Below are 461,373 nucleotides of genomic sequence, written 5' to 3'. Positions count from 1 at the left end.
TCCACTTGTCGCGCAGGACGTAGGTGTGGTCGAGGAACACCAGGAACGCCCAGCCCGGGTCGGCCGCGTACGCCTTCTGGAACTCGTCGTAGGCCTTCTTGCGCGCGGCCGGGTCGAGGCTGCGGCGCGCGGTGTCGAGCGCGGTGTCCACAGTGGAGTTCTTGTACAGCGTCATGTTGACGTACCCGTCCTGGCCCGCGTAACGCGAGTGCAGCAACGTGTACGCGGCCGTGTCCGGGTCGTACGGGTCGCCGCCGCCCCACACCGCCGCCGCTTCCTTGCGGCGCTGCAGCATGATCTCGAACGTCGTCGCCTCGACAGGCGCGTCGATGCCGAGCTTCGCGATGTCGGACGCGGTGGCGAGGGCCAGTTCCTTGCGCAGCACGTCCGGCGCGGGGTAGAGCACCGGCAGCCTCGCGGGCTGACCGTCCTTGGCTCGCTTGCCGTCGGCGCCCTTGCGCCAGCCGGCCTCGTCGAGCAGCTTCCCGGCCTCGGTGACGTCGTAGCGGAACGAGGAACCCTCGTCGTACCAGTCCTTCAGGTACGGCGAGATCGGCGTGGACGCGGGCTTGCCGGAGCCGGCCAGCACGGCGTCGATCATGGCCTGGCGGTTGATGCCGAGGTTGATCGCGCGCCGGACCTGCGGAGACGACGTGAACGGCAGCTCGGACGGGATGCCGAGACCGCGGTAGTCGGCCGACGGGTTCTGCACGATCTTGTAGCCGGACTTGTCGCGGTAGGTCTGGGCTAGCTTGGGCGGCAGCACCGTGCCGTCGAACTCACCGGCGGCCATGCGGGTCGCGCGGGCGTTGTCGTCAGGTACGAAGACCACGGTCACGGACTTGATCGCGGGCGCGCCGCCCCAGTACTTCTCGTTGGCCTTCAACACCATCCGGTCGCCCTTGCGCCACGACTCGACCGTGTACGGGCCGGTGCCGACCGGGGCGGTGTTGAACGCCGCGCTGTTGAGGTCCTGGCCGGTCAGCTTCGCGGCGGGCACGATGCCGAGCGCGAGTTGCTGGGCGAACGGCGCGTAGGCGTAGGAGAGCGTGAACTCGACCGTGGCCGGGTCCTTCGCCACGACGTCGGTCAGCGCGTCGAACCGGGAGGCGATCGTGGAGTTCACCTTCTTGTCCAGCACGGACTTGTAGGTGAAGACGACGTCGTCAGCGGTCAGCGGTGATCCGTCGGAGAACGTGATGTCCTTGCGCAGCTTGGCGGTCCACGTCAGGCCGTCCGCCGTGGCGGTCGGCAGTTCCGCGGCCAGCGCCGGCTTCAGGGCCAGCGAGGCGTCCCGCGCCACGAGCCCGTCGAAGATCTTCGCCGCACCGTCGGGCGCATACCCGAGCACGGGGTTGAGGTTCTCCGGCTCGCTGCCCGCGCCGATGACGATGGACGTCGCCGATGCCGTCGTCGAGCCGTCGGGTGAGGAGCACGAGGCCGCCAATGCCGCTGCCACCAGCGCGAAAACAGTCCGGCGCATCCATTTCCTCCCCAGAGGTCCGTGTTGCCGCGTGCAGCTAACAGCAAGGAACTTGCAATAGGCAATACCTTGCATGACTGCACACAGTTCACAGACGTGCCAGCATCAGCGGCATGACCAACGGAGTGCACACCCACGAGCACAGCCACGGTGACACGACTCATACGCATCCCCATGGGGATCACGCGCACGACCACGTCGAGCACGAGCACACCCACACGCACGACGGTGAGACGCACTCACACACGCACGTGCATGACGCAGGTCACGTGGAAGAGCACTCGCACGCGCACTGAGGCAGACCCAGGCCCTAATGCGATTCGCGGGTGACCTCGCTGCCGCTGGAGCCGACCAGGAAGTCCAGGTCGGCTCCGGTGTCGGCTCCCAGGACGTGGTCGACGTAGAGCCGTTCCCAGCCGCGCTTCGGCGCCGCGAACGCCTCCGTCATCGCGGCATTCGGCGTACGGGACAGGAAGTCCGGTGCCTCCACGTCGATGCGGCGGTTCTCGACGTCCAGCACGATGACGTCTCCGGTGCGCACCAGCCCGAGCGGCCCGCCCGCCGCCGCCTCCGGTGCCACGTGCAGGACGACCGTGCCGTACGCGGTGCCGCTCATGCGCCCGTCGCAGATCCGGACCATGTCACGCACGCCCTGTTCCAGCAGTTTCTTCGGCAACGGCATGTTCGAGACCTCCGGCATGCCGGGATAACCGCGCGGGCCGCAGCCCCGCAGCACCAGCACGGAGTCCGCGTCCACGTCGAGGGCGGGATCGTCGACGCGGGCGTGGAAGTCCTCGATGCTGTCGAACACCACGGCCCTCCCGCGGTGCCGCAGGAGGTTCGGTGACGCGGCTGCCGGTTTGATCAGAGCTCCTGATGGCGCCAAGTTGCCGCGCAGCACCGCGATCCCACCTTCCGAGATGATCGGCTCCGCCCGGCCGCGGATCACCTCGGGGTCCCAGATCGGCGCGTCGCCGAGGTGGTCGACGAGTGGCCGGCCGGTGACCGTGAGCCCGGCGGGGTCGAGCAGGTCGCGCACTTCCCGCAGCACGGCCAGAAGCCCGCCGGCGCGGTGGAAGTCCTCCATCAGGAACCGGCCCGCGGGCTGCAGGTCCACCAGCAGCGGCACGCCGGAACCGATGCGGTCGAAGTCGTCCAGCGTCAGGTCGACGCCGAGCCGCCCGGCGATCGCGAGCAGGTGCACCACGGCGTTGGTCGAACCGCCGATCGCGGCCAGCGCCACGATCGCGTTGTGGAACGACGCCTTCGACAGGAAGGTGCTCGGCCTGCGGTCCTTCTCGACCAGCTCGACGACCAGCCGGCCGGTGCCGTGCGAGGCTTCGAGGAGCCTGCTGTCGGGTGCCGGGGTGCCCGCCACGCCGGGGACGACGGTGCCGAGCGCCTCGGCGACCAGTGCCATCGTCGACGCGGTGCCCATGGTGTTGCAGTGGCCGCGACTGCGGATCATCGCCGACTCGGAGCGCAGGAACGCCTCCTGTGACAACGTGCCCGCGCGCACCTCCTCCGACAGCCGCCACACGTCCGTGCCGCAGCCCAGGGGAACACCGCGGAACGTGCCGGTCAGCATCGGCCCGCCCGGCACCACGACCGCCGGGATGTCGACGGACGCGGCGGCCATCAGCAGCGCCGGGATCGTCTTGTCGCACCCGCCCAGCAGCACCACGCCGTCTACGGGGTTGGCGCGCAGCATCTCCTCGGCCGCCATCGCGGCCATGTTGCGCCAGAGCATCGCGGTGGGGCGGACGTTGGTCTCGCCCAGCGACACCACGGGCAGGTTGAGCGGAATGCCGCCGGCCTCGTACACGCCGTTCGACACGGACTTCGCGACCTCGTCGAGGTGCGCGTTGCACGGGGTGAGGTCGGAGGCGCTGTTGGCGATGGCGATCTGCGGTCGGGAGAAGGCGTCGTCCGGCGTGCCGCGCCGCATCCAGGCGCGGTGGATGTAGGCGTTGCGGTCCTGACCCGCGTACCAGTGCTCGCTGCGAAGTCCCACCACGCGCCTCCCCGGTCGTCACCCCCGACTTAACTACATCGGGAGGTCCGGCGGGAGTTGCAGAGCGATGGTGATCAGCGAGTGGACCCGGTTCGCGATCACCGAGAGCAGACCGTGCATCTCTGGGGACGCGGCGTCGGCGGCCTCCTGGAGCGTGCGCAGGTCCGTGTCGATCTGGCCCAGCACGGCCGCGGTGTCGGCGGGGCCGGCCGTGAACGCGCGGGCGATGTCCTCCAGGGGAAGACCGTGGACCTCCAGGCGTTGTACGAGGTGGATGCGTTCCACGTCGTCGCCGCGGTAGAGGCGGTAGTTGCTCGCGGTGCGCTGGGCGGGGCTGATCAGGCCCAGCGTCGTGTAGTAGTCGACGGTGCGGATGCTCACCCCGGCGCGGGCGGCGAGCTCGCCGATCTTCAGCAGCACCTCGGACACAGCGACCACCTCCCGTCACCGCAAACCATACAGTGCTACGTGCTACTGTTGGCACATGCCTGATGAAGCCGACATAGACGGCTGTAGTACTGGGCCGGGTGCGTCTTGTTGATCGCGTCCGGCTTGCTCGCCATCGTGGCCCTCACCGTGGCCACGGGGTATTTCGTCGCACAAGAGTTCGCGTACATGGCGGTCGACCGCGGTCGCCTGCAGCAGCTGGCCGAAGGCGGGTCCAAAGCCGCCGAGCGTGCCTACCGCGTGACGCAGAAGCTCTCCTTCATGCTGTCCGGTGCCCAGTTCGGCATCACGGTGACGGCGCTGCTCGTGGGATACGTGGCCGAGCCGCTGCTCGGCACCGGCCTGGGCGTGCCCGGCTCCATGGTGATCGCGCTGACCTTCGCCACCGTCGTGCAGATGGTGCTCGGTGAGCTGCTGCCGAAGAACCTCGCGATCGCGCGGCCCGAACAGCTCGCGCTCGCCCTGAGCTCCTCGACGCTCGTCTACCTGAAGATCGCCGGTCCGGTGATCCGGTTGTTCGACGCCGCCGCGAACCGGTTGCTGCGCGCGATCGGCATCGAGCCCGTCGAGGAACTTCCCCAGGGCGCGACACCGGAGGACTTCCGGCAGATCGTGGAGGACGCGGGGGAGCAGGGTCACCTGGACCCCGAGCTGACGCGCCTGCTGGAGCACGGCATCGGCTTCCGCGAACTCGTCGCCGAACAGGCGATGACGCCCCGCGTGAACGTCCACACCGTACGGTTCGACGAACCGGCCGCGCGCGTGGTCTCGTTGCTGGACACCGGGAACTCGCGTTTCCCGGTGGTCGGCGAGGACCTGGACGACCTGCGTGGTGTCGTCGGCCTGGCCGAGGTGCTGACGCTGGCGCCGGAGGACCGTGCGGCGGTGGCCATCGAGAAGATCGCCTCGCCCGCTCTGGTGGTCCCGGCGACGCTGCCGCTGCCCGCCGTGCTGGAGAGGTTGCGGACCGAACGCCGTCAGCTCGCCTGCGTCGTCGACGAGTTCGGCGGGTTCGCCGGCGTGGTCTCGCTGGAAGACCTGGCCGAGGAGCTCGTCGGCGACATCCACGACGAGGACGACCTGGTCGAGGAGACCATCGCGCCCCTCGGGGAGCACCGCTGGCAGGTGCCCGGCCGGATGCGGCTCGACGAGGTCGAGGACGTGACCGGCGTCGAGCTGCCGGAGGACGACGCCTACGACACCGTGTCGGGTCTGGTGCTGCACCAGCTCGGCCGCGTGCCGGAGGTCGGCGACGAGATCGTGCTCGACGGCGTGACGCTGCTGGTGACAGCGGTGGCGCGGAACGTGCCGGAGTCCGTCGAGATCAACGTGCTGGAGGCGGCGCGATGAGCATTGCCATTTCCGTCGTCCTGCTGGCGTTGAACGCCTTCTTCGTGGCCGCCGAGTTCGCGTTGATCGCGGCGAAGCGGCACCGGCTGGAGCAGGCCGCCGAGACCTCCCGCGCGGCGCGTGCCGCCGTGGCGGGCGTCCGTGAGCTGTCGCTGATGCTCGCGGGTGCCCAGCTCGGCATCACGCTGTGCACCCTGGGCCTGGGCGCGCTGGCCAAGCCGGCCGTCGCGGACCTGCTCGAACCGGCGCTGCGCCTGACCGGCCTGCCGGAGGCGTTCGCCTACGGCATCGCGTTCACGATCAGCCTGGTGCTGGTGGTGTTCCTGCACATGGTCGTCGGCGAGATGGCCCCGAAGTCGTGGGCCATCGCGCACCCCGAGCGGTCCGCGCTGATCCTGGCGCTGCCGTTCCGCGCGTTCGCCCGCTCGGTCCGCTGGCTCCTCAGCGGGCTCAACGCGATCTCGAACGCCCTGCTGCGCCTGATGAAGGTCGAGCCGCAGGACGAACTGGCGCAGGCGCACCGGCCGGACGACCTGCGGATGCTGCTGCGCCAGTCCGCCGAGCACGGCCTCATCCCCGAGGCGCAGCAACGGTTGCTGACGAGGATGCTGCAGGTCCAGCGCACCACCGTGAGCGAGGTCATGATCCCGATCGCGGAAGCGTCGTCGGTCACCGAGCACACGACCGCGCGGGCGATCGAGCGGCGCAGCCTCCAGTGTGGACGGTCGCGCTTCCCGGTCACCGACCTGCGCGGCGACCACGTCGGACTCGTTCACATCCGCGAGGCCATGCGTGCCACGGCCCGCGGTGAGGACCCGACCGCCCGCGAGCTGATGGGGCCCGTGCTGACGCTGCCGGCGTCGATGCCGGTGGCCCAGGCCGTGACCGAGATGCGCGGCGCACGGGCTCAGCTCGCGCTGGTGCAGGACGGCGCGACCGTGGGGATCGCGGCACTGGAAGACCTCCTCGAAGAGCTGATCGGCGACTTCGAGGATGAAACCGACACCCGTCCGGTCAGCGCCCGCTGACCGGAGTTTCCCAGGGAGGAAACACACCATGTTCAAGCGGATGCTCAGCGCCTTCGGCGTCGGTGGCCCGTCGGTCGACACCGTGCTGGACTCGCCGCACGCCTCGCCCGGCCAGGTCGTCACCGGGCAGGTGCGCATCCAGGGTGGCAGCGCGGACGCCGAGATCGGCCAGGTCGTGCTGTCGCTCGTCACCCGCGTCGAGGTCGAGCACGGGGACCACGAGTACGGCGGCGTGTCGGAGTTCCTGCGGGTCGTCGTGCAGCAGGGCGTGCGGGTCGGGGCCGGTCAGCTGGTCGCGATCCCGTTCCAGCTGCCGATCCCTTGGGAGACCCCGATCACCGCGGTCGGCGGCGGCCAGCTGCCCGGCATGACCGTGGGCGTGCGGACCGAGCTCGTGATCGCGGGCGCGCCGGACAAGGGCGACCTCGACCCCGTGCTCGTGCACCCGCTGCCGTCGCAGGACGCGGTGCTGAACGCGTTCGGGCAGCTCGGTTTCTCGTTCCGCAGCGCGGACGTCGAGGCCGGTCGCCTGCACGGCGTGCCGCAGGAGCTCGGTTTCTACCAGGAGATCGAGTTCTTCCCGCCGGCCCAGTTCGCCGGTGCCGTGCAGCAGGTCGAGCTGACCTTCGTGGCGACGCCGCACGAACTGTTCGTGGTCCTGGAGGCCGACAAGCGCGGCGGGATGTTCTCGTCGGGCGGTGACGCGTTCGGTCACTTCCGGCTGTCGCACCAGGAGGCGCAGTCAGCCGACTGGGCGTCGTCCATCAACGGATGGCTGGCTCAGGTGGCGCAGCGCGGCGGTGGCATGTTCGGTCAGCAGCAGCACGGTCACTACGACCAGCACGGTCACCACGGCGGTCACCACGGCCGGGGCGGCATGGGCATGGGCACGGTCGTCGCGGCCGGTGCCGCCGGTGTCGTCGGCGGCATGGTCGTCGGCGAGATGATGGACGACGCGTTCGAGGACTTCGGCGACTTCGGCGGCGAGTGACCGCGAGCCACCACCTGAGAGGAATCGCCGATGGAGTGGATGACGAGCCCGGAGCTCTGGGTCGCGTTCGCGACGCTGCTGCTGCTCGAAATCGTTCTGGGCATCGACAACGTCGTCTTCATCTCGATCCTGGCCGGGCGCCTGCCGGAGGAACAGCGGCGCCGGGCCCAGGTCGTGGGCCTCTCGCTGGCCCTGATCACCCGCCTGCTGCTGCTCGCCTCGCTGGCGTGGGTGATCGGGCTGACAGCGCCGTTGTTCACGGTGTTCGGTCAGGAGATATCCGGGCGTGACCTGATCCTGTTGCTGGGCGGGCTCTTCCTGCTCGGCAAGGCGACGTTCGAGATCCACGAGCAGCTCGAGGGCGCCGACCACGCCAAGGAGCGCAAGGCGGTCTCGTTCGCCTCCGTGATCGCCCAGATCCTGGTGCTGGACATCGTCTTCTCGCTCGACTCGGTGATCACCGCGGTCGGCATGGTCGACGAGTTGAGCATCATGATCGCGGCCGTCGTCGTGGCGATGATCGTGATGCTGGTCTCGGCCAAGGCGATCTCGGAGTTCGTGAACCGCCACCCGACGGTGAAGATGCTCGCGCTGTCGTTCCTGCTGCTGATCGGCGGCAGCCTGATCGCCGAGGGCTTCGACCAGCACATCCCCAAGGGGTACGTGTACGGGCCGATCGCTTTCTCGGTGTTCGTGGAGTTCCTCAACCTGCGGATGCGGGCGCGGAAGTCCAAGCCGGTGGAGTTGCACGGCACGTACGTGAAGAACGACTGAGGTTTGCCACCTGTCCACCGGGGTAACCGCGCTCTGCGTCAAGCAGTCGGCGTTGGTACCCCGGTTGGACGGAGGGCGACGTGATCGAGCTTGACTACGCGTTGAGAGTCACGCGGGAACTCGGCCTGAGCGGCGAGTCCTCCTGCATCGACCGCCAGAAGCCGTTGCGCGTGTACATCGCCGTGGACGGCAGGCTCCCGGAACATCCCGATCTCGACGTGGCTCTGTTGTGGACCAAACGCGACGGCTGGTCGATCGCCGTCGAGGACGGTGCCGAGCTGACCGTCGTGGCGTACCTGGGCGGGGCCGTGGAGCCACCGCCCCGCGCGGTCGCCCGCTGGGTCCGGCGTCAGCTCGCCGGCAGCAGCTCGTCCGAGATCGTGAGCCCGGCGTCGCACGCCGGACAGGTCGCCTGACCGAAGAAGAACCGGAACACCCTCGCTGTGTCGTCCCGACCGTGCGCGGAGGCGGTCTCGTACGCCTTGCGGCCGACGCCGTCCAGCTCGGCTGGGCGCAGAGGTCGTGTCGCGTTGCCGGTGCGGCTGACGCCTTTGCCGGTGAGGATCGACATCGGCGTGCCGCACTCGGGGCACTCGACCTCGTACTCCTCGTCGGCCACGCCCGAGGCCAGGACGTGCGTCCGGTCCAGCAGGCCTTCGAGCACCAGCACGGCTTCCAGCAGGAACTCGTAGTCCTCGCGCGTCTCCGGCAGCAGCTCGTTCGCCGTGGCCAGCAGCGTCGCGATGTCCCGCGCGTGCTCGGCGCGGACCTCGTCACCACCGTTGGCGACGACGGCCGCGGCCAGCACGACCGCTTCCGGCTCACGCAGTTCGGCGAGGCGGGGGAGCACCGCCCGGCCGTCGGCAGGCCCGTGGTCCCAATGGGAGCAGTACGCCTCCCAGAGAGCAGGAAGGTCCGTCATGCCCGTGATCAGACCACGGGCATGACGGACCTGGGAGCGGAATCAGACCGAGACCGTCTCCTTCTCGTCCTTCTTGTTCTCCAGCTCGTCGAGCGCGGTGCCCTCGACGTCGAGCTCCGGCAGCCAGCGCAGGAACTTCGGCAGCCACCAGGCGCGCTCACCGAGCAGGGCGAGCGCCGCGGGCACGAGCACCATGCGGACCACGAACGCGTCCACGAAGATGCCGACCGCGAGGGCGAAGGCGATCGACTTCACGGTCGCCTCGCCCGCCGGGACGAAGCCCGCGAACACCGAGAACATGATCAGCGCGGCGGCCACGACGACCGGGGCCGCCTGGCGGAAGCCCGTGGTGATGGCCTCGATCGGCTTGGCGCCGCGGTGGTGCGCCTCGTGCATGCGGGACACCAGGAAGATCTGGTAGTCCATGGCGAGGCCGAACAGGATGCCGATCACCAGGATCGGCGTGAGGCTGATCAGCGGGCCGGTGCTCTCCAGGTTGACCGCGCCCGACAGCCAGCCCCACTGGAACACCGCGACGGTGGCGCCGAGCGACGCGCCGATGGTCAGCAGGAAGCCGAGCACACCGACCAGCGGCACGAGCAGCGAGCGGAACACCAGGACCAGCAGTACGAGCGCGAGGCCGACGACGACCGCGAGGTAGATCGGCAGGGCCTTGTCCAGGGACGTGGCCACGTCGACGCTCACCGCGGTGGCACCGGTGACGTACGCCCTGCCACCCTCCACACCGGACAGTTCGGCGCGCAGGTCGGCGACGAGCTTCTCGGTCTCCACGGTGTCCGGGCCGGACTTCGGGATGACGGTGACCAGCGCGGACTTGCCGTCCTGGCTGGGCTGGGCCGGCGTCACCAGGGCGACGTCGGACAGCTTCGTGATCGGCTCGGACGCGTCCTTGGCGATCGCGGCGGCGCCGTCGCCCTCGAACAGGACGATGATCGGGCCGTTGAAGCCCTCGCCGAAGCCCTTGGCGAGGATCTGGTCGGCGCGCTCCTGCGTCGAGTTGGCCGGCGGCTTCTGGATGAGCGTGGTGTCCATGGACGCCACCGGGATCGCGACGATGCCGAGCGCGACGACCGAGAACAGCAGCGCGACGACGCGGTTGCGGGTGATCGCACCGATCCAGCCGCTGATGACGCCGCGGTCCTTGGGCTCGGAGGCCTTCGCGGCGCGTTCCTTGCGGGTCAGCACGCGGCGGCCGAGCATGCTCAGCACCGCGGGCACCAGCGTGATGGCGATCAGGACCGCGACGACGATCGTGGCGGCGGCCGAGACACCCATCTGCGTGAGGAACGGGATGCCCGCGATCGCGAGGCCCACCAGCGCGATCACCACGGTCAGACCGGCGGTGACGACCGCGGAACCCGCGGTGCCGACGGCGGTCGCGACGGCGTGGCCGACGTCCGAACCTCGGCGCAGTTCCTGGCGGTAGCGGTTGATGATGAACAACGCGTAGTCGATGCCCACCGCCAGACCCAGCATCGAGGCGAGGATCGGCGTGGTCGACTGCAGGTCCATGAAGCCGGTGGCGATCGTGATGCCGAGCGCGCCGATGCCGACACCGATGGCGGCGGTGAGCAGGTTCATGCCCGCCGTCACGAGCGAGCCGTAGGTCAGCGCGAGCACGACCAGCGCCAGCACGACACCGATGGCCTCGGTGGCGCCGCCGATGTGCGGGACCTCCTGCATCGCGGTACCGCTGACCTCGACGGTCAGTCCGGCCGCGCGGGCCTTGTCGACGGCCTTGGTCAGCTCGGCGCGCTGCTCGGCGGTGACCTCACCGGGCTTCACGTCGTAGGTGACCGTGCTGTAGCCGACGTTGACGTCGCGGTTGACGCTCGGCGCCGCCGGGTCGAGCGGGTTCGTCGCCGACCGCACGCCCTTCAGCGCGGACTCGTCGGCCACGAGCTCGGTGATCGTCTTGATGTGCTGCGGCAGCTTCTGGCCGTCCGGAGCCTGCAGGACGACCTTGGCGGTCGCGGTCTCACCGGAGCCGAACGTCTTCTGGATGCGCTCGAGCGCGGTCGTCGACTCCTGCCCGGGGATGGACATCGAGTTCGACGTCTCACCGCCGAGCGTGAACGCGCCGGCACCGGCGCCGATCAGCACGAGGAGCCAGATCAGGACGACGGGAAGACGGCGCCGGTAGGTGCCCATTCCCAGTCTGTAGAGCAGTTTCGCCATGATGGTCAGGCCTCCTGGTGCCCGAGTGCGTCGTAGCAGGTAGCGAGGATCAAGGGGCGCCACGTCGTCTTGTCACCCTGCTGGTTGGCCAGAAGGGTGAGCACGGCCATGGCGCTCAGCGCGCCGACGATCCGGATCGCGCGGGACATTTCGAGGACTGGGTCGATGACGAACATCTCGTTGAGGAGCAGCTCGTCCTGCGCCTGCTGCGGGTCCTCACCCGGCGCCGTCATCGTCCGGAAGAGCAGGGCGACCATGCCCGGCCGGTCGAGCGCGTGGTCGGTCAGCAGTTCCAGCGCCCGGCGGTCGCGCGCCGGTCCGGCCGGCATGTCTTTCACCAGGTCGAGAACGTGCCGGGTGATGACATGGCTCTGTTCCCACGCCGCTTCGAAGAGAGCGTCCTTGCTCGGGAAGTGGTGCAGCAGACCGGCCTTGGACAGGCCGACAGCGTCCGCGAGCGACTTCAACGAGGTCTGCTCGAAGCCGTGCCGCGCGAAGAGCGCGGCGGCGGAGTCGAGGATCTTCTCGTCGACCCCGGTCCTGGGCTGTCGTGGCATGCAGCCGACTTTACGGCGTTCACCGACCGATTCGGTAGGTTTACCGACCGAAATGGTCGGTGGCGTTCGTCACCACAATGGGGGAGTGATCGAGTTTCGAGCTGCTGTTGAGGTGACCGGTAGTGACGTCGTGGAGTTGTCCGGGCGGATGAGCCGGGAGAAATTCGACGCGGCGCTCGCGGCCATCGACGAGTACAACCGCGACGAGGACGCTCCCGAGCCGTACGCCGGGATGCTGGAGCAGGAGTGCCTCATCATGGCCGGCGGGGTGCTCGTGCGGGACGCTGCTGCAGGCGTCGAGGTCCCGCCCGGCTGCTGCTTCGGGCTGGAGTGCTGGCGCGACTGGACGACGCTGCTCGACGGCCACGTGCTGTGGCTCGGGCACTCGCCGACCCCCGGGCTGGAGATCGTGGACGGCGTGGTGAGGGTGTGGCGGGACGAGGAACGCCGTGACGAACCCGCGTGCGAGTTCCCACTGGGGGAGCTGCCGGTGCTCCTGGAAGGGGTGCGGCAGGACCTCGTCGGGTTCCTCGGCCTGGTCCGGGACTGGGCTCCGCACGAACTGGGCGAGGCACTGGCGGCGCGGTTCGACGAGGAGTTCCACGTCAGCGCGCCCCTCTGAATCCCCCTGCTGTGAGAATGGCGTGATGTTCGTCTTCGACGCGGAACTCTGGATCTGGGACGCCCGCCGCACCGAGACCTGGACCTTCGTGACGCTGCCCGAGGACGTCTCGGACCAGATCCGCGACGTCGCCACGCCCGGTCGCGGCTTCGGCGCGGTCAAGGTTCGCGCGGGAGTCGGGGCCAGCACGTGGTCGACGTCGGTGTTCCCGGACAAGCAGTCCGGTTGTTACGTGCTGCCCGTCAAAGCCGCCGTGCGCAAGAAGAACGACGTCGGGCCGGGCGATGTCATCGAGGTGACGGTCGAGCTGATTTAAAGAGACCAGTCGATGTCGGCGTAGATCGCGGCGTGGTCGCTGGCCGCGTGCACCTCGTTCGTCATCGTTTCGTAGACGTCCCAACGGTTCTTCGTCCGCGGGCCGCGCCACACGCCCTTGCGGAAGACGCCGCCGCCCGTCGCCTTCGCGAACAGTTCGGGGGTGAGCAGGACGTAGTCGATCTTGCCCTTCTCGTTGACACCGCGATAGGTGCCGAGCCGGTGGTCCCAGTCGAAGTTCTCGTGCTCGCTGATGTCCCGCAGGCCGGTGCGCTGGAAGAGCGGGCGGAGGCACTCGCTGTCCGCGGTGTCGTTGAGGTCGCCGACGACGGCGATGTGCTCGTGGCCCTCGTCGCGCAGCCGGTTCACGATGCGGGCGATGCGGACCGCCTGGCGGAACCGGCGGCGGGCGCCGATCGGGTCGCCGGGGGAGCCGTACCCCTTGGACTTCAGGTGGTTCACGAGCACGACCACCTCGGGGCCGGCGGGGGTGCGGACGTGGTACTCGGCGCAGTCGCGGGAGAACACGACACCCGAGCTGTCCTTCGCGTACACGTGCGTGCGGATCGTGATGACCTGGTGGTCGTCCCGCGTCAGCAGTCCGACGTTGATGCCGCGTTCGTCGTTGCCGTCGATGAGGTGGACCTCCTCGTACGGGGTCCAGCCGACGTGCTTGAGCATCGAGGCGGAGAACATGTGCAGCAGTTCGCGCGACTCGGCCTCGACCACGCCGAGGACGTGGGCGCCGACGTCGCGCATCACCTGTGCGGTGTGGCGGGTGGCGAGCTCGCTGATGGGTTCGGTGGTGAGCTCCACCCAGCCGACCCAGGACTCGCGACCGCTTGCCACGACCGAGGTTTCGCCGGTGCGGTGGCGCGCGAGGAACCGGCCGCGGATGCGCCGCAGGATCGCGTACTTGCTCCGGTCGCTCCTGAGCAACTCCAGCGTCGTCAGGTGTTCCTTGAGCTCTTCCTTGACTTCCGGCGTGTACGTCTCGGCGGCGATGAGTTCGTTGAAACGGGCGTGGGCGGCCAGGATCGGGGCCGCGTGCTTGGTGGCGTTGCGGCCCATGACCTTGGGGCGCTCGAACATGTTCTCCACGTTGAACGACCCGATTCGGGTGGTGCTCACGACTTCAGGGTCGCATGTGGAGGAACGTGTTCGCCCTGGTCCGCTCGGGTGATCTTTCGCTGCGCCGATGGTGGAGGGCCCCAGTGGCTGGGCTGCCGGAACGGTGGTTCGGGGCCCTCCGGGTCATCGGCCGCTACCCGTTCACGGGCAGCTGGCGCGGTTCAGGATCGACACCTTGTTCGGGTTGCCGTAGCCGATCTCCTTGTTGTTCTGCTTCCGCGCGGGAGCCACGAAGCACTTGTTGAAGCGCTCGCCGCTCTCGCGCACGAACTCCAGCTCGATCGCGCGAGCCTGGTTGCAGTGGTTGTTGTAGTAGACCGTCGTGGTGACGCTGCCGTCGCCCCAGGAGATGTTGATCTTCTGACCGCTCGGCGACGAGCACGCCGCCGACTTGCGGTGCACCGCCTGCACGGACACGTCGCCGGAGGTCTCCGCACTGGCCGTCACCGGAGCGATCCCGGTGAGCGCGAGCCCCAGACCCGCGGCGGCCAGAACGAGATTACGAGACTTCACGAAATACCCCTCGATCTTTCTATTTCGGGAGATGTCCCAGCGAGCCGTGCGGCCCGCTGGGAACGACGTTGCCCCTTTGATCAAGGACGAACCTAGGATGAACCTTGAATCCACTGGCTGAGGGGTGATCTTGGAGTTCGGGCTGCTCGGCGCCGTCGAGGTGCGCGACCGGGGCGAGGTGGTCGAGATCGGCCACGCCCGCCAGCGATCTGTGCTGGTGGCGCTGCTGCTGGAGGAGGGAGGGCCCGTTCCGGTCGACCGGTTGCTCGACCGCGTCTGGGGTGAGAGAGCGCCTTTGCGGGCGCGCGAGACGCTCTACGGCTACGTGTCCAAACTCCGCAAGCTGCTCGAGCTGGACATCGAGCGCTCACCCGCCGGATATCGCCTCACGGTAGATCCATCACAGGTGGATCTGTTCCGTTTCCGGGCATTGGTGCGTGATCGCGAATTCGATTCCGCGCTCGGCCTGTGGCGCGGGCAGGCGCTGGACGGACTCGAGTCGCCTTGGTTCGACGCCCAGCGCGAAAGCCTGCACGCCGAACGCGCCGCCGCCGAACTCGACCGCAACGACGTGGCGCTCGCGGACGGCCGGCACGCCGCGCTGCTGCCCACGTTGAGGCAGCGCGCCGACGAACTTCCGCACGAAGAACGCCTTGCCGCGCAACTGATGCTGGCCCTGCACCGCTCGGGCAACGACGCGGAGGCGTTGCGGCACTACGAGATCGTGCGCCGCCGCCTCGCCGACGAGCTCGGTGCGGACCCGAGCAGGCCGCTGCAGGACGTGTACCAGCGCATCCTCGCCGGCAGCGTGGAGGAACGCGCCACGGGCCCTCGCCAACTGCCCGCGCCACACCCGTGGTTCACCGGCCGCACCGGCGAACTGGCCGCGCTGGACGAGTCCGGCACCGTCGTGATCACCGCGATCGGCGGGACGGGCGGCATCGGCAAGACCGCCCTGGCGCTGCACTGGGCGCACCGGCACGTCGCCGAGTTTCCCGGCGGCCAGCTCTACGTGAACCTGCGCGGGTTCGACCCCTCCGCCGAGCCGACGCCACCCGAGACCGTGCTGCGCGAGTTCCTGGAGGCGCTGGGGGAGGAGACGATCCCGGCGGGCCTCGACGCACGGGCCGCGCGCTACCGCGACGTGGTCGCGGGGCGGCGCCTGCTGGTCGTGCTCGACAACGCCCGCTCCACCGAGCAGGTCGTGCCGCTGCTGCCGGGTCCCGACGCGACGGTGCTGGTCACGAGCCGCCTCAAGCTCGCGGGACTGGTGGCCGCGCACGGCGCGCGGTCCGTGTCACTGGACGTGCTGCACCCCGCCGACGCGCGCGATTTCCTGGTGGCGAGGCTGGGGCCGGAGCGCGTGGCGGCCGAACCCGGGGTGGTCGCGGACCTGGTGACCTGGTGCGGCGGGCTGCCGCTGGCGTTGTCGATCGTCGCCGCCCGTGCCGCGATGGAACCGGACTTCCCACTGGCCGCGTTCGCCGGGGAGTTGCGCGACCAACCCCTCGACGCACTGGACGCGGGGGAGATCGGCACGAACCTGCGGGCGGTGTTCTCCTGGTCCGTCGCGGCGCTCTCGGACGAGGCGGCCCGCGCGTTCGGCCTGCTCGGCACCATCAGCACGGCGGACGTGAGCCTCGCCGCGGCGGCGGCCCTGCTCGACCGGCCCGCGCCGCGCACCCGGATGGTGTTGCGGGAACTGGAGAACGCGCACCTGGTCCAGCAGCACGTGCCCGGCCGGTACCGGACGCACGACCTGGTCGGCCTCTACGCGGCGGACCTGCCCGCCGACCCGGGTTCCCGGCTGGCCGACTTCTACGCCGCCACGGCCCGCGCCGCCGCGCTCGCGCTGGAACCGCACAAGGTGTTGCCGGACCACGAAAGCCGCCACGCGCTCGCGTTCGAGACCAACGCGGCGGCCATGGCCTGGTTCGACGCCGAGCACGCCTGCCTGATGGTCGAACAGCGGCAAACCTTGGAGCGCAACGGTTACGGCGTCGCGTGGCTGATCGGCCGCGCGCTGAACAACTACCACCTCCGGCGCGGACGCACGTCCGACGACGTCGACGTCTGGCAGATCGCGCTGCGGGCCGCGGAGGCACTCGGCGACCCGCTCATGCAGTCGACCGCGCACCGGTGCCTCGGCGCCAACTACATCGAGCTGGGCCAGTCACCGTTGGGGCACAAGCACTTCGAGCTCAGCCTGGAGTTGTGCGAGGGCGCCGGCGACCACGAGTCGCACGGCGGCGCACACCGGGCGATCGCGTGGGCGGCGGAGTTCGAGGGCGACCTGGAGAAGGCGCTGGAGCACTCGCTCGCCGGCCTGGAGAAGTTCCGCGCCGCCGGAACGGAGATCCGCGAGGCCGAGTCGCTCAACGAGGTCGGCTGGCGGTACGCGTGCCTGGGCCGCTACGCCGAGGCTCGGACGTACTGCGAGGAAGCCATGGTGCTCAACAGAAGACTCGGCCACGCCGAGGGATGCGCGGCCACGCTCGACAGCCTCGCGCACATCGCCCAGCACGACGGCCGGCACGCCGACGCCGTCGCGCACTACGGCGAAGCGCTGACGCTGTACCGGGAACTGGACAACTCCGCGGAGGAGGCCGTCGTGATGGAGCACCTCGGTGACGTGCACGCGGCCGCGGGTGAGGACGAGCTCGCGCGGGAGCGGTGGGGCCGGGCTCTGGAGCTGTACCGGGAGCAGGGCCGCGACACGCAGGTCACGACCCTGCTGGCCCGGATCTAAACCCGGCTCAGCTGCCGTCCGCTCTCGATCAGCTCGTCGGTGAACGAGTCGAGCGCCTGCGCGAAGTCGCGCTGGTCCGGCTCGTGCCAGTCCCGCAGCTGGTCGAGCAGCCAGCGCCGCCACGCCCGCACGAGCTGGGTGAACACCTCCGCGCCCTCGTCGGTGAACCGGTAGCCGTCGTCGCCGGACGCGAGGTGCCCGGACCGCACCAGGGCCTGCGCGGTCGGTTCGAAGATGCCGCCGGGCACCTTCGTCATCTCGGCGATCTCGGCGAGCGTGGCCACCCCGTCGTCCGTCGACGCCCGGTACACGCGGCCGAGCAGCCAGGCCTGTTCGAGCGGCAGGTCGACGCCGGATCGGCGCAGCACGGCCAGGCCCGGGTCCTCGTCGGACTTCGCGACGACCGTCGAGACCAGCTTGCGCAGTTCGTCGTAGGAGTTCGACGGCGGTGCGGCGAAGCTCTCGCCCACACCGCTGTTACCGGTCGCGGCCGCACGGGACGTGTCGCGCAGCTGCACCTGCGGCAGGAAGAACGCGACGGCCAGCGCCACGAGCCCGATCGGCGCGGCGATCAGGAACATCGTCTGCACGGTCTCGGCGTATCCGGCCACGATCGGCGCCCTCAGCGCGTCCGGCAGCGCGTGGACGGCGGCGGGGCTCGCGATGGCGCGCGGATCGACACCGGGCGGGACCACCAGGTGCTTCGGCAGCTGGTTCGCGTAGATCGTGCCGAACATCGCGACGCCGAACGAGCTGCCCATGGTGCGCAGGAAGCTGATGCCGGACGTGGCGACGCCGAGGTCGGTGTAGTTCGTGGTGCTCTGCACGACGATCACCGGCACCTGCATCACCAGGCCGATGCCCGCGCCCAGCACCACCATGAACGCGCCCATCTCCCAGTAGCTGGTCGAGGCGTCCAGCAGGGACAGCAGGAACAGGCCGACGGTGAGCCCGACCGAGCCGACGATCGGGAAGATCCGGTACTTGCCGGTGCGGCTGATCGTGTTGCCGGTGAACAGCGCCGTGGCCATGAGTCCGGCGATCAGCGGCAGCATCCACAGCCCGGACGCCGTGGCCGACTCGCCGCGCACGTACTGCAGGTAGATCGGCAGGTACGTGATGCCGCCGAGCATCGCGAACCCGACGACGAAGCTCAGGATGCCCGACACGGTGAACACCCGGCTGCGGAACAACCTCATCGGCAGCATCGGCTCGGCCGCGCGCTGTTCCACCAGCACGAACGCGACCAGCAGCACGATCGAGCCGGCGGCCATCCACAGGATCGTCGGCGACGTCCACGCGTACTCGGTGCCGCCCCAGCTCGTGACGAGCGTCAGCCCGGTCGCGGCCAGGGCGATCAGCGCGATGCCCGCGTAGTCGATCTTCGGCTTGCCCTCGGTCCTGATCGCCGGCAGCGCGGCGACCGCCACGAGCACCACGGCGATGCCGAGCGGGATGTTCACGTAGAACGCCCACCGCCAGCTCAGGTGGTCGACGAACAGCCCGCCGAGCAACGGCCCGGCCACCGTCGCGATGCCGAACACCGCGCCCGCGAAGCCCTGGAACTTCCCGCGCTGCTTCAGCGGCACGACGTCCGCGATGATCGCCGTCGAGGTGACCATCAGTCCGCCCGCGCCCAGTCCCTGCACGGCGCGGAACGCGATGAGCGTGCCCATCGACTCCGACCAGCCCGCGAAGAACGACCCGACCAGGAACAGCGCGACGCTGACGAGGAACGTCTTCTTGCGGCCGTAGAGGTCGCCGAACTTGCCGATCAGCACCGTCATGATCGTCTCGGCGAGCAGGTACGACGTCACCACCCACGACAGGTGCGCGCCGCCACCCAGGTCGGCCACCATCGTGGGCAGCGCGGTGGACACGATGGTCTGGTCGAGGGCGGCCAGCAGCATGGCGAGGAGGACGGCCGCGACGACCAGGTTCCTCCTGCGGGTGTCGATCATCTCGGGCACCGGGGGATGGTCGCGCAGGTCGGGCGATCTCGCAGGGCGGAGGAGCACGCCCTAGGCTCGGGAGAGAACGCCAGGAGGAGGCCGTCTTGATCTTCATCACCGCCAAGTTCCGCGTCCTGCCCGAGCACGCCGAGGCGTGGCCCGAGATCAGCAGGAGCTTCACCGAGGCCACCCGCGCCGAACCCGGCTGCCTGTGGTTCGACTGGTCGCGCAGCCTCGACGACGCCACCGAGTACGTGCTCGTCGAGGCGTTCCGCGACGGCGACGCGGGCGGCGCGCACGTGCAGTCCGATCACTTCAAGAACGCCCAGAAGGAACTGCCGCCGTACCTCGCGGAGACTCCGCGCATCGTCAGCCAGTCGGTGGACCAGGACGACTGGTCGCGGCTCGGTGAGATGGAGGTTGCGCCACGCGGGTGAGCATTGCCCGGGTTGTTTGGCGCAGCACGGTTCCTCCGTTGAGGATGGCCGGATGGACGCCTTCGTGGAGTTGTCCGCCGAGCTGACCGGGTTCTCGGCGGAGGAGCTGAGGTCGACCGGACTGGTCGAGCAGTACCGCGCACTGGCCGACGGCGCGCCGGAGCACGAGATCATCCAGCTCTGGTACACCGGGGTCTGGCGCGGGGTGATCCCGGGCGAGCGCGCCTACGCCGAGGGCCTGGCGTGGAAGGCGGTCGGTGTCGCGGCGCCGGGCACGCGCGGCCCCGGGTTCGGCAGCTGGGAGCAGAGACCCCGAAGAAGCGCCCGGTGAGGGCCGTGGTCGTCGGCGCGGGGTTCGCCGGCTCGCTCGTCGCGAAAGTGCTGGGGGACAACGGTTTCCAGGTGCTCGTGCTGGAGGCCGGCGCGGAGGTGAACCAGGACGCGGTCGGCAGGTTCCGCACGGCGCTGGTCAAGTCGCCGCTCAAGCCCTACCGCAGGACCGCCGCCGCGCCGTCGAGCGACTACCTGATCAACACCGGTCCGTTCGCCTACTCCAGCCCGTACCTGCGCATGAACGGCGGCACCGGCACCGCCTGGACCGGCATCACGCCCCGCATGCGGCCCGACGACTTCCACGCCACCGATTTCGGGCGCGGCCGAGACTGGCCCCTGAGCTACGCCGAGCTGGAACCGCACTACCGCGCGGCGGAGTGGGAGATCGGGATCGCGGCCGACGCCGACGAGCAACGGCAGCACCTGCCCGTCGCGGACGGCTACCGCTATCCCATGCACGCCCTGCCCCGCACGTACCTCGACCACGCCATCGCGTCCGTTGTGGACGGTGCTCGCGTCGACGGCCGGGAGCTGCTCGTCGTCGGCACACCGCAGGCGCGCAACGGGATTCCCGTGGAGGGGTACCTGCCGGACGGGCACCGGTGCGCCGGCTTCGCCAGTTGCGTGCCGATCTGCCCGGAGAACGCCAAGTACACGCCGCACCGGACGCAGAAGCAGTGGTCCGCCACCGTCGAACTGCGCACGCGCTGCGTGGTGAACCGGGTGCACGCCGACGAGTTCGGACGGATCACCAAGGTCAGCTACCAGCGTTACGAGGACGACACGTCCGGCAGGCACACGCGGCACACGGTGGAGGCCGACGTGGTCGTCCTGGCCGCGCACGCCATCGAGAACGCCAAGCTGCTGCTCCTGTCCGGGCTCGCGAACAGCAGCGACCAGGTCGGCCGCAACCTGATGGACCACCCCGCGCTGCTGACGTGGGCGCTGATGCCGCAGGCGATCGGGCCGTTCCGCGGGCCGGGTTCGACGACGGGCATCGAGGCCTTCCGCAGTGGTCCGGACCGCGCCGTGCGGGCGCCGTTCCGCATCGAGATCGGCAACTGGGGCTGGGGCTGGTCGGCCGGCAGCCCCGACTCCGACACCGCCGAGTTCGTGGCGGCGGGACTCCGGGGCCCGGCGTTGCGAGAGGCGGTGGCGGACCGCGTCAGCCGGCAGTTCACGCTCCAGTTCGAGATCGAGCAGGAGGCGGACCCGGCGAACCGCGTGACACTGGGAACGGACCTGGACCCGCTGGGCAACCCGCGCCCGTCGATCCACTACGGACTCTCGGACTACGTGAAAGACGGGCTGCTGGCCGCGAAACGGGTGTCGGACCGGATCTTCGAACTGCTCGGCGCCGACGACTACACGTCCTACAAACCCGACGAGGAACGGTACTTCGAGCACGACGGCGAACCGCTGCGGTACTGGGGCGCCGGGCACGGCGGCGGCACGCACGTCATGGGCACCTCGCCCCACGACTCGGTGGTGGACCAGTGGCAACGCTGCTGGGACCACCCGAACCTGTACGCGGTGGGGTGCGGCAGCATGCCGTCGCTCGGCACGTCCAACCCGTCGCTGACGATGGCGGCACTGGCCCTGCGCACCGCGGAGCACCTCACGCGTCGAGCTCAGCCCGTCGCCGCACCTCCCGCACCACGGGCGAGCGGGTGAAGGCCGACGACACGGCGCCCAGCCAGGCGGTCTCGGCCTCCACACTGGGCGCCTCACCCCCGTGCCCGGACGGCTGCTGGGGCCAGCTCCGTCCGGCGTCGCGCATCACCATCGCGGCGGCGAGTTCGGCGGCGGCGCGCGTCGGACCGTCGACCGGGGCGCGCAGCCAGTCCTGGACCTGCGGCGGGACGTGCGCGCGCAACGCCAGCAGCCCGTCGCGGATCTCGATGAGCCGCCGGTACAGCGTGAACTCCAGGTCGTGCCGCGCGGGCAGGGCGATCTGCGGCTGCGCGGCCACCAGCACCCGCCACAACGGTGTCACCGCACGGATTCCGCGCCACGTCCGCAGCAAACGTGACGCCCCGTCCCACGCGGTGAGCAGCGCGCCGGCCACCCACAGCGCCATCGCCACGAGCCCGATGTTCCGCGACACCGGCAGGAACTCGGCCACACCGAACCCGGTCACCGCGAACGTCAGCGACGGAAGCCCGGAGAACAGCCCCCACCCGATCGTCGCCACCGCGGCCGCGACGATCACGCACAGCCCGGCCCGGAACGTGCCCCGCGGGCGGGTGGCGGCGTTGCGGGAGAGGGCGAGGACGAACACGACGAGACAGCCGATCGGATACCCGGTGAGCGCCACCTGGTAGAGCAGGACGCTCGGCCGCCACTGGAACGCGAACATGTCGTCGACGCCGTACGCGGGCCCGAAGTCCAGGCAGGCCAACGCCATCACGGCCCAGCACAGCGCGAGCGGCCACCACGGTGTGCGCGGTTCGGGGGGTGTCTGCGGTTCGGGGGACGTGCGCGGTTCGGGGGAGCGGGTGCTGCGCGCGAGCTTCATCAGCGCGTGCACGGCGAGCATCTGCAGCATGTTCGTGACGAGCCGGCACGCCAGCTCGTACTCCGTCCCGATGAGCGCGACCGTCGGCTCGGCCGAGATCGTGAGGCTCGAGGCCATGCTCAGGAAGAACGTCACGAGGTGGCGCGGCCGGCGCCGGGTGGTGGTGAGCTGGGCCAGCCCGATCACCGCGAGCAGCGCCGCGGTGACGTAGCTGATCACGACCCGAACGCCGATCGCACCGGGTCCGCACCGCGTTCGAGCCGCCGCACGATCAGCGACGCCACCAGTTCGGCCTCCTGCTCGTGCTCCCACAGGTAGGTCGTGCGCCCGAGCACCCGCCGCACCAGTTCGACCGGCAGGTTCGGCGTCAGCATCGCCGCGACCTGGTCCGAGAGCCGCTGCCCCTCCGCGTGCCCGCACAGCAGATGTCCCAGCTCGTGCAACAGGATGTGCCGCTGGTGCAGCGGCGAGGTGTCCCGCGCGTAGAACACGTAGTCCGCCCGGTCCGTCGCCGCCAGCACCCCGCACGGCGCGCCGGGCCTGCTCTGCAACGGGACCAGTTCGATCGGCCGCCCCCGCCGTTCGGCAACGCTCCCGAACAACGCGTGCACGTCGAACGGATCAGGCAGGTCCACAGAGGACGCGATCCGCTCGCATCGCCGCCACAGCGCGTTCTTCCTGCCCAGCAACGCTCATTCCTCCTTGCGTTGGGCCTCTCTGCGCCCGATGGCCTCCACGATGTCGGCGACCGTGCCGAGTCCCTCCTCCGACAACGTCACCGCCCGCAACGCCAGGTCCCGCACCGCGCTGTTGCGCAGCGCCCCCAGCAGTTCGAGCTCCCCGGCGATGATCCTGCCCTGTTCATCGTCGAAGAAGTAGGCCGCGGGCACCTGGAAAAAGCCGGCCAGCGCCTCCAGATGACGCTTCGTGGGGTTGTCCCGCCGCCCGGTCCGCAGCTGCCACAGGTACGCCGCCGAGAACGTCTCCCCGGTGCTCTCGCGACACGCCCGCGCCACCTCCTCGTGGCTGTGCTGCTCCCCGTTCGGCCGGCGCACCACCTGGAACAGGCGGTCGATGCGGTCGGCGAGCGTGGTCGCCCGTTCCTCGGTCATCATCGCCTTCCGCTTGCTCAGATGAACGTCGTCGAGCTTTTCATTCATCTTGGATTGACACGGATCGTCCGTGCAACTTACCGTCGATCACGTTAGCTGAGATGAATGAGCGGGGGAGCTCAAGATGGCTGATGTGGCAGATGTCGCAGCTGAGGTGAACGAGGCGCAGGCGTTCACGGGGTGGTCGTACGAGCACACGCCCGAGGAGGCGGTGCGCGAAGCCCTGGACATGGCACGGCGGCGGGCGTTGATCGCGGGGTTCGGCAGCGAGGAGTGCGTGCTGCTGTACGTGAACGCGACCCGGCTGGGGCCGGGGTGCTACGCGGGGGACGCCGGACTGCGCTGCGTCCGCTGAACGATCAGGATCGCGGCGGTGACCGCGAGGACGACGACGCCGTTGCCGAACGCCCAGAGCACGGCGTGCTCGTGGACGGTGTCAGGGGAGACGGCCGGGTCGCGGAACACCGGGTTGACCTGCGTGATCAGCAGAACCTTCATCGCTACCGAGACCGCGAGACAGCTCAGCGCCGGCCACGGGGCACGCGCGACGACCGCCAGCACCACGCCGAGCGGTCCCCACGGCAGGTAGTAGTAGATCGGGCTGCCCGCCGCGAACACGCCCACGAGCGAGCCCGGCCGCGGGTCCGCCAGCAGCTGCGGATTCCACACGACCTGCTCGTAGAGGTTGCCGAACAGCCACATGCTGAGCAGGGGCACGACGAGCCGCGAAGATCTCACCTCGCCATCATGGCGAAGATGTCGAAAGCTCTGGGACGCCGATCGACGCAGGGGTGGCGGCGATCAACGCCGTCGGCCGACACCGAGGAGAGAACATGCGGTTCATGCTCATGCACCGAGTCCAGGAGGACGACCCGGCCTCGTGGGAACCGAACCCCGAGCTCATCGAGCGGATGAACGCGTTCGTCGAGAAGCTGGTGGCGGGCGGTGTGATGCTCGGCGCCGAGGGAGTGCAGCCGCAGGGCGCGGTGGTGCGCAGGCGCGGGACGGCGGTCCGGTCGACCGACGGGCCGTTCGCCGAGGCCAAGGAGGTCGTCGGCGGGTTCCTGCTGGTCAACGCCAAGGACCTCGCCGAAGCCACGGCCCTCGCCGAGGAGTACATCACCTGCTTCGCGGGCGTCGAGGAGATGTCGGTCGAGGTGCGGCAGGTCGTCGAGGCCGAGGACATCGAGCCCTACCTGGCCAAGTAGGCCAGTTCGACGACGAACCACTCGCCGTCGAGCCGGCACGGACCCCCTGGGTGGAGCCGCACGTCCTCGCCGTCCAGCGCGACGAGCACGTGCGGCCCCTCCAGGTCCGGCGCCGCGTCGGCGACCGTGCGGACGGTGACGTCGCCGGGGTGGACGTCGAGGGGTTCGGGCACGTTCTCGCCGAGGTCCTTCAACTCCACCAGCCGGTTGCGGTAGAAGGTCGTGCCGATGTTCGTGAGCCGGTGCACGGGTGACACGGGCCGGTAGACGGAACCGCCGCGGTGCTCGGAGATGAACCTCGGCTCGCTGCCGTCGAGCCAGTCCATCCGGCCTTCCGAGCCGTCGATGCTCAGCACGACGTACGGGTTGTGGTGCAGGTGCCACGGGTGGGTCTCGCCCGGTTCGAGGGTCACCTCCCACACGCGGACCACCGGATCGTCGTGCAGCACCCGCCGGCCGACGTCGACGAGCACGATCTCCTCACCGGACGGCGACAACACGACGTCACCCCGCAAGGTGCACCTCCTGCAGATAGCGGTCCTGGACGGACTTCCAGGCCATGGCGGTCCACGGTTCGATGTGGGCGATGTGCGCGTCGGGCCGTACGAGAACCACGGTGTCACCGAGGCGTTCGCGCACTGTGTCGCCGGGATCGAAGTAGGCGTGCGAGTCCAGCACGTCCCACCGGCTCACGACCACCTGCCGCAGACCGGGCGGTCCGTCGGCGGGGACGAACGGACGGCGGCGCGCGTCGGTGAGGTGCAGTGCCAGGAACGAGTCGCGGCACAGTTCGTGCAGGTGAACGGGCCCGCGTCGACTGAACACCCGCAGGTCCGGGATGCGGTCGCCGACGCTCAGAGGGCCGGTGCGCGTCATCGACCAGTCCGCGCCCAGCCGCACGCCGAGCAACGTCCGCGTCATCGCGTCACGCCACCCGGCGACGGAGTCCGATCGCCGGGACATGACGGCGCGGGCCGCCTCCGCCATCGCGCCGGAACCGTGCACGGCCAACGGTTTCTGCTCGGCCTCGTAACCGTCCAGGAGCTTCTCGCCTGCCCAGCCGCGGCGCACCCACGCGAGGCGCCACGGCAGGTTGGACGCGTCGAGCACGCCGGTGTTGAGGCCCAGCGCCCACATCGGCGTGATCAGGTGCGCCGCGTCGCCCATCAGGAACACCCGGCGGTCGCGCCACTCCGTCGCCACGCGGTGGTGCACGGTGTAGACGTTGCTGCCCAGCACTTCCAGGGAGTCCACGTCGCCGATGAAGTGCCGTGCCTTGTCGCGCAGTTCGTCCGGTGCGGGTGCGTCCCGGCCCGGTGCGAGCGGGAACACGAAGCGCCAGCAGTGCGGTTGCCGGACGAGGACCATCCATTCCTCGCGGTCGCCGAAGTAGGCCAGGTACGGGTAGTCGCGGGGATTGCGGACATCCAGGTCGCACACCAGGTCGACCAGCATGTACCGCTGCTCCAGCGTGTGCCCGGTGACCTCGACGCCGAGCCGGTCCCGCACGGTCGACCGGCCGCCGTCGCACCCCAGCACCTGTGACGCCTCGAACTCCACGATTCCATCCGGTGTGGACAGTCGGAGCGTGACACCGTCCTCGTGCTGCGTGAAGTCCTCCAGCCGGTGCCGCATCCGCACCGTCCCAGGCGCACGTTCCTCCAGCACGCGCGCGAGCACCGGCTCCAGATCGTGCTGCGGAACGTTGACGACGAACGGGAACCGCGTCTCGCCGGCCAGCGCGGAGGTCAGCACGCTCCCGGTCGACGTCCCGGTCGCCCGGTCCACCTCGCCGATCTCGTCCAGGCGGAGCGACACCTCCAGCACCGGCCCCAGCGCGTCGTACCGGTCGAGGACCTCCAGTGTGCGCGTCAGGATCGTGCCCGCCCTGGTCTCGCCCGACAGGTCGCCGCCCGCCTCGAAGACGACGACCGGGACATCGTGCGCCACCAGGCCCAGCGCGGTGATCAACCCGATCGGGCCCGCGCCGATCACGGCCACCGGACTATCGGACGTGTTCATCGACCCTCCCCGCCCCCTATGTTCGACCACGAGGGTGCTCTCGGGGGAGGGAACATGAGGAAAGCGTTTTCAGTCGTGCTCGCCGTCGTGCTGACCGTGTCGGCCTGTGCCGAGTCGCCGCGGTCCGCGGAACTGACCAAGGTCGACTACCTGACGTCGTTCGGCACGTTCGGCCGCGACGCCTACGCGTACGTGGCCCAGGAGAAGGGGTTCTTCGAGCAGGCCGGCCTCGACGTGACGATCACGCCCGGCACCGGCAGCGTCGACGTCCTGAAGCTGGTCGCGGCGGGTCGGGCCGACTTCGGCGTCGCGGACTTCACCGCCACCGCGATCACGATGGCCAAGGAGAAGCTGCCGGTCACGGTGGTGGCGGCGATCCAGCAACGGTCGCTGGCCGCGATCGTCGCGCTGGAGGGCGGCGGGATCGGCACGCCGGCGGACCTGGTGGGCAAGAAGATCGGTGATCAGCCCGGATCGACGAACCAGGTGATGTTCCCGGTCTACGCCAGGGCCGCGGGCATCGATCCGGCGAAGGTCCAGTTCGTGCCGTCCGCGCCCCCCGCGTTGCCGCAGCTCCTGGCGGCCGGGCAGGTCGACGGGATCGGTCAGTTCGTCGTCGGCAAGCCGTTGATCGAGGCCGCGGCGAAGGGCAGGAAGGCCGTCGTGCTGCCGTACGGCGACCTGGTGCCGGACCTCTACGGCAACGCGCTCGTGGCGTCCAAGGAGGTCGTCGAGACCAAGTCGGCGAAGAGCTTCATGGACGCGTTGCTCAAGGGCCTGGAGTACTCGATCGAGCACCCCGACGAGGTCGGGCCGATCCTGAAGAAGTACCAGCCGACGCAGGACGCCGCGGTGGCCAGTGCCGAGGTCGGCCTGATGGCGCCGTACGTGAAGCCGTCGGACTACAGCGGCCGGGTCGGCGGGATCACCGAGGCGCGGGTCTCGAAGATCGTCGGCACGCTCGTCGAGGCCGGTGCGGTTCCGGCGGGATCGCTGAGCCCCGGCGACTTCGTCTCCTTCGGGATCTCGCCCCGGTGATCGGTCCCCACATGATCGGACTCAGCGGGGTTTCGCACTCGTTCGACGGTGTGCACGCGCTCGACGGCATCGACCTGGAGGTCGGCGAGCACGAGTTCGTCGCGGTGATCGGGCGGTCGGGCTGCGGCAAGTCGACGTTGCTGCGGCTCGTCGCCGGACTGCTCACGCCGTCGCACGGCCGGATCCTGGTGGCCGGGTCGCCGGTCACCAGGCCGCGCCGGGACGTCTCGGTCATGTTCCAGCGCCCCGCGTTGCTGCCGTGGCGGACGGTGCTGGCCAACGTCCTGCTGCCGATCGAGATCTTCGGCTTGGGCGACCACCGGGAGCGCGCGCACGAACTGCTTGACCTGGCCGGGCTCGGCGGGTTCGAGCAACGGCTGCCGCACGAGCTGTCCGGCGGCATGCAGCAGCGGGTGTCGCTGTGCCGGTCGTTGATCCAGAGCCCTCGGGTGATGCTGATGGACGAACCGTTCTCCGCGCTAGACGCGATCACCCGCGCCGAGCTCTCTCTGGAGCTGCAACGGGTTCAGCTCGCGCAGCCGCGCGCCGTGGTGTTCGTGACGCACTCCATCGACGAGGCCGTGTTGCTCGCCGACCGGATCGTCGTGCTCAGCCCGCGGCCGGGCCGGATCCACCGGGTCGTCGACGTCGGCCTGGCGCGGCCGCGTGCGCTGGGGCAGGTCGAACTGGACGAGGTGAGCCGCGAGTTGCGCGGGCTGCTGGTGACCGCGTGAGGGTCGTGCTGCCCGTGCTGGGGCTGCTGGGGATCATCGGCCTGTGGTGGCTCGCGACGATCGTGTTCGCGATCGAACCGCTGCTGGTCCCGTCACCCGCCGACGTCGTCGCGTCGTTCCTGGAGTTGCCCGGGTACCTGCTCGAACAGGCGCTGATCACGTTGTGGGAGGCCGTGTCCGGGTTCGCACTGTCCATTGTGATCGGTGTTCCGCTCGCGTTGCTGATCGTCGGGTCGAGCGTGCTGGAGCGGATGTTCTACCCGCTGCTGGTCGCGCTCAACGCCGTGCCGAAGGTCGCGATCGCGCCGATCGTGGTGGTGTGGTTCGGGTTCGGCGTCTCGTCGAAGGTGCTCATGGTGGTGCTGGTGTGCATCTTCCCGATCGTCATCTCGACCGCGTCGGGCATGAGGTCGACGCCGAGCGAACTCGTCGAGCTGTTCCGGTCGCTGGACGCCACCCGCACGCACGAGTTCTTCAAGCTGCGGCTGCGGCACGCGTTGCCGCAGGTCTTCGTCGGGCTGAAGGTGTCGATCACGCTGGCCGTCATCGGTGCGGTGATCGGCGAGTTCGTGGGCGCCGACGCCGGACTGGGTTACGTGATCACCGTGTCCGGCGGCAGCGCCGACACCTCGCTGGCGTTCGCGGCGATGGCGTTGCTCGCGATCATCAGCGTCGGGCTCTTCTACCTGCTGACCTGGGCTGAGCGGAAGCTCGTGCCCTGGTCGGAGGAGAACCGGGTCAGGTAGCGAGGCGGTCGAGCAGTTCGCCGAGCAGCGCCCGTTCGCCCGGCGTGAGGTCGCCGGGGTCTTCGGAGACCAGGGCGCGCAGCGTGATCGCGGCCCGCGTGCGAGTGGTCGAAGCGTCGGTGGACGTGGCGAGCACGCCTGCCAGCGCGGCCTCGCGCACGCGGTCCGACAGCCCGAAGTCCGGCTCTGGCTGGGAGATCAGGGTCAGCGTGATGCCGACGTTCGCGGCGAGCACCTGTTCGGCGGCGTCGTCCGCGGGCACCTTCAGCAGCCCCCGCGCGGCGGCCTCGGTGAAGCGATCTTTGAGCGCCGCGTGCGCGGGAGCCGTGACGGCGCAGGGCTTTCCGGGTTCGGCGCGGCCGTAGAGCAGCCCGTAGAACGACGGGTGCTCCAGCCCGAACCGCACGTGCTTGTCCCAGCCCTCGCGCAGGTCGCCGAGCGGGTCACCGGAGCTCTCGACCGCCGTGTACTGGGTGAAGCCGTGGTTCAGCACGGCGTCGATCAGGCCCTGCTTGCTGCCGAAGTGGTGGTACAGCGTCGGTGCCTGCACGCCGGCGCGCTCGCACACCGCCCTCGTGGACACCGTGCCGCCGCCGTCCAGCAACTCCGCCGCCGCGAGCAGGAGCCGATCCCGTGCGTTCTGCATGTCGCTATAGTAGCTTATGTAGCGCTACACGGAGCTCTATAGCGAAAGGAGAAGTCTGATGAGGACCTGGTTCATCACGGGAGGGACGCCCGGAGGGTTCGGGATGGCCTACGCCGAGGCGGCGCTGGAGCAGGGCGATCGGGTGGTGCTGACCGCACGCCGACCCGCTGAGCTGGAGGAATGGGCTTCACGTCACGGCGATCGTGTGCTGGTTCTCCAGCTCGACGTCACCGACTCCGAGCAGGTGCGCGCGGCGGTGCGGGCCGCGGAGGACCGGTTCGGCGGGATCGACGTGCTCGTCAACAACGCCGGCCGTGGCTGGTACGGGTCGGTGGAGGGCTCGCGAGACGAGACGTCTCGTCTCACTTTCGAGCTGAACCTCTTCGCCGTCGTCGAGGTGGTGCGCGCGGTGCTGCCGGGCATGCGGGCGCGCGGCGACGGCTGGATCGTGACCATGTCGTCGCTGGCCGGGCTCGTCGGCGTGCAGGGGTTCGGCTACTACTCGGCGGCGAAGTTCGCGCTCGAGGGCCTGTCGGAGGCGCTGCGCCAGGAGGTCGAGCCGTTCGGCGTGCGGGTGCTCGTCGTGGAGCCGGGAGCGTTCCGCACCAACGCCTACGCGGGGTTCCAGGGCGAACCGGTGCGCGAGACCGTGGACGCCTACGAAGGTCTGATCTCGGGAGTCCGCGCGGCGTTCGCCGGTCAGGACGGCAAGCAGCCCGGTGATCCCGTGCGCGGGGTGCGGTCCGTGATCAGCGCGATGAACGCTCCCGTTCCGCCGCACCGGATCGTGCTCGGCGGCGCCGCGTACGACGCCGCCATCACCCTGCACGAGAAGGCGCTCGTGGAGCTGCGCGAGAACGAGAAGCTCTCGCGTGGCGCGGACTTCTAGTTCGTCCCGCCCGCGGCGAGCCGCATCAGGTCGGAGTCGAGGTCGATCGTCAGCTCCGTGCCGCCCGCGCTGCCGTACTCGTGCTGGTAGCTGCCCCACGACTCGTCGCGCACGGTCTTCTCGAAGCCCGACGTCATGAGCGCCACCAGTTCGAGAGCGGCGCGGTCGATGCGCTTGTTGAGGCCGTTGTCCTGCCAGTCCTCGGTAGACGCGAATAGCGACGTCGGCACCACGACCGTGCGCAGGTAGGCGAAGAGCCCGCGCATCTGGTCGTCGACCACGAGCGCGTGCCGGGCGGTACCGGCGGTCGCGGCGAGCACGACCGGCTTCGCGATCAGCAGGTCGTTGTCGAGGATCTGGAAGAACGACGTGAGCAGGCCGCTCGCGCCCGCCTTGTAGACGGGGGTGCTCGCGACGATGCCGTCCGCGTGCTGCAGTGTCGCGATCGCGGTCTGCAGCTTCGGCCCGATGTGATTGGACACCAACGCGTTCGCGATCTCGGTGGCGAGCTCGCGCAGTTCGATCACCGTCGTGCCCACGGTCTGCGCCCGCTTGCCGGCGAGGGTGGTGACCCGTCCAGCGACGCGGTCGGCGAGCAGGCGGGTGGACGACGGGTCGCTCGTGCCGGCGGACACCACCACCAGCTGGAAGTTCTGGCCCATTACTCCTCGCTCTGGCTGAGCTTGCCGGTGATCGCGGCGAGCTGGTCGAGTTCTTCGGGCGTCAGCACGCTCAGGGCGCGCGTGACGCTGCGTGCGTGCGGGCTGCCGATCTGCCGCTGGGTCGCCCGGCCCGCGGGGGTGAGCGTCAGGCGCACACCCCTGCGGTCGCCGGGGTCGGGGCAGCGGTCGACGTAACCCCGGTCGGCCAGGCGGTCGACCATGCGGGACAGGGCCGGCTGGCTCAGCAGCACGTGGCGGTTCAGCTCACTCATCCTGAGTGGACTGTCGCACTTGGACAGCTGGTACAGCACGTCGTACTCCCGCATGGTCAGGTCGCCCCAGATGTCCTCCGCGTTGAACTGCTTCATCAACACGGAGTACGCCTTCATCAGGGACTCCCAGGCCTCGTTGGCTCGGGTCACTTCGCGTCCTGGTACGGCGAGCCACCCGTGACGTTGTCACCCCGGTTGGCGTTCGGCTTGGGCTGGCGGGCCGGTCCGTCGCCGTACTTGTCGCTGACGCGTCCCGCGTGCGTCGGCGGCTTGGCGGTCTCGGGGTCCTGGCGCGCCTCGATCTCCTTGCGCAGCACCGGGACCACCTCCTCGCCGAGCAGGTCGAGCTGGTTGAGCACGGTCTTGAGCGGCAGGCCGGCGTGGTCCATCAGGAACATCTGGCGCTGGTAGTCGCCGAAGTGCTCGCGGAAGGTCAGCGTCTTGTCGATGATCTCCTGCGGGCTGCCGACCGACAGCGGCGTCTGCTCCATGAAGTCCTGCATCCGCGGCCCGTGGCCGTAGACGGGAGCCTCGTTGAAGTAGGGGCGGAACTCCTTGATCGCGTCCTGCGACCGCTTCGCGATGTACGCCTGGCCGCCGAGGCCGACGATGGCCTGCTTCTCGGTGCCGTGGCCGTGGTGCGCGTACCGCTGGCGGTAGAACTGGATCAGCCGGATGTAGTGCTCCTTCGGCCAGAAGATGTTGTTGGCGAAGAAACCGTCGCCGTAGAACGCGGCCTGCTCGGCGATCTCCGGCGTGCGGATCGAGCCGTGCCACACGAACGGCGGCAGGTCGTCCAGTGGACGCGGAGTGCTGGTGAAGCCCTGCAGCGGCGTGCGGAACTTGCCCTCCCAGTCGACGACGTCCTCGCGCCACAACCGGTGCAGCAGGTTGTAGTTCTCGAGCGCCAGCGGCAGGCTCTGCCGGATGTCGGCGCCGAACCACGGGTAGACCGGCGCGGTGTTGCCGCGGCCCAGCATCAGGTCCATGCGGCCCTTCGCCAGGTGCTGCAGCATCGCGTACTCCTCGGCGATGCGCACCGGGTCGTTCGTGGTGATCAGCGTCGTGGCGGTGCTGACGATGAGCTTCTTCGTCTTCGCCGCGATGTGGCTGAGCAGGGTGGTCGGCGCGGAGGAGAAGAACGGCGGGTTGTGGTGCTCGCCGATCGCGAACACGTCGAGCCCGACCTCCTCGGCCTTCTCGGCGATCTGGACGATCGCGTCGATGCGCTCGGCCTCGGTCGGGGTCTCGCCGCTCACCGGGTCCCTGGTGATGTCGCTGACCGAGAAGATTCCGAACTGCACGGCACCCGCCTCCTTCAAACTTAGTGACTTATGCGTTTGCATCTACTCTAACGCCTGGGCGCCCGATCCATTCCCGATACCCTGATCACATGTCGCTGGGCGTGGGGGACGCCGGCTTCGGCTACGGCGGGGTCCCCCTTTTCGCAGGTCTGTCGTTCGAGGTCGGTGCCGGTGAGGCCGTCGCGATCGTCGGCGCGAACGGTTCGGGCAAGTCGACGCTGCTGCGCTGCCTGGTCGGCGCCGAGGTGCTCGATTCCGGCCACGTGCTGTTCGGGGGCGCTTCGCTGGACGAGTCGTCCGACGCGTTCCGTGCCGCCGTCGCGTCGCTGCTGGACGACGCCGACTACTTCCCGGACGTGTCCGTGGTGGAGCACCTGCGTCTGCTGGCCTGGCTGCACTCGTCGTCCGCCGACGTGCCGGAGGTGCTGGCGGAGGTGGGTCTGACCGCAGTCGCCGACCAGCTGCCGCCCACGCTGTCCTCGGGCCAGCGGCACCGCCTCGGACTGGCGTCCTGCTTCGTGCGCCCTCGCGAGGTCCTGGTGCTCGACGAACCGGAACAACGCCTCGACGCGGCCGGCCGGGCCTGGCTGCGCACCCGCCTGCGGGCGGAGAAGGAGGCGGGCGTGGCCGTGGTGTTCGCGTCGCACGACCACGAACTGGTGGAGGCGGTGGCGTGCCGGACCGTCACGCTGTGACCGCGTTCGCCATCGGCCGGCGCCTGCGCACCCCGATGCCGTGGCGCTTCGTGGCCGCCCGCCTGTACTCGCGGGCGGTGATCTTCGCGATCGTTCTGGCGGTCGCCTACGGCTGGGCGTACGCGGGGCTGACCCGGCCCCCGCAGGGCAACGCCTGGACCGCGCTCTGGTTGTCGGTGGTGGGCGCTACCGTGCTGATGAAGGTGTCGCTGGCGTTCGGGCCGGTCTTCGTGGGCGGGGACCGGATGTTCTGGGTGCTGAGCTCGCCGGTCGCGCGGGGGCCGTTGCTGCGGCCGCGGTTCTTCGGGCTGCTCGCGGCAGGGGCGGTGGTGGGGGCTGCCTGGCCTGCCGTCGTGTTCGGGTTGGTGGGGGCGGTCGTCGCTCCGCTGGTCGCCGTGGTGGTCGGGGCCGGGGTCGGGGTGGCGGTGGTGGCCTGCGCGGTGGTGGTGCAGCGGGCTGGGGTGCGGCGGGCCCGGATGCGGCTGCAGGGGTGGTTGAGCGGGCAGGTGGGGCTGGCTGTGGTGGCGCTGCTGGTGCCTCCCGGCTGGGTCGGGTTGGCTGGGCTGTCTGGCGGGGTGGCCGGAGTGCGGGGGCCGGCCGGAATGTCGGCGGGGGAGCAGGGGCGGGCCGGCGTGCCGGGGCTGGTGGCGGAGCAGGGCTCGGCTTGTGTGCCGGCGGGGGAGCAGGGCTCGGCTGGCGTGCCGGGGCTGGTGGGCGAGCAGGGCTTGGCTGGTACGCCGGTCGCGGAGGGCGTGCTGCCGGTGGGGGAGCAGGGCTGGGCTGGTGTGCCGGTCGCGGAGGGCGTGCTGCCGGTGGGCGGGCCGGCGGGAGACCTGAGCTCCTTCGGGCCCGGGGGAGCGCTCGGCGTGGCGCTGGCGGCCTGGGCGGTGGCGATCGGCCTGGCCGCGGTGGCGGCCACCTCGGTGCGGCACCTGCAACGCTCCGACCTCGCGTCCGGCGGGGCCCTCGCCGGTGTGGCGCAGGTGTCGGTGAACTGGTTCGACCTCGCCCTTCTCGGCGCGATCCTCGCCGAACGGCGTGCGCGCCTCCTCGGCCGTGTGAAGTCGTCCCGGCCGGGTGGGACCGGGCAGGGGAAGGCGTCTCGTGTCCTGGCCCTCGCCTGGACCGACGCCCTCCGCCTGCGCCGCACCCCCAACGCCGCCCTGGCCTGGGCCGCCCTGCTCGCCGTCCCGGCCCTCGTGGCCTTGGGCGGCGAGACGAGCAGCGTTCCCGCCGTGCACCTCGTCGCCGCGTTCCTGGCGACCGACCGGCTCGCCGCGGGGCTCAAGTTCGTGTGCCGGTCACCGGCGATGCGCCGGGCACTGGGCATGCGGGACCGTCAGCTGAAACTGGCGTACCTCGCGTTCCCCGCGGCGGGCGCCCTGTTGTGGTGTGCGGTCACCACGGCTTTCACGCCGCACGTGTCCGTGCTCAACGGGGCGATCTCGGCGGTGGGCGCGGTGGCGGTCGTGTACCGGATCGCCACGCGCCCGCCGATCGACTACGGGGCCGCGGTCATCGACTTCGGGCTGTACGGGCCCACGCCGCTCGGGCTCATGGTGCAGTTCAGTCGCGGGCCCGCGTTGCTGGCGGTGTTGGGGCTCGTGCAGCTGGCGCTGTAGAACGCTAGGCGAGCAGTCCTGCCACGCGTTCGGCGGTGGCCACGCTGGACTGCGGGTTCTGGCCCGTCACGAGCCCGCCGTCCACGACCACCGTGCTCGACCACGGCTCGCCGACGGACACGCGTGCGCCCAGCTCGGTCAGCCGGTCGGCGACGAGGTACGGGACGTTCAGGCCGCCCTGGCGCTCCTCCTCGTTGCTGAACACCGTCATCTCCTTGCCGGCGAACACGAACGTGCCGTCCGCGCGGACCGCGCTGAGCAGCCCCGCCGGTCCGTGGCACAGGGCCGCGACGACCTTGCCGCCGTCGTGGAACTCCGCCAGCAGCGCGCCGAGCGACGCATCGGAGGCCAGGTCCGCCATCGGGCCGTGCCCGCCCGGCAGGTAGATCGCGTCGAAGGCGGCAGCGTCCACATCGGACAGAACGGCCGGTGCGCGCAGGTCCTCCAGTGACGCGACGGCCTCGTCGAACCTGCCGTCGAGGCTCACCTTGTCCACGGTCGGCACGACGCCGCCGGGAGTCGCCAGGGTGACCTCGACGCCGGCCTCCCGCAGCACGCGGACGGACTCCACGACCTCCTCGGCCCAGTACCCCGTGGGGTGGCTCGTGCCGTCCGCCAGCGTGAGGGAATCGGCGGCGGACACGACCATCAGTAGCTTCTTCATGTGCCCAGGACATCACAGATCCGCAGAACGCGACGGATGAGCTATAAGTTGTCTTATGGTTTCGAGGTTGACGGACCTGGATCTGCTGGTGACGTTCCTGGAGATCTACCGGGGTGGCTCGCTGACCAGCGCGGCCACCCGGCGGGGGCTCACCCAGCCGGCCGTCAGCGGCCAGCTCGCCAAGCTGGAGAAGGAAGTGGGCGCGCCGTTGTTCGTGCGGGGCAGCCGCGGGGTCACCCCCACACCCCGTGCCGATGACCTGGCCCGCCGCGTCGGCCGGCACCTCGACCAGCTCCGCACCGCGCTCGACCCCGAGGGCACCCTCGAGGGCACGGTCCGGATCGGGGGAGCGGCGGAGTTCATGACCGTCAGGGGCCTGCCCGCGCTGGTCCCGCTGACCCGCCGGGGCCTCCGGTTCGAGGTCACGTTCGGACTGGCCGACGACCTCCTGAACGCCCTCGGGAGCGGGAGGCTCGACGTGGTCCTGTCCTCGGTCAGGCCGGGTGCCGGGTTCACCGCCACGCCGGTCACCGACGAGGAGTTCGTGCTGGTCGGGCCGCCGCTGCTGGCCAGGACCGTGGATCCGCAGGTGCTCGCGGAGGACCCGGCGCGCGCCCTCGAACACCTGCCGCTCGTCGCCTACGACGGCGACCTGCCGATCCTGCGCCGCTACTGGCGCAGCGAGTTCGGCAAGCGCCCCGGGAACACCGTCGCCGTGACCGTGCCGGACCTGCGCGCCGTGCTGGCCGCCGTGATCGCCGGAGCGGGGGTGTCCGCCCTGCCGCGCTACCTCGCCGAACCCGCGCTGGCGGCGGGATCCGTCGAGCAGCTGCACCACCCGGAGGTACCCCCGCTGAACACCCTCTACGTCGTCACCCGCGGCACGATCGCGAAAACCACCGAGGCCGTCGCGGAGCACCTGACCTCACGCGACTGGGGCGTCCTGTGATCAGACGCTGCGCAGCACCGACACGACGATGCCGAGGATGACGGCCTTGTCGCCGTCGATCACGGGGTAGTCGGCGTTGCGCGGCTCCAGGTACACGTGGCCGCCCTTGCGCTGGTACACCTTGACCGTCGCCTCCTCCTCGATCATCGCGGCGACGATCTGCCCGTTGTAGGCCTCGTGCGTCTGCCGCACCACGACCGTGTCGCCGTCGCAGATCGCGGCGTCGACCATCGAGTCACCGCGCACGCGCAACGCGAACACGTTGCTGCCGCGCCCGACCAGGCCGCGCGGCAGGTGCAGCACCTCGTCCACGTGCTCGACGGCGGAGATCGGCGCACCGGCGGCGATGTCGCCGACGACGGGTACTGAGACGGAGCCGTCCGAGCCGCGGCCCGCCGCGATCGGCGCCCCGCTCAGGAACACCCGCACGTCCATCGGCCGCGTCACCGAGCCGCCGCGCTTGAGGAAACCCTTGTCCTCCAACGCCGACAGGTGCTTCGACACGCTCGACGACGACTTCAGGCCGACCGCTTCGCCGATCTCACGGGTGCTGGGGGAGTAGCCGTGCTCGACGACCCAGTCACGAATGGCGACCAGGATCATCTGCTGGCGTTCCGGCAGCACCGTCGTGTCGAGCTCGAGATCGTCGTAGGCGGTCATCCGGCGATAGTAGTAATCCAGTTGCCAGACACGATCGGGTGGTCGTTCGATCATGCGATGACCTCTGTCTGGGTAGGAGAACTCGTCCGGCTGCGCGGCGTCGAACCGGAGGACTGGGAGAGCTTCCAGCGGTTCGACGCGAACACCGGAGACATGCGCAGGGCAGACCGCGTCCACCCGCCGCGATCAGCAGCCAGGCAGCGGGAGTGGACGCAGAAGACCGCGCTCGAGGCACCCGAGAACGACACGATGATGCTCGGGATCGAGTCGCTGGCCGACGCCGCGCTCGTCGGGATGATGGCGACCGACGCGGTCGACTACCGCGCGGGCCGGTTCATGTACGGGATCTCGATCGGCACCGAGCACAAAGGACGCGGTTACGCGACGGAAGCCGTGCGGCTGCTGCTGAACTTCATGTTCGGTGAGCGCCGGTTCCACAAGTGCGAGGCGAGCGTCTGGGGGTTCAACGACGCCTCGATCGCCCTGCACCGCAAGCTCGGCTTCACCGAGGAGGGCCGGCTGCGCGAACACGAGTTCTTCGCCGGCCGCCACCACGACGTGCTGCTGTTCGGCATGACCGCGCCGGAGTTCGCCGCCCGGCACCCGTACCCGCGCGAGATCTGACCGGCTGCCCCACGATGTGGCGGTGAGCACACGGCGGGAACGCTCCTGGGGGCTGCGACCAGGTAGGTCCGTGCGAACCCAAGAGGCGCCCGTGGCGCTGACACCGGAGGAGGCGCCGGCCGTGCTGGACGAGGCCGCGCTGCTCGACCTCTACGAATCGACGGCCGAGCGGTTGCACCGCTACGTGGCCAGGCGGGTCGGCTCCGACACCGCGCAGGACGTGGTGTCGGAGGCGTTCCTGGTGCTCTGGGACCAGCGCGCCGGGCAGGCCTACGAGGCCGACGCCGTCCGTGCCTGGCTCTACGGGGTGGCGACGAACCTGCTGCGCGGTCACGTCCGCGCCGAGGAACGCAAGCTGCGGGCGTGGAGCAAGGAGTACGCGGCCCGCACCGACGAGGCCGACATCGGTGATCGGGTCAGCGCCGCGGCGGACGCTGACACGCTCGCCGGTCCGCTCACCGCGTGGCTCGCCGAACTGCGCGTCGAGGAACGCGAAGTGCTGCTGCTCAACGCGTGGGCGGACTTCTCGCCCGCCGAGATCGCCGTGGCGCTCGACGTTCCGGTGGCCACCGTGCGCACCCGGCTGCACCGGGGCCGCGCACGCCTGCGCACCCGCATCGCGGCGACCGACTTCGACTTCAAGGAGGACAGCCATGTCTGAGCCCACCAAGCCCGAGACCCTCGACCGGGTGCTCGACGCCGCGCTGTCCCGCGCCGGTGACGAGCCCGTCCGGTTCGACGTCGCCGCCGGCCGGAACGCGTTGGCCGCGGCTCTGAAGTCACGTGTGGAGGAACCGGTGGCCGTCGAGCACCGGCCGCGCCGCCGCACCCGCTGGCTCGCCGCCGCGGCCGCCGTGGCCGTGCTGACCGGAGGTGGCCTGGCCGCGTCGACCGTCGACCTCACCGGCGTCGGCAGCAACTCCGCGACCGCCGCCGAGGAGTTGACCAAGGCCGCCGACCTCGCCTCCCGCGTGGTCGACCGGCCGCTCGCGCCCGGCCAGTTCCGCTACGTGCGCAGCCGGTACGAGGGCATCAGCCCGGAAAGCTCCGGGGTGGCGGTGTACAGCGACATCCTCCAGGAGAAGTGGATTCCCGCCGACCGCCGCGACGAGTGGTTGTTCCGCAACCGGAACACGTCGACGAAGTGGCTGGAGGGACACGAGGGCCAGGGGCAGCCGAGGTCGGGTTCGGCGTTCAAGGACGGGGCCGAGTTCCGCGGCAAGTGCGGCAACTTCTCCTACATGGCCGAGGGGTCACCGGACCGCTGCACGACCGGGACGTTCCACGCTCCGACACCGGAGTTCGTCGCGGGGCTGCCGAAGGACCCGGCGCAGATGCTGGCGAGGCTGAAGGAGGCCGGTCAGGCCGGTGACGCGGGCGCGCTGGTGCAGGCGGGCGAGGCGCTCAACTCGGGTGAGTACCCGGCCGAGGTGCGCGCGACGATCTTCCGCGCGCTGGCACTGCTGCCGGGGCTGGTCGTGACCGACAAGAAGGCCAACCTCGACGGCAAGGAAGGCGTCGCGCTCGGCATGAAGCACTTCGAGAGCTTCACCGAGATCATCATCGATCCGGCCGACGGTGACTACATCGGCCGCCGCGACACCGTCGCCGAGGACCAGTCCGCGGAGATGGGCGGTCTGAAGAAGGGCACGGTCCGCAGCTCGTCCGCGGTGAGCACGAAGATCGTGGACTCGCTGGGCGCCGAGTAACTCCTCCCGCCGATTCGGGGCGCGGGAGCAACATGCAACCCTGGGGTTGCGCATCCTCGGGGGGATGTGCAACTCTGGGGTTGCACTTATTGGCGGACCTGGGAGTTGTCGTGAGCGTGGACCGGATCGAACGCGAGACCCTGATCGAAGCACCGCTTCAGCGGGTCTGGCAGCTGGTGACCGAGCCGGGGTTCTGGGTGGCCTCCCGGCCGTCCGGCACCGCGGTCGAGGGGGAGACGACCCTCTGCAGGCACGAGCAGTACGGCGAGTTCCCGGTGCGGGTCGAGACCGTGACGCCGCAGACCTACGTGTCCTACCGCTGGGCCAGCGCGTTCGGCGGGCAGGAGCTGACCACGGACAACACGACGCTGGTCGAGTTCACGCTCACGCCCGAGGGCGCGGCGACCAGGCTGAAGGTCGTGGAGAGCGGGTTCTCGCTGCTCGCGGGCTCGGAGGAACTGCGGGAGAAGGCTCTGCGGGACAACACGGGTGGCTGGCCCGAGGTGCTCGAGGCGTTCACTAAGAAGGCCGAGAGCTAAGTTGGCCACGTGCCCAAATCAGCCGACCGCGGTCGCCGCACCCGAGAACAACTGATCGACGCGGCCGCCGCGCTCGTGGGCGAGGTCGGCTGGGGTGCGGTGACCACGCGGCTGGTGGCGGAACGGGCGGGCGTCAACGCCGCGCTCGTGCACTACCACTTCTCGTCGGTGTCCGAACTGCTGTCGACGGCCGCGCTGCAGTTCGCCACCCGCGCGCTCACCGAGTCGGCGGACGTGTTGCGGTCGGTCCCGCCGGCCGAGGGGGTCGAGCGGATCTTCGAGGACCTGTCCCGGTTCACCGGCACGGATCCCGAGTCGTTGCTGCTGGCGGAGGCGTTCCTGGCCGCGCACCGGCTGCCCGAACTGCGGGCCGGGCTGTCGGCGCTGGTCGCGGACTTCCGCTCACGGGTCGCCGCCTGGCTGGGCGAGGCCGGGGTCGAGGACGCCGACGGGGTCGCGTTGTTGCTGGGCGCGGCCATCGACGGGTTGGTGCTGCACCGCGCGCTGGACTCGTCAGTCGACTTCCGCGCGGTCACGCGGTCGTTCCGGCGCCTCGTCGCGGGCTGACCAGCGCGGCTCGCCCCCGGCCTCGGCGAACGCGGTCAGCGCCTCGACCAGGCCGTGCCGCAGGTGCTCCGGCATGCGGGCGACGATCGTGCTGATCTCGACCCGCCTGCGGGCCATCACCTCGCCGACGACCCGGCTGCCCTCCTCGCTCGCCACGACCACGACCTCGCGTTTCGTGGCGGGATTCGGCGCGCGGTCGACCATGCCGGACGTGATCAGGCGGTCGATCATGCGCTTGGCCGTGGAGGGGTTGACCTCCAGCAGGTCGGCGAGCGCGGTGAGGCTCATCGGGCCGCGGCTGTCGAGCAGGACGACCATGCGGAGCTGCGGCAGCGTGAGCGTCTCCTCGACGGCCGCGAGCGACCGCGCCGAGACGGCTACCAGCAGGCGGGACGCGGTGAGGACCGCGTCGGTCAGTTCATCGACATCGCTCACTCCCACAGTTCTACAGGGCCCGCCGAAGGTAACGAAACGATAAACATTGCAGTGTGCAACGGTGGCGCGCCGCCGCCCGTCCGTACCTCTCGGCATGCGGATACTCCTCGTCGCTTTGCTGGTGTCGTTGCTCGGCGCGCCGCCCGCGTTCGCGCAGCAGGATCTGGGACCCGACTACGTGCAGACCCAGTTCGGGCCGATGGGTCCGGCCGGGCGGGACCTGCTGCAGAAGGTGGCCCTCGCGGGGTTGTGGGAGGGACCCGCCGGGCGGATGGGGCTCGAGAAGTCGTCCAGCCCGCTGGTGAAGGAGGCCGGTCGGCACCTGATCGACGGGCATGCCGACCTGGACCGGCGCACGGTCGAGCTCGCCCGCACGTTCGGCGTGCAGCTGCCGACGCAGCCCAGTGAGGCGCAGCAGGGGTGGCTGAACGAGATGCAGGCCGCGCCCGCGCGCAGCCCCGAGTTCGACCGCGTTTTCGCGAATCGGCTTCGCGCGGCGCACGGCGGTGTCTACAAGTTTCTCGCCGCGGTGCGCACGGGCACGCGCAACACGGCGATCCGTGACTACGCCAAGGTCTGCATGGACACCGTGCTCGACCACATGACGGTGCTCGAGGCCACCGGGATGGTCGACTTCGCCGACACCGAGGCGATCCCGCTCGCGCTCGTCGCCCAGCCGTCGTCGATCGCGCCCACCACTCCGGCGGCCGCTCCCCGGCCGAACCAGCAGTACTCCCAGCAGCAACCGCAGGACGACGGCCTCCCCGACGGCGCGGTCGGGCTGGGGGTGCTGGCGCTGATCGTGGCCGGCCTCTGGTTCTGGACGAGCGGGCGGAGCAGCCGTCGGATGCACCCCTAGGACCTGTGCCGGAGTGCTAAGTTGGGCATATGCCTAAGTCGAATGCCCAACAGCGAGCACTGGTCGTCGGAGCGGGGATCGCCGGGCTCGCGTCCGCGTGGTGGCTGGAACGCGCCGGGTGGGACGTCCTGGTGGTGGAGAAGGCGCCGTCGTTCCGCGCGGGCGGCTACATGATCGATTTCTTCGGCCCGGGTCACGAGGTGGCGCGGCGGATGGGACTGCTGCCGGCGCTGGAGGGGAAGCGCGCGCCGATCTCGTCGGTGACCAGCGTCGACTCCTCGGGACGCAGACGCGGTGAGATCTCCACCGCCGCCTACGAAGCCGTCGCGGACGGGGTGATCAGCCTGCTGCGTGGCGACCTGGCCTCGGTGATCCGCGACGACCTGCGAGCTCCGATCCGTTACGGCTCAACGGTTTCTTCGGTCGAGGACGGGCGGGTCGTGTTCTCCGGCGGGACCGCGGACGAGTTCGACCTGGTCGTCGGTGCCGACGGGGTGCACTCGCGCGTGCGGGAGCTCGTGTTCGGACCCTCGTCGTCGTACGTGCGGTACCTGGGTCACCACACGGCGGCGTTCTCGTTCCGTGATCCCGAGTTGAGCGAACGGATCGGCTACCGCTACCAGATGCTGACCGTGCCGCACCGGATGATCGGCTGTTATGCCGTGCGGGACGGGACGATGGCCGCGTTGATGCTCTACCGCTCCGACTCCCCGGAGCTGCCGGCTGATCCCGCCTCGGCTCTGCGCGAGCGGTTCGGTGACCTCGGGTGGGTCGCGCCCTCGTTGCTCTCCGTCGTGCCGCAGGACGTGTACTACGACGAAGTGTCGCAAGTGGACATGCCGGTGTGGCATCGCGGCAAGGTCGTGCTCGTCGGTGACGCGTGCGGGGCCGTGTCTTTGTTCGCCGGCCACGGGGCTTCGCTCGCGATGACCGGGGCGTGCGTGCTGGCGGAGGAGCTGTCCGCCGGGTTCGAGGGTGCTTTCACCCGGTACGAGTCGCGGATGAAGCCCGCCGTGGCGCACACCCAGGAGTTCGGACGGCGGTTCATCGGCTGGATGGCGCCCTCGTCCGCGTGGCGGATCTCGGTGCGCGACATGGCTTTCCGGCTCTCCGGGCTGCCCGTCGTGCGGAACCTGATCCGCGGCTCCGTCATGCCGGACGTGGACGGCGTGCTGAGCTACCGGGCGTCGTAGGTCTCACGGTTGATCAGCACCTCGGCGATGTGCTCCTCGGCCCACCGGCACAACGCGAGCAACGGCTCGTGCAACGTGAGCCCGAGCTCCGTCAGCTCGTACTCGACCCGAGGCGGCACCTCGGCGTACACGTGCCGCGTGATGAGCCCGTCGCGTTCGAGGTCCCGGAGCGTCTCGGTCAGCACCTTGCCGCTGATCCCGTCGAGCTGCGTCTTGAGGTCGCCGAACCGCGCGCGCCCGTTGCCCAGCACCGAGACCGCCATCGCCGTCCACTTGTTGGCGATGCGCGCCAGGCTCGTGCGCGACGGGCAGGTGGCCGCGAGGACGCTCCAGTCCGGCAGTGTCTGTGACATGGCGCACATCCGTCCATTAGTTACGTTGAGGTAATTGGTTACTTTTGGTGAGCATAGGACACCCGCAAGGAAAAGGAGAACCCTCATGAACAGCCCGCTCGCCGTGGTGACCACCTACTTCGAGGCCTTGGAGTCCGGTGACTTCGCCACCGTCGCCGCCCAGTTCGCCGACGACGTCGTGTGGCACCAGCCCGGGGACAACCGGTTCTCCGGTGTGCACCGCGGCAGTGACGCCGTGGGGGCGATGATCGGCGGCATGATGTCCGTGTCCGAGGGCACCTTCTCGTTGAAGCGCAACGCTTCCCTGATGGTGAACGGGGACGTCGTGGCCGCTTCGGTTCGCTGGACGGCGAAGCGGTCCGGAGCCGAGATGGACGGGACCGGCGTCGACCTCATGCGCGTCGCCGACGGCAAGGTCGCCGAGGTGTGGCTCTTCACGGCCGACCCGGCCGAGGAGGACACCTTCTGGGGTCGCGGTTAACGAAACGGCATGTCTGCCACCCGTTCGGGGCGGGTAAGGACAGACTGTGGGCGTGGAACGGGATCGCAGGTGGACGGACAAGGGTGAGGCCATCGGGCACGGCGTGAGCTGGCTCGCGCGCTGGAGTCTGCGCGCGGCGCTGGCCGCGCTCGGCTTCTGGATGGTGTTCTGGCTGGTCGGCAAGCTCTGGGTGATCGTGATGCCCGTGCTGCTGGGTCTGCTGATCACCACGGTGCTGTGGCCGCCGGCGCGCTGGATGATGTCGAAGGGCCTCAACTCGGCGCTGTCGGCGACGATCGTGCTGCTCGTCGGGCTCGGCGTGCTGGGCGGTGTGATCGCGGCGATCTCGTCGTCGATCGCGTCCGGCGTGCCGGAGATCGCCCAGAGCGCGCAGAAGGCCGTCACGCAGCTGCAGGACTGGGCTTCCGGGCCGCCGTTCAACCTGCGCGGCAGCGATCTCGACAAGCTGATCGCCCAGGGCGTCGACCAGGTCAAGTCGAGCATCGGGTCGATCGCGAACGGCCTGCTGACCGGGGCCGGCGCGGTGACGTCCGGTGTCGTGACCGGTCTGGTGGCACTGCTGCTGGCGTTCTTCTTCGTGAAGGACGGCATGCGGTTCACGCCCTGGGTGCGCGGTGTGATCGGCGAGCGCGCCGGCGGCCACGTGACGACGGTGCTGGAGCGGGTCTGGGTCACGCTCGGCAGCTTCATCCGCAGCCAGGCCGTCGTGTCGCTGATCGACGCCGTCTTCATCGGGGCGGGTCTGCTCATCCTCGGCGTGCCGCTCGCGATCCCGCTGGCCGCGCTGACGTTCCTCGGCGGCTTCATCCCGATCATCGGCGCGTTCATCGCCGGTGCGCTGGCCGTGCTCGTCGCCCTGGTGAGCAACGGCCTGACCACGGCCATCATCATGCTGATCATCGTGATCGTGGTGCAGCAGGTCGAGGGCAACGTGCTGCAGCCCATCCTGCAGTCACGCGGCCTGCGTCTGCACGCGGCGGTCGTGCTGCTCGTCGTCACGGCGGGCACCAGTCTCTACGGCATCGCGGGCGCGTTCTTCTCCGTGCCGGTCGCCGCCACCGTGGCCGTCGTCATGCGCTACCTGGGCGAGGTCATCGAGGCGAAGTCCGTAATGGTTACGTCACAACCTGACGGGGATGATCCGGGGGAGACCGAACGTTCTCCTGAGTGAACACCGAGAAGAGGAGTGACACTGTGACGGAGAAGGCTGTTCTCGCCGGCGGCTGTTTCTGGGGCATGCAGGACCTGTTCCGCCGCCACCCCGGCGTCGTCTCCACGCGCGTCGGGTACACCGGCGACCCGAGCACGCCGAACGCCACGTACCGCCGCCACGGCAACCACGCCGAGGCCATCGAGATCGTGTTCGACCCCGAGCAGCTCAGCTACCGACAGGTCCTGGAGTTCTTCTTCCAGATCCACGACCCGTCGACCCGCAACCGCCAGGGCAACGACATCGGCGCGGGCTACCGCTCGGCGATCTTCTACACCGACGACGCCCAGAAGAAGGTCGCGGAGGAGGTCATCGCCGCGGTCGACGCCTCCGGCAAGTGGCCGGGCAAGGTCGTCACCGAGGTCACCCAGGAGTCGGACTTCTGGCTGGCCGAGCCCGAGCACCAGGACTACCTGGAGCGCTACCCGAACGGCTACACGTGCCACTACGTGCGGCCGGAGTGGCAGCTCGGCGAGCGTTGATCGAGATCGTGGCGCTGCACGTCTCACCCGTGCACGCCTTCGAGGGCCGTCCGACGGACGGCCCTCGTCCCGATCCCGGACCCGTCTCGCACGACCGCGTTGTCGTCCGCGCGGGCCTGGGCATCGTCGGTGACCGCTACTTCAACCACCCGGCGCACCGCAACGCGGCGGTCACCTTCATCGCCGCCGAGTCACTGGCCGCGTGGCCGGTGAACCCGCTGGCCGCCCGCCGCAACGTCGTCGTGCGGGGGTTCGACGTGGACTCGCTGCCGCGCGGCGCGGTGTTCAGCCTGGACAGCGGTGACGGCCCGGTGCGGTTCGAGGTCCATCGTCCGGCCAGCCCGTGTGCGTGGATGGACCAGGTCATCGCTCCGGGTGCCTTCAAGGCGTTGCGGGGCAAGGGCGGGATCCGCTGCGTTCCGCTGGACGACGGGGTGCTGCGCACCGGCGAATCCGCCATGGCCATAGTGGGCGCATGAAGTGGTTGCGCCGCAAGCCAACGATCATCACGGCGGTGGGCCTCACCGTGGTGCTGGTCGTCGCGATCTCCCTGTGGAACGTCAGCAGCGCCCGCACGTTCCAGTTCTTCGGTGACCTGGTCGACCGCGTCGAGACCGACGACAGGGTCGTGGCCCTGACCTTCGACGACGGCCCCGATCCGGCCGGCGCCCAGCAGGTCCTGGACCTCCTGGCGGCCGAGCAGGTCCCGGCGACGTTCTTCCTCATGGGCCGCGACCTCGAGAAGCACCCGGACCTCGGCAGGCGGATCGCCCAGGCCGGGCACGAGATCGGCAACCACACCTACCACCACCGGCGCATGGTCGGCGTCCTGCCGAGCACGGTGGCGAAGGAGATCGAGGACACCGACGCCCAGATCCGCAAGACCGGCTACAGCGGTGACATCCACTTCCGCCCGCCCAACGGCAAGAAGCTCTTCGTCCTGCCGCACTACCTGGAAGAACACGACCGGACCACGGTCATGTGGGACGTGGAGCCGGACTCCGCGAACAACCCCACCGCGCAGGAGATCACCCAGCGGACGCTGCGGGAGACCAGGCCGGGCTCGATCATCCTGCTGCACCCCATGTACGGGAGCCGGGAGCAGACCCGGCAGGCGCTCAAGCCCGTCATCACCGGGCTGAAGGAACGCGGCTACCGGTTCCTCACCGTGTCCGCGCTCCTGAACAGCCGTTAGATCAGGTCGACGAGCTCCACCCGCCGCAGGAACTCGCTGCGAACCCGGTCCGCCACCGCGTTCACGACCTCCGCACCGTCCTGCGACGGATCGACGTGCACGCGGAACGGTGGCTTCTCCGAGCCCACCACGTCCACGATCGCGTCGGCCACCGCGCCCACGTCCGCCCACGACGGCTCCAGCTCTGCGAGACGGCTGCCGACCTGGTCCATCAGGCCGGGGTAGAACTCCTCGTACTCGGCCGCCCGCGTGGTGTCGGCGGGGGTGCCGCTGTGCGCGAAGTGGTTGGTGCCGTGGGTGAAGGCGCCCGGCACGACGATCGTGGTCTCGATGCCGAACCGCAGCAGCTCGGCGCGGTACGAGACGGCGACCGCGTCCATGGCCGCCTTGGCCGCGAAGTACGGGGCCAGGTACGGGGGAGTGCCGCCGCGCGTCGAGCTCGAGCCGACCCACACGACGTGGCCGGAACGCCGGCCGCGCAGGTGCGGGAGGGCCGCTCGGTTCACGCGTTGGGTGCCCAGGACGTTGACGTCGTAGAGGGCCGCGTACTGCTCCGGCGTGAAGGCTTCGGCCGGGCCGGTGACCATGTGGCCCGCGTTGTGCACGACCACGTCGAGGTGGCCCTGCTCACCGATGATGGTGCCGATCGCGGCGTCCGCGGACTCCTGCGACTGCACGTCCAGTTCGACGGCGTGCACATCGATGTTCGCAGCTCCGAAAGCCTTCAACTCGGAGACCGCGGCGGCGTTGCGGCCCGCGGTCTCCCGCATGCCCGCGTAGACCGTGTGACCGGCGAGCGCGAGCCTGCGCACCGCCAGCGCGCCGAAGCCGCTGGACGCTCCCGTGACGACGATGACCTTGCCCATCAGATGATGCCTCCGTTCGCGCGAATGGTCTGGCCGTTGATCCAGCGCGCGGGACCGGCCAGGAACGAGATGACTTCGGCGATGTCGCCGGTGGAGCCGAGGCGCTCCAGCGGCGGCTGCTTCGCGAGGGTGTCGATGGTCGCCTGGTCCTTGCCGTCGAGGAACAGGTCGGTGGCCGTGGGGCCGGGGGCGACGGTGTTCACGGTGATGTCGCGGCCGCGCAGTTCGCGGGCGAGGATCAGGGTCAGCGCCTCGACGCCGCCCTTCGACATCGCGTAGGCGCCGTACTGCGGAAAGCGCAGGCCCACCACGGACGACGAGACGTTGATGACGGCGCCGCCGTCGCGCAACCGGCGTGCGGCCTGCTGGGACACGATGAACGTGCCGCGGGCGTTGGTGCGCATGATCTTGTCGAACGTGTCGAGGTCCATGTCCGCGACGGTGCCGAGCGGCATGACGCCGGCGGAGTTCACGACGACGTCGACGCCGCCGAAGGTCTCCTGAGCCAGTTCGAACGCGGCGGTGACGGCGTCCTCGTCGCCCACGTCCGCCTGGGCGGCGACGGCCTGGCCGCCGTTCGCCCTGATCTTCTCCACGGTCTCGTCGGCGGCGGTCTTGTTGCCGGCGTACACGATGACCACGGCCAGTCCGTCGGCGGCGAGGCGTTCGGCGGCTGCCCGCCCGATGCCCCTCGATCCGCCGGTGACGAGCGCAACGCGAGTCATGTCAATGCTCCTACCTGGTGTTTCCGCTGTTACCTCAATCAACGTAGCACTGATATCGAATCACCGCTACCGCTGCCGTGTTATCGTCGTTGCATGGACACGAGGGAGCGTCTGGTGAAGGCCGCGGCCGACCTGCTCGTAGAGGGCGGCAGGGAAGCGGTCTCCACGCGCGCGGTCGCTTCGGCGGCAGGGGTGCAGGCGCCGACGCTGTACCGGCTGTTCGGCGACAAGGACGGGCTGCTCGACGCCGTGGCGGCGTTCGGCTTCTCCGACTACCTCGCGACCAAGCACGCGATGGGTGCCACCGACGACCCCGTGGACGACCTGCGCAGGGGCTGGGAGTTGCACATCGGCTTCGGTCTGGCGCGTCCCGCGTTCTACCTGCTGATGTACGGCGAGCCGCGCAAGCGTGAGGCGAGGCTGCAGGCGGACGCGATGCTCCGCGAGATCATCAGCCGCATCGCGGGGGCGGGCCGCCTGACGGTTCCGGTGGAACAGGCGGCGCAGTTCGTGCACGCGACGGGGCTGGGCGTGGTGCTGGCGTTGATCGCGACGCCGGAGGAGGACCGCGACCTGGAGCTCATCACGTTCGCGCGCGAGCAGGTCATCAGGGCGATCACGACGGACGTCGCGCCGGACGAGCCGACCGACATCCCGAGCCGGGCGATCGCGTTGCGCGTCGCACTGGAAGAGGACCCGCCCCTGATGCTGTCTCCAGCGGAACGGGTCCTCTTGGCCGAGTGGTTGAACAGGGTGGCGAAGTGACCTACGCGTTCGGGTCGAACGCGATCCCGGCGGGCTTGGCCTGACCGAGGTTGTGGTTGAACGAGCCGTCCTTGATCGCCAGGGACGCGCTGCCGAAGTTCGCGTTCACGAGCTTGTCGCGCACCCCGGCCGGGAAGCGGTCCCAGCTGACCAGGTCGGGGTACTGGTAGACCCCGTAGTGGTTCTCCGCCTGCTCACCCGCGCCCGCGAGGCGGAAGCAGTGCGTGCTGGCGCCGTCCTTGTGGTAGATGATCTTGGGGTGGGTGCCTTCCCACTGCACGTTCGCCCGCGGGTGCGTCTTGTACTTGCCGTGCTCCGACGTCGAGACGTACTGGGCCACGTCGTTCTGCACCCAGACCACCACGTGCTCGATGTCGTGGCGGTGACCGCAGCAGTCCCAGATCGGAACGGCCTGGTCCTTCTCGAAGTACAGGTCGTACAGGTAGGCGCACCAGCCGTTGTTGCACTTGGAACGGCTGTAGGAGTTGGTGTTGTCCAGGTCGGACTGGTCGTGGCAGTTGCCGTTCAGCGCGCCCGAGTTCTTCAGGCCGGGCGCGATGTCACCGTTCGGCGAGATCGCCGGGGTGGGGTAACAGCCGTCGCCGTCGTAGTCGAACGCGGGCTGCCACTTGCCGTCGGCCGCCTCGTAGTTCGCGGGGATGGCCCTCGGCGGGTCGGCGAGCGCGATGCCGGGGAACAGTGCCGTGATCAGCAGGGCGCCGGCGAGCGCGGTCAGGAGCTTCTTCCTCAACTTCAGGCCTCCGGGGGATGCAGGGAGCGGAGAGGCTTGCGAGGCAGAAGGTGGTACATGAACCACGTTCACGTCTAGGTACTTCGCCAAATCTTTGCCATACCGGGAAATTCACAACCTCGGGACGGAATCGATCCCGTCCCGAGGTCGCTCCGTCATCAGCCCAGCTCTGACCGCATGCGACGGGTCGCGGCGACCAGGTTTCGCAACGCGGGCTCCACCTCGGCGTAACCGCGCGTCTTCAAACCGCAGTCGGGGTTGATCCACAAACGTTCACCCGGCACCGCGCGCACCGCCTCGGTGATTAGCGAGACGATCTCGTCCTCGCCCGGCACCAGCGGTGAGTGGATGTCGTACACGCCGGGACCGATGCCACGCGGGAAGTCCAGGCCCTCCAGGATCTCCATCTTGGACCGCGCGGCCTCGATCGTCGTGACGTCGGCGTCGAGGTCCGAGATCGCGCCGATCACCTCGCCGAACTCCGAGTAGCACAGGTGGGTGTGCACCTGGGTGCCCGTCGTGGCGCCCGAGGTCGCGAGCCGGAACGCGCCGACCGACCACTCCAGGTACGCCGGCTGGTCCTTCCGGCGCAACGGAAGCAGCTCGCGCAACGCCGGTTCGTCGACCTGGACCACCCGGATCCCGGCCTCCTCCAGGTCGCGGATCTCGTCCCGCAGCGCCAGCGCCACCTGGGCCGCCGTGTCGGCCAGTGGCTGGTCGTCGCGCACGAACGACCACGCGAGGATCGTCACCGGCCCGGTCAGCATGCCCTTGACCGGCTTGGCCGTCAGCGATTGCGCGTAGGTGCTCCACGGCACCGTGATCGGCTTCGGGCGTGAGACGTCGCCGTGGATGATCGGCGGTCGCACGCACCGCGACCCGTACGACTGCACCCACGCGAACTCCGTGCTGGCGAAGCCTTCCAGGTGCTCGGCGAAGTACTGGACCATGTCGTTGCGCTCGGGCTCGCCGTGCACCAGCACGTCCAGGCCGATGTCCTCCTGCAGGTCGATCACGCGGCCGATCTCGTCGCGCATCCGCTGCCCGTACTCGTCCTCGGTGATCTCGCCGTTCCGGACCGCCGCGCGCGCCCTGCGGAGGTCGCCGGTCTGCGGGAACGAGCCGATCGTCGTGGTCGCGAGCGGGGGCAGCCCGAGCCGGGCCTGTTGAGCGGCGGCACGTTCCTCGTAGGGCGCGCGGACGCGGTGCTCCGGCCGCAACGACTCGACGCGTGCCCGGACGTGGTCGTCACGGCGCGGGCTGGGCAGCCGACGCTGCGCCTCGTCGGCCCACGCGCCGTCCGCCCCACCGCGCAAAGCCTTGCCCAGCAGCACGATCTCGCGGACCTTCTGCCGCGCGAACGCCAGCCGCGCCCGCACGTCCGGTTCGAGGGTCTCGGCGTCCAGGTCGTACGGCACGTGCAGCAGCGTCGAGGACGACGAGACGACGACCTCGCGTGCGAAACCCAGCAGGGTCGCGGCCTTCGCCAGCGCGGCGTGCAGGTCGGTGCGCCACACGTTGCGGCCGTCGACCAGCCCGGCGACGAGGATCTTGTCGCGCAACGCGGGGATCGCGACCGACGTGTCCGGCGCGGCGACGAGGTCGACGCCGATCGCCTCGACCCGCGACTGGGCCAGGACCGGCAATGCCTCGCCCAGGTCGCCGTAGTAGCCGGTGACGAGCAGCTTCGGCCGTCCCGGCAAGCCACCGAGAGTGCGGTAGGCGCTCCTCAGGGCGTCGAGCTCAGCGGGGGTGCGGTCGGCGGCGAACGCCGGTTCGTCGAGCTGCACCCACTCGACGCCCTCGACCCTGAGCCGGCCGAGCAGTTCGACGTAGGCCTCCACCAGGCGGTCGAGCAGTGTCACCGGGTCGAAGCCCGGGACCGTGCTCTTGGCCAGCAACAGGAACGTCACCGGGCCGAGCAGCACGGGCCGGGTCGTGACGCCGAGGTCGCGGGCTTCGCGGTACTCGGCGATCGGCTGGTCACCGGCCAGCGAGAACTCGGTGTCCGGGCCCAGTTCCGGCACCAGGTAGTGGTAGTTCGTGTCGAACCACTTCGTCAGCTCCAGGGCCGCGGCGCCGTCCCGGCCGCGGGCCGCCGCGAAGTAGGTGTCCAGTTCGGACAGACCCAGGTCGCGGAACCGTTGCGGGATCACGCCGAACAGCTGGGCGGTGTCGAGCACCTGGTCGTAGAACGAGAACGTGCCGGACGGGATCGAGTCCAGTTCGGACAGTTCGGCCCAGGTCCGGGCGCGGAGTTCCCGCGCGGTCCGCCGCAGGGCGGCTTCGTCGATCTTCCCGGCCCAGTACTGCTCGACCGCGCGCTTCAACTCGCGCTTCGGTCCGATCCGGGGGTAGCCGAGAACGGTGCTGCCGATGGTCACAGGCTCTCTCCTCGCGAGCGTGCGGAAGCACCGGAGACCCACGAGGACAGCTCGAGACAGCACGAGGCCGGCCCGTCAGCCCGCCCGAGAGGCTCCGGAGCAGCGCGCACCGGTTGGCGCGCGCACCTGCGGCAGGTCTTCGGACTCGTGGGCGCCGTGCTGGAACCTCTGGGGGCTCACTCCTACCGGCCGTCGCTTCCCAGGTCTCGCGACCCAGTGCTGTTGACGGCTTTCGTTCCCACTCACCGCTGCGGGGCAGTCCCGGACTCGCACCGGGTTCCCTTTTGCTCCACCCGGGACGAACCCGGGTGAACCGCTGGCGTGATCGAGACTAGCGGGCCGCGCCGAGTATGCCCAGCGCCATGTCGGCGTACTGGATGGTGAGATCGCTCAACCCGACCGGCCCGGCGGGGGAGTACCAGCGCGAGACGCCGCTGCACATCTCCAGCAACGCCAGCCGTGCCACGCCCGGATCGGCCACCGACAGCTCGCGCGCCTTCACGCCGGCCTCGATCGCCTGCTGCCAGAAGCTCTCGTAGCGGTCGCGCAACGCCACGATCTCCTCGCGCCGTGCGCCGGTCAGCGCGCGCATCTCGCCGTCGACGACTGCGGTCTCGCGCGGCTTCTCGGCGTGGGCGCGGACGTGCATCTTGACCAGCGAGACGAGACGTCTCGTCTCGGTTCCGGCCTGGCCGGTGACGTGCTGGCCGGTGACGTGCTGGCCGGTGATCTGCTCGGCGGCGGTGATCAGCTCGGTGAGGCTCGTGCGCATGATCTCGGCCAGCAGGTCTTCCTTGGTGCCCATGTAGTGGTAGAGCGTCGCCGACGAGAGGCCGGCGGCCTGCGCGAGGTCGCGGATGCCGGTGCCGTGGAAGCCGCGCTCGGCGAACAACCGCACCGCGGCCTCGCGGACTCGTTCCTCCGTCGTCATCTGCTGCCTCCCTTGACCGGCTCGACGCGATCACTCTAGCGTCAAGCCCGATCGATCGATCGATCGAAGGGGAGACATGACCGTCGACTACTCCTGCGCCGAGGGCGTCGCGCAGGTGCACCTGAACCGTCCGGAACGGCTCAACGCCGTGGTTCCGGCACTGGTCGAGGACCTGCTGGCGGCGTTCGCACGAGCCCGTGAGGACCAGGCGCGGGTGGTCGTGCTGGCCGGACGCGGCCGGGCGTTCTGCGCCGGGCACGACCTCAAGGAACCGGTTCCGGCCGAGACCGAGGAGCAGACGCGGGCGCGCCTGGAACGCATCCAGGACGTCACCCGCGCGATCCGCGACTTCCCCGGCGTCGTGATCGCGGCGGTTCACGGCTACGCGCTGGGCGCGGGTGCCGAGTTCGCGCTGGGATGCGACCTGGTGGTGACCGGAGTCGGGGCGGAGTTCGGGTTTCCCGAGGTCAGCGTCGGCCTCAGCGTCACAGGAGGCGTCTCCGCCCTGCTGCCGCGGCTGGTCGGTCCGCACAAGGCGAAGGAATGGCTGCTGCTGGGCGAGCGGATCACCGGCGCCCGCCTGATGGAACTCGGAGTGGTCTACCGCGAGGTGTACGACCACGAGAAGCACGCGATGAAGCTCGCGAAGCGCATCGCCACCCAGCCTCCGGTCGCCGCGTTGCTGGCGAAACGCGCCATCGACCTGGGCTGTGGCTCGACGCTCGACCAGGCGCTGGCCACCGAGGTCGACCACGCCGTGATCACCAGCACCTCTGGCGAGGGGGACGGGGCGCGGGCGGAGTTCGGCCGTGGCTGACCTGATCGGCGCGCTGCGGACGGCCGTCATGCGGTGGCCGGACAGGACGGCGTGGACGTTCGATCCGGGCGGCTCGTTCACGTTCGCGCAGATCGGCGCGCTGTCCGACGGGTACGCGCAGGCGTTGCGCGACAAGGGGATCCGTGCGGGGGACCGGGTCGCGATCATGCTCCGGAACGTGCCGGAGTTCCCGCTGGTCTGGTTCGCGCTGATCAAGCTCGGCGCCACGGCCGTGCCGGTCAACGTGCGGTACCGCTCGGTCGACGCCGGCCACGTGCTGCGGACGGCCGAGGTGGTGGCCGTCATCAGCACCGAGGAGTTCCGGCCGCTGCTCGCCGGAGAGGTGGTGCACCTCGTCGAGGAGTTGAAGCCCGCCGGAGGGTTCGCGCAGGGCGAGGTGTCCGCGCCGGTCAGTCTGCAGTTCACCTCCGGCACCACCGGGAAACCGAAGGCCTGCGTGCTGTCGCACTCCTACTGGCTGACGCTCGGCGGCAGCCTCGTCGAGCACTTCCCGCACCTGTCCTCCGACGACGTGATGCTGACGGCGCAACCGTTCTACTACATCGATCCACAGTGGAACGTCGTCGCCGCGTTGCTGGCCGGCGCGCATCTCGTGGTGCTGGACGGCTTTCACCCGTCGACGTTCTGGGAGAAGGTCCGCGAGCACGGCGTCACCTACTTCTACTGCCTCGGTGCGATGCCCACGCTGCTGCTGCGCATGCCGCCCGATCCGCTGGACCGCGCGCACCGCGTCCGGGTCGTGCAGGCCTCGGCGATCCCGCCCGCCCTGCACGCCGAACTGGAAGAGCGGTGGGGCGTCGGCTGGTTCGAGGCGTTCGGCATGACCGAGACCGGCGCCGACCTGCGGATCACGGACGGCGACCACGACCGGTTCGTCGGCACGGGCTGTCTCGGGCTGCCCGCGCCGCACCGCGAGGCCAAGGTCGTCGACGGCGAACTCTGGTTGCGCGGCCCCGGGATGATGGACGGCTACCTCGGCCTGCCGTCGCCGTTCACCGACGGCTGGTTCCGCACCGGCGACCTGGCGCGGATCGAGGACGGCCGCGTCTACCACCTCGGCCGCAGCAAGGACATGATCCGGCGCAGTGGCGAGAACGTCGCCGCGCACGAGGTCGAAGAGGTGCTGATGTCGCACCCGTCCGTGCGGCTCGCAGCCGTGATCGGTGTTCCGGACGACATTCGCGGTGAAGAAGTGAAAGCGTTCGTGGTCGGGGAAGTAACCGATCTGGAGCTTGTCGCACATTGCTCCGAACGCCTGGCGTCGTTCAAGGTTCCGCGTTTCTGGGAGTTCCGCGAGGATCTACCGCGCACCCCTTCCGAACGCGTTGCCAAGGAGTTGCTGCGGTGAGCTTTCACTGGGAGAGCCCGGTCTTCTTCGACGAGTTGGATCTCAACGGCACCCTGCACAACTCGCGGTTCGCCCTGCACGTCGAACGCGCCCAGTCCGCGCTGTTCGAGTCGATGGGCTTCGGCTGGTCGACCTACGCCGACCGCGATCCCGACCTGAACTACGTGGTGAGAGAACTGCACGTCGAGTTCACCGCGGCCTTCACCTCGCCCGGCGTGCTGCCGGTCGAGATCACCGCCGACCGCATCGGCACGACCAGCGCCCGCTACGGCTTCCGGTGCGGCCACTACGCCACCGGCTACCGGGTGATCGTCAAGGTCGGCCCGGACGGCCGTCCCGCGCCGTGGAGCGACTGGTACCGCATGGCCTTCGAGGGACTCTCATGATCAAGGCGGACCTGCTGCTCACGAACGCCGAGTTCGTGACGCTGGACGGACCGGCGTCCGCGCTGGCCGTGCTCGGCGACCGGATCGTGGCACTGGAGGAGGTCCCGGCCCGCGAGGTCGTCGACCTCCAGGGCGCGACCGTCACACCGGGTTTCCACGACGCCCACAACCACATGGCCTGGTTCGGCCTCACGCTGTCCGAAGTGGACTGCCGCGTGACGAGCCTGGACGCCCTGTACGCGGCCGTCGAGGCCGCACCGGACGGCGAGTGGGTCGTCGGCTTCGGCTACGACCAGAACAAGTGCGGCGGCCACCCCACCCGGGACGGACTCGACCGCGTCGCGCGCGGCCGCAAGGTGTGGATCAAGCACACGTCCGGCCACATGTGCGTGGTGAACACGCCGGTGCTGGAGGCGCTGGGGATCTCGGAGCGCCCGGTCGAGGTCTCCGGCGGTCTCGTGGTCACCGACGGCGGGCGCCCGACCGGCCTGCTGCAGGAACAGGCCCAGCAACTGGTGAACCCGCTCGTCCTGCCCTACCCGGTCGACACCCTGGTCGACGCGATCGACCGGGCCGGCCGCGTGTACCTGAGCGAGGGCATCACGAGCTGCGTCGAGGCGGGCATCGGCGGCGGCTGGATCGGCAAGTCCCCGGTCGAGCTGGAGGCCTACCACCGCGCCCGCGAACGGGGAAGGCTGCACGTCCGCGTCGAGCTCATGGTCGCGGCCGACGCCCTGCACCCCGTCACGGAACTGGGGCTGGGCCTGGATCTCGGCGTCCGCACCGGGTTCGGCGACGACTGGCTGAGAATCGGCCCGGCCAAGATCTTCTCCGACGGTTCGCTGATCGGCCACACCGCCGCGCTGTGCCACGACTTCGCCGACACCCCGGGAAACCAGGGCTACCTGCAGGACACCGCGGACGCGCTGTGGGAACGGATCATCGCCGCCCACCGGGGAGGCTGGCGCGTCGCCACGCACGCAATCGGCGACGCGGCCATCGACCTGGTGCTCGACGCCTACGACGAGGCACAGCGCCTCGACCCGCGCCCCGACGTCCGCCACCGGATCGAACACTTCGGTGTCGCCCGCCCGGACCAGGTCGCGCGCGCCGTGGCACTGGGCGTGATCGCCGTGCCCCAGGGCCGTTTCGTCAACGAGATCGGCGACGGCATGCTCCGCGCGCTCGGCCCGGACCGTGCCGCGTGGGCGTATCGCCAACGGTCGTTGCTCGACGCGGGCATGATCGTCCCCGGCAGTTCGGACCGCCCGGTCGTGCGCGGAGCCCCGTTGCTCGGCATGCAGGACATGGTCGACCAGCTCACGTCGTCCGGCACGCCGTTCAGCCCCGGCGAGGCGGTGACGGGCCTGGAAGCGTTGCGCGCCTTCACCTGCGGCTCCGCGTACGCCTCGAAACAAGAACACCTCAAGGGCACGCTGACCGTCGGGAAACTCGCGGACCTCGTCGTGCTCTCGGACAACCCGGCGACAGCCGGTCGCATCAAGGACATCGAGGTGCTGCGCACCATGGTCGGGGGAGAGTTCCGGTGAAGCTCGTCGCTGCGTCAACCCTCACGCCGGACGAACTCGCCGACGTGCAGCAGATCTACTTCGACGGCTTCGAGCCGCACCTGCGGGCCTCGTTCGACGACCTGCTGGCCGACACCGCCCTGGTGCTGGTGGACGACAAGCCGCTGGGGTTCGCCGTCCTGCGCACGCTGGGCGGCACCGGCTGGGTCTACCTGCGCTACTTCACGGTGGGGGAGAAGGGCCGCGGCCTCGGCGAACACCTCTGGACGCACCTGCGCGCCGCCATGACGAGCGCAGGCCACACCCGGATCGTCTACGACGTCGAAGACCCGGCGCAGCACGGCATCGGTCCCGCCGAGGAACGGATCCGCCACCGCCGCATCGCCTTCTACCGCCGCCTCGGCGCCGTGCTGCTGCCCGTGAACGGCTACCTGCCGCCCCAGGGCAGCGCCGGTTACCCGATGCTGCTGATGGCCGCGGACTACGTCGACCAGTCCCCGGCCGCCGCCGACGACCTCGAACGGATCGTGGTCGCCGTCTACGAGCACCGGTACGGCATCGCGCCGTCCGATCCGGTCGTGGCCAGGACGTTGCGGCTCAGCGGCGTCTCGAGCTGACGACTCACCCTCGGACAGGAACCCCGCACGGACGATGTGGGCACCACACTGGTACTCGACATCACCCGGTCACTCGAACGGCGTCTTACTGTCGATCTGACAAAAAGCTACCGTTCCGGGCATGCCTCATTCGTCCTGGTCGCCGCCGACCCTCATGGTCACGGTCGACCTCGTGATCCTCACCCTGCGAGCAGGGGTGCTGAACGTCCTGTTGGTGGAGCGTGGAGTCGAGCCATACCAAGGGGAAATGGCCCTACCCGGTGGGTTCCTCGAGAGCGAGGCTGAGGATCTGCTCGCCGCGGCGCACAGGGAGCTCGCGGAAGAGGCAGGACTCAACGGGGCGTTGCTGCACCTGGAACAGCTCGGTGCGTACGGGCGGCCCGGCCGCGACCCGCGAGGGCGCGTCTGCTCCGTCGCCTACCTGGCGATCGCGCCCGGTCTGCCCGAGCCCGCGGCCGGGACGGACGCGGCGGGTGCCAGATGGCAACCGGTCGATGCGTTGCTCTCCAGGGAAGTTGGGCTCGCCTTCGATCACCTGTTGATCCTGGAGGACGGCATTGAACGCGCGCGGGCGAAGTTGGAGCACACGGCGCTTGCGACGGCGTTCTGCGGCGAGACCTTCACGATCTCGGAACTGCAGCAGGTGTACGAGGCCGTGTGGGGCACGGAGGTCGACCCGAGGAACTTCTACCGGAAGGTGCAGGGGGTCGACGGGTTCATCGTGCCCGACGGGCACAAGGCGACGCGGGGACGACCGGCGCGCCTGTTCAGGGCGGGCGCGCGGACCTTGCTGCACCCGCCGATCGTCAGGCCGGGCTGAGGGGAAGTCATGACGGAGAACCTGGTGGTGATGCTCACCGCCTTCAACCTCGAATACCAGGCGGTGCGGCGGAAGCTGACGGACGTCGAAGTGCAACTGCACGAACGCGGTACGCGCTTCGAGGTCGGCACTCTGGAAGGTACGAACTGCCAGGTCGCGCTCGCGTTGACAGGTAAGGGGAACAATCCCGCGGCGACGCTCGTGGAGCGGGCTGTTCAGCAGTTCTCCCCGGTGGCGGTGATGTTCGTCGGCGTGGCCGGTGCACTCTGGGGAACGCCTCTCGGTGACGTTGTCGTCGCCACTCACGTCTATGCGTATCACGGCGGAACCAGCGAAGACGACGGGCTCAAGGCACGGCCGCGCGTTTGGGAGATCTCGCACGAGATCGCGCAGTTGGCTGCCCACCTCGCTCGCGCGGACGAGTGGAGCCGGGAGCCGAAGGTGCACTTCGGTGCTGTGGCGGCCGGCGAAGTGGTTCAGAACTCCCGCCTCTCCCAGGAAGCGCGGTGGATCAGGGAGCACTACAACGATGCGATCGCCATCGAGATGGAAGCGGCGGGTGTGGCACAGGCAGGACACCTGAGCGGCTCGCCGGTCGCCATCATCCGCGGCATCAGTGATCATGCGGACGGCACCAAGGCCACCGACGAGGACCGGATCTGGCAACCCGTGGCTGCGGTGAACGCCGCCACGTTCGCCACGCGGCTGGCCGAGCACCTGATCACCCAACAGAAGGAGCGTGTTGTGACTGAACGGGCTGCAGGGTTTCAGGTCTCGAACGTGGCGCACGGCCCGGTCGGCATCCAAGGCTCGACCGTCAGGGGAGGCACGGTGACGATGAACATCGGCCCGACGCCTTCCGCGACGGTGGCTGATGTGGTCGCCGAGTTGCGCGCGTTCCGCCAGATGCTTGTGCGGGAACGTGCTTCCGGTGGCTTGGACCAGCCGACCTATGAGGCGGCCAGGACGGAGCTCGATCTCGCGGACAAGTCCGTCGGCTCACCGGAGTTCGTCCTTCCCCTCAAGCGGCTGCGCGGCCTGATCGCCGACCTACCGGAACTCGCCGCGAAGATCGCGGCCGTGATCGCGGCGGCGTTGGGGTCGTGATGGGCGAGAAAGGGGAACCAGGGGCGGCGAAAGTCGAGAACTTCGCGCACTCGGCGGGAATCCAGGGCTCCGTTGTGCACAACTCCACCGTGTACATGGTGCACCCGGACGCGGCGCCGGCGCAGAAGTACGCGGTCGGCGTCCGGTACCTGGATGACGGGGTACCGGCTGACGCTCGCCGTCTGATCAGCGACGCGATCGCCCACGGGCATGACAACGGAGAGGTGCGGTTTCACTGGTTGCTGGCGATGCTGAGCAAACGGTCGTTGCGCGACCTCGCGGCTCCTGAACATCACCAACTGGAGGTGGCTTCCGGCAAGCTCGACAGGTACCCGGATGACCAGTGGAAGCAGGCGCTCGCCACGGTGTTCTCCTTGCTGGAGCAGTTGCGTGAAGGCGACTGCTCGGTCGCGCTCAAGCAGTTGCGAGAGCTGCCGTTCAAACAGCGTGACAAGATCCTGCGGCACCTCGACCTGGTGCTGACGGGCGCGTCCAAGGAGTCGCTCTGGGCGGAGACCAGGGAGATGGCCGAGCGACTGAGGCTCTCCGACGACCGGGAGAATCGGGTGTGGGCCCACTTCGAGCCCGACCCGGCCGGCGCTCGCGCCCGGCCGCCTGTGAGCGACAGGACGACCTGGGGAGACCGAGTGCGTTCGACGGCTTGGTCGACACTGGCAGCCTTGGCGTTCGGATACGTGGCATGGATCGCCGTGCGGCAGACCACGCCCCTGGTGATCGCGTGCCTCATCGTGGGTGTCTCGGTGTACGTCGGTGTGAGCAACTGGACCGAGTGGCGTTACCGGTCCGAGCGGTTCGCCGCCAAGGAGCGGGAACTCAACCGCCGCATGAATGCCGAGTCGAAGGGCGATTCGGGCTTCGCGAAGCGGACCAGCCGCGACTTCGAGCACTACTTCGCCACCTACCTGCCTTCCGGCGTGGAGCGCAATCGCTGGTGTGCCATCACGTCGGGCGTTCGCAGGGCGTTGCGAGACGAGGTCGTGGAGATCTATCGCGGGAGCAAGGTCAAGTCCGAGAAGGTGAAGTGGCTCGTCCGTCACCTCGCCTCGGACGTCCGGACACGATGGACGCGGGGAACCCTGTTCGAGCACCGAATGCTCTACCGGGTCAGCCGCAGGACGAAAGTCTGGTGCGTCGCCGCGTTCACGATCGGTGGTACCGCGCTGATCTGGCTCGGAGCGACCGCGGTGAAATCGGACCCGTGGGTCTCCACACTTGCCGTCCTGGTCCTGATCCTGGCAGGACGAGCCGCCGTGCTGGGCTGGTACTGGATCATCAGTGAGACGCGCCGGGCTCCTGATGACCACGACGAGTACGAGCGCAATCTGACTGAGCGGCAGGGGGCGTTCGAGCGCTGGAAGAACAAGATCGACGCGGCTCGTCCGTCAGAGGGCGAGATGGAGAACTGGCTCACCTACGACAGGATCATGTTGCTGGACAGAGCTCTGCTGCACTACGGGCTGGCTTGGCGCGACATCATCACGCATGCGTTTCTCATGTCGCCGGCGAAGAGTTACAAGCGCGCACGTGTCAAGCATGGGCCTTGGCGCTACTCGAAATACGACGTTCGGCTGTTCCTGATCACCCACGACGGGGTGCGCGAGGTGACCACCGAGCTCGACTTCGAACACGCCGAGTTGGGTGACCAGGAGCGAACCAGCTTCCGTTTCGACGCGGTGTCCTCTGTGCACGTGCTCCAGTCCAAGTCCTCCGACTGCACGCTGGGGCTGACGCTGTTCAACGGCCCCAGGCGCGACATCCGTGTGGTCGACGCCGACTTGAGCGAGATCGAAGCCGGTGAAGGCGTAGACGTCGCTGGGAGTGAGGAGAAGCCGTCGGAGACGAGCCTCGACTCAGTGGGCTTCGAGCACACCCTCCACATCCTTGAAGGCATCGCGGCCGAAGGGAAGAACTGGATCAAGACCATGGCCCGGCCCGCCTGAGTGGCGTCTCACATGCGGGCTGAACCGGCCTTCCAGTACCCGCTGAACATGATCGCCTTGCGGTCCACCCCGCGGTCCTTGACCAGGTGCCGCCGCACCCCGGTCGCGAGCGCCGACTCCCCGCACGCCCACGCGTACTCCACAGTGGACAGGGCCTTGTCCTGGATCGCCTTCAGCACGGCCGATCCGGGCTCGGCCTCGCCGCGGAACACCCACTCCGCCTCGAGGTCGACCCGATACGACTCGTCCGGCACCTCGACGAACACGTGCACTGGCCGCGTCTCGGCCTCGAGGATCGCCGCGAGCGCCGGCAACGCCGTCTCGTCCGCCACGAGCAGCACCGCACCCTCGGCGGGTGGGCGGTAGGCCGAACCACCCGCGCGGAACCCGGCCTTGTCGCCCGCGATCGCCCGCCGTGCCCACCGGGTGCCGGGGCCCGCGTCGCCGTGCACCACGAAGTCGACGTCGATCTCCGCGACCTCGGGGCGGTGGGCGCGGACCGTGTACCAGCGCAGGTCCGGCCGGGTCTCCTCCGGCATCGCGCTCAACGACGACCGGACGTTGATGCGGTCGTCCGCCGGCATGACGAGCTCACGGCCCGTCGCCATCAGCAGGCCGAAGTACTCGTCCGGCCCCGTCACCGCGAACGACGCGAACTCCGGGGCGTGGAAGGTGATCCGGCGCATGTGGTCGCCGAGTTCGGTCACCGCCGTGACGGCCATGACGAACTGGTCGAATACCTCGCGGCGGTTCGCCGGGGCCATCATCATCTCGGCGGCCTTGGTGGCGGCCTTGAGGGTGAACCGGTCGAAGGCGGAGTAGCGCGACATGCCCGCAACGTAACACCTTTGGTTAGGCTTGCCTAAGCCCTCGGGCGAAATCGAGATCGAGGGCGCACACTGCGGACATGTTCCCCAGGACCGCGCAACAACAATGGTGGTTCGAAGAGCCCGCGAGCAGGAATCGCAGCCAGGCCATCGGCCTGCGGCTCGCCATCGCCTATCACCAGCGCGACACCGAGCGCGTGGAAACGATCCTGCCCGCCGACAGGGACGAGACCTGGCTGGTGATGGGCGCGCTCGAGAACGGCCTGCTCGCGCTCAACCAGATCTACCCGCCCGGCCCGCCGGACGAGGTGTGGGAGCGGGTCACGCCGATCATCGACGCCGCCGCGCCCAAGGGGGTGGCGCCGCGTACGCGCGCGCTGCTCGCCGCGATGTCGCACGCCATGTACAACGCCACGCTGGGCGAGGTGTACGAACGCAAGGAGAAGGACCCCTTCACGGGTGCGCACCTGTACGCGGCCATCACGGCGATGCGTGCGTCCGAGCGGGAGGACGGGGTTCAGCTGATGCAGGACCGGGTGGACGAGCTCGATCAGTCGGTGTGAGTCGCCCTACCTGCGAGAACGCTCGTGAGGCGTAGCTAACAGGCACCCCGACGTGCATCGTCATACATCGTCGTGCATAATTCTCAACGTGTCCAAGGTGCTCACTTCACTTCCGGCCGGCGAACGCGTCGGCATCGCCTTCTCAGGTGGTCTCGACACCTCCGTCGCGGTCGCGTGGATGCGTGAGAAGGGCGCTGTGCCCTGCACGTACACCGCGGACATCGGCCAGTACGACGAGCCCGAGATCGACACGGTCCCGAGCCGCGCCGGTACGTACGGTGCCGAGATCGCGCGCCTCGTCGACTGCCGGTCCGCGCTCGTCGAGGAAGGTCTCGCGGCGCTGGCCTGCGGCGCGTTCCACATCCGCTCCGGTGGCCGCGCGTACTTCAACACGACGCCGCTCGGGCGGGCCGTCACGGGCACCATGCTCGTGCGCGCCATGCTCGACGACGACGTGCAGATCTGGGGCGACGGCTCCACCTACAAGGGCAACGACATCGAGCGGTTCTACCGCTACGGGCTGCTCGCGAACCCGTCGCTGCGGATCTACAAGCCGTGGCTCGACTCCGCGTTCGTGACGGAGCTCGGTGGCCGCAAGGAGATGTCCGAGTGGCTGCTCGAGCGTGACCTGCCCTACCGGTCGAGCGTCGAGAAGGCCTACTCGACCGACGCGAACATCTGGGGGGCCACGCACGAGGCCAAGTCGCTCGAGCTGCTCAACGAGGGCATCGAGATCGTCGAGCCGATCATGGGCGTCAAGTTCTGGGACCCGTCGGTCGAGATCGCGACCGAGGACGTCACCATCGGCTTCGACCAGGGCCGCCCGGTCACGATCAACGGCAAGGAGTTCCACGACGCCGTCGACCTCGTGCTGGAGGTGAACGCCATCGGCGGCCGCCACGGGCTCGGCATGTCGGACCAGATCGAGAACCGCATCATCGAGGCCAAGAGCCGCGGCATCTACGAGGCGCCCGGCATGGCGTTGCTCTACATCGCCTACGACCGCCTCGTGAACGCTATCCACAACGAGGACACCGTCGCGGCGTACCACAACGAGGGCCGCAAGCTCGGCCGGTTGCTGTACGAGGGCCGCTGGCTCGACCCGCAGTCGCTGATGCTGCGCGAGTCGCTGCAGCGCTGGGTCGGCGCCGCCATCACCGGCGAGGTCACGCTGCGGCTGCGCCGGGGCGACGACTACTCGATCCTCGACACGTCCGGCCCGGCGTTCAGCTACCACCCGGACAAGCTGTCGATGGAGCGCACCGAGGACTCGGCGTTCGGTCCCGTCGACCGCATCGGCCAGCTGACCATGCGCAACCTCGACATCGCGGACTCGCGCGCCAAGCTGGAGCTCTTCGCGGGCCTCGGCATGGTCGGCACCCGCCAGTCGGCGCTCATCTCCGCCCAGCCCGAGCCGACGCAGCTGATCGGCGAGGTGCCGGACGGCGGCGCGGAGGCCATCGCCTCGCGCGGTGAGGTCTCGGCGGCCGACGAACTGCTCGACGCGGCGGCCATGGAGTTCGGCACGGACTGATTTCCCCAGAACGAACGGGGCGGGCGATCACGATCGCCCGCCCCGTTCGCGTCTGGTCAGGTCTGTGGTGTCAGGTCTGTAATGTCAGGTCTGGGGCCACATCGAGTAGATGACGTTCTCCGCGTCGGCGCACACGACCTGGGGCATGATCCCCTCGGCGACCTGGTTGCACGACATGGGCCCGATCTCGACCGGCGGCAGTCCCGTCTTCGGGTCCGAGCGCTGCGCGTAGTAGTCGAACAGCACCGCCCCGGCCTGGTCGCAGTTCAGCCTTCCCGCCGGGGTCTCCACCACGACGGCCAGCATCGGTTTGCCGAGCGCGCCGACGAAGGGCCGGTCGCAGAACTGCGAGGGCAGGCCCTCGTACTGGTCCGGAGCCACCCCGTTCAGGGCGGTGGCCGCAGCCTCGGTGGTGGTGGGCGCGGTGGTGGTCGCCGGCGTCGCGGTCGTCTCCTGTGGACCGGTCGCCGAACCGGAACCGGTGACCTCCGGGGTGCAGCCCGCCACGAGCACGGCGACGAGCACAGGTGTGATCCAGAACCTCATGCCCCCGAGGTCGGCCGTACTCCCGTCATCGTTACCCCGCTAGGGTTGCGGCTTGTGTCGATCGAGGCCAGGCCCGCGGTCCTGTTGAACCCGTTGGAAGGCGACCCCACGGACGCCGACAGCCACATCGGCGGCCCGATGCTGTGGCCCATCGACGAACCGTGGCCGCGGTGCGACGCCGCGGACCACACCCCCGAGCCGTTCGTCGGTGCCGTGCAGCTCTACCGGCGCGACTTCCCGGAGCTGCCGTTCCCCGACGGCACCGACCTGCTCCAGGTCTTCCTCTGCACGCTGCACCACGACCTCCCGCACGCCTACGGGCCGGACGTGCGGCTGGTGTGGCGCGACTCCACGACGGTGTTCGAGCTGATCGAGGAGGAGCCGGAACCGTCGGCACAGGAGGAGATCTACGTCCCGACCGTGAACGCGCTCGAACCCATCCGGTACGCCGAGCACCAGTCGAAGGTCTCCGGCGGCACGAAGATCGGCGGCTGGACGCCGTGGTGGCAGAGCGGCCCGATCGAGTTCGAGTGCCCGCGGTGCGGTGCGGAGCAACGGCAGACGCTGTCGCTCGCGACCCACGAACCGTCCGGTGACGACGTGGAGTGGGAGTTCGGGCGCGAGGGCAACCTGAACGTCTTCACGTGCACCGAGGACGTGCGGCACCCGATCAGGACGTACGTCGACTGAGCGCCGCCACCCCGGCCAGCAGCACGAGCAGGATCCCGGCGAACCACGTCATCACCGCGGCGGGAGCGAGGAAGCGCGTCGCCAGCCCGATCGACAGCGACGGCACGCTCAGTCCCAGGTAGGCGATGAGGAACAGGCCCGCCAGCGCCTCACCGCGCTGCTCCGGCGCGGCCATCGCCGACACCGCTCCGATCGACGCCTTGAACTGCACGCCCGCCCCGACACCGGCGATCGCGCCACCGGCCAGGAACAACGGGAAGCTCGTCGCGTACATCCCGGCGACGACCAGCAGCACGCCGATCGCCTGTCCTCCCAGGCCGAGCCGGCGCCGGGCCGTGAGCGAGAGCCCGCCCGTCACCGTCTGCGCCAGTGCCGCGCCGCCGAACACGATGAACACCACGAGCCCGGCCAGCAGGCGCGACGGGTGGTGCAGTTCGCCCGCCACGAAGCCCGGCGAGACGGACGTGAACACGCCGAACACCGCGAAGGCCGCGAACGCTCCCAGTGCCGCAGGGAGGTGGCCGACGCTGATCCGTTGTGGACGGTACGAGAACCGCGAGCGGGCAACGGTCTCCGGCGTGAGGGCGACCCCGGCGGCGCTCACCACGAGCAGCACGGCCAGCACGACGTACGGGGTGCTCAGCGGTGAGGTCACGTACTGCGCGAGCGCGCCCGCGACCAGCGCGCCGACGCCGAGGCCGCCGATGTTCGCGGCGGTCGACACGATCTCGAACCGGCGTGGGGACGCGCCGGGGCGGTGCCGCGCGTGCAGGTCGTGGAGGTAGGCGGTGGCGGTAGCGGCGATCATGCCGACGGCCAGGCCGTTGACCACGCGCGCGGCGATGAGCACGGGCAGCGAGGTTCCGGTCAGGAACAGCAGGGCGGAGACGATCTCGAGGCCCAGCGCGGGGATCAGGACGGTCTTGCGGCCGGCCCGGTCCGACACGTGGCCCGCCAGGACGAGGCTGATCACCACGCCGGCCGCGAACGCGGCGAACACGACGGTGATCGCGAACGTCGAGAAGCCCTCGCGGGCGACGTAGAGCGGGAACAGCGGGGCGGGGACGGTCGAGTACGCCATCGCGACGAGGTACGCGAAGGCGACGGCCCAGAACCCGCGCCCGTGGTGCTTGCTCGCGACTGGCGCGGTGACCGGTGAATCGAAGACCAGAGACATGCCTCCACCCTGCGGGCCAGTAAGCATCACGTCCAATGAAAGTTCAAGCTCGGGATCATCGAAATTTGAGATACTCGCTGGTGTGGACCTACGCCAGCTCGAGTACTTCGTCGCGGTCGCCGAGGAGAGCAGCTTCACCCGTGCCGCCGCCCGTGTGCACGTCGTGCAGTCCGCCGTTTCGGCCGCGATCAAGACCCTCGAACGGGAGCTGGGCACCGCCCTGCTCGACCGCAACTCCCAACGAGTCCTGCTGACGGATGCGGGGGAGGCGCTCCTGCCGAAGGCGCGGGCCGTGCTCGACGCCGCGGCCGAGGCCAGGGACGCCGTCGCCCAGGTCGAGGGTGGGCTGAAGGGGACCGTCCGGCTCGGCACCCTGACGGCGATGACCCTGATCGACCTGCCCGCGCTGCTCGGCGAGTTCCACCGCCGTCACCCCGGCGTGCTCGTGCGCACGAACGCGTCGACCTCGGGCTCGGTCGGGCTTGTCGAGCAGCTGCTGGACCGCAGACTCGACCTGTCGTTCGTGTCGCTGCCCGGCGAGGTGCCCGACGGGATCGTGCTCGACGAGCTGACCCATTCGGTCATGCACCTCGTGGTGCCGCTCGGCCACCCGCTGGCCGCGAGGGCCGAGGTGTCCATCGGGGACCTCGCCGGGCTCGACTTCATCGACTCACCGCAGGGGTACGGCAACCGGGTCGTGGCTGACCGGGCGTTCGCCTCCTGCGCCGTGCCCCGCCGCGTGACGCTGGAGATGGCCGACATCTACACCGGCGTCGACTACGTCCGGCACGGCCTCGGCGTCGCGTTGCTGCCCAGCTACGTCATCGGCACCACGCCGGACGTCCGGGCGCTGACCGTGACCGGCGCGGACCTCCGCTGGCCGCTGGGGCTCGCGTGGCCGGCCGGTCGGCGGCCGAGCGCCGCGACCAGGGCGTTGATCGCGGTGGTGCACGAGGTCTTCACGCGCTGAGCGTCACCGCGCGCAGGTGAAGCTCAGCGCGCTGTCCGGGTCGCCCGCCCGGTACCGGGGCCAGCCCGGGTACTCGCACAGCGGACGGGTGCGGTCGTGGGTCACGTCGGCGACGACGGGGTTGTGCGGCGACCGTCCGCTCCGGACCCAGCGTTCCAGCGCGGTCAGCGAGTCCCATCCGGCGGCGAACGACGGCGTGCCGAAGTTCGCGTGGTTGGCGCCGGGCACCAGGTAGTACCGCAGGAAGCTCTCGGTCGTCCTGGCGCCGAGGAGATCGCGCACGCGTTCGTAGTAGTCGTTGGTCGAGCGGTGCGAGACCAGTTCGTCGGCGGCGCCGTGGAGCAGGAGCAGCTTTCCGCCGGAGCGTGCGAACGGGCCGAGGTCGACGTTGTTGCGGTCCTGGATCGTGGACAGGTGGCTGATCCGGTCGAGCCACTTCCCGGGCCGCCGCGGATCGAGGTCGAGGGAGTTGAAACCGGGGTCGCGGGTCAGGAAGTACCGGACCCACTGGTCCCAGTACTGCATGCCGTACCCGCTCGTCACCGGCATCGGGTGGGCCGGCGCGGTGGTGCCGAACCCGAGGAACGGCGTCCGCATGTCCGCGCCGGACAGGAACGGGAAGCCGGGGTACTCGGTCTCGCCGCTGGCGACCCGGTACGGCCACCGGAACGGCGTCGACATCGCCGTCACCGCCCCGATCTGGGCGTCGGACAGGCAGGTGGGACCCGTGTCCGCGCCGTCGGGGCAGCGCAGGACACGGGGGTCGAAGTGGCAGCCGCGCAGGTTCGAGACGACGCCGTCCCGCACGCCGTCCAGGCCGTCGCAGGCGCTGATCACGGTGTCGTACAGGAGTTTCTGCTTCTCCGGGCCGGGGAACGCGCCGGGCCGGGACAGGACCTGCGTCAGGTGGCCCAGGTACAGGCCCTCGGCGAGGTTGTTCCACGCGGGAAAGCCCGAGATCACGCCGTCGAACGCCCGCGGCCACCGTTGCGCGACGATGAGGGCCTCACGCCCACCCGTCGAACCGCCCGCGAAGAACGTCTCGGCGGGACCGAGCCCGTAGGCGCGCCGGATCAGGAACAGGCTCGCGTCGTGCGTCTTCTTCAGCGCGTCACCGGCGGCGAAGTTCCGCAGCGCCTCGTCGTTGACGCCGAACGAGCCGTCGAGCGACGGAACGGTCCCGGCTCCCTGCTGGTGACCGGAGTCGCTGGCGAACACCGCGTACCGCCGCGCCAACGGTGCCAAAGCGTCCGCGGCGGCGAACGGCACGTTCCCGCTCAGCGCGGGGATCGTGCCGTTGTACCCGCCGCCGCCGAACATCAACGCCTTGCGGTTCCACCCGTGCGGCAGGGAGATCCGCATCTTGATGGCGGGCGCCGACCGGTCGGCCGGGTAGAGGTCGGCGTCGACCTGGCAGTGCTCGATCGTCTGTCCACTCACGACACTGGTGGTCGAGACGGCGGACTGGACCCGGCCGCCGGTGGTGGGCAGGCTGATCACCGAGGCCGGGATCGTCAGCTGGTTCAGCGAGGCGCACGACGGCGCGGTCCTGGGCGGAGTGGTCGCGAGGGCGGGATCGACGCCGAGGAGCAGCACCGAGGTCGCGAGCACGGCGAGTGTCTTCACGGCGGTCTCCTTCTCAGCGGTAGAGGTGGGTGCCGGGCACGGCCCGCGGGTCCGCGCGGACCTCGGCCGGGTTCGTCTCGGGCAGGAACCACGCGCTGACGAAGGTGATCAGCCCCATGGCCGTGATGTAGGCGGCGACCGGCCAGGTGCTGCCGGTCTCGGCGATGAGCGCCGTCATGAGGAACGGCGTGCCACCGCTGATGATGATCGCGGAGAGCTGGTAGGACAGCGACGCGCCCGAGTAGCGGACGTTGGGCGCGAACAGTTCGCCGAGGAAGCTCGCGATCGGCCCGTAGGTGAGGCTCTGGAAGATGAACCCCACGACCACGGCGACGAAGATCAGCGGCAGCGACGCCGTGTTGACGAGCCCGAAGTACGGGAAGCCCCACAGCGCGACGCCCAGGCCACCGATGAGGATCAACGGCCGGCGCCCGATCCGGTCGGAGACGTGCCCGGCCCACGGCAGCACCGCGAGCATCGCCACGGAACTGAGCAGCACGACGGTGAGCAGCCCGCTGCGGTCGAGCTTCAGCGACGTGGTGCCGTAGTTCAGCAACCCGGCGATGCTGACGTAGAAGAGGCTGTTGGTGGCCGAGAGGATGCCGCAGGCCAGCAGGATCGTTCCCCACCGGGTGCGGATGACGTTCGCGAGCGGGGCCCTGACCACGGCGCGCTCGGGCCGCGCGACCTCCTTCTGCAGGTCGCGGAACTCCGGCGTGTCCTCCACTTTGGACTGGATGTACAGCACGACCGCGAACATGACGACGCTGACGAGGAACGGGATCCGCCAGCCCCAGCTCAGGAACGCGTCGTTCGGCATCAGGCCGCTGGCCGCGACGAAGATCAGGTTGGAGACGATCACCGCGACGGGCACGCTGGTCTGCCCGAACGTGCCGGCGAACCCACGCCGTTTCGGACTCGCGGACTCCGTCAGCAGCAACATGATCCCGCCCCACTGGCCACCGGCGGCGAGCCCCTGCAGGAACCGCAGCGTCACCAGCAGGATCGGTGCGAGTGCTCCCACGGTCGACGCGCCGGGCAGGCAGCCGATCAGGAACGTCGCGGCGCCCATCAGCGCGAGACACGTGATGACGACCGGCTTGCGCCCGTACTTGTCCCCGAAGTGCCCGGCGAGCACGCCGCCGATCGGGCGCGCCACGAAGCCCGCCCAGAACGTGCTGAACGCGAGCAGTGTGCCGGTCAGCGCCGAGGACTCCGGGAAGAACACCTTGGGGAACACGAGCGCGGCCGCGGTGCCGTAGAGGAAGAAGTCGTACCACTCGATCGAGCTGCCGATCAGCCCCACGGTCAGCAGTTTGCGGAAACCGCGGCGGCGGGTCGCCTCCGACGGCGGTTGCGCGGACTGTTCTTCTGGCTGGGTCAGAGGGGTGGCCATTCATGCCGCCTTCGTCGATGAACCGGCAGGTGATGGCGGCCAATGCTAGGGCGGTGACACCGTCCGGTTGAGGTCCGGATCACACACCTCTTGTCTGGATTCGGTGGCACTTTCCACCACCGGTCGCTGGGTCACAATGACGTGGTGAGCATCGACCCGAGTGAGTCGCACGAGCTGGTGCGCCGCCAGCGCGAACTGGCGTCGTTGTACGCCACGGCCAAGTCGCTCACCGCCCTCGGCGAGCTCGACGACGTGCTGCAGTCGATCGTCCGGCACGCCCACGACCTGATGGGCACGGACTTCACGTACCTCTCGCTGGTCGCGGACGGCAGGCTGTCGGCGAAGGCGGCGGAGGGGACGATCTCGGCGGCGTTCCTCAGCGCGACCATCCCGGCCGGGGTCGGGCTCGGCGGCAAGGTGCTCGCGACTCGGCGGCCGCAGTGGGTGCGCAACTACGCCGCCTCGACCCACATCGACCACGACGCGGGCTTCGACCGGCTCGTCGGCACGGAGGACCTGGTGGCTCTCCTCGGTGTGCCGCTGGTGATCCGGGACGAGGTGGTGGGCGCGCTGTTCGCCGCGTACCGCTCGGAGCGGTCGTTCCACGCGGGCGAGATCGCGTTGCTCAGCGCGTTCGCCGACCACGCCGCCGTGGCGCTGGACAACGCCCGCCTCTACGAGAAGAGCCGGACCGCGTTGCAGGAGCTGCGGGTCGCGTACCGGAAGATCGAGGAGCACGTGGCCGTCGTCGAACGGGCGCAGGCGACCCACGAGGCGCTGACCGGGGTGGTGCTGGAGGGCGGCACACCGGACGACGTCGCCGAGTTGCTCGCCGACCAGCTGGGCGGGACCGTCGCGCTGCTCGACGCCGCCGGTCATCGTTCCGGCCGCGTCACGACGTCGGTGCTGGACGGGGTCGCCCGCAGCGTGGCCCCGATCCGGGCGGGCGACAGCCACCTCGGCGCGCTGGAGTGGAGCAGGGACGCGGCCACCGGCGCCTCGGACGCCATGGACCTGCGCACGCTCGAACGAGCGACGCACATCCTGGGGTTGCTGATCCTCAAGGAGCGGGCGGTCGCCGAGGCCAGTGAACGGCTGAGCGGTGAGCTGCTGACCGAGTTGATGGTCGGCGGTCCGGGGATCGGCCCGGCCCAGCGCACCCGCACCCGAGCGCGCGGCATCGACGCCGACCGGCTGAACCTCGTGCTGGTCGCGGACTCGGCCACGGTGTCGCCGACCGATCTCGCGCGCCACCTGCACGAGATCGCCAGGGACCGCGCCGGGCTCGCGGGCGAACACCTGGGCAAGGCGACGATGATCGTGCACAGCACCGACGACGACCGGACCGCCGACGAGGTCCACCGGCGGCTCCGGCGCGCGCTGGGCGGTGCCGTCGCCGTCGTGGGGGAGCGGGCGATCGGCCACGACTGGGCGCGCGCCTACTCACTGGCGAGCCGCTGCGGCGCGGTCATGCGGGCTCTCGGGCACACCGACCGCGGCGTGACGACGGGCCGGTACGCGTTGTACGCCATGGTCTTCGACCCCGACCGGGTGCGCGAGCTCGACCGGTTCCTCGACACCTCCGTGGGTCCGCTGGCCGACCACGACGAACGGCGCGGCACCGATCTCGTCGGCACCCTCACCGCGTACTACGACCACCGCGCGAACGTCGCGGCGACCGCACGGGCGTTGCACGTGCACGTCAACACGTTGCTCAAGCGGCTGGACCGGGTCAGCGACGTCCTCGGTGCCGACTGGCGCACCGAGAACGACCTGGAGCTGCAACTCGGGCTCCAGCTGTTCCGGTTGCGCAACTCAGGCTGAGTCGCGCAGGGCGCTCTTCGACAGCTTGCCCGTGCCCGTCTTCGGCAGGGCGGTCCGGAAGACGACCTCGTCGGGCAGCCACCACTTGGCGACCGACGGCGTGATGTGGCGCAGCAGTTCGTCGCCGGTGGTGGCGCTGCCGTCGCGCAGGACGACGTAGGCGACCGGCCGTTCGCCCCATCGGTCGTCCGGGCGGGCGACCACGGCCACCTCGACCACGTCCGGGTGCGAGGTGAGCGCGCTCTCCAGTTCGACCGACGAGATCCACTCGCCGCCGGACTTGATCAGGTCCTTCATCCGGTCGACGAGCCGGACGTACCCGTCGGCGTCGATCGTGGCGAGGTCGCCGGTGCGCAGCCAGCCGTCGCCGGTGAAGTTCTCCGCCGACTCGACCTCGAAGTACCCGCCCGCCACCCACGGGCCCGCGACCTGGAGCTCGCCGATGGCCTTGCCGTCGCGGGGCAGCACCTGGCCCGTCTCGACGTCGGCGATCCGCAGGTTCACGAGCGGCAGGGGCTGGCCCTGGGACGCCCGCACCGCGACCTGGTCCGCCTCGGTCGCGCCCCTGTGCCGGGTGCGGGTGCCGCCGATCGTCCCGACCGGACTGATCTCCGTCATGCCCCAGGAGTGGGTGATGGGGACGCCGAGCGCGGCCCGGTAGGTCTCCGACAGCGCCGGGGCGATCACCGAACCACCGCCGAGGAGGAACCGCGTGGCGCCCAGTTCGTGGTAGGCCAGCTGGGGAACCAGGCTCGTCCACACCGTCGGTACGGCACCGGCGACGGTGACGCGTTCGGTCTCCATCAGCTTGAGCAGGTGCGTCGGCTCGGAGGACGGGCCGGGCAGGACCAGCGAGGCGCCGGTCATCATCGCGCCGTAGGGCAGTCCCCAGGCATTGGCGTGGAACATCGGCACGATCGGCATCACGACGTCGCTCTCGCTGAGACCGATGAAACCGGCGGCCAGCGTGCCCAGGCAGTGCAGGATCGTCGACCGGTGGCTGTAGAGCACGCCTTTCGGAGGGCCGGTCGTCCCGGAGGTGTAGCAGAGCCCGGAGGCCAGGTTCTCGTCCGCGAGCGTGAAGGTGTCCTCGAACGAGCCCGCGAACGGGTCCGCGGTCGTGACCAGGTCGTCGTAGTGCAGGACGCGCGGATCGGCCGGGACCTCCTCGCCGCTGTCGTCGGGCAGCACGACCCAGTACCGCACCTTCGGCATCCGCTCGGCGCTCGGCCAGATCCGCGGCAGCAGGGCGCGGTCGACGAACACGACGTCGTCCTCGGCGTGGTTGACGATGTACTCGAGGTGGTCCGCCGCGAGCCGGATGTTGATCGAGTGCAGCACCCGTTTCGTGACCGGCACCGCGAGGTAGAGCTCCAGGTGCCGGCGTGTGTTGCTCGCGAACGTGGCGACCCTCGCGCCCTGCGGGACGCCGAGTGAGTCGAGTGCCGTGGCGAGGCGCCGGGTCTGCTCGGCCACCTCGGCGTACGTCACCCGCTCGGCGCCGGCCGTCACGACCTGCTTGTGCGCGTGGAGTCGCTCGGCCCGCTCGAGGATGTGCGCGATGGTGAGCGGTCGAGGCTGCATCAGCCCGTCCATGGCACGTCACACTAAGTGAGCCTCCGGGCGGGCGAGAGGGGAGAAACTTCCACTCCTGCAACGGGTTCGGCGGTGAGTCCTCACACCCGATAGGCGTCGCAGGCCAGCGTGATCAGGTCGGTGAGGTGCTGCGGCGGCTGGTCCTTCCACCACACGAGCCACACCGCGATCGGCGGTGCGTCGACCACGGCCCGATAAGCGACGCCAGGGCGTGGGTTCAGGCTCGCGGTCGCCTCCGACGTCATGCCGACGGCCTGCCCGGCCGCGATCAGCGTCAGCCACTCGTCGACGCTGTGGGTGTTGCGCACGACGGCGGGAGCCTTGCCGGGTTGCCACAGGTCCAGAGTGGTCGTGCCGGTCCGGTCGTCCACGGCGAGCGAGTACCGGGCGAGGTCCGCGAGCTTGAGCGAACGCTTGCGCGCCAACGGGTTGTCCGTCGCGACCACCCCGTAGCGCCGTTCGGTGCCGAGCAACGCCGTCTCGAACCGCGGATCGTCGACGGCTCTGCGCACGACCGCGACGTCGCCGGTGCCCTCGGCGAGCCCGGCGGTGAGCGAGTTCGACTGGACGAACACCAGCGGCAGCCCGGGATGCTGTGCGGCCCAGGACTTCTGCACGCGCCGGGTGTGCTTGCCGAGCGCCGCCCAGGCGTAGCCGATGCGCAGTTCGGTCAGCGACTGCGAGGCGATCCGGTGCAGGTGGGCGACCTCGTCGAGCACCCGTCGCGCGCCTTCGAGCACCTGGGTGCCGACGGCGGTGAGCGCGACGTGCCGGGTCGAGCGTTGCAGCAACCGCACGCCCAGCGCTGCTTCCAGCGCCGCGACCGAACGGGACACCGAGGCCTGGGTGAGACCGAGGGCGGTGGCGGCGTCCGTGAACGTCCCGGCGTCCACCACGGCCACGAAGGCCTTCAGCTGCCGCAGATCCATGTGTGGAGCGTACCTATTCATACGTCAGACGCATCAGTCGCGCGGCTCACGCATTTCCCCTCGGACGCGTGGAACCGCAGGCTGGGGGACATGAAGAACCTCGGCGGATTCGCCACGATCACCGCCAGCGCCGCGATCAGTCAGCTCGGTGCCGCGATGGGCGCGCACGCGTTCGCGTCGATCGGCCCGGCCGGTGTGGTGGCCGTGCGGCAGTTCGTGGCGGCGGCGGTGCTGCTGCCCGTCGCCCGGCCGAACCCGCGGACGTTCACCTGGGCGCAGTGGTGGCCGACGATCGCGCTCGGCCTGGTGTTCGCCACGATGAACCTGAGCCTCTACACCGCCGTCGACCGGATCGGGCTGGGTCTCGCCGTCACGCTGGAGGTGCTCGGGCCACTCGCGGTCGCGCTGGGCGGCTCGCGCACGCGGCTCGACTTCCTGTTCGTGCTGATCGCCGCCGCCGGCGTCTACGTGCTGGTGCTCCCAGGGCCGTCGAGCGACTGGCTCGGCATCGGCGCCGGACTGCTCGCGGCGGCCAGTTGGGCCGCGTACATCCTGCTCAACCGCCTGGTCGGGCAACGGTTGCCCGGCCTGCAGGCACCGGCCGCCGCGACGAGCGTGTCCGCGCTGCTCTACGTGCCGGTCGCGGTGTTCCTGGTCGTGCAGGGGCAGTTCAACGGCATGGCGATCCTGTACGCCGTCGCGGCGGGCGTGTTCTGCAGCGTCGTGCCGTACGCGGCCGACGTGATCGCGTTGCGCAAGGTCCCGGCGCGGCTCTTCGGGCTGGTGTGCAGCGTGCACCCGGTGCTCGCCGCGCTCGCGGGCCTGGTGCTGCTGGGGGAGGAGCTCGCACTCCACCATTGGGCTGGAATCTTGCTCGTGGTCACCGCCAACGCACTGGCCGTGACTTGCTCGAAGTGGTCTGGATCACCTACCGTCGACCCTGAAATGTGAATCCCATTCACTTAGCGGGGTGTCCATGCGGGCGAAAGTCTTGACGGTGGTCGCCGCACTCGTCGGTGCGGCACTGGTCAGCGGTCCGTTCGCGTGGGCGGAACCCGAGCCGTACCTGGTCGGCCGGGGCATCTCCGACGTCACCGGCCCGGCCGCCGAGAACGGCATGATGGGCTACTCGAAGTTCGACCAGAAGACGACGGGCATCCACCAGCGGCTGCGGTCGCGGGCCTACGTCGTGGTCGACCGGTCCACGAACAAGCGCGTCGCGTACGTGAACGCCGACCTCGCGATGATCTTCCGCGCGGTCCAGGAGGGCGTGCTCACCAAGCTGCAGGCCAAGTACGGCAGCACCTACACGCGCGAGAACCTGCTGCTCTCCGCCACGCACACGCACAGCGGTCCCGGCGGCCAGTCGCACAACCTGGCCTACAACCTGTCGATCCTCGGCATGCAGCCGCAGGCGCTCGCGGCCGTGGTCGACGGCATCACCGAGTCGGTCGTCAAGGCGCACGACGACGTGAAGCCCGGTTCGATCAGCCTCGGCGTCGGCGAGCTCACGAACGCGTCGGTCAACCGGTCGCGCGTCGCGTTCGACCGCAATCCCGACAAGGGCGCGTTCCCCGCAGGCATCGACCCGCAGATGACCGTGCTGAAGTTCAGCCAGGGCGGCCAGCGGGTCGGCGCCATCAGCTGGTTCGCCACGCACAACACGTCGATCACCAACGCCAACACGCTGATCAGCCCCGACAACAAGGGGTACGCGGCGTACCAGTGGGAGCACGACGACGAGGGCGTGCGGTACCTGGACAACACCGCGGGCTTCGTGGCGGCGTTCCCGAACACCAACGCGGGCGACATGTCGCCGAACCTCAACCTCAAGCCCGGCTCCGGCCCCACCGAGAACGAGTTCGAGAACGCCCGCATCATCGGCGAGCGCCAGAACCGCAAGGCGCAGGAGGTCTACAACGGCCCGCAGTCGGCGATGTCCGGCGGCGTCGACTCGCGCATGCGGTTCGTGGACATGTCGGCCGTGCGGGTCGAGGGCCGCTTCACCGACACCGGTCAGCCCGGCACCACCTGCTCCGGTGTCGTCGGCGCGTCGACCATCGCGGGCAGCATCGAGGACGGTCCGGCCATCCCCGGCTTCTCCGAGGGCATGCAGTCGCCGTGGAAGAAGCTCTTCGACCCGTTGCAGATGGAGGTTCCGCAGTGGCTGCGGGACTGCCAGTTCCCCAAGGCCTCCCTGGTGCCGACGGGTCTGATCGGCGCGACCCCGAACGTCGTGCCGCTGCAGATCGTCCGCATCGGCCAGTTGCACCTCGTCGCGGTGCCCGGTGAGGTCACGATCACCGCGGGCCTGCGCATCCGCAAGGCCGTCGCCGCCGAGGCCGGTGTGCCGCTGCGGAACGTGCTGATCCAGGGCTACGCCAACGACTACAGCCAGTACGTCACCACGCCGGAGGAGTACGACTCGCAGCAGTACGAGGGCGGCTCCACCCTGTTCGGCCGCAACACGACCCCGGCCTACCAGCAGGAGTTCGCGAAGCTGGCCGCGTCGATGAAGGCCGGCAGCGCGCTGCCCGCCGGCCCGAACCCCGGCAAGCCCCCGTTCACCGAGATCAACCTGCAGACCGGTGTCGTGCTCGACGACAAGCCCGCGGACAAGAAGTACGGCGACGTGCTGATCGCGCCCAAGGCCACCTACGGGCGCGGCGAGACGGTGACGTCCGTGTTCGTCACCGGCCACCCGAAGAACAACCTGCACCGCAACCACACCTTCCTGGAGGTGCAGCGGCAGGTGAACGGCGCCTGGGTGCGCGTGGCCGACGACGGTGACTGGTCGACGCGCTACAAGTGGGAACGGGTCGGCATCGCCTTCTCCAACGCCACGATCACCTGGCAGATCCCGGCGGACACCCCCGCCGGCACCTACCGGATCGTGCACCACGGCGACGAGAAGAGCGGCTGGACCGGCAAGATCACCGGCTTCACCGGAGCGACCGGCGGTTTCACGGTGGCGTGACGTTCTTCTGGCGACGGCCCTCGTCTTCGGACGGGGGCCGTCGTTATTCCCGGCGCCGATGAGGCCGTGATTACGTTGTGCACGATTTAATCGCGCACTAGCTTTATGGCATCACCCCGGAACGCCAGGAGGAAGCCATGAAGCGCCCCGTACTCGAACCCGCCGCCGCCGAGTTCGCCGCCGCGACCGCCCAGCCGCCGTTCCTGTTCGACCTCGCCCCCGAGGAGGGCCGCAAGGCCGTCGACGAGGTGCAGTCGGGTGACGTGGCCAAGCCCGAGGTCGACGAGGAGTGGGTCTCGTTGGACGGGTTCAAGGTCCGCGTGGTGAAGCCCGCCGGTGCTGCCGAGCAGCTTCCCGTGATCCTCTACATCCACGGCGCCGGTTGGGTGTTCGGCAACGCCCACACCCACGACCGCCTGGTCCGCGAACTCGCCGTCGGTGCTCAGGCGGCCGTCGTCTTCCCCGACTACTCGCTCTCGCCCGAGGCCCGCTACCCGGTCGCGATCGACCAGAACTACGCCACCGCGCAGTGGATCCAGGCCTCCGGCGCCTCCCACGGCCTCGACGTCACCCGCGTCGCGGTCGCCGGTGACTCGGTCGGCGGCAACATGGCGGCCGCGCTGACGTTGCAGGCCAAGGAACGCGGCGACGTCGACCTCAAGGCCCAGGTCCTCTTCTACCCGGTCACCGACGCGTCCTTCGACACCGACTCGTACCTGCAGTTCGCCGAGGGCTACTTCCTGCGCCGCGACGGCATGCAGTGGTTCTGGGACCAGTACACGACGAACCCGGTCGAGCGCGCCGAGATCACCGCCTCACCCTTGCGCGCCACCTTGGAACAGCTCCAAGGTCTGCCGCAGGCACTCGTGATCACCGCCGAGGCCGATGTCCTGCGTGACGAGGGCGAGGCCTACGCCGACAAGCTCCGCCAGGCCGGTGTGCCCGTCACGGCCGTGCGGTACGCGGGTGCGATCCACGACTTCGTGATGCTGAACGCGTTGCGGGGCACGCATGCCGCTGAGGCCGCGATCAACCAGGCCGTGGCGTTCCTCCGCGAGGCCCTGAAGAAGTAAGCAGGCGTTGACCGGCCCCGTTCCTCGGTGGAGCGGGGCCGAACTAGGCCAGGACGAGGTACGCCACCAGTGCCACCACGGCGATGAGCAGCGCGAGCACGGCCACCACGAGCAGAACCCGTGACCACCGCGTTCCGCCCTGCTCCTCCCGGTGGGGCGCACTGCTCGTGGGAGCGGGGAACCGGCCCGTCGACTCGGGGTTGTGGTTGATCATGCCTCGGCTGACCACCGGCCACGGCGTCTCGCCGGGACCGGCGGTCTCGTCAGGTTTCTCGGCCATCACGGCCACCCCTTCAGCTGAGCGAGCTGCACGCACCACGCCGCCACCTCGACGAGCAGGAGCACGAGGCCCGCCACGAAGCACCACTGCAGCTTGCGGAGCTTCTTCTCGTTGGCGTCCAGCCACTGTTCGAAGTCGGTCGCCAGGTGCCGGCGCATCGAGTCCAGGTCGTGGCCCAGGTCGACGGCGTCCAGCAGCCGTGACGCGCTGGACAGGAAGGTCCACCGCCAGACCGGCGCGCAGACCACCAGGGCCAGCCCGAGGACACCCGTCATCGCCACGATCGCGACCACCGTCGCCGCACCCCAGCGGGGGCTCTGCAGCACGGTGCCGACGAACGACGAACTGACGAGTGCCGCGCCCGCGGTCAGCAGCGTGACCCGCGAGCGGAGGTTGTCGAGCGCACCGTGCTGGTAGCTCAGAGCCCGCAACGACTCCGAGAACACCAGCTCGAGCCGTCTGTCCGGCTCTCCGCTCTCCACGTGCCCATCATCCGCCGATCGGCGCAGGCCAGCGTGGCCCGAACGGGTGGAGTCAGCCGCGCTGGGTCTTCGTGACGTGGAACGGCGTGCCCTGCTGGCACGTCGTCATCGCACCGGGATCGGGCCGCCCGGTCACCTCCACCACGGCACCGGCCACCGCGATCGCGGGGTCGGCGCCGAGCAGCAGGTACTGCGCGACCTCGTTGCTCAGCAGCGTGCACCCCGACTCGGCCCCGGCCGACACCGTGCCCCGCACGACCGTCGTCCCCGGCTCCAGCGCCCGCGACGGCGTCGGCAGCGTGGGAACAGGCGGCGTGGGCAGTGGTGTCGACGACGGTGGCAGCGGAGCGGGGATGCTCGGCGTGGACGTGTCGGTGGTGGGTGTGCTCGACGCCGGAACCTGGGCTGGTGGCACCTGGCCGCACGAAGCGAGCACCAGGCACAACAGCACGGCCGCTAAACCGCGCATCTCACGTCACCTCCGATGGACCACGGCGACCGGGCACGGCGCGTGGTGGAGCACAGCGTGGCTCACTGAACCCAGGATCGCACGTGTCACGGCGCCACGGCCGTGACTTCCGACCGCGATCAGGGCCGCGCCGTCGGCCGCCTGGAGCAACGCGCGGGCGGGAGCGTCGAACGCGACCTCCTGCGCCACGTGCACCTCGGGATGGCGGGCCTGGAACGGTGCGAGCTGCTCTTCGAGCAGTTTCGAGAGGTCCGCGCGGACGTGGTCGAAGTCCTGCTCGGGCAGTTCGGCCCAGCCGACGTCGTTCCACGCGTGGATGGCCAGCAGGTCACGGCCGTGGCGGGCGGCGTACTCGAACGCGAACGCGATCGCGTCCGTGGAGGTCTCGGAGCCGTCGATGCCGACGACCACGCGGCCGTCGACCGGGCCCGACCGCGTCACGATCACCGGGCGTCCGCCGCTCGACACGAGCTCGACGGCCGTGGAGCCCAGGAACATCTCCGCGATGCCGGTGCGGCCGGACGAGCCGAGCACGAGCAGGTCTCCGGGTTCGGCGGCGAGGACGTCGACCGGGCGGCCGATCCGGACGTGCGTGGCCAGTTCGAGGTCCGGCCAGCCCTGCCTGATCTCGGCGGCCAGTTCGGCGAGGTGGTCCTCGGCGGCCCTGGACATCGTCTCCTCGGTGACGAACTCCGGCACCGGGATGGACATCGGCGTGAACACCGGTTCGGGCAGGGGAGCGCGCACGGCGTGCACGACCCGCAAGGTCGCGCCACAACGGGAAGCTTCCTCGGCACCGAACAGCACCGCGCGCCTGGCCAGGTCGGAACCGTCGAACCCGACAACGACCGTAGACATGAAAACCACCTCCGACCGAGTGGTACCCGATCGGAGGTGGCTTCAAATGTGATCTAGTTGATGACGAACTGCGAACCCGGCTCGATCGTGATGTCGCCATCGCGCGAGTTGGTGATCGTGACGTTCGTCAGCCGCGCCGAACCGCGGGCCTGGGCCATCGCGAGGATGCCCGAGCCGTTGTTCGACTTGTCGATCCGGACGTTGGTGATCTGCACGTCCGGCATGCCGCTGCCGCCGCCCTTGAACTGGATCCCGTCGTAGGTGGAGTCGAGGATCTCGGTGTCGCGGATGACGACGCCGGGGATCGGCAGGTTCTGCGAGAACAGCGTGATGGCGCCGAACTCCTGCGCCTCACCCCAGAACGCGCCGCCCGTGCGGTGCAGGGCGTTGTTGGCGAGCGTCGTGGTGCCGCCGAACGGCAGCGGGTCGTGGTCGGTCGCCAGCATGATGCCCGGGTAGTTGGCCGTGTCGGAGATGATGTTGTTCTCCGCGCGGTTGTTCGACCCGCCGTAGATCGCGATTCCGTTGGCACGCCAGGGGAGTGCGATCGTGTTGTTGAGGAACGCGTTGCCGCTGCCGACGTCCACGTTCTGGTCCTTCACGTACTTCGACGCCCACACCGCCAGCGCGTCGTCGCCCGTGGTGCGGAACGACGAGTTGAACACCGTGGAGTTGCGCGTGCCGTTGGCGAAGTTGATGCCGTCGGCGTACGTGTTGCGGATGCGCATGCCGGTGAACTGCAGGCCGTCACCGGGGTTCCAGCGGTCCGGCAGGTTGGTGTAGTCGCGGCCGACCCAGGCACCGACGTTGGCGTGCTCGATCCACACGTTGGTGATCTTGGTGTTCTTGCCGAACCGGCCGGTCAGGCCGACACCGCCCTCCGCGTTGCCGTCACCGCCGCGGATCCGGCCGGATCCGAAGATCGCGAAGTCGGACAGCTGCGTGTTGTCGTCGATGTCGAACCCGAAGTTGCCCTCGTGCGGGTGGTTGATCGTGCCGGCGTCCTGCGGCTGCGTGAGCGAGAACAGCTGCGAGTGCCACATGCCCGCGCCGCGGACCGTGACGTTGCGGATGCCGACCTGGTTGTACTGACCGGAGTTGAACAGCGTCAGGATCTTCTTCTCCTGGCGGAACCTGCCCTCCGGGATCCAGACGCAGGGGATCTCCCCGTTCTGGTCGGCCGTCACGGCACGCTGCAAGGCGTCCGCGTCGTCCGTCTGGTCGTTCGGCGTGGCACCGTACTGCGTGATCGAGACGCAGTCCGCGGGCTTCGCGGCGGCCGGGGCGACCTGCTCCAGGTCGACCAGGTCGATGACGTAGAACTGGGCGTTGTCACCGGAGTCGCGCTGCAGCTTGAACTTCGTGCCGGCGGGGTAGCTGTTCGCCAGCAGCTGCGAGGTCTCGTCGAACAGCCTGCGGGCGTCGCCGCCGGGACGGTTCGTGAGGCCCTCGGGGTCGTCGGTCGTGCCGTAGAGCCAGCTGTGGCGCGACGACAGGGTCAGCTTCTGCACGAACTGGTCGTTGGCGTAGAGGCTGATCGTCGCGTCCTGGCCACCTCCCGCGGCGGCGTCCGGGACCGAGTTGCGCACGACGATCGAGTTGGTGCTCACCGTCGAGGTGATCTCCACGAACTGGCCCTGCGAGTCGAGGCGCACCGACTTGCGGCCCGAGGACTCGGACCCGAAGTTGGTGTGCCCGAACGTGCGCTCGGCGTCGGCCTGCAGCAGCGTGCCCTGGTAGCGGCCCGCTTCCGCCTCGTAGGAGGTGAACGGCGTCGAAGCGCCGCGTCCGACCACAATGGACTGGGTGGCGGTGTTGTTGGTCTCGTTGGTCTCCGCCACGACGTTGGTCGCGTCCGCCGTCGCGGTGGCCGTGGCGCCGCCGTTCGTGGCGGTCCAGGTGCCGACGTTGACCGTCACGGTCTGACCGGCGTTGATCGCGGAAGTGTTGGCGTTCAACGTGCTGCCGCCGACGGACACGCGGGTCACCGAGGCGCCCGCCGCCGACGTGCCGCGGTTGTTGACCGACACGGCGAACGTCACCTGCTGGCCCGCCGCCGGGGACGACGGGTTCGGCGTGACGCCGGTGATCTGCAGGTCCGGTCCCGGTGCCTGGCCGACGACCAGGGCGGAGCCGGAGGTGAAGGTGTTGTTGCCCTCGTTGGTCTCCGCGACCTGGTTGGCCGGGTCCACCGTGGCCGCGGCCGCGTAGGACCCGGCGCCACGACGGCCCGCGTCGACGGTGACGGTGGCCGTGGCTCCAGGAGTGAGCGCACCGACGGCGGCGCTGCCCGCGACGGTGCCGCCGAGCGTGGCGTTCAGCGTCGTCGCGCCGGACGCGACGGTGCCGCCGTTGCGCACGGTGGCGGTGAGCCTGATCGTGTCGGCCTCACTGGGGCTGGCCGGCGTCCACGTCAGGTTCGTGACCGTCAGATCAGGTGCGGGAGCCGAAGCGCCGAACACCTGGAACTCGGCGACCTGGCCGCCGGGCGCGCCGGTGTTCGAGTAGAAGTGCAGCCGCACGTCCGACGCGCGGCCGGAGACCGGGATCGTGACGCTGTTGCCGGTGGCCGGGTCGAACCGGTAGTCGGCGCGTGCCTTCAGGGTGCCGAACGCGGAAGCGCTCGCCTCTCGTCCGAGCACCTCGAAGTTCTGGGTGCGGGCACCCCACGCGTTGTCGGGGTTCAGCTTGACGACGACCGAGGTGACGTCCGCGTTCGAGCCCAGCTTCGCGGTCAGGTGACCGGGAAGGCCGTTGGACTCCCAGTACGTGCCGGTGTTGCCGTCAACGGCGTTGGCGGGCACGAAGTTGTGCACGTGCCCGGACTCCTCGACCGGCTTGCCCGCCGCCAGGTTGTCGCCAGGGGGCGGCGGGTCGACCGGACCGGACTCGCCGTGCACCTCGAGCTCGCTGAGCTGGGCCGCGGACCAGCCGGTGTTCGCGGTGACCGTGACGCGCACGTACCTCGTGCTGGTCGCCGCGAAGTCCAGCGTCACCGTGTTGTTCGAACCGGGGGAGAAGACCCTGGCACCGGAGCCGACGATGTCGCTGAACTGCGACCCGTTCGCACTCCCTTGCACGGCAAGCGTTTGCGTGCGCTGCTCCCAGTTCGAGGGCAGGCGCAGCACGACCTTGCTGACGCTCTTCGCGGCGCCGAGGTCGGCCTGGAGCCACTGGGGGAACGCGCCGTTCGTGCTCTCCCAGTAGCTGCCCTGGTTGCCGTCACCGGCGTTGCCGGCGCCGTACGGGCCGTTGGAGCTGGACGCGGTCAGGTTCGCGGACAGCCGGACGACCGCTGCTCCTGCCGTGGGTGTCAGTCCGAACAGTGCGAGGGCGCTGACGAGCGCAGCACTCATCGCACGCTTCAATAGCGTGTTCTTCATTGAATTGTCCTTCGCGGCAGGGAATCAGTTGACGTTGATCGTGAAGGTGGACGTCGTGTTCTTGATGTCCTGGAAGTTGTTGCTGAACCGCAGGCCGTTGATCGTCACGGAACCCACGGGCGGACCCTGGTTCGGTTCGGGCATCTCGTTGGCCCACAACCCGAAACCGGACTTGGCGTCGAACGCGTCGCCGCTCTTGCGCGCGCCCGAGATGCTCACGTTGGACAGCACCGTGTCCTGGAAGCTGTTCTCGGCCGCACCGTTGTACTTGGTCTGGAACATGATTCCGCTGTACGTCGGATCGATGATCTCGACGTCGTTCACCCGGATCCCCGTGTACTTCTTGGACGCGGAGAACATCCAGATCGCGCCGAACGTCTGCGCGCCCCAGAAGTGGCCGCCGGAGCGCACCAGGGTGAGGCCGCTGAACGTCGTCGGTTCGGGCCCGAAGTCCTCCATCGGGTAACCGAAGTCGAGCGAGCTGATCGTGACGGCGGAGTAGGTGAGCGTGTCGGCGATGTAGATGTTGCGGAACGTGTTGAGCTTGCCGCCGTAGACCGCGAGACCCGCAGCACGCCACGGAGTCAGCACGCTCAGGTTCTCGAAGACGTTGTTCTGCTGGCCGCTGCCGCCGTTGTCGGTGGCGGCGAACAACGCGAACGCGTCGTCCCCGGTCGTGCGGGCCTCGATGTTCGAGATCCGGTTGCCCGACGAGCCGTTCGTCATGTTGAGGCCGTCCGCGTACAGGTTGCGGATGCGGTTGTCCCTGATGACGTTGTTGTCGACGTTGTTGCCCCAGAACAGGCACATCATGTGCTCGACCCAGATGTTCTCGATGGTCATGTTCTGGACGCCGGCGAAGTCGAACACCTTGCCCGGCCCGTCGTTGCGCTGCGTGTAGTTGCCGAACACGGCGAACCCGCTGAACGTCGATCCGCTCGCGGACGACTGCGCGCTGAAGCCGATGTCGGTGTTCTCCTGCGTGAGCGGGGCCTGGAACCGGGTGAACCAGGGGCCGGCGCCGACCACCCGGATCGCCTTGCCGTAGACGTTGAACTTCTGCGCCGTCTCATAGGTGCCCGCGGGCAGGTAGACGCCGGTCAGGTTCCCGGTGGTGTCCATCCGGACGCGGTCGAGCGCGTTCTGCACGTCCTGGTGGGTGAACCCGGCGGGCACGGCATAACGTGCCGCGTCAGGGTTTCCGGCCGCCGTCACCTGTTCGAAGTTCACGAAGTCGATCGCGTAGTTCGTGGTGTTGGCCGCGTCCTTCTGCAGCTTGATCTTCGTGCCCGCCGGGAACGTCGAGTTGAGCATCACGTTCGCCTCGTCGTAGATGTGGCGCGGCCCGCCCGCTCCCGGCGAGTTGCCCGGGGACGCTTCGTTGCCGTACTGCCACATGTACTTCGACGTCAGGTCGATGGCCTTGTGGAACGTGCCGTTGACGTAGACGTTGAGGTTGCTGGTGATGCCGCCGCCACCGGAGCTGTCCGGGATGGAGAACCGGGTGACGAGCGTGTTGGTCGGCCCCGAGGTGGTGAACTCGACCGACTGGCCGGTGCCGTTCAGCGTGACGGCACGACGGCCGGACGCCTCACCGGCGAGGTCGCCGATCGTCCTGTTCGGGCTGAGGACCTGGGCGCCGCCGCCGGCGGTCGCGTCCTCGGCCTCGACGTGCTGCCACGGGACGCTGGCGCCGCGGCCGATGAACAGCGACTGCTCGCTGGTGTTGTTGCCCTGCTTGGCAGGGATCTCGTTGCCATCGTTGGCGATGGTCGTGCGGACGGTGTAGCGGCCGTCGGCGGCGGGCCACGTGCCGAGGTTGACCGCGGCGGTCGTGGCGCCGGCGTTGATCGTGCCGTTGTGGCTGCCGGTCAGCGTGCGGACGGTCTGGCCACTGCTGTTCAGGATCGTGACCGTGATGCCGTGGGCGCCCGCTGCTGAAGCGATGCTGCCCTGGTTCTTGATCGCGACGCTGAACGTCGTGGTCTGGCCGTTGGCCGGGTTGCTGGGCGACCAGGAGCCGGCGGCGACCAGATCGGAGCTCGCGACCGGGGAGACGACGAGCGGGGACGGGTGCAGGCGGGCGTTGTTGGTCTCGTCCTGCTCCGCGACCTTCTTGGTCTCGTCGACCTTCGCGGTGTAGGAGTAGGAACCCTCCGGACGCGCGGAGACCGTCGTGCTCACGTTCGCCTGCGCACCGGCCGCGAGGGCACCGACGTTCGCGGTGCCTACGGCCGTGGTGCCGAGGAAGAACGTCAGGTCAGTCGCGATGCTCGCCGCCGTGCCCGCGTTGCGGACGGTGGCGTTCAACGTGATCTGGTCGGTCTCGACGGGGCTCGCCGGCGTGAACGACGTCGCGGTGACGGTGAGGTCGGGGTTCGGGGCAGGGGTGCCGAACACCTGGATCTCCGCGACCTGCGTGCCGGGCGCGCCGGTGTTGGACGTGCCGCGCACCTGGAGGTCGGCGACGCGTCCGGAGGCGTTGATGGTGACGCTGTTGCCGGTCGCCGGGTCGAAGCGGTAGTCGCGTCCGGCGACGAGGCTCGTGAAGGCGGTGGCGTTCTGCTCGCGGCCCAGCACCTCGATGTTCTGGGTGCGGGCGCCCCAGGCGTTGTCGGGGTTGAGCTTGAGCGCGACCGAGCTGACGTCGGCGTTGGATCCCAGTTGGACGGTCAGCGTGCCGGGTTGGCCGTTGGATTCCCAGTAGGTCTGCACGTTGCCGTCGTTGGCGTTGGCGGCGACGAAGTTGTGCACGTTGTTGTTCGCCGTGACGGGCTTGCCCTGCGCCAGGTTCGTGCCGGTCGCGCCTTCGCGGGTGACGGTGTTGCTGGCGGGGGACTGGTTTCCGGCCGCGTCCTTGGCGATCACGTGGTAGCTGACGCGGGTGCCGTCGGGCTGGCTGTCGGTGTGAGTCGTGCCGGTCACCGTGGTGCGCAGGCTGCCGTTGGCGTAGACGTCGTAGCCGGTGACACCGGTGTTGTCGGTGCTCGCGTTCCAGGTCAGCCGGATCTGCCCGGACTGGGGCTGGGTGAACGCGAGGCCCGTCGGAGCGCTGGGGGCCTGGTTGTCACCTCCGGTGGGGCCCTGCACCTCGAACTCGCTGATCTGGCCCGCCGGCCAGCCGGTGTTCGCGGTGATCCGCAGCCGCACGTACCGCGTGGTGGCGGCGGTGAAGTCGATGGTGACGGTGCTGTTGGACGCGGGGTTGAACTCGTAACCCCTGCTGGCCACCAGATCCGTGAAGTTGCTGCCGTCGGTGCTGCCCTGGACCGAGAGGGTCTGGGTACGGGCGCCCCAGCCACCGGTGGGGAGCTTCAGCACGACGCGGTCGGCCTTGACCGCCGAGCCCAGGTCGGCCTGGATCCACTGCGGGAACGCGTTGTTCGCGCTCTCCCAGTACGTGCCTTGGTTGCCGTCGCCCGCGTTGCCGGGACCGTAGTTCTGGCTGACGCTGCTGGCGCTGTAGGTGGCCTGCAACTGGGCGCTGACAGCAGCTTCGCGGACCTCGAGCTTCGCCGTCGTCTTGGTGGCGCGGACGTGCCGGACCAGCGTCGGGTCGACCTGGAACGTCACCTTGCCGTTGCTGAAGTCGTGTGGCCGGTCCGCGACCAGCGTCGACCAGCCTCTGCCGTCGAGGCTGGTCTGGACGGCGAACGTCTCGGTGCTGTTCTTCGAGGCCGTGAGCGTGACCTGATCGATGCGGGTCTGCTTCGCCAGGTCGAGGCTGACGGGCGCGGCGTGGGCGACAGGGGCGATGGTCAGGGTCGCCGCTGCGGTGATCAAGGCGGTTAGCGGGGCTAGCAGGGAGCGAGCGCGTGTCGTCGGTGACATGGCGTGCTTGGCCCTTCTCGGTGGGGACGCGAGGGGGTGTGGCGCGCCTCACCGTAGAAGTGACTAGCAGATTACCGCAATATCTCGACGTGATTGCGCAAATTTGCGACATAGCGCTCTGAACAGGAAAGACCAGTGTTCGTCAGCGTGTCCGAACAGTCTCGCAGGGTGCGCAAGGGCGATCACCAGCGGCTGGACGGACGGCTTTGTCACAGGTTCGGGCCCGAACCGGCCGGGAAAATTGATTTGGTGCCCACCCTCGCGCTTGCGTCGGCTTGCTCGGAGCTTGCCGCGTTTGCGTAAGGTTTGCGCAATTCTCACAGCTTCGCGAACAACCTTCTGGCACGGTTCAGCAGATCCAGCCTGTGCTCACGCTGCCGCAGCGAGTGCCCCTCGCCGGGATACACGACCAGTTCGGAGTGCTGCACCGCCCGGTGCAGGAGCTCGGCTTGCTCCACCGGCACGTTGGTGTCGTCCGCGCCGTGCACGATCAACATCGGCGTGGTGATCCGGTCCGCGTACGTGAGCGGGCTGTGCTCCGCGCTGTCGCCCAGCGCCGCCTCGAACGCACCCCACTCGCCGGTGGCGATCAGGCGTGGCCAGTCCGAGATGCCGCCGCCGACCAGGGCCGCCTTGAACCGGTTCGTCCGCGTCGTCGCCCACGCCGCCATGAACCCGCCGTGGCTCCAGCCGGAGATGCCGAGCCGTTCGGGGTCGGCGACCCCCTCGGCGATGAGCAGGTCGATGCCGGCCTCGACGTCGTGCCACTCCTCCTGCCCGACCCTGCCGGACACGGCGTGGGCGAACTCGTGGCCGCGGCCCTGCCCGCCCCTGGGGTTGGGGAGGAAGGTCGCGATGCCCTGGTGCGCGAACCACTGGGCCGACGGCACCCAGTGCAGCTGCAGGTCGTCGGTCCAGCGGTCGTACGGCCCGCCGTGCACCAGCGTGACGAGACGAGACGGTCCGTCTCGTTCGGACCAGCCGACGGGCAGGACGAGCAGACCGTCGAGCTCGAGGCCGTCGCGGGCCCGGTAGCGGAGGCGTTTCTGCACACCCCAGGCGATGCCGTCGAGGTCGCGGTAGCGGGGCGGGAGGTGCGAGCCGGTGACGTGGCCCAGGAGGCCGCCGCCGAGCCGGTGGAACTCGGTGTCGAGCCCGGTCGCGACCACCACGACCGGAGCCTGGCCGTCGTCCTGCACGAGATCGATCGGGCAGGCGCTCATGCCCTCGGTGAGGTTGCGGTGCCGCTGGTCGAAGACGGCGTTGCCGCCCTGCAGGTGCGGCGGAGTCAGCGCCAGGTAGCACACCTCGTCGCCCCACCACACTGGCGAACCGGCGTCCGCGGCCGTGGCTCCGAGGTCGACGACGGTCCCGTCGGTCTCCACGACGTGCAGCGCGGGCTCGAGCAGACCGGGGTCGATCTTCGGCGACGACCAGGTGATCACCGCGAGCCGGCCGTCCGGATGCCGCGCGACCTCGGCGACGTGACGGCCGGGGATGCTCACCCCGGTGGGAGCGGGCTTGACCGGCGGCGGTGAGTGGGCGGCGGTGATCTCGTCGGTCAGTTCGCGCACCCGGTCTCCTTCGGCTGAACTCCGCTGGGGTCACCAGGTTCGCGCGATCACCGGGCGCGCCGCAACGCCGCGCGCTCCTCCGCCTCGTGGGCTCGGGAGCGCGCGGCCGCCTTTCTCAGCGGAGCAGGTACGCGTTGACGATCGTCTGCTCCACGGTCTGGCCGCTGCCGGACGCCTTGGCGCGCAGGGAGACCGACTTGGCGTCCTTCGGGTGGGCCAGCAGCACGCGGTTCGCGGTGATCTGCGTGCGCTTCCACGTGGTGCCGCCGTCGTAGGAGACCTCGACGGACGTCACGCGGACCGAACCCGTCTGCGACTGCGTGGAGATCGGCACCGAGAGCATCTGGCCGGCGCGGGCGTGGCCGTTGTCGTCCAGCTGCGGGGTGAAGCGGACGACGGACAGCGGCAGCGCGGTCCGCTCGGCCGTCGTGTCGCTGCGGAACGTCCACACGCCGGACACCTTGGGGCTCAAGGTGGTGTCGCGCGTCGCCGAGGTCTCCAGACGGTAGTTCGCGGCACCTGGTGCGACGTCGAGCATCGCCCAGCCCGGCTCGTCCGTCTCGACGGCCTTCACGCCGTCGCGGTAGAGCGCGGTGCGAGCCTCGGTCACGGGGCCGTAGCCCTCGTTGCCCGCGCTGTCGCCGAACAGCGGCACGGTGACGCGGACGAAGTCGCCGGTGCGGAACGAGTGCGGCACGTCGCGCGCCTCGGGCAGTGCCGGGCCGAACACCGCGCGGTTGAACGGTTCCACGTAGGTGCAGCCCGGCTTGTAGTGGCGCAGCGGGGTGACGAGCGCGCCGATGTTGCCCGTCTCGTCGAACAGGTTGAACCTGCGCGACCAGTCACCGCCCTCGCCGCCGTAGTACTCCGTGCGCGGGCCCGTGGCGAAGTTGTCGAGCGACCCGTAACCCCAGTCGGCGCGGCCCGCGGGGGACGACGTGTGACCGATCGAGGCGGACTGGCCCGCCTTCAGCGCGGGCATGTCGACCTTGACCGTGGCGAGGTCCTTCCTCGCGACGGTCTTCGTCAGGCCCGAGGGCGCGGATCCCTTGCGGTACCAGGCGAGTCCGTAGAAGTCCGGGCCCGCGTTCCAGAACGTCGCGATCTTGCCGGTCACCTCGTTCGAGTCGGGGCCGATGCTCGCCACGCCGAGGTGGTCGACGACACCGCCGACCGAGAAGTTGCCGATGGTGTAACGGGTGTCGCCGACGACGCGTTCGAAACCGGTCTGCAGCAACGAGAGCTGTGCGGCGACCGGCAGCGTCACCTGCACCGGCTTGGCCTGGCGGGCGTCGAGGTCGATCGTCACCGGTCCGGAGACCGTCAGGTTCGGGTAGTTGACGACGTCGTGGGTGTAGCCGCCGGACGACGACATCACGCTGCCCGACAGGATGTACCGGCCCTTGGCTAGACGTGCCACACCGGTCGTGGTGTCCGGCCAGGCGCGGGCGCCGGTGTCGACGTTGATCAGGTACGCGAACGTCGACGCCGTGGTGACGCCGGACCGCTCGATCCCGGTGATCTTGACGTCGTAGCTCTCGACCTCCAGGTCGGCGACGACGGCCGTGCGCACACCGCTCGCGACGATCGAGCCGCCGAACACACCACCCGCGGGCTGCTTCGCCACGTCCGCGGTGACCGTGGCCTTGGCGGTGCCGCCCGCGGGAACCGCGAGCTTCGCCGGGGACACGCTGAACAGGCTGCCGTCGGTCTCGGCCGACAGGTCGAGCGTGACGGGCTCGGAGCCCGCGTTGGAGTAGGTGATCTCCCGCGTCAGCGCGGGTTCACCGGTGTGCGGCCACTGGTGCGCGCCGAAGGTGATGCTCGTCGGGCTCGACGTCACGTTCTGCTTGATGAGCTTGGCGACGTCCACGCGTCCGGTGCCCTGCTCGAACGGCGTGAGCTTCGCGGTCGGCGTGGTGGTGCCGGTGAGCCGTGCTTTGAGGGCGGCGCCGGTCAGTTCCGGGTGCTGCTGGCGCAGCAGAGCCGCCGCGCCCGCGACGTGCGGGGTCGCCATCGAGGTGCCGTCGAGCGACGTGTAGCCCTCGGCCACCGGAGCGCCGATCCTGCCGTCGGAGTGCAGCGCGGCGACGATGCCGACACCGGGCGCGGTGAGGTCGGGCTTGAGACTGCCGGACGACGTCGGGCCGCGGCTCGAGAACTCGGCGATCTGGTCCCGGTCGTCCACCGCGCCCACGGTCAGGGCCGCGTCGGCGGTGCCGGGCGACCCGATCGTGCGGGCGCCGGGGCCGGAGTTGCCGGCGGCGATCACGAACAGCGCGCCCTTGTCCGCGGTGAGGCGGTTGACCGTCTCCTCGAGGGGGTCCACCTCGGGGGTGTCGTAGCCCCCCAGGCTCAGGTTGACGATCTGGGCTCCCTGCTCGACGGCCCACTCCATCCCGGCGATGATCGCGCTGTCCTGCCCGGAACCGTTGTCGCCCAGCACCTTCACGTCGAGGATGCTCGCGTCCGGCGCGACGCCGCGGTACTTGCCGCCGCTCTTCGCGCCGGTGCCCGCGACGATCGACGCGACGTGCGTGCCGTGGCCGTAGTGGTCGCCGTTGTCGGGGGAGTTCGAGAAGTTGCGCTCGCCGATCTCGCGGTCGGTGAGGTCCGGGTGGGTGTTGTCGACGCCGGTGTCGAGCACGGCGACCGTGACGCCCTTGCCGGTGAGACCCGCGGCGTAGGCGGCGGGGGCGTTGATCTGGGCGACGCTGCGGTCGAGGTTCGCCTTGCGCCTGGCGTCGAGCCAGATCTTCTTCGCGCCAGTGGTGGACAGCGTGCCGGCGAGCGGGGTCTTGGCCGCGTCGAACGCCACGCCGTTGATGCTGCGCAGCTGGAGGCCGGACTGCGCGCTCAGGGTGCCCTGGGGGTAGGTCGCGATGACCGGGAGGGCGCCGTCGTACGTCGCGAGCTCGGTGACGTCGAAGAGGCGCTCGTCGAGGCGGCCGTCCGCGATCATCGGGATGGCGTCGTGCGGCACCACGTACTCATGGCCCTGCACGGTGTAGGTGGAGAACAGGACGCGCTCACGTCCGGGTGCCGGTTTGATCGCTCTTTGTCCTGTCAGGACCTGATCACCGGTGATCAGCGTGACGGTGGGGGCCGTTCTCTGCGGGGGAGAGGCATGAGCCTGGCCCGCCGAGAGCAGGGCACCGGCCAGGACGACGACTCCGAGTAGGCGCACCCGGTCCTCCGTAGGTCGTGTGGGAGCGTTCTCACGGACCGTAGTGAGGCGCTCACCCCGTCACAAGGTCTACACCAATTTCCGGTACCATTTAGTCTTCCTGCTGTGACGGGCCTGCGTGAACGCAAGAAGGCGGCGACCAGGGAAGCACTGGGTGACGCCGCTTCGAGTCTGTGCGTGGAGCACGGCCTCGACCGGGTGACGGTGGATCAGATCGCGCGCGCGGCCGGGGTGTCGCTGCGGACGTTCTTCAACTACTTCTCCTCCAAGGAGGAAGCGGTCGTCGCCGGGGACACGGCGACGGCGCTCGCGTTCGTGGAGGAGTTCGCCGCACGGCCCGCGGGCGAACCGGTGCTGGTCGCCCTGCGCGAGGCCCTGCAGTCGATCTACCCGCGCTACGTCGACCTCGACCGGCTCCGGCACCTGCGCGAGCTCCGGCGGGACCCGGCGATGCTGCCGCACGTGTTCGCCGCCTACTCCGCCCGCGAGCAGGCGCTGGCGGCGGCGATCGCGGTGCGCTGCGGAGTGGACCCCCTGGTGGACCCCTATCCGGCGGTGACGGCGTCGACGATCCTCGCGTCGATGCGCGCCGTCGTGCAGTGGTGGCTCGACACACCCCAGGCCACCGAGAGGTTCGACGTCACCGAGCTGGTCGGCCGGATGATCGACCAGCTCGGAGACGGCTTCACCAGGTGACGGGCAGCTCGTGCACGCCGTAGATCGACATGTCGGTCCGCAGCGGCACCTCGGCGGCCGGCACGGCGAGCTTCAGCGTCGGCAGCCGGCGCAGCAGCTCGGTGAAACCGACCGCCATCTCCACGCGCGCCAGCTGCTGGCCGAGGCACTGGTGGATGCCGTGCCCGAACGCCACGTGGTGCCCGCGCGGCCGGTCGACCAGCAACGCCTGCGGGTCGTCGTACTGCCTGTCGTCGCGGTTGACCGCGGGCACCGACACCACCACGGTCTCGCCGGCGCGCACGGTGACGCCGCCGATCTCGACGTCCTCCTTGGCGTGGCGTGAGACGCCCATGCTGATGATCGACAGGTAACGCAGCAGCTCCTCGACCGCGTTCTCGATCAGCTCGGGGTTGTCGTGGAGCTTCTGGAACTGGTCCGGGTGCTCCAGCAACGCGAACGTGCCGAGCGCGAGCATGTTCGCCGTCGTCTCGTGACCCGCGATGAGCAGCAGGTTCGCGATGCCGGTGAGCTCGTTGTCGTCGAGGTCGGTGTCGCTGATCAGTCCGGACAGCAGGTCGTCGCCGGGGCTCCGCCGCTTGGCTTCGACCAGTCCCCGCATGAACAGGCGCAGCTCGACGGTGTTCTTGATCTGCTCGTCGATCGTCGTGTTGAGGCTGAGCAGCTTGGACGTGCGGCGCTGGAACTCGTCGCGGTCGCCGTAGTCGACCCCCAGCAGTTCGCAGATCACGAGCGACGGCACCGGCAGCGCGAAGTCGTGCACGAGGTCGGCCGGCGGCCCCTTCTCGATCATCGCGTCGAGCTGGGTGGTGACGATCTCGTGGATGCGCGGCGTCAGGTCCCGCATCCGGCGCACGGTGAACTGCCCGGTGAGCAGCCGCCGGAAGCGGGTGTGCTCGGGCGCGTCCATGAAGATGAACGACCCGGCCTGGCGCTCCGGCGGGAACAGCTCCGCGTGCAACTCGGGCGAGATCAGCGCCCTGGCCCGCGGGCTGTTGATCCGGTCCGAGCTCATCTGCGGCGCGGCGAGCACCGCACGCGCCTCGTCGTGCCCGGTGACGAGCCAGACGGTGTCGCCGTTGTGCTCGATCCGGTGGATCCGCCCGCGCCCGCTCAACTCGGTCAGCCCGGTGGCCGGGTCGAACGGGCACTTCCCGCGTTCGCTGAGTTCAGCGGGCAACTGCGGGCGGATGAGCTCCTGCGCGCTGCGCTGCCGCTCGGCCGTGGTCATGGCCCTCCCCTGTCTGACCCGCTGTGATCGGGTCGTGGCTCGGCGTCATACCCACGCTACCGAAACTTGCGCGTTGTGCAAGATTTTTAACCGGTCTTTGGGTTCTGTGTCGAAGTCCGGCTCGATGAGGGTCGCCTCGGGCCCGGCTGTCTCGGATCGGACTTCGGCACACCTAGACCGCGAACACCTGCGAGTCGTCCGCGAAGGCCTTGAACTCGAGCGCGTTGCCCGCCGGGTCCAGCAGGAACATCGTCCACTGCTCGCCGGCCTCGCCCTTGAACCGCACGTACGGCTCGATGACGAACTTCGTGCCGGCGCTCCGGAGCCTCTCGGCCAGCACCTGGAACTCGTCGACGGTCAGGACCAGGCCGAAGTGCGGGACGGGCACGTCGTGACCGTCGACCGGGTTGCTGACGCGCTCGGTCCTCGGCGCGAGGTGGGTGACGAACTGGTGGCCGTGCAGGTTCCAGTCGACCCAGGTGTCGGAGCTGCGGCCCTGCTCCAGGCCCAGCGTCTCGCCGTAGAAGCGGCGGGCGGCGGCGAGGTCGTCGACGGGCATGGCCAGGTGGAAGCGGGGGATGTTCGGCATGTAAGAATGTTAACATCACTACAAGATGTCGCTTGTTAACATAGGTCACATGACAGTGGGTCCGGCACGCCGACGAGGTCTGGGCGACGAGGTCGCGGACATGATCCGCGAGGCCATCTTCGACGGCGGCTACCCGCCCGGCAGCGCCCTGCGCGAGGTGGAGCTGTCCGAGGCGTTGCGGGTCTCGCGAGGCCCGGTCCGGGACGCGTTGCGCGTGCTCGAACACGAGGGCCTGGTGCGCGCCGAATGGCACCGGGGCGCCACGGTGGCCGTGCTGTCACTGCAGGACGTCGCCGAACTGGACAGCCTGCGCGGCGCACTGGAGGTCCTGGCCGTCCAGCGCGTGGTGGCGGCGAACGCGTCACTGGACCAGATCGCCGAGGCGGCGGCGGAGATGGACCGAGCCGCCACGCCGCACGAGATGGTGCGGTGCGACATCGCGTTCCACGACGCCGTGTACGCCGCCGCCGGGCACTCGCGGCTGACCCAGGCCTGGGAGGCGATCCGGTCGCAGGTGCACCTGTTCCTGATCACGCGGGTGCAGGTGAGCACGGACGGGTACCTGGAGCAGATCCGGGAGGAGCACCGGGACCTGGTGGCGGCACTGCGACTGGGGAACGCGGAAGGGGCGTTGAAGCTGTTCGCGGAGCACCGCAGGCACGCGTTCGACTTGCTCACCTCGGGTCCCTGACGGAGAACCTCCGGACACCCGACGAGACCGCCGGCGGAAACCGGCACTCCACATGCGGCACCACGAACGCTTCGACAGCGGCACAACGAACAGCCGCACGGAATGCTCACCCACACCAGCGTTCGCACCGCACGAACGCGTGGATTCGCTGGGCCGAAGAGGTGATCACCACCTCCGTTGGCCCGAACGGCCCCATACGCTCGCCGCCGTGGACCTGCACGCACTGAAGTACGAAGGCGACCCGCTCGCCGACGCCGTGATCGCGCACCTCATCGAGACCGGCAGCCTGAACGAGGTCAACCAGGTGCTCGCGGAGTTCCGCGGCAACGACGAAACCGTCCCGGCGCACCTGCCGCCCGTGGTCCGCGCCTACCTGGCCGCCACGGACGACCCGCCGGAGTGGATGGACGAGGAACGAGTCGCCCGCGCGCACGACTTCTTCGTCGACGACGGCGTGCACGTGGCGTCGGTGCTCAGCTTCGGCGCGATGGTCAACTGCTACGCGCAGCCCCGGCCGTCCAAAGTGCTCTCGCTCACGCACCGGCTCAACCAGCCGCACCGCCGGTTGTCGGAGACGTCGCAGTTCGTGCTGAACATGATGGAGCCCAACGCTTTCGGCACGGGCGGCTCGTTCGTGCCGACGATCCAGAAGACCCGGCTCATCCACGCGGCGGTGCGCTACTTCGTCGGCCACTCGCCCGACTGGGACCACGGCCAGGACGGCGTTCCGGTGTGCCAGCAGGACCTGCTGGGCGCGATGCTCATCTTCTCCGTGCAGGTGATCGACGGCATGCGCCGCATCGGTGTCTCCGTCACGGACACGGAGGCCGAGGACTACTACCACGTCTGGCGGGTCGCGGGCGCGGTGCTCGGCATCCGGGAGGACGTGATGCCGGAGACGGTGCGGGAAGCGGAAGAACTCAGCAACACCCTCGTGCGGGCGTCCTACGCGCCGTCGGCGGAGGGGGTCGAGCTGACCAGGAACCTCGTCGAGCTGTACGAGAAGTTCGTGCCCGGCAAGGCTTTCGACGGTGTGGTGGCGGCGATGGTGCGCCAGGTCGTCGACGAGGAGGTCGCGGACTGGCTGGAGGTCCCGCACTCGAAGGGCTGGACCAGGGCGGTCCGGACGGGGGCGAAGGTCATGCGGGTGTTCGAACGCGGCGAGGACCGCAGCCGGGTCGCCCGCGCTGTGCTCGACAAGGCGGGCGAGGTGTTGCTCGGCGCGAGCGTCCGCACGCTCACCGACGGCCAGCCGACCACCCTGACCGTGCCGGCCTGCCTCCGGCGTTAGAGCCAGCCGTGTTCGTGCGCCAGCGAGAACGCCTCGCTCCGGCTCCCCACGCCCAGCTTCGCGACTGCGGCGGACAGGTGGTTGCGCACGGTCCCGGCGGACAACGACGTGCGTGCCGCGATCTCGGCCACCGGGGTGCCGAACTCGCTGAGCCGCAACACTTCCAGCTCCCGCTGGGTGAGCGGGCACGGGGGAGCGGCGAGCGCGTCGGCGGCCAGGGCGGGGTCCACCCAGCGCGAGCCGGCGTGCACGCGGCGGATCACGTCGGCCAGCGTGCCGCCGGGTGATCCCTTGGGCAGGAACCCCTTCGCGCCCGCCTTCAGCGCCTGCTGCAGGTGCGGCGGCCGGCCCCGGCCGGTCAGGATCACCACCGCGCACGACGGCAGCACGCGCGCCAGCTCGGCGGTGACCTCCAGGCCGTCCAGTTCGGGCATCTGCAGGTCCACCACGGCCACGTCCGGGCGGTGCGCCCGCGCGGCCTCCACGGCGGCCCGGCCGTCACTCGCGCGGGCCACCACCTCGAGATCCGGCTCCAGCCCGAGGAGTGCCGCGAGCGCGTCGCGGATCAGCTCCTCGTCGTCGGCCAGCAGGACCCTGATCACGCGGGCACCACGACCTGCAGCGTGAACACGTCACCGGACTTCTCCACGGACACCTGACCGCCCACGGCCGCGAGCCGCTCACGCAGGCCGCGAAGCCCGTTGCCCTCGCCGGAAGGCTTCTCGGTGCCGTCGTTCGTGACGGTCATCCGCACCTCCTCCCCGGCGACAGCGACGTCGATCATGCACCACGTCGCGTGGCTGTGCCTCAGCACGTTGGTGCACGCCTCCCGCAACGCCAGCGCGAGCTGCGTGGCGCGCTCACCGTGCACCGGAACTTCCGTGACGGTGCAACGGATACCGGCTTCCTGCAACACGTTCCGCACGGCCTCAAGCTGCTCGGGCAGGTCCACCGCGCGATAACCGTGCACGGCGTCCCGCACTTCCTCCAACGCCGACGACGCCAGCCGTTGCGCCTCGAACGCCTCCGCGGCGGACCTCTCGGGATCGGTCGCCGCCAGCCGCCCGGCCAGTTCGGACTTCAGCGCGATCACCGTCAGCCGGTGCCCCAGCAGGTCGTGGACGTCCCGCGCGAACCGCAGCCGCTCCTCGCTCACCGCGAGCTCGGCCTGCGCCTCCCGCCCGGCCCGCGCCTGCCCGAGCAGCCCCGCGAACCACATCGGCAGCCCGGCCATCGCGATGATCGTCGCCCCGACCGACGCCGCGATCATCTGGTACGTCGTCTGGTCGCGGGTGACGAAGAACCCGACCAGTCCTGCGGTCACCACCGCGCCGATGGCCGCGAGCCACCGCCACGGCCCCGTCAGCAGCAACGGCGCGAACCCGGCCGCCGCCCCGCCGATCCACGCCCACGTCGACAGCTCGTCCGGCCCGACCGGCGCCACCAGCGGCATCGTCACCAGCACCGCGACCACGAGCACCCACAGCGGCCCGCCCCGCAACGTCACCGCGAACGCCACGGCCAGCACCAGCAGGCCCAGCACCCCGAGCCAGCGCAGCCCGGACGGCTCGCGCAGCACCGACACCAGCGGCACCACCAGCGCGCTCATCCAGAGCAGGTGGAGGGTGCCGCGCAGAGCGGTGTGCGGAAGATCGTTCATCGCCATCAGCCTAGAACCAGACCATCAGGATCGTCACGGCGATGACCAGGTCGAACACACCGCAGAACTCGGACCACCAGCGCGGCACGACGGCGTTGCGCACGTGGTGCACGAGATCCCAGACGGCATGCGCGCCCCACCCGAACGCGATCAGCCCCACCCCGGCATGGGGCGACACGAGGATCACCGCGCCGGCCAGCACCGCGTACAGGCCGAACACGACGAGCTGAACGCGCGGCGCCCGCCATCCCCACAACAGGTAGACCACCTGGCACACCAGCAGGGTCCACACGGGAGGCACGACCGGCGCCTGCCAGAAGTCGAACGTGACCGCGAGCGCGATCACCGCGGGCCAGCGATCACCCAGCGCCCGGACCACCGGGTTCGCGCTGGGAGTCCCGTGCCGATCATGCCGGTGCCGCACCAGGACGACGATCATCGCGGGAACCATCAGCAGGTGCCCGCCCGCCGAGACCGCGTCGCCGTCGAGCCACCCGAGCCAGTACGGCACCAGCAGCACGGCGTACGGGACGGCCATCGCCGCACACATCTCGACGATTCGGCCGTGGCCGCGATAGCGCATCCACAGCGCCATCGGCACGGACATCGAGACAGTCATCCACAGGGCGGCCACCTCGACCCGCTCCGGCGTCCACCAGGGCGCGATCAGGGCCATCCCGGCCAGCATCGCCACGAACATCTCCGCGCCGTGGCGGACCAGCGGCCGAACCGCCGGGGAATCCGTTGTCGTCATGCTTCGAGAATCGGAGAACCCGGTCGCAGAACCCATCCGTGCGGTGTCATGACTTGTCTGTGCGAAACGCCCAGACGGTCTATGCGTTCACCTCGGCCCAGATGGTCTTCCCGCCGGTGAACTCGCGTGTGCCCCAGCACCGCGAGATCTGGGCGATCAACATCAGCCCACGGCCTCGCGAGTTGTTGATCCTCGACTGTCCCAGCCGTGGAAGCTCGGCCGGTGTGTGGTCGTCGACCTCCACCCGGACGAAGTCGGTGTGTCGTTGCACCCGCACGGCCCGGGGGCCTTCGGCGTGCTCGTACGCGTTGCTGGCGAGCTCCGTGCACACGAGGAGGACGTCGAGCCTGACGTCCTCGGACAGGTCCCTCAACAGAGTCCCGACCCACCCGCGCATGGCCGCGAGATCGGGCGGGCCCTCGGGCAGGGTGTGCACGGTCCTCGCTGAGGCGCTCATCACCTCGGGGGTGTCCATCTCATCCCACCTCGTTCGGTTCAAGCCCTCCTGGCTGCTCAAGACGGCCGTCAGGGTGCGAAATACCACCGTGCGTGCTACCCCAAACGCGTGGACGGTTATGGCTTCGACATCGCGCTGGTCGCGGTACTGGTTCTGCTCAACGCGGCTTTCGCTGGCAGTGAGATGGCGTTCGTGTCGCTGCGCGAAGGTCAGCTTCGCTCTCTGGAACGGGAGGGACATCATCGTCTCGTTCGGCTCGCACGTGATCCGAACAGGTATTTCGCGACCATCCAGATCGGCATCACGCTGTCGGGATTCCTCGCCTCCGCGACCGCCGCGGTCTCGCTGGCGGCACCGGTCGTGCCGCTGCTGAGCTTCCTGGGCGGCGCCGCGAACGGCGTCGCGATCGCGCTCGTCACCGTGGTGCTGACGTTCGTCACACTCGTGTTCGGCGAACTGGCGCCCAAGCGCCTCGCGATGCGGTACGCGGTCCGCTGGGCGAAGATCGTCGCCCGCGCGCTCGACATCCTCTCGACCGTGTCCCGGCCGGCCGTGTGGTTGCTGAGCAAGTCGACCGACGTCGTGGTGCGCGTCCTGGGCGGCGACCCGAACGCCGACGACGAGCAGATGTCGGCCGAGGAACTGCGTGATCTCGTTGAGGTGCAACAGCACCTGAACCAGGAGCAACGCACGATCATGACCGGCGCGCTGGAGATCCACGAACGGCGGCTGCGCGAGGTCCTGGTGCCGCGCAGGCAGGTCACGATCCTCGAATCAGGTTTGGACATCCCCACCGCGCGGGAAATCCTGGCGAGGTCCGGACATTCGCGGGCCCCGGTGACCAAGGACGGACACCTGGACGACGTGATCGGTGTCGTGCACCTGCGCGACCTGCTCGACGACACCGCGGTCCTCGCGGACGTGGCACGCGCCCCGATGGTGCTGCCGGACTCGGTACGGGTCACGGACGCGTTGCGGCGCATGAAGGCCGAGCACGAGCAGCTGGCACTGGTGGTGGACGAGCACGGCGCGGTCGAAGGGATCGTGACTCTGGAAGACCTGCTGGAGGAGATCGTCGGTGAGATCTACGACGAGACCGACTCCGACGTGGTAGCGGTCAAGGCCGAACCCGACGGGTCGATCGTGCTGCCCGGCACGTTCCCGATCCACGACCTGGTGGACGTCGGCGTCGAGCTGAGGGACGCGCCGCAGGGCCCGTACTCCACGGTCGCAGGACTGGTGCTGCTGCTTCTGGGCCGCATCCCGGAGGTCCCCGGTGACGTGGTGGAGGTCTCCGGCTGGAAGATCGAGGTTTGCGCCGTCGAGCACCACGCGATCACCAAGGTGAGGCTGAAGTCACAGCGGAAACCGCGGAATGAAGTGGACCTCTGAACCGTTACACACGAGTGCGGCCACATCGGCCGACACACCTGCCAACGGAAACGGGGGGATTTGTCGTGCCTGCAAATCTGAAGAACCGCGCGACCGGGGCGCAGGACGCGGACTCGGTCGGCCAGTACCTGCGCGACGTCGGTCGCACACCGCTGCTCACCGCGTCCGAGGAGGTCGACCTGTCCCGGCGCATCGAGGCCGGGGTCTACGCCGCCCACTTGCTCCAGACCGGAGACACGAAGCGCGACCCGCGGCACCTGCGCCGCATCGTCGCGCAGGGCGAGCGCGCCAAGGACCACATGATCCGCGCGAACCTGCGCCTGGTCGTGTCGGTCGCGAAGAAGCACTCCTTCCGCGGCCTGCCGTTCGGCGACGTGGTCCAGGAAGGCAACCTCGGCCTGATCCGCGCGGTCGAGAAGTTCGACTACGCCAAGGGCTACAAGTTCTCCACCTACGCCATGTGGTGGATCCGCCAGGCGATCGAACGCGGACTGGCCGAGCAGACCCGCACCGTGCGCCTGCCGGTGCACGTGGTCGAAGAGGTCAACAAGCTCAAGAAGATCGGGCAGAAGCTGTCCGCGGCGCTCGGCCGCGACGCCACGGTCGAGGAGATCGCCGCCGAGGCCAAGTGCGCGCCGCAGCGCGTCCAGGACCTGAGGGACGCGGCGCGCACGTGCGTGTCGCTGGAGACGCCGGTCGGAGACGAGGGCGACTCGGTGCTGGGCGACCTGATCCAGGACACCGACGGCGTGTCCGCCCCGGATCTGCTGGAGCAGCAGGAGTTCACCGAGGGCGTTCGCTCCCTTCTGGACGTCCTGCCCGCACGGCAGGGCCGCATCATGCGCCTGCGTTACGGACTGGAGGACGGGCGTTCCCGCACCCTGCAGGAGGTCGCGGAGGAGCTCGGCCTGACCCGCGAGCGCATCCGTCAGCTCGAGAAGCAGTCGCTCGCCCAGCTCAAGCAGTCGGGCGACCGGGACGATCTTTTCGCGCTCGCCGGCTGACAACCGTACGAAAGTCGCTTGTTCTACTGCTTGTCGCAACTAAAGACTCATCACGTCCGATAACGGACTAACGCTGTTCGCAACCGCGTGTGAGCGCATCTGTTGGGCCGTCGAGGGCCGGCCCCGCGTTCACACGCGGTTCCCTGCGAATGAGGAGCAGTGATGAGACAACGCACCCTGCGCACGCTCGGGGTGGCGGCAGTCGCCGTCGCCGGAACCGTGCTCGCGCTCCCACAGGCCGTGGCCGCACAGCCTGAGGGACCGATCGTCGCCGAAAGCGCGCCCAACGCCGTCCAGGACAGCTACATCGTGGTCCTGAGGGACAACGGCATGGCGCGCACCGAGGTCAGCGGCCGTGCCGACGGCCTCGCGTCCCGCTACGGGGCCAAGATCGGCTTCACCTACAAGGCCGCGTTCAAGGGCTTCTCGGCCACGCTGTCGAAGCAGCAGGCCAAGCGCCTCGCCGCGGACCCGGCCGTGGCCTACGTGGAGCAGGACCGGACCGTGCAGGTCCTGACCGACCAGCTCAACCCGCCGTCGTGGGGTCTCGACCGCGTCGACCAGGCGGACCTGCCGCTGGACAGCAAGTACAGCTACAGCACGGGCGCGGCGAACGTCACGGCGTACGTGATCGACACCGGCATCAACTACGACCACGCCGACTTCGGCGGGCGTGCGTCGTTCGGCTTCGACGCGTTCACCGACGGCCGCAACGGCAAGGACTGCCAGGGCCACGGCACGCACGTCTCCGGCACCGTCGGCGGCGCGACCTACGGCGTGGCGAAGAACGTCAAGCTCAAGGCCGTCCGCGTGCTCAACTGCGCCGGTGGCGGCTCCGTCGCGACCGAGGCGGCGGGCGTCGACTGGGTCACCGCGAACGCCGTCCTGCCCGCTGTCGCGAACATGAGCCTCTACACCGGCACGGCGAACGAGCCGAGCCGCGTGCTCGACGACGCCGTGCGCGCGTCGATCCGCGGTGGCGTCACGTACGTCGTGGCCGCGGGCAACTTCAACGACGACAGCTGCAAGTACTCGCCGCAGCGCGTCACCGAGACGATCAACGTCATGGCGACGGCCCGCACCGACGCCCGCGCGTCGTTCTCGTCCTACGGCACGTGCAGCGACCTGTTCGCTCCCGGCCAGGACATCGTCTCCGCCTCGTACAGCAACAACACCGGCACGGCCACGATGAGCGGCACGTCGATGGCGTCCCCGCACGTCGCGGGCGCGGCGGCGCTGTACCTCGCGGACAACCCGTCGAAGACCCCGGCCGAGGTGCACGCGGCGGTCCTCGCCCAGGCCACCCCGAACAAGGTCACGAACCCCGGCGCGAACTCCGCGAACCTGTTGCTGCGCACCAACACCGGCGGCGTTCCCGGTGTCTCGGTCACCAACCCGGGCAACCAGTCCACGGTCCTGAACGGCACGGCGAACCTGACGCTCTCGGCGTCCGGCGGCACCTCGCCGTACACGTGGTCGGCGACCGGCCTGCCGACCGGACTCTCGATCGGCTCCTCGTCCGGTGTCGTCACGGGCACGGCGACCGTGGCCGGCACGTACAACGTGACCGTCACGGCCACCGCGACCGCTGGCGGTTCGGGCAGCACGTCGTTCACCTGGACGGTCGGCTCGGCCACCTGTGCCCCGCAGACCAACGGCACGGACGTCGCGATCCCGGACAACACGACCGTGACGTCGACGGTCTCGTTCAGCGGCTGCACCGGCAACGCCTCGGCGAGCAGCAAGGTCGAGGTGCACATCAAGCACACCTACAAGGGTGACCTCCTGGTCGACCTGGTCGCGCCGGACGGTTCGGTCTACAACCTGCACAACCGTTCGGGTGGCAGCGCCGACAACATCGACCAGACCTACACGGTCAACCTGTCTTCCGAGACGCGCAACGGCACCTGGACTCTCCGGGTCCGTGACGCGGCCACGGTCGACACCGGCACCCTCGACACCTGGACGCTGACGCTCTAACACTGTTCGGAACGGCGTACATCGTGCCGATGGCACGATGTACGCCGTGAACGTCTCTGCGGTCCTGCGCACCCTCGCCCGGTTGAGCGCTGCCGAGCAACCGCAGAAGCTCCAGCTCGATTTGACCAAGTCGGCGGGCCTGCTGTGGCTGGGCGACCACGAGCCGTCGTGGCGGGCGATCACGCTGGTGCAGGAGGGCCCGCACTGGACGCCGGTGTCGTGGACCGCGCCCAAGCAGGCCCGCGCCGAGGTCGAACACCTGGCCGCGTACGACGCGCTGCACCAGGAGGACCGGTTGCTGCGGCTGGGCTGGGCGTTCCTCGCCGGGCCCGCACAGATCGGCGGGCAACGCCGCCGGGTCTGCCTGCCGCTGGTGTCCCGGCCGGTGCGGCTGCACCACGGACTGGGTCTCGGGTACGCCTATCACGTCGCCGGTGACGCCGGGGTCTTCCCGCTGATCGACGACTGGGCCAAGACCGCTGAGCGGGAGGCCGCGCTCGCGCCGACCGAGCAGTGGATCACGCAGACGTTGCGGCTGGCCGGGTTCGAGAACGTGCCGATCGTGCACGACGACCCGAAGAGCCTGATCTCCGGCACCGAACTCGTCGTCGCGATGGGAGCCGGGCTGCACGCGGGTGAGCCCGTCGTGAGCACCGAGCAGGGCACGGCGCTGTTCGACTGGTCGGGCAAGAAGGGCCTGGACGGGACGGCGTTCGCGGCGCTCTACGGGGCCGCGTCCGAACCGGACCACCACGACGAGCCGATCAGTTCGGCGTTGCCGTTGAGCCACAGCCAGATGCGCGCGGTCGAACACGCCCGCCGTGCGCGGATCACGGTCGTGGGCGGGCCTCCCGGCGCGGGCAAGACGCACACTCTCGCGGCGTTGGCGCTCGATGCCGTGGCCGCGGGGAAGTCCGTGCTTCTCGCGAGCCGCACGCGCAACGCGGCCGACGTGCTCGGTGGCGCGCTGCGCAAGGCAGGCGGGCCGGTACCGGTGCTGTTCGGCGACTCCGAACTGCGGCAGGAGATGGCGCGCGAACTGAGCGATGGACTCACCGCCACGAGCAATCCCGACCAGCTCGGCGAACTCGATCGCGTCCGGCGTGCAGCCGCCGCCGCTGTCGCCCGTGTCGAACGCACGGCCGGTGGCTCGCTCACCGATGAACAGCTGGCCGCGGAAGCCCGTAAGCACCAGGCGCTGATGCCGGCGCATCGGGCCGTGGCACCCGCAGCGTTCGAAGCGGGCGTTGATTTCGTTGCTCTGCACGGGCTCTTGCAGCCGCGCACGGGATTCCTCAGTGGACTGCGGACCGGTTGGGCGTTGCGGAAGGCGCGTGGGCTCGCCGGTGCGGCCGACGTCCCGGTCGAGGACCTCCGCGCCGCGATCGAGGCCGCCGAGCAGACCGCGGCCTCCGTCCGGATCGGCGCGAGCGGCGGTACGGCGTTCGGTGAGCTGCGGCCGTTGCTGGCCGAGCAGGACGTCGCCAGTCGCACCGCCACGGCCACCTGGCTCAAGGAGTACTCGGTCAGCCGCAGGGGAGCGGGTGCGCGCCGGGCGGTGGCCGCGCTGGCGAAGGCGTTGCGCTCCGGACGTGCCGCCCGGCGGCGCGGGCTGGCCGAGATCGACAGCGCGGACCTGGTGGCGGCACTGCCGTTGTGGGTCGGCACGCTGTCCGACGTGGAGGACATCCTCCCGCCCGTGCCCGGCATGTTCGACCTGGTGATCATCGACGAGGCCAGCCACGTCGACCAGCCGCTGGCCGCACCCGCGTTGCTGCGCGGCCGCGCCGCGGTGATCGGCGGCGACCCGCGCCAGCTGCGGCACGTGTCGTTCGTCAGCGACCAGGCGGTGCAGGCGGCGGTCGACGCCGAGGGCACGCAGGACCTCCGCGACCGGCTGGACGTGCCGAAGATGAGCCTGTTCGACGCGGGCGCGGCCACCGCGGGCGTGCACTGGCTCGACGAGCACCACCGCTGCGCCCCGCACCTGATCGGGTTCGCGGCGACCAGGTTCTACGACGGCAAGATCGCACTGCTGACCACCCACCCGTCGATCGCCGACGTCGACTGCATCGACACCGAACGCGTAGAAGGCGACCGCACCTCGAAGGGCGTCAACCAGGTCGAGGTGGACGCCGTGCTGGCCCACGTCCGCAAACGAGTCGCCGCAGGCGTGCGGTCCATCGGCGTCGTGACACCGTTCCGCGCGCAAGCCGACGCTCTGGAAGAAGCGCTGCTCTCAGAACTCACACTGGACGAGATCACCACCGGCGGCGTGCGCGTAGGCACCGTGCACGGCGTGCAGGGCAGCGAATTCGACGAGGTGGTGATCAGCCTCGCCGCAGACACGAAGCCGGGCGCGTGGCGCTTCGTGAACGACCGCAACCTCCTCGCCGTGCTGACCACCCGCGCGCGCCGCAAGGTGCACGTCATCACGTCGGCCCCCGAACCGCCCGGCCTGGTCGGCGAGTACCTGCGACACGCCGACGTCGCGCCGGAGGAGACCGCTGGTGTGGACCCCGAGGACGCCTGGACCTCGCGTCTTGCGCAGGAACTGCGGACCGCCGGGCTGACCGTGCGGACCGGGTATCCGGTGGGGCAGTGGCGCGTCGACCTGGTGGTGGGGGAGAAGGAGGACGCCGTCGCGGTCGAGACGCGTCCGCACCCTGGTGGGGTGCAGGCGCACCTCGCTCGCTGGCGTGCGCTCACGCATGCCGGGTGGCGGGTGCATGACGCGTTCGGCAGCCGGTTCGGGGATGACCCGGCTCGTGCGGCGGTGGAGTTGGCTCAGGAGCTGCCGAGACGAGACGTCTCGTCTCGGCAGTTCTGACTTTGAACTCGGTGAGCCGCTCGCCTGCACGCCAGCGCTTGAGCTGAGACGAGACGTCTCGTCTGGCCTGACTTTGAATCCGGCAAGCCACCCGCCACACGTCAGCGCCTGGACTGAGACGAGACGTCTCGTCTCGGCTGACCTGATTCCGGGCTTGCCTGGGCTGAGACGAGACGTCTCGCCTCAGCCCAAGCCCAGCACCTACCGGCGAGCAGGCTTGAACAACGGCTCAGCCGACGCCACCGACGGCAAGAACGGGTTCGGGTTCGCCGGGCACACCGTCCCAACGGCCGGCAACGTGCCGTTGAGCAGGTACGCGTTCGTGTGGTCGGTAGCGCACTTGCTCACCCCGTACGCCGTGTGTCCCCACCCCGCGTACGCCAGCAGACGGCTACCGGTGAGCTGACGGTTCACGGCCTGCGCACCGCGGAAGTCCGTGACGCCGTCGAAGTAGTTGCCCACCACCAGGACCGGCGCGTTCGTGCGGGTGCGCCACGGGCCGGTGAAGCGGTCGGGGTTCACCGGCCAGTTCGCACACGCCGCGTTGCCCCACCACCACGCCGGTCCGAACTCCGAACCCGCTGCGGCGTAACGGGAAGTCGACTGGTACGAGCGGAGGTCGCGCGGGAACTCGATGTCCGCGCACACGTTGCCGTTGTAAGCGTCGAAACCGTTGGCGTAATCCGGTTCCGCCGCAACGGAAAGCGTTCCCGAAAGCGTTCCCGAAGGCGTGCCGACGGCAGCGTCGGACAGCTGGTCGAACAGTGCGGCGGCGTCGGGCCAGTCGCTCGGCGAGTACATCGCGCCGAGCGCGGTGTTGATCACGGCGTCGTAGGTGAAGACCTGGTCGCCGAGCTGGATCGGCTTGGCGCGCACCGACTTCAGCAACGCGTCCCAGCGCTTCTCCGACTGCGGGCCGAAGACGCACGCGGCCTCGTCGCAGGTGCGCAGGAACTCGCGGAACTCCTCCTTGGTCGCGATCCGGTCCGAGTCGATCTGCCGGCCGCTCGACCACAGTTCGGGGTTCAGCACACCGTCGACGACGAGTGCGCGGATGTTGTTCGGGAACAGGTTCGCGTAGGTGGCGCCCAGGAACGAGCCGTACGAGAAGCCCAGGTAGCTGATCTTGCGGTCGCCCACCGCACGGCGCAGCAGGTCCATGTCCCGGGCGACGTCGGCGGTGCTCATGTGCCGGGTGATCCGCTGGTCGTCGCGGCACTCGAGGCCCAGGGACCGGTAGCGCTCGAAGAACGGCCGCTCCTGTGCCGTCTGGTACGGGAAGCCGGGGACGCCCTCGAAGAACTTCTCGAGGTCCGCCTCGGACTTGAAGCAGTGCAACGGGTCGGACCTGCCGATCCCGCGCGGGTCGAACCCGACGATGTCGAACCGGCCCTGCAGGTTCGCCGACAGGGTGTTGCCGGCACCGAGCGCGAAGTCCACGCCGGACCCGCCCGGCCCGCCGGGGTTGAGGAACAGCGACCCGATGCGGCGCGCGGAGTCCGTCGCGGGCTTGCGTGCCAGCGCGACGGTGGTCGTGGCGCCGCGCGGGTCGTCGTAGTCGAGCGGCACCTTCACGGAGGCGCACTCGAAGCCGGGGTGTTCGGGCCCGCAGGCGGCCCAGCCGATCCGGGGGACGGCGGCACTGCCCGTGGCCTGCACGGCGGGTGTGCCGGTGATCATGAGCGCGGCCGCGGCGGCCAGCACTGTGAGACGCATCGACAAGCTCCCCTCTTGTCCGCAGAGGGGCCATTCCTACCTGCTCGGAACGGGCGCCGTCGACCGCCGAAAGTCGTGACCGGGCGGCCGCGTCAGTCCGGTCGCCGATGCTTCTGGCGCACTCCTAGGTGGTCAGCGATCTGGTCGTGAATGGGCGTGCTCATCACGATCGGGCTCGTCGGCGGGGTTTGTGGTGATGCCGCGGATGTGTCCTGGTTGTCAGGCATGAGAGGAGCGTAGGGATGGTGGTTGACGCCTCAAGGACGCTGATCAAGGAATCACCACAGTCATACCCCAAGAGGTGAATCGGGTTCCCCCGATCTATACCCAGCGTGGGACCTCGGTCCTGGTACAGGACCCCCTGTGGGTGCCCCCGATGGAGTTAACCCGAATTGCCCAGCAACGTGGAATCTCAGCGGCCGGACGCGGGGTTTGCGTGATCTCGCGACGATGCTGAACGATCGGGTTCAAGGTCGGGCGAGCGTGGAGCGTGGACGATGGTCAGCGGCAAGCCGGGCATCGCCAAGCGGCAGCTCATCCTCCTCTCCGGCAGGGCCCACCCCGAACTGGCGGAGGCCGTGGCGAAGGACCTGGGTGTCGGCATCACCCCGCAGGCCGCCTACGACTTCGCGAACGGCGAGATCTTCGTCCGCTTCGAGGAGTCGGTGCGCGGCGCGGACGCGTTCGTCATGCAGAGCCACACCGCACCCGTCAACGACTGGTTGATGGAACAGTTGCTGATGGTCGACTCGCTGAAGCGGGCCTCGGCCAAGCGCATCACGGCCGTCGTGCCGTCGTACCCGTACGCCCGCCAGGACCGCAAGTACGCCGGCCGCGAGCCGGTGTCCGCCCGCCTGGTCGCGGACATGTTCAAGACCGCCGGCGCCGACCGGATCGTCACGGTCGACCTGCACACCGCGCAGGCCCAGGGCTTCTTCGACGGCCCGGTCGACCACCTGCACGCGATGTGGCTGCTCTGCGACCACGTCGGCAGCCGCTACCGGGGCGAGGACCTCACGATCGTCTCCCCGGACGCCGGTCGCACCAGGCTCGCCGAGAAGTGGGCCGACCTGCTCGGCGGCTGCCCGATCGCGTTCATCCACAAGACGCGCGACCCGTTGCGCCCCAACGAGATCTTGGCCAACCGCGTGGTCGGCGACGTCGAGGGCCGCACCTGCGTCGTGGTCGACGACATGATCGACACGGCGCTCACGAGCACGACGGCGGCGCGGCAGCTGCTGGAGCAGGGCGCGAAGGACGTGGTGCTGGTCGCGACGCACGGCGTGCTGTCCGGCGACGCCTACGACCGGCTCATCGCGAGCAAGGCGCGCGAGGTGATCCTCACCGACACGCTGCCGATCCCGCAGGAGAAGCGGTTCCCCGGCATGACGGTGCTGAGCATCGCGCCGCTGCTGGCGCGCGCGATCCAGGAGGTCTTCGAGGACGGTTCGGTGACGAGCCTCTTCGACGGCAACGCGTAGGGAAGCCCTCCGGCCCGTTCTGTGTTGCCATGAGACATGGGCGACATGCGAGTGGAGACCTCCGCGAAGCGGGTCCGTGCGTACTTCGGTGGCGAACTGGTCGCGGACACGACCGCGCCGCGCCTGGTGTGGGAGATCCCGTACTACCCGGCCTACTACCTGCCCCTGTCCTCCGTGCGCGCCGAGCTGAAGCCGACGGGGGAGACCAGGGATGGCGGTGTCGTGCACGACGTCGTCACCCCCGGTGGCACGGCTGAGGGTGCCGCGCTCACCTTTCCGGACTCGGAGGCGTTGCGGGACCTCGTCCGGTTCGACTTCGCGGCCATGGACGAGTGGCTGGAGGAGGACGAACCGATCTACGTCCACCCGCGCGACCCGTACAAGCGGGTCGACGTGCTGAGCAGCTCACGACACGTGCGGGTCGCGTTGGACGGCGTGACGCTGGCAGCGTCGGCGCAGCCGCGGATCCTGTTCGAGACGAGCCTTCCGCCGCGCTACTACCTGCCGTTGAGCGACGTCCGGTTCGATCTCCTCAGGCCGTCGCCGACGCAGTCGCAGTGCCCGTACAAGGGCACTGCCACGTACTGGTCGGTCGAGGTGAACGGCCGGGTCCACGACGACCTCGTGTGGATCTACCGGTCGCCGCTGCCGGAGAGCCAGAAGGTCGCCGGCATGGCCTGCTTCTACAGCGAGAAAGTCGATCTCTACGTCGACGGCGAGCTTCAGGAGAAACCGGAGACGCCCTGGTCGTAGCTACTGCGAGCGAGTCGTAGTTCACACACTGCAAACTTGCAGTGACTGCAAAACGATCCTGTACCCTTGCCTCGTGAACCAGCCGGGGGAGAGCCTGCGCGACCGCAAGAAGCGCCAGACGCGGGCCGCGCTCGAACGGGCGACCGTGCGTCTGGCCGCCGAACGGGGCTACGACCACGTCACCGTGGACGAGATCGCCGCCGAGGCCGACGTGTCGGTGCGCACGTTCTTCAACTACTTCGCGAGCAAGGACGAGGCGCTCATCGGCGCGGACCCCGAGGCGGGCCCGCGCATGGCCGAGCGGATCCTCGCCTTCCCCGACGCCGTCACGCCCTTCGAGGCGTACCGGCAGTCGGTGCTCGCGGAGATCACCGACGAGCTGAACAACGCCCGCGACCTGTGGTTGCTGCGCAAGGAAGTCCTGATGCAGCGGCCGGACCTGCTCGTCCGGGCGTTCGCCAACAGCGCCGAGTCCGAGCAGTTGCTCTCGAGCGCGGTGGGACAGCGGGCACAGCTGCCCGAGTCCCACCTGTACCCACGTCTGCTCGTCGCCGCCGGAAGTGCCGCGTTCCGTTGCGCGGTAACGCGATGGGCACTCGACGACAGCGTCGCGCTGGGTGAGCTCGTCAGCGAGGCGCTCGGGCTGTTCGGCACCGGCCTGGCTCACGTACCGAGTCGTCACGAAGGGGGATCATGAGCACCGAGGCAGAAGTGACACCAGTCCACAGCAAACGGGACGTAGTCCAGGCGCTGTGGGGCCTGATGATGGGCATGTTCGTGTCCATCCTGGCCAGCACCATCGTGTCGAACGCGCTGCCGCGGATCGTCGCCGACCTGAAGGGTTCGCAGTCGATCTTCGCGTGGATCGTGACGGCCGAGCTGCTCGCGATGACCGCGACCGTGCCGTTGTGGGGCAAGCTCGCCGACCTCTACAGCCGCAAGCTGCTGATCCAGGCGTCGCTGAGCCTGTTCGTCGTCGGCTCGCTGATCGCGGGCTTCTCGCAGAACGTCGAGATGCTCATCGTCAGCCGCGTCGTGCAGGGCCTCGGCGCCGGTGGCGTCACGGCGCTCGCGACGATCGTGATGGCCGCGATGATCCCGCCGCGTGAGCTCGGCAAGTACTCCGGCATGTTCGGCGCGGTCTTCGGCGTCGGCACGGTCGCGGGCCCGCTGATCGGCGGTCTCCTGGTCGACACGTCGTGGCTCGGCTGGCGCTGGTGCTTCTTCATCGGCATCCCGTTCACCCTCGCCGCGATCTACATGCTCCAGCGCACCCTGCACCTCCCGGTGGTGCGCAACGAGAAGACGAAGATCGACTACCTGGGCGCGTTCCTGATCGTGTCCGGTGTCTCGACGCTGCTGATCTGGTCGTCGCTCGCCGGCCAGAAGTTCGAGTGGGCGTCGGGCTGGACCGCGGGTCTCGTGTCGCTGGGCGTGCTGCTGCTCGTGGCCGCCGTCCGCGTCGAGGCGAAGGCGCACGACCCGATCGTGCCGCTGTCGATCTTCCGCAACCGCACCGTGTCGCTGGCGACCATCGCCAGTGCCCTGGTCGGCATCGCGATGTTCGGCGGCACGGTGTTCCTGTCGCAGTACTTCCAGCTCTCGCTCGGCAAGACGCCGACCCAGGCCGGTCTGCTGGGCCTGCCGCTGATCTTCGGCCTGCTGGTCTCGTCCACCGTGGCCGGTCAGCTGATCACGAAGTTCGGCAAGTGGAAGGCGTTCCTCGTCGCCGGTGGTGTGTTCATGGTCGGCGGCATGCTGCTGCTGTCCACGATCACCGCCACGACGACGGTGTTCATGGTGTCCGTGCACATGTTCGTGCTCGGCGTCGGCGTGGGCCTGATGATGCAGAACCTGGTGCTGGCGGCGCAGAACGACGTGCCGGCGAAGGACCTCGGCGCCACCACGTCCACCCTGACGTTCTTCCGCTCGCTGGGCGGCGCGATCGGCGTCTCGGCGCTGGGCGCGGTGCTGGCCAACAAGGTCTCGTCGCTCGCGTCCGAGAAGTTCGGCGCGATGGGCGGCGGCGACGCGGCCGGTCACCAGGTGCCGGACCTCTCGGTGCTGCCGCCGGAGCTGAAGGCCGTGATCGCCGACATCTACGCGACGGCGACCGCGGAGATCTTCCTGGTGGGCGCGCCGTTCGCGGTGCTCGCGTTGCTCGCGGTGCTGTTCATCAAGGAGAAGCCGCTCAAGGAGACGAGCGGTGACGACCGGCTGGCGGCGGAGATGGCCGCGGGTCACTGATCCGGTTACCTCGCCGAGCGGACCCCTGACTTTCGTCGGGGGTCCGCTCTGTCCTTCAGGTCGGGTCTCCCCGCGCGCCGATCCCTAACTTCTGTTCCATGATGCTCTGGGGTGCAGCACTCACGCTGCTGGTGTCCACGTACATGGGGGAGGCGTCGCTGCCCGGCGTCGCGGTCGCGATCACCAAGGGGGACCAGGTGATCTCGGTCCAGGGCTTCGGCCACGACTCGTCCGGCGCGCCGATCACCGAACACTCGAAGATGGCGATCGCGTCGGTCAGCAAGTCGTTCACCGCGCTCGCGGTCCGGCAGCTCGCGGACGCCGGGAGGATCGACCTCGACCGGCCGGTGTTCGACTCGCGCGTCACGCCGCGGCAGCTGCTCGCGCACAAGTCCGGGATCAGTGACCGGACGTTGCCGGAGAAGAGCCTGAAGCAGCCCGAAAACCCCGAAGGGGCCGTGGAACGGGCGCGCGAGGCGTTGCGGGACGCCGTGCCCGACGAGACGTTCCGCTACACCAACACGAACTACCACCTGCTCGCCCGGCTGGTCGAGCAGGCTTCGGGTGAGAACTTCAACGCCTACCTGAAGAAGCACGTGTTCGAGCCGCTCGACATGGACAACACCGTGGCTGTCGACGTCACGCCGAGGGATCTGCCGAAGGACTACCGCAAGGGGTACGGGTACGCCTACGGGTTCTCGGTGCCGCTGACCGAGCCCGACCGGTTCGTCACCGGCTCCGACGGGGTCGTCACGACCGGCGCCGACATGGCCAAGTGGCTGGCCGCGCAACCGGAGCTCCAGCCGCGCGACGGGATGGGCTGGGAGGCCGACCAGCAGGGACGGTTGCGGCACAGCGGGATCTGGTTCACGGGTACGGCCGGGCAGCTGCTGACGTCGTCCGGCCACGGCATCGCGGTCCTGTCCAACAGCGGGATCACGCTCGGCAACGAGGGCACGTACCTGCTGGAGAACGGGATCGCCGCGATCCTCGACGGTGACGAGCCCGAGGAGCCGGAGTCCTACCGGCTGCTGATCGACCTGGTGCTCGCCGGGCTCACGCTCCTGTCCGCCGGACTGGGGATTCGCGCGTGGCGGCGGCCCCGGAGGTTCCACAAGGCGTGGCAGGTGTTCAGGTTCGTGCCGCTGGGCGTGCTGCTGGCGTTGCCGGCGATGCTGGGACTCCTGTACGGCGGCGGGCGCGACATCACGTTCTTCCAACTGGCGCACTACTCGCTGCCGCTTGTGGTGTGGTTGGGCGTGTCCAGTGCGATGAACACGAGTCTGGCGGTCGTGAGGTGGGTGCGATGAGGGTCGTGGCGCTCGCGGGCTGTGTGGCCACGGCGTTCGGGCTGTCCTTCGTGATGGACAGGAACGTGCCGCCGTGGACGATCGTGGTGTGCGCCGGGTTGTTCGTCGCCGCCTTCCTGCTCGGACGGAGGATGGCGCCCGGCTGGCCCGCGATCATGTTCGCCGGGGCGGGCCTCATCGGGTTCACGCAGCTGATCGTCGTCGGCCTGGCGGTGGCGCTGCCGTGGTTCCTCGGGCGGCTCGCGGGGCAGCAGGCCGCACTGGCCGCGGCCGAGGTCGAGGCCGCTCACCTGCGGGAACGCACGCGGATCGCGCACGAGGTGCACGACACGCTAGGTCACGAACTCAGCCTGCTGGCGCTGCAGGCCGGCGCGCTCGAGATGACCCTGCCGCCCGAGCACCAGGCCGCCGCGGCCCAGCTCAGGGTGACGGCGTCCGACGCCACCGAACGGCTGTCCGCGCTGGTGTTCCTGCTGCGCGACGGCGAGCCACCCGCCATGGCCGACCTGCGGGACCTGGTCGACCGCGCGGTGGCCGCCGGGATGAGCGTGGAGTTCACAGTGGAGGGTGACATCCCGTCCACTGTGGAACGCACGGTGCATCGAGTCGTGCAGGAGGCGTTGACGAACGCGGCCAAGCACGCGCCCAAGTCCGTCGTGGAGGTGAAGGTGACGTCGGCGCAGGGCAGCACCGTGGTCGAGGTCGGCAACGAGGCGGGGCTGCGCCGGGGCGCGGGCAGCCGGCTGGGCCTGATCGCGTTGCGGGAACGGGTGCGGATCGCGGGCGGTACGCTCCGGGTCAGCCGCGGCGAGGGCAGGTTCGAGCTGGTCGCGACGGTGCCGCACGCGGGGGAGCTGTGATCCGGGTACTGCTCGCGGACGACGAGGTGCTGGTGCGTGCCGGGGTGCGCGCCATCCTCGGGTCAGACCCCGAACTCGAGGTCGTCGCGGAGGCGGCCGACGGGCGCGAGGCGATCGACCTCGCGTTGAAGCACCGGCCCGACGTCGTGCTGATGGACATCCGGATGCCGCGCCTCGACGGGCTGGAGGCGGCGCGTGAACTGGCGAAGCTCGGGTTCGGCGTCGCGATGCTGACGACGTTCAACGACGACGGCTACCTGGAACGGGCGCTCGACGGTGGCGCGCGCGGGTTCCTGCTGAAGTCCGGCGATCCGCGCGAGCTCATCGCGGGCGTGCACGCGCTGGCGTCCGGTGGCGCGTACCTGGCGCCGAAGGTGGCGGCCCGGATGATCACGCGGTTCCGCGGCGGGCGGGTCGGTCAGGCGCGGTCGCGGGTGGAGTCGCTGACCGCGCGGGAACGCGACGTGCTCGCGTTGCTGGGCCAGGGCCTGTCGAACGCGCAGATCGCCCGGCGCCTCGACCTGGTAGAGGGCACGGTGAAGGGGCACGTGAGCGCGATCCTGAGCCGCCTGGGCGCGGAGAACCGCGTCCAGGCGGCCATCGTGGCCCACGAAGCGGGCCTCTAGTGCCGCGGCTGGCAGCCTTTGCCCCGTATTCGGCGTTCAGACGGGTGTCTCGTGGTGCCGGCCCCGCGTCCTCATCCTGGTCGGCTGTGGGCGTGGGGCCGGTGCCGCGAGGCGCCCTGCTGAGCGTCGAAGACGCGGCGAAGGTTGCCAGTCGCGGCACTAGAAGGGGAAGTGGCCGTGCTGGCTGGCGATCGTCACCCAGCGGGTCGCGGAGAACGCCTCGATGCCCCACCGGCCACCGAACTTGCCGTAGCCGCTCGACTTCACGCCACCGAACGGCGCCTGCGGCTCGTCGTCCACCGTCTGGTTGCCGACGTGCACGATGCCGGTGCGGATGCGCTGAGCCAGACCGAGTCCTCGTCGTGAGTCCTCGGTGAGGATGCCCGCGGTGAGGCCGTGCTCGGTGTCGTTCGCGATGGCCACGGCCTCGTCGTCGTCCGCGACGGGCACCACGACGACGGCCGGGCCGAAGATCTCCTCCTGGAACACGCGCATCTGCGGCGTGACGCCGTCGAGCACGGTCGCGCCGCCGTCGCCGCCCGCCCGCACGGTGGCGCCGTTCGCGACCGCGTCCTCCACCAGCGCGGCGACCCGTGCCGCGGACCGCGGGTTGATCACCGGGCCGATCACGGTGCCGGGGTCGGCGGGGTCGCCGTGCGGCAGCGAACCGACCTTGGCGGCGAGCTTCGCGGTGAACTCCTCGGCCACGGACCGGTGCACCAGGATGCGGTCCGTCGACATGCAGATCTGGCCCGCGTTGTGGAAGGCGCCGAACGTCGCCGCGTCGACCGCGTGGTCGAGGTCGGCGTCGTCGAGCACCAGCAGCGAGTTCTTGCCGCCGAGCTCCAGCACGGCGGGCTTGAGGTGTTGTGCAGCAAGGGTTCCGACGATCCGGCCGACCTCGGTGGAGCCGGTGAAGTTCACGGCGCGCACGCGGGAGTCGGTGATCAGCGCCTCGGCCACCGCCGCGGCGTCCTCGGGAGCGTTCGTGACGACGTTGAGCACACCCGCCGGCAACCCGGCCTCGCGCAGCACGTCCGCGATGAACAGCCCGGCCGCGATCGGCGCGTCCTCACTGGGCTTGAGCACGACGGTGTTCCCGGCGGCGATCGGCGCGGCGACGGCACGCGTGCTCAGGATGACCGGCGCGTTCCACGGCGCGAACGCCGCGATCACGCCGAGCGGTTCCCGCACCGCCAGCGACAGCTGACCGGGCACCTCCGTCGTCAGCACCTCGCCGACGGGCTGGGTGACCGCCGCAGCGGCCTCCCGCAGGATGTTCGCCGCGAGCATGACGTTGAACCCGGCCCAGCCGCCGACACCGCCGACCTCGGCGGCCATCAGGGCGACCACCTCGGGTGTCCGGGACTCCAGCACGTCCGCGGCCCGCAGCAGGATCCCGCGCTTCACGGACGGCGACGTGGCCGCCCAACCGGCGAAGGCCTGGTCAGCCGCGTCGACTGCGCGCGCGACGTCCGCCGGGCCGGCCGCCGCCACGACGGCGTAGACCTCGCCGGTGAAGGGGTTGAGGTCGTCGGTGGTGCGGCCGTCCAGCGCGGGAACGCTGTCGCCGCCGATGAGGAGCTCACGCTTTTCGCTTGCCACGAGCAGGATCTAAGCCGCAGGCCGCCTGATCATCCAAGCCCGGCTTCCGGTGGATGGAAACTGGGCTCCAGCATCCGCGCGATGCCGCGTGCCGCCACCTGCAGTGCCGCGACCAGCCGGGCCCGCACGTTGCGCAGGTCGGGCACCACGATCCCGAGCGCTGCCACCACGTACCCGTCCACCTCGACCGGCACCCCGACGCTGCACGCCCCGAGCGTCATCTCCTCGAACGTCTGCGCGTACCCGTCCCGCCGGATCCGGTGCAGCTGGGCCCGCATCCGTCCGGGCTCGGTGACCGTGAACGCCGTGAGCCGCGTCAGCCCGTGCGTCAGCACCTCGTCCTGCACCTCCGCAGGCGCGTGCGCGAGCAACACCTTGCCCACCCCGGTCGCGTGCAACGGCAACCGGCTGCCCGTGGTGCTCACGATCGGCACGGACGCGTGCCCGGAGACCCGGTCGAGGTACAGGACCTCGGTCCCCTCCCGCACGGCCAGGTGCACCACGGCGCGGGTCGCCGCGTGGATGTCGTGCAGGAACGGCTCCGCGACCCGGCTGAGGTCGACCTCACCCGCCGCGAGCAGTCCGAGCCGCCAGATCCGCCGGCCGATCACGTACTCGCCGGAGTCGAGCCGCCGCACCGCGCCCCACTCCGCCAGCTCGGCGAGCAACCGGTGGGTGGTGCTGACCGGCAGGCCGCTGCGCCGCGCGATGCCGCTCAGGGTCTGGCGGCGGTGCCGGCTGTCGAAGGTGCCGAGCAGCGACAGCAGCTTGGAGGAGACGGTGGCGGCCACACCCGGATTCTGCACCGTGCGTTCCAGGTCAGCAGGGGCGGACGGCGCGGGGAAGGTCCGTCCGCACGGCACGGGAGTCGCTCGCCGCCGCCGAGCAGCGCGAGCCGGGGGAAAGTCGCTTCGGGCGTGCGGGAGTCGCCGGTGACACTGGGCGGGTGACGTACCTCGGTGAAGGCTGGGACAGCACGGCGGTCCTCGTCGGCGGGCGCTGGGTGGAACGGCGGCCGCGCCGCCCGGAGATCGGGCCACAGCTGCTGCGCGAGTCGGTGGTCATGCCGTGGCTCGCGCCCCGGCTGCCCCTGCCCGTCCCGGTGCCCGTGGTCGTGTCGGAGGACCCGGTGGTGGTGCGGCACGAGCTGGTGCCGGGTGGAGAGGTGGCGTCGCTCGACGCCGTCCAGGGCCGTCAGCTCGGCGAGTTCCTGCGCGCCCTGCACGCGGCCCCGGTCGCCGAAGCCGTCGAACGGGGCGTCGGCCCGATGCGGCTCCCCGTCGAACGCTTCCGCGCCGAGGTGCGGGTGCCCGGTGGCGAGGAACTGCTCGCGGAGCTCGACGGCCTGCCCGCGGACACGCTCGTCCACGGCGACCTCGGCCCCGAGCACGTGCTGGGCCGCGACGGCGTGCTGACCGGCGTGATCGACTTCGGCGACCTGCACGTCGGCGACGCGGCCGTCGACCTCGCGTGGGCACTGCACTCCACGCCACCCGAGTTCGCCGCCGCGCTCGCCGAGACCTACGGGGTCACGCCCGCGCTGCGGGAGCGGGCGTTGATCTGGCACAAGCTCGGGCCGTGGCACGAAGTCCTGTACGGCAATGACATCGGCGACCGGGAGGTGGCCGAAATTGGGCTGGCCGGAGTAGTGCGGAGGCTGGGCGTCTGGGTATCCCCGAGCTGACAGCCACTTCCCGAGGAGGACGAGATGCCCTGGGTTCGCCAGCACCGCCGCAGCCGCCCCTACAGCTGGTTCGGCTCGACGACGGTCCGCCGCCACTACCGCAGGCCGCAGGGGTCGATGTGGATCGTGGTCGCCGCCGTGCTCGCCGTGATCCTGCTGCTCGTCGTCCTGTTCTGAGGGTAGTGTCGGGGCCATGGGACAGTTGGGCGAGTTGTTCCCCGGCCCCAAGGTCCGCCGCGAGGCGACGGACGCGGGCACGGGTGAGGACTACGAGGAGACCGGGCCGCTCGACCTCACCGCGGGCGCGGTCCGGCTGAGGCCCCGGCCGAAGCCGGAGCCCCGACCGGAGAGCGCCGACAGCACCGAGTGATCACCGGTACTACCCTTGCCCGGTGCTAGCCGGGCTGCTCTTCCTCATCCCCGCCACCTTCTTCGTCATCGGCGTGATCCGTGACCGCCGGAGGCTGAGCAACGCCGTCTGGCTCGGCATCGCGCTGGTGATGCTGCTCCTGCTGCTGGCGGAGGCCGGGCGGGACAACCCGGTGCTGAGCCTGCCGCTGGTGCTCGCGTTCATGCTGGCCGTGCTGGGCCTGCTGCTGCTCCCACTGGCGCTGCTGGCCAACGGCATGGTGATGGTCCGCCGCGAGGGCCGCTCGCTGGGCAACCTGTTGTCGTTGCTCGCGGGACTGGCCCTGCTCGGCGAGATGGTCTACTTCTTCTGGGGCATCGCGCAGCCCAACGACTGGATCCGCGGCTCCGCCATCGGGTTGTTCCTGATGTCGGCGTACATCGCGTTCCTGTTCGTGAGCCTGCTGCTGTACTCCGTGATCTACGGCCGCACCGGCCGCCGCCACGGGTTCGACGGCATCGTCGTGCTCGGAGCCGGCCTGATCGGCGACCGGGTGCCGAAGCTGCTCGCGAACCGGCTCGACCGCGCGATGCGGCTCTACCACCGCGATCGCGAGGCCGGCCGGTCGCCCGTCATCGTGGTGACGGGCGGCAAGGGCGCGGACGAACAGGTCTCCGAGGCGTTCGCCATGAGCCGGTACCTGTTCGACCGCGGCGTGCCCGAGAGCGACGTGGTGCTGGAGGACCAGGCGACCACGACCGAGGAGAACCTCCGCTACAGCAAGACCCTGCTCGCCGAACGGGGCCTCCACGGCCGGGTCGTCGCGGTCACGAACAACTACCACGTGTTCCGCACCGCCGTGCTCTCCCGCAAGCAGGGCCTGCGGTTGCAGGTCATCGGCGCGCCGACGGCCTGGTACTTCGTGCCCAGCGCGTTCCTGCGGGAGTTCGTGGCGCTCCTGGTGCGCAACCCCGTCGTGCACGGCCTGGCGTGCGCCGTGCTGATGGCCGGCGGGCTCGCGCTGACCCAGATCGGTTAGCCCAGATCGGCTAGCCCAGGAGTGCCTTCATCTCGGTGATCTCCTGCTGCTGACCGTCGACGATCGCCTGGGCGAGCTTCTTGGCCTTCTCGTCCTGGCCTTCGGCGAGTTCGGTCTTCGCCATCTCGACGGCGCCCTCGTGGTGCTTGATCATCATGCCCAGCCAGAGCCGGTCGAACTCGGCGCCGCTGGCCTTCTCCAGCGCCGCCATGTCGTCGTGGCCCATCATCCCGGCCGCGTCGTGGCCGGCGTGGTCCTGCTTGGCGCCCCATTGCGCGAGCCACTCGTTGAGCTGGGTGATCTCGGGGCCCTGGGCCTTCTCGATGCGCTGGGCGAGGTCGCGGACCTTGTCGTCGCTGCTGCGGGACGGCACGAGTTTCGCCATGTCCAGCGCCTGCTGGTGGTGCGGGACCATGCCCTGCGCGAACGTGACGTCGGCAGCGGTGTTCGCGGGACTGCCGCAGGCGCTCAGAACGAGCATGCCGACGACAGCCCCGATGAGGGACTTCATCACGGGTTTCTTCTTCTCTCTGCGTTTGTGGACAGTGCTGGGTGGACTGACGAACTCAGTTCCGCAGCACGCAGAGAGTCGTGAGGAGCTGTCGTCCGCCCGGTGGCGGACGTGGAGGGGTGCTCGGCGGCGTTTCGCCGGTGGGCTCGGGGGGCCGGGGGAGTGCCGTTCGCGCCAGGAACCAGCCCAGCAGCACGACGGCCGCGGAGACCAGGACCGCGAGGCACAGGTGCGTCAGGTCGTGCTCGTGGGGCTGTTCCTCGTGGTGGGACATCGTGTGCGTGGCGTGCGGAGTCTCCGCCGCCGCGACGTGATGCATGCCGACCACGGAGAAGACGAGCGCGCACAGCAACACCCACTGGGTGAGCCGGCGCTTCGTCATGGGGCACACCCTACGACGGCAGCGCTTGATACGGGTACCCCCTAGGGGTATTGTCCCCGTCATGAGTCTTACCAGGCAGGCGATCTCCGCGACGCTGCACTGCCTCACCGGCTGTGCGATCGGCGAGGTGCTCGGCATGGTCATCGGCACGGCGCTGGGCTGGAGCAACCTCGCCACGATCGTGCTGGCCGTGGCGCTCGCGTTCGTGTTCGGCTACTCGCTGACCATCCGGCCGGTGCTGCGCTCGGGCCTCGCGTTCAAGGCGGCGCTCGGTGTCGCGCTGGCGGCGGACACCGTGTCGATCGCGGTCATGGAGGTCGTCGACAACGCGGTGATGCTGCTCGTGCCCGGCGCGATGGACGCGGGCCTCGCGAACTGGGTGTTCTGGGCGGCGCTGGCGTTCTCGCTCGCCGTCGCGTTCGTGGTGACGGTGCCGGTGAACCGGTGGATGATCGCGCGCGGCAAGGGGCACGCGGTCGTCCACCAGCACCACCACCACTGAACCGATCAGGCGCGCGTGAAGCGCATGATCCAGTTGATCTCCCAGGTCTCGCCGCCGTCGTAGGAGAACTGCTGCTGCCACACGGGGTCGTCGCCGGGTGTCCAGTCGAAGCGGACCTTCACCGCGTGCCCGCCGACGACGTCGTCGCCGAAGAACACCCCGTGCCCGTCGCTGAAGCGGCCCTCCAGTGGCGGGTCGAGCTTGCCGGGCGCGCGGGTGGAGGCCCACCAGATGCGCCAGACGTCGTCGTCCGGGTCGTACTGGCGCAGGGTCATGCCCTCCCAGCCGTCGGCGAAGAAGCTGTCGATGATCGCCCCGCCGCCCAGCAGCGGTCGCGCCTCGGCCTCCGCGTCGAACTCGACCCACTCGGTGCCGCGCCCGATGATGTCGGCGAGCTTGCGGTTGGCCACCCGCCACCGGCCGTGGAGGAAGTTGAAATCGTTCTCACTCATGGAAATGACGCTAAACCGATTCACTGACACCCTTTGTCAGTGATCGACTATTGACGCAAAGGTCTGGACCATTTTACCGTTCCCGGCAGTGGCCGCCGCCCTAGCCAGGAGGTCCTTCCCTTGCGACTGCTCGCCAGAGTGGTCCCGGTGCTAGCTCTGCTAGCCGGGACCGTGATAGCCGTGACCAACGCACCGACCGCAGCCGCAGCCCACGAGGACTGCCGGCCGGACGGGCTGTACAAGACGCCGGGTGTCGAGGTGCCGTACTGCACCGTCTACGACACCGCCGGCCGCGAGACCATGGGTGACAAGTCCAGACGCGTCATCGGGTACTTCACCAGCTGGCGGACCGGCAAGAACGGTCAGCCCGGGTACCTCGCCAAGGACATCCCCTGGAACAAGGTCACGCACCTGAACTACGCGTTCGCGCACATCGACGCCCAGAACAAGATCTCGGTCGGTGCGAACGACGCGAACAACTCGTCCATCGGCATGGAGTGGCCGGGTGTCGCCGGCGCCGAGATGGACCCGTCGCTGCCCTACAAGGGGCACTTCAACCAGCTCACGAAGTTCAAGAAGACCAACCCGAACGTCAAGACGCTGATCTCGGTCGGCGGCTGGGCGGAGACCGGCGGCTTCTTCAACGCCGACGGCTCGCGCAACGCGTCGGGCGGCTTCTACAAGCTCGGCCAGAACCAGGCCGCGATCGACACGTTCGCCGACAGCACCGTGGAGTTCCTGCGCAAGTACGGCTTCAACGGCGCTGACATCGACTACGAGTACGCGACGTCGAACAACCACGCCGGCAACCCGGACGACTTCTGGATCTCCAACGCCAACCGCGGCACGCTGTGGGCCGGCTACCAGGCGATCATGAAGACGCTGCGGGAGAAGCTCGACCGCGCCGGTGCCGCCGACGGCAAGCACTACATGCTGACCGCCGCCGTGCCCGCCTCGGGCTGGCTGCTGCGCGGCCAGGAGGCGTACCAGGTCGTCAAGTACCTCGACTACCTCAACGTCATGAGCTACGACCTGCACGGTTCGTGGAACCAGTTCGTCGGCCCGAACGCCGCCCTCTACGACGACGGCAAGGACGGCGAGCTCTCGGCCGGTGGCGTGTACACGGCACCGCAGTACGAGGGCATGGGTTACCTCAACACCGACTGGTCGTACCACTACTACCGCGGCGCGATGCAGGCCGGACGCATCAACATCGGCGTGCCGTTCTACTCGCGCGGCTGGCAGGGCGTCACCGGCGGCACGAACGGCCTGTGGGGCAAGGCCCCGCTGCCGAACCAGTCGCAGTGCCCGCCCGGCACCGGTTCGTCCGTCGGCTCCACCACCCCGTGCGGTAACGGCGCGGCCGGCATCGACAACATCTGGCACGACGTCACCGCCGGTGGCGCCGAGGTCCCGTCCGGTGTGAACCCGTTGTGGCACACGAAGAACCTGGAAGCCAAGATCACCGGTTCCTACGGCGCCCAGTACGGTCTCGACCCGGTCAACGACCCGACCGACCGCCTCACCGGCACGTACACGCCGCACTACGACTCGACTCTGAAGTCGCCGTGGCTGTGGAACAACGACAAGAAGGTGTTCCTCTCCACCGAGACCGAGCAGTCGATGGCGGAGAAGGCCAAGTACGTCCGCGACAAGGGCCTCGGCGGCATCATGATCTGGGAGCTCGCCGGCGACTACAGGTTCGACTCCTCGAAGAACGAGTACTTCATCGGCGACACGCTGCTGTCGACCATCAACACCGGCCTGAACGGCGCCGCGCCCTACGGTGCCCTGAAGGCCACGTCGCAGCAGACCCAGTCCCTGGCCGTCGACGTGGACGTTTACGGCTTCGCGCTGGGCGACAACAACTACCCGATCACGCCGAAGATCAAGTTCACCAACCGCTCCACGGTGACGATCCCCGGCGGCACGAAGATCGCGTTCGACTACGGCACCAGCGCGCCCGGCAGCATGGGCGACCAGTCGGGCTTCGGCCTGAAGGTCGTGTCGAAGGGCCACAGCGGGTCCAACGTCGGTGGTCTGAAGGGTGACTTCCAGAAGGCGGAGCTCACGCTGCCGTCGTGGCAGTCGCTCGCACCGGGTGCCTCGATCGACGTGACCGTCAGCTACCAGCTGCCGATCTCGACGCCGTCGAACTTCGTGTTCACGTTCGGCGGTCAGTCGTACGCGATCAGCGCCGACCACCCGCGCATCGGTGGCGGCAACCCGCCGACCTCCACGTCCACGTCGACCACTACGTCGACCACGACCACCACCACTACGACGACGACCACCACCACGACCACGACGGCGCCGACCTGCTCGCTGCCCGCGTGGGAGCGGGGCAAGGTCTACACCGGTGGCAACGAGGTGTCGCACAAGGGCCGCAAGTGGCGCGCCCAGTGGTGGACGACGGGTGAGGAGCCCGGGACCACGGGTGAATGGGGCGTCTGGCGCGACCAGGGTGCCTGCTAGTCGGTAGTCAGGACACTGTCAGGCGCGGGGCTTAGGCTGTCGGTCGTGACCGCCCAAGACCCGCGCCTGCAGGAGTTGGTCCTGCTCCGCAAGGTCAGAGACAGGATCGACCGCGAGTACCGGCAGCCGCTGGACGTCGCGGCGCTGGCCCGCGGCGTGCACCTGTCCGCGGGCCACCTCTCCCGAGCCTTCCGGGCTGCCTTCGGCGAGTCCCCGTACAGCTACCTCATGACCCGCCGCATCGAGCGGGCCATGACGTTGCTGCGCCGGGGCGACATGTCCGTCACCGACGTCTGCTTCGAGGTCGGCTGCACCTCACTGGGCACCTTCAGCACCCGCTTCTCCGAACTGGTCGGCATGTCCCCGAGCCAGTACCGCAAGACCGCGGGCGCCGACGGCCAGGGCATCCCGAACTGCCTGGCCAAGGCCGTGATGAGGCCGATCAGGAATCGAGAAGCGGCGACCGGCCCGTCCGATTAGGTTGACCGCCATGTCAGTCATCATCGCCGCCGCGTTCCTCCCGGCAGACGACCCCGAGAAGTCACTGGGCTTCTTCCGCGACGCACTCGGCTTCGAGGTCCGCCAGGACGTCGGCCAGGGCACCATGCGCTGGATCACCGTGGGGCCGCCCGACCAGCCGGAGACCGGCATCGTCCTGCACCCACCCGCCGCCGACCCCGGCGTGAGCGACGAGGAACGGCGCACCATCGCGGTCCTCATGGCGAAGGGCGTCTACACCGCGCTGTCGCTGGCGACCAAGGACCTGCAGGGCACGTTCGACCGCGCGCGGGCGTGGGTCGAGTCGTCCGGTGCGGGTGAGGTGTTGCAGGAGCCGGAGGACCAGCCGTGGGGGGTGCGGGACTGCTCGTTCCGCGACCCGGCCGGAAACCTGGTCCGCATCAACCAGCTGTGAACGTGGTGCCCGGCGCGGCGTAGTCGACCTGGCCCTGGTAGCGAGTGGACGCACGGGTGACCGCTTCCCGCGGGGTCAGGAAGCGGCCCACGTGCGTCACGACCAACCGTCCCGCACCGGCTCCAGCAGCCGTCTCGCCCGCGTCCTCAGGCGTGTGGTGGACCATGTTCGGCGTCTTCACCGCACTCTCGGCCTCGCACACCAGCACGTCGGTGCCGCGGCCCAGTTCGGTGAGACTCGGGCACGGCGCGGTGTCGCCGGAGTACGTCAGCGACCGCCCGTCCGCCTCGACCCGCACGGCGAACGCCGGGACGCCGTGCTCGACCGCCGCGCTGGTCAGCCGCAGCGATCCGACCGCGGCCTCGTGCCCGTCGTGCAGTTCGGTGATCTCGAACGCCGACTCGACCGGGCTGCGCTCCGGCCCGTTGGTGAGGAAGCCGGCCAGGCGGTCCGCGATGCCGGGTGGTCCGTACAGCGGGACCGGCGGACGTGAGACGTCCGCGAACAGCAGGGCGTAGTAGGCGGTGAGCAGGTCCGCGCTGTGGTCCGCGTGCAGGTGCGAGATCCAGATCGCGTCCAGGTCCTCCAGGCGGGTGTGGCGTTGCAGCGGGCCGAGTGTGCCGGTGCCCGCGTCCATCCACACGCGAGTGCCGTGGTGGGAGACGAGGTAGCCCGAGCACGGGTTGTCCGTGCTCGGGTACGGGGTCGCGCAGCCGAGCACGGTCAGGCCGAGGTCCATCGATCCACCGTAGGTCAACGGGCGCGGCAGGTACCTTCATCGCGTGAAAGAGCCCGTGTGGAACGAGTGGCGGCGGCCCGGACCGACCCCCGCGCAACGGCGGCGTGACATCGGCATAGCCGTGATCGTGCTGCTGTGCGCGATCGAGGTCACGGTGCTCGTCAACAGCACGGGCGCGTACCTCTTCCAGAACCCACCCGGGCTGGGCGCGCAGGTCCTGTGGATGGTCGCCCTGTCCGCGCCACTGGTGGTGCGCCGCCGCTACCCGCTCGCCGTCATGCTCGTGGTGTCCGCGCTGTTCATCGCCGCGCAGCTCAACCAGTCCGGCGACACGTTGCCGCCGTCCGCGATCCTGTTCCTCGCGATCTACACCGTGGGCGCGTGGGAGCGGAACCGCCGTGTCGCGCGGTGGTCTCGCATCGGCGTGATCGGCGCGATGTTCCTGTGGCTCGGGTTCAGTCTCGTGCGCGCGCTGCTCGGGCCCAAGGGAGATTTCAAAGATGCCGCCGGGCCGATGGACCCGGTGCTCGCGTCCGTCCTGTACGGACTGGAGTTCAACATCTTCTTCTTCCTCTTCGCCTACGTGGTGGGGGAGATGGCCTGGTCGGGTGCGCGGCGCCGCGCACAGCTCGAGTTCCAGGCGGAGGAGCTCAGGCTCTCGCAGGAGCAGAACACGCGTGGCGCCATCGCCGCTGAACGCATGCGCATCGCTCGCGACCTGCATGACGTCGTCGCGCACCATGTGTCCGTGATGGGGATTCAGGCTGGTGCGGCGCGTCGGGTACTCGACTCCGATCCCGCGATGGCCCGTGACGCGTTGCAGACCGTCGAGCAGACCGCTCGCACCGCGATCAGCGAACTGCGCGGCCTGCTGGGGGTGTTGCGCGCGGACGCGGACGGCGATCTCAAGGCCGCGCCCGGCCTCGACGACCTGCCGGAACTGTTCGACAGCGCACGCGCTGCTGGGCTGGATGTCTCGCACGGCGTGTACGGCGACGTGCGCGAGGTGCCGTCCGGTGTCGCCTTGTCGGCTTATCGGGTCGTGCAGGAAGCACTCACGAACGTGGTGAAACACGCTGACGCGCAACACGTCGACGTGCGCATGCGTTATCTGGACAGCGCACTGGAGTTGGAGATCGCCGACGACGGCCGTGGACGTGCTGTGTCCAGCAACCCGGGTTTCGGTCTTGTGGGGATGCGAGAGAGGTTGGCTGTGCACGGAGGTTCGCTGGAGGTCGGTCCACGGCGTGATGCGGGCTATCTGGTCCGTGCGTCGCTGCCGACCGTGGTGGAGGAGAAGGCGTGAGCTTGCGAGTCGTGCTGGCCGACGACCAGGACCTGGTCCGGGCCGGCTTCCGGGTCATCCTCGGCACCGAGCCCGGCATCGAGGTGGTCGGTGAGGCCGGTGACGGTGCCCAGGCGGTCGAACTCGTCGCCGAACTCCGTCCCGACGTCGTCCTGATGGACGTCCAGATGCCCCGCATGGACGGCCTGGAGGCCACCCGTCACATCCTTTCCGCTGGTCAAGGCACCCGTGTCGTCATCCTGACCACGTTCGACCGCGAGGACTACCTCTTCGAGGCACTGCAGGCGGGCGCGAGCGGGTTCCTGCTCAAGAACGCCTCACCGGAAGACCTCGTGGAGTCCGTGAGGGTCGTCGCGCGCGGGGACGCGTTGCTCTCGCCGGAGGTCACACGGCGCGTGATCGCCCGTTTCAGCACGACGGCGAAAAAGCGCACGAGGCCATCGGCGCTCACGGACCGTGAGTTCGAGGTGCTGGTCGAACTGGCCAAGGGCGCATCGAACGCGGAGATCGCCGCGACGCTGTGCCTGGGTGAGACCACCGTGAAGACTCACGTCTCACGCGTGCTCACGAAGCTCAGTCTGCGCGACCGCACACACGCCGTGGTGTTCGCCTACGAGAGAGGAATCGTCTTGCCCGGCGGCTAGTGGCGTGGGGGCGGTGCCGCGAGGCGCCCCGCTGGGCGCGGATTCGTCGCCGACGTTCTGAGCCACGCCACTAGCTTTCGTACGCAAACTGACGTACGCGAGATCAGAGCGTGAGCGGATGATGCACCCGCTCGTGGTGACGAGAGTAGGACGCGTCACCACGAGAGAGGGAGAGCGATGGCTACCACCCGCAAGCTCAGCGGCCGCGCCCGCAAGGCGGTGCTGCTCGTGCACATTCTGTCGGCGGCGGCGTGGCTCGGCATCGACCTCGCACTGGGGATCCTCGTCGTGGTCGCACTGTCCACTGAGGACGTGAGCACCGCGGGCCTGGCGATCCAGGCAGTCGACCTGTTCGCGATCTGGCCGATGTTCGGCGCCAGCGTCGTCTGCATGGCCTCCGGCGTCGTGCTCGGCCTCGGCAGCAAGTACGGGCTCATCAGGTACTGGTGGGTCGCCACCAAGCTCTTCCTGAACGTCGGCATGTCGCTGCTGATCGCGTTCGCGCTCAGGCCGGGCGTCCGCGAAGCGGCCGAGATCGGCAGGCGGATGCTGAACGGCGACCCGGCGGCGGTCATCCCGTCCGGCATCCTGCACCCCGTCGTCGTCGCGCCGACGCTGCTGCTGCTCGCCTACTTCCTCTCGGTGTTCAAGCCGTGGGGCAGGACGAGCCGCGTCACAGGTCCGCCCTCATCACGAAGCGCCGCTTTGTCGGGTGTGTGACCTGCGCGAACCCGGCCTCCTCGAACACCTGCCGCGCACCGACGTGCAGCTCGCCCCACGTCACGCTCTTGGCGGGATCGGCGATCATCGGGTACGCCTCCACCGCACGGGCTCCGTGCGACCGGGCGTGCTCGACGGTCGCCGCCGCCAGTTCGTACGTGAGTCCCTGACGCCGAAAACCCTTGCGCACCAAGAAACACGTCACGGCCCACACGCCGTCGTCGTCCTTGTCCTCGGCACGCCCCTTCCACGGAACGGGCATGCTCAGCAGCTTCGCGTAGGCGGGCCGCGGCTCGACCGCCACCCAACCGGCGGGCTGATCGTCCACATAGGCCACCAGCCCGCTGCCCCGCGAGGACTGCTCCGAGTGCGCCGCGACGCGGTCGTCCTGCGTCGAGTCGCGCCAGATCCAGCCCTTCACCTTGTACCGCTGGCAGTGGCATTTCGAGGGCTCGGAGCTGTCGAAGATCGCCTCGACGTGCTCCCACGGCACCTCGTCCGACGGCACGATCCGAATCACGGGCACTAGAGCTCCTGGGTGAGGTTCACCGGGTTTCCGTCCGGGTCGAGGACGTGCGCCACACGTTGTCCCCACGGCATGTCGTTCGACGGCCCCAGCACGCGGCCTCCCGCGGCCTCGACCAGCGGCAGCAGCGCGTCCACGTCGGTCACGTCGATGCTCAGCGTGATGCGGGGCGGCCCCGACAGGTCGGCCGGTTCGGAGACGAGCCCCAGTTCCGCGTCGCCGATCTTCAGCGTCTTGTAGAACACCGGACCGTCCGGCGGGTACGAGTGCACCTCGCTCGCCCCGAGGACCTGCTCGTAGAACGCCTGCACCCGGTCGATGTCCGGGGTCACGATGATGGGCTGGATCGCCATGGTTCCTCCTGGTCGTCAACAGGGGTACGGGCCGGCCGTCCGGAACTCATCGGTGATCCGAACAACGGCAGCAACTCGTCCACGTTGAGGTACGTCGTGCTGCTCGTGACCAGCCCGTCCCGCACGTCGAGGAACACCAGCCCGAACGGCCGGTCCATCCCGGGCCGCATCTGCCAGAACGCGGGAGACCCGTTGGCCCGCACGGGAACCAGCCACGCACCGGCGCACGACGCGTTCGGATCGCTCAAAGCGATGGAGATCGGCCCACGACCGCGCAGCCACCAGCTGAACGGCGGCATCGACATCGTCGCGTCCTCGTGCAGCAACGCCACCAAGGTCTCCACGTCATGCGTCTCGAACGCCTCGCAGTACCGGCTCAGCAACGACTTCTGCACGGGATCGGCGGGATCCAGCGCCGAACCGACGTCCACCACCCGCAGCGTCGCCCGCGCCCGTTGTACCGCGCTGTTCGCCGCCGCCACCGAGATGTCCAGCAGCGCGGCGACCTCAGAAGCCTGCCACGCCAGCACGTCACGAAGGATCAGCACGGCTCGCTGGCGCGCGGGCAGGTGTTGCAACGCCGCGACGAACGCCAGCCGGACGGTCTCCCGGCGAATCGCCTGGTCCTCCGGCAACACCAGCGCGTCCGGCACCGGCTGCACGAAGGCGTTCTCCAGCAACGGAGCGCCGATCTCGCCACCGGACGGTCCCAGGTCGACGGGCAAGGCACGACGTTGAGCACTGCGTTGCATGTCGATGCAGATGTTCGTGGCGATCCGGTAGAGCCACGTCCGCAGCGACGCCCGCGCGGAGTCGTAGCTGTCGAACGCCTTCCATGCGCGCACGAGTGTTTCCTGCACGGCGTCCTCGGCCTCGAAGCCGGAGCCGAGCATGCGGTAGCAGTAGCCGGTCAGCTCGATCCGGAACGGCTCCAGCGCCTCGATCACGCACCGGACCCTACGCGGATCCGCGCCAGCTCGTCCGGTGCCGGGCCGGGATGGAGGATCCCGAGCCGGCGGGTGGCCCGTGTCATGGCCACGTAGAGGTCGTTGTGCCCCAGCGGGGCGGCGAGGATCGCGGCCGGGTCGACGATCAGCACCGAGTCGAACTCCAGTCCCTTGGCCTGGACGGGAGTCAGCACGACGACCGGATCGGTGATCGCGCACGGGGCGGTGAGCCGAAGAGCGTCTTCGAGCACGGCGAGGTGCGCGGACGGGGTGATGATCGCCAGCCGGCCGCCGAGGTGCCCGGCGGCGACATCGGCGACGGCTCCGGGTAGTTCGGCGAGCGTGGTGCGGCGGCGCCAGGGCGACTCACCGGCGGTGCGCGCGGACCGGGGTGGCCGCAGGCCGGGGTGGTGCGCGGCGAACAGGTCACCGGCGGCGTCCATGATCTCCGCGGGGGTCCGGTAGTTGACGGTCAGCTGGGCCAGCCGCCAGCGATCGTCCACATGGGGCCGCAGCGCGTGGTCCCACGACGAGGCACCGGCCGGGTCGCTGGTCTGGGCGAGGTCGCCGACGACCGTCATCGACCTGCTGGGACACCGCCGCATCACCATCCGCCAGGCCATCGCGGACAGTTCCTGCGCCTCGTCGACCACGACGTGCCCGAACGTCTCCCCGCTCCTCCCGCCGACCACCGCGGTGGCCTCGTCCAGCAACGGGACGTCCGCCGCGCTCCACCGCCCGGCCCGGTCGCCGGCCAGGCCGGTCACCACCTGCCACGCGGTCAGCGGCGGCCACAGTTCGTCGAGCACGCGGCACACGGCGGCATCGGCCAGCAGCGCGGTGCGCAACCGCGTGGCGTCGGCCTCGTCGAGCAGGTGCCTGGGGCCGTCGGGATCCTGGCCGAGCACCACTCCGGCGGCGGCCAGCGCGCGCAGGTCGGCCGCGCTGAGCCGGCCGTCGGCGGTGCCGCCGTCGAGAGCCTCGCCGGTGTCGGTGAACGCCACGCTCTCGAACCGGTCGATCAGGCGCAGGGCCAGCAGCTCGACGATCCGCTGCCCGAACACCAGCCGTGCCTGGTTGTGCGGCAGTCCCGTCTGGAGGGCCTGGTCCGTCGCACGGCGGAAGTCCGGCGGGTCCAGCCGCACCACCTGTTCCTCGAACTCGAACTCGACCGGCTCACCGGGAACGCGTACCCGTGACCGCACCGCCGCGGCGATCCGGGCGGCCATCTCCGCCTGGCCCTTGGCCTCGGCGACATCAGGCGGATCCGTGCGATCGATCGGGATGTCCGGCCGCAGCAGGGAAATGGTCGCGGTCACCACGGCGTGCTCGCCCAGGCCCGGTAGCACCTGCCCGATGTAGTCGAGGAAGACCTCGCTGGGACCGACGATCAGCACGCCCCGAGTGCGCAGGTGCGGTCGCGTGTACATCTGGAAGGCCAGCCGGTGCAGCGCCACCGCCGTCTTGCCCGTGCCCGGGCCTCCCTGCACGACCAGCACCCCGCCGTGCCCGTCGCGGACGATCTGGTCCTGCTCGGCCTGCAGCGTGGTCACGACGTCCCGCATCCGCCCGGTCCGCTCCGCTGTCAGCGCCGCCAGCAACGCGGCTTCTCCGACCAGCGCGCCCTGCCCGGCGGTGTCCGGATCGAGCAGGTCGTCGTCCAGCGCGAGGACCACGCGTCCCCGGGTCGTGATGCGCCGCCGCCGTCGCACTCCCTGCGCGTCGGCCATGGTCGCCGTGTAGAACGGCCGGGCCGCCGGTGCGCGCCAGTCGAGGAGCAACGGCTCGTCGTCCTCGAACATCCCCAGCCGGCCGACGTAGACCCGGCGCCCGTCCCGCAGGTCCAGCCGCCCGAAGCACAGGCCGTCCTCGGCGGACTCCAGACGAGCCAGCTCCGCCCGCCACCACCGCGTCGCCTCCGGGTCCGCCGGCCGGACCGCGGCCTGGTCGCGGAGCGCGTCGAGCCTGGCGTACAGGGCGGTCACGTACTCCTGCTCCGAGACGAGCTCCCGATCGGCCTCGCTGCTGGTCAGCACCCCAGAACTCCCCACGGTCCGGCGATTGGTGACGACGAGGGTGCACCGCGGATCCGCGAAGGAACAGTCTTGTTCTTCGCGGCGCGCTCAGCCGCCACCGATGAGTTCTCACCGACCTGCACGTACATCAGGGCATGACCGAAGACATCCGGGCCGCGGTGGCGGCCGAACGACGTGACCAGGCGGACCTCCTCGGCCGCCTCACCGAGGACCAGTGGCACGCGCCGAGTCTGTGCGAGGGCTGGACCGTGAAGCACGTCGTCGCCCACACGACGCTGCCGTACCGCTCGTCAGGACGGCGGGTGATCTGGGAGATCGTCAAGTCCGCCGGTCGCTTCAACCACGCGTCCGACCGCATGGCCCGGGAAGACGCTCGACGACCGACCGGCGAGCTGCTCGACGCGCTGAAGAACAACATCGACCACCCGTGGACGCCACCCGGCGGCGGTCCGGCGGGCGCGCTCTCACACGACGTCATCCACGGCCTCGACATCACCGTCGCACTCGGACTCGACCGCGTCGTCCCGCACGAACGCCTGAAGCTCGTCCTCGACGGCATGAAGCCCGGCAACGTCAAGTACTTCGGCGCGGATCTTCAAGGCAAGCGGCTCGAAGCCACCGACCTGGACTGGGTGTTCGGGGAGGGCAGGCGGTGCGAGGCCAGGCCCAGGACCTGCTCCTGCTGATCTGCGGACGGACGCTGCCGCCGGGCAGGCTCAGCTGACCTCTTCGCGCACCCGTGCCGTCGCCTCGATCGTCGACGCCAGGAAACGCGCGACGACCTGCCGTTCCTCCGCGCTCATCCGCCCCCACGCGGAGGCGTAGCCGCGCGCCAGCGGCTGGAAGAAGGTCGAGGCCAGCGCCGTCGCCGCGGAGAGCACCCGGAGCTCGACGCGGCGGCGGTCGTCCGGATCACGCTCCCGCACGACGTGCCCGGCCCTCTCCAGGCGGTCCAGCACGGACGTCGTCGCCGACGCGCTGAGGTTCAGGGCCTTCGCCAGCGTGCCGGGGGTCATGGGAGCCGTCATGATGAGGTTCAGCGCTGTCATGTCCGTGGGATGCAACTCGTGGGCGGCGCTGAAGATCTCCAGGAACCGGTTCGACTCCATCACCAGCGCCCGCAGCATCATGCTCAGGTCGTAGTCGGTTGCATCGCTCACGATCACAGCTTACTGTTTCGACCATCGAAACGTTCGACGATCGAAGGAATGTCTGATGCGTGTGCTTGCCGGGGTCCTCCTCGTCGTCTGGCTGGCCCTGGGTGGCTTCACCGGGCCGTACGCGGGCAAGTTGTCGGAGGTCGCGGAGAACGACAGCAGCGCGTTCCTGCCCAACTCGGCCGAGTCCACACAGGTCGCCGAGTTGCAGAAGAAGTTCCAGCGGGAGACCGCGATCCCCGCCATCATCGTGATCGAACGGTCCGGTGGACTGACCGAAGAGGACAGGAGGTTCCTGGCCGACGAGGTCAAGGGCTTCCAGGCGTCCCCGGTCATCCTCGCGCCGGACGGCAACGAGGCCGCGCAGGTCGTCGTGCTGCTCGACCCCGCCAAGGACGTCAAGGACTCGGTCTTCGAGATCCGCGACGGCACCCGTGGCGCTCCGCAGGGGCTGACGGTGCTGGTCACGGGCCCGGCCGCGCAGGTCGCGGACCTCGTCGAGGCGTTCGGCGGGATCGACGGGCTGCTGCTGATCGTCGCGGGCGCCGTGGTCGCCTTGATCCTGCTGGTGGTCTACCGAAGTCCGCTGCTGCCGGTCGTCGTGCTCGTGTCCGCGGTGTTCGCGCTGGGACTGGCCAGTTTCGTCGTCTACCTGCTCGCGGACAACGACGTCCTCGCGCTGAACGGGCAAAGCCAGGGCATCCTCTCGATCCTGGTCTTCGGCGCCGCCACGGACTACGCCTTGCTGCTCGTGTCGAGGTTCCGCGAGGAACTGCGCGACACCCAGGACAAGTTCGCCTCCATCAAGACGGCCTGGCGCGGCACGATCGAACCCATCGCGGCGTCGGCCGGCACGGTGATCCTCGGCGTGCTGTGCCTGCTGTTCAGCGACCTCGACTCGAACAAGGGCCTCGGCCCGGTCGCCGCCATCGGCATCGGTGCCGCGCTGCTGACCACGATGACGTTCCTGCCCGCGACCCTGGCGCTGCTCGGACGTGGCGCTTTCTGGCCGTTCGCACCGAAGTTCGGCTCGAAGCACCCCGAGACCAGCGGGTTGTGGGGCCGTGTCGCGAACCTGGTGCGCCGTCAGCCGCGCACGATCTGGATCGTCTCGACGCTGGTGCTGCTCGTCGGCGCCGCGTTCCTGCCGCAGCTCAAGGCGTCCGGCACCGCGCAGTCCGACGTGTTCCTCACGCCGGTCGAATCCGTTGCCGGGCAGGAACTGCTGTCCAAGCACTTCCCGGGCGGCACCGGTTCGCCGACCGTGATCATCACCGGCGAGGGCTCGACCGCCGAGGTCGTGCAGAAGGCCAAGGTGGACGGTGTCGCCGAGGTGCGGCCGTCCGGAACGGCCGACGGGCTCGTGCGCATCGAGGCCACGCTGAAGGACGCTCCGGACTCCGACGCCGCGGTGGCGACGGTGGAGCGCATCCGTGCGGCGGTGGACGGCATCGACGGCACGAAGGTGGGCGGTCCGACGGCGACGTTGCTCGACACCAGGACGACGTCGGAGCACGACCGGGCGCTGATCATCCCGATCGTGCTGGTCGTGATCTTCCTGATCCTGGCGTTGCTGCTGCGGTCGTTGCTCGCGCCGTTGCTGCTGATCGGGACCGTCGTGCTGTCGTTCGCGGCCACGATGGGCGTGTCGGCGCTGGTGTTCAACCACGTCTTCGACTTCCCGGGCGCCGATCCGGTGGTGCCGTTGTTCGGGTTCGTGTTCCTCGTGGCGCTGGGCATCGACTACAACATCTTCCTGATGACCAGAGTCCGCGAGGAGACGCAGGAACTGGGTACGGTCGAGGGCACGTTGCGCGGCCTCAGCCTGACCGGTGGCGTGATCACGTCGGCGGGTGTGGTGCTGGCGGCGACGTTCGCGGCGCTGGCCGTGCTGCCGATCCTGTTCCTGACGCAGATCGCGTTCATCGTGGCGTTCGGTGTCCTGCTCGACACGCTGCTGGTGCGGTCGTTGCTCGTCCCGGCGCTGTCGGTGCACATCGGCGGGCGAATCTGGTGGCCGTCGAAGCTGCGGTGAGCCAGGATTTCGGGCATGACCTTCACGGCACGTCAGCTCAACCGCGCCACGCTCGACCGGCAGATGCTGCTGCGGCGGGAACCGGTCGGCCTGCTGACGGCCGTGGACCGGGTCGTGGCGATCCAGGCGCAGGAACCGGCGTCGCCCTACATCGCGCTGTGGAACCGGATCGAGGGCTTCGACGCCGCTGATCTGGACGAGGCGTTCGTGAGCGGGGTGGTCCGCAAGGCATCGCTGATGCGGATCACCCTGCACGCCGTGACGTCCGCCGACCACGGGGTGTTCCACCACGCGATGTTGCCCGCTTTGAGGGCGTCACGGCTGTACGACAAGCGGTTCAAGGCGATGGACGTCACGATCGAGCAGGTCGACGCGCTGCTGGAGCACCTGCTCGAGTTCGCCGCGACTCCCCGGCAGAAGGCGGAGATCGAGGAACTGCTGCACTCGCACGTCGGCGACGTGGGTGACCCCGGCGTCTGGTGGGCGTTGCGGACGTACGGCGGGCTCGTGCACGCGCCGACGGGCGGGCCGTGGTCGTTCGGACTGCGGCCGTCCTATCAGGCCGCGGTGACCGAGCCCCGGGAACGACTGGAGGCGGTCGCCGAGATGCTGCGCCGTTACCTCTCCGGGTTCGGGCCCGCGACCGTCCTCGACATGAACCAGTTCAGCATGCTGCCGCGCACCACGATCCGGGAAGCGCTGGCGTTGCTGGACCTCACGGAGACCGGTGGCTACTACGACCTTCCCAATCGGACAATCCCGGACGAAGACACCCCGGCGCCGCCGCGCCTGATGGCCATGTGGGACAGCACGTTGCTCGCCTACGCCGACCGCAGCCGGATCATTCCGGACGAATACCGCAAGCTCGTCATCCGCAACAACGGTGACACTCTGCCAACCCTCCTCGTCGACGGTCACGTGGCCGGAGTCTGGCGCCCGACCGAGGACGGAGATGTCGAGGCGACCGCGTTCCACGCCCTTGACGAGGAACAATGGGCCGGACTGGCGGAGGAGGCCGCAGCCCTGCGCAAGCTCCTCGGCGACCGCGAACCCCAGGTGTACAAGCGTTACGCACGGTGGTGGAGCGGCCTTCCGGCCCACGACGTTCGTACTGTGTGAATACGTCAAGATCCACAAAGGACGTATGCGTGGGTCACTATTCCTCCACCCTGCATGGAGGAAAGTTCAATGTCTCTCACCAGAAGGCGCTTGGTGCCGGCGTTCGCCGCCGGTCTGCTCGCGGCCGGCGCGATCACCCTGCTCGGCGGTTCCCCCGCCGCGACCGCCGTCGGCTCCGTGGAATGCGCCGACACGCACGCCGACGAGCACTCGGCTGCCCGTGGCCGCCCCGGTAGCACCGGCCACGACCGCAACGAGATCTCCGACGCCCAGGCCGCGCAGATGAACGCCGACCTGCGCGCGAAGATCACCAAGAACAACCAGCTCGGCGAGTTCAGCGCGCTCGCGGGCGGCACGATCAACGTCGTCTTCCACGTCGTGACGACCTCGGCGGGCAAGGGCGCGATCTCCGACGCCACCCTGACCAAGCAGCTCAAGGTCCTCAACGACGGGTTCGCCGGCGTCGAGTCGAGCGCCGCGGCGAAGACGGGCTTCAAGTTCGTGTTGCAGCAGACGAAGCGCCACACGAACAACACGTGGTTCAACGGTGGCGCCGACAACGCCACCACCGAGCGTCAGATGAAGACCCAGACCCGCGTCGGCACGGCCGCGACGCTCAACATCTGGTTCACCGACATCGACGGCTTCGGCTTCGCGACGTTCCCGAGCTGGTACAAGGGCGACCCGAAGATGGACGGCGTCGTCGTCGACTACGCGACCGTGCCCGGCGGTTCCGAGGTGAACTTCAACCTCGGCAAGACGGTCACGCACGAGGTCGGCCACTGGATGGGCCTCTGGCACACCTTCCAGGGTGGCTGCACCGCGACGAACGACGAGGTCGCGGACACCCCGGCGCAGACCAGCTCCACCTCGGGCTGCCCGGAGGGCCGCGACTCGTGCTCGCGGACCGGCCTGGACCCGATCCACAACTACATGGACTACAGCTTCGACGATTGCTACAACCAGTTCACCCCTGGTCAGAACACCCGCATGCAGAGCGCCTGGACGGCCTACCGCGCCGGCAAGTGATCTGACGGGAGGGCCTGCGCGGACAGCAGCAGGAAGCGCAGGCCCTCCCGCGAGGCGTCGTCCGTCGCGGTGTACGCGACGAGCAGCTGGTCCGGGTGGGTGTCCACAGTGAACTGCTGGACGTCGAGCACCAGCTCGCCCGCCACCGGGTGGTGGTAGGTCTTGACGAGCTGGCGCGGACCGCGCACCTGATGTGCCGCCCACCAGTTCCGGAAGTCCGGGTCCTTCACGCTCAACTCGCCGACCAGCGACGAGAGAGCCGTGTCGTGCGGCGCTCGACCGGCCTCCATCCTCAGCACCGCAACACATTCCCGCGCCGAGCGTTCCCAGTCGCCGTACAGGGCGCGGAACGCCGGTTCGAGGAAAGTCAGCCGGATCAGGTTGCGGTCCTTGGCCGGAAGAGCCCCGAAGTCGGTCAGCAGCGCGGACGCTCCCCGGTTCCACGCGAGGACGTCCATGCGGCGGTGGAGAACCATCGCCGGGATGTCCGGCATACCGTCGAGCAGTTGCTGCAACCGTGCGGCGACTTCAGGCGTGGCCTGCTGCCGGGCCGGTGCCACGTCCGCGACCCGGAACAGGTAGTCCCGCTCGTCCGGGGCCAGCCGCAACGCGTCCGCCAGCGCGTCGAGAACGGTGCGGGAGACCCGTTGCGTGCGCCCCTGTTCCAGCCGGACGACGTAGTCGACGCTCACGTGGGCGAGCTGGGCCAGTTCCTCGCGGCGCAGGCCCGGGACGCGGCGCTGCCGCCCGTCGTCGGGGAAGCCCGCGTGCCGCGGGTCCAGCGCGGCGCGGCGGGTGCGCAGGAACTCGCCCAGTTCGGTCATGCCCCCAGTGTCCGTGTTCCGGCCGCCGCGTGCCTGGTACTGCTGTGCATAGGCTGAGCTGTCCCTGGTTGGTGGAGGCGTTGCGGGACGACCGTGGTGGTCATGGACAACGTGACCTTCCCCAGCAACGGACTCGAGATCGCCGGCCACCTCTACCGGCCGGAAGGCGCTCCTCGCGGAGCGATCGTCGTGGGACACCCCGGCACCGGCGTGAAGGAGCAGACGGCGGGGGAGTACGCCCGCCTCCTCGCCGAGCAGGGTTTCCTGGCGCTGGCGTTCGACGCGGCCCACCAGGGGGAGAGCGCCGGGCTGCCGCGCGGGCTCGAAGACCCGGCTCAGCGCGTCGAGGACATCCGGGCGGCCGTGACGTTCCTGGGCGAGGAGCGCGTCGGCGTGCTCGGGATCTGCGCCTCCGGCGGTTACGGCCTGGCCGCCGCCGGAACCGACCCGCGGATCAGGGCGATCGCCACCGTGAGCCTCGCCGACATCGCCCGCCAGTTCCGGTTCGGCGCTGACGGCACCCAGGACTCCGCCGTCCTGCGGGGCCTTCTGGCACAGGGACAGGAGGGGAGCTTCCCGCTGTTCCCCGAGACCGAGGAGGAGGCTCGCGCCGGTGGGCCGCACGCCTTCGAGGGCTGGGAGTACTACCGCACGCCGCGAGGTGAGCACCCGCGGTCGGCGAAGACGCTGACCTGGAACAGCATCGGGCGGATCGCCACGTTCGACGCGTTGCGGACGGTCGGCCTGATCGCGCCGCGGCCGTTGCTGCTGGTGGCCGGGCGCGAGGCGGTCACGTCGTGGATGAGCGTCGAGGCCTTCCAGAAAGCCGGTGCGGGCAAGGAGTTCCACTGGGTCGAGGGCGCGACGCACGTCGACCTGTACGACAGGTACGTGCCGCAGGTCGTCGAGCGGGTGGCCGAGTTCTTCGCCGCGAACCTCTAGATCTCGGCGGCGACCGAACGCGCGTGGTCCAGATCCCGTTGGTAGCGGCCGGGGTTGTGTGCGGTGAGCTCCTCGTACATCGCGACGGCCTCGGTGATCGCGGCCTCGGCCTCCGCGCGTTCGGACCGCCGGGTCCGCACCACGGCGTGGTCGGTGAGCGCGTCCGCCAGCAGGTAGCCGTACTCGTACGCGTCCTCCGCATGCCGTTGCCGGTAGTGGGCGACTGCTTGCAGCGACGACTCCAGCGCGACGTCGAGCGACCCCGCGCGTGCGGAGGCGAGTGCGAAGGTGTTGCGCGCCAGGGTCTTGCCGTCCTCCGTCTGGTTCAGCTCGATGCCCTTCGCGGCTGCCTCCGCGGCCTCGGTGTACGCGCCGCGCGTGATCAGCAGACTGGCCCGGTTGTTGAACGCCCGCGCGAGTTCCCTGCGGCCGAGGTCGCGGTCCTCGTGCCCGGTCGCGAGGGTGATCGCCTCGTCGCTGGCGGCGAGCGACTCGTCGAGCCTGCCGACGTCGTGCAGCCTGCTGCCGAGAGTGACGAGCGCGATCGCGAGCCGCAGTTCCGCTCTCATGACCTGGGCACGGCGTTCGACGGTCGTGAGCATCGCGCGGTAGCGGTCGACCGACTCCTGGACGGGCTCCACGGCCTCGGTGAACAGACCCAGGTCGAGCAACCGGTTGCCGTGGTTGTGCAGCCCTCCGGCGAGGTCATCGAGGGACTGCCAGTCGCCTTCCTCGTCGGCGTGCTTGCGCAGCACGGCCACGGCCTCGTCGGCCGATCCGCGGGCCTCCTCCAGCCTGCCCAGCCGCAGTTGCAGGAAGAAGAGCTCCTCGAACGCCTCGTGGCAGTTGATGTTGCGCCCCGGGGCGGGACGGTCCCGCCAGAACACCGCGCTCAACGCGGTGAGCTCGGCCGCCTGCTCGTAGTCGCCGATCGTGACGAGGCGGCGGGCGTACTCCCGCCACGCGTGCGCGAGTTGGTAGCCCGGCAGTTCGTACGGCACCAGCTCCTGGCCGTCGAGTTCGGCGACGGCCTGACGGGCGTTCTCGGCGGCCTCGGTGTGCCGGCCGAGCTTGCCGAGGAGGTTGGTGACCCAGTACCGAGCGGTGTTGGCGATCCCGGTGCTGCGGTGGCCCGGTACGGCCAACGACAGAGCCAGCGGCAGTTCCTCCTGCACGATCGCCAGCGCCTCCTCGTACCGCTCCTGGCGCATGAGGTTGTCGCGCATGGAGGTCAGCACAACCCGCAGCTTCTCCGGGTCACCGAACTCCCGGCGGAACTCGAGCACCTCGTGGTGCGTGCGCAGGGCGAAGTCGTCCCACCCGGCTTCCTCGAAGTACTCCGCGAGCTCCACCAGGTGGTCCGCCAGCGCGTCCGGCTTCGGCCACTCCTCACGAGGCTTGCCCCGCAGCTCCTCGACCTTCGGCCACACGTAACCCAGCATCTTCACGGGATCCGGGTGGCCGGTCCTGGCCGGGCGGTGCCACGTCTCGCCGCGCGTCACTGGCTTGATCACGCGTGAGTGGATATCACGCGGGACGGACCTCCGGGACGACCTTGGCCACATTCTCCTCCGATGCAACGGAAGCGAGCCGCTGCGCCATCGTCCCGCCCTCGGGAGTCCCGGCGGGTGAGGGCACCTTGCCCAGCAGGTACCCGGCGTGGCTCACGCCGAGCAGCACCAGGAACGCGTCGGAGAACGAGGGCAGTCCGGCGATGCCGGCGGGGACGTCCACGGCCTTCAGAGCGGAGACGGCCTGTGCCACGTAGATCAGCACGAGCAGCACGGTGATCACGAAGTTCTGGAACTTGGCCAGGTCGATCGACTTGCCCGCCGACGTGCCCTCCTCGGCCGTGAGCATCTCCCAGAACGACCCGCCCTCGGCGCCGAGCGGGTACGCCGCCACCGACTCCGGCCGGTTCGTGCTCTTCGTGACCTTGATGCCCGCGGCCACGACCCCGGACCCGACGGAGATGCCCAGCAGCCACAGCACCTGCTGCGGGATCTGGAACCCGGCCACGTCGACCTGCCCGGCCGCGAACCGCCCGAACGCCATACCGCTGATCAGCGAGAGCAGCACGACCGTCCACACCATCACCTGCACGCGCGACAGGCTGTAGCGGCCGCGGGCGTCCCGCAGCACGTTCTGCGTGCCGAGACGGCTGGGGACCACCACCGCGAGCAGCACGATGACGAGAGCGGACACGACCCAAGCCCAGAACGTGGTCGCCATTGAGGCCTCCTCGTTACGCCGTTCGGACGCTGTGGTCCTTACGTCGTCCCAAGGCGACCAGGCGTTATCACGCCGGGTAACGATTTGGGGGTCGGTGTGCGTTGTGGTCGACCACCAGAGAGGCCCGCGCGGCCGGATCGCACCGCGCGAGGTACAGGCGCTGACCCTCGACGTAACGCCGGTTGCGGGGGTCGTCCGGATCGGACGGACTGCCGTCGCGCACGGCCATGCGCGCCACGGACACCGCGAACTCGACGTCCAGGAACACCGAGAAGTCCCAGTGCCCCCGGAGTTCGTCCCGGTGCAGGAAGATCCCGTCCACGAGCAGGAGCGCGTCCGGTGAGGCGACCTCGGCCGGCGGGTCGACGTACTCGTCGGTCTCCAGGTCGTGGCTCGCGCGCCGGAACGGCCGTCCCTCGGCGAACGGCGTGAGCAGGTGACCGGCGAACCGTTCGTAGTCGTAGCTGTCCAGGAAGAAACCCTCGGGCGACGTCCGTCCACGCTGCCACCGGACCGCACGCGGGTGGTGGAAGTCGTCCACCGAGGCCCGCACGACCTCGCGGCCTCGCGCGCGCAGGGCCTGAGCCAGCTCGTCGCAGAACGTCGTCTTGCCCGCTCCGTCCACCCCGTCGACCGCCACCAGACCGCGGGCGGGAAGCAGATCGGCGATGTGCGACATGCCGGCACGATCTCACAGATCGTGACCGCGATAGGCCCTATCGGATGAGACCCAGGTCTCCCCGGCCTCAAGAACGCGTAAAAGCGGGCCCCGCACCCGTAAGGACGTTGTCAGGCACCCCCTGATCAGGGATTTCGTGCTGCACGCTTCCGAGCGTCATCAAGAAAACCTTGTCGTTGAAGGGAGCGGCGTCATGGCCGACCTGGCCTACGCGTTGCTGCTGATCGGGAGTTTCGTCGTGCTGGGCCTGACGGTGCGTGGACTGGAGAAGTTGTGAGCACGGGTCTTGTCCCGAACGCCGTCGCCGGCGTGATCGCACTCGGGCTGATCGTCTACCTGTTCGTCGCACTCGTCAGGCCGGAGAAGTTCTGATGTCACCTCTCGTGGCCGGCCTCCTGCAGGTCGGCATCCTCCTCACGGCCCTGGCGGTCGTGTACCGGCCCCTCGGCGACCACATGGCCCGCGTGTTCACCGCCAAGGGCCACTTACGAGTCGAGCGAGTCGTCTACCGCTTCGCGCGGATCAACCCTGACGCGGAACAGAAGTGGAGCACCTACGCGTACGGCGTGCTGGGCTTCTCCTTCGTCAGCATCGTGTTCCTCTACGTCATCCAGCGCGTCCAGAGCGTGTTGCCGTGGAACTTCGACCGCGGCAACGTCCCCGAGGGCATGGCGTTCAACACCGCGATCAGCTTCGTGGCCAACACGAACTGGCAGTCGTACGTGCCGGAAGCCGTCATGGGCCACGCGGTCCAGATGATCGGCCTGACCGTGCAGAACTTCGTGTCGGCCGCGGTCGGCCTGGCGGTCGCCACAGCGCTGGTCCGTGGTTTCGTGCGGCACCAGACCGACCGGCTGGGCAACTTCTGGGTCGACCTCACCCGCGGCACGATCCGGATCCTGCTGCCGATCGCGTTCCTCGGCGCGATCGTGCTGATCGCGTTCGGTGTCACGATGTCGCTCAAGTCCGGTGTGGACGTCGACGGCCAGGTCGTGGCGAACGCACCCGTCGCCAGTCAGGAGGTCATCAAGGAGCTCGGCACCAACGGTGGCGGCGTCCTCAACGCGAACTCCGCGCACCCGTTCGAGAACCCGAACGAGTGGACGAACCTGATCGAGATCTTCCTGATCCTGGTGATCCCGGTCGCGCTGACCAGGACGTTCGGCCGGCTCGTCGGCAACCCCAAGCAGGGTTACGTCCTGCTCGGCGTCATGGGCGCGATCTGGACGGCCATGCTCGCGGTGATCTGGGCCGCTGAAGCGAACGGCATCAGGCCGTTGGAGGGCAAGGAACTCCGCTTCGGCATCCCCGGCAGCGCGATCTTCGCGGACGCCACCACCGGCACGTCGACCGGCGCGATCAACTCGCTGCACGACAGCTACACCGGGCTCGGCGGCGGTGCCACGCTGCTGAACATGCTGTTCGGCGAGATGACACCGGGCGGTGTCGGCACCGGCCTCTACAGCATCCTCGTGATGGCGATCATCGCGATGTTCCTGGCGGGCCTGATGGTCGGCCGCACACCCGAGTACCTCGGCAAGAAGCTGGGGCGCAAGGAGGTCACGGCCGCCGCGGTCTCGATCCTCGCGATGCCGACCGTGCTGCTGATCGGCGCGGGCATCGCCGCGATCCTGCCGAGCACGCAGGGAGCGTTGAACAACCCGGGCGAGCACGGCCTGTCCGAGATCCTCTACGCCTACGCGTCGGCGTCGAACAACAACGGGTCGGCGTTCGCCGGCATCACGGTGACGAACGACTGGTTCCAGTCGTCGCTCGGCCTGTGCATGCTGTTCGGCCGGTTCGTCCCGATCGTCGCGGTGCTGGCGCTCGCCGGTTCCCTCGCGGCGCAGAAGAAGGTGCCGGTCACGTCGGGCACGCTGCCCACCACCGGGCCGTTGTTCGCGACGCTGCTGACCGGCTCGATCGTCCTGGTCGCCGCGCTGACGTTCGTTCCCGCTCTCGCTCTCGGTCCCATCGCGGAGGCACTGCTGTGACCACGAAACCCGGTCTCGCGGCCGCTCTTCCCGAGGCCCTGAAGAAGCTCGACCCGCGACACCAGTTGCGCAGTCCCGTCATGTTCGTCGTGTGGGTGGGTTCGCTGCTCGTCACCGTGTTCGCGGTGACCGAACCGAGCGTGTTCACGATCGCCGTCGCGGCGTGGCTGTGGTTCACCGTGCTGTTCGCGAACCTCGCCGAGGCCGTCGCGGAAGGGCGCGGCAAGGCGCAGGCGGACTCGTTGCGGCGCACCAAGAAGGACGCCGTCGCCCGGCTCGTCAACGGGGACGTCGTGCCCGGCACCGAGCTCAAGATCGGTGACCTGGTCGTCGTCGAGGCGGGCGAGGTGATCCCCGGTGACGGTGACGTCGTCGAGGGCATCGCGACCGTGGACGAGTCGGCGATCACCGGTGAGTCGGCACCCGTCATCCGCGAGTCCGGCGGCGACCGGTGTGCGGTCACGGGTGGCACGACCGTGCTGTCGGACCGGATCGTCGTCCGGATCACGACCAGGCCCGGCGAGTCCTTCGTGGACCGGATGATCGCTCTTGTCGAAGGTGCCGAACGGCAGAAGACGCCGAACGAGATCGCGCTGACGATCCTGCTCTCGACGCTGACGATCATCTTCCTGCTGGCCGTCGTGGCGCTGCAGCCGTTCGCGATCTACTCCGGCGGCGAGCAGTCGGTGGTCGTGCTGACCGCGTTGCTGGTCTGCCTGATCCCGACGACCATCGGCGCGCTGCTGTCCGCGATCGGCATCGCGGGCATGGACCGGCTGGTGCAGCGCAACGTGCTGGCGACCTCGGGCAAGGCGGTCGAGGCCGCGGGCGACATCGACACGTTGCTGCTCGACAAGACCGGCACGATCACCTGGGGCAACCGGCGCGCGACCGAGTTCATCGCGATCGGGCCGACGTCCGACGAGGAGCTGGTCGCGGCCGCGCGGCTCGCGAGCCTCGCCGACGACACCCCGGAAGGTCGCAGCATCCTGGAACTGGCCGGGGGCGAGCCCGCGAGCGAGCACGAGAAGACCGGCGAGTTCGTGCCGTTCACGGCGCAGACCCGCATGTCCGGCATCGACCTGGGTGAGCGGGTGATCCGCAAGGGCGCCGCGTCGGCGTTCGAGCTGACCGACACCGCCCGCGAGATCGTGGACGAGATCAGCGCGCAGGGCGGCACGCCTTTGGTGGTGGCCGAGAACGGTCGCGTGCTCGGCATCATCCGGTTGTCGGACGTCGTGAAGCCCGGCATGAAGGAACGCTTCGCCGAGCTGCGCGCGATGGGCATCCGCACGGTCATGGTCACGGGCGACAACCCGTTGACCGCCAAGGCCATCGCCGAGGAGGCCGGTGTCGACGACTTCCTCGCGGAGGCCAAGCCCGAGGACAAGATGGCCCTGATCCGCAAGGAGCAGGAGGGCGGGCGGCTGGTCGCGATGACCGGTGACGGAACGAACGACGCCCCGGCGCTGGCCCAGGCGGACGTCGGTGTCGCGATGAACACGGGCACGTCGGCCGCGAAGGAGGCCGGCAACATGGTCGACCTCGACTCGGACCCGACCAAGCTCATCGAGATCGTGGAGATCGGCAAACAGCTGCTGATCACCCGCGGTGCGCTGACGACGTTCTCCGTGGCGAACGACCTGGCGAAGTACTTCGCGATCCTGCCCGCCATGTTCGCGGCGATCTACCCGGCGCTGGACAAGCTCAACATCATGCACCTGGCCACGCCGCAGTCCGCGATCCTGTCGGCGGTGATCTTCAACGCCCTGGTGATCGTGGCCCTGATCCCGCTGGCTCTGAAGGGTGTGCGCTACCGGCCGTCCAGCGCTTCGGCGTTGCTGCGGCGCAACCTGCTGATCTACGGACTGGGCGGCGTCGTGACGCCCTTCGCCGGGATCTGGCTGATCGACCTGCTCGTACGACTCATCCCCGGGATCGGCTGATGAACAACTTCCTCAAGCAGTCGTGGGCGGGTCTGCGGATCCTGCTCGCCCTCACGGTCCTCCTCGGCGTGCTGTACCCGTTGTCGGTCTGGGGCATCTCGCGCATCCCCGGCCTGCACGCCAACGCCGAGGCGCAGGACACCACGCTGGTGGCCGTCGCACGCGAGGGAGACCAGTACTTCGTGCCACGGCCGTCCGCCGCGACGCTGCCCGCGTCCGGCGGCTCGAACAAGAGCGAGATCAACGAGGACTACACCTTGGTCGTCGCCGAGCGCCGTACCGCTGTGGCGCAACGCGAAGGCGTGCCCGAGAGCGAGGTTCCGCAGGACGCCGTCACGGCCTCCGCCTCCGGTCTCGACCCGCACATCAGCCCGGAGTACGCGGCGTTGCAGGTGCCCCGTGTGGCGCGCGCGTCCGGGCTGTCCGTGGAGGAGGTGCGCGAGCTGGTCGCCTCCGCCACTCACGGCACCTTCACCACCACCGTCAACGTGACTGCGCTGAACCGTGCCATCGACAGCGCCACCCAGAACAATGGGCGTTGACGGTCGCCGGGGTGAGCTGAGGATCTACCTCGGCGCCGCTCCCGGCGTCGGCAAGACCTTCGCCATGCTCGGCGAGGCCCACCGGCGCCGGGAGCGCGGCACGGAGGTGGTCGCCGGACTCGTGGAGACCCACGGCCGGGACAAGACCGCCTCCCTGCTCCAGGACCTGGAAGTGGTGCCGCGCAGGGTTCTGCGGCACCGCGACCTCGAAGTGTCCGAAATGGACGTGGACGCGATCCTGGCCCGCAGGCCGGAGGTCGCGGTCGTCGACGAGCTCGCGCACACCAACGCGCCGGGCTCGCGCAACGAGAAGCGGTGGCAGGACGTCGAGGAGCTGCTCGAAGCGGGCATCGACGTCCTGTCCACGGTCAACGTCCAGCACCTGGAGTCGCTGAACGACGTCGTGGAGCGGATCACCGGTGTGCGGCAACGGGAGACCGTGCCGGACGAGGTGGTCCGCCGCGCCGAGCAGGTCGAGCTGATCGACATCACCCCCGAGGCGTTGCGACGGAGACTGGCCCACGGCAACGTCTACCCCGCGCACCGGATCGACGCCGCGCTGGGCAACTACTTCCGGCTCGGCAACCTGACGGCGTTGCGCGAGCTGGCGCTGCTGTGGGTGGCGGACCAGGTCGACGTCGCGTTGCAGCGGTACCGCAGCGAGAAGGAGATCACCGACACCTGGGAGACCAGGGAACGGGTCGTCGTGTCGATCACCGGCGGCCCGGAGAGCGAGACCCTGATCCGCCGCGCCCGCCGGATCGCGACGCGGGCCGGCGCGGAACTCCTGGTGGTGCACGTGCTGCGCGGCGACGGCCTGTCGGGTGTCACGCCCGAGCACATCGCCCGTTCCCGCAAGATCACCGAGGACGTCGGCGCGACGTTCCACTCGGTGGTCGGGGACGACGTGCCGACGGCGTTGCTGGAGTTCGCCCGCGGGGTCAACGCCACCCAGCTCGTGCTCGGGACATCCCGCAGGTCCCGCGTCGCGCGGGCGTTCGACGAGGGCATCGGCGCGGCCGTCGTGCAGGAGTCCGGCGCGATCGACGTCCACATGGTCACGCACGACGAGTCGCGGCGGGGCCTGCGGTGGAAGACCGGCGCGGACCCGCTGTCGTGGAAGCGTCGTTCGCTGGGCTGGGTGCTCTCGCTCGTGCTGCCCGCCGCCGTCACCGCGCTGGGCATGCTGTGGCGCGAAGAGCTGGACTTCTCGACCGACCTGGTGGTGTTCCTGCTGGCCACGTGTGTGGTGGCGATCGCGGGCGGACTGGGACCGGCGTTGCTCAGCGCCGTGATCGGGGCGGGTCTGCTGAACTACTTCTTCACCGAGCCGTACTACAGCCTCGCGGTGCGGACGCCGGAGAACGTGATCACGCTGGCGGCCATGGTGATCGTCGCGACCGTGGTGGCGCTGACGGTCGACCGGGCGGCACGGCTGGCGGAGCAGGGAGCACGGGCGCGGACCGAGGCGGCGTTGCTGGCCTCCTACGCGCGCACGGTCCTGACATCGCCTTATCCGCTGGCGAAGCTGCTGGAGAAGATCCGGGTGAACTTCGGCCTGGAGTCGGTGGTGCTGCTCGAACGACGGGACGGGGCCTGGACGCGGGTGGAGTGCGCAGGGCGTGATCTCGGGCCGGAGTCCGAGGTGACGGTCACCGCCGACGTGCGGTTGAAGCTGAGCGGACGGGTGCTGCCCGCGAGCGACCAGCGGGTGCTCGAGGCGGCGGCCGGACAGACGTTCATGGCCCTGCGCCAGCAACGCATGGCCGCCGATGCCCTGGGAGCGCAACGGAAAGCGGAGTCGGCCGAGCTGCGCACCGCGCTGCTGTCGGCCGTCGGCCACGATCTGCGCACGCCGCTGACGTCGATCAAGGCAGCTATCGGGAGCCTGCGCGACGCCTCGCTGCCACTGTCCGAAGAGGACACAGCCGAGCTGATGGAGACGGTGGAGGAGTCCGCGGACCGGCTGACCGGCCTGGTGGACAACCTCCTCGACTCGTCACGACTGGCGACCGGCTCGGTCGAACCCGTGCTGCGGCCCGTCGGCTACTACGAGGTCGTGGCACGGGCCCTGGCCGGCACCGGGGGAGAGGTGTCGGTGCTGGTGGACGAGGACCTGCCACCGGTGCTCGCGGACCTCGGCCTGCTGGAACGCGTGATCGCCAACGTGGTCGACAACGCCCTGCGGCACGGCCGTCCGTCCCCGGTCGCGATCCGCGCCAGCCACCACGGGTCGTCCGTCGAACTGCGGGTCGTCGACCACGGCCCCGGACTGCCGAAGAAGGCCGGGCACAAGGTGTTCGCGCCGTTCCAACGCCTCGGCGACCGCTCTGCCACACCGGGCGTCGGGCTCGGCCTGAGCGTCGCGAAGGGCTTCACCGCCGCGATGGGCGGGGAGATCAGTGTCGAGGACACCCCGGGCGGTGGCCTGACCGTGGTCATCTCGCTGCCCGCCTACGAAGAGAGTTCCGGATGACGTCAGTGCTGGTGGTCGACGACGAACCGCAGATCGTGCGCGCGCTGAGGATCAACCTCAGCGCGCGGGGCTACGACGTGATGACGGCCTACGACGGCAAGTCCGCGCTGGGCGTCGCCGTCGAGGGCAAACCGGACGTGGTCGTGCTCGACCTCGGCCTGCCCGACATCGACGGCGTGGACGTGATCGCCGGCCTGCGCGGCTGGTCCTCGATCCCGATCATCGTGCTGTCCGCGCGCACCGACTCGTCGGCCAAGGTCGAGGCCCTCGACGCGGGCGCCGACGACTACGTGACCAAGCCGTTCGGGATGGACGAGCTGCTGGCCAGGCTGCGCGCCGCCGTCCGTCGCAACGCGGCCCGCGAGGACGGCGACCCGATCGTCGAGACGGCGTCGTTCGTGGTCGACCTGGCGGTGAAGAAGGTGCGGCGGAACGGCCACGAGGTCCACCTGACGCCGACCGAGTGGGGTCTGGTCGAGATCCTGGCGCGCAACCCCGGCCGGCTCGTGTCGCAACGGCAGCTGCTGCAGGAGGTGTGGGGACCGATGCACGTCAACGAGTCGCAGTACCTGCGCGTCTACTTCGCCCAGTTGCGGCGCAAGCTGGAGGACGACCCGGCACACCCGCGTCATCTCGTCACCGAACCCGGGATGGGGTACCGGTTCGAGGTGTGAGGTTGACGCGGAGTCGTGAGAGCGCTTCCATGGAAGTCCGCTGCCGCACGATCGTGACAGAGAGGTCATCGTCGTGGCTCGAAAACTCACGCGCGTTCTGCTGGGACTGGCCCTGGTCCTCCCGCTCTCCGGCATCGCGCAGGCAGCGGTCCCACCCACCCCGCCGGGCTGGTCCCTGGCCTGGTCGGACGACTTCACCGGCGGCAACAACACCGCCCCGAACGGCACCAACTGGATCGTCGACACCGGCCACGGTTACCCCGGCGGCCCCGGCAACTGGGGCACCGGCGAGATCCAGCGCTACACCAACGACCGCGCGAACCTGGCCCTCGACGGCTCCGGCAACCTGCGGATCACACCGCTGCGGGCCGCGAATGGCGAGTGGACGTCGGCGCGCATCGAGACCCGCCGGTCGAACTTCAAGGCACCCGCGGGCGGCGTCCTGCGCATCGAGAGCCGCCTCCAGATGCCGAACGTCACCGGTGCGGCGGCGTTGGGCTACTGGCCGGCGTTCTGGGCCCTGGGGTCGCCGTACCGCGGCAACTACTGGAACTGGCCGAGCATCGGCGAGTTCGACGTGATGGAGAACGTCAACGGCATCAACAGCGTCTGGGGCGTGCTGCACTGCGGCGTCAACCCCGGCGGCCCGTGCAACGAGACCAACGGCCTCGGCGCGTCCCGGGCATGCCCCGGCAGCACCTGCCAGTCGGCGTTCCACACCTACCGCTTCGAGTGGGACCGTTCGGTCAGCCCGAACCAGCTGCGGTGGTACGTCGACGGTCAGCAGTTCCACACCGTGCGGCAGAACCAGATGGACGCCACGTCGTGGAACAACATGACCTCCCACCAGGGTTACTTCATCCTGCTGAACGTGGCGATCGGCGGCGCGTTCCCGAACGGTGTGGCCGGGCGTGCGACGCCGACCGCGCAGACCACGCCCGGCAGGCCGATGCTGGTCGACTACGTGGCGGTGTGGACCCGGCCGTAGATCCGGGGGTCAGCCCCACTGCTCCGCCTCCCGCAGGTCGCTACCTTGGGTGACAAGGGGTGGGAGCAGTGGGGGAACTGGCGCGCCGGGACGTGCTGTCCTGGCTGGGCAAAGGAGCGCTCGGAGCCGTCGCGCTGGGAGCCGTGGGTCGGCCCGCGTCCGCGGCGAGCGGTGTGACCGTGCTGCGAGGGGCGACCCTCATCGACGGCACCGGCCGCGCACCGGTCCGGGACGCGACCATCGTGCTGGCCGGTGATCGGATCCTGGCCGCCGGCCGGCACCGCGATCTGCCGCGGGGCGTGCGCGTGATCGACGTCGCGGGCAAGTACGTGATCCCGGGTCTGTGGGACATGCACACCCACGCGACGTTCTTCGAGAACACCGTCGCGCCGTTGCACGTGGTCCAAGGCGTCACCGGAATCCGCGAGATGTGGGGCATGCCCGAGACGCACGACACCCGCCGTCGTGTCGAGTCGGGTGAGATCCTCGGCCCGCGCATGGTGATCGCCAGCGCGATCGTCGACGGGCCCGGTTCGATCTGGCCCGGCTCGGACGTCGTCCGCACTCCCGAGGAGGCCCGTGCGGCGGTGCGGCGCGCGAGGGACGGGGGAGCGGACTTCGTCAAGGTGTACTCGTTCCTGTCGCCGGAGTGCCACGCCGCCATCGCGGACGAGGCGAAGAGGCTCCGGATCCCGTTCGCGGGCCACGTCCCGGCCCGTGTCCCGGTGCAGGACGCGCTCGCCCAGCACACCCACGAACACCTCTACAACCTGTTCACGTCCACTTCGGACGATGCCGAGGCCCTCTACGCCCGGCTCCGGGCGATGCCCGACGACCCGGCCGACCCGAACTGGTGGGGCCGTCACGCGGGCCGGATCGAACGGGCCGCCGTCGCCACCCACTCACCGGCCCGCGCTCGGCGACTGTTCGCCGCGATGGCCGGACGTGTCTGGGAGTCGCCGACGCTCTTCGTCGAACGCAACATGTCCCGCTCACCCGAGGCCATCACGAACGACCCGGTGGCCCTCGAACGCATGCGGTACATCCCGGTGGACATGCGCGCGCAGTGGCAGCAGATCATGTCCGGCCGGCCCACCCGTTCGCCCGAGGAAGTGGCCGAGCTGAGGAAGTTCGGTGACGCCCGGATGCGCCTGCTCCGGCAGATGCACGAGGCCGGAGTGGGTGTCGTCGCGGGCACCGACGCGGGTTTCGCCTACGTCTTCCCGGGTTTCTCGCTGCACGACGAGCTCGCGTTGCTGGTGCAGGCCGGTCTCACGCCCGAGGCGGCGCTCCAGGCCGCCACCCGCGACGCCGCGCGCTGCCTCGGACTGGAGCACGAGACGGGCACGGTCACGCCGGGCAAGCAGGCCGACCTGGTCGTGCTGGACGCGGATCCGCTGCGGGACATCACGAACGTCGGCCGGGTGCATGCCGTCGTGAGCCGCGGCCGCTACCTCGGACCCGCCGACCGGGCCCGGATCCTGCGCGAGATCGAGGTCGCCGCACAGGAGTCCGCCGAGGTCCCGGCGACTCCCGCGGGGTGTGCGCACTGACGTTGTGGCCCGCGCCACCGCGCTCGTCAGGATCGCGTCAAGGCGGGACCCGCGCGTGTCAGGGTCTCGTCCGGGACCTGTCGGCAACGCGTCACCGGGCGTGTGCTGAACGCATGACACTCGCGGAGTTGTTGCCCAGCATCGGATGCTCCACCGAACCGGTGCTGGAAGAGGGTCTCTGGCCGGACGGTACCGAGGGCACCGGCCAGGACCTCCTCATCGGTGGACTCCCGGCCACCCAACTGGCGGCGCGCTTCGGCACCCCGTGCCAGGTCCTCGACGAACAGACCGTCCGCACCAGGGCGAGGGCCTTCCGCACCGCGCTCCCGCGGGCCGAGGTCGTGTTCGCGGGCAAGTCGTTGCCCTGTCCCGAGGTCTACCGCTGGATGGCGCAGGAGGGCCTGTCCCTGGACGTCTCGTCGGCCGGGGAACTGGCGCTCGCGAGGGCGGCGGGCTTCCCGGCGAGCCGGATCATCCTGCACGGCAACGTGAAGACGTCCGAGGACCTCAAGGCCGCGCTGGAGTACGGCGTCTCCAGGATCGTCGTCGACTCGCTCGACGAGATCGCCCAGCTCGGCGCCCTCGCGACGCACGGCCAGGAGGTCATGATCCGCGTGACTCCCGGCGTCGACGCCCACACGCACGCCAAGATCGCGACCGGTGTCGAGGACCAGAAGTTCGGGTTCTCCCTCGCGTCCGGCGCCGCCCTGGAGGCGATCCTGCGCGTGGTCGAGCAGCCGTCGTTGAGGCTCGTCGGCCTGCATTGCCACATCGGCTCGCAGGTCAGGCACGTCGCGAGTTACGAGGAGGCCGTGCGGCGGATGGTCGGCCTGATCGCGTCCTGCGGCACCAGGATCGAGCAGCTCGACCTCGGCGGCGGCTTCTGCGCACCGTATCTGAAGGGCGACACCGCCTTTGATCTGGCGGGATTCGCCCACCGCGTCACCGGCGCTCTGAACTACGAGTGCGCGCTGCACCGCGTCCCGCCTCCACGGCTGCTCGTCGAACCCGGCCGCGCGATCGTCGCGAACGCCGGTGTCACCCTCTACCGGGTGTGCGCGGTGAAGGAGTCCTCTCGTACGTTCGTGGCGGTCGACGGAGGCATGAGCGACAACCCGCGTCCGGCGTTGTACGGCGCCGAGTACGTCGTCCGGCTGGTGGGCCGAGGTGGCCGGCCGAAGCCGGTGACGGTGGTGGGACGGCACTGCGAGGCGGGTGACGTGCTGGCCGAGGACGTGCTGATCCCGGGTGACGTGCACGCCGGTGACCTGCTGGCCGTCCCCGCCACGGGCGCCTACCACCACGCGCTGGCCTCCAACTACAACCAGGTCTGCCGCCCGCCGGTCGTCGCCGTGAAGGACGGGGTCGCGAGGCCGATCGTGCGCAGGGAGACCGAGGAGGACCTGCTGCGCCGGTACGTTTGATCGTTCAGGCGTCGAGTCCGCGGAGGAAACGGCTTGCGGCCGGTCGGTAGGTTTGCGGCGTGGCCGAATCCCGGAGCGACCTGCTGCGCTGGCAGTTCGAGATGACCTGGTCGTTGTTCGAGTACCACCTCGACCTGCTCGAACCGGAGGACATCGGCTGGGAACCCGGGAGCGCCCACGTCTTCACGATGCGCCACAACGGCACGACCTGGGAGCGGGACTGGCCGACGCCCGAGCAGGAGTCCGCCGGGGTCGCCACGATCGCCTGGCTGACGTGGCACATCGGCTGGTGGTGGACGGCGGCGATCGACCACGTGCGCGAGCAGGAGCCGCGTGAGGTCACGTGGCCGGGGCCGGAGAAGGCGATCGGCTGGCTGCGACGGCTGAAGGACGAGTGGCTCGAGACGGTCGACGGCGCCGACCTCGACGCCGCGACCACGTTCCCGTGGCCGGACGGCGCCTTGACGGTGGCGCACACAGTGGCGTGGGTGAACGCGGAGTTGATGAAGAACGTGGCCGAGATCGGGCAGTTGCGGCGGCTGGTCCGGCGGTGACGAGCCCGAGAGGACGGAGTTCGTTCAACTAGGCTGAGTCGCATGGACTTGGGCGTCGTCGTCGCGGAACGGCAGATCGAGGGCAAGGCACCGGACGGATCACCGGTCGAGGTGGTGATCAGGTTCGGTGCCCCGCGCCCGGACCCGTTGAGCGACACCGGGGACTGGGAGTGTCCACATCAGATCGGCGACGACGCCGTGGACGCCGCGTACGGCGTCGACTCGTTGCAGGCCCTGCTGCTCAGCGTCTGCGCCGTGCGGATCAAGCTGGCCGAGTCGGACGCCACCCTGGACTGGATGGGGATGCCCGAGCTCGGCCTGACGGTCGAGCCCCCGCTCAGCTAGCGAAGACGGGGTAGTGGTCGGACAGGTCGTCGAAGGTGTACTTGCGCCCCCACGACCAGATCGACCACTCCGGACTCTTCACGCGCCGGGTCTCGTTGCGCAGCGCGGGGCCCTGCACCGTCAGCACGTAGTCGAGGTGCTCGGAGGCGTACTCCGGCCCGTACTGGTCGCGGCAGACGCTGTTGTCCGCGCAGTCCCACGAGAACGGGTGCCCGCCGATCTCGGGCGTCCGCGCGCCCAGTTCCGCCACCATCGCGGGGAACTCGGCGCTCGCCTTGATCACGTTCAGGTCGCCCGCCACGTACACGGACTCGGCGGCAGGGATGTTCCGCGCGGCCAGGAACGCCTTGATCTCAGCCCGCTGCTTCGCCCGGAAACCGCCCGGCGCGCTCGTGCACGTCGAGTCCTCGGCCTGCATGTGCGTACCGATCACGTGCAGCGGCCCGGACGGCGCGTCGATCCGCACGTACGCGAACCCCTTGTTGGAGAACCAGTCCGCGCCACAGCCGTCCCGGTAGACGTGCTGGACGCGCGTGGTGATCGGCCAGCGGCTCAGCACCGCGACACCGCCGTCCTCGGGCGTCGAGTCGCTGTACTTCCCGCTCGTCACGTCCCATCCGGCCTTGCTGCGGCCCAGCACCGGAGTCTGGTGCGGGTAGGTGTCGCGCAGGTTCGCGAGCAGCCGGTCCGAGGCGGCGTTGTCGAAGGCCTCGTTGAGCACGACGACGTCCTGCCCGTTCAGCACGCCGGTGCTGTCGATCAGGTCGGCGCGGGCGACCTGGCCCCAGTTCGGGTAGAGGTTCCGCGACAGCATGAAGACGTTGTAGGTGGCGATCTTCGGGGTGGTGGGAGCCGCGACCGCCGGGGTGGCGACCGAGAGCGTCAGCACGACGGCGGCGGCGAGCGTGATCAGGCGCATGAGGTCCGATGGTGACGGACGTGAAACTCTTTCACAACCGTCGGAGGGTGACCCGATGGTGTCGTATCGATTAAGAGCTGATGCAGCCCGGCCGGCCTCAGACCGGCTTGCGCCACACGGAGATGTGCTTCGCGGAGTCCTGGGTGAACGGAGCCCCGTCCCAGTCCGCGACGCGGCGTTCCAGCTCGAGCCCGGCGATCCGTGCCATCAGGTCGAGCTCCGCCGGCCAGGCGTACCGGTGCCGGGAGTTGTTGCGGCGGTAGCGACCGTCGTCGCCGTCTTGGGTGAAGTGGTGCGAAACGAGGATCTGCTCGACCAGGTCGAAGGTGTCGAAGCCGAGGTGGTGCTCAGAGACGTCGAACGGCACCGCGACCTGGCCGGGCGGCAGGAACCGCAGCGGCGGCACACCCAGCTCGATGACGAATCGGCCGCCGGGCTCCAGGTGCCGTGCGGCGTTGCGGAAGCACTCGACCTGCTCGTCCTGGGTGAGCAGGTTCGTGATGGTGTTGTAGACGAGGTAGACCAGGGAGAACTCACCGGGAACGACGGTGGTGGCCATGTCCCCGACGGCCACGGGGAGCGTGTCCTCGTCGATCTTGCGCCGCAGCACCGCCGCCATGTGCTCGGACAGTTCGATGCCTGCCACCGGCACGCCGCGTTCCCGGAGCGGGACTCCCACTCGTCCGGTTCCGATGGCGAACTCCAGCGCCCGGCCGTCTCCGGCGAGCCCGGCGAGAAAAGCGAGAGTCGGTTCGAGAACGGCAGCCGAGAACGCTTCGGTCTCCTCGGCGTCGTAGCGATCGGCGATCGCACGGGTCCACAGTTCGCTGCTCGTCACGGACGACCACTGTGCCGAGCGCCGAAGGCGCTGTCGACGCATTTACGCCGCGACGCGGCGTATACCGCTCACGGCTCAGCGCAGCCGGTCGAGGTCCGCCCCCGACTTGTCGACCAGCGCCCGCATCGCCTCGTACGCCGCCTCGGGGTCGCGTGCGGAGATCGCGTCCAGCACCGCGCGGTGTGACGGCACCGGGTCGTCGTCCACCGTTCCGTGCACGAGCTTGTCCCGCTCGGCGAGTCCGATCGCGATGATCCGCTCGACCTGCGTCAGGAACGCGTTGTGCGTGGCGGCCATGAGCAGCCGGTGGAACTCCAGGTCCGCCCGGACGGTCGCGGCGAGGTCGCGGGCCACCGCCATCCGGTCGAGGGCCGCGCCGAGGGCCTCGATGTCGGCGTCGGACGCGCGTTCGGCGGCCAGGCGAGCGGCGGCGGGTTCGACGATCACGCGCATCTCGGTGAGTTCGTCGAACAGGCTGTGGTCGGTGTTGCCGGCCTGGGTCTGCCAGCGCATCACGTCGGTGTCGAGGAGGTTCCACGACGAGCGCGGCTGCACGAACGTGCCGCGCTTCTGCCTGGCGTCGATCATGCCCTTGGCCGAGAGGACCTTCAGGGCCTCGCGCAGCGCGGTCAGCGACACGTCGAGTTCCTCGCGCAGCGCCGGGAGGTCGAGGGTGTCGCCCTCGCCGATCTCACCGGCGAGAATCCGGCCCGCCAGCGCCTCGACGGTCTGCCCGTGCACGCCACGAAGCCGCTTTTCGTTCATGAGGTCAGAGCATACGGCACATCATAAATTATGAATTATTCTTGACTTGATCATGGTCAGCGCGCACTCTTCTCAGCCATGGACAGGCGTCACTTCCTCCGCGTCACCGCTGCCGCCGGAGCCGGGTTGCTGGTCAGCGGCACGGCATCCTGCGCCACCTCGGCGTCCTCCGGCCCGGTCACCCAGGCCGCCGGCACGGCCACGATCCAGTCGAACCTCTCGGCGCCCGCTGCGAAAGCGGCGATCGACGCACTGGTGAAGGCGTTCAACGACAAGAAGGGCGCGCAGGCCTCGGTCAACACCGTGGCCTCCGAGACCTTCCGGACCCAGCTGCCCAGCTACCTCACCTCGGCCACCCCGCCCGACCTCTTCACCTGGTATCCCGGCGCACTGCTCAAGGGGTACGAGGAGAAGGGCCTGCTGCTCGACGTCAGAGACGTCTGGCAGACGATGGGCGACTACCCCCAGTCGTTCAAGACGTTGAGCGGCAAGGTGTTCGTGCCGACGACGTACTACTGGTGGGGCAACTTCTACCGCAAGTCCCACTTCGCCAAGTGGGGAGTCACCCCGCCTAAGACCTGGGACGAGTACGTCGAGCTGTGCAGGACGTTGCAGGGCAAGGGTGTCATCCCGATCGGCATGGGCGCGGGCTCGGACTCGCCGTGGACCGCGTCCGCGTGGTTCGACTACTTCAACATCCGCATCAACGGCGCGCCGTTCCACCGCGAACTCCTGGCGGGCAAGCACCGTTTCGACGACCCGAAGGTCAGGGCGGTCTTCACGAAGTGGCGCGAGGTGCTGCCCTACACCGACCCGAACGGCACCGCGATCGGCTTCCAGGAGGCCACGACCGCGATGTTGCAGGGCCGCACGGGAATGCTGCTCACCGGCGCGTTCTTCGCCGACGCGGCACCGAAGGACGCGATCGACGACATCGACTTCTTCCGGTTCCCGATCATCGACCCGGCCGTGCCGCTGGCGGAGGAGGGCCCGACCGACGGCTTCTTCGCGAGCGCCAAGTCACCGCACGTCAAGGAACTGAAGGAGTTCCTGACCTACGCGGCGACAGCGGAAGGCCAGGAGGCCTACATCAAGGCCTCGTCCGGCACGGTCCTGCCGACGCACCCGAACGCCAAGGACTCCGGCACGCCGCTGGTCACGAAGGGCCGCCTGCACCTCAAGGAGGCCGCGGAGATCACCCAGTTCTTCAACCGCGACTCCAGCGACGCCCTGCAGCCCACCGCGGACGCCGCGCTGGTCAAGTTCCTCCAGCAGCCCGACCAGCTGGACACGATCCTGACGACGTGGCAGAAGGCCGCCGAGCAGGTGTGGTCGAGCTGACATGACCAGGAGCTCCACCAGGGTCCCTCCGATCCTGCTGCTGTTCGTGCTCATCCCGTTGCTGGTGGAGGGGTTCTGGGTCTTCTGGCCCGCGCTGCAGGGGTTCTGGCTCGCGCTGACGAACTGGGACGGTGTCTCGCCGCCCCGGTTCGTCGGGCTCGACAACTACGCGCGGATGATCGGCGACCCGGTCTTCCACACCGCCGTCACCAACACCGCGATCTGGCTCGTGCTCTTCGGCGGCCTGTCCGCGGCCGGCGGCCTCGGCATGGCCGTGCTGCTGCAGAAGGAACGCCGCGGCGTCGGGATCTACCGGGCCGCGCTGTTCGTGCCGGTGGTGTTCTCGCTCGTCGCCACCTCGCTGATCTGGCAGGTGCTCTACCAGCCGGGCGGGATCTTCGACAGCAGTCCGCTCGCCGACCCGGACACGGCGCTCTACGCGGTGCTCGTGCCGGCGCTGTGGCGGCAGGTCGGGTACGTCATGGTGCTGTACCTGGCGGGCCTCAAGGGCATCGACCCCGGGCTCTACGAAGCGGCCACTTTGGACGGTGCCACGGCCTGGCAGAGGTTCCGGCACATCACCTGGCCGCAGCTCGGCTCGGTCAACTCGGTGGTGCTGTCGGTGATCGTCATCGACTCGCTGCGGTCGTTCGACGTGGTGTGGTCGATGACCCGCGGCGGGCCCTACCACTCGTCCGAGCTGCTCAGCACGTACATGTACTCGACCGCGTTCCAGTCCCTGAAGCTCGGTTACGCCAGTGCGCTGGCCGTCGTCATCTTCGTGCTGGCGTTCGGCGTGATCGTGACCTACCTCGTCCGCGCGTTCCGGGAGAACTGATGTCGAGTAGCGCCTCTTCTGGCCGCGTCTTCCACGCCGTGGCAGGCACGATCTCCCTGCTCTGGCTGCTGCCGATCGTGGCCGTGCTCGTCACGGCGGTCCGCAGCTTCGACGACATCGCCGCCAACGGCCTCGCGTCGTTCCCGCGGTCGTTCACGCTCGCCGGGTTCGCCGACGCGTGGACGAACGGCGGCTCGGGCGCGATGTGGAACAGCGTCCTGGTCACCGTCCCGACGGTGTTCCTGTCGCTGGCACTGAGCTCGGCGGCGGCGTACGCGTTGAGCCGCTTCCAGATCCCCGCCCGGCGTTCGATCATCCTGCTGATGCTCGCGGGCAACCTCCTGCCGCCGCAGATCCTCCTCGTTCCGGTGTCGAAGCTGACCGAGGTCCTCGGCATCTACGACACGCTGTTCGCGTTGATCGTGGTGCAGGTCGGCTTCGGCCTCGGCTTCTACACGTTCGTGCTGCAGGGTTTCATGCGCGCGATGCCGAACGAGGTGCAGGAGGCGGCGACCATCGACGGCGCCGGTCCCGTGCAGATCTTCTGGCGGATCGTGCTGCCGATGACCAGGCCCGCGCTGGCGGCACTGGCCGCGCTGGCGTTCACCTGGATCTTCAACGACCTGCTGTGGGCGATCACCGTGCTGCGCTCCTCGGCCGTGATGCCGGTGACCCCGGCGCTGCTCGCGTTGCAGGGCCAGTACGTCTCCAACTGGAACGTGATCGCGGCCGGCTCGGTGATCGCGGCGATCCCGACCGTGGCGGTGTTCCTGCGGTTCCAGCGGCACTTCATCTCCGGACTCGCGGTGGGAGCGGTGAAATGAGTTGGACCCTTCGCATGGCCACCACCTCCTACACGGTGGCCGTCGAACCCGGCGGACGCTGGGCCGAGCTGGTGGCGTGGGGCCCGCACGGGGTGGAGCAGGGCCCGTCGGCGTACCAGAACCTCGGCGACATCCACTTCATCACCGAGGCCGACGCGGCTCCTATCGAGTACGCGCCGCGTGGCGAACGACCGTTCACCGGCGCGGACCTCGAGGTGGACGGCGACTCGTGGTTCACCTTCGAGGGCGCTTCCGAAGAGGGAGGCGTGCTGCGGCTGACGTTCGAAGACGACATCGCCGGGCTGCGCACCGTGCTCTGCTACCGCCCCGAGCCCGGCGTCGACGTCCTGGCGCGGTGGGTCGAGGTGACCAACCTCCGAGACGAGACGTCTCGTCTCGTCAGGGTGGGGTCCGCGGGTGTCTGCCTGCCGACGCGGGCGCCCAGGCTGTCGTTCCTGCACGGTGAGTGGGCGCGCGAGTTCCAGCTGGACCACGTGACCCTGCCCGCGGGCGGGTTCCGGATCGGCAGCTCCTACGGCGTTCCCGGGCACAACTACGCGCCCTGGCTGTCCGTGGACGGCACGTGGGGCGTGTCGCTGGCGTGGTCGGGTTCCTGGGAGATCACGGCCGAGGTCGAACCGTCCGGGCTCACGCGCGTGCGTGCCGGAATGCTCGGCCCGGTCGTGATCGAACCGGGGGAGACCTTCGTGACGCCCGAACTCGCGCTGGCGTACTCGACGGACGACCTGACACGCGTCTGGCACGCCTACGACCGGTCGCGCAGCCGCCCGGCCCGCAAGCCGGTGCTCTACAACTCCTGGGAGGCCACGGGCTTCGACGTCGACCTGCCGAAACAGCTCGAACTGGCGCACATCGCGGCAGGCCTCGGCGTCGAGTTGTTCGTGGTGGACGACGGCTGGTTCGAAGGCCGTCACGACGACACGGGCGGCCTCGGCGACTGGTACCCGGAGTCGCCGGACTTCGGCGTGTTCGTCGAGGACGTGCGGGCGACGGGCATGGAGTTCGGTCTGTGGGTCGAGCCGGAGTCCGTCAGCCCGAAGTCGCGGCTCTACGCCGAGCACCCGGACTGGGTGTACCGGACGGAGGGCCGCGAGCCCACGCTCATCCGCAACCAGCTGCTGCTCAACCTCGGCCTGCCGGAGGTCTACGAGTTCGTAGTCTCCACTTTGGACAGACTGCTGACCGGCCACCGGATCAGCTACCTGAAGTGGGACATGAACCGTCCCGCCACCGAACGCTCCGGCGAGCTCGACAACGCCCACGTCCGCAACTACTGGCGAGTGCTCGAACACCTGCGGGCACACCACCCGGACGTGCTGGTCGAGGGCTGCGCGGGCGGCGGCGGCCGGACGGACCTCGCGACCACGGCGATGGTCGACGTGGTGTGGCCCAGTGACAACACCGCCCCGCTCGACCGTCTGAAGATCCAGCACGGCTTCCTGCACATGCACGCCCCGCACCTGATGTCGTCGTGGGTCACCGACGCGCCCGGCTTCTTCGACGCACGCCCGCGTTCGCTGAAGTTCCGGTTCGTGCTCGCCATGGCCGGTGTGCTCGGCATCGGCGCGGACGTCCGGCACTGGTCCGCCGGGGAACGCGCCGAGGCGGCGGACCTGATCGCCCGCTACAAGGAGATCCGCGACGTCGTGCACGGCGGCGAGGCGCATGTGCCGGCGGAGGACGCGATCCAGTACAACGGCGAGGACCGGGTCGTCGTGCTGGCCTGGAACACCGGCTCGCTCACCGGGGTGCCGATGGTGCCCGGCCAGGCGTCGAGGGTGAAGCTGAAAGGACTGACCGCCGCGTCCTACGTGGACGAGACCGGACAGGTCTACTCGGCGGCGCACCTGACCCACGTCGGACTGCCGTTCGCCTGGTCGCGGACGAACGACGCCGACGTGGTGGTGCTCAGGCCTTCAGCAACGCCCTGATCTCCTCGATGGGCGTGCGGGCGAGGGCCGACCCGACCCCGCACGCCACCGCTCCGGCCTCCAGCCAGGCGGGAACGTCCGCGGGCGCAACACCACCGGTCGGCACCAGTGGCGCGTACGGCATCACGGCGAGCACGTCCCGCACCCACTGGGGCGTGGGCGCGGGGAACACCTTCACCGCGTCCGCCCCGGCCTCCAGCGCCTGCACGACCTCCGTCACCGACCCGGCGCCGGGCAGCACCGCCGCCCCGTAGCGGTGCCCGGCCCGGATCACCGACGCGTTCAGGTTGGGCGCCACGAGGAACTGCGCCCCGGCCCGCACCGAGGCGACGGCGGAGGCCTCGTCCAGCACGGAACCGGCGCCGATCACGGCGGCGGGGTGGTCGGCGCGAAGCTGCCGGATCGCCTCCAGCGCGCCGGGGTTCGTCAGCGGCAGTTCGAGGGACGTGATGCCCGCGTCCAGCAGCGGAACGGCGGCCTGGACGGCGGAGGAGGCGTCGGCGGTGCGCACGATCGCGATGATGCCCTGCCGCACGACTGCCTGGGTGATCTCGTAGCGGTAGCTCACGCCCGCCAGCCTACTACACATAAATTACGAATTATTCTTGACACCCGCGAGTCCAGCGAGAGAGGCTCACCAGCATGTCGGTTCGCAGAGTCGCGTTGGCCATCGCTTTGATGTCCTTGGTGGCAACACCCGCATACGCAGGTGACGACCAAGGAGCGCCCACCTACTACGACAGCGGTGTCGCGAAGACCCCGTACATGGGGTGGAACACGTACTACGGCCTCGGTGCCCCGAACGAGAAGGACGTGCGCGGAGTCGCCGACTTCCTCGTGAAGAGCGGCATGCGCGACGCCGGGTACAAGATCGTCTGGATCGACGGCGGCTGGACCGCGCCGACCCCGCGCAACGCCCAGGGTTACCTGGTCGAGGACCCGGCGAAGTTCCCCAGCGGCCTGCCGAAGCTGGTCAGGGACCTGCACGCGCAGGGTCTCCAGGCGGGCATCTACACCGACGCAGGCCCGTCCGACGGCAAGAACTGCGCCGTCGGCAGCGGTGGCGGGTACTACGAGAAGGACGCGAAGCGGTTCGCCGACTGGAAGTTCGACGCCGTCAAGGTCGACTTCCTGTGCGGCATCTTCGCGAACCTCAAGCCCGCCCAGGCGTTCGCGGACTTCGGCAAGGCGCTGCGCAAGGCCGGCCGTCCGATGATCTTCAACATCTGCAACCCGGTCACCGGCGAGTGGGGCGTCCCGCACGAGCCCGACCAGACCGCCGACATCTCCTACACGTTCGGCCCGCTCGCCGGCGACTCCTGGCGCACCAGCACGGACATCGCGTTCGGCACGCCGTACGAGGGCATCTGGCGCGACGTCCTGCGCAACATGGACCGCAACGCCGCGCACCCCGAGGCGAACGGCCCCGGCCACTACAACGACCCCGACTACCTGATCCCGATGCGCCGGACGCAGCAGGGCACGTACGAGCTGAACGAGGAGGAGTCGACCTCGCAGTTCGTGATGTGGGCGCAGATGTCCTCACCGCTGATCATCGGTTCGGACCCGCGCACGCTGCCGCCGTCGATGGTGAACACCCTCAAGAACCCCGAGATCATCGCGGTCAACCAGGACCCCCTGGCCATCCAGGGCGTCCGGGTCGCGTCGACCGGGGACACCGACGTCTACAGCAAGGTGTTGTCCCGCACGGGCGAACGCTCCGTCGTGCTGCTCAACCGCCGCGACGTCCCCGCCGAGATGACGGTGGACCTCGCCCAGGCCGGTCTGAAGGGCATCGTCGCCGTCCGTGACCTGCGGGCTCGCGCCGATCGCGGCACCGCCACCGGCAAGTACACCGTGACGGTTCCTCCGCACGGCACCGCGATGCTCAAGCTGCGCGGCACGGACCTCGTGCCCGGTGAGGCGATCGGCGCCGACGCCACCGCGTCTCCCGCGATCGCACGGGTCGGCGACGAGGCACTGGTGTTCAGCCGCGGCACCGGCAGCGAGCTGAAGATGCTCCGCGATGGCAGGTGGTCGAGCCTCGGCAAGGTGATCCAGGGGCAGCCCGCCGTGCGCACCGTCGGCACGGACGTCGAGGTGACCGTCCGCGGCACCGACGACCGAGCCTGGCAGCGCACCCTCCACAACGGACGCTGGGGCTCGTGGAAGTCGCTGGGCGGCAAGCTCACCGACGCACCGTCCGTCTCCGCCGACGGCACGATCGTCGCCCGCGGCCAGGACGGCGAGGTCTGGCTCTACCAGGGCACCTGGACCTCACTCGGTGCTCCCGGCGATGCCCCGATCTACGGCAGGCCCAGCGTCGCCGGCGGCCAGGTGGCCGTCCGGACCGCCGCCGACGCCGTGTGGGTGCGCCCGGTCGCGGGTGGCGAGTGGACGTCACTCGGAGGCGTGATCTCCGGGAGCCCGACCCTGGTCGAGTTCCAGGACCGGATCTACCTGTTCGCGCGGGCAGGCGACTACACGCTCTGGCAGGTCAACGCCACCGGCGGCGTCTGGGGCGGCTGGTTCCACCGTCCCGAGTTCCCGAGCAACTCGCTCGTCGGCGCCGTCGGTGCTACTGCTGGTGCGGACGGTTCCGCGTGGACGGTCGTGCGCGGGCCCGACAACAAGGTCTACCGGCAGAAGCTCTAGGAGAACGTGCATGAAGTGCGCGGTGGTGTCGGGCGCGGCAGCGGGGATCGGTGCCGCGACGGCGAAGCACCTGACGGACGACGGGTACCGGGTCGTCGGGATCGACCTGCACGGTGACGTGGCCGTGCAGGGGGACGTCAGTGACCCGGCGACCTGGCAACGTGCGGTCGAGTTGTGCGACGGAGCCGTGGACGCGTTGGTGTGCAACGCCTTCACGGTCAACGTCAAGCCGCTCGACCTGACCACCCCGACGGAGTGGGAGCGCCAGCTGGCGGTCAACCTCGGCGGTGCGTTCCACGGCGTGCGGGCCTGCCTGCCGTCGCTGAGGGAACGCAACGGCGCGGTAGTGCTCGTCTCGTCGGTGCACGCGCACTTCGGCATCCCCGGCCACGGCGCGTACGCGACCTCGAAGGGCGGGCTGGTGGCACTGACCCGCCAGCTCGCCGTCGAGTACGCGCCTGATGTCCGTGTCAACGCGGTGCTGCCCGGTCCCGTGCTGACAGCGGCGTGGGACCGGGTCTCCGCCGAGGATCGGGAACGCAGTGCCCGAGCCACCCCGGCCGGACGCCTCGGCGACCCGGCCGAGGTGGCCTCGGTGATCGGTTTCCTCCTGTCTCCGGCGGCGTCCTTCGTGACGGGCGCGGAGCTTCTGGTCGACGGCGGCTGGTCCGCGGCAAAGGACAGTTCATGAAGGTGACGGCGGTCGAGACGTTCCTGGTCGAGCCCCGCTGGCTGTTCCTCAAGGTGAGCACCGACGAGGGGGTGTCCGGCTGGGGGGAACCGGTCGTGGAGGGCAGGGCCGAGACGGTCCGCGCGGCCGTCCACGAACTGTCCGAGCTGGTCATAGGCCAGGACCCGTTGCGCGTCGAGGACCTGTGGCAGGTGCTGCGCCGCGGTGGTTTCTACCGCGGCGGCCCCGTGTTGTCCTCGGCGCTCTCGGGTTACGACCACGCTTTGTGGGACATAGCAGGCAAAGCACGCGGGCTGCCGGTCCACGAACTGCTCGGTGGTCCGGTCCGCGACCGGGTGCGCGCGTACTCGTGGGTGGGCGGCGACCGGCCGGACGGCGTGTACGACGCGGTGGCGCGGCAGGTCGCGGCGGGCTTCAGCGCCGTGAAGATGAACGCCACCGCGGAGATGCGTCCGATCGCCTCACCGGCCGAGGCCGAAGCGGTCCTGGTCAGGGCTCGTGAGGCGCGTGAAGCCCTGGGGCCGCAGGGAGAACTCGCGATCGACTTCCACGGCCGCGTCTCGCCCGCGATGGCCCGGCGGCTCGTGCGGATGCTCGAGGAGGTGCAGCCGATGTTCGTCGAGGAACCGGTGCTGCCCGAGCTTCCGGCGGAAGTGTTGCAGTCGGTCGTGCAGGCCTCGACGGTGCCGATCGCGACGGGGGAGCGGCTGTTCTCGCGCTGGGAGTTCAAACCGGTGCTGGAGGCCGGGGTCGCGGTCGTGCAGCCCGACCCGTCGCACGCGGGCGGGATCTCGGAGCTGCGGCGGATCGGGTCGCTCGCCGAGGTGTACGGGGCGTCGATCGCACCGCACTGTCCACTCGGGCCGATCTCGCTGGCGGCCTCGTTGCAGGTCGCGTTCACCACGCCGAACTTCCTGATCCAGGAGCAGAGCGTGGGCATGCACTACAACGGCACCGACCCGTCATACCTGGTGGACATGGCACCGGTGCGGGTCGTGGACGGCTGGATCGCGCGCCCGACCGGGCCCGGCCTGGGCGTCGAGGTCGACGAGGCGGCGGTGCGGCGGGCGGCCGAGGTCGGGCACTCGTGGCGGTCGCCGATCTGGAGGCACGACGACGGGTCCTTCGCGGAGTGGTGACAGGGGCTGCCAGCCGCTGCCAGTGACGTGAGCGCGGGCTGTCAGCGCCGCGGGTGAACCTGGTCGTGCCGTCAGGGAGGCGGCACGATCTCCAGGGGAGCACCACATGCACGTCACGATCATCGGCGCCGGTCTCGGCGGCCTCACGCTCGCCCGCGTGCTGCACATCCACGGCATCCCGTCCACGGTCTACGAGGCGGAGGAGTCGCCGACGGCACGCACGCAGGGCGGCATGCTCGACATCCACGACTACAACGGGCAGATCGCCGTCGAGGCCGCAGGCCTGGTGGACGAGTTCCAGAGCCTCGTCCTGGAGGGACGGCAGGCCATGCGCGTGCTGGACTCCGACGGCACGCTGCTGTTCGAGAAGGAGGACGACGGCACGGGCGGGCGTCCCGAGGTGCAGCGCGCCGACCTGCGGCAGATGCTGCTCGACTCGCTGCCTTCCGGCACGGTCCGCTGGGGCGCCAAGGTGACCGGCGTGTCGGGGAAGACCGTGACGTTCGCGGACGGCAGCACCGTCGAGGCCGACGTGCTCGTCGGCGCCGACGGCGCGTGGTCACGTGTCCGGGGCGTGCTCACCGACGTCACGCCGGAGTACGCCGGCATGTCGTTCGTCGAGACCTACCTCTACGACGCCGACACGAAGCACCCCGAGGTGGCGAAGGCGGTCGGCGGCGGCTCGATGTTCGCACCCGGCCAGGGCAAGGGCATTCACGCGCACCGGGAGGCCGGCGGCGTCCTGCACGCCTACGTCGAGTTCACCCGGCCGCTGGAGTGGTTCGGCGATCTCGGGCACATCATGGCCGAGTTCGAGGGCTGGGCTCCCGAGCTCACCGCCCTGATCACCGAGACCGACACGGAACCGGTGTTCCGCCCGCACCACGCCCTGCCGTCCGGGCACCGCTGGGAACGGGTGCCGGGCGTGACCCTGGTCGGCGACGCCGCGCACCTCATGCCGCCCAACGGCGAGGGCGCCAACCTCGCCATGCTGGACGGCGCCGAACTCGCCCTGGCCCTGGCGAGCAAGGACGTGGAGACCGCCCTGGCCGAGTACGAGGAGGCGATGTTCGTGCGTGCCGTCCACACCGCCGAGGACTCCGAGCAGATGATCCAGAGCCTGTTCGGCGACGAGCCCCCGCAGAAGTTCCTCGACCTGCTCATCGACGCCTAGCGACGAGGAACAGGACCGCCATGAGGGCCACACCGGCCCACATGGCGGTCCGCCATCCCTCCACAAAGGACTCTCCCGCGTCGACGGACGCCGCGGCCATCGCACCGAGCAACGCGATGCCCAGCGCCGTGCCGAACTCGCGGGTGACGTCGTTCAACGCCGACGCCACGCCCTGCTGCGGCACCGACCTCGTGATCGCCTCGGTGGCGGGCGGCATCGACAACCCCATGCCCGCGCCCATCGCGATCATGCCCGGCAGCACGTCGAGGTACCCGCCGTCCACGAGCACCGCCATGAGCGCCAAACCCAAGCCGCCCAACGCGATGCCCGCCGACATCGTGACGCGCGCCCCGACCCGTTCGGCCAGGCGCGGCGCGAGTCCGGACGCGATCATCATGAACCCGGCCATCGGCAGCAGCGCCACCGTCGACACCAGCCCCGACCAGCCGAGCACGGTCTGGAAGTACGGGTACAGCAGGATCGACACCCCGGCCTGCACCCCGAACACCACCAGCAGCACCAGGGAACCGGTCGCCAGCGGCCGTTCGCGGAACAGCCGGACGTCCAGCAACGGCGCGGGATGCCGCAGCTCCCACACCACGAACGCGACGGCCGCACCGGTCCCGGCGAGCAGGCTGACCACGTCACCCTCGTGCAGGAAGTAGATCAACCCGGCCACCGCGACCACCGACGTCAGCGCCCCGCCCACGTCGAACGGCCGCACGTCCCGCGAGTCCGGCACGTCCCGCAGCGCCATCACCAGCGCGACGACCACCAGCACCACGGGCAGCGCGAACAGGAACCGCCAGTCGGCGACGTCGACGAGCAGGGCCGACAGGAACATCCCCAGCAGCCCGCCTCCGGCCGCGACACCGGTCCACACGCCGATCGCCCGCCCGCGCTCCTTCTCCGGGAACGTGGAGGTGATCACGGCCAGCGTGACGGGCATGATCGTCGCCGCTCCGACCCCGCCGAGCACCCGGGACGCCAGCAGCACCTCGGCCGACGGTGCCAGCGCCGCCACCACGTTTGCCACCCCGAACACACCCAGCCCGGCGACCAGCACCGGCCTGCGCCCGAGCAGGTCACCCACCGCGCCGAGCGGCAACAGCAACGCGGCGAGCGTCAGCACGTAGGCGTTGATGATCCACAGCACCGTCCCCTGCGACGCGCCGAACTCGGCGGCGAGGTGGGGCTGGGCGACGTTGAGCCCGGTCACCGACGAGATCACGGCCATCAACGCGACGCACACCGCGACCAGGGTTTTCGTTCTTGTCATGGCCGCCGAAGCTAGGCGACGTTTGCGGCACGGGCATACGATCGTGCGCATGACGCAAGAAGATGGCGATCTGGACGGCCTCGTGCGCAAGCGGATCCGTGCCCTGCGGGTCGCCCAGGGCTGGTCCCTCGACGAGCTCGCGACCCGCGCGAGGCTCAGCCCGTCGTCGCTGAGCCGCATCGAGAACGGTCAGCGCCGCCTGGCCCTCGACCAGCTGGTGACTCTGGCGCGCGCCCTCGACACGTCGCTCGACCAGCTGGTCGAGACCGACACCGACGACGTGATCGTCAGCCCCATCCTCGACGGCGCCCACGGGCGGATGCGCTGGCCGATCAAGGCCGATCCGGGCATGACCGTCGTGCGCCAGCGGATGACCAACCCGCCGCCCGACAACCCGGCCTCGCTCCGCGCGCACTCGGGCCGCGAGTGGCTGGTGGTCCTGTCGGGCACGGCCGTCCTGATGCTCGGCCACCGCACGTTCCGCGTGGAGACGAACCAGGCCGCCGAGTTCCCGACGATGCTGCCGCACGCGATCGGCACGGCGGGTGGCCCGTGCGAGATCCTCGGCATCTTCGACCGGGAGGCGCGGCGCGGCCACAACGCCGACAAGAAGGCGTGATCTTGCGCGGACGGCAGCGTTTGGGTCGACCGTCTTGCTTCATGCGCAAGTGACCGTGCATCTGAGGCATGGGCGACCTACCTTGGCCATATGAGCGCACACGGACATGGACACGGTCACGGACATGGACATGGACATGGACATGGACACGGTCACGGTCACGGTCACGGACATGGGCACGGCCACGGCGATGACCAGGCCGAGGTCCTCGAACTCGACGCCGAACTCATGGCGACCCACACGGCCGACATCATCAACGGCCTCCCGGTCTCGAACCCACGCCACGTCGTCGACCTCGGAGCAGGCCTGGGCGCGGGCACGTTCGCGCTGCTCACCCAGTTCCCCGAAGCCCACATCACCGCCGTCGACTCCTCACTCGACCACCTCCAGCGCCTCCGCACGAAGGCGGGCGAACGAGGCCTGGCCGACCGGGTCCACACCGTCCTCGCCGACCTCGACACCGAATGGCCCGACCTCGGCACCCCGGACCTGATCTGGGCCTCGGCCTCGCTGCACCACATGGCCGACCCGGCCCACACGCTCGGTCAGCTCCACAAGACCCTGGCTCCGGGCGGCCTGCTGGCCGTGGTCGAGCTCGCCGGCATGCCGCAGTTCTTCCCGGAACAGGCCCCGGACGCCCCCGACGAACGCCTGCCGCACCGCGGCGCCGACTGGGGCCCGAAGCTGACCGAGGCGGGGTTCACGCTCGAGGGCGAACGCACCGTCACCGTCCACCTGGAACGGTCTGCGGCGGTCGAGCGCTACGCCCGCATCGTCCTGCGCAGGCAGCTCGAACCCGAAGCGCTGGAAACCGCGCTGCGCCGCGAAGACCTGGAGCTGCGCACCGAACGCACGGTCTGGGTGGCGCGCAAGCAGGGCCTGGTCACCTAGGAGTGCGCGAGCCTGCCCGGCTGACCAGCGTCGTCCGCAGCCGGCCGAGGGCGGCGGCACGGGCACCGGTCAGCGACGGCTCCGCCACCGAGGCCGCTCTGATCGGGACCTGACGGGGAGATCGGGCGCACTCGGCCGTGATCTCGTCGAGCAACGACGGCCCCCACGACCCGCCGACCACGACCACCTCGGGATCGGTCAGCGTCACCAGGGCCGTGACGACACCGCTGACGGCCCGCGCGAGCACGACGGGGTCCGCGTCCCGCAGCCGGTCCACGTCGATCGCCGTGGTTCCCTTCTGCCGCAGGCCGAGTTCGCCGAACACCTCGATGAACGGCATCGCGCCCGACGGCCCCGCGGTGATCACGTGCGAGATCTCACCGGCCAGTCCGGAGTGCCCGCGCCGCACCTCGCCGTCCAGCACGACCGCGCAACCCAGGCCCTCACCCAGGAACAGGTACGCGAAGTCCTCGACGTCCAGGGCGGCGTGCTCGGCCTGCGCCGCCCAGTTCACGTCGTTGTCCACCACGACGGGCCCGTTCAGCAACGGCCCCAGCACGTCGACCGGATCCAGTTCGCCGACCAGGAACGGTGAGTCGGGCAACTGGACGAGCCTGCCGGTGAGCCGGTCCACGGGGTCGGCCGCGCTCACCGTGCAGAGCTGGACGTGGTGCGCCGCAACGGTTTCCGCGACGACCGAAGGAAGCACGGCAGCCACCTCGGACGGTGAGGAGATCGGGCGGTGCACCCGCTCGACCACGTCCCCGTACGCGTCGACGCACTCGGCTGTCACGCCGTCCGGCGCGATCGTCACGACCAGTGCGACACCTACGTCCTCGGTCAGGCTGTAGAACGAGCCGACCCGCCCCTTGCCGCGGCCGCCGGGCGTGCGTTCGCCGGTGTCGGCGACGAGCCCGGACTCCACGAGCCGGCGGACGCTCTCGCTCACGGTCGGCTTCGACAGGCCCGTCTCGACTGCCAGTTCGGCCCGCGTCAGCTTGCGCGCGGACATCAACGAGCGCAACACGTGCTCGTCGGAGATCGAGCGCAGCAACTCCTGGGACGGCTTGGTCACGCGGCGGATTCTAGTTAGGGGTCTTGCCTACAACGGTGCGACACGCTTACAGTTCCAAGTTAGGAGGCTTTACTGGAAGGAGTTCACGTGCTGCCGAACTGGGAGACCACACCCGCTGACCTGCCCCGAGCGACACGCGAGATCAAAAAGGCGATCCGCGCGAACATCGAGGCGTCCGGCCGCACCGTCGAGGAGGTGTTCGCGGTCGTCGAGCAGCAGATCCGCCGCGAGGTCGACGACGTGAAGTCCGGCCAGGCGTGGCCCGTGATCGACTACGCCGACATCGAGAACGGCACCGCGCCCACTGATCTTCTGAAACGCCGAGGCTGTCTGGTGGTGCGCGACCACTTCGACCGCTCCCAAGCCCTGGCCTGGGACAAGTCCATTGTGGACTACGTCGAGAGCAACAACTTCTTCGAGAACTACCGCGGCCCCGGCGACGACTTCTTCGGCAGCGTCGGCTCGAAGCCCGAGATCTACCCGATCTACTGGTCACCCGCACAAACCGAGGCCAGGCGACACGAGCGCATGGCCACGGTCCAACGCTTCCTCAACGGCCTGTGGCACCACGAGGGTTGGTTCGACCCGGCCACCGACGTCGGCTACCCGGACCGCATCCGCCGCCGCCCGCCCGGCGCGAACTCCCACGGCCTCGGCACCCACCTCGACCCCGGCACCCTCGACCTGTGGATGACGCGCGAGTACCAGCAGGCGTTCCGGCACCTGTTCGACGGCACGCCAGAGCGGTACGACCCCTGGGACGCCGCCCACCGCACCACCGGCCCGCAGTACCCGGGCACCACGATGTGCTCGGTGTTCCGCACCTTCCAGGGGTGGACCGCACTCTCCGACATGGACCACGACCAGGGCGTCCTGCACACCGTCCCGATCCCCGGCGCCATGGCGTACCTGATGCTGCGCCCGCTGCTCGACGACGTCCCGGACGACGACATGTGCGGCGTCACGGTCAACCAGGTCTTCCCGGTGAACCCGAAGTACCACGCACTGCTCATCGAGGCCCTGAGCGGCATCCCGGACGTGAAGGCCGGCGACTCGGTCTGGTGGCACTGCGACATGATCCACAGCGTCGCGCCGATCGAGGACCAGCACGGCTGGGGCAACGTCATGTACATCCCGGCCGCGCCTTCCTGCCCGCGCAACGACCGCTACGCCGAGGAGATCCAGCGAGCGTGGGCGACGGGCTCCAGCCCCAGCGACTTCCCGGAGGAGCACTACGAACGGGCCTGGCCCAACCGGTCACGGCCTGAATAGCACCCGGAACACCGCGCCCTCGCCGGGTGCGGTGTCCAGTTCGATCCGCCACCCGTGCGCCGCGACCAGCGCCGCCACGATCGCCAACCCCAGCCCGCTCCCGCCGGGTCCACGAGCGGGATCGGCCCGGTAGAAGCGTTCGAACACCCGCGCGGCCTGCTCGGCGGTCAACCCCGGCCCGTGATCGGCCACCTCGAACGCGTCCGCGGTGAGTCGCACCTCGATCGGGCCTGTCGTGTGGATCAGGGCGTTGTCCAGCAGGTTCGTCAGGATCTGGCGGACCCGCGCCTCGTCCGCCTCCACGAGCACCGGCCCTGCGGGCAGGTCCAGGGACACGCGAGGACCAGTCTCGGCGTCGTCCACCAGCACCACGAGGTCCACGACCGACAACACCAGCGGCTGCTCCGAGTCCAGCCGCGCCAGCTGCAGCAGGTCGTCGACCAGCATCCCCATCCGCGCCGCATGGTCCTCGATCCGCCGCAACACGTCGCCTGCGTCGGTGGCGGCCCCCTGTCGGTACAGCTCGGCATATCCGCGAATGGAAGTCAGCGGAGTCCGTAACTCGTGCGAGGCATCAGCCACGAACCGCCGCATCCGCTCCTCCGACGACACCCGCACCGCGAAGGCAGCCTCGATCTGCCCCAGCATCGTGTTCAAGGCAGAAGCCAACCGCCCGACCTCAGACCCGGGCCGCCGCACCGGAACCCGCCGTGAAAGATCACCCTCGGCGATCTCCCCGGCGACCTGCTCCACTTCCTCCAACGCCCGAGTAGAAGCCCTAACCAGCGCATACCCGGCCATGCCCACCAGGATCAACGCCCCGAGACTGATCAGCAGGAACGCCAGCCGCAGGTCGTCGACGGCCCGGTCCACCTCCGACTGGTCGACGAAAGCGATCAACTCGCCCCCGTCGTACTCCCGCATCACGACCCGCCGCGACCCCACCGACACGTGCTCGCCGGGCGTCATCGAACCGAACGGCGGCAACCCCTCCAGCGCCGTCCCCACGACCACCCCGCCGGCGTCGCGCAGGACCACGTTGTCCCGCAACGGAAGCGCGCGAGGTACGGCCACCATCCGGTCCAGCCGCGCGTCGAGCTGGTGCAGCAGGTAGTTCTCCATCACCTGCGACCCGATCAGCCACGTGCCGAACAGGCCCGCGGCCACCAGGGCGACGAGCACGACCACCAGCCGCGCGCGCAACGTCATCCGCGCATCATGTATCCCAGGCCGCGCACCGTGTGGATCAGCGGAGGTTCGGCGACCTTGCGCCGCAGGTACGAGATGTACGACTCGACCACCCCCACGTCGCCGTCGAAGTCGTGCGACCACACCTGGTCCAGGATCTGCGCCTTCGACAGCACGCGACCGCTGTTGCGCATCAGGTAGTGCAGCAGCCGGAACTCCGTCGGCGACAGCTCCACGACCCGCGAGCCGCGCCGCACGACGTGGCTCTCCACGTCCAGCGAGAGGTCGCTGCAGGTCAAAACCTCGGAGCCGTCGGGACGGGTGCGGCGCAGCACGGCCGTCACGCGCGCGATGACCTCCTCCAGACTGAACGGCTTCGTGATGTACCCGTCGCCGCCGATCGTGAGGCCGGTGACGCGGTCGTCCGCGCCGTCGCGCGCGGTCAGGTACAGCACCGGCACCCGCACGCCGAGCGAACGCAGGCGCCGCACCACCTCGAAACCATCGCGGTCCGGCAGCATCACGTCGAGCAGCACCAGGTCCGGCGAGTCGTCACGCGCTGCGGTCAACGCCTCCGAGCCGGTCGCCGCGCTCGTCACGGCGAACCCCGCGAACCGCAGGCTGGCGCACAGCAGTTCGCGGATGCTGGGTTCGTCCTCGACGACGAGCAACCGGCCGCGCTCCACGCGTGAATCCTGCATCAACCGGTGGTCGGCCGCTGGGTGATGGTCTGGCCGGTCACGGTGCCGTCCGAACCGGCCTGGCCCTGCACCACGACCTGCTGACCGGCCTTCAGGTCGGCGAGCTTGCCCTCCGACGAGACCTCGACCTTGGTGCTGTCCGAAGTGGACACCTTCACGACCTGTCCGTTCTGCGTCTTCACGTAGACGGTCGTGCCGTCGACGTGGTCGATCGTGCCGACGGTGCCGCGCCCGAACTGACCACCGCCCTGCCGGTTCGTGCCCGACGGCGGCGTACCACCGCCGGGGAACTGCCGGCCTGCCGCGTTCTGCCGAGCCGGGGTCTCACTGGCACCGAAGGACTTCTGCACGAACACCCCGCCGACGAACGCCACGATCGCGAGCACCGCGACCCCCAGGATCATCGTGGTCTTGCCGACGCCGGCCTTGCGCTCCTTCAGCTCGGCCGAGATGTCGTTCTCCAGCGGCTGGTCAAGTGGGTTGGACACGGTCACGGACTCCTCATTCATGCCGGAGGGCTTCGATGGGACGGAGCTTCGCGGCACGGGAGGCCGGGTAGCTGCCGAAGAACAGGCCGATCAACGCCGACACCGCGAACGCCAGCAGCACCGACGACGGCACGAGCACGGGCTGGATGCCCGCGATGGTGAACTGGCTGCCGATCATCCCGGCGGCCACGCCCAACGCCCCGCCGAACAGGCTCAGCAGCGTCGCCTCGATCAGGAACTGGCCGAGGATCGAGGACCGAGGCGCCCCAACGGCCTTGCGGATGCCGATCTCCCGGATCCGCTCGGTGACGGTCACCAGCATGATGTTCGTGATGCCGATCCCGCCCACCAGCAACGAGATCGCCGCCACCGACGCCAGCAGCACGGTGAACGTCTCCGTCGTCGCCGTCCGCGCGGTCAGCAGCTGGTCCTGGCTCAGGATCCGGTAGTCGGCCGTGCCGGTGATCTTGTGACGCCCGTTGAGGATCGTCGTCACCTGCGCCTGCGCGTTCGGCAACGCGTCCGCGGACTGCGCCTGCACCACGATCTGGGTGAGGCTGCCGTACCCGGTCAGCGCGTTCTGCGTCGTCGTCAGCGGTGCGACGACCATGTCGTCCGCGTCCTGCAACCCGCTGGACCCCTTGGCCGCCAGCACCCCGACCACCGTGAACGGGATGTTGTTGACCAGCATGGACTTCCCGATCGGATCGGTGCCCGGGAACAGTTCCGTGGCCACGGTCGCGCCGATCACGACGACCTTGCGCGCCTGCTGGACGTCGTTGTCGGAGAACAGGTTCCCCTGCGCGACGGCGCTGTTGGTGGTGTTGAAGTACCGAGGGTCCGAGCCGATGAACTGCCCGATGTCGTGCGTGGTGTCGCCGTACCCGGCCGTCGCCTGCGCGCTCACCACGGGCGAGGCGTACTTGACGTCGGGGGAGTCGGAGCCGACCAGCGCCGCCGCGTCCGCCGTGGTCAGCGGCTTCGCCGTGCTGCCGGGCTGGGCGCGCTGCGGGCTGATCGTCAGGATGTTCGTGCCGAGCCCCGCGATGCTCTGCTGCACCGCGCTCGACGCGCCGTTGCCGACCGCGATCAGCAGGATCACCGACGCGACACCGATCAGGATGCCCAGGGTCGTGAGCCCCGACCGCATCTTGTTCGCGGTGAGACCTCTGACCGCGAAGGCGGCGATCTCGAAGACCCTCACACCAGCACCCCCGCGACTCTGCCGTCCACGACGCGAACCGTGCGCATGGCGTGCGCGGCGACCTCGTCCTCGTGCGTGATCAGCACGACGGTGCGCCCGCTGGCGTTGAGCCGGTCGAGGATGCCCAGCACCTCCCGACTCGAGTCCGTGTCGAGGTTTCCGGTCGGCTCGTCGGCGAGCACGATCGCGGGCGAGGTGACGAGTGCCCGTGCGATCGCGACACGTTGCTGCTGCCCACCGGACAGTTCGTTGGGCCGGTGGTGGGTGCGGTCCCTGAGACCGACGAGATCGAGCGCGGCGAGCGCCCGTTCCCGGCGTTGGGCACGTCGAACTCCCGCGTACACCAGCGGGAGTTCGACGTTCGCGAGTGCCGTGGTGCGCGGCACCAGGTTGAAGGACTGGAAGACGAAACCGATCTTCCTGTTGCGCAGCAACGAGAGTTGCTCCTCGTCGAACTCGCCCGTGTCGATCCCGTCGAGCAGGTACTTGCCACCCGACGGCACGTCGAGGCACCCGAGGATGTTGAGCAGCGTCGACTTCCCCGACCCCGACGCGCCCATGATCGCGATGTACTCGCCCTTCTCGACCGTCAGATCGAGCCCTCGCAATGCGTGCACGGCCGTGTCGCCGCTCCCGTAGGTCTTGCGGAGGTCGCGGACCTCGATGACGGGGCTCATCGACCGGTCCCGGTGAACCCGCCACCGTTGCGCTGACCGGTGCCCGTGCCGGGGAACTGCCCGCCCTGCTGCTGACCGGTGCGGTTCTGGTTGGTGGACGTGGTCACCTGCGGCAGCACGACTTCCTCGCCCGCGCTCAGCCCCGACTTGATCTCCACGTACTGGTCACCGCGCACCCCGACCTCGACGGTCTTGCGCGTCTCGGCCCCGTTCTCCAGCACCTGCACGGAACTCGCGCCGTCCACCGTCTGCACCGCGGCGGCCGGCACGGCGAGCACGTTGGTGGCTCCGGCGACCGTGACCTCGACGCTCGCCGACTGCCCCGGCCGCAGCCCCGCCGGCGGTTCGGTCAGGGTGAGCGTGACGCCGTACTGCACGACGTTGTTCGCCGTCGTGGGCGTCAGGTCGACCTGGGTGACCTTGGCCTGGATCGGCTGCGACTGCATCGCGTTGACCGTGACGGTCGCGGCCTGGTCGGCCTTGAGCTTGCTGACGTCGGACTCGGACACGTTCGCGTGCAGCACCAGGTTCTTCAGGTCGGTGACGACGACGAACCCGGACGCCGTCGTGGTGGTCGTGGTGGTGCTGCTGCTGGAAGTGCTGCCGCTACCGACTTTCTGCCCGATGGCACCCGTGACGGACGTGATCGTGCCGTCGCCGGGCGCGGTGAGCACGGTCGACGCGAGCGTGTCCTTCGCCTGCTGGAGCGCGAGCTGCGTCTGCCGGTACGCCGTGAGCAACGCCGTCGTGCCGGTGCCCTTGTCCAGCGCGGCGTTCAGGTTGCCCTGCGCGATGTCGACCTGCAGCTGCGCCTGCGTCGGATCGAGCTTCGCGAGCTGCTGGCCCTTGGTGACGACGTCGCCGACCTTGACGTTGATCTCGGTGACCGTCCCGCTCGCCCCGAACGAGGCTGCGGCGCTGAACGAGCTCTGCACCGTCCCGGACGCCGTCACCACCTCGCTGACGTCGCGGTTCGCGGCGGCGGCCGTGCGGGCGGCGGTGGGCTGGGCACTGCCGGAGGAACCGAAGAACACCAGGTAGCCGGCCACACCGGCGCCGAGGAGCACCACCACCAGCAGTCCGTTGATCACCAAGGATCTGCGACGTCGAGTCATGGCATGGGATCGTCGTCTGCCAAGCTGTGCCGGGGCTGCGAGTTTCCTGGCAACGAGCTGAAGATCAGCTGCTTCGTTTTCACCCGAATGAGCCCCTTGTTGCTCTTCGAGCAAGCCCTACGGTCGATCTATGGCCACCAGTACTCCATCCACCGCGTACAGCAGGGATCTCGGCGACGAACTCCGCAAGGTGCGCGAAACCTCTTCCGAGCTGACAGGCGCCGCACTGGCCGTTCGCCTGGGCTGGGACCCCAGCAAGGTCTCCACGCTGGAGAACGGCAAGTACCGCCCCAGCGAGATCGACCTCGTGCAGTACCTGTCCATGCTGGGCAAGGACATCGACTTCTTCGAGGACTTCAAGCGCCGCTTCCGCTACGCGTTCGAGGAGTACATCGTCCAGATCTCGGACAACCTCCGCACGCTGGCGATGGCCGAGTCCACCTCGGTGAAAGTCACCAGCTACGACGCACAGGCGATGCCGGGCCTGTCCCAGACACCGGAGTACGCCGACAGCCTGTACCGGATGGGCGGGTACATCGTGGAGGAGCGCATCCCCGAGGCGGTTCAGTGCCGCATCGATCGCCAGGCGATCCTGAACCGGCACGACCGCCCCGCATGCCTGTTCTACATCCACGAGCACGCGTTGCGGACACAGGTCGGCGATGCCCAGACCATGGAGGACCAGTACGCCAAGCTCCTGTTCGGCGCACCGACGATCCGGATCGTCCCGGCATCGGCGAAGCTGGTGGCGACCAGCTGTGTGCTGTGGGAGTACGAGAAGGCGATGCCCGTCGCGTTCACCTCGACCGACCTCGCGAAGGTGTTCGTGCAGGATCCAGCAGCCATCGCGCGGACTCGGCTGCTGTTCGACCGTTTGGCTGAGGTCGCCCTGGATGAGGAACAATCGCGGAGGGTGCTGGCGGACTACGTCGGCCGACCGCGAGAGGAACTCAATGAGCGAGGCCCGCGCTTGGCGTAAGAGCAGTTACAGCGGTGCGACCGAGGACGACAACTGCGTCGAGGTGTCGCTCGCGGGTGACGCACTCGTCCGTGACTCGAAGAACCCGTCCGGCACCGTCCTGACCTTCAGTTTCTCCGCCTGGGAAAAATTCCTCGAAACTCGTTGAACCGGTTCCCGTCCCAGCACGTGTTCCCGCCGTCGAACGGGATCGAGGGGGATGGGCCATGGCTGACGAGAAGACGGTGCTGATCGGCCGCTGCGGCCCGACGGTGATGCTGCCGAAGCAGGGCAGCCGGGTCGTGCCGCTGCGTCAGTCCGCGCCGCTGCGGGTGGACGTGGCGGGTGGTGGCCCGGTGGGTCTGGCGTTCGCGTGCACCGTGAAGTCGCTGCTGGGCGACGGCGTCACGGTCCGCGTGCACGACCGCCGCTGGATGCGCCAGGGCAACCGGGTCGTGTGGAAGGGCCAGGCCGAGGGCAACAACCGCCGCGAGCAGGTCGTGACGCTGCAGAGCAACGTCTGGGCGTCCCTGCCCCTCGCCGTGCAGCAGCGCCTGTTCACGACCGGCAAGTTCTCCGAGATGTGGCCGCTCGGCCCGGACTCCCCGGCGTCCAAGGGCAGGCCGCGCAACATCAAGATCCGCTGGATCGAGGACAGCCTGCTCGACATGGCGCAGGACTTCTACGGCATCGACGTCGTTCCCGGCGCCTACACCCCGCCGACGAACTTCGACGGCCTGCACGTCCTCGCGATCGCCGACGGCGCCCGTTCCGCGACGCGCGACGCGTTCTCGGCGCAGTTCGGCACGCCGAGCCGTGAACTGTTCTCCGTGGACGGTTCGCCGCTCGACGAGCGCGTCCTCGGCATCCGCGTCAACGCCAAGGTGCCCGACGAGCACACCGTCCCGCTCACCGTGGGGCAGAACAGGTTCCTGTTCAACTCGCTCGGCGGCGGCTTCATCAACATGCGCCTGACGGCCGAGGAGGCCTCCGAGATCGTCTCGCTCGGCGAGAGCGGTCCGGTGTCGTGCATCGGCAAGTTCGGCTGCACCATGCGTCCCTCGGGCAACGGCCGCTTCGTGTGCGACCGCCACCGCGCCGTCTTCAAGCCGTCCGTCGACAAGCTCTCCTACCTGTGGCCCCGCATCCTCGACGGCCTGCGCTTCTTCGGCGTCGGTGTGGCCGACGTGGTCGGCATCAACTCGTTCACGCTCGGCATGCAGCAGATGTCGAAGTTCACCGCCCAGCTCGCCCCGTCGACGTTCGGCTTCCTCCTCGGCGATGCCGCCAACTCCCTGCACTTCTGGCCGGGCCGAGGCCTCAACACGGGCCTCAAGAGCGCCCTCTCCCTCGCCGTGAACCTGCAGAAGCGCTGGCGCGGCAAGGCTTTCCGCGCCGCCGACTTCGCCCAGCACGAGGGCATCATGCAGCAGCTCCAGTACCGCGAGAAGTCCCGCGCCTGGACCACCATGCTCATGCCGGACTCCGAGGGCATCCCGCGCGGCATCGAGGACCGCATCCGCGACGGCCTGCAGGGGCCCTGCGACCGCGCGGTCCTGGTCCAGACCCTGTTCGAGCGCGTGATCGGCATCAAGAAGCGCATGGGCGACCGCATGGGCCCGCTCGCCACCGACGAGTGGTACTACGGCCGCATCAACGCCATGGACACCCGCACGTTGAAGGTCATGGTGGAGTCCGGGGCGTGGATCACCCGGGAGATCGGCGGCGAGGAGGTCGAGGTGCCCTCGGCCGCTCCCGCCGTCGCGCCCGAACAGCCTTCGAACCGGGGCCTGTCGCTGGTCAGCTAGCCGACAGTCGTGCGGAGAGAGCCGATCGCCTCCCGCAGGAGGTCGCGCAGGGTCCTGGTCTCGCCCGGTCGCGTCCACTGCCGGAAAGCCGCCTGCTGCGCGAGCATGGCGGCACCGGCGGCCAGGAACGCGATCTCGGGATCTCCACACCGCGCGTGCAGCGCGGCTGCGACGGCCTCGGTGAGCGCGGCGTTCTTGCCGAGTTCGCGCTCCAGCAACTCCGGGTTGGCGGCGACGACGGCGTGACGGCGCGCCACCACGGCACGCTGATTCTCGAACATCCCGTCCGCGACGACTTCCAGCGCGCGCACGACGGTGTCGAGCGGCGACAAGGTGTCGTCGCCGGCCTCGATCTCGCGGACGATCTCCTGCTGGAGCTGTGAGCTCAACCGGAACAGCACCTCGCGCTTGTCGGCGAAGTGGTTGAAGAACGTCCGCTGGGTCAGCTCCGCCCGCTGGACGATCTCGGCGACCGTCGTGCGTTCGAACCCCTGCTGGTCGAAGAGTTCCAACGCGGCGGTCTGCAGGCGCTCGGCTGCGTCCGGTTTCCATCGCGGCATGCCCTGAGCCTAGCGATTGCACACTGTGCAGTCACCGGTGCTACGGTGATTGCACAAGCTGTAATCACATCAGGAGGCTCTCATGGCCGAGGTGTCCATCGTCCGTCCCGGCGAGGGCGAACTCATCGCCAGCGGTCCGTCGCAGATCCGAATCCTCGAAGACGGCAGCAACACGGCTCGTCGCCTGGGCATCGGCGAAGTCGTCATCCCCCCGCACACGCCCGGCCCTCCGCAGCACCGCCACGCACAACACGACGAAGGCTTCTACGTGCTCTCGGGCACCGTGCGGTTCACCATCGGCCAGGACGACCACGACGTCCCAGCGGGCACGTGGGTCACGGTCCCGCCGGGCGCACCGCACACCTTCGCGAACCCGGGCGACGACCCGGCGGTCATGCTGACCACCTTCACGCCGGACCTCTACGTGCAGTACTTCCGCGACCTCAAGGCCATGGTCGAGTCCGGGCAACCGATGACGCGCGAGACCATGGTGCCGATCTGGGAGAACTACGCCACCGAACCGTCCACCGAGTTCGCGTCCTGACCGATCCGCCGCAGCACGGGACGGGCGACGTCCTCGTTGCCGACCACGACCGAGGCTCGGTCCGCCGGGCCGACCTCGGCCAGGTACCGCTGGCTCGCGGCGTGATAGCGCTGGTCGAAGGCCCGCTGAGCCTTCTCCAGCCCACCGAGCAGCTCCGCGTCACGCCGTGCCCCGCGCTCCCGCGCGACGGCGAACGGCGTGTCGACGAAAACGACCTCGTCCCACTCCAGCTCGCGCTGCAGGAAGCTCCCGTCCACGACGAGCACGAGGTCGTCGGGCGCCAGGACCGGCGGTTCGTCGATCGGGGTGTCCGAGCGCAGGTCGATGATCCGTTCGCGGTAGCGGCGATCCCCGCCGGGCCCGAGCGGCTCCAGCACGAGCCGGGAGAACGCGCCGAAGTCGTAGGCGTCCAGGTAGTACCCGTCGGCCGAGTCACGGCCCAGCCGGTGCCGCACGGCTCGTGGGTTGTGGAACCCGTCCATCGACAGGTGCGCCGCCGACCGTCCCCGAGCCGCCACCAATGCGGTCAGTTCGCGGGCCAGCGTCGTCTTGCCCGACGCCGTGATCCCGTCCACCGCGACCCGCAGCGGACGCCCCTGTCCGACGAGGTGGTCGGCGATCCGGTCCAGCACCTGCTCCCGCGAAGCGATCACGGGACCGAACCTAGTCCTCCTCGACCTCGCGCCGGGACAACCGCACCTCCTCGACGTCGAGCTTGCGCTGGATCGTCCGCAACACGATGTCGTCGATCGCCTGCTCGTCCCGCAACCGCACCACGGTCGCCCGCTTGTGCGCGATCAGCTCCAGCCGCAGCGCCGAGTACTCGACCTCCGACTGTGCCACCTCCTCGTCGCCCGCCTCGCGAGCGCGCACGACCTCCAGGTGGTGTTCGTACTCGGCCCGCACCCGTTTGTAGACGACGTCCGAGACGCCCACCTTGTCGGCCAGCCTCGGCAGCGCCTCGTAGGCCTCCTCGGACGCGGTCGACTGGGCGAGTCGGAGTTCCTCGTCCAGCGCGGTGTCCTCGGGCAACCGGGAGAACCGGATGATCGACGGGAGCATCACCGACTGCACGATCAACGTCAGCACCACGACGCCGGACGTGATGAGGATGATCTCGTCGCGGAACGGGAAAGGCCCACCGCCGACCACGGTCTCCGGCACCGCGAGGGCCGCCGCCAGCGAGACCGCGCCGCGGAACCCGGCGGCCGACGACACCAGCCGTTGCCGAGCCCCGACACGACGCAACCGTTGTTGCGGGCGGCGGTCCAGCGCCCGGATGACGTAGGGAGTCGTGTAGCTCCACAACAACCGCGTGCCGACCACCGTCAACGACACGAGCCCGATGGCGGCCAAAGTAGCGAGGGTCTCCGAGCCGTCGAGTGACCGGACGGCCGCGTGAGCCTGGAGTCCGATGAGGACGAACAGGGAGCCGTTGAGCACGAACGTCGCGATGCCCCAGAACGCGTAGCTCACCTGACGCGTGTCGGCGCGCACGATGCGCGGGCCGACCTGGGCCAGGGCCAGGCCGCACGTCACCACGGCGATCACGCCCGAGCCGTGCACCGTCTCGGCCAGCAGGAACGCCGTGAACGGGGTCAGGATGCTGACCACCGTCTCGTGCAACGGGCTGTCGAGGCGCTTGCGGACCTGCACGGCGAGCCAGGCGACCAGGAGGCCCGCCACGGCGCCGCCCCCGTACGAGAGCAGCAGCTGCAGGCTGACCCGTCCAGGGCTGAACTCCTGCTCGCCCACCGTGATGGCGACCGCGATCGCGTAGATCACGAGCGCGGTGCCGTCGTTGATCAGCGACTCGGCGCGCAGGATCGTCGTGGTCCGGCGCGGCATGCCGCGGGCGATGGCCGAGACCGCCGTCGCGTCGGTGGGGGCCAGCGCCGCGCCGAGCACCCACGCCGGGCCCCAGTCGAGGCCGAGGGCGTGGGCCACGGACGCCACCGCCGCGGCCGTCGCGAGCACGAGCAGCGTGCTGAGCAGCACGACCACGCGCAGGTTGTTGCGGATCTCCCGCAACGACGTGTTGAGGCTCTCCCAGTACAGCAACGCCGGCAGGAAGATCAGCAGCATCGCCTCGGGCGGCAGGCTGACCTTCTCCAGGGCGGGTACGAAGCCGAGCACCGCGCCGCACACCACCAGCAACACCGGGGCGGCGACGCGCAATCGTCCGGAGACGACGCTGCTCGCGAGGATGCACACACCCAGCACCACTACGAGTTCGAGACCGAGCATGCGCTAGAAGATAGGCCGATCAGGCGCGCAGCGCGTCATCCAGTTCGGCCAGCAACCGGGACTTCGGGCGCGCTCCCACGATCTGGCGGATCGGCACGCCGTCGCGGAACAACAGCATCGTGGGCAGCGACATGACCTGGTGGTCGCGGGCCGTGGCGGTGTTCTCGTCGGCGTTGATCTTGACGACGGTCAGGTCGTCGCGTTCGCGGTCGATCTCCTCGAGCACCGGGGTGAGCATGTGGCACGGTCCGCACCACTGCGCCCAGAACTCCACCAGCACGGTGCCCGTCCGGGTCTGGTCGGCGAACGTGGCGTCGGTCAACTGCTGCACTGGATCTCCTCGGGTACGACGCACGGGTCCTGGAAGGCGAGTCTGGCCACGAGGAACTCCCGGACGGTGTTGAGCCGGTCCAGGCAGGCGTCCACCTCGGCGAGCTTGCGCCGGTAGATCTCCCGCGAGTCGGGGCACGAGTCACCGGACTCGTGCCCGGCGCGCAGGCACGCGACGAACGGGCGGGTGTCCTCCAGCGACAGCCCGACCGCCTGCAACGACTGGATCTCGCGCACCAGCCGCAGGTCGTGCTCGCCGTACTCGCGGTAGCCGTTGGACGCGCGCCGCGCTTCGAGGAGCCCCTCGGACTCGTAGAAGCGCAGCGCACGCGTGGTGGTACCGGCTCGCTTGGCCAGTTCGCCGATCCTCATGGACCGAACGCTAAACCTTGACGCTCACGTCAAGGCAAGTCCGCGGAAATATTCCCGCTCCGGCGAGGATTCCCACCCAGTGACCACCCCAGCGTGAGCCCCCTCCGCGCCCACAGAATGCGAGAAAACGAAGAGAGGGGGACCGGTGGGCACACGACTGCATCTCGCTGCCGCGCTCCACGCGACCGGCGAAGAGGCTTTCACCCCAAGGCATTGGGCCGAGCTCGTGCGGGAGGCCGAGGAAGCCAAGCTCGACTTCGTCACGTTCGGCGACTCGCTGGACGGGCGGCCGGGGCTCGACGCGGTGCTGACGGCCGCGCGCATCGCGCCTCTGACCAGGCACGTCGGCCTGGTGCCGACGGCGGTCGTGACGCACACCGAGCCGTTCCACCTGTCCAAGGCGATCGCGACTCTCGACTACGTGAGCGGGGGCCGGGCGGGCGTTCAACTGGCCGTGGCGCCGGATCCCGCCGACGCCCGGCACTTCGGGCGCCGTTCGATCGGCACCGAGGCCGAGCTGTGGGAGGAGGCAGGCGACTACGCCGAGGTCCTGCGGCGGTTGTGGGACAGCTGGGAGGACGACGCGGAGATCCGCGACGAGGCCACCGGGCGGTTCATCGACCGCGACAAACTGCACTACATCGACTTCGAGGGCAAGTGGTTCAAGGTCCGCGGACCGTCCATCACACCGCGTCCGCCGCAGGGCCACCCGCTGATCGCGGCCTCTGAACCGTTGGGGGACATCGTGTTCGCCGACGAAATCTCGGCCACCGACAGGCTCGTGTTCCGAGACGCCGACGCGTCGACGCCGGTGGACCAGCTGATCGCCTGGCACGCGGAGGGGTTCGCGGGCTTCCGGCTGCACGGTGATCTGCACCGGATCACCCGCGAGCTGGTGCCGGAACTGCGCGGCCGTGGGCTGTTCCGCACCGAGTACGAGCACACGACGTTGCGCGGCCACCTCGGCCTCGCCCGGCCTGCCAACCAGTTCGCCTAGAAGGAGCGCGGGATGACCAAGCAGATCCACCTCGCCGCGCACTTCCCCGGCGTGAACAACACGACCGTCTGGAGCGATCCGCGGGCGGGCAGCCACATCGAGTTCGAGTCGTTCGTCCACTTGGCACAGACCGCCGAACGGGCGAAGTTCGACTTCTTCTTCCTGGCCGAGGGGTTGCGGCTGCGCGAGCAGGGCGGCGAGATCTACGACCTCGACGTGGTCGGCCGGCCCGACACGTTCACCGTGCTCGCCGCGCTGTCCGCCGTCACCTCGAAGCTCGGTCTCGCCGGCACGATCAACTCCACCTTCAACGAACCCTACGAGGTGGCGCGCCAGTTCGCGTCCCTGGATCACCTGTCGGACGGGCGCGCCGCCTGGAACGTCGTGACCTCGTGGGACGCGTTCACCGGCGAGAACTTCCGGCGCGGCGGGTTCCTCGCCAACGAGGACCGCTACACCCGCGCGGAGTCGTTCCTGCGGGCGGCGTGGAAGCTGTTCGACACCGGCGTGGGGGAGTTCGAGCACACCGACCAGCACTTCGACATCAGCGGCACGTTCGGCGTTCCCCGGTCGCCGCAGGGACGTCCGGTGATTCTGCAAGCCGGGGATTCGGAGGAGGGCCGGGAGTTCGCCGCCGCGACCGCCGACGCGATCTTCTCGCGGCACGGCACGCTGGAGGCCGGGCAGAAGTTCTACAGCGACGTGAAGGGGAGGCTGGCGAAGTACGGGCGCACGCACGACCAGCTCGTGGTGCTGCCCGCGGCCACGTTCATCCTCGGCGACACGGACGCGGACGCCCAGGAGAAGGCGGCGGTCGTGCGGCGGCAGCAGGTGAGCGGGGCGACCGCGATCCGGTTCCTGGAGCAGGTCTGGAACCGGGACCTGAGCGGGTACGACCCGGACGGGCCGCTGCCCGACGTCGAGCCGCTGACCGGCGAGAACACCATCGCGAAGGGTCGCGCGAGCGTGCGGATGTTCAAGGATCCGGCGCAGACCGTGCGGGAGTGGCGGGAGAAGGCCGCGGCCAAGAACCTGTCCATCCGCGACCTCGTGATCGACGTGAGCGCCCGGCAGACGTTCATCGGGTCGGCGGACAGCGTCGCCACGCAGATCAACGACCTGGTGCAGCAGGACGCGGCGGACGGGTTCATCCTCGTGCCGCACGTGACGCCCGGCGGGCTGGACGAGTTCGCGGACACCGTCGTGCCGTTGCTACAGGAACGCGGCGTTTTCCGGTCCGAGTACTCAGGTCCGACGTTGAGGGATCATCTCGGTATCCGATAGTTGTTCAGCACGTGGACGTCCTTGCCCGGTGGGTTCATCGGTACATAACGTGAGCGTCGTTGAGTGAGTGCTCTCCTCAAGAGCGCAGGGAAGGGAGGACAGGATGATCGCCGCCGGATCGATCCTGTCCTCCCGCTGCCACAACGACTGTACGAGCTGACTCTCCTCGCTCGTCTCACGTTCCCCGCCGCAGCAAGGACTCGCCATGACCTCTGGCACGCTGACTCGTGCGTCCACAAAGGACGATGATCTCTCCTCGTTACCGGTCGTGCCGGCCCGCCACCCGTGGCGCTGGGTCGGTGTCGCGTTCGTGCTGGTGCTCGCCGCGCAGTTCGTGCACGGCCTGGTCACGAACCCCGCGTGGGACTGGCCGACGTTCGCCCGGTACTTCACCGCCCAGTCGATCCTGACGGCCGTCGGCACGACGATCTTCCTGACCGTGTTCGGCACCGTGCTGGGGTTCGCGCTCGGCATCGTCGTGGCGGTGCTGCGGATGTCCAAGAGCCCGTTCCTGAGTGCGGTGGGCTGGACGTACATCTGGGCGTTCCGGTCGATCCCGCTGATCGTGCAGCTGCTGTTCTGGTTCAACATCTCCTACCTGTACCAGCGGCTTTCGCTCGGCATCCCGTTCGGGCCGGAGTTCGTGAGCTTCGAGACCATCTCGCTGATCAGCCCGATGGGCGCGGCCGTGCTCGGTCTCGCGTTGCACCAGGCCGCCTACGCGGCGGAGATCGTCCGGTCCGGCGTGATCTCGGTCGACCGCGGGCAGCTGGAGGCGGCGGCCGCGCTGGGCATCCCGAGGTTCCGGCAGTTCCGCAGGATCGTGCTGCCCCAGGCGATGCGGTCGATCCTGCCCAACGCCGCCAACGAGGTGATCAGCCTGTTCAAGGGCACGTCGGTCGTGTCCGTGATGGCGATCGGCGAACTCTTCTACCAGGTGCAGGTCATCTACGGCCGCAACGCGCGAGTCGTCGCGCTGCTGATGGTCGCGACCGTTTGGTACATCATCCTGACCACCCTGCTCTCGATCGGCCAGCACTACGTCGAGCGCTACTTCGCGCGAGGAGACCGCCGGTGATCGAGGTTCTGGGCGTGCACAAGAGCTTCGGCTCGCTGGAGGTGCTGCGCGGGGTGTCGCTGGACGTCGCGGCCGGTGAGGTCGTGGTGGTGCTCGGGCCGTCCGGCTCCGGCAAGTCGACGCTGCTGCGCACGATCAACCACCTGGAGAAGGTCGACCGCGGGTACATCACCATCGACGGCGACCTGATCGGCTACCGGCGGCGCGGCGGCAAGCTCCACGAGCTGAAGGAACGCGAGATCCTCAAGCAGCGCAAGGACATCGGGTTCGTCTTCCAGAACTTCAACCTCTTCCCGCACCTCACCGCTCTGGAGAACGTCGCCGAGGTCGCGCAACTGGCCGACGCGCGGCACTTCCTGGAGCGGGTCGGGCTGGAGGACAAGGCCGACGCCTACCCGCGGCAGCTCTCCGGCGGCCAGCAGCAACGCGTCGCCATCGCCCGCGCCCTGGCCACGCGGCCCAAGGTCGTGCTGTTCGACGAACCGACGTCCGCGCTCGACCCCGAACTGGTCGGTGAGGTGCTGGACGTGCTGCGCGACCTGGCCCGGTCCGGCACCACGATGGTCGTCGTCACGCACGAGATCGGCTTCGCCCGCGAGGTGGCCGACCGGATCGTGTTCATCGACGAGGGCGTGATCGTCGAGCAGGGATCACCGGAGCAGGTGCTCGACCACCCCGTCCACGAGCGCACCCGCGCTTTCCTGTCCAAAGTTCTCTAGAAGGAGTTCGTTGTGCGCAAAGTACTTCTCGCCGTCCTCGCGTTCGGTCTGGCCGCCTGTGGCACCGCCGGTGGCGAGGAGACCACCGACGCCTCGGGTGTCGGTGTCAACCTGACCCCGCAGCAGAACCGCGTCACCGCCACCAAGGACGACAAGATCGCCTCGAAGGTGCCGGAGAAGTTCAGAACGAAGGGAGAGCTGGTGATCGGCGGTTCCGCCGGCACAGCACCACCCCTGCGGTTCTACGCCACCGACGACAAGACCGTGATCGGCGTCGAGACCGACATCGCCACGCTCGTCGCCGACGTGCTGGGCCTCAAGCCCAAGCTCGAGGTCGCGTCGTGGGAGAACCTCTTCGTCGGCCTGGACAGCGGCGCCTACGACCTCGGCCTGTCAAACATCACGGTGACCGAGGCGCGCAAGGAGAAGTACGACTTCGCCACCTACCGGCTCGACACGCTCGCGTTCGAGGCGAAGAAGGGCGGCACCTGGAAGGTCAAGGAGCCCAAGGACGTGGCGGGCAAGGTGATCGCCGTGACGTCCGGCACGAACCAGGAGAAGATCCTGGTCGACTGGAGCGCGCAGAACGTCGCGGCCGGCCTGAAGGCCACCGACATCAAGTACTTCCAGAACTCGTCGGACTACTACCTGGCGCTGCAGTCCGGCCGCATCGAGGCCTACCTCGGCCCGAACCCGTCGTCGGCCTACCACGCGGCGACGTCCGGGCAGACCGAGGTGATCGGCAACTTCTCCGGTGGCGCAACGGTTCAGGGCAAGATCGCCGCGACCACGAAGAAGGACAGCGGCCTCGTGACGCCGGTCCAGGAGGCGCTGAACCTGCTGATCGCCAACGGCAAGTACGCCGAGGTGCTCAAGCGCTGGGGTCTGTCGGACGAGGCCGTGCCGACGTCGGAGATCAATCCGCAGGGCCTGCCCAAGAGCTGAGGAGGTTTGCGTCATGAGGTTCAGCATCACCATCGACACCGAGGACGAGGACACCGCACTGAGGCTGCTCGGCGCGTTGAGGGAGTCCGGTCTGGTGCCCGCCGTCGAGGCGGCGGTCGAACAGGTCGACGTCCGGATCCTGCCCGACACGCGGCAGGTCCTGCTGCACGAGCAACCGATCGAGCTCACCCGGCTGGAGTTCGAACTGCTGCTGCACCTGTGCGAGCACACCGACCGAGTGCATCGCCGCCGTGAACTCCTTGCCACCGTGTGGGGTGTGAACGACGACTACAGCGGAGCCCGCACGGTCGACGTGCACGTGCGGCGGGTGCGGCAGAAGCTCGGTGACGCGGCGGAGGTGATCCAGACGGTCCGGGGCGTCGGGTACCTGGTCGCGTCCAGCGCCCGGTTCCGGGTCGAGCGATCACCGAACGTGGTGCGGCTGGCGGACCGGCGCGCCGGGTGACCGACGAGATCCACTGGACCCGGCCGGACGCTCCGGAGGTCGCGGAGATGATGGCCGAACTGCTGCACGAGTACGTGAGCAGGTACGGCCCGGTCGCCAGGGAACGGATGGCGCGCTTCCCGGACGAGTCCCTGACACCACCCGACGGACGGCTGATGGTGCTGCTGCGCGACGGCATCGCGGTCGCGGGCGGGGCGTTCCGGCGGTACGACGAGCAGACCGCGGAGCTGAAGCGGATCTGGACCCACTCGGCGTACCGCCGTCAGGGCCTCGCGAGGCGGGTCCTGGAGGTGCTGGAGGACGAGGCCGTCCGGCTCGGCTATGGGCGGCTCCACCTCACCACGGGCCCACGCCAGCCTGAGGCGCGAGAGCTGTACCTGGCGGCCGGGTACACGCCGTTGTTCGACGTCACGGTCCCGCCGGCCGGACCGCTGCCGTTCGAGAAAGGAGTTGCACCGGTCTGGGACTCGGTGTTGCATGCGAGGCTCACCTCTGGGGGAGTTGATCGATGCTCGACGGCGAAACCGCCACCGACGTTCCGCTCGTACGCGAGCTGATCCGCACGCAGTTCCCGCGCTGGCAGCACCTGCCAGTCCGCGAAGTGGCGCACGGCGGCACCAGCAATGCGATGTACCGGCTGGGCGACGACCTGGCCGTGCGGCTGCCGCGCCGGGAGTGGGCCAGCGACGGGGCCGCCAAGGAGGCGCTGATCGTGCCGCTGGTGGCCCCGCACCTCCCGGTCGCGGTGCCGGAGCCACTGGAACTGGGCTCACCGGCGGCGGACTACCCGTACCAGTGGTCGGTCGTGCGCTGGATCGACGGCGAGACGGGCCCGGCCGGCGAGGACACCGCGTTCCAACTGGCGGACGTGGTCCGCGCGCTGCACGAGATCGATGCCGGCGAAAGGCCGTGGACCGCTGGTCGCGGGCGGCCGGACGGGTCCGCGGACGACGAGGCCGTCCGCCGGTGCATCGCCCAGATCGGCGGGAGCCCACTGCTCACCGCTGTGTGGGAGGAGTCGCTGGCCGCGCCCCGCTGGGACGGGCCGGGTCGCTGGCTGCACGCTGATCTGCACGAGGGCAACCTGCTGTTCCGCGGCGGCGAGCTGACCGGCGTGATCGACTGGGGGAGCGCGGGGGTCGGTGATCCGGCGGCGAATCTGATGACCGCGTGGCTCTACCTCGACGAACGCGGGCGCAAGCAGTTCCAGCGTGAGCTCGGGTTCGACGACGCGACCTGGGTCCGTGCGCAAGGGTGGGCGCTGCACCTCGCCGTGCTCGCGTTGCCGTACTACCGCGACACGAACAAGTTCCTGGCGGGCATCGCCAGTCGCACGCTCGACCAGCTCTGTCCGGGGTGGGACGACTGACGCCGCTACTCGCGGAACGCGCCGGGTGACGAGCCCGTCTCGCGGGCGAAGAACTTCGTGAAGTTCGTGGCCTCGCTGAACCCGAGCCGGTGCCCGATCGCGGCCGACGACAGATCGGTGTGCACGAGCAGCCGCTTGGCCTCCAGCGTCACGCGGGCGTCGATCAACGCCTTCGCCGACTGCCCGGTCGCGGCCAGGCAGATGCGGTTCAGGCTGCGCGTCGAGTAGCCGATCCTGGCCGCGTACTCGGCGGCGTTGCGCGTCGACGCGAACGAGCGCTCCAGCTCCTGCTGGAAGCGTTCGAACCGGGGGTCGTGCCGCGGGGCGTCACCGGGCAGCCGGGCGACCCGCAGCAGCAACGCGCCCAGCAACTGGCGCAGCAGGTCGACCGGTTCGCCGGTCAGCAGGTTGCGGCGGTACTCCTGCCGCAGGTCCTGCACGGCCCGGCTGAAGACCGGCACCTCAGCGTGGGGGACCGCGTGCAGCACCGGGCCGAACGGGTCGAGCACCGGCGGCGGGAACGCGGGGGTGAAAAGCACCAGCGACGCCTCCGCTGAACCGGTCGGCAGCCGGAGCACCCGGCCGGGACTGATGTGCAGGAGCGCGCCGGGGGCGCACGGGTGGTCCACGAAATCGACCATGGTCGTCCCGGTGCCCGCAGCGAAGAGGAACAGCTGGTGGAAGTCGGTGCGGTGCACCTTTGTCAGCGTTTCCTCAGTGAGACGGCGGCGGAGCACGCCGAGATCGAGCACTTCGAGGCCCAGCTCCCCGCGATCGGGGTTGCTGAAGCCGAACTGGGCGACCTGTCCACTTCTGACCATGGTGAGGCGTGATCCTACCTCGATCGGACGCGTCCGATCGAGCACTGTGTGAGCCATGGACAACAAGGAGATCGTGCTCAAGGCCGCAGGCGAACTGTTCGGCGACAAGGACCCGTCCGCTGTGGACCGCTGGGTGGCGCCGGACTACCGCCAGCACAGCTCGCTCATCGCGGACGGACCCGAGGCGCTGCGCGGGCTCGTCGCGAACCTGCCCGAGGGCTTCCGCTACGAACCGGCCCGCGTGATCGCGGACGGGGATCTCGTTGCGCTGCACGGTGTCTACCACGGCTTCGGGCCGGAGCCGCTGGTCGCGTTCGACCTGTTCCGCGTGCGGGACGGCAAGCTCGCCGAGCACTGGGACGCGCTCACGCCCGTCGTCGTGGACACCGCGAGTGGACGGTCCCAGACGGACGGTGCCGCGCAGCCCACCGGTGACGACACCGAACGCAACCGCGAGTTCGTCAAGGAGTTCGCGCAGCGGATCCTCCAGGACGCCGACTACTCGGTGCTGACCGACTACATCTCCACCGAGACCTACCTGCAGCACAACCCGGAGGCCGCCGACGGTCTCGACGGGTTCGGTGCCGCCGCCGCGACCTGGGCCCAGCAGGGCAAGAACCTGGTCTACAAGACCGTGCACCAGGTCGTGGCCGAGGGCGACCTCGTGCTGCTGCAGTCCGAGGGCGAGTTCGGCGAGCCCGTCGCGTACTGGGACCTGTTCCGCGTGCAGGACGGCAAGATCGTCGAGCACTGGGACGTCATCACGCCGATCCCGGCCGCGCTGCCGCACACCAACGGACTCTTCTGACGTGCTCACCACCCTGCCCGACTACCGGCGCGCGGTCGCACTGGACGAGCCCTTCCGGCCGCTCAGCGCGCCCGCGCCCGCCGGTGACCTCGACTCGCTGACGAGTCTCGCCCTGCGGATGCTCGGGGCGGACCAGTTCCTGCCCGGCAGTGCGGAAGAACGGCGGCGGATGCTGCGGGCGGTGCTGACCGTTCGCGAGGCCGCGCCGTTCGACCCGGAACTGCTCGCCGTGCTCGACGCGTTGCTCGGCGGCGAACGGCAGCACCTGGCTGACGCGAGGGACCTGCCCGGACCGATCTCGGTGTGGCGCGGCGACATCACGCGGCTGAAGGCCGACGCGATCGTCAACGCCGCCAACGACGCGATGCTCGGTTGTTTCCAACCGATGCACGCCTGCGTCGACAACGCGATCCACCACGCCGCCGGACCACGGCTGCGGGCGGACTGCCGGCGGATCATGGAGCTCCAGGGCACCCCGGAACCGACCGGCACCGCGAAGATCACCCGCGGCTACCACCTGCCCGCGTCGTTCGTGCTGCACACCGTCGGCCCGATCGTGCGCGGGAACCCGTCGCCGGCACACGGAACCGCGCTCGCCGACTCCTACCGGGCCTGCCTGGACCTCGCGGCCGAGGTCGACACGATCCGCGCGATCGCGTTCTGCGGCATCAGCACCGGGATCTTCGGGTTCCCGAAACGACCGGCCGCGCGGGTCGCCCACGGCACGGTCCGGGACTGGCTGGCCGCGAACCCCGGCCGGTTCGACCGGGTGGTGTTCGTCGCGTTCGGCGCCGAGGACGAAGCGATCCACCGGGAGCTGTCGTGACGCTGGAGAAGTGGCTGGACGAAGCCGATCGTGTGCTGATCGCGGCGGGCGCGGGACTCTCGGCGGCGGCGGGGTACGACTACTCGGACACCGAACGGTTCGCCGAGCTCTTCCCGGTGTTGCACGACAAAGGCCTGTGGGCGCGGTACCAGTTGATCGGGCTGCCACTGCCGCCGAAGTTGATGTGGGGCTACTGGTCCGTGCACGTCGACGACATCCGGTTCGGTGACGGGCCGAACCCCGTGTACAAGCGTTTGCGCGAACTGGTCGGTGCTCGTGACCACTTCGTCCTGACGTCCAATGTGGACGGGTTGTTCGAGCGCAACGGGTTCGACGAAGACCGGATCTGGACTCCCCAGGGTGACTACGGCCGGTACCAGTGCGAAACGCCGTGCACGCGCGAGACCTGGCCGAGCAAGCCGATCATCGACGCCGCGCTCGCCACCTACGACCGGTCGACGGGCGAGGCCACCGCTGTGCCGTCGTGCCCGCGTTGCGGGGGAGAGGTGTTCCTCAACGTGCACAAGGGACCCGAGTACGTGCCCGACCACTACGTGCCGGCGGGGCAACGGCTGCGGGACTGGCTGGACGACGGTGTGCTCGTGATCGAGATCGGCGCCGGGTACAGCACACCCGGAGTCATCCGCTCACCGGTCGAGTCGGTGGTCCGTGGACTGCCGGGCGCGCGGCTGGTGCGCGTCAACCGGGACCACGCCGAGGTGCCGGCGGATCTGAACGGACGCGCGCTGAGCGTGCGTGCCGATGTGGCGGAGGTGCTGGCATGAGGATCACGGCGGCCGTGGTGGCGGAGAAGCACGGCGACTTCGAGTTGCGCGAGGTGCTCCTCGACGAGCCGCGGGAAGGCGAGGTCCTGGTCCGGATCGTGGCGGCGGGGATCTGCCACACGGACTCGATCACCCGCCACGGCGACCTGCCGTTCCCGCTGCCCGGCGTGCTCGGCCACGAGGGTGCGGGCGTCGTCGAGGCCGTCGGGCCGGGCGTGTCCGGTGTGGCGGAGGGAGATCACGTCGTGCTCGGCTGGCCGTGGTGCGGCGAGTGCCGCAACTGCCTCGACGGCCAGCCGCGTTACTGCCTGCGGCTGGGCGACCTGCTGGTCGGCGGCGGCCGTGACGACGGGTCGACCGCGTTGCGCGGGCTGGACGGATCGCCGCTGGCGAGCCACTTCTTCGGGCAGTCGTCGTTCGCGACGCACGCGATCGTGCCCCACCGCGGCCTCGTGCCGGTCGAAGGGCCGTTGGAACTGCTGGGTCCGATGGCGTGCGGGCTGTCCACAGGGGCGGGCGCCGTACTGAATGTGCTGAAGCCGCACCCCGGTTCGTCCCTCGTGGTCTACGGCGCCGGCACGGTCGGGCTCGCCGCGATCATGGCCGCGCTCAACAGCGGGACGACCCGGATCATCGCGGTGGACCGGCACGAGTCCCGGCTCGCGCTGGCACGGCGGTTCGGCGCCACGGACACGGTGAACGCCGCCGTGGACGACCCCGTCGTGGCGGTGCACGAGATCTGCGGCGGGCCCGCGGACTTCAGCCTGGAGTGCACCGGATCCGTGGCGGTGTGCCGGCAGGCGGTCGACTCGGTGGGCATGCGCGGGGTGTGCGCGTTGATCGGCGGAGCGCCGGCAGGGGCGCGGGTCGAACTGGACCACCTCAGCACGTTGTGGGGCAAACGCGTTGTCGGTGTGCTCGGCGGCGAAGGGCGCGGTACGTCACTGATCACGACGCTGATCGACCTTCACCAGCAGGGCAGGTTCCCGTTCGACGAGCTCGTCACGCACTTCCCGTTCGACGGCATCGGGGACGCTCTGCGCGCCGCCGAGACGGGCGAGGTGATCAAGCCGGTGCTGCTGATGCCATAGCACGTCACGCTATCCGCGAACCGGAGTAAGAGGCCCCGCCATCCGGGTCCATTCGTCAGGTTACGTAAGTGAGAAAGTTTCACTACCCCCCTCGACGCCGCATCGGGTTTGTGCGTACGGTGAGCGCTCGGTAACCGTACCGGCCAGTAGGAACCCTAGCTGAATTCCTTTCTCCCCACCCCTGCAGGGTGAGGAAGTGAGCGCAGTGAACATGCTGACGGATCGAGAACGGGTGCTGTGCCTGAGTCCTTTCAGCGCCCCCAACCCGGCCCTCGTGGTCGCGGCCGAACGCGCTGGTGGTCTCGGCGTGCTCGACCTCGGACCGAGCGCCGCCACCGACCTCGCACGGGTCGCCTCTCGTCACCCACGTGCCTTCGGGGTGCGGCTGCACGGACCGTTGGCGGTGCCCTTGCCGGACGCCGTGGACACCGTCGTAGTGGATCTCGTTCGGTATGTCCCGAACCTTGCTGAGCTGGGTGAACGCGCTGTTCTCGCAGTGATCACCTCGGTGGCGGAGGCCGTTGCGGCGATCGAGTTCGGGGCCACCGGCTTGATCGCCAAGGGTGCCGAGTCAGGCGGCCGAGTGGGTGGTTCTCCGGCGTTCGTGTTGCTCCAACAGGTGCTCGCGGTGACCGATCTGCCTGTCTGGGTGGCCGGATCCATCGGCCCCGACACGGCTGCCGCCGCCATCGCCGGAGGTGCTCGCGGAGTGGTGCTGGAAGGCCAGCTCGCACTCGTCGCGGAAGCTCGAAAACATATTTCCGGCGAAATTGTCAACGCGGTCCGGATGATGGACGGCGCCGACACCGTCGTGAACGACGGGTTACGCGTGCATGTTCGTCAAAACACGCTCGAAATTGGGCAAGAAGGTTCACTGGCCGATTTCTACCGTAGCTCGTTCGGGACCGTCGGCGGTGTCGTCGGTGCCATAACGCGGGGCATTCGGGACAATCTCACCCTGGCGGGTGAGCACCGCTCGATCCGGTCCGGCGGGCCGTTCTGCGACCGCGTCCCCGGCCTGCGGTACCCGATCGCACAGGGCCCGATGACCCGCGTCAGCGACCAGCCCGCGTTCGCCTCGGCCGTCGCCGAGGGGGGTGCGCTGCCGTTCCTCGCGCTCGCGTTGATGGAGGGCCCGGCGGTCCGCGCACTGCTGGACCACACCGCGGCGAAACTCGGCGAACGGCCGTGGGGTGTCGGCCTGCTCGGCTTCGCACCGCCGGAGCTGCGGGCGCGGCAGATGGAGGCCGTGCTGGCCGTCCGGCCGAGGTACGCGATCGTCGCGGGAGGTACGCCCGCGCAGGCCCGTGAGCTGGAGAACGCCGGCATCGAGGCGTTCCTGCACGTGCCGTCCCCGGCGTTGCTGCGCCGGTTCCTCGACGAGGGCGCGCGCAAGTTCGTCTTCGAGGGCTCGGAATGCGGTGGGCACACCGGTCCCCGCACCAGCTTCACGCTGTGGCAGCAGCAGATCGACGTGCTGCGCGGGCGGGAGAAGGACGTGGTCGCCCTGTTCGCGGGCGGCATCCACGACGCCCGTTCGGCCGCGATGATCTCCGCGATGACCGCGCCACTCGCGGCGCGGGGTGCCGCGATCGGTGTTCTCGTCGGCACGGCCTACCTGTTCACCGAGGAAGCCGTGACGCACGGCGCGATCCAGCCGGTGTTCCAGCAGGTCGCGCTGGAGTGCGAGGACACCGCGCTGCTGGAGACCTCGCCCGGGCACGCCGTCCGCTGCGCGCAGACGTCCTATGTGGACACCTTCGAGCAGGCGCGGTCCGAGCTCACCGGACTGTCGAAGCAGGAGAGCTGGGAACAGCTCGAACAGCTCAACCTGGGACGGCTCCGGCTCGCCAGCCGCGGTCTGGTCCGCGACGAGAGCGGTCTGGTCGCGGTCGGCGAGGACGAGCAGCGCCGCGAGGGCATGTTCATGATCGGCCAGGTCGCGACGCTGCGGTCCGAACGCACCACGATCGCCGCGCTGCACGAGGACATCGTGTCCGGCGTGCTGCCGGAGACGGCTGCTCTCGATCATGGCTCCGAACCGCTCGACGTCGCCATCGTCGGCATGGCCGCGATCATGCCCGGCGCGCGGGACGTCGCCGAGTTCTGGGCGAACGTCCTGTCGGGCACCGACTCCATCACCGAGATCCCGCCGGACCGCTGGTCGCCCGAGCGTTACGGCAGTCCGTTCACCCGGGGCGGTTTCCTCCCGCGCACGGCCTTCGACCCGCTGGCGTTCGGCATCCCGCCCGCATCGCTGACCTCGATCGAACCGGCCCAGTTGCTGGCCCTCGAAGTGTCGGCGCGGGCACTCCAGGACGCCGGGTACGCGACGCGGGTGTTCGACCGCGAGCGCACGTCGGTGATCTTCGGTGCCGAAGCCGGTGCCGACCTCGCGAACGCCTACACGGTCCGCACCGCGTTGCCCGCCCTGGGAATCCGCGACCTCGACGACCACCTGCCGAAGCTGACCGAGGACTCGTTCCCCGGTGTGCTCGGCAACGTGATCGCCGGCCGGGTCGCGAACCGGCTCGACCTCGGCGGCGCGAACTACACCGTCGACGCGGCCTGCGCGTCCAGCCTCGCCGCGCTCGACGTGGCGTGCAAGGAACTCGTCGGCGGCACCAGCGACATGGTCCTGTGCGGCGCGGTCGACCTGCACAACAGCGCTCACGACTACCAGATGTTCGCCTCGGTGAAAGCTTTGTCCGCGAAGGGCCGTTGCGCCACGTTCGACTCGGCGGCGGACGGCATCGCACTCGGTGAGGGTGTCGCGGCCGTGGTGCTGAAGCGGCTCGCCGACGCCGAACGGGACGGCGACCGGGTCTACGCGGTGATCAAGGGCATCGGCGCGTCCAGTGACGGCCGGTCGATGGGCCTGACCGCGCCGCGTCCGGAAGGCCAGCAACGCGCCCTGCGCCGTGCCTACGCGTCGGCCGGGCTGCCGGTCACCGACGTCGGACTGGTCGAGGCGCACGGCACCGGAACCGTGGTGGGCGACCGGACCGAACTCGCGTCGCTGACCGAGATGTTCTCCGGTGTCGAGCCCGGCACGTGCACGATCGGCTCGGTGAAGTCGCAGATCGGCCACACCAAGTGCGCCGCCGGCCTCGCGGGCGTGATCAAGGCGGCACTGGCCGTCCACACGGGAGTGCGACCCGGCACGTTGCACGTCAAGCAGCCCAACGCTTTCTGGGACGCTGCCACGAGTCCGTTCGCGTTCGGCCACCGCACGTGGGCGAGTGCGCACCGGGTCGCGGGCGTCAGCGCGTTCGGGTTCGGCGGCACGAACTTCCACACCGTGATCGCGGGGTACACCGGCGCCGACGAACCCCGCCACGGCCTGACCGCGTGGCCCGCCGAGCTGTTCCTGATCCGCGGCGACGATCAGGCTGCCGCGCAACAGGAAGCGGTCCGGCTTCGTGCTCTGGTCGACGCGCGCACGCCGTTGCGTTCGCTGGCGGCGGCTTGTGGCGGTGGCACGGTCCAGGCGGCGTTCGTGGTCAGCGACCACTCGGCGCTGGTGGCGGCGCTGGAGGACGTCGAGGCCTGGCGTTCGTCCGACGTGGTGTCGTTGCGGACGGGGGAGCGGCCGCAGGTCGCGTTCCTGTACCCCGGCCAGGGCAGCCAGCGGCCGGGCATGCTGCTCGACCTGGTCACCGCCTTCCCCCGGCTGCAGGACTTCCTCGACGCGCGCTACGAGCGGGTCATGTACCCGCCGGCGGCGCTGACCGCCGAGGACGTGTCCCGGCAGCGCGCGGAGATCACCGACACCCGCAACGCCCAGCCGACGCTCGGCATCGCCGGGCTCATGGTCACGTCGTTGCTCGATTCCGTTGGTGTGCGACCGGATCTGGCCGGTGGCCACAGCTACGGCGAACTGGTCGCGTTGTCGGCGGCCGGGGTGTTCGGGGCCTCCGAGTTGCTCGATCTCAGCGCCGCGCGGGCCGAGGCGATGCTGGAGTCGGTCGGCGAGGACCCCGGCACGATGGCCGCGGTGACCGCGACGGTGGCCGAGGTCGAAGGGTTGCTGTCGGCCGATGTCGTGGTGGCCAACCACAACGCACCCGAGCAGGTCGTGATCTCGGGGCCGACCGAGGCCGTGCACGGCGCGGTCGAGGTGCTTCGAGGCGCCGGGCTGACCGTGAAGAACATTCCGGTCGCCGCCGCGTTCCACAGCCCGCTGATGGCGGGTGCGCGTGACCGGTTCGCCGCTCGTCTGGCTGACGTTTCCTTGGCTGAGCCGCAGTTCCCGGTGTGGTCGAACGCGTCCGCTGAGCCGCATGTGGACGTCGCGGCCGGTTTGTCGGCACAACTCGCGGGCCGGGTGCGGTTCGTGGACCAGGTCGAGTCGATGTACGCGGCGGGCGCCCGGATCTTCGTCGAGGCCGGCCCCGGCGGCGTGCTGACGTCGCTGGTGGGCAAGACCCTCGGCGACCGCCCGCACCAGGCGTTGCGCTGCGACGACCACGTGACGTTCCTGCGCACTCTGGCGACGCTCGCGGTCGCCGGTGTCGAGGTCGACACCGCACCGCTGTTCGAGGACAGGGCCGAACCCGCCACGGCGGTGCCGCCACGGCCGGGCTGGTACGTCGATGGAGGACTCGTGCGGGACGCGAACGGCGACGCTCTGCCCGGCGGGCTGCGGCCCGCAACGGAGTTCCCGACCCTGCGGGCAGGATCGGGGCTGGGGCGAGACGAGATCATCGAGAAGTTCCTGGACGGCATGCGGGACGCGGTCAGCGCCCAGCGCGACGTCCTGCTGAGCTACCTCGGCACCGAGCCCGCCTCGGTTCCGGCGCCCCGGCAGGTGATCGACCAGCCGGTCGTCGTGGTGGAGCCGGTGGTCAAGCCACAGGAGGACGTCGCCTCGGTGGTGCTGCGGACGATCAGCGCCCGCACCGGCTACCCGGCCGAGATGCTGCAACCGGGACTGGACCTGGAAGCGGACCTGTCGATCGACTCGATCAAGCGCACCGAGATCGTCGGTGAACTGGTCGCCGAACTGGGTGCCGCCGGTTCGGTGGACGAGCTGGCGCAGCTCAAGACCATCGAGGGCATCGTCGGGTGGTTCGGCGCCGCTGCCCCTGTCGTCCCTGCGGGCAAGGACGTGCGGGCTGTGGTGCTGCGGACGATCAGCACGCGCACGGGCTATCCGGTGGAGATGCTGCAGCCGGAGCTGGACCTGGAGGCGGACCTGTCGATCGACTCGATCAAGCGCGCGGAGATCGTGGGCGAACTCGCCCAGGAACTCGGCGCGGTGGGGGAGATCGACGAGCTGGCGCAGTTGAAGACGATCGACGGGATCGTCGGCTGGTTCGGGGAAACCCCCGCACTCGCAGCAGCAGCTCCTGTCGCCGCACTCGCCGCCGCTACCGCTCCGGACCGCACGCTCGCTGCTGCCACGGCTCCAGCCAGCACGCTCGCCGCCGCCACACTCACCGCTGTCACCGTCGGCCCGCCCGGCGCCCCCTCCGTTCCCCCGCGCGGACGGCTCGTGCGCCTCGTCCCCCAGGTCGTGGTCGCGGAACCCGCCGCTCCCACCGACCTGACCGGCAAGACCGTCCTCATCATCGACGACAACGGGATCGGCCTCGAACTCGCCGACCTCCTCGAACGCCACACCGCCCGCCCGCGGATCGAACCGTCGTTCCCGGCCGACCTGACCGGCGTCGACGTCGTGATCCGGCTGCACGCCCAGCTGCCGGAGGCGTTCAGCGAGGTCAAGGCCTGCGTGACGAACGGGATCGCGCTCGTCGTGGTCACCACGGGCGGTGGCACGTTCGGCTTCGACCACCAGCCCGACGAGCTGCCGTCCGACATCGGGCTGCACGGCCTGATCCGCACGGCCGCGCTCGAGTACCCGGACCTCGTGGTGCGCTCGGTCGACGTGAACCCCAAGGAAAGCCACCGCGACATCGCCACCTCGTTGCTCGCCGAGATCGGGCCCGGCCCGGCGGTCGTCGGTTACCACGCCGGCCGGCGTCAGGTCATCGAGGCGGTGGAGGCGGACCTCGCACCCGCCGACCTCACCCTCGACGCGGACAGCGTGGTGCTGCTGACCGGGGGTGCCCGGGGCATCACCGCTCTCGCCGCACAAGAACTCGCCGAGCGCACCGGGTGCCACATCGAGCTGATCGGCCGCACCCCGATCACCCCCGAGGACCACCGGCTCAGCCACGCCACCACCGAACCCGAGCTGGTGAAGGCGCTGTTCGAGCTCGGCGAGAAGAACGACGTGCCGGTCAAGGCGCGCAGGGTTCTCGCTGAACGCGAGGTCCGCGGCACCATGGAACGGTTGCGTGCCAAGGCTTCCTCCGTCAGGTACCACGAGTGCGACGTCACCGATGCCGAGGCCGTGCGCAGGGTGGTCGACGACGTCAAGGCCCGGTTCGGCCGGCTCGACGGGGTCGTGCACGGCGCCGGAGTGCTGGACGACAAGCTGATCGAGGCCAAGACCCAGGAGTCGTTCGACCGGGTCTGGGCGACGAAGGTCAACGGTGCCAAGGCGTTCGGCGACGGGTTCCTGGTGTTGTTCGGCAGCGTCAGCGGGGTGTTCGGCAACCGCGGCCAAGCCGACTACTCGGCGGCCAACGACGCGCTCGACCGGATGGCCCGGTTCTGGGGTCCGCAACGCCGGGTCGTCGCCGTCGACTGGGGTCCCTGGGCCGGTGCGGGCATGGCCGTCGGGCTCGCCGGTGAGTACGCGCGGCGCGGCATTCCGCTGATCGAGCCGGAGCAGGGCGTCGACGCGCTGCTGAACGAGATCGCGAACGGGCAGGACGTGCAGGTGGTCTACCGATGGGAGGCATAGCGATCGTCGGGATCGGCGCCGTCTTCCCCGGCGCCCCGGACGCGGCGACGTTCTGGCGCAACATCGCCGGCGGTGTCGACGCGATCGGCCAGATCCCGCCCGGCCGCTGGGACCCGGCCACCTACTACGACCAGGACAGCAGGACCGGTGACCGGTTCTACTGCCGCAGGGGCGGGTTCGTCGACGACCTCGCCGAGTTCGACCCGACCAGGTTCGGCATCATGCCGTCCACTGTGGACGGCGCCGAGCCCGACCAGCTGCTCGCCCTCGCCACGGCGGCGGAGGCCATCGCCGACGCGGGTGGGGAAGGAGCCCTGCCGTCACGGGATCGCGTCGGCGTGGTGGTCGGCCGGGGTGGGTACCTGACGCCGGGGTGCGCGCGGCTCGACCAGAAGGTCCGGCTCGCCGACGAGGTCGTGTCGGTCGTCAAGGACCTCTTCCCGAACCTCGCGGGCAGCGAGCTGGACACCGTGCGCCAGGCCATCCGCGACCGCCTCGGGCCGGAGCAGCCCGAGGCGTCGATCGGCCTCGTGCCGAACCTGGCGGCCTCGCGCATCGCCAACCGGTTCGACCTCAAGGGCACGGCCTACACCCTGGACGCGGCCTGCGCGTCCGGGCTGGTCGCCGTCGAGCACGCCGTCCGCGAACTCCAGGAGGGTCGCGCGGACGCGATGCTCGCCGGCGCCGTCCACGTCTGCCACCACCCGACGTTGTGGAGCGTCTTCACGCAGCTCAGGGCGTTGAGTCCGACCGAACGCATCCGGCCGTTCGACGAGTCCGCCGACGGCACGCTGCTGTCCGAGGGCGTCGGCATGGTCGTGCTGAAGCGATTGGAGGACGTCGGCGACGAGCGGGTGTACGCGGTGATCCGCGGCATCGGCTCCGCCAGCGACGGCCGCGCGACCAGCATGATGACGCCCAACCCCGATGGCCAGCTTCTTGCCGTGCAACGGGCCTGGGCCAACGCCGGCCTCGATCCCCGGGAGAAGTCGCCGGGACTGATCGAGGCGCACGGCACCGCCACTCCCGCCGGTGACGCCGCCGAACTGCAGACGATGATCAACGCGTTCGGCGGGCAGGGCGACGAGATCGGCATCGGCACGGTCAAGTCGATGATCGGCCACGCGATGCCCGCCGCAGGCATGGCCGGGCTGATCAAGGCCGCGCTCGCCCTGCACCACAACACGCTTCCGCCGACCCTGCACGTCGAGAACCCGCACAGCATCCTGGCCGGAACCAGGTTCATGCCCGTGACGACCGCTCGCGAGTGGACCGGACGGCATCGCGCGGTCGTCAACGCGTTCGGGTTCGGCGGGATCAACGCCCACGCGGTGCTCGACGGCCACACCATCGCCCAGCCGCGCAAGCCGGTGCTGACGTTCGCCGCCGACACCGCCGACGAGCTGGCGAAGGCACTCGCCGAACGCCGCACCTCCAGCGCCGACCGGGCGTTCCGGCTCGCCATCGGCAACCCGGACGACCGCAAGCTCAAGCTCGCCGAGCGAGTTCTGGCCCAGGGCAAGGCGTGGCCGGGCCGGCACGACATCTGGTTCAGCCCGCAGCCGTTGCTGACCGGCACCGACCAGGTCGCGTTCGTGTTCCCCGGCTTCGAACGCGAGTTCAGCGGCGAGGTCGTGGACCACGCCGTCGGGCTGCTGCAGGACGGCCGGAAGGAAGCCCGCGAGCTCATGGCGCTCGGCATCACGCCGGGAGCACTCGCCGGGCACAGCATGGGCGAGTGGACCGCGATGGTCGTCGGCGGCATCTACCCGACGATCGACGAGTTCGTGTCGGCGCTCGGGCCCGGCGCGGTCGCGGTCGTCGACATCGCCTACGCCGCACTGGGGTGCTCGGCCGACACCGCCGAGCGGTACCTGGTCGACGGCGTGACGATCAGCCACGACAACTGCCCGCACCAGTCGGTGATCTGCGGGCCGATCGGCCGCCTCGAAGAAGTCATCACGACGCTCAAGGCCAACGGCGTGATGGCGCAGCTGATGCCGTTCCGCACCGGCTTCCACACCCCGGCACTCGCCCCGTACCTGGGCCGGGCCAGGGAGATGCTCGACCAGCTGCCGGTCCGCGCGTCGGACATCCCGGTGTGGTCGGCGAACTCCCTCGAACCGATGGCCGCCGGTGAGGTCCGCGACCTGGTCCTGCGTCACCTGGTCGAACCCGTCCGGTTCCGGCCGCTGCTGGAACGCCTGCACGGTGAGGGTTTCCGGGCGTTCGTCCAAATCGGACAGGGAAGCCTGCCGGGTTTTGTCGGCGACACGCTGAACGGCAAGCCGCACATCGCGCTGAACGCGGACATCGCGCCGGAGGCGTTGTGGGCGTTCGGGCTCAAGCGCGGCACCGCCCACAAGGTCAAGCTCCGGCTCGGCACACCCAAGGTGAAGCTCGACCCGCTGAGCACCGAACCCGTGGTGGTCGCCGACGACAGCCCGATGTCCGCCGCCGTCAACAAACTCCTGGCCCACACCAACGCCGTGGCACGCGAGGTCGTCGGCGCGTTGAGGCCCAACGAGGCGGGGTTCACCCGCGAGTTCTCGTTGCGAACCATGCCGGAACTGGTCGACCACTCGGTGTTCCCGCAGGCACCGGGCTGGCCGGACCTCGCGGACGGCTTCCCGATCGTGCCCGCGACCGGTCTGCTGGAGGTGTTCGCGGATGCCGCGCGCCGTCTCACCGGAGGCACGGTGCACGGGTTCGCGCAGGTCAAGGCCAAGCGCTGGCTCACCGCGCTGCCCGCGACGACCGTGAAGATCTCCGCCCGCGCGGAGGGCCCGGACCGGGTCACCGTGAAGGTCGGCGACTACGCCGAGGGCGTCGTGCTGATGTCCCCGCAGACTCCCGAACCGGTCGGCAAGGTGCTCGACGGCGTCCGCGAGGCACCGGTGACCGCCGCCGAGCTGTACCGGGACAACTGGATGTTCCACGGACCGGCGTTCGCGGGCGTCACGAAGATCGACTGCCTGGCGGACAACGGGATCGCGGGCGTGCTGACGCCGTTGCCCGCGCCGGGAGCGTTGCTCGACAGCGCAGGGCAGCTGATCGGCCACTGGATGCAGGTCTGCCGCACGGTGGACCAGACCGTGCTGCCGACCGGCATCGAGCGGGTGACGTTCCACGGGCCCGCGCCGGCCGGTGACGTCCAGTGCACCGCGTGGATCCGCGAGGTCACCGACCAGGTGATGGTCGCGGACGCCGAGCTGACCGTGAACGGCGTGCTGTGGTGCCGGATCACCGGCTGGACCACCCGCCGGTTCACCACCGACGACCAGATCTGGCAGGTGAAGCTCAAGCCGGGCACCGAACTCCTGTCCACACAGGACGGCGAGTGGCTGCGGGTCGCCGAGAACTGGTCGGACAGCGCGACCCGGGACCTGATCATGCGCCGGTACCTGAACTCCGCCGAGCGCCACCACTACGGCGACCTGGACGTGCCCGCCCAGCGCGACTGGCTGCTGCGCGTGATCGCGGTGAAGGACGCCGTGCGCACGTGGCTGTGGGCTCGCGGGGCCGGTCCGGTCTACCCGGCGGAGCTGACCGTGACCGCCGACGAACGGGTGCGCGGGGCCTTCGCCGTCCCGCGCGTCGAAGTGACGAGTGAACCAGGGCGAGCCGCGGCCCGCGTGCGAACGGAGATCTGATGGACGAGGTGCTGCAGCAGGTCGCCAAGCTGATCACCGAGGTGGTGGGGTCGGACTTCCTGCTGGGCGTGGAGATCACCCGCGACACCACGTTCAGCGACGACCTGGGCCTGGAGTCGATCGAGTTCGTGGCGCTGGCGGACAAGCTCAACGCCCACTACGGCGTCGACCTCGTGGCCTTCCTCGCGGACATGGACATCGACGAGATCATGGCGATGTCCGTCGGCCGGCTCGTCGACCACATCACGGCACGTGTCTGAGGTCCAGGCCCGAGGGCTGCGCTTCCACGTGCAGCGGCTGGGCCCCACCGACGCGCCGACCGTGGTGTTCGTGCACGGCCTGGTCATGGACAACCTGTCGAGCTTCTACTACACGCTCGCCGCGCCACTGGCCCAGGCCGGGTTCGGCACGGTGCTGTTCGACCTGCGCGGGCACGGCCTGTCCGAACGGCCGCCCGATGGGTACACACCGGAGGAAAGCGCGCTGGACCTCGTCGCCGTGCTGGACGAGATCGGCGTGACCGAGCCGGTCTTCCTGCTGGGCAACAGCTACGGCGGCGTCGTCGCGATGCACGCGGCCGTCCAGGCTCCCGAACGGGTCGGCGGTGTCGTGCTGGTCGAGTCGGCCGTCGGCGGGGTGGTCGGCGACGCGTGGTTCGAGGACATCACGAACACGCTGACGGTCGCGGCCCTGGGGCTGGAGTTCGACCGGACGCAGGACCAGTTGATGGCCCTGGGGCAGCGCAAGATCGCGAAGCTCGCCGTGAACGCCAACGCGTTGCTCAACGGCACCACGCTGATCGACGACCTCGGTTCCGGCGCGAAGCTCGACCTCACCCAGGTCCAGTGCCCGGTGCTGGGGGTGTACGGCGCCGAGTCCGAACTGATCGGGGCCGCAGCCGAACTGCGCGAGCGCATCCCGTCGTGCCGGCTGCACGTGGTCTCGGGGCTGGGCCACACGGTCCTGCGCGAGGCCACGGCCGAGCTGCTCGACGTCCTGTTCGACTGGCTGCCGTCATGAGCCGGTTCCTGTTCGTGGTGCCGCCGCTGATTGGCCACGTCAACCCGACCGCGTCCGTGGGCGGGGAGTTGCTGGCGCGCGGGCACGAGGTGGCGTGGGTCGGACACCCCGGCACGCTGAACCCCCTCCTGCCGGACGGTGCACGGATCTTCCCGGCGATCGACGACCTCCTGGAAGCCGACATCCGCGCGAAACGGGAGCGCTGGCTCGCGTTGCGGGGGATGGCGGTGCTCAAGTTCTTCTGGGAGGAGTTCCTGATCCCGCTGGGGCACGCCATGGTGCCCGGCACCGACACGGCGGTGCGCGCGTTCCAGCCGGACGTGGTCGTCGCGGATCAGCAGGCGCTGGCGGGACCGTTGGTGGCCAGGAACTCCCGGCTGCCGTGGGTGACGTCGGCGAGCACGTCCGCGGAGCTGGTCAATCCACTGAGGACGATGCCGAAGGTCGACGCGTGGGTGCGCGACCTGCTGCACGACTTCGCGGGCGGGGACATCCGGTTCTCCGACCGGCTCGTGCTGGTCTACAGCTCGGCGGCGCTGGTGGCGGGGGAGTTCGGCGAGGAAGTGGCGTTCGTCGGGCCCGCGCTCGCGCACCGGGTGGAACGGGTGGACTTCCCCTGGGAGGAGCTGACCGGTGAACGGCAGGTCCTGATCTCCCTCGGCACGCTCAACGGTCCTGCCGGTGAGCGTTTCCTCAGCCAGGCCCTGGAGGCCGTCTCCGGCCTCGACGTCGGGGTCGTGATGGTCGCGGAGCCGCGTCCCGCACCTCCCAACGTCCTGATGCTCCCGTCCGTGCCCCAGTTGGCACTGATGCCGCACCTGGACGCGGTCGTCACGCACGGCGGCCACAACACGGTCTGCGAGGCCCTCGCCCACGGGTTGCCGCTGGTGGTGGCCCCGATCCGGGACGACCAGCCGACCGTCGCCGCCCAGGTCGTCGCAGCAGGCGCGGGCGTGCGGCTGACGTACTCGCGAGCAAGAGCAGCAGACATCCGCAGCGCGCTGGAATCGGTGCTGGACGAGCCGGAGTACGCGGCCGCCGCCGACGACGTGCGCGCATCGTTCTTGGCGGCAGGCGGCGCAACGGCCGCGGCCGACCGACTGGAAAAGGTGGTGGCCGGGTGATTCTCACGAGCGGGATCCTTTCTGGGCTGGTGGTGCTCGTGGTCCTCTTGGACTTGCTGCGCCTGCGGTCCCGCGCGTCCAAGCTGCGAGTGCTCGCTCCGGGCGCGGGCGAGCACTCGCTTCTCACCGCCACCGGGGTCCATCCGGAGGGCTCGTGGGAGACCGCGGACGACCTCGTCGACCTCGTCCCGCGCGACCTGCCCACCGTGGCGGCGCTGGACCTGCTCGGCGCGGTCGACCCCGGCAAGTACCGCGACGACCAGTGGGCGCGCGGGATCAGCGCGTCGCAGGCGGTGCTGGTGCGGGAGAAGTACCGCGAGGAGATCGACCCGAGCGACCCGACGGAGTTCATCGCGTACGTGCGGCGGGTCAAGGACCACGTGCACGCCAAGGTCGACATCGCGGTCGCGCCGGGACTGAAGGCCGGGCCGTACGACCTCGGGTACCGCGCGGCGATTCTCCGGCGGCTCGGAAAGCGCCCGTCGCTGTGGATCGCGGGCTCGGTCATCGGGTACGCGACGGTGGCCGCCGCCCTGATCACGAACTGGCAGTGGGGACTCGTCGCGCTGGCCGCCTACTGGGCGCACCCGATCCTGGTGTTCGCGGGCACACCGCTCAAGCCCCGTGACCTGTGGGTGCCGCGCGTCGTGCGCACGCCCTACCTGTGGTTCAAGACGTCCGGCGGCAAGAAGTCCACCGCCGAACTCCGGCAGGCCGAGCACCTCGAGCGGGCCACGCCCTGGTACGAGCAGAACCGCGACCGGAACTTCCACGAGGCTCCGCGCGACACCTGCCCGTCTTGCGGGAGCACGGACCTGCGCCGCTGGGTCACCGCGACGGACCTGGTGCAGCGCAAGCCCGGCACGTTCACGATGGACCGGTGTGTCCGATGTGGACACGTCTGGCAGAACCCGCGCCTCACCGAGGAAGGCCTCGGTTTCTACTACCGCGACTTCTACGACGGCCTGGGCGAGACGTCGGCGGAAGCGGTGTTCTCCGGCAAGACCGACCCGTACTACGGCCGCGCGCGCATGGTCGAGCCGTTCACCAAGCCCGAACGCTGGCTGGACGTCGGGTCCGGGCACGCGCACTTCTGCCTGGGGGCCAAGGAGGTTCTGCCGCAGACGCAGTTCGACGGGCTCGACCAGGGCGCGGCCATCGAGGACGCGGCCCGGCTCGGCCGGATCGAGAACTCCTACCGCGGCAGCTTCAAGGACTTCGCGGGCGAGCTCAAGGGCCGCTACGACGTGATCAGCATGCACCACTACCTGGAACACGTGCGCGACCCGTGGGAAGAGCTCGACATCGCCGCGGACGTGCTGCCGAACGGCGGTTACCTGCTGATCGAGCTGCCGGACCCGGAGTGGCGGCTGGGCAGGCTGTTCGGCCAGTACTGGATGCCGTGGTTCCAGCCGCAGCACCAGCACATGATGCCGATCGGCAACCTGGAGCACGCGCTCGCCGACCGCGGACTGACCACGGTGGCCACCGAACGCAAGGAAGCCCATCTCTGCAACGACTTCACGCTCGCGTTGCTGCTGTGGCTCGGTGACAAGGCACCTCGCACGCCCGCGCCGTGGCGTCCGGAGAAGGTGCGACTCCGCCGCACCCGCAGCTTCCTGGTGTGGTCGCTGGGCATCCCGGCGTTCTTCGTCGCGCTGGGCCTGGACCAGACGGTGAACCGGTTCCTGGCCGCCCGCACCGGGAACGGCAACGCCTACCGGCTGCTGGCGCGCAAGGCATGACGGACCTCGCGGACAGGCCTGAGCTCGCGCCGGAGCTCAGGCTGGTGCCGCACGCGTTCCGGCGCACGTTCGGCAGGCCGGCGCAAGGTGTCTGGTACGCGCCGGGAGTGCTGAACCTGCTGGGCGGCGCCGTCAGGGTCCCCGCCAAGTGGGGTGCGATCGTCGCGGGGGACCTGCGCGACGACGGCGTCCTCGAACTCGTGTCGGTGAACCGTCCCGCCGAACGTGCCGTGCTGCCGTCGGACGACGTCCCGGCGTGGGCACGAGGCGTGCGAGCGAGAGGCGGCGCCACGCTGATGTGCAGTGTGGACCTGCCGCACGGCAGTGGACTGTCCGCGAGCCAGGCCCTCAACGCGGCCGTCGCACTCGCGCTCGGCCAGATCGACGGGCCGGACCCCGACCTGCTCGACCTGCCCGGTCAGCGGCTGCTCGTGGTCGACACCCGGATCCGGCGGGAGGAACCGCAGGAGGAGCGGCCGTACGAGCACGACTTCCAAGACTTGGGCGCGGCCCTGACCGCGTACCACCGCGCCCAGCACCCCGATCCCGAGCAGGACGCGGTGGTCGAGGCCGCACTCGCCGCCGGCGCGCGCGGCGCGAGCATGCTGGTCGACCCGCCGGGCAGGCCCGCGGTCGCTCTCGTCGACGCGGACCTGGTCCCGGCGGTGAAGAAGGCGATCACGAAGGCGGTGGAGATCCCTCCCCGCTACCTCACGATCACGCCCGGTCCCTTCAAGACAGCGGCTTTACGGTGAACTCGGCCCGGCGCAGGTCCCTCGAGCTCGGACCCACGAGCAGGACGAACTCGCCGGGCTCCACCACGCGCGACCCGGCCGCGTCGACGATCGTGCAGTCCGAGACGGGGAGCTCCAGGTCGACCTTCACGGTCTCACCGGGTGCCACGTCGACCTGCGTGAACGTCTTGAGCTCCTTGTCCGCCCAGCTCACCGACGTCACGGCGTCGCTCACGTAGACCTGCACGGTCTCGCGGGACGGCCGCGCGCCGGTGTTGGTCAGCGTGATCGAGGCCCTGACCGTCTCGTCCGGACGCAGCACGGCCGTCTCGACGTGCAGGTCGCCGTACTCGACCGTCGTGTACGACAGGCCCTCGCCGAACACGAACGCCGGCTCCTGCGTGAGGTCGGCGTAGCGCGTGCCGTGCTGGCCGCGGATCTGGTTGTAGTACGTCGGCTGCTGACCGGCGTGCGCCGCGAACGAGATCGGCAGCCGGCCGCTGGGCTCGACCAGGCCGTGCAGCACCTCGGCGATCGCGCGGCCGCCCTGCATGCCGGGATTCGCGACCCACAGCAGCGCGGCGGCGTTCCGCGCGGAGGCGGGCAGGACCAGCGGCTTCGACGCGAGCAGCACCACGATCAGCGGCTTGCCGGTCTCGGCCAGCGCGTCGAGCAGGGCGATCTGGCCGCCGATCAGGTCGAGCGTGGCGGTGGAACGGCCCTCGCCGACCAGTTCGATCAGGTCACCGACGACCGCGACGACGTAGTCGGCGTCCTGCGCCGCCGCGATGGCCTCCGCGATCAGCTGAGCGTCCGGCGCGCAGGCCTTCACCACGGGCGGGCGGGGCTGGCCGTCGGGGAACGTGTCGCCCTCGGGGTCCGGTTCGAGGGTGAGGATGTCGGCGCCACGGGCGTACGTGACCTCCTGCGAGGACAGCTCGCGCAGTCCGTCGAGGACGGTCGTGATCATCTCGCGCGGGTGGCCGTTGGGCAGCCAGTCGGCCTGACCGGAGGACCCGGCCCAGTCGCCGAGCTGGGTCTGGGCGTCGTCGGCGAGCGGACCGACGACCGCGATCCTGCCCTTGGACTTCGCGAACGGCAGCACGCCGTCGTTGCGCAGCAGCACCAGCGACCGGCGCGCGACCTGCAGGTTCAGCGCCACGTGGTCGTCGTGGTTGATCATCGTGCGCTGGCGTTCGGCGTCGGGCCTGCGCGGGTTCTCGAAGAGCCCGAGGTCGAACTTGAGCGTCAGGATGCGGGTGACCGCGCGGTCGAGGTCCGACTCGGCCAGCAGACCCTCCTCGACGGCCTGCAACGCGCCGTCGAAGAACTGCGGGGTGGTCATGATCATGTCGTTGCCGGCCTTCACGGCGGCCGCGGCGGCGTGCATGTGGTCGGGCTGCAGCTTCTGCTCCCAGACCATGCGCCCGACGTTGTCCCAGTCGGTGATGAGCGTGCCCTTGTAGCCCCACTCGCCGCGCAGCACCTCGTCGAGCAGCCACGAGTTGACCGTGATCGGCACACCGTCGGTGGACTGGTAGCCGAGCATGAACGTCGCGCAGCCCTCACGGGCGACCTTCTCGAACGGCGGCAGGAACCACGACCGCAGCTTGCGCCGCGACAGGTCGGCCTCACTCGCGTCGCGCCCGCCCTGGGTCTCCGAGTACCCGGCGAAGTGCTTCGCGGTCGCGAGGATCGCCGTCTCGTCGGCCAGGCCGTCGCCCTGGTAACCGCGGACCATGGCAGCCGCGAGCTCACCGATCAGCACCGGGTCCTCGCCGAACGTCTCGTCCACGCGGCCCCAGCGCAGGTCCCGCGAGATGCACAGGACCGGCGAGAACGTCCAGTGCACGCCGGTCGCGGCGGCCTCGACGGCGGTGACGCGGGCGACCTGCTCGACGAGCTGCGGGTCCCAGCTCGCGGCCATGCCGAGCTGCGTCGGGAAGATCGTGGCGCCCTCGTAGAACGAGTGGCCGTGGATGCAGTCCTCGGCGATCAGCAGCGGGACGCGCAGCCGTGTCCGGGTGGTGAGGTCCTGGGCACGCAGCACGCGTTCCGGCGAGGTGTGCAGGATCGACCCGACGTGCTTGCGCAGCACGTGGTCGTCCAGGTCCTCCCTCGAGTCCAGCTGCATCATCTGGCCGACCTTCTCGGCCGGCGTCATGCGGCCCAGCAGGTCGGCCACCCGCTCCGCGGTGGGCAGCGTGGCGTCGAGGTAGGGCACGTCGTCGCGATCCATGTGGTCTCCGAGAGGGCTCGTGCGGCGGCAGCGTCTATGGGAGCGCTCTCACAGTAGATACCTGAAACCGGTTCCGCGCGGAACCGGTTTCAGGATTTCCGGTACAAACGAATCGTTCGAGTAACCCAAACGCGACGAACCGGCTACCCGGGTGGGCAGCCGGTATCGGTGTGTGTCGTGGGCGTTACGCGGCGCTGATGCGCCGGATGGCGAACTACTTGCTCGCCTTCGTGCCGGCGGGGGAGATGGCGAACCACTTGTCGTCGACGCCGTGCCCGGTCGTGTGACCGGACCCCTCGTCGTCCACGTAGCGGTAGACGGGCTTGCCGGCGATGGTGACCTGTTCCAGGCCGTCCGGACGCTTCGTCGTGCCCAGCAGGGCCTGGTCGAGCGCAGGGGCCTCGATCTTGCCGCCCGCGGCCAGCAGCGGCGGCCACACGAGCGTGCACTCCGGTTCGAGGCAGGTCGGCTTCGACGGGCCGTCCGCGGTGGTGAAGTAGAGGGTGTTGTGCTCGCGGTCGGCCACGACGAGGCCGACCGCGGGCGACTCTGCGACCTGCAGTTTCGCGATGTCTCCCGGTAGCACCTGAGTGGGCCCCGCTACCGGACCGGCAGCGGCCTCCAGTTCGTCCAGCGTGGCGGTCTCCTCCTCCGGCGGTGCGGAACAGGCACCCAGGCACACGAGCAGCGCGAGAACGGCGAATCGGCTCACAAGGGGGATTACGGACAGCGGGGCCTCGCCGGTTCATCCCCTGGCTCGCCGCACGGTCTCCGCCAGCCTGCCCCCGAGCTGGTCCCACGGCACGGCCTGGGGCGCCGTCCAGCCGCTCGCCACGACAACCCCTCCGTCGAACACGTACAGGACGGCCCCCCGTCGCCGGTGCAGCAGCAGCCCGGCGATCAGGACCGGCAACACGAGGATGACCAGTGGCGCCGCGCTGAGCAGCAGCAACAGGAGAGCGACGCCGGTCATCGCGATGACGCCCAGCACCGTGACGGCCGTGACGCGCCGGCGGACCTGCCGGGTGTACGTGCCGAGACCGCGTTCGGCCGCGAGCCGCGCCAGCGCCTCCGGGATCTCGTCCATGACGGCACCGTACGGCCGTGGCGGCGCCCTCGCGGCTGGAACGCGTTCACGGGCGGGTGATGGCCGCCAGCATCAGTTCGCGGATCTCCGCGGCGATCTCGTCGACCGCGAGCGGCGGCCGGTGCGCCTGCCACTCGCGCAGCAGCCCCGTGATCGCCCCCACGAGCGCGATGGCGGTGAGCCGGTACGACCGCTGCGGCGCCACCCCCGCGGCCGCCGCCCGCAGCGCCTCCGACTCGATGAACTCCGCCCACGTGGTCACCCAGCGCACGTGCTGCTGCTCGATCTCCGCGTTCACGCCCACGGCCTCGACGTAGTTGAGGCGCGGCGCACGGGGATCGGCGGTCACGCTGCTCACGAACACGTCCAGCAGCGTCGTGATCCGGGTGTCGAGGTCCGCCGCCTCCAGTTCGGTCAGCGCCGTGCGGACCCGCGTGAACGCCGTGGCGTTGATCAGGTCGTGCAGGTCGCGCAGGAGGTCTTCCTTCGAGGCGAACTCCTCGTAGAAGTTGCGCGTCGAGACGCCCGCCTCGGTGCACACCTCGGTGATCTTCGTGGCGGCGAAGCCCGTGCTCGTGAACAACTGGAGACCCGCCTGCAGCAGCTTCGCCCGGCGCTCGGCCCTGCGCTGCTCGGGTGAGATTCCGCCGTAGGCACGGGCCACCGGGGTGCTCCAATCTGGTAACTGGGCTTGTCAGATTACGTCCACGCAACCCCTCGCGCACCCCAGGCGTCTAGACCTTTGCGCGGGGGTCAGCTGCCCGTCGCGCTGGGGATCAGGGCGGGGCACCCCCCGGTGGGGTAGCCGGAGTTGTACTCGAAATGCCACTGCTCGTTTTCGTAACGGCGGCACCAGCCGAGGGTGCTGCCGTTTTTCTCGACCCATTTCGCTGATTCGATCGGCTGAATGTCGACCGCGAACCCGATCACGTGCATCGAGCGGTCCGGTGGATTCAGCACGTACTTCGACGCGAGTTCTTCGGTCCCGAACTTCTCGACGGCCTCGTCGAACTCCGCCTGCTGTTGCTGACGGCTGCGCTTGCCGTCGTTGAGGCAGAGCTTGACGCCCTGCTCAGAGGCCTTGGAGCGCAGTGCCAGCCACGCCTCGAGCACCTCGGGGCGCAGGCCTCTCGGGTCCTCGTCGAAGTACCGGGCGTCGATCGAGCAGTTCGGCCCGTCCGGTGGTCCCGGCACTTCCTCGATTATCGCGAGCGGCTTTCCCGGATGGCGGTCGAACACGAGCGTCAATCTGCCCAGGTAACCCAGCGCGCCGCCGGTGGAAACCACGAGTGTGACGATCAGGAGCACGCCGAACACGACGCGTCTGGAGGTCTTGGACATGATTCGAATAATACGTCGGCGCGCAACCTCGTCTGTCAGCAACCCGTAACAGTCCGTCGGCAGCTGTGTCCCGGTGGACGTGGCTTGCGACACATCCGTTCGGCCCAGTGATACTTTGGATGCGGCGATCAAATGTGATCGGTGAACAGTTCCTGGCCCCTTTCGCTGCCGTGATTCGTGGTGGCAACATCTGCGTCGGCCGAGAACCGGCCCGTTTTTGTGAGGTCTCAGGAGGACCGCTTTCATGTCCGGCCGCATTTTCGCGTTCGTTGCTCTGTTCGTGTCGCTCTTCGCTTTCGCCGGCACCGCCCAGGCCGCTCCGCCGGCGCATCGGGGCACGGCGCTCGTGCTCTCCGCGCAGTACTCGGAGTTCGACGGCAGTGCCTTCAAGGCAACCGTCCTGACCTGCGAACGAGGTGACCAGCACCCGCGCAGGGCCCTCGCCTGCGCGACGCTCGCCGCCTCCGGTGCCGACCTGCAGACCATGCAGGCCGACGAGCGGGCGTGCACGTTCCACTACGCCCCCGTCGAGGTCGCGATGTTCGGTTTCTGGCGCGGTGAGCCCGTCAACGAGGTGCACACCTACCCGAACTCGTGCGTCATGCTGGCGCACACCGGTGCCCTCTTCGATTTCTAGGAATCGATCACGGCATCGCAATGAAAATGTGGAGCGGGGCGCGGCAGGGGCGCTCCGCTCCACATTTTCTTGCACCCGGAATCAGTGCTCCGCCGAATGGCGGAGGGTCCGCCCGGTATGCGAGGGTTAGATCATGGCCGCCGCCCCTCGCTTCCCGCTGCTCCACTGGACGACCATCACCCCCGTACTAGGCATGGTCCTGCTCGGGCTGACCTGGGGGCGCGACCTCGGCGGCGTGCTCGTCGCGCTCGTCGCCGTGGTCCTCGCCGCGACCGTGCTCGCCGCGGTGCATCACGCCGAGGTCGTCGCGCTGAGGGTGGGGGAGCCCTACGGGTCGCTGGTCCTCGCGGTCGCGGTGACGATCATCGAGGTGGCGCTGATCGTCACGCTGATGGTGTCGGGCGGCCCGGAGGCCTCCTCGCTGGCGCGCGACACGGTGTTCGCCGCCGTGATGATCACCACGAACGGCATCGTCGGCATCGCGCTGCTGCTCGGGGCCATCAAGCACCACACGATCCTGTTCAACGCGGAGGGCAGCGGCGGCGCGCTCGCCACGGTGATGACGCTCGCGACGCTGACCCTGGTGCTGCCGACGTTCACCACGACGACGCCCGGCCCCGAGTTCTCCGGCCCGCAGCTCGCGTTCGCCGCGATCGCGTCCCTCGGCCTGTACGCGCTGTTCGTCTTCACCCAGACCGTCCGGCACCGCGACTTCTTCCTGCCCGTCGACGAGGACGGGGTGATCGAGGCCGACGAACACGCCGAGGCGCCGTCCGGCAAGGCCGCGCTCACCTCGCTCGGCTTCCTGCTCCTCGCGCTGGTCGCGGTGGTCGGCCTCGCGAAGATCGAGTCGCCCGCGATCGAGGCGGGCGTGCGCGCCGCCGGGTTCCCGCAGTCGTTCGTCGGTGTCGTCATCGCCCTGCTGGTGCTGCTGCCCGAGACGATCGCCGCCGCCCGCGCCGCGTTGCGCGACCGGATCCAGACCAGCATCAACCTCGGCTACGGCTCGGCGATCGCGAGCATCGGCCTCACCATCCCGACGATCGCGCTGGCGACGATCTGGCTGGACGGACCGCTGATGCTCGGCCTCGGGTCGACGCAGATGATCCTGCTGCTGCTGACGGTGCTGGTCAGCGTGCTGACCGTCGTGCCGGGGCGGGCGACCCGCCTGCAGGGTGGCGTGCACCTGATCCTGCTGGCGGCGTTCCTGTTCCTGGCTGTGAACCCCTAGCGCCGCGCCGCGAAATTTGGCGAGCCAGTTCACGCTCAGCAGGGCGGCTCGCGGCACCGCCCCCACGCCCCCATACGTTCCAGTATGAGGACGTGGGGGCGGCACCACGATCCGCCCGTCTGACCGCGAACTGACCCGGCAAATTTCGCGCCGCGGCGCTAGCCGGTATCAGGACCGGTCGCTTGATCCGTTGTGCCCTGTTCGTCCGGCTCCTACGTTCGTGGGATGTTGCGTCGGAGGGCACTTCTGCACACAGCCGCGCTCGGAGCCGTGTCGGCACTGGTCGGCAGGTCCACAATGGACGTCCAGCTGATCAGGCCCGGCGACGCCGCCTACAGAGACGCCAAGCTCGGCTACTTCACGCAGTACGACGCCCAGCGTCCCAGCGCGATCGCTCGAGTCCTGTCACCCGCGGACGTCCAGCGGTGCATCGAGATCGCGCGCACGGACCGCACGCGGATCGCGGCCCGGTGCGGCGGGCACAGCTATCCCGGCTACTCCACGGCGGACGGTGCGCTGATCGTCGACGTGCGCGGTCTCAACCGGATCGACGTCCGGCCGGACGGCACGGTCGAGGTCGGCGCGGGCGTGTTGCTGATGGACCTCTACATCGCGCTGGCCGGCGCCGGCCGGATGATGCCGGCGGGCACGTGCGCGACGGTCGGGATCTCCGGGCTGACGCTCGGCGGCGGCATCGGCGTGACCGCCCGCCAGTTCGGGCTCACGAGCGACCGGCTGGTCAGCGCTCGGATCGTGACGCCCGACGGGGTGCACCGGACCGCGTCCGCCACCGAGCACGCGGACCTGTTCTGGGCGTTGCGCGGGGGCGGTGGCGGCAACTTCGGCATCGTCACGTCGTTCGTGTTCCGGACCGAGCCCGCCCGCGACCTGACCACCTTCACCGTGCGGTTCCCCTCGGCGGCACTCGCCTCGCTGCTCAGCGTCTGGCCGGACTGGCAGGGCAAGGCGCCGGACGCGCTGACGTCGACCGTCGGCGTGGGCAGCGGCTCGAACCCGCACGTCGAGGTCGGCGGCTGTTTCGTGGGAACGCCGGCGAACCTCCGTCCGCTGCTGGACGACCTCGTGCGCCGCGTCGGCTCACAGCCGGTCTCCCGCCGGGAGACCGAACAGAGCTTCCTCGCCGCGATGGAGCGGTTCGCGTGGTGCCGCGTCAGCGACGGTTCGTGCAAACCGTCGTGGAACGGCGGAGGCGGCAGCCAGTCGCGCGGCAGCTACGTCGCCACGTCGCGGATGTTGACCAGGCCGATCACCGACCCGCAGAAGCTCGCCGACATCTTCAAGAGCACACCGAACTCGTACAACATGATCGACGCCCTCGGTGGTGCCGTCGGCCGCGGCCCGGCCACGGCGTTCCCGCACCGGACCGCACTGGCGAGCATCCAGGTCGAACTCTCGTTGCAGGCGGGGGAGGCGAACGCGCGGCGCGCGATGGGCGTGGCGCGCGACGAGCTCGGCAAGATGTTCGGCGCCACCGGGTACGTGAACTACATCGATCCGCAGATGCCGGACTGGGCGAACACGTACTACGGCTCGTCGCTGACCAGGCTCCGGGAGGTGGCGCGCAAGTACGACCCCGATCGGGTCTTCACGTTCCCCCAGGGCCTCGCGTGAATCCATAAAGCCGAACGGACTATTGTCCTGCTGCGGCGTTCGGCCCTACATTGCGGTAACGCCGGTTACCACAAAGGGGTCCAACGATGCAGCTCCGTTCCGTGCTCGCCGCCGTCCTCCTGTTGTTCACCCTGGTCACGCCCGCGTCCGCGGCCGCGCCGGGGGAGCTGGTCAGCAGCCGGGAGGTGGCGTGGCACCCGGAACCGCTCAGGCTCCTCCCGGCGCCGGTGAAGGCGTACGACATCCGCTACCGCTCCACGTCCGCGACCGGCGCGTCGAACGTCGTGTCCGGCATGGTGCTCGTGTCACCGCTGCCGTGGACCGACGGCCCGCGGCCGATCGTGGCGTACGCGATGGGCACTCAGGGGATGGGTGACCAGTGCGCGCCGTCGCGGCAGCTGCAGGGCGGCACCGAGGTGGAGATCGCGTTCCTCGCGCAGGCCATGCTCAAGGGCTGGGCCGTCGCCGTCACCGACTACGAAGGCCTTGGCACGCCTGGGGATCACACGTACGCGGTGTCCCGTTCGGAGGGCCGCGCACTGCTCGACGTGGCACGGGCGGCGAGCGGCGTCCCGGGTCTGTCGGCTGATGCCCCGGTCGGCGTTTTCGGTTACTCCCAGGGTGGTCAGGCCGCGTCGTCCGCCGCCGAGCAGTGGCAGTCCTACGCGCCGTCGCTGAACATCGTCGGCGTCGCCGCCGGTGGTGTGCCCGCCGACCTGAACGCGGTCGCGAAGTTCAACGACGGCAACGCGGGCGCCGGCCTGGTGTTCGCGGCAGCCGCCGGGTACGCCGCGGCCTACCCCGAACTGCCGCTGTCCTCGGTCCTCAACGCCCGCGGCACGCAGGTCGTCGACCGGATCCGCGAGGCGTGCGTCGCGGAGATCGCCCTGGTGGCACCGTTCACGCGCCTCAACTCGCTGACGACGACGCCGGACGTCATCCAGAACCCGTTGTGGCAGAAGCGGTTGAAGGAGAACACGCTCGGCTCGGTCAGGCCTGCCGCGCCGGTCTACCTCTACCACGGCACGCTGGACGAGCTGATCCCGTTCGGTGTCGGGCAGAAGCTGCGCTCGCAGTGGTGCTCGCTGGGTGCCGACGTGCAGTGGACCGCGCTGCCGCTGCTCGGGCACGTCACCGCCGTCAGCGCGTGGGGCACGAACGCGATGAACTGGCTGGGCGACCGGTTCGCCGGTGGGCGGACCCGCCCTAACTGCTGATCACCGCGGCCGCCAGCGCCGTGAAGTAGGTCCCTCCCGCGAGAAAGCCGTGCGCCAGCGGGAGGGGCCTCTTCGTCGTGAAGGTGGCCTCCTTCGCCGCCTGCCAGTACGCGTTGCCGGGGGCGGTGGGATTGCGGCGGCGCCAGCCCCTGGTCAGCAGCGTGTCGCCGAGGCCGTTGCCGACGTTGAGCACGGCCCACGCGAGCCACGCCAGCGCGACCACGTCCGCGGCGACGAAGCCGACCCAGAGTCCGAGACCGGTCAGCATGACGGCCAGGTGGAAGAGCGCGAGCCTCTGTCTTCGTGCTTTCAGCATGTACAGCCCCAGAAGGCTGTTGAGAACCCATCCGACGAGAGCGATGACGGCCATGCTCGAACGGTACTACGATCGTAGTGCTCAGTCACTACGTTTATAGTGGGCTGGTGACCTCGAACCGGGAACGTGCCCTCGCCGCCGCGGTCGACCTGCTCGGCACCGAGGGCCTGCGCGGCCTGACGCACGCTCGGGTGGACGATCGCGCGGGCCTGCCCAAGGGCTCGACGTCCAACTACTTCCGCAGCCGGGACGCCCTGCTCGTCGGAGTCGTGGACTGGATGGTGCGCCAGGAGACCCCGGAGGTGACCGCCACGCTCAAGCCCCTCACGGCGGACGACCTGGTCGACGAGCTGTGCCGGTTGTACGCGTACATGACCGGCCCGAACCTCGTCACGACCAAGGCGCGCATGGTGTTGTGGATGGAGGCGGCGACGAATCCTCAGGTGCGTCAGGCGTTGCTGCGCGGCCGGGCGACCATGGCGGCCGTGCTCGTGCCCGCGCTGGCGAGCCTCGGCGCCCGCGATCCGCTGGCCGCGGCGGACACCCTGGGGGCGTGCGTGCAAGGTGTGTTCCTGCAACAGTTCGCGCGGGGCGAGGCGATCGACCCGCGGCCGATGACGGAGATCATCGTCAGGGGTGCTCTGGCGCGGGGAAACGCCGCCGGAACGTGAACCCCTCCGGCGTCGGGCCCTGCTTGACCAGTTCGAGCTTCTCGAGGCCTTCCCCGGTCGTCGGCTGATGCCCGGCCGGCACCCACCACAGGACGTCGAACGCGCTCGCCGGATCGAACCACTGCCTGCCGCGCTTGAGCGCCTCGAGGTGCACGCCGCTGAAAGCGAACGCCCACAACGCCTCCACCGACTCCCACACGCTGAGGTTGAACGCCTCCCGCATCGGGTCGCGACCCAGTCGCAGCATGTCGTTCGTCATGCGCTCGGAGGTCGGCCGCCACACGAAACCGGGAGCCTCCTGCGCGAGGTCGTTGATCGCCTCGACCCGGCTCGTGAACCCGCGCATCCTCCAGTGGTCGAACGCCCACCGCCCGGTCGTGATGTTGGCCTGCGCCAGGTGGAAGGCTCCCATGCGCCTACTCTGACATGATCGACCCATGCGGTGTGTGGTGCTCGACGACTACCAGGGCGTGGCTCTCGTGAACGCCGACTGGTCAGGCCTCGACGTGACGGTGCTGCGCGACCACCTGCCCGACCCGGCAGCGGAACTGGCCGGGGCCGAGTGCGTCGTGATCATGCGCGAGCGGACCCCGTTCGACGCGGCCCTGTTCGCCCGACTGCCTCGCTTGAAGCTGCTGATCACCAGCGGCATGCGCAACGCCGCGATCGACCTGGACGCGGCGCGCCGGCACGGCGTCACGGTGTGCGGCACCGGCAGCGCCAAGACCCCGCCGACCGAGCTGACCTGGGCGTTGATCCTCGGCCTCGCCCGCCACCTGACCGTCGAGAACGCGGCCTTCCACAACGGCGGCCGCTGGCAGAGCACCGTCGGCGTCGACCTGGCCGGCCGCACCCTCGGCCTGCTCGGCTTCGGCCACCTCGGCAAGGCCGTCGCGCGCGTCGGCAAGGCGTTCGGCATGGACGTCGTGGCGTGGAGCCAGAACCTCACCGCCGAGCGGGTCGAAGCCGAGGGCGTGCGACTGGCGTCCGGACTGCACGACCTGTTGGCGCAGAGCGACTTCGCGTCCGTCCACCTGGTGCTGAGCGAGCGCACCCGAGGCCTGGTCGACGCCGCCGCGCTGGCCTGCCTGAAGCCCTCGGCGTTCCTGGTCAACACCTCCCGCGCGGCCATCGTGGACGGACCCGCGTTGCTGGACGTGTTGCGGGAGAAGAGGATCGCCGGTGCCGGGCTGGACGTGTTCGAGGTGGAGCCGCTGCCGCTGACCGACTCGTTGCGCGGCCTGCCGAACGTGCTGGCGACCCCGCACCTCGGCTACGTGACCGAGTCGAACTACCGCACCTACTTCACCGAGGCCGTCGAGGACATCCACGCGTTCCTCGCGGGTGAACCGGTCCGGCAGCTCTAGCGGCCGGTTACCTACCGGTAGTAAGTTCTGGCGCATGACGCCGGACGCCTCCGCGCACATCGATGTCGCTGCCTCGCCGCAGCGGGTGTTCGAGCTGGTCAGCGACCTTCGGGGGCTGGGTGAGTGCGCCGAGGAGTACTCCGGCGGCAAGTGGCTGAACGCTCCGGGGCCGCAGGTCGGCGCCCGGTTCCGCGGCATCAACAAGCGCGGCTGGCGGGTCTGGCCGACGACGTCCACGGTGACCGACTGCTCCGCGAAGAGGTTCGCGTTCGAGGTGAGGTCGCTGGGGATGGCCGTGTCGCGCTGGCAGTACGACATCGCGGCGACGGGCGAGGGGTGCCGCGTCACCGAGTCGACGTGGGATCGCAGGCCCGGGTGGTACGTGCCGATCACGCAGATCGCGACCGGCGTGCGGAACCGTGCCGTGACGAACCAGCGCAACATCGAGACGACCTTGCAGCGGCTGAAGCGCGCCGCTGAGTCGTTCTGACAATCAGACAGAATCACTCACTTTTAAACACACCTGCACACCGCGGTGGAGCGGCGTGGTGCGGTCGTGAGCTGCAGACATCGGAGGACCGGAACTAGATCCGGTCCGCTCATCCCGTTGAAAACGCTGTCATCAGCGTGGGAACGTGCTCAAACGACGGTTGACACGCTCGAAACACCAGCGTCTAATCCTCGTCAAATATCCTATAGGATCAGAGATCCGAGGAGTTGGCGTGGCAAAGGTCCGACGTGCCGAGGCGTTCCAGGTGGACGTTCCCGTGGAGACTCTGCGCACCGACGCGGTCCAGCAGTTCATCAAGCAGGAGACGGTCTTCGTCGAGATCGAGACCGACGACGGGCTCACCGGACTCGGTTACGCCTACACGATCGGCACGGGCGGCAGCTCGGTCCTCGCTCTCCTGAAGGACCACCTGCTGCCCCGTCTCGCCAACGCCGACACCCGCCGGATCGAGCACATCTGGCGTGACCTCTTCGCGTACACGCGGTCCACCACGGTCGGCGCGATCACGTCGCTCGCGCTCGCCGCCGTGGACACCGCGCTGTGGGACCTGCGGTGCCTGCGAGCCCAGGAACCGTTGTGGCGCGTGGCAGGCGGGTTCCGGCAGGAGGTGCCGCTGTACGACACCGAGGGCGGCTGGCTGCACCTGAGCACCGAGGACCTCGTCGCGGGTGCGAAGGAGACGGCCGCGCAGGGCTGGCAGGGCATCAAGATGAAGGTCGGCAAGCCCGACCTGACCGAGGACGTCGAACGCCTGGAAGCCGTCCGGGCGGCGGTCGGCGAGCGGTTCGCGATCATGGTGGACGCCAACCAGTCCATGACGGCGGCCGAGGCGATCCGGCGCGCGGACGCGTTCCGGAACGTCAACCTCACCTGGCTCGAGGAGCCGCTGCCGGCCGACGACGTGAGCGGGCACGAACGTCTGGCCAAGGCGACCAGCATCCCGATCGCGGTGGGGGAGTCGCTGTACTCCGTGGCGCAGTTCCGCGAGTACCTCGAACGCGGTGCCGCCTCGATCATCCAGGTCGACGCCGCACGGATCGGCGGCATCACACCGTTCCTCAAGGTCGCGCACGTCGCCGAGGCGTTCAACGCCGACGTGTGCCCGCACTTCCTGATGGAGCTGCACGTGAGCCTCGCGGCCGCGCTGCCCAACGGGAAGTTCGTCGAGCACATCCCGCAGCTGCGCGGGATCACCAGAAGCGAGATGACCGTCCGCAATGGACACGCACTCGCCCCTGACACGCCAGGTCTCGGCATTGATTGGGACCGCGACGCGATGGAAGACCTACGCGCCGGATGATCCTTCACCGCCTGAAAACACCGCCGGAAATCACAAAGGAGTGGTCTTGAGAGCGTTAGGTGTCGTTGCCGGTCTGCTCGCGTCGCTGATCGCGGTCCCCGCAGCCGTGGCCCAAGCACCCCAGGTCCAGCAGCAGACGGCGGCCAAGGCCGAGAAGCCGTACATGGGCTGGAGCAGCTGGACGTTGCAGGCGACCAACTACCCCGGGGTGAACCCGGACGGTCCCGCCAGCTGGCTGAACGAGAAGAACCTGCTGGCGCAGGCGGACGTGCTGGCCGCGAGGTTCAAGAAGGCCGGCTACGACCACGTGAACGTCGACGCGGGCTGGCTCGGCTCGTTCGACGAGTACGGCCGCCCGGTCGTGGACGCGAAGAAGTTCCCGCGCGGTTTCAAGTGGCTCGGTGAGTACATCCACGGCAAGGGCCTGAAGTTCGGCTCCTACCTCGCCGTGGGCCTGGACCCCAAGGCGTACAACGACGGCAAGACCCCGATCTTCAACGCGCCCGGCTGCACCACCAAGGACGTCGTCTACCCCGACCTGCGCAAGACGAACGGGTGGGACTCGTCCTACAAGATGGACTTCGCGAACCCGTGCTCGCAGAAGTACATCGACTCCCTCGCCCAGACGCTCGCGGGCTGGGGCGTCGACTTCCTCAAGCTCGATGGCGTCGGCCCCGGCAGCTTCCGCGGCGGTGAGCGCTACGACAACACCACCGATGTGAAGGCGTGGAACTCCGCGCTCAAGAGCACCGGCCGTCCGATCGAGTTCCTCATCTCGTGGGCGCTGAGCCACCGCTACGCCGACGTGTGGAAGGCCAACACCAACGGCTGGCGCGTCGACACCGACGTCGAGTGCTACTGCGACACGCTCGTCACCTGGAACCAGTCGGTGAAGCAGCGCTGGAACGACGTCGTGCAGTGGATCGACGACGCGGGCCCCGGCCACTGGAACAACCTCGACAGCGTCGCCGTCGGCAACGGCCAGATGGACGGCCTCACCGAGGCCGAGCGCCAGAGCTACATGACGTTGTGGTCGATCTCGTCCTCGCCGCTCTACATCGGCGACGACCTGACGAAGATCGACGACTACGGCTACAAGCTGCTGACCAACAACGAGGTCATCGCGATCAACCAGGCGGGCATCCCGGCGCGGCCCGTGGACCAGTCGTCCGACCAGCAGGTCTGGTACGCCCGAAACCGCGACGGCAGCTACACCGTGGCGTTGTTCAACCTCGGCTCCAAGCCCGCGAAGGTGACGGCCGACTTCGCGCAGCTCGGCATCCGGGGCAACGCGAAGGTCCGCGACGTGTGGGCGAAGAAGGACCTGGGCCAGAAGTCCGGCTCCGTCACCGAGGACCTGCCGGTGCACGGCTCGAAGCTGTTCACGATCACGCCGCGCGGCTCGGTCGCGCCCGGCGTCGTGCAGGGCACCGCGGCCACCCCGACCAGCGTGTCCCTGAAGTGGTACGGCAAGTCCGGCGTGCGTTACGACGTCTACGCGGGCAACAAGAAGGTCGCCTCCACCACCGACACCAAGGCGACCGTCACCGGTCTCACCCCGGCGACTTCCTACGAGTTCACCGTCGTGCAGAACGGCGCCCGCTCGCAGGCCGTGAACTACGTGACGCCGCAGGAGAGCGTGACGTACGAGGCGGAGAAGGGCAGCCCCGGTGGTGGCGCGACCGTCTACGGCTGCGCGTGCTCGGGTGGCAGCAAGGTCGGCTACATCGGCGGCAGCGGCAACGTCACGATGCCGACGGTCGTGGCGCCGCGTGAGGGCACGTACCTCGTCGAGCTGGCCTACATCTCCGCCGACGCCAGCAGGACCGGCATCGTCACGGTGAACGGCACCGGCTTCAAGCTGCCCGTCGCCGGCTCCAACGACGACGACTGGAACACGCCGCAGAAGGTCACCGTGCCCATCTACCTGTTGAAGGGCAACAACACCATCCGGATCGGCAACCCGGACGACTCCGTGTTCGACGTCGACAGCATCCGGATCTAGGACCAGGAGGTGCCGTGGTGACAACCGTGCAAGACACAAGCGCCCAGGTCGTGCGTGGACCTGCCACCACGGCGCCTCCGCCTGCGCGCAAGCGCAAAGGCCCTGCCTCGCGCCGCAACGACACGTGGGTCGCGTGGCTGCTCGTCACGCCCGCCATCCTCGGGTTCGGCGTGTTCTTCGCCTACCCGATGCTGCGCGGCGTCTACCTGAGCTTCACCGAGTTCCACATCCTCAGCCCACCCGTGTGGACCGGCCTCGACAACATCCAGGAACTGGTCGACGACAACAGGTTCTGGCACTCCCTCGGTGTCACGGCGTACTTCGTCGTGCTGACCGTGGTGCTGGGCATCGGCGTCTCGCTGCTCACCGCCGTCGTGTTGCACCGGCTGGCGGTCGGCACGACGGTCCGCGGGCTGATGATCCTGCCGTTCCTCATCTCCGGCGTCGTCACGGCGCTGGTGTGGACGTGGATGCTCGACCCGCAGCTCGGCATCGTGAACCAGCTGATCACCTGGATCACCGGCGAGCCGGTCATGTTCTTCAGCTCGAACGCGTGGGCGGTGCCGACGCTGGCCGCGCTGAACGTGTGGAAGTCCATGGGCTACAACGCGGTCCTCATCTTCGCGGGCCTGCAGACGATCCCCGCGACGATCTACGAGGCCGGCCGGATCGACGGGGCGTCGGAGCTCCAGATGTTCCGCTCGCTGACGCTGCCGCTGCTGCGGCCGATCCTGGTGATGGTCGTGATCCTCAACGTGATCAACGCGACCCAGATCTTCGACATCGTCCAGGTCAGCACCAAGGGCGGTCCGGCGGACGCGTCGCTGGTGCTGCAGATGTACATCTACGACAAGGCGTTCGGCCAGTTCGACTTCGGTTACGCCGCCACCATGTCGCTCGCCCTGTTCCTGATGCTCGTCGCGGTCACCTTCACGCAGATGCGGATGGCCCGTGCCGGCGAGTCCGACACCAACTGAAGGAGGCCCGGTGAACCTTTCGATGAAACTCGGCAGGGGTGTCGCCTGGGGCTACCTGGTCGTCGTGCTGCTGATCACGATCTTCCCGTTCTACTGGATCGTGCGGACCGCTCTGTCCAACAACTTCGCGATGTCGACCGACCCGTCGTCGTTGCTGCCGGTGCACTTCACGTGGGGCCCGTTCAAGCGCGCCCTCGGCCTCGCGACGCCTGCGGAGGCGGCGGCGGAGAACGGTTCGGGCGCCAGCATCGACCTGGCGCTCGCGCTGTGGAACTCCATTGTGTACGCGGGAGTTCTGACGCTTCTCACGGTCGTCTTCTCGGCACTGGCCGCCTACGCGTTCGCCCGGTTGCGGTGGAAGGGTCGCGAGCTCGTGTTCGGCGTGCTGCTGACCGCGCTGATGGTGCCGTCGGTCTTCACGCTGCTGCCGAACTTCGTGCTGATGAAGGACCTGGGGCTGCTCAACAGCTTCGGCGGCATGATCCTGCCGGGCGCGTTCTTCTCGGCGTTCAACATCTTCTTCCTGCGGCAGTTCATGCTCGGGCTCTCGAACGAGGTCGAGGAGGCCGCGATCATCGACGGCGCCGGGCCGCTCCGCGTGTGCTTCCGAATAGTGCTGCCGATGAGCGTCGCGCCGATGGCGACCTTGACGCTGCTGCAGTTCATCACCACCTGGAACGACTACTTCTGGCCGTTGCTCGTCACCAACGACGAGTCGGTCCGCCCGCTCACCCTCGCGCTCGCGGTGTTCAAGCAGTCCTCACCGCAGGCGTCGCTGGACTGGGCCGGTCTGATGGCGGCGACGCTGGTCGCGGCGCTGCCGATGTTGCTGCTGTTCGTGGTCTTCGGGCGGCGGCTGGTCAACTCCATCGGCTTCACGGGGATCAAGTGAGACTGCACTGGCCGTCGGCTGCGGCGGAGTGGACCGAGGCGCTGCCCGTGGGCAACGGGCGCCTGGGCGCGATGGTGTTCGGCGGGACCGGTCGGTCCCGTCTGCAGGTCAACGACGCGACCGTGTGGTCTGGCACCGCGGACGGGCCTTCTCGAGCCCTGGCGGACGTGCTGGCCGGTGGTGCCGGTCCCGAACGGCTCGTGCAGGCGCGTGAGGCGATCTTCGGCGGTGACCTGGAGCGGGCCACCTCGCTGCTGATGTCGTTCGAGGGGCCGTACAGCCAGACGTTCCTGCCGTACGTGGACCTGTGGATCACGCTGCCCGAGGGCGAGTCGCACGGCCGCACGCTCGACCTGAACACGGGGGTGGTCGCCGAGCGGATGACCATCGCTGGCGAGAACGTACTGAGGCGGGTGTGGGCGTCGGAAACCGTGCTGTGCGTGGAGATCACCGGTGCCGTGCCCACCGAGGTCGAGATCTCCACGCCGTTGCGGGAGGTGTCGCGGGACGGCCTGAACCTGGTGGTCGAGATCCCGGTCGACTCCGCGCCCCGGCACGAACCGCAGGTCGAGGCGCCGGTGTACGGGACCGGTGAGCAAGGCACGGTCACGGTCAAGGTGACCGAGGGCGAACGCTGGCTGCTCACGCTCTCCAGTTCGACGTCCACCGAGTCGCGGTGGAGCGGCAAGCGGCACGGCAACCACATGACGCTGATGGACGCCTGCGAGGTGCGGTTCGGGGCGGTCCCGGAGGTCGTGGACGTGCCGGAACTGCTGGCGGGCAAGGACGAGGAGCTCATCGCGTCCGTGCTGTTCGCGTACGGCCGGTACCTGCTGGTCTCGTCATCGCGGCCCGGCGCCCCGCCCGCGAACCTGCAGGGCATCTGGAACGGCGAGCTGCGCCCGGCCTGGTCGTCCAACTACACGATCAACATCAACACCCAGATGAACTACTGGGCCGCCGAAGTCACCGGGCTCGCCGAGTGCCACGACCCGTTGCTGGAGCTGGTGGAGAAGCTCGCGGTCACGGGCGGCGAGGTGGCGCGTTCGTTGTACGGGGCGCGGGGCTGGGTGGCGCACCACAACACCGACGCGTGGGGCTGGTCGCTGCCGGTCGGCATGGGCCACGGCGCGCCCTCGTGGGCGATCTGGCAGATGGGCGGCGCCTGGCTCGTCCAGCACGCCTGGGACCACTACGACTTCGCCCGCACCTGGTCCACTTTGGAGCGTGCGTGGCCGTTGCTGCGCGGTTGTGCCGAGTTCTGCCTCGACTGGCTGGTCGAGGGCCCCGACGGGTACCTCGACACGTGCCCGTCGACGTCGCCGGAGAACTGGTTCCTCGACTCCTCCGGCAACCCGCAGGCGTTGTCGTGGTCCGTCACGACGGACGTGGTGCTGATCCGCGCCGTGTTCGAACGAACTTTGGCGCTGGCACTGGCTTCCGGCCGCGCCGACCCGGTGCTCGCGGAGATCTCGGCCGCGCTGCCACGCCTGCGTCCCGTGCCGGTGTTCGACGGACGGCTGGGGGAGTGGGCGGCCGACTTCGTCGAGGAGGACTCGACGCACCGGCACATGTCTCACCTGGTGTCGGTGTACCCGCTCGGCCAGATCGTGGCGGACACGCCTCTCGGTGACGCGGCGGTGGCGTCGATGGACCGGCGCGGCAACGGCGCGATGGGCTGGTCGTGGGCCTGGAAGATGGCGCTCCGGGCCCGGCTGGGTGACGGCGAGACCGTGCGGTCGCTGCTGTCCGAGGCCTCGCAGCCGTTCACCGGCGACCGGCACCGCGACGCGCCGTTCGACGGCTCGGAGTGGGGCGGTCTGCTGCCGAACCTCTTCAGCACGCACCCGCCGTTCCAGATCGACGGCAACTACGGCTTCACGGCGGCGCTCGCCGAGGTCGTGGTGCAGAGCCACAAAGGTGTGATCGACGTGCTGCCCGCGTTGCCGGAGGGCTGGTCCAACGGCTCGGCACGCGGACTGCGGTGCCGTGGCGGGCTTTCCGTCGACGTCACCTGGCACGACGGTGACGTCTCCGTGCGGATGCGGCGGGTGTCCGGTGACGCGTCGGCGTTCGTGCCCGTGAGCATCGGTGGCGAGATCACCGAGGTCGTCGTGAGTGACGTCGTCGAAGTACGCGGGAGGATCTCTTGCTGACCGACCTGGGTGTGGACGCGCTGTGGGAGTACCGCAGCTCTTACGTGCGGCCGGACGACTTCGACTCGTTCTGGGACTCGACGCTGGCCGAGGCCCGGTCGTTCGAGCTGAACGCCGAGGCCGTTCCGGTCGCCACGCCGTTGCGGACGCTCGACGTGTACGACGTGTCGTTCTCGGGCTTCGGGGGCGACCGGATCCGCGCGTGGCTGCGCACCCCTCGCGGTGTCTCCGGCCTGCCCGCCGTCGTGCAGTTCCACGGGTACGGCGGCAACCGGGGCAGCGCGGTCGAGAACCTGACCTGGGCCAGCGCCGGGTTCGCGCACCTGCAGGTCGAGGTGCGCGACCAGCGCGGTGGCACCGGTTTCCTGACCCGCGGCATCGCCGACCGCTCCACCTACTTCTACCGGCGGGTGTTCGTCGACGCGGTGCGCGCGGTCGAGACCGTGCGCGCACTGGGATCCGCGGACGTGGCCGTGATCGGCAACAGCCAGGGCGGCGGAATCGCCCTGGCCGTATCGGGTCTCGTCCCCGACCTGGCGGCGGTGCACGCCCAGGCCCCGTTCCTCTGCGACTTCCGCAGGGCGCTGGACGTCTGCGGCCGCCCGCCCTTCACCGAGCTCACCACCTACATCGCCGAGAACCGGCGATCCGACGTCTTCCCGGCACTGTCCTACTTCGACGGTGTGGGGTTCGCCGCCGCGGCCACCGCCCCCGCGTGGTTCTCGGCCGGCCTGATGGACGACATCGTGCCGCCGTCCACGGTGTTCGGCGCCTACCACGCCTACGCCGGGCCCAAGGAGATCTCCGTCTGGGAGCACAGCGCCCACGAGGCGGGCGGCTCCGACGACCTCGACATCGCACTCGACGCCTTCCGATCCCTTCTGGAGAAGCCATGAGAATCGCCTCCGCTGCCCTGGTGGCAGCAACAGCCCTGGTGGTCGCGGGTTGCGGGAGTTCCGACGCGGGCTCCGGCGGCAACACCGTGAACTGGTGGACGTGGGACGACAAGCAGGCCGTCGCCTACGGCGAGTGCGAGAAGGCGTTCGAGGCCGCCAACCCCGGCACCGACGTGAAGATCACCCGCTACAACGTCGACGACTACTTCACCAAGCTCACCGCCGGCTTCGTGGCCGGCACCGCGCCGGACGCGTTCCAGAACTCCGTCCAGTTCCTCCAGGCCTACGCCTCGCAGCACCAGCTGATGCCGCTCGACGACCTCATCACCAAGTCCTCTGTGGACATGAAGAGGTTCTCGGTGGGCGTCGACACCTGGAAGTTCACCGACGGCAAGCAGTACGCGCTGCCGCTCGACTGGGCCGCCTCCGCCCTCTACTACAACGCCGACATGCTCACGAAGGCCGGCGTGCCCGAGGCCGACGTGCGGAAGCTGACCTGGAACCCGGACGACGGCGGCACGTTCGACAAGGTCGTCGCCCGCCTGACCATCGACAAGAACGGCAAGCACGGCGACGAACCGGGCTTCGACAAGACCCAGATCGCCACCTACGGCATCGGCGCCATGGCGGGCCGCAGCTTCATCGGCGAGACCTCGTGGGCGCCGTTCGTGAACACGCTCGGCTGGCGCCTGGGCGACAAGGACCAGTGGCCCACCAAGTTCAACTACACCGACCCGCGCTTCACCAAGACGATGAAGTGGGTCCTGTCGCTGACCGACCGCGGCTTCTCCCCGAAGCTCGGCACCTTCACCACCGGCAACCAGTCCACGATCTCCGACATCGACCTGATCGGTTCCGGCAAGGTCGCCATGACCATGGGCGGCTCCTGGTCGGCCTCGGGCTTCGGCAAGATCCCGGGCGTGAAGGTGGGCATCGCTCCCACGGTGCTGGGTCCGGACGGCAAGCGTTCCGTTCTTTCCAACTCGAACGGCAACAACATCTGGGCGGGCACCAAGAACCCCGACCTGACCTGGAAGTGGGTCAGCTACATGGGCGGCGAGGAGTGCCAGACCAAGGCAGGCGCCACCGGCACGTTCTTCCCGTCGATTCCCGCCGCCATGGACAACACCGTGACCTCGATGAAGTCGCAGGGCGTCGACCTCACGGTCTTCAACCAGTACGTGAAGGACGGCGTCCTCTACCCGTCCAGCGCCTACGCCAACGGCTCCGCCGTCCAGTCGGCGGAACAGCCGCTCTTCGAGGCGTACTTCGCGGGCCAGCGCTCCGACGACGTGTTCGCCGAGATGGAACGCGTCTCGCAGGAGATACTGGCCAAGAACTAGTGCCGCGAGTTCTCAGGAGTGGTGTTGCGGATACCGACCAGGCGCGTGCTAGCGGATGACGTCTACGAGCAGATCCGCGCCCTGATCATGAGTGACGGCATGGCACCGGGCGCCAGGGTCAACATCGACGAACTGGCGCGCCGGTTGGACGTGTCCCCGACCCCGGTCCGCGAAGCCCTGGCCCGCCTGGAATCCGAAGAACTGGTCAGCAGGCTCCCGTTGCGCGGCTACAGCGTGACGGACCTGCTGAACCGCAAACAGGTCGACGACCTCTACGCCCTGCGCCTGCTGCTGGAACCCCCGTCGGCGGCCCTGGCGGCGGCCCGCATGACACCGGAGTTCGCCACTCTTGTCGAAGAGGAACTCGCCACCTGCCCATCGGCCCCGGCCGACAACGCCTACGACGATTACAAGAACCTCACCGCACACGACCAACGCCTGCACGAACTGATCCTGCGGATCGCCGGAAACGACGCTGTTCTCCAATCATTCTCGAAGACCCACTGCCACCTGCACCTGTTTCGCCTGAACTTCCAGCAACCGTTCGGGGTGCAGACGATCACGGAACACCGCGCGATCGTGGACGCGTTGGTGGCCCGGGACGAGGCAGGGGCGAGCCAGGCGATGACGGCCCACCTGGAGATCGCGCGGACGAGGCTGCTGGACCGCATGTAGGCCAGGTGGGACGAACCCAGGACCACGGCCTCCACTGGTATTGCTCGAGGAATTCGTCGCCGCACCACCCGAATCCGCGAGAACCCGCTCTGAGCAGCAAGATCACCACCGCTCCCAAAACCTTAAAGCCATTTAAAACCACCACGATCCTGTTCGCTTTGAACCCCATCCGTGACCTCCCCGTAGTCATCGGTACAACACCGTTCGACCCCCCGAGGAGACACAGAATGGGCGCTCGACACCGCAAGCCCGCGATGATCGGCGCGGGCGCCGTGCTGACGGTCGCTGCTGTCGCCGGTGGCATCTTCGCCTTCAGCGGCACCAACTCGAACGCGGCTGAGGACTGCGGAGGCCTGGACACCGCCCTGCAGAACAACCTGAATTTCATCGCCGGTCAGCAGGCGAATCCCGACGCTCAGTCGGACGCGCGCATCCTGAACCGCCAGCAGGTCGTCAGCCTCATCAACCAGCGGCGTGCGGCCGCTGGTTGTGGCAACAACGTGCAGGCCAAGCCCGAAGCCGGGCAGGCCGCGACGTCCGGTGAGGACTGTGGCGGGCTGGACAAGGCGTTGCAGAACAACCTGTCCTTCATCGCCGGCCAGAAGTCCGCTCCGGACTCGCAGTCCGAGGCGCGGATCGCGAACCGGCAGGCCGTGGTCGACCTCATCCAGCAGCGACGCAAGGCGGCGGGCTGCAAGGGTGACGGTGGCGCGGCCAACGCCGGCAACGGCAACGCGGGCCAGGGCAACGCCGGCAACGGCAACGCCGGCAACGGCAACGCGGGCAACCAGCCCACGGCCCAGCCCACCCAGCCCGCCCAGCAGCCCGACGCGGGTCAGGGCGGCGACAACGGCGCCACGGGCCAGCAGGTCTGCAACGGCTCGACCGTCACGCTCTCCGGTGAGGGCGGCGCCCCCGCCGCGTCCAGCGGCACGTTCCCGGTCGGCACCACGCTCAAGGTGACGAACCTGGACAACAACAAGTCCACGACCGTCAAGGTCGCGTCGGTTTCCGGCAGTTGCGCGCTGCTGAACAACGCGGCGTTCGAACAGGTCCGCGAGCCGGGCAAGTTCCTGATCCGCAACGCGCGGATCGAGAAGATCGGCTGATCTGTCCACAAAGGACAAACGAACGACGGCCGGGTGCTCCCTTCAAGGCGCGGGGGAGCAGCCGGCTGTTGCGTGGTCACGGGGAATAGTGTGGTCAGGGACCCGTCCGCGATGGCACGTTGGTCTTCGTGACGGAGAAAGCGACAGCACCATCTGTCCTGCGGAACACGGCCTTCCTGCGGCTCTGGACCGGCACGACCGCGTCGGGGCTCGCGATGTGGGCCCTGCCGTTCGTGCTCGGCCTGGCCGTCCTCGAACGGTCGATCACCGCCGTCGAGCTCGGTGTCGTCCTCGCCACCAGAACAGTCGGCTTCCTGGTGGCGGTACCCGTCGCCGGTGTGCTGGCCGACCGGCACCCACGACGCACCGTCGTGTTCTGGTCGTGCCTGACCGGCGCGGTCATGACACCCGTGATCGCGCTCGGCATGGGCAACTCGCTGCTGCTCATGGCCGCTGCCGCCGCAGTCGTCGGTGCCGGTCAGGGTGGCTGCCGGCCCGCGTTCCAGGCGATGGTGGCCGAGGTCGTGCCGGAGCCGCAACGGCAGCACGCCAACGCCGCGACCACCCTCGCCATCAGGGTGACCACGCTGGTCGCGCCGAGCCTCACCGCCCTCGCGGCCCTCGTGACCGACGCGAAAGCGCTGCTGATGGTCACCGCCGTCCTCTGGCTGGTCGCCACGGTCGTGCCGCCCAAGGGCACCGCGGCACCGGACCGCTCGGGCAGGAAGACCAGCCTCCTGGCGGAGTTCGTGGAGGGGCTGAACGAGGCGCGCCGCCACCCGTGGCTGCTCTCCGGACTCGGCGCGCTGACCGCGATGGTCGCCCTCGGCTACTCCGCCACGGCCGTCCTGCTGCCGGTGGTGAGCCGCGACCGCTACGGCACCGAAGCGGTGCTCGCGGCCGCCACGACCGCGTACACCCTGGGCGCGCTGGCGGGAGCGGCCCTGATCGCCCGCTGGCGCCCGAAGACGCCGGGCTGGGCCGCACTGGCCGGACTGGCCTGCTACGGCCTGGTCCCGCTGGCCCTGCTGCTGCCGGTGCACTGGTCGGTGCTGATCGTCGTGTACGTCGTGGCGGGTGTCGGGATCGAGCTGTTCAACATCCCGTGGTTCACCGCGCTCCAGCGAGAGGTCGAACCGGGCAAGCTCGCCCGCGTCTCCTCGCTCGACTTCCTGCTCGCCTTCGGCCTCGCGCCGGTCGGCCTGGCCTTCATCGCACCGGCCATCGACCACTTCGGGGCCGGCGTCGTCCTGGGCGCCTGCGCGGTCGTCTGCTTCGCCGCCCCCGCGGCCGCCGCGCTGGTCCCGAGCTCGAAGGGTTTCACCAGGTCCAGCTGAAGCCGCGCACCCCGGGCCGCACGTCCAGCGCCACGTCCAGCAGCTTGTGGCCGGGCGCCACGGAGGACCCGTCCGCGAGCTGGACGACGGACGACGGGGCGGTGCCCTCGAACGTCACCTCCAGCACGTACTCGCGCGTCGGCAGCCGGAACTTGCGCTCGTAGTTCGTCGCGGGCGGGCACGGGTCCTGGTTCACCAGCTCGTGCTCGATCACGACGCTCTCACCCTTGCGCAGCGGCTTCTCGAACAGCAGCTCCGCGACCAGCAGCCCCTCGCCGGGCTCCTGGACCACCTGGCCGACCGTGCAGTTCTTCAGGGCGTTGACCTGCGGCAACGGTCGCTCGTGGTCGTCAACGTGCATGATCACGACCCACCGGTCCGGCCCGGTCATCGACGCCGACAGCACCTGCCTCGAGCGGAAGGCCCGCTCGGTGCGGTCCGCCCCGATCGTCACGAAGTCCTGCTGGCTCACCCGCAGGAGCTGGTCGTCCCACTGCGTGTCGAGGCCGTGCAACGCGTGCTCGACGGGGGTGGGGGAAGGCCAGAACGCGGACATGGGCGCCGGGGCGTGGCGCAGCCAGCGGCCACGCGGGCGCGGCGGGCCCAGCAGCTCCGAGAGGTGGCCCGGCGGCACCTGCAGGATGTGTTCCAGGTGGACGACGGCCTGCAGCGACTTCTGGCGCTCCGGACGGCTGCGGCCGGTCTGCCAGTAGCTCAGCGTGGCCATCGAGACGGACACACCGTTCTGCGAGAGGTGCTCGCGCAGGCGCTCCAGACCGAGACCGCGATTCGTGATCGCCGTCCGGAGAGCCTGCGCGAACTCGTCCACGCTGGTCACGCTAATGCATCCGCACGTCCCGCTGTAGTGCTCACCGCGCCTGGTACGGCCGGTAGGTGACCTGGCGACCGTCCAGGACCAGCTCGACCTCGACGGTGTCGGGGAACGGCGGCCCGAGCGGGACCAGCAGCACCGGGTCCTGACCTGCCTGGTGGATCCGGACGTTGACGCCCTGTTGCGTCGCGATCAGGTGTCCGAGCAGGTCACGGGCGTTCTGCCAGCCGTTGTTCTCACCCGCGTCGGCGTGCATGTGCCAGTTCTGGTTCTCCACCAGCGCCCCGTACAGGTGGCCCTGGTGCATCGGCCGGCCGACGGAGAAGTCCGCCACGGCCTTGGTCACGGCCTGGTGCGTCGCCGCCAGGCCGACGACCTGCTGACGCAGCGTCACCGGGTCGACCCCGCGGGCCTGGCCGACGACGGCGTACAGGCCGTTGGCGGTGACCGGCGGAGCGGGCTGGCGGACCAGCACGTCCTCGTTGAGGAACCTCAGCTGCCGCTGCGAGAAGCTGACGTGGTCGGACGCCACCAGCCCGTGGGCCGCGACGACCTTCTGGTCCTTCTGGATGCCCGCCTGCAACTCGTCGAACGGCGCGGGCACCGGCGCGGACACCGCCGCGTTCATCCGGTTCTTCTGCGGTTCGCCGAGCTGGGTCTTCATCTTCTGCGGCGGGTTCCACTCGTGCGAGGTCTGCCCGTTCGCCGGCGGCAGGAACGGCTCCACGACCGCGTGCTCACCGGTGGCGAGGCGCTTGCGCTCGTCGGCGAACTTCGTGCCCGCCTTGGCGGACTTGCCGTCGAGGAAACGCTCCGACACGTTCGGCAGCGCGGTGTGCGACTGCGGCAGCTTGCCGTCCTTGAGCAGCCCGTAGGCGATCCTGGACAGGTCGGTGCCGGTGTCGCCCGCCACGAAGTCGGTCGTGAACGCCTGACCGCGCACCGGGTGCCGGTTGTTCTGGACGTCCACCCTGGCCAGTTCCAGCGCGGCGTCCATGCCCGCGGCGTCGGCGGGCGTGTGCAGCTTGGCGATCTCCGCCGCGTAGAAGCGGTTGAGCGACTGGCCGAGCTGCCCGAACTCCGCCTGCCCCTCGCCGAACCGCACCTTCGGCTCCACCAGCGGCACGAGGCCGTCGACGAACAGGTTCGGCTCGGGCGTGTAGGGCAGCAACGGGTGGATGCCCTGCTGGGTGCGGCGCGCGTGCATGTCCGCGTCGATGACCTGCACGAACCGGCTGTGGAAGCCCGGCTCGGCGAGCTTGGCCCGCAACGCCTCCTTCTGCGCGTCCGTCGTCTTCGAGTCGCCGTCGATGCGGGCGAGGACGTCGGTGTGCAGCTGGTCGGCGTCCACGGCCACCCGGTAGCCGCCACCGATCATCAACGGCCGCAACGGCGTCGGGACGTCGGGACCGTCGGCGGGGCCGACCTCGTCGGCGTCCGTGAGCCGGGTGACGTGGTCGAAGACGTGCCCGCCCTCGCGGGTCGTGCGGTCGCCCGCGTCGAAGTCCATGACCGACACGTACGGGTGCGTCCCGGTGGCCGCCAGGGCGGTCACCGCGAACACGTGCGCGTCGCTCTCCAGCGTGGCGTTGCGCGTCTCCCCGAACTTGAAGCCCTTGGGGCCGTGGGGAACGCTCACCAGCGCCACCGGTTCCGTCCGGCCCTGGACCACCGGGGTCGCGGTCTCGATCGCGGTCGTGATCTCCGCCTGCGTCGAGGCGTTCACGCCGAGCACGAACGCCACGCGGCCGTCCATGTCCTGCGTTCCGGCCATGACGCCGTTGATCACATTGTCGAGCTGGTCGAGCTCACCCGCCCGGACGATCATGCTGACCACGAACGACGGCTTCTCGTTCGCGTCGATGCTCGCCTGCGTCCGCTGCAGGTAGTTCTCCGCGGTGATGGGCGTGAGCTCGTGACCCCGAGCCAGGTTCTGGTACGCCGCGTTGTGCACCCCGTGCTCGTTGAACGGCGTGGCTTCCTGGCCGCTCATCTCGACGTCGCCGTTCCCGTCCTCGATGGACAGTTCGGCGAGGTCCTCGCGGGCCCGCTTGACGGGGTCGGCGGACGGGTCGGTGCCCAGGTGTTCGTTGTCGCGCTTGGGCATGTTCGGTGCGGGCAGGTCGGACCGCTCCGCCGGGCCGGGCGGCGGCGGGTTGTGCGTCCGCAGTGCCTCCATCCGGTCCGAGATCAGCAGGAGGTGACGCGGCTTGAGCTGCGAGTCCGCCTCGTCGACGCCGGCCGTCATGACGGAGTTGTCCTGGACGACGTGTCCCTTGCCGTCCTGGTGCTGGAAGATCGGCTTCACGGCGCCGGTCTCCAAGTACTCGTCGCGCAACCCGAGGAAGTGCCCGACCTCGTGCGCCAGGCGCCGCGAGTCGGTGTGCGCGGGCCAGGTGATCTGGTTCGCGCGTCCCTCGGGGTCGTCGGTGACGTCGACGACGGCGTGCGCGTCGGCGGGGTCGTCGGTGAACTCGACCGTGACGTGGAACTGCTCACCGCTGGGCAGCTTGTAGCCCTGGTTGAACATCTCCTCGACGCCCGCACGAGCGCGGTCCTGGACGTCGGCGGTGCCGTTGTTCAGGTGCAGTCGCACGGTGAAGTCGCGCACCGGCACGCCGCCGACGTCCAAAACGCGGTTGTCGTACGTGATCGGGCCGCGCCAGGCGTCCATGGTGATGCCGTGCGGCCCGACCTTCGTCGAGTCGAGCACGCCACCTGCCTCGCCGCGCACCCAGCTCGTCGCCGGGGTCGTGGCGCGGGCGTCCGCGATGGCCTGGGAGGACACCGGGTTCCGCGGGTCGAACCAGTCCGCGTTCGACTCCGTGCTGTGCAGCGCGTCCGCGTCCTCGCCGACCATGCCGTTGTCCTGCAACGTGGTCTTGAACTCGCGGATCGCGTCGGCGGTGAGCTCGACGCCCAGCGCGGCACCGAGCACACCCTTGTTGTCGGTCACGGCCTTGGTGAACGCGTCGGCGCTCACGGTGCCGTCGGGCAGGACCTCCGCGGCGCTGAGCACCTGCTGCACCCAGAACGGGTGGAAGCCCGCGTCGGGGTTCGGCGGGGTGTTGGCGATGGCGTCGGCGAGCGCCGGAGCGCCCAGGACGTCGACGACCGCCGCGTCCTGCGCGAAGTTGAACCCGCGGTTGTACCCCTTGTCGTGGTTGAGGAGTTCCGCGACCTTGGCCGCGTCCGTGCTGAGCCCCGGCGCGCCGTTGATCGTGTTCCACAACTGGTGGGCCCACTCGTCGAACTTGGCGCGGTTCTCCGGGTTGCTCAGGTCGGCGAACTGCGCCTGCTGCGCGGTCTCGATCACCGGCCGGTCGAACGCCTTGCGGAACGACTCGGACACCGCCACGACGCCGTGCCGCTGGATCATCGCGGCGACCTCGTCGGTCCGGGTGTCGAGGACGACCGAGGCGTGCAACAGGTGCAGACCGGCCTCGGAATGCACGAACCTGCGCTTGTCGGCCTCGAGCTTCGCCCCGACCTCCTTCGCGAACTCCGGGGCGTTGTCCAGGGCACCGGTGGCCAGCGCTTCGAGCTCGACGTCCGCCTCGGTCCGGGCGGGTGCCGGTGCGGCGCTGTCCTCCGCGACGTCCTGAGTGGACTCCTCCGGCGTCGTCGCCACCTCGGCGGGCGGAAGGTCGCCCAGGTCCGCGACCGCCTGGTCCTGTGCACGGCTCGTGCCGCCGTTGTACCCGTCCTCGTGGGCGAAGACGTCGGCGGCGAGCCTGTTCGCGTCCGCGGTGTACGACGGCGTGCTGCCGACCGTCGCCCACAGCCGGTGCGCCCAGGCGGTGAACGCGGCCTTGGCCTCGGGCGTGCTCAGGTCGCCGAACTGCGCCACCTGTGCGGACTCGATGACCGGCTGGCCGAACTCCTTGGTGAACGCCCTCGCGACCTGCTCGGCGCCGTGCCGCTCGATGAGCGTGGCGACCTCGCCGGTCTTGGTGTCGAGCACGACCGAGGCCCGCAGCGTCTCCAGACCTGCCTTGGCCCCGCTGGACTCGAGCGCCTGCTCGACCTCCTTGGCGAGCGGGGAGGCGTTCGCCATCACGTCCGCGGACAACACGGCGAGATGGCTGCCCACCACGACGTCCGGCACGCTGGCCGGCGCCTGCGTCTCGGGGGTCGCGGACGGGGTCGTGTCCGCGTTCCTGAGCGGGGGCGCGTTCTGCGGCTGCGGTGCCGGGCGCGTCAGCACGCTCCCGCTCGACTCGCCGCGCGAGGTCGACGCCTCGGCCGGAGTCACGAAGGACGGCGGCGGGGGAGCGGTCTCGGGCAGGGACGTCGGCGGCTGAGGAGGCAGCGGCGGCACGGCGGCAACCCGCGTGCCTCCGTCCGTGTCCCCGTCGTTGTCTCCGTCCGTGCCGCCGTGCGTGCTGCCGTGCGTGCCGCCGTCGGTGTCCCCACCTGTGTCACCATCGGTGTCGCTGCCGGACGACGTCACCGGCGGCGCGTTGAAGTCGGCGATCCTCTGGTCGACGACCGCCTTCTTGTCCCACCACTTCTGCTGCAGGCCGTCGGCGGCCTGGCGCGCCTCGTTCAGCTTCGTCTCGGCCTCCGCGACGAGGGCCTGCTGCGCCGCGCGGTCGGTGGCGAGCTGCTCCACCGCCTGGTCGTACCTGGCCTTCGCCGCGAGCCGGTCGGTCTGAGCCTGCGTGACGACCGCCTCCTGCGCGACCGCGTCCGCACGGCGGGCGTTGGCCTCCGCGCGGAGGCCGCCGATGGCGTTGTTGGCCTCGTCGAGCTGACGCTGGGCCTCCCGCAGCGACGACTGCGTGTCCGCGAAAGTGCGTTCCGCGGTCGTGAGCGTGGCCTGGGCCTCCACGTGGGCCTCACGCGCGGTCTCGACCTGACCCTGCAGCACCGCGTTGTCCGGTGCCGCGGCGAGCTGGTTCTCCAGCCCCTCCAGGGTCCGCGCCTTGGTCTCGACGTCCGACTTCGCGTCGTCCACCTCGAACTGCGCGGTCATCGCCAGCGCCCCGAGGCCGCCTACCTTCGGCGACAGCTCGGCGATCGCGTCGAGCGTGCGCGCGGCCTCCAGGCGAGCGGTCTCCGCCGTCGCCTCCAGGCCTTCGAGGGTCGCCTGCTCGTCGAGGTGCGCCTGGATCGCGTCGTTGTAGGCGATCTGGACGGGAGTGAAGGAGGAGTCGCCCCTGGCGTTCGCCGCGGCCACCCCGTTGATCACCTGCTGCGCGTCGTGGCGCACGGTGTCCACGTTCACCTCGGCGGTGCGCCAGGCGTCCGCCGCGGCCTTGACCTCCGTCTGAGCGGTCGACAGTTCCGGGCTGAGGTCGCGGCCCAGCACGACCTGCGCGTCCGAGACGGGCATCCGGACGGCGGCCGAGTTCGGCACGGCCAGGTCGACGACGGCGGTCCTGCCGCCGATCGTCGCGACCACGCGGTACTCGACGCCGAACCGCACCAGGCCGGTCGTGGCCTTCGGCTTGAGGTTGTTGACCTTGTTGTCGGTCTGGCCACCGGCGTTCGCCGTCGAGTCCTCGGCGGCGTGCCGCAGTTCGAGACCGCTCGTGCCGAAGGTGACGTTGTCCTTCGGGTCGGTGTTCTGCTTGATCCCCGCGCCGCCGGTCGCGAGACCGATCGACACGTCACCGCTCTCGGTGACCTTCGAGTCGGTGCTGGTCGCGGTGATCTGCGACTTCGGGTTCTCCATCGCCACGCCGTCGCTGAGCGCGCCCAGTTCGGGAGCGACCAGCTTCGCGTAGACCTTGACGTCCGCGTCCTGCCCGAACGTCAGCGCGGCCTCGTGCAGGCCAGGCACGGTCAACGGGCCGGACAGCATCGACGGCAGGTGCGGCTGCAGGTTCTCCGGGCTCAGCGTGGACAGCAGGCTGTTCAACGAGCCCGTGCCCTTGCCGGTGAGGCCCTTCTTCGCGCCCGCGTCCTTCAGCGCCTGGATCGTCGCCTCACGCAGGTCCTTGGCACCGCGCAGGTTCTCCACCGACGCGCCCGCCGGGAGCGCCGGGGTGCTGCCCGCCCGCCAGTCCGTGATGGCCTGCTGGCCGCCCTGGTCGGCGCCGCGCGAGTGCTGTTCCTTGGTGTACGGCTGCGGCGCGGTGCCGCCGCCGACCTTCTGGTTGTCCGCGTGCAGGCGGACGGTCATCTTCTGCGGGCCGCTGGGCGCGGTCGCGACGACCTTGTCGCCCTTCTCCACGACGAGCTCGAACTCGATCGGCACGCTGTAGCGCGCCGCCGGTCCGCTGCCCGCGCGGAAGCTCGCGAACTGGTCGGTCGTCGAGGTGCTGACCGAACTGCTCTGGGACTGCCCGATGTTCGCGGCCGCCATCACACCCGCGGTGCCGGAGACGTTCGGGTTCGCGCTGCCCGGCGCGGCGAGGCCCGGTGCCTTGAGCCCGAGGGCCCAGCCGGTGCCGCGGCCCTGCCCGTCGGTCACCTTGTGCGAGCCGGCGATCGTCGACTCCATCTCGACGCCGTCGTTGACGACGTTCTGGAACTCCGGCGTGCCCGTCTTCGCCCGCAGCGTGACCTGGAACGAGTCCTTGCCGAACGTGCCGGGCTGGTGCACCAGCAGCGGCACGCCTCCGTCCAGGGCGCTGTCGATCATCGCCTTGACACTCGCGGGCGAGCTGACGTCGACCAGGCGCTGCAGGTTGCTCATCGAGTCCTTGAGCACCGAGTCCGGCAGCAACGGGCTGCCGAAGCGCTTGGCGGTCTTCAGGTTCACCTTGTTCGAGAGGTCCGCGACCACGTCCGTGAGGTCCGGCACGCTTTCCACAGTGGACAGGCCGAGAGCACCGGGCTCGCCCTTCGCCACCGTCGCGGGCGGTGCCATCGCCGGGAAGTCGGGCTTGTCCACGGTCGGCTGCACGTCGGGCAGCAGACCCATGTCCCGCGCGACGTCCTCGGTCACCCGCACGAACACCGAGTTGGGCAGGGTGACCGTCGCACCCTCGGACCTCGGCGTGGAGCCGGCGATGAAGTTCGCCGCGCGGCTCTCCCCGATCACGGTGACGTCGGCGTCCATCTGCACCAGCACGGTGCGCCCGCCGGCGGGCGTCACGTAGTTGCGGTCGTGGCTGCCGCCGACCTCCTTGCCCGACGACTTCGAGTCGGACCACGGGGTGATCTTGCCGGCCACCGCGAAGCCACCGGCGCCGCTGGCGGGCGTGGGCTCACCGGCGGGAGGGGCGGGGTCGTTCGGCTTGATCGGCACGTTGATGCCGCCGGTGATGTCGACCGAGCGGCCGGTGGACGACGACTGGCCCGCCTTGTACCCACCGGTGCTGGCGTTCTCGGTGGCGGTGTTGTCCGAAATGGACACGATCCGCGCGTTGCCCAGCTCGAACTTCATCCCGAGCGCACCCGTGCGGTCGGTGAAGCGGCGGTCGTACTTGAGGCCCTGCTCCTGCACGCCGGTGGTGGCCAGCGTCTGCAGGTTCGCCTTGATGTTCTCCGGGGAGAACATCTTGTCGATCTGGGCACGGGAGGCGGTGCCCGGCACGGTCAGCGCGGAGTCACCGCCGGCCGCCCGGTCGAGCGCCTTGATCGCCTGGTCGCGCAGCGCCGTCGTGTTCGCGACGGCCTCCACGTGCAGGATCTCCGGCGCCTTCTCCTTCGGCCTGGTGCTCAGCAGCTCCTTGACGCTCGGCGCGTCCTTGAGCGTCCGGTGCTCCGGCTTGCCCGGCTCGAAGCCCTTGCCGGGGTCAGCGTCCAAAGTGGAGCTGTCCGACACCCAGAGGTTGACCTCGCCCTTGAGCGGGGTGAGCCCGCCGTCGCCGGTCTTGGCGACCGTGGTCTGCTCCGGCGCGTGGAAGCCGGGAGCGCCGGGCACGATCCGCCGCACCCAGGCGCGGGGCCGGGTGAACGTGGTGATCTCGACGTCGAACTCGACGTCACCGCGGAACACCTGTGCGTTCGGGCTGCCGACGCTGAGCGACGTGCTGTTGACCGTCGGCCCGGCGGTGGTCTTGTCCGTCCACGAGTGGTTGTACTTGGCGCCCAGTTGCGGCGCCGGGGACAGCTTGGCGATCTTGGTCTCGCCCGGGATGACGACCTTGCCCTCGACGCCGCCGCTCCAGCCCTTGGTGGTGCTGGACGAGCTGTCGAGCTTCGGACCGGTCGACGACGCGTCACGGACGTTGCGCGCGTCGGCCTGCCCGAGGTGCTTCGGATCGCTGACCTTGGCCTTGACCGTGACGTTGACGTAGGTGTTGGTGGACGTGCCGCTGTGCTTGAGCTGCACCTGGACGCCGGGACCCATGAGGCTGTCCATGTTGGTCCGCAACGCCGCCGGCGACAGCTGCGAGGTCAGCCTGCGCTGGTTCGCGAGCTGCTCGGCGACGTCGGCGAAGCCCTTGCCCTTGCTGCTGCGCGGGTTCGAGCCCTCGACGTTCCAGCTCGGCAGGAACTTGCCGAGGCCCGGGATCTCCCTCAGCGCGCCCTCGACCTGGGTCTGGACCTCCGAGGCGACCGCGAACTCGCCGACCTTGGCGTTGCCCGCGGCGATCGCGTCGCTCATGTAGGGCGGCGGGAACTTCTTGCCCTTGTTGGAGTCGTCGACGATCGACTGGCGCGTGCCGTCCGGCGTCGGCAGCCCCGCGTGGGCGGCTTCGGGCAGACCGACGCGCATGTACGTCGTGACGGGGATCGTGACGGTGCCGCTGGGGGTGTGGACCTCGACCTCGGCGGTCACCTTGTACAGACCGGTGTCGCCCTTGAGCTGGATGCCGCTCTTGTGCGCGGTGTTGATGCCCGCGTTGACGTTCTCCGCGGTGCGCGCGGAGTAGCCGAGCGTGGCACCGGCCTGACCGCCCACCACGTTCGGCAGGCCGGAGTTGAACCCGAGACCGGCCGTGACGTCGCCACCGGACTTGGTCGTCGAGGACACACCGCTGCTGTGCGCCGAGGTCTCGTGCAGGCGGAGCTGACCGGTGTCGAGCGTGCCGACGAGCTCCGCGGACTTCAGCGTCGCGCCCATCTTCACCGCGGCGCCCTTGCTCCGGTGCGGGCTGGTGAGGTCCGGTGACGTCACGAAGGCGCCGCCGAGCATCGCGCCGAGGTTGTTGCGGATCTCGGTGGGGCTCAGGAAGTTCTGCAGCGCCTCACGGCCGGGCGACCCGACCTTGACGATCGACGGGTGGAGCTGGCGCGCGACGTCGTTGAACGCCTTCGCGGGGTTGTCGACCGAGACCGCCTCGGGCGCGGGGTGTTCGAGCCTGGTGCCCCAGTTCGCGTCCGGCGGGGTGACCGCTGCGGACGTGTTGCCCGAGTTCGTGATCTTGGCCAGGTCGTTCGGGATCTGCAGCGTGACGTCGGTGCCGGTGTCGACCGTGGCGACGGGCCTGAGCCCGCCGCTCGGGTTGGTGAGCGTGATGTCGTAGGACACCTTGACGGTGGCCTGCGTCGACCCCTCGCCCGCGCGGATGATCCGCTGGTCGGTGAGCGACGCCGACATGCCCTGCGACTGCGCCGGCGTGGCGAGCTGCACCTTGCCGCCGAGGGACCCGTACGGGCCGAGCCCGGCGCTGGCCGAGGCCGCGGCACCCACGTCGTTGGCCGTGGCCACCGTGTGCGTCGCCGAGGACGTGTTGCCCGACTGCGCGGTCGCGTCGACCTTGACGCCGGGAGCGTCCACGGGGGCGGTCTCGGTCTGCGCCTGCATGGTGGCGCGGATGTTCGCCTCGTACCAGGTGTTGCCGATCTTGACCTGGAAGTTGCGGCCCTTGTCCAGGAACGACTCGAAGTCGCCGGTGATCGCCTGCTGGATGCGGGCGGCGTCGGCGGGCTTGAGGTTGTCGATCGCGTTCGTGACGTTCTCGGCGCCACGCACGTCGGTCGGCGCGATCGTGCCCAGCGCCTTGTTGTCCTGGAAGAAGCCCGGCAGTGCCTGCGTGCCCGGCATGACCTGGCCGACCGGCTGCGGGGCGAGCACGGTCATCGGGATGACCGGGTTCGGCGTCGGCGCGGGCGGCGCCGGGCGCGTCTGCACGTCGGACTCCGGCTCCGTCCACGCCGGACCGTCCTGAGTGGACGTCTCCCGCGTGGTCACCGGGGGAGCGGGAGGTGCGGGGGGAGCGGGCGGTGCCGGACGGGTCGACTCCTCGTCGACGTCCATGTCGGCGTCGCCGTCGGTCGTGTCGTCGAGCGGCCTCGGCGGGTTCGCCGGGTCGTGCTGCGTGAACGTGCTGCGGCCGTTGGGCTGCGGGTGCGCGTCGAGCACCAGTTCGGGGAGCCAGTTGTCCGGCTTCGTCCAGGCCGCCTCCGCGTCGCGCTCCTTCTGGGACGACTTGGAGGTGATCTCCGGACGGGGCTCGAAGAAGGGCTCGTGGACCTGCGGGCCGTCCGGTCCGTAGACCTTGATGGGCCTGCCGAGCTCGGTGGCGAGCAGCCTGGCGGCGAGTTCCTCCGCCTTGGCCGCCTTGGCGTTGTCGGCCTTCTTCTCGGCCGCGTTCTCCCTGGCGTGGGTGGGATCGATGCCGGCGCCGGCACTGACGTCGACGTCGAGGTCGGGGTTGATGACGACGCCGCCGGTGCCGGGGCGGAAGTTCGGCTTCAGGGACGTCGGGCGCGGCTCGACGAGCGCGTTGACCAGGTGACCGTTCTCGAGGCGGTGCTCCTGGCGGAAGTTCGCGATCTCCTTGTTGGCCGAGGCCGTGGCCATCGAGCCCTTCTGGATCGCCGCGACGCGCAGTTCCGCCGCGGTCCTGGGGTCGGGAGCGGCCTTGCCCTTGCCCTTCTTCCCGCCCTGGGTCGCCGGCGGGGCCGTCTGGTTCTGCAGCGCCTGCTGCGCGGCTGCGAACAGGCCGTCGGCGCGGGGCGGGTCGGCGAGCGGCAGGACGCCGTGCTCGAGGGTGGCGAACGTGCGGGTCACCGTGCTCGTGTTGGCCGACATGGCCAGGTTGAGCATCGCGGCCATCTTCTGCTGCTTGGTGCCGGTGACGATGTGCGGGAGGTCGGCCTCGGTCTTGGGCTTCTTGGCCGGTGCCTTCTCCTTGCCACTGCCCTCGGCCTTCGCGGCCTTCTCCTTGACGGGCTTCGCCGGCGGCTCCGGGTACTTGGTGGTGGGGTCGACCTGCGGGTCGATGCCCACGTGGCCGTAACCGGGCACCGGTGCGGAGACCGCGCCGCTCAGGGAGTTCTTGTCCTCCCAGCCGAGGTGCAGCGCGTCGACCTTCGACGGGGTCCAGCCACCGGTCTGCTCGTGGGTGCGGGCGCCGGTCTCCGAGTCACGGCCGTACTCGTGCTCGATGAGTTGCTGTGCCTCGCGCTGGGCGTGGGGCTTGTTGTTCGGGTTCGGCGGGCCGCCCTTCTTCCTGGGCTTCTTGTCACCGAACTCGTCGCGGATCGTCGCGCCGGACACGTCGGCCTTGGCCGCCCTGTCGGCGGTGTGGGCGATGTTGCCGTCCGCGTCCGGGAGGCCGCCGTACATCCGGCTCGTCACCGAGGTGAGCGCGACGTGCGACTGCGGGAACTTCTTGCCGCCGGACTTCGCGAAGTCGAGCGCGAGGCGGGACAGGTCCGTGCCGACGGCGCCGTTCACGAAGTCGCTGGTGAAGTTCTCACCGCGGTAGGGGTTGCTGTTGGTCTGCAGGTTGACGTTGATCGCCGACTGCCTGGCGTCGTTCCTGATCGAACCGTCGACCACCTTGGTGGCGGCGGCGGTGATCTGGGCCTGGGACACGTCCGGGTACTTGGCCTTGTAGGCCGCCTCGACCTCGGACGTGAGCTGGGCGGCCTTCGCGTCGGCCTGCTCGATCCCGCGCTGGAGTTCCTGCAGGAACAGGGTCTCGCTGTCGGTCGGGGCGCGGCCCTCCGCCTCGATGTCCGCTTCCGTCCGGGCCTTGGCGTCGGCGAGCGCCTCGCTGGGGGTCGGGGGCGCGTCCAGTTCGTTCTGGTGGAGGTCGACCAGTTCCTTGCCGGCGAAGGCGTTGATGGACTCGCTGAGGTCGCCGAACTCGTTGCCGCCGTCGCTGAACTTCACGTCCGGGTCGACGACGACCACGGCCGCGTCCATGAACAGGTTGGGCTCGGGGGAGTAGGGCAGCAGGGGCGCCGAGTCCTTCTGGCGGGTCCGCGAGTCCATGTCGTCGCTGATGGCCTGCTGGAACCTCGCGGCGAAGTCCGGCTTGTCGAGGTAGGCCTCGACGTGCACGAGCTCGTCGAGCTTCTCCTTCTTCTTGACCTGGGAGAGGGAGTCGTCCTTCTTGATCGCGGCCCGCTCGTCCTTGATCCGCGCCCTGGTGTCGGCGACGAGCTTCGCCGGGTCACCGACGCGGTAGCCGCCCGAGTACAGCAGCGGGCGGATCGGCCCGGTCTCCGAGTTCAGCGACTCGGTGACGTGGGTGAAGATGCCCGTCTGGTCGCCGGTCACCTGACGGGAACCGGTGTCGAAGTCCTGGAACGAGATGTACGGGTGCGTGCCCTTGCCGTTCATCGCGCCGATGGCGAACGTCGTGGCAGGGCTGTGCATCGTGCCGTTGCGCATGCGGCCGAACGGGAAGCCGTCCGACGCCTTGAACGTCTCGAGCGGGACGAGGGCGATCGGCTCCGGCCGGTTCTCGATGTCGGCCTGTGCCCGCTCGATCTCGGCGTTGATGTTCGCCTCGGAACCGTTGGGGCCGTTCACACCGATCACGAACACCATGTCGTCGGCCAGCGGACCGGCGTCGGCGACGATCGCGTCGATGACCTTGCCGACGTCGGCGGCCGGGTCGTTCAGCTTGCCGTGGCCGACGATCATGTTGACCACGAACGACGGCCGCCTGCCCTCGTCGACGCTCTGCTTGAGCTTCGCGAGGTAGTTGTTCTTGGTGGGCAGGTCGAACCCGTCGATCGCGAGGTTCCCGAACGCGTCGTTGTACACGACGTTGTCCAGCGACAGGCCGTTGAACGCCGTGGCCAGGTCGTCGAGGGCGGCGTCGGTGCCGGGCTGGGAGTCGACCTCCATCGGGACGCCGGTGTTGCTCGGGCCCGCCTCGTTGGTCCAGTTGTCGGCGCCCGGCTGCCTCTTGGTGGTCCGGTTGTCGGCGGCGGCGCGGCTCTCGGGGGAGAGTTCACGCTTCGGCATCGGCCGCGTGTCGACGTCGGACGGCGTGGGCGACGACGGACGCGCGGGCGGCTCGACCGTGGCCGGGCCGGGGGTGTCCAGCCTGGTGTCGGGCACCATGACCTGGCTCTGGGCGGTGCGTTCGACGAGCCACAGGTGCCGCGGACGCAGTCCGGGGTCCTTGCCGTGGACGTCGGCGCCCATCATGCCGCCGTCGTCCTTGTGCACGCCCGAGTTCGTGTCGTGCTGCTGGAACACGCGCGACTTGTCGCTGTACTCGTCCGGGATGCCCAGGTAGTGCAGGGTCTCGTGGGCGAGGACCTCGGGACTGGTGCTCGGGTTCCAGTGCGTCTGGTCGACGTTCGGGTTCTTCGGGTCGACCTTGATGCTGGTGTGCGCGTCGGCCTTGTTGTCGACGAACTCCAGGTTCAGGTGGAACTGGTCACCGCTGGGCAGCCGGTATCCCTGGTTCAGCAGGGTGTTCACGCCGTCGGCGGCGTTCTGCTTGACCTCGGCGACGATCTCCGGGTGGACGTTCGCGGCAGGATCGACGTGCACCTTGACGGTGTACTCCTGCACGAAGTTGCCGGGGGACGTCTCGATGCGGCGCAGGTCGTAGTTGATGAGTCCCTTGTAGGACTTCAGCTTCGACGGCGTGCTGTCGGTGCGGACGTCGTGCACGACGACGTCGACGGTCCGGACGTTCGCGTCCGCCCTGCGGCCGGCCCACGTGCTGGGGTCCGCGGGCTTGGCCGGCGCGAACCAGTCGGCGGTCTTCGCCGGGTCGTGCCGCCACGACTCGTCGGTGATGACGTCCTTGCCCCGGTGCGATTCCGGGGTCGGCGGGGTCATCGCGGGCGGCGCACCGCCCGCGCGGACCTTCTTCGGCTGCGCGTCGGTGTTCCCGGGAGCGGGACGCGACGAGCCCGCCTCGGCACCGCTCCTGCTCGACTCCGCCACCGAGGAGTCCTGCGGCGGCGAGGAGACCGGCGGCTTCTGGCTCGCCTCCGGTGTGGTGGTCGTGTCCGCCGACGTGTCAGTGGTCGTGCCAGTGGTCGTGCCGGTGGTCGTGCCGTTCGCGGGCGGCGCCGGCGGAGGGGTGTTCGGCGCGGCGTTGAACGAGTCGACCTCGTTGTCCACCTTGGCCTTGGCGTCCCACCACTGCTGCTGCTTGGTGTCCGCGTCGCGCCGGGCGTTGTCGAGCCTGGTCTGCCCGTCCGTGATCGCCTTCTCGGCGGCGGACCGCTCATCCACGATCTTCTGCCGCGCTTCCACAGCCGCGGCGCGGGCGGCGTCGGCCTCGGCGGCGACCTGCTGCTGCGCCTGGAGAGGCGTGCGGGCGTCGGCGGCTGCCTGCCGCTGGACGTCGAACTCGGCACGTGCGTCGGCGACCTGCTGCTGTGCGTCGGCCAACGCGTTGTGTGCCGCGTCGGCTTCCTGCGAGAGCTGGTCGATCTCGGCCTCGGTCGCGCCGTTGTCCCGCGCGTCGGCGACCGCGTTGTCGGCCACCTGCGCATCTTGGCTCAGCGAGACGACCTGGGCGTTGAGGTCCTGGATCGTGGCGCGGGTCTGCGCCGCGTCCCTGATCGTGCTGTCGAACTGCGTCTGCAGCGGTGTGACGCCGTCGACGGCGGCGCGGTGCGTGTCGATCGCCGCGGTCGCCTTCGCCGACGCCGCGGCGAGCGGCTGGTCGGTCCGCGCCAGCACGGCCGCGGCCTCGTTGATGGCGTCCTGGGTGTCGTGACGGGCCTTCTCGACGTCCTTCTCGGCGGTCCGCCAGTCGTCGGCCGCCTTCTTGACGTCGGTCTGGGCGTCCTTGAGCGAGTCGCTGAGCTGGTGGTTCAGCACGGTCTCGACCTCGGCGGCGGGCATGCGCACGCCGGCCGAGCCGGGCACCGTCAGGTCGACGACACCGGTCTTGCCGCCGATCGTCGCCACCACGCGGTACTCGACGTCGAACTGCACCAGGCCGGTGCGGGAGGTGTCCTTGGGCTTGACGCTGCCGCCCTGGGCCTGCGACGGGCCGCCGGACACCGCGGAGGAGTCCTCACCCGCGTGCCGGGCCTCGACGCCACCGGTGCCGACGTTGACGGTGTCGGACGGGGCGCCTTGCTTGATCGCGGCGCTGCCCTGCGCGAGACCGACCGACACGTCGGCGGTCTCGGACACCTTGGCCTCGCTGGAGGTCTCGGTCGTCTTGGTGACCAGCGGGGTCTCGATCTTGACGTCGTCGCTGAGCGAACCGAGCTGCGGGTTCACCAGCTTCGCGTAGACCTTGACGTCGGCGTCCTGGCCGAACGTCAGCGCCATCTCCTTCAGCCCGGGCACGTCGAGCGGACCGGACAGCATCGACGGCAGGTGCGGCTGCAGGTTCTCCGGGCTGAGCGTGGAGAACAGGGCGTTGAGCGAGCCCGTTCCCTTGCCGGTCAGGCCCTTGCCCGCGCCGGCCTCGTTCATCGCCTTCACGGCGGCGTCCCGCAGGTCCCCGGCGCCGCGCAGGTTCTCCACCGACGCGGTCGGCGGCAGCTTCGAGGCACGGCTGTCGGCCTGGAACGCCGTCGTCGCCTCGGGACTGCCGAAGGCGCTGCCGCGCTTGCTCGCCGCGGACATGTACGGCTGCGGGTTCCCGTGACCGGTGGTCGGCTGGGAGACCTTCTGGTTGTCCGCGTGCGTGCGGACCTTCATCTCCTGCGGGCCGCTCTCGGCCCGCGCGATCTCCTTGGAGCCCTTCTCCACGACGAGCTCGAACTCGACCGGCACGGTGTACTGCGCCGCCGGGCCGCTCGCCGTGCGGGAGTTGCTGAACGCCTCGGTGGTGGAGGTCGTGACCGAACTGCCGGTGCTGCCACCGATGTTCACGCCGACCGCGACACCCGCGGTGCCCGAGACGTTCGGGTTCGCGCTGCCCGGCGACGCCAGGCCCGGTGCGCGCAGACCGGCGCCCCAGCCGGTGCCCCGGCCCGAGCCGGCGCTGTCCTTGCGGGAGCCACCGCTGTTGTGCGACATGTCGACGCCGTCGTTGACGACGCCCTCGAACTTCGGCTCACCCGTCTTGGCCCGCAACGTGACCTGGTAGCTGTCCTTGCCGAACGTGCCGGGCTGGTGCACGAGCAGCGGCACGCCGCCGTCCATCGCGCTGTCGATCATCGCCTTGACGCTCGCCGGCGAGTTCAGGTCGACGATGCGCTGCAGGTTGCTCATCGAGTCCTTGAGGACCGAGTCCGGGATCAGCGGGTCGCTGCCGAACTTCTTGGTCTTCGTGGACAGTTCGGTCGTGAGCTGGTTGACCGCGGCGGAGAGGTCCGGAACGGATTCCACGTTGGACAGACCGAGCGCGCCCGGTTCGTTCGGCGCGACCGTCGCCGGCGGCGCCATCTTCGGGAGGTCCGGCTTCTGCACGCTCGACTCGACCTCGGGCAACACGCCCAGTTCGCGCGCGACGTCCTCGGACACCCGCACGAACACCGACTTCGGCATGTTCACCGTGACGCCCTCGGCGTTCGGCGTGCCGCCGTGCAGGAAGTTCCCGGCGCGGCTCTCGCCGACGATGGTGAACTCGGCGTCGATCTGGACCAGCACGGTCCGCGCCTCGCCGGGCGTCGTCCTGCCGCGGTCGACGTTGCCGCCGACCTCGTTCGACTGGGTCTTGTTGTCCGACCACGGCGTGAACTTCGCGGTCGCGGCGACACCGCCGGACCCGCTCGGGTTCGACGGCGTGCCCGCGGGCGGCGGGGTGACGTTCGGGCGCACCGGCACGTTGATGCCGGCGGTCAGGTCGACGGACCGGCTGGTCGTGGACGACTCACCGGCCTTGTACCCGCCGCTGACCGAGTTGTCGGTGCCGGTGGTGTCCGAAATGGACACCAGCTTCGCCTCGCCCAGCTTCACGGACATGCCGATGGCGCCGGAGCGGTCGGTGACGCGCCGGTCGTACTTGAGACCCTGCTCCTGCACACCGGTCTCGATGAGCCGCTGCAGGTTCGCCTTGATGTTCTCCGGGGAGAACATCTTGTCGATCTGGGCGCGCGACGCCGTGCCCGGCACCGTCAGCGCCGAGTCGCCCTTCGCCGCGCGGTTCAGGGCGTCGATCGCCTGGTCGCGCAACGCGGTGGTGTTCGCGACGGCCTCGACGTTGAGGAACTCCGGCGACTTCGGCCGGGCGTCCTTCGGGTTCAGCAGGTCCTTGACCGTCGGCGAGTCGTCGATCGTCGTCGCCTGCGGGTCACCCGGCTTGAAGCCGTCGCCCGGGTCGTTCTTGAGCGTCGCGCCGTCGGACACCCACAGGTTGACGTTGCCGTCGATCTTGTCGAGGCCCGCGCCGGTCTTGGCGACCGTGGTCACCTCGGGCGACTGGAATCCGGGCGCTCCGGGGACGACCGTGCGCACCCAGGTCCGCGGCCGCGTGAAGGTCGTGATCTCGACCTCGAACTCCACGTCGTTCGAGAACACCTGCGAGTCCGGGCTGCCGGACTGCGACTGGGTGGCGCTGACCGCCGGGCCCGCCGTGGTCTTGTCCGTCCACGAGTGGCTGTAGGACACACCGGCCTGCGGCATCGGGGTGAGCGAGGCGACGCCCGTCTTGACGGGGATGTTCACCCTGCCCTGCACGCCGCCGGTCCAGCCCTTGGTGGTGCTGGAGTTCGCGTCGAGCTTCGGGCCGGTCGTCGTCGAGTCGCTGACGGCGTGCGAGTCGGCCTGGCCGAGGTGCTTCGGGTTGCTGATCTTGGCCTTGACCGTGACGTTCACGTAGGTGTTCGTCGTCGTGCCGGTGTTCTTCAGCTGCACCGAGACGCCAGGGCCGAGCAGGCTGTCCATGTTGGCCTTGAGCGCGGCGGGGGAGAGGTTCGCCGTGATCTTGCGCTGGTTCGCGAGCTGCTCGGCGACGTTCGAGTAGCTCTGGCCCTTGCGCGGCTGGGCGTCCGGGTTGTTCCAGTTCGGCAGGAACTTCTCGAAGCCGGGCAGCTCCTTCAGCTTGGCCTCGACCTGGCCCTGCACCTTCGCGGCCGGGGTGAACTCGCCGACCTTGGCGTTGCCCGCGGCGAGCGTGTCGGCGACGAACGGCGGCAGGAACTTCGTGTCCGCCGTGGCCGGGTCGGTCGTGGTGTTCCTGGTGCCGTCCGGGGTCGGCAGACCCACCGCACCGGCCTCGTTGAGGCCCATGCGCATGTGGGTCGTGACCTCCATCTTCACGCTCTCACCGGAGGGCGTGCGGACCTCGACCTCGGCCGTGACCTCGTACATGCCGGTCTCGGCCTTCACGCCGATGCCGGTCTTGTGGCTGCTGCTCGACCCCGCGTTCACGCCCTCGGCGGTGCGCGCGGAGTAGCTGCCGGTGGCGCCGACCGTGCCGCCGACCTGACCGGGGACGCCGATGTTGGCACCGACACCCGCCGTCACGTCGAACCCGGTCTTGGTGGACGCGGACACACTGCTGCCCCAGGCGGAGGTGTCCTTCAGGTCCAGCGCCGCGCTGTCGTGCGTGCCGACCAGCTTCACGTCCTTGAGCGTCGCGGTCATCTGCACCGCGCCGCCCTTGCTCGCGTGCGGGCTGACCAGGTCGGGGGAGGTGACGAAGCCGCCGAGCATGGCGGGCAGGTTGTTGCGGATCGAGGTGGGGCTCAGGAAGTTCTGCAGCGCCTCGCGGCCGGGTGAGCCGACCTTCGTGATCGACGGGTGCAGCTTCGCGGCGACCTCGTTGAACGCCTTGCCGGAGTCCTTGACCGACACCGCCTCGGGCACGGCGTTCTCGACCTTGGTGCCCCACTGGGCGTCGGCCGGCGTGACCTTGGCCGAGGACTTGCCGGAGTCGACGATCGTGCTGAGGTCCGCCGGGACCTGCAGCGTGACGTTCGTGCCCGTGTCCACAGTGGACGACGGCTTCACGTTGCCGCTCGCGTCCTTCAGCGTGATCTCGTAGGAGACCGGGACGGTGACCTTCTTCGAGCCGTCGTCGGAGCCCTTGATCGCCCGCTGTTCGGTGACCGAGTTGCTGGTGGACTGCGAGACCGCGGGCGTCGCGAGCGCCGCCTTGCCGCCCAGCGAGCCGTACGGGCCCGCCGCGGTACCGGCCGTCACCGAACCGCCGACGTCGTTGGACGTGGAGATGGTGTTGGTGGTGCCGGTGGACGCGGCGGCCTGGTAGTTCTTGTCCACCTTGGTGTCGGCGTCGGCCTGGACGTTCGTGGTGGCGTCCGCGTGCATCTCCGCGCGGACGTTCGCCTCGAACCACTTGCCGTTGATCTGCACCTGGAAGTTGCGGCCGCCACCGAGGAACGTCTCGAAGTCGTTCTCGATCGCGTCCTTGATGCGCGCCTGGTCGCCGGACTTCAGGCCGTTGATGTCGGCCACGACCGCGTCCGCGCCGCGCACGTCCGTCGGGGTGATCGACCCCAGCGCCTTGTTCTCCTGGAAGAAGCTCGGCAGGTTCGTGTCCGGGACCTGGCCGACCGGCTGCGGTGCCAGGGTGGTCATCTGGACGACCGGGCTCGGCTTCGGCGGCGCCGGACGGGTCTCGACGTCGGCGTCCGACTCGGGGGCCGACCGCGTGTCGGTCGTGGGAGCGGGCGGCGCGGGACGCGTGTCCGCGTCCTGCCGCGCCTCCTGGACCTCCTGGGTGAAGTCCCGCAGTGCTTCCAGGTGGCTGGTGTTGTGCCCGCCGTCCCGTGCGTCCTGGATCTGCTGGTCGAGGTGCGCCTGCACGGCCGCGATGTCGGCGTCACCGAACTGGCGCCAGCCCGGTGCGTTCGGGTCGGCCGGCAGCGTCGACGCGTGGGCGGTGAGCGACGCGTCGCGGTTGGCCGTGAGCTGGTCGACCTGGTTCTGCCGCCACTGGACGTCGCGGCCGGCCCGCTCCCGGCGGGCCGCCTGGTCGTCCAGCATCGACTGGGTCTTGAGGGCGTCCGGCACCATGTCGGCGGCGTTCCACCGGGTGCTGTCGGCCTTGGCCTTCGCGAGACCCTGCTCGGCGATCTGCGTCCGCTGGTCGTAGATGTTCGGCGGACCGGCGTTGCGGGAGATGTCGAGAGCGTTCTGGATCGCGGCCGCGCGGTCGGGGTTGTTGGCGTACGCCGGGTTCTGCTGCATGTCGCGCAGCGCCGCCGAGTCCAGGCCGTACAGCGATGCCGCGAACGAACGCGGTGAGGTGCCCTCCTGGACGGGGCCGAAGCCACCGGGGACCACGAGGTCCACGTCCGGGTTCGCGGGCCGCGCCGCCGGGTCCTGCATGAACGGGCGCGGTTCGGGTGCGGGCTGGGCCTGCTGGTTCCCGTCGGCCCCGCGGTCCCGGACGTCGCCGGCAGGCGGTGCGTTGTTGTCGCGCGGCTGGACCGGCGCGTTGTCGCCCGGCTGGACCGGCGCGTTGTCGCCCGGCTGGACCGGCGCGTTGTCGCCCGGCTGGACAGGTGCGTCGTCGTCCGAGCGGACCGACGAGGCGTCGTCCACGTCGGCCGGAGGAGTCTCCGGGCGGTAGGGCACCGCCGCGTCGGTGAGCGCGAGGTCCTGAAGCCGGCCGTAGAGCTGGTCGAGCTCCGGGGTCGGCCGGCCGCCGATCCGCGCGTCGTGGATGAGGTCCGTGACGTGGTCCTGGAGGACCTCCACGTCCTGGGGCGTCACCGACTGCCAGCCGGGGGCGTTCAGGTCTGCGGGCAGGCTCAGCGCGTACGTCGTGAGCGCGTCCTTGCGGTCGTACTGCAGCGTGAGCAGCTCGTTGGAGAGCTGCTGCTGGTGCTGCTTGAGGTTCTGCACCTCCGCTTCGCGCTGGGCCTGGTCCGTGCGCTGCAGCTCGGACTTGAACATGTCCGGAAGCGAGTCGGCGAAGTGGCTCAGGTCCTTCGCCTTGCCGTGCGAGGTGTTGATCTCGTTCTGGAGGTCGCTCAGGTGCTGCTGGATGCCACCGGGCTTCTGCGCGATCTCCAGGTTGCGGGACATCTGGTCGATCTCTTGCAGGTGGAACGGGTCGTTGCGGTGCTGCGCCTTGAGGTCGGAGAGCTCGGCGGGGGTTTTGCCGAAGAGCTCGGCCCTGAACGCCGCGAACTCCTGCCGCGGGTTCAGCCCTCGGTCGTCCGCCCGCGTGTCCACATCGGACTGCGCGTCCAGGTCGGACTGCGCGTCCGACTGCGAGTCGACGTCCGACCTCACGTCGGAATCGGGGCCGTTGACGGCGGCCTCGTTCGCCCTCTCCTGGCGGATCTGCTCCAACTGCAGCTCGAACTGGCGGTTGTTGAACTCCCGGGTCCGGGCGTCGAGGTCACGCAGGCGTTCCGCGCGCGCCTCGGTGTCCGCGTTCATCTTCGCGATCCGCTCCTGAACGGACACGATGTTCGCGTGCGCGTCAGCGGCTTTGTCGAAGCGGTTGGCGTAGTCGGGGTTGCCGACGAACGACAGGTTGCGCTCCGCCTGGTTCTTCAGGCCCTCGATCTCGGCGATCTTCTGGTCGAAGTCGGTCGACGTGTCGACCCCGCCTCCGAACACGTAGTTCCAGGCGCCGGTCAGACCGGTGTTCGCCGCCTTGCCGGCGCGGGTGTTCTCCAGCGCGACCGTCAGGTCCTCGACCTGGGTGGTCAACCCGTCCAGACCGCGCGTCGAGGCATGGCCGAGCACCGTGCGCACGTCCGCCTCGTTCTGCACCCGCTGCTGCAGGTCCTTGAGGTTCTGGGCGTCGAACCCGGCGTTCTCCGCCGCCGCGATCTGCTGGGTCAGGTGGGCGTCGAGCTGGGGGAGCATCTCCTTCGGGATGTCGGCGAGGCCGTCCGCGTTCGGACCCGCGACCTGGGTGTCGATGATGTGCGTGACACCCACCCTGGGGCCCTCGGCGTTCAGGGTGTTGATCTGGTTGTTGGTGTTGTTCAGCAGGTCGGTGAGCGTCGCGACCTGCTCCTTGATGGCCGCCGTCTGCGCGAGCTCCTTCGGCGACTGCATCATCTCGGGCTTGCGGGAGCCCTGGGACTTCGCCTCGTCGATCCGGCTCTGCAGGTCCGCCGACCGCTGCATCAGGTCGTTCATGAAGACCTGCGGCCCGCCGGGGTGCGCCGCCGCGCGCTTGACCAGCTGGGTGTTCTGCGCCGCGGTGTAGAGACCCTCGTCCTGGCGGCCCTTGTAGAGGTCGCCGACGGTCTGGTTGACCTCGGCGGAGGACTTGCCGCCGAGCCAGGCCTCCATGCCGGCGCGGACCTCCTGCGGCGTCGGGCCGCCGAGAGCGCCGAACGTGCCGTTCTGCGAGTTGATCTGCACCTGCGGCGCACCGTCCGGGCCGTGGACGGTCTGCACGCCGTTGTTGTCGACGACGACCTGGACGCCGAGCGACTGCGCGATCGAGTCGGGCAGGTGCGAACCGACGTGGGAGTCGGCCCACGACGGCGTCTGCAGGGCGTGGTCCACGAGGTCGGCCGACGACGGCAGCGCGCCGTTCGTCTTCACCTCCTGCGTGACGTGGTTGATCATGTCCACGTCACCGGGCTTCATGCCGTCGGTGTTCAGGCCGGCGTTCACGACGTCCCAGCGCCTGCCCGACCCGTTCGCGAGGTCGTTCGCGACGTTCGCCCGCCACTGCTCGACCTTGGCGTCGGCGGAGAGGCCGGGCGTGTTCGGTTCCAGGTCCGGGTGGAACTTCGCGAGCGAGTCGGGGGAGACCTGGCTCGCGACCCAGTTCGACAGCGCGGGCGGGTTCAGTCCGGGGTGGTTGTGGTTCTGCGGGTTCTGCTGAACGTCGGTGCGGACGTTGTCCACAGTGGACTGGACGTCGCTGATGCCGACCAGTGGCGACGAGTTCGGCACCTGCACGCCCTGGAACGCGGCGCCGCGCAGCACCGACTCGACCAGGCCGACCTTGTCGAGGTTCGGCAGGTGCGTCTGGTTGTTGGGCCGGACGTCGGCGTCCACGTCGGAGTCGAAGCTGCCGGGCAGTCCGGGCGTGTCCGTGGGCATCGGCCGCGTCCGCACGTCGGGACCGACGTCCGGGCCCGACTTGACGTCCTGAGTGGACGGTGCGCTTTCCGGTGCGGGCTTGGGAGTCCAGTCCGCGGGCGGCGGCACGGTCGCCGGGCCGGCCGGGTTGATCGTGGTGTCGGGCACCATCACCTGGCTGTTGGCGGTGCGCTCGATCAGCCACAGGTGGCGCGGCCGGATGCCCGGGTCGTCCAGGTGGACGTCGGACCCCATCATGCCGCCGTCGTTCTGGTGCACACCCGAGTTCGTGTCGTGCTGCTGGAAGACGCGGCTCGAGTCCTTGTACTCGTCCGGAATTCCGAGGTAGTGCAACGTCTCGTGCGCGAGGACCTCGGGGCTCGTGTCGGCGCCCCAGTGCGTCTGGTCCGGGTTGGGGTTGTTCGGGTCGATCTTGACGCTGGTGTGCGCGTCGGCCTTGTTGTCGGTGAACTCGAGGTTCAGGTGGAACTGGTCACCGCTGGGCAGGCGGTGGCCCTGGTTCAGCAGGTTGTCGACGCCGTTGGTGGCGTTCTCCTTGACCTGCGCGATCTGCTCGGGCGTCATGTTCGCGGCAGGGTCGATGTGCACCTTGACGGTGTACTCCTGCACGAAGTTGCCGGGGCTCGTCTCGATGCGGCGCAGGTCGTAGTTGATGAGGCCCTGGTAGGACTTGACGTCCGACGGCGTGCTGTCCGTGCGGACGTCGTGCACGACCTGGTCGACCGTGCGGACGTCGGTGTCGTTGCGGCGGTCGGCCCAGGTGCCGCGGTCGGCCGGGTTGCTCGGGTTCGACCAGTCCGCGGTCTTCGCGGGGTCGTGGCGCCACGACTCGTCGGTGAGGACGTCCTTGCCCTTGTGGGACTCGGCCGTCGGCGGCGTAGCGGCCGGCGGCGCACCGACCTTCGGCACGTCCTTGCGGGTGCCATCGGGGTTCAGGTTCGACTGCGGTGCGGGCGGTGCCGGGGGAGCGGGAGGTGCCGGCGGGGCCGCGGGCGGCGGGGTGGCCGGTGCGTCCCTGGTCGGCGCCGGGCCGTTGCCGGTGGTCTGCTCGGTGTTCCGCGACGGGGCGTCGGCGTCCGCGGACTTGTTCGTGTCGGTGTTCGGCCTGACGTCGGTGTTGCCGGGCGCAGGGGGCGCGCCACGGGTGCCGTCCGTGGTGGCGTCGGTGTCGGGGTTGGACCGGGCGTCGAAGAAGGAGTCGGTGTCGGAGTCGACGTTGCTGGGGGTGCCGGGGGTGGACCGGGCGTCCACGAAGGCGTCGACGTCGCTGTCGCTCTCGGTCGCGTTGCCGGGTGGGGCCGTGTTGGTGTCGGTGTCGAAGTCGAAGAGAGCGTCGGTCATGTCGGGTCCGTCGGACTCGACGTCGCTGTCGGCGTTGGTGTCGGCGTTGGTGTTGGTGTCGGCCGGGTTGTTCGGCGGGGCGGTGTCTGTGTCGGTGTCGGTGCCGAAGAGGCCGCCGCTGATGTCGGGTCCGTTGGACTCGGTGTCGCTGTCGGTGTCGGAGCCGAAGAGGCCGCCGCTGATGTCGGGTCCGTCGGACTCGGCGTCGCTGTCGGCGTTGGTCTCGGTGTTGGTGCTGGTGTTGGTCTCGGGGGTCGTGACGGCGGGCGGAGCCATCGGAGCAGGGGCCGACTCGGCCGGTGGTGTCGAGTCCACCGTCGTCGACTGGCTCGGCACCTCGGTGGACGGCGCCGGCTGTGCCGGGGGAGCCGGCTGTGGCGGGTCCAGCCGGAGGGTCAGTGCCTGGAGAACCTGGTTGTTCTGCGGTGCGCGAGCGTCCTCGAACACCTGGGAGAAGTACTGGCTTTCGGGACTGTCCTTCTGCGAGAGGTTCTTCAGCAGGTCAGCGATCTGGGCGACGTCGTTTCGAGCCGACTCCGGAACCTCGGGATCGACCGGATCGCCCGGCGTGTTGCTCGGGGCGTTGTCGAACAGCTTTTGCTGCAGGTCGGGCTTCTGCGACTCGAGCAGACCGATGATCTGGTCGAGCTGGTCCTTGGTGAGATCGACCGTGTTGGAGTCGTCGAGGAACTTCGGCGACAGCGGCTTGCCGTCGATGACGCTGCTGATCTCCTTGACCGCGTCGTCGGGGAGTCCGGAAAGGATGTTCGTGACCTCCGCGCCCTTGCCCGGGATCGCGGGCGCGAGCATGGAGGCAACCTGGGACACAGTGCTGGCTGCCTCGTCGGGGTCGCGGTTCGGCGACTCCACGTAGTCCCTGAGCGCCGAGAAGGTCTCAACGGCGGAGGTCAGGTTGACCGCCTGCTTCACATCCGGGTTGTACTTGGCGGCTTCGAGCCACGCGGTGTCCGCTCGCAGACCGTCGCTCACGTTGTTCAAGTTCGACGTGGCGACGTCGCTGCCGGGGACGTTCGGATAAGGGGTCTTGTTGGTGAGAACGGAGATGTTCGGCCGTTCGACGAGGTGCGCGAGGTTCGTGGAGTTCGCGCCCTCGTTGATCGCGGGCAGGGTGCCGAGCTGGAAGACCTGCTGGAACACCGCCTGGGGCATGGACCCGGTGTTCACCACCAGGACGTCGCCCTGCTTCAGGTCGTTGATCTGCTGATCGAGGTCGGGTGAGGTGATGTCCGCGCGCTTCAGCCAGTCGGCCTTGAGCTCCGGTACGAACCAGACCGGCGACGGAGTGATCTCCATCATGATCGCGGGCTTCTGGTCCAGGGAGTGCAGAGCCGTCGCGAGGTGGTTGGACACGCCGGGACGGTTCACGAGGTCGACGGCCCCGAGGCCGTAGACCGGCATCATGTCGGCCTTGTCGTTGAGCACCGCGTCGGCGACCTTCTTGATGCCGTCCGCCTTCGCGGGGGCGGCGGACATCTCCTGGTCGATGAGGGTGGCCAGTGCCTGCGGATCGGTGATCTTCGGAACGTCGTAGACGTACCTGGCGTCAGGGCTGATGTGCGCGTCCAGATCGATGATCTGGACGTCGCCGCCGGGGCCGTCGCGCTTGATGAGAAGCCGCTTGCTGCTGTCCCAGGCGTAGGGCTTGAGGATCAGAGCTTCGTTGACGTTGTTCTTGTTGAGGTAGTTGGTGGCGGTGTCCGTGTCGTGCGCGTTGAGTGAGTCGTCGCCTGCCGACAGCAGCAACGTGTTGCTCTCGGCGGGATGGTTCGGCGTGCTGGAGACCTCGACCGGATGCAGGTCCGGCGTGATCAGGAGGTCCATCTTCTTCGCGGACTCCGGATCAGTGACAAAGGTGATGTTGCCCTGATAGCCGCCGTCGCGCAGCGCCTTCACCAGCGTCGTCGCGGCTGCCTGGTGGCCGAGCCCCGCCGCGTTGTCCACCGCGACGACGACATTGTCGACGTCCGCCAGCAGGTCGTTCACCGTCGGAGCGGCATCGGAGGTCGTGGCGTCCTGCTGGGCATCGGTGGACGAGTCGGAAGAACGGCCCGCGTCCGTGTTGGGGCCGGGGTTCGGTCCGGCGGCCGCGGGCGGCAGCACGACCAGGTCGGGGGTGGGGTTGGCCGTCGTGTTCGGGTTCGCCGTGGTGTTCGGGTTCGGTGCAGCGCCGGTGGGCGGCGGGGGCGACGGCCGCGTCTGGACGGGCGGCGCGTCGGTGTTGGGGCCGTTGACCGGCGCGTCGACCTGCGGCGCCGGCCGCGTCTGCGGGTTGGCCGGCGGGACGTTCGCCGCGGTGTTGGGCGACGGCGTGTTCGCAGGGGGGACGGTGGTGTTCGGAGCCGGGTTCGGCGTCTGGACGGGCGGAGCCGAGGTCTCGGACCTCGGCGCGGGGGCCGGGTTCGGGTTCGGGTTCGGCGAGGTGTTCGGCGCCGGGACGTTCGTCTCCGGACGCGGCGAAGGCACGCCGGCGGGCGGCATCGCCGTGTTCGGCGGCGGGGTGTTGGCCGGCGGGGTGTTCGGGTTCGGCGTGTTGACGGGCGGCGCGCTCGGCACGTTCGCCGGCGGTGTGTTCACCGACGGCGCGTTGGCCGGCGGTGTGTTGGTGTTCGGCGACTGCGTGTTCGGTGGCGGCACGTTCGGTGCGGGAGCCGGGTTCGGCGCAGGCGCGGGGTTGGGTGCGGGTGCCGGGGTCGGCGTGTTGACCGGCGGTGCGGCGGGTGCCGGGCGCGTCTGTGCCGGGGGCGGGGTGTCGGCCTTGGGCTGCGGCTGCGGGGCCGGCGTCGTGTCGGGCCGCGGCGCGGGCGTGGCTGCCGGCGGGGCGTTGACGTTCGCCGGAGGCGTGTTGACGTTCGGCGCGGGTGCGGGGTTGGGTGCGGGTGCCGGGGTCGGCGTGTTGACCGGCGGTGCGGCGGGTGCCGGGCGCGTCTGTGCCGGAGGCGGCGTGTCGGCCCTGGGCGGCTGGGACGACGGCGTCGTCTCCTGCCTGGGCTGCGGGGTGGTGGCCGGCGGCGTGTTCGTCGACGGCGCGTTGCTCGGCGGAACATTGGCCGCGGGTGCGTTCACCGGCGGGACGTTCGTCGAGGGCGCGTTGGCCGGAGGCACGTTCGCGGGCGGCGCGGGACGCGTCTGCGCGGGCGGCGCGTCGGAGCGCGGCGGCTGCGCGGACGGCGTGGTGTCCGGGCGCGACGACGGCGCGTTCGTGTTGGGCGTGTTCGGTGCGGGCGAGGACACCGGCGGCGACACCGGAGGTGCCACGGGGGCCGGGCGCGTCTGGGCGGGCGGCACGTTCGCTGCGGGCGGCGGCGTGGACGCCGGGGGCGTGCCCGGCCTGGACTGGGCGGGCGGTGCGGTGTTCGGGTTCGCCGCCGGGGGAGCGGACGCTGCGGGCGGCGTGCTGGACGGAGGCGGGGTCATCGGCGTCGGCTTCGGCGCTGGAGGAGGCGTCGAGGGCGACGTTCCCGGCGCCTTGGTGATGGTGTTGTCGGGCGTCGGTGCCTTGGGCGCGTCGAACACGCCCTTCGCGCCGCCGCCGGCGGGGGTGAACTTGCTGCCGCCGCGTTCGCCGCCGCCGGTCGCGCCGGGGGCTCCGCCCGGTGCCATCGGCGGGGCCATGCCGGGTGCGGCCGAGGCGGGAGGCGTCATGCTCGGGGCCGCGGCGCCGCCGCGCGGGCCCGCGCTCTGCGGCGGGGTCGAGACGGCGCTCTGCGAACCGGGGGCGCTGCTGGGGTCCTTGTAACCGGGTGCCGTCGGCGTGTACGCCGCAGGGGCCGCGGGAGCCTTGGCACCGCCGCCGGGCGACGCGCTACCGGGAGTCGAACCGCCAGGCGTGGAGCCGGCCGTCGAACCGGGCGTGGAGCCAGGAGTCGAACCGGGGGTCGAGGTCGGCGGCAACGGGATGTTGGCGTTGGGCCTCGGCGCCGGGGGCGGGGTCGAGGACGAGGTCCCGGGAGCCTTGTTGATGGTGCTGTCGGGCGTGGGCGCCTTGGGCGCGTCGAACACGCCCTTCGCGCCCCCGCCGGCGGGGCTGAACTTGCTGCCGCCGCGTTCGCCGCCGGCCGCGCCGGGGGTCGCGCCGCCCATCGGCGGGGCCATGCCGGGTGCCATGCCGGGAGGCGTCGCGCCGCCGCGTGAAGGTGACGTCACGGCGTTCTGCGGACCGGGAGCGGTCGTGGCGGGCTTGGTGCCCGCCGCGCCACCGGAGGTGCCGGGATCCTTGTAACCCGGCGCCGACGGCGTGAAGGGCGCCGGACCCTTGCCGCCGCCGGAGGTCGTGCCGCCGGTGCCCTTGCCACCGGGAGGCGTCGCGCCACCGGCGTTGCCGGGGCCGGTGTAGCCCGGTGCGGTCGGGGTGAAGGGCACGGGGCCCTTGGCGCCACCCGTGGTGGTTCCGCCCTTGCCGCCGGCGTTGCCGGGCCCGGTGTAGCCGGGTGCGGTCGGGGTGTAGGCCGCGGGAGCCTTGGGGCCACCCGTGGTGGCACCGCCCTTGCCGCCCGCGTTGCCGGGGCCGGTGTAACCAGGCGCGGTCGGCGTGTAGGGCGCGGGGCCCTTGGTGGTCGGCGTCGCACCGACGGACGGCCCGCCGGGAGTCCTCACACCGGACGTCGCGTTGCTGCCGCCGCCCTTGGTGGTGGGGGTCGCGCCGACGGACGGGCCACCGGGCGTGTTGACACCGGACGTCGCGTTGCTGCCGCCGCCCTTGGTCGTCGGTGCCGGGCCGGTGGTCGGGCTGTTGGGGGTGTTCACGCCGGAGGTGACGTTGCTGCCGCCACCCTTGATGTTCGGCGTGGCGCCGACGGACGGGCCGCCGGGAGTGTTGACGCCGGAGGTGGCGTTGCTGCCGCCGCCCTTGGTCGTCGGTGCCGGGCCGGTGGTCGGGCTGTTCGGGGTGTTGACGCCGGAGGTGGCGTTGCTGCCGCCGCCCTTGGTCGTCGGCGCTGGGCCGGTGGTCGGGCTGTTGGGGGTGAAGTTGCCCGACGTCGCGTTGTTGTTGCCGCCCTTGGTGGTGGGCGCAGGGCCGGTGTTCGGGCTGTTCGGCGTGAAGTTGCCCGACGTGTCCCGCCCGCCGCCACGCACGTCCTTCGCGTTCGTGGTCGGGTCGATCGACTTGATGTTCGTTTGGTTGGTCTGGTCGACCTGCTGCGACGTCTGGAGCGTCGCCTTCAGGTTCGTCTGGACGTCCGTGAACGCCTTGGCGCCCCGGTCGGCCTGGGAGACCGCGTTCTCGTTGGACGAGTTGAGCGCCGGCACCGCGAACAGGCCGATCGGGCCGAGCGCGTTGCCGCTGAAGTTCAGGCCCCGCAGGCCGGACGAGATGCCGGTCAGCCGGGACCCCAGGTCACCCGCCTTGTTCTGCAACCCCTGCATCGAGGAGTCGTTCATGGAGTAACCGCTGTTGCCGGTGGGGCCACCACCGCCCGTTCCGCTCGTGGGCGGCGCCGAGGGGGGAGGGTTCCCTCCCGGGTTCGACGACGGGTTCGGGTTGACGTTCCCCTTGGCCATGAGCGGCGATTCTCCAGAACTGCGTCAGAACGAGGCGGGATCGAGGGATCCCGGCTGTTGGCTGGACTTACTCTGTGGGCCGTGCGGACCGCTCGTGCGCGATGGTCGGCCGCAGAGGCTGAGCCGCGGCACCGCCCGCGGCCTCGTACCCCATGACCGGCTGCACGGGCTCGCTCGCCATGAGCGGGTTGACGCTCTCGTAGTAAGCGGGCTCGGCGTCGACGCGCGAGTACGGCTGCGACGGCTCGAGGGCGTCGTACGCGTGCGACATCTGCGTGCGCGCGAGGGGCTCGTAGCCCGACGAAGCCTGCAACGGCTCCGACGGGGTCTCCGGGCTGATGTACATCTCACGCGCCGCCTGCATCGGCTGCACGCTCTCGTGGACCGGAGCCCCCGAGGTCATGCTGACGCCCGACGTCATCGTCGAGTCCGACGCGTCGGCGTAGCGGGCCGCCATCGGCGCCTGGACGGCTTCCGCGCGCTGCATCGGCTGCAACGGCTCCATCGCCTCCGCGCGGGAGAACGCGACCGGTGCCTGGAGCGCCTCCGCCCGCTGGAACGCCATCGGTGCCTGGACCGCTTCCGCCCGCTGGAACGGCTGCAGCGGCTCGGCGGCCGTCATGGCCGTGCGCTGCATCGGCTGCACGGGCTCGGCCGCGTGCATCGCCGTCCGCTCGAACGCCTGGACGGGCTGCAACGGCTCCGCGGCGTGCATCGCCGTGCGGGCCTGCATCGTCGGCTGCAGCGGCTCGGACGCGAGACGGGCCTGCGTCGGCTGGAGCGGCTCGGCCGCGTTCATCCGCTTGAGGGTCTGCATCGGCTCGGTCGTGGCCGTCGCCCTCAGCGGGGCGTTCGGCAGCGTCGCCTGAGCGAAGCCGTCCTGCTGCACGGTGCCGATGCGGGCGCTGGCGAGCGTCGCCTGGGCGGTCCCGTCCGCCTGGACCATCCCGACGCGGGCGTTCGCGAGCGTCGCGCTCGCGGTGCCGGTCGTGTCCGCGGCGGTCTTGCCGTCGGTGGCACCGGGAGGCGTGTTGCCACCGCCACCGCCGCCCCTGTTCGCCATCGCCTCGTCGATCTTGTCGTCGACGCCCTTCTGCGCCTTGTAGCCCTCGTAGGTGATCTCGGCGACGTCAGCGGAGTTCTCGAACCGCTCCCAGCCCTTGCTGACCTTCTTCATGATGTCGTCGAGGTCGCCGATGCGCTTCATCTGACGGCCCAGGGCCGCGACGACGCGCGCGACGCGGGACGCGATGTTCACGCCCAGCGCGACGGCCTTGCCCACCGCGAAGCCACCGAAGATCGCGATCGAGGCGCCGAACGTCGGGATCATCATGGCGGCGGCGATGAGCGCGCCACCGATCAGCGAACCGATCAGCTGGGCGATCAGGTCGCGCACGATGTCACGCAGGACCGTGACCAGCATGCCCATGATCGCGACGATCTTGGCCTTGGACTCGACGGCGTTGGCCAGGTCGTCGAGCTCGTGGCTCATGTTGTCCATCGACGCCTGGAAGCGCTCGGACGACGCGCCCGTCCAGCCGTCGAACGTCGCGAGGCCGCTCTTGTGGTCCTCGGCCAGCACGCGCAGCTCGGCCGCGCGCGCCTTGTTGGCCTCGACGTTGGCCTGGATCTCCTCCGGGTTGCCCATCAGCTGGTTCAGGGCGTCACGCAGGAACGACACGTGCTCGATCAGCCAGCCGACGCCGGCGCCGATGATGCTGCCGAGCGGGTCGATCGCGAACATCACCGTGGCCGAGGCGGCGCCGATGGCGTTGAACGTGATGTCCAGCGCCTTCTCGGTCTCGCTCTCGGCGTCCTTGCTGATGCCGTCGATCAAGCTGCCGTAGGCCTCGATGAACAGCGAGCCCTTGAGCTTGTTCTCCTCGGTGATGTGCATCCCGGGAGGCGACGGGAGTGGAGTTTCAGGCGCGGTCATCGCTGTTCCTTACCAGGGCTGGTTGTCGTCGTCATCGTCGTCGGCCGCACGGGACCTGCCGCGCACGGGCGCGGGCTGTGGGGCCGCGGCTGGCCGGCTGACGGGCGGGGCCGGCGCAGGTGCCGGCTCGTCGTCGATCTCGTCTTCGTACGCGTCGGTGTCCTCTTCGACCTCGTCGTCCGGGATCGAGTCCGACACCATCTGGTAGGCCTCGGTGCCCTCGCCCAGCGGCGCGAACAGTTCGAGGACCTGGGTGGCGGCCTGCTTCTGGGCAGCCCGCGCCGTCTCCAGGATCAGCGCGGTGAGCCGGGGTCCGCCCAGCTCCATCGCGCGGTGCCCCAGCTGCAGGTTCTGCAGTCCGCCGTTGGGGCCCACGGTCACGGTCACCGCGCCGTCCTTGGACACGACGGTCGCGCCCGCCGCCGCGAAGTTCTCGGTGAGGTCCTCCGACTTCTGCTTCAGGTCGGCCAACCTGGCCTCGTACGCCTCGACCCACCCGAGCGGGTTGGTGGGGTCGTACTTGTAGTCGTTCGCGGATGTCACACGGTCCTCCGGCGGCGGCGGTTCAACTTGCGGTACTGCTTCGCGTGTCAGCTCACGCGAGGACAGCGTTGATTCGGGTGGCGATGCGGTCGTTGTCGGTCGGCGAGAGGCTGAGCCAGCCGTCCGAGTTGACCATCAGGTAACGGCCCTGGTGGGTGTCGAACCAGTTGATGACGACACCCGACCGCTGCCGGTCCTGGGTGATGCCGAACTGGCCGCCCGCCACGCGGTTGGACGCGAGCTCGTCGAACTGCTTGGCGTCCTGGGCGGACAGGCCGGCCTGCTGCAGCGCGTCCTTCTCGTCCACCCCGCCCTCGCCGAACAGGTCGTCGGCGTCGGCGGCCCCTTCGGCCTCCTGGATCGCGACCGCGTCCTGCAGGGACTGGACCCGCACGTTCACCGCCGTGCCCGGACCGGGCACGGCGTCGGGCAGCACCTTGACGATCTCGCGGGCGATGCCGGTCTCCCGGATCTCCACGAGTCCGACCCGGTCACCGTCGATGATCGCGAGCGCGGCGCGCTCGCCGTTGGAGACGGCGAGCGCGCGCACGGTGCGGTCGAGACCCGCGACGGCGTCCACGGACACCTTGTGATCGTCGAGCAGCCGCAGGAAGTCCTCGAGACGGTCGTTGTCGGCGAGCCCGCGCGAGCGCAGGTCGTCCATCGTCTCGGTGACCAGCACGCGGCGTTCCTGCTCGGTCGCGCCCTCGCTCGGCACGTCCAGCGGGTACGGCACGCTGCCGAGCCGCAGGTCGTTCCACAGCACGTCGAACTCGCGCGGCGAGAGCAGGAACTCGGGCGTGATCACTGCGACTCGGTCCCCTTCTGCTTCTTGACCTTGGCGGCACCGATCACCGACGGCGGCAGGTTCTCACCGGGGACCTCGAACAGGTCGCCGCCCATGATGTAGCTGGCGGAACGGTGTTCCTTGTCCTCCTCGCCCCTGCCCCCGGCACCGGGAGCGCCACCCATCGGGGCACCCGCGCCACCCATGCCGGCACCGGCCGCGGCCGCGCCACCGGGACCCATGCCCATCGGCATGCCGCCGCGGGCTCCCTGGACACCGGCCGCGCCACCGGACTGCATCGCGCCACCGCCGGCACCCGCGGTACCGCCGGCGCCACCGCCGAACGCGCCACCGCCGCCACCACCGCCGCCGCCACCGGCACCCATCTGCGGGGTGTACGGCATCGGGCCGCCCTTCATGCCCGCGCCGCCACCGGCACCACCACCGGCACCACCACCGCCGCCACCGGCACCACCACCCGCGCCACCGGGACCGTTGTAACCGGGCGCCGTCGGCGTGTAGGGAGCGGGACCACCCTTGACGTTCTGCGGGGTGTAGTTCGGGTTCGCGATGTCGCGGCCGACGACCGGGGCCTTCGGGATGTTCTGGTTCTGACCGGTGCCGCTCTTGCCGCCGCCCGTCTGCGGCGTGTAGCCACCCATCTGCGGGGTGTAGCTGCTACCGCCACCACTGCCGCCGCCGGTGTAGGAGCCACCGGTGCCGGCCGACGGGTTGTAGCCCGGTGCGGTCGGCGTGTACGCCGCAGCGGTGTTCGTGCTGGTGTTGCCACCCATCTGCGGGGTGTAGCCGCTGCCCGCGCCACCACCGGCGCCACCGCCGGCACCGCCACCGGGACCTGCCGGGGCGTTGTAGCCGGGCGCGCTCGGGTTGTAGGCCGCCGCGGCGGGCTGGTTCACGCCACTGCCGCCGCCGGCACCACCACCGGCTCCGGCACCCGCGCCCGAACCCGCCTGCTGGCCGGTCGGAGGGGCGGCCACGGTACCGGCGCTCGCGGCCTGGGTGGCCATGAGGGCGTCCGCGCCGCCGGTGAACGCGACCGCGCCGGAGGTCGGCACCGCCATCACCGGCTCCTCGACCTTGCCGGTGTTCGGGTTGAACGGCGGCTTGAAGGCCGGCGTCGACGAGTCGATCTGCCGGGAGTTGTTCTCCATGTTGGTCATCACGCCGACCGCCTGGTCGTGCGCGGCGCGCGACGCGGCGTTGGCGACCGCGATGTCGGCGGAGGCCAGCACGAAGGCGGGGGTGCCGGGCTGGGACAGCGCGGCCGCGGCCTTGTTCCAGTCGAACTGGACGGGCTGGGGCATCTGCGCCCTGGCGGTCTCCATGACACGACCCTGGTCGGCGACCTTGTTGCCGACCTCGACGGCCGTCTTCGCGGTCTCGTCGACCCAGTCCCCGAGCTTCTTCATCGCGGCGCGGGCGGCCTCGGCGGCGTCACCCGTCCACTTCGACTCCGAGGAGGTGATGACCGAGTTGATCACTCGGGACGCCTCGGTCAGCTCGTTGCCGTACTTGCCCCAGTCGGAGCTGATCTGGCCGGCTTGACCGGGGTCGTTGTTGTTGTGCACCGCGGCATAGAGCTCTTGGTGCGATCGGGACGCCCAGTTCTGCGGGTCCGTGAGGACCGGGACGTTCTCGACTTCGCTCGGGTCGGTCTCGGGGGGCATGACCGGCTCGCCTCTCACGTCGTTGGATCAGCTGGCCACGAGATCAGCTGTTACCCATGTGCTTCTTCAGTTCGGCCTGCTGTTCCGAGTCGAGCTTCTCGAAGTTCTCGATGGCATCGACGATCGAGTTCTTCGTCTGCTCCAGGACCGTGCGATACGCGGTCATGACGCTGACGAACGAGTACTGCTCGCCCTCGGCGCGATGCGTGAACTTGTCCCGCATCTTGTCGCCGACGGGGTTCGCGCCGAGCGGCGCCGGCCGGGCGATGCTCGTGTTGGCGCGTTGGATCCAGGAGTCGACCTGGTCGATCTGGGCCTGGAACTGCTTTCGGAGTTCCTCGCCCGCGGTCGGGTCGATCTGCACCCGACCCGAGCTGACGGTGTCCCCGAGCGGGACAGCGTCTTTGTCACCGACGATGTACATGCGGGCAGTATCGGGGGTCTTTTCGCGCATCGCCCACTTTGTGGGGCGCGAGTTACCAATTGAGATCCGGGTTCACAATCCGTTGCCACGGACCGAAACGGGCCACGACCAGGTGAACGTCGTGTAACAACGTGATCGTTTGCCCTGGTTGTGGGAGCGCTCTCGGGGTGCTGCCCGTTCGGGCTCCCGATCTCTGTTCACATCCCTGGAACGGCCCTTGACAAGGCCTGATGTGACCCAAATCACAGTGGGAATTATCCTGGATTTAGGGCTCTCTTGAGGTACGTCACCGGCTGGTTCGGCGTTCACCGGATCGGCTGAATCGTGCGACGTCCCACGAGAACGCGGGCGCACTCCGGAGAGTACGCCCGCGATGCCCGATTTGGATCATTCTTGTGTGCTGTGCCGCACCCGTGGACCGTCAGGCCAGCACGGCGTCGATCCGCGTCGCGATCCTGTCGTTGTCGGTGGGGGACAGGCTGAGCCAGCCGTCCGAGCGCACCATCAGGTAGCGGCCCTGGTGCGTGTCGAACCAGTTGATCACCACGTCCGCGCGGTGCCGTCCGTGCGTGACGCCGAACTGGCCACCCGCGACCCGGCTCTGCGCCAGCTCGTCCATCTGCCGTGCGTCCTGCGCGGACAGCCCGGCCTTGAGCAGCGCCTCGCGGTCGTCGAGCTCCTCGTCGGCCGCGCCCCACGGGTCCTCGGAGTCCTCCTCCTGCTCGGCCTCCTGCAGTGCGACCGCCTGCTGCAACGTCTCGAGTCGCACGGACAGTGCGCTGCCCGGCCCCGCCACCCCCTCGGGCAGCACCCGGACGATCTCGCGCGCGAGCGCGGTGGGCCTGATCTCGGAGAGGCCGACCTTGTCGCCGTCGATCACGGCGAGAACGCCCTCACCTCCACTGGCCGCGGCCAGGGCGCGCACGGTGCGGTCGAGGCCGGCGACGGCGTCCACGGACACCTCGTGGTCGCCGAGCAGGCGCATGAGGTCCTCCAGACGCGCGTCGTCGGCCAGGCCACGTCCGCGCAGTCCGGCGATCGTCCTGTCCTGCAAGGCTTTGACGTCCTGCTCGGTCGCTCCTTCGCTGGGCACGTCGAGCGGGTACGGCATTCTGCCGAGCCGCAGCGTCTGCCACAGCACCTCGAACTCGCGGGGCGACAGCAAGTACTCGGGCGTGATCACGAGTGCTCGGAACCTTTCTGCTCTGCCTGCTATGCGCGCAGTATCAGGCAGAAATGCGCGGGCCGTTCCTCATCGGGCGAATGCGCACCCGATTGAGACGAATGTTCACAATCGGTCGCGACCGCGGGAAACGGGCCACTTCCGGGCATGCGCATTGGGTGTGAACACTTGTTTTCGCAGCTTCCGGGAGCACTCTCAACGCGTGAACTGGGCGAACGCGCACGGGTCGTTCACACGTCCGTGGCAGACATATCAACAGTTCAGTGTGACCCAAATCACTATGAGTGGTTGAGGGGTTGTGCTCTCGGTGACTTCAGTGTTGACCGAATCCAACCCTCGGTCGTGGTCGGCAACGCGTACGTGCAGGTGTGAAGATCGGGCAGTGACCGTCTCCTCGTGGGCGCCCCTGCGCCGCAACGCGTTCCGCGCGCTGTGGCTCGCCCAGTTCGCCTCCAACATCGGCACCTGGGCGCAGACCGTCGGTGCCCAGTGGCTGATGGGTGACCTCGGCGGCAGCGCCCTGCAGGTCGCGCTCGTCCAGACCGCCACGACACTGCCGGTGTTCCTGCTGGTGGTGCCGTTCGGGGCGCTGGGCGACATCTTCGACCGGCGGCAGGTGCTGATCACCGGTCAGGCGTTGATGCTGGCGGGCGCGGGCGGGCTGATGCTGCTCGCGGGCACGGGGTCCGCGACGCCGCTGACCCTGCTCGGACTGCTCGCGCTGATGGCGATCGGGCAGGCGCTGTCGATGCCGTCGTTCCAGGCGATCCAGCCGGAACTGGTGTCGCGCGAGGAGATCCCGCAGGCCGCGCTGCTCAACGGCGTCAACATGAACGTCGGACGCGCGATCGGCCCGGCGCTCGGCGGGTTGCTGATCGCGTTGTCCGGGCCGGAGGCGACGTTCGCGTTCAACACGGTGAGCTTCTTCGGCGTCCTGATCGTGCTCGCGCGGTGGAAGAGGCCGTCGGACCACCGGCCCCTCGGCGCGGAGCACATCACGACCGCCATGCGGACGGGCGCGCGGTACGTGGCGAGCTCGCCGCTGTTCCGGCGGGTGCTCACGCGGCTGACGTTGTTCATCGTGTTCGGCAGCGGCCTGTGGGCCCTGCTGCCGGCGATCGCGCGCGGCCCGCTGCGGCTCGACGCGAGCGGGTACGGCGTGCTGCTCGGCAGCGTCGGCGCGGGAGCGATCGGCGGCGCGTTCGTGGTGCCGAAGCTGTTGCGGCGCATGAGCAAGAACCGGATGGTGCTGTTCGCGACGTTCGTCTACGCGGGGGCCACCAGCACGGCGGTGCTCACGCAGAGCTTCGCGCTGGTGATCGTGGCGATGCTGCTCACCGGTGCCTGCTGGATCGCCACGCTGTCGACGTTCAACGCCACCGCGCAGGTCCTGCTGCCCGCGTGGACGCGTGCCAGGGCACTGGCGTACTACCAACTGATCCTGATGGGCGGCCAGGCCCTCGGCGCCGTCGTGTGGGGCGCGATCGCGGACGCGTACAGCCTGAAGGTCGCCATGATCACGCCCGCGGTGGCGATGGTCGTGCTGGCCGCCGCGGCGACCAGGTGGTTGCCGCTGAACGACCGGCCGCTCGACGTCAGTCCGGCGACGTACTGGGAGGAACCGCCGGAGATCGACGACACCGACGCGGGCCCGGTGCTGGTCACGGTGGAGTGGCCGGTGGCGCCCGAGAACGAGGAGGCGTTCATCGACGCCATGCAACGCGTCGGCCGGGCCCGCCGCCGCACGGGCGCGACGATGTGGGGGCTGTTCCGGGACACCGAGCGGACCGAGACGTTCCTCGAGACCTTCACCGTGGCGACGTGGCAGGAGCACCTGCGCCAGCACGTCGAGCGCGGCACCGTCGTGGACCAGGAGAACCAGGAGACCGCACGCGCGCTGGCCAAGGGGCCTGCGCACGTGCGGCACCTGCTGTTCGCGGAGCCGCGGAAGCCGGAGTAGGGACGAGGTTCCATAGCAGCGCGCTATGAACGGAAGGGATGATCGCGGGCCGTCGGGCGGTGTGACGCTCTGGGAACCTCGAACCCTGCGGAGGAACCCTGATGAGATCACTCGCCCTGGTGGCGGCGCTGGCGGCTGGACTGCTGGTGCCGGTGCCCGCTCACGCCGCGCCTTCTGACCAACGAGACGAGACGGTCCGTCTCGCCGGCGGTCACGCCGCACCCCTCACCTCGCCGACCAGCCCGTTGCTGCCGCCCGAGATCGCCCGCACCACCCTGCACCCCAGGCCCGACTCGACCATTTACACCGCCGCGGCCGCCGACTACCCGTCCGAGCTGCGCGCGTTGGTCCGCGTCCTCGACAACTACACCAGCGCCGACGACGCGGCCGTGCACGCCGGCATGCTCCTGCTCTACTACGGCCACGCCCAGCCGGAGTTCCTCGCCGCCGTGCGCGCCGAGCCCGAGGTCCTGCGGGCGCTGCGCCGGTTCGTGGTGGCACACCTGGACTTCTTCGGCACCGACCGCCAGTACCTCGTGCAGAACGCGACCCGCGAGCTGGGCAGGTTCCTGCGGCACAACGACATCGCGCCGCGCGTCCGTCCGTTGCTCGCGGACATGGCCTCACGCGGTGACGTCGTCGGCCGACTCGCCCCGCTGTGGGTGGGCGTCGCGGAGATGGTCGACTGGTACGACAAGGCGAACTGCCGTCGCTACAACACGTGCGACTTCCGCGCGAAGATCGACCGCCGGGTCCTCACCGTCCGGCACACCTGCGGTGCCACCCTGAAGATCCGCGCGCAGCAGCTCACCAGGACCCAGCTCCGCCAGACCTGCGCCTCGCTCGCCGGGCAGGACGCGGCCTTCCACGCGGTCGTGCGCGATCCCGGTCCCGTCGCCGGTGACAACAACACCTCGCTGGAAGTCGTCGTCTTCAACACCAGCAACGACTACCGGACGTACGCCGGGGTGCTGTTCGACATCTCCACCAACAACGGCGGCATGTACCTCGAGGGCGACCCGGCGCTCAACCAGGCGCGGTTCATCGCGCACGAGGCCGACTGGCTGCCGGAGTTCGCCATCTGGAACCTCAACCACGAGTACACCCACTACCTCGACGGCCGGTTCGACATGCACGGCGACTTCGCGGAGAACATGACCACGCCGACGGTGTGGTGGAGCGAGGGTGTCGCCGAGTACATCTCGTACAGCTACCGGGGCGAGGTCTACGCCGACGCGCTGGCCGAGGCCAAGAAGCGGACGTACGCGCTGAGCACGCTGTTCGACACCAGCTACGACCACGACTCCACGCGGGTCTACAACTGGGGTTATCTGGCGGTCAGGTACCTCGTCGAGAAGCACCCGGCCGACGTCGCGGCGGTGCTGGCGGACTACCGGGCGGGGGACTGGGCCGGTGCCCGCGACCACCTCACGCGGGTGATCGGCGACCGGTACGACGCGGACTGGTACACGTGGCTCGCCGCGGTGAACTGACGTCAGTCCGCTGAGGCGAGGGCCGCGCCCCGTTCCTCCCACCAGGGCCGGAACACCGGGCTCGCCATCGCCTGGTCCGAATAGGCACCCAGCACCTCGGTGAACACGCGGCTGGCCTGACGGAAGGTCAGCCGCTCCCGCCGCCACGCGAACACCAGCCGCATCCGCATCGGCGCCCCCGCCAGTGGTCGCACCGCCACCCCCGGACCTCCCTGCGACGTCGGTTCGACCAACTGCACGGCCTTGCCCGCCGCGATCAGCTGCCGGCCCGCGCCACTCGGCATCTCGAACCGGATCCGCGGTACGAACCCCACCGCCCGGCACGCCGCGCGCAACGCCGTCAGCGACCCGTCCTCGGCACCCGGCGGCCCCACCCACGACTCGCCGGCCAGGTCGGCGAGCTCGATCTCCGGGTGGGATGCAAGGCGATGACCAGCGGGAATGGCGATGTACACCGGCACCCACGGCACCACGACCCGTTGCGCCACCCCGCGCGGCAGCCCGAGGTCGCCCTCCTCGTCGACCGCGATCACCGCCGCGTCGAGGTGCCCGTTCGCCAGCGCCAGCGCCAGGCCCGTCGAGGAGGGGTCGACCACCATCGTGATGTCGTCGAGCACGTCCTCCAGCCGCGTGTACAGCGACGCGACGCACTCCATGTGCACCGAGCCGAGACGAGACGGTCCGTCTCGTTGGACCAGGTCCGAGCCGAACGCGTCCAGCTCGACCAGCAGCAACCGGGCCCGTTGCAGCATCTGCGCACCCAGCGCGGTCGGCTCCGCGCCGGCCCGGCCGCGGTCGAACAGCTTGCCGCCGACCAGGCGTTCCACGCGTTGCAACAGGGTCGTCAGGGACGGCTGGGAGATGCCGAGCTGCGTGGCCGCGCGCGACAGGCTGCCCGCGTCGCCGATCGCGCAGACCGCCCGCAGGTGCCGGATCTCCAGTTCCATAGCCTGAGGCTATCCCCGATCCGGATTGGCGAGACCCCTCCGACAGGAGGGAGGGTGGTAGGCAAGGACCACTCTGGAGGGACGCGAATTGGCTCGGACACGCCGCGACATGGCGAAACTGGTGGACGCGGACGGTTTCCGCACGTACATCCGCGACGGCTGGGGTGAGTGGGACAGCTCCGTCGACCTGCCCGCGGGCACCGCCGAGGCGGCCGCGGCCCACCGCGCCAGGCTCACCGCTGCCCTTCCGGGCAAGCGGATCGCGCTGGCCGCCGGGCGCGCGCACGTCCGGTCCAACGACACGTTCCACGAGTTCCGCGCCGACAGCGACTTCGTGTGGCTGACCGGCTGCCAGGTCGAGGGCGCCGTGCTGGTGCTGACCGACGACGACGCCACGCTGTTCGTGCCGACGCCGTCCGAGACCCACAGCGTCGACTTCTTCGGTGACGCCGACCGCAGCCCGTTCTGGATCGGCGCCGCCGCCGGCCCGAAGGAGTGGGGTGGCGCGCTCGGCATCACCGCCCGCCCGATCGAGGACCTGGCGAACGCCCTGCGCGGCCGTCACCCCGAGACGCTCGTCGCCAAGGGCGTCGACCCGTTGCTCGACGCGCTGACCGGCTCGCACAGCGACGAGCTGCGCACCGTCCTCGCCGAGCTGCGCCGCATCAAGGACGACTGGGAGATCGACCAGCTCCGCCAGGCCGTGGACGCGTCCGTCAAGGGCTTCGCCGACGTCGCCATGGAGCTCGGCCAGGCCGTGCGCGGCGGGGGAGAGCGCTGGCTGCAGGGCACGTTCGACCGCCGCGCCCGCACCGAGGGCAAGGGGCCCGGCTACACCTCGATCGTCGCCGCCGGCCCGCACGCCCCCGTCCTGCACTGGACGCGCTGCGACGGCCGCGTGAACGACGCCGACCTGCTGCTGCTCGACGCCGGTGTCGAGATGAACTCGCTCTACACCGCCGACGTCACCCGCACGTTCCCGGTGAGCGGCGAGTTCAGCGCGCCGCAGCGCCAGGTCTACGACCTCGTGCTCGAGTCGCACGTCGCCGCGCTCGCGGAAGTGCGGCCGGGCAACGACTACAGCGCTTTCCACCACACCGCCATGCGCGTGCTCGCCGAGGGCCTGCACGACTGGGGCCTGCTGCCGGTCAGCGTCGACAAGGCGCTCGACCCGTCCGGTCAGCACCACCGCCGCTACATCGTCTGCGGCACCGGGCACTTCCTCGGCCTCGACGTGCACGACTGCGCCGACGCCCGGCAGGAGACCTACCAGCAGGGCATCCTCGAACGCGGCATGGCGCTCACGGTCGAGCCCGGCCTGTACTTCCACCCGAACGACGAGACGCTGCCGCCGGAGCTGCGCGGCATCGGCGTGCGCATCGAGGACGACCTCGTCGTCACGTCGACCGGTGCGGACGTCCTCTCGGACTCGCTGCCCATCGACGCCGACGACGTGGCCGCCTGGGTGCGCAAGCAGCGCTCCTGACGCGTTCCTAAGTGGACGGAGTGGAGCGGGCCCACGCGAACGTGAGTTCCACGGCCCGCTTCCAGTTCGCGTACTCGTCCTCGCGGTGCCGGGCGTCCATCGCCGGGTTCCACCGCGCGGCCAGGTGCCAGTTCCTCCGCAACCCCTCCAGGTCCGGCCAGTAACCGGCGGCCAGGCCTGCGGCGTACGCGGCACCCAGTGACACGGTCTCCGCCACGAGCGGCCGCATCACCGGGATGTCCAGGACGTCCGCGAGGAACTGCATCAGGAGGTGGTCGGCGGTCATCCCGCCGTCCACCTTCAACACCGGCGTCGGCGCCCCGAGGTCGGCGTTCATCGCGTCTACGACCTCGCGCGTCTGCCAGCCCGTCGCCTCCAGCACGGCCCGCGCCAGGTGACCCTTGTTGATGTACGAGGTGAGCCCGACGACGAGGCCGCGCGCCTGCGAGAGCCAGTGCGGCGCGAAGAGCCCCGAGAACGCCGGCACGATGTAGCAGCCGCCGTTGTCCTTCACCGTGCGTGCCAGCGTCTCGATCTCCGGCGCGGAGTGGATCAGCCCGAGGTTGTCGCGGAACCACTGCACCAGCGACCCGGCGACGGCGATCGAGCCCTCCAGCGCGTACGCCGGTTCGCCGCCGATCTGATAGCCGATCGTCGTCAGCAGCCCGTGCTTCGAACGCACGAGTTCGGTCCCGGTGTTCATCAACAGGAACCCGCCGGTGCCGTACGTGCCCTTGATCGACCCCTTCTCGAAACAGGTCTGGCCGAACAGCGCCGCGTGCTGGTCGCCCAGCGCCGCCGTGATCGAGATGCCCGGCACCACGCGCGTCGTGACACCGCTGATCTCGGTCGACGGCCGGATCTCCGGCAGGATCACAGAGGGCACGCCGAAGAACTCCAGCAGCATCGGATCCCATTGCCGCGTCGAGAGGTTCATCAGCATCGTCCGCGACGCGTTGGTCACGTCCGTGACGTGCAGGCCGCCGTTCACGCCGCCGGTGAGGTTCCAGATCAGCCAGGTGTCCATGGTGCCGAACAGGACGTCGCCGCGTTCGGCCTTGGCGCGCAGGCCTGGTGTGTGGTCGAGCATCCAGCGCAGTGACGGCGCCGAGAAGTACGTCGCCAGCGGCAGGCCGCAGCGGTCGCGGACCTCCTCGATGCCCTGCTTCTTGCCGAGTTCGGTGACGAGGTCCTCGGTGCGGATGTCCTCCCAGACGATCGCGCGTCCCACGGGGACACCGGTGTGCCGGTCCCACAGCACGAACGTCTCGCGCTGGTTCGTGATGCCCATCGCGACGACCTGCTCGGCCGTGATCCCCGCCTGCCGCAACGCCTGCGGCACGATCCGGTCGACGTTGCGCCAGATCTCCACGGCGTCCTGCTCCACCCAGCCCGGCCGGGGGTGGTACTGCCGGTGCTCGCGCTGGGCGACCGCGACGAGGCGGGCGTTCTGGTCGAACACGATGCAGCGCGTCGACGTGGTGCCCTGGTCGATCGCCATTACGAACCGTTGCACGGCGAGCCCCTCAGTTCTCGTCGACGAGCGAGGTGGTGACGGATTCCGCGGCCTGCACGACCTGACGCACCAGCGTCGCACGCGGCCGGCCCGCCGAGTCGCACAGGCGGTCCGCCGCGCCGGAGATGCCGATCGCGCCGATCACGAGCCCGCCCGGGATGCGGATCGGCGCGGCGATGCTGGCCTCGCCCGGCATGTACTCCTCGGCCTCACCCGCCCAGCCCTGCCCGCGCACCTCGGTCAGCACGCGCTCCAGCATCTGCGTGCGCGTGATCGTCCTGCGCGTCAACGACGTCAGCTCCCGTTTGCGTGCGGCCGCCGACAGGTCCGGGTCGTAGGCGAGCAGCACCTTGCCGAGCGCGGTGGCGTGCAACGGCAACATCGCGCCGATACCGAGGGTTTGCACAGAGTCATCGGGGCGGAACACGTGGTGCACGACGAGCACGGCGCCGTCGTGGTGCATGCCGATCCGCACCTCCTGACCGCTCCGCGCGGCGAGCGTGTCGGCCCAGTTGATCGATCGAGAACGCAGTTCGTTCGCGTCGAGGTAGGACGTTCCCAGGTGCAGCAGGGCCGCGCCGAGGCGGTAGCGGCCCGTTCCCGAGTCCTGCTCGACGAACTCGACCCGTTGCAGCGTACGGAGAATCCCGTGCGCTGTGCCCCGCGCGAGACCGAGCGAGTCGGCTATCTCCGTGAGACCGTGGTGGCCGGAGCCACGCGCCAGCAGCCGCAGCACGGCTGCGGCTCGTTCGATCGACTGGATGGGTCCCGGCACGCGAGAAACGTAATTGAGACGACCTGTGTCGGCAATGTCGAACAGCTACGACGCCCGTCACCCCTGGATACGGGCCTGAAACGCCTTGTCTGCGCGCAGCGTGACCGGTCGGTCACACCTTCCGTGGCCGCAGGTGTCGACATTGTCGAAACGTGCCTGTTGAGCAGTAGTGACCTGGCTCATTACGTTCCGCCTCAATCACCACGTGGTGATCAGCCGTTCAAGGACGAATGGGAGGCCAGCGTGGGTCTCGGGACAGTGTTCCTCAGCGAGGTGCTCGGTACGGGCATCTTGTTGTTGCTGGGTGCGGGCGTGGTGGCCAACGTGCTGCTCGCCAAGTCGAAGGGGTTCGACGGCGGCTGGCTGTTGATCAACTTCGGCTGGGGTCTCGGCGTCTTCGCCGGTGTCTACATCGCGTACAAGTCGGGTGCGCACCTCAACCCCGCTGTCACGATCGGCATCCTCACCAGTGGCGCGGACGAGTTCGCCCCCGGTGTGCCGGTCGGCGTCGGCTCGACGCTCGTCTACTTCGCCGGCGAGATGCTCGGCGCGTTCCTCGGTGCCGTGCTCGCGTGGCTCGCGTACAAGCCGCACTTCGACGAGACGCCCGACGAGGGTCTCAAGCTCGCCGTCTTCTCCACCGGCCCGGCGATCCGCAGCTACACCTGGAACCTGGTGTGCGAGATCATCGGCACGTTCGTCCTGGTCTTCGTGGTCCTCGCCCTGGGCAAGACCCCGACCCAGCTCGGCCCGCTGGCCGTCGCGATGCTCGTCGTCGGCATCGGCGCCTCCCTCGGCGGCCCCACCGGCTACGCGATCAACCCGGCCCGCGACCTCGGTCCGCGCATCGCGCACGCGCTGCTTCCGCTGTCCTACAAGGGCACCGACGGTGAGGCCGTCGGCAAGAAGGACTCCGACTGGGGTTACTCCTGGGTGCCCGTCGTCGGCCCGATCATCGGTGGCGCTCTCGCCGGCGTGATCGCCTCGCTCGCGTTCTGATCTGACCATCCGGAAAGGACAGTTTCGATGACGCAGTACGTTCTCGCCGTCGACCAGGGCACGACCAGCACGCGGGCGATCATCTTCGACCACAGCGGCTCCATCGTCGCCGTGGGCCAGAAGGAGCACGAGCAGATCTTCCCGAGGGCCGGCTGGGTCGAGCACAACCCGGTCGAGATCTCGGAGAACACCCGGTTCGTGATCGGCCAGGCGCTCTCCACCGCCGACCTCAACACCGGCGACCTCGCCGCCGTCGGCATCACCAACCAGCGCGAGACCGCGGTGGTGTGGGACAAGAACACCGGCGAGCCCGTCTACAACGCGATCGTCTGGCAGGACACCCGCACCCAGGCGATCGTCGAGGAGCTCGGCGCCCTCGGCGGCGGCGCCGACCGCTACAAGGCGAAGGTCGGCCTGCCGCTGGCGACCTACTTCTCCGGCCCGAAGATCCGCTGGATCCTCGACAACGTCGAGGGCGCCCGTGAGCGTGCCGAGGCGGGCGACCTGCTGTTCGGCAACACCGACACGTGGACGCTGTGGAACCTCACCGGCGGCCCCAACGGCGGTGTGCACGCCACGGACGTCACCAACGCGTCGCGGACCATGCTGATGGACCTCGACACGCTGCAGTGGGACGCGGAGATCGCCGCCGACATGGGCATCCCGCTGTCCATGCTGCCGGAGATCCGTTCCTCCTCCGAGGTCTACGGCAACGGCGGCCCCGGCGGTGTGCTCAAGGGCGTGCCGATCGCGGGCATCCTCGGCGACCAGCAGGCGGCGACGTTCGGCCAGGCCTGCTACGAGCCCGGCACCGCCAAGAACACCTACGGCACCGGCAACTTCATGTTGCTCAACACCGGTACCGAGAAGGTGGCCTCGAAGAACGGTCTGCTCACGACCGTCTGCTACAAGATCGGCGACGAGGCCCCCGTCTACGCGCTGGAAGGCTCCATCGCCGTCACCGGCTCGCTGGTGCAGTGGCTGCGCGACAACCTCGGCATCATCGGCTCGGCCGCGGAGATCGAGACGCTGGCGGCCTCCGTCGAGGACAACGGCGGCGCGTACTTCGTGCCGGCGTTCTCCGGTCTGTTCGCGCCGTACTGGCGAGCGGACGCGCGCGGTGCGGTCGTCGGCCTGACCCGGTTCGTCAACAAGGGTCACCTCGCCCGTGCCGTGCTGGAGGCGACGGCGTTCCAGACCCGCGAGGTGCTGGACGCGATGAACGCCGACTCCGGCGTGCCGCTGACCGAGCTCAAGGTCGACGGCGGCATGGTCGCCAACGAACTGCTGATGCAGTTCCAGGCCGACGTGCTCGACGTGCCGGTGGTGCGTCCGGTCGTCGCCGAGACCACCGCTCTCGGCGCCGCGTACGCCGCCGGCCTGGCCGTCGGCTACTGGTCCGGTCTGGACGAGCTGCGCGCGAACTGGGCCGAGGACAAGCGCTGGACGCCCGAACTGGACTCCGACGAGCGCGAGCGCGAGTACCGCAACTGGAAGAAGGCCGTCACCAAGTCGTTCGACTGGGTCGACGCCGACGTCCGCTAGGAAATTCCTTTCTTAGGAGCTGAAGTTGTTCGCAAGGCTGGATCCGGCTCGGCGCGCCCGCTCTCTGGAAGCGTTGGGCAGCACGGAGTTCGACGTCCTCGTCGTCGGCGGTGGCGTGGTCGGCGCGGGCGCTGCTCTCGACGCGGCGTCACGCGGCCTCTCCGTCGCCCTGGTCGAGGCCGACGACTGGGCGGCGGGCACGTCGAGCCGGTCCAGCAAGCTCGTCCACGGCGGGCTGCGGTACCTGGAGCAGCTGGAGTTCAAGCTGGTCCGGGAAGCTCTGAAGGAACGCGGGTTGCTGCTGCGCCGGCTCGCACCGCACCTGGTGCGGCCGGTGCCGTTCCTCTTCCCGTTGAAGAAGCAGTGGGAACGCGCCTACGTCGGCGCGGGCGTGCTGCTGTACGACTCGATCGGCGGCGCCGGAGCCGTGCCGATGCACCGGCACCTCTCCCGCCGCAAGATGGCCTCCGTCGGACCTTCTGTCGACGCGGACGCTTTCGCCGGCGCGATCCGGTACTACGACGCGCAGATGGACGACGCGCGGTTCGTGTCGACTCTCGTGCGCACGGCCGCTCAGCACGGTGCGACCGTCGTGTCCCGCGCACGAGTCACGTCGCTCTTGCGTACCGACGGCAAGGTCACCGGTGCTTCGGTGCGTGATGAGCTGTCGGGCGTAACACACGTCGTGCGCGCACGACGGGTAATCAGCGCCACGGGCGTCTGGACCGACTCGCTCAACTCGATGTCGCCGGGCGCACCGCCGTTCCACGTGCGGATGTCCAAGGGCGTGCACGTCCTGGTGGAGCGGTCGAAGATCCAGCTCGACGGCGGCCTGATCACGCAGACCGAGAAGTCGGTGCTGTTCGTGATCCCCTGGGGCGCCTACTGGATCATCGGCACCACCGACACGCCGTACTCCGAGGCGCCGGAGTCGGTCTCGGCCACTCCCGAGGACGTCGCGTACATCCTCGACCACGTGAACGCCGTGCTGCGATCGCCTTTGTCGGTGAAAGACGTCGTCGGTACTTATGCGGGTCTGCGCCCTCTGCTCGCCGGAGCCTCCGCCGACACCTCGAAACTGTCGCGCGAACACGCCGTCGCACAGCCGGAGCCCGGTTTCTTCGTGATCGCGGGCGGCAAGTACACGACCTACCGCGTGATGGCCGCCGACGTCGTGAACGCGGCGGTCTCCGGCCTGGGCCGTGCGGTGGCACCCTCCCTGACCGCACGGCTGCCGTTGTGCGGCGCCGTCGGTTTCCAAGAACTGTGGGCGGACCGGGCTCGCGTCGCTGCGGAGTCCGGCCTGCCCACGTCCACCGTGGAACGTCTGCTGCGCCGCTACGGCTCGGCCGTGTCCGACGTGCTGGCCCTCGTCGCGCAGGACGCTTCTCTGGCGGAGCCCGTCGCCGGGTACCTGGCGGCGGAGATCGTGTACGCCGTGACGCACGAGGGCGCGCTGGGGCTGGAGGACGTGCTGGCCCGGCGCACCCGGATCGCCATGGAGCACCTGGACTTCGGTTCGTCGGTCGCGGGTGAGGTGGCTGATCTGATCGCCGGCCCGCTGGGGTGGTCCGGCTCTGAACGTGATGCTGCGGTTGATGCCTATCGGGCGGACACGAGGTTGGCGGCCCAGACAGGAATGTGACAGTGAGATGGACAGCGCGGAGCTGATCGAGAGGCTGCGGCGGGAGGGCGGTTTTCGCCTGCTCCCGTTGCTGGGGAACACCGGGCAGGTCGCAGGGGTGCACCTGGCCCGGTTCCTCCCCGGCGGGCACCTCGACGTGATCCAGGCCTGGGACGAGCGGTGGGCCGTGTGGGCGCGGCTGCCGGACACGCTGGACGCCGCCGCGCCGTTCGCGGGACCGGCCGGGGGAGTGGTGCGGAGCGGGCCGCTGGGGCGGGTGGTGGCGCCGTTGTTGCCGCTGCAGGCCGGGCTTCTCGCGCCCTGACTGCGGCTTCAACCCGGACTTACCGCCCCTTAAGCGGTCCGCGCGAGTGTGCGGGACATGATCAGAGCACTCGCGCTGGCCCTGCTGACCGTCGTCGTCACCGCCCCGGCAGCACACGCCGCCGGCCCAGTCGGCCTGACCGACGGCTTCTACGTGGACCCCGACTCCAACCCCGCCGTGTGGGTGCGCGACCACGCGGGCGACGGACGGCAGGCCGCGATCAAGGCGAACATCTCGTCCAAGCCGATCGCCCGCTGGTTCGGGGCCTGGAGCGGGGACATCAAGACCGCCGTGTCGTCCTACGTGAACAAGACCGGCACCAAGTTGCCCGTGCTGGTGGCTTACAACATCCCCGGCCGCGACGCGTGCGGTGGCCACTCCGGCGGCGGCGCGGGGACGCCTGCTGCTTATCGGACCTGGATCTCCTCCTTCGCCTCGGCGATCGGCACGCGGCCGGCCGTGGTGGTGATCGAGCCGGACTCGCTGGCGGACTTCACCTGCATGGACGGGGTCAAGGCCGCCGAGCGGACGGCGATGATCAAGTACGCCACCGAGCAGTTCAAGTCCAAGGCGCCCAACACGTGGGCCTACCTCGACGCGGGCAACGCGCAGTGGGTGCCGGCCGGGACCATGGCGGCGCGGCTCGACTCAGCGGGTGTGCGGAACGTGCGCGGCTTCTCGATCAACGTGTCGAACTACCACACCACCGCCGCCTCAACGGCCTACGGCGACTCGGTCAGTGGCTCGCTGCCCGGTTACGCCAAGCCGTACGTGATCGACACCAGCCGCAACGGCAACGGGCACAACGGTGAGTGGTGCAACCCCGGTGGGCGCAAGCTCGGCACGCCCGCTCGCACTGGCGGGGGTGCGGAGATGCTGCTGTGGGTCAAGGTGCCCGGTGATTCGGACGGACGTTGTGGCAAGGCACCGGGCGTCGACGCCGGGAAGTTCGACCCGCAGCTCGCGTTCGACCTGGTGCACGGCTACTGAGCGAGGGCGCGCAGCGGTGTGGGGCCGCGGTACTCCGCGATCTTGCGCCGCGACTGGTTCTCGTCCAGGGCGACCTCGCCGAGCAGGTCGAAGAGGCTGCGGGCCCGTTCGACGGCCGCCTCGCCCTGGGCGAAGACCCTCGCCAGGTCGGACTCCGCGTGGACGAGCGGCGGGGCCTTCTCGAACTCGAACAGCGTGCACGTGGACTGGAACGCCGCCGTGGCCGCCTCTTCCGGCACGATGCGGACGATGGCGGAGTTCGCCTGCAGCCACACGTACTGCTCCTCCATCACCTGCGCGGTGCCGAGGCGCATCCGCAGCGCCAGTTCGTGGAGGTAGAAGACGCACCGGGGGCCGTTGGGGCGGCGCATGACCGCCTGCCTGTCGAGGTCCTCGATCGGCTGGCCCGTCGCGGCCTGCAGGGCACGGGCGTAGTTCCTGGTCTGCAGGAGGCTGTTCACGGTCAGGACGTCGTACGCCGTGATGCCGGTGGCCGTGGCCTCCGTCATCGCGAGGGTGCGCAGGTTGCCGGGCACCTGGGCGAGGTACGGGTCGAAAGCGTTGTGGTAGCGGCGGAGGAAGTCCTCGAAGAAGTCGATGTCCTTGCCGCACACGGTGAGGTACTGGGCCAGGTCGATGTCCGTGCCCCGGATCTTGCCGTGCTCGAGGTTGGACACCTTGCTCGGATCCCAGCCGAGTTGCAGCGCCATCGCGCGGCCCCTCAAACCGGTGAACCTCTGCCTGAGGCGGCGCAGCTCGTCGCCCAGATCCCTGCTGTACGCGGTGGAAGTCGTCACGGTCACGACTCCGAACGTATGGGTTGGAATCGGTCCAAGGTACGGGCTCGTTCGAGTGAAAACGCCCGCTCTCGACCGCGCTGCCTCAGTCGAGCAGCTTGCGCAGCTCCAGTTCGAAGTCGACGTAGTCGTTCTCGCAACCGGGGGCCACCACGTCGTAGGTGGAGTTCAGGAACTCCTGCAGCTCGGCCGACTGCACGTGGAACACCGCGTGCGACACGTCGGAGCGCAGCTCCAGAACGGCGGTCGTGGAGTTGTGGGGCCGCAGCCGCACGTCACCCGCGCCGCTGGTGGTGATCAGTCCGTCGGCGAGCAGGTCGCGGCTGACGAGCCACACGGTCTCCTGGCGTCCCATGCGGAAAGTCATGGTCACCGCGTGCGGGTCGTCGGCGCGGTAGCCGAGCTCGACGTCGACGGGCAGGGGACGCCCGGACGGCGCGATGAAGGCGAATGTCGAGTCGGCGCCCACTCGTGTCACGTTCCTCATGCCCCCTTAGACGTCCGGCAACCTCCGTGGATGCCTCGATCAGGAAAAGCGATCGGAACGTGATTTTCAATGGGCCTGAAGTATGACTTTTCGCATGCAGACACTCCCACCAGGTAAGACGCGGGCAGTCACCTGTTCTGACCAGGGATTTTCCGATATTCGCGGAGGTCGGCTCGGTCATCTGTGGATGCAGGTCACGAGATGAGACGGCCTGCTCTCGACCCGGAAGATGGGACGGCGGGATGATTACCTTAAATTCGCCTTAAAAGTGAACGTGCATTCTGTAGCTGTTTCGGCACGGTAAGTGACATGCCGCATCTCGGTGATGGCGCGCTCCGTCAGGCAGGGTTGCCGCGCGGCCGCAACCGTCCACCGGGCAGCGGCGGCGCGGGCAGCCGGGCACCGGGGTAACCCTCGACCCGGCCGAACCGGTCGGTCTCCGCCTGCCACTCCTCCCGGAACGCGGCGATCTCGTCGTGGGTGCGCCCGACGAAGTTCCACCACATGACGATCTCCTCGCCGAACGGTTCACCGCCCAGCAGCACGACCCGCGCGCCCTCGGCCGACGACAACGTCAGCGATGTGCGGCCGGTGCCGACGTACCCGAGCGAGCCGGACTCGAGCGGGGTCGAGCCCAGCGTCACGTCGCCGGTGTCGAGCAGGACGCCGTGCTCGAACGCCGGGTCGACCTCCACCGTCAGCGAAGCACCCGCCGGCAGCACGATCTCGGCACCCAGCAACGGCGTGAACGTGCGGACGGGGGAGCGGGAACCCGCGAGCGAGCCGAGGAACACCCGGACCGCGCAGCCGTCCACCGTGACGGTCGGCGGGACGTGGTGCTGGAAGTCGCGCGGCGCGTCCCGGTGGGCGTCGGGCAGGGCCAGCCACAGCTGCACGCCGTGCAGCACGGTGGACGCGGTGGTGGACTGCTCGGAGTGGCAGATACCGCTGCCGCCGGTCATCAGGTTGAGCTCGCCGGGGCGGACGTACGCGTGGACGCCGAGGCTGTCGCGGTGCTCGATCTCGCCGGTGAACAACCAGCTGACGGTCTGCAGGCCCGTGTGGGGGTGCGGGGCCACGTCCATGCTGACGTCTTCGGGGCCGTAGTGGTCGCAGAAGCACCAGGCGCCGATCAGCGACCGCTGCTTCTGGGGGAGCGTGCGGCGCACCTTCATCGCCCGCGGGCCGCCCAGCGGGACGTCGCGCGGGGTCAGCACCTCCACGCCACCGGGGATGGAGGTGCACGTCACTTCTGCGGGCTCGGCCTCGACATTGCTCACGGGGTCGATCGTAAGCTGGCGCGGGGGTATCAGTGGATCTTCGCGCACACGTGTCGAGCAGCGGGTACGTGCTCGACGACGCACAGCTCGGCGTGATCGCCCGGCTCGAGGCGCTCGCCGGCCAGCGCAGGGGTGTCTACCTGCACGGGCCGGTCGGCCGGGGGAAGAGCTTTCTGGCGGACGCGCTGTTCGACGTGCTGCCCGGGCCCAAGAAGCGCGTGCACTTCCACGCGTTCTTCCAGGAGCTGCACCGGCGGATCTCCGAGCGGTTGCGCGAACGCGGCGCCGTCGCCAGGGCGGTGAGTGAGCTGGTCGGGCGGGCGAAGGTGCTCGCGTTCGACGAGCTGCACGTGCACGACGTCGGTGACGCCATGCTGCTGACCCGGTTGTTGGAGGTGCTCCAAGACCGCGAGGTGATGATCATCGCCACGTCCAACTACCCGCCGGGCGGACTGCTGCCCGACCCGCTCCACCACGACCTCTTCCTCCCCGGCATCGAGTTGGTCGAGAAGCTCATGGAACCCGTGGAGCTCAACGGCGCCAACGACTACCGGCACCTGCGCGGCGCGCCACGCTCCCGTTTCGAGACCGGCGAGATCACCAGGACCGCGGATCTCCCGTCAGACCCGGTCACGCTCGACGTCAACGGCCGCGCGATCACCGCGCTGGGCACCGAAGGCGCCAGGATCTGGTTCGACTTCGGCGACCTGTGCGAGAAACCGACCTCGACGCAGGACTACCTGGTGCTCGCCGACCGCTTCGACGAGTGGGTGGTCGCCGGTGTTCCCCGGCTGCACACCTGCGGCAGGGACGCCAGGCAGCGGTTCTCGAACGTCGTGGACGTGTTGGTGGACAAGGACGTCAGGCTGACGCTCGTGAGCGACCACGTGCTCGGGGAGATCGTCGGCGGCGACACGCGCGACCTCGCCCGCACCGCCAGCAGGCTGGAACTGATCAACACGACCGGGTGAACAGTTGGGCCGCCTCCACCGCCGATAGGGAAGCACAACCCCTGTCGTAGGAGCAGCAAGTGAAGATGGCGCGTGCCCGGATCGGCCAGCTCGTGGAGAGCAACCGGTTCCAGATGTTCATCATCGGCGTGATCGTGATCAACGCGATCACGCTGGGAGCGGAGACCTCCACCGTTCTGAACGCGAACTTCGGCCCGCTGCTGACGTTGATCGACCACCTGGCGCTGACGATCTTCACGCTGGAGCTCGGGGCGAGGCTGTACGCGTTCGGCTGGAAGTTCTTCAAGGACCCGTGGAACGTCTTCGACTTCGTCATCGTGGCCATCGCGCTGATCCCGGCCGCGGGTCCGCTGTCCGTGCTGCGCAGCCTCCGGATCCTGCGGGCGCTGCGGCTCGTCGCGATGGTGCCGAGCATGCGCCGGGTCGTCACGGCGCTGGTGAGGTCTATTCCGGGGTTGCTGTCGCTGTCCGGTCTGCTGGCGCTGCTGGTCTACATCGGCGGCGTGATCGCGAGCAACCTGTTCGGCGACACCGGTGACCCGCGCTTCACCGGCCTCGGCCCGACGTTGCTGACGCTGTTCCAGATCACCACGGGCGACGGCTGGTCGGACGTGATGCGCGACCTGATGGAGCAGAAGCCCCTCGCGTGGATCTTCTTCCTCGTCTACCTGATGGTCGGCTCGTTCACGATGCTGAACCTGTTCATCGCGGTGGTGTGCAGCGCGATGCAGGAGGAGATCACGTTGCCCGCACCCCGGTCCGCGAGCCACGACGACCTGCTGTTGCAGGAGGTCCGGGCGCTGCGGGAGGAAGTGCGGGCGATCAGGCAGAACGCGTAGTAGCCAGGGGTCCCGATCGGCGACGCCGCCGTACACCGATCGGAACCCCTGCAACCCCCGCCTTCTACGGGGTGACCGGGATGTTCGACACGCCCTTCTTCGCACGGCTGACCGTGTTCGAGGCGTGCACGACATTCGGGTTGGCCTTGCACTTCGACGTGGACGACACGTACACCGCGTACTCGCCGACGTTGCCGAGGTCGGACCTGTTGCCCCGCCACACGTTCCCGCAGCCGTTGCCGAACGACGGTGTCGTGCTCGGGTTGTGCGTCTCGTAGCCGTTCTTGAACGTGCCGGGCGAGGCGAAGGTGCCGGTGTTGTTCTCGATCCGGTAGCCGAAGCCCTTAACGTCGATCCACGAGTCGGCGGAGTTGGCGCCGGAGATCCCGGTGCCGTTGAAGGTGTTGCCGCTGATCAGGCCGCCCTGCGTGCCTTCCTTGACGTCGATGTGCTCCGCCGACACGCCGGGGCCGATCTTGTTGCCGAGCACCTGGACGCGGTCGGACCTGTCGGCGCCGCCGGAGTTGCCGTGGCACTTCCAGTTGGAGTTCGCGGAGCCGATGTACACGCCCTCGCCGTAGTCCTTCGTGACGACGCCGGCGTCGGTGATCGTCGAGTTCCTGATGACGCCGTCGGCGGAGGAACGCCGGAAGTGCACGCCTTCCTCGTCGGTCCTGCGCACGGTCACGCCGTCGATCGTGACGTGGTGGGAGTTGTCGAGGATGATGCCCTTCTTCGACTCCGCCACCGTGATGCCCTTGATGGTCCAGTAGGGCGCGTTGTACAGCCACAGGCCGTACCCCGAGTCCCAGCCCGCGGTCGGCACCGGGCAGGAGGGCGCTGTACCGGAGGGGCCGTCGTTGACCAGCACCGCGGACGACGGGCCGGTCAGCGTGATCGGGTTGCTGGACGTGCCGGCCTTCTGCGAGACGAACGCGCCGCGGTACGTGCCCGGCGCCAACGAGATCGTGTCGCCCGGTTTGGCGTTGAGCAGGGCGGTCTTCAGCTGGTCGGCGGTGGACACCGGGATCGTGGCCCGCGCGCCGACGTTGTCCTCAGTGGACCCCGCCGCGAAGTTCGCCGGGATGTTCTTGAGGAACAAGGACTTCGCCGAATCGGTCTTCGAAGCGTCGACGCCGTGACCGCCGGTGTAGTCGCGCCGCTCGTTCTTCGCCCAGTCCGCGATGGCGGTGCCGCCGACGTCCAGGTGCTTGTACGCGCCGCCGTTCCAGCCGAACTGGTAGATCCGCGACCTCTCGCTGTAGAACGGGTCGTAGGAGCCGCCGGTCGACAGCTGCTTCGTCATGCCGTTGTTGAAGAACACGTTGCGCGGGCCGGAGGCGCCGGACCACTTGACGGCCTTCTTGCCGGCACCCCACCAGATCGGGAACCAGTTCGAGTCGTCGGGTCCGCCGCCGCCCTCCTCGCCGCAGTTCGCGCGGCAGTTGCCCGAGCGGTGGGCGTAGGAGACCTTCACGCTGTTGTTCTCGAACAGGTTGTTGCGCTCCCACCCGCCGTGCAGGTTGAGGTCGGAGTCGAAGTCGTTGCCCACCACTACGTTGCCTGCGGCCGACCACTGGAACGTGAAGTGCCGCAGGTTGCGGGAGGTGTTGCCGGCGTAGAGCGAGTCCCACACGCGTGAGCCGCGGAAGTAACCGTTGCCGCCCTTGCCCTTGTTCCACGAGCCGTCGAGGTGGTTGTCGACGATCTGGAGGTTCTTCGCCTCCTCGGTGACGATCGGGTGCGATCCCGTCATCTCCGCGCGGATGCCCTTGACCCACGAGTTCGCCGCCCACTTGAACACGATGCCGTGCATCTCGTCGGCGGGAGCCATGTTGCCGTAGTTGTTGACGGCCTCGGCGGGGTCGAGGTTCGGCATCGCCTGCGTGAAGCCGAAGTTCTCGAACCCGACGCCGAGGACCGGGTCCACCAGCGGCGACACCTTCGAGTCGTACGTCGCGCCGCCGATCGCCGGGGAACCGTCCGAGGTGGAGTTGACCGGGACGTCGAACTCCAGCGGCTTGTCGAGCGTGATCGTGGTGCCCGAGACCGAGGCGACGGTGAAGATCTGCTGCCGCATGTGCATGTTGAGCATCGGGTACGGCGTGCCGGTCGCGAACTGCTGCTCGTAGAACTTGACCGAGTTCGCGGCCCGCACGTTGACGAGCATGCCCGCCTTGATCGCACTGGCCGAGGCGACCTTGACGGTGCGATCACCGGCCTTCGCGGCGGCGCTCACCTTCGCGCCGGCCTTCCAGTGCACGTTCACCGTGCCCTCGAAGATGTCCTTGCGGTTCTCCGGCGCTGCCGCGTAGTCGCTCGCGTAGCTGCTGTGCACACCACGCGACTGGACCCGGAACAGGCCGCGGCCCGGCCACAGCCAGCCGCCCTTGCCCTGCCCGGAGGTCATGCCGTCCTCGTCCCAGTCCGAGCCGTCCGGGGTCAGGGAGTCGTAGCGGGTGTTCGCGTCCGGGGTGTAGACGATCTTCGTGGCGGTCGCGCCCGCGCCTCTGATCACCAGGTGGTCGGCATCGACGTGGAGCTCCTTGGAGACCTTCACCTGGCCAGCCGGGAGCGTGATGGTGCTGAGCTTCGTGTAGCTCGCGCTGGGCGAGCACTGCGTCCTGATCGTGTCGATCGCGGCCTGGAGCCCCGCCGTGTCGTCGGCCGCGTCGTCCGGGCGGACGCCGAACTGGGAAGCGAGTTCCGCCGCCGTGATCTGACAGGCGGCGTTCGGGTTGATCTCATTGTTTCCCGGCAGCACCCCATTGCCGCGATATCCGGCTTTCGACCAGTCGTACATGCCGGAAATAGGTGCGCGCCGGTTGCCTGACGAGACGTCCAGCCCCGTCAGTGCAGGTGCGGCGATCGCTGACGCGGCGGGGACGGTCAGCGAACCGATTAAGAGCAGGGACAGCAGAGACAGAGAGGTTTTCGTCATTGATAACCCTCGGTTGGCAGGGCGGGGCCATTTCTTTGTAGTCGATGGTTTAGATCTGTGTCAAATATTCACATTCATGAAATGGGTAATGTTGCAATGCTTTTCAATGACGGATGTTGCCCGATCGGACGGTGTGCGCGGCAGCTCACGGCCCTGAATCGTGGGAGTCGAATGGACCGGTCGCGGTCCGAGTGGGCGCGAGGACGGGTCGGGGCCGCCGGACCGGGATTTCCGGAGCCGCGCGGGAGCGGACGACTCAGGCGGTGGGTCCGTAGGCGCGCAGGAAGGCCCGCACGCCGGAGGTGGTGATCGCGAGGACGTCCTCCGCCGGCAGGGGTACGGCGCCGTAGAAGGTCTGGTGGTTGACCTCGGTGATCGTCAGCAGCGTGAGGTGGGCGGCGGCGCGCTCGGCGTCGTCGAGGACCAGCAGGCCGCGGTCGGCGAGGGTGCTCAGGTATGGCGACAGCCGCAGGTGGGCGGTCTGCGGGCCCGCGTCGATCCACGCCTTCAGGATGGGTGGCGGGATCCGGGACGCCTCGGCCTCGATCGCCCGGACCAGGGCGAAGTGGTCGGGGAAGGTCCTCATGGCGGCGACCCGGTCGAGGGTGAAGTCGATCAGGTCCTGCTCCAGGTCGACGATCTTGCGCAGATGCCGGTCCATGATCCGGCCGATCTCGGCGGTCACCTCGTGCGCGCCCTCCAGCGCGACGTCGAGGAACAGCTGTTCCTTGTCCGTGAAGTGGTTGTAGATCGTCCGCTTGGAGACGCCCGCCTCGGCGGCGATCGCGTCGACCCCGGCGCGGCTGTAGCCGTCGCGTCCGAACACCTTGCGGGCGGCGTGCATGATCGCCCGCCTCTTCTCCGGCCTGCCGTGTGGTTTCTGCCGACCGTCGGTCATGGCCGCCCTCCGGGTGGAAACTGCTCGGTGCAGTCTACTGAATGCACCAGTCGGTGTACTAGATGCACTACCCGGTGTACTTTGGGGCGAGTGACCACCCAGACTGTTCCTGACCAGCGGGTGCCCGTGCCGTGGCTGGTCCTGCTCGCCACTCCGGCCGCTCTCAGTGCCAACGCCACCACCACCGTCATCCCCGCACTGGCGCACGACCTCGGCGTGTCCGCGGGCGTCGCCACCTGGACCGCCACCGCCTTCGGCTGGGCCGCCCTCGCCGGCACCCCGGTGACCGCCGGGCTGCTGCGCGACCGGGGACCCCGCTTCGTGCTCCTGCTCAACGGTGTCCTCGTCCTGGCCGGCACGCTGCTCGTGCTCGTCGCCCCCGGCCTGCCCGTGCTGCTCGCCGGCCGCGCGGTGCAGGCGCTGGGGGGAGGGGGTCTGGTCGTGCTCGGGTACGGACTCGCCGGAACCGCCCAGCGGACAGGCGCCATCGCCGCGAGCTTCGGTCTCGTCGGCGCCTTCGGGCCCCTCTCCGGCGCGGTGCTGGCGGGCGCGTCCTGGCGGGCCGCGCTCTGCCTGTCGCTGCTCGCGTTGCTCGCGGTTCCGATGGTGCTGCGCAGGATGCCCGCGCGTCCTGACGTCGCCAGGCGGAATCCCGGCGACCCGTTCGGCCTGGTGCTCGTGCTCGCCTTGGTCAGCGCGTTGGTGCTGATACCGAGGTTCCCGCTGGTCACGTTCGCGGCACTGGGCGCGGTGGTTCTGCTCGCCCTGCACGTCCGTCGCCGGCCGGACGGATTCGTGCCGTTGACCGTCCTGCGCGCGAATGTCTTCCGCACTGCCGCGGTCGCCGCGTGCATGCTTTCCACCTCCTACTTCGTGTTGCTGTACACCGTGCCCCGGCTGTTGGAGCGGGAGTGGTCGCCCGGCCGGATCGGCGTGGCGACGCTCTTGGCACTGGCGGCGGGCTCTGCAGCGTCGTTGGTGATCGCCAGGTACACGGCGCGTTTCGCCCCCACGGCGATGCGGCTCGCACTCGCCGTGACTGGTGGCGTTGCGGTTGTTCTGCCTTTGGTCACACCGTGGCCCGTGAGCTGGGCGGCAGCGCTCGCGTTCTCCGTGTTCGCGTCGGGCACGGCGATGGGGTGGTACGCGAGCCGGGCGATCTCGGCGGTGCCGGTGGCCGATCGAGCCGTCGCCCTGGGGCTGTTCACCCTCTGCTATCAACTCGGCGGCGCCGCAGGGCCCGCCGTCGCGACGCTCATGATCGGATGACGGCGATTTCGGGCGAAGTGGAATATCGATCCGCACTTCATCCGGTTGGACGTGCGGAACCACCGGAACCAGTTCGCGGACAGGGGTGGAGCGGTTCCGGCGACCACTCTGATGCATCATCCCGCCCACCCGTTCGTGTCCGAACCAAGCCTGAACGGCGGATCGCTCGTTGGGCCATCAGCTGCAAAGGTCATTTCCTGTTCGGCAGTGAGCGTTCCAACGAACAGGAGCCACCCAGGTCATGGCGAGCCCCACTGTGAAGCCGGTTCTGCGCACCGACTACCAGCGTTCCGTCGCGGACTACTGGAACAAGGAGAAGGACCCGGTCAACATCAAGCTCGGTGAGGTGGACGGGCTCTACCACCACCACTACGGGCTCGGCCAGTACGACCCGGCTGTGCTGCAGGCGCCCGCCGAGGTGCGCGACCAGGCGATGATCGCCGAGATGCACCGGCTGGAGACGGCGCAGGCGGAGGTGCTGCTCGACGCGTTCGGCGACCTGCCGGCCAACCCGCACCTGATGGACGGCGGTTCGGGCCGCGGCGGCACGAGCTTCATGGCCAACGCGCGCTTCGGCGCCCGCATCGACGGCGTCAGCATCTCCGAGGAGCAGGTCGCCTTCGCCAACAACCAGGCGGCCGAACGCGGCGTCGCCGACCAGGTGCGGTTCCACTTCAAGAACATGCTCGACACCGGTTTCGAGACCGGCTCGCTCAACGGCATCTGGACCAACGAGACCACGATGTACGTGGACCTCCAGCAGCTGTACGGCGAGTTCGCGCGCCTCATCGCGCCCGGCGGCCGGTACGTCTGCATCACGGGCTGCTCCAACGACCTGACGGGCATGCGGTCGCGTGCGGTCAGCCAGATCGACCAGCACTACATCTGCAACATCCACCCCCGCAGCTACTACTTCAAGGCGCTGGCGGACAACGGGTTCGTGCCGATCAGCGTCGTCGACCTGACACCGGACACCATCCCGTACTGGGAGCTGCGGGCCCAGTCGTCGGTCGCGACCGGCGTCGAGGACCCGTTCCTCACCGCGTACAAGGAAGGCTCGTTCCACTACCTGCTGATCGTCGCGGACAGGATCTGATGAGGGATCTCCTCACCGGGCCGTCCGGGCTGGGCACCTCCGCTGCCCGGCTCGGGCGGCCCGAGGTCGTGGCACCCCCACCGGAACCGGGCTACGCCGAACGCCCGTGGGGCGACGGCACCGCGCCCCCGCTGTACGTGCCGGTGCTCGAACGCGAGGACGCCCTGCTGGCGGCCGCCGTGGACGAGCGCCTCGTCGCGTGGGCGGGGGAGTGCGGTTTCGAGGAGCCCGAACGGTTCCTGGGCGGCATGTTCGGCAGGCTCGCGGTGCTCACCCACGTGGACACCGACGACGTCGACCAGCTGCTGATCGCCGCCCGGCTGAACGCGGCCTGGTGGGCCGCCGACGACCTGTACGCGGACGACACGGAGATGGGCGCGATCCCGGCCGAACTGCCGCCACGCCTGGCTCTGGCGATGGCCGCGATGGACCCGGTGGCGCCCGCCGCCGAGTTCACCGTGGACCTGGAGGAGCGGGTCGCGTCCGACCCGGTGCTCGTCGGCCTCCGCTCGGGCATCGCGCACCTCACGTCCCGCAGCACGGCGACCGTGGTGCAACGGGTCTGCTACTCGACGTTCGCGATGTTCGTGTCGTGGGGCGCCTACGCGGCCTGGCGGCACACGGGCAACTACCCGCCCGCGTGGCAGTACCTCGCGACGAGGCAGCACGACACCTTCTACACGTCGATGACGCTCATCGACGCCGTCGGCGGCTACGAACTGCCCGCGCCGCTGTACTACGACCCGCGGGTGCGGCAGCTGCTCACGGCCGCGGGCACGGCGTCGGTCATCGTGAACGACCTGGTGTCGGTGGAGAAGGACGCCGCCGACGAGAAACCGGTCTGCAACATGGTCCTGCAGATCGCGGCCGACCGTGAGTGCTCGATCGCCGAGGCCACCGCACGGACCGTGGAGCTGCACAACCAGCTGGTGCGCGATTTCGAGGCCGGGCACAAGGCGTTGCTCGCGGTGCCGTCGGTGGAGCTGCACCGGTTCCTGAAGGGCACCAAGGCCTGGATGGGTGGCGGCTTCGAATGGCACACCACGCATCCGCGCTACAAGTAGAGCGTTCGCCTGGGCTGTGTCGAGCTCGTCGGTGGTGCCACACCGGCGAGCTCCGCGATCAGTCCTGTCGTCCCGCGATCACTCGGCGCAGCCACGCCAGTCGCGTGGCTCGGGCGCGCCGCGACAACGCCGCCTCCGGCACCAGCTGGTCGAAGCCGTGGCAGCCGCCGGGCCACACGTGCAGCTCGGCGTTCCCTCCTGCCTGCCAGATCCGGGAGGCGTACTCGACCGCCTCGTCGCGGAACACGTCCACCGAGCCCACGTCGACGTAGGTCGGCGGCAGACCGGTGAGATCGGTCGCGCGCGCCGGAGCGGCGAACGGTGACACGTCCGGGCCGCCCCTCGCGTCACCCAGCAAAGCCGTCCAGCCGGTGAGGTTCGACGAGCGCACCCACGTGGTGCCGTCGAGGAACTGGTGGCTGGACGGGGTCTCGCACCTGTCGTCGAGCATCGGGCACATCAGCAGCTGGCCGCGGATCGACGGACCGCCGAGGTCGCGGGCCATCAGCGTGACCGCCGCTGCCAGACCGCCGCCCGCCGAGGTGCCGGCGACGGCAGGCGAGCGGAAACCGGTGCGCTCCATCCACTCCAGCGCCCGGTAGCAGTCCTGGACGGGCGCCGGATGCGGGTGTTCCGGTGCCAGCCGGTACTCGGGGGAGACCAGCGTGACGCCCAGCTCCGACACCCACTCGGCCAGCACGTGCAGGTCGGACCGGCGGGTGCCCGCGACCATCCCGCCGCCGTGGACGTGCAGAACAGGAGGGCCCTGTGAGCCTCTGGAACGCAGCACCAGCACCGGGACGCCGTCCGCGTCCTCCTCGGTGAACGTCACCGTGCCGCCGCGCGTCAGCTCGGCGTCGGTGACCACCCGGCCGGCGGCTCGCCTCGCGGTGATCCCGTCGGGCGTCAGCGGTGGGCGGAAGAGGTCCACCGCCGACGCGATCTCGCGATCGATCACCCCTTCACGCCCGTGTGCGCGAGGCCCTCGATGAACTGCCGCTGCGCCAGCACGAACACCACGAGGATCGGCACGGCCGTCATCGTCGCGGCGGCCAGCTGGACGTTCCACATGGGGCCGCCGTAGATGTCCACGAACTGGGTCAGCGCCTGCGGCAGCGTGAACATGTCCGGTGTGGACAGATACACGATCGGCTCCAGATAGAGGTTCCACGAGTGCAGGAACGTGAAGATGGCGACCGCGCCCAGTGCCGGCCTGGAGAGCGGCAGGGCGATCCGGTAGAAGATGCCCGCCCGGCCCAGGCCGTCCATGCGGGCGGCCTCCTCCAGTTCCGGCGGCAGCGCGATGAAGAACTGGCGCATGATGAAGATCGCCAGCACGCACGGCGCGCCGAAGATCGGCACGATGATCAACGGCCAGTGCGTGTTCGTCATCCCGAGCGACTGGAACATCTGGAACAGCGGGACGATCGTGACCTCGCTCGGGATCAGCAGGCCGGTCAGCACCACCACGAACAGTGCGTTCTGGCCGGGGAACCTGATCCGGGCGAACGCATATCCCGCGAGCGCCGCGACGGCCATCGTGCCGGCCGTGACGATCACCGCGATGTAGAGGCTGTTCCAGTACTGCTGTCCGAACGGCTGCATCTTGAACACGGTCTCGTACGTGGAGAACGTCCACTCCGACGGCAGCAGCGACTCGGAGAAGATCTCGCTGATCGGCTTCATCGACGAGGTGACCATCCACCACGTCGGGAACACGAACGGCACGCACAGCAGACACAGCAGGCCGTAAAGCCAGACCTTACGACTCATGGAGCACCCACTTCCGGCGCATCCGCCACTGCAGCAACGTCAGAGCGGCGACGATGACGAACAGCAGCACCGAGATCGTCGCGCCGTAGCCGAAGTGGTGGAACTGGAACGCCTGCTGGTACAGGTAGTAGATCAACACGGTCGTGGACGTGCCGGGACCGCCCTGGGTGAGCACCGCGATCTGCGCGAACACCTGCAGCGAGCCGACGATCGTGATGATCGACGTGAGCAGGATCGTCGGGCTGATCAACGGGATCGTGATCCGCCAGAACCGGGTCCACGCGCCCGCGCCGTCGATCTTCGCGGCCTCGTACAGCGGGGCCGGAACCCCTTGCAGCGCGGCGAGGAACAGCACCATGTTCAGGCCGACGTTCTTGATCACCTGCACGACGATGACCGACACCATCGCCGTCGTCTCGCCGCGCAGCCAGTTCGGCCCGTCGATGCCGAACACGCCGAGCAGTCCGTTCACGCTGCCCTCCGGCTGCAGCATGAGCTGCCACACCAGCGTCCACGCCACCAGCGACACCAGCACGGGGGAGAAGAACAGCGTGCGGAACAACGTGGTGCCGCGCAGTTTCTGGTTGAGCAGCACCGCGAGCAACAACGCCAGCGACAGGTTCAGCACCACCAGCCCGGCGGCGAACCAGGTCGTGGCGACGAGCGAGTCACGCAGCTTCTCGTCGGCGAGCAGCCTCGCGTAGTTCTCGCCGCCGATGAACTCGAACGTCCCGCCGAGCACGTTCCACTCGTTGAGGCTGTACCAGGCGACCATCCCCAACGGAATCAGCACGAACGCGAGGCTGCCGAGCAGAGCAGGCGCGACGAAGAGGTAGCCGACCAGGTTGTCGCGCCTGCGATACGTCCAGAACGTCACTGGCGCTCCAGCAACGGCTTGATCTTCGCGCACACGCCGTCGAGCACCTGCGCGACGTTCGCGTCCGGCTTCCACAACGGGTCGAGTGCCGCGCGGATCGTCTGGTTGAGCTCCTCCTGTCCCTGGTGGCTCGGCTTCACCACGCCCTTGCTGATGCCGTCGATCACGACCGACTGCAGCTGCTCCGGCTTGATCAGCGGGTTGCTCTTCGCGAGCGTGTCGGCGTTGAGCAGCGACTGGCGCACGGGCGGGAAGAACTGGGCGAGCTTCGCGGAGTTGGCCGCGTTGGTGAAGAAGCCCAGGAAGTCCGCGGCGGCCTCGGCGTTCTTCGAGCGCTTCAGGACGCCGACACCGGCCTGGCCGATCACCGCGTAGTCACCCTTCGGGCCCTGCGGCAGCGGCAGCAGCGTCCAGCCGAACTTGGCCTCCTTCAACGCACCCGCCCGCGAGATCTGGCTGACGGCCATGGCCGCGTTGCCCGCGAAGAAGTCCACGGTCGTGCCGGGACCGGGGATCGCCTTGTCCGTGAAGATCGCCTTGTGGATGAAGGTCATGGCGTCCTTCATCTCGGGGCTCGCGAACCCGCACTGCTTGCCGTCCTCGCTCCACGCGTTCGCGCCCCAGCCGCGCCAGATCGCCGAGAGCACCGCCCAGTTCTGGTACTTGAAGTCCGGCAGCACGAGGTTCTTGCCGGCCGACGCCGCGACGGCCTGCTCCCAGGTCTTCGGCAGGTCCTTCACCAGGTCGGTGTTGACGAACAGGCCGAACGGCGAGGTGGAGAACGGGTACGCGTACAGCTCGCCGTCCTTCTCCCACAGCTTGATCGCGGACGGCACCAGCTCGTCGGCCTTCTCGACCTTCGCCCTGATCGGGGCGAGCGCGCCGGACGACACGAAGTCCGGCGCCGACTCCTCCAGGATCCACGCCAGGTCGGGCGCGTTGCCGCCGGCGATCTGGGTGGTGAGGGTGGTGGTGTAGCCGTCGGCCGGGATCGTGTCGAACTTGATCTCGGTGACGTCCGGGTGCGCCGCCTTGTACTCGGACGCGATCTCGTTGAGCAGCTTGAGATGCGCCTCGTTGGCGGTCCACACGGTCATGCGCAGCGTCTTGGGGCCGGACTGCGCCGAAGAGCCGCTGCACGCCGTGAGGGCGATCAGAGCCGTGCAGATGAGTGCTAGAAGCCTGGACATCGTTGTCTCCCTGGGCAGCTAGTAACCGGACACGTCCGGCCAGCGGAGCTCGACCCCGTCGCGTTCCAGCCGGTGCTGGAAGTCCGCGAGCAGGGCGGGGGTGTTGCGCACCGCGCGAGGGGTGACTCGGTGCGCCAGGCAGAAGTCCGCGAGCGCGCCCGCGACCTCGCCGACGTTCCACTCGACCGGGTGCAGCCGGTGGGACCCGTTGGTGATGTGGGTGGTGCCGATGTTCTTGCCCGCGGGGAGCAGGTTCTCGACGCGCTGGGGGATGAGCGCGCCGAGCGGGATCTCGAACGGGCAGCTCGCGACGTCGAGGTAGTTGTCGCCGCCGGTCGAGGGGTGCAGGTCGATGCGGTACATGCCCACGCCCACCGCGTCGGCGTGCTGGACTGCGCCTTTGTCGCCGCGCACGGCGAGGGAGAGGTCCTGCTCGACGATCGTGTACTCGGTCCGCATCCGCCGTGACTCGCGGATGTACGGCGCCTGGGCCAGGCCGTCCGCGCTGCCCGTGACGTCGCCGCGCAGCCGCAGGCCCGGGAACCCGGTGCCGCCGTCCTGCCGCGGTGCCTCGGTCTGCAGCCAGTACAGGACCGACCTCGACAGCTCGCGCGCCGCGGCGACGTGCGCGTCCGCGTCCGGGACGTCGATCACCGGCGACTCGAAGTAGTCGATCATCGGCCAGTTGACCAGGCAGATGTCGCTGTCGTAGGCGCCGTCGACGAAGTTGCGCCGGGCGGCGATGCGGCGGAACGTCCACAGGTTGCTGTCGCCCGCGCTGAGCCGTTGGTCGGACAGGACGCTCAACGGGTCGTCGTCCGGGTTCGGGGTGAACGTGCGCTCGGCGATGCTCAGCGTGCGCGGGTCGGGGGAGCGGAACGACAGCATGCGGTCGCCCCAGTACGAGGGCTGGTACTCGCGCCAGAAGTCGTAGCGCGCGGGCTTGTCGATGGTGTGGTCGCCGTCGACGTGGTCGATCGCGAAGCACACCGACATCGCCTGCATGTTCGCCGGCTGCGCGGTCTCCGGAGCGCTGGGCTCGCCGGTGTCCAGTGTGGACTCGAAGCCGGTCACGTACTCGGCGCCGGACAACGGGAGCAGCTCGCCGGTCTCCGTCGCGTCGAGGACGTACGGCGCGGTGAGTTCGACCTCCGAACCGTTGTGCTCGACGGTGACCGACACGACCCGGTCGCCGTCGGTGCGCGCGGAGATCGGCCTGGCGGGCTGGAGGACCGTGAGCTTGCCGCTGCCCCGGTAGGGCGCCAGCATCTCGTCGATCACGGCGACGGCGACGCGGGGCTCGTGGCAGAGACGGCTCACGTTGCCCGCGCCCGGGTTGAGCTCGCGCCACGCCCGCGCCTGCGGCGTGAGGGGGTAGTGGCGGCGGTAGTAGTCGCGGATGCCGTCGCGCAACGAGCGGTACGAGGCCGTCACGCCGAAACGCTCGACCCAGCTGTGCTCGTCCGGCGGCACGGCCTGGCTCGTGAGCTGCCCACCGAGCCACTCGAACTCCTCGGTGAGCACGACCCGGCGACCGGCGCGCAGCAGTGCGAGAGCGGCGGCGACTCCGCCGAGTCCGCCGCCCACGACGACGACATCAGTGTTGTGCTGCAACAGATTCCTCCAGGATCAACCGAGCGTGGTGCCTTCGACGAACTCGCAGGCCAGCAGCTCCTGCGGGGTGGTGCCGTGTTCGAGCACCTCGGTCAGCGCCTGCACCGCCCGCCGCCCCATCTCGCGCCGGGGGATGCGGAACCCGGTCAGGTCCACGTCGTCCGGCGCGGGCCGGGTCGCGGCGCCGAGCATGAGCACGGACAGGTCACCGGGGACCGACAGGCCGCGCTCGCGGGCGGCGAGCACGAGCGCGGCACCGTCGGAGACCTCCTCGGCGAGCACGCACGTGATGCCCGCGCCGAGAAGCTGGTCAAGCCCCGCGAACTGCACGTGCGTGCCTTGAACACCATGCGCCGCAACGGCCTTCTTGAACCCGCTCAGCCTGTCGGCCGACGATTCCGCACCCGTTCCGGCGCCCACGTAAGCGAACTCGCGGTGCCCGAGAGCGACCGCGCGGTCCACCAGGTCCCGCACGGCGGCGTCGTAGTCGGCACCGACGTGCGGCACCGGTCCGCCCGCGTCGTCGCGCCGGCCGATCGAGACGAACGGCACGGCCTCCGCCACGAGCTGCGTGAGGTCGTCCCGGTCGATCGAGCGACCGAGCAGCACGCAGCCGTCCGCGAGCCGGATCCTGCTGTCGTCGCTGAAGATCCGCCGCTTCCCGTCCGTCGCCCTGGCGCTGGTGAACAGCAGCAGGTCGCAGCCCACCTCCTCCGCCTGTTCCTCGATGCCCTCGAGGAACGGCTGGTAGAAGTCCGAGCGAGTGCTCGGGAAGACGGCCTCGTAGGTGAAGACGCCGAGGATGCGGTTGCGCTGGTCGTGCAGCCGGCGTGCGATCGGGTTCGCGACGTAGCCGGTCCGCCGGATCACCTCGAGCACACGGGCCCGCGTGTCCTCCGCGATCCGGACGCCGCTGTCGGTGCGGTTGTTGAGCACCAGCGACACCGTGGCCTGGCTGACGCCGGCCATCCGGGCGATGTCCTGCTGGGTGAGCCTCTTGGCCATGACCACCTGCCAATTCGAATTGGCCGAGAGTCTGCGTCAGCACCAGCGCCGCCGTCAACCCTGTAATAATTCGAATTAGCATCTTGACGGGCGTGGCTCGGCCGGGCGAAGGTCCTCGGCCAAGGAGGTAGGCCCGTGAACGCATTCAGCCGTCGCAGCCTGATCACCGGTGCGACCGCGGCCGGACTGCTCGCCGCTCTGCCCGGTCAGGCCCTCGCCCTGCCCGCGCCCCCGCCCGTCACGCCGAACCGGCGTTCTTTCGCACCCGACGAACAGCGGTTCGCGCCGTACCTGATGGCGGTCTCGCCGATGGTCGCCGACATGAACCCGGCCGGCTTCTTCGGCGGCGGCTGGTGGCGCAGCCCCAACGTCTCGTACAACGCCCGAGTCCAGGAGCACGTCTACACGCTGGCCTGGTTCGCGACGCAGTCCCGCTCGTGGAACCCCTACCGCGGCAACACGAACGTGATCGCGGCGCTGGACGCGGGACTCGGCCACTACCTCGGGCTTCAGCACGCCGACGGTTCGTGGCCCGAGTACTCGCCGGACCAGCACTCGCTGGCGGCGACCGGGTTCGCCATGGGGTACCTGAGCAAGACGAACGCGCTGCTGGCCCGCGCCGGGGTGCTGCCGTCCCGGCAGGCCCAGATCACCGCGTCCCTGCGCCGGGCCATGACCTGGTTCCTGAACCCGTCGAACGGCACCGTCTGGCAGTCACCGCTCACCTGGGCCAACCAGACTGCGTCCGGACTCGCCGGTTCGGCGCTCGCGTTGAAGCAGCACCCGGACGCCGTGCTGCGGCAGCGGCTCACCGAGGCGTTCCGGCGGCTGGCGACGGCCGGTCAGAGCCCCGCCGGGTTCTTCTACGAGGAGTCCGGCGCGGACACCAACTACAACTTCGAGGTCATGCTGCCCGAACTGGCCGACGCGTGGCGGCAGTCCGGCGACCCGAACCTCGTCGTCATGGCGAGGAAGTACACCGACTGGCTGGGCTACAACCTGGTGCGCGAACCGGACGGCTCCGGCTGGTTCGCCAACATCGCCACGAACTCCCGCACCTCCTCGCGGTTCTACGCCGACGTACGGCCCGATCCCGAGCGGACCGCGTTGAACGCCCAGTTCGTGCCGGAGGTGCCGGGCCTGGCCGCGTTCGTGTCCAGCCGTGAGGACCTGGCCGCCGCCCGCACGGCCTGGGCCGCCTCGTCGGCGTCGGTGCCCGCGCTGGTCAAGCCGGACACGTCGCCGCGCATCCTCGCGCACGCGATCTACGGCGAGCGCTACCCGGGCCGTGCCGAACGAACGGCGGCCATCGCGCGGTTGCCTTACCAGCGCGCGCACTTCACCGAACGGCGCAGCGATCAGGGTCAGGACTTCCTGTTCGTGCGGCGGCCACGGTGGTACGTCGGCGGATACTTCGGCACGCGCCGGGCGACCTCGTTGGCGCGCACCGGGTTGACGTTCCTGTGGCATCCCGTCGCGGGCACGCTGGTGCAGTCGATGAACAACAACAACCACGCGTGCTGGGCGACCGTGTTCCCCGGACAGGTGCCGGACTCCAACGGTCCACAGCAGGCGGAGTTCCTCGGCGGTGAGCCGTACCGGTTCCGCTACCGCACGCCGTCCGGTTCGGTCGTGACGGAGGTGACGGTGGGGGATCGGATCGTGCGCTCGGTTCGGGCCACCAGCGCGGCCACCGAGCAGATTCCCTTGGTGGTGCGGGATTCCGACACGGTGGCGCTCGACTCGCGTGGCCTCACGCTCACCCGTGGCCGCACGGTGGTCCGGTTCGACTGGGGGCGGCAGCTGGATCCGCAGCTGCGCACGGCGTCCTCGATCACCTACCCCGGCCGGACGATGCGGATCCTCACCGTCCCGCACGACGGCACGTTCACCCTGACCGTCACGGCGCGTTAGTCCACTGAGGACAGATGGTTTCACTCTGATGTAGCAACGGCGGCATGCATGTTCGCGCAGCTCAAGGGGTATTCGAATGCTCCAAACCCCTTGGTCCGCGGTTCACGCGAAGGAGTGGTCGTGATGGCACACGTGCGTCGTCTGGTCGACGTCCACACCGGAGACGAGTTCGATCAACCGGTCCCCTTCGGCCTCGTCTACCCGATCTGCACGGCGGACGGCGACGCGCCGCCGAGTCAGCGCGGCAGGACGTGGGAACACCTGACCGCCTGCGACCGCGACTTACGCCAGGTGTCGTGAAGCTCGTGTGAAGCGAGTCCGTGCCGGGTACTGCCTGATCGGGTGACCCGGTTGGGCGCCCGTGTGAAGGGAGCTCGACATGGACTTCGGACAAGGGCTGACCGACGCCTGGCGCGCGGTCGCCACGTTCGTGCCCAAGCTCGCGGCGTTCCTGCTGATCCTGCTGGTCGGCTGGTTCGTCGCGAAGGCGGTGGCGAAGCTCGTCGACAAGGTCCTCGAACGGGTCGGGTTCGACAAGCTGGTGGAGCGCGGCGGCATCCGCAGGATGCTCGCGAACAGCAAGTACGACGCCTCCGACCTGCTCGCGAAGCTGGTCTACTACGCGTTGCTGCTGATCACCCTGCAGATCGCGTTCGGCGTCTGGGGCCCGAACCCCGTTTCGGAGCTGTTGACCGGCATCGTGTCGTGGCTGCCCAAGGCCGCGGTCGCGATCATCATCGTCGTGGTGGCCGGTGCGGTCGCCAGCGCGGTCAAGGACTTCATCGGCGGAGCGCTCGGCGGCCTGTCCTACGGGCGGATGCTCGCGAACATCGCGTCGATCTTCATCTGGGCGCTGGGCATCATCGCGGCGCTGAACCAGATCGGTGTCGCCACCACGGTCACCACGCCGGTCCTTATCGCGGTCCTCGCCACGGTCGGCGGCATCCTCGTCGTCGGTGTGGGCGGTGGCCTGGTGCGGCCGATGCAGCAGCGCTGGGAAGGCTGGCTGGGCCGCGCGGAGCAGGAGTTGCCGCAGGCCCAGGCCCAGGCGGAGGCGTACCAGCGAGGGCGTGAGGACGCCGTGCGGGCCCCGGTCGCCGCTCCCGCCGAGCCCGTCACCACGCCGATGCCCGCGGCCGCCGGGCCGCAGGACCCGGTGCTCGGCGAGCGGAGGCCGGAAGAACGCTGACCGAGGGGATTTTTCGAACGAGGCGCACCCGTTTGGGGTGCGCCTCGTTTCATGTGAGCTTCGGAAGCGCGTGCACGTCGTCGGTCAGCGGCTTCACGTCGTGCACGTGCGCGAGCTGACAGACGGCCATTAGACGGACGCCGAGCCACGACGTGTGCGTCCAGTCCGAGTCGAGCGCGTGGTCCAGCAGTCCGCGCCCGTACGCGGCGAGGAGCACGACCGCTCCCACCGCGCCGGCGCCTTCGACACCGAGCAGCAGGATGTCGCGCACTGCGGCACCGTGCTGGTCGACCTCGGCGGCCAGAGCGGGGGTGATGGCGAGCGCCGCCCACCCGGTCACACCGATCCGGTCGGACAGGTCGCTGATCCACTGTCGCGCGTTCGTCTCGCGCCAGGTCGCACGCATTCAGCCACCGTAGCCACGTTTGCTGAAGTCCCGGTTTGGGGGCGCTCGAACCGGGTATTCGTGCGCGGGCGCGTCAAGCAGTCGGCGCGAAAGACGCGACTGTGAAGGCAGGCGATGACCATGACCACCGAACTCGACGAACCGTCCTCACGTCAGCGACGGGCGACCGCGCTGGAGAAGCTGGACAACGCCGTCTGCACCGCGCTGGCCGACGTCGAGGGGGACGATGCCCGCCTAGGGCTCGAAGAAGCACTCGCGGCCTGCACGGAAGTGGGTGCCGCGCTGGCGCCGAGCGTCCTGGGGTGTGTCGAAGCCGCCGAGGAGCACCTGCGCCACCGGGAACGGATGGAAGCGCGGATGTTGCTGACCGTCGCCCACCGGCTCCTCTCGCGCGTCCGGCCCCCGATCGTCGTGCCCGGACCGGCCACTCCCGGAGACTCGCTCCTCCGTCGGTGATTGAGCCGTGAAGACCCCGGGTACCTCGAACGCACGTTCGAGCGAAAGGGGAGTGCTGGTGAACCGCACGCCGGAGAAGGACCCTGAGGACTGGACGACCGGGGACGAGCCGATGACCGGCCCGCAGGAGTCCTACCTGCACACACTCGCCCAGGAGGCGGGTGAGGACGTGCCGGCCGAGCTGACCAAGGTGGAGGCGTCCCAGCTCATCGACCGCCTCCAGGAGAAGACCGGCCGCGGCGGATGATCGTGTGGGACGGGGCGTTCGCGGGTAACCCGCTGAAGTGGACATCAAGCACGAAGTGACTCAGACGGAATCGTCCCTGCTGGCGAGTTACCCGGACTACCTCGACGCCCAGCGCCTCGTGGACCGGATGTCCGACGACGGGTTCCCGGTGGAGAGCGTGCGGATCATCGGTGACGGTGTCCGCACGGTCGAGCAGGTCACCGGGCGCATGACGCGGGCCCGCGCCGCGGCGGCGGGCGCGGCCAGCGGTGCCTGGTTCGGTGTCTTCATCGGCCTGCTGTTCGGCCTGTTCACCGCCGGTCAGACCTGGGCGTGGTTCGTGTTCATCAGCCTCGCGGTCGGTGCGTTCTGGGGTGCGGTGTTCGGGTTCGTCGCGCACTGGAGCACCCGCGGCCGCCGTGACTTCGCGAGCGTCATGACGCTGCAGGCTCGCCGGTACGAGGTGCACGTCGACCGGGAACGTGCGGCCGAAGCGTCGAAGTACGTGCTCTGAGCCGACTCGGCAAGCGGCGGGTCGAGACGATCCAGGTGCAACGCGGACTGGTGGTGCCCGGCTACGGCTGGCGCCACCACCCCGCGGTGAAGATGTGCGTGGGCTACGAGGAAGCGCTCGTGCGGTACGGCCCGCCCTACGTCTGGCCGCCGATGCTGACCCGCACGGTGAACCCCTCGGCGTCTCGGCCCATGGACACGTAGTCGCACGTGCGGTGCAGGATCCACAGCCCGAGCCCGGCCGACAGCGTCTCGGTGGTCGGCACGAGACCCGTCAGCGGGTCGGACGGGCCGCAACCCTGGTCCGTCACCGCCAGCACCACGCGTGACTCGTCCGCCCACAGCCGGAACCGCACGGGCGCGATGCCGTGCGTCAGGCCGTTCGTGACGACCTCGCTGGCCGCGTAGACCACGTCGTGCGCGCCGTCCTCCGTCAGACTGATCCCGCCGATCGACGCGGACACCGCTTCCCGCACCGCGCTCGCGGACGGGGCGATCAGGTCCACCACCGGCACTGCCCGTTCGAGCACGTCCGGAACCTGGGGTGACGGGGGGAGACCCTCGCGGTAGCCGGGGTTCACCTCGTGCATGCCCGGCGCGGTGGCGATGTTCGGGTGCGTGCGCACCACGTCGGCCAGCACCTCGGCGGGCGTCGTCCTCGTGTCGTACGGGCACAGGCCCCACACCGGGAACTCCGCGTACGCCAGGTTCGCCGCTGCCTCGTAGCGCGCCCACCAGTCCCACGGCGCGCCCATGCCAGGATGCGGCACGTCACCGACGACGCGCATCTGCCGGGCGCCGTCCGCCGTGTACTCGCGGAACAGGTCGCGGTAGCTCGCGATGGCCTCGGACGGGCGGGAGTACTGGTCGGCGCCGGGCCGGTAGATCACGCCGGTGCTGCCGAGCACCGCGCGCAGCAGCGCGGTGTTCTGCTCCGTGCACGCGACAACGGACGGCTCGCCTGCGCGCAGACCGCTCTCGAGGAACGGAACGGCGTGCGCGAGGAAGTCGTCGTCAGTGCCGTAGAAGGCGGTCTCGTGGAAGAAACCGGTCACGAGGACCGATGCTACGCCGCCATCCGGGGTGATCACGCCCTGAACGCAAGTCGTGGGACCGCCACACCGCACGCACACGAGCACTGCGCTACGGTCGTGTCGGGTTGAGCAGCCAGCCCTTGACGTCGGCCGTCCGTGCCGTCGTCACTGGAGGTTGCGTCGTGCTCACCGACGGTCAAGTCCCCTTCCGCGCCGCCCGCGAAAGCGTGGGCACCGCAGTCCTCGTGCACGTGGCCGGTGAAATCGACTACTCCACGGCCCCTGAACTGGCTGAATGTCTCGGAGAAGCGGTCAGGTCCGTCACTCCGCCCGCCGCCGTCGTCGCCGATCTGACCGGTGTCCGGTTCCTCGGCGCCCAGGGCATCGGGCTGTTGCTCGAACACCAGGACCTCTGCCTGCGCCGTGGCAGCGCGCTCGTCGTCGTCGCGAACACCGCCGCCGTGCTGCGTCCGCTGCAGGCGCTGGAACTGATGAGCGTGCTGGGCGTGCGCCCGTCGGTGCTGGACGCGATGACCCCGCCCGAGGTTCCGGCCTAACCGCGTTCGGAGGCGCTGCGCAGCACGCAGAACTCGTTCCCCTCGGGATCGGCCAGGATCGCCCAGCCGGTCCCGTCGGGATTGCGGTGGTCACCGACGAAGGACGCGCCCAGCCCCAGCAACCGCTCGACCTCCTCGTCGCGCGTGGTGTCGGGGCGCAGGCACAGGTGCAGCCGGTTCTTGACGGTCTTGGGCTCCGGCACCTGGTTGAAGAAGAGCACCGGTCCCTCGGCCAGCAGCACCTCGGTCTCCCGGTCGCCCGGCTTGTCGTCGGGGTGCATCGGGCGACCGGTCACCTTGCTCCAGAACAGAGCCAGCTCGTAGGCGTTCGCGCAGTCGATCGCCACGTTCTGCAACACCGAAGTCATGCGCGCCAGCCTATTGCGGTCTAGGCTCTGTCCTGCAAGTTCGTCAGGTGAGAGACGCCGTCTCCGGGGCCCTCGGCCGCCGCTGTCACCCGACGAGACTTACAGGACAGGGTCTAGAGCATCGGCGGCATCAGCCGGTAGCTCTCCGCGTAGTACTCGTCGGTCCGGCTCCGGTAGCCGTCGTGGTCGTCCGGGTCGTACTCCGGCGCGTCCTTGATCTGCTCCTTGGTGCGGTCGACGTGGACCTTGCGTTCCTCGTGGTCCACGTGCCGCACGGTGCCGACCGGGAGCACGACCTTGTGACCGAAGATCCACGGTCCGGTGTCGACCATCAGGCAGTCGTGCGGCACCTTGGCGTTGTCCTCGTCGATCTTGCCGATGCCGCCGTCGGTGGCCTCGACGTCGTAGCCGATCAGACCGGTGTCGGGGCGGTCCCCGAGGTCCTGGTCCGGCTCTCCGGTCCACGACGGGTCGCGCCACACCCAGGGGACGAACGGGATGGGTTGCATGTCGGCCTCCTTCAGTCCGACACCGGGGTACCCCGCTACACCTTGTCGAGGAACGTCTTCATCATGCCGATCTGCGCGGTCCGCGACTTGTCGATCCGTTCCGCGAGATCCTTCACCTCCCGGTTGGCGCCACTGCCGGACTCCCACCGCGCCATCTGCACGGCGTCGTCCTGGTGGGCGATCATCACGTTGAGCAGGCGCTGGTCGAACTCCGCGCCGCTCAGCGCGGACAACCGTTCGACCTCCTTGGGATCTGACTCGCGCATGCCGCCGTGGCCCGCGTGCGAGTCCGGCGGTGCCGTCAGCGGTTCACCCCACGACGTGAGCCAGCCCTTCATCGTGTCGGCCTCGGTCGCCTGGGTCTGCTCGATGGCGGCCGCCAGCATGCGCAGTTCCTCGTTCTGCGTCCTGTCCTTCGCGAGGGCGACCATCTCCACTCCCTGCTGGTGATGGGGAAGCATCATCTGCAGGAACATCACGTCCAGCGGATCACCGCGCAACACGGTGCCCGGCTGCGTGGTCGCGCAGCCGGACACCACGAAGGCGAGCACCAGCAGGAAGAACCGCATCAGAGGCGTCGCCACAGGGCGGGCGTGTTCGGCGGTTCCCAGCCGGCGATGGCGGTGTGCGCGAGTTGGCACTCGTAGTTCACACCGCCGTAGGTGACGCGGTTGCCGATCGAGTACGTCGTGCCCGCGGCCCACGTGCCACCTACGGGCGGCTGCGTCGTGGTGGTCGTGGTCGTGGGCGGCTGGGTCGTCGTGGTGGTCGTCGGCGGGTTGGTGGTGCCGCCGCCGAAGTCGACGTCCGAGCACGTGTAGAAGGCCTCGTTGCTGCCGACCACGCGCTGCCAGATCGAGTAGAGGACGTGGCGGCCGGAGCGGTTGGGGAGGTTCAGCGTCCAGTTCGTGAACGTGCTGGGGTTCTGGCCGTTGAACGTCTGGATGTGCACGAGGTCGGACCAGCGCAGCGGCTGCGTCGGGTTCCAGCCGTCCCTGGTGATGTAGAACTCGAAGTTGCTGTTCGAGTGCGGTGCGGACGCGTGGTAGGTCACGGTCAGCGAGCCGGGGGAGACCCGCTTGGCGGGCCAGTCGGCGCGTTGCAGGTCGAGTCCGCGGTACTTGTCGCGGCCCGCGCTGCAGAGCTTGCCGTCCGGGATGAGCTGGCGGTGGCGCCCGCCGGCCTCGAGCAGCGAGACCTCGTTCCAGTCGTAGTAGGCCTGCGTGCCCCCGGCGGCCACGGCCGCCTTGCACGCGTCGGACTTCGGGGTCTCCGGGCCCTCGTTCTTGCACGTGTAGACCCGGCTGGCCGGATCGGACATCGTGCCGTGGGCGATCGCGGGCGTCGTGGGGACGATGAACGCGAAGACCACCGCGGAGGTGGCGGACAGGCTCGCCAGAGCAAGCCGAGTGCGTGACTTCACAACGCCTCCTGGCAGGCGGAGGTGGCGAAACACTTCGCGAGGGAGGTGGTTCGCGTGACGGGTCGGCGGCCCTGGTTCACAAGTGTAAACAATTGGTTGAACCATTTGCTTGGACCAATCGGACGAATCGCCCCTGGTGCGATGAGTTCGGCCCGTACCCCTGGTCTGTCCCTGCGAGACGGCTTGGAAAGGTGGAGAGCGTGGATCTGCACAGCGTGATGTGTGTGAGCGACCTGACGAGGTCGCTGGAGTGGTACGGGGTGTTCTTCGGCCGTGCCGCCGACGAGGTCATCGGCGAGGAACACCTGTGGCAGGTGGGCGAGAACGCCTACGTCGTGCTCGACGCCCGCGACGTGCGGTCCGCACGCGTCGGCGGCTCGATGGTCACGTTCGGCGTGACGCTCGGCGACTTCGACGGGGCGCTGGCACGGCTCGTCGCGCACGGGGTCCGCCACGAGCCCGTCGAGACGTACTCCAACGGCGTGCGGCACGTCGAGGTGCTGGACCCCGACGGCAACAGCCTGTCGCTCGCGGCGCTGCCCGGCGGTCCGTCGTAGAGTCGGGCAGATGAGCGACGAGAACGTGCTGGGCCGCATCAACGAACTGGTCGACGAGGAGCACAAGCTCCGTCAGCAACTCGCCACCGGTGAGATCTCCACGGACGAGGAGCACGCCCGGCTCCGGTCGGTCGAAGAGGCCCTCGACCAGTGCTGGGACCTGCTGCGGCGGCGCCGGTCGGCCCGATCGCAGGGTGAGAACGCCGAGGACGTCCCGGCCCGCTCGGTCGGTGAGGTCGAGGGCTACCTGCAGTAGGTCAGTTCCTGGTGTCGCGGAAGATGATCCAGCGCATCACGCTGTACATGAACGCGGCCTCGCACGCGCCGGCGACGATCCGCGAGAGGTGGTACTGCAGGCCGATCTCGGTCAGCGCGCTGCCGACGCCGAGGATGAACGCCAGGTAGTTGATCGTGATCGCGACGGCGTACAGACCCGCCTGCGGTCCGACCGGCGCGTGCGAGCGGAAGTTCAGCGCCCGGTTGAGCACGAAGCTCAGGCCGAACGCGAGCACGTAGGCGATCGTGAACGCGAGCGGCACCGGCAGGCCGAGGCCGCCGCGGAACAGCGTGAGCAGCAGCAGGTCGACGCCGAACGTGAACCCGTTGATCAGGGCGAACCCGAGCAGGCTCGGCGCGACGACGCGGGACAGGCCGAACGGCAGCCGCCTCACCACGACTTCCATCAGCTCGTGGAACCTCGTGCCGAGGTCTCGTTCGGTGTCGCTCAGGGCGCCGGTCATGGCACGACAGTGCCACGGCGCAGAGGGACGAAAACGACGAAACGGCTCTTGATCGACAGGCCGTCCACAGGTGTTCAGCCGGTGTTCAGGTGGTTGGACCGCCGCCACCGGGTGGGGCTCATCCCGTGCAGCTTGCCGAACGTCCGCGCGAAGTAGCCCGCGTCCGGGATGCCCACCTGCCGTCCGATGTCGCCGACGGGCAGGTCCGTGACGGCCAGCAGTCGCCGTGCCTGGACCATGCGCCGTTCGGTGATCCACTCCTGCACCGTGCGGCCCGTCCGCCTGCGCACCGTCGAGGTCAGGTGGCCGGGGGAGATGCTGACGGCGGCGGCGACCTCGCGCAGGGACAACGGTTCCGGGTAGCGCCGTTCGATCACGTCGAACACCTCGGCCAGCAGCGGTTCGGCGTTCTCGCGCAGGTCGCCGACGACGTCCGCGGCCAGTCTCGACACCCCGACCAGCAGCAGCGTCAGGTGCGCCGACACGGCCTCGCGGTAGCCGTCGCGGCGGTGCCGGAGCTCGTCGTGCAGCGCCTCGACGCGAGCGGTCCACTCAGGGCGCTGGTCGTCGGGGACCTTGAGCCGCAACGCACCGGTCGCGCCACCGTGGACGAACGGGAACAGCAGCGGGTGCGTGCGCCACGCCAGGTGCGCGCCGGGGGTCTCCGGGCCGAGCGCGTCGGCGGTGAAGAAGACGCCCCAGCCCCGTGCACCGAGGAGGTCGTCGCTGCGGGCCTGGCCCATCACGTCGCCGGGCGCGATGACGAACAGGTCGCCGGCCTCGACCTGCCGCGCGTGCTTGCCGTGCCGGACCACGCCGCCGGACGCCTCGAAGAAGGCGATGCCGGGGAAGTCGTGGGAGTGGGCCTCGTGCGCACCGTCGAAGTCCGCGCCGTGTCCCAGCCTCAGGGCCGCCACGGCGAGCTCGCCGGGCACGGGCTGCCAGGCGTACTTCGCGGGCTCGTCGCCCTGGAGGGGTGTTCGCTGGGTTCGCACCGTCGAATCGTCCCATTCAAACCGAGGATCGGTACAGAAATCGTGGTGTGACAAGAGTCAGAATCAACGCATGGCCGAAACATCGTCCCAGGAGCGGGACTACCTGCCCGGCATGGGCAAGCACTACCTGTTGCCGTTCTACGACGTGCTCCACCGGGTGTCCGGGCTGCGGCTGGTGCACGGCGAGATGGTCTCCCTGGCCGGGTTGCGGTCGGGACAGCGCGTGCTCGACGTAGGTTGCGGCACCGGGAACCTGTTGCGGTCGGCGGGAAAGCGGCATCGGGACGTCGAGCTCTCCGGAGTGGACCCCGACCTGAAGATGCTCGCACGGGCGGAGCGGAAGCTGCGCGGTCTGCGGGCGAGGCTGGACAAAGGGTTCGCGCAGGAGCTGGCGTTCCCCGACGCGACGTTCGACGTCGTCTTCTCCAGCCTCATGCTGCACCACCTCGACGGCCCGTCCAAGGTGGAGATGCTCGCCGAGGTGCGGCGTGTGCTGAAGCCGGGCGGCCTGTTCGTGCTCTCCGACATCGAGCACCACGGCCACGCGGCGAAGGGGATCGCCGAGTCGGGGTTCATCGTCGAGCAGTCGCGGACGCGGAAGCTGCGGATGTTCGGAACCGTGGGGATCGAGGTCGCCAGAGTCCACTAGGGACAGGTCCATTGTCGACCGATTGAACGCGCACGATGTTGCTTGACTACCAACAGATCCAATAGATTGCGAACTTGCCGGTTACCGTCGTGGGAGCGCGTTCTCCCATCTAAGCTGCGCGCCGTGACAGATGCGACGGGAAGTCTGGTGGCGCAGCGCTACCGGCTCGTTCAGGTGATCGGCGCCGGCGGCATGGGCCGGGTGTGGCTCGGTCGTGACGAGGTCATCGGCCGTGAGGTGGCCATCAAGGAACTGCTGCTGCCCGCCGGGCTCGACGCGCAGCAGCGGGCGTTGCTGTGCCAGCGCGCCATGCGCGAGGCCCAGCTCGCCGGGCAGCTCAACCACCCCGGCATCGTCACCGTGCACGACGTCGTCGAGTACAACGGCACCCCGATGATCGTGATGGAGTTCGTCCGCGGCGGGTCGCTGTCCGACGCCATCAAGACCCGGGGGTCGCTGCCGCCGGACCAGGTCGCCTACATCGCGACGTCGATGCTCAGCGCGTTGCGGGTGGCGCACCAGGCCGGGATCGTGCACCGCGATCTCAAGCCCGCCAACGTGTTGCTGTCCGGCGACCGGATCGTGATCACCGACTTCGGCATCGCGCGCCTCACCGGTGACGTCCCGCTGACCACCGACGGGTCGATCGTCGGCACACCCGCGTACATGGCGCCCGAGCAGGGCACCGGCGCGCCGATCACCCCGGCCACGGACCTCTGGTCGCTCGGCGCCACCCTGTACGCCGCCGTCGAGGGCCGGCCGCCGTACCAGGGCCAGGACTTCATGACGACCCTGTCGATGCTGCTCACCCAGGACCCGCCGCCCCCGCAACGGGCCGGGCACCTCGCGTCCCTGCTGGGTGGGCTGCTGCGCAAGAACCCCGCCGAACGCGCCACGGTCGACCAGGCCCTCGCGATGCTGGCCGGCTCACCCGTCGTGCTGCCGGTGGTGGCCAGGCCCGGTGTCCGCAGGCGCACGGCACTGCTGGCCGGCGTCGGCGCGGTCGTGGCGATCGGCGGCGGCACCGCGTGGTGGCTGAACTCGCAGGACGAGAACGGTGAGGGCGCGCAGCTGCCGTCCACCCAGGACAAGAAGGCGGCCTCCAACAAGGAGGGCGGCTCGGAGCAGTCGACGACCTCGTCGAACGCCGAGCCGGGCCGGCCGCAGGAGTTCGCCGAGCACGTCCAGCTCGTTGACCACAAGGAGGCGGTCTCGTCGGTCGCGTGGAGCCCGGACGGCAAGATCCTCGCCAGCGCCGAGGACGGCCTGGGCAGGGACGGCGCCGTCGTCCGCATCTGGGACACCACGACGAACAAGCTCATCGGCACCGTCCAGAACCCGGACGGCCCCGGCGGCGCGTCGGCGTGCGCGGTCGCGATCAGCCCGGACGGCAAGATCCTCGCGGCGGGCGGCAACCGCACCGGCGACTTCACCACGTACCTGTGGAACCTCTCCGACCGCTCGATGATCGGCGGCCTGGACGAGAGCCGGTCGATCATGAAGACCCTGCTCTTCCACCCGGACGGCAAGACGCTGGTCGGCATCACCCACACCGGCCGCCTGCAGGTCTGGGACGTGGCGAGCCGCAAGGTCAAGATCGGCCTGACCGAGGCCCAGGGCAGCAGCGACCTGTCGTTCAGCCCGGACGGCAAGCTCCTCGCCTACGCGGGCACCAAGTACCAGGAGATCAAGGTCGTCGACCCGGCCACCGGCAAGACGGTCGTGACCATCAACGACTCGACCGGGCACGGCGGCTCGTTCTCGCCCGACGGCAAGACCCTCGCGGTCGTCGACGCCGACGGCGAGAACAGCATGCAGCTCTGGGACGTGGCGTCGGGCAAGAGCAAGGCGGTGTTCCTGCGGCCCGACGACGGCCTCACGCTCTCGTCCGCGTTGTTCCACCCGGACGGCAAGACCGTCGCGGCCTGGGGGCTGGGCAACTTCGTGCAGCTGTGGGACGTGGAGACCAAGAAGGTCCGCGCCACGGTGATCGGGTCGGGCGGGGAGATCCAGACCGTGGCGTTCTCGCCGGACGGCAAGCGGATCGCGGCCGGTGGTGACGACAAGACCGTGCGGATCTGGAAGCTCTAGGTCGTGATCTAGAGACCTTCGAGTTCGAAGACGTCGATGCCGTGCCGTTCCAGCGTGTCCGCGAACGCCTCGATGACGTTGTCGAGGATCCACTCGCAGCGGGCCTTCAGCACGGCCCCCTCCGAGGAGCGGAACGCGGGGATGGCCGCGGTCAGCCGCGCGGCCACCGGCCACTCGTTGTCGTACTGCCACAGCTCGCCGGCCGGGGTCAGCAGGATCCCGGCCTCCTTGAACACACCGGGCAGGGTCGCGCTCGGGGTCCTGGTGATCAGCACGAGCCAGCCGGACGCGATCCGCACCTTCTGCTCGCCGACCCGGTCGTGCAGCGTGTGCTCGGCGGGGATCTGGTGGTTCGTCAGCAGGACCACGACCTTGCGCGCCCACTCCGAGATGGTCGCGGACCGCGTGGCCCACGACTCGGCGGCGGCCTCGTCGGCGAGTCGGCGCTGCTTCATGAACGTCACTAGATCATCCATGGCTGGTGAACATAGCGTCATCGGGCCGTCACAAATGGTGCGGTCCCAGGAAACGCGCGCTTCCTAGCGTCGAGGTCCATGACCGTTGACGAGGTTGTGGAGCGGGCTCCGGCTCCGGCGGCGTCCAAAGAGACGCTCGAGGACTACACCCTTCGGTTCGCGCCCAGGTCGTACCGGCGCTGGACTCCTGCCGTCGTCGGGGCGTCCGCGCTGGGCGGTATCGCCTACATGGCGGACTTCTCGATCGGCGCGGGCATCGGGCTCGCGCACGGCACCGGGAACGCGTTGCTGGCCATCGGGTTCGCGGCGATCGTCATCTTCGTGACCGGGTTCCCGCTCGCGTACTACGCGGCGCGGTACAACATCGACCTCGACCTGGTCACGCGTGGATCGGGCTTCGGCTACTACGGCTCGGTGATCACCAGTGTGATCTTCGCGAGCTTCACGTTCATCTTCTTCGCGCTCGAAGGCTCGATCATGGCGCAGGGCCTGCGGTACGCGCTGGGGCTGCCGCTGTGGCTGGGGTACCTCGCGTCGACACTGGTGATCATCCCGCTGGTGATCTACGGGATGAAGGTGCTCGCGAAGCTGCAGAGCTGGACCAACCCGTTGTGGCTGCTGCTGATGGTGGCGCCGCTGCTCTACCTCGTCATCGCCGACCCCTCGTCGGTGAGCCGCTGGCTCGCGTACGGCGACACCGGAGTGAACACCGCGGCGGTGATGCTCGGTGCCGGCGTGTGCCTGTCGCTGATGGGGCAGATCGGCGAGCAGATCGACTACCTGCGGTTCATGCCGCCGCGCACCGCCGCGAACCGGCGTGCGTGGTGGACGGCGGTGGTCATGGCCGGACCGGGCTGGGTCGTGTTCGGCGCCCTGAAGCAGGCGATCGGCGCGTTCATGGCGATCTACGTGCTCGACGCCGTCGGCAAGGTCGCGGCGGTGGAGCCGATCGAGCAGTTCACCGGCGTGTTCAAGCAGTTCATGCCGCCGTGGCTGGTGGTGCCGCTGGCGTTGGTGCTCGTGGTGCTGAGCCAGGTGAAGATCAACGTCACCAACGCCTACTCGGGATCGCTGGCGTGGACCAACTCCTTCACCCGCGTCACGAAGCGCTACCCGGGACGCCTGGTGTTCGTGCTGGTCAACCTCGCGATCGCGCTGGTGCTGATGGAGGCGGACATGTTCAGCTTCCTCAACAACCTGCTGAGCTTCTACTCGAACTGCGCGATGGCGTGGGTCGTCACGGTCGCCGCGGACATCGCGATCAACAAGTACCTGCTCAAGCTGTCGCCGAAGCAGCCGGAGTTCCGCCGCGGCATGCTGTTCGCGGTCAACCCGGTGGGTGTCGGCTCGTTCCTGGCCTCGTCGATCCTGTCCATCTCGGTCTACTTCGGACTTTTCGGCGCGGCGATCCAGCCTTACTCGCCACTGGTCGCGGTCGGCATCCCGATCGTGCTGACGCCGTTGCTCGCGATCGTCACGCGTGGCCGCTTCTACCTGCGCCGCACCGACGACGGCATCGCGGAGCCGATGCTCGACGAGGACGGCAACCCGAGCGGGACGCGGTACGACTGCGTGGTGTGCGGGGAGTCCTACGAGCGGCCGGACATGACGGCCAGCGCGCTCGGCGGGGAGATCTGCTCGCTGTGCCTGAGCACCGATCGTGACGGGAGCCACGTGCTGCCGGCGTCCTGACCGGCGTGGCTCCACGGGCGAGGTCCGAACAGATCGAGCAAACTGCACGTCATGCAGGAATGGGCCTTGCTCGCCGTCGCGGCCGTGCTGATCATCGTGGCGGTGTCGTACGCCGCGCCCAAACTGGGCGTGGCGGCGCCCGTGCTGCTCGTGCTCATCGGCATGGGGTGCAGCCAGCTTCCCGGTGCGCCGCACCTGGTCGTGGAGCCCGAGTGGATCCTCGTGATCGTGCTGCCGCCGATCCTGTACTCGGCGGCGGTGAACGTGCCGGTGGTCGACTTCCGGCGCAACTTCGCGACGATCGGGTCGCTGTCGGTGCTGCTCGTGGTCGTGTCCGCGTTCGGCACCGGCCTGCTGATCTGGTGGCTGCTGCCGGAGATCGGGTTCGCCGCCGCGCTGGCGCTGGGCGCGGTGATCAGCCCGCCGGACGCGGTCGCCGCCACGTCGATCGGCAAGAAGCTGGGCCTGCCGCCCCGCCTCGTCACGATCCTCGAGGGTGAGGGCCTGGTCAACGACGCGACGGCGCTGGTGCTGCTGCGCACGGCCATCGTCGCGATCACGGCGAGCGTGTCGTTCGGCAGCGCGCTGGGCGACTTCGCCTACGCCGTCGCGGTGGGGGTGGTGATCGGGGCCGCGGTCGGCATCGTGTCGGTGTGGGCGCGGTCGAAGATCCAGGGCCAGCCGGTGCTCACCACCGCGATCTCGTACGTCGTGCCCTTCCTGGCGTTCATCCCGGCCGAGGAGGTGCACGCGTCCGGCGTGATCGCCGTCGTCGTGGCCGGGCTGATCACCGGTCATCAGAGCGCGCGCAAGTTCACCGCGCACGACCGCATCTCCGAACGCACCAACTGGCGCACGATCCAGCTGATCCTGGAGAACGGCGTCTTCCTGCTGGTGGGCTTCGAGCTCACCTCGGTCGTCGCCACCGTGGCGGACGACGGCCTCACCAGGACACTGCTGATCGGCGTCCTGGCCACCGTGGCGCTGGTGCTGCTGCGCGTGGTGTTCACGATCCCGGTGATCGCACTGCTGCGCCGCCAGCAGCGCCGCGCGGACGCGTTCACCGGCAAGCTCGAGGCCTTTGTGGACAGGTTCACCGCCCGAGGTCCCAAACCCGGCGAGGAGAAGCGGTACGACCGCGGAATCCGCATGCTGCAACGCAAACAGGCCGATGTCGCGTTCTACGCGACCGAAGGCCTGAGCTGGCGCGGCGGCGCGGTGCTCGCCTGGTCCGGCATGCGCGGGGTGGTGACGGTGGCGGCCGCCCAGACTCTGCCGGAGGACCTGCCGTACCGCAACGAGCTGATCCTGATCGCGTTCACGGTCGCGATCCTCACGCTCGTCGTGCAGGGCGGCTCGCTGCCGTTGGTGATCAGGTGGCTGGGCATCCGCGGCAACGACGAGGACCACGAACGTCGCGAGTACGCGCGGCTGGCGGGCGAACTCGTGACGGCGAGCCGGTCGTTGCTGGAGAGCGACACGCTGTGCCGCGAGAACGGGGAGCCGTTCGACGAGCACCTGCTGGAGCAGACGCTGGAACGCACGATCGCGATGAGCGAGGGGATCGAGAGGAAGTTCCTGGAACAGGACCCGGACAGGTCGCTGCACCAGCGCTTCGAACTCCAGCGGATGATGACGGACGCGCAGCAGAACGCGTTGCTGGACGCCAGGGCGGGCGGCACCTACTCCTCGCACACCCTGGAGCGGGCGCAGAACTTCGTGGACAGCCAGAGCGCCCGCTTCACGACGTGATCAGAACGGGTCGCCGCTGACCCGGGCCTGCACGTCCACGGTGTTGCGCGGCGACGCCCCGAGCGTCAGCCGCGACACGATCCGGTACCGGTCCCCGCGGTAGATCGAGTGCACGTACTCGACCTGCCGGCCCTCCGCGTCCGTGGTCAGCCGCTCGAACAGCAGAGCCGGTGCCAGCACGGGAACTCCGAGCAGCGACGCCTCGGAGTCGTTGACGACCGTGGGCTCGATCGACTGCACCGCCTCGGAAACGTGGACGCCGTGTTCGCGCAGCCGTTCGTAGAAGTCGCCGGACTCCATGTCGTGCAACGTCAACGCGGGCGCGACCAGAGCTGGGACGTGCAGGTACTCCAACGCCATCGGCTCACCGTCGACCAGGCGCAGGCGGGCGATGTAGTGGATGTCGGCGGCAGGGGAGACGTGCAGGCGGCGGCCGACCCGCGCGCCGGCCGGGATGCGGGCGTGTTCGAGCACGCGGGAGGACCAGGTGCCCGACGCCTGGGGCAGGGACATGGATCCGGTGTCGGACACCATCTCCTGGGTGATCTTGGCGCGCGCCACGAAGGTGCCGCGGCCGTGCTGGCGGCTGAGCAGGCCGAGGTTGACCAGTTCCTCCACGGCCGAGCGGATGGTCGGGCGGGAGACCGAGAGCTGTTGGCAGAGCACGCGTTCGGCGGGGATCGGGGCGCCCGCCGGGTGGGTCTCGATGAGTTCGAGCAGGTAGTCGCGGACCCGCTCCCGCTTCAGGATCGCCTCGGCCATGCCTCTCCGCTTCGTCGGTGTTCAGTATGTCATACCACTGGTAAGTAACCAGTCTGTTGAAGATCGTGAGCGCTCTCGTGCGTCCGACCTGGGTATTGACCTGAGAAGTGGTCTATGCCACTTTCTAACTCACCCGTCGAGACCTGACCAATTGGTCACATCCCAGCGAGAGGTGAGTCGTGTCGCGCTCCGCTGCCTTACTCGTCCTGGCGCTCACGCTGTCCGCCTGCGGTTCGTCCGCGGGCGGCGGTGAGAAGCAGGAGATCACCGTGTGGCTCATGAAGGACACGGCCACCGAGGAGTTCGTGTCGAAGTTCGAGGCCGAGTTCGAGAAGGACCACTCGAACCTCGATCTGAAGATCCAGATCCAGGAGTGGAACGGCATCACGCAGAAGGTGACCAGTGCTCTGGCCAGCACCGATCCGCCCGACGTGATCGAGGTCGGCAACACCCAGGTCGCGCAGTACGTGGCCAGCAAGGGCGTCACGGACCTGTCCGGCAAGAAGTCCGAACTGCAGGGCGACGACTGGATCCCGGGCCTGAGCGAGCCGGGCGCGGTCGACGGCAAGCAGTTCGGGATCCCGTTCTACGCGGCCAACCGGGTCGTGATCTACCGCAAGGACCTCTTCGAGGCCGCGCAGGTCACGCCGCCCAAGACGCGTGCGGAGTGGCTCGCCGCCACGGCCAAGCTCGACCAGGGTGACCAGCAGGGCATCTACCTGCCCGGGCAGAACTGGTACACGCTGTCCGGGTTCGTCTGGGACGAGGGCGGCGACCTCGCCGAGCAGGACGGCGACCGGTGGAAGGGCTCGCTGAACACGCCGGAGGCGTTGGCGGGCATGGACTTCTACAAGCAGCTGCAGGCGCTCGGCGACGGCCCGAAGGACTCCGACGAGGCCAAGCCGCAGCAGACGGACGTGGTCGCGGGCGGCAAGGTCGCGCAGTTCATCGCGGTGCCCGGCGCGGCGAAGCTCGTGGAGAAGGCCAATCCGGAACTGGCCGGCAAGATCGGTTTCTTCCCGATCCCCGGCAAGACCGCGGACAAGCCCGGAGCGGTGTTCACCGGCGGGTCCGACCTGATCGTCCCGCTGGCGTCGAGCAGGCAGGACGGCGCGTACGAGGTCGTCAAGGCGCTCGCCGGTGAGAAGTGGCAGGTCGAGCTCGCGAAGGCGATGAACTACGTGCCGAACCGCAAGTCGCTCGCCCAGGCGGTGGGCGGCGACCCCGGCACGGCGGCGATGGCGGCCGGCGCGGCCAACGGGTTCGCCACCCCGAACTCGCCGAACTGGGCTGCGGTCGAGGCCCGCAACCCGATCAAGGAGTTCCAGACCGCGGTCCTCACCGGTGCCGACCCGAAGACGGCGGCGGCGAAGGCCGACGACGTGATCACCACGGCCCTCAACTCCGGCAAATGACCCTCCTCGCCGAGAGGCCGGTGCAGGAGACTGCACCGGCCCCGCCGAAGCGCCGCAAACGATCGATCCTGCCGTACGTCCTGATCGCCCCCACGCTGCTCACCACCGCGTACCTGCTGCTGTACCCGCTGGTGCGCAACGTGATCATCTCGCTGCAGGAGTTCGGGCTGCCGCAGCTCGTGCGCGGCGACGCGAAATTCGTCGGGCTCGCGAACTACGCGAAGGTGTTGTCCGACCCCGAGTTCTGGGCGGTGGTCCGCCGGACGCTCCTGTTCACCGCGATCAACGTCGTGCTGATCATGGTGCTGTCCACCCTGGTCGCGCTGCTGCTCGTGCGGCTCGGCAAGTGGTTGCGGTTCCTCGTGATGGGCGGGCTCGTGCTCACCTGGGCCACGCCGATCATCGCGGCGACCACGGTGTTCCAGTGGCTCTTCCAGTCCCGGCTCGGCGTCGTGAACTGGGCGCTGGTCGCGCTCGGTTTCGAGGAGTACCGCGACTACACGTGGTTCGCGGACGGCGAGGCGACGTTCGGCATCCTCGTGACGCTGATCGTCTGGCAGTCGATCCCGTTCGCCGCGCTGTCGCTGTACGCGGCGATGATCACCGTGCCGCAGGAGCTCTACGAGGCCGCGCGCATCGACGGCGCCGGCGCGTGGCGGGTGTTCACCACCATCACGTTCCCCGTGCTGCGGGCCATGTTCGGGCTGATCACGTGCCTGGAGGTGATCTGGGTCGTCAAGTCGTTCGTGCAGATCTGGGTGATCAGCCAGGGCGGTCCGGGTCAGGCCACGACGACGCTGCCGGTCTACGCCTTCCAGGTCGCGCAGTCGTTGCAGCGCTACGACCTCGGTGCGGCCGTGTCGATGCTCATGGTCGTGCTGCTCGTGCTCGCGCTGCTGGCGTACTTCCGCCAGCTCTACCGGCAGGAGGAGGAAGCGTGATCGGCCGGATCTCCCGCACCACGGCGGCACTTCTGATCTTCGCCGTGTCCGTGTTCCCCGTCTACTGGATGGTGCTCACGGCGTTCAAGCCCACCAAGGACATCCAGAGCGCCACACCGACGTTCCTGCCGATCCCGATCACGTTCGACCACTTCGGCACGGCGATCGCGGCGAAGGGGTTCTTCTCGTTCTGGCGCAACAGCCTGCTGGTGGCGGGAGGGGCGGTCGTCCTCGCGCTGCTCGTCGCCCTGCTGGCGGCGTTCGCGATCGCCCGCCTGCAGTGGAAGGGTCGCAGGGGGTTCGTGCTGATGGTGTTCGTGGCGCAGATGACGCCGTGGGAGGCGCTGCTCATCCCGATCTACGTGATCGCCCGCGACACCGGCATGCTCGACACGCTCTGGATCCTCACACTCGTCTACTTCATGATGACGCTGCCGTTCACCATCGTGACGCTGCGCGGGTTCCTCGCGGCCATCCCGGTGGACCTGGAGGAGGCGGCGCAGGTCGACGGCTGCACACGCGGGCAGGCGTTCCGCAAGGTCGTGTTCCCGCTGCTCGCGCCGGGCCTGCTGGCGACCTCGCTGTTCGGGTTCATCACCGCGTGGAACGAGTTCGCCTTCGCCAACGTGCTGATCATCAAGGACCAGGACGACCGCACGCTGCCGGTCTGGCTGTCCTCGTTCAACAACACCTTCGGCACCGACTGGGGGGCCACCATGGCCGCGTCGACGCTGTTCATGCTGCCCGTGCTGCTGATCTTCATCGTGCTGCAGGGGCGGGTCACCACCGGCATCGTCGGAGGGGCGGTGAAAGGATGATCGTCCCGCTCCCGACCAGGATCGTGCGCCGCAGCAAGGGGTTCACGCTGGACAGCGACACGAGCGTGCGGGTCACGCCCGGCGCCGAACCCGCGGCCAAACTCCTGCGCACACTGCTGCGACCGGCCACGGGACTCCCGTTGCCGATCGCGGACCACGGTCAGATCCTCATCGCGCTCGACGCCAAGCTCGTCGGACTCGGCGCGGAGGGCTACGCCCTGACCGTCAACGAACACGGCGTCCTGCTGCGCGCGGCCACCAGGCAGGGCCTGGCGCACGGGGTCCAGTCGATCCGCCAGCTCCTGCCGGCCGAGGCGCTTCGGACGTCCAGGGTGTCCGATGTGGACTGGACGCTGCCCGGCGTGGACGTCCGCGACCTGCCCAGGCTGCCGTGGCGCGGGTTCATGCTCGACGTCGCCCGGCACTTCCAGCCGGTGCACGTGGTCCGCCGGTTCATCGACCTGATGGCGTTCCACAAGCTCAACGTCCTGCACCTGCACCTGACCGACGACCAGGGCTGGCGCATGCCCGTGCCGGCGCACCCGCTGCTGACCTCGGTCGGCGGCTGGCGCACCGAGACCAACGGCGACGGAGTCCCGCACGGCGGCACCTACACGCGCGGCGAACTGGAAGGGCTGGTCGCTTTCGCCGCCGAGCGCGGCATCCGGGTCATGCCGGAGATCGAGATGCCCGGCCACGCCCGCGCCGCGCTGGCCGCCTACCCTGATCTGGCCGCCTACCCTGATCTGGCCGCCTACCCCGACCTCGGCGTCGCCCCGGAACCGCTGCCCGTCTGGACCCGCTGGGGCATCAGCGATGCCGCGTTCGGCCTGCACGCCATGGGGTTCGTGCGCGAGGTGCTGGACGAGGTGCTGGAGGTGTTCCCCGGCGAGCACGTCCACCTCGGTGGTGACGAGTGCCTGCTGCCGGAGGACGTGCACGGCCAGTTCCTCCGCCAGGCGAGCAGGTACCTGCTCGACCGGGGCCGCGTCCCGGCCGCCTGGGAACCGACCGGCGACACCCGCGCGGTCGTCATGCCGTGGAAGGACGAGACCCAGGCGGCGAAAGCGCTCGAGCGCGGCCAGCCGGTCGTGATGACCCCGCACACCTCCACCTACCTCGACTACCCGCAGTCGGACGCCCCGCACGAACCACCCGGCCAGCCCGGGTACGTCGTCACCACCCGCGACGTCTACCACGTGCCGCTGCCCGACGGCGTGCTCGGCGCCCAGTGCCAGCTGTGGACCGAGCACGTGCGTTCGAAGGACCACCTGGAATACCTGGCGTTTCCCCGTCTCGCCGCGCTGGCCGACACCCTCTGGTCCCAGCGCCCCGAGTGGGAGGGCTTCACCACCAGGATGCGCCTCCACTCGGAAAGGCTCGCCGCCCTGTCCGTCCCTGCCGAAATGAGGAGAGAACGTTGCGAGCACTCCTAGCCGCGTCCTGCGCGGCCCTGGCGGTGGCCGCACTGGCCGTCGCACCGAACGCGTTCGCCGCCGACGCGATCACCGCCCAGTACCGGACCAGCGCGTCCGGTGCGACCACCGACCAGGCCGAACCGTGGTTCAAGCTGGTCAACTCGGGCACCACCAGCGTGCCGCTGTCCGACGTGAAGATCCGCTACTACTTCAAGGCCGACACACCGGACGTGGGCTACCGGTTCGCCTGCTCGTGGGCCGTACGCGGCTGCGGCAACGTGACCGGCCAGTTCGGCACGCTGACGGGCGGCCCGGCCGACCGCTACCTGGAGGTCGGCTTCACCTCCGGCGCGGGCACGATCAACCCCGGCGCCGACTCCGGTGACCTGCAACTCCGCTTCTACCGCACCAACTGGGGCCCCATCACCCAGTCGGACGACTACTCGTTCCGCGCCGACAGCACCTACTCGGCGTCGACCAAGGTGACCGTCCACCGCGGCAGCACGCTGCTGTGGGGCACCCCGCCCGGCGGCAGCCCGCCCACCACCACGACGACCAGCTCCACGCCGCCGAACCCCAACGGCCCCAAGCTGTTCGACGACTTCGCCTACACCAGCTCCAGTGACTCGCGGATCAGTCAGCGCGGCTGGACCGTGCGTTCGGGCGGGGGCGGCCCCGGTGTTCCCGGCGCCGAGTGGGACGCGTCGCGCGTGACGTTCCCGACCGTCGAAGGCCAGAAGGTCATGCGCCTCGACTCGTGGAACAACGGCTCCGCGGCCAAGCAGACGGAGATGTTCCACCAGCGCAAGTTCTTCGAGGGCACCTACGCGTCCAGGGTGAAGTTCAGCGACGCGCCGGTCTTCGGTCCGGACGGTGACCACGTCGTGCAGACGTTCTTCACCATCACCCCGCTCGACGCACCGATGGCCCCGAACTACGGGGAGATCGACTTCGAGTACCTGCCCAACGGAGGCTGGGGCGAGCAGGGCAACATCATGTACGAGACCACCTGGGAGACCTACCAGAACGAACCGTGGGTCGCCGACAACATCCACAACTCCCAGCGCCAGAGCTACAACGGCTGGCACGACCTGGTCTTCCAGGTCGCCAACGGCCGGGTGAAGTACTACATCGACGGTGCGCTCGTCGCCGACCACGGCGACAAGTACTACCCGGAGACGCCGATGTCGATCAACTTCAACCTGTGGTTCATCTCGGGCGGCCTGCAGGGCAGCAGCGCCGAGCGCGCGTACCAGCAGGAGGTCGACTACGTGTACTTCGCCAAGGACCAGGTGCTGAGCCCGGCCCAGGTGAAGACGGCGGTGCAGGACTACCGCAACGCGGGGGTCACGCACACCGACAACGTGTGACGCGTGGGGCGCCCCGGGTCTCCCGGGGCGCCCCACGAGCGTTCACCGACCCCGACGGCGGAGTTTGAACCCTGGCGCGCGGTGCCGATCCAAGAGCCGGATCGCCGGGGTTCCGGCGCTGGGGGAAGGGGCGTGCATCGTGGGGCGACGCTGGAGGTTCGCGTTGACCGTTCTCGGCCTCGTGCTGCTCGGGTTCGCGGCGGGCGCCGTCATCGGGGCGCTCGGGATCGACCCGCGGTGGGGCTACCTGGTCATCGCGATTCTGACGATCATCGCGGTGCCGCCACTGGTCAGGTGGCGGTCACGGTCTCGCAGCTGATCCTCTCGCCGGGTTTGCCGGTCGAGGTCGCCAGCTCCTTGATCCCGTCGAGCAGGATGCGGCACTTCAGCACCTCGTCGCCCTTGGGCGTGGCGGAGACCTGTGCCTTCTCGCCCGCGTTGACCACGACCTCGATCTGCCACGGCAGCGGCTTCTCGGTGCTGACGGTCTGCGGGGTCTGCTTGCGGTAGCGGGTGGGCGACTCCGTGTACGTCACCTCGACGAGCGACTTGGCCGGTTCGGCCGACACCTCGTAGGTGATGGCCCAGGCCTTGCCGGTCAGCGTCGTCCAGCCGCCGTAGTGGTTCACCAGGGCGACGGTGCCACCGCCGACCACGGCCAGCACGGCGAGGACGACCAAGAGCGTCTTCATAGGACAGACGGTAGGGGTGGACCTCGTGCACCGGCATCGTTCGGTGGTGTGACTCGCGGGTCATCCCGCGGGACCACCTACTTGAGCAGCAGGCGGACCGTGAGTTCGAGGCGGTTCGCGACGTCCGTCGCGGTGGCGCGGCGGGTGACCCAGGCGACCAGGTTCGACAGCCACACGTCGCCGATCACGCGGGCGATGGCCTTCTGCTCGTCCGTCGGCGCCTCGTCGCTCATCGCCTTCGTGAACATGCTCTCCATCAGCAGCGAGACCTTGTCGATCTCGGCGCCGGCGGAGGCGTCCGCGAAGGTGAACGCGCGGGTCATCGCCTCGGTGAGGTGCGGGTTGCGCTGCAGGCCGCGGGTGATGCGGCCGAGCACGAACAGCAGACGCTCGTAGGGGCTGTCGCCGGGGACGGTGGTGCGGTCCATCTTCTCCTGGGCGCGCTCCAGTTCCACGGCGAGGCTCGACACGAGCAGGTGGACCTTCGAGGGGAAGTAGCGGTACAACGTGCCCAGCGCGACGTCCGCCCGGTCCGCCACCGCGCGCATCTGGACGGCGTCGAACCCGCCCTTGGACGCCAGCGCGATGGTCGCGTCGACGATCCGCTTGCGACGCTCGCGCTGGGCGGTCGAGCTGAGCTCGTCGCCCGCCATGAGCGCGTCCGTGCGCGACTTCGAAGGTGACACGGAGATGATCCTCCTGAAACGTGTTGCAGCTGCCGTCGCATCATACTCGATCGGTTTGGCGGCCATGATCTGTTGTCAGAAATAGAACACGTTCTATAAACTTCTTCACGTCCTGTGAGGAGGCCGCATGCCGATCGCCACGACCGGGGAGCACCGCGCGCTGCGCGACAGCGTGGACGCCGCCAAGGGGGAGTGGGGCGACCTCGTCAGGGTCGGGTTCTTCGAGGTGACGCGGGAGGGCGGCACCGTCGTCGATCTCGCCGTGATGCTGGAGCGGGCGGCCGAGAACCTGGTGCCGGGGCCGTTGCTGCCCACCGCGCTGGTGTCGGCGCTGCGCCCCGATTTCGACGGGATCGCCGGGTTCGGGTTCTCGTCCCACCACGTGGTCGGTGCGGCCGAGGCGACGCACCTGTTGCTCAAGACGGACAGTTGGATGCTCGTACCGGTCGCGCAGGCTTCGGTGACGCCCCTTGAAGCCGTGGACCACTCACGTTCGCTGGCGAAGGTCGAGGTGACCGCGCCGGGGGAGACCGTGGGCGACCCGACCGACCTCGCGGTGACGTTGATGGCCGCCGAGGCGAGCGGGGTGGCCGCGTGGTGCCTGAACACGGCCGTGGAGTACGCGAAACAGCGGCAGCAGTTCGGGCGTGTCATCGGCTCCTTCCAGGCTATGAAGCACCTCTGTGTGGAGATGCTGTGCCGCGCGGAGCAGGCGTCGTCGGTCGCGTGGGACGCGGCGCGGACGGTCGGCGAGGACGAACACCCGCTGGCGGCGGCGGTCGCGGCCGCGGTGGCGTTCGACGCGGCCGTGCGCAACGCCAAGGACTGCATCCAGGTGCTCGGCGGCATCGGCTTCACCTGGGAGCACGACGCCCATCGCTATCTGCGCCGGGCGTTGGCATTGCAGCAACTCGCGGGCGGTGTCGCGTTCTGGCGCCGGCGGGTCGCCGAACTGGCGCTGGCCGGGGTGCGCCGGTCCTACGACGTCGAGGTCGAGCGGGACCCCGAGGTGCAGGCGTTCGCGGAGGAGATCGCCGGACTCGACCCGGCCGGTCAGCGCGAACGGCTGGCGGGCAGCGGGTTCCTGGTGCCGCACTGGCCGAAGCCGTACGGCCAGGACGCCGGCCAGGCCAGGCAGATGGTCATCGACGGCGAGTTCGCCCGAGCCGGGGTACGGCGGCCGGACCTGATCATCGGCGGCTGGGCGGGACCGACGATCCTCCGGCACGGCACGCCCGAGCAGCAGGAACGGTTCGTGCCGCCGACGTTGAGCGGCGAACTGACCTGGTGCCAGCTCTTCAGCGAACCCGAGGCAGGCTCGGACCTGGCCTCGTTGCGCACCAAGGCCGTCCGCGCCGACGGCGGCTGGAAGCTCACCGGGCAGAAGGTCTGGACGTCGCTCGCGCACCAGGCCGACTGGGCGATCTGCCTGGCCCGCACCGACTCCAGCGTGCCGAAGCACAAGGGCATCACGTACTTCCTGGTCGACATGCGGTCACCCGGCGTCGACGTGCGGCCGCTGCGGGAGATCACCGGCGACGCGCGGTTCAACGAGGTGTTCCTGGACGACGTGTTCGTGCCGGACGACTGCGTGGTCGGCGCGGTGAACGACGGCTGGCGGCTGGCCCGCACGACGCTGGCCAACGAACGCGTCGCGATGGGCTCGGCGCTCGGCGAACCGCTGGAGAACGTCCTCAGGTCACCGGCTGCCCCTGAGCACGCCGAACGGCTGGGGGCGTTGGTGGCGCAGGGCCTGGCGGTGTCCGTGCTGGACCTGCGGGCGAGCCTGCGGGTGCTGAGCGGGCAGGAACCGGGCGCGGAGTCGAGCGTGCGCAAGCTCGCCGGGGTGCGGCAGCGGCAGGAGGTCGCCGAGTTCGCGGTCGAACTGCTCGGGCCTGACGCCGCCGTCGAGGGAGAACTGATCCACGAGTTCCTGCTGACCCGGTGCCTGAGCATCGCGGGCGGGACCACGCAGGTGTTGATGAACCTGGCAGGCGAGCGAATTCTCGGTCTACCCAGGGAAATCTGACGCAGTGAGCCCTAATGGATTTCCAGCTCGACGAGACCAGCGGGAGTTGCCGCGAAATTAGGAGCCCTAATGGATTTCCAGCTCGACGAGACCCAGCAGGAGATCGCCGCCCTGGCGGCCGACGTGCTGGGCAGGGAGAGCGACACCCCCTGGAAGGCGTTGGGGGAGGCGGGGTTGCTGGCCCTGGCCGTTCCGGAACGGCTCGGCGGTGACGGGCTCGGCGTGCTGGAGACGGCCGTGCTGCTCACCGAGGTGGGACGGCGGGCGGTCGACGTACCGGCGCTGGCCACTCTCGCGCTGGGCGTGCTGCCGATCGCCACGTACGGGACCGAGGCACAACAGGACGCCTTGCTGCCGTTGGTGACCGAGCAGCATGGAGTGCTCACGGCGGCGCTGAGCGAGCCGTCCAGGCCACTGCCTCGCCAGCCTGGAACAAGAGCCGGAGAGGACGGCATCTTCGGCACGAAGATCAACGTGCCGTTCGCGGCCGAGGCCCAGCGGATCCTGGTCAGCACGAGCGACGGGGTCTTCGTCGTCGACCCGGCGCAACCCGGTGTGTCCATTTCGGATGGAACCGTGACGTTCGACGGCGCTCGAGGTGAACTCCTCGAAGGAGCGGCCGAGGGCCTCACGAGGTTCGCCCTGGCCGGAGCCTGCGCGATGGCGGACGGCGTGCTCGCCGGAGCGCTCGACCTCACCGTCAAGCACGTCGGCACCCGTCACCAGTTCGGCAAACCGCTGGCCACCTTCCAGATCGCGGCCGGCCTGGTCGCGGACGTCTACATCGCCTCCCGCACCCTGCACCTGGCCGCGCTCACCGCCGCCTGGAGCCTCGACGACAACGACCTCGACACCGCGGCCTACTGGCTCGCGGCGGAAGCGCTGCCGGCCGTGCACACCTGTCACCACCTGCACGGCGGCCTCGGGCTCGACATCACGTACCCCATGCACCGCTACTACGGCATGGCCAAGGAGCTGACGCGGTTCGTCGGCGGAGTGGAGCACCGCTTGGGGGCCATCGATGTTCATTGACCTCACGGCAGAACAGCGGAAACTGCGCGACGAGCTGCGTGAGTACTTCGCGACGGTCATGTCCGACGCCGAACGCGAGGCCATGCTCACCGAACGGCACGGCGCCACCTACCGCGAGCTGGTCAGACGGCTCGGGCGCGACGGCAGGCTCGGCGTCGGGTGGCCGAAGGAGTACGGCGGGCTGGGGTTCGGGCCGGTCGAGCAGCAGATCTTCGTCAACGAGGCCGCCCGCGCGGACGTCCCGCTGCCGTACGTCACGCTGCAGACCGTCGGTCCGACGCTGCAGTCGTACGGAACTCAGGAGCAGAAGGACTTCTTCCTGCCGAAGATCCTCAGCGGCGACCTGCACTTCGCCATCGGCTACACCGAACCGGACGCCGGGACGGACCTGGCGGCGTTGCGCACCAAGGCCGTTCGCGAAGACGACCACTACGTCGTCAACGGGCAGAAGACGTTCACGACCGGTGGCCACGACGCGGACTACGTGTGGCTGGCCTGCCGCACCGGAGCCCCGGAGTCGCGGCACAAGGGCATCACGATCCTGATCGTCGACACCACCGATCCCGGCTACTCGTGGACGCCGATCATCACCTGCGACGGCGCCCATCACGTGAACGCCACCTACTACAACGACGTCCGGGTACCCGAAGCCCGCCGGGTCGGCGAGGAGGACAAGGGCTGGCGGCTCATCACCACGCAGCTCAACCACGAGCGCGTGATGCTCGGCCCGTCCGGCCGCCTCGGCGCGCTGGTCGAGCGAGTGCACGGCTGGGCAGCGGAACGTCAGCTCCTGGAGGAACCGGACGTGCGCCGGGCGTTCGCCGAGGCGCGGGCGGTCCACCGCGTGAACGAACTGCTGAACTGGCAGGTCGCGAGCGGTGAGGTCGAGGTCGCGGACGCCAGTGCCACCAAGGTGTTCGCCGCCGACCGCACCCAGCACATCGGCCGGCTGATGGAAGAGCTCGTCGGACGGCATGGCGCGCCCCAGGAACTCGTGAAGTGGCTGGACGTGCAGGCGCGGCGCAACCTCGTGCTGACGTTCGGCGGGGGAGTGCAGGAGATCCAGCGCGAGCTGATCGCGAACATCGGGCTCGGACTACCGCGGGTGGTGCGATGATCGACATCGAGAAGGAGGCCGCCCGCGTCGCCGAACAGGGCGAGAGCGCGCCGCGGCTGGCACGGGACCCGGTCAACCTGCCGATGATCAACAACTGGCTGGAGGCCATCGGCGACGAGCACCCCGGCTACACCGAGGTCGCGCCGCCCGCGATGGTCCAGGTGTGGACGATGGGCGGACTGCACGGCCAGCGCACCCTCGACGACCCGCTCGGGCAGATGATGTCCATCCTCGACGAGGCCGGGTACACCTCCGTGGTCGCCACCAACAGCGACCAGACCTACCACCGGTACCTGAAGCTCGGTGAGCAGCTCTCGGTGACGACGAGCCTGGAGGACGTGACCGGGCCGAAGAGGACCGGGCTGGGCGAGGGGTGGTTCGTCACGACACGCAGCACGTGGTGGGTCGGCGACGAGGCCGTCGCCGAGATGCGGTTCCGGGTGCTGAAGTTCAAGCCCGCGCAGAAGCCCGAACCGCAGGAGGAAACCCCGAAACCTCAGGCGATCCGGCCCTCGGTCAACCGCGACACCGAGTACTTCTGGGAGGGCACCCGGCAGGGCGAGCTCCGGATCCAGCGTTGCGGCGGGTGCGGGTTGCTGAGGCATCCACCCGGCCCGATGTGCCCGGAATGCGGTGCCACCAAACCGAAGTACCTCGTCTCGGAGGGGTACGGCGTGATCTACAGCTACGTCGTGCACCACCACCCGCAGGTGCCGGGCAAGCAGACCCCGTTCGTCATCGCCCTGGTCGAACTCGACGAGGGCGTGCGGATGCTGGGCGAGTTCGACGGCGAGCCCGTTGTCGGGCAACGGGTCGAGGTCGTGTTCACCAAGGTCGACGACGAGCTGACGATGCCGAGCTGGAGGCCCCGTGCGAATCGGTGATTCCCTGCCGGAGTGGCACGTGGAGGCCACCCCGACGTTCGTGATCAGCACCGCGCTGGCCACCCGCGACTTCCAGGACGTCCACCACGACCGCGACCTCGCGATCCAGCGCGGGTCGAAGGACATCTTCGTCAACATCCTCACCACGACCGGCCTGGTGCAGCGCTACGTCACGGACTGGGCAGGCCCGGAGGCGTTGGTGCGGCAGGTGAACATCAAGCTCGGCGCGCCCTGCTTCGCCTACGACACGCTGAAGTTCTTCGGTCAGGTCGTCGAACGCGAGCAGCAGGATCTCACCATCGAGGTCGTCGGCCGGACCGCGCACGGTGACCACGTCACCGGGACCGTGAAGATCGAGGTGCCCGCGTGAACGCCGCGATCGTCGGCATCGGCGCGACCGACTTCTCCAAGGACTCGGGCCGCAGTGAACTCCAGCTCGCCGCCGAGGCCGTCAGGGCCGCGCTGGAGGACGCCGGGCTCGAACCGTCCGATGTGGACGGCCTGGTCAGCTTCACCATGGACACCAACGCCGAGATCGCGGTCGCCCGTGAGCTGGGCATCCCGGAGCTGACGTTCTTCAGCCGCGTCCACTACGGCGGCGGGGCGGCGTGCGCGACGGTGCAGCAGGCCGCGATGGCCGTCGAGACCGGCGCGGCGAAGGTCGTCGTCTGCTACCGGGCCTTCAACGAACGGTCCGGGCACCGGTTCGGGCAGGTCCAGACGGCGGCCGCGGCCAACATCGACAACAGCTGGTCGTACCCCATGGGGCTGGGCACACCGGCAGCGATGGTCGCCATGTTCGCCCGCCGGTACATGCACGAGTACGGCGCCACGTCCGAGGACTTCGGCCGGATCGCGGTGATCGACCGCAAGCACGCCGCCACGAACCCGCACGCGTGGTTCCACAACCGGCCGATCACCCTGGACGACCACCAGTCGTCGCGCTGGATCGCCGAACCGCTCCGGCTCCTCGACTGCTGTCAGGAGAGCGACGGCGGAGTCGCGCTCGTGGTCACGTCGCGGGAACGAGCCCGTGACCTGCCGAACAAGCCCGCGCACGTCAGGGCGGCGACCCAGGGCAGCAGCGTCGACCAGTTCACGATGACCAGTTACTACCGCGACGACCTGACCCGCCTCCCCGAGATGGGCGTGGTGGCGCGCGGCCTGTGGGAGAAGTCGGGCATCGGTCCGGACGACGTCGACGTGGCCGTGCTCTACGACCACTTCACGCCGTTCGTCCTGGTGCAGTTGGAGGAGCTGGGGTTCTGCGGCAGGGGCGAGGCCAAGGACTTCGTCGCGTCCGGTGCGCTCGAACTGGACGGCGAGCTGCCGCTCAACCCGCACGGCGGCCAGCTCGGCGAGGCCTACCTGCACGGCATGAACGGCATCGCCGAGGGAGTGCGTCAGATCCGCGGCACCGCGGTGAACCAGGTCGGCGGCGTCGAGCACGTCCTGGTCACCGCCGGCACAGGCGTCCCGACCAGCGGCCTGGTCCTAGGTCAGGGTTAGGACGGCGTCAGCGAGAACGGGACGGTCCCCGGCGAACGTGGTCAGCACGAGCCGGGGCCCGTCCCGCCACACCCGCGTCGTCAGCGTCTCGCCGGGGAACACCACGCCCGCGAACTTCACCCCGAACGACGCCACCTGCTCCGGTCCGTCCAGCACGGCGTCGATCACCGCCCGGCACACCACCCCGTACGTGCACAGCCCGTGCAGGATCGGTGCGTCGAAGCCCGCCCTGACAGCGAACTCGGGATCGGCGTGCAGCGGGTTCCGGTCACCGCACAGCCGGTAGAGGTAGGCCTGTTGCGGCAGAGTCGGAGTCTCGATCACGAAGTCCGGTTCCCGTGACGGCACCTCGACCTTGCCCGAGGGTCCGCGATCACCGCCGAACCCGCCCTCGCCGCGGGCGAAGATGCTGGACCTGGTCGTGAACAACGCGGTCCCGTCCGGTGTCACGGCGGTCGCCTCCTGCACGATCACCGCGGCCTTGCCCTTGTCCCACACGTCCGCGATCCGCGTCCGCAACACGGCCTCGCCCGCGGCCGGCAGAGGCGCGTGCACGGCGATCTCCTGCGTGCCGTGCAACACCCGCGCCAGGTCGATGTCGACACCGGGGAACGACACGACCGGGGCGGCGGTCTCGTGGAACCGGGGCGCGACGACACCGAACGTCGGCAGCACCCGGAGGCCCCGCTCGTAGACGTATCGGAGTTCGGTCGCGCCGAGGGCCAGGTGGTAGAGCAGCACGTCGGACTCGGTCCAGGAGAACTTGACCTCGGGGAGTTCCGCCCCGACGGCGACGGCGGGATCGATCGGCATCAGGCGCCCCTCACTCGTAGCTGATCTTCACGGTGTCCGTGACCGGAACCGACTGGCACGCCAGCACGATGCCCTCGGCGATGTCCTCGGAGTCGAGCACGTCGTTGTTGAGCATCTTGACCTCGCCCTCGACCAGCCGGCACGCGCACGCGCTGCACGCACCCTCGCGGCACGAGTACGGCGCGTCGAGTCCCTTCTCCAGCAACAGGTCGAGCAGCTTCGTCCGTGCGGGCCACGGGAACCGGTGCCGCTCGCCGTCCAGCGAGACCTCGACCACCGCGTCCGGCCGGTCGTCGACGACCGGCACTTCGGCGGAGAACGGATCACTCGACAGCGAGACGAACTTCTCGACGTGCACGACCGGAACGTCGTGCAGCGCCTTGCGAGCCGCCTCCATGAACGGCGCGGGCCCGCACACGAACGCCTCGTCACAGGGTCGGACGAACGCCCGCAGGCCGTGCGGCAGGCCCTGCACCGATTCCAGCCAGTGCACGACGGTCAGCCGGCCGGGGTGTGCGCGGGCCAAGGAGTCCAGTTCGGCAGCGAAGATCACCGAGGACTCGTCCCGGTTGGCGTAGAAGAGGAACACCTGCCCGGACCCGCCGGACAGCACCGCCCTGATGATCGACATGACCGGCGTGATCCCGCTGCCCGCCGCGAAGGCGAGAAGTGATCCGTCGAGCGAGGACGGCGTGAAGACCCCGGCCGGTGCCAGCACGTCCAGGTCCATGCCTGCCCGCAGTTCGGAACACATCCACAGCGACCCGTACCCGTCGGGCGTGCGCTTGACGGTGATCTTCAACGGCTCGCCCGGCGCGCTGGACAGCGAGTAGCAGCGGGCCACCTCGCCCGCCCGCACGGTCAGGAACTGGCCCGGCCGTGGCGAGAAGTCCGCCCCCGACAGCACGAACGAACGCGCGTCGGCGGTCTCCTCGATCACGGCGTCGACCCGGAGCCGGTGCACCTCAGCCATCGGCGACCTCCAGGAACCCCTCGCGCACGGCCTTCTCGATGCTGTCGCGCAACCGCAGGCACGTCGGCACCAGAGCCGCCCGCGCACCGCACAGCTCAGGGCAGTCCCGGGTGTCCGAAAGCCACTGCACCGACGTGTGCTGCGGGCTGTTCTTCTTGACCAGCACCCGGTTCCCGCAGTCGCACCCGACGGGAACCATCCCGCCTGCGAGGAACTCGTCGCGCTCGCTCACGTCGCCTGCTCCTGAGGCGCCGGTTGCTGCTTGGCGAGGTTCTCGGCGACCTCCTTCTCCCACACCTCGATCGCCCTGCTCGTGTCGACCTCGAACTCGAAGCGCCGCACCATGTCGTCGGACACGTCCTCGACGTCCACGTAGAACTGCTCGTACCAGCGACGGAGCTGGTAGACCGGCCCGTCCTCCTCGCACAGCAACGGGTTGTCGACGCGCGACTTGTTCTGCCAGATCTCCACGTCCTGCAGGAACCCGACGCCGATGCCTCGCGCGAACTTCCGCGCGATCTTGTCGGCGTGGACGTCGTCCACACCGGGCAGCTTCTTCACGATCGCGCCCCACTGGAGCTTGAACGACGTCGGCGAGATCGGGTAGTGGCAGTTGATCAGCACGGTCTCGATCTCGAGGCCCTTGTAGTCGTTCCACAGGTAGTCGATCATGTACGACGGCCCGTAGTAGGCGGCCTCCGAACGCACTTCGACGTCACCGGTGTAGTTCGAGCCCATCGCCACGTCCGGACGGCCGCGCGTCGTCAAGTACTGCGAGGCGACGTGGCCCTCCATCACGTTCTTGAAGTACGTCGGGAACGCGAAGTGGATGTAGAAGAAGTGGGCCATGTCGACGACGTTGTCGATGATCTCGCGGCAGTTCGCGTTGTCGATCACGACCGAGTCCCAGGTCCAGTTGCTCCACTCGTCGCTGAACGCCGACTCGATGCGCGGGATGGTGATGTGCTCGGGCGGCGGGTTGCCCTGTGGGTCGTTCCACACGAAGAGCTGCTTGTTCTCCTCCATGGTGATCCACGAGCGGGTGCGCGCCCGCAGCGGAACCCGCTTGGCGTAGGGGATGTCGACGCACTTGCCGTTGCCCGCCCAGCGCCAGTCGTGGAACGGGCACGCGATGGTGTTGCCCTTGATCGTGCCCTGGGTGAGGTCCCCGCCCATGTGCCGGCAGTACCCGTCCAGCACGTTGATCTCGCCGTCCTCCGAGGCGAACACCACGAGCTTCGTGCCGAACGCCTCGATGGCGTGGGGTTTGCCGTCGCGGAAGCTGCTCGCGAGGCCGAGGCAGTGCCAGCCGCGCGCGAACCGGGCCGGCGGGGCGCCCGCGTCGATCGTCCGCACACCGTCCTGCGTCATCGGTTTCCTCCAGAGATGTCGAGGCCGGCGAGGTATCCGAACGTCATCGCCGGTCCGAGGGTGGCGCCCGCGCCCGCGTAGGTGTGGCCCATGACCGAGGCGCTGGTGTTGCCCGCCGCGTACAGGCCCTCGATCACCGAACCGTCCTCACGCAGCACGCGAGCGTGGGTGTCGGTGCGCAGGCCGCCTTTGGTGCCGAGATCGCCGGGCACGATCTTGACCGCGTAGAACGGGCCGGTGGTCAGCGGCGCGAGGTTGGGGTTCGGCTTGGTGCGCGGATCGCCGTAGTAGCGGTCGTACGCGCTGTCGCCGCGGTGGAAGTCGGCGTCCTTGCCGTCGACCGCGAGCGTGTTGAACCGCCGGACGGTGTCGATCAGTTCCGGCAGGTCGGCCTCCTGGGCGAGTTCCTCCAGGCTGGGCGCGGTGAGGATCGAGTCCTTCCAGCGCCGGGGGAGCGGGCGGCGCGGCGGGATGCCGCAGAACGGGTAGCGGCTGCGGTAGGAGTGGTCGAAGACGAGCCAGGTGTCGCCGGTCATCGCGTTGACCACGTCGATGTAGGGCGCGGCCTCGTTGACGAACCGGCGCCCGGTCTTGTCGACCAGCACGCAGCCGGGCAGCGACCGTTCGGCGAGCAGGAAGAACGGGCCGCGCGGCAACGGGACCGAAGGGCCCCACCACGCGTCGTCCATCAGCCCGACGGCGGCTCCGGCGCGTTGACCGGCCTCGATGCCGTCGCCGGTGTTGGCCTTCGCGCCGACTGTCCACTCCGTACCGATGTTCTGGTGCTGCTTGCGCATCCGCTCGTTGTTCTCGAACCCGCCGGACGCCAGCACGACGTGCTTCGCCAGGATGACCTTCTCGCCCACGAGAACGCCTGCGACGCGGCCGTTCTCGTGGTGCAGGTCGGTCATCGCGGTGCCGAGCCTGATCTCGACGTTCAATGCCTTGAGGCCCGCTCTGAGCCCGGCCGTCAGCGCCTGGCCCATGGTCAGGCGGCGGCCCGGCAGGAACCGGCGGGCGAAGACCTTGGCGGCGGTGACGATGCCGCGCGGGTGGCGGCCGATCAGCGTCAGCCACCTGTAGTCGGTCTGGGTGATCACGATGCCCGCGGGTGTCGGCACGTACGGCGGTTCGAGGTCCTTGATCTCGTCCCCGAGCAGCGTCGTGGTGAACGGCAACGGCTCGACCGAGCGGCCGCGCGGCTGTCCGCCGGGCGCCTCCGGGTAGTAGTCGGAGTAGTCGCGGACCCAGCGGAACTTCAACGGCGTGTGGGCGACCACGAACGCCAGCATCGCCGGTCCGGCGTCCAGGAACGCCTTCCGCAACTCCGCCGGGACCTCCGGCGCGATGTGCGCCAGGTACTCGCTGGCCCGCTCTGGTGAGTCGGCCACGCCGTTGGCGGCGACCACGGCGTTGTTCGGCACCCAGATGCCGCCACCCGACCGCGCGGTCGACCCGCCGTAGTGCTCGGCCTTCTCGATGATCAAGGTCCGCAGGCCGTTTCGAGCGGTGCAGAGCGCGGCTGTCATACCCGCCGCGCCGCTGCCGACGACGATCACGTCGTACATCGCACCTCCCCGGAGCTCAGACTAGAACAGGTTATAGTTCTGAGGCGGTTTGGCGCTATGGTGTAGGAGTTCCAGGCAAGTCGACTCACCAAGAACCTGTTTCTGACCAAGAACCTGTTCCAGGAGGGTTGCGTGGAGGTCACCGCTGACGTGGTCGTCATCGGCTTCGGCGCGGCCGGCGCGTGCGCCGCCGTCGAGGCCGCGACGGCCGGCGCGTCCGTGGTGGTGCTGGACCGGTTCGCCGGCGGTGGCGCGACCGCGTTGTCCGGCGGTGTCGTCTACGCGGGCGGCGGGACGCGGCAGCAGGTGGAGGCCGGCGTTACCGACTCGGTCGACGCGATGTACTGCTACCTGCGGCACGAGGTCCAGGACGCGGTGTCCCCGGCGACCCTGCGGCGGTTCTGCGAGGACAGCGCCGGGATGCTGGCGTGGCTGGAGGACCAGGGCGTCCCGTTCGACGCCCGCGTGTCGCCGTTCAAGACCTCGTACCCGACCGACGACTACTACCTGTACCTGTCCGGCAGTGAGGACGCCTGGCCCGACCCGGCGCCGCGCGGGCATCGGACCAGGGCGAAAGGCACGTCGGGCAAGGCTTTCTTCACCCGTCTGGCCGAGGCCACCCGACGTGCGGGCGTGCGGGTGATGCCGCAGACCCGCGCGCTGGAACTCGTTCTCGAGGACGGCCGGGTGACGGGGGTGCGGTGCCGGACGCTCACCGGGTTGCCGCGGGTGCTGCACGCGGTGTTGTCCAAGGCGGGCGCCAAACCGTGGCTGTACTACCCGCCGCTGGGGAAGAAGCTGTTCGGGCTGGCGGCGCGGCTCGAACGATTCGGCCGGCCGCTGGTGGTCACCGCCGGGCAGGGCGTGATCATCGCGGCCGGCGGCTTCATCGCCGATCGGGCGCTGGTGCACGAACACGCTCCGGCTCATCGCGGCGGCCTCGCGCTGGGCACGCCCGGCGACGACGGCGGCGGGATCAGGCTCGGTGTCGCCGCGGGCGGGAAGACCGCGCGGATGGACAGGATCTCGGTGTGGCGGTTCGTCACGCCGCCCAGCGCGTTGCAGCGCGGTGTCCTGGTCGACTCGGCCGGGCAGCGGTTCGGCGACGCCACTCTCTACGGCGCGGCCAACGGGAGTGAGATCGTGCGGCGCGGCGGCAAGGCGTGGCTGCTGATCGACGACGAGATCCTCCAGGTCGCGCGTGCGCAGGTGAAGACGCAGACCGCGCCGTTCCAGCGCTGGCAGGTCCGCTATCTGCTCGGACGCGGCCTGGTCACGGCCCCGACGATCGAGGAAGTGGCCGCCAAGGCCGGAATCGCGGCGCCCGAACCGTTCGGGACGCCGCCCTACTCGTTGATCAACGTGTCGGTGCGCGCGGGATTCGGCTACCCGTGCCCGATGCTCACGCTCGGGGGCCTCGTCGTGGACGAGGACACCGGTCAGGTGCAGGGGGTTCCCGGCCTGTACGCGGCCGGCCGGTCGGCGGTCGGGGTGTGCTCGGAGTCCTACGTCAGCGGCCTCGCGCTCGCCGACTGCGTCTTCTCGGGCCGTCGCGCGGGGCACCACGTCGCGAAGGAGGCCAGGTGCTGACGATCCAGACCAGGGAGGCGGCCGCCGCGCTGCTGCGCACGGCGGAACACGACCGCGTACCGATCAAACCGCTGGTGGAGCTGTATCCCGAGATCGACGTGGTCGACGCCTACGAGATCCAGTTGCTCAACATCCGCCACCGCAACCGTGACGTCATCGGCCACAAGGTCGGGCTCTCGTCGTTGGCGATGCAGCAGATGATGGGTGTCGACGAGCCCGACTACGGCCACCTGCTCGACGACATGCAGCTGACCGGGACCGCCGACGCGTCGGCGTACCTGTACCCGCGGGTCGAGGTGGAGATCGCGTTCCTGCTGGCCCGCGACCTGCCCGGTGAGGGATGCACGGTCGAGGACGTGCTGGAGGCCACCGAGTTCGTCGCGCCGGCCATCGAGCTGATCGACAGCAGGATCGAGAACTGGCGGATCGGCCTGCAGGACACCATCGCGGACAACGCGTCGTCGGCCGGGTTCATGCTCGGGTCCGAGCGGGTGCGTCCGTCCGAACTGGACATCGGCGCCGTCGCGGCCACGTTGCGGCGCAACGGCGAGCTGGTCGCCGAGGGACGTGGTGACGCCGTGCTGGGTGATCCGGCGATCGCGGTGGCGTGGCTCGCGGCCAAAGTGGCGGGCTTCGGCGTCCGGTTGCTCGCGGGCGACATCGTGCTGCCCGGATCGTGCACGCGTGCCATCGACGCCAGGCCTGGCGACGAGTTCCACGCCGAGTTCGCCGGACTCGGCTCGGTAGACCTCAAGTTCGAATAGGGGTGAACGGGTGAAGGCGGCCATCGTCGGCTCCGGCAACATCGGCACCGACCTGCTCTACAAGCTCCTGCGCTCGCAGGCGCTGGAACCACGCTGGATGGTGGGCATCGACCCGGCCAGCGAGGGGCTCCGGCGCGCGGCCGATCTGGGGCTCGAGGTCTCGGTCGACGGCGCGGAGTGGTTGCTGCGTCAGGACGAACTGCCGGACATCGTCTTCGAGGCGACCTCCGCGGCGGTGCACCGGGCCAACGCCCCGCGCTACGCCGAGGCGGGCATCCGGGCGATCGACCTGACACCGGCCGCGGTCGGGCCGTACGTCGTGCCGCCGGTGAACCTCGGTGAGCACCAGGACGCGCCGAACATCAACCTGATCACGTGCGGCGGCCAGGCCACGATTCCCATGGTGCACGCGGTGTCCCGGGTCGTGCCGGTGTCGTACGCGGAGATCGTCGCGAGCGTCGCGTCGGTGTCGGCGGGCCCTGGGACCCGAGCCAACATCGACGAGTTCACCCGCACGACCAGCCGCGGCATCGAGGCGATCGGGGGTGCCGCGAAGGGCAAGGCGATCATCGTGCTGAACCCGGCGGACCCGCCGATGATCATGCGCGACACGATCTTCTGCGCGATCCCCGAGGACGCCGATCCCGACTCGATCACGGACTCGATAGCCCGGATGGAGACCGACATCCGTTCGTACGTCCCGGGATTCCGGTTGCTGAGGGAACCGCAGTTCGACCCCGGACGGGTGGCGATCTTCGTGGAGGTGGCCGGTGCGGGCGACTTCCTGCCCGAGTACGCCGGGAACCTCGACATCATGACGGCCGCCGCGACCAAGGTGGGGGAGGAGATCGCTCGTGCAGCTACGGCTCACCGACACGTCACTGCGTGACGGCTCGCATCACAAGCGGCACCAGTTCACGGTCGACGACGTGCGCTCGATCGTCGCCGCCCTCGACGGCGCCGGGGTCCCGGTGATCGAGGTGACGCACGGCGACGGGCTGGGCGGGTCGTCGTTCAACTACGGCTTCAGCCACACGCACGAGCAGGAGCTGATCAAGGTCGCGGTGGAGACGGCGACGCAGGCCAAGATCGCCGTGCTGATGCTGCCGGGTGTCGGGGTGAAGGACGACATCCTGGTGTCGCAGGACAACGGCGCCTCGATCGTCCGGATCGCCACGCACTGCACCGAGGCCGACGTCTCCGTGCAGCACTTCGCGCTGGCTCGTGAACGCGGGCTGGAGACCGTCGGGTTCCTGATGATGGCGCACTCGCAGCCGCCGGAGGCGTTGGCTCGTCAGGCAAGGATCATGGCCGACGCGGGCTGCCAGTGCGTCTACGTGGTCGACTCGGCCGGCGCTTTGGTGCTGGAACAGGTTTCGGACCGGGTCTCGGCTCTGGTCGCGGAACTCGGCTCGGACGCCCAGGTCGGCTTCCACGGGCACGAGAACCTCGGGCTGAGCGTCGCGAACTCCGTGGCGGCCGCCCGCGCCGGGGCGAAGCAGATCGACGGCAGCGTGCGCGGATTCGGCGCGGGCGCGGGGAACACGCCGCTCGAGGCGTTCGTCGGCGTCTGCGACAAGCTGGGGTTCGAGACCGGCGTCGACTTCTTCAAGATCGTGGACGCGGCCGAGGACGTCGTCCGGCCCGTCATGCCCGACGAGTGCCTGCTCGACCGGATGGCGCTGATGATGGGGTACGCGGGCGTCTACTCCAGCTTTCTCAAACACGCGTACACGCAGGCGCAACGTTATGGCGTGTCCGGCGCGCAGATCCTCGTCCGCGCGGGCGAACGCAAACTCGTCGGCGGGCAAGAGGACCAGCTGATCGACATCGCACTGGAGCTGAGCAGGGAGAAAGTCCGATGAGTGAGGAAATCCTCGGCAAGGTGCGGGAACTGCTGCCGGCGCTCGCCGAACGCGCGGCCGAGGCGGAGGAACTGCGCAGGGTGCCGCCGGAGTCGGTGAAGGCGTTGCAGGAGACCGGTTTCTTCCGGATGCTGCAACCCGCGCGGTACGGCGGCTTCGAGTCGCACCCGCTCGACTTCTACACCGCGGTCAGGCTGATCGGCAGCGCGTGTGGATCCACGGGCTGGGTCGCGTCCGTGCTCGGCGTACACCCCTGGCACGTCGGGCTTTTCGACGTCCGGGCGCAGGAAGAGGTGTTCGGCGAGGACCAGGACACCCGGATCTCCTCCTCCTACGCGCCGACGGGTCGTGCGACGGCGGTCGAGGGCGGGTTCCGGTTCAGCGGCAAGTGGAGCTTCTCCTCCGGCTGCGACCACGCCACGTGGGTGCTGCTCGGCGGCCTCGTGATGAACGACGAGGGCAAGCCGATCGACTTCCGCACGTTCCTGCTGCCGATCTCCGACTACACGATCAACGACGTGTGGGACACGGTCGGCCTGCGCGGCACGGGCAGCAACGACATCGTGGTGAACGACGTGTTCGTGCCGGAGTACCGGGCGCTGAGCATGGCGAACACCGCGCGGTGCAAGTGCCCCGGCCAGGAGGTCAACCCCGGCCCGTTGTTCCGCATGCCGTACGGGACGATCCACCCGTACGCGGTGACGGCGCCGATCATCGGCATGGCGACCGGGGCGTACGCGCTGCACGTCGACGCGACCCGGGAACGCGTCCGGGCGGCGTACCTGGGGGAGAAGGCGGTCGACGACCCGTTCGCGCAGGTCAGGATCGCGACCGCGGCGGCCGACGTCGACATCGCGTGGTGGACGCTGGAGAAGGACATCAACGACGAGTGGGCGCACGCCGTCGCCGAGACGAAGATCCCGATCGACCTGCGCCTGAGGGCACGGCGCGACCAGGTGCTCGGCAGCGGGCGGGCGCTCGCCGCGATCGACCTGCTCTTCGAGAGCGCGGGCGGCAAGGCGATCAACGCCGGCCTGCCGTTGCCCCGATTCTGGCGCGACGCGCACGCCGCACGAGTGCACGCGGGCAACGACCCGGAGCGCGTGCTCGTGCTGTACGGCAAGAACGAGCTCGGCATCCAGGTTCGCGACGGGCTGTTCTGAGGGGGCGTTGATGAGCGTGCGGTTGCACTACCACGAGGCGGGCGCGGACAACGCCGAGACGCTGGTCATGCTGCACGGCGGCGGACCAGGCGCGTCGTCCCTGTCGAACTTCCGCGCGAACATCCCGGTGTTCGCGAAGTCGTTCCGGGTGCTGGCCGTCGACATGCCGGGCTACGGCCAGTCCGACAAGCCGGCCGAGCACGACCAGTACTTCACCTTCGCCGCCAGGGCTTTGAAGGACCTGCTGGACGAACTGGGTGTCGGGCAGGCGCACATTCTGGGCAACTCGCTCGGCGGCGGCACGGCGGTCCGGTTCGCTCTGGATTACGGGAAACGAGCCGGGCGACTGGTGCTGATGGGGCCGGGTGGGTTGTCGCTCAACGTCTTCTCGCCCGATCCCACCGAGGGCGTGCGCAAGCTCAGCGCGTTCGCCCGGACACCCACGCGGGAGAAGATCGAGGAGTTCCTGCGGATCATGGTCTTCGACCAGTCGCTGATCACCGACGAGCTGATCGACGAACGGTTCGAGGCGGCCCGGCAGCCGGAGTCGTTGCGCGCCATGGCCGCGCTGGGCAAGTCGTTCTCCGGCCCGGACTTCGAGCAGGGCATGCTCTGGCGCGAGGCCTACAAGCTGCGCCAACGGGTCCTGCTCGTCTGGGGCCGCGAGGACCGGGTCAACCCGCTCGACGGCGCGTTGCTGGCGACGAAGCTGATCCCGCGCGCGCAGCTGCACGTGTTCGGCGGCTGCGGGCACTGGGCCCAGCTCGAGAAGTTCGACGAGTTCAACAGGCTCGCCCTCGATTTCCTGAATGAGGCCTCATGAGCATCCGGTCGCTGGGTTATCTCCGCATCGAGGCCACCGACATGGCCCGGTGGCGGGAGTTCGCGCTCAAGGTCCTCGGCATGGTCGAGGGCAAGGGTTCGACCCCTGGTGCGCTCTACCTGCGGATGGACGACTTCCCGGCTCGTCTGGTGATCGTGCCGGGGGAGAGGGACCGCCTGCAGGCCTCGGGCTGGGAGGCCGCCACCGAGGCCGAGCTGGAGGAGGTCGCGAAACGGCTGGCCTCGGCCGGTGTCGAGTACGTCGAGGCGTCGGCCGAGGACCTGGCGGAACGACGGGTCACCGGGTTGATCCGCTTCGATGACCCGTCCGGGAACACGTTGGAGGTCTTCCACGGCGCGGCTCTGGAGCACCGGCGGGTGGTGTCGCCGTACGGGCACCGGTTCGTGACGGAGGAGCAGGGGCTCGGGCACGTCGTGCTGTCCACTTCGGACGACGAGGCCGCGCTGCACTTCTACCGCGACGTGCTGGGGTTCCGGTTGCGCGACTCGATGAGGCTGCCACCGCAGTTCGTCGGCAGGCCGGAGGACGGACCGCCCGCGTGGCTGCGGTTCTTCGGCTGCAACCCGCGCCACCACAGCCTCGCGTTCCTGCCGATGCCGACACCGAGCGGGATCGTGCACCTGATGGTCGAGGTCGAGAACACCGACGACGTCGGCCTGACGCTGGACCGGGCTTCGCGGCGCAAGGTGCCGATGTCGGCGACGCTCGGCCGGCACGTCAACGACCTGATGCTGTCGTTCTACATGAAGACACCCGGTGGGTTCGACGTCGAGTTCGGTTGTGAGGGACGGCAGGTCGACGATGAGGACTGGATCGCACGCGAGAGCACGGCGGTGAGCCTGTGGGGACACGACTTCAGCGTGGGGGTCCAGAAGTAACGGCCCGCTACCGTTCCGTGCTCGGTCACTTCTGCACCGGGGTGACCGTGGTGACCGGCATGTCCGCCGACGGCCCGGTCGGGTTCGCCTGCCAGGCCTTCGCCGCGCTGTCGCTGGACCCGCCGCTGGTCGTCTTCTGTCCACAACGGACCTCGGGCAGCTGGGCCGCGATGGCCTCCGCCGGCTCGTTCTGCGTGAACGTCCTGGCGGAGGACCAGCGCGAGGTGTCGACGGTGTTCGGCAGGTCGGGGGCGGACAAGTTCGCGGGAGTGAAGTGGACACCGTCCAGCACCGGTGCTCCAGTGCTGGACGGCGCGCTGACGTGGGTCGACTGCCAGGTGTCGGTGGTGCACGACGCCGGCGACCACCACATGGTCGTCGGCGCCGTCGTCGAACTCGGCCCGGTGCGCGAGGCGCAGCCGCTGCTGTTCTACCGCGGCCGCTACGCCTCGCACGCCGAGCTGGACACCCGCGGCTGGTCCGGCGAGGTCCTCGACACCCTCCTGACCTGGCAGCGCCAGTCAGAGTGGAGCTGACGCGGTGACCTGCCACACCGCGGCGGGAACCAGCACCTCGTCCCCGTGCACGAACCCGTCGAACGCGCTCCGGACGGCCGCCATGATCCGGGGCCGTTCGGACTCCTCCGCCTCCTTGAGCGCGCGAGAGATCGGTCCGAGGTTGCTCAGGTACGGGACCAGCAGCCCCTCGGGCAGTGCGCGGACGTGGTCCACCGGGCGGATGTCGACCCCGCCCCAGCCGGCCTCGCCGAGGATCTCGCGCGTCCTGCCGGGATCACTGAAGGCGAACGGGCCCGGCCCGTGCGGATCCGGTGCCGGCACGTCCGGCAGCAACGGGGCGGCGACGTTGGTCGCGGTGGTCATGAACGGGTTCTCGTCCGCGCCGCGCCACGTGACGAAGCAGAGCTCGCCTCCGGGTGACGCCGCTCGCAGCAGGTTGCGGAAGGCGGCGACGGGGTCGTCGAAGAACATGACCCCGAACCTGCTGACGATCAGGTCGAAGCCCGTGTCGAACGCGTGCACCTGCGCGTCGGCCAGGAGATACCGCGCCTGTCCGTGCTCGCGTGCCGCGGCGAGCATCGTCTCGGAGATGTCGACGCCCAGACAGGCCGCTCCGGTGGCCTCGGTGATCGCCCTCGTGACACCACCCGTGCCACACCCGACGTCGAGAACCCGCTCGCGCGGCCGTTCGAGCGCGACCTGGACCAGCAGGTCCTGGAACGGGCGCAGCATCAGGTCCACGATGTCCTGCACGTTCGCCCAGCCCTGCCCGGCGGCGTTCCACCAGGCGGCCTGCGCGCTGTTCACCTCAGATGTCATGCTCCTACCGTCCTATTTCAAGTCGGCTTGAGGTCAAGTGTCGTGGACTCACTCGAAATCGGCATCGGCGAAGTGGTCCGCCGTTCGGGCGTGCCGGCCTCCACCCTGCGCTACTACGAGGAGCGCGGCCTGATCGCGTCCGTGCGGCGGCAGGGCCTGACTCGCGTGTTCTCACCCGCGGTGCTGGAACAGCTGGCGCTGATCGCGGTCTGCCGCACGGCGGGGTTCTCGCTGGACGAGATCATGCTGATGTTCTCGCCAGACGGCCGTCCGTCACCGAACCGCGAGATGCTCGCCGCCAAGGCCGATGAGCTGGACGCGACTATCCGCAAGCTCGCGGTGATGCGCGACGACCTGCGGCACGCGGCGGCGTGCCCGGCGCCGACGCACCTGGAGTGCCCGACGTTCCGCCGCGTGCTGGGTCAGGCCTAGATCCTGGCCCGCAACCGTTCGAGGTGCACGGCCGGACTGCCGAACAGTTGCCCACTTCCGTGCGCCCGCTTCAGGTACAGGTGCGCGTCGTGCTCCCAGGTGATCGCGATGCCGCCGTGCAGCTGGACCATCTCGGCCGCGACCTTGAACAACGCCTCCGAGCAGTAGACCTTGGCGACCGCCGCCGACACCTCGTCCGTGCACGCTCCTGCCGCTGACCTGGCCGTCTCGACGAGCACGTGCATGTCCGCCATGCGGTGCTTCAGCGCCTGGAACGAGCCGATGGGCTTGCCGAACTGGACCCTGGTCTTGGTGTACTCGACGGTGAGTTCGAGGGCTCTCGCGGCGGTGCCGACCTGTTCCGCCGCCAGCGCGGCCAGCGCGATGTCACGGATCTCCGGTGACCAGCGGCCCAGGTGTGTTCCCGTGCCGTCCAGGTGGACCGTGGCGAGGCGACGTGTCTGGTCCATGGTCGGGGTGTGCTGGCGGGCGACGGTGGGCTCGATCTCGTAGAGGTCGGTGCCGTCGGAGGCGAGGAGGATCTCGGCGTGGTCGCCGTCGAGGACGTAGCGCGCTGATTCGAGGCTGGTCGGGGCGTTGTCCCACGGCCAGACGAGGGTGGCGACGGTGCCGTCCGCGATCCTGGGCAGCAGCCGTGCGCACGCCTCCTCGTTCCCCGTTGCCAGCAGTGCCTGAGCCGCCAGCGTCGAGGCCAGCAGCGGTGACGGGGTGAGGGTGCGGCCGAGTTCTTCCAGCGCGATGCGGGTTTCCGCGAGGGTCGCGCCGGACCCGCCGTACTGCTCGGGGATCGGGAGCACGCCGATGTCGGTGAGGCGGGCCCACACGTCCTTGTCGTAGCCGTGCGGGGTCTCGACGGCCGCGCGGACATCCGAGTGCTTGGTCAGCAGGCCGCGGACGGCGTCCCTGAGAGCGAGCTGTTCCGGTGTCACAACGCCTCCAGCACGCGGGCACGGTGCATCGACGGACTGCCCCACGCCGTGCGCAGGGCTCGGGTCTGCAGCAGGAACCGGCCGAGGTCGTGCTCGGCGGTGTAACCGATGGCGCCGTGCACCTGCAACGCGATGCGCGCGGCCTGCCAGGCGGCGTCGGACGTGGCGACCTTGGCGGCCGAGACGTCCTTGGGGGTCATCGTGACGGCGGCGCCGTAGACCAGCGGGCGGGCCAGTTCGAGTCCTATCAGGACGTTCGCGAGGTGGTGCTTGACCGCCTGGAACTGGCCGATGGGCTTGCCGAACTGGGCGCGGGTCTTGGCGTGGGCGGTGGTCATCTCCAGCATGGCCCTGCCCAGGCCGAGTAGTTGGGCCGCGCAGGTGAGGACGCCGAGGTCGAACGCTCGGGCCGCCGGGACGTCGGTGGCGACGACCTGGCCCGGGGTCAGGTCGAACAGGCGGCGGGACGGGTCGACGGACTCGAGTTCGGTGGTGGGGGTGGCCTCGCGGAGGGTGTCGCCCTCGACGAGGAGGTAGCGGTCGGCTTCGACCGCATGCGGGACGAGGGGTGGGAACGCGATCGAGCCAGGACCGGAACCGAGTGCCGGAAGCACCGCCAGCGACTCGATCAACGGCCCCGCCACCGCGTGATGTCCCACCTCCTCGAACACCACCACGAGGTCGACCGGGTCCGTCACCTCGTCCACCCCGAGCGAGACCAGGTCCGTCTTCCCCGCCCCCAGGAAGTCGTGCAGCACCGAAGCGAAGTCCGTCTGCTCGGACGACAGCGTGAACATCATCGCGGCAACCCCAGGAGTCGTTCGGCGATCACGTTGCGCTGGATCTCGTTGGTACCGGCGTAGATCGGCCCCGACAGCGAGAACAGCCACCCGTCCCGCCATCCCGGCGCGACCTCGCCGAGCAGGTCGAGCGCTGTCTCGTGGATCGCCACGTCCAGCTCGGACCAGAACACCTTCGTCACGCTGGCGGCCGGCCCGCTCAACGGTTGCGCGAGAGCGCCGAACGTGTGGAGGCGGTAGGCCTGCGCGCCGATCCACGCGTCCACGACGCGGTCGCGCAACGCCGGGTCCGGGTTCTTGCGGTACAGCTCGACCAGGCGCGACGCCGCCGCGGTGAAGCGGCCGGGGCTGCGCAGGGTCAGGCCGCGTTCGTTGCCCGCGGTGCTCATCGCCACGCGCCAGCCGTCGCCCACCTCGCCGACGACGTCGTGGTCCGGCACGAACACGTCGTCGAGGAAGATCTCCGCGAAGCCCGGTTCGCCGTCCAGTTGGTCGATCGGACGGACGGTGACGCCATCAGCCCGCAGGTCGAAGAGCAGGTAGGTCAGGCCTCGGTGACGTTCGCCGGGGCCGGTGCGGAACAGGCCGAAAGCCCGGTCCGCGAACGCCGCCCGCGAGCTCCAGGTCTTCTGGCCGCGCAGCAGCCAGCCGCCGTCGCAGCGCACCGCCGTGCTGCGCAACGAAGCCAGGTCGGAGCCGGCTTCCGGTTCGGACCAGGCCTGGGCCCACACCACGTCGGCGCGCGCCATCGACGGCAGGATTCGGGCGCGTTGTTCGTCGGTGCCGTGCGCGAACAACGTGGGTGCCAGCAGGAAGATGCCGTTCTGCGAGACGCGGCCGGGCGCGCCCGAGGCGTGGTACTCCTCCTCGAACACCAGCCACTGCAGCAACGAGGCTTCACGGCCGCCGAAAGCAGCAGGCCAGGAGACCACCGAGAGTCGCGAGGAGGCCAACCTCCTTTCCCAAGAACGATGTTCCTCGAAGCCCTCCGCGGTGTCCATCGAGGACAGTGGGCGAACGTTTGCGGCCAGCCAGGAGCGCACTTCCGCCTGGAACGACAGTGTCGAGGCGTCCAGCGAGAGGTCCATCAGCCGGAGGCCTTCTTCATCGAACGGGCGTCCATCCCGGCCAGCGCGTCGGAGCTCACCTCGGCGTTGTGCGCGTGCGCGAAGTGGTGCAGCCCGAACACCGAGTCCATCCCGGCCCGCAGGCCCATCAGGTCCTCGGACTGGTTGACCGCCTTCTTGGCCAGCGCCAGCCCGAACCGCGGCATCGCCGAGATCCGCCCGGCCAGTTCGAAGGTCGACGTCTCCAACGAAGAACGCGGCACGACGCGCGACACCATGCCCCATTCGTAGGCGCGCTGGGCCGAGAAGCGGTCACCGGTGAACAACACTTCCTTGGCGGCACGAGGCCCCAGCATCCATGGGTGCGCGAAGTACTCGACGCCCGGAATCCCCATGCGCACCACGGGATCGGCGAAGAACGCGTCCTCGGCGGCCACGATCAGGTCACACACCCACGCGAGCATCAGCCCGCCGGCGACGCAGGCTCCCTGCACCATCGCGATCGTCGGCTTCGGGATCTCCCTCCACCGCCGGCACATGCCGAGGTAGACCTCCATCTCGCGGGCGAACCGGAGGTCACCGCCCTCGCGGCCGACGTGGTCCCACCACATCACGGCCTTGCGCTCGAAGGACTTGTCGACGTCACGACCGGGAGAGCCGATGTCGTGGCCCGCGGAGAAGTGGTCGCCGGCACCGGCCAGGACGATCACCTTGACCTCGTCGTCGTTCACCGCGCGCGTGAAGGCCTCGTCCAACGCGTAGGTCATCGCCGAGTTCTGCGCGTTGCGGTACTCCGGGCGGTTCATGGTCACGACGGCGACCGCGTCCCGCCGCTCATACGAGACTGTCACGCGTTCTCCTTGCGCAGTTGGATTTTGAGGACCTTGCCCATGGCGTTGCGGGGGAGCACGGGATGGAACTCGACGGCACGCGGCACCTTGTAGTTCGCGAGCCGTTCGCGGCAGAAAGCGATCACCTCGTCCGCGGTCAGCGAAGAACCAGCACCCAGCACGATGTGCGCCACCCCGACCTCACCGAGCCGCGCGTCGGCCATCCCGACCACGGCCGACTCGGCGACCCCCGGCAGCCGGGCCAGCGCCTGTTCGATCTCGGCCGGGTAGACGTTGAACCCGCCGCAGATGTACATGTCCTTGAGCCGGTCGGTGATCGAGAGGTACCCCCGCGAGTCGATCTTCCCCACGTCACCGGTGTGCAGCCAGCCGTCGGCGTCGACGGCGGCAGCGGTGGCCTCGGGATCGTCGAGGTACCCGAGCATCGTGTTCGGGCCGCGCAACAGCACCTCGTCCTGCGCGCCCAGACGCAGTTCGAACCCCGCCATCGGCGCGCCGCACGTGTGCGCGACGGTCTCCGGCGAGTCCCCGGGACGGCACATCGTGGCGACGACGGCCTCGGTCAGCCCGTAGGCGGTGAGCACGGTCAGGGAGAGTTCCGACCGCATCCGTTCGATCAGCACCACCGGCACGACCGCCGCGCCGGTGACCGCCAGCCGCAGGCTCGACAGGTCGAACGAGCCGCGATCGGGGTGGTCGAGCAACGCCTGGAAGATCGTCGGCGGCCCGGGCAGCACGGTGATCCGTTCCCGTTCGATCAGCCGCATCGTCTCGACGACGTCGAACACCGGCTGCGGCACGATCGTCGCGCCCGTCAGCAGACAGGCCAGGATCCCGGCCTTGTAACCGAAGGTGTGGAAGAAGGGGTTGACGATCAGGTAGCGGTCGGCGGCCGTCAGTTCACCGCAGGACGCCCAGGCCTCGGCCACCCCCAGCGACTGGCGGTGCGCGCTCATCGCGCCCTTGCTGCGCCCGGTCGTGCCCGACGTGTACATGACGTCGCACAGTTGGTCCTCGGTCAGCGCAGGAAGATCTTCCGAGGACGCCACCCAGGAAGCCGGTAGTCGCACCACCGCGGGCAGGTTGGGCGACAACGCGCGCAACTCCGCCTCCCGGTCACGCCCGAGGAACTCGCCCGCCACCACCAGCACCCGCGCGGCACTGCGGCGCAGCACGTCCAGGGTCTCGGTCGCGGTGAACCGCGTGTTGATCGGCACCAGAGCGGCACCGGCGTGCAACGCGCCGAGCGCCGCGACCACCCATTGGGCCGAGTTGGGCGCGCACAACGCCACCCGATCGCCGGAACGCACGCCCATCCCCGCGAGCGCGCGGGCGGCGTCCCGCACGGCCGAACGCAGCTCCAGCCAGGTGAGGCGAACCTCCCCGTCCACCAACGCCTCCGCGTCGATGTACGAAGCAGCAGCGCGGTCGAGCACGGCTGAAACCGTTTGCCTGCTTGGAACGTTGACCACGACGTCCTCCAAAGCAAGTGCTTGGTAGGTTAGAGTATGGCCCATGGAGTCCTTCCGGCGCGAGGTGCGGGAATGGTTGTCCGCCAACCTCGTCGGTGAGTTCGCTGAGCTGCGCGGCCTGGGTGGACCGGGGCGCGAGCACGAGGCGTTCGAGGGGCGGCTGCGGTGGCACCGGCATCTCGCGCGGAGCGGGTGGACGTGCCTCGGCTGGCCCGGTGAGCGCAGCGTGGAGGAACAGGTCGTCTTCCACGAGGAGTACGCGGAGGCCGACGCCCCGGCGAAGGTCGACATCGTCGGCGAGGGGCTGCTCGGCCCGACACTCGTCGCGTTCGGCACACCGGAGCAGAAGGCCCGCTTCCTGCCCAGGATCCGCAGCCTCGACGAGCTGTGGTGTCAGGGTTACTCGGAACCGGGCGCGGGCTCCGACCTCGCGTCGGTGCAGACCAAGGCGGCCCTCGAAGGCGACCGGTGGGTGATCAACGGCCAGAAGATCTGGACGTCGAACGCGCACTACTCCGACTGGATCTTCGTCCTGTGCCGCACCGAGCCAGGCTCTCAACGACATCACGGCCTCTCGTACCTGCTCGTGCCCATGGACCAGCCGGGCATCGAGGTGCGGCCGATCCGCCAGCTCACCGGCACGTCCGAGTTCAACGAGGTCTTCTTCGACGGCGCCGTCACGGCGAAGGAGAACGTCGTCGGCGAGCCGGGCGAGGGCTGGAAGATCGCCATGGCCACCCTGGGCTTCGAACGCGGCACCGCGATGCTCGGCCACCAGGTGAGCTTCCGCCGCCAGCTCGACGCGATCATGGCGAACAGCGACGACGAACGCCTCACCAGGGCGTGGCTCGAACTGCACGTCATGCGCTCGCACACGATGAGGACCCTGAACGACGAACCGGGCCCGGAGGCGTCCGTGCTGAAGCTGTTCTGGGGGAGCTGGCACCGCAGGCTCGGCGAGCTCGCGATGGACTCGCTCGGCCCCGAGTCGATGATCGACGACAACGAGTGGCAGCGCATGTTCCTGTTCAGCCGCGCGGAGACGATCTACGGCGGCTCCGACGAGATCCAGCGCGAGATCATCGCCCACCGCATCCTGGGGCTGCCCCGATGACCGGCCACGACCTGCTCCGGGACAAGATCGTCGTGGTCACGGCCGCGGCCGGCACCGGCATCGGGAGTGCGACCGCGAAGCGCTGCCTCGAAGAGGGCGCCACCGTGATCATCAGCGACTGGCACGAACGCCGCCTCAAGGAGACCCACGAGGCGCTGGGCACCGCGCACGCCATCCCGTGCGACGTCACCGACGAACAGCAGGTGCAAAGGCTGGTCGACGAGACGGTAGAGCGCTACGGCCGCATCGACGTGATGGTCAACAACGCCGGCCTCGGCGGTGAGAAGTCCGTGCTGGACATGGCCGACGACGAGTGGGCGCGCGTCCTCGACGTCACGCTGAACGGCACCTTCCGCTGCACCAGGGCCGCGCTACGCCAAATGGTCGTCCAACGAAGCGGTGTCGTCGTTAACAACTCCAGTGTGATCGGCTGGCGCGCCCAGAAGGGTCAAGCCCATTACGCCGCAGCGAAAGCCGGGGTCATGGCGCTCACCAGGTGCGCCGCGATGGACGTCGCCGAGCACGGCATCCGGGTGAACGCGGTCGCGCCGAGCTTGGCGGCGCACCCGTTCCTGGCCAAGGTCACCAGTGAGGAGTTGCTCACGGAACTGGCGTCCCGAGAAGCCTTCGGGCGCGCCGCCGAGCCCTGGGAGGTCGCGAATGTGATCGTGTTCCTCGCCAGCGACTACTCGTCCTACCTGACGGGCGAGGTCGTCTCGGTGAGCAGTCAGCACCCGTGAGGAAGGAACGACCGATGAGTAGCCGGAGGGCGGAGCTGCTGGAGCTCGCCGCGAAGATGTTCGCCGAACGTGGGTACGGGCAGACCACGGTGAGGGACATCGCCGACGCGGCGGGCATCCTGTCCGGCAGCCTCTACCACCACTTCGACTCCAAGGAGTCGATGGTGGACGAGATCCTGCGGACGTTCCTGGACGAGCTGTTCACGCGGTACCGGGAGGTCGTCGAGGCGGGCGTCGGCCCGAAGCAGACGTTGAAAGCGCTGGTCGTGGCGTCGTTCGAGGCGATCGACACCCGGCACGCGGCCGTCGCGATCTACCAGAACGAGGCCAAGCACCTCACGCCACTGGAGCGGTTCTCCTACATCGAGGACCGCAGCGTGGAGTTCCGCAAGCTGTGGACGGTGCTGCTGGAGGAGGGCATGCGCGCGGGTGTGTTCCGCGCCGACCTCGACGTTGACGTGGCGTACCGGTTCATCCGCGACACGGTGTGGGTGGCCGTGCGGTGGTACCGGCCGGACGGCGGCCTGTCGGCGGAGGCGGTGGCCGACCAGTACCTCGCGATCCTGCTCGACGGCATCGCCACGGGCCGCCGGAAGAACTCCAAGACGTAGCAAGGACGTAGAAGGAGGGCCCTCGTGGCCGAGGCGTACATCATCGAGGCTGTGCGGACCCCGGCGGGCAGGCGTGGTGGCGAGCTGAGCCACGTGCACCCCGCGGATCTCGGCGCGCACGTGATCACGGCACTGCTCAACCGGGTCGACGTTGATCCGACGGACGTGGACGACGTGATCTTCGGTTGCGTGGACACGGTCGGCCCGCAGGCCGGCGACATCGCGCGCACGTCCTGGCTGGCCGCGGGTTTCCCGGAACAGGTGCCGGGGGTGACGGTCGACCGGCAGTGCGGGTCGAGCCAGCAGGCGCTGCACTTCGCGGCGCAGGCGGTGATGAGCGGCACGGCCGACGTCGTCGTCGCGGGCGGTGTGCAGAACATGTCGCAGGTGCCGATCGGCGCGGCCATGACGGTGAGTCCGTTCGAGGGTTGCGAGGGCTGGCAGCACCGGTACGGCGACGAGGAGGTCAACCAGTTCCGGGCGGCCGACCTGATCGCCGTGCGCTGGGACCTGTCGCGGCGTGAGATGGAGGAGTACGCGCTGCAGAGCCATCTCCGGGCGATCACGGCCATCAAGGAGGGCCGGTTCGACCGGGAGATCGCGCCGGTGAACGGGGTCGCGGCCGACGAGTGCCCGCGCCCGGACACCAGCGCGGAGAAGATGGCGAAGTTGCAGCCGTTGCGGCCCGGCGGGCGGACGACGGCGGCGTTGTCGTCGCAGATCTCCGACGGTGCCTCGGCGGTGCTGGTCGTGTCGGAACGGGCGGTGCGCGAGCACAAGCTGACGCCGCGGGCCCGCGTGCACCACATGTCCGCGCGCGGCTCCGACCCGATCTACATGCTGACGGCGCCGATCCGGGCGACGAAGTACGCGCTGGAACGAGCCGGGATGTCCATTGCGGACATCGACCTGTTCGAGATCAACGAGGCGTTCGCGTCGGTCGCGCTGGCCTGGGCCAAGGAGCTGAGGATCGACCTGGGTCGCGTGAACGTCAACGGGGGAGCGCTCGCCCTCGGCCACCCGATCGGCGCGACCGGCACGAAGCTCTTCACGACGTTGCTGCACGAACTGGAGCGGACGGGTGGCCGGTTCGGGCTGCAGACCATGTGCGAGGGCGGTGGTCAGGCGAACGTGACGATCATCGAACGGCTCTGAGCCGGTCGATCGCCGCCTCGGCGTCCTGCACGATCGTCTCGATCAGGTCCGCGCACGTCGGCAGGTCGCCGAGCAGTCCGGCGACCTGCCCCGACGCGAGCACACCCGCGTCGGTGCGGCCCTCGACCAGACCGGCCTTGAGCAGCATCGGCGTGTTCGCCGCCATGATCACCTGCGACCACGTGAGGTCCTTGCCGTGCTTCATGGCCAGGCCCTCGCGGATCATCGCGCGCCACGACAACCCCGTGTGCTGCCGGAACCTGGCGGCGTTGGCGACGGCCCGCGCGAGACTGCTGACCCGTCCGGACTTCTCGAGGTGCTCGACGAGATCCGACCGCAGGACCCGGTGCGGCAGACCGTCGACGCGCGTGGTCACGACCGTGCCGTTCAGATCCCGTTGCAGGTAAGCCTGTTTCACCGCGTCCGGGACCGTGCTCTCCTGGGTGAGCAGGAACCTCGTGCCCATCGCGATGCCGGCCGCGCCGTACGCCAGCGCGGCGGCGAGGCCCCGGCCGTCGAAGAATCCCCCGGCCGCGACCACCGGGATGTCGACGGCGTCCAGCACGCTCGGGAGCAGCAGGGTTGTCGCGACACCACCGGTGTGGCCGCCGCCCTCGCCGCCCTGCACGATCACCGCGTGGGCGCCCCACTGCGCGACCTTCTCGGCGTGCCGGGCCGCGCCGATCGACGGGATCACCACGACACCCGCGTCGTTCAGCTTCGCGATCATGTCCGGTTTCGGTGCCAGCGCGAAGGAGGCGACCTTCACCTGTTCGCGGATCAGCAGGTCGATCCGTTCCGGGGCGTCGTGCGCGTCGGCCCGCAGGTTCACGCCGAACGGCGCGGTCGTGCGCGCGCGGGTCTCCTTGATCGCGGCTTCGAGCTCCGGGTAGGTCATGGTGGCCGAGGCCAGGATGCCGAGCCCGCCCGCCTCGGCGGTCGCGGACACCAGCCGTGGTCCCGCGACCCAGCCCATCCCGGTCTGCACGACCGGGTGCCGCACGCCGACCAGGTCGGTGAGCGCGGTCCTCACGACGGGACTTCCTTGTCCCGCTTGCTACCCGGATCGAGCTTCGTCCGGATCAGGTCCAGTTCCTCGTCAGTGGGTAGGCGGGTCTCGGCCACGTCCTGAGCTACCAACGGGAACGACGTCTGCTTCTGCACCTCGTCGACCGACACCCCGGGGTGCACGGAGAGGATGCGCATCGAGTGGTCCGGGGTGTCGAAGCCGAGCACGGCCAGGTTCGTGACGACGCGGTGGACGTCGTGGAACGGCCCGGCGGCTTTGTCGTAGCCGACGCCGGACACCACGTCCACCGCCTCGACCAGCACGCGCGGGCTGTGCCGTGGCACCCAGTAGCTGGTGCGGTGGTTGACGGTGTTGCCCGGTGCGCCCCGGAATCCGAGGAGCTGGCGGGTGGGACGCGCGTGGTCGCCGATCGCGGAGATGTTCTGGTTGCCGAACCGGTCGACCTGGTTCGCGCCCATCACGACGTGCCGGCGGCCGTGCGCGACGACGTCGAACACCTTCCGGTACGGCAGCCAGCCCTCGATGGTGGACTCGGGCGTGAGCAGGAACGCCTCGCCGTCGCTGAGCAGCAGGTCGGGCTCGGTGGTGAGCCTCGCCAGTCTCGCGCCCAGCGAAGGGATGAGACCCATCGGGCTGGCCAGGGTCTCCCCGGCGCCGAGGAACAGGTCGGCGCAGGCCGCGACGCAGACTTCGGCGCGCGTGATGTCGCTCATCCGAGGAACCTCTCGTAGAACTCCGGCCAGGTCTCCAGGTCGGACGCCGCGTTGGCGTACTCGCGCTGAAGGGCCTCGTCACGGCCGTAGTCGGGCACGCAACTCGTGAAACCCGCACCACCAGGCGCTTCCACCACGCCGTCGACCATCATCCGGTTGAGCAGCAACGTCTGCGGCGGCCCGTCGAACGTCTCCACGATCTGCTCGCACGAGACGTAACGCCGATCGGCGGCCAGGCAGAACAGGTCGTCGAAGTACGGATCAGGCCCGAGGTACTGGGCGTTGCCGTGCTTGTCCGCGCGGTTGAGGTGCACCAACGCGACGTCGAGCTTCAACGCCGGCATGGCGACGAGTTCCTCGCCGTCGTCGTAGGGCGATCGCACGGTCTTGAGCTCCGGCGCGTACTTCAGCACGTCCGACCCGAGTCCCGCCCTGATCGGCAGGAACGGCAGCCGGTGCCCCGCCGCCCGCAGGCCGGTCTGGAACATGCCCTCGTCCAGCTCCAGCACCTCGATCGTGGCGGTCTCGCGCGCCCGCTTGAACCACGGGTCGTACGGGATCGAGTCGAGCGAGACGAAACCGTAGACGAGCTTGCGGACCTTGCCCGCCGCGCACAGCAACCCGGCGTCCGCGCCGCCGTACGTGACGACGGTCAGGTCCTTGACCCCCGTCCGCAGCAACGCCTTGACCAGGGTCATCGGCTTGCGCCGCGAGCCCCAGCCGCCGACGCCGACGGTCATCCCGTCCTTGATCTCGCCGACGACCTCGTCAGCTGTCATTCGCTTGTCGCGCATGGTTTCCGTCCAGGAAGGCCTGCCGGGCGTGGTCCGACACACCGGTGAGGTTCAGCTCGAAGGTGAAGCCCTGCTCGAAGCGATAGCTCTGGTGCACGCGCTGCGGGTCGATGCCGTTGATGGCCTCCTTGGCCGCACGGATCACCGTCGTGTCCTTCTTCGCGATCTCCTTGGCGATCTCGCGGGCCGCGTCGTCGAGTTGTGCGCGTGACACGACCTCGACGACGCTGCCGTGGTGGTGCAGGGTTTGCGCGCTGACGTTGCGGGCCGTGTAGTACAGCGTCCGCATGAGGTGCTGCGGAACGAGCCGGGCCAGGTGCGTGGCCGCGCCCAGCGCCCCTCGATCGACCTCGGGCAGCCCGAACGTGGCGTCGTCGGACGCCACGATGATGTCCGCGTTGCCGACCAGTCCCACACCGCCACCGAGGCAGAACCCGTTCACCGCGGCGATCACCGGCACCTCGCAGTCGTACACGGCCGCGAAAGCCTTGGCGCACCCCCGATTGGCTGCCACGAGCGCGTTGTAGCCCTCGGCCCGCTGGATCTCCTTGAGGTCGACCCCCGCGCAGAAGCCGCGGTTCTCGGCCCTCAGGATCACCACCCGTGCCTCCGGGTCCTCACCCGCCGACGTGATGGCCTTGCCCAGTTCGAACCACCCCTGGGACGGGATGGCGTTGACCGGGGGATAGTCGATGGTGACCTCGATGATGCCGTTTTCGGTGTGGCTGCTGGAGATTCCCATGGAGCCGCCTTCCGAACCAAGCGATTGCTTGGTAACTTAGCAGTGCCGGAGCGACCGGGGTAGGTGCTTGTGGAACTGGACCTCGACGGAGCAGTGGTCCTCGTGACGGGCGGCGTGCGGGGTGTCGGACTCGGCATCACCCGTGCGTTTCTCGCCGCCGGGGCGGTCGTCGTGACGTGTGCGCGCCGGCCGGCCGAAGTCGACGGCGCGTCGTTCGTGCCATGTGACGTTCGGGACGCCGAGCAGGTTTCCGGGCTGGTGTCCGGGATCGTCGCTGACCACGGCCGGTTGGACGTGGTGGTCAACAACGCCGGTGGGGCGCCGTTCGTGTTGGCGGACAAGGCTTCGCCGCGGTTCCACTCCAAGATCGTCGAGTTGAACCTGCTGGCACCGCTGCTGGTGTCCCAGGCGGCCAACGCCGTGATGCAGGCGCAGGCGTCCGGCGGGTCGATCGTGAACGTGAGCAGCGTCAGCGGACGGCGTCCGTCGCCCGGTACCGCTGCTTACGGCGCGGCCAAGGCCGGTCTCGACAACCTGACGTCGTCGCTGGCCGTCGAGTGGGCGCCGAAGGTGCGCGTCAACGCTCTGGCCGTCGGAATGGTGCGGACCGAACAGTCGCACCTGCATTACGGCTCCGAGGCCGGGATCGAGGCCGTGGCCAAGACCGTGCCGATGGGGCGTCTCGCGTCACCGGACGAGGTCGGCGCGTGTGCCGTGTTCCTGGCTTCACCGTTGGCGTCGTACGTGAGCGGCGCGACCTTGGTCGTGCATGGCGGGGGAGAAGCGCCCGCGTTCCTGACCGCAGCCGATGGGGGTTCTGGATGAGCCGGGTCGTGATCGTGACGGGAGCGGGGCGGGGCATCGGCCGGGCCCACGCGCTGGCGTTCGGCGCCACCGGGGCGAGGGTCGTGGTGAACGACCTGTCCGCGGCGGTCGCGGGTGAGGTGGCGGAGCAGATCGGGCCAAGGGCGATCGTCAACACCGACGACGTCGGCACCTGGTCCGGCGCGCAACGGCTGGTGGAGACCGCGGTGTCGGAGTTCGGCGGGCTGGACGTGCTGGTCAACAACGCCGGCATCGTGCGCGACCGGATGGTCGTCGGGTGCAGTGAGGACGAGTGGGACGAGGTCGTCCGGGTGCACCTCAAGGGCCACTTCGCGACGCTGCACCACGCCGCCGCGCACTGGCGTGCCGTGCACAAGGCGGGGGGCGCGGTGAGCGGCCGGGTGATCAACACGTCGTCCGGCGCGGGACTGTTCGGCAGCGTCGGGCAGGCCAACTACTCGGCGGCCAAAGCCGGTATCGCCTCGTTGACGCTGGTCGCGGCGGCCGAACTGGCCCGATACGGGGTCACGGTCAACGCGATCGCCCCCGCCGCGCGGACCAGGATGACCGAGGCGACGTTCGCGGACATGATGGCGGCGCCGGAGGACGGGTTCGACGCGATGGCCCCGGAGAACGTCTCGCCACTGGTCGTGTGGCTCGGCAGCGAGGAGGCCGGGGACGTGACCGGCCGGATGTTCGAGGTCGACGGCGGACGTGTCTGCGTGGTGCACGGGTGGCAGCGCGGGCCGGAGATCGACAAGGGCGCGCGGTGGTCGCCGGACGAACTCGGGAGCGTCGTGCGCAAGCTGGTCGCCGACGACCACCCGACGCCGGTCTACGGGGCCGAGTAACTTCGATCATGTGACCCGCCTGAGCACCCACACCGCCGTCTCGGCCAGCTTGTCGCGACTCAGCGACGACGAGCTGGCTGACCTGCTGGAACGGGCCGAGCCGGCCGGAGCGGGCATCGGCGGGCCGACGGCGCTGCTGGACGTCGCGGGCACCCAGGTGTTCGTGAAGCGGTTGCCGTTGACCGACCTGGAACTGCAGCACCCCGGGTCGACGGCGAACCTCTACGACCTGCCCGTGCACATGCACTACGGCGTCGGGTTGATCGGCGGAGTGGGCTTCGGGGCGTGGCGCGAACTGGCCGTGCACACCATGACGACCGAGTGGGTGCTGAGGGGTGAGCACGACGGCTTCCCGTTGATGTACCACTGGCGGGTTCTGCCCCACCTCGACCAGACGCTTCCCGAGGAACTGGACCAGGCGGTCGACTACTGGGGACCCGAGATCGGCCCCCGGATCGAGGCGCTGCGGGCGTCGAAGTCGAGCATCGCGTTGTTCCTGGAGTACTTCCCGCACAACCTGCACGACTGGCTGAACAGCCAGGACGACCTCGAAAGCGCTTGCGAGACGGTCGAACGGGAGCTGGCGGCCGGAGTGGAGTTCATGAACTCCCAGGGCCTGCTGCACTTCGACGGCCACTTCTGGAACGTCCTGACCGATGGCGAGCGCCTGTACTTCGCGGACTACGGCCTCGCGATCTCCTCCCGGTTCGACCTGTCCGAGCAGGAGATCGCGTTCTTCGCCGAGCACCAGGACTACGACCGCCACTACACCACCGCGCGCCTGGTGTGGTGGTTCGCGTACGCGTTGCGGTCCGAGGGAGTCCCGCCACGTATCGCCGAGATCCTCCACCGCCACAACGACGTGGCCGCGGTGATGAAGGACTTCTACCGCCGGTTTCAGAACGAGAGCCGGCGAGCGCCGTACCCGTTCAGATCCGTTCGATGATCGTGCCGGTGGCCATGGCGCCGCCCGCGCACATCGTGATCAACGCGGTCGAAGCGTCCCGGCGCTCCAGTTCGTGCAGCGCGGTCGTGATCAACCGCGTGCCGCTGCTGCCCACGGGGTGACCGATCGCGATGGCGCCACCGTTGACGTTGACCCGGTCGAGGTTCGGCCGGTGCACCGCCGCCCACGACAGCACGACGGACGCGAACGCCTCGTTGACCTCGAACAGGTCGATGTCGGCCATCTTCATGCCGCTGCGCTGCAACAACCGCGCGGTGGCGTCGACCGGCCCGTCCAGGTGGTAGTACGGGTCTGACCCGACCAGGCACTGCGTGACGATCCGCGCCCGTGGTGTGAGCCCGTGGGCCCGCGCGAACTCCTCGTCCACGACCATCACGGCCGAGGCGCCGTCCGAGATCTGCGACGACGTGCCGGCGGTGTGCACGCCGTCCGGCACGACCGCCTTCAACGCGGCCAACGCCTCCAGTGACGTCTCCCGCAGCCCCTGATCGGTGTCCACCAGGTCCTCGCCGACCTTGACCGGCACGACCTCGGCGGTGAACCGGCCCGCCGCCCACGCGGCCCGCGCGCGGTTCTGGGACTGGACACCGAACCGGTCGACCTCCTCGCGCCCGATGCCACGCCGGGCCGCGACCCGTTCGGCGGCCACGAACTGGTTGGGCAGGTCGATCGTCCACGAGTCGGGGCGCGGCATCCCGGTCTCGCCGATGTTGCTGCGCAACGGCACGCGGCTCATCGCCTCGACCCCGCACGCGATGCCGGCGTCGATCGCGCCCGCCGCGATGAGCCCGGCGATGAGGTGCGTGGACTGCTGGGCCGAGCCGCACTGGGCGTCGACCGTGGTGCAGCCGGTGGTCTGCGGCAGGCCCGCGTGCAGCCAGGCCGTCCTGGTGATGTTGTTCGACTGCTCGCCCGCCTGCGTGACGGTGCCGCCGATGACCTGTTCGACGGTGGACGGATCAAGTCCGGTCCTGTCAAGAAGACCTCGTTGTGCCGCACCGAGGAGCTCGGCCGCGTGCAGGCCGGACAACCAGCCGTTCCGCCTGCCGATGGGCGTGCGCACCGCTCCCACGATCACCGGACTGCCCACGCGAGCCTCCTTGGCCTGGAAATAGTGGTGTGACTCAGGACGTGTGCGGCGTATCCGTGCTCAGCAGGGCGCCTCGTGGCACCGCCCCCACACCCCCGTACAACCAGTACGAGGGCGTGGGGGCGGCACCACGAGCCACCCGTCTGACCGCGAATACACCGGCCACGTCCTGAGCCACACCACTAGAACACGTTCCTGTGAGACTTCAGATTGGCCGCATGGGGGCTTCAGCACAAGCCGCAACCGTGTTTGAATCGGATAGAACGCGTTCCACCTAGGAGGTTCCTGTGGGCAAGCCGCGCATCCCGGATGGCTTCGACTTCACCGACCCCGACATGTACGCGAGCCGGCTGCCGTTCGAGGAGTTCGCCGAACTGCGCCGGACCGCGCCGATCTGGTGGAACTCCATCCCCCAGGGATCGGCGGGGTTCCCCGACGACGGCTTCTGGGTGGTGACGAAGCACCACGACGTCAAGGAGATCTCGCGCAACAGCGAGCTGTTCTCCAGTCGCGAGAACACGGCGATCATCCGCTTCAAGGAGGACATGCCGCGCGACAACATCGAGATGCAGCGGTTGTTGTTGCTGAACATGGACCCGCCGACGCACACCAAGCAACGCGGGATCGTGTCGCGCGGGTTCACCCCTCGCGCGGTGAACAGCCTGCGTGACGCGCTTGCGTCGCGCGCCGAGCAGATCGTCGCGGAGGCGTTGGAGAAGGGCAGCGGCGACTTCGTCTCGGACGTCGCGTGCGAGCTGCCGTTGCAGGCCATCGCGGAGCTGATCGGGATTCCGCAGGACGACCGCCGCAAGATCTTCGACTGGTCCAACCAGATGATCGCCTACGACGACCCCGAGTTCGAGATCGAACCGCTGACCGCCGCCACGGAACTGCTCGGCTACTCGTGGACGATGGCCGAGGACCGGCGCAAGTGTCCACGGTCCGACATCGTGACGAAGCTCGTCCAGGCCGACGTGGACGGTGCAGGGCTCGCGTCGGAGGAGTTCGGGTTCTTCGTGCTGCTGCTCGCCGTGGCGGGCAACGAGACCACGCGCAACGCCATCACGCACGGCATGAAGGCGTTCTTCGACCACCCCGAGCAGTGGGAGCTGTACAAGGAGAAGCGTCCCACCACGGCCGGTGACGAGATCGTCCGGTGGGCCACGCCGGTGGTGTCGTTCCAGCGCACCGCGATGGCCGACACCGAACTGAGCGGCGTGGAGATCAAGCAGGGGCAACGGGTCGGGATGTTCTACTCGTCGGCCAACTTCGACGAGGAGGTCTTCGAGAACCCGGAGACGTTCGACATCACCCGCGACCCCAACCCGCACCTCGGGTTCGGCGGCAGCGGCGCGCACTTCTGCATCGGCGCGAACCTCGCCCGGCTGGAGATCGATCTGATCTTCAACGCGATCGCGGACGCCATGCCGAACATCAGGCAGGTCGCGGAGCCGCGGCGGCTGCGGTCCGGATGGCTCAACGGCATCAAGGAGTTCCGCGTCCAGTACAGCTGAAAACGACTGAGGCCCCTCCATCTGCGGATGGAGGGGCCTCATGCTGTGTGCGGGATCAGGTCTCGACGCGCAGGGTCGCCAGGGCCCGCTCGGTCTCCCAGAACGCCCGCATCGACTTGATCAGGCCGTCCTCGCCGACGTTGTAGACGAACACGCCCTCGGTGTCCACGCGCGCGCCGCCGGGCAGGAACGCGCTGATCGTGCCGACGTTCGCGCACTCCGAACCCGCCGCGAACGAGTCGTGCATCGCGAACTCGAAGCGCTCCACGTTGGCGATCGCCAGGTCCCAGAACGCGGCGATCGCCTCTTTGCCGTGGTGGCCCTTGCCTTCGGCATCGAACATCGACGGGCCTACGGGGTCCTCGACCACGGCGTCCTCGGCGAAGAGTGCCAGCCACTCGTCCTTCACGCCGCGCGTCACGCAGTCCATCGAACGCCACGACGCCACGCGGGCGGGCGTTTCGGTCTTGGACGCCGTCCAGGTCACCGCTGTCATGCCAACTCTCCGATCACTTCGTCGGCGAAGCGCCGAAGTCCGTCCTTTTTGGCCTGCAGGCTGCCGTCGAAACCCACGCCGTAGAACAGCCACGGCACGACGATCGTGTCGGTCACGCCGGCCTCGGCCATCTGCTTGTAGCCGTCGAGCCCGAACCGGTCGATGCACACGGCCTGGATCTCGAAAGGCCGCTCGAACGCGCCGAGGTCGTCGAGCGTCGTGATGACCGACTTCAGCTCCTCGAACTTGATCATCGCCGACGTCCAGCCGTCGCCGACGCGGGCGGCGCGCTTCAACGCGGCGGGGGAGTGGCCACCGACGTAGAACGGCACCGGCGAAGTGGGTGCCGGCGACATCTGCAGCCGGTCGAAGTCGAAGTAGTCACCGTGGTACTCGACCATTCCGCCGCCGAGCACGAGCTTGAGCACGTCGATCATCTCGTCCACGCGCGCGCCGCGGTTCTTGAACGGCACACCGCACCACTCGAACTCCTCCGGCGACCAGCCGAGACCCACACCGAAGCCGAACCGGTTGCCGGTCATGTGCGCGACCGACCCGACCTGGCGGGCGAGCAGCAACGGGTTGCGGGAGCCCAGTTTCAGGACCTGCGTGTAGAAGTTGATCCGGGACGTCACCGCGCCCATCGCGGCAGCGGCGACGAACGGGTCGACCCACGGGGTGTCGGCGTTCCACATGCGGGAGCCGTCGGGGGTGTACGGGTAGTCGGCGGAGACCTTCTCCGAGAAGAAGAGGGAGTCCGGCAGCGCGATCGAGGCGTAGCCGCACTCCTCGGCGCACTTCGCCAGCTCGGTCAGCTGGTCGAGCGGGCTCATGGCGATGCCAACGGTGAACTTCACGGCTTCTCCGATCCGACGACCCACATGGCGAAGAACTGCGACCCACCGCCGTACGCGTGACCCAGCGCCACTCGCGCGCCGTCCACCTGGTGCTCTCCCGCCGTACCCATGACCTGCATGGCGGCTTCGGCGAACCGCAAGAGCCCCGAGGCACCGATGGGGTTGGACGACAGGACGCCGCCGCTCGGGTTCACCGGCAGGCGGCCGCCGATCTCGGTCTCGCCCGCCTCGGTGAGCTTCCAGCCCTGGCCGATGTCGGTGAAACCCAGGTTCTCGAGCCACATCGGCTCGAACCACGAGAACGGCACGTAGATCTCTGCGGCGTCCACTTCGGACAGCGGGTCGGTGATGCCCGCCTGCTTCCACAGCGCCTTCGCGGCGTCCCGGCCGGCCTGCGGGTTGACCTGGTCGCGTCCGGCGAACGTGGTGGGCTCGGTGCGCATCGCGGTGGCACGGATCCAGGCCGCCTTGCCGGACGTGGGCTCCGAGGAGATCACCACCGCGCAGGCGCCGTCCGAGGACGGGCACGTCTCGTCGTACCGGATCGGGTCCCACAGCATGGTGGAGGCCTGCACCGACTCGACCGTGATGTCCGGCTGCTTGAGGTGGGCGTACGGGTTCTTCGAACCGTTGCGGCGGTCCTTGGCGGCCACCATCGCGCCGATGTGCTCGGGAGCGCTCGCCCGGCGGATGTAGGAACGCACGTGCGGGGCGAAGTAGCCGCCCGCGCCCGCGTGCACCGGCATGGTGAACGGGGTCGGCACGGACAGCGCCCACATCGCGTTCGACTCGGACTGCTTCTCGAACGCCACGGCCAGCACCCGGTCGTGCACGCCGGACTGGACGAGCGACGCGGCCACGTTGCCCGTGCTGCCGCCGACCGAACCGGCGGTGTGCACGCGCAGCAACGGTTTCCCGACGGCGCCCAGGGCGTCGGCCAGGAAGAGTTCGGGCATCATCACGCCCTCGAACAGGTCCGGTGCCTTGCCGAGGACCACGGCGTCGATGTCGGACCAGTCCACGCTGGCGTCGGCCATCGCGCGGTCGATCGCCTCGCGGCACAGGCCCGCCATCGACACGTCGAGGCGTTTCGCGGCGTGGTGCGTCTGGCCGGTGCCGACCACTGCTGCCGGTCGCATCACGCACGCCCTTCCATGACGCAGACGAGGTTCTGCTGGAGCAGGGGCCCGCTGGTGGCGTGCCCGAGGACTTTCTGGGCGGTGCCGTCGTGGATCCGGCGGGCCGCCTCACCGATGCGAGCCAGTCCGGCCGCGAACATCGGGTTGCCCGCCAGCACACCGCCGGACGGGTTCACCGTCACGTCGTCGCCGAGCCCGAGTGCCTGGCGCAGCAGGAGTTCCTGGTGGGTGAACGGCGCGTGCAGTTCGGCGAGTTCGACACCGTCAGCGCCCGCCGCCTTGCCCGCTGCCACCGCGGACGGCGAGGTCGTCAGGTCGCGCGTGCCGAACGACGGTGAGTCGACGCGGTGCTCGAAGCCGGTGATCCACGCGGGACGTTCGCACAGCTCGCGGGCTTTGTCGCCCGCTGCCAGCACGATCGCGGCCGCGCCGTCGGTGATCGGCGCGCAGTCGTGGCGGCGCAACGGATCGGCGACGTACGGGAGCGTCAGCAGTTCGTCGGCATCGACCTCGCCGGACAGCTGCGCGAGTGGGTTGGAGAGGGCGGCGTGACGGCTCTGCGCGGCAACGGAGGCCATCGCGCGTTCGTCCCACAGGCCGTTCTCGATGCCCATCCGCGCCTGGATGCCGGCCAGGCCGAGCGAGTCCGGCCACAGTGGAGTGACGAGGTAGGGGTCCAGCTGCATGGCCATGACCCGGCGCAGCTGACCGGCCGACGACTTGCCGAAGCCGTAGACCAGAGCCGTGTCGATCTCGCCGCAGAGCAGCTTCACCCACGCCTCGTAGAGCGCCCACGCGGCGTCCATCTCGACGTGCGACTCGGCGATCGGCGGGAAGGCGCCGATCGCGTCGACCGCCGAGACGAACGAGAACGCGCGTCCCGCCAGGTAGTCCGAGGAGCCCGAGCACCAGAACCCGATGTCGGTCTTGGTGAGCCCGAGGCCGCCGAGCACCTCGTGGAAGATCGGCACCAGCATCTCGACACCGTTGGTGGTGCCGTCGGTCTCGCGCACGCAGGGCGTCTGCGCGAAGCCGACTACCGCAATGTCACGCACGCGAGCCTCACAGGTGCTGGGAGTAGGAGTCGAACGGCGCGTCCGGCTCACCGGACGGCTTGAAGTGGTCGATGTTCTGCATCGTCGGGCCCCACTCCTCGCGCGGCTTCCAGACCGCCTCCACACGCATGCCCATCCGCACGTCCTCGGGTGCGACGCCGAGCAGCAGGTGCAGGAACGGGATGTCGGCGCCGTCCAGCAGGACGTACGCCGAGACGTACGGCGGCGGGATGCGCTGGCCGAGGAACGGCACGTTGACCACGCAGAACGTCGTGATCGTGCCGTGGTCGGCGAGCTTGATCTGGTCCGTCGTCGGCACGCCGTCGGTGGGGCAGGCGGGGCGCGGCGGGAAGTAGACCTTCTCGCAGGACGGGCAGCGCTGGGCGATCAGCCTGCCCTCCATGAGACCGCGCAGGAACGGGTCCTCGGTCGGCGACGCCGAGTGCGTGTAGTGGAGGTTCACCGGCGTGGTGACCATCGTGACGGCCTCCGCCTCGACCGGTTCGTCGGCGGGCTCGTCGGAGATCTCGAAGCACTCGATGTCCGTGATCGCACCGACTCGTTCGCCACGCCATCGCACCCGCACGCGAGCGCCGGTCGACATCTGCTCCGGCGCACCCGCGTCGACGGCGTGCAGCAGCGAGGTGTCCGCGCCGTCCAGTTGGATGAGCGCCCAGGCGAACGGCCGGTCGAGCGGCTGTCCTTCGAGGGGCTCGGGGATCCACGACCACCCGCGCACGACACCGGTCGCCGCCACGTCCACGAACTCGTGGAGCTGTTCGGCGGTCACGGGGTCGTACTCGAGCGGCGGCACGTGCACGCGCCCGTCGCTGCCCCGGATCCCGGTCACCTTGCGGCGGCGCAGATCCGAGAGGAACCGGCCCAGCGTCGGGCCGAGGGAGCGCGTGTAGTCGAAGCCAACGTCGAGCGGAGCACTCAGCGGCCGAGTCACAGATCAAAGTGAAACAGGTTCTCGAAATGGTGGCAAGATGAGGGCATGAAGCTCGGTCTGCAGCTCGGGTACTGGGGTGCTCAGCCGCCCCTGAACGCCGCCGAACTCGTGGCGGCGGCGGAGGAATTCGGCTTCGACGCGGTGTTCGCCGCCGAGGCGTGGGGCTCGGACGCGTTCACCCCGTTGGCGTGGTGGGGATCCGAGACTTCGAGGGTGCGGCTCGGCACGTCCGTCGTGCAGATGTCGGCGCGGACGCCGGCCGCCTGCGCGATGCACGCGCTGACCCTGGACCACCTCTCCGGCGGCCGGTTCATCCTGGGGCTCGGGGTGTCCGGGCCGCAGGTCGTGGAGGGCTGGTACGGCCGGCCGTTCGCGAAACCCCTGGCCAGGACCAGGGAGTACGTGTCGATCCTGCGTCAGGTGATGGCCCGCGAGGCGCCCGTGCGCAACGACGGCCCGCACTACCCGTTGCCGTACCAGGGGCATGGTGCGCTGGGGCTCGGCAAACCGTTGAAGCCGATCACCCATCCGTTGCGCGCTGACCTGCCCATTTGGCTCGGCGCGGAGGGTCCGAAGAACGTCGCGCTGACGTCGGAGATCGCGGACGGATGGCTCGCGATCTACTACGCGCCACGGCTCGCGGACATGTACAACGAATGGCTGGACGAGGGCTTCGCGAAGTCGAGCCAAGGGGATTCACCTCGTAGCAGGGAGAACTTCGAGGTCGCGGCCACGTGCCAGGTCGTCGTGACGGACGATCCGGCGTCGGTGCGGGCCATGCTGAAGCCCTTCGTCGCTTTGTACATCGGCGGAATGGGTGCTCCCGGGATGAACTTCCACGCCGAAGTGTTCACGCGCATGGGCTACGGCGAGGTCGTTGATGACATCGGCAGGCTCTTCCAGGCCGGACGCAAGGACGAGGCCGCGCAGGTGGTTCCGGACGAGCTGGTGGCCGAGATCAGCATCGTCGGGAACGCCGAGCACGTGCGCGAGGAGGTTCGCCGGTGGGAGAAGGCGGGTGTCACGACGTTGCTCGTCGGATGCCGCGACGTTGCCTCGATCAAGGCCTTGTCGGAGGCTTGTCAGTAGGTGAAACGCGTTCTACTTTGAGGGTGTGGTCATAGGACTCTGGAACATCGCTGCCGATCAGCCGGACCTGACCGCGCTGGTCGATCCGAGTGGTCGCGAGATCACCTACGCCGGGCTCGCGGCCGACGCGAACCGCTACGGACGCGGGTTCCGGGCCCTGGGCCTGCAACCCGGCGACAGCATCGTGCTGATGCTGCCCAACAGCGCCGACCTGGTGGCGGTGTACTTCGCCGCCTACCAGACCGGTCTCTACGTCGTGATGGCCAACTGGCACCTGACCGGCGCCGAGGTCGCGTACCTCGTGCAGGACAGCGGTGCCAAGGCTTTCGTCGCCCACGAACGGTTCGCGGTCGCCGCGACCGAGGCGGCGGCGAGCCTGCCGGCGAACGCGCGGTTCGCGGTCGGTGAGATCGCGGGGTTCGAGCCGCTGGCCGAGCTCGGCGAGGGTGAGGAGGGCAGGCCCGACGGCCGCACCACCGGGTCGCCGATGCTCTACACCTCCGGCACGACCGGCCGGCCCAAGGGCGTGCGCAGGCCGTTGACCGGCGCGGACCCCGACACCGTGCCGCCGAGCGCCGCCTGGTTCTTCGGGATCTTCGGGATCAAGCCGCACGACGGGCACGTGCACCTGTGCGGGTCTCCGCTCTACCACACGGCCGTGCTGAACTTCGTGACCATCTCGATCCAGCTCGGCCACACCGCCGTGCTCATGGACCACTGGGCGCCGGAGGAGATGCTGCGGCTGATCGAGCGGTACAAGGTCACTCACAGCCACATGGTGCCGACGCAGTTCCACCGGTTGCTGGCGCTGCCGGACGAGGTGAAGGCCAAGTACGACATGGGGTCGCTGCGGTCGATGATCCACGGCGCGGCGCCCTGCCCCCTGGAGGTCAAGCGCCGCATGCTCGACTGGTGGGGGCCGGTCGTGATCGAGTACTACGCGGCCACCGAGGGCGGTGGCACGGCGATCAGCGCCACGGAATGGCTCAAGAAACCGGGTTCGGTCGGGCTGCCGTGGCCGACGTCCGAGATCAAGATCCTGGGCGAGGACGGGACCGAGCTGCCGGTCGGCGAGCAGGGCCTGGTCTACATGCGGATGGGCGACTCGACCTTCGAGTACCACAAGGACTCCGAGAAGACCCGTGCCGCGCGCGTGGGCAAGCTGTTCACGTTGCAGGACATCGGGTATCTCGACGAGGACGGTTACCTGTTCCTGTGCGACCGCAAGAACGACATGATCATCTCTGGCGGGGTGAACATCTACCCGGCGGAGATCGAGGGTGAGCTGATCTGCCACCCCAAGGTCGCGGACGTGGCGGTGTTCGGTGTGCCGCACGCGGACTGGGGTGAGGCGATCAAGGCCGTCGTGCAGCCGGTCGACGGCGTTGAACCCTCGGAAGCCTTGACCGAGGAACTGCTGGAGTTCGCGCGGACGAGGCTCGCGAAGTTCAAGCTGCCGCGCACCGTGGAGTACATGGACGAGCTGCCGCGCGACCCCAACGGCAAGCTGTACAAGCGAAAGCTACGGAGCCAAGAAAAGAGTTCAGGCAGTGCGTGACGCCATCAAGATGTCGGCCGACGAGGTCGAGACGTTCCTGGCCGGGCAGAAGACGTTGATCGTGGCCACCATCGGCCGCAACGGGCTGCCGCACCTCGCGCCGATGTGGTTCGCGTGGGTAGACGGCGAACTGGTCTTCTGCACCGACCGCAAGTCGCAGAAGATCCTGAACCTGCAACGTGATCCGCGCTGCAGCGTGCTGGCCGAGGCGGGGGAGTCCTACGACCAGCTTCGCGGCGTGCACATGGAGGGCGTCACCGAGTTCACGGACCTCGGCCCGGTCGTGGACGCCGTGGTGGAGCGCAACTTCGGCGAGGTCGGCGACGACCCCCAGGCCCGTGAGGCACTGCGCAAGGCGATGTCGAGGCGCGTCGCCGTGATCTTCCGTCCGACCAAGACAGCCAGCTGGGACCACCGGAAGACGATGTCTGGAGTGAACCCGTGAACCTGAACCGCCGTCAGGTGCTCGCCGGAGCCGGTCTCGCACTGGCCTCCGGACTCGTCAGACCCGCCACCGCGTCCGCCGACCTCGGCGAGTTCGACGTCGTGGTCGTCGGTGCGGGAGCGGCCGGCATGACCGCCGCGCTCACCGCGGCCAAACGCGGCCTGAGCTGCGTGGTCGTGGAGAAGGCGCCGACCTACGGGGGCTCGGCCGCCCGGTCCGGCGCCGGCATCTGGATCCCCAACAACGAGATCATCCTCGCCGCCGGTGTGCCGGACACGCCCGCGAAGGCCGCGCAGTACATGGCGGCGGTCGTCGGCGACATCCCCCTGGTGCGGCAGCAGGCGTACCTGTCGTACGGGCCGCAGATGATCTCGTTCGTCATGCGCAACAGCCCGTTGCGGTTCCGGCACATGGACGGCTACAGCGACTACTACCCGGAGTACCCCGGCGGCATCGCGAAGGGACGGTCGATCGAGCCGGAGATGCTCGACGGCCGCGTCCTCGGGCCCGAACTCGCGAACCTGAACGCCCCGTACCTGTCCACACCGGCCGGAATGGTGATCTACGGCGCGGACTACAAGTGGCTGGCACTGGCCCTGGTCAACGCGAAGGGCGCCGCGACGGCGGCGGCCGCCCTGGCGCGAGGCACCGCCGCCGCCCTGGCGGGCCAGAAGCCGCTGACGATGGGGCAGGCACTGGCCGGCGGGCTGCGCGCGGGGTTGTTGCAGGCTCAGGTGCCGGTCTGGCTGAACACCGGGTTGCAGGACCTGATCGTCGAGAACGGCGTCGTGAAGGGAGTGCTGACCTCGCGGGGCGCCGTGCGGGCCCGTCGCGGCGTGATCATGGGCTCCGGCGGCTTCGAGCACAACGCGGCCATGCGCGCCCAGTACCAGCGCCAGCCGATCGGTACTCAGTGGACGGTCGGCGCGAAGGAGAACACCGGCGACGGCCACCGGGCCGGCCTGCGCGCGGGCGCCGCCGTGGACCTGATGGACGACGCCTGGTGGGGTCCCGCTATCCCGGTGCCCGGCACCCCGTACTTCTGCCTCGCCGAACGCACGCTCCCCGGCGGCCTGATGATCAACGCCGCCGGTCGCCGCTTCGTCAACGAGGCCGCGCCCTACAGCGACGTCGTGCACGTCATGTACGACAAGAACCCGTCCGACCCGTGCATTCCGGCGTGGCTCGTCGTCGACCAGAACTACCGCAACAGGTACCTGTTCGCGGACGTCGCGCCGACGCTGCCGCTGCCCGACGGCTGGTACCAGTCGGGTGCGGTGGTGAAGAACTGGTCGCTGGACGGCCTGGCCTCGGCCATCGGCGTGCCGGGAGCGAACCTGAAGTCGACCGTCAGCCGGTTCAACGGCCAGGCCATGACCGGCCGGGACGCCGACTTCAAACGCGGCGACAGCGCCTACGACCACTACTACACCGACCCGGCGGTCTTCCCGAACTCGTGCCTCGCACCGCTGTGGGCGCCGCCGTTCTACGCTTTCAAGATCGTGCCCGGCGACCTCGGCACCAAGGGCGGCCTCGTCACCGACGCGCGTGCCCGCGTGCTGCGACCGGACGGCTCGGTGATCCGGGGGCTCTACGCGGCGGGCAACGTGAGCGCGGCCGTGATGGGCAACAGCTACGCCGGGGCGGGATCGACCATCGGGCCCGCCATGACGTTCGGGTACATCGCGGCGAACGACCTCTAGGGACAGCGGCACAGGGCGGGGACGTCGACGAACCTGAGCCGCTCGGTGATCTGGACGAACGGCCAGCCACCGGTCTCCGCGAGCAGGAGATCGGTGGTCGTGCTGTCCCCGGCGACCAGGCAGACCGTCCGTCCGCCGGTCAGCGCCTCGCGGACCGCGGCGGTGAACCCTGCGGTGCCCTTGGGATGTCCGACCTCGCCGGAGACGAACACGCGCTCGAACCGGTCGGCCAGACCGGACAGCTCGATCTTCGCGCGCTGGAGCGACCGGCAGCCGTCCGTGGCCAGCCACAGTTCGTGACGTTCGCGCAGTGAGTCCAAAGCGGACTCCACGCCGGGGAACGGCCGCACCAAGGCCCTGCGCGCTCCGCGGAACGCCGCCGCCGCGCTTCCGGCGTCGGCATCACTGCCCAGATCGTCCAGGGCGAGCCGCCACGCCCGCACGTCGTTGCCCACCAACGCCTGGACGACGTCCTCCGGCATCGGCAGTTCGTGGAAGTCCGCCCAGAGCGCTTCCCAGGAGGCGACCCGTTCCACCTCGCGATGAGTGACCTGGCGGTTCTCACGCCACTCTCGCCGTGCGGCGGCGAGCACGGTGTCGACGGCCTGGACGTCCGAGGCGAGCGAGAATTCGCTCAGCACCGAGGCGATGGCGGCGCGCGCCGCGGCGCCGTCGGGGATCAGGCAGTCGTCGAGGTCGATGATGACAACAGGGCTCACGGACCGATGCTAACGATCAGACCGCCTCCCAGATCGTGACCTGGCCGGTGATCGCGCTGCCGTCCAGCGCGATCACGTCGATGCGGAAGATCCTTCCGGCAGGGGTCTTCCCGCACACCCGGCTGCCCACGACGACGTTGTCAGCGTCCAGTGTCGCGTTCTCGCCGAGGTGCGCCAGGCAGTCGGCCCGTCCCGGCACGCCCTCCGCGAACCATTCCGCCAGCCAGTAGCCGGGATCACCGTGCAGTCGCGTCGGGGTGAGCGCCCAGACGTTCGACTCCGGCACGTCCCGGGGAGGGACGGGGTCCAGGTGGAAGCTCGCGAACCTCAACTGGCCGCTGAACCGCACACCGTCGCCCGTGGTCGCGGGTGGGGGAACCGTGGCTGCCTTGGCGGTGGTCGTCGTGACGACCGGTGGGACGACGGCCGGGGTGCTGACGGTCTGACGCGCTGTCGGCACGATCGGGGCAGGACGGCCCGCGGTGGTCGTGGTGCCGGGCGGGACGATGGCGGGTGCCGGGGTTGGAACGATCTCAGCAGTGTTCTCGCTGGTGACAGCGGCCGGCATCTCCTTCACCGGCTCGCCGGACGGCATCAACTTCAGCGCCAGTGTGGACACACCGGCGACGGCGATCACCGTGACCGCGGCGGTCGCGGCCCAGAAGCTCTTGCCCCGCAGGGACTTGGCGGGAGCTCCGAGGGTGAACGCCATCGACCCGGCCTGGAACGCCGTGCTGACGTTGCCGTCTATCCCGTTGTCGGTCTCTTGATCGGAGTGTCTCAAGACTGGCCCCTGCCCCGGACTGCGGATTGTTTGATACGCAGATCGGAGCGGTGCCGCCGAGTGTTACGGGCTCGAACGAATTCGTCCGGGAGGTGTCTACCGGCCCTTGAACTCCGGCTTGCGCTTCTCCGCGAACGCTCGCGGCCCCTCCTTGGCGTCCTCGCTGGAGAACACCTCCATGCCCAGCCGGGCGTCCACTTGGAACGCCTCGTTCTCGTGCATCACCTCGGTCTCCCGCATGGTCTGCAGGATCTTCTGGACCGCGATCGGCCCGTTGGCCGTGATCAGCGCGGCCAGTTCGAGGGCCTTGTCCAGCGCCTGGCCGTCCGGCACCACGTGCCCGATCAGCCCGATCTCCTTGGCCTCGGCGGCCCGGATGTGCCGCCCGGTCAGCAGGAGGTCGGCCGCGACCGTGTAGGCGATCTGGCGCGGCAGCCGCACCGCCGAGCCGCCCAGGGGGAACAGGCCCCAGCGCGCCTCGGAGACGCCGAACCGCGCGCTCTCACCGGCCACCCGGATGTCGGTCGCCTGCAGGATCTCCGTGCCACCGGCGACCGCGGGTCCTTCCACCGCGGCGATGAGCGGTTTCGTCAATCGACGTCCCTTGAGCAGTGGTTCGATGACGGAGAAGTCGAACTTGCCGGCGTTCTCGCTGGGGTGGTTGGACGTCATGGCCTTCAGGTCCGCGCCCGCGCAGAACGAGCCGCCCGCGCCGGTCAGGACGCAGACGCGGACGTCCGGATCGGAGTCCACTCGGTCCCACGCGTCCTTCATGATGGCCAACATGGGGCCGGACAACGCGTTGCGGACCTCGGGCCGGTTCATCGTGACGACCAGGACGTTGCCGACCAGGTCCACCAACGCGTGTGGTTCCGTCGTGGTCGTCATTCACAGGCCTCCTGGATCGAGTCTGACCGCACGGGGGATTGTCCCGAACAGTAACACGTTCTACTTTGCCTACCATGGCCCTCAACGTCGCAGACCTCGTTGAACACGCCGCCGACACCGTGCCCGACAGGACCGCGCTCGTGTGCGGGTCCAAGCGGGTCACCTACGCCGAGCTGGAGTCGCGAGCCAACAAACTGGCTCACCACCTGGCAAAGAACGGCGTGACGCAGGGTGCGCACGTGGGGCTCTACGCGCGCAACTCCATCGAACTCGTCGAAGCCCTGCTCGCGGTCTACAAGCTGCGTGCCGTGGCCATCAACGTGAACTACCGCTACACCAAGAACGAGTTGCAATACTTGTTCGGGGAAGCCGATCTGGTCGCTCTGGTACACGAACGGCGGTACTCGCCGCTGGTCGCGGAAGTCGGCGCTCCCGGGCCCATCGTCGTGATCGACGACGAGTCCGACGAGGAGTTCGCCGGTGTCGAGTACGAGGCGGCGCTCGCGGAGGAGTCGGGGGAGCGGGACTTCGGGCCGCGCAGCCCCGATGACCTCTACATCCTGTTCACCGGCGGCACGACCGGCATGCCCAAGGGCGTGATGTGGCGGCACGAGGACGTGTGGCGCACGCTCGGCGGCGGCATCGACTTCGTCACCGGCGAACGGCTGACCGACGAGTGGCAGCAGGCCAAGTCGGGCAAGGACTACGGCCTCGTCCGCCTCTGCCTCCCGCCGCTGATCCACGGCGCGGCGCAGTGGGCCGTGCTGGGCGCGCTGTTCTGCGGCAGCACGGTGGTGCTGGTGCCGAAGTTCGACCCCGCCGAGATCTGGCGGGCGATCGAGCGGGAGAAGGTCCAGGTCGCGGCCATCACGGGCGACGCGATGGGCCGGCCGTTGATCGAGGAGTTCCAGCGCAACGACTACGACGGCTCGTCGCTGTTCATCCTCAACAGCAGTGCCGCCCTGTTCTCCTATCCCGTGAAGAAGCTGTACCAGGAGCTCCTGCCGCACACGACGTTGCTGGAGTCGATCGGGTCGAGCGAGACCGGGTCCACCGGCATCGGCGCGGTGTCCAAGGAGATGGTCAAGACCGACGGCACCAAGGTGAAGCTCAACGAGGACACCATCGTCATCGACGAGGACGGCAACAGGCTCGAGCCGGCACCCGGTGTGATCGGCAAGCTGGCGCGTGGCGGGCACATCCCGATCGGCTACTACAAGGACCCGGAGAAGACCGCGCGGATGTTCGTCGAGGTCGACGGCAAGCGGTTCACCGTGCCCGGCGACTTCGCCCGGTTCGAGGAGGACGGCGACATCACGTTGCTGGGGCGCGGCAACACCTGCGTCAACACCGGCGGCGAGAAGGTGTTCCCCGAGGAGGTCGAAGGGGTGCTGAAGTCGCACCCGGACGTCTTCGACGCGCTCGTGATCGGCATCCCCGACGACCTGCTCGGCCAGCGCGTCGGCGCGATCGTCCAGCCGCGCGATGGTGCCACGCCGACACTGTCCGAACTGGACGCGCACGTCCGCGAGTCGCTCGCGGGCTACAAGGTGCCGCGGTCGTTGTGGCTCGTCGGCGAGATCGGCCGCACCCCCAGCGGCAAACCCGACTACCAGTGGGCGAAGCGCCACGTGGAGGACCATGCGCACCAGCCTGTGTGACGAGCTGGGCATCGAGCACCCCGTCTTCGGCTTCACGCCGTCCGAGCACGTGGCGGCGGCGATCAGCAGGGCGGGCGGGCTCGGTGTCCTCGGGTGCGTGCGGTTCAACGAGGCGGAGGACCTCGACCGCGCGTTGACGTGGATGGACGAGAACACCGACGGCAAGCCCTACGGCGTCGACATCGTCATGCCCGCCACCGTGCCGAAGGAGGGCACGCAGATCGACCTGGCCGGGCTGATCCCGCAGAGCCACAAGGAGTTCGTGCAGCAGACGTTGCTCAAGCTCGGCGTGCCACCTCTGCCCGACGGCGAGGGCGGCGAGGGCGTGCTCGGCTGGCTGCACTCCGTCGCGCGCTCGCACGTCGACGTGGCGCTGGAACACCCGATCCGGCTCATCGCGAACGCGCTGGGCTCACCCCCGACGGACGTCATCGAGCGGGTGCACGCGGCCGGGGTGCCGGTGGCGGCACTGGCGGGCAAGGCCGAACACGCGCGACGGCACGTGGCCAACGGCGTCGACATCGTGGTGGCGCAGGGTTACGAGGCCGGCGGGCACACCGGTGAGGTCGCCACGATGGTGCTCGTGCCGGAGATCGTGGACGCGGTCGACGTCCCGGTGCTCGCCGCGGGCGGCATCGGTTCGGGACGACAGGCGGCCGCGGCGATGGCGCTCGGCGCGTCCGGCGTGTGGATGGGCTCGTACTGGCTCACCACGGCCGAGTACACACTGGGCAACTCCAGCACGCAGGAAGCCCTGCTGGCGGCCGGTTCCAGCGACACCGTCCGCACCCGCATCTACACGGGCAAACCTGCGCGGCTGCTGAAGACGCGGTGGACGGAGGCGTGGGCGTCGCCGGACGCGCCGGAGCCGTTGCCGATGCCGTTGCAGAACATCCTGGTCAGCGAGGCGCACCACCGGATCGCCCGGTCCGCCGACCCGTCCGTGGTGTCGATGCCGGTCGGGCAGGTCGTCGGGCGGATGAACGAGGTCCGGCCGGTCGCGGACGTGATGGCCGACCTGCTGGCGGAGTTCGACGAGACGGTGAAGAGGCTGACGTCGCTGGGCCGCTGACACGGCCCGGAACGGCAGGCCTGACCCGCAGCTGTGCGTCTTCGGCTGCGGGTCTGCGGCTGATCACATCGCGGCACTGAGTTTCAGGAGCTGGGCGGTCGCCCCGCCCAGCTCGAACTCGTTGCGCTTCGCCGCTGTGAAGTAGCGGTGGACGTCGTGGCTCATGTCGATGCCCGTGCCGCCGTGGACGTGCACGGCGGTGTGCGCCACGCGGTGCCCGGCGTCGGCGGCCCAGAACTTCGCCGTCGCCACCTCCGCCGCCGCGTCCAGGCCCTCGGAGAGCCGCCAGGCGGCCTGCCAGAGGGTCAGGCGGATGGCCGCGACGTCGATGTACGCATCAGCGAGTCGTTGCGCCACGGCCTGGAAGCTGCCGATGGGCCGGTCGAACTGCACACGGGTGCGGGCGTACTCGGCGGTCAGCTCCAGAGCGCGCTCGGTGACGCCGAGCTGCACCGCGCAGAGGCCGAGCGTGTACCGCGTGATCAGCCAGTCGGGGGAGAGGCCGGGGACGACCTCGCCGCCGGAGAACTCGAAGGACCCCGCGTCGGAGCCGTCGACCAGCTCCTGCGGGGTGATCTCCAGCTGGTCCGCCTCGACGAGGAACACCTCTTCGCCGTGCGCCACCAGGAAAGCGGCGGCGGTCCGCGCGAACGGCACCGCGGTCCGCACGCCGTCGGCCTCCGAGAGTGCCACGGTCAGCACGGTTCCCGGCGTCAGCCAGCGCCGGCGCTGCTCGGGTGTGCCGAACTCCGCGAGTGCCGACGCCGCGACCGTCGCGGGCAGGTAGGGGACCGTCGCGACCGCCCGGCCCAGTTCGACCAGCACCGAGCACTGTTCCAGCACACCGAACTCGTCGGCCTGCTCCGGCACGACACCCGACTTCACGAGATCGGGCCACGGCGTGTCCGACGAGTCGAGGATCTTGCGGGTCAGACCGGCCAGCTCGCGCTGCGCCTCGGTCAGCGTGAAGTCCATGGCATCTCCTACCGAGGTACAGCGGGGAGCCCGAGGCCCGTCCGCGCGATGATGTCCCGCTGGATCTCGTTGGTACCGCCGCCGAACGTCAGGATCAACGCCGACCGGTGCATCCGTTCCACCCGGCCGTGCAACAGTGCGCCGGGAGAGCCGGTGCGCACGATTCCGTTGGCGCCCAGCACCTCCATCAGCAGGCGGTAGCCCTCGGTAGCGAACTCGGTGCCGAACACCTTGGTCGCGGAGGCCTCGGCCGGTGAGGGGGCCTCGTCGGAACCGGACGCGATGCGCCAGTTGATGAGCTTGAGGAACTCGGTCTTGGCGTGCACGCGGGCGAGGTGCAGGCGCACCCACTCCTGTTCCGCGGCGCCGGTTTCGTCCGCCCATTGACGAACTTCGCGCAGCGCGGTCTGCAGTGGCGCGGCCGAGCAGAGGGCGACGCGTTCGTGGTTGAGCTGGTTGGTGATGAGCTTCCAGCCCTTGTGCTCCTCGCCGATGAGGTTCGCCGCGGGCACCCGCACGTTGTCGTAGAAGGTGGCGCTGGTCGTGGGCCCGGACATCGTCGGCACGGGGGTCCAGGAGAAGCCGGGATCGGTCGTCGGCACCATCAGGATGCTCAAACCCCTGTGCCGCTGAGACTCCTGGTCGGTGCGGCAGGCCAGCCACACGTAGTCGGCGTACTGGACGAGACTCGTCCACATCTTCTGGCCGTTGATCACGTACTCGTCGCCGTCGCGGACCGCTCTCGTGCGCAGGGCGGCGAGGTCGGTGCCCGCCTCCGGTTCGGAGTAGCCGATGGCGAAGTGCAGCTCACCGGACGCGATCTTCGGCAGGTAGAACGCCTTCTGCTCGGGTGTTCCGAGCGACATGATCGTCGGGCCGATGGAGTTCAGCGTCAGGAACGGCACCGGCGCACCGGCCGCGGAGGCCTCGTCCAGGAAGATCAGCTGCTCGATCATCGGCCTGTTCCGGCCGCCGTACTCCTCCGGCCAGCCGATGGTCAGCCAGCCGTCGCGACCCATCTGGCGGACGGTGTCCTTGTAGACCGCTGCGTCGCCGTAGTCGCCGCCCCCGGCGAGGCTGGTTTTGCGTTCGGGCGTCATGAGCGCGGCGAAGTACGCCCGCAACTCCTGGCGCAGCTGCTCCTGTTCGGGCGTGAAACCGATGCGCATGACCGCTACTCTAGAACAAGTTCTACTTGATGTCAGGAGGCCGTGATGAAGGTCGGCGTCGACCCCGCGCTGTGCGAGGCGCACGGGGAGTGCATGTCCATCCTGCCCGAGGTGTTCGACCTCGACGACGACGAGGTTCTGCAGATCCGGGATGGTGAGTTGGCCTCGGGGGAGGAAGCGTCGGCGGAACGCGCGGTGGCGTCGTGCCCCATGGGCGCGCTGCGGCTCTCACGCTGATGGGCCTTGTCATGAACAAGAACAGATTCTAGTGTGCGACGGGTTACTTCGACCGTGAGCTCAGCGAGGAGTGATACCGGTGAAGGCTGCCGTGCTCAACCAGGTAGGCGACGACAAGCTCGAGCTCCGCGACGACGTGACCACCACCCCGGTGGGGCCGCAGGAGATCCGCATCAGGATCAAGGCGTGCGGGGTGTGCCACAGCGATCTGTCCGCAATGGACGGAACACTGCCGGCCCTGGCACCCGGTGTCGTCGGCCACGAGGGCGCCGGTGAGGTCGCCGAGATCGGGAGCGCCGTGACGTCGCTCGCGGTCGGTGACCACGTGGCGATCACGTTCGTGCCGCCGTGCGGGAAGTGCGCCCAGTGCGTGACGGGCCAGTCGCATCTGTGCCTCATACACACCATCTCCGCTTTCACGTCACCGAGGTTCGTCGTCGGGGGCAACCCGGCCTTCGGTTACGCCGGGCTCGGCGCGTTCGCCGAGGAGATGGTCGTGCCCGCCGACGCGGCCGTGAAGATCGACGACGACGTGCCGTGGGACGTCGCCGCGTTGCTGTCGTGCGGCATCCTGACCGGCGTCGGAGCGGTGCTCAACACCGCGAAGGTCGAGGCGGGCGCCAGCGTGGCCGTGATCGGCTGCGGTGGGGTCGGTGTCGCGGTGATCCAGGGGGCCCGGCTCGCCGCCGCGGCCCGGATCGTCGCCGTCGACCCCGTGCTGGAGAAGCACGAGGTGGCGCAGAGGTTCGGCGCGACGCACGCGACGACGCCCGACGGCGTCGTGGACCTCAACAACCAGCTGAACTTCGGCATGGGCTTCGACTACGTGTTCGACGTCGTCGGCTTGCCCGCCACGATCCGCCAGGCGTGGGACCTGACCCGCCGCGGTGGCCACACGGTCGTCGTCGGCGCGGGCCGGGCGGACGCGATGGTGTCGTTCAGCGCCCAGGAACTCTTCCTGCACGACAAGACGTTGCACGGATCGTTCTACGGGACGGCGAACTTCCGCCGCGACATCCCGCGCATGATCGCGCTGTGGAGGCAGGGCCGGCTCGACCTCGAAGGCATGATCAGCAAGCGGATCAGGCTCGAGGACGTGAACGAGGGCCTGCAGGCGCTCAAGGGCGGCGGATCCCTGATCCGCCAGGTGATCCTCTTCGATTAGGAGTCTGTTGTGGACCTTGCGGGGAAGGTCGCCGTGGTCACCGGCGCCGGTGCAGGGCTCGGTCGTGCGGAAGCACTCGAGCTCGCGCGGGCCGGTGCGTCGATCGTGCTCAACGACCTGCTGGGGTCGGCTGACGCCGTCGCGGCCGAGATCGAGGAACTGGGCGGGAAGTGCGTGGTCGTCGAGGGTGACGTGGGGGAGCGGGCCACCGCCGACGCCCTCGTCACCGCCGCGATGGAGCAGTTCGGCGGGCTGCACGTGGTCGTGAACAACGCGGGAGTGCTGCGCGACCGGATGTTGTTCAACATGACCGACGAGGAGTGGGACCTGGTCGTGCGCGTGCACCTGCGCGGCCACTTCCTGTTGTCGCGCAACGCGGTCGCGCTGTGGAAGCAGCAGTCGAAGGCGGCGGGCGAACCGGTCTACGCGCGGATCGTGAACACCTCCTCGGAGGCGTTCCTGCTCGGCTCGGAGGGCCAGGCCAACTACGCGGCGGCCAAGGCGGGCATCGCGGCGCTCACCGTGGCGACGGCCCGGGGCACCAGCCGGTACGGCGTGCGCGCCAACGCGATCTGCCCACGCGCCCGCACCCAGATGACGGCGCACGTGTTCGGCGACGCGCCGGAGGGCGACGACTCGCTGGCGCCCGAGCACGTCGCGAAGTTCGTGGCACACCTGGCGGGACCGTCCGGCGAGAGGATCAACGGACAGGTCTTCGTCGTGCACGGCGGCATGGTCGCGCTGATGGCGCCGCCGACCGTCGAGCAGACGTTCGGCGCGTTCACCGATCTCGACGGCCACTTCGCCGACCGGGATCCACAAAGGACTTTCGCCTGCACGGACACACTGCAACTTTGACTTTGGCTGCTCTAGGAGGAGCTGTGACGCTCACCGTCCAACCGCACCGCGAGACGCTGGGCCTCAAGGACGGCCGGCTCCTCATCGGAGGCGAGTTCCGCGAGACCGACGAGACCTGGACCCACCACCACCCCGCGACCGGTGAGGAGATCGGCAGTTTCGCCGTCGCGTCGGCGAAGGACGTGGACGCGGCGGTGCTGGCCGCCCGCAAGGCCTTCGACGAGGGCACCTGGGCGCGCAGCCGGGCGAGCGAGCGCATCAAGGTCCTGCGCAGGTACGGGGACCTGCTGCGGGAGCACTCCGACGAGCTGCGCGGCCTGCAGGCGCTGGACAACGGCGTGCCGCTGTCGTTCGGCCAGATCTACGCCACCTCGGTCGGCATCGCGGCGGACATCTTCGACCACCACGCGGGCTGGATCGACAAGGTCGGCGGCCAGACCCTGCCGCCGTACCAGGGCGGCGACCACCTCGCGATGACGTTCCGCGAACCGGTCGGCGTCGTCGCGGCGATCCTGCCGTGGAACGCGCCGTTCGTGCTGTTCGCCCAGAAGCTCGCGCCCGCGCTGGCCGCGGGCTGCACGGTCGTGGTGAAGCCGTCGGAGTTCGCGTCGTTCTGCGTGATCCGCATGGTCGAGCTGCTGCTCGAGGCAGGCCTCCCCGAGGGCGTCGTCAACCTCGTCACCGGTCCCGGCAACCCGACCGGCGAAGCGCTGATCACCCACCCCGGCGTCGACAAGATCAGCTTCACCGGCAGCCGCGGTGTCGGCCGCCGGATCGTCGAGGCCTCGGCCGCGACGATGAAGCGCGTTTCCCTGGAACTGGGCGGGAAGTCGCCGGCGATCGTGTTCGCGGACGCCCCGAACGTCGGTCTCGCCGCGATGACCTGCATGGGCATGGTCACGATGGGCCTGTCCGGGCAGGCGTGCGTCGCGCACACCAGGGCGTTGGTGCAACGGGAGGCGCAGGACGAGTTCATCTCGATGGCGCAGATGCTCGCGACCGCCGTGACGTTCGGCGACCCGTTCGACCCGGCCGTGCTGGCGAGCCCGCTGATCAACGGCAAGCAGCTCGAACGCGTGCTCGGCTACATCGAACGCGGCCAGGAGGAGGGCGCGCGCCTCGTCACCGGCGGCACCCGGCTCGACGGCGACTACGCGTCCGGCAACTTCGTCGCGCCCACGATCTTCGCCGACGCCACCAACGACATGGCGATCGCGCGTGACGAGATCTTCGGTCCGGTGCTCACGATCGTGCCGTTCGACACCGAGGAAGAGGCCGTCCGGATCGCGAACGACACCGAGTACGGGCTGGGCGCCGGCGTCTACACCAACGACGTGCGCCGCGCGTTCCGCGTCTCGAAGGCCTTGCGCGTCGGGATGGTCGGCATCAACGGCTTCCAGCTCGAACCGCACATCCCGTTCGGCGGCTACAAGCAGTCGGGCCTCGGCCGTGAGGGCGGGCAGAGCGCCTACGAGGCCTACACCGAGCTCAAGACCGTGATGATGCCGCTGACCGACGAGATGATGTAGATGCGGCTGGAGGGAAAGGTCGCCCTGATCACCGGCGCCGCCCGGGGTCAGGGCGCGGCCGCGGCACGCCGGTTCACCGCCGAGGGCGCGCGGGTGATGATCACCGACGTCCTCGACGACCAGGGCAAGGAACTGGCGGCCGAACTCGGCGCCGAGTACTGCCACCTGGACGTGTCGTCGGAGGACGAGTGGGCCGAGGCCGTCGCGTTCACCGTGCAGACGTTCGGCGACATCACGGTTCTGGTGAACAACGCCGGCATCCTGCACTTCTCCGCACTGGCCGACACGACGCTCGCCGACTACCAGCGGGTGATCGGCATCAACCAGGTCGGCACGTTCCTCGGCATGCGCTCCGTCGTGGCGTCGATGAGGCAGGCCGGTGGCGGGTCGATCGTGAACGTGTCGTCCGTCGAAGGCTTGGGCGGTATGCCCTATCTGGTGGCGTACACAGCGTCGAAGTTCGCGATCCGCGGCATGACCAAGGTCGCCGCCATGGAACTGGGCCAGCACGGCATCCGCGTCAACTCCGTGCATCCCGGCGCCATCGACACCCCGATGGTCAGCACGGCGTTGGGGCGGCCGATCGACGTGTCGCCGATCGGCAAGAAGCTCGCGTTGCGGCGGATCGGGCAGCCTGAGGACGTCGCGAACGTCGTGCTGTTCCTGGCCAGTGACGACAGCGCGTACTGCACGGGCGGGGAGTTCGTGGTCGACGGAGGGGCGACGGCGACCCACGCGTTGAACGGTTGACGGTTACCAGGACGCAACCCGGTTGATCTCATCGGCGTCTTCGTGGTCGAGAGGTCAGAAACTGGGGAGCTTCATGTGAGATCACTACTGTTGACGGCCGCGCTGGTCATCGGGCTGGCGCCGGCCGCGCTCGCCGCCGAAGAGGCGCAGACACCCGTTCTGTCCTGGCAGGACTGCCAGGACGGGTTCCAGTGCTCGACGGCGAAGGTGCCGCTGGACCACGACCAGCCCTACGGCACGAAGATCGACCTGGCGCTGATCAGGCTGCCCGCGACCGACCCGGCGAAGCGGATCGGCTCGTTGTTCGTGAACTTCGGCGGCCCCGGTGCGTCCGGTGTGGACAGACTGCGGGCGCGCGGCAAGTGGGAGTGGCTGTTCTCGTCCGAGCTGCGGTCGCGGTTCGACGTGGTCTCGTGGGACCAGCGCGGCATCGGCCGGTCGGCGACCGTGCGCTGCTTCGACAGCGTCGAGGAGCAGCAGACGTTCCTCAACTCCATTCCGGTCTACCCGGACACCGCGGCGCAGGAGCCCGCGTTCTACGACAGCTACCGCGAGTTCGTGCAACGGTGCGAGGACAAGTCCGGCGACCTGCTGGACCACGTCTCGTCGGCCAACACGGCCCGTGATCTCGATCTGCTGCGCAAGGCCGTGGGCGACAAGAAGCTGACGTACCACGGCATCTCGTACGGCACGCACCTCGGCGCGATCTACGCGAACATGTTCCCGGACAAGGTGCGCGCGCTCGCGTTCGACGGCTCGCTGGACTTCATCGGCAACGCCACCGGGCACGGCGACCAGGGCCGGACCGTGCCGCTGGACACCCGTCAGGACGTGCCGCGCGGTACCGCCGAGACGTTCGACCAGTTCCTGAAGCTGTGCGCGGCACCGGGCGCCCAGTGCGCGTTCGCCGGTGGCGACCTGAAGCAGAAGTGGGCGGACCTCGTCGCCCGTGTGACGGCGTCCCCGGTCACCACGCCGGACGGACGGTTCGACCGCGTCTCGCTGATCACCACCGTGTGGGACTCGCTGGCACAGCCGGACACCTGGCAGAACCTGGCCCGCGTGCTGCAGGGCGTCTGGGAGGCACCTGCCTCGCTGACGGCATCGGCGGCCGACTACACCTCGAACCGGTTCGAGGCGTTCAACGCCGTGCAGTGCTCGGACAGCGACTTCCCGCGTGACGCGGCCACGTACACGAAGTACGGCAAGAGCGAGGACGAGCGCGTGCCCTACTGGGGCCGTGCCATCGTGTTCGACATGATGGCCTGCGCGTTCTGGCAGGGCCGTGACGAAGACCGCTACACCGGTCCGTGGAACCGCTGGACCTCGGCGCCGATCCTGTTCATCAACAGCAGGTTCGACCCGTCGACGCCGTTGCACGGTGCTCGCGACGGTGCCGCGGAGATGGCCCGCACGGGGTTCCTGACCGTCGAGGGGTACGGGCACACCTCGATGTACGTGCGCAGCGCGTGCGCGGAGAAGGTGAAGCGGGAGTACCTCTTCACCGGTGTGCTGCCTGCTCAGAAGACCTGCGGCATCGACAGGTCGCCGTTCGCCTGACCGCTGCTCCGGAGGGCCCCGCCTCGCTGGTGGGGCCCTCCCGGGTGACTTACGTTGGTTCCATGCTGAACCCGCTGAGCCAGGCGTCCTTGGAACGGTTGCGGCTGCGCACGAGCGTGAAGTGGCGGCAGTTCCCGGACGACGTGCTGCCGTTGTGGGTGGCCGAGATGGACGTCGACCTGGCGGAGCCCGTCAAGCAGGCCGTCGCGGACGCCCTGGAACTGGGGGACACCGGCTACCCGGCCGGGACCGCGTACCAGGAGGCGCTGGCGGCGTTCGCGCACCAGCGCTGGGGCTGGGACCTGCCCCTGGACCGCACGGCGCTCGTGTCCGACGTGATGCTCGGCGCCGTCGAGCTGATCAAGCTGGTGTCCGGTCCGGGTGACCCGGTGATCGTCAGCCCGCCGGTGTACCCGCCGTTCTACCTGTTCGTCCGGAGCACGGGACGCGCCGTGATCGAGGCACCGCTGACGAACGGGCGCCTCGACCTCGACGGGATCGAGCGGACGTTCCGGCACGTCAAGGCGGACCGCCCGGTGTACCTGCTGTGCAACCCGCAGAACCCGACCGGCACCGTCCACACCGCCGGGGAGTTGACGGCTCTCGCCGCGCTGGCCAGGACGTACGGCGTTCGCGTGATCGCCGACGAGATCCACGCGCCGCTCGTCTCCAAGAGCACCCGGTTCGTGCCGTACCTGAGCGTCGACGACCAGGGGATGTGCCTGATGTCCGCGTCGAAGGGCTGGAACCTGGCGGCCATGCGCGCGGCGGTCGCGGTGGCGAACACCGACGACCTCGCGAGGTTGCCCGAGGAGGTCAGCCACGGACCGAGCCACTTCGGCACGATCGCGCACGCCGCCGCGTTCATCCACGGCGGCGAGTGGCTCGACGCCCTGCTCGACGGCCTCGACGAGAACCGGAAGCTGCTCAAGAACCTGCTCACCGAGCACCTGCCCGAGATCGGCTACGAACCCTCGGAGTCGACCTTCCTGGCGTGGCTCGACTGCCGGGCGATCAGCGACGACCCGGCCGCGTTCTTCCTCGAACGGGGCAAGGTGGCCCTGATGTCGGGCACCGGGTTCGGCAGCGGGGGAGAGGGGCACGTCCGGTTCAACCTCGGCACGTCGCCCGAGATCATCACCGAGGCCGTGCGCCGGATGGCTGCCAGCCGCTGACAGCGCGCTGCCAGCGGCCTGCCAGCGCGCGGGCGCACAGTTCACCCTGAACCACAGGGAGGAACGATGGCACTCGCGATCAGGGCTGAAGGCCTGGTCAAGCACTACGGGGAGACCAAGGCGCTGGACGGCGTCGACCTCGAGGTGCCGGAGGGGAAGGTCGTGGGTGTGCTCGGGCCGAACGGCGCGGGCAAGACCACGGCGGTGCGGGTGCTGGCCACGTTGCTGCGCCCGGACGCGGGGCACGCCACGGTCCACGGGCACGACGTGCTCAAGGACCCGAGGGCGGTCCGGTCGCTGATCGGCCTGACCGGGCAGTACGCGTCGGTGGACGAGGACCTCTCCGGCACGGAGAACCTCGTGCTGCTGGCCCGTCTGCTGGACTTCTCGCGTGCGGGGGCACGGGCGAAGGCGGCGGAGCTGCTGGAGCAGTTCGAGCTCACCGACGCGGCGGGACGCGCCGCGAAGACGTACTCGGGAGGCATGCGCCGGCGGCTCGACCTCGCGGCCAGCCTCGTCGGCAACCCGTCCGTGCTGTACCTGGACGAGCCGACCACGGGACTGGACCCGCACGCCCGCAACGAGGTGTGGGCGGTGGTGCGCAAGCTCGTCGCGAACGGTGTGACGGTCCTGCTGACCACGCAGTACCTGGAGGAGGCCGACCAGCTCGCCGACTCGATCACGGTGTTCGACCACGGCCGCGTCGTGGCCGAGGGCAGGCCGGACGAGCTGAAGCGGCGCGTGGGCGGGCAGACGCTGCAGGTGCGGCCGACGTCGATGCGCGACCTCGACGTGGTGTACCGGATCCTCGGCGACCTGACCGGGGCGCGGCCGACCCGTGACGACGACACGGGACTGCTGACGGCACCGGTGAACGACCCGGTGCTGCTGTCCACTTTGGTCCGCAAGCTCGACGAGGCCGGCATCACCGCGGACGAACTGGCGTTGCGGCTGCCCTCGCTCGACGAGGTCTTCCTCGCGCTGACCGGCAAGCAGACCGAGGGGAGCCTGGCATGAGCACCATCGCGTTGGACAGGGGCATGCGCCACGGCTTCTCCTTGGCCTGGCGGGGAATCCTCAAGATCCGCAAGAACCCTGAGCAGTTGATGGACGTCACGCTCGCGCCGATCATCTTCCTGGTGATGTTCACGTACCTGTTCGGCGGCGCGCTCGCCGGCAGCACGGACAGCTACCTGCAGATGCTGGTGCCGGGCATCATGGTGATGAACATCCTGCAGGCCAGCATGACCGCGGGCGTGCAGATGAACACGGACGTCTCCAAGGGCGTGTTCGACCGGTTCCGCTCGATGCCCATCGCCCGCTCGGCGCCGTTGGTCGGGGCGGTGCTCGCCGACATCGTCCGGTACGTCGTGTGCATCGTCGTGCTGCTGGTGGTCGCCACGATCATGGGCTTCCGCATCCAGACGGGCCCGGTCGAACTGCTGATCGCGGCGGGGCTGACGATCCTGTTCGGACTGTCCTTCTGCTGGGCGTCGGTGTTCGTGGGCATGCTGCTCAAGACCCCGCAGGCCGTGCAGGGCATGATGTTCGTGCTGATCATGCCGTTGACGTTCGGCAGCAACGTGTTCGTCGGCACCTCGACGATGCCGGGCTGGCTCAAGGCCTGGGCGGACATCAGCCCCGTCAGCCTGCTCTCGGACGCGCTGCGCGGGCTGCTCAACGGTGGCGCGATCGCCGGGCCGCTCACCGGATCGGTGATCTGGATGGTCGGCGCGGTCGCGGTGTTCTTCCCGCTGGCGATGTGGGCGTACCGCAAGCGCGTGTGATCACTTCGGGGAGGCGGGCCTCAGCCGCTGAGGCCCGCCTCTTCGCGTATCCGGTGCAGCGCCTCGGCTTTGGTGATCGTCAACCGGTCCGGCTCGCCGAGTTCGGCGACCAGGCGCCGCACGTCCGGGTCGCCCATGTCGAGGCGGCCGCGGAAGATCTGGGCCAGGGCGAGCACCCGCGCGGCCGCGTCGAGGCGGCCCTGCGCGTGGCGGACGAGCGCCAGCAGTTCGGCGACCGTCGCGAGGTCCGGCATGTCACCGCGTTCCGACGTCGTCCGGATCGCCAACCCGACGAAGGTGGTGGCGTCGTCCAGCCTGCCGTCGGCGATCGCGATCCGCGCGTCCAGCATGGCCACCCACTCCGTGATGAACGACCCGAGCACGGACGACGTCGAGGCGCGCTGCTTGAACGAGGCGCTCAGCGCGCGTGCCTGCTCGACCCTGCCCGCCCGCAGCTCGACCTCGGCCTTCGCGTAGTCGAGCATCGTGGACAGCTGGTCGTTGCCGACGTCCCGCACGAACGCCTCCGCGGCGGCCACCTCGCGCGCGGCGGCGGTGTGGTCGCCCATTCGCGCGTACTCCACCGCGAGCCGCCACCGCTGCTGGATGGCGTCGTCCTGGGACCGCAGCTCCGTCGCCACGGCGAGCCCGCGCTCGTACAGGTCGATCGCGGCCTGGTTGTCGCCGGTGTGCGAGACGAACGCGGCCTTCATGCCGAGCGTCATCGCCGAACCCCAGCGGTCGCCGATGGCCGTGAACTGGTCGTACGCCCGATCGCGGGCCCGTTCGGCGCCGTCGAGGTCACCCTCGTCGACCAGCATGAAGCTGAGCGCCCACTCCGCGCCCGCCCGGGACCACGGGTCCTCGCTCGCCGCCGCCCGCGCCACCTCGCGCCGCGCGAGCTCGAAGTTCTGGCTCATGAACGCGAGCATCGGCAGCGCGATCGCGAGCGACGGGTACTTCTGGACGGCCCCGCTGTCGACGCACCGGTCGATGACCGCCGCGGCCTCCACGGCGTCCGTCACGCCGGGCACCGCGGCCATGATGAGCTGCATCGCCCGGAACGTCGCAAACCGGTCTGGCGGCAGCAGATCGCCGAGCGCGAGCACGTCCCGCACCGACATCTCCGCGCGTTCGTTGTCGCCCTTGACCAGCCAGTACCAGAACGTGGCGCCCAGCAGGTCCGCCGCCAGCTCGACCTCGCGGTCGTCGATCGCCCCGCGCAACGCGGCCACGACGTTGTCCTGCTCCGCCTCGTAGACGTCGATCGCCTCGAGCTGGCGCGCGGTGCGGGTGAGCGGCTCCCAGCGTTCGGTCAGCTCGCGGTAGTAGTGCCGGAACCGGCCGGTGACCTCCCGCTTCTCCCCGGACGCGTCGAGCTGCTCGTCCGCGTAGACCCTGATCGTCTCCAGCATCCGGTACCGCGGTTCGCCGTCGAGCTCGACGACGTCCACGATGGACTTCTCGACCAGCGACGTGAGGACGTAGAACGGATCCGGCAGGCACACGGCCTCGATCGCGGCGAGGTCGGCACCGGCGGGGAACACCGCGAAACGCCGGGCGAGCAGCAGCTCCTCCTCCGTCAGCAGGTCCCAGCTCCACTCGACCACCGCGCGCAACGTGCGCTGGCGCGGCAACGCGGTGCGGCTGCCCGAGGTGAGCAACCGGAACCGGTCGTCGAGGCGCTGGGTGATCTGCCGGACCGTCATCGACCGCAGCCGCGCCGCCGCCAGTTCCAGCGCGAGCGGCATGCCGTCGAGCCGTCGGCAGATCAGCCGCACGTCGTCCACAGTGGACTCGTCGAGCCGGAAGCCGGGCTTCACCGCGCTGGCCCGGTCGAGGAACAACCGCACGGCACCGAACCCGGACACGTCCGTCTGCCCGTTCGGCACGGCGAGAGGACCGATGGGACACAACGACTCACCGTCGATCGCGAGCGGCTCACGGCTGGTCGCGAGCACGCGGAGGTTCGGCACCCGGCGCAGCAGCTGGGTCGTGAACTCGGCCGCCGCGCCGATGAGGTGTTCGCAGTTGTCCAGCACCAGCAACGACTCCCCGGCACCGAGCACCTCGGCGATCCGGTCCATGCCCTCGCTGGCCCGCCGCCGCGGATCCCCGGAGAACGTCAACTCGAACGCGCTCAGCACCGCACCGGCCAGGTCCTCGGCCGCCCGGATGCCGGCCAGCGCCGCGAACCACACACGACCCTTGCCGTGCAACGGATGCCGTGCCGCGACCTCGGTGGCGAGCCGGGTCTTGCCCGCGCCACCGGGCCCGACCAGCGTCACCAGCCGGGCCTGCCCGAGCAGCCCGGAGATCTCCGCGAGCTCGGTCTCCCGCCCCACGAAGCTGGTGAGCCGCACCGGCAACCGGTCGACCACCGCCCGAGGCCCGAGCTCACCGCGCAACGCCCCCAGATGCACGTCCTGAAGCTCCTGCGACGGATCCACGCCCAGCTCGTCGGCCAGCCTGCCGCGCACCTCGGCGTAGACGTGCAGCGCGTCGGACTGCCGGCCCTGCGCGCACAACGCCCGCATCAGCAGCCCGGCCAGCCGTTCCCGCAGCGGGTGCTTCTCGTGCAACGCCGTCAGCGCGGCGACGTCCAGCTCACCACGATCTTCCTCGGCGGACAGACGTGCCTCTTCGAGCCGGGCGGCGGTCGGTGCGGCGAACGGTGCCTCCCGCACGTCCGCCAGCGCGTCACCCCGCCACAGCGCGAGGGCCTCGTCCAGCCGTCCGGCGGCCCGCAGCCGTTCGAACCGGAAGACGTCCACGTCCTCGGTCGCGACACCCAGCCGGTACCCGCCCGGCTCCAGCGCGACGGGACAGACCTTGCGCAGCCTCGACACGAGCGACTGCAGCGCGTTCACGGCGTCGGCCGGTGGCTGCTCACCCCACAGGTCGTCGATCAGCGTCGTCGTCGGGACCGGGCGGCCGGGGTCGAGCGCGAGGCGGGCGACGAGCATGCGGACGCGGGCACCACCGATGTCGACCGGTGTGCCGTCCTCGGTCTCGACGGTCGTCGGGCCCAGCAGAACCACGCGCACACTTCCAGCTTTCCAGATCACCGGCGGCGATCAGGCGAGAACGCCCAGTGCGCGGGTCAGCGCGTCCCTGACCACCCGCTCGAACCCCTCGTCCGTGCTGCCGCGCGGCACCCGTTCGGTGAGCATGATCGAGTAGAGATAGGCCTGGTAGGCGGCCAGCCTGACGCGGGCCGAGTCGGTGAACTCGAAGCCGTAGGCCGTCAGGAGGTCCGGGTCGTCCTCGATCTCGCCGAACAGGGCGAGCGACACGAACTCCGCGACCGGATCGCCCCAGAACGCGCGCTCGCCGTCCACGAGCCCGGTGAGTCCGGTGTCGGCGAGGACGTTGCCGTCCCAGAGGTCGAAGTGCACCAGCGCGGGGCGTCGGACCTCGTCGAACGCCCTGGTGTGCCGTCGCGGATCGAAGTCCGGGAGCGGGACGCCGTAGCGTTCGGCGTCGGCCCGCACCGCGTCGGTCATCCCGAAGAACGCCCCGGTCCACGTCCCGTGCAGGCCGAGCTGCGGATAGCCGAAGCCGGGGCCGGTGACCTCGTGCAACGCCCTGACGGCGACTCCGAGCTCGCTGCGGACCAGCGGACGGTCGACGTCGGACCGTCCGAAGACGGGCTCGCCGGGCAGGCACGTGGCCAGGAGCGCGGTGTCGTCCGCGTACACGACCTCGGGCACCGGCGCGACCTTGGAACCCAGCGTGCAGAACATCGCCTCGGTCCGCATGAGGTGCCGTTCGTAGGTCAGGCCGGGCTGGTCCTGGGGCGCCACCTTGAGCACGAACTCGCCCTCGGCGGCGGAGACCCGGAACACGGAGTTGTAGGTGCCGCCACCCAGCGGACGCGTCGTCACTTCGGTGAGTCCTGCGGCTTCGAGGATTCGCTGCACTCCGGCCAATGTAATGATCGAAGGCATGGGGACGTACCGGGGGACAGCCGAGCTCGCTTGGCTGTGGGTGCTGGATCAGGTTCGTGAGGACGACACCGGTGTGTGGATCCCGGAGTTTCTGGGCGGAGACCTGCCGGGTGACTGGCGTGACGGCATGTACGCCGGGGTCGGCGGGCTGGCGCACGTGCTGGCGGAGATCCGTCTGAGCCGCGAGTGGACGACGCGCGAAGCGGCACTGGCGGAGGCCGTGGTGGCCAGGGTCCGGGGGAACGGGCCGGCCGAGGCCGGTTTCTTCGACGGCTGGTCAGTGAGATCAGCGTGCTCACGACGCTGGGCGCGCCGGGGGCCGGAGAGGCGGTCGCTCGGCTGCTGGAACTGTCCACACCGGACGGCTGGGTGAACGACCACTTCGTGCCGCCGCGCTTCCTGGACGGCGCCCGGTGCCACGACCTGACGGCGGGAACGGCCGGGGTGCTGCTGGGCGCGGTGTGGGCACGTCGTCACGGGGTGGCGGGCGCCGGAGAACTCGCCCACGTCGCAGCCGGGATCCTGCTGGCCGAACGGGAGGAGCTGCTCACAGGGCTGAACTGGCGGATGGTGCCGGTGCGGTCGTGCGTCGAGCAGCGTAAGCTGCCCAACTTCTCCCACGGCCTCTCGGGTGTCGCGACGGCCCTCGCCCTGGCCGGGGCCGAGTTCGGTCGCCCCGACCTCGTCGAGGCCGCTGCCGCCGGTGCCGAGCACCTCGTGACGCTGGGCGACGTGTCCGACGGCGGGTTTCGAGTGCCAGGGCGCATCCCGTCGCTGGAGGGCATCGAGGAGTTCAGCTACGGCTGGTGCCACGGCCCGACCGGGACCTCGTTGCTGTGGCCCGCGTTGCGGCACGCGGGGGTGTCCGAGGTGGCCGGTGTCGATGTGGACGAGTGGCGTCGCCGTTGCCTGCACAGCATCCGCGTCTCCGGCCTGCCCGAGCGGAAGTACCCGGGCTTCTGGGACAACGACGGCCGGTGCTGCGGCACGGCGGGCGTCGGCGACGTGCTGCTCGACTCGGGGCAGCACACGGACTTCGCGCTGCACCTCGCCGACGTCGTGGTGGAGAACGCGATCGCGGACGGCGAAGGTGTCTGCTGGCGGTTCACCGAGCACCGCAACGACGACCCGTTGCTGCCACCGGGCATCGGCTGGATGCAGGGCGCGGCGGGCATCGCCGGGTTCCTGTTCCACGCCGCGCGGGTGGCCGAGGGTGATGCGCGGTCCGTGCCGCGCATCGACACCTGGTGGGCCCTCTAGGCGGGCTGCCAGCCCAGTTCGGGACCGAGCTTCGTCGCGATGTCCGTGAGGATCTGCACGTAGTCCTCGTGCGCGAAGCTGAACGGCAGCGCGAACGCCACCTCGTCGACCTCCTGGAAGCCGGCGTGCGCGTAGAGCTGCTCGGCGATCTCGGCGGAGGTGCCGATGATGTCGCGTTCGAACATGAACCCGCGCGGCCCGAACGTCTTGCCGGCCCGGTCCGCGCGACTCGCGACGTAGGCTTCGTACTTGGCACGCTGCTCGGGCGTGGCCGAGTCGGTCGGGATCACCACGAGACCCTGGGAGACGCGGCCGCCACCGTGTTCGCGGAACGTCTGGACGAGCGTGCGCTGGGTCTCGGCGAAGTCCAGCGACCCCTCGGACTGGATCACGTTGCTGGCGAGCAGGTTGAGGCCCTGCTCGCCGGCCCACCGCGCCGACCGCAGGCTGCCGCCGCCGTACCAGATCCGGTCCCGCAGGCCCGCCGAGTGCGGCTGGACGCGGTCCGACCAGACCTCGATGCCCTCGACACCGCTGAACGACACGACCTTCTCGCCGCCCACGAAGTCCAGCAGCCGCCGCACGCGGTCGTAGCTGAAGTTCTCGACGTCCGCGGTCTCCGGGTAGAGCACGTCCTTGACGTCGTCCCAGTGCATCGGCGGCCCGACGCTCACGCCGGGGTTGAGCCTGCCGCCGGACAGCACGTCGACCGTCGCCAGGTCCTCGGCGAGCCGCAGCGGGTTCTCCCAGCCCAGCGGGATCACCGCGGTGCCGAGCTGGATCCGGCTCGTGCGCTGGGTGGCGGCGGCGAGCAGCGCGACCGGCGACGAGATGCCGAACTGCAGGTGGCGGTGCCGCACCCACGCGCTGTCGAACCCGAGCTCCTCGCCCAGCACGATCACGTCGAGCGTGTTCCGGTGTCCCGCACCGGGATCGTGCTCGTCGAACAGCCCGATGGTGAGAAAACCCAGCTTTCGCAACGGCTCTGACTTCCGCGGCACGGAACCCCTCCTCAGCGTCTCCTCCCGATTTTAGATGACGTCTCAACTACGTCCAGATGCTGGAACGAAGGTGACCGCGAACGACGCTGTGCGCGCGTGCAACCGGTGTTGCGGCAGCACGCCCGGCCCGCACGACGCCGTACCGAGGCCGTGCTGGGCGAGGTCGAGGTTCAGGTACACGCGGTCACGGGGACGCAGCTCGTGCGTGTGCTTGGCAGCGTCGAGGTCCTCGCTGGTCCAGCGGCGGGCGGTGAAGTCGAACACCGGCTCGCCTTCGATCCGCAGCCCGCCGATCTCGAGCCACCTCGCGTCGGCGCGGTTGCCGTTCTCCTGCGGGAACACGTACGGCGTCTGCAGCGCGTCGACCGTCGAGGAGAACCGGCCGACGCGGGCGGCCTGGCGGCTGTCCGCGTACGCCTCACCCGGCCCTGCGCCGAACCACTCGACGACGTCCGCCTCCGGCAGTGCCATCCGCAGGCCGAGGCGGGGAAGCGTGCACGGCCACTCGCCGTCCGGGGTGACGTCGACCTGGAGGTGCAGGCGGTCGCCGTCGGCGGTCCAGCGGTAGTCGGCGACCATGCCGAAACCCCAGGCCGGGGGCGCGACGCGCGTGCGCACGACCAGCTCGGACCCGCCCGTGCGGACCTCGACGACCCGGTGCTGGAGGCGGTGCAGTCCGGCGTCGCGCCACGCCCGTTCCTCGGGGTGCTCGGAGCCGCGGTCGTTGTCGGTGGGAGCGCGCCAGAGGTCCAGCCGCGGGCCCTCGACGGAAAGGCCACCGAGCCTGGTCAGCAGGCCGGTGACCGGGTCGAACTCGCCGGGACCCAGTCTTCCGGCACGGACGCTCTCTCGGGCCCTGGACGACGCCGGGGCCGCTGCCGAGAGGGCGATCTGGCCCCACGCGACGACGTGACCGGACTCGCCCCAGGAGGTGGCGGTGGCCAGCGACGCGCGAACCGTGAGCCAGCCCTCGCCGGACACCTCGGGAACCTCGGGCAACGGCACGACGGCGTGCTCTCCCGCCCCGATCCTCGGTGTCGGGAGCGAGCCGGAGGCGACCTCCACCCCGTCGTCTTCGTACACCCAGTCGAACCGCAGGTGGCCGGTGCTCTCGTGGTCGTAGAAGCTCTCGATCCGGATACCGGAACCCCCGGAGATCCGCACCGGCTCGAAGACCTTGGCGAACTCCGTCAGGCCCGGCGACGGCGTCCGGTCGGGGAACACCAGCCCGTCGATCACGAAGTTCCCGTCGTGCAACGGTTCCCCGAAGTCACCGCCGTACGCGAAGTGCCCGTCGCGCTCGATCCCGTGGTCGATCCACTCCCAGATGAACCCGCCCTGCACGGTCGGGTAGCGCTCGAACAGCTCGCGGTACTCCAGCATCCCGCCCGGCCCGTTGCCCATCGCGTGCGCGAACTCGCACAGGATGAACGGCAACCCGTGGGTGTGCTCACGGCCGATCTTCTCGACCTCTTCGTGCGAGGCGTACATCCGGCTGTAGACGTCGACGTACTCGCAGTCGAAGTCGCCCTCGTAGTGCACCGGACGTGAGGGGTCGCGGTCGCGTGTCCACGAAGCCATCGCCGCGAGGTTGCGGCCGGTGTGCGACTCGTTGCCCAGCGACCACAGCACGATCGACGGGTGGTTCTTGTCCCGCTCGACCATCCGCCGCATCCGGTCCACATAGGACTCGGCCCACCGGGGGTCGTCGCTGGGGTTGCGGTCCCAGCCCAGTTCACCGAACCCGTGCGTCTCGAGGTCGCACTCGTCGATCACCCACAGCCCGTACTCGTCGCACAACGACAGGAAGTACGGGTCCGGCGGGTAGTGGCTGGTGCGCACGGCGTTGACGTTGTGCCGCTTCATGAGCAGCACGTCCTGCAACGCCACTTCCCGAGGCACCGCGCGACCCGAACGGGGGTGGTGCTCGTGCCGGTTCACGCCCCGGAACACGACACGAGCACCGTTCACGGTCAGCACGCCGTCGGAGATGGCGACTGTCCGGAAGCCGATCCGCACCGGCACGCGTTCGACCTCGGTGTGCACGACACCGTCGTAGAGCCGGGGACTTTCCGCGCTCCACGGCTCGACGGGCAGCGAGAACGACTGTCCCGGCAGGAGGTCGTGCACGTCCAGTTCGGGCACGGTGAGCATCCCGCCCTCGACCGACAACGTGCCAGACCCGGAGACGTGGTCGTAGGAGGCGTGGACCTGGTAGTCCGCGACGCCACCACGTGGGCGCGACAGCAGCGCCACCGAGCGGAAGATCCCGGACAGCCACCACATGTCCTGGTCTTCGAGGTAGCTGCCGGCCGACCACTGGTGCACGCGCACGGTCAGCACGTTCCCGGACGGGCGCAGCAGGTGCCCGACCTCGAACTCGCTGGGCAGCCTGCTGCCGCGGGTGACACCCAGTTCGACGTCGTTGAGCCGCACCAGTCCGCACGAGTCGACGCCGTCGAAGCGCAGCACCGCCGGCTCGTCCGGCCAGTCCTCCGGCAGGTCGAACGTCAGCCGGTACTCGCCCGTGGGGTTCTCGGAGGGCACGAACGGCGGCTCGACCGGGAACGGGTAGCGCACGTTCGTGTACGCGGGAGCGCCGTGCCCCTGCAGTTGCCAATGCCCCGGCACGGTGATGGTGCCCCAGGCGCCCTCGTCGAGCTGGAAGTCCCAGGTCCCGTCCAGCGGCAGCGAGGCCGCGTCGGAGGTGAAGAAGGCACGCGGCGCCAGGCCGCCCGTCGTGGGACCGATTTCCTCGATGTACGACAAGATGTTCAGCCCTTCACTGCGCCGGCGGCGATGTTGCGGATGAAGTGACGCGCACCGATCAGGAACACGATCACCAGCGGCACGATCGCCACCAGCGTCCCGGCCATGACGACCGCGTAGTCCTGCACGTACAGGCCGTTGAGCTGCGACAACGCCACCTGCAGCGTTGTGTGGTTCGAGTCGATCAGCACGACCAGCGGCCACAGGTAGTCGTTCCACGCGTTGACGAACGTGAAGATCCCGAGGAACGCGAGCGCGGGCCGCAGCACCGGTAGCCCGACCGACAGGTAGGTGCGGAAGAAGCCCGCGCCGTCCACCCGTGCGGCCTCCAGCAGTTCGTCCGCGATGGCACCGCGGGCGTACTGGCGCATCCAGAAGATGCCGAACGCGTTGGCGGCCGCCGGGATGATCAGCGCGTTGAGGCTGCCGACCAGTCCGAACTTCGCCATCAGGTCGAACTGCGGGATCGCCGCGAGCTGGGTCGGCACCACGAACGTCGCCAGCAGGATTCCGAAGAGGACGTTGCTGCCGGGGAAGTCGTACTTGGCGAACGTGAAGGCCGCCAGCGAGTCGAAGAACAGCACCAGCACGGTGGTCGCGATCGCCACGACCAGGGTGTTGAGCACCGATCCGAAGAAGTCGACCTTCGCGAACACCTCGCCGATGTTCTCGAAGAGGTGCCCGCCGAACCAGAACGTCGGTGGCGTCGAGTAGATGTCCGCGGTGGTGTTCGAGGCCATCACCGCGAGCTGGTAGTAGGGGAACAGCGTGATCAGCGCACCGACCACCAGCGCGCCGTAGGTGAGCAGGGTGCCGGGCCTCGTCCGGTTCACTTGTCGCCTCCGTTCGCGCGGGCCGGGCGCTGCACGAGCCGCCAGTTGAGGATCGAGAACAGCACGACGACCACGAAGATGCCCCACGCGATGGCGGCGCCGTAGCCGAAGTCGTTGTCCGCGAACGCGGTGTTGTAGAAGTAGAGGACCATCGTCATGCCCGCGCCCTCGGGGCCGCCGCGGTCGCCGAGCAGGACCTGTGACTCGGTGAAGATCTGCAGCCCGCCGATCGCCGACATCACGACCGAGAACAGGATCACCGGGCGCAGCAACGGAAGCGTGATGCGGAAGAACGTCTGCACGGGGCCCGCGCCGTCGAGCCGCGCGGCCTCGTAGACGTCCTGGGGGAGTGCCTGCAGGCCCGCCAGCAGGATGATCGCGTTGTAGCCCGTCCAGCGCCAGATGATCATCAACGAGATCGCGGTCCGGATCGCCCACGGATCGGTGAGCCACTGCACCGGGTCCACGCCGATCAGGCCCAGGAACCAGTTCAGGACACCGAACTCGCTGGAGAAGAACGAGCCGAACACCAGCGACATCGCCACGATCGACGTGACGTTGGGCAGGAAGTACGCGACTCGCAGGAAACCCTTGTGGCGCACCGAGGAGTTGAGCCCCAGGACGACGAGCATCGACAGGGCCAGCATCGGGATCGTCGACATCACCCAGATGATCAGGGTGTTGCCGATCGCGTCCCAGAAGGCGGTGTCGGTGAGGAGGAACGCGAAGTTCTCCAGCCCCACGAACTTCATCTCGCTGACGCCGTTCCAGCGCTGCAACGACAACCACAGCGAGTACACCACGGGATAGAGCCCGAAGACGGCGAACAGCACGAAGAACGGCGCGATGGCCAGGTACTGCGGGAGGTACTTCCACCTGCGGTTCGCGGTGACGGCGGTCATGCGAGCACCCCCTGCCGGCGCAGCAGCCGTTCGACCGACGTCCGCGCGTCCTGCCACGCCTGTTCCGGGTCCTTGCCCGCGGACTCGACGTTGGCCAGCTCGTCGGTGTAGGTGTCGGAGATCGTGATGTCCCAGGGCGAGAAGTAGACGGGCTGGACCTTCTCCGCGATCTCGCCGAACACCTGGATCGACACCTGCCCGCCGAAGAACTCCTCCGGCGCCAGCACCTTCGGGTCGGAGTAGACCGACGGGCTGGACGGGAACAGGCCCAGCTCCAGGTAGGCCGACGCCTGGTTCTCCGGCGACATCAGCCACTTCACGACGTCGTAGGCGCCCTGCGGGTCCGGGCAGTACTTGGTGATCGCCAGGAACGAGCCGCCCTGGTTGCCGGGACCACCGGGTGCCTGACACACGTGCCATCGGCCGGACGTGCCCGGCGCGGACTGCTTGAGGTTGCCGGTGATCCAGGAGGCGTTGACGAACGCGACCTCCTTGCCGTTCGTCCAGGCCGCGCGCCGGTCTACGCCCTCACCGGCGGCCGACCCCGCGTAGCCCGCGGTGAGCCCCATCCGGAACGCCGTGACCGCGCGGTCCCAGGCTCGGCGGACCTGCGACTGGTCGTCGAGGTAGCGGTTCTGCCGGTCGAGGTACTTCTGCTTCTCCTGCGCGAGCGAGTACGTGAACACCATCTTCGTGTCGGTGATCAGGTACTTGCCGGGGAGCTTGTCCTTGACCCGCTTCGCGAACTCGAAGTACTCGTCCCACGTGGACAGTGCGGCGGCCACGGCGTCCGGTTCGCTCGGCAGTCCGGCCTCGGCGAACAGGTCGTGCCGGTAGTAGAGCGCGGCCGGGCCCGTGTCGATCGGGAAGCCGAGCTGGAACCCGTCCGGGCTGCGGCCCGCCTGCCACTTCCACGGCAGGTAGCGCGACTCGTCCTGCCTCGCGCCGAGCGCGTTGAGGTCGGCGAACCGGTCGGTGGCGCTGAAGTAGGTCGAGATGCCGTCGCCGAGCATCGTGATGTCCGGCAGGTAGGCCTCGCCGGACAGGGCGGCGAGCAGCCGCCGGTTCAGTTCGCCGCTCACCTTGTTCGGCGTGAGGCGCTGGGCGGGGAATCGCTGCACGGCTTCGCCGAGCACCTTCTCCGACAGGCCGTTCGTGGAGTACCAGAGCGTGATCCTGCCCGGGTTGGCCGTGGTCGGACTGGTGCACGCGGTAGTGCCCAGTGCTGTTGCACCGAGTGCTGCCGCGCCGGTCAGAAACCTGCGTCGAGTCAACGTCATCGGGGACCCTCCGGAGAGCCCGTGAACGCTCCCGTGAACGTTCACGGATTGGCGCGAAGCATGGGCCGGACGAGTGAGCCTGTCAAGGGTCAGGCGGATTCGCGGACTAACAACACGCCGCTGACCAGCAGTTCTTCCTCGGGTAGCGGTGTCTCGCCCGCGACCAGCCTGCCCGCCTGCTCGATGGCGAGGGCGCCGATGCGACGGGTGTCGAGCGCGACGCTCGTGAGCGCCGGGTCGACGACCGTGCCGAGCTGGAGGCCGTCGAACCCGACCACCGCGAGGTCCTGGGGGACGGCCTTGCCGAGCTTGCGGGCGGCCTTGAGCGCACCCATCGCGATGACGTCGTTGTAGGTGAACACCGCGGTGAGATCGGGGTGCTCACCGAGGAGTTCGTGGAGGGCCTCGGCGCCGCCGTCGACGGACTGCACCGCGTTGCCGACGACGGGAGCGGTGAGGTCGTGGTCCTTCATCGCGTCGGCGAACCAGTCGCGGCGCAGGCTCGGTTCGGCGCGGCCCGCGTGGTCGAGCATGCCGATCCTGCGGTGACCCGCGGCGACGAGGTGGTCGATGGCCTCGTGCACGCCCTTCTCACCGTCGATGCGGATCGAGCTGAAGCGCGGCGTGTGGTGGTCACGCCCTATGAGCACCGCGGGCATGCCGCTGAGGTGCTTGTCGAGCTCGGCCTCGTCGAGGCTGAAGTAACCGGCCACCGCGTCGACCTGGGAGGTGATGACGCCGAGCGTGCCGCGTTCCTCGGTGATGCTGTCGGCGGTGTCGTAGACGATCACGTGCCAGCCGTGCGAGCGCGCGGCCTCGAGCGCCCCGGCCGCGACCTCGGTGAAGAACGGGTTGAGCAGGTCGGGGATGACCAGGCCGATCGTGGTGCTGTCCTGCCGCACGAGACCGCGCGCGAACCGGCTCGGCCGGTAGCCGAGCTCCTGCGCGGCGTCGAGGACCCGCTGCTTGGTGCTCGCGTCGATCTCGCCCTTGTCGTTGAGCGCTCGCGACACCGTCTGCCGCGAGACCCCGGCGACCCGCGCGACGTCGTTGATCGTGACGCGCTTGCTCATGATCACCTCTCGTCCGACTGCGACCGAGTATGCAGGGCGTCGAGCACCACGGTGATCGCGGCGCGCGAGTCGCGGCGCACGGCGGCGGTGATCCTCCTCGTCACCGGCAGCTCCCTCGTGACCACGTCGAACCGGCGGTCGACGGCCAGCGCGGGCAGCACGGCGACCGCCAGGCCGGCCTCGACGTGCTTGAGCGTGAGCATGTAGTTGCTGAACCGGCCGACGACCCGCGGCTCGAACCCCGACTGCCGGCACAGCCTCGTCGCGAGCTTCGCCATGTAGGAGCCGGGGATGTCGAACGCCCACGGTTCGTCCTTGCACGCGGCGACGTCGGCCGCGGGGTGGTTCGGCGGCGTGACCAGCACGATCGGGTCCTGGCCGAGCGGTACGACGTCGATGTCGCGGGGGACCGGCAGCTCCACGAAGTCGGTCGTCGTGATGATCACGTCGACCTCCCCGGCGAGCAGCGCGGGCATGCTCGCGTGCGGTTCCAGCTCGACGATCTCGACGTGCAGGTGCGGGTGCCCGAGGGCCTGGATCGCGGGCACGGCGAGCGTGTGGATCGAGCTCTGGAACGCGCCGAGCCGGATGAGGCCCGACGGTTCGTCGTTCAGCCCTCGCAGCTCGGCCTCGACGGCCTCCATCTGATCGAGGATCGACCGTGCCCGGCGCGCCAGGATGAGCCCGGCCGACGTGAGCCGGACGCGCCGCCCGGTCCGTTCGATCAGCTGCGTGCGCGTCTCGGCTTCGAGCACCGCGAGCTGTTGCGACACGCTCGAAGCGCTGAGGTTCGCGGCCTGCGCCACGGCCCGCACGGTGCCCAGCGCGTCGAGCTGGCTGAGCAGGCGCAGGCGCCACGGGTTGAGCGTCATGCTGTGCAGTATTTCCGAACAGCGGGCGTGGGATTGTGAGATGGACCTGTTGCTCGACGAGTCCTAGCTTGAGATGCATGGACACCTTCTGGGACGACGTCGACCGCCACCTCGTCCGCTACGGCGGCACGTTCACGCGCGAGATCATCGACAGCGCGTCGGGGAGCTTCCTGTTCACCGAGGACGGCCGCCGCGTCCTGGACTTCACGTCCGGGCAGATGAGCGCCATCCTCGGCCACTCCCACCCGCGCATCGTCGAGACGGTGCAGCGCCAGATCGCGAACCTCGACCACCTGTTCAGCGGCATGCTCAGCCGGCCCGTCGTCGATCTGGCGCGGCGGCTCTCGGAGACGTTGCCCGACACGCTCTCCAAGGTGCAGCTGCTGACCACCGGTGCCGAGTCGAACGAGGCCGCGCTGCGCATGGCCAAGCTCGTGACCGGCAAGCACGAGGTGGTGGCGTTCGCCCGCTCGTGGCACGGCATGACCGCCGCCGCGGCCGCCGCGACCTACAGCGCGGGCCGCAAGGGCTACGGCCCCGCCACGCCCGGCAACTTCGCCATCCCGGCCCCGTCCGGCGACTGGCAGGCGCAGCTCGACCTGGCGTTCGACCTGATCGACGCGCAGTCGGTCGGCTCACTGGCCGCCTGCATCGTCGAGCCGATCCTCTCGTCGGGCGGCATCCTCGAACCACCGTTGGGCTACTTCGCCGCGCTGTCCCAGAAGTGCCGTGAGCGCGGGATGCTGCTGATCATGGACGAGGCGCAGACCGGCCTGTGCCGCACGGGCAACTGGTACGCGTTCGAGCGTGACGGCGTGGTGCCGGACATCCTGACGCTCTCCAAGACCCTCGGCGCCGGCCTGCCGCTCGCCGCCGTGATCACCTCCGCGGAGATCGAGGCGGAGGCGCACGCCCGCGGCTACCTGTTCTTCACCACGCACGTGTCGGACCCGCTGGTGGCCGCCGTCGGCAACACCGTGCTGGACGTCCTCGTCGAGGAGCGGCTGGACGAACGGGCGGCGAAGCTCGGCGCGTTCCTGCGCAGCGGGCTGGAGGGCATCGCTTCGAGGCATGACCTGGTGTCGGACGTGCGCGGGCGCGGGCTGCTCGTAGGGCTGGAGATCGCGGACGAGTCGTTGAGCGCGCCGATCACCCAGAAGTGCCTGGACCTGGGGTTGCACATGAACATCGTGCAGATCCCGGGGATGGGCGGGGTGTTCCGGATCGCGCCGCCGCTGACAGCTTCCGAGGAGGAGCTGGCGCTGGGGATCGGCATCCTGGACGAGGCGATCGCCGCCGCCTGACCACATGGCCATCCGCCTCGGTCCGACGGTCGAGGCGGATGGCCGGTGGTGGTCCTACGATCGGCCGGGTGGGGGACAAACACACCAGGCCGCTGATCATCGTCACCGTCGCGCTGTGCGTGCTCGTCTTCGTGGCCACCGGGCGGACCATCGGCTTCGACCGGGCGTTGCACCTGGTCAGCGGCCGGGGAGTCGGCGAGACCTGGTTCGATCACCCGCTCTACCTGATCGTCGAGCCCGCAGCAGTGCTGGTGCTGGTCTTCACCCACGCGTGGCGGTCACGGGCGCTTCTGGCCATCCCGTCGGTCGCGGTGCTCGTGGCCGTGCTCGAGCACGCCGCGTTCTACCGTCCTCACACGAGCTTCTCCCGCGCGGACGCGGTCCAGCTGATGTTGATCCTGTGCAGCATCATGGTCGTCGGCGGGCTGTTGTTGCGGATGCGGGAACGATCACGTGCGGCGTTGGCGGCGGCGGCGGAGGAACGGGCCCGGCGCGACGAACGCCTCGACATGGCCCGCGAGCTGCACGACGTGGTGGCGCATCACGTCACCGGCATGCTGGTGCAGGCACAGGCCGCGCTGGTGGTGGCGGCGAACGACAAGGACAAGGCCTGCGCGATGCTGCCGGGCATCGTGGACGGCGGCACGGAGGCGTTGGGGGCGATGAGCGCGATGGTGAGAACGTTGCGGGACAACGGAACCGCGACCGCGACCACCGACCTCACAGCCGACCTGCACCAGCTCGCGGAGAGGTCCGGGCTGCCGGTGCTGGCGAACATCGAGCTGGCCGAGGTGCGGCCGGAGCTCGGCCGGTCGGTGCTGCGGATCGTCCAGGAAGCGCTGACCAACGTGCGCAAGCACGCCTTCGACGCGACGATCGTGCAGGTGGAGGTGCGCTCGACTGCCGAGGCCGTGCTGCTGTCCGTTGTGGACAACGGCAGGACTCGGCCGGCGCACTCGGGCGGCTTCGGCCTGGTGGGCATGAGGGAACGGGTGAGCGAACTGGGCGGGCGGTTCTTCGCGGGCGCCACGGGTGACGGCTGGCTCGTCACCGCCGAGCTGCCGCTGGAGGTGCGTGCGTGATCTCCGTGCTCATCGCCGAGGACCAGGACATGGTGCGCGCCGGGTTCCGGCTGATCCTGGAGGCGCAGCCGGACATCAGCGTCGTCGCCGACGTGGCGGACGGGGTCAGCGCCGTCCAGCAGGCTCGCGCGCTGGAGCCGCAGGTGTGCCTGGTGGACGTGCGGATGCCGGGGCTCGACGGCCTGGAGGTCACCCGGCAGCTCGCCCCGCACACCCGCGTCGTGGTGGTGACGACGTTCGACAGCGACGAGGTGCTGAACAAGGCACTGGACCTGGGCGCGTGCGGGTTCCTCACCAAGGACGCGTCACCGGGGTTGCTGGCCGAGGCGGTCAGGTCGGCGGCCCGCGGGGACGTTCTCGTGTCGCCGCAGGTGGTTCTGCGCGTGTTGCGGCGGTCGACGCCTCCGGTGGCCTCCGCTGATGCCCACGTGCTGAGCGAACGCGAGCTGGAGGTCGTGCGGCATGTCGCGAAAGGCTTGAGCAACAACGAGATCGCGGCCTCGCTGAAGGTCTCCGTGTCGTCGGTCAAGGCCTACCTCGCTTCGGTGCAGACCAAGGTCGGGGCGCGCAACCGCGTCGAGATCGTGGCCTGGGCGTTCCGCGCGCACGTGGTGGCCGGCTGACCATGGCCATCCGGCCAGTTCCGCCGCCGTGGCTGCCTCAACGGCCATGATCTCGGTGCTCTCCGGCCGATCCCGCGGCACACCGTCGCGCAGCAGAGTTCTGAAGTGTGAGAAACCTCTGGGGCGCAACGGTTGCGGGTCTGCTCATCTGGGTCTTGGCGCGGAGCTTCGGCACCGGCCTGATCGACCTCCGCGTCTACCTCGCGGGCGGCGAGGCGTGGCTGGCCGGCACCGATCTGTACACCGCGAACTTCCACGCCTACCGGGGTTTGCCGTTCACCTACCCGCCCTTCGCGGCGATGGTGTTCAGCGCTCTCACACCACTTTCCCTGGCCGCCGCGGCACTTCTGTTCTCGGTGGTGGGCATCGGCCTCTTCACGGCGGCCGCCCGCACGTTCGCCGGGTTCGGCCTGATCGCGGTGTTCCTGCTGCTCGAACCCCTGCGCATCACCCTCGACCTGGGGCAGATCAACCTCGTCCTGCTCGGGCTGGTCGCCCTGGACTGCCTGCTGCCCCGTACGGTCTGGCCGCGCGGAATGCTCGTCGGGCTGGCCGCCGCGATCAAGCTGACCCCGGCGGTCTTCGTGCTGTTCTTCCTGTGCCGCGGGCGATGGCGGCCCGCGCTGACCGCCGTGGCGACGTTCGTGGGCTGCGCTCTGCTCGCACCTGGGCAGGCGAAGCAGTTCTGGTTGCACGCGATGCTCGACCCGGAACGCGTCGGCGGTCTCTCGTACAGCGCGAACCAGTCGTTGCGCGGCCTGCTGGTCCGGCTCGGCGCACCGGAGTTCTGGTGGTTCGTCGCGGTGGCGGCGGTGCTGGCGTTGACGGTCGTGGTGCTCCCGCGGTTGCGGGACGACCTGACGGCTCTCGTGGCGACCGCGGCGGCCGGGTTGCTGATCTCACCGGTCTCCTGGTCGCACCACTGGGTGTGGATCGCGCCGGCGCTGGTGTTGTTGCGCGGCAGGGTGCGGATCGCGGTCGCGGCGGTGTTCGCGGTCGGGCCGCACTGGTTGATGCCCACGGCGGGGGACAAGGAGCTGGGGTGGACGTGGTGGCAGCACGTCGTCGGCAACACCTATGTCTGGCTGGGGCTGGCGTTCCTCGGCTGGTGCGCCGTGCGGGTCGGGCAGAGGTGGCTGGACGGGGTTCCCGCCCGGGTCCCCGTCCAGCCACCGGTCTAACGGGCGAACTGGAACCAGTTCACGTTCGCCAGGTCACCACCCGTGCCACCGGTGGCCACGAGGTACAGCCGGTGCACACCGGTCGCTCCGGACGCGGCCGAGGTGCGGCTCGTCCACGTCTGCCACCCACCCGTGCTCGCCGCCGAGACCGTCGCGACCAGAGGCCCGGTCGGGCTGTCGAGGCGGAACTGCAGGGTGCCGTTGGCGGTGGAGCCGGACGCGAGGCGCGTGGTCACCGACGTCGGCGGTGTGGCACCGAAGTCGACGTCCGCGTAGGCCACGTAGTCGCCCGGCGTCAGGTAGCCGACGTTCTGGCCGCAGCCCGAGTCGGTGCACCGCTCGACCTGCGTGCCGCGCTGCTCGTCGTAGTACGAGGCGCCGATGATCCCGTACGCGTTCTGCGTGGCCGGGAACTGCGAGCCGAAGCCGTACGCGAACAGGGGAGCCTTGCCGTCACCGACGTTGATCGGCTGCTGCGAGGCGCTCTGCATCCACGTGAACGGCAGCGTGCCGGTCGGCTTGTGGTCGCCGAACAACACGTCCGCGACGCCGTTGCCCTCGGTGCCCGGCAGCCAGGCCGCGACCAGGGCGTGCCACTGCGGCAGTTGCGCCGCGATGTCCAGCGGGCGGCCGGACACGAGCACCACGACGACCGGGACACCGGTGGCGCGCAGGGTGTTCAGGGTCGCGATGTCCTCGGCGTCGAGACCGAGACCGCCCGGCCGGTCACCGGCGCCCTCGGTGTACGGGGTCTCGCCGATCACGGCGATCGCGGCCTGGTACGAGCCGTCGATGCCGGAGCCGTTGCGGTTGTACGTCACCGTCGTGGACGACGACACGGCGCTCCGGATTCCCTGCAGCACAGTGGTTCCCGGCGTCACCGGACCGCTGCCGCCCTGCCAGGAGATCGTCCAGCCACCGCTCTGGTAGCCGATGTTGTCCGCGCTCTTGCCCGCCACGAAGATCTTCGACGACGTCTTGGACAGCGGCAGCACGCCGTTCTGGTTCTTCAGCAGCACTTGCGACTTGCGCACGGCCTCGCGGGCCAGCGCGCGGTGCGCGGCGTTGCCGACGGTCGGCGTGTACGAGCGGTCCGTCAGCGGCTTCTCGAACAGGCCGAGCTCGAACTTCTTGGTGAGGATGCGGCGGTTGGCGTCGTCGATGCGCGACATCGGCACACGGCCCGCCTGCACCTCCTGCTTGAGGAAGGTGATGAAGTTCCGCCACGCGGTCGGCACCATGATCATGTCGAGGCCGGCGTTGATCGAGTCGCGCACCTCGGCGGCGGTGAAGCCCGGCTGGCCGTCGATCTGGTCGATGGCGTTCCAGTCCGACACGACGAGGCCGCTGAAGCCGAGTTCGTTCTTCAGCACGTCGGTGATCAGGTACTTGTGTCCGTGCAGCTTCGTGCCGTTCCAGCTGCTGTAGGTGATCATCACCGACCCGACGCCCTTGGCGATGGCGTCGCGGAACGGCGGCAGGTGCGTGGCCCGCAGTTCGGCCTCGCTGACCTGCGTGTTGCCCTGGTCGGTGCCGTTGGTCGTGCCGCCGTCGCCGATCCAGTGCTTGGCCGTCGCGAGCACCGAGCCGGAGTCCGACAGCTTCGCGCCCTGCAGACCAGTGATCATCGTCGTCATCGACGTGGCGTCCTGGGGCGTCTCGCCGAACGACTCGTAGGTGCGGCCCCAGCGGTCGTTGCGCGCGACGCACAGGCACGGCGCGAAGTCCCAGTCGATGCCGGTGCCCGACACCTCCTCGGCGGTGGCGCGGCCGATCCGTTGCACGAGCCCCGGATCACGCGTCGCGCCCAGGCCGATGTTGTGCGGGAAGATCGTGGCGCCGACGACGTTGTTGTGGCCGTGCACGGCGTCCACGCCGTAGATCATGGGAATTCCCAGCGGTGTGGCCATCGCCGCGCGCTGGAAGTCGTCGTACATGTTCGCCCACGACGTGGCGTTGTTCGGCGAGGGCGCGGAACCGCCACCGGACAACAGCGACCCGATGCGGAAGTTCGTGAGGTCCGCGTTGCTGACCGCGTTGCGCTCGGCCTGCGTCATCTGCCCGACCTTCTCGTCGAGCGACATGCGCCCGAGCAGGTCGGCGACGCGCGCCGGGATCGGCTGGGTCGGGTCCTTGTAGATCGGATCGGCCGCGGCGGCCGTTCCGGTGGGGATGACGGCGGCACCGAGCAGAAGTGCGGCCGCGAGGAACTTTCTCACAGGGCAGACCTCCGGGGGATGAGGTCCTGTTTACCTTGCGGCACAACAGGGTTGGCCGGAGCGTAACCCTAGTTCACCAAGTGGTATAGACCATCGGGGAACCGGAACGAGTACCGGTTCCCCTGCTGGTCCTATCGGCACCAGGACTGGACCTGCTCCGCGAAGTCCGGGAACTCCGCCCGCGCCGCCGCCAGCACCTCGGCGGGCGTGCGCGGCTTGATCCCGGAGTACTTCTCGGCGACGGCACGCAGTTCCGCGTTCGGCACACCGCTCTCCGACCCGAACTCGACGGCCTCCTGCGGCCCCACCCCGCCCGCGAGCAACCACAGGAACTCACCGAGGCTCGTCGCGACGGGCCCGACCTCACCCTCCGACCCGAAGAACATCACGGGCTGCGCGGTCAACGGCCCCTCCCGCACCAGCCACAGCACCGCCAGCCCGCCCGTGCCGTCCTTCCCGAAGAGCCGGAACCGGGCGCTGTCGAGTTCCTTGTTGCCCGTCCAATGCCGGAGCCAGTCGGCCGTGTCCTCGGCCGACTCGAACTCGTCGTACGGCTCGTAGTCCATGTTGGCCGGCGAGGGCTCGTCGGCCTTCTCGTCGTACTCCCACGGGAAGTCGATGCCGCTGAGAGCGGCCAGCGCGGCGGGGAAGGCGCGGTCGTCGGTGATCTCCACGCGCGAACGCTACTTCAACAGTTCCGCTGCCGGCCGCGTCTTGGACCAGGAGAGGAGTCCGACATGCCGATGCCCAGGTGGTGGGGGCACATCAACAAGCGCGTGTTCAACCCGCACGCCCTCAAGAGCGGCAAGTGGGCGGTGCTCACCCACGTCGGCCGCAGCTCGGGAATGCTCTACCGCACACCGATGGAGGCGCACCCGGTCGACGGCGGCTACCTGGTCGTCCTGGTCTACGGCTCGCGGTCCGACTGGGTGCGCAACGTCATGGCCGCCGGGCACGCGAAGCTCACGATCAACGGCGAGGACGTCGAGGTGTCCGCGCCCCGCGTGGTGAGCGAGGCGGAGGCGTTCAGCGCGTTGGCCGAGGGTGTGAAACGTCCGCCGAGGTCTCTCCGCATCACCGAGTTCCTGAGGATGGACCTCGTCGTGAAGTGACGCGCCGCTACCCGTGTGATGGAAGATTTCGCAGCCCTCCTAGCCGTAGCTTGGACTGACGGGGAGGGCGGGACCAGTGCGAAACGTGATGTCGGGCAGTGCGGGCCGGGTGGTGCAGGCGTCGTCGATCGGGACGGTGCACCTGCACCACCAGGAGCCGGTACCCGTGCCGTTCCAGCTGCCGCCCGCGCCGCGCTGCTTCGTCAGCAGGCAGGACGAGCTCGCGGCGCTGGAGGGCTGGCCGTTGCTGGTGATCAGCGGGCCGGGCGGGGTGGGCAAGACGTCACTGGCGCTGCGGTGGCTGCATGACCGGCGCGAGGAGTTCCCGGACGGGCAACTCTACGTCGACCTGGGCGCGCACTCACCGGACGGGCCGGTCGCGCCCGAGGACGCGCTGGAGTGGTTCCTGCACGCGTTCGGGATGCGGGACGCGCCGGGATCGCTCGCGGCACGGCAGGCGTTGTTCCGCTCGGTCACCGCCGGCCGCGCCTTTTCCGTGCTGTTGGACAACGCGGTGTCGTCCGCGCAGGTCAGGCCCCTGTTGCCGGCTTCGGGAACCGTCGTGGTCACCAGCCGGTGGCGGCTGAGCCCGCTCGGCACCGACGGCGCGCGGTTCGTCGAGGTCGCGCCGCTCGGGCAACGGGACTCCGTGCGGCTGCTCGAGGAGCTCGTCCAGGACGACCGGCTCACCGCCGAACCCGACGCCGCCGGTGAACTGGCCAGGCTCTGCGGCGGGCTCCCGGTCGCGCTGTCGGTCGTCGGCGCTCGGTTGTCGGCCCGGCCGCGGCGATCACTGGGACGGGAGCTGACCGAGTTGCGCGACGACCGCCTCCCGGAGCTGGACGACGACGCGTCGGTCGCCGCGGTGCTCGACCGGTCCTATGTGGACCTGCCCGCCCGGCAGGCCCGCCTGTACCGGTTGTGCGCCTGGTTGCCGGGCGCGGGTTTCGGTGCGGAGCCGGCCGCGGCCATGGTGGGCGGACGGGTGGACGACGTCGCGGAGGTACTGGAAGACCTGGTGGAGAAGAACCTGCTGACCGAAATCGCCGACAACCGCTTCCGCTACCACGACATGCTCCGGACCCACGCGCGCACCAAGGCCGACTCGTCGCTGGAAGCGAGCCTGCGGCGGTTGATCGAGTGGTGTGTCGTGACGGCGGTCTCCGCCGACCTGGCCGTGATGCCGGGGCGGCAGCGGATCGGCCCCGCCTACCGCGAGGCGGTTGCGATGGCGGACGGAGCGGCCGGCTGGCTCGAACTGGAACGGGTGAACCTCGTCGCGGCCGTGCGCTGCGCGCACGAGCACGGCTGGCCCGATCTGGTCTGGCAGCTGTGCGAGGCGATGTGGCACCTCTTCATCAAGGGCCACCACTACACGGACTGGGTCGAGACCCACCGGCTGGCCATCCCGGCGGCGCACCAGTCCGGCAACCCGGTGGCGGCGGCGAGGCTCGGGACCCGGCTGGCGATGGCCTACCTCAACCTCGGCCGGTACGAGGAGGCCACCGCTGAACTCGAGGCCGTGCTGGCCGCCGGCCTGGGTGACCCGGTGAGCGAGCCCTCGGCGTTGTCGCTGCTCGGCCGGGCCCACCTCGAACGCGGGGACCCGGCGGCCGCGCTCGACTGCTACCGGAGGGTGCTCGGCGCGCGGAACGAGCCCGGTCGTGAGCGCGGCGTCGCCATGGCACGTCGGCGGATCGGCCAGGCGTTGATCGAACTGGGCCGCGCGGACGAGGCGATCGCGGAGCTCGAACTGGCCGAGTCGCTGCTCACCGATCCCGTCGAACGGGCGCGGGTGAGGACGTTTCTCGCGTGGGCCCGCGCCGACACCGGTGAGCGCGACCGCGCGAGGTCGTTGCTCGAATCGGCGAGCAACGACCTGCGCACGTCACCGTTCGACCGCGCGGACGCCCTGGTGCTGCTGGGCACGCTCGCGGACGACCACGAGCAGGCCCGGGAGCACTACGTCGCCGCGCTCGCGTGCTTCCCCGATCCGTCCGACCCCGCCGCCGTCCGCGTGCGGGACCTGCTGGAACGGCACGAGCACCGCCTCGCAGCCGACGTGATCCCCGAGCAGCAGACCGGCGAGCAGCACCGCGACCCCCGCTGACGGCATCGGCGGGCACACCATGACGTCCGCGATCCCGAGCCACCTGGCCGGCGCACGGCCGACGTGCGCCACGAGCAGGTCGCCGGCCCGCTCGACGCCGTCAGGCACGGTGCACCGGAACCGGTTCGGCGACGCACTCCCGCTCCGGTTCGGCCAGGTCCAGCAACCGGTACATCGTGCGGCGCAGCACCGCCGCCGCCTCACCGGGCCGGGAGCTGATCGTCAGCGGTACCCGTCGTGCCTGCCGCACCACGGGCCGGGTGAGGTCCAGCAGGGGTGCCGATCCAGCCAGCCGATCGGCGAGGCTGTCCGTCCTGACCTGCGGTGTGCGGGCGAGAACGAGCGGAATTCCTGCTGCGGCGGAATACTGCGTCACGGAGCCGTGGTCACCGACGACCGCGTCGCTCGCGACGACCATCGCCCGCCAGCCCTCCTCCGGCGGCACGATGATCAGTCCCGGGCAGTCGGCGAGCCACGCCCGCACCTGCCACGCGCCGTGCACCTGCCAGATGTTGGGGTGCAGGACCGCCGCGGTGCGGGTCTGCCGCGCCAGCGCGCGGTAGAGGGGGAGCCGGCTGCCGAACGTGGACCTCGCCGTCCACGTCGAGGTGATCGTCACGAGCGTCTCGTCCGGCGCGATGCCCGCGGCGGACCGGTAGTCCTCGCGGAACGGCAGGCTGGCGCTCATCCGGTCGAAGCAGAGGTCACCCGCGACCACCGCGTGCGGCACCGCTTCGGGACAGGCCTCCGACAGCAGCGCGAGCTCGTCGTCCAGCGCGAGCACGATCCCCGCCGGCACCACCCGGCCCGCTCGGGTGAGCGAGGCCCGGTCCAGGCCGTGACCGTGCAGCCGCCGGGACTTCGCCGCGCTCGCGCCGTGCGGCAGCACCATCACCGGGCCGTGCACCAGGTCGGTGCCGCGATGGCTCGCGGCGACGACGAGGTCGAACCGGTGCCGCAGCGCGTTCTCCCACGGCGTGGTCGCGAGTCCCCGCCCCGCGACGAACTCCTCGGTGCCCGGCGGCGATCCGGTGGGCACCGTGCACACGACCTGCACCCGTGGATCTGCCGAGAGCAGCGGCAGCACGTCCATCAACCGCGTGCCCGCCACGAGGTGCGGCACCATCACGAGCACCTGGCGGCAGTCCGGCACGGTCACCCTGCGCTCGGCGCCGAGCCCGAACGGTTCCCACATCACGCCACCTCCACCGGGTCACCGGAGGAGCAGTCGAAGACCGGCACGTCGTCCCGCCGCACCGGCTCGTGCGCCGCGTGCCTCGTCATGATCAGCACGAGGTCGGCCGGAGCCGAGACGGGCTGGGAGACGAGCGTGGTTCCGTTGTCGAGCACGAGACTCGGCACGTACGGGTCGTGGTAGGCCACGTCCGCCTCACCGCTCAGCTCGTTGATCACCCGCACCGCGGCGGACTGTCGGACGTTCGCGGTGTCCGGCTTGTAGGTCACGCCCGCGACGAGCACCTTGCTGCGCCGCAACGGAGGCAGCCCGCGCGCGGCGAGCGCCTCGCGGACCCGGTGCACGGTGTGCGCCGGCATCGCGTCGTTCACCGCGATCGCCGCGTCGACCACCGGCGAGTGCAGCCCGTGCCGGCGGGCACTGGCCGTGAAGAACCCGGCCGACACCGGGATGCAGTCACCGCCCGCGCCCGGCCCCGGCCGGTGCCGCAGGAACCCGTACGGCTTGCTGCCGGCGGCCTCCAGCACCTCGTCGACGTCGACGCGCTGGGCCCGGCACAACGCCGCGAGCTCGTTGGCCAGCGAGATGTTGACCATCCTGAAGGTGTTCTCGAAGATCTTCACCAGCTCGGCCGCGCGGGTCGAGCTGACGGCCACGACCCGTCGCGCCACCCGGCTCACGAACCGCACCGCGAGTTCCGTGCAGCGTGGCGTGTACCCCGCGACGACCCGCGGAACCGTGTCCACGCCGACGTTGCCGGGGTCCGTGCGCACCGGCGAGTGGGCGAGGTGGAAGTCGAGTCCCGCGCAGAGTCCCGACACGGCGGCGATGCGGGGCAGCACCACCTCCTCGACCGTGCCCGGCGCACAGGTGCTCTGCACGATCACGAGCGCGCCCGGCCGCATGGCCCTCGCGACCTCGTCGGCCGCCTGAGCGAGCAACGACACGTCGAGCCGGCCGTGCCGTCCAGCGGGCGTCGGCACGCACAGGACGTAGATGTTCGAGTGCGGAATTCCCTGTGTGTTGTGCCGCAACAAAAGACGACCGCTGGCCAACGCGGAATTCAGCTCGTGCTCGGTGACCGTCGTGAGTCCGCAGCCGGGCCGTTGCTCGCTGATCTCGCGAACCCGTTCCGCACTCGCATCCACGCCGAGAACGGTCATGCCAGACCTCGCGGCCGCGACCGCGGTCGGCAATCCGGTGAAGCCCAGTCCGATGACGGTGATGTCGATGATGTCCACAACGCACCTCCCAATGGGTTTGTGGACACCAAGGTGCGGTGTGACTTTGCCCGTAAGCCTTTCCGTGCAGGGTGAGTTCGCTGAACGCGCAGGTGAAACGCTGTGTCGCCGCATGCTTGGAAGCGTTTTCCATGCGCGCTGGACTGCTTGCGGTTTCACAATGCTTTCAGTACGCCGATCGGGCTTCGAATCAGCAACTTCGCTGGAAAGCCCCCATGGTTGGGAGCACACTGCTTGCGGGAGAGATGCACCTGGCGAGGGGTGGCGCGGGTGGAGATCGCATTCAGGATTCTCGGGCGCACAGGCCTGAGGACGGCAGACGGCTTCGTCCACGACTGGGGGAAGCCGAAGGCGCGCGCCGTTCTCGCAGTGCTGTTGTTCAACGCGGGCAAACCGGTATCGGTGCGCACGCTGGAAAAGTGGGTGTGGTCGGACGACGGGCCGAGCAACCCCTACCCGACCCTGCAGACCTACGTCGCCCGCATCAAGGCAGCCCTGCGCGACGCGGGCCTGCCGGGAGTGATCTCCAACGTGGAGCGTGCCTACCAGCTCGACGTGGATCGGTCGTTGATCGACTTCTACGCCTCGATCGACCTGGCGAGGCAGGCGAAGCAAGCGGCACACGAGTCTCCGCCGGACTACGAGAAAGCATGCGCGATCTCGGAAGAGGCGATCAAGCTGTGGAGCGGCGAACTGTTCGCTGACATGGACAGCGATGTCGCGTGCGATCGCCGCGACTCGATGGTGCGCTATCACTACCTGGCAGTCATGAACGGCTTGCTCTACGGCCTGGGCAAGCTCGGCCGCTTTGACCAGATGTTGTTGCATCTCAACGAGATCCAGCCGGAACACGAACTCGACGTCATGCTGGCCCGGCATCGCCTGGTGGCGTTGTTCGGCCTGGGCAAGCGGGTCGAGGCGACGAGTTACCACCGCAACGTCCGGCGCCGGATCGTGTCGGAGATCTGCGACGGCTCGGAGGACGAGCTCCTGGCGTTCTACGAGGAGCTGCGGGAGCGGCACGTACCCCGTGCGGGGCCGGCCACCGCCGGGCCGAGCCTCCAGTACCTCCCGCCTGGTTCCGACTCGTTCACCGGCCGCGCGGATCTGTTGGAGGAGCTGAACAACCTCGCGCGCCCGCAGCCGCGCCTGATCGCGCTGGACGGTCCGCCCGGGGTGGGCAAGACGGCTCTGGCGCTGCAGTGGGCCTGGTCGGTCCGCGGTCGTTTCCCCGACGGCTGCTGGTTCGCCTCGCTCGACGGTGTGGCACAGGGCCCGCGGGTGGAAGCAGCCCAGGTCGTGAAGGACATGCTGATCGGGTTCGGTGTCGCCGCCGACTCGATCCCGTCGCTGGAGGCCCGGACGGCGCGCCTGCGCGAAATTCTGGCCAACCGCTGCATGCTGGTGCTCCTCGACAACGTTGCCGACACCGATCACGTGCGCGCGTTGCTGCCGGCGTTGTCGAGCTGCGTCGTGCTCCTCACGAGCCGGGCCCGCCTCGGCGACCTGGCCGTCCACCACCGGGCTCGCTGTCTGACCGTGAGCCCACTCGACCTCGGCGAAACCGTTGCGTGGTTGCGCAATCGCCTGGGAGGCAGGGCTTCCGCGGCCACGCACGCGGTCTCCAGACTCGCGGCTCTGGCGGACGGCATGCCGCTCGCGATGGCCCTGATCGGTGAGCAGGTGGCGGCCCAGCCGCGTCGTTCGCTAGAAGACTTCGTTCGCGTTTTCGCCACCGGCCGCGCGCTGCTGTCGCTGGGCGACGGATCACCGGGCAGCATCCGCACCGCGTTCGAACTGTCCTACCGCGGCCTGACAGCGGAACAGGCCAAGCTCTTCCGGCTGCTCGGCCTGCACCCCGTGCGTGAGGTGTCGCTCGACATCGTGTCGGCGCTGGTCGGAGTCGAACGCGAGGACGCCCGCCGTCTGGCGGACTCACTGATGTGGACCCGGCTCGTCGACTCGGTCGACGGTGATCGCTATTCCATGCATGACCTCTTGCGCCAGTACGCCTCGGAATGTGCTGAGCTGGACGAGGAGCCGGAGGTCCTCGCAGCGGCGATGGCGAGGATGGCCGCGTGGTACACGCACTCCGTGCATCACGCGGACCGTTGCGTGGTCGGCTTCCGCGAGGAAGTGCCGATGCTGCCGCTGCCGCCCGGCGTGCGTCCGCGCGAGTTCGCTGACCAGGACGAGGTCCGCAGGTGGTGTCTCGACGAGGAGGCGGCGCTGGTCGCTTTCGTCCGCAACGTCGCCGACCCCGAGCACGGATGGCGGGTGGCGAACGGCGTGGGCGAGTTGTTGCTCCGCTACTGCCGCCACGACTCGGTCGTCGCCGTGATGGAGGCAGGCGCCGCTGCCGCGCGCAAGTTCGCGGAGACGGGTGTCCTGGTCGACACGCTCCAGAACCTCGGCTACGTGCACATGACGGGACGCCACGACTACGAGTCGGCTGATCGGTGCTTCCAGGAGGCGCGGGCGATCTTCGGCGACCGTGACGACCCCGAGACGCTGGCCGTGCTCCTGCGCAACCAGGCGGAGTGCCTGAGGGGTGCGCACAGCGTGCCGCGCGCGATCGAGATGTACCGGCAGGCGCTTGCTCTGGCTGTCAGCGACGACACCAGGGCGGGCATCCTGCACCGGCTGGGTGAGGCATGTGCTCGTGGGAGCCGGCTGGACGAGGCGAGTGCGCATCTGTATGAAGCGCTGCACCTCAGGGAAAAACTAGGTGACCTCCTCGGTGAGGCGCGAAGCCGGCTGGCGTTGGCCCAGCTGGCGTTCGACCTGGGCCAGCCGGTCGGTGCGCTGGGCAACTGCCACCTGGCCAGGGGACTGTTCCAGCAGGTGCACTTCGCTCCCGGTGAGGGACGTGCCCTCACCTTGCTCGCCGCCATGGTGAAGATCGACGACCTTGAGCTGGGACGCCACTACGCGACCTCGGCCGTCGAGCTGTGCCGCGGCATGGACCGGCAGGCGGAAGCCGTCGCCCTGGACGTGCTCGGCCAGATCGAGTGGAAGGCGGGGGAGCTCGACCTCGCCGTCAGGCACTGGGAGGCCGCGTTCGCCGGGTTCAGCGACGTCGGTGATTCCCAGGCGGACGTGATCGGCGCGCATCTCGAAGAACTCAGCGAATTCGAGCAACCAGCGGTGCCGTCTTCACGTCTCTCATCTCAGACCGACGATCACAGCGAACGAAGAATGTTGCCGTAGCCTTCGTGAGTTGGAATCGTAATGTCACCGAATCGTGGGTCCTTCTATTCGGTGGTGATGCCTACAGAAAGTGCGTATGTGTTCGCAAATAGCGGGGCAGACCGATACTGACCTGGAATATTGGTCTCGACCACTAGCCGGTCGTGGCGCGTCGAGATCGCAGAGGGTGGGGTGCTTGGAGGAGGTTGATCAACACCTGGAAGGCTCATGGTGATCTGTACCACCATGGCTCAGGAAGGGCGAAGTTGATCAGGACTTCTATTGCCGCATTGGCGCTGGTGATGGCTAGCCTGCTCGGGGCCACACCCGCGAGCGCAGCCACCGAGCGGCCATCCGGCAGCCTCATGGCGTTTGCTAGCGGCATCGGCACGAACTCGATGAAGTTCGGCTGACCCCTTGTCGTCGCAGGTGGCGTGACGACGTGAAGCAGGACCCTCGGCCCTGGCTCGGCTTGCACCCGAGCCAGGGCCGTCACGTTAGCGGCTCACGACCCTGTTCGAAGAATCTTCGACGATTCTTCCCCTGTATGGGTCCATGCGTTGGTGCGGATGGAATCCGGGCATGGAATTGCGTTAAATGTGATCATCGGGCGATTAAGGGTTGTGCACAGGTGCACTAGTCCGAATGCTCCGCGACCAGCTTCCCCAGCGCGAGCCGGTTCGTCAGCCCCGTCTTCGTGAGCAGGCTCGACACGTGCTTCTCCACCGTCCGCCGCGACAGGTGCAACCGAGCCGCGATCTCGGTGTTGGCCAGCCGAGCCCCCAGCAACCGCAACACCTCGTACTCCCGCACGGTCACTCCGGCGAGCCGCAGTTCGTCCGGCACCTCGTCCACCCCGGACCGCCGCTGGGCGACCCGCACCCCCATCACCCGCAACTGGGCCCGGCAGGCCCCGGCCACGGCCGGTATCCCGGCGTCGTGGAAGTGGTGCTCGGCAGCCCGCAGCCACGTCTCGGGATCACCCCACCCGTCCCGCGACGCCGCCTCCGCCACCAGCCGCAGCCCGAGGTGCCGCGCCATCGGGTACGGCAGGCCGATGTCGCCGCTCTCCGCTACCTGGGCCGTGGCGGTCTCCCCGTCACCCGCGGCACCCGCCAGCACCGCGGACGCCAGCAGTGCGAAGTGGTGGTCCCAGCGCAGACCGGCGGCGGGGTCGGCGACCGCCGCGTCGTACGCGGCTCGGGTCAGGTCGCCGTCGACGGCCCGCAGCAGCAACGAGAGGCCGAGCCTGCCGGTCAGGTGGTACGTGGTGGGGGTGGCGCGTTCCGCGGCCAGGGCGGACGCCAGGTCCGCTCGGGCTCGCGGTCTGTCCTCCTCCAGCAGTGAGCAGAACGTGGCCGCCAGGCCGTGCAGGCGGGCGGTGTGCTGTTCGCCGCCCGGTTCGGACAGCACGGACCAGGCCTCGGTCAACGTTGTCCTGTCGCCGCGGTGGCCCGCCAGCACGGCGCGCAGCACCGTCATGAACTGGCTGATCTCCTGGAGCCCCAAACGTTTCGCGGCCGACGAGACGTCCTCGACGACGAGCGAGGCCGCTGCGAACTGACCGCGCAGCACCAGTTGCAGGCAGATGTTGACCTCGGACTGGTAGCGGGCGATCACCGCGCCGATCCGGGACGCGAGGTCACGTGCCTGTTCGAGGCGGCCGATGTCGCCGGAGCGCAACGCGTCGTCGAGACCCAGCCGCACCAGGGCGTGGATCTCCCAGATGGGCAGGTCGTGCGCGATCGCGAAGGCGCGGCTGCGTTCCAGGTACGCCGTGGCGCGGGCCGGGTCGCGGCGGCGGGTCAGGGCTCCGAGCAGTTGCCAGGCCTGGCAGGCGACGACGGGGAGCGGCACGCGTTCGGCGACGGTCGCGGCCCGCAGCGCGATCTCCTCCGCGCGTTCCAGGCTGCCTGGTTCGGACCGGTCCAGTTCGAGGTGTGCGGCCACCACGTCGACGGGCGCGCAGTTCTCCGGAGGGGCGTCGCCGAGCAACGCCCGTGCGATCTCCACCTGGGCCAGGCCGTCGGACGTGCGGCCGGCCAGGTTCGCCGCCCACGCCAGTTGGGTGTGCAGGCGGGCCCGGTGCGGGCGGTCGAGGCCCGAGCTGTCGAAGCTCATGGCCAGCGCGCGGTCGACCTGGCCCGCCTCGGTGAGCGCGAGCAACTGGGCTTCGAGCGCCTCGAACCGTTGCACCGGGTCCTCGACGAGCTCCAGCGAACGGTCCAGCAGCGTCACGGCCGACTGCGCCGCTCCCTGTGCCAGCGCTCGTCTTCCCGCTTCGGCGTAGAGGAAACCGGCCTCGGCGGTCTGCCCGGACGCCTCGCGCAGCGTCGCGCAGAGGTGACACCAGTCGCCGGGGACGCCGGGGTAGCGCTTCTCGACCGCGTCCGCCGCGCGCCGAGCCAGTGAGGACTGGACTTCTTCCGGGATCAGGGTCAGCACGGCGTCGGCGACGAGCGCGTGCGTGAAGAGGTACCAGTCGGGCGTGTGGTCGTCGGGGCCGATCAGGTGCGCGACCGGCTCGCTCTGCAGGTAGCGCAGCAACGTCCGGTAGTCGAGGCCGGTGACCTCGCGGACGACCGTCAGCGGGAACCTGAGGCCGAGCACGGCCGCGACCGACACGAACTCGCGCGCCTGCGCGTTCAGCCTGCCGAACCGGCCCGAGACGCTGTGCACCAACGCGGACGGCGGCACCCCGGCCTCGCCCATCCTCCACACGTCGCCGGACCGCACCAGGTGTCCGTCCGAGACGATCTCGTCGAGCAGTTCCTCCACGAACAACGGCAACCCGCCGCTGCCCGCCCACAGCAGGTCCAGTGCGGGCTCGGGAAGTTCGCCCTCCAGGCAGGCGCCGGCGAGCGCGGAGACCTGCTGGTGCCGGAGGCGGCGCAACTCGATCAGCGTGGCGGAGTCGCGTTTGCTGGTGGCACGGGCGAACTCCAGCGCCGCGCTGTCGTCGTCGCGCATCGTCGCGAGCAGCAACGTCGGCTGGTGCGAGATGTTGTCGATGACGTACTCGAGCACCGCCAGCGTGTCCGGGTCGGCGTACTGCAGGTCGTCGATGACGACGGCGCATCCGTTGCCGCGGCCCACGAGTTCGGTCAGGCGCAGCACACCTTCGGCGAGCACGATGAGCGAACTGCTCGACGCGTCGTCGGCCGAGGTGCCCCAGTCGGGGTTGAGGCGCGCCAGTGCGGGGCGGTAGGGGCCCAGCTCGTCGATGTCGACGGTGGTGCCCAGGCGTTGCAGCGACAGCAACGCTTCGCTCAGGCAGCGGAACGGGATCGTGCGGCTCATGGCGCTGCCGCGCCCGCGCATGATGCTCATCCCGTTCTGGTAGGCGAGGTCGGTCGCCGCGGAGGCGAGCCGGGATTTGCCGATCCCGGCTTCGCCGGTCAGGAATACGACCTGACCCCTCCCCGTAGCGACTTCCGCCAACGTCGTCTTGATCAGTTCCAGCTCATGGTCACGACCGACGACGACTGGTGCACGTAATGCCACGTGCACATGAGATCACGTCATGCCACGAAAGGGTGACATACGGTCAGATATCGGACGGCCTGTACCGCGTCAGTTTTCGGGACGGCAGCAGGTGGAACCGTTCCCACCGCCGTTGACGGACACGACCGAGTCGAGCACGACGTCGGCGTTGGTGGGCGCCGCGACACTCGGAGCTGCGGCGATGGCACCCGCGGAGAGAACGACCCCGGTCAGCGCGGCGATCCGCAGGCCGATCTTCCTGGTGGTGGCGCGAACCGAGGCGGACTGGTCGTGGGTCTCCGAAAATCTCATTGCTTCTCCTGTTGGTGAGTAACGGTTTCTTGCACTACCCCGATGACGGGGAAGATCAGATCGCCGCGGCGAAACGCAGGACCGACGGCGTGCGCTCCGGGAAACCCAGGCGCAGCAGGCCGATCCCGAGCCCGGCGAGTCCGGTGAGGAGTCCGGGTGTGGGCACGCGGTCGGGGGTGACGCAGCGGGGTCCGTCACGCCGCAGTGTCGCCAGCACTTCGCCCGTACGGCGGTGCCGGGTTGCGGCGGACCAGCCGGTGACCGACACGTCCGCACGGCCGAGTTCGCCGTGGCACAAGGACAAGTCGTCGTCCGTCCATTCGGAAGCATCGTGCTGGCACCACTGCGCGGGACCGGCCGGTCCGTCCGGGTACCGCTCGGCCAGTTCGCGCGCGTCGGAACAACCGATCTCCGCGTCCAGCGCCCGCATCGCCGCAGCCAGGCCGTGTTCGGGCTCGAACTCCGCGGCGGCGCCCGTCAGCCGGACCGTCGTGCGGGCCCAGCGGGCGACCTCCTCGTCGTCCAGCAACCGGGCGATCCTGGCCAGTCCGTACCCGATCCCGGCGAAGCCCGTCAGACCGCCCGAACCCACCGCGGCGATCATGTCGTCGTTGCCCCGCAGGCCAGCCAGCAGGTCCGGTACCGCCGCGAGCGCGCGCCGTGCGACGTCGGTGTAGCGGCACACGTCGCTGATCTGGCCGAGCTGTGCCAGGAACAGGGCCACGCCCGTGTAACCGTGCGCCAGACCGGCACCCATCGGCAACACCAGCCAGCGCGTGTCGCCGACGGGTTCGAGACCGATCCAGTTGATCCGCTCGGTGCCGTAGCTGGTCGTCACGATCCGGTCGGCGATCGCGCAGGCCGCGGACAGCACCTCGTCCGTGCCCACGGCGTGCGGCCGCACCCGGCCGGGGCCGGTCCCGGTGACGGCGACGCGGCGGGTGGCCAGGGCCGCGGCGATCACCCATTCCTGGTCGTCCCGGTCGAACTCGTCGAACGCGGACAGGCACGCGAGCGCGTCCTCCAGCCCGGACGTGGCGAGCACACCACCGAGCTTTCCCTTGGCGGAGAACAGGTCGTGGCCGTCGGCGCGGGTCGTGAACAGCGGCACGTCACCCGCGTCGAGCTCGGCGGCCTCCAGTTCGGCCAGGCCGGGCAGGAAGTCCGTGTCACAGGCCGTGGTGAACGCGCGGAGCCTGACCTCCGGGTCCTCGTTGAACTCCGGCCCGCGCGCGGCGGCGAGAAGCCCGGCGTACTGGGCCGTCGGCCTGGGCACGATCCGCACCGGCACCGACGCGCATCCCGCGAGCAGGGCGGCGAACTCCGCGCTGTGCAAGGAGATCGCGTCGTAGGTCTGCCGGAACCCGGACAGCACGGCCTCGGCGTGGTCGGCGGCCTCGACGGGCCGCCCCTGCCAGGTCGGCCGGTTCGCGGCACCCGGCATGACCTCGGGCCGCAACACCGCGCGCATCCGATCGGTGCCGGCGTCGAGCCATTCCGTTGTGACACCTGAGGTTTCCTGGCCCGCGTCACCGCCCGCGGCGGAGATGTCGACGAGCCCGTGCCGTCCGGCGACCGCGGGCAGGAGGCCGGTGCGTGCGACCGAACGGCCGAGCGCGACGACGGCGGGATCGGGCCGTTCGCCGGGAAGCTGCGCCTGGAAGAGGGTTTCCACGTCGATCAGGAGGGGCTGGTCCGCGCGGGCGATCACGTTCTGGTGGTGCAGGTCGGTGGCACGCACCAGGTGCAGCACCGCGAGCAGTCCGCCGAGCCGCACGAAGTACGCCGTGGCGTCACCGCAGGGCAACGGCGCTGGTTCGACGTACTCGGTCCAGCCGTAACCGTCGCCCGGCACCGCCCGGACGCTCGCGAGTCCGAGGTCGACCAGGTCGTTCACCAGCTCGACGACGTGCGCGAGAGCGAGGTGGGCGTCGACGCCGCGCGGTTTGAGGACCAGGCGCTGACCGTCCGCGAGTTCCAGGACCGTCGTCGCCCGGCCGCCCCGGTGACGGTCTCCGCCGGGGAGTGCCGCCACCAGCGCGGACTTCGTGTCGAGCAGCGTGCCGGTCAGGCGGTCCTGGTCGGCCGCGTAGCGCGTGGCGAGCTCGGTGACGACCTCGACGGCGGCGTCGCGTTCCCGGTCCAGCTCGCGGACCAGCACGGGATAGCGGCCGAAGTGGTCGCGGGTCAGGAAGTCCTGGAACCGTTCGTGCCCGTCGGCGCCCGTGAGGTGCGGGGCCTGCCCGAGTTCGTGCACGAGGACCGGCGCCACGAGGCGGGTGAGCCGGCCGGTGAGGCGTTCGGCGCACGAGGCGACCAGTGCGGACGGGACCACGGCGTGCTCGGGCAACGCGGCCAGACCGGCGTGCAGACGTGCGCTCGCCGTACTCACCCACGGGGCCACGACGTGCGCGAACACGTCCGTGGGAGCGGGTGTGGCGCGGCGGGCGATCTCCATGACACGAAGCGTGCCAGCGGGTCACCGGCGGGTCATGCGTGTAGAACACCACCATTGCGCCGCCCCTACGCATGGGCCACTACGCATGCTCACCCATACCGCTCGCCTTTCGCTCGAGCGCGGTGGTGCCGCACCTCCCCTCCCGGCGGCCCGGAGCTGCGGTTTCCGAATGGTGGTGGCCGGCACGGATGAGGTTTCCGCTGGTAGGCGGGAGATTTCTCTCGGGCCGCAACGAGGCCTGAAACACCGAGAACCACTACACGGAGGTGCATTCCGATGGAGAAGATCGTCGACGCGACCGACCTGCTGACCATGGGCTTCGAGGACGACGCGCTGCTGATGGAGGACAACTCCCTCTGCACGCTCTGCTCCTGGACCCAGAGCCAGAACTGACCGGAGCTCCGGTGATGCGGTGGGTCGCCGTCGGGCGGCCCACCGCAAGTCCCTTCTCAGGCAGGTGAGTTCCATGCGACGACGCGTTGCCCAGGACCCCATCAGGCGCGAGGCCGGCGAGATCGCCGCCGCGAACGCCGACACCTACACCGTGCGCGGCGAACCGTTCTGGTGGCACTTCGACCCGGTGGCCGACCGCCCGGCCCGCCGCCAGGGCTGGAAGATCCACGTGAGCGCCACACCCCAGCACGCCGCCGAGGTCCTGCGCCGGGTGGCCGCCGTCGTCGTTCCGCTCTCGTTGCGCTGGAAGGCCGCGCGGTCCATCGACAAGCTGATGGACCTGAGCTCACCACCCTCACCGCTGACCCAGTCCGGCAAGTTCATCACCATCTACCCGGAGTCGGGGGTGGAGGACCTAGCCGCCTCCCTCGACCAGGTCACCCGCGAGTTCGACGCGCCCGTGGTGCCGTCCGACCGCCGATTCCGCCCGCACAGCAACGTCTACCTGCGCTACGGCGCGTTCGTCGGGCAGAGCGTCTACGACCCCGTCGAACAGAGCCTGCGATACGTACTGGTCGACCCCACCGGCCGCCGCGCGGAAGACCGTCGCGCGCCGGGCGTGGCCGCACCCGACTGGGTGGACGACCTCACGCCCGCGCCCCCGCGGACGTTCCTGGAACGCCCCGGCACCGGACTGTTCGGGCGCGAGATCGTGGTGCAGGGAGTGCTGCGGCAGTCGGTGAAGGGCGGGGTGTACCGCGTCCTGCACCGAGGAGCGCCCGCAGTGCTGAAGGAGGCCCGGTTCGGCACCACACCCGACCGGCTAGGCCGGGACTCCCGCACCGCCCTGCGCAACGAGTGGCAGCTGCTGCGCGTGCTGTCCGGCTCCGGGCTGGCACCCGAACCGCTGGCGTTCTTCCACCAGGAGGACAACGCGTACCTGGTGCAGGAGTTCCTGCCGGGGCGGACTTTGCGGGCCGAGGTGGAGCGCCGCAACTACCGGTCCACCGTGTCCGCGGCCGCGTTGACCGAGCTGGTGGACGGGGTGCGGCGGCTGGTCCGTGAGGTGGAGGCCCGCGGGGTCCGCCTGCTCGACCTGACACCGAACAACATCATGGTCGACGGGTCGCGGCTGTTCGTGATCGACCTGGAGCACGCCGCGCTCGCCGACTCACCGGAACCGCCTTTTGTCGCGCACACGCCTGGGTATGTGCCGGCGTCCGCGCCCTGGGCTGCCGATGTGGAGTACGCGCTCGCGGCTGTCGCGCATTTTGTGGTGACCGGTATCGATCCGTTCCTGGGGCGGGATGTCAGGTATGCCTCGCACCTGCCGGCGGTGTTGGAGGCGTTCGCGCCGCCTGGGCTGGATGCTGTGGTGCGGGAGGCTTTTTCGCCGTCTGGGCTGGATGCTGCTGTGCCCGGGGCGTTCGCGCAGTCTGGGCTGGACGCGGCCGTGCTGGACGACATTCGTACCCGGCTGGGTGACGGTGCGGAATCGATCCACCCTCACCCCCTCCGGGGGGTGCGTGAGGCCCCCACTCCCATCATCTCAAGCGGGTCTGACAGTTCTGGCGCCGCCGATTCGACCGTCGAGGAAGCGGTCGAGGCCGGCGAGGAGCTCGTGCGCCTCGCCGAGTGGGACCGCCACCCGTGGCCCTGGCCTCAGCGCTGGGCGCCGGGTTCGATGCACCCCGCCTCGTTCATGGCGGGCACCGCCGGCATCGCGCGCTTCTACCTCGACCTCGGCGAGGCCACCGGCGATCGGTTTTGGCTCGGGCACGCGGACAAGTTGCTGAGCTGGACCGTCGAGAACAACCCCGTGGTCCCCGGGCAGACCCCGCCCGGCCTCTACTTCGGCCTCGGGTCGCTTCCGTGGCTCATGACCGACCTGGCCGCGGCCGGTCACGAACCCGGCCACTGGCGGCAGGAAGCACTGAGGTTCGCCGGCGAGCTCGCCTCGATCGACGTCCACGGCTGGGACATCACCCACGGGTGGGCGGGCGTCGGGCTGGCGAAGGTCGCATTGCTGCGGGCCACGGGTGAAGGTGCGGACGACGTCGCCGAGGTCATCGCCAAGGTTCTCGCCGGGGTGTCGACCAAGGACGGGATGCCCGCGTGGCCCAACAGCGGTTCGTCGTTCCACGGGTTCGCGCACGGTAGCGCGGGGGTCGCGTACTTCCTGCTGCACGCCGGGCGGGCCGTGGACGATCCCGTCGCGGTCGACCTGGCCGTTGCCACCGGGCGTGCGTTGCTGGCGCAGGCGGTTCCCGCGGCGGAGGGGGTGTCGTGGCCGCACAAGCCCGGCAGCGACACCGTCTGGTCGCACTGGTGCAACGGGGCCGCGGGGGTTGGCGTCCTGCTGCACGCGCTGGCTCGGCACACCGGCGATGGCGAACTGGCCCTGGGGGCGCTCAAGGCCGGGCGGGCCATCACCACGGCGCGGCCGTTCGGGAGCACGTGCCGGTGTCACGGGCTGGCCGGGGACGGGGACTTCCTGCTCGACCTGGCGCAGGACCACGAGGAGTTCCACGAGGGTGCTGTCCACATCGGACGCAAGCTCGACGCGCTGCGGTTCCGGGACGGGTTCGCCGTCAAGTGGGCGCCCGAAGGTCTCGGCGTGCCCCGGCCCGACTACATGCGCGGCTACACCGGCGTGCACGCGTTCCGGCTTCGGCTGGCAGGGCACGTCGCCCGTTCGCCACTGACCCTGCGACTCGAGGAGCGACCGTGAACCTCACCGACCTCCTGGTCCACGAGCTCGTCGTGGACTGGGGCGCCAATCGGCGTGTTGTCACCATCCGAAACGGCGAGACCGTGTTCGAGTGTGTTGTGCGGCCGGCTCAGGGCCTCACGTACCTGACAGAGTGCTTGCCTCAGCGCGACGACCCGGCCACCGTCGCACATCTCGCCGAGGTGATCGACTACCTCCAAGGCCTGGGGATGAACGACGTCATCGCGGTGCACCCCGAGTTCTGGGACGTCGGCGGCACCGACTGCGGGCGGATCGTGCCCATGTGGCTCAGGCTCGACGTTGAGATGATCGCATCATTTGAACGCGTGCTTCCGGTTGGGTACCTGGTCGACGCCTTCACGGACGAGTTGCCGGGCGACGAGCACGACCGCGGTGTGTTCGGAGAGGTCGTGTCGGGGCAGTACGGGCCGGTGATCGACGAGGCGAGCCTGCGGATCGTCGCGGACGGCACCACGCGCGCCGCGATCGCCGTGACGGAGGACCGGGGTGTGCCGTTGATCGGTCACCTCGTGGTCGAGTCCGGGCAGCGCGGTGCGGGACTGGGCAGGGCGTTGCTGGTGCGCAGTCTGCTGGCACTCGCGTCCGCCGGGTACGCAGACTGCCGGCTGAACGTCATGGCGGAGAACTTCACGGCACGCCGGTTGTACCGGTCGATCGGCTTCGTGCAGGACCGCGCGACGCTCAAGGCGAGCCGGGTGACGTCATGAGCGTGACGGTGCTTTCGGTGGAGTCCGCGCGTGTTCCCGGCGTGCTGGCCGGCCTGCGCGCTCGATACGGGCAGGTGCGCTACTACCTGTCGGCCGGACGGCCGTTGTGGCTGAGGGAGGACGATGCACCCGCCGACCTGACCACGGCGTTGCTCAGGTGTCATGACGAACGCGAAGCACGACTGCGTGCCGAGGTCGGGGCCGTGCGCGAGTGGCTGGCCGAGGGTGGCGAACGGGCCGTGGTCGTCGAACTGTTCGGTGCGCCGACCCGCGACGACGTGCGGTTCCTGCAGGAATGCCGCATGCGGCTGGTGCGCGGGGAAGCGCAGTCGGTCACCGTGCTCAGGCACCTCCGCAGCACGCTGCCGCACGAAGGCGACGAGATCCTGGCGATGCTGCGCCTGGCCGGCGGATCGGTGCCGGAGGCGGAATTTCGCGCCTGGCAAACGAATCACGACTGGGATGATGCGATCATCCGCGCAGTGACGTCCACAAGGGACGGTCTGCGCACCTACGCCACCCCGGTCGCACGCCCGCTGCCGATCACGCCGGATCTGGCTGCGGAGGTCGTCGCCACCTCACGCGCACCGCTCTCCACGGCCGCAGTGCTCACCGACCCCGTGCTGGCGTTGAAGGCCTTCACTGCCGGTGCCGCCGCCGAAGCCGCCGGTCAGGGACGCGTGCTGTCGCGGTACGCGGGCAACCTCTACCGGCGTGCTCTCCGCACCGGCGAGGTCCCGCACGAGACGGTGGCCGGCGCCTACCTGGCGGCGCTGGTGGCGGACCGCCGCCGAGTCTCCGGCGCGCAGGCGAACCTGATCCTGGCCCAGGCCGCGAACCGGCACGTCGAACCGGCCGAGCAGGCGATGCTCGCCTACAGCCTCGGTCAGCTGCTCGCCAAGGACCCCGACCCGGCCGAGCGCTCGTCGGCGGCCCGGTGCTTCGCGCACGCCCGCGACCTGGACGTGCCGGTCACCCAGGTCGCCGCGTCGTTCAACGGAGCTGCGCTCGCCCTGTACCGCGACCGCGACTTCGACGGCGCCGTCACGAGCATGCGTACCGCGCTGAAGCTGCTGGAGGGCCACGACACCGTTGCCGACCAACAGGTCCAGCTCCGCACCAACCTCGCCAAGCTACGCCGTGGCACCCCAGAGGCAGTCGGGCTCTACCGGCAGGCCTGGAGGATCGCGGACGACGTCGCGAACGCCGCCTTCGTCGCCGCCGATCTCGTGCGGATTCTGCTGGACGAGGGGGAGCGGGCCGAGGCGGAAGCCGTCGCCACGCGGTTGCTCGACCTGTTCGACCGGGCGAGCGACACGAACCAGGCGAGCGAGAAGGCCGTCTCCGCCGTCTGCTTCCGGCTCGCCGACCACGAACTCGCCTCGGCGGCGACGACGCAGGCCACCCGCTGGTACCTGGCCGCGGTCAGCCGGATGCGCCGCGGAGCGCCGGACGTCGTCGACGCGGTCCTGCGCAACCTCGGCGAACAACCGGAAGCGCTGGTGCGGGAACGCGCCGCACACGCCCTCGTCGCCGACGACCTCTCGACGTTGCGTGGTCTGCTGGTGGGTGTGGCATGACACGCCTTTCGCACGCCTTCATCGCCGACGACCTCTTGACGCTGCGTGGTCTGCTGGCAGGTGCGGCATGACGATGCTCTCGCCCACCCGCGACCTGCTCGCCCTGACCCGGCCAGGCGAGGTGGGCCTGGCCGAGATCGCCCCAGACGGACACGCCGACCTGTCCGCCACACACTGGATCCCGGCCGGCGACTGGCACCTGGCCGGCTGGGCCGCTCCGAACCGCGTCGTGCTGCGCCGCCGTGGCGAGTTCGGCCTCCTCGACACCGACCGCCGGATGTTGACGTCATCGCATCCGGTGGTCGGCCGCACGCTGCGCTACGACGGCGAGGAAGTGCTGGTCGCGGTCGTGCGCGACGGCCGCCCGATGCTGTGTGTGCACCGCCCCGCTGACGGCAGCTACCGGATTATCGACGGTACCGAGGGTGTGCAGTCGGTCGCCGCCTGGACCCGCGACACCTTGGTCTTCACCGGCGACGGGCGAGTCAGGCTGATCCACGACGGGGAACGGCTGGACCTCGACGCGGTGTCAGCGGCGGGCGACGGGCCACTCGTCGCGCTGACCGGCGAGGGTGAGGTGCCCGGCGTACTGGATCTCACCACCGGCCGAACCCGTTGGTACGCAACGGGAAGCGCGGGCGTCGCGGTCTCGCCGTCCGGCCTGCTGCTCACCACGACGTGGGCCGACCACCGCTACGTCCACCGGGTGCTGAATTCGGATGGTGACATCATCGGAACGTCGGTGCCCGATCACGGCATCGCCACCGACCTGGCCTTCACCGCGGACGAACGCCACCTCCTCGGTCTCCACCAGTCGCCGGCGGCCTCTCCGGCGCTGACCCGCTGGACCATCCACAGCGGACAGATGCGGCCCCTGCCCGGTCAGCGGCGCGAGGAGATCACCGTCCGCTGGCGGCACCGCGAGTCGGCGCAGTCCCCGGAGTGGCTCTACGAACCGGAGAACGGTCACGGGGGCGTCGTGGTCCACCTGCACGGCGGTCCGCGCAGTCAGCTCAGGCAGATCCACGAACCGATGATCGCCGCACTGGTCGCCGCCGGCTGGACCGTGATCGGCATGAACTACCCGGGCAGTTCCGGTTACGGCGACGCGTTCCGCGACGTCGTGGTCGGCGACTGGGGCGGTGCCGACGCGCGGGCGGTCGTCGACCGGCTGCGGGAACTGCGCGGCGACAGGCCGTTGTGCCTCTACGGGCAGAGCTACGGCGCCTACCTGGCCCTGCTCGCCGCCTCGTCCGAACTGGTGGACGCCGTGGCGGTGTGGGCGCCGGTGACGGACATCGTCGCTCTGCTGGATTCCGCCTCGGGCCTGCACCGGGAATGGCTGCGGACCGAACTCGGGGCGTTGGCGGACGATCCGGACCAGTTGCGGGAACGCAGTCCGCTCCACCGGCCGTTCGTCTTGCCACGGCTGATGATCGGGCACCGCGAGGGGGACGACCGGGTGCCGGTCGCGCAGTCGCGGGCGTTCGTGGAGCTGCACGGGGCGGAGCGGTACGTCGAGCAGCGGGGCGCAGGCCATGAGCCGGGGGACATGGCCGCCTGGACGGCAGGTGTCGTGGCACACCTGGCGGAGTCGGTGTGCGGGGACAACGCGCGAGGTGGCAACGAGCCGCCCGGCGAACGAACGGCGCCAGGACTTGCGGAGGTGTTGGCATGAAAGCGTTGCTGTGGCAGACGGGGCGTCGGCGGTTCGCCCTCTTCTGCGTGCTGGCCGTGCTGCAGGGCCTCGCCCCGGCCGCCGCCATCTCCGCATCCGGCGTGCTGGTCGCCGGACTCCCGGACGATTCGGCGCAGGCCACTCTCGGGCTGGTGTTGTTCGGGTCCGCGCTCCTCGCCGGCACGGTGCTGTCCGCCGTCCTCGACCACGAATCCGCCGTGCTCGACGGGAGGTTCGCCAAGGCGATCCACGCGAAGGTCGCCGGTGCCACCCTGCGCGCGGAGGTGGCGCACCTCGGGGATCCGCGGACGACGAAGGAACTCGGGGCGTTGGCCGAGTTCGAACGGGTCGACGGGTTCGTCGGCACCGCCACGGCCCTCAGGGAGTTGATCAGGCAGCGGGCCACCGGTGTCGGCGCGGCCGCGGTGCTGGCGGCGTTCGCGTGGTGGGCGCCGGTCGTCATGTTCCTCGGGTGGCGCGGGTTGAGCTTCGGCGTGCGGAAGTGGCTCGACCACGGCATGAACCTCGGTGCGCAGCAGGGGGAGAACGCCCTGCGGCGCGCCCGTTACCTGCGCGGGCTCGCGGTGGACAGCCCCGCTGCCAAGGAGATCCGCGTGTTCGGGCTGGCCGGGTGGCTGGTGCCGCTGTACCGCGACTCCTACCTGCACGCCCTGCAGGTCGTGTGGGCCGGACGGAAGCTGGGCATGCGCACGGTGTTCGCGGCGACTGGCGGTGTGCTGGTCGCGCACCTCGTCGTGCTGACGGCGATCGCGCAGGGCACGGTCACACCGGCCGAGATCGTCGTGTACACGCAGGCGGTGCTGGCCACGAGTGCGCTCGGGTACGTGTTCGGTGCCGAGATTCCGCTGGCCCGGGCCCGCAAGGTCGCGGAACTGGCGCGCTCGCTCGCCCGGCGTCTCCCCGCGGCCCCGCCGAGGCCGCAGGTCGTCGCGCCGGCGATCCAGCTCACCGACGTCCACTTCGGCTACGGCGGAAAGCAAGTGCTGAAGGGGATCGACCTGACTGTCCCCCGTGGACAGTCGCTGGCGATCGTCGGCGAGAACGGCGCCGGCAAGAGCACGCTCGTCTCCCTGTTGTGCGGCATCCACCGACCGGACCGCGGTGAAGTCGTGGTGCCCGGCGAGGTCAGCGCGATCGTGCAGCGGTTCACCCGCTTCGAGCTGTCGCTCAGGGACAACATCGGGTTCGGCGCCGGTGACGTCGAGAAGGCGCTGGAACGGGCGGGCGGGACGGGGCTGCTCGACGACCTGCCGCACGGGTGGGACACGGTGCTGTCGTCGTCGCACCCCGGCGGACGTGACCTGTCCGGCGGGCAGTGGCAGAAGGTCGCGCTGGCCAGGGCGTTGCTGGCGGCCGACACCGGGACGCTGATCATGGACGAGCCGAGTGCCGGCCTCGACGTGCTGGCCGAGGAGGAACTCTTCGCGCGGTTCAGCGAGCTGGCGGGCGAGATCACGACGATTCTCGTGTCGCATCGGCTCGCGTCGGTGAGGCACGCCGACCGCATCGTCGTGATCGCGGACGGACGCATCGCCGAGGACGGCACGCATGCCGCACTCATGTCGTTGAACGGGCGGTATGCCGCGATGTACTCGTTGCAGGCCAACAGGTTCGCGGAGAAGGAGGTGAGCCATGCGTGAGATCCGCGTGCTGGTCGCGATGGCGTGGCGGGTGGACCGCCGGCTGACGCTCGCGATGATCGCCGAGCCGTTCGGCAACACCCTCGTGCTCCTGTCCGGGTTGTGGCTGGCGATGCTCACGAACGGCGTGCTGCACAACGACTCCGGCCAGGTCGTCACCGGCGTCGCCGCCCTGGTGCTCGGCGCGGGGCTCGGTTGGCAGCTCGACCTGTCGGCCAGCCAATGGCGAATGGTGCTGGGGGAGAAGGTCGCGCACGCGTTCGACACCGAGATCGCGCGGTTGTCCGCGGAACTGCCGACGCTCGAGCACTTCGAACGCGCCGAGTATCAGGACCAGCTGGAGATCCTGCGGCAGCGGCAAGGTCAGCTGGGCAACTCCCTGAGCGCCCTCGCCGTCACGGTCAAGGCGGTCTGCGCGGGCCTCACGGTGCTGGTCCTGCTGGTCGTCGCACACCCGGCGATGCTCGCGCTGGTGCTGCTCGCGTTGCCCGCCCTGCTGATCACCAAGGCCCAGCAACGATGGCGGGCGCGGGCGGAAGACCTCTCGGCGTTGCCCGGTCGCACCGCCCGCCACCTCCGTGCGGTCGCCCAGGATCGTGACGCCGCCGTCGAGATCCGGCTCTTCGGGCTCGCCGGCACCCTCGAACGCCGCATCGACACGCTCTGGAAAGCCCAGCGCGCACCGCTCGAGCGGGCCGAACGCAAGGTCGCACTCGCTTCGCTCGCCCAGCAGGTCCTGTACGTCGTCGGAGTGATCGCCGCCGTCGGTTTCGTGCTGCACCAGGCGATCCAGGGGAGGTCGGCACCCGGCGACGTGGTGCTGGCGATCTACCTCAGCCAGCAGGTGCAGACCGCCGTGATCTGGCCGATCCAGGCGGTCGCGGGCTTCGGCCGCACCCTGCACACCGTCCGCCGGTTCCTCTGGCTCGCCGACCACGCCCGCACCGCCACCGGCAGCGCGCGACCGCCCGAGCGGCTCGCCGAGGGCGTTCGGCTCGAGAACGTGTCCTTTCGGTACCCCGGCAGCGAGAAGTGGGTGCTGCGCAACGTCTCGCTGACCATCCCCGCCGGGGCCGCGCTGGCCGTCGTCGGCGAGAACGGCGCCGGCAAGACCACCCTCGTCAAACTCCTCACCAGGATGTACGAACCCACCGAGGGCCGGATCACGGTCGACGGCGTGGACCTCGCGGACCTGGACGTCCACGAATGGCGCGCCCGGCTCGCGGCGGCCTTCCAGGACTTCGCGCGCTTCGAGTTCACCGTCCAGCACGCCGTGGGCGTCGGCGACCTCGACCACCTCGACGACGCGGAGCACGTCCGCGACGCGATCACCAGGGCGAGCGCCGACGTGCTGGCGCAGGACGCCCAGCTCGGCACGGCGTGGGGCGGCGCCGACCTCTCCACCGGCCAGTGGCAACGGCTCGCGCTCGCCCGCGGCCTCGCCAGAACCACCCCGCTGGTGCGGTTCTTCGACGAACCGACCGCCTCGCTCGACGCGTTCACCGAGGACGCCCTGTTCGACGGCATGACCAGGGCCACCGACGGCGCCGACGGCATGATCACGGTCCTCGTCACCCACCGCTTCTCCACCGTCCGGTCGGCCGACCTGATCGTGGTGCTGGCCGACGGCGGCATCGCGGAACTCGGCTCCCACCGCGAGTTGCTCGCGCGCAACGGCCGTTACGCGCGGCTCTACCGGTCGCAGGCCGACGCGTTCGCCGATTGACCTGCGGGTACGGGTTTGTCGTCGGAGGCGTGGAAGAAGCAGCGAGGTGAGCACGCGCACCGGGGAGCCGACCCGCCCGCTGCCGATATCGTCCTGATCATCCGATCGGGAGGGTGTCTTGCCGGGGTTCGTCGCGGGGATGGAACGTCACCAGGTCGCCGTCTACCTCGGCGCTCTGGCCGCGGGCGGGGTGGCCGGCTGGACCGCGCCGGGCGCCGGGCCGGTCCTCGAACACGCCATCAACCCCGTGCTGGCCGTTCTGCTGTACGTGACGTTCCTCCAGGTCCCGGTGGCCGAACTCGGGCGTTCGCTGCGGGCGGGCCGGTTCCTGGCGGCCGCGCTCGTCCTGAACTTCGTCGTGGTGCCGGTGGTGGTGGCGGCGCTGTTCGCGTTCCTCCCGGATGATGAGGCCATCCGGTTGGGTGTGCTGTTGGTGTTGCTGACTCCGTGCGTGGACTACGTGATCGTGTTCAGCGGGCTGGCCGGCGGTGACAGCCGGCGCCTGCTCGCCGCCACGCCGTTGCTACTGCTCGCACAGATGGTGCTGCTGCCCGTCTACCTGTGGCTCTTCCTCGGTTCCGGCCTGGCGGCCGTCGAACCCAGGCCGTTCGTCGAGGCGTTCGTGGTGCTGATCGCGATCCCGCTGACGCTGGCGTGGCTCACCCAGACCTTCGCGGCGGAGCGGTTCGCCGGAGCGATCGGCACGACGATGGTGCCGTTGATGGCCGCGACCCTGTTCACGGTCGTGGCGTCGCAGGTGCCGAAGCTCGGTGACGACCTGACGCAGGTCGTGCGCGTGGTGCCGTTCTACGTGGCGTTCCTGGTGGTCATGGCTTTCGCCGGGCTCGTCGTCGCCAGGTTGTGGAGTCTGGACGTGGCGTCGAGCCGTGCGATCGTGTTCACCGGGGCCACGCGCAACTCGCTGGTGGTGCTGCCGCTGGCGCTGGCACTGCCCGGCGACGTCGCGGCCGTCGTCGTGGTGACGCAGACACTGGTCGAGGTGGTCGGCATGGTCGTCTACGTGCGGGTGGTGCCGCGGTTGCTGCCGTGATGCGGCAGCCCGGACCTAGGCCTGTTGTGTGGCGAGCTGACGGTCGCGCAACGGTGCGAGTGCGCTGCTCCAGGCGACGAGCTCGTCGAACATCGTGGACAGCGTGGACACCTGGAAGTCCGACGGCTGGAACTCGCTGAAGTTCTTGAACTCGGTGAACATCGACAGCGACACGCTCGTGCGCACGTCGGCCATCTTCAGCTCACCCGCGACGAGCCGAAGGTGCTCCACGGCCCGTGCGCCACCGACGCCGCCGTACGACACGAAGCCCACGGCCTTGTTGTTCCACTCGGCGAACAGGTAGTCGATCGCGTTCTTCAGCACGCCGGACGTCGAGTGGTTGTACTCGGGCGTGACCATGACGAAGCCGTCGAACTCGGCGATCTTCGCCGCCCACGCCTTGGTGTGGTCGTGCTGGTACTGGCCCATCGCCGGCGGCATCGGCTCGTCGAGGTGGGGCAGCGGGAAGTCCTTGAGGTCGACCAGCTCGAACGTCGCGTCCGTGCGCTCCTGCGCGTGCTGGGCGACCCACTTCGCCACCTGCTCGCCGTTCCGGCCGGGGCGGGTGCTGCCGATGATGATCCCGATGTGCGTCATGTCCTGAGGTCCTTTGCCGAAGATGAAGCGGACCGTACCCCGCTTTCAGAAGTGGACTCTACCCCGTTTGTTTCGGACGGGCTCGGTGCCATGGGTCACAAAGACCGTCTCCTACGATGAACCGATGAGGTGCGGCTGGGGGCTGCGGTGGCCGGATGCCGTGTTGTGGGTGGTCCTGGCGGTGCCGCTGGTGATCGGTGGTCTCGCCGGGCTGGTCGCCGGTCTGCTCCTGCTGACCGGCGCGGTGGTGCTCTTCCGCAGGTTTCCGGTGTGGACGGTGTGCGCGCTCGTCGCGGCCGCGGCGGTTCCGGCGCTGGTGCTGGGCTCGACCGTGACGAACCCGCCGTGGGTCTGGCCGTTCGTCGCGGCCGCGGTCTTCGGGTTCCGGGCCGGACGCCGGGCCGAGGACTCGGTGCTCCTACCCCTGGCCGCTGTGCTGCTCGCCGGACTGCCGGTCAGCGTGCTCGCGGACGGGTCGGTGCGCGGCGGCTTCGGCGTGCTGTTCGGCGTCTACGACTGGTTCGTGCTGGTGCTGATCGTGCTGGTCGTGGTCTTGGGTCCGTGGCTGGCGGGCCGGTATCTGCGGTTGCGTGCGGAACTCGCGGTGGCGGGGCAGGAGCAGGCGCGGTCTCGCGAACGGGCGCGGATCGCGCGCGACATGCACGACTCCCTCGGTCACGAGTGGGGCCTCATCGCGTTGCGCGCGGCCGCTCTCGAGGTGTCGCCGGACCTGCCCGAACGGCATCGGGCGGCGGCGGGTGAGCTGAGGGCGGGCGTGGCGGCGGCGACCGAACGGCTGCAGGAGATCATCGGTGTCCTGCAGCCGCGAGACGAACGGACCGGCGTCACCGAACTGGTCGAACGCGCCGCGGCCGCGGGCATGGACGTCGAGCTGACCCTGGCGGAGCCGTCACCCGAAGCCGTCGAAAGCGCCGTGCACCGGATCGTCCGGGAAGGACTGACCAACGCCGCCAAGCACGCGCCCGGAGCCCCGGTCCGCGTGCAGGTGGAACGCTCGCGGGACAGCACGACCGCGACCGTCGCGAATGGACAGCCGAGCCGGAAGTCCGCTCCGGGGAACGGCACCGGGCTCGCGGGGCTGGCCGAACACGCCCGGCTGCTGGGCGGCACCCTCACCGCCGAGCCACGGGACGGAGGGTTCGTGCTCGTGGCGGAGCTGCCGCACGACGCGCGACCGGAGTCCGTCGGCGAGCCCGCCCGTCGAAGCCTGGTCAACGTCGCCAAGAAGCCTTTGCTGGCCGGTACTTCGGTCGCCGTGCTCGCGATGGCGCTCTACGCGACGGTCGGCGCCAACAACAGCCTCGACCCCGAGGTGTTCGAGAAGATCGAACTCGACGCACCGCGCTCCGGCGTCGAGGCCCTGCTGCCACCGTTCCAGATCCTGGGGGACCCCGAACGCATGCTGTCCGATCCGCCGAAGGGCGCTGACTGCCGCTACCACTGGTCGCGCGAGCAGACCGACGGCCGGCTGTTCCACCGGCTGTGCTTCGCCGAGGACCGGTTGGTGCTCAAGGAGACCCTGCCGCGCAGCGCCATCTCGGCGGGGGAGGCGCGGTGATCCGGGTGCTGCTGGCCGACGACGAACCGCTGACCAGGGCCGGGGTCCGGGCCGTGCTGGGCGCCGATCCGGAGTTCGAGGTGGTCGGTGAGGCGGCCGACGGGCGCGCGGCGGTGGAACTCGCCCAGGCGCACCGGCCGGACGTCGTGCTGCTCGACATCGTGATGCCGCGCATGGACGGGCTGGCCGCGGCGGCCGAGATCCGCCGCACCGTCCCGGGAACCGGCGTGATCATGCTGACGACGTTCTCCGAGGACGAGCACATCGCGCGCGCGTTCGACGGCGGTGCCAGCGGTTTCCTGCTCAAGTCAGGGGATCCGAGGGAGCTCTTCGCGGGCATCAGAGCGGTCGCCGCGGGGGCCGCGTACCTGTCGCCGAAGATCGCGCACTGGGCGATCCGGCGGCTGGGTGGTGAACGGGTGTCCGGCGCGGCTCGCGCACGGGACCTGGTCGCGGGTCTCACCGAGCGCGAACGGGAGGTGCTCGCCCTGGTCGGCGCCGGGCTGCCCAACGCCGAGATCGGCCGGCGGCTGCACGTCGTGGAGGGCACGGTGAAGGTGTTCGTCAGCTCGATCCTGCGCCGGCTGGAGGTGCCGAACCGGGTGCGCGCGGCGATCATCGCGTTCGAGGCCGGGCTGGTCGACGAGGGCTGATCTACGTCTTTCGATCAGTACCACCGGCAGCGTTCGACAGATGCCGGCCGGCAGGTGGGATCGACAGGCTCGGCCGTGTGAAAACCAGCTACAAAGCCGTTGTGGCGGCCGGGATGCTGACGGTCGCGCTGGCCGCGCCCGCACTCGCCGCGCCCGTTCCGCTGACCCTGCCGAGGCCGACCGGTCCGTTGTCCGTCGGCACCACCGAACTGCACCTCGTGGACGAGTCCCGCGCCGATCCGTGGACGCCGGGCAGGTCACGCGAACTGATGATCTCCTTGTGGTATCCGGCAACACCCTCGTTCCGGGCGCCGGTGCGGCACCTCGGCCCGGGGATCGCGGCGTTCTACGACCAGACCTCCGCAGGCTCGGTCGGGCTCGATCCCGGTGTCGCCGACTTCGCGGGCACCCGCACCCACGCGAGGGCGGCGCCGCCACTTCCGGGCCGCCGTCCGGTGATCCTCTACTCGCCGGGACGCGGGCAGTCGCGTTCGTTCTGCACCACGCCCGTCGAGGACCTCGCCAGCCGCGGCTACGTCGTCGTCACCATCGACCACACCTTCGCGGGTCCCGTGGAGTTCCCGGACCGCGTCGAACTCCCGGTCAGCCGCGCGGACACGGCGCTGATGATGCGGGAACGGGTGCGCGACACGAGTTTCGTGCTGGACCGGCTCGGCACCACGGCGTTGGCGGGCGTGATGGACCTGTCGAGGGTCGGCATGGCCGGCCACTCCATGGGCGGGTTCACCGCAGCCGAGGCCATGCTCACCGACGCGCGCATCGACGCCGGCGCCAACCTCGACGGCAGCATGGACCCGAACTCGGGCCAGGCGAGCGCGCGCGGCGCCGACCGGCCGTTCCTGCTGATGGGCGGCGGCACGAGCGGGGCCGACCGGCACCCGCACAACCACCTGCACGCACCGGACTGGGCGTCGTTCTGGGCGAACTCCACCGGGTGGAAGCGGGACGTGTACCTGCCCGCCGCGGAACACGCGAGCTTCACCGACGCCCAGGTGCTGCTGCCCCAGATCGACCGCTCGCACCCGTTGCCCGCGGACAAGCTCGCGGCGGCGATCGGCACGGTTGACGCGGACCGATCGCTTGCGGCTCAACGGGACTACCTCGCGGCGTTCTTCGACCTGCACCTGCGCGGGCGGCACACCACCCTGTTCGACGGGGCATCGCCGCACCCGGACGCGAGGCTCGTCCCGTGACCGCGTTCCTCGACTGGCTCGCGACCCTGCCGCCGGCCTGGGTGATCGTCGCCGCCGGTGTGCTCGTGTTCGGCGAGTGCACGCTCGGCCTGGGTTTCATCGCGCCCGGCGATACCGGTCTGTTCGTGCTCGGCACCACCGCCACCAGCCCGCCCGCGTTCGTGCTGATGTGGCTCGTGACCACGGTGTGCGCGGTCGGTGGCGACTCGGTCGGGTTCCTGATCGGCCGGCGTTACGGGGCACGGCTGCGCGAGTCGCGGATCGTGCGACGGCACGGCGCGCGGCACTGGGACCGTGCGACCGACTTCCTGAGGCGCAGGGGAGCCGTCGCAGTGTTGATCGCGATCTTCCTCCCGGTGCTGCGCACGCTGCTGCCGGCCGCCGCCGGAGCCGCCGGGCTGCCGTACCGGACGTTCCTGCCCGCCGTGCTCGTGGGCGCCACCGGGTGGTGCGCGTTGCACATCGGACTCGGTGCGGCGGCGGGGGAGACCGCTCGCAGGATCGAGAAGGTCGTCGGCACCGGGAGCATGCTCGTGGCCGTCGCGGTGGTCGTCGCCGGAATGATCGCGGTCCGGTCAGGAATCGAGAAGCACCGGTCCCGGGGTGACGCCTAGCGTTTCCGGCATGACCTCATTCGACGCGATCACCCTCGAAGTGGCCGACCTCGCGGCCGCCGAACGCTTCTACGCCACCGCTTTCGGACTCGGCTCCCGGCTGCGGCTGCGCGCCTCGCAGGAACCGGCGACCGGTTTCCGCGGGTTCACCCTGTCCCTCACGGTGGCGCAGCCCGCCGACGTCGACCTGCTGATCGGCGGAGCGCTCGACGCCGGCGCGACCGTGCTCAAGCCCGCCGGGAAGTCCCTGTGGGGCTACGGCGGGGTGGTGCAGGCGCCGGACGGCACCATCTGGAAGGTCGCCACCTCGGCGAAGAAGAACACCGGCCCGTCGACCGGGCGGATCGACGACGTCGTACTGCTGCTCGGCGCCACGGACATCGCCGCGAGCAGGCAGTGCTACGTCGACCAGGGGTTCACCGTCGAGAAGAGCTTCGGCCGCATGTACGTGCAGTTCGCCGCGGCCGGCTCGGTGAAGCTCGGGCTGTACCGCCGGCGTGCGCTCGCCAAGGACGCCGGGGTGGCGCCCGAGGGATCCGGCTCGCACCGGATCGTCCTGAACGGCGCCGGTGAGTTCACCGACCCGGACGGGTTCGCGTGGGCGTCAGGGCAGCCGGCCGGCCAGCTCGGAACGTGAGCGGATGCCGAGCTTCGTGTAGACCTTGCGCAGGTGGTACTCGATGGTCTTCGGGCTCAGGAACAGGGCGGCGGCGACCTCGCGGGTGGTCTTGCCCTCCGCGAGCAGCAGTGAGACCTGCAACTCCTGCGGCGTAAGGGTTTCGCCCGGTGCCCTGCGCTGGATGGTCTCGCCGGTGGCGCCGAGTTCGATCGCGGCGAGGTCGGCCCAGCGCGCCGCCCTGAGGTTCTCGAACGTCTCCAGCGCGGCGTGCAGGTGCGGCCGGGCGTCCACCCGCCGCCGGGCGCGGCGCAGGCGGGCACCGTAGGCGAGCCGGGTGCGCGCGGTCTCGAAGTCGTCCAAAGTCCTTTCGTGGTAACCCAAAGACGCCTCGAAGTGCTGGTCGAAGTCCGCGCTGACCACCCCCAGCGTCCGTTCGGCGCGTCCCATCGCCCACGGCTGACCCTTCGCGGCGGCTTCAGCCCGGTAGCGCCGCGCCATTCGCACCGCGTCGTCTCTTCTGCCCAGCCGCACCAACGCGTCGGCGAGTTCCGGCGCGGGGGACAGGTCCGGGTCGGTGAGTCCGAGCTCGTCCAGCAGGGCGGCGAGTTCTTCCAGGTGCGTCAACGCCTTGGCCGGATCACCGAGTTCCAGCTCTCCCAGCGCGAACAGCGACCAGACCCGTCCGATGTGGATGTCACGGGCGCGGCAGATCGGCAACGCCTCTGCGACCAGCGCACGGCACCGTTCCTCGTCACCCAGCCTGGCCCGCAGCCAGGCGAGTCCGGCCAGGCACATCGCCAGGTCGGTCTCCTGCCCCGTCTCCCGGGCCAGCCTGGTCGCCTCGTCGTAGGTGGCTTCGGCGCGGACCCACTGGTTCGTCGTGGCCTCGTCTCGTGCGACGTGGAAGAGCAGGGCCGGCAGCGTGCCGACCGCCGCCTCCGCGCGGGCGTCGGCGACGATGCGCCTCAGGTCGGCACCGGAGTCCGCGTCGCGCAGGAACATCGGGCCGATCATCAGCCAGGACAGCCTGCGCCGGTCGTCGCGGAGCAGACCGGAGGAGGCGAGCAGGCCGACCGCGGCGCGGATCTGGTCGGTGCCGCCCTGGTTGGCGAGGATCCGGGCCACGCCTGCTGCCATCTGGCCGAGGCCTTGTGCCGTCGGGGTCGTGACGTGGTCCAGCAGGGCCTCGATCTCGTGTGCCAGCTTCAGCCCGGTGGTGGTGTCGCCCAGGTAGAAGCAGGCGTTGACGGCGTCGGCCAGGAGGAGCACGGTCGCGTTCGGGGCTGGGGAGTCGGCTGCTGCCAGTCGGCAGAGGTCGCGGGCTTCGGTCAGGGAGCCGGTTCGGGCTGCGATCGCGGCTCGGAGTTCGACTGCTCGGAGTTCGACTGCTCGGAGTTCGGTGGTGCGGAGTTCGGCGGTGCGTAGTTCAGTGGTGCGCAGTTCGGCGGTGCGCAGCGGGATGGCAGGGGCGGCCGGGTTGCCTGCGTCGTGCAGAGACGAGACGTCTCGTCTCGGCTGGTCGGCCGGTCCGCGCGCCTCGTCGAGCAACGAGACGGACCGTCTCGTCTCGCCGGCCAGCCAGGCCGACTCCGCCGCGGCGACGCACAGCGAGGCGTGCTGCCCCACGTCCGGGCTCAGCCGGGCAGCCCGCGCGTAGGCAGCGGCCGCGACGTCGTGCGCGCTCCGGTCGTGCGCCCGGCCGGCGGCCTGGACCAGCAGGTCGGCGACGTGCGCGTCCGGTCCCATCGACGCCTCGGCCAGGTGCCAGGCGTGCCGGTCGGCGTCGTGTGGTCCGAACGCCTCGGCCACGGCGCGGTGCACGGACCGGCGGTGTTGCGGATCGGTGTCGCCGTAGACCGCCGCTCGGATCAGCGGGTGCCGGAACTCGGCGCGGCCGTCCGAGATTCGCACCAGCCCGGCGCTCTCGGCCTCGGCCAGGGCGTCGACGGCGACTCCGAGCACCGCGCACGCGCCGGCCACGACTCGCAGGTCCGTGCCCGCCACCGAAGCCACGGTCAGCGCGGCGCGTCCGGGGGCGCTCAGGGACCGCGCCTGCGAGGCGAACTCGCGGGCCAGTGCTGCCGACACCGGTAGTGGCGCCTCGGGCGAGAGGTGTTCGAGTGGGCGGGCCGCCAGTTCGATCAACGCCAGCGGGTTGCCGGCCGTCGCCCGGTGCAGTCGTGCGACCAGCTCGGGTGGCACCGCCGCGCTGGAACGGCTCGACACCAGCTCGCCGGCCGCGGTGAGGTCGATGCCGGACAACGGCAGTGCGGGCAGCGGGGGATCCGGCGACCGGGTGGTGGCCACCAGCACGATCGGGTCGGCGGCGAGCCTGCGTGCCGCGAACGCCAGCGCGTCCGCCGAGGGGCGGTCCACCAGGTGCAGGTCGTCCAGGAGAACCGCCACCGGGCGTTGTTCGGCGAACCGGCACAGCAGGCTGAGGGTGGCGGCGCCCACCGCGAAGCGGTCGATGGCGGGTCCGGAACTCAGTGCCAGCGCCACGGACAACGCCTGCGCCTGCGGGCCCGGGATCTCGCCGAGGCAGTCCAGCGCTGGCCGCAGCACCTGGTGCAGTGCGCCGAACGGGATGTCCTGCTCGGGTTCGCTGCCGGCCGCCTGCAGGACCGTCATGCCGGTGGCGCAGGACGACGCGAACCGCAGCAGCGCGGTCTTGCCGACGCCGGGCTCGCCGGTGATCGCCAGCGCGCCGCCGTGCCCGAGCCGGGCGCTCGCGACGAGCCGCTCGACCTGTCGACGCTCGGACTCGCGTCCCATCAGCACACGGGGCAGTCTAGGCGGGCAACCGTGACCAGGCGCTGTCCTGCAAGTTCGTCTGGTGAGAGACGCGGGCGAGAGTCCCGGAGGCGGTGCCGCCGCAATGCCCTCATACCTGGGCGTATTGGGGCGTTGCGGCGGTGCCGTCTCCGGGGCCCTCGGCCGCCGCTGTCGCCCGACGAGACTTGCAGGACAGGGCCTAGGTGGGGCACCTGATGCGGCTGACCCGTTGGCGCTCATAGGTTCCGACCCTCACAGGAGGGAAGAGCAGATGACCACTACGAGACCCGAGGTCGACACCGACAAGCTCATGCAGTTCGTGTTCCGGGCCGTCGACGAGGTCGGCGCGACGCTCAACGCCGCGCTCGTCGTCATGGGCGACAAGCTCGGCTACTACCGCCTCATGGCGTCCGGCGAGCCCATCAGCCCCGCCGAGCTCGCCGACCGCAGCGGCACCGCCGAGCCGTACGCGCGGGAGTGGCTCAACGCCCAGGCCGCCGGTGGTTACGTGTCCTACGACTCCGTGACCAGCCGGTACACGTTGCCGATCGAACACGCGGTGGCGCTCACGGTCGAGGACAGCCCCGCGTTCCTGCCCGGCATGTTCCAGATCGCGCTGGGCACCGTGAACGACGCCGGACGGGTGCTCGACGCGGCGCGCAGCGGGTCCGGTGTCGGCTGGCACGAGCACAGCAGCGACGTGCACATCGGCTGCGAGCGGTTCTTCCGGCCGAGCTACGCGGCGAACCTGATCGAGGGCTGGCTGCCCGCGCTCGACGGCGTGACCGCGAAACTGCGGGCCGGGGCACGGGTCGCCGACGTCGGCTGTGGTCACGGCGCATCAACGATCCTGATGGCACAGGCCTTCCCGAACTCCGCCTTCACCGGGTCGGACTACCACCCCGAGTCGATCCAGATCGCCCGCGAACGGGCGGAGGCCGCCGGGGTCGCCGACCGCGTGACGTTCGAAGTGGCGTCCGCCAAGGACTTCAGCGGCACGGGCTACGACCTCGTGACCATGTTCGACTGCCTGCACGACATGGGCGACCCGGTCGGCGCGGCGAAGCACGTGAAGAACGCGGTGGCGGCCGACGGCACGTGGATGATCGTCGAACCCATGGCGGGCGACCACGTCGAGGACAACCTCAACCCCGTCGGCCGCACCTACTACGGCTTCTCCACGCTGCTGTGCACGCCGGCCTCGCTGTCGCAGGACGTCGGACTGGCGCTCGGCACGCAGGCCGGGCCCGCGCGGATCCGCGACGTGGCGGTGGCCGGCGGTTTCAACCGGTTCGCCGGAGTGGCGCAGACGCCGTTCAACCAGGTCCTCGAAGTCCGGCCGTGAACACCGAGCCGCGCCCGGTGCGCGAGGCCGACAGCAGGGGTTTCGCCGAGCGCGCCGGGGTGCGGCTCGCGTTCCAGGTCTACGACAACCCGGGCCGGCCGACGGTGCTGCTGATGCCGACGTGGTCGATCGTGCCGTCGAGGTTCTGGAAGGCGCAGGTGCCCTACCTGGCAAGGCACTTCCGGGTGGTCACGTTCGACGGCCGCGGCAGTGGCGAGTCGAGCCGCCCGGCCGGGGGCGAGTCCTATGTGGACGACGAGTACGCGGCGGACACCATCGCGGTCCTGGACGCGACGGACACCGGGCAGGCCGTGCTGGTGGCGTTGTCCCGAGGGGACGCCTGGTCGGTGCTCGCCGCCGCCCGCCACCCCGAACGGATCTCCGGCATCGTCGCGATCGGCCCGGCCAGCGGGTCGCTCATCGGTGTCCAGGAACAGGAGAAGCAGTCCTGGGAGTCGGCCGAGGGCAAGTACAACCGGGACTACTGGCTCAACGGCGGCTACGACGACTTCGCCGACTGGTTCTTCGCCGGGATGTTCGCCGAACCCCACTCCACCAGGCAGATCGAGGACGCGGTGCGGTGGGCGCACGAGATCGAGCCCGCGACGCTGGTGGACACGACGGCCGGTCGGCTCGCCTCCCCGTCGATCGCGGACGACTGCCGCGAGGTCCGCTGCCCGGTGCTGGTGATCCACGGGACCGGCGACCGCGTCCGCCCGCACGCCATCGGGGAACGCCTCGCCGAGCTCACCGGCGGTTCGCTGGTGCTGATCGACGGCGCCGGTCACGGCGTGCACGCCCGCGACCCGGTGCGGATCAACCTGCTGGTCAAGGACTTCGTTGATCGTGTTCATCCAGATGTTCAGCGCATCCGAACGTCCCGGACCAGGCCGCCGCGGGCGCTGTACCTGAGCTCACCGATCGGTCTGGGCCACGCCCGCCGTGATCTCGCCATCGCGACCGAACTGCGCAAGCTCCATCCGCGCCTGCAGGTCGACTGGCTCGCGCAGCACCCGGTCACCGAGGTGCTCGGGCCGGCGGGGGAGCGGGTGCACCCGGCGTCCGCTTGGCTCGCGAACGAGTCGTCGCACGTGGAGGACGACGCGGGTGAGCACGACCTGCACGTGTTCGAGACGTTCCGCCGCCTGGACGCGGTGCTGGTCACCAACTTCATGGTGTTCCACGACGTGCTGGAGGCCGAGGACTACGACCTGGTGATCGGCGACGAGGCCTGGGACGTGGACTACTTCCTGCACGAGAACCCCCGCCTGAAGCGGTTCTCGTTCGCGTGGCTGACGGACTTCGTCGGCTGGTTGCCGATGCCGGACGGCGGCGCCCGCGAGCAACGCCTGACCGCCGACTACAACCTCGACATGATCGAGCAACGAGCCCGCCACCGCCGCGTTCGCGACCGGTCGGTGTTCGTCGGCAACCCGGACGACGTGGTCTCGCTGCCGTTCGGCGAGGGCCTGCCCGCGATTCGCGAGTGGACGGAGCAGAACTTCGACTTCTCCGGCTACGTCACGGGATTCGACCTGCCCGAGAAGCGGGAGACGGCACGAGGGACCGGCGAGAAGCTGTGCGTGGTCACGGTCGGCGGTTCGAGTGTGGGGGAGTCCTTGCTGCGACGCGTGCTCGACGCCGTTCCCGCCGCACGGCGGAAGGTGCCGGGCCTGAGGTTCCTCGTCGTCACCGGGCCCCGCATCGACCCGGCGTCACTACCGGGGCAGGACGGCGTCGAGTTCCGCGGGTACGTGCCCGACCTGCCCCGCTACCTCGCCGCGTGCGATCTCGCGGTGGTGCAGGGCGGCCTGACGACGTGCATGGAGCTGACCGCCGCCCGGCGTCCGTTCATCTACGTACCGCTGCGCCACCACTTCGAGCAGAACTTCCACGTACGGCACCGGCTCGAACGCTACGGAGCGGGCCGGTGCATGACGTACGAGGAGGTCTCCGACCGCGACGTCCTGGCTGCCGCGATGGCCGAGGAGATCGGCCGCGAAGTGCGCTACCGCAGCGTCGAGACCGACGGTGCTTCCCGGGCCGCGGCCCTTCTCGCCGAGCTGCTCTGAGGGGGGTCAGTCCGTCGAACGGTCGTCGGCCGCCGCGGTCTGGGTGAGCACGGCGACCGTCTGCTCCAGCCCGCGCTGCACCTCGTCGCCCTGCGCCTCCCGGACGCTGTGCAGGCTCACCGTGATCCGCGACCGGCCCGGCGCGACCTCCTCGATCTGGAGTTCGCCGTGGTAGTCGTCCGGGCCCTCGGCGCCCCACTCGAGCGTCCGCCGCTCGGCGTCCGGCCGCACCCACGCCTCGCCCTCGACGTGGTGGCCGTGCACCTCGGCCTCGACGTGCACCTGCTCACCGCCCTCCGGCTCGGCCGCGGTCATCTGCGGGAAGTAGCGGGGCAGGTTCCGCGGCTCGGCCAGGAACCCGAACAGGGTGTCGGCCGGGATGTCGGCTTCAGCTGTGTGCGTGTACGTCGTCATGGCGGTCGGGGTACCCGGTCTTCCGCTCGGCGAACACGTCCCGCGTCCGTGCCAGATGTTCGTGCCATCCGCGCTGGTCGCGTCGGAACACGGGCACGACGAACGCCCCGCCGACGTACAGCGCGACGACCACCAGGTCCCACCAGCCGATGTCGACCAGCGGCGACACCACGGTCGCGTAGGCCATGAACCCGGTGAGGCCGAGCAGTTCGCGCAGTGCGAGCTGGAACGGGTTGGCGCGCGACCCGTCCGCGGAACGGATCCGGTAGTGCAGCAGCACTCCGCCGATCGTCATCCCGTTCGCCGCGGCCGGCAGCACCACCCGGAACGCCACGAGCACGCACACGGCCCACCGCGGATCCGAGTGCAGCTCGAGCTTCGCGATCACGATCACCAGCACGAGCTCGGAGATCAGCCCGAGGATCCGGCGCGGCACCGTGACGGTCTCGACCGGCGCGCTCGACTCGTCGGACGAGGGCACCCTGGGCACGACGAACGCGGCCGGCGCCATCATCCAGCCCAGCAGACCGCCGAAGGTGTTCGAGATCAGGTCGTCCACGTCGGCGATCCGGTACGGGCACGGGTAGAAACCGAGGTTGCCGGTGTACTGCACCACTTCCACGGCCAGCGAGACGCCCAGGCTGATCGCGATCACGGCGAGCGGCCCCTTGCCGTACGCCTTGCGCAGCACCACACCCAGCGGCACGACCAGCGCGACGTTGAACAGCTGCTGCAGGAACGCCTGCGACCTCACCATCGCGAGGACGCCGGAACGCCCGTTCGCCGCCATGTTGTTGCTCATGTCGGTCACCCACTGGAAGGGGACCGTGGACAGCATCTGCTCGCCCGTGCACAGCTTCGACACGTCCGAGGGGAACGGCAGGAAGATCAGCGCCAGCGCCACGAGCCCGTAGGCCAGCAGGCCGTAGAGGACGAACGCGCGGCGCGGCTCGACCCGCCGGAAACGGAAGTAGTGCAACAGGACCAGGGGAACGAGGACCATCAACCCGACACCCACGAACGCCAGGAAACCGGTTCGGGCGGTTTCCCAGTACGACGCCATCATGAGCGGACCAATGCCCGCTCGCGTCTCCCGGCAAACCTTGATCGGGCAAGTTGCGGCGAACGGCTCAGCGGCGCCGCGCGAGGTAGACGGTGTTGGTCGAATCCCTGCCCTGCAGGGGATTGGGGAAGCTGACCACCTCGGCTCGCACGTCGGTGAACACGGCCGAGAGGGTGTCGGTGTACTCGGCCTCGGGCGGGTCGTTGGACCAGAGCGCGAAGATCCCACCGGACTTGAGCAGGCCGGCGAGGCGGTGCGCCCCCTCGACGGTGTAAAAGTCGGCGTTGGTGGGGTGCAGCAGGTGGCGCGGGGAGTGGTCGATGTCGACGATGATCGCGTCGAACTCCCTGCCGGGCGTGGCCGCGTCGTAGCCCTGGCCGGAGCGGGTCAGTGCGAAGAAGTCACCGTGCACCAGTGCGCAACGCTCGTCCGCCCCCAGCGTCCGGCCGGCGGGGATGAGGCCCTGCTGGTGCCATTCGATGACCTCGCCGAGGGCGTCGACGACCACGAGCGAGGCGATGTTCTCGTGTTCCAGGACGGTCTGCGCGGTGTAGCCGAGCCCGAGGCCGCCCACCACGACGGTCAGGTCGTGGCCGGGCAGCTCCGCCAGCGCGAGGTTCGCCAGTTCCACCTCCGCCACGGTGAAGAGGCTCGACATCAGGAACTCCTCGTTGAGCTTGATCTCGTGGATCTCCCTGCCGGTACCGGGTTCGAGCCGGCGGCGCAGGGTCAGCTCGCCCAGCGGGGTCTGGCGGTAGTCGAGTTCCTGGAAGCGCGCACTCATGCGACGGCACGGTACCTCGTGGACACGGACGGGTGAGTGGAGCGGTCAGCCGGCGAAACGGCCGATCGCGACGAACGCCGCCAGCGCCAGCAGAACCACGTTGACGGGCAACGACTTCGTCTCGCCGAGCTTGAGGTGCGCCCGCGCGGCGAAGACCTGGACGACGACCAGCCCGACGGCGGCGATCGGCGTCAGGACCGGGGCGATGCCGGTCAGCCACGGCAGGACCAGGCCGAGCGCGCCGAGCACCTCGACGGCGCCGATGCCCTTCACCGCCGTACCGGACACGTCCCTCGCCCAGTTCCCGTTGGACGCGACGATCTGCTCGTGCGAGCGCACGAGCTTCATGAGACCGCTTGCCAGGTAGACGGCGGCCAGCAGACCCTGGACCACCCACAGCGCGATGTTCATTGCAGACTCCGATCCTTACCTCTTGTGCGTAGCCTCATGATGTGTCTGTGTTGAGGGCGCCACAAAAGGCACATCGGTGTATGTGTCCAGGACGGGAGGGCTGGTTGTGACGGGGTTCACCCGCTCGAACGGCTGCCCGCCGCCGATGAACGACGGCGGCGCGGTCCGCGAGGTGCTGGACCGCATCAGCGACAAGTGGAGCCTGCTGGTGGTCGGCGCGCTGCGCGAGGGTCCGCTGCGCTTCGGCGCGCTGGAGAGGACGATCACCGGCATCTCGCAGCGGATGCTCACGCTGACGCTGAAGCACCTCGTCGAGGACGGCCTGGTCAGCCGCACGGCCTACGCGGAGGTGCCGCCGCGCGTCGAGTACGAGCTGACCGGGCTCGGGAAGACGTTGATGCCACTGGTGATCGCGCTCGCCGAGTGGGCGCTGGAGCACAGCGACGAGATCAACGCCAACCGCCGGCGGTAGAGGTCGTCGAACGGGGTGTGACGACGATCTAGGAGCGGGTCCGCTCGTAGTGCCGGGCCACCCGCGCTCGATTGCCGCACACGTTGGCGGCGCACCAGACCCGGCGCTTGTTCTCCGCCAGGAACATCATCGAACAGGCCGGGTTGGCGCACGCCCGCACCCTGCCCAGCCGTTCGGGGTCGGCCAGCAGCCGGATCGCCTCTCCCGCGATCGCGGCCAGCGCGGGATGACCGGTGTGGTCGTCGTGCCAGCGGACCCCGGCACGCGCCTCGGAACCCCAGCCGTCGAGCCGGGGGCTCGTGGGGACCGAGGCGGCGACGGCGTTGAGGTCCGCGATCCGCGCAGGGTCGGGCGTGCGACCGGTCAGGTGGGCCTCGAACAGGTCCTGGAGCAGCGAACGGAGCCGGCGGGTCGCGCTCAGCGGCGGTGGCGGCGCGACAGGCAGGCGGTCGGCCTGCAACGACCACCACGTCGCGTGGGCGGTCTCGTCGGCGATGAGGTCCTTGACCGGGGCGACGCACAACGCCCGCGTGTCCACCAGGTCGAGCGCGACGAGCGGCTCGGCCCCCATCGGGAACCCTGCCGCCTGGAACTCGGCCAGTGTCGTCGCCACGCTTCTCCTAACGGTTACGAACCCGGTTGAGACGTTAGCAGATTCTCGCCGAAGGAGCTTGCGCCGCCAAACCTAACGCGTATACGGTCGTTCTACCCATTAGAACGAACCGAGGAGAACGACATGCCCGCGATCCGCCACCGCCACGTCGAGGTCGACGGCCTGAAGGTGTTCGTCCGGGAGGCCGGAGACGTGGACAGGCCGACGATCGTGCTGCTGCCGGGCTACCCGTCGAGCACCCGCGCCTACGTGCGGCTGATCGACCGCCTCGCCTCGTCCTGGCACGTCGTCGCCATCGACTACCCCGGCTTCGGCTCGTCCGACCCGCTGCCCGGCGAACCGACGTTCGACCGGCTGGCCGTGGTGACCGGCCAGGTCATCGACCTGCTCGGCATCGGCGACTACGCCGTCTACATGTTCGACTTCGGCTCCCCGGTGGGCTTCCGCGTCGCCCTCGAGCACGACCGGCGCGTCCAGGCCGTGATCACCCAGAACGGCAACGCGTACGTCGAGGGGCTCGGTCCCGACATGCAGGGCCTGAACGGCTGGTGGAAGGACCGCTCGCAGGACCAGGAGATGATCGACTGGGTCGTCAGCCTCGACGGCACCCGCCACCAGTGGCTCGCGGGCGCCCAGGACCCCGAGCGCATCGACCCCGAACAGGCGCTCGCCGACCAGCGCGTCCTCGACCTGCCCGGCCGCGCCGACTACATGAGGTCCCTGTTGTGGGACTACCAGACCAACATCGGCCGCTACCCGGCCTGGCAGGCGTGGCTGCGCGAACGGCAGCCGGCGGTGCTCGCCGTCTGGGGCCGTCACGACACGTTCTTCGTGCCCGCCGGAGCCGAGGCCTACCGCCGCGACGTGCCCTCCGCCGAGGTCGTGCTGCTCGACACCGGGCACTTCGCCCTGGAGGAGGCGGCCGACGAGATCGCCGGGCACGTGCACACGGTGCTGGCGAAGACTTTCGCCTGACCTGGGGATTCAAGAAAAGGTGCAAGAGCTCCGCAACACCGGTTCCTCATCGTGATGACGCGGCTACCAGTCGTGCACACGAGGAGGGGACATGATCAGGAAAGTGACCGCGGCGCTCGCGGTGGCGGGCGCGGTGCTGCTGGGGCTGGCAACACCCGCGTCGGCCGAGGTGCAGGTGAACCCGTTCTGCCAGAACGGGAGCGGCTACCAGACCCGCGTCGACATCAGTGACATCGTCGCCACCAACGGTGTGTCGGTCGGCACGGTCGAGCTGTGCCGCGCGGGCAGCCTGTACTTCGCCTTCGCGCTGTTCGACAAGCCCATGACCGCGAGCCAGTACGCACAGGTCTGGCTCCACCGCTACGACCGCGGCGAGCTGGTCGGCGCCGTCAACTGCGACAGCCCCGGCGGCAACAAGCACATCAAACCCGGCGAGCGACGCTGCTGGACCCCGAACCTGAACGGCGCGGCCTCCAGGTACACGTTCATGGCGTCGGCCCTGCAGTACAGCAGTCACACGGGCGACCTCCTGTCCGGCGGAGTCACGGACGAGAGGCGCTGATCCGCCCGAGACGGGCTCCCGTCGTCGGATGACGTCGTGGTGCCGCCCGCACGTCGTGGGGCGGCACCACGATCGTCTACATCAGGATGAAGTAGGGCGAGTACACGGCGCCGGTGGAGTCCTTCCAGTCCTTGCCCTGGCAGATCTGACCGTTCTGCGGCTCGATGACCTGGACGGTGCCGCTGGTGTCGATGAAGACGTTGACGGCGTGCGCGCTGTTCTTCGTCGTCCCGAAGATGATGCCGACCGCGTAGCCGTACTCCGGGCTCGCCGCGTAGGCGTCCTTCGAGGACTGTGCTTTGTAGACGTAGCTGAAGTCGTCGCAGTCGAAGTAGTTGGCCTTCCAGCTGTACTGCGCGAGCCCGGAGTTCTGGTAGGTCGACATCGCCTGCGCGGTCGTGACAGCCTGGTAGTACAGGTCCCCGGTGTTGAGCTTCAGGTCGTAGCTGGCATCGGGCCACGCGGCGCTGAACAGGCTGTTCAGCTTCTTCTGCTGCACGTAGAACTTGTGGAACGTGAGCGAGGCGGCGGAGTGCGAACTCGAGACGTACGCCCAGTTCCACGAACCGGAGTCCGAGCACAGGGTCATGGTCGTGCCGTTGTTGTTCCACGACAGGGTGTAGGCCTGCGAACCGTCCGCGTTGGTCTGGGCGGCCTTCGCGGTCATCGACATCACCGGATAGCCGGTGCCGTAGTCGGACGGCGCCCAGAAGGCGTACTCCCACGAGGTCGCGGTGCCGTTCGAGTGCAGTGGCCAGGTACGTGCCGGCATGGTGATCGACGAGGGCGTGCTGACCGGGTTCGCGGAGAACTGCAGCGGGAACACGTCGGTCCAGTAGCTGTTGTAGGCGCCGAAGTACGCCCACTCCCAGGAGCCGCTACCCGCGTCCTGGACGCTCAGCACCCGTCCGTGGGAGTCCTGGATG

At 69.7% G+C, this 461,373-nt stretch carries 412 protein-coding genes, 2 pseudogenes and 1 riboswitch (2 of these 415 cut by a window edge); of the genes and pseudogenes, 240 read left to right on the top strand and 174 right to left on the bottom strand.

All coding sequences use genetic code 11. The features are described 5' to 3' along the window. The 3 genes from PV646_RS25085 to PV646_RS25075 all read right to left on the bottom strand — a co-directional run. Positions 1–1,483, bottom strand: the 5' portion of a protein-coding gene (locus tag PV646_RS25085; RefSeq protein ID WP_500344633.1) for an ABC transporter substrate-binding protein. The gene continues 89 nt to the left of window position 1, outside the view; 1,483 of the gene's 1,572 nt are visible here — the first part of the coding sequence; the start codon lies at positions 1,481–1,483; the stop codon falls past the left edge of the window. A gap of 310 nt (positions 1,484–1,793) precedes the next feature. Beyond that, positions 1,794–3,497 carry an IlvD/Edd family dehydratase gene (locus tag PV646_RS25080; protein ID WP_500344632.1) on the bottom strand — a complete coding sequence of 568 codons (1,704 nt, stop codon included), beginning with the start codon at positions 3,495–3,497 and terminating at the stop codon, positions 1,794–1,796. 33 nt (positions 3,498–3,530) lie between these two features. Next, positions 3,531–3,926 carry a helix-turn-helix domain-containing protein gene (locus tag PV646_RS25075; RefSeq protein ID WP_500344631.1) on the bottom strand — a complete coding sequence of 132 codons (396 nt, stop codon included), beginning with the start codon at positions 3,924–3,926 and terminating at the stop codon, positions 3,531–3,533. 108 nt (positions 3,927–4,034) lie between these two features. On the opposite strand from PV646_RS25075, the gene PV646_RS25070 reads away from it, so the two are divergent. The 5 genes from PV646_RS25070 to PV646_RS25050 all read left to right on the top strand — a co-directional run bounded on the left by PV646_RS25070 (position 4,035) and on the right by PV646_RS25050 (position 8,503). After that, positions 4,035–5,294 carry a hemolysin family protein gene (locus PV646_RS25070; RefSeq protein ID WP_500344630.1) on the top strand — a complete coding sequence of 420 codons (1,260 nt, stop codon included), beginning with the start codon at positions 4,035–4,037 and terminating at the stop codon, positions 5,292–5,294. Further along, on the top strand, positions 5,291–6,322 hold the full coding sequence (locus tag PV646_RS25065; protein WP_500344629.1) for a hemolysin family protein: 1,032 nt from the start codon (positions 5,291–5,293) through the stop codon (positions 6,320–6,322). The genes PV646_RS25070 and PV646_RS25065 overlap by 4 nt, the downstream gene beginning before the upstream one ends. Before the next feature lie 28 nt (positions 6,323–6,350). Further along, positions 6,351–7,313, top strand: a complete 963-nt coding sequence (locus PV646_RS25060) for a sporulation protein (RefSeq protein ID WP_500344628.1) — start codon at positions 6,351–6,353, stop codon at positions 7,311–7,313. 30 nt (positions 7,314–7,343) lie between these two features. Then, positions 7,344–8,087 carry a TerC family protein gene (locus PV646_RS25055; protein WP_500344627.1) on the top strand — a complete coding sequence of 248 codons (744 nt, stop codon included), beginning with the start codon at positions 7,344–7,346 and terminating at the stop codon, positions 8,085–8,087. A gap of 80 nt (positions 8,088–8,167) precedes the next feature. Then, positions 8,168–8,503 (top strand): DUF6292 family protein, encoded by a 336-nt coding sequence (locus PV646_RS25050; protein WP_500344626.1) that lies wholly within the window; start codon positions 8,168–8,170, stop codon positions 8,501–8,503. On the opposite strand, the gene PV646_RS25045 is transcribed toward PV646_RS25050, so the two are convergent. Genes PV646_RS25045 through PV646_RS25035 form a run of 3 tightly spaced genes read right to left on the bottom strand, consistent with a single transcriptional unit; the run spans position 8,437 to position 11,765 of the window. After that, positions 8,437–9,009, bottom strand: coding sequence for a hypothetical protein (locus tag PV646_RS25045; protein ID WP_500344625.1), 573 nt, complete (start codon positions 9,007–9,009; stop codon positions 8,437–8,439). The genes PV646_RS25050 and PV646_RS25045 overlap by 67 nt on opposite strands. A gap of 42 nt (positions 9,010–9,051) precedes the next feature. Then, the gene (locus PV646_RS25040; protein ID WP_500344624.1) at positions 9,052–11,208 is read right to left on the bottom strand and encodes an MMPL family transporter; all 2,157 of its coding nucleotides are present in this window, start codon (positions 11,206–11,208) and stop codon (positions 9,052–9,054) included. Between the two features lie 5 nt (positions 11,209–11,213). Further along, a complete protein-coding gene (locus PV646_RS25035; RefSeq protein ID WP_500344623.1) occupies positions 11,214–11,765 on the bottom strand; it encodes a TetR/AcrR family transcriptional regulator in 552 nt (183 codons plus the stop codon). An 85-nt stretch (positions 11,766–11,850) separates the two neighbouring features. Between PV646_RS25035 and PV646_RS25030 the strand changes: the two genes are divergently transcribed. Next, positions 11,851–12,387 carry a hypothetical protein gene (locus tag PV646_RS25030; RefSeq protein WP_500344622.1) on the top strand — a complete coding sequence of 179 codons (537 nt, stop codon included), beginning with the start codon at positions 11,851–11,853 and terminating at the stop codon, positions 12,385–12,387. Between the two features lie 25 nt (positions 12,388–12,412). Continuing rightward, positions 12,413–12,703 (top strand): DUF1905 domain-containing protein, encoded by a 291-nt coding sequence (locus PV646_RS25025; protein WP_500344621.1) that lies wholly within the window; start codon positions 12,413–12,415, stop codon positions 12,701–12,703. On the opposite strand, the gene PV646_RS25020 is transcribed toward PV646_RS25025, so the two are convergent. Then, a complete protein-coding gene (locus PV646_RS25020) occupies positions 12,700–13,833 on the bottom strand; it encodes an endonuclease/exonuclease/phosphatase family protein (RefSeq protein WP_500344620.1) in 1,134 nt (377 codons plus the stop codon). The two genes, PV646_RS25025 and PV646_RS25020, sit on opposite strands and share 4 nt — an antisense overlap. A gap of 141 nt (positions 13,834–13,974) precedes the next feature. After that, the gene (locus PV646_RS25015) at positions 13,975–14,430 is read right to left on the bottom strand and encodes a hypothetical protein (protein WP_500344619.1); all 456 of its coding nucleotides are present in this window, start codon (positions 14,428–14,430) and stop codon (positions 13,975–13,977) included. A gap of 46 nt (positions 14,431–14,476) precedes the next feature. Between PV646_RS25015 and PV646_RS25010 the strand changes: the two genes are divergently transcribed. After that, on the top strand, positions 14,477–17,095 hold the full coding sequence (locus PV646_RS25010) for an AfsR/SARP family transcriptional regulator (protein ID WP_500344618.1): 2,619 nt from the start codon (positions 14,477–14,479) through the stop codon (positions 17,093–17,095). Here PV646_RS25010 and PV646_RS25005 read toward each other — a convergent pair. Beyond that, the gene (locus PV646_RS25005; protein WP_500345079.1) at positions 17,092–19,056 is read right to left on the bottom strand and encodes a DHA2 family efflux MFS transporter permease subunit; all 1,965 of its coding nucleotides are present in this window, start codon (positions 19,054–19,056) and stop codon (positions 17,092–17,094) included. The genes PV646_RS25010 and PV646_RS25005 overlap by 4 nt on opposite strands. 95 nt (positions 19,057–19,151) lie before the next feature. Between PV646_RS25005 and PV646_RS25000 the strand changes: the two genes are divergently transcribed. Genes PV646_RS25000 through PV646_RS24990 form a run of 3 tightly spaced genes read left to right on the top strand, consistent with a single transcriptional unit; the run spans position 19,152 to position 21,491 of the window. Further along, a complete protein-coding gene (locus tag PV646_RS25000; RefSeq protein ID WP_500344617.1) occupies positions 19,152–19,484 on the top strand; it encodes a putative quinol monooxygenase in 333 nt (110 codons plus the stop codon). Between the two features lie 52 nt (positions 19,485–19,536). Next, complete coding sequence (locus tag PV646_RS24995) at positions 19,537–19,815, top strand: hypothetical protein (protein ID WP_500344616.1); 279 nt, start codon at positions 19,537–19,539, stop codon at positions 19,813–19,815. Continuing rightward, entirely contained in the window at positions 19,812–21,491 is a 1,680-nt protein-coding gene (locus PV646_RS24990; RefSeq protein ID WP_500344615.1) for a GMC family oxidoreductase, read from the top strand. The genes PV646_RS24995 and PV646_RS24990 overlap by 4 nt, the downstream gene beginning before the upstream one ends. On the opposite strand, the gene PV646_RS24985 is transcribed toward PV646_RS24990, so the two are convergent. Genes PV646_RS24985 through PV646_RS24975 form a run of 3 tightly spaced genes read right to left on the bottom strand, consistent with a single transcriptional unit; the run spans position 21,436 to position 23,495 of the window. Further along, positions 21,436–22,554, bottom strand: coding sequence for an MAB_1171c family putative transporter (locus PV646_RS24985; RefSeq protein WP_500344614.1), 1,119 nt, complete (start codon positions 22,552–22,554; stop codon positions 21,436–21,438). The genes PV646_RS24990 and PV646_RS24985 overlap by 56 nt on opposite strands. Beyond that, on the bottom strand, positions 22,551–23,024 hold the full coding sequence (locus PV646_RS24980; protein WP_500344613.1) for an ImmA/IrrE family metallo-endopeptidase: 474 nt from the start codon (positions 23,022–23,024) through the stop codon (positions 22,551–22,553). Before PV646_RS24980 ends, PV646_RS24985 begins: the two co-directional genes overlap by 4 nt. Before the next feature lie 3 nt (positions 23,025–23,027). Next, the gene (locus PV646_RS24975) at positions 23,028–23,495 is read right to left on the bottom strand and encodes an XRE family transcriptional regulator (protein ID WP_500344612.1); all 468 of its coding nucleotides are present in this window, start codon (positions 23,493–23,495) and stop codon (positions 23,028–23,030) included. Positions 23,496–23,571: 76 nt separating this feature from the next. Between PV646_RS24975 and PV646_RS24970 the strand changes: the two genes are divergently transcribed. Continuing rightward, positions 23,572–23,802: a hypothetical protein gene (locus PV646_RS24970; RefSeq protein ID WP_500344611.1), complete on the top strand. Its 231-nt coding sequence runs from the start codon at positions 23,572–23,574 to the stop codon at positions 23,800–23,802. Here PV646_RS24970 and PV646_RS24965 read toward each other — a convergent pair. Continuing rightward, a complete protein-coding gene (locus tag PV646_RS24965) occupies positions 23,766–24,185 on the bottom strand; it encodes a hypothetical protein (RefSeq protein ID WP_500344610.1) in 420 nt (139 codons plus the stop codon). The genes PV646_RS24970 and PV646_RS24965 overlap by 37 nt on opposite strands. A 95-nt stretch (positions 24,186–24,280) precedes the next feature. Between PV646_RS24965 and PV646_RS24960 the strand changes: the two genes are divergently transcribed. Continuing rightward, a complete protein-coding gene (locus PV646_RS24960; RefSeq protein WP_500344609.1) occupies positions 24,281–24,655 on the top strand; it encodes a YciI family protein in 375 nt (124 codons plus the stop codon). On the opposite strand, the gene PV646_RS24955 is transcribed toward PV646_RS24960, so the two are convergent. Together PV646_RS24955 and PV646_RS24950 are read right to left on the bottom strand one after the other, a co-directional pair. Beyond that, positions 24,640–25,170, bottom strand: coding sequence for a hypothetical protein (locus PV646_RS24955; protein ID WP_500344608.1), 531 nt, complete (start codon positions 25,168–25,170; stop codon positions 24,640–24,642). The genes PV646_RS24960 and PV646_RS24955 overlap by 16 nt on opposite strands. Then, positions 25,160–26,677, bottom strand: a complete 1,518-nt coding sequence (locus tag PV646_RS24950; protein WP_500344607.1) for an FAD-dependent monooxygenase — start codon at positions 26,675–26,677, stop codon at positions 25,160–25,162. Before PV646_RS24950 ends, PV646_RS24955 begins: the two co-directional genes overlap by 11 nt. Positions 26,678–26,731: 54 nt before the next feature. Between PV646_RS24950 and PV646_RS24945 the strand changes: the two genes are divergently transcribed. From PV646_RS24945 to PV646_RS24935, 3 genes are read left to right on the top strand one after another with little or no spacing between them, the layout of a single operon-like run. Beyond that, a complete protein-coding gene (locus tag PV646_RS24945) occupies positions 26,732–27,715 on the top strand; it encodes an ABC transporter substrate-binding protein (RefSeq protein WP_500344606.1) in 984 nt (327 codons plus the stop codon). Between the two features lie 11 nt (positions 27,716–27,726). Next, positions 27,727–28,449 (top strand): ABC transporter ATP-binding protein, encoded by a 723-nt coding sequence (locus tag PV646_RS24940; protein WP_500344605.1) that lies wholly within the window; start codon positions 27,727–27,729, stop codon positions 28,447–28,449. Further along, a complete protein-coding gene (locus PV646_RS24935; RefSeq protein WP_500344604.1) occupies positions 28,446–29,195 on the top strand; it encodes an ABC transporter permease in 750 nt (249 codons plus the stop codon). The genes PV646_RS24940 and PV646_RS24935 overlap by 4 nt, the downstream gene beginning before the upstream one ends. On the opposite strand, the gene PV646_RS24930 is transcribed toward PV646_RS24935, so the two are convergent. Beyond that, positions 29,188–29,841: a TetR/AcrR family transcriptional regulator gene (locus PV646_RS24930; protein WP_500344603.1), complete on the bottom strand. Its 654-nt coding sequence runs from the start codon at positions 29,839–29,841 to the stop codon at positions 29,188–29,190. The two genes, PV646_RS24935 and PV646_RS24930, sit on opposite strands and share 8 nt — an antisense overlap. Before the next feature lie 58 nt (positions 29,842–29,899). Here PV646_RS24930 and PV646_RS24925 point away from each other — a divergent pair, with 58 nt between their 5' ends. Next, positions 29,900–30,730, top strand: coding sequence for an SDR family NAD(P)-dependent oxidoreductase (locus PV646_RS24925; protein ID WP_500344602.1), 831 nt, complete (start codon positions 29,900–29,902; stop codon positions 30,728–30,730). Here PV646_RS24925 and PV646_RS24920 read toward each other — a convergent pair. Genes PV646_RS24920 through PV646_RS24910 form a run of 3 tightly spaced genes read right to left on the bottom strand, consistent with a single transcriptional unit; the run spans position 30,727 to position 32,968 of the window. After that, the gene (locus PV646_RS24920; RefSeq protein WP_500344601.1) at positions 30,727–31,392 is read right to left on the bottom strand and encodes a CE1759 family FMN reductase; all 666 of its coding nucleotides are present in this window, start codon (positions 31,390–31,392) and stop codon (positions 30,727–30,729) included. The genes PV646_RS24925 and PV646_RS24920 overlap by 4 nt on opposite strands. After that, positions 31,392–31,814, bottom strand: coding sequence for a MarR family winged helix-turn-helix transcriptional regulator (locus PV646_RS24915; RefSeq protein WP_500344600.1), 423 nt, complete (start codon positions 31,812–31,814; stop codon positions 31,392–31,394). The genes PV646_RS24920 and PV646_RS24915 overlap by 1 nt, the downstream gene beginning before the upstream one ends. Further along, entirely contained in the window at positions 31,811–32,968 is a 1,158-nt protein-coding gene (locus tag PV646_RS24910) for an LLM class flavin-dependent oxidoreductase (RefSeq protein WP_500344599.1), read from the bottom strand. Before PV646_RS24910 ends, PV646_RS24915 begins: the two co-directional genes overlap by 4 nt. 89 nt (positions 32,969–33,057) lie before the next feature. On the opposite strand from PV646_RS24910, the gene PV646_RS24905 reads away from it, so the two are divergent. Together PV646_RS24905 and PV646_RS24900 are read left to right on the top strand one after the other, a co-directional pair. Further along, a complete protein-coding gene (locus PV646_RS24905; protein ID WP_500344598.1) occupies positions 33,058–33,663 on the top strand; it encodes an ABC transporter ATP-binding protein in 606 nt (201 codons plus the stop codon). After that, positions 33,660–35,285: a DUF6297 family protein gene (locus PV646_RS24900; protein ID WP_500344597.1), complete on the top strand. Its 1,626-nt coding sequence runs from the start codon at positions 33,660–33,662 to the stop codon at positions 35,283–35,285. Before PV646_RS24905 ends, PV646_RS24900 begins: the two co-directional genes overlap by 4 nt. 4 nt (positions 35,286–35,289) lie before the next feature. On the opposite strand, the gene PV646_RS24895 is transcribed toward PV646_RS24900, so the two are convergent. Further along, positions 35,290–35,949: a type 1 glutamine amidotransferase domain-containing protein gene (locus PV646_RS24895; protein WP_500344596.1), complete on the bottom strand. Its 660-nt coding sequence runs from the start codon at positions 35,947–35,949 to the stop codon at positions 35,290–35,292. A 67-nt stretch (positions 35,950–36,016) separates the two neighbouring features. Between PV646_RS24895 and PV646_RS24890 the strand changes: the two genes are divergently transcribed. Next, positions 36,017–36,898: a LysR family transcriptional regulator gene (locus tag PV646_RS24890; RefSeq protein ID WP_500344595.1), complete on the top strand. Its 882-nt coding sequence runs from the start codon at positions 36,017–36,019 to the stop codon at positions 36,896–36,898. Here the strand turns inward: PV646_RS24890 and lexA are convergent, their stop codons facing one another. Continuing rightward, complete coding sequence (gene lexA, locus PV646_RS24885; protein ID WP_500344594.1) at positions 36,899–37,558, bottom strand: transcriptional repressor LexA; 660 nt, start codon at positions 37,556–37,558, stop codon at positions 36,899–36,901. 57 nt (positions 37,559–37,615) lie between these two features. Between lexA and PV646_RS24880 the strand changes: the two genes are divergently transcribed. From PV646_RS24880 to PV646_RS24860, 5 genes are all read left to right on the top strand, one after another. Next, positions 37,616–38,182 carry a GNAT family N-acetyltransferase gene (locus PV646_RS24880; RefSeq protein ID WP_500344593.1) on the top strand — a complete coding sequence of 189 codons (567 nt, stop codon included), beginning with the start codon at positions 37,616–37,618 and terminating at the stop codon, positions 38,180–38,182. 70 nt (positions 38,183–38,252) lie between these two features. After that, entirely contained in the window at positions 38,253–38,843 is a 591-nt protein-coding gene (locus PV646_RS24875) for an RNA polymerase sigma factor (RefSeq protein ID WP_500344592.1), read from the top strand. Further along, positions 38,836–39,891, top strand: coding sequence for a CU044_5270 family protein (locus PV646_RS24870; RefSeq protein WP_500344591.1), 1,056 nt, complete (start codon positions 38,836–38,838; stop codon positions 39,889–39,891). Before PV646_RS24875 ends, PV646_RS24870 begins: the two co-directional genes overlap by 8 nt. A gap of 110 nt (positions 39,892–40,001) precedes the next feature. Continuing rightward, positions 40,002–40,430 carry an SRPBCC domain-containing protein gene (locus PV646_RS24865; protein WP_500344590.1) on the top strand — a complete coding sequence of 143 codons (429 nt, stop codon included), beginning with the start codon at positions 40,002–40,004 and terminating at the stop codon, positions 40,428–40,430. Between the two features lie 9 nt (positions 40,431–40,439). After that, positions 40,440–40,997: a TetR/AcrR family transcriptional regulator gene (locus tag PV646_RS24860; RefSeq protein ID WP_500344589.1), complete on the top strand. Its 558-nt coding sequence runs from the start codon at positions 40,440–40,442 to the stop codon at positions 40,995–40,997. Here PV646_RS24860 and PV646_RS24855 read toward each other — a convergent pair. After that, complete coding sequence (locus PV646_RS24855; RefSeq protein ID WP_500344588.1) at positions 40,944–41,432, bottom strand: MarR family winged helix-turn-helix transcriptional regulator; 489 nt, start codon at positions 41,430–41,432, stop codon at positions 40,944–40,946. The genes PV646_RS24860 and PV646_RS24855 overlap by 54 nt on opposite strands. Positions 41,433–41,526: 94 nt before the next feature. On the opposite strand from PV646_RS24855, the gene PV646_RS24850 reads away from it, so the two are divergent. Then, a complete protein-coding gene (locus tag PV646_RS24850; RefSeq protein ID WP_500344587.1) occupies positions 41,527–42,291 on the top strand; it encodes a DUF4142 domain-containing protein in 765 nt (254 codons plus the stop codon). 29 nt (positions 42,292–42,320) lie between these two features. After that, on the top strand, positions 42,321–43,484 hold the full coding sequence (locus PV646_RS24845; RefSeq protein WP_500344586.1) for an FAD-dependent oxidoreductase: 1,164 nt from the start codon (positions 42,321–42,323) through the stop codon (positions 43,482–43,484). Here PV646_RS24845 and PV646_RS24840 read toward each other — a convergent pair. Next, entirely contained in the window at positions 43,469–43,837 is a 369-nt protein-coding gene (locus tag PV646_RS24840) for a winged helix-turn-helix transcriptional regulator (protein ID WP_500344585.1), read from the bottom strand. The genes PV646_RS24845 and PV646_RS24840 overlap by 16 nt on opposite strands. An 85-nt stretch (positions 43,838–43,922) precedes the next feature. Here PV646_RS24840 and PV646_RS24835 point away from each other — a divergent pair, with 85 nt between their 5' ends. The 5 genes from PV646_RS24835 to PV646_RS24815 are packed head-to-tail and all read left to right on the top strand — an operon-like array spanning position 43,923 to position 47,226. Continuing rightward, entirely contained in the window at positions 43,923–44,318 is a 396-nt protein-coding gene (locus PV646_RS24835; RefSeq protein WP_500344584.1) for a nuclear transport factor 2 family protein, read from the top strand. A 52-nt stretch (positions 44,319–44,370) separates the two neighbouring features. Beyond that, entirely contained in the window at positions 44,371–45,510 is a 1,140-nt protein-coding gene (locus PV646_RS24830) for an AI-2E family transporter (RefSeq protein WP_500344583.1), read from the top strand. A gap of 23 nt (positions 45,511–45,533) precedes the next feature. Then, a complete protein-coding gene (gene msrA / locus PV646_RS24825; RefSeq protein WP_189152823.1) occupies positions 45,534–46,031 on the top strand; it encodes a peptide-methionine (S)-S-oxide reductase MsrA in 498 nt (165 codons plus the stop codon). Next, complete coding sequence (locus PV646_RS24820; protein ID WP_500344582.1) at positions 46,010–46,510, top strand: MOSC domain-containing protein; 501 nt, start codon at positions 46,010–46,012, stop codon at positions 46,508–46,510. Before msrA ends, PV646_RS24820 begins: the two co-directional genes overlap by 22 nt. Then, entirely contained in the window at positions 46,507–47,226 is a 720-nt protein-coding gene (locus tag PV646_RS24815) for a polysaccharide deacetylase family protein (protein ID WP_500344581.1), read from the top strand. Before PV646_RS24820 ends, PV646_RS24815 begins: the two co-directional genes overlap by 4 nt. Here the strand turns inward: PV646_RS24815 and PV646_RS24810 are convergent. Both PV646_RS24810 and PV646_RS24805 read right to left on the bottom strand, forming a co-directional pair. After that, the gene (locus PV646_RS24810; protein WP_500344580.1) at positions 47,223–48,092 is read right to left on the bottom strand and encodes an SDR family NAD(P)-dependent oxidoreductase; all 870 of its coding nucleotides are present in this window, start codon (positions 48,090–48,092) and stop codon (positions 47,223–47,225) included. The genes PV646_RS24815 and PV646_RS24810 overlap by 4 nt on opposite strands. Continuing rightward, a complete protein-coding gene (locus tag PV646_RS24805; RefSeq protein WP_500344579.1) occupies positions 48,092–48,817 on the bottom strand; it encodes an SDR family oxidoreductase in 726 nt (241 codons plus the stop codon). The genes PV646_RS24810 and PV646_RS24805 overlap by 1 nt, the downstream gene beginning before the upstream one ends. 93 nt (positions 48,818–48,910) lie before the next feature. Here PV646_RS24805 and PV646_RS24800 point away from each other — a divergent pair, with 93 nt between their 5' ends. Further along, positions 48,911–49,582: a TetR/AcrR family transcriptional regulator gene (locus tag PV646_RS24800; RefSeq protein ID WP_500344578.1), complete on the top strand. Its 672-nt coding sequence runs from the start codon at positions 48,911–48,913 to the stop codon at positions 49,580–49,582. A 1-nt stretch (position 49,583) separates the two neighbouring features. On the opposite strand, the gene PV646_RS24795 is transcribed toward PV646_RS24800, so the two are convergent. The 3 genes from PV646_RS24795 to PV646_RS24785 form a co-directional block, all read right to left on the bottom strand. Continuing rightward, entirely contained in the window at positions 49,584–50,339 is a 756-nt protein-coding gene (locus PV646_RS24795; protein ID WP_500345078.1) for an NPP1 family protein, read from the bottom strand. Positions 50,340–50,491: 152 nt separating this feature from the next. Continuing rightward, positions 50,492–52,759: a 5-methyltetrahydropteroyltriglutamate--homocysteine S-methyltransferase gene (gene metE, locus PV646_RS24790; RefSeq protein ID WP_500344577.1), complete on the bottom strand. Its 2,268-nt coding sequence runs from the start codon at positions 52,757–52,759 to the stop codon at positions 50,492–50,494. A 71-nt stretch (positions 52,760–52,830) separates the two neighbouring features. Further along, positions 52,831–53,050, bottom strand: a riboswitch (cobalamin riboswitch). Next, positions 53,049–53,648, bottom strand: a complete 600-nt coding sequence (locus PV646_RS24785; protein WP_500344576.1) for a TetR/AcrR family transcriptional regulator — start codon at positions 53,646–53,648, stop codon at positions 53,049–53,051. It overlaps the preceding riboswitch by 2 nt. A gap of 76 nt (positions 53,649–53,724) precedes the next feature. Between PV646_RS24785 and PV646_RS24780 the strand changes: the two genes are divergently transcribed. The 8 genes from PV646_RS24780 to PV646_RS24745 all read left to right on the top strand — a co-directional run bounded on the left by PV646_RS24780 (position 53,725) and on the right by PV646_RS24745 (position 62,254). After that, a complete protein-coding gene (locus PV646_RS24780) occupies positions 53,725–54,465 on the top strand; it encodes an enoyl-CoA hydratase/isomerase family protein (RefSeq protein WP_500344575.1) in 741 nt (246 codons plus the stop codon). After that, positions 54,458–55,834: an AMP-binding protein gene (locus tag PV646_RS24775; RefSeq protein ID WP_500344574.1), complete on the top strand. Its 1,377-nt coding sequence runs from the start codon at positions 54,458–54,460 to the stop codon at positions 55,832–55,834. Before PV646_RS24780 ends, PV646_RS24775 begins: the two co-directional genes overlap by 8 nt. Further along, a complete protein-coding gene (locus PV646_RS24770) occupies positions 55,831–56,220 on the top strand; it encodes an acyl-CoA thioesterase (RefSeq protein WP_500344573.1) in 390 nt (129 codons plus the stop codon). The genes PV646_RS24775 and PV646_RS24770 overlap by 4 nt, the downstream gene beginning before the upstream one ends. After that, positions 56,217–57,770: an amidohydrolase gene (locus PV646_RS24765; RefSeq protein ID WP_500344572.1), complete on the top strand. Its 1,554-nt coding sequence runs from the start codon at positions 56,217–56,219 to the stop codon at positions 57,768–57,770. Before PV646_RS24770 ends, PV646_RS24765 begins: the two co-directional genes overlap by 4 nt. Beyond that, positions 57,767–58,366, top strand: coding sequence for a GNAT family N-acetyltransferase (locus PV646_RS24760; RefSeq protein WP_500344571.1), 600 nt, complete (start codon positions 57,767–57,769; stop codon positions 58,364–58,366). The genes PV646_RS24765 and PV646_RS24760 overlap by 4 nt, the downstream gene beginning before the upstream one ends. 121 nt (positions 58,367–58,487) lie before the next feature. Beyond that, positions 58,488–59,186 carry an NUDIX hydrolase gene (locus PV646_RS24755; protein WP_500344570.1) on the top strand — a complete coding sequence of 233 codons (699 nt, stop codon included), beginning with the start codon at positions 58,488–58,490 and terminating at the stop codon, positions 59,184–59,186. A 9-nt stretch (positions 59,187–59,195) separates the two neighbouring features. Continuing rightward, positions 59,196–60,293, top strand: a complete 1,098-nt coding sequence (locus tag PV646_RS24750) for a 5'-methylthioadenosine/S-adenosylhomocysteine nucleosidase family protein (RefSeq protein WP_500344569.1) — start codon at positions 59,196–59,198, stop codon at positions 60,291–60,293. After that, positions 60,293–62,254, top strand: coding sequence for a hypothetical protein (locus tag PV646_RS24745; protein ID WP_500344568.1), 1,962 nt, complete (start codon positions 60,293–60,295; stop codon positions 62,252–62,254). Before PV646_RS24750 ends, PV646_RS24745 begins: the two co-directional genes overlap by 1 nt. A gap of 8 nt (positions 62,255–62,262) precedes the next feature. On the opposite strand, the gene PV646_RS24740 is transcribed toward PV646_RS24745, so the two are convergent. Beyond that, complete coding sequence (locus PV646_RS24740; RefSeq protein ID WP_500344567.1) at positions 62,263–63,084, bottom strand: siderophore-interacting protein; 822 nt, start codon at positions 63,082–63,084, stop codon at positions 62,263–62,265. Positions 63,085–63,161: 77 nt separating this feature from the next. On the opposite strand from PV646_RS24740, the gene PV646_RS24735 reads away from it, so the two are divergent. After that, complete coding sequence (locus PV646_RS24735; RefSeq protein ID WP_500344566.1) at positions 63,162–63,644, top strand: hypothetical protein; 483 nt, start codon at positions 63,162–63,164, stop codon at positions 63,642–63,644. An 88-nt stretch (positions 63,645–63,732) separates the two neighbouring features. Beyond that, positions 63,733–65,178 (top strand): argininosuccinate synthase, encoded by a 1,446-nt coding sequence (argG, locus tag PV646_RS24730; RefSeq protein ID WP_500344565.1) that lies wholly within the window; start codon positions 63,733–63,735, stop codon positions 65,176–65,178. An 84-nt stretch (positions 65,179–65,262) separates the two neighbouring features. Here argG and PV646_RS24725 read toward each other — a convergent pair whose 3' ends face one another. Then, a complete protein-coding gene (locus tag PV646_RS24725; protein ID WP_500344564.1) occupies positions 65,263–65,724 on the bottom strand; it encodes a hypothetical protein in 462 nt (153 codons plus the stop codon). A gap of 54 nt (positions 65,725–65,778) precedes the next feature. Here PV646_RS24725 and PV646_RS24720 point away from each other — a divergent pair, with 54 nt between their 5' ends. Beyond that, positions 65,779–66,414 (top strand): YwqG family protein, encoded by a 636-nt coding sequence (locus PV646_RS24720; RefSeq protein WP_500344563.1) that lies wholly within the window; start codon positions 65,779–65,781, stop codon positions 66,412–66,414. Here the strand turns inward: PV646_RS24720 and PV646_RS24715 are convergent. Further along, positions 66,395–67,591, bottom strand: coding sequence for an MFS transporter (locus tag PV646_RS24715; RefSeq protein ID WP_500344562.1), 1,197 nt, complete (start codon positions 67,589–67,591; stop codon positions 66,395–66,397). The genes PV646_RS24720 and PV646_RS24715 overlap by 20 nt on opposite strands. Positions 67,592–67,673: 82 nt before the next feature. On the opposite strand from PV646_RS24715, the gene PV646_RS24710 reads away from it, so the two are divergent. Continuing rightward, positions 67,674–68,561 (top strand): LysR family transcriptional regulator, encoded by an 888-nt coding sequence (locus PV646_RS24710; protein ID WP_500344561.1) that lies wholly within the window; start codon positions 67,674–67,676, stop codon positions 68,559–68,561. 3 nt (positions 68,562–68,564) lie between these two features. Here the strand turns inward: PV646_RS24710 and PV646_RS24705 are convergent, their stop codons facing one another. Beyond that, on the bottom strand, positions 68,565–70,187 hold the full coding sequence (locus tag PV646_RS24705) for a tannase/feruloyl esterase family alpha/beta hydrolase (protein ID WP_500344560.1): 1,623 nt from the start codon (positions 70,185–70,187) through the stop codon (positions 68,565–68,567). 13 nt (positions 70,188–70,200) lie between these two features. After that, positions 70,201–71,583: an MFS transporter gene (locus PV646_RS24700; RefSeq protein ID WP_500344559.1), complete on the bottom strand. Its 1,383-nt coding sequence runs from the start codon at positions 71,581–71,583 to the stop codon at positions 70,201–70,203. A gap of 144 nt (positions 71,584–71,727) precedes the next feature. Between PV646_RS24700 and PV646_RS24695 the strand changes: the two genes are divergently transcribed. Continuing rightward, the gene (locus PV646_RS24695; protein ID WP_500344558.1) at positions 71,728–73,407 is read left to right on the top strand and encodes a helix-turn-helix domain-containing protein; all 1,680 of its coding nucleotides are present in this window, start codon (positions 71,728–71,730) and stop codon (positions 73,405–73,407) included. On the opposite strand, the gene PV646_RS24690 is transcribed toward PV646_RS24695, so the two are convergent. Both PV646_RS24690 and PV646_RS24685 read right to left on the bottom strand, forming a co-directional pair. Next, positions 73,399–74,991, bottom strand: coding sequence for a long-chain fatty acid--CoA ligase (locus tag PV646_RS24690; RefSeq protein ID WP_500344557.1), 1,593 nt, complete (start codon positions 74,989–74,991; stop codon positions 73,399–73,401). The genes PV646_RS24695 and PV646_RS24690 overlap by 9 nt on opposite strands. Before the next feature lie 92 nt (positions 74,992–75,083). Then, complete coding sequence (locus PV646_RS24685; RefSeq protein WP_500344556.1) at positions 75,084–75,932, bottom strand: LysR family transcriptional regulator; 849 nt, start codon at positions 75,930–75,932, stop codon at positions 75,084–75,086. A 90-nt stretch (positions 75,933–76,022) separates the two neighbouring features. On the opposite strand from PV646_RS24685, the gene PV646_RS24680 reads away from it, so the two are divergent. The 3 genes from PV646_RS24680 (at position 76,023) to PV646_RS24670 (ending at position 79,982) form a co-directional block, all read left to right on the top strand. Continuing rightward, complete coding sequence (locus PV646_RS24680; RefSeq protein ID WP_500344555.1) at positions 76,023–76,883, top strand: EamA family transporter; 861 nt, start codon at positions 76,023–76,025, stop codon at positions 76,881–76,883. A 25-nt stretch (positions 76,884–76,908) separates the two neighbouring features. Further along, positions 76,909–78,909, top strand: coding sequence for a neutral/alkaline ceramidase (locus tag PV646_RS24675; RefSeq protein ID WP_500344554.1), 2,001 nt, complete (start codon positions 76,909–76,911; stop codon positions 78,907–78,909). Positions 78,910–79,046: 137 nt separating this feature from the next. Then, positions 79,047–79,982 (top strand): alpha/beta hydrolase, encoded by a 936-nt coding sequence (locus PV646_RS24670; protein WP_500344553.1) that lies wholly within the window; start codon positions 79,047–79,049, stop codon positions 79,980–79,982. A gap of 43 nt (positions 79,983–80,025) precedes the next feature. Here PV646_RS24670 and PV646_RS24665 read toward each other — a convergent pair whose 3' ends face one another. The 8 genes from PV646_RS24665 to PV646_RS24630 form a co-directional block, all read right to left on the bottom strand. Then, entirely contained in the window at positions 80,026–80,262 is a 237-nt protein-coding gene (locus PV646_RS24665; protein WP_500344552.1) for a hypothetical protein, read from the bottom strand. Then, positions 80,262–80,744 carry a hypothetical protein gene (locus tag PV646_RS24660; protein WP_500344551.1) on the bottom strand — a complete coding sequence of 161 codons (483 nt, stop codon included), beginning with the start codon at positions 80,742–80,744 and terminating at the stop codon, positions 80,262–80,264. Before PV646_RS24660 ends, PV646_RS24665 begins: the two co-directional genes overlap by 1 nt. Positions 80,745–80,796: 52 nt before the next feature. After that, positions 80,797–81,213: a hypothetical protein gene (locus PV646_RS24655; protein ID WP_500344550.1), complete on the bottom strand. Its 417-nt coding sequence runs from the start codon at positions 81,211–81,213 to the stop codon at positions 80,797–80,799. Positions 81,214–81,219: 6 nt separating this feature from the next. Continuing rightward, positions 81,220–82,071 (bottom strand): universal stress protein, encoded by an 852-nt coding sequence (locus PV646_RS24650; RefSeq protein WP_500344549.1) that lies wholly within the window; start codon positions 82,069–82,071, stop codon positions 81,220–81,222. A gap of 53 nt (positions 82,072–82,124) precedes the next feature. Next, the gene (locus tag PV646_RS24645) at positions 82,125–85,454 is read right to left on the bottom strand and encodes a CARDB domain-containing protein (protein ID WP_500344548.1); all 3,330 of its coding nucleotides are present in this window, start codon (positions 85,452–85,454) and stop codon (positions 82,125–82,127) included. Between the two features lie 24 nt (positions 85,455–85,478). Next, on the bottom strand, positions 85,479–89,285 hold the full coding sequence (locus PV646_RS24640) for a discoidin domain-containing protein (protein WP_500344547.1): 3,807 nt from the start codon (positions 89,283–89,285) through the stop codon (positions 85,479–85,481). Between the two features lie 317 nt (positions 89,286–89,602). Then, positions 89,603–90,859 carry an alpha/beta hydrolase family protein gene (locus tag PV646_RS24635; protein ID WP_500344546.1) on the bottom strand — a complete coding sequence of 419 codons (1,257 nt, stop codon included), beginning with the start codon at positions 90,857–90,859 and terminating at the stop codon, positions 89,603–89,605. 115 nt (positions 90,860–90,974) lie between these two features. Next, entirely contained in the window at positions 90,975–94,046 is a 3,072-nt protein-coding gene (locus PV646_RS24630; protein WP_500344545.1) for a S8 family peptidase, read from the bottom strand. A 105-nt stretch (positions 94,047–94,151) separates the two neighbouring features. On the opposite strand from PV646_RS24630, the gene PV646_RS24625 reads away from it, so the two are divergent. Beyond that, on the top strand, positions 94,152–94,742 hold the full coding sequence (locus tag PV646_RS24625; protein ID WP_500344544.1) for a TetR/AcrR family transcriptional regulator: 591 nt from the start codon (positions 94,152–94,154) through the stop codon (positions 94,740–94,742). On the opposite strand, the gene PV646_RS24620 is transcribed toward PV646_RS24625, so the two are convergent. Then, a complete protein-coding gene (locus PV646_RS24620; protein ID WP_500344543.1) occupies positions 94,732–95,973 on the bottom strand; it encodes a cytochrome P450 in 1,242 nt (413 codons plus the stop codon). The two genes, PV646_RS24625 and PV646_RS24620, sit on opposite strands and share 11 nt — an antisense overlap. A gap of 172 nt (positions 95,974–96,145) precedes the next feature. Beyond that, entirely contained in the window at positions 96,146–96,562 is a 417-nt protein-coding gene (locus PV646_RS24615; protein WP_500344542.1) for a VOC family protein, read from the bottom strand. Positions 96,563–96,611: 49 nt separating this feature from the next. Between PV646_RS24615 and PV646_RS24610 the strand changes: the two genes are divergently transcribed. Together PV646_RS24610 and PV646_RS24605 are read left to right on the top strand one after the other, a co-directional pair. Continuing rightward, positions 96,612–97,253 carry a GntR family transcriptional regulator gene (locus PV646_RS24610; RefSeq protein WP_500344541.1) on the top strand — a complete coding sequence of 214 codons (642 nt, stop codon included), beginning with the start codon at positions 96,612–96,614 and terminating at the stop codon, positions 97,251–97,253. A 208-nt stretch (positions 97,254–97,461) separates the two neighbouring features. Next, positions 97,462–98,544: an oxygenase MpaB family protein gene (locus PV646_RS24605; RefSeq protein WP_500344540.1), complete on the top strand. Its 1,083-nt coding sequence runs from the start codon at positions 97,462–97,464 to the stop codon at positions 98,542–98,544. Here the strand turns inward: PV646_RS24605 and PV646_RS24600 are convergent. The 4 genes from PV646_RS24600 to PV646_RS24585 form a co-directional block, all read right to left on the bottom strand. Beyond that, entirely contained in the window at positions 98,541–99,146 is a 606-nt protein-coding gene (locus PV646_RS24600) for a response regulator transcription factor (RefSeq protein WP_500344539.1), read from the bottom strand. The genes PV646_RS24605 and PV646_RS24600 overlap by 4 nt on opposite strands. Continuing rightward, complete coding sequence (locus PV646_RS24595) at positions 99,143–100,204, bottom strand: sensor histidine kinase (protein ID WP_500344538.1); 1,062 nt, start codon at positions 100,202–100,204, stop codon at positions 99,143–99,145. Before PV646_RS24595 ends, PV646_RS24600 begins: the two co-directional genes overlap by 4 nt. A gap of 10 nt (positions 100,205–100,214) precedes the next feature. Beyond that, positions 100,215–100,958, bottom strand: coding sequence for a hypothetical protein (locus PV646_RS24590; RefSeq protein ID WP_500344537.1), 744 nt, complete (start codon positions 100,956–100,958; stop codon positions 100,215–100,217). 79 nt (positions 100,959–101,037) lie between these two features. Then, complete coding sequence (locus PV646_RS24585; RefSeq protein WP_500344536.1) at positions 101,038–101,433, bottom strand: ATP-binding protein; 396 nt, start codon at positions 101,431–101,433, stop codon at positions 101,038–101,040. 90 nt (positions 101,434–101,523) lie between these two features. Here PV646_RS24585 and PV646_RS24580 point away from each other — a divergent pair, with 90 nt between their 5' ends. The 4 genes from PV646_RS24580 (at position 101,524) to PV646_RS24565 (ending at position 108,621) form a co-directional block, all read left to right on the top strand. Next, positions 101,524–102,807, top strand: coding sequence for a hemolysin family protein (locus tag PV646_RS24580; RefSeq protein WP_500344535.1), 1,284 nt, complete (start codon positions 101,524–101,526; stop codon positions 102,805–102,807). Between the two features lie 65 nt (positions 102,808–102,872). Beyond that, the gene (locus PV646_RS24575; RefSeq protein ID WP_500344534.1) at positions 102,873–103,811 is read left to right on the top strand and encodes a sigma-70 family RNA polymerase sigma factor; all 939 of its coding nucleotides are present in this window, start codon (positions 102,873–102,875) and stop codon (positions 103,809–103,811) included. A gap of 162 nt (positions 103,812–103,973) precedes the next feature. After that, positions 103,974–105,791: a S8 family peptidase gene (locus PV646_RS24570; protein ID WP_500344533.1), complete on the top strand. Its 1,818-nt coding sequence runs from the start codon at positions 103,974–103,976 to the stop codon at positions 105,789–105,791. Positions 105,792–105,837: 46 nt separating this feature from the next. After that, positions 105,838–108,621: an AAA domain-containing protein gene (locus PV646_RS24565; protein WP_500344532.1), complete on the top strand. Its 2,784-nt coding sequence runs from the start codon at positions 105,838–105,840 to the stop codon at positions 108,619–108,621. Positions 108,622–108,822: 201 nt separating this feature from the next. On the opposite strand, the gene PV646_RS24560 is transcribed toward PV646_RS24565, so the two are convergent. Then, positions 108,823–110,337: an alpha/beta hydrolase gene (locus tag PV646_RS24560; protein WP_500344531.1), complete on the bottom strand. Its 1,515-nt coding sequence runs from the start codon at positions 110,335–110,337 to the stop codon at positions 108,823–108,825. 497 nt (positions 110,338–110,834) lie between these two features. Here PV646_RS24560 and PV646_RS24555 point away from each other — a divergent pair, with 497 nt between their 5' ends. From PV646_RS24555 to PV646_RS24525, 7 genes are all read left to right on the top strand, one after another. Beyond that, entirely contained in the window at positions 110,835–111,818 is a 984-nt protein-coding gene (locus PV646_RS24555; protein ID WP_500344530.1) for a ribose-phosphate diphosphokinase, read from the top strand. 36 nt (positions 111,819–111,854) lie between these two features. Continuing rightward, the gene (locus PV646_RS24550) at positions 111,855–112,571 is read left to right on the top strand and encodes a DUF427 domain-containing protein (protein ID WP_500344529.1); all 717 of its coding nucleotides are present in this window, start codon (positions 111,855–111,857) and stop codon (positions 112,569–112,571) included. 73 nt (positions 112,572–112,644) lie between these two features. After that, the gene (locus PV646_RS24545) at positions 112,645–113,268 is read left to right on the top strand and encodes a TetR/AcrR family transcriptional regulator (protein ID WP_500344528.1); all 624 of its coding nucleotides are present in this window, start codon (positions 112,645–112,647) and stop codon (positions 113,266–113,268) included. Continuing rightward, positions 113,265–114,818, top strand: a complete 1,554-nt coding sequence (locus PV646_RS24540; protein WP_500344527.1) for an MDR family MFS transporter — start codon at positions 113,265–113,267, stop codon at positions 114,816–114,818. The genes PV646_RS24545 and PV646_RS24540 overlap by 4 nt, the downstream gene beginning before the upstream one ends. A 98-nt stretch (positions 114,819–114,916) precedes the next feature. Then, positions 114,917–116,128 carry a serine hydrolase domain-containing protein gene (locus tag PV646_RS24535; RefSeq protein WP_500344526.1) on the top strand — a complete coding sequence of 404 codons (1,212 nt, stop codon included), beginning with the start codon at positions 114,917–114,919 and terminating at the stop codon, positions 116,126–116,128. After that, positions 116,125–116,988, top strand: coding sequence for a sensor histidine kinase (locus PV646_RS24530; protein ID WP_500344525.1), 864 nt, complete (start codon positions 116,125–116,127; stop codon positions 116,986–116,988). The genes PV646_RS24535 and PV646_RS24530 overlap by 4 nt, the downstream gene beginning before the upstream one ends. After that, positions 116,985–117,614, top strand: coding sequence for a response regulator (locus PV646_RS24525; RefSeq protein WP_500344524.1), 630 nt, complete (start codon positions 116,985–116,987; stop codon positions 117,612–117,614). Before PV646_RS24530 ends, PV646_RS24525 begins: the two co-directional genes overlap by 4 nt. Positions 117,615–117,773: 159 nt before the next feature. On the opposite strand, the gene PV646_RS24520 is transcribed toward PV646_RS24525, so the two are convergent. After that, positions 117,774–119,219 carry an aldehyde dehydrogenase family protein gene (locus PV646_RS24520; protein ID WP_500344523.1) on the bottom strand — a complete coding sequence of 482 codons (1,446 nt, stop codon included), beginning with the start codon at positions 119,217–119,219 and terminating at the stop codon, positions 117,774–117,776. A gap of 29 nt (positions 119,220–119,248) precedes the next feature. Next, positions 119,249–120,010, bottom strand: a complete 762-nt coding sequence (locus PV646_RS24515) for an IclR family transcriptional regulator (RefSeq protein ID WP_500344522.1) — start codon at positions 120,008–120,010, stop codon at positions 119,249–119,251. Positions 120,011–120,165: 155 nt separating this feature from the next. On the opposite strand from PV646_RS24515, the gene PV646_RS24510 reads away from it, so the two are divergent. The 4 genes from PV646_RS24510 to PV646_RS24495 are packed head-to-tail and all read left to right on the top strand — an operon-like array spanning position 120,166 to position 122,291. Next, positions 120,166–120,903 (top strand): phosphotransferase, encoded by a 738-nt coding sequence (locus PV646_RS24510; RefSeq protein ID WP_500344521.1) that lies wholly within the window; start codon positions 120,166–120,168, stop codon positions 120,901–120,903. Positions 120,904–120,927: 24 nt separating this feature from the next. Continuing rightward, on the top strand, positions 120,928–121,080 hold the full coding sequence (locus PV646_RS24505) for a hypothetical protein (RefSeq protein WP_170176115.1): 153 nt from the start codon (positions 120,928–120,930) through the stop codon (positions 121,078–121,080). 16 nt (positions 121,081–121,096) lie between these two features. Beyond that, positions 121,097–121,273 carry a hypothetical protein gene (locus tag PV646_RS24500; protein ID WP_500344520.1) on the top strand — a complete coding sequence of 59 codons (177 nt, stop codon included), beginning with the start codon at positions 121,097–121,099 and terminating at the stop codon, positions 121,271–121,273. Positions 121,274–121,295: 22 nt separating this feature from the next. Then, the gene (locus PV646_RS24495; RefSeq protein ID WP_500344519.1) at positions 121,296–122,291 is read left to right on the top strand and encodes a YdcF family protein; all 996 of its coding nucleotides are present in this window, start codon (positions 121,296–121,298) and stop codon (positions 122,289–122,291) included. Positions 122,292–122,301: 10 nt separating this feature from the next. Here PV646_RS24495 and PV646_RS24490 read toward each other — a convergent pair whose 3' ends face one another. Both PV646_RS24490 and PV646_RS24485 read right to left on the bottom strand, forming a co-directional pair. After that, positions 122,302–122,802, bottom strand: coding sequence for a DUF305 domain-containing protein (locus tag PV646_RS24490; RefSeq protein ID WP_500344518.1), 501 nt, complete (start codon positions 122,800–122,802; stop codon positions 122,302–122,304). A gap of 55 nt (positions 122,803–122,857) precedes the next feature. Continuing rightward, positions 122,858–123,184, bottom strand: coding sequence for a hypothetical protein (locus tag PV646_RS24485; RefSeq protein WP_500344517.1), 327 nt, complete (start codon positions 123,182–123,184; stop codon positions 122,858–122,860). 61 nt (positions 123,185–123,245) lie between these two features. Between PV646_RS24485 and PV646_RS24480 the strand changes: the two genes are divergently transcribed. Further along, the gene (locus PV646_RS24480; protein ID WP_500344516.1) at positions 123,246–123,686 is read left to right on the top strand and encodes a DUF4396 domain-containing protein; all 441 of its coding nucleotides are present in this window, start codon (positions 123,246–123,248) and stop codon (positions 123,684–123,686) included. Positions 123,687–123,691: 5 nt separating this feature from the next. On the opposite strand, the gene PV646_RS24475 is transcribed toward PV646_RS24480, so the two are convergent. Beyond that, positions 123,692–124,138: a hypothetical protein gene (locus PV646_RS24475; protein ID WP_500344515.1), complete on the bottom strand. Its 447-nt coding sequence runs from the start codon at positions 124,136–124,138 to the stop codon at positions 123,692–123,694. 171 nt (positions 124,139–124,309) lie between these two features. Between PV646_RS24475 and PV646_RS24470 the strand changes: the two genes are divergently transcribed. From PV646_RS24470 to PV646_RS24460, 3 genes are read left to right on the top strand one after another with little or no spacing between them, the layout of a single operon-like run. After that, a complete protein-coding gene (locus PV646_RS24470; RefSeq protein ID WP_500345077.1) occupies positions 124,310–126,613 on the top strand; it encodes a glycosyl hydrolase family 18 protein in 2,304 nt (767 codons plus the stop codon). A 36-nt stretch (positions 126,614–126,649) separates the two neighbouring features. Beyond that, positions 126,650–127,093 (top strand): helix-turn-helix transcriptional regulator, encoded by a 444-nt coding sequence (locus PV646_RS24465; protein WP_500345076.1) that lies wholly within the window; start codon positions 126,650–126,652, stop codon positions 127,091–127,093. A gap of 10 nt (positions 127,094–127,103) precedes the next feature. Beyond that, positions 127,104–127,526 (top strand): VOC family protein, encoded by a 423-nt coding sequence (locus tag PV646_RS24460; RefSeq protein WP_089912485.1) that lies wholly within the window; start codon positions 127,104–127,106, stop codon positions 127,524–127,526. On the opposite strand, the gene PV646_RS24455 is transcribed toward PV646_RS24460, so the two are convergent. Then, positions 127,513–128,265 (bottom strand): MBL fold metallo-hydrolase, encoded by a 753-nt coding sequence (locus PV646_RS24455; RefSeq protein ID WP_500344514.1) that lies wholly within the window; start codon positions 128,263–128,265, stop codon positions 127,513–127,515. The genes PV646_RS24460 and PV646_RS24455 overlap by 14 nt on opposite strands. Positions 128,266–128,308: 43 nt before the next feature. Between PV646_RS24455 and PV646_RS24450 the strand changes: the two genes are divergently transcribed. From PV646_RS24450 to PV646_RS24440, 3 genes are all read left to right on the top strand, one after another. After that, the gene (locus PV646_RS24450) at positions 128,309–129,571 is read left to right on the top strand and encodes a sensor histidine kinase (RefSeq protein WP_500344513.1); all 1,263 of its coding nucleotides are present in this window, start codon (positions 128,309–128,311) and stop codon (positions 129,569–129,571) included. Then, positions 129,568–130,215, top strand: coding sequence for a response regulator (locus PV646_RS24445; RefSeq protein ID WP_500344512.1), 648 nt, complete (start codon positions 129,568–129,570; stop codon positions 130,213–130,215). Before PV646_RS24450 ends, PV646_RS24445 begins: the two co-directional genes overlap by 4 nt. A 177-nt stretch (positions 130,216–130,392) precedes the next feature. Next, positions 130,393–130,935, top strand: coding sequence for a DUF2269 domain-containing protein (locus PV646_RS24440; RefSeq protein WP_500344511.1), 543 nt, complete (start codon positions 130,393–130,395; stop codon positions 130,933–130,935). Here the strand turns inward: PV646_RS24440 and PV646_RS24435 are convergent. From PV646_RS24435 to PV646_RS24420, 4 genes are read right to left on the bottom strand one after another with little or no spacing between them, the layout of a single operon-like run. After that, entirely contained in the window at positions 130,889–131,461 is a 573-nt protein-coding gene (locus tag PV646_RS24435) for a GNAT family N-acetyltransferase (protein ID WP_500344510.1), read from the bottom strand. The two genes, PV646_RS24440 and PV646_RS24435, sit on opposite strands and share 47 nt — an antisense overlap. Beyond that, positions 131,461–131,814, bottom strand: a complete 354-nt coding sequence (locus PV646_RS24430; RefSeq protein ID WP_500344509.1) for a VOC family protein — start codon at positions 131,812–131,814, stop codon at positions 131,461–131,463. The genes PV646_RS24435 and PV646_RS24430 overlap by 1 nt, the downstream gene beginning before the upstream one ends. Further along, positions 131,790–132,761 carry a sigma-70 family RNA polymerase sigma factor gene (locus PV646_RS24425; RefSeq protein WP_500344508.1) on the bottom strand — a complete coding sequence of 324 codons (972 nt, stop codon included), beginning with the start codon at positions 132,759–132,761 and terminating at the stop codon, positions 131,790–131,792. Before PV646_RS24425 ends, PV646_RS24430 begins: the two co-directional genes overlap by 25 nt. Beyond that, complete coding sequence (locus PV646_RS24420) at positions 132,758–134,797, bottom strand: HelD family protein (RefSeq protein ID WP_500344507.1); 2,040 nt, start codon at positions 134,795–134,797, stop codon at positions 132,758–132,760. Before PV646_RS24420 ends, PV646_RS24425 begins: the two co-directional genes overlap by 4 nt. A 134-nt stretch (positions 134,798–134,931) precedes the next feature. On the opposite strand from PV646_RS24420, the gene PV646_RS24415 reads away from it, so the two are divergent. Continuing rightward, on the top strand, positions 134,932–135,483 hold the full coding sequence (locus PV646_RS24415) for a maleylpyruvate isomerase family mycothiol-dependent enzyme (protein WP_500344506.1): 552 nt from the start codon (positions 134,932–134,934) through the stop codon (positions 135,481–135,483). Between the two features lie 30 nt (positions 135,484–135,513). Here the strand turns inward: PV646_RS24415 and PV646_RS24410 are convergent, their stop codons facing one another. After that, a complete protein-coding gene (locus PV646_RS24410; RefSeq protein WP_500344505.1) occupies positions 135,514–135,957 on the bottom strand; it encodes a MarR family winged helix-turn-helix transcriptional regulator in 444 nt (147 codons plus the stop codon). Between the two features lie 55 nt (positions 135,958–136,012). Here PV646_RS24410 and PV646_RS24405 point away from each other — a divergent pair, with 55 nt between their 5' ends. The 3 genes from PV646_RS24405 (at position 136,013) to PV646_RS24395 (ending at position 140,137) form a co-directional block, all read left to right on the top strand. Beyond that, positions 136,013–137,989: an MMPL family transporter gene (locus tag PV646_RS24405; RefSeq protein ID WP_500344504.1), complete on the top strand. Its 1,977-nt coding sequence runs from the start codon at positions 136,013–136,015 to the stop codon at positions 137,987–137,989. Between the two features lie 15 nt (positions 137,990–138,004). After that, complete coding sequence (locus PV646_RS24400) at positions 138,005–139,108, top strand: winged helix DNA-binding domain-containing protein (protein WP_500344503.1); 1,104 nt, start codon at positions 138,005–138,007, stop codon at positions 139,106–139,108. A 69-nt stretch (positions 139,109–139,177) separates the two neighbouring features. Continuing rightward, complete coding sequence (locus tag PV646_RS24395; RefSeq protein WP_500344502.1) at positions 139,178–140,137, top strand: zinc metalloprotease; 960 nt, start codon at positions 139,178–139,180, stop codon at positions 140,135–140,137. On the opposite strand, the gene PV646_RS24390 is transcribed toward PV646_RS24395, so the two are convergent. After that, positions 140,119–140,961 carry a helix-turn-helix transcriptional regulator gene (locus PV646_RS24390; RefSeq protein ID WP_500344501.1) on the bottom strand — a complete coding sequence of 281 codons (843 nt, stop codon included), beginning with the start codon at positions 140,959–140,961 and terminating at the stop codon, positions 140,119–140,121. The two genes, PV646_RS24395 and PV646_RS24390, sit on opposite strands and share 19 nt — an antisense overlap. Positions 140,962–141,057: 96 nt before the next feature. Here PV646_RS24390 and PV646_RS24385 point away from each other — a divergent pair, with 96 nt between their 5' ends. Continuing rightward, positions 141,058–141,903, top strand: a complete 846-nt coding sequence (locus tag PV646_RS24385; protein ID WP_500345075.1) for an alpha/beta hydrolase — start codon at positions 141,058–141,060, stop codon at positions 141,901–141,903. On the opposite strand, the gene PV646_RS24380 is transcribed toward PV646_RS24385, so the two are convergent. From PV646_RS24380 to PV646_RS24370, 3 genes are all read right to left on the bottom strand, one after another. Further along, positions 141,900–143,417, bottom strand: a complete 1,518-nt coding sequence (locus tag PV646_RS24380; protein WP_500344500.1) for a hypothetical protein — start codon at positions 143,415–143,417, stop codon at positions 141,900–141,902. The genes PV646_RS24385 and PV646_RS24380 overlap by 4 nt on opposite strands. A gap of 13 nt (positions 143,418–143,430) precedes the next feature. Beyond that, positions 143,431–144,135 (bottom strand): hypothetical protein, encoded by a 705-nt coding sequence (locus tag PV646_RS24375; protein WP_500344499.1) that lies wholly within the window; start codon positions 144,133–144,135, stop codon positions 143,431–143,433. 67 nt (positions 144,136–144,202) lie between these two features. Beyond that, positions 144,203–144,814: a nucleoside/nucleotide kinase family protein gene (locus PV646_RS24370; RefSeq protein ID WP_500344498.1), complete on the bottom strand. Its 612-nt coding sequence runs from the start codon at positions 144,812–144,814 to the stop codon at positions 144,203–144,205. A gap of 136 nt (positions 144,815–144,950) precedes the next feature. Here PV646_RS24370 and PV646_RS24365 point away from each other — a divergent pair, with 136 nt between their 5' ends. The 12 genes and pseudogenes from PV646_RS24365 (at position 144,951) to PV646_RS24310 (ending at position 157,310) form a co-directional block, all read left to right on the top strand. Next, the gene (locus PV646_RS24365; RefSeq protein WP_500344497.1) at positions 144,951–145,091 is read left to right on the top strand and encodes a hypothetical protein; all 141 of its coding nucleotides are present in this window, start codon (positions 144,951–144,953) and stop codon (positions 145,089–145,091) included. Continuing rightward, positions 145,088–145,186 (top strand): K(+)-transporting ATPase subunit F, encoded by a 99-nt coding sequence (gene kdpF / locus PV646_RS24360; RefSeq protein ID WP_500344496.1) that lies wholly within the window; start codon positions 145,088–145,090, stop codon positions 145,184–145,186. The genes PV646_RS24365 and kdpF overlap by 4 nt, the downstream gene beginning before the upstream one ends. Beyond that, a complete protein-coding gene (gene kdpA / locus PV646_RS24355; RefSeq protein WP_500344495.1) occupies positions 145,186–146,808 on the top strand; it encodes a potassium-transporting ATPase subunit KdpA in 1,623 nt (540 codons plus the stop codon). Before kdpF ends, kdpA begins: the two co-directional genes overlap by 1 nt. After that, positions 146,805–148,754: a potassium-transporting ATPase subunit KdpB gene (gene kdpB, locus PV646_RS24350; RefSeq protein WP_500344494.1), complete on the top strand. Its 1,950-nt coding sequence runs from the start codon at positions 146,805–146,807 to the stop codon at positions 148,752–148,754. Before kdpA ends, kdpB begins: the two co-directional genes overlap by 4 nt. Further along, complete coding sequence (locus PV646_RS24345; RefSeq protein WP_500344493.1) at positions 148,754–149,296, top strand: potassium-transporting ATPase subunit C; 543 nt, start codon at positions 148,754–148,756, stop codon at positions 149,294–149,296. Before kdpB ends, PV646_RS24345 begins: the two co-directional genes overlap by 1 nt. Then, positions 149,286–151,772 carry a DUF4118 domain-containing protein gene (locus PV646_RS24340; RefSeq protein ID WP_500344492.1) on the top strand — a complete coding sequence of 829 codons (2,487 nt, stop codon included), beginning with the start codon at positions 149,286–149,288 and terminating at the stop codon, positions 151,770–151,772. Before PV646_RS24345 ends, PV646_RS24340 begins: the two co-directional genes overlap by 11 nt. Next, positions 151,769–152,446, top strand: a complete 678-nt coding sequence (locus PV646_RS24335; protein ID WP_500344491.1) for a response regulator — start codon at positions 151,769–151,771, stop codon at positions 152,444–152,446. Before PV646_RS24340 ends, PV646_RS24335 begins: the two co-directional genes overlap by 4 nt. A gap of 97 nt (positions 152,447–152,543) precedes the next feature. Beyond that, a pseudogene (locus PV646_RS24330) lies at positions 152,544–153,428 on the top strand (glycoside hydrolase family 16 protein); the annotation flags it as partial. A gap of 74 nt (positions 153,429–153,502) precedes the next feature. After that, positions 153,503–154,987 (top strand): amidohydrolase family protein, encoded by a 1,485-nt coding sequence (locus PV646_RS24325; RefSeq protein WP_500344490.1) that lies wholly within the window; start codon positions 153,503–153,505, stop codon positions 154,985–154,987. Positions 154,988–155,100: 113 nt separating this feature from the next. Then, on the top strand, positions 155,101–156,411 hold the full coding sequence (gene lysA / locus PV646_RS24320; RefSeq protein WP_500344489.1) for a diaminopimelate decarboxylase: 1,311 nt from the start codon (positions 155,101–155,103) through the stop codon (positions 156,409–156,411). A gap of 59 nt (positions 156,412–156,470) precedes the next feature. After that, entirely contained in the window at positions 156,471–156,965 is a 495-nt protein-coding gene (locus PV646_RS24315) for a DinB family protein (protein ID WP_500344488.1), read from the top strand. Between the two features lie 42 nt (positions 156,966–157,007). Next, complete coding sequence (locus PV646_RS24310; RefSeq protein ID WP_500344487.1) at positions 157,008–157,310, top strand: DUF6968 family protein; 303 nt, start codon at positions 157,008–157,010, stop codon at positions 157,308–157,310. On the opposite strand, the gene sph is transcribed toward PV646_RS24310, so the two are convergent. From sph to PV646_RS24295, 3 genes are all read right to left on the bottom strand, one after another. Next, a complete protein-coding gene (gene sph, locus PV646_RS24305) occupies positions 157,303–158,229 on the bottom strand; it encodes a sphingomyelin phosphodiesterase (RefSeq protein ID WP_500344486.1) in 927 nt (308 codons plus the stop codon). The genes PV646_RS24310 and sph overlap by 8 nt on opposite strands. A gap of 97 nt (positions 158,230–158,326) precedes the next feature. After that, positions 158,327–159,067 carry a class I SAM-dependent DNA methyltransferase gene (locus PV646_RS24300; RefSeq protein WP_500344485.1) on the bottom strand — a complete coding sequence of 247 codons (741 nt, stop codon included), beginning with the start codon at positions 159,065–159,067 and terminating at the stop codon, positions 158,327–158,329. 75 nt (positions 159,068–159,142) lie between these two features. Continuing rightward, entirely contained in the window at positions 159,143–159,832 is a 690-nt protein-coding gene (locus PV646_RS24295) for a FadR/GntR family transcriptional regulator (RefSeq protein ID WP_500344484.1), read from the bottom strand. Between the two features lie 78 nt (positions 159,833–159,910). On the opposite strand from PV646_RS24295, the gene PV646_RS24290 reads away from it, so the two are divergent. The 4 genes from PV646_RS24290 to PV646_RS24275 are packed head-to-tail and all read left to right on the top strand — an operon-like array spanning position 159,911 to position 164,787. Continuing rightward, positions 159,911–161,173, top strand: a complete 1,263-nt coding sequence (locus PV646_RS24290; protein ID WP_500344483.1) for an ABC transporter substrate-binding protein — start codon at positions 159,911–159,913, stop codon at positions 161,171–161,173. A gap of 1 nt (position 161,174) precedes the next feature. After that, complete coding sequence (locus tag PV646_RS24285) at positions 161,175–162,011, top strand: carbohydrate ABC transporter permease (RefSeq protein ID WP_500344482.1); 837 nt, start codon at positions 161,175–161,177, stop codon at positions 162,009–162,011. Then, a complete protein-coding gene (locus PV646_RS24280; protein WP_500344481.1) occupies positions 162,011–162,835 on the top strand; it encodes a carbohydrate ABC transporter permease in 825 nt (274 codons plus the stop codon). The genes PV646_RS24285 and PV646_RS24280 overlap by 1 nt, the downstream gene beginning before the upstream one ends. Next, entirely contained in the window at positions 162,832–164,787 is a 1,956-nt protein-coding gene (locus PV646_RS24275; RefSeq protein ID WP_500344480.1) for an alpha-galactosidase, read from the top strand. The genes PV646_RS24280 and PV646_RS24275 overlap by 4 nt, the downstream gene beginning before the upstream one ends. On the opposite strand, the gene PV646_RS24270 is transcribed toward PV646_RS24275, so the two are convergent. Further along, the gene (locus PV646_RS24270; RefSeq protein ID WP_500344479.1) at positions 164,765–165,355 is read right to left on the bottom strand and encodes a bifunctional 4-hydroxy-2-oxoglutarate aldolase/2-dehydro-3-deoxy-phosphogluconate aldolase; all 591 of its coding nucleotides are present in this window, start codon (positions 165,353–165,355) and stop codon (positions 164,765–164,767) included. The genes PV646_RS24275 and PV646_RS24270 overlap by 23 nt on opposite strands. A 110-nt stretch (positions 165,356–165,465) precedes the next feature. Here PV646_RS24270 and PV646_RS24265 point away from each other — a divergent pair, with 110 nt between their 5' ends. From PV646_RS24265 to PV646_RS24250, 4 genes are all read left to right on the top strand, one after another. Beyond that, positions 165,466–167,442: a DUF8189 domain-containing protein gene (locus tag PV646_RS24265; RefSeq protein WP_500345074.1), complete on the top strand. Its 1,977-nt coding sequence runs from the start codon at positions 165,466–165,468 to the stop codon at positions 167,440–167,442. Between the two features lie 10 nt (positions 167,443–167,452). Continuing rightward, positions 167,453–168,133: an SDR family NAD(P)-dependent oxidoreductase gene (locus PV646_RS24260; RefSeq protein WP_500344478.1), complete on the top strand. Its 681-nt coding sequence runs from the start codon at positions 167,453–167,455 to the stop codon at positions 168,131–168,133. Then, positions 168,130–169,272: a galactonate dehydratase gene (dgoD, locus tag PV646_RS24255; RefSeq protein ID WP_500344477.1), complete on the top strand. Its 1,143-nt coding sequence runs from the start codon at positions 168,130–168,132 to the stop codon at positions 169,270–169,272. Before PV646_RS24260 ends, dgoD begins: the two co-directional genes overlap by 4 nt. A gap of 106 nt (positions 169,273–169,378) precedes the next feature. Then, positions 169,379–170,446: an FAD-dependent oxidoreductase gene (locus PV646_RS24250; RefSeq protein WP_500344476.1), complete on the top strand. Its 1,068-nt coding sequence runs from the start codon at positions 169,379–169,381 to the stop codon at positions 170,444–170,446. On the opposite strand, the gene PV646_RS24245 is transcribed toward PV646_RS24250, so the two are convergent. After that, the gene (locus PV646_RS24245) at positions 170,433–171,725 is read right to left on the bottom strand and encodes an MFS transporter (protein WP_500344475.1); all 1,293 of its coding nucleotides are present in this window, start codon (positions 171,723–171,725) and stop codon (positions 170,433–170,435) included. The genes PV646_RS24250 and PV646_RS24245 overlap by 14 nt on opposite strands. A 49-nt stretch (positions 171,726–171,774) precedes the next feature. Between PV646_RS24245 and PV646_RS24240 the strand changes: the two genes are divergently transcribed. Together PV646_RS24240 and PV646_RS24235 are read left to right on the top strand one after the other, a co-directional pair. Then, positions 171,775–172,344, top strand: a complete 570-nt coding sequence (locus PV646_RS24240; protein WP_500344474.1) for a helix-turn-helix domain-containing protein — start codon at positions 171,775–171,777, stop codon at positions 172,342–172,344. A gap of 90 nt (positions 172,345–172,434) precedes the next feature. Continuing rightward, complete coding sequence (locus PV646_RS24235; RefSeq protein WP_500344473.1) at positions 172,435–173,235, top strand: class I SAM-dependent methyltransferase; 801 nt, start codon at positions 172,435–172,437, stop codon at positions 173,233–173,235. Here the strand turns inward: PV646_RS24235 and PV646_RS24230 are convergent. Next, positions 173,228–174,310, bottom strand: a complete 1,083-nt coding sequence (locus tag PV646_RS24230; RefSeq protein WP_500344472.1) for an ROK family transcriptional regulator — start codon at positions 174,308–174,310, stop codon at positions 173,228–173,230. The genes PV646_RS24235 and PV646_RS24230 overlap by 8 nt on opposite strands. An 87-nt stretch (positions 174,311–174,397) precedes the next feature. Here PV646_RS24230 and PV646_RS24225 point away from each other — a divergent pair, with 87 nt between their 5' ends. Further along, complete coding sequence (locus tag PV646_RS24225) at positions 174,398–175,582, top strand: YbiU family protein (protein WP_500344471.1); 1,185 nt, start codon at positions 174,398–174,400, stop codon at positions 175,580–175,582. On the opposite strand, the gene PV646_RS24220 is transcribed toward PV646_RS24225, so the two are convergent. The 6 genes from PV646_RS24220 to PV646_RS24195 are packed head-to-tail and all read right to left on the bottom strand — an operon-like array spanning position 175,568 to position 180,955. Continuing rightward, positions 175,568–176,791: a sensor histidine kinase gene (locus PV646_RS24220; RefSeq protein WP_500344470.1), complete on the bottom strand. Its 1,224-nt coding sequence runs from the start codon at positions 176,789–176,791 to the stop codon at positions 175,568–175,570. The genes PV646_RS24225 and PV646_RS24220 overlap by 15 nt on opposite strands. Continuing rightward, entirely contained in the window at positions 176,788–177,471 is a 684-nt protein-coding gene (locus PV646_RS24215) for a response regulator transcription factor (protein WP_500344469.1), read from the bottom strand. The genes PV646_RS24220 and PV646_RS24215 overlap by 4 nt, the downstream gene beginning before the upstream one ends. After that, the gene (locus PV646_RS24210) at positions 177,471–177,959 is read right to left on the bottom strand and encodes a hypothetical protein (protein WP_500344468.1); all 489 of its coding nucleotides are present in this window, start codon (positions 177,957–177,959) and stop codon (positions 177,471–177,473) included. The genes PV646_RS24215 and PV646_RS24210 overlap by 1 nt, the downstream gene beginning before the upstream one ends. Positions 177,960–177,972: 13 nt before the next feature. Further along, complete coding sequence (locus PV646_RS24205) at positions 177,973–179,163, bottom strand: ABC transporter permease (RefSeq protein WP_500344467.1); 1,191 nt, start codon at positions 179,161–179,163, stop codon at positions 177,973–177,975. After that, positions 179,160–179,840: an ABC transporter ATP-binding protein gene (locus PV646_RS24200; RefSeq protein ID WP_500344466.1), complete on the bottom strand. Its 681-nt coding sequence runs from the start codon at positions 179,838–179,840 to the stop codon at positions 179,160–179,162. Before PV646_RS24200 ends, PV646_RS24205 begins: the two co-directional genes overlap by 4 nt. Then, positions 179,837–180,955 (bottom strand): efflux RND transporter periplasmic adaptor subunit, encoded by a 1,119-nt coding sequence (locus tag PV646_RS24195; protein WP_500344465.1) that lies wholly within the window; start codon positions 180,953–180,955, stop codon positions 179,837–179,839. The genes PV646_RS24200 and PV646_RS24195 overlap by 4 nt, the downstream gene beginning before the upstream one ends. Positions 180,956–181,085: 130 nt before the next feature. On the opposite strand from PV646_RS24195, the gene PV646_RS24190 reads away from it, so the two are divergent. Genes PV646_RS24190 through PV646_RS24180 form a run of 3 tightly spaced genes read left to right on the top strand, consistent with a single transcriptional unit; the run spans position 181,086 to position 183,721 of the window. Then, positions 181,086–181,934: a helix-turn-helix domain-containing protein gene (locus PV646_RS24190; protein WP_500344464.1), complete on the top strand. Its 849-nt coding sequence runs from the start codon at positions 181,086–181,088 to the stop codon at positions 181,932–181,934. Next, positions 181,909–182,082, top strand: a complete 174-nt coding sequence (locus tag PV646_RS24185) for a DUF397 domain-containing protein (protein ID WP_500344463.1) — start codon at positions 181,909–181,911, stop codon at positions 182,080–182,082. Before PV646_RS24190 ends, PV646_RS24185 begins: the two co-directional genes overlap by 26 nt. Before the next feature lie 58 nt (positions 182,083–182,140). Further along, entirely contained in the window at positions 182,141–183,721 is a 1,581-nt protein-coding gene (locus tag PV646_RS24180; protein WP_500344462.1) for an FHA domain-containing protein, read from the top strand. Here the strand turns inward: PV646_RS24180 and PV646_RS24175 are convergent. Further along, entirely contained in the window at positions 183,718–184,281 is a 564-nt protein-coding gene (locus PV646_RS24175) for a TetR/AcrR family transcriptional regulator (RefSeq protein ID WP_500344461.1), read from the bottom strand. The genes PV646_RS24180 and PV646_RS24175 overlap by 4 nt on opposite strands. Positions 184,282–184,363: 82 nt before the next feature. On the opposite strand from PV646_RS24175, the gene PV646_RS24170 reads away from it, so the two are divergent. Further along, on the top strand, positions 184,364–184,825 hold the full coding sequence (locus PV646_RS24170; RefSeq protein WP_500344460.1) for a cupin domain-containing protein: 462 nt from the start codon (positions 184,364–184,366) through the stop codon (positions 184,823–184,825). Here PV646_RS24170 and PV646_RS24165 read toward each other — a convergent pair. Genes PV646_RS24165 through PV646_RS24150 form a run of 4 tightly spaced genes read right to left on the bottom strand, consistent with a single transcriptional unit; the run spans position 184,789 to position 187,774 of the window. Beyond that, entirely contained in the window at positions 184,789–185,478 is a 690-nt protein-coding gene (locus PV646_RS24165; RefSeq protein WP_500344459.1) for a nucleoside/nucleotide kinase family protein, read from the bottom strand. The genes PV646_RS24170 and PV646_RS24165 overlap by 37 nt on opposite strands. A 10-nt stretch (positions 185,479–185,488) precedes the next feature. Then, entirely contained in the window at positions 185,489–187,072 is a 1,584-nt protein-coding gene (locus PV646_RS24160; RefSeq protein WP_500344458.1) for a Na+/H+ antiporter, read from the bottom strand. 19 nt (positions 187,073–187,091) lie between these two features. Next, positions 187,092–187,403, bottom strand: coding sequence for a thioredoxin (gene trxA, locus PV646_RS24155; RefSeq protein WP_500344457.1), 312 nt, complete (start codon positions 187,401–187,403; stop codon positions 187,092–187,094). Beyond that, positions 187,391–187,774: a MerR family transcriptional regulator gene (locus PV646_RS24150; RefSeq protein WP_500344456.1), complete on the bottom strand. Its 384-nt coding sequence runs from the start codon at positions 187,772–187,774 to the stop codon at positions 187,391–187,393. Before PV646_RS24150 ends, trxA begins: the two co-directional genes overlap by 13 nt. A 145-nt stretch (positions 187,775–187,919) precedes the next feature. Here PV646_RS24150 and PV646_RS24145 point away from each other — a divergent pair, with 145 nt between their 5' ends. The 8 genes from PV646_RS24145 to PV646_RS24110 all read left to right on the top strand — a co-directional run bounded on the left by PV646_RS24145 (position 187,920) and on the right by PV646_RS24110 (position 194,632). Continuing rightward, the gene (locus tag PV646_RS24145) at positions 187,920–188,771 is read left to right on the top strand and encodes an LLM class flavin-dependent oxidoreductase (RefSeq protein ID WP_500344455.1); all 852 of its coding nucleotides are present in this window, start codon (positions 187,920–187,922) and stop codon (positions 188,769–188,771) included. Between the two features lie 12 nt (positions 188,772–188,783). Beyond that, positions 188,784–190,055 (top strand): LLM class flavin-dependent oxidoreductase, encoded by a 1,272-nt coding sequence (locus tag PV646_RS24140; RefSeq protein ID WP_500344454.1) that lies wholly within the window; start codon positions 188,784–188,786, stop codon positions 190,053–190,055. 205 nt (positions 190,056–190,260) lie between these two features. Next, positions 190,261–191,133 carry an amino acid ABC transporter permease gene (locus PV646_RS24135; protein ID WP_500344453.1) on the top strand — a complete coding sequence of 291 codons (873 nt, stop codon included), beginning with the start codon at positions 190,261–190,263 and terminating at the stop codon, positions 191,131–191,133. Then, positions 191,130–191,852 carry an amino acid ABC transporter ATP-binding protein gene (locus PV646_RS24130; RefSeq protein ID WP_500344452.1) on the top strand — a complete coding sequence of 241 codons (723 nt, stop codon included), beginning with the start codon at positions 191,130–191,132 and terminating at the stop codon, positions 191,850–191,852. Before PV646_RS24135 ends, PV646_RS24130 begins: the two co-directional genes overlap by 4 nt. A 12-nt stretch (positions 191,853–191,864) precedes the next feature. After that, positions 191,865–192,797, top strand: a complete 933-nt coding sequence (locus PV646_RS24125; RefSeq protein ID WP_500344451.1) for an ABC transporter substrate-binding protein — start codon at positions 191,865–191,867, stop codon at positions 192,795–192,797. A gap of 13 nt (positions 192,798–192,810) precedes the next feature. After that, positions 192,811–193,263 carry a winged helix-turn-helix domain-containing protein gene (locus PV646_RS24120; protein WP_500344450.1) on the top strand — a complete coding sequence of 151 codons (453 nt, stop codon included), beginning with the start codon at positions 192,811–192,813 and terminating at the stop codon, positions 193,261–193,263. Then, entirely contained in the window at positions 193,260–193,820 is a 561-nt protein-coding gene (locus tag PV646_RS24115) for a GNAT family N-acetyltransferase (protein WP_500344449.1), read from the top strand. Before PV646_RS24120 ends, PV646_RS24115 begins: the two co-directional genes overlap by 4 nt. Then, complete coding sequence (locus tag PV646_RS24110) at positions 193,772–194,632, top strand: aminoglycoside phosphotransferase family protein (RefSeq protein WP_500344448.1); 861 nt, start codon at positions 193,772–193,774, stop codon at positions 194,630–194,632. Before PV646_RS24115 ends, PV646_RS24110 begins: the two co-directional genes overlap by 49 nt. A gap of 5 nt (positions 194,633–194,637) precedes the next feature. Here the strand turns inward: PV646_RS24110 and PV646_RS24105 are convergent, their stop codons facing one another. After that, positions 194,638–195,453 (bottom strand): AraC family transcriptional regulator, encoded by an 816-nt coding sequence (locus PV646_RS24105; RefSeq protein ID WP_500344447.1) that lies wholly within the window; start codon positions 195,451–195,453, stop codon positions 194,638–194,640. 55 nt (positions 195,454–195,508) lie between these two features. Here PV646_RS24105 and PV646_RS24100 point away from each other — a divergent pair, with 55 nt between their 5' ends. The 11 genes from PV646_RS24100 to PV646_RS24050 all read left to right on the top strand — a co-directional run bounded on the left by PV646_RS24100 (position 195,509) and on the right by PV646_RS24050 (position 214,074). Continuing rightward, positions 195,509–196,261 (top strand): nuclear transport factor 2 family protein, encoded by a 753-nt coding sequence (locus tag PV646_RS24100; RefSeq protein WP_500344446.1) that lies wholly within the window; start codon positions 195,509–195,511, stop codon positions 196,259–196,261. A gap of 1 nt (position 196,262) precedes the next feature. Further along, the gene (locus PV646_RS24095) at positions 196,263–197,087 is read left to right on the top strand and encodes a protein-ADP-ribose hydrolase (protein WP_500344445.1); all 825 of its coding nucleotides are present in this window, start codon (positions 196,263–196,265) and stop codon (positions 197,085–197,087) included. Further along, positions 197,084–197,872, top strand: coding sequence for an SIR2 family NAD-dependent protein deacylase (locus tag PV646_RS24090; protein WP_500344444.1), 789 nt, complete (start codon positions 197,084–197,086; stop codon positions 197,870–197,872). Before PV646_RS24095 ends, PV646_RS24090 begins: the two co-directional genes overlap by 4 nt. Continuing rightward, complete coding sequence (locus PV646_RS24085) at positions 197,869–198,963, top strand: NAD(P)-dependent alcohol dehydrogenase (protein ID WP_500344443.1); 1,095 nt, start codon at positions 197,869–197,871, stop codon at positions 198,961–198,963. The genes PV646_RS24090 and PV646_RS24085 overlap by 4 nt, the downstream gene beginning before the upstream one ends. 196 nt (positions 198,964–199,159) lie before the next feature. Continuing rightward, entirely contained in the window at positions 199,160–205,777 is a 6,618-nt protein-coding gene (locus tag PV646_RS24080) for an SDR family oxidoreductase (protein ID WP_500344442.1), read from the top strand. After that, positions 205,765–209,430 (top strand): beta-ketoacyl synthase N-terminal-like domain-containing protein, encoded by a 3,666-nt coding sequence (locus tag PV646_RS24075; protein ID WP_500344441.1) that lies wholly within the window; start codon positions 205,765–205,767, stop codon positions 209,428–209,430. The genes PV646_RS24080 and PV646_RS24075 overlap by 13 nt, the downstream gene beginning before the upstream one ends. After that, entirely contained in the window at positions 209,430–209,690 is a 261-nt protein-coding gene (locus PV646_RS24070) for an acyl carrier protein (RefSeq protein ID WP_500344440.1), read from the top strand. Before PV646_RS24075 ends, PV646_RS24070 begins: the two co-directional genes overlap by 1 nt. Continuing rightward, entirely contained in the window at positions 209,683–210,450 is a 768-nt protein-coding gene (locus PV646_RS24065; protein WP_500344439.1) for an alpha/beta fold hydrolase, read from the top strand. Before PV646_RS24070 ends, PV646_RS24065 begins: the two co-directional genes overlap by 8 nt. Next, positions 210,447–211,574: a glycosyltransferase gene (locus PV646_RS24060; RefSeq protein ID WP_500344438.1), complete on the top strand. Its 1,128-nt coding sequence runs from the start codon at positions 210,447–210,449 to the stop codon at positions 211,572–211,574. Before PV646_RS24065 ends, PV646_RS24060 begins: the two co-directional genes overlap by 4 nt. Before the next feature lie 38 nt (positions 211,575–211,612). After that, on the top strand, positions 211,613–213,319 hold the full coding sequence (locus tag PV646_RS24055) for a methyltransferase domain-containing protein (RefSeq protein ID WP_500344437.1): 1,707 nt from the start codon (positions 211,613–211,615) through the stop codon (positions 213,317–213,319). Next, positions 213,316–214,074 (top strand): hypothetical protein, encoded by a 759-nt coding sequence (locus tag PV646_RS24050; protein WP_500344436.1) that lies wholly within the window; start codon positions 213,316–213,318, stop codon positions 214,072–214,074. Before PV646_RS24055 ends, PV646_RS24050 begins: the two co-directional genes overlap by 4 nt. Here the strand turns inward: PV646_RS24050 and PV646_RS24045 are convergent. From PV646_RS24045 to PV646_RS24025, 5 genes are all read right to left on the bottom strand, one after another. Then, positions 214,052–216,292 (bottom strand): exo-beta-d-1,3/1,6-glucosidase, encoded by a 2,241-nt coding sequence (locus PV646_RS24045; RefSeq protein WP_500344435.1) that lies wholly within the window; start codon positions 216,290–216,292, stop codon positions 214,052–214,054. The genes PV646_RS24050 and PV646_RS24045 overlap by 23 nt on opposite strands. A gap of 214 nt (positions 216,293–216,506) precedes the next feature. Beyond that, positions 216,507–217,004, bottom strand: coding sequence for a COG4315 family predicted lipoprotein (locus PV646_RS24040; RefSeq protein ID WP_500344434.1), 498 nt, complete (start codon positions 217,002–217,004; stop codon positions 216,507–216,509). 33 nt (positions 217,005–217,037) lie between these two features. After that, on the bottom strand, positions 217,038–217,379 hold the full coding sequence (locus PV646_RS24035; RefSeq protein ID WP_500344433.1) for a hypothetical protein: 342 nt from the start codon (positions 217,377–217,379) through the stop codon (positions 217,038–217,040). Between the two features lie 46 nt (positions 217,380–217,425). Further along, positions 217,426–218,043, bottom strand: coding sequence for a TetR/AcrR family transcriptional regulator (locus PV646_RS24030; protein ID WP_500344432.1), 618 nt, complete (start codon positions 218,041–218,043; stop codon positions 217,426–217,428). Positions 218,044–218,132: 89 nt separating this feature from the next. Further along, positions 218,133–218,762 (bottom strand): D-alanyl-D-alanine carboxypeptidase family protein, encoded by a 630-nt coding sequence (locus PV646_RS24025; RefSeq protein WP_500344431.1) that lies wholly within the window; start codon positions 218,760–218,762, stop codon positions 218,133–218,135. A gap of 202 nt (positions 218,763–218,964) precedes the next feature. Between PV646_RS24025 and PV646_RS24020 the strand changes: the two genes are divergently transcribed. The 4 genes from PV646_RS24020 to PV646_RS24005 all read left to right on the top strand — a co-directional run bounded on the left by PV646_RS24020 (position 218,965) and on the right by PV646_RS24005 (position 223,437). Then, positions 218,965–219,357: an SSI family serine proteinase inhibitor gene (locus tag PV646_RS24020; RefSeq protein ID WP_500344430.1), complete on the top strand. Its 393-nt coding sequence runs from the start codon at positions 218,965–218,967 to the stop codon at positions 219,355–219,357. A 133-nt stretch (positions 219,358–219,490) separates the two neighbouring features. Beyond that, on the top strand, positions 219,491–220,588 hold the full coding sequence (locus tag PV646_RS24015; protein WP_500344429.1) for a calcium:cation antiporter: 1,098 nt from the start codon (positions 219,491–219,493) through the stop codon (positions 220,586–220,588). A gap of 225 nt (positions 220,589–220,813) precedes the next feature. Further along, the gene (locus PV646_RS24010) at positions 220,814–222,220 is read left to right on the top strand and encodes an FAD-binding oxidoreductase (protein ID WP_500344428.1); all 1,407 of its coding nucleotides are present in this window, start codon (positions 220,814–220,816) and stop codon (positions 222,218–222,220) included. A gap of 86 nt (positions 222,221–222,306) precedes the next feature. Further along, a complete protein-coding gene (locus PV646_RS24005; protein WP_500344427.1) occupies positions 222,307–223,437 on the top strand; it encodes a lipase family protein in 1,131 nt (376 codons plus the stop codon). Here the strand turns inward: PV646_RS24005 and PV646_RS24000 are convergent. After that, positions 223,427–223,807 (bottom strand): hypothetical protein, encoded by a 381-nt coding sequence (locus PV646_RS24000; RefSeq protein WP_500344426.1) that lies wholly within the window; start codon positions 223,805–223,807, stop codon positions 223,427–223,429. The two genes, PV646_RS24005 and PV646_RS24000, sit on opposite strands and share 11 nt — an antisense overlap. A 53-nt stretch (positions 223,808–223,860) precedes the next feature. Here PV646_RS24000 and PV646_RS23995 point away from each other — a divergent pair, with 53 nt between their 5' ends. Further along, positions 223,861–224,424, top strand: a complete 564-nt coding sequence (locus PV646_RS23995) for a TetR/AcrR family transcriptional regulator (RefSeq protein ID WP_500344425.1) — start codon at positions 223,861–223,863, stop codon at positions 224,422–224,424. Here the strand turns inward: PV646_RS23995 and PV646_RS23990 are convergent. After that, positions 224,384–224,836 carry a DUF3291 domain-containing protein gene (locus tag PV646_RS23990; RefSeq protein ID WP_500344424.1) on the bottom strand — a complete coding sequence of 151 codons (453 nt, stop codon included), beginning with the start codon at positions 224,834–224,836 and terminating at the stop codon, positions 224,384–224,386. The genes PV646_RS23995 and PV646_RS23990 overlap by 41 nt on opposite strands. Before the next feature lie 25 nt (positions 224,837–224,861). Here PV646_RS23990 and PV646_RS23985 point away from each other — a divergent pair, with 25 nt between their 5' ends. The 12 genes from PV646_RS23985 to PV646_RS23930 all read left to right on the top strand — a co-directional run bounded on the left by PV646_RS23985 (position 224,862) and on the right by PV646_RS23930 (position 238,992). After that, a complete protein-coding gene (locus PV646_RS23985) occupies positions 224,862–225,791 on the top strand; it encodes a D-2-hydroxyacid dehydrogenase family protein (protein WP_500344423.1) in 930 nt (309 codons plus the stop codon). A 34-nt stretch (positions 225,792–225,825) separates the two neighbouring features. Further along, positions 225,826–226,281, top strand: a complete 456-nt coding sequence (locus tag PV646_RS23980; protein ID WP_500344422.1) for an SRPBCC family protein — start codon at positions 225,826–225,828, stop codon at positions 226,279–226,281. 232 nt (positions 226,282–226,513) lie between these two features. Further along, positions 226,514–227,602, top strand: a complete 1,089-nt coding sequence (locus tag PV646_RS23975) for a mandelate racemase/muconate lactonizing enzyme family protein (protein WP_500344421.1) — start codon at positions 226,514–226,516, stop codon at positions 227,600–227,602. Positions 227,603–227,642: 40 nt separating this feature from the next. After that, a complete protein-coding gene (locus tag PV646_RS23970; protein WP_500344420.1) occupies positions 227,643–229,607 on the top strand; it encodes a fibronectin type III domain-containing protein in 1,965 nt (654 codons plus the stop codon). A 26-nt stretch (positions 229,608–229,633) separates the two neighbouring features. Continuing rightward, entirely contained in the window at positions 229,634–230,584 is a 951-nt protein-coding gene (locus PV646_RS23965) for a carbohydrate ABC transporter permease (protein ID WP_500344419.1), read from the top strand. 22 nt (positions 230,585–230,606) lie between these two features. Next, positions 230,607–231,476 (top strand): carbohydrate ABC transporter permease, encoded by an 870-nt coding sequence (locus PV646_RS23960; protein WP_500345073.1) that lies wholly within the window; start codon positions 230,607–230,609, stop codon positions 231,474–231,476. Then, the gene (locus PV646_RS23955; protein WP_500344418.1) at positions 231,473–233,632 is read left to right on the top strand and encodes a glycosyl hydrolase family 95 catalytic domain-containing protein; all 2,160 of its coding nucleotides are present in this window, start codon (positions 231,473–231,475) and stop codon (positions 233,630–233,632) included. Before PV646_RS23960 ends, PV646_RS23955 begins: the two co-directional genes overlap by 4 nt. Then, entirely contained in the window at positions 233,626–234,528 is a 903-nt protein-coding gene (locus PV646_RS23950; protein WP_500344417.1) for an acetylxylan esterase, read from the top strand. The genes PV646_RS23955 and PV646_RS23950 overlap by 7 nt, the downstream gene beginning before the upstream one ends. Beyond that, the gene (locus PV646_RS23945) at positions 234,525–235,871 is read left to right on the top strand and encodes an ABC transporter substrate-binding protein (RefSeq protein WP_500344416.1); all 1,347 of its coding nucleotides are present in this window, start codon (positions 234,525–234,527) and stop codon (positions 235,869–235,871) included. Before PV646_RS23950 ends, PV646_RS23945 begins: the two co-directional genes overlap by 4 nt. A gap of 45 nt (positions 235,872–235,916) precedes the next feature. Further along, positions 235,917–236,546 (top strand): GntR family transcriptional regulator, encoded by a 630-nt coding sequence (locus PV646_RS23940; RefSeq protein WP_500344415.1) that lies wholly within the window; start codon positions 235,917–235,919, stop codon positions 236,544–236,546. 227 nt (positions 236,547–236,773) lie between these two features. Continuing rightward, positions 236,774–237,655 (top strand): SCO2207 family protein, encoded by an 882-nt coding sequence (locus PV646_RS23935; protein ID WP_500344414.1) that lies wholly within the window; start codon positions 236,774–236,776, stop codon positions 237,653–237,655. A gap of 128 nt (positions 237,656–237,783) precedes the next feature. Next, positions 237,784–238,992 carry an MFS transporter gene (locus PV646_RS23930; RefSeq protein ID WP_500344413.1) on the top strand — a complete coding sequence of 403 codons (1,209 nt, stop codon included), beginning with the start codon at positions 237,784–237,786 and terminating at the stop codon, positions 238,990–238,992. Here PV646_RS23930 and PV646_RS23925 read toward each other — a convergent pair. From PV646_RS23925 to PV646_RS23890, 8 genes are all read right to left on the bottom strand, one after another. Next, positions 238,976–239,821, bottom strand: a complete 846-nt coding sequence (locus PV646_RS23925) for a hypothetical protein (RefSeq protein ID WP_500344412.1) — start codon at positions 239,819–239,821, stop codon at positions 238,976–238,978. The genes PV646_RS23930 and PV646_RS23925 overlap by 17 nt on opposite strands. Before the next feature lie 40 nt (positions 239,822–239,861). After that, on the bottom strand, positions 239,862–269,639 hold the full coding sequence (locus tag PV646_RS23920; protein WP_500344411.1) for a hypothetical protein: 29,778 nt from the start codon (positions 269,637–269,639) through the stop codon (positions 239,862–239,864). A 67-nt stretch (positions 269,640–269,706) separates the two neighbouring features. Further along, the gene (locus PV646_RS23915; RefSeq protein WP_500344410.1) at positions 269,707–271,575 is read right to left on the bottom strand and encodes a hypothetical protein; all 1,869 of its coding nucleotides are present in this window, start codon (positions 271,573–271,575) and stop codon (positions 269,707–269,709) included. Positions 271,576–271,584: 9 nt separating this feature from the next. Continuing rightward, positions 271,585–272,118, bottom strand: a complete 534-nt coding sequence (locus tag PV646_RS23910) for a YbaB/EbfC family nucleoid-associated protein (RefSeq protein ID WP_500344409.1) — start codon at positions 272,116–272,118, stop codon at positions 271,585–271,587. Positions 272,119–272,170: 52 nt separating this feature from the next. Beyond that, positions 272,171–272,926, bottom strand: coding sequence for an ESX secretion-associated protein EspG (locus tag PV646_RS23905; protein WP_500344408.1), 756 nt, complete (start codon positions 272,924–272,926; stop codon positions 272,171–272,173). Next, complete coding sequence (locus tag PV646_RS23900; RefSeq protein WP_500344407.1) at positions 272,923–274,593, bottom strand: PPE domain-containing protein; 1,671 nt, start codon at positions 274,591–274,593, stop codon at positions 272,923–272,925. The genes PV646_RS23905 and PV646_RS23900 overlap by 4 nt, the downstream gene beginning before the upstream one ends. A gap of 43 nt (positions 274,594–274,636) precedes the next feature. After that, positions 274,637–275,047 carry a hypothetical protein gene (locus tag PV646_RS23895; RefSeq protein ID WP_500344406.1) on the bottom strand — a complete coding sequence of 137 codons (411 nt, stop codon included), beginning with the start codon at positions 275,045–275,047 and terminating at the stop codon, positions 274,637–274,639. Positions 275,048–275,438: 391 nt separating this feature from the next. Then, complete coding sequence (locus PV646_RS23890) at positions 275,439–276,200, bottom strand: ESX secretion-associated protein EspG (RefSeq protein ID WP_500344405.1); 762 nt, start codon at positions 276,198–276,200, stop codon at positions 275,439–275,441. Between the two features lie 382 nt (positions 276,201–276,582). Here PV646_RS23890 and PV646_RS23885 point away from each other — a divergent pair, with 382 nt between their 5' ends. Together PV646_RS23885 and PV646_RS23880 are read left to right on the top strand one after the other, a co-directional pair. Then, positions 276,583–278,160: an MFS transporter gene (locus PV646_RS23885; RefSeq protein ID WP_500344404.1), complete on the top strand. Its 1,578-nt coding sequence runs from the start codon at positions 276,583–276,585 to the stop codon at positions 278,158–278,160. Positions 278,161–278,261: 101 nt separating this feature from the next. Continuing rightward, complete coding sequence (locus tag PV646_RS23880; protein WP_500344403.1) at positions 278,262–279,653, top strand: collagenase; 1,392 nt, start codon at positions 278,262–278,264, stop codon at positions 279,651–279,653. Positions 279,654–279,655: 2 nt separating this feature from the next. On the opposite strand, the gene PV646_RS23875 is transcribed toward PV646_RS23880, so the two are convergent. Then, on the bottom strand, positions 279,656–280,600 hold the full coding sequence (locus PV646_RS23875; RefSeq protein WP_500344402.1) for a LysR family transcriptional regulator: 945 nt from the start codon (positions 280,598–280,600) through the stop codon (positions 279,656–279,658). A gap of 88 nt (positions 280,601–280,688) precedes the next feature. On the opposite strand from PV646_RS23875, the gene PV646_RS23870 reads away from it, so the two are divergent. Beyond that, on the top strand, positions 280,689–282,086 hold the full coding sequence (locus PV646_RS23870; protein ID WP_500344401.1) for an aminopeptidase P family protein: 1,398 nt from the start codon (positions 280,689–280,691) through the stop codon (positions 282,084–282,086). Between the two features lie 7 nt (positions 282,087–282,093). Here PV646_RS23870 and glpK (PV646_RS23865) read toward each other — a convergent pair whose 3' ends face one another. Together glpK (PV646_RS23865) and PV646_RS23860 are read right to left on the bottom strand one after the other, a co-directional pair. Further along, on the bottom strand, positions 282,094–283,587 hold the full coding sequence (gene glpK / locus PV646_RS23865; RefSeq protein ID WP_500345072.1) for a glycerol kinase GlpK: 1,494 nt from the start codon (positions 283,585–283,587) through the stop codon (positions 282,094–282,096). 25 nt (positions 283,588–283,612) lie between these two features. Continuing rightward, a complete protein-coding gene (locus PV646_RS23860; RefSeq protein ID WP_500344400.1) occupies positions 283,613–284,377 on the bottom strand; it encodes an IclR family transcriptional regulator in 765 nt (254 codons plus the stop codon). Positions 284,378–284,620: 243 nt separating this feature from the next. Between PV646_RS23860 and PV646_RS23855 the strand changes: the two genes are divergently transcribed. Genes PV646_RS23855 through PV646_RS23835 form a run of 5 tightly spaced genes read left to right on the top strand, consistent with a single transcriptional unit; the run spans position 284,621 to position 289,860 of the window. Beyond that, positions 284,621–285,376 (top strand): MIP/aquaporin family protein, encoded by a 756-nt coding sequence (locus PV646_RS23855; RefSeq protein ID WP_500344399.1) that lies wholly within the window; start codon positions 284,621–284,623, stop codon positions 285,374–285,376. A gap of 27 nt (positions 285,377–285,403) precedes the next feature. Continuing rightward, positions 285,404–286,921, top strand: coding sequence for a glycerol kinase GlpK (gene glpK / locus PV646_RS23850; RefSeq protein WP_500344398.1), 1,518 nt, complete (start codon positions 285,404–285,406; stop codon positions 286,919–286,921). A 25-nt stretch (positions 286,922–286,946) separates the two neighbouring features. Beyond that, positions 286,947–288,566, top strand: coding sequence for a glycerol-3-phosphate dehydrogenase/oxidase (locus PV646_RS23845; RefSeq protein WP_500344397.1), 1,620 nt, complete (start codon positions 286,947–286,949; stop codon positions 288,564–288,566). A gap of 7 nt (positions 288,567–288,573) precedes the next feature. Further along, on the top strand, positions 288,574–288,870 hold the full coding sequence (locus PV646_RS23840; RefSeq protein ID WP_500344396.1) for a hypothetical protein: 297 nt from the start codon (positions 288,574–288,576) through the stop codon (positions 288,868–288,870). Between the two features lie 48 nt (positions 288,871–288,918). Continuing rightward, positions 288,919–289,860 carry a glycoside hydrolase family 6 protein gene (locus tag PV646_RS23835; protein WP_500344395.1) on the top strand — a complete coding sequence of 314 codons (942 nt, stop codon included), beginning with the start codon at positions 288,919–288,921 and terminating at the stop codon, positions 289,858–289,860. Here PV646_RS23835 and PV646_RS23830 read toward each other — a convergent pair. The 3 genes from PV646_RS23830 to PV646_RS23820 form a co-directional block, all read right to left on the bottom strand. After that, positions 289,854–290,663 carry a helix-turn-helix domain-containing protein gene (locus tag PV646_RS23830; protein ID WP_500344394.1) on the bottom strand — a complete coding sequence of 270 codons (810 nt, stop codon included), beginning with the start codon at positions 290,661–290,663 and terminating at the stop codon, positions 289,854–289,856. The genes PV646_RS23835 and PV646_RS23830 overlap by 7 nt on opposite strands. Before the next feature lie 79 nt (positions 290,664–290,742). Next, a complete protein-coding gene (locus tag PV646_RS23825; protein ID WP_500344393.1) occupies positions 290,743–291,144 on the bottom strand; it encodes an SsgA family sporulation/cell division regulator in 402 nt (133 codons plus the stop codon). Positions 291,145–291,482: 338 nt separating this feature from the next. Next, positions 291,483–292,424 carry a pirin family protein gene (locus tag PV646_RS23820; protein WP_500344392.1) on the bottom strand — a complete coding sequence of 314 codons (942 nt, stop codon included), beginning with the start codon at positions 292,422–292,424 and terminating at the stop codon, positions 291,483–291,485. Between the two features lie 32 nt (positions 292,425–292,456). On the opposite strand from PV646_RS23820, the gene zapE reads away from it, so the two are divergent. After that, the gene (zapE, locus tag PV646_RS23815) at positions 292,457–293,395 is read left to right on the top strand and encodes a cell division protein ZapE (protein WP_500344391.1); all 939 of its coding nucleotides are present in this window, start codon (positions 292,457–292,459) and stop codon (positions 293,393–293,395) included. Between the two features lie 65 nt (positions 293,396–293,460). Next, positions 293,461–294,234 carry an ion transporter gene (locus PV646_RS23810; RefSeq protein WP_500345071.1) on the top strand — a complete coding sequence of 258 codons (774 nt, stop codon included), beginning with the start codon at positions 293,461–293,463 and terminating at the stop codon, positions 294,232–294,234. 64 nt (positions 294,235–294,298) lie between these two features. Here PV646_RS23810 and PV646_RS23805 read toward each other — a convergent pair whose 3' ends face one another. Both PV646_RS23805 and PV646_RS23800 read right to left on the bottom strand, forming a co-directional pair. After that, positions 294,299–297,175 carry a right-handed parallel beta-helix repeat-containing protein gene (locus PV646_RS23805; protein ID WP_500344390.1) on the bottom strand — a complete coding sequence of 959 codons (2,877 nt, stop codon included), beginning with the start codon at positions 297,173–297,175 and terminating at the stop codon, positions 294,299–294,301. A gap of 256 nt (positions 297,176–297,431) precedes the next feature. After that, complete coding sequence (locus tag PV646_RS23800) at positions 297,432–298,073, bottom strand: TetR/AcrR family transcriptional regulator (RefSeq protein WP_500344389.1); 642 nt, start codon at positions 298,071–298,073, stop codon at positions 297,432–297,434. 90 nt (positions 298,074–298,163) lie between these two features. Between PV646_RS23800 and PV646_RS23795 the strand changes: the two genes are divergently transcribed. The 3 genes from PV646_RS23795 to PV646_RS23785 all read left to right on the top strand — a co-directional run bounded on the left by PV646_RS23795 (position 298,164) and on the right by PV646_RS23785 (position 301,502). Next, positions 298,164–299,342: an MFS transporter gene (locus PV646_RS23795; protein WP_500344388.1), complete on the top strand. Its 1,179-nt coding sequence runs from the start codon at positions 298,164–298,166 to the stop codon at positions 299,340–299,342. Between the two features lie 241 nt (positions 299,343–299,583). Continuing rightward, entirely contained in the window at positions 299,584–300,438 is an 855-nt protein-coding gene (locus PV646_RS23790) for a geranyl diphosphate 2-C-methyltransferase (RefSeq protein WP_500344387.1), read from the top strand. Beyond that, positions 300,438–301,502 (top strand): family 2 encapsulin nanocompartment cargo protein terpene cyclase, encoded by a 1,065-nt coding sequence (locus PV646_RS23785; protein WP_500344386.1) that lies wholly within the window; start codon positions 300,438–300,440, stop codon positions 301,500–301,502. The genes PV646_RS23790 and PV646_RS23785 overlap by 1 nt, the downstream gene beginning before the upstream one ends. 58 nt (positions 301,503–301,560) lie before the next feature. Here PV646_RS23785 and PV646_RS23780 read toward each other — a convergent pair whose 3' ends face one another. From PV646_RS23780 to PV646_RS23755, 6 genes are read right to left on the bottom strand one after another with little or no spacing between them, the layout of a single operon-like run. Continuing rightward, positions 301,561–302,460 carry an alpha/beta hydrolase gene (locus PV646_RS23780; RefSeq protein ID WP_500344385.1) on the bottom strand — a complete coding sequence of 300 codons (900 nt, stop codon included), beginning with the start codon at positions 302,458–302,460 and terminating at the stop codon, positions 301,561–301,563. Next, positions 302,457–303,275, bottom strand: coding sequence for a carbohydrate ABC transporter permease (locus PV646_RS23775; RefSeq protein ID WP_500344384.1), 819 nt, complete (start codon positions 303,273–303,275; stop codon positions 302,457–302,459). Before PV646_RS23775 ends, PV646_RS23780 begins: the two co-directional genes overlap by 4 nt. Further along, the gene (locus PV646_RS23770; RefSeq protein WP_500344383.1) at positions 303,265–304,152 is read right to left on the bottom strand and encodes a carbohydrate ABC transporter permease; all 888 of its coding nucleotides are present in this window, start codon (positions 304,150–304,152) and stop codon (positions 303,265–303,267) included. The genes PV646_RS23775 and PV646_RS23770 overlap by 11 nt, the downstream gene beginning before the upstream one ends. Beyond that, positions 304,149–305,342, bottom strand: coding sequence for an ABC transporter substrate-binding protein (locus PV646_RS23765; protein WP_500344382.1), 1,194 nt, complete (start codon positions 305,340–305,342; stop codon positions 304,149–304,151). The genes PV646_RS23770 and PV646_RS23765 overlap by 4 nt, the downstream gene beginning before the upstream one ends. An 18-nt stretch (positions 305,343–305,360) precedes the next feature. Continuing rightward, positions 305,361–306,956 carry an FAD-dependent oxidoreductase gene (locus tag PV646_RS23760; protein ID WP_500344381.1) on the bottom strand — a complete coding sequence of 532 codons (1,596 nt, stop codon included), beginning with the start codon at positions 306,954–306,956 and terminating at the stop codon, positions 305,361–305,363. Positions 306,957–306,971: 15 nt separating this feature from the next. Continuing rightward, entirely contained in the window at positions 306,972–307,961 is a 990-nt protein-coding gene (locus tag PV646_RS23755) for a LacI family DNA-binding transcriptional regulator (protein ID WP_500344380.1), read from the bottom strand. 135 nt (positions 307,962–308,096) lie between these two features. Here PV646_RS23755 and PV646_RS23750 point away from each other — a divergent pair, with 135 nt between their 5' ends. The 3 genes from PV646_RS23750 to PV646_RS23740 all read left to right on the top strand — a co-directional run bounded on the left by PV646_RS23750 (position 308,097) and on the right by PV646_RS23740 (position 311,064). Then, the gene (locus PV646_RS23750) at positions 308,097–309,875 is read left to right on the top strand and encodes a hypothetical protein (protein ID WP_500344379.1); all 1,779 of its coding nucleotides are present in this window, start codon (positions 308,097–308,099) and stop codon (positions 309,873–309,875) included. A 120-nt stretch (positions 309,876–309,995) separates the two neighbouring features. Beyond that, positions 309,996–310,175 (top strand): hypothetical protein, encoded by a 180-nt coding sequence (locus PV646_RS23745; protein ID WP_500344378.1) that lies wholly within the window; start codon positions 309,996–309,998, stop codon positions 310,173–310,175. Positions 310,176–310,254: 79 nt separating this feature from the next. Then, positions 310,255–311,064 carry a mechanosensitive ion channel family protein gene (locus PV646_RS23740; protein WP_500344377.1) on the top strand — a complete coding sequence of 270 codons (810 nt, stop codon included), beginning with the start codon at positions 310,255–310,257 and terminating at the stop codon, positions 311,062–311,064. Positions 311,065–311,113: 49 nt separating this feature from the next. Here the strand turns inward: PV646_RS23740 and PV646_RS23735 are convergent, their stop codons facing one another. Next, positions 311,114–311,470, bottom strand: coding sequence for a DUF6401 family natural product biosynthesis protein (locus tag PV646_RS23735; RefSeq protein WP_500344376.1), 357 nt, complete (start codon positions 311,468–311,470; stop codon positions 311,114–311,116). A gap of 120 nt (positions 311,471–311,590) precedes the next feature. Here PV646_RS23735 and PV646_RS23730 point away from each other — a divergent pair, with 120 nt between their 5' ends. The 4 genes and pseudogenes from PV646_RS23730 to PV646_RS23715 all read left to right on the top strand — a co-directional run. Continuing rightward, positions 311,591–311,926 carry a hypothetical protein gene (locus tag PV646_RS23730; RefSeq protein WP_500344375.1) on the top strand — a complete coding sequence of 112 codons (336 nt, stop codon included), beginning with the start codon at positions 311,591–311,593 and terminating at the stop codon, positions 311,924–311,926. 58 nt (positions 311,927–311,984) lie between these two features. Next, positions 311,985–312,173 carry a DUF3072 domain-containing protein gene (locus PV646_RS23725; protein WP_500344374.1) on the top strand — a complete coding sequence of 63 codons (189 nt, stop codon included), beginning with the start codon at positions 311,985–311,987 and terminating at the stop codon, positions 312,171–312,173. A 55-nt stretch (positions 312,174–312,228) separates the two neighbouring features. After that, positions 312,229–312,666: a general stress protein gene (locus PV646_RS23720; RefSeq protein ID WP_500344373.1), complete on the top strand. Its 438-nt coding sequence runs from the start codon at positions 312,229–312,231 to the stop codon at positions 312,664–312,666. Beyond that, a pseudogene (locus tag PV646_RS23715) lies at positions 312,663–312,797 on the top strand (pyrimidine dimer DNA glycosylase/endonuclease V); the annotation flags it as partial. The gene PV646_RS23720 and the pseudogene PV646_RS23715, both read left to right, overlap by 4 nt. A gap of 5 nt (positions 312,798–312,802) precedes the next feature. Here PV646_RS23715 and PV646_RS23710 read toward each other — a convergent pair. Beyond that, positions 312,803–313,720 (bottom strand): anti-sigma factor RsbA family regulatory protein, encoded by a 918-nt coding sequence (locus PV646_RS23710; protein ID WP_500344372.1) that lies wholly within the window; start codon positions 313,718–313,720, stop codon positions 312,803–312,805. A 161-nt stretch (positions 313,721–313,881) separates the two neighbouring features. Between PV646_RS23710 and PV646_RS23705 the strand changes: the two genes are divergently transcribed. After that, complete coding sequence (locus tag PV646_RS23705) at positions 313,882–314,256, top strand: STAS domain-containing protein (protein WP_500344371.1); 375 nt, start codon at positions 313,882–313,884, stop codon at positions 314,254–314,256. Here PV646_RS23705 and PV646_RS23700 read toward each other — a convergent pair. From PV646_RS23700 to PV646_RS23685, 4 genes are all read right to left on the bottom strand, one after another. Continuing rightward, positions 314,253–314,624 (bottom strand): VOC family protein, encoded by a 372-nt coding sequence (locus tag PV646_RS23700; protein WP_500344370.1) that lies wholly within the window; start codon positions 314,622–314,624, stop codon positions 314,253–314,255. The genes PV646_RS23705 and PV646_RS23700 overlap by 4 nt on opposite strands. A gap of 113 nt (positions 314,625–314,737) precedes the next feature. Continuing rightward, entirely contained in the window at positions 314,738–315,133 is a 396-nt protein-coding gene (locus tag PV646_RS23695; protein ID WP_500344369.1) for a PRC-barrel domain containing protein, read from the bottom strand. 35 nt (positions 315,134–315,168) lie between these two features. Beyond that, positions 315,169–315,717, bottom strand: a complete 549-nt coding sequence (locus tag PV646_RS23690; RefSeq protein ID WP_500344368.1) for a DUF305 domain-containing protein — start codon at positions 315,715–315,717, stop codon at positions 315,169–315,171. Next, entirely contained in the window at positions 315,702–316,556 is an 855-nt protein-coding gene (locus tag PV646_RS23685) for a lytic polysaccharide monooxygenase auxiliary activity family 9 protein (protein WP_500344367.1), read from the bottom strand. The genes PV646_RS23690 and PV646_RS23685 overlap by 16 nt, the downstream gene beginning before the upstream one ends. Positions 316,557–316,756: 200 nt before the next feature. On the opposite strand from PV646_RS23685, the gene PV646_RS23680 reads away from it, so the two are divergent. Together PV646_RS23680 and PV646_RS23675 are read left to right on the top strand one after the other, a co-directional pair. After that, the gene (locus tag PV646_RS23680) at positions 316,757–317,113 is read left to right on the top strand and encodes a VOC family protein (RefSeq protein WP_500344366.1); all 357 of its coding nucleotides are present in this window, start codon (positions 316,757–316,759) and stop codon (positions 317,111–317,113) included. A 10-nt stretch (positions 317,114–317,123) separates the two neighbouring features. Next, positions 317,124–317,369, top strand: a complete 246-nt coding sequence (locus PV646_RS23675) for a DUF2630 family protein (RefSeq protein WP_500344365.1) — start codon at positions 317,124–317,126, stop codon at positions 317,367–317,369. A gap of 1 nt (position 317,370) precedes the next feature. Here the strand turns inward: PV646_RS23675 and PV646_RS23670 are convergent, their stop codons facing one another. Beyond that, the gene (locus PV646_RS23670) at positions 317,371–317,853 is read right to left on the bottom strand and encodes a GtrA family protein (RefSeq protein WP_500344364.1); all 483 of its coding nucleotides are present in this window, start codon (positions 317,851–317,853) and stop codon (positions 317,371–317,373) included. Between the two features lie 74 nt (positions 317,854–317,927). Beyond that, the gene (locus PV646_RS23665; RefSeq protein WP_500344363.1) at positions 317,928–318,848 is read right to left on the bottom strand and encodes an AraC family transcriptional regulator; all 921 of its coding nucleotides are present in this window, start codon (positions 318,846–318,848) and stop codon (positions 317,928–317,930) included. 70 nt (positions 318,849–318,918) lie between these two features. On the opposite strand from PV646_RS23665, the gene PV646_RS23660 reads away from it, so the two are divergent. Further along, the gene (locus PV646_RS23660; protein ID WP_500344362.1) at positions 318,919–319,497 is read left to right on the top strand and encodes a class I SAM-dependent methyltransferase; all 579 of its coding nucleotides are present in this window, start codon (positions 318,919–318,921) and stop codon (positions 319,495–319,497) included. Positions 319,498–319,620: 123 nt separating this feature from the next. Further along, a complete protein-coding gene (locus PV646_RS23655) occupies positions 319,621–321,588 on the top strand; it encodes a WD40 repeat domain-containing serine/threonine protein kinase (protein ID WP_500344361.1) in 1,968 nt (655 codons plus the stop codon). Positions 321,589–321,596: 8 nt separating this feature from the next. On the opposite strand, the gene PV646_RS23650 is transcribed toward PV646_RS23655, so the two are convergent. Continuing rightward, positions 321,597–322,064 (bottom strand): hypothetical protein, encoded by a 468-nt coding sequence (locus PV646_RS23650; protein WP_500344360.1) that lies wholly within the window; start codon positions 322,062–322,064, stop codon positions 321,597–321,599. 78 nt (positions 322,065–322,142) lie between these two features. On the opposite strand from PV646_RS23650, the gene PV646_RS23645 reads away from it, so the two are divergent. Both PV646_RS23645 and PV646_RS23640 read left to right on the top strand, forming a co-directional pair. Beyond that, positions 322,143–323,756 (top strand): purine-cytosine permease family protein, encoded by a 1,614-nt coding sequence (locus PV646_RS23645; protein WP_500344359.1) that lies wholly within the window; start codon positions 322,143–322,145, stop codon positions 323,754–323,756. Positions 323,757–323,807: 51 nt separating this feature from the next. After that, the gene (locus PV646_RS23640; protein WP_500344358.1) at positions 323,808–325,508 is read left to right on the top strand and encodes a cation:proton antiporter; all 1,701 of its coding nucleotides are present in this window, start codon (positions 323,808–323,810) and stop codon (positions 325,506–325,508) included. Here PV646_RS23640 and PV646_RS23635 read toward each other — a convergent pair whose 3' ends face one another. After that, positions 325,509–326,270: a GntR family transcriptional regulator gene (locus PV646_RS23635; protein ID WP_500344357.1), complete on the bottom strand. Its 762-nt coding sequence runs from the start codon at positions 326,268–326,270 to the stop codon at positions 325,509–325,511. It lies immediately after the preceding gene. A gap of 179 nt (positions 326,271–326,449) precedes the next feature. Here PV646_RS23635 and PV646_RS23630 point away from each other — a divergent pair, with 179 nt between their 5' ends. From PV646_RS23630 to PV646_RS23605, 6 genes are all read left to right on the top strand, one after another. Continuing rightward, positions 326,450–327,685, top strand: coding sequence for an extracellular solute-binding protein (locus PV646_RS23630; protein WP_500344356.1), 1,236 nt, complete (start codon positions 326,450–326,452; stop codon positions 327,683–327,685). Continuing rightward, the gene (locus tag PV646_RS23625; protein WP_500344355.1) at positions 327,682–328,626 is read left to right on the top strand and encodes a carbohydrate ABC transporter permease; all 945 of its coding nucleotides are present in this window, start codon (positions 327,682–327,684) and stop codon (positions 328,624–328,626) included. Before PV646_RS23630 ends, PV646_RS23625 begins: the two co-directional genes overlap by 4 nt. A gap of 68 nt (positions 328,627–328,694) precedes the next feature. Continuing rightward, entirely contained in the window at positions 328,695–329,444 is a 750-nt protein-coding gene (locus PV646_RS23620) for a carbohydrate ABC transporter permease (protein WP_500345070.1), read from the top strand. Next, positions 329,441–330,880 carry a beta-N-acetylhexosaminidase gene (locus tag PV646_RS23615; protein WP_500344354.1) on the top strand — a complete coding sequence of 480 codons (1,440 nt, stop codon included), beginning with the start codon at positions 329,441–329,443 and terminating at the stop codon, positions 330,878–330,880. Before PV646_RS23620 ends, PV646_RS23615 begins: the two co-directional genes overlap by 4 nt. Further along, positions 330,865–332,232, top strand: a complete 1,368-nt coding sequence (locus PV646_RS23610; RefSeq protein WP_500344353.1) for a cellulose binding domain-containing protein — start codon at positions 330,865–330,867, stop codon at positions 332,230–332,232. The genes PV646_RS23615 and PV646_RS23610 overlap by 16 nt, the downstream gene beginning before the upstream one ends. Before the next feature lie 139 nt (positions 332,233–332,371). Then, positions 332,372–332,551, top strand: coding sequence for a hypothetical protein (locus PV646_RS23605; RefSeq protein WP_500344352.1), 180 nt, complete (start codon positions 332,372–332,374; stop codon positions 332,549–332,551). Here PV646_RS23605 and PV646_RS23600 read toward each other — a convergent pair. Further along, the gene (locus tag PV646_RS23600) at positions 332,523–332,924 is read right to left on the bottom strand and encodes a hypothetical protein (RefSeq protein WP_500344351.1); all 402 of its coding nucleotides are present in this window, start codon (positions 332,922–332,924) and stop codon (positions 332,523–332,525) included. The two genes, PV646_RS23605 and PV646_RS23600, sit on opposite strands and share 29 nt — an antisense overlap. Positions 332,925–333,001: 77 nt before the next feature. After that, positions 333,002–333,610: a cholesterol catabolism transcriptional regulator KstR gene (kstR, locus tag PV646_RS23595; RefSeq protein WP_500344350.1), complete on the bottom strand. Its 609-nt coding sequence runs from the start codon at positions 333,608–333,610 to the stop codon at positions 333,002–333,004. Between the two features lie 127 nt (positions 333,611–333,737). On the opposite strand from kstR, the gene PV646_RS23590 reads away from it, so the two are divergent. From PV646_RS23590 to PV646_RS23565, 6 genes are all read left to right on the top strand, one after another. Continuing rightward, the gene (locus PV646_RS23590; protein WP_500344349.1) at positions 333,738–335,639 is read left to right on the top strand and encodes an acyl-CoA dehydrogenase family protein; all 1,902 of its coding nucleotides are present in this window, start codon (positions 333,738–333,740) and stop codon (positions 335,637–335,639) included. Positions 335,640–335,708: 69 nt separating this feature from the next. Next, the gene (locus PV646_RS23585; RefSeq protein ID WP_500344348.1) at positions 335,709–336,671 is read left to right on the top strand and encodes an acyl-CoA dehydrogenase family protein; all 963 of its coding nucleotides are present in this window, start codon (positions 335,709–335,711) and stop codon (positions 336,669–336,671) included. After that, positions 336,661–337,788: an acyl-CoA dehydrogenase family protein gene (locus tag PV646_RS23580; RefSeq protein ID WP_500344347.1), complete on the top strand. Its 1,128-nt coding sequence runs from the start codon at positions 336,661–336,663 to the stop codon at positions 337,786–337,788. The genes PV646_RS23585 and PV646_RS23580 overlap by 11 nt, the downstream gene beginning before the upstream one ends. Further along, positions 337,785–338,672, top strand: a complete 888-nt coding sequence (locus tag PV646_RS23575; RefSeq protein WP_500344346.1) for a Zn-ribbon domain-containing OB-fold protein — start codon at positions 337,785–337,787, stop codon at positions 338,670–338,672. Before PV646_RS23580 ends, PV646_RS23575 begins: the two co-directional genes overlap by 4 nt. Further along, on the top strand, positions 338,659–339,042 hold the full coding sequence (locus tag PV646_RS23570; RefSeq protein ID WP_500344345.1) for a MaoC family dehydratase: 384 nt from the start codon (positions 338,659–338,661) through the stop codon (positions 339,040–339,042). The genes PV646_RS23575 and PV646_RS23570 overlap by 14 nt, the downstream gene beginning before the upstream one ends. Then, positions 339,039–340,181: a lipid-transfer protein gene (locus PV646_RS23565; protein WP_500344344.1), complete on the top strand. Its 1,143-nt coding sequence runs from the start codon at positions 339,039–339,041 to the stop codon at positions 340,179–340,181. The genes PV646_RS23570 and PV646_RS23565 overlap by 4 nt, the downstream gene beginning before the upstream one ends. Here the strand turns inward: PV646_RS23565 and chsH3 are convergent. Genes chsH3 through PV646_RS23540 form a run of 5 tightly spaced genes read right to left on the bottom strand, consistent with a single transcriptional unit; the run spans position 340,167 to position 344,906 of the window. After that, positions 340,167–340,994 (bottom strand): enoyl-CoA hydratase ChsH3, encoded by an 828-nt coding sequence (gene chsH3, locus PV646_RS23560; protein ID WP_500344343.1) that lies wholly within the window; start codon positions 340,992–340,994, stop codon positions 340,167–340,169. The genes PV646_RS23565 and chsH3 overlap by 15 nt on opposite strands. A gap of 10 nt (positions 340,995–341,004) precedes the next feature. After that, positions 341,005–341,967: a 2Fe-2S iron-sulfur cluster-binding protein gene (locus tag PV646_RS23555; protein ID WP_500344342.1), complete on the bottom strand. Its 963-nt coding sequence runs from the start codon at positions 341,965–341,967 to the stop codon at positions 341,005–341,007. Beyond that, on the bottom strand, positions 341,960–342,199 hold the full coding sequence (locus PV646_RS23550) for a hypothetical protein (protein ID WP_500344341.1): 240 nt from the start codon (positions 342,197–342,199) through the stop codon (positions 341,960–341,962). Before PV646_RS23550 ends, PV646_RS23555 begins: the two co-directional genes overlap by 8 nt. Continuing rightward, positions 342,196–343,338, bottom strand: coding sequence for a 3-ketosteroid-9-alpha-monooxygenase, oxygenase component (locus PV646_RS23545; protein WP_500344340.1), 1,143 nt, complete (start codon positions 343,336–343,338; stop codon positions 342,196–342,198). Before PV646_RS23545 ends, PV646_RS23550 begins: the two co-directional genes overlap by 4 nt. Then, complete coding sequence (locus tag PV646_RS23540; RefSeq protein WP_500344339.1) at positions 343,335–344,906, bottom strand: FAD-dependent oxidoreductase; 1,572 nt, start codon at positions 344,904–344,906, stop codon at positions 343,335–343,337. The genes PV646_RS23545 and PV646_RS23540 overlap by 4 nt, the downstream gene beginning before the upstream one ends. Positions 344,907–345,038: 132 nt before the next feature. Here PV646_RS23540 and PV646_RS23535 point away from each other — a divergent pair, with 132 nt between their 5' ends. Genes PV646_RS23535 through hsaB form a run of 8 tightly spaced genes read left to right on the top strand, consistent with a single transcriptional unit; the run spans position 345,039 to position 352,546 of the window. Then, positions 345,039–346,496: an FAD-binding protein gene (locus PV646_RS23535; protein ID WP_500344338.1), complete on the top strand. Its 1,458-nt coding sequence runs from the start codon at positions 345,039–345,041 to the stop codon at positions 346,494–346,496. Then, positions 346,490–347,260: a 2-keto-4-pentenoate hydratase gene (locus PV646_RS23530; protein WP_500344337.1), complete on the top strand. Its 771-nt coding sequence runs from the start codon at positions 346,490–346,492 to the stop codon at positions 347,258–347,260. The genes PV646_RS23535 and PV646_RS23530 overlap by 7 nt, the downstream gene beginning before the upstream one ends. A 10-nt stretch (positions 347,261–347,270) precedes the next feature. Next, positions 347,271–348,149 carry an acetaldehyde dehydrogenase (acetylating) gene (locus PV646_RS23525; RefSeq protein WP_500344336.1) on the top strand — a complete coding sequence of 293 codons (879 nt, stop codon included), beginning with the start codon at positions 347,271–347,273 and terminating at the stop codon, positions 348,147–348,149. Then, positions 348,115–349,125 carry a 4-hydroxy-2-oxovalerate aldolase gene (gene dmpG, locus PV646_RS23520; protein WP_500344335.1) on the top strand — a complete coding sequence of 337 codons (1,011 nt, stop codon included), beginning with the start codon at positions 348,115–348,117 and terminating at the stop codon, positions 349,123–349,125. The genes PV646_RS23525 and dmpG overlap by 35 nt, the downstream gene beginning before the upstream one ends. Then, positions 349,122–350,288 carry a 3-hydroxy-9,10-secoandrosta-1,3,5(10)-triene-9,17-dione monooxygenase oxygenase subunit gene (gene hsaA / locus PV646_RS23515; protein WP_500344334.1) on the top strand — a complete coding sequence of 389 codons (1,167 nt, stop codon included), beginning with the start codon at positions 349,122–349,124 and terminating at the stop codon, positions 350,286–350,288. The genes dmpG and hsaA overlap by 4 nt, the downstream gene beginning before the upstream one ends. Before the next feature lie 10 nt (positions 350,289–350,298). After that, complete coding sequence (hsaD, locus tag PV646_RS23510; RefSeq protein WP_500344333.1) at positions 350,299–351,111, top strand: 4,5:9,10-diseco-3-hydroxy-5,9,17-trioxoandrosta-1(10),2-diene-4-oate hydrolase; 813 nt, start codon at positions 350,299–350,301, stop codon at positions 351,109–351,111. Continuing rightward, entirely contained in the window at positions 351,108–352,010 is a 903-nt protein-coding gene (gene hsaC, locus PV646_RS23505) for an iron-dependent extradiol dioxygenase HsaC (RefSeq protein WP_500344332.1), read from the top strand. Before hsaD ends, hsaC begins: the two co-directional genes overlap by 4 nt. After that, complete coding sequence (hsaB, locus tag PV646_RS23500) at positions 351,974–352,546, top strand: 3-hydroxy-9,10-secoandrosta-1,3,5(10)-triene-9,17-dione monooxygenase reductase subunit (protein WP_500344331.1); 573 nt, start codon at positions 351,974–351,976, stop codon at positions 352,544–352,546. Before hsaC ends, hsaB begins: the two co-directional genes overlap by 37 nt. On the opposite strand, the gene PV646_RS23495 is transcribed toward hsaB, so the two are convergent. Beyond that, positions 352,532–353,347, bottom strand: a complete 816-nt coding sequence (locus tag PV646_RS23495) for a class I SAM-dependent methyltransferase (RefSeq protein ID WP_500344330.1) — start codon at positions 353,345–353,347, stop codon at positions 352,532–352,534. The two genes, hsaB and PV646_RS23495, sit on opposite strands and share 15 nt — an antisense overlap. 42 nt (positions 353,348–353,389) lie before the next feature. On the opposite strand from PV646_RS23495, the gene PV646_RS23490 reads away from it, so the two are divergent. Continuing rightward, positions 353,390–353,779 (top strand): helix-turn-helix domain-containing protein, encoded by a 390-nt coding sequence (locus PV646_RS23490; RefSeq protein ID WP_500344329.1) that lies wholly within the window; start codon positions 353,390–353,392, stop codon positions 353,777–353,779. Here PV646_RS23490 and PV646_RS23485 read toward each other — a convergent pair. Genes PV646_RS23485 through PV646_RS23465 form a run of 5 tightly spaced genes read right to left on the bottom strand, consistent with a single transcriptional unit; the run spans position 353,776 to position 358,883 of the window. Next, positions 353,776–354,729, bottom strand: coding sequence for an acyl-CoA dehydrogenase family protein (locus tag PV646_RS23485; RefSeq protein WP_500344328.1), 954 nt, complete (start codon positions 354,727–354,729; stop codon positions 353,776–353,778). The two genes, PV646_RS23490 and PV646_RS23485, sit on opposite strands and share 4 nt — an antisense overlap. Then, positions 354,726–355,529 (bottom strand): acyl-CoA dehydrogenase family protein, encoded by an 804-nt coding sequence (locus tag PV646_RS23480; protein WP_500344327.1) that lies wholly within the window; start codon positions 355,527–355,529, stop codon positions 354,726–354,728. Before PV646_RS23480 ends, PV646_RS23485 begins: the two co-directional genes overlap by 4 nt. Continuing rightward, positions 355,526–356,617 carry an acyl-CoA dehydrogenase family protein gene (locus PV646_RS23475; RefSeq protein ID WP_500344326.1) on the bottom strand — a complete coding sequence of 364 codons (1,092 nt, stop codon included), beginning with the start codon at positions 356,615–356,617 and terminating at the stop codon, positions 355,526–355,528. Before PV646_RS23475 ends, PV646_RS23480 begins: the two co-directional genes overlap by 4 nt. Next, a complete protein-coding gene (locus PV646_RS23470) occupies positions 356,617–357,447 on the bottom strand; it encodes an enoyl-CoA hydratase (protein ID WP_500344325.1) in 831 nt (276 codons plus the stop codon). The genes PV646_RS23475 and PV646_RS23470 overlap by 1 nt, the downstream gene beginning before the upstream one ends. Next, entirely contained in the window at positions 357,444–358,883 is a 1,440-nt protein-coding gene (locus PV646_RS23465; RefSeq protein WP_500344324.1) for a FadD3 family acyl-CoA ligase, read from the bottom strand. The genes PV646_RS23470 and PV646_RS23465 overlap by 4 nt, the downstream gene beginning before the upstream one ends. 79 nt (positions 358,884–358,962) lie before the next feature. Between PV646_RS23465 and PV646_RS23460 the strand changes: the two genes are divergently transcribed. From PV646_RS23460 to PV646_RS23445, 4 genes are read left to right on the top strand one after another with little or no spacing between them, the layout of a single operon-like run. Next, entirely contained in the window at positions 358,963–360,033 is a 1,071-nt protein-coding gene (locus tag PV646_RS23460; RefSeq protein WP_500344323.1) for an acyl-CoA dehydrogenase family protein, read from the top strand. Continuing rightward, positions 360,030–360,773 (top strand): SDR family oxidoreductase, encoded by a 744-nt coding sequence (locus PV646_RS23455; protein WP_500344322.1) that lies wholly within the window; start codon positions 360,030–360,032, stop codon positions 360,771–360,773. The genes PV646_RS23460 and PV646_RS23455 overlap by 4 nt, the downstream gene beginning before the upstream one ends. 14 nt (positions 360,774–360,787) lie before the next feature. After that, entirely contained in the window at positions 360,788–361,384 is a 597-nt protein-coding gene (locus tag PV646_RS23450; protein ID WP_500344321.1) for a TetR/AcrR family transcriptional regulator, read from the top strand. A 24-nt stretch (positions 361,385–361,408) separates the two neighbouring features. Continuing rightward, entirely contained in the window at positions 361,409–362,539 is a 1,131-nt protein-coding gene (locus tag PV646_RS23445) for an acetyl-CoA C-acetyltransferase (protein WP_500344320.1), read from the top strand. On the opposite strand, the gene PV646_RS23440 is transcribed toward PV646_RS23445, so the two are convergent. Genes PV646_RS23440 through PV646_RS23425 form a run of 4 tightly spaced genes read right to left on the bottom strand, consistent with a single transcriptional unit; the run spans position 362,523 to position 365,818 of the window. After that, positions 362,523–363,572, bottom strand: coding sequence for an NAD(P)H-dependent flavin oxidoreductase (locus PV646_RS23440; protein WP_500344319.1), 1,050 nt, complete (start codon positions 363,570–363,572; stop codon positions 362,523–362,525). The genes PV646_RS23445 and PV646_RS23440 overlap by 17 nt on opposite strands. After that, the gene (locus PV646_RS23435) at positions 363,569–364,282 is read right to left on the bottom strand and encodes a CoA-transferase subunit beta (protein WP_500344318.1); all 714 of its coding nucleotides are present in this window, start codon (positions 364,280–364,282) and stop codon (positions 363,569–363,571) included. Before PV646_RS23435 ends, PV646_RS23440 begins: the two co-directional genes overlap by 4 nt. Further along, the gene (locus tag PV646_RS23430) at positions 364,279–365,076 is read right to left on the bottom strand and encodes a CoA transferase subunit A (RefSeq protein ID WP_500344317.1); all 798 of its coding nucleotides are present in this window, start codon (positions 365,074–365,076) and stop codon (positions 364,279–364,281) included. Before PV646_RS23430 ends, PV646_RS23435 begins: the two co-directional genes overlap by 4 nt. After that, entirely contained in the window at positions 365,051–365,818 is a 768-nt protein-coding gene (locus PV646_RS23425) for an enoyl-CoA hydratase family protein (protein WP_500344316.1), read from the bottom strand. The genes PV646_RS23430 and PV646_RS23425 overlap by 26 nt, the downstream gene beginning before the upstream one ends. 63 nt (positions 365,819–365,881) lie before the next feature. Between PV646_RS23425 and PV646_RS23420 the strand changes: the two genes are divergently transcribed. From PV646_RS23420 to PV646_RS23410, 3 genes are read left to right on the top strand one after another with little or no spacing between them, the layout of a single operon-like run. After that, on the top strand, positions 365,882–366,643 hold the full coding sequence (locus tag PV646_RS23420; RefSeq protein ID WP_500344315.1) for an SDR family oxidoreductase: 762 nt from the start codon (positions 365,882–365,884) through the stop codon (positions 366,641–366,643). Continuing rightward, on the top strand, positions 366,640–367,494 hold the full coding sequence (locus PV646_RS23415; RefSeq protein WP_500344314.1) for an SDR family oxidoreductase: 855 nt from the start codon (positions 366,640–366,642) through the stop codon (positions 367,492–367,494). Before PV646_RS23420 ends, PV646_RS23415 begins: the two co-directional genes overlap by 4 nt. 10 nt (positions 367,495–367,504) lie before the next feature. Continuing rightward, positions 367,505–368,440, top strand: coding sequence for a protein kinase family protein (locus tag PV646_RS23410; RefSeq protein ID WP_500344313.1), 936 nt, complete (start codon positions 367,505–367,507; stop codon positions 368,438–368,440). Here PV646_RS23410 and PV646_RS23405 read toward each other — a convergent pair. After that, entirely contained in the window at positions 368,424–369,551 is a 1,128-nt protein-coding gene (locus PV646_RS23405; protein WP_500344312.1) for a steroid 3-ketoacyl-CoA thiolase, read from the bottom strand. The genes PV646_RS23410 and PV646_RS23405 overlap by 17 nt on opposite strands. A 287-nt stretch (positions 369,552–369,838) precedes the next feature. Between PV646_RS23405 and PV646_RS23400 the strand changes: the two genes are divergently transcribed. Then, positions 369,839–371,065, top strand: a complete 1,227-nt coding sequence (locus tag PV646_RS23400) for a cytochrome P450 (RefSeq protein WP_500344311.1) — start codon at positions 369,839–369,841, stop codon at positions 371,063–371,065. A 55-nt stretch (positions 371,066–371,120) separates the two neighbouring features. On the opposite strand, the gene PV646_RS23395 is transcribed toward PV646_RS23400, so the two are convergent. The 5 genes from PV646_RS23395 to PV646_RS23375 are packed head-to-tail and all read right to left on the bottom strand — an operon-like array spanning position 371,121 to position 375,564. Further along, a complete protein-coding gene (locus PV646_RS23395; RefSeq protein ID WP_500344310.1) occupies positions 371,121–371,561 on the bottom strand; it encodes a nuclear transport factor 2 family protein in 441 nt (146 codons plus the stop codon). Continuing rightward, positions 371,558–372,418 (bottom strand): TIGR03619 family F420-dependent LLM class oxidoreductase, encoded by an 861-nt coding sequence (locus tag PV646_RS23390; protein ID WP_500344309.1) that lies wholly within the window; start codon positions 372,416–372,418, stop codon positions 371,558–371,560. The genes PV646_RS23395 and PV646_RS23390 overlap by 4 nt, the downstream gene beginning before the upstream one ends. After that, positions 372,415–373,557 carry a thiolase family protein gene (locus PV646_RS23385; RefSeq protein WP_500344308.1) on the bottom strand — a complete coding sequence of 381 codons (1,143 nt, stop codon included), beginning with the start codon at positions 373,555–373,557 and terminating at the stop codon, positions 372,415–372,417. Before PV646_RS23385 ends, PV646_RS23390 begins: the two co-directional genes overlap by 4 nt. Continuing rightward, positions 373,557–374,612, bottom strand: a complete 1,056-nt coding sequence (locus PV646_RS23380; RefSeq protein WP_500344307.1) for a thiolase family protein — start codon at positions 374,610–374,612, stop codon at positions 373,557–373,559. The genes PV646_RS23385 and PV646_RS23380 overlap by 1 nt, the downstream gene beginning before the upstream one ends. A 7-nt stretch (positions 374,613–374,619) precedes the next feature. Next, entirely contained in the window at positions 374,620–375,564 is a 945-nt protein-coding gene (locus tag PV646_RS23375; RefSeq protein ID WP_500344306.1) for a Zn-ribbon domain-containing OB-fold protein, read from the bottom strand. 45 nt (positions 375,565–375,609) lie between these two features. Between PV646_RS23375 and PV646_RS23370 the strand changes: the two genes are divergently transcribed. Genes PV646_RS23370 through kstD form a run of 4 tightly spaced genes read left to right on the top strand, consistent with a single transcriptional unit; the run spans position 375,610 to position 380,359 of the window. After that, positions 375,610–376,653 carry an LLM class F420-dependent oxidoreductase gene (locus tag PV646_RS23370; RefSeq protein WP_500344305.1) on the top strand — a complete coding sequence of 348 codons (1,044 nt, stop codon included), beginning with the start codon at positions 375,610–375,612 and terminating at the stop codon, positions 376,651–376,653. 25 nt (positions 376,654–376,678) lie between these two features. Then, positions 376,679–378,211: an acyl-CoA synthetase gene (locus PV646_RS23365; protein WP_500344304.1), complete on the top strand. Its 1,533-nt coding sequence runs from the start codon at positions 376,679–376,681 to the stop codon at positions 378,209–378,211. Then, a complete protein-coding gene (locus tag PV646_RS23360; protein ID WP_500344303.1) occupies positions 378,204–378,656 on the top strand; it encodes a pyridoxamine 5'-phosphate oxidase family protein in 453 nt (150 codons plus the stop codon). The genes PV646_RS23365 and PV646_RS23360 overlap by 8 nt, the downstream gene beginning before the upstream one ends. Beyond that, positions 378,653–380,359, top strand: coding sequence for a 3-oxosteroid 1-dehydrogenase (kstD, locus tag PV646_RS23355; protein WP_500344302.1), 1,707 nt, complete (start codon positions 378,653–378,655; stop codon positions 380,357–380,359). Before PV646_RS23360 ends, kstD begins: the two co-directional genes overlap by 4 nt. Here kstD and PV646_RS23350 read toward each other — a convergent pair. The 3 genes from PV646_RS23350 to PV646_RS23340 all read right to left on the bottom strand — a co-directional run bounded on the left by PV646_RS23350 (position 380,356) and on the right by PV646_RS23340 (position 382,750). Next, complete coding sequence (locus tag PV646_RS23350) at positions 380,356–381,078, bottom strand: HAD family hydrolase (protein ID WP_500344300.1); 723 nt, start codon at positions 381,076–381,078, stop codon at positions 380,356–380,358. The genes kstD and PV646_RS23350 overlap by 4 nt on opposite strands. 16 nt (positions 381,079–381,094) lie before the next feature. Next, on the bottom strand, positions 381,095–381,862 hold the full coding sequence (locus PV646_RS23345) for a hypothetical protein (protein ID WP_500344299.1): 768 nt from the start codon (positions 381,860–381,862) through the stop codon (positions 381,095–381,097). Positions 381,863–381,958: 96 nt separating this feature from the next. Continuing rightward, positions 381,959–382,750 carry a crotonase/enoyl-CoA hydratase family protein gene (locus PV646_RS23340; protein WP_500344298.1) on the bottom strand — a complete coding sequence of 264 codons (792 nt, stop codon included), beginning with the start codon at positions 382,748–382,750 and terminating at the stop codon, positions 381,959–381,961. Between the two features lie 74 nt (positions 382,751–382,824). Between PV646_RS23340 and PV646_RS23335 the strand changes: the two genes are divergently transcribed. Then, complete coding sequence (locus tag PV646_RS23335; RefSeq protein ID WP_500344297.1) at positions 382,825–384,411, top strand: acyl-CoA synthetase; 1,587 nt, start codon at positions 382,825–382,827, stop codon at positions 384,409–384,411. Further along, complete coding sequence (locus tag PV646_RS23330; protein ID WP_500344296.1) at positions 384,392–385,483, top strand: NAD(P)H-dependent flavin oxidoreductase; 1,092 nt, start codon at positions 384,392–384,394, stop codon at positions 385,481–385,483. Before PV646_RS23335 ends, PV646_RS23330 begins: the two co-directional genes overlap by 20 nt. Positions 385,484–385,546: 63 nt before the next feature. Here the strand turns inward: PV646_RS23330 and PV646_RS23325 are convergent, their stop codons facing one another. Continuing rightward, a complete protein-coding gene (locus tag PV646_RS23325) occupies positions 385,547–386,458 on the bottom strand; it encodes an acyl-CoA dehydrogenase family protein (protein WP_500344295.1) in 912 nt (303 codons plus the stop codon). An 8-nt stretch (positions 386,459–386,466) separates the two neighbouring features. Continuing rightward, a complete protein-coding gene (locus tag PV646_RS23320) occupies positions 386,467–387,627 on the bottom strand; it encodes an acyl-CoA dehydrogenase family protein (protein WP_500344294.1) in 1,161 nt (386 codons plus the stop codon). 45 nt (positions 387,628–387,672) lie between these two features. Here PV646_RS23320 and PV646_RS23315 point away from each other — a divergent pair, with 45 nt between their 5' ends. The 9 genes from PV646_RS23315 to PV646_RS23275 all read left to right on the top strand — a co-directional run bounded on the left by PV646_RS23315 (position 387,673) and on the right by PV646_RS23275 (position 396,688). Further along, positions 387,673–387,864 (top strand): ferredoxin, encoded by a 192-nt coding sequence (locus PV646_RS23315; protein WP_500344293.1) that lies wholly within the window; start codon positions 387,673–387,675, stop codon positions 387,862–387,864. Positions 387,865–387,943: 79 nt separating this feature from the next. Beyond that, positions 387,944–389,029, top strand: a complete 1,086-nt coding sequence (locus PV646_RS23310; RefSeq protein ID WP_500344292.1) for a Zn-dependent alcohol dehydrogenase — start codon at positions 387,944–387,946, stop codon at positions 389,027–389,029. A gap of 9 nt (positions 389,030–389,038) precedes the next feature. Then, on the top strand, positions 389,039–389,887 hold the full coding sequence (locus PV646_RS23305) for an SDR family NAD(P)-dependent oxidoreductase (protein WP_500344291.1): 849 nt from the start codon (positions 389,039–389,041) through the stop codon (positions 389,885–389,887). 23 nt (positions 389,888–389,910) lie between these two features. Further along, complete coding sequence (locus tag PV646_RS23300; protein ID WP_500344290.1) at positions 389,911–391,416, top strand: aldehyde dehydrogenase family protein; 1,506 nt, start codon at positions 389,911–389,913, stop codon at positions 391,414–391,416. Continuing rightward, entirely contained in the window at positions 391,417–392,166 is a 750-nt protein-coding gene (locus PV646_RS23295) for a glucose 1-dehydrogenase (RefSeq protein WP_500344289.1), read from the top strand. It abuts the gene before it with no gap. 75 nt (positions 392,167–392,241) lie between these two features. Then, on the top strand, positions 392,242–393,726 hold the full coding sequence (locus PV646_RS23290; protein ID WP_500344288.1) for an alpha/beta hydrolase: 1,485 nt from the start codon (positions 392,242–392,244) through the stop codon (positions 393,724–393,726). Between the two features lie 62 nt (positions 393,727–393,788). Continuing rightward, a complete protein-coding gene (locus tag PV646_RS23285; protein ID WP_500344287.1) occupies positions 393,789–394,901 on the top strand; it encodes a MalY/PatB family protein in 1,113 nt (370 codons plus the stop codon). 66 nt (positions 394,902–394,967) lie between these two features. Then, positions 394,968–395,918 carry an ATP-binding cassette domain-containing protein gene (locus PV646_RS23280; RefSeq protein WP_500344286.1) on the top strand — a complete coding sequence of 317 codons (951 nt, stop codon included), beginning with the start codon at positions 394,968–394,970 and terminating at the stop codon, positions 395,916–395,918. Further along, positions 395,915–396,688 (top strand): ABC transporter permease, encoded by a 774-nt coding sequence (locus PV646_RS23275; RefSeq protein ID WP_500344285.1) that lies wholly within the window; start codon positions 395,915–395,917, stop codon positions 396,686–396,688. Before PV646_RS23280 ends, PV646_RS23275 begins: the two co-directional genes overlap by 4 nt. Positions 396,689–396,708: 20 nt before the next feature. On the opposite strand, the gene PV646_RS23270 is transcribed toward PV646_RS23275, so the two are convergent. Then, positions 396,709–399,735 carry an AfsR/SARP family transcriptional regulator gene (locus PV646_RS23270; protein ID WP_500344284.1) on the bottom strand — a complete coding sequence of 1,009 codons (3,027 nt, stop codon included), beginning with the start codon at positions 399,733–399,735 and terminating at the stop codon, positions 396,709–396,711. Between the two features lie 30 nt (positions 399,736–399,765). Next, positions 399,766–400,611 (bottom strand): aminoglycoside phosphotransferase family protein, encoded by an 846-nt coding sequence (locus PV646_RS23265; protein ID WP_500344283.1) that lies wholly within the window; start codon positions 400,609–400,611, stop codon positions 399,766–399,768. A 25-nt stretch (positions 400,612–400,636) separates the two neighbouring features. Here PV646_RS23265 and PV646_RS23260 point away from each other — a divergent pair, with 25 nt between their 5' ends. Together PV646_RS23260 and PV646_RS23255 are read left to right on the top strand one after the other, a co-directional pair. Continuing rightward, on the top strand, positions 400,637–401,011 hold the full coding sequence (locus PV646_RS23260) for a hypothetical protein (RefSeq protein ID WP_500344282.1): 375 nt from the start codon (positions 400,637–400,639) through the stop codon (positions 401,009–401,011). Beyond that, positions 400,930–401,898, top strand: a complete 969-nt coding sequence (locus tag PV646_RS23255; protein ID WP_500344281.1) for a lanthionine synthetase LanC family protein — start codon at positions 400,930–400,932, stop codon at positions 401,896–401,898. Before PV646_RS23260 ends, PV646_RS23255 begins: the two co-directional genes overlap by 82 nt. Here the strand turns inward: PV646_RS23255 and PV646_RS23250 are convergent. The 7 genes from PV646_RS23250 to PV646_RS23220 all read right to left on the bottom strand — a co-directional run bounded on the left by PV646_RS23250 (position 401,895) and on the right by PV646_RS23220 (position 410,628). Next, positions 401,895–402,899, bottom strand: coding sequence for an LLM class flavin-dependent oxidoreductase (locus PV646_RS23250; RefSeq protein ID WP_500344280.1), 1,005 nt, complete (start codon positions 402,897–402,899; stop codon positions 401,895–401,897). The two genes, PV646_RS23255 and PV646_RS23250, sit on opposite strands and share 4 nt — an antisense overlap. Positions 402,900–402,941: 42 nt before the next feature. Beyond that, positions 402,942–405,668, bottom strand: coding sequence for a glycoside hydrolase family 2 TIM barrel-domain containing protein (locus PV646_RS23245; protein ID WP_500344279.1), 2,727 nt, complete (start codon positions 405,666–405,668; stop codon positions 402,942–402,944). Between the two features lie 5 nt (positions 405,669–405,673). Continuing rightward, the gene (locus PV646_RS23240) at positions 405,674–406,501 is read right to left on the bottom strand and encodes a carbohydrate ABC transporter permease (RefSeq protein WP_500344278.1); all 828 of its coding nucleotides are present in this window, start codon (positions 406,499–406,501) and stop codon (positions 405,674–405,676) included. Beyond that, complete coding sequence (locus PV646_RS23235) at positions 406,498–407,403, bottom strand: carbohydrate ABC transporter permease (protein WP_500344277.1); 906 nt, start codon at positions 407,401–407,403, stop codon at positions 406,498–406,500. Before PV646_RS23235 ends, PV646_RS23240 begins: the two co-directional genes overlap by 4 nt. Next, positions 407,400–408,683, bottom strand: coding sequence for an ABC transporter substrate-binding protein (locus PV646_RS23230; RefSeq protein WP_500344276.1), 1,284 nt, complete (start codon positions 408,681–408,683; stop codon positions 407,400–407,402). Before PV646_RS23230 ends, PV646_RS23235 begins: the two co-directional genes overlap by 4 nt. 89 nt (positions 408,684–408,772) lie before the next feature. Beyond that, positions 408,773–409,756, bottom strand: coding sequence for a LacI family DNA-binding transcriptional regulator (locus PV646_RS23225; RefSeq protein WP_500344275.1), 984 nt, complete (start codon positions 409,754–409,756; stop codon positions 408,773–408,775). Between the two features lie 2 nt (positions 409,757–409,758). After that, on the bottom strand, positions 409,759–410,628 hold the full coding sequence (locus PV646_RS23220) for a LysR family transcriptional regulator (protein WP_500344274.1): 870 nt from the start codon (positions 410,626–410,628) through the stop codon (positions 409,759–409,761). A 77-nt stretch (positions 410,629–410,705) separates the two neighbouring features. Here PV646_RS23220 and PV646_RS23215 point away from each other — a divergent pair, with 77 nt between their 5' ends. The 4 genes from PV646_RS23215 to PV646_RS23200 all read left to right on the top strand — a co-directional run bounded on the left by PV646_RS23215 (position 410,706) and on the right by PV646_RS23200 (position 414,818). Continuing rightward, the gene (locus PV646_RS23215; RefSeq protein ID WP_500344273.1) at positions 410,706–411,932 is read left to right on the top strand and encodes an aspartate aminotransferase family protein; all 1,227 of its coding nucleotides are present in this window, start codon (positions 410,706–410,708) and stop codon (positions 411,930–411,932) included. A gap of 68 nt (positions 411,933–412,000) precedes the next feature. Continuing rightward, a complete protein-coding gene (locus PV646_RS23210) occupies positions 412,001–413,014 on the top strand; it encodes a sensor histidine kinase (protein WP_500344272.1) in 1,014 nt (337 codons plus the stop codon). Between the two features lie 5 nt (positions 413,015–413,019). Then, positions 413,020–413,637: a response regulator transcription factor gene (locus PV646_RS23205; protein ID WP_500345069.1), complete on the top strand. Its 618-nt coding sequence runs from the start codon at positions 413,020–413,022 to the stop codon at positions 413,635–413,637. A gap of 107 nt (positions 413,638–413,744) precedes the next feature. After that, entirely contained in the window at positions 413,745–414,818 is a 1,074-nt protein-coding gene (locus tag PV646_RS23200; RefSeq protein ID WP_500344271.1) for a glycosyltransferase 87 family protein, read from the top strand. On the opposite strand, the gene PV646_RS23195 is transcribed toward PV646_RS23200, so the two are convergent. Then, on the bottom strand, positions 414,815–417,037 hold the full coding sequence (locus PV646_RS23195) for a glycoside hydrolase family 3 N-terminal domain-containing protein (protein ID WP_500344270.1): 2,223 nt from the start codon (positions 417,035–417,037) through the stop codon (positions 414,815–414,817). The genes PV646_RS23200 and PV646_RS23195 overlap by 4 nt on opposite strands. 131 nt (positions 417,038–417,168) lie before the next feature. Continuing rightward, the gene (locus PV646_RS23190; RefSeq protein WP_500344269.1) at positions 417,169–417,711 is read right to left on the bottom strand and encodes an SMI1/KNR4 family protein; all 543 of its coding nucleotides are present in this window, start codon (positions 417,709–417,711) and stop codon (positions 417,169–417,171) included. 63 nt (positions 417,712–417,774) lie between these two features. Here PV646_RS23190 and PV646_RS23185 point away from each other — a divergent pair, with 63 nt between their 5' ends. Together PV646_RS23185 and PV646_RS23180 are read left to right on the top strand one after the other, a co-directional pair. Next, on the top strand, positions 417,775–418,149 hold the full coding sequence (locus PV646_RS23185) for a nitroreductase family deazaflavin-dependent oxidoreductase (protein ID WP_500344268.1): 375 nt from the start codon (positions 417,775–417,777) through the stop codon (positions 418,147–418,149). 76 nt (positions 418,150–418,225) lie between these two features. Then, on the top strand, positions 418,226–420,259 hold the full coding sequence (locus PV646_RS23180) for an ATP-binding protein (protein WP_500344267.1): 2,034 nt from the start codon (positions 418,226–418,228) through the stop codon (positions 420,257–420,259). 100 nt (positions 420,260–420,359) lie between these two features. On the opposite strand, the gene PV646_RS23175 is transcribed toward PV646_RS23180, so the two are convergent. Both PV646_RS23175 and PV646_RS23170 read right to left on the bottom strand, forming a co-directional pair. Then, positions 420,360–421,454, bottom strand: coding sequence for a hypothetical protein (locus PV646_RS23175; RefSeq protein ID WP_500344266.1), 1,095 nt, complete (start codon positions 421,452–421,454; stop codon positions 420,360–420,362). Beyond that, positions 421,454–422,695 (bottom strand): nucleotide sugar dehydrogenase, encoded by a 1,242-nt coding sequence (locus PV646_RS23170; RefSeq protein WP_500344265.1) that lies wholly within the window; start codon positions 422,693–422,695, stop codon positions 421,454–421,456. Before PV646_RS23170 ends, PV646_RS23175 begins: the two co-directional genes overlap by 1 nt. A gap of 270 nt (positions 422,696–422,965) precedes the next feature. On the opposite strand from PV646_RS23170, the gene PV646_RS23165 reads away from it, so the two are divergent. After that, positions 422,966–425,905 (top strand): AfsR/SARP family transcriptional regulator, encoded by a 2,940-nt coding sequence (locus PV646_RS23165; RefSeq protein ID WP_500344264.1) that lies wholly within the window; start codon positions 422,966–422,968, stop codon positions 425,903–425,905. Between the two features lie 185 nt (positions 425,906–426,090). Then, positions 426,091–426,297, top strand: a complete 207-nt coding sequence (locus tag PV646_RS23160) for a hypothetical protein (protein WP_500344263.1) — start codon at positions 426,091–426,093, stop codon at positions 426,295–426,297. A 223-nt stretch (positions 426,298–426,520) separates the two neighbouring features. Here PV646_RS23160 and PV646_RS23155 read toward each other — a convergent pair whose 3' ends face one another. The 3 genes from PV646_RS23155 to PV646_RS23145 form a co-directional block, all read right to left on the bottom strand. Then, the gene (locus PV646_RS23155; protein ID WP_500344262.1) at positions 426,521–429,388 is read right to left on the bottom strand and encodes an ATP-binding protein; all 2,868 of its coding nucleotides are present in this window, start codon (positions 429,386–429,388) and stop codon (positions 426,521–426,523) included. A gap of 69 nt (positions 429,389–429,457) precedes the next feature. Beyond that, the gene (locus PV646_RS23150) at positions 429,458–429,679 is read right to left on the bottom strand and encodes a hypothetical protein (RefSeq protein ID WP_500344261.1); all 222 of its coding nucleotides are present in this window, start codon (positions 429,677–429,679) and stop codon (positions 429,458–429,460) included. A gap of 55 nt (positions 429,680–429,734) precedes the next feature. Beyond that, positions 429,735–432,137 (bottom strand): type 2 lanthipeptide synthetase LanM family protein, encoded by a 2,403-nt coding sequence (locus PV646_RS23145; RefSeq protein ID WP_500344260.1) that lies wholly within the window; start codon positions 432,135–432,137, stop codon positions 429,735–429,737. Between the two features lie 466 nt (positions 432,138–432,603). Between PV646_RS23145 and PV646_RS23140 the strand changes: the two genes are divergently transcribed. The 7 genes from PV646_RS23140 to PV646_RS23110 all read left to right on the top strand — a co-directional run bounded on the left by PV646_RS23140 (position 432,604) and on the right by PV646_RS23110 (position 443,685). Continuing rightward, positions 432,604–435,261 carry a class III lanthionine synthetase LanKC N-terminal domain-containing protein gene (locus tag PV646_RS23140; RefSeq protein ID WP_500344259.1) on the top strand — a complete coding sequence of 886 codons (2,658 nt, stop codon included), beginning with the start codon at positions 432,604–432,606 and terminating at the stop codon, positions 435,259–435,261. Beyond that, positions 435,258–435,989 (top strand): GNAT family N-acetyltransferase, encoded by a 732-nt coding sequence (locus tag PV646_RS23135; RefSeq protein WP_500344258.1) that lies wholly within the window; start codon positions 435,258–435,260, stop codon positions 435,987–435,989. Before PV646_RS23140 ends, PV646_RS23135 begins: the two co-directional genes overlap by 4 nt. Then, entirely contained in the window at positions 435,986–437,569 is a 1,584-nt protein-coding gene (locus tag PV646_RS23130) for a hypothetical protein (RefSeq protein WP_500344257.1), read from the top strand. Before PV646_RS23135 ends, PV646_RS23130 begins: the two co-directional genes overlap by 4 nt. A 67-nt stretch (positions 437,570–437,636) precedes the next feature. Continuing rightward, positions 437,637–439,247: an alpha/beta hydrolase family protein gene (locus PV646_RS23125; protein WP_500344256.1), complete on the top strand. Its 1,611-nt coding sequence runs from the start codon at positions 437,637–437,639 to the stop codon at positions 439,245–439,247. After that, a complete protein-coding gene (locus PV646_RS23120; RefSeq protein WP_500344255.1) occupies positions 439,244–440,908 on the top strand; it encodes an ATP-binding cassette domain-containing protein in 1,665 nt (554 codons plus the stop codon). Before PV646_RS23125 ends, PV646_RS23120 begins: the two co-directional genes overlap by 4 nt. After that, the gene (locus PV646_RS23115; protein ID WP_500344254.1) at positions 440,901–442,634 is read left to right on the top strand and encodes an ABC transporter ATP-binding protein; all 1,734 of its coding nucleotides are present in this window, start codon (positions 440,901–440,903) and stop codon (positions 442,632–442,634) included. Before PV646_RS23120 ends, PV646_RS23115 begins: the two co-directional genes overlap by 8 nt. Before the next feature lie 139 nt (positions 442,635–442,773). Beyond that, on the top strand, positions 442,774–443,685 hold the full coding sequence (locus tag PV646_RS23110; RefSeq protein WP_500345068.1) for an arsenic resistance protein: 912 nt from the start codon (positions 442,774–442,776) through the stop codon (positions 443,683–443,685). 15 nt (positions 443,686–443,700) lie between these two features. Here the strand turns inward: PV646_RS23110 and PV646_RS23105 are convergent, their stop codons facing one another. Next, positions 443,701–444,282 carry an NADPH-dependent FMN reductase gene (locus PV646_RS23105; RefSeq protein WP_500344253.1) on the bottom strand — a complete coding sequence of 194 codons (582 nt, stop codon included), beginning with the start codon at positions 444,280–444,282 and terminating at the stop codon, positions 443,701–443,703. Positions 444,283–444,406: 124 nt separating this feature from the next. On the opposite strand from PV646_RS23105, the gene PV646_RS23100 reads away from it, so the two are divergent. From PV646_RS23100 to PV646_RS23080, 5 genes are all read left to right on the top strand, one after another. Next, positions 444,407–445,861 carry a sensor histidine kinase gene (locus PV646_RS23100; RefSeq protein ID WP_500344252.1) on the top strand — a complete coding sequence of 485 codons (1,455 nt, stop codon included), beginning with the start codon at positions 444,407–444,409 and terminating at the stop codon, positions 445,859–445,861. Further along, positions 445,858–446,514 (top strand): response regulator, encoded by a 657-nt coding sequence (locus PV646_RS23095; RefSeq protein WP_500344251.1) that lies wholly within the window; start codon positions 445,858–445,860, stop codon positions 446,512–446,514. The genes PV646_RS23100 and PV646_RS23095 overlap by 4 nt, the downstream gene beginning before the upstream one ends. Positions 446,515–446,591: 77 nt before the next feature. Next, entirely contained in the window at positions 446,592–447,728 is a 1,137-nt protein-coding gene (locus PV646_RS23090; RefSeq protein WP_500344250.1) for an alpha/beta hydrolase family protein, read from the top strand. After that, positions 447,725–448,342: a DedA family protein gene (locus PV646_RS23085; RefSeq protein WP_500344249.1), complete on the top strand. Its 618-nt coding sequence runs from the start codon at positions 447,725–447,727 to the stop codon at positions 448,340–448,342. The genes PV646_RS23090 and PV646_RS23085 overlap by 4 nt, the downstream gene beginning before the upstream one ends. Before the next feature lie 10 nt (positions 448,343–448,352). Then, complete coding sequence (locus tag PV646_RS23080; RefSeq protein ID WP_500344248.1) at positions 448,353–448,979, top strand: glyoxalase; 627 nt, start codon at positions 448,353–448,355, stop codon at positions 448,977–448,979. Here PV646_RS23080 and PV646_RS23075 read toward each other — a convergent pair. Continuing rightward, complete coding sequence (locus tag PV646_RS23075) at positions 448,947–451,736, bottom strand: helix-turn-helix transcriptional regulator (protein ID WP_500345067.1); 2,790 nt, start codon at positions 451,734–451,736, stop codon at positions 448,947–448,949. The genes PV646_RS23080 and PV646_RS23075 overlap by 33 nt on opposite strands. Positions 451,737–452,007: 271 nt before the next feature. Here PV646_RS23075 and PV646_RS23070 point away from each other — a divergent pair, with 271 nt between their 5' ends. Further along, positions 452,008–453,081: a class I SAM-dependent methyltransferase gene (locus tag PV646_RS23070; RefSeq protein ID WP_500344247.1), complete on the top strand. Its 1,074-nt coding sequence runs from the start codon at positions 452,008–452,010 to the stop codon at positions 453,079–453,081. After that, complete coding sequence (locus PV646_RS23065; protein WP_500344246.1) at positions 453,078–455,153, top strand: alpha/beta hydrolase; 2,076 nt, start codon at positions 453,078–453,080, stop codon at positions 455,151–455,153. Before PV646_RS23070 ends, PV646_RS23065 begins: the two co-directional genes overlap by 4 nt. 6 nt (positions 455,154–455,159) lie before the next feature. On the opposite strand, the gene PV646_RS23060 is transcribed toward PV646_RS23065, so the two are convergent. The 4 genes from PV646_RS23060 to PV646_RS23045 all read right to left on the bottom strand — a co-directional run bounded on the left by PV646_RS23060 (position 455,160) and on the right by PV646_RS23045 (position 457,825). Beyond that, entirely contained in the window at positions 455,160–455,567 is a 408-nt protein-coding gene (locus tag PV646_RS23060) for an SRPBCC family protein (RefSeq protein ID WP_500344245.1), read from the bottom strand. Next, positions 455,542–456,570 carry a VanZ family protein gene (locus tag PV646_RS23055; RefSeq protein ID WP_500344244.1) on the bottom strand — a complete coding sequence of 343 codons (1,029 nt, stop codon included), beginning with the start codon at positions 456,568–456,570 and terminating at the stop codon, positions 455,542–455,544. Before PV646_RS23055 ends, PV646_RS23060 begins: the two co-directional genes overlap by 26 nt. Before the next feature lie 127 nt (positions 456,571–456,697). Further along, positions 456,698–457,414: a spermine/spermidine synthase domain-containing protein gene (locus tag PV646_RS23050; protein ID WP_500344243.1), complete on the bottom strand. Its 717-nt coding sequence runs from the start codon at positions 457,412–457,414 to the stop codon at positions 456,698–456,700. Positions 457,415–457,459: 45 nt separating this feature from the next. Next, positions 457,460–457,825: a DoxX family protein gene (locus PV646_RS23045; protein WP_500344242.1), complete on the bottom strand. Its 366-nt coding sequence runs from the start codon at positions 457,823–457,825 to the stop codon at positions 457,460–457,462. Between the two features lie 145 nt (positions 457,826–457,970). On the opposite strand from PV646_RS23045, the gene PV646_RS23040 reads away from it, so the two are divergent. Next, positions 457,971–458,297: a winged helix-turn-helix transcriptional regulator gene (locus tag PV646_RS23040; RefSeq protein WP_500345066.1), complete on the top strand. Its 327-nt coding sequence runs from the start codon at positions 457,971–457,973 to the stop codon at positions 458,295–458,297. 28 nt (positions 458,298–458,325) lie between these two features. Here PV646_RS23040 and PV646_RS23035 read toward each other — a convergent pair whose 3' ends face one another. After that, complete coding sequence (locus tag PV646_RS23035; protein ID WP_500344241.1) at positions 458,326–458,910, bottom strand: CGNR zinc finger domain-containing protein; 585 nt, start codon at positions 458,908–458,910, stop codon at positions 458,326–458,328. A 123-nt stretch (positions 458,911–459,033) separates the two neighbouring features. Between PV646_RS23035 and PV646_RS23030 the strand changes: the two genes are divergently transcribed. Further along, positions 459,034–459,885, top strand: a complete 852-nt coding sequence (locus tag PV646_RS23030) for an alpha/beta fold hydrolase (protein ID WP_500344240.1) — start codon at positions 459,034–459,036, stop codon at positions 459,883–459,885. 91 nt (positions 459,886–459,976) lie between these two features. Next, positions 459,977–460,447 carry a hypothetical protein gene (locus PV646_RS23025; protein ID WP_500344239.1) on the top strand — a complete coding sequence of 157 codons (471 nt, stop codon included), beginning with the start codon at positions 459,977–459,979 and terminating at the stop codon, positions 460,445–460,447. Between the two features lie 76 nt (positions 460,448–460,523). On the opposite strand, the gene PV646_RS23020 is transcribed toward PV646_RS23025, so the two are convergent. Further along, positions 460,524–461,373: the 3' portion of a lectin MOA-related protein gene (locus PV646_RS23020; protein ID WP_500344238.1), read on the bottom strand. The gene runs 215 nt beyond the window's last position; only the last 850 of its 1,065 coding nucleotides appear in the window; its start codon lies off the right edge, out of view — the gene reads right to left on this strand; the stop codon is at positions 460,524–460,526.

The organism is Streptomyces sp. ID05-26A (assembly GCF_033794685.1).
Taxonomy (GTDB): Bacteria; Actinomycetota; Actinomycetes; order Mycobacteriales; family Pseudonocardiaceae; genus Lentzea.
This window is presented reverse-complemented; position numbering and strand designations above follow the sequence as displayed.

What these genes read in the sequence shown, in the direction of transcription:
- PV646_RS24845 (WP_500344586.1), top strand. Translation starts at nt 42,321, where the DNA reads ATGCCTAAGTCGAATGCCCAACAGCGAGCACTGGTCGTCGGAGCGGGG.
- PV646_RS24950 (WP_500344607.1), bottom strand. Translation starts at nt 26,677, where the DNA reads ATGAACACGTCCGATAGTCCGGTGGCCGTGATCGGCGCGGGCCCGATC.
- PV646_RS23050 (WP_500344243.1), bottom strand. Translation starts at nt 457,414, where the DNA reads ATGAGTGCGCGCTTCCAGGAACTCGACTACCGCCAGACCCCGCTGGGC.
- PV646_RS23115 (WP_500344254.1), top strand. Translation starts at nt 440,901, where the DNA reads ATGCGTGAGATCCGCGTGCTGGTCGCGATGGCGTGGCGGGTGGACCGC.
- hsaC (WP_500344332.1), top strand. Translation starts at nt 351,108, where the DNA reads ATGAGCATCCGGTCGCTGGGTTATCTCCGCATCGAGGCCACCGACATG.
- PV646_RS25055 (WP_500344627.1), top strand. Translation starts at nt 7,344, where the DNA reads ATGGAGTGGATGACGAGCCCGGAGCTCTGGGTCGCGTTCGCGACGCTG.
- PV646_RS24715 (WP_500344562.1), bottom strand. Translation starts at nt 67,591, where the DNA reads ATGTCTCTGGTCTTCGATTCACCGGTCACCGCGCCAGTCGCGAGCAAG.
- sph (WP_500344486.1), bottom strand. Translation starts at nt 158,229, where the DNA reads ATGCGCCTGATCACGCTCGCCGCCGCCGTCGTGCTGACGCTCTCGGTC.
- PV646_RS23320 (WP_500344294.1), bottom strand. Translation starts at nt 387,627, where the DNA reads ATGCGCATCGGTTTCACGCCCGAACAGGAGCAGCTGCGCCAGGAGTTG.
- PV646_RS24585 (WP_500344536.1), bottom strand. Translation starts at nt 101,433, where the DNA reads ATGGACACCCCCGAGGTGATGAGCGCCTCAGCGAGGACCGTGCACACC.
- PV646_RS23735 (WP_500344376.1), bottom strand. Translation starts at nt 311,470, where the DNA reads ATGCGTGCGACCTGGCGCGAGACGAACGCGCGACAGTGGATCAGCGAC.
- PV646_RS24190 (WP_500344464.1), top strand. Translation starts at nt 181,086, where the DNA reads ATGGCCACCAGTACTCCATCCACCGCGTACAGCAGGGATCTCGGCGAC.
- lysA (WP_500344489.1), top strand. Translation starts at nt 155,101, where the DNA reads ATGACACTCGCGGAGTTGTTGCCCAGCATCGGATGCTCCACCGAACCG.
- PV646_RS23775 (WP_500344384.1), bottom strand. Translation starts at nt 303,275, where the DNA reads ATGAGTCGTAAGGTCTGGCTTTACGGCCTGCTGTGTCTGCTGTGCGTG.
- PV646_RS23920 (WP_500344411.1), bottom strand. Translation starts at nt 269,639, where the DNA reads ATGGCCAAGGGGAACGTCAACCCGAACCCGTCGTCGAACCCGGGAGGG.
- PV646_RS24175 (WP_500344461.1), bottom strand. Translation starts at nt 184,281, where the DNA reads ATGCCGCGATGGAAACCGGACGCAGCCGAGCGCCTGCAGACCGCCGCG.
- PV646_RS23295 (WP_500344289.1), top strand. Translation starts at nt 391,417, where the DNA reads ATGCGGCTGGAGGGAAAGGTCGCCCTGATCACCGGCGCCGCCCGGGGT.
- PV646_RS24265 (WP_500345074.1), top strand. Translation starts at nt 165,466, where the DNA reads ATGTCCTTGGTGGCAACACCCGCATACGCAGGTGACGACCAAGGAGCG.
- PV646_RS25060 (WP_500344628.1), top strand. Translation starts at nt 6,351, where the DNA reads ATGTTCAAGCGGATGCTCAGCGCCTTCGGCGTCGGTGGCCCGTCGGTC.
- PV646_RS23480 (WP_500344327.1), bottom strand. Translation starts at nt 355,529, where the DNA reads ATGATGTTCACGCTGTCGTCCGAGCAGACGGACTTCGCTTCGGTGCTG.
- PV646_RS24460 (WP_089912485.1), top strand. Translation starts at nt 127,104, where the DNA reads ATGTCAGTCATCATCGCCGCCGCGTTCCTCCCGGCAGACGACCCCGAG.
- PV646_RS23580 (WP_500344347.1), top strand. Translation starts at nt 336,661, where the DNA reads ATGTTCATTGACCTCACGGCAGAACAGCGGAAACTGCGCGACGAGCTG.
- PV646_RS24755 (WP_500344570.1), top strand. Translation starts at nt 58,488, where the DNA reads ATGCCTCATTCGTCCTGGTCGCCGCCGACCCTCATGGTCACGGTCGAC.
- PV646_RS24555 (WP_500344530.1), top strand. Translation starts at nt 110,835, where the DNA reads ATGGTCAGCGGCAAGCCGGGCATCGCCAAGCGGCAGCTCATCCTCCTC.
- PV646_RS23495 (WP_500344330.1), bottom strand. Translation starts at nt 353,347, where the DNA reads ATGACATCTGAGGTGAACAGCGCGCAGGCCGCCTGGTGGAACGCCGCC.
- PV646_RS24740 (WP_500344567.1), bottom strand. Translation starts at nt 63,084, where the DNA reads ATGTCGCGCTACTCCGCCTTCGACCGGTTCACCCTCAAGGCCGCCACC.
- PV646_RS23080 (WP_500344248.1), top strand. Translation starts at nt 448,353, where the DNA reads ATGACCTCATTCGACGCGATCACCCTCGAAGTGGCCGACCTCGCGGCC.
- PV646_RS23370 (WP_500344305.1), top strand. Translation starts at nt 375,610, where the DNA reads ATGAAGCTCGGTCTGCAGCTCGGGTACTGGGGTGCTCAGCCGCCCCTG.
- PV646_RS23070 (WP_500344247.1), top strand. Translation starts at nt 452,008, where the DNA reads ATGACCACTACGAGACCCGAGGTCGACACCGACAAGCTCATGCAGTTC.
- PV646_RS24275 (WP_500344480.1), top strand. Translation starts at nt 162,832, where the DNA reads ATGAGTTGGACCCTTCGCATGGCCACCACCTCCTACACGGTGGCCGTC.
- PV646_RS24940 (WP_500344605.1), top strand. Translation starts at nt 27,727, where the DNA reads ATGATCGGACTCAGCGGGGTTTCGCACTCGTTCGACGGTGTGCACGCG.
- PV646_RS24480 (WP_500344516.1), top strand. Translation starts at nt 123,246, where the DNA reads ATGAGTCTTACCAGGCAGGCGATCTCCGCGACGCTGCACTGCCTCACC.
- PV646_RS24810 (WP_500344580.1), bottom strand. Translation starts at nt 48,092, where the DNA reads ATGGGCAAGGTCATCGTCGTCACGGGAGCGTCCAGCGGCTTCGGCGCG.
- PV646_RS24750 (WP_500344569.1), top strand. Translation starts at nt 59,196, where the DNA reads ATGACGGAGAACCTGGTGGTGATGCTCACCGCCTTCAACCTCGAATAC.
- PV646_RS24075 (WP_500344441.1), top strand. Translation starts at nt 205,765, where the DNA reads ATGGGAGGCATAGCGATCGTCGGGATCGGCGCCGTCTTCCCCGGCGCC.
- PV646_RS24690 (WP_500344557.1), bottom strand. Translation starts at nt 74,991, where the DNA reads ATGCAGCCTCGACCGCTCACCATCGCGCACATCCTCGAGCGGGCCGAG.
- PV646_RS23385 (WP_500344308.1), bottom strand. Translation starts at nt 373,557, where the DNA reads ATGCGACCGGCAGCAGTGGTCGGCACCGGCCAGACGCACCACGCCGCG.
- PV646_RS23590 (WP_500344349.1), top strand. Translation starts at nt 333,738, where the DNA reads ATGCCGATCGCCACGACCGGGGAGCACCGCGCGCTGCGCGACAGCGTG.
- PV646_RS24725 (WP_500344564.1), bottom strand. Translation starts at nt 65,724, where the DNA reads ATGAGGTTCTGGATCACACCTGTGCTCGTCGCCGTGCTCGTGGCGGGC.
- PV646_RS24805 (WP_500344579.1), bottom strand. Translation starts at nt 48,817, where the DNA reads ATGACTCGCGTTGCGCTCGTCACCGGCGGATCGAGGGGCATCGGGCGG.
- PV646_RS23625 (WP_500344355.1), top strand. Translation starts at nt 327,682, where the DNA reads ATGACCCTCCTCGCCGAGAGGCCGGTGCAGGAGACTGCACCGGCCCCG.
- PV646_RS24995 (WP_500344616.1), top strand. Translation starts at nt 19,537, where the DNA reads ATGGACGCCTTCGTGGAGTTGTCCGCCGAGCTGACCGGGTTCTCGGCG.
- PV646_RS24430 (WP_500344509.1), bottom strand. Translation starts at nt 131,814, where the DNA reads ATGGCGATCCAGCCCATCATCGTGACCCCGGACATCGACCGGGTGCAG.
- PV646_RS23600 (WP_500344351.1), bottom strand. Translation starts at nt 332,924, where the DNA reads ATGAAGACGCTCTTGGTCGTCCTCGCCGTGCTGGCCGTGGTCGGCGGT.
- PV646_RS24150 (WP_500344456.1), bottom strand. Translation starts at nt 187,774, where the DNA reads ATGAGGATCGGCGAACTGGCCAAGCGAGCCGGTACCACCACGCGTGCG.
- PV646_RS24140 (WP_500344454.1), top strand. Translation starts at nt 188,784, where the DNA reads ATGACCAAGCAGATCCACCTCGCCGCGCACTTCCCCGGCGTGAACAAC.
- PV646_RS23325 (WP_500344295.1), bottom strand. Translation starts at nt 386,458, where the DNA reads ATGGACTTCACGCTGACCGAGGCGCAGCGCGAGCTGGCCGGTCTGACC.
- PV646_RS23935 (WP_500344414.1), top strand. Translation starts at nt 236,774, where the DNA reads ATGGGCGCTCGACACCGCAAGCCCGCGATGATCGGCGCGGGCGCCGTG.
- PV646_RS23740 (WP_500344377.1), top strand. Translation starts at nt 310,255, where the DNA reads ATGGACTTCGGACAAGGGCTGACCGACGCCTGGCGCGCGGTCGCCACG.
- PV646_RS24505 (WP_170176115.1), top strand. Translation starts at nt 120,928, where the DNA reads ATGCCCTGGGTTCGCCAGCACCGCCGCAGCCGCCCCTACAGCTGGTTC.
- PV646_RS23875 (WP_500344402.1), bottom strand. Translation starts at nt 280,600, where the DNA reads ATGGAACTGGAGATCCGGCACCTGCGGGCGGTCTGCGCGATCGGCGAC.
- PV646_RS24160 (WP_500344458.1), bottom strand. Translation starts at nt 187,072, where the DNA reads ATGCTCGGTCTCGAACTCGTAGTGGTGCTGGGTGTGTGCATCCTCGCG.
- PV646_RS23755 (WP_500344380.1), bottom strand. Translation starts at nt 307,961, where the DNA reads ATGGCCAAGAGGCTCACCCAGCAGGACATCGCCCGGATGGCCGGCGTC.
- PV646_RS24870 (WP_500344591.1), top strand. Translation starts at nt 38,836, where the DNA reads ATGTCTGAGCCCACCAAGCCCGAGACCCTCGACCGGGTGCTCGACGCC.
- PV646_RS24925 (WP_500344602.1), top strand. Translation starts at nt 29,900, where the DNA reads ATGAGGACCTGGTTCATCACGGGAGGGACGCCCGGAGGGTTCGGGATG.
- PV646_RS23635 (WP_500344357.1), bottom strand. Translation starts at nt 326,270, where the DNA reads ATGGCCGAGGCGATCCTGAAGCGGGAGCGGGTCCGCGACTACCTGCTC.
- PV646_RS23415 (WP_500344314.1), top strand. Translation starts at nt 366,640, where the DNA reads ATGAGCCGGGTCGTGATCGTGACGGGAGCGGGGCGGGGCATCGGCCGG.
- PV646_RS24440 (WP_500344511.1), top strand. Translation starts at nt 130,393, where the DNA reads ATGGCTACCACCCGCAAGCTCAGCGGCCGCGCCCGCAAGGCGGTGCTG.
- PV646_RS24245 (WP_500344475.1), bottom strand. Translation starts at nt 171,725, where the DNA reads ATGACAAGAACGAAAACCCTGGTCGCGGTGTGCGTCGCGTTGATGGCC.
- PV646_RS23980 (WP_500344422.1), top strand. Translation starts at nt 225,826, where the DNA reads ATGACGCCGGACGCCTCCGCGCACATCGATGTCGCTGCCTCGCCGCAG.
- PV646_RS24535 (WP_500344526.1), top strand. Translation starts at nt 114,917, where the DNA reads ATGATGCTCTGGGGTGCAGCACTCACGCTGCTGGTGTCCACGTACATG.
- PV646_RS24005 (WP_500344427.1), top strand. Translation starts at nt 222,307, where the DNA reads ATGCAGCTCCGTTCCGTGCTCGCCGCCGTCCTCCTGTTGTTCACCCTG.
- PV646_RS24375 (WP_500344499.1), bottom strand. Translation starts at nt 144,135, where the DNA reads ATGGCGACCACGTTCTGGGCTTGGGTCGTGTCCGCTCTCGTCATCGTG.
- PV646_RS23900 (WP_500344407.1), bottom strand. Translation starts at nt 274,593, where the DNA reads ATGCCCCCCGAGACCGACCCGAGCGAAGTCGAGAACGTCCCGGTCCTC.
- PV646_RS25065 (WP_500344629.1), top strand. Translation starts at nt 5,291, where the DNA reads ATGAGCATTGCCATTTCCGTCGTCCTGCTGGCGTTGAACGCCTTCTTC.
- PV646_RS24975 (WP_500344612.1), bottom strand. Translation starts at nt 23,495, where the DNA reads ATGAATGAAAAGCTCGACGACGTTCATCTGAGCAAGCGGAAGGCGATG.
- PV646_RS23425 (WP_500344316.1), bottom strand. Translation starts at nt 365,818, where the DNA reads ATGGGAATCTCCAGCAGCCACACCGAAAACGGCATCATCGAGGTCACC.
- PV646_RS23280 (WP_500344286.1), top strand. Translation starts at nt 394,968, where the DNA reads ATGGCACTCGCGATCAGGGCTGAAGGCCTGGTCAAGCACTACGGGGAG.
- lexA (WP_500344594.1), bottom strand. Translation starts at nt 37,558, where the DNA reads ATGACCGCCTACGACGATCTCGAGCTCGACACGACGGTGCTGCCGGAA.
- PV646_RS24905 (WP_500344598.1), top strand. Translation starts at nt 33,058, where the DNA reads ATGTCGCTGGGCGTGGGGGACGCCGGCTTCGGCTACGGCGGGGTCCCC.
- PV646_RS24110 (WP_500344448.1), top strand. Translation starts at nt 193,772, where the DNA reads ATGCTCGACGGCGAAACCGCCACCGACGTTCCGCTCGTACGCGAGCTG.
- PV646_RS23125 (WP_500344256.1), top strand. Translation starts at nt 437,637, where the DNA reads ATGACGATGCTCTCGCCCACCCGCGACCTGCTCGCCCTGACCCGGCCA.
- PV646_RS24945 (WP_500344606.1), top strand. Translation starts at nt 26,732, where the DNA reads ATGAGGAAAGCGTTTTCAGTCGTGCTCGCCGTCGTGCTGACCGTGTCG.
- PV646_RS23990 (WP_500344424.1), bottom strand. Translation starts at nt 224,836, where the DNA reads ATGGGAGCCTTCCACCTGGCGCAGGCCAACATCACGACCGGGCGGTGG.
- PV646_RS23700 (WP_500344370.1), bottom strand. Translation starts at nt 314,624, where the DNA reads ATGACTTCGGTGTTGCAGAACGTGGCGATCGACTGCGCGAACGCCTAC.
- PV646_RS24395 (WP_500344502.1), top strand. Translation starts at nt 139,178, where the DNA reads ATGTCTCTCACCAGAAGGCGCTTGGTGCCGGCGTTCGCCGCCGGTCTG.
- PV646_RS24960 (WP_500344609.1), top strand. Translation starts at nt 24,281, where the DNA reads ATGCGGTTCATGCTCATGCACCGAGTCCAGGAGGACGACCCGGCCTCG.
- PV646_RS24340 (WP_500344492.1), top strand. Translation starts at nt 149,286, where the DNA reads ATGGGCGTTGACGGTCGCCGGGGTGAGCTGAGGATCTACCTCGGCGCC.
- PV646_RS23455 (WP_500344322.1), top strand. Translation starts at nt 360,030, where the DNA reads ATGACCGGCCACGACCTGCTCCGGGACAAGATCGTCGTGGTCACGGCC.
- PV646_RS24200 (WP_500344466.1), bottom strand. Translation starts at nt 179,840, where the DNA reads ATGAGCCCCGTCATCGAGGTCCGCGACCTCCGCAAGACCTACGGGAGC.
- dgoD (WP_500344477.1), top strand. Translation starts at nt 168,130, where the DNA reads ATGAAGGTGACGGCGGTCGAGACGTTCCTGGTCGAGCCCCGCTGGCTG.
- PV646_RS24700 (WP_500344559.1), bottom strand. Translation starts at nt 71,583, where the DNA reads ATGGCCACCCCTCTGACCCAGCCAGAAGAACAGTCCGCGCAACCGCCG.
- PV646_RS23260 (WP_500344282.1), top strand. Translation starts at nt 400,637, where the DNA reads ATGGGGACGTACCGGGGGACAGCCGAGCTCGCTTGGCTGTGGGTGCTG.
- PV646_RS24390 (WP_500344501.1), bottom strand. Translation starts at nt 140,961, where the DNA reads ATGACCGAACTGGGCGAGTTCCTGCGCACCCGCCGCGCCGCGCTGGAC.
- PV646_RS23620 (WP_500345070.1), top strand. Translation starts at nt 328,695, where the DNA reads ATGGTGCTCACGGCGTTCAAGCCCACCAAGGACATCCAGAGCGCCACA.
- hsaD (WP_500344333.1), top strand. Translation starts at nt 350,299, where the DNA reads ATGAGCGTGCGGTTGCACTACCACGAGGCGGGCGCGGACAACGCCGAG.
- PV646_RS23040 (WP_500345066.1), top strand. Translation starts at nt 457,971, where the DNA reads ATGAACGACGGCGGCGCGGTCCGCGAGGTGCTGGACCGCATCAGCGAC.
- PV646_RS23460 (WP_500344323.1), top strand. Translation starts at nt 358,963, where the DNA reads ATGGAGTCCTTCCGGCGCGAGGTGCGGGAATGGTTGTCCGCCAACCTC.
- PV646_RS24060 (WP_500344438.1), top strand. Translation starts at nt 210,447, where the DNA reads ATGAGCCGGTTCCTGTTCGTGGTGCCGCCGCTGATTGGCCACGTCAAC.
- PV646_RS24045 (WP_500344435.1), bottom strand. Translation starts at nt 216,292, where the DNA reads ATGGATCGCGACGACGTGCCCTACCTCGACGCCACGCTGCCCACCGCG.
- PV646_RS23840 (WP_500344396.1), top strand. Translation starts at nt 288,574, where the DNA reads ATGGACAGCGCGGAGCTGATCGAGAGGCTGCGGCGGGAGGGCGGTTTT.
- PV646_RS24680 (WP_500344555.1), top strand. Translation starts at nt 76,023, where the DNA reads ATGAAGAACCTCGGCGGATTCGCCACGATCACCGCCAGCGCCGCGATC.
- PV646_RS24685 (WP_500344556.1), bottom strand. Translation starts at nt 75,932, where the DNA reads ATGGATCTGCGGCAGCTGAAGGCCTTCGTGGCCGTGGTGGACGCCGGG.
- PV646_RS24170 (WP_500344460.1), top strand. Translation starts at nt 184,364, where the DNA reads ATGGCCGAGGTGTCCATCGTCCGTCCCGGCGAGGGCGAACTCATCGCC.
- PV646_RS24610 (WP_500344541.1), top strand. Translation starts at nt 96,612, where the DNA reads ATGACAGTGGGTCCGGCACGCCGACGAGGTCTGGGCGACGAGGTCGCG.
- PV646_RS24220 (WP_500344470.1), bottom strand. Translation starts at nt 176,791, where the DNA reads ATGACGTTGCGCGCGCGGCTGGTGGTCGTGCTCGTCGCCCTGGTGGCC.
- PV646_RS24240 (WP_500344474.1), top strand. Translation starts at nt 171,775, where the DNA reads ATGACGCAAGAAGATGGCGATCTGGACGGCCTCGTGCGCAAGCGGATC.
- PV646_RS24485 (WP_500344517.1), bottom strand. Translation starts at nt 123,184, where the DNA reads ATGACGAAGCGCCGGCTCACCCAGTGGGTGTTGCTGTGCGCGCTCGTC.
- PV646_RS24335 (WP_500344491.1), top strand. Translation starts at nt 151,769, where the DNA reads ATGACGTCAGTGCTGGTGGTCGACGACGAACCGCAGATCGTGCGCGCG.
- PV646_RS24895 (WP_500344596.1), bottom strand. Translation starts at nt 35,949, where the DNA reads ATGAAGAAGCTACTGATGGTCGTGTCCGCCGCCGATTCCCTCACGCTG.
- PV646_RS24880 (WP_500344593.1), top strand. Translation starts at nt 37,616, where the DNA reads ATGACCTCTGTCTGGGTAGGAGAACTCGTCCGGCTGCGCGGCGTCGAA.
- PV646_RS23395 (WP_500344310.1), bottom strand. Translation starts at nt 371,561, where the DNA reads ATGACAGCGGTGACCTGGACGGCGTCCAAGACCGAAACGCCCGCCCGC.
- PV646_RS23110 (WP_500345068.1), top strand. Translation starts at nt 442,774, where the DNA reads ATGGAACGTCACCAGGTCGCCGTCTACCTCGGCGCTCTGGCCGCGGGC.
- PV646_RS23695 (WP_500344369.1), bottom strand. Translation starts at nt 315,133, where the DNA reads ATGCAACCCATCCCGTTCGTCCCCTGGGTGTGGCGCGACCCGTCGTGG.
- PV646_RS25040 (WP_500344624.1), bottom strand. Translation starts at nt 11,208, where the DNA reads ATGGCGAAACTGCTCTACAGACTGGGAATGGGCACCTACCGGCGCCGT.
- PV646_RS24185 (WP_500344463.1), top strand. Translation starts at nt 181,909, where the DNA reads ATGAGCGAGGCCCGCGCTTGGCGTAAGAGCAGTTACAGCGGTGCGACC.
- chsH3 (WP_500344343.1), bottom strand. Translation starts at nt 340,994, where the DNA reads ATGCCGATCGATCCCGCCGTCGCCGTCGGGGCGGAACTCCCCGAGGTC.
- PV646_RS23225 (WP_500344275.1), bottom strand. Translation starts at nt 409,756, where the DNA reads ATGAGCAAGCGCGTCACGATCAACGACGTCGCGCGGGTCGCCGGGGTC.
- PV646_RS23640 (WP_500344358.1), top strand. Translation starts at nt 323,808, where the DNA reads ATGCAGGAATGGGCCTTGCTCGCCGTCGCGGCCGTGCTGATCATCGTG.
- PV646_RS24800 (WP_500344578.1), top strand. Translation starts at nt 48,911, where the DNA reads ATGGACACGAGGGAGCGTCTGGTGAAGGCCGCGGCCGACCTGCTCGTA.
- PV646_RS24250 (WP_500344476.1), top strand. Translation starts at nt 169,379, where the DNA reads ATGCACGTCACGATCATCGGCGCCGGTCTCGGCGGCCTCACGCTCGCC.
- PV646_RS24920 (WP_500344601.1), bottom strand. Translation starts at nt 31,392, where the DNA reads ATGGGCCAGAACTTCCAGCTGGTGGTGGTGTCCGCCGGCACGAGCGAC.
- PV646_RS23275 (WP_500344285.1), top strand. Translation starts at nt 395,915, where the DNA reads ATGAGCACCATCGCGTTGGACAGGGGCATGCGCCACGGCTTCTCCTTG.
- kdpA (WP_500344495.1), top strand. Translation starts at nt 145,186, where the DNA reads ATGTCACCTCTCGTGGCCGGCCTCCTGCAGGTCGGCATCCTCCTCACG.
- PV646_RS23340 (WP_500344298.1), bottom strand. Translation starts at nt 382,750, where the DNA reads ATGACGACCACGACGGAACCACACGCGTTGGTGGACCTGGTCGGCAAC.
- PV646_RS23805 (WP_500344390.1), bottom strand. Translation starts at nt 297,175, where the DNA reads ATGACGAAAACCTCTCTGTCTCTGCTGTCCCTGCTCTTAATCGGTTCG.
- PV646_RS24235 (WP_500344473.1), top strand. Translation starts at nt 172,435, where the DNA reads ATGAGCGCACACGGACATGGACACGGTCACGGACATGGACATGGACAT.
- PV646_RS23670 (WP_500344364.1), bottom strand. Translation starts at nt 317,853, where the DNA reads ATGACCGGCGCCCTGAGCGACACCGAACGAGACCTCGGCACGAGGTTC.
- PV646_RS23895 (WP_500344406.1), bottom strand. Translation starts at nt 275,047, where the DNA reads ATGCGCGAAAAGACCCCCGATACTGCCCGCATGTACATCGTCGGTGAC.
- PV646_RS23315 (WP_500344293.1), top strand. Translation starts at nt 387,673, where the DNA reads ATGAAGGTCGGCGTCGACCCCGCGCTGTGCGAGGCGCACGGGGAGTGC.
- PV646_RS23660 (WP_500344362.1), top strand. Translation starts at nt 318,919, where the DNA reads ATGGCCGAAACATCGTCCCAGGAGCGGGACTACCTGCCCGGCATGGGC.
- PV646_RS23540 (WP_500344339.1), bottom strand. Translation starts at nt 344,906, where the DNA reads ATGTACGACGTGATCGTCGTCGGCAGCGGCGCGGCGGGTATGACAGCC.
- PV646_RS23230 (WP_500344276.1), bottom strand. Translation starts at nt 408,683, where the DNA reads ATGACGTTGACTCGACGCAGGTTTCTGACCGGCGCGGCAGCACTCGGT.
- glpK (WP_500345072.1), bottom strand. Translation starts at nt 283,587, where the DNA reads ATGGCGATCGACCAGGGCACCACGTCGACGCGCTGCATCGTGTTCGAC.
- PV646_RS23175 (WP_500344266.1), bottom strand. Translation starts at nt 421,454, where the DNA reads ATGTGGGAACCGTTCGGGCTCGGCGCCGAGCGCAGGGTGACCGTGCCG.
- PV646_RS23105 (WP_500344253.1), bottom strand. Translation starts at nt 444,282, where the DNA reads ATGACGCACATCGGGATCATCATCGGCAGCACCCGCCCCGGCCGGAAC.
- PV646_RS23060 (WP_500344245.1), bottom strand. Translation starts at nt 455,567, where the DNA reads ATGACGACGTACACGCACACAGCTGAAGCCGACATCCCGGCCGACACC.
- PV646_RS23435 (WP_500344318.1), bottom strand. Translation starts at nt 364,282, where the DNA reads ATGAGCGACATCACGCGCGCCGAAGTCTGCGTCGCGGCCTGCGCCGAC.
- PV646_RS24970 (WP_500344611.1), top strand. Translation starts at nt 23,572, where the DNA reads ATGGCTGATGTGGCAGATGTCGCAGCTGAGGTGAACGAGGCGCAGGCG.
- PV646_RS23825 (WP_500344393.1), bottom strand. Translation starts at nt 291,144, where the DNA reads ATGAGGAACGTGACACGAGTGGGCGCCGACTCGACATTCGCCTTCATC.
- PV646_RS24785 (WP_500344576.1), bottom strand. Translation starts at nt 53,648, where the DNA reads ATGACGACGGAGGAACGAGTCCGCGAGGCCGCGGTGCGGTTGTTCGCC.
- PV646_RS24615 (WP_500344542.1), bottom strand. Translation starts at nt 96,562, where the DNA reads ATGCCGAACATCCCCCGCTTCCACCTGGCCATGCCCGTCGACGACCTC.
- PV646_RS24295 (WP_500344484.1), bottom strand. Translation starts at nt 159,832, where the DNA reads ATGAACGAAAAGCGGCTTCGTGGCGTGCACGGGCAGACCGTCGAGGCG.
- PV646_RS24345 (WP_500344493.1), top strand. Translation starts at nt 148,754, where the DNA reads ATGAACAACTTCCTCAAGCAGTCGTGGGCGGGTCTGCGGATCCTGCTC.
- PV646_RS23800 (WP_500344389.1), bottom strand. Translation starts at nt 298,073, where the DNA reads ATGACCGACGGTCGGCAGAAACCACACGGCAGGCCGGAGAAGAGGCGG.
- PV646_RS24500 (WP_500344520.1), top strand. Translation starts at nt 121,097, where the DNA reads ATGGGACAGTTGGGCGAGTTGTTCCCCGGCCCCAAGGTCCGCCGCGAG.
- PV646_RS24850 (WP_500344587.1), top strand. Translation starts at nt 41,527, where the DNA reads ATGCGGATACTCCTCGTCGCTTTGCTGGTGTCGTTGCTCGGCGCGCCG.
- PV646_RS25045 (WP_500344625.1), bottom strand. Translation starts at nt 9,009, where the DNA reads ATGACGGACCTTCCTGCTCTCTGGGAGGCGTACTGCTCCCATTGGGAC.
- PV646_RS23650 (WP_500344360.1), bottom strand. Translation starts at nt 322,064, where the DNA reads ATGGATGATCTAGTGACGTTCATGAAGCAGCGCCGACTCGCCGACGAG.
- PV646_RS23025 (WP_500344239.1), top strand. Translation starts at nt 459,977, where the DNA reads ATGATCAGGAAAGTGACCGCGGCGCTCGCGGTGGCGGGCGCGGTGCTG.
- PV646_RS24765 (WP_500344572.1), top strand. Translation starts at nt 56,217, where the DNA reads ATGATCAAGGCGGACCTGCTGCTCACGAACGCCGAGTTCGTGACGCTG.
- PV646_RS24640 (WP_500344547.1), bottom strand. Translation starts at nt 89,285, where the DNA reads ATGTCACCGACGACACGCGCTCGCTCCCTGCTAGCCCCGCTAACCGCC.
- PV646_RS23285 (WP_500344287.1), top strand. Translation starts at nt 393,789, where the DNA reads ATGCTGAACCCGCTGAGCCAGGCGTCCTTGGAACGGTTGCGGCTGCGC.
- PV646_RS24620 (WP_500344543.1), bottom strand. Translation starts at nt 95,973, where the DNA reads ATGACCACGGCCGAGCGGCAGCGCAGCGCGCAGGAGCTCATCCGCCCG.
- PV646_RS25005 (WP_500345079.1), bottom strand. Translation starts at nt 19,056, where the DNA reads ATGATCGACACCCGCAGGAGGAACCTGGTCGTCGCGGCCGTCCTCCTC.
- PV646_RS24290 (WP_500344483.1), top strand. Translation starts at nt 159,911, where the DNA reads ATGGACAGGCGTCACTTCCTCCGCGTCACCGCTGCCGCCGGAGCCGGG.
- PV646_RS23075 (WP_500345067.1), bottom strand. Translation starts at nt 451,736, where the DNA reads ATGGGACGCGAGTCCGAGCGTCGACAGGTCGAGCGGCTCGTCGCGAGC.
- PV646_RS23985 (WP_500344423.1), top strand. Translation starts at nt 224,862, where the DNA reads ATGCGGTGTGTGGTGCTCGACGACTACCAGGGCGTGGCTCTCGTGAAC.
- PV646_RS24010 (WP_500344428.1), top strand. Translation starts at nt 220,814, where the DNA reads ATGTTGCGTCGGAGGGCACTTCTGCACACAGCCGCGCTCGGAGCCGTG.
- PV646_RS24490 (WP_500344518.1), bottom strand. Translation starts at nt 122,802, where the DNA reads ATGAAGTCCCTCATCGGGGCTGTCGTCGGCATGCTCGTTCTGAGCGCC.
- PV646_RS24280 (WP_500344481.1), top strand. Translation starts at nt 162,011, where the DNA reads ATGTCGAGTAGCGCCTCTTCTGGCCGCGTCTTCCACGCCGTGGCAGGC.
- PV646_RS24415 (WP_500344506.1), top strand. Translation starts at nt 134,932, where the DNA reads ATGACCGAAGACATCCGGGCCGCGGTGGCGGCCGAACGACGTGACCAG.
- PV646_RS23450 (WP_500344321.1), top strand. Translation starts at nt 360,788, where the DNA reads ATGAGTAGCCGGAGGGCGGAGCTGCTGGAGCTCGCCGCGAAGATGTTC.
- PV646_RS23120 (WP_500344255.1), top strand. Translation starts at nt 439,244, where the DNA reads ATGAAAGCGTTGCTGTGGCAGACGGGGCGTCGGCGGTTCGCCCTCTTC.
- PV646_RS23915 (WP_500344410.1), bottom strand. Translation starts at nt 271,575, where the DNA reads ATGACCGCGCCTGAAACTCCACTCCCGTCGCCTCCCGGGATGCACATC.
- PV646_RS23220 (WP_500344274.1), bottom strand. Translation starts at nt 410,628, where the DNA reads ATGACGCTCAACCCGTGGCGCCTGCGCCTGCTCAGCCAGCTCGACGCG.
- PV646_RS24540 (WP_500344527.1), top strand. Translation starts at nt 113,265, where the DNA reads ATGAGCACCGAGGCAGAAGTGACACCAGTCCACAGCAAACGGGACGTA.
- PV646_RS24745 (WP_500344568.1), top strand. Translation starts at nt 60,293, where the DNA reads ATGGGCGAGAAAGGGGAACCAGGGGCGGCGAAAGTCGAGAACTTCGCG.
- PV646_RS24840 (WP_500344585.1), bottom strand. Translation starts at nt 43,837, where the DNA reads ATGTCACAGACACTGCCGGACTGGAGCGTCCTCGCGGCCACCTGCCCG.
- PV646_RS24180 (WP_500344462.1), top strand. Translation starts at nt 182,141, where the DNA reads ATGGCTGACGAGAAGACGGTGCTGATCGGCCGCTGCGGCCCGACGGTG.
- PV646_RS24215 (WP_500344469.1), bottom strand. Translation starts at nt 177,471, where the DNA reads ATGCAGGATTCACGCGTGGAGCGCGGCCGGTTGCTCGTCGTCGAGGAC.
- PV646_RS25035 (WP_500344623.1), bottom strand. Translation starts at nt 11,765, where the DNA reads ATGCCACGACAGCCCAGGACCGGGGTCGACGAGAAGATCCTCGACTCC.
- PV646_RS24570 (WP_500344533.1), top strand. Translation starts at nt 103,974, where the DNA reads ATGAGACAACGCACCCTGCGCACGCTCGGGGTGGCGGCAGTCGCCGTC.
- PV646_RS24020 (WP_500344430.1), top strand. Translation starts at nt 218,965, where the DNA reads ATGTCCGGCCGCATTTTCGCGTTCGTTGCTCTGTTCGTGTCGCTCTTC.
- PV646_RS23555 (WP_500344342.1), bottom strand. Translation starts at nt 341,967, where the DNA reads ATGGCTGAGGTGCACCGGCTCCGGGTCGACGCCGTGATCGAGGAGACC.
- PV646_RS24595 (WP_500344538.1), bottom strand. Translation starts at nt 100,204, where the DNA reads ATGAACGATCTTCCGCACACCGCTCTGCGCGGCACCCTCCACCTGCTC.
- PV646_RS24530 (WP_500344525.1), top strand. Translation starts at nt 116,125, where the DNA reads ATGAGGGTCGTGGCGCTCGCGGGCTGTGTGGCCACGGCGTTCGGGCTG.
- PV646_RS23730 (WP_500344375.1), top strand. Translation starts at nt 311,591, where the DNA reads ATGACCACCGAACTCGACGAACCGTCCTCACGTCAGCGACGGGCGACC.
- PV646_RS24405 (WP_500344504.1), top strand. Translation starts at nt 136,013, where the DNA reads ATGCGTGTGCTTGCCGGGGTCCTCCTCGTCGTCTGGCTGGCCCTGGGT.
- PV646_RS23960 (WP_500345073.1), top strand. Translation starts at nt 230,607, where the DNA reads ATGAAACTCGGCAGGGGTGTCGCCTGGGGCTACCTGGTCGTCGTGCTG.
- PV646_RS23765 (WP_500344382.1), bottom strand. Translation starts at nt 305,342, where the DNA reads ATGTCCAGGCTTCTAGCACTCATCTGCACGGCTCTGATCGCCCTCACG.
- PV646_RS24780 (WP_500344575.1), top strand. Translation starts at nt 53,725, where the DNA reads ATGACCGTCGACTACTCCTGCGCCGAGGGCGTCGCGCAGGTGCACCTG.
- PV646_RS24590 (WP_500344537.1), bottom strand. Translation starts at nt 100,958, where the DNA reads ATGACGACAACGGATTCCCCGGCGGTTCGGCCGCTGGTCCGCCACGGC.
- PV646_RS24645 (WP_500344548.1), bottom strand. Translation starts at nt 85,454, where the DNA reads ATGAAGAACACGCTATTGAAGCGTGCGATGAGTGCTGCGCTCGTCAGC.
- PV646_RS23215 (WP_500344273.1), top strand. Translation starts at nt 410,706, where the DNA reads ATGGACACCTTCTGGGACGACGTCGACCGCCACCTCGTCCGCTACGGC.
- PV646_RS24550 (WP_500344529.1), top strand. Translation starts at nt 111,855, where the DNA reads ATGGGCGACATGCGAGTGGAGACCTCCGCGAAGCGGGTCCGTGCGTAC.
- PV646_RS24050 (WP_500344436.1), top strand. Translation starts at nt 213,316, where the DNA reads ATGACGGACCTCGCGGACAGGCCTGAGCTCGCGCCGGAGCTCAGGCTG.
- glpK (WP_500344398.1), top strand. Translation starts at nt 285,404, where the DNA reads ATGACGCAGTACGTTCTCGCCGTCGACCAGGGCACGACCAGCACGCGG.
- PV646_RS23030 (WP_500344240.1), top strand. Translation starts at nt 459,034, where the DNA reads ATGCCCGCGATCCGCCACCGCCACGTCGAGGTCGACGGCCTGAAGGTG.
- PV646_RS23785 (WP_500344386.1), top strand. Translation starts at nt 300,438, where the DNA reads ATGAGGGATCTCCTCACCGGGCCGTCCGGGCTGGGCACCTCCGCTGCC.
- PV646_RS24310 (WP_500344487.1), top strand. Translation starts at nt 157,008, where the DNA reads ATGGACTTGGGCGTCGTCGTCGCGGAACGGCAGATCGAGGGCAAGGCA.
- PV646_RS23150 (WP_500344261.1), bottom strand. Translation starts at nt 429,679, where the DNA reads ATGAGATTTTCGGAGACCCACGACCAGTCCGCCTCGGTTCGCGCCACC.
- PV646_RS24370 (WP_500344498.1), bottom strand. Translation starts at nt 144,814, where the DNA reads ATGTCGCACATCGCCGATCTGCTTCCCGCCCGCGGTCTGGTGGCGGTC.
- PV646_RS23675 (WP_500344365.1), top strand. Translation starts at nt 317,124, where the DNA reads ATGAGCGACGAGAACGTGCTGGGCCGCATCAACGAACTGGTCGACGAG.
- PV646_RS24035 (WP_500344433.1), bottom strand. Translation starts at nt 217,379, where the DNA reads ATGGACGAGATCCCGGAGGCGCTGGCGCGGCTCGCGGCCGAACGCGGT.
- PV646_RS24655 (WP_500344550.1), bottom strand. Translation starts at nt 81,213, where the DNA reads ATGCGCGGTTTAGCGGCCGTGCTGTTGTGCCTGGTGCTCGCTTCGTGC.
- PV646_RS23430 (WP_500344317.1), bottom strand. Translation starts at nt 365,076, where the DNA reads ATGCGCGACAAGCGAATGACAGCTGACGAGGTCGTCGGCGAGATCAAG.
- PV646_RS23055 (WP_500344244.1), bottom strand. Translation starts at nt 456,570, where the DNA reads ATGGTCCTCGTTCCCCTGGTCCTGTTGCACTACTTCCGTTTCCGGCGG.
- PV646_RS23140 (WP_500344259.1), top strand. Translation starts at nt 432,604, where the DNA reads ATGCGACGACGCGTTGCCCAGGACCCCATCAGGCGCGAGGCCGGCGAG.
- PV646_RS24670 (WP_500344553.1), top strand. Translation starts at nt 79,047, where the DNA reads ATGAAGCGCCCCGTACTCGAACCCGCCGCCGCCGAGTTCGCCGCCGCG.
- PV646_RS24070 (WP_500344440.1), top strand. Translation starts at nt 209,430, where the DNA reads ATGGACGAGGTGCTGCAGCAGGTCGCCAAGCTGATCACCGAGGTGGTG.
- hsaA (WP_500344334.1), top strand. Translation starts at nt 349,122, where the DNA reads ATGAGTGAGGAAATCCTCGGCAAGGTGCGGGAACTGCTGCCGGCGCTC.
- PV646_RS25025 (WP_500344621.1), top strand. Translation starts at nt 12,413, where the DNA reads ATGTTCGTCTTCGACGCGGAACTCTGGATCTGGGACGCCCGCCGCACC.
- PV646_RS23790 (WP_500344387.1), top strand. Translation starts at nt 299,584, where the DNA reads ATGGCGAGCCCCACTGTGAAGCCGGTTCTGCGCACCGACTACCAGCGT.
- PV646_RS23810 (WP_500345071.1), top strand. Translation starts at nt 293,461, where the DNA reads ATGGCGCGTGCCCGGATCGGCCAGCTCGTGGAGAGCAACCGGTTCCAG.
- PV646_RS23235 (WP_500344277.1), bottom strand. Translation starts at nt 407,403, where the DNA reads ATGACCGCCGTCACCGCGAACCGCAGGTGGAAGTACCTCCCGCAGTAC.
- PV646_RS24835 (WP_500344584.1), top strand. Translation starts at nt 43,923, where the DNA reads ATGAACAGCCCGCTCGCCGTGGTGACCACCTACTTCGAGGCCTTGGAG.
- PV646_RS23185 (WP_500344268.1), top strand. Translation starts at nt 417,775, where the DNA reads ATGCCGATGCCCAGGTGGTGGGGGCACATCAACAAGCGCGTGTTCAAC.
- PV646_RS23615 (WP_500344354.1), top strand. Translation starts at nt 329,441, where the DNA reads ATGATCGTCCCGCTCCCGACCAGGATCGTGCGCCGCAGCAAGGGGTTC.
- PV646_RS24930 (WP_500344603.1), bottom strand. Translation starts at nt 29,841, where the DNA reads ATGCAGAACGCACGGGATCGGCTCCTGCTCGCGGCGGCGGAGTTGCTG.
- PV646_RS24120 (WP_500344450.1), top strand. Translation starts at nt 192,811, where the DNA reads ATGAGGTTCAGCATCACCATCGACACCGAGGACGAGGACACCGCACTG.
- PV646_RS23145 (WP_500344260.1), bottom strand. Translation starts at nt 432,137, where the DNA reads ATGGAGATCGCCCGCCGCGCCACACCCGCTCCCACGGACGTGTTCGCG.
- PV646_RS24105 (WP_500344447.1), bottom strand. Translation starts at nt 195,453, where the DNA reads ATGGTCAGAAGTGGACAGGTCGCCCAGTTCGGCTTCAGCAACCCCGAT.
- PV646_RS24650 (WP_500344549.1), bottom strand. Translation starts at nt 82,071, where the DNA reads ATGTCTACGGTCGTTGTCGGGTTCGACGGTTCCGACCTGGCCAGGCGC.
- PV646_RS24815 (WP_500344581.1), top strand. Translation starts at nt 46,507, where the DNA reads ATGAAGTGGTTGCGCCGCAAGCCAACGATCATCACGGCGGTGGGCCTC.
- PV646_RS23330 (WP_500344296.1), top strand. Translation starts at nt 384,392, where the DNA reads ATGCGCACCAGCCTGTGTGACGAGCTGGGCATCGAGCACCCCGTCTTC.
- PV646_RS23575 (WP_500344346.1), top strand. Translation starts at nt 337,785, where the DNA reads ATGATCGACATCGAGAAGGAGGCCGCCCGCGTCGCCGAACAGGGCGAG.
- PV646_RS24135 (WP_500344453.1), top strand. Translation starts at nt 190,261, where the DNA reads ATGACCTCTGGCACGCTGACTCGTGCGTCCACAAAGGACGATGATCTC.
- PV646_RS24665 (WP_500344552.1), bottom strand. Translation starts at nt 80,262, where the DNA reads ATGGCCGAGAAACCTGACGAGACCGCCGGTCCCGGCGAGACGCCGTGG.
- PV646_RS23130 (WP_500344257.1), top strand. Translation starts at nt 435,986, where the DNA reads ATGAGCGTGACGGTGCTTTCGGTGGAGTCCGCGCGTGTTCCCGGCGTG.
- PV646_RS24195 (WP_500344465.1), bottom strand. Translation starts at nt 180,955, where the DNA reads ATGACTCGACGTCGCAGATCCTTGGTGATCAACGGACTGCTGGTGGTG.
- PV646_RS24735 (WP_500344566.1), top strand. Translation starts at nt 63,162, where the DNA reads ATGTTCCCCAGGACCGCGCAACAACAATGGTGGTTCGAAGAGCCCGCG.
- PV646_RS23335 (WP_500344297.1), top strand. Translation starts at nt 382,825, where the DNA reads ATGGCCCTCAACGTCGCAGACCTCGTTGAACACGCCGCCGACACCGTG.
- PV646_RS23545 (WP_500344340.1), bottom strand. Translation starts at nt 343,338, where the DNA reads ATGACGCAGGACGGTGTGCGGACGATCGACGCGGGCGCCCCGCCGGCC.
- PV646_RS23880 (WP_500344403.1), top strand. Translation starts at nt 278,262, where the DNA reads ATGAGATCACTCGCCCTGGTGGCGGCGCTGGCGGCTGGACTGCTGGTG.
- PV646_RS23045 (WP_500344242.1), bottom strand. Translation starts at nt 457,825, where the DNA reads ATGAACATCGCGCTGTGGGTGGTCCAGGGTCTGCTGGCCGCCGTCTAC.
- PV646_RS24100 (WP_500344446.1), top strand. Translation starts at nt 195,509, where the DNA reads ATGGACAACAAGGAGATCGTGCTCAAGGCCGCAGGCGAACTGTTCGGC.
- PV646_RS23475 (WP_500344326.1), bottom strand. Translation starts at nt 356,617, where the DNA reads ATGGACCTCTCGCTGGACGCCTCGACACTGTCGTTCCAGGCGGAAGTG.
- PV646_RS23100 (WP_500344252.1), top strand. Translation starts at nt 444,407, where the DNA reads ATGAGGTGCGGCTGGGGGCTGCGGTGGCCGGATGCCGTGTTGTGGGTG.
- PV646_RS24400 (WP_500344503.1), top strand. Translation starts at nt 138,005, where the DNA reads ATGACCTTCACGGCACGTCAGCTCAACCGCGCCACGCTCGACCGGCAG.
- PV646_RS24455 (WP_500344514.1), bottom strand. Translation starts at nt 128,265, where the DNA reads ATGGACCTCGGCCTGACCGTGCTCGGCTGCGCGACCCCGTACCCGAGC.
- PV646_RS24260 (WP_500344478.1), top strand. Translation starts at nt 167,453, where the DNA reads ATGAAGTGCGCGGTGGTGTCGGGCGCGGCAGCGGGGATCGGTGCCGCG.
- PV646_RS23645 (WP_500344359.1), top strand. Translation starts at nt 322,143, where the DNA reads ATGACCGTTGACGAGGTTGTGGAGCGGGCTCCGGCTCCGGCGGCGTCC.
- PV646_RS24000 (WP_500344426.1), bottom strand. Translation starts at nt 223,807, where the DNA reads ATGGCCGTCATCGCTCTCGTCGGATGGGTTCTCAACAGCCTTCTGGGG.
- PV646_RS24560 (WP_500344531.1), bottom strand. Translation starts at nt 110,337, where the DNA reads ATGCGTCTCACAGTGCTGGCCGCCGCGGCCGCGCTCATGATCACCGGC.
- PV646_RS23945 (WP_500344416.1), top strand. Translation starts at nt 234,525, where the DNA reads ATGAGAATCGCCTCCGCTGCCCTGGTGGCAGCAACAGCCCTGGTGGTC.
- PV646_RS24475 (WP_500344515.1), bottom strand. Translation starts at nt 124,138, where the DNA reads ATGAGTGAGAACGATTTCAACTTCCTCCACGGCCGGTGGCGGGTGGCC.
- PV646_RS24285 (WP_500344482.1), top strand. Translation starts at nt 161,175, where the DNA reads ATGACCAGGAGCTCCACCAGGGTCCCTCCGATCCTGCTGCTGTTCGTG.
- PV646_RS23585 (WP_500344348.1), top strand. Translation starts at nt 335,709, where the DNA reads ATGGATTTCCAGCTCGACGAGACCCAGCAGGAGATCGCCGCCCTGGCG.
- PV646_RS24085 (WP_500344443.1), top strand. Translation starts at nt 197,869, where the DNA reads ATGAGGATCACGGCGGCCGTGGTGGCGGAGAAGCACGGCGACTTCGAG.
- PV646_RS24015 (WP_500344429.1), top strand. Translation starts at nt 219,491, where the DNA reads ATGGCCGCCGCCCCTCGCTTCCCGCTGCTCCACTGGACGACCATCACC.
- PV646_RS24675 (WP_500344554.1), top strand. Translation starts at nt 76,909, where the DNA reads ATGCGGGCGAAAGTCTTGACGGTGGTCGCCGCACTCGTCGGTGCGGCA.